This window comes from Amycolatopsis sp. FDAARGOS 1241 (assembly GCF_016889705.1).
Lineage (GTDB): Bacteria > Actinomycetota > Actinomycetes > Mycobacteriales > Pseudonocardiaceae > Amycolatopsis.
Genome location: NZ_CP069526.1, coordinates 2,084,002 through 2,535,313 on the forward strand (window position 1 = coordinate 2,084,002; position 451,312 = coordinate 2,535,313).

Annotated in this window: 441 protein-coding genes, 5 tRNA genes, 29 pseudogenes and 1 riboswitch (2 of these 476 running past the window's edge); of the genes and pseudogenes, 284 read left to right on the plus strand and 191 right to left on the minus strand. The window is 70.7% G+C overall.

Annotated features, from left to right (window positions below; genetic code table 11):
- Together I6J71_RS47915 and I6J71_RS47920 are read left to right on the plus strand one after the other, a co-directional pair.
- Positions 1-314, plus strand: partial view of a hypothetical protein gene (locus I6J71_RS47915; protein ID WP_239154608.1) — the end only. The gene continues 370 nt to the left of window position 1, outside the view; the window shows 314 of its 684 coding nt (coding positions 371-684); its start codon lies off the left edge, out of view; it ends in the stop codon at positions 312-314.
- Positions 311-571 (plus strand): hypothetical protein, encoded by a 261-nt coding sequence (locus tag I6J71_RS47920; RefSeq protein WP_239154610.1) that lies wholly within the window; start codon positions 311-313, stop codon positions 569-571. Before I6J71_RS47915 ends, I6J71_RS47920 begins: the two co-directional genes overlap by 4 nt.
- A 470-nt stretch (positions 572-1,041) precedes the next feature.
- Here I6J71_RS47920 and I6J71_RS47925 read toward each other — a convergent pair.
- From I6J71_RS47925 to I6J71_RS10350, 8 genes and pseudogenes are all read right to left on the minus strand, one after another.
- Positions 1,042-1,149 (minus strand): annotated as a pseudogene (locus I6J71_RS47925) (hypothetical protein); the annotation flags it as partial.
- Positions 1,150-1,500: 351 nt separating this feature from the next.
- The gene (locus I6J71_RS10320) at positions 1,501-2,250 is read right to left on the minus strand and encodes an enoyl-CoA hydratase-related protein (RefSeq protein ID WP_204094522.1); all 750 of its coding nucleotides are present in this window, start codon (positions 2,248-2,250) and stop codon (positions 1,501-1,503) included.
- A 15-nt stretch (positions 2,251-2,265) separates the two neighbouring features.
- Positions 2,266-2,424, minus strand: coding sequence for a hypothetical protein (locus tag I6J71_RS10325; RefSeq protein WP_204094523.1), 159 nt, complete (start codon positions 2,422-2,424; stop codon positions 2,266-2,268).
- A gap of 643 nt (positions 2,425-3,067) precedes the next feature.
- Complete coding sequence (locus tag I6J71_RS10330) at positions 3,068-3,307, minus strand: hypothetical protein (RefSeq protein ID WP_204094524.1); 240 nt, start codon at positions 3,305-3,307, stop codon at positions 3,068-3,070.
- A 125-nt stretch (positions 3,308-3,432) separates the two neighbouring features.
- Positions 3,433-3,582, minus strand: coding sequence for a hypothetical protein (locus I6J71_RS10335; RefSeq protein ID WP_204094525.1), 150 nt, complete (start codon positions 3,580-3,582; stop codon positions 3,433-3,435).
- Between the two features lie 35 nt (positions 3,583-3,617).
- On the minus strand, positions 3,618-5,042 hold the full coding sequence (locus I6J71_RS10340; RefSeq protein WP_204094526.1) for an acyl-CoA synthetase: 1,425 nt from the start codon (positions 5,040-5,042) through the stop codon (positions 3,618-3,620).
- Positions 5,043-5,274: 232 nt separating this feature from the next.
- On the minus strand, positions 5,275-6,414 hold the full coding sequence (locus I6J71_RS10345) for an FAD-binding oxidoreductase (protein WP_239154612.1): 1,140 nt from the start codon (positions 6,412-6,414) through the stop codon (positions 5,275-5,277).
- 641 nt (positions 6,415-7,055) lie between these two features.
- Positions 7,056-7,682: a hypothetical protein gene (locus I6J71_RS10350; protein WP_204094527.1), complete on the minus strand. Its 627-nt coding sequence runs from the start codon at positions 7,680-7,682 to the stop codon at positions 7,056-7,058.
- A 320-nt stretch (positions 7,683-8,002) separates the two neighbouring features.
- Here I6J71_RS10350 and I6J71_RS10355 point away from each other — a divergent pair, with 320 nt between their 5' ends.
- The 5 genes from I6J71_RS10355 to I6J71_RS10375 all read left to right on the plus strand — a co-directional run bounded on the left by I6J71_RS10355 (position 8,003) and on the right by I6J71_RS10375 (position 10,217).
- Positions 8,003-8,212 (plus strand): ANTAR domain-containing protein, encoded by a 210-nt coding sequence (locus I6J71_RS10355; RefSeq protein ID WP_204094528.1) that lies wholly within the window; start codon positions 8,003-8,005, stop codon positions 8,210-8,212.
- Positions 8,213-8,303: 91 nt separating this feature from the next.
- Positions 8,304-8,819, plus strand: a complete 516-nt coding sequence (locus I6J71_RS10360) for an STAS domain-containing protein (protein WP_204094529.1) — start codon at positions 8,304-8,306, stop codon at positions 8,817-8,819.
- On the plus strand, positions 8,758-9,144 hold the full coding sequence (locus tag I6J71_RS10365) for an STAS domain-containing protein (RefSeq protein WP_370542109.1): 387 nt from the start codon (positions 8,758-8,760) through the stop codon (positions 9,142-9,144). The genes I6J71_RS10360 and I6J71_RS10365 overlap by 62 nt, the downstream gene beginning before the upstream one ends.
- 106 nt (positions 9,145-9,250) lie before the next feature.
- On the plus strand, positions 9,251-9,676 hold the full coding sequence (locus I6J71_RS10370) for an ATP-binding protein (RefSeq protein WP_204094531.1): 426 nt from the start codon (positions 9,251-9,253) through the stop codon (positions 9,674-9,676).
- Positions 9,677-9,890: 214 nt separating this feature from the next.
- On the plus strand, positions 9,891-10,217 hold the full coding sequence (locus tag I6J71_RS10375; protein ID WP_204088998.1) for a DUF6401 family natural product biosynthesis protein: 327 nt from the start codon (positions 9,891-9,893) through the stop codon (positions 10,215-10,217).
- 47 nt (positions 10,218-10,264) lie between these two features.
- On the opposite strand, the gene I6J71_RS10380 is transcribed toward I6J71_RS10375, so the two are convergent.
- A complete protein-coding gene (locus I6J71_RS10380) occupies positions 10,265-11,119 on the minus strand; it encodes a hypothetical protein (RefSeq protein ID WP_204088997.1) in 855 nt (284 codons plus the stop codon).
- Positions 11,120-11,553: 434 nt separating this feature from the next.
- Here I6J71_RS10380 and I6J71_RS10385 point away from each other — a divergent pair, with 434 nt between their 5' ends.
- Entirely contained in the window at positions 11,554-12,351 is a 798-nt protein-coding gene (locus I6J71_RS10385; protein ID WP_204094532.1) for a GAF and ANTAR domain-containing protein, read from the plus strand.
- Between the two features lie 820 nt (positions 12,352-13,171).
- Here I6J71_RS10385 and I6J71_RS10390 read toward each other — a convergent pair.
- Positions 13,172-13,312, minus strand: coding sequence for a hypothetical protein (locus tag I6J71_RS10390; RefSeq protein ID WP_204094533.1), 141 nt, complete (start codon positions 13,310-13,312; stop codon positions 13,172-13,174).
- A 502-nt stretch (positions 13,313-13,814) separates the two neighbouring features.
- On the opposite strand from I6J71_RS10390, the gene I6J71_RS10395 reads away from it, so the two are divergent.
- The 5 genes from I6J71_RS10395 (at position 13,815) to I6J71_RS10415 (ending at position 18,002) form a co-directional block, all read left to right on the plus strand.
- Entirely contained in the window at positions 13,815-14,432 is a 618-nt protein-coding gene (locus tag I6J71_RS10395) for a TetR/AcrR family transcriptional regulator (protein ID WP_204094534.1), read from the plus strand.
- A 202-nt stretch (positions 14,433-14,634) separates the two neighbouring features.
- The gene (locus I6J71_RS10400; protein WP_204094535.1) at positions 14,635-15,831 is read left to right on the plus strand and encodes a cytochrome P450; all 1,197 of its coding nucleotides are present in this window, start codon (positions 14,635-14,637) and stop codon (positions 15,829-15,831) included.
- Between the two features lie 22 nt (positions 15,832-15,853).
- On the plus strand, positions 15,854-16,051 hold the full coding sequence (locus I6J71_RS10405; protein WP_204094536.1) for a ferredoxin: 198 nt from the start codon (positions 15,854-15,856) through the stop codon (positions 16,049-16,051).
- Positions 16,048-17,217 carry an NAD(P)/FAD-dependent oxidoreductase gene (locus I6J71_RS10410; RefSeq protein ID WP_239154614.1) on the plus strand — a complete coding sequence of 390 codons (1,170 nt, stop codon included), beginning with the start codon at positions 16,048-16,050 and terminating at the stop codon, positions 17,215-17,217. The genes I6J71_RS10405 and I6J71_RS10410 overlap by 4 nt, the downstream gene beginning before the upstream one ends.
- 560 nt (positions 17,218-17,777) lie before the next feature.
- Positions 17,778-18,002 (plus strand): hypothetical protein, encoded by a 225-nt coding sequence (locus I6J71_RS10415; RefSeq protein WP_204094537.1) that lies wholly within the window; start codon positions 17,778-17,780, stop codon positions 18,000-18,002.
- 554 nt (positions 18,003-18,556) lie between these two features.
- Here the strand turns inward: I6J71_RS10415 and I6J71_RS10420 are convergent.
- Positions 18,557-19,000: a cupin domain-containing protein gene (locus I6J71_RS10420; RefSeq protein WP_204094538.1), complete on the minus strand. Its 444-nt coding sequence runs from the start codon at positions 18,998-19,000 to the stop codon at positions 18,557-18,559.
- Between the two features lie 108 nt (positions 19,001-19,108).
- Here I6J71_RS10420 and I6J71_RS10425 point away from each other — a divergent pair, with 108 nt between their 5' ends.
- A complete protein-coding gene (locus tag I6J71_RS10425; protein ID WP_204094539.1) occupies positions 19,109-19,705 on the plus strand; it encodes a TetR/AcrR family transcriptional regulator in 597 nt (198 codons plus the stop codon).
- Between the two features lie 71 nt (positions 19,706-19,776).
- On the opposite strand, the gene I6J71_RS10430 is transcribed toward I6J71_RS10425, so the two are convergent.
- Entirely contained in the window at positions 19,777-20,163 is a 387-nt protein-coding gene (locus I6J71_RS10430) for a helix-turn-helix domain-containing protein (protein WP_204094540.1), read from the minus strand.
- A gap of 314 nt (positions 20,164-20,477) precedes the next feature.
- Between I6J71_RS10430 and I6J71_RS10435 the strand changes: the two genes are divergently transcribed.
- Both I6J71_RS10435 and I6J71_RS10440 read left to right on the plus strand, forming a co-directional pair.
- Positions 20,478-20,651, plus strand: a complete 174-nt coding sequence (locus tag I6J71_RS10435; protein ID WP_204094541.1) for an excisionase family DNA-binding protein — start codon at positions 20,478-20,480, stop codon at positions 20,649-20,651.
- Between the two features lie 114 nt (positions 20,652-20,765).
- Positions 20,766-21,875 (plus strand): site-specific integrase, encoded by a 1,110-nt coding sequence (locus tag I6J71_RS10440; RefSeq protein WP_239154616.1) that lies wholly within the window; start codon positions 20,766-20,768, stop codon positions 21,873-21,875.
- Positions 21,876-22,200: 325 nt separating this feature from the next.
- Here I6J71_RS10440 and I6J71_RS10445 read toward each other — a convergent pair.
- Positions 22,201-22,277, minus strand: a tRNA-Pro gene (locus tag I6J71_RS10445).
- A gap of 80 nt (positions 22,278-22,357) precedes the next feature.
- Between I6J71_RS10445 and I6J71_RS10450 the strand changes: the two genes are divergently transcribed.
- Positions 22,358-22,431 (plus strand) — tRNA-Gly (locus I6J71_RS10450).
- Here I6J71_RS10450 and I6J71_RS10455 read toward each other — a convergent pair.
- Complete coding sequence (locus I6J71_RS10455; RefSeq protein WP_370542203.1) at positions 22,383-27,074, minus strand: HAMP domain-containing protein; 4,692 nt, start codon at positions 27,072-27,074, stop codon at positions 22,383-22,385. The two genes, I6J71_RS10450 and I6J71_RS10455, sit on opposite strands and share 49 nt — an antisense overlap.
- 202 nt (positions 27,075-27,276) lie before the next feature.
- Here I6J71_RS10455 and I6J71_RS10460 point away from each other — a divergent pair, with 202 nt between their 5' ends.
- From I6J71_RS10460 to I6J71_RS10480, 5 genes are all read left to right on the plus strand, one after another.
- Complete coding sequence (locus tag I6J71_RS10460; RefSeq protein WP_204094542.1) at positions 27,277-28,818, plus strand: PP2C family protein-serine/threonine phosphatase; 1,542 nt, start codon at positions 27,277-27,279, stop codon at positions 28,816-28,818.
- Between the two features lie 59 nt (positions 28,819-28,877).
- Complete coding sequence (locus I6J71_RS10465) at positions 28,878-29,438, plus strand: type 1 glutamine amidotransferase domain-containing protein (RefSeq protein ID WP_204094543.1); 561 nt, start codon at positions 28,878-28,880, stop codon at positions 29,436-29,438.
- A gap of 88 nt (positions 29,439-29,526) precedes the next feature.
- Positions 29,527-29,703, plus strand: coding sequence for a hypothetical protein (locus I6J71_RS10470; protein ID WP_204094544.1), 177 nt, complete (start codon positions 29,527-29,529; stop codon positions 29,701-29,703).
- A gap of 106 nt (positions 29,704-29,809) precedes the next feature.
- The gene (locus I6J71_RS10475; RefSeq protein WP_204094545.1) at positions 29,810-30,901 is read left to right on the plus strand and encodes a hypothetical protein; all 1,092 of its coding nucleotides are present in this window, start codon (positions 29,810-29,812) and stop codon (positions 30,899-30,901) included.
- A gap of 116 nt (positions 30,902-31,017) precedes the next feature.
- Positions 31,018-31,827 (plus strand): SAM-dependent methyltransferase, encoded by an 810-nt coding sequence (locus I6J71_RS10480; RefSeq protein WP_239154618.1) that lies wholly within the window; start codon positions 31,018-31,020, stop codon positions 31,825-31,827.
- Here I6J71_RS10480 and I6J71_RS10485 read toward each other — a convergent pair.
- The 3 genes and pseudogenes from I6J71_RS10485 to I6J71_RS10495 form a co-directional block, all read right to left on the minus strand.
- The gene (locus I6J71_RS10485) at positions 31,796-32,308 is read right to left on the minus strand and encodes a GNAT family N-acetyltransferase (RefSeq protein WP_204094547.1); all 513 of its coding nucleotides are present in this window, start codon (positions 32,306-32,308) and stop codon (positions 31,796-31,798) included. The two genes, I6J71_RS10480 and I6J71_RS10485, sit on opposite strands and share 32 nt — an antisense overlap.
- A 60-nt stretch (positions 32,309-32,368) precedes the next feature.
- Positions 32,369-33,202 carry an aldo/keto reductase gene (locus I6J71_RS10490; protein ID WP_304503271.1) on the minus strand — a complete coding sequence of 278 codons (834 nt, stop codon included), beginning with the start codon at positions 33,200-33,202 and terminating at the stop codon, positions 32,369-32,371.
- Positions 33,203-33,231: 29 nt separating this feature from the next.
- Positions 33,232-34,118, minus strand: a pseudogene (locus I6J71_RS10495) (SDR family NAD(P)-dependent oxidoreductase).
- A 34-nt stretch (positions 34,119-34,152) separates the two neighbouring features.
- On the opposite strand from I6J71_RS10495, the gene I6J71_RS10500 reads away from it, so the two are divergent.
- The 5 genes and pseudogenes from I6J71_RS10500 (at position 34,153) to I6J71_RS10515 (ending at position 36,834) form a co-directional block, all read left to right on the plus strand.
- A complete protein-coding gene (locus I6J71_RS10500; protein WP_204094548.1) occupies positions 34,153-34,602 on the plus strand; it encodes a MarR family winged helix-turn-helix transcriptional regulator in 450 nt (149 codons plus the stop codon).
- 373 nt (positions 34,603-34,975) lie between these two features.
- Positions 34,976-35,554: pseudogene (locus I6J71_RS47930) on the plus strand (MMPL family transporter); the annotation flags it as partial.
- Between the two features lie 98 nt (positions 35,555-35,652).
- Complete coding sequence (locus I6J71_RS47935; protein WP_239155653.1) at positions 35,653-36,156, plus strand: hypothetical protein; 504 nt, start codon at positions 35,653-35,655, stop codon at positions 36,154-36,156.
- Positions 36,153-36,536 (plus strand): annotated as a pseudogene (locus tag I6J71_RS10510) (MMPL family transporter); the annotation flags it as partial. The gene I6J71_RS47935 and the pseudogene I6J71_RS10510, both read left to right, overlap by 4 nt.
- Positions 36,537-36,606: 70 nt before the next feature.
- Positions 36,607-36,834: a hypothetical protein gene (locus I6J71_RS10515; RefSeq protein WP_204094550.1), complete on the plus strand. Its 228-nt coding sequence runs from the start codon at positions 36,607-36,609 to the stop codon at positions 36,832-36,834.
- A 5-nt stretch (positions 36,835-36,839) separates the two neighbouring features.
- Here the strand turns inward: I6J71_RS10515 and aspS are convergent, their stop codons facing one another.
- Positions 36,840-38,264 carry an aspartate--tRNA(Asn) ligase gene (aspS, locus tag I6J71_RS10520; RefSeq protein WP_239154620.1) on the minus strand — a complete coding sequence of 475 codons (1,425 nt, stop codon included), beginning with the start codon at positions 38,262-38,264 and terminating at the stop codon, positions 36,840-36,842.
- Between the two features lie 535 nt (positions 38,265-38,799).
- Here aspS and I6J71_RS10530 point away from each other — a divergent pair.
- From I6J71_RS10530 to I6J71_RS10535, 3 genes are read left to right on the plus strand one after another with little or no spacing between them, the layout of a single operon-like run.
- Positions 38,800-39,900: an MFS transporter gene (locus I6J71_RS10530; RefSeq protein WP_239154622.1), complete on the plus strand. Its 1,101-nt coding sequence runs from the start codon at positions 38,800-38,802 to the stop codon at positions 39,898-39,900.
- On the plus strand, positions 39,837-39,980 hold the full coding sequence (locus tag I6J71_RS47940) for a hypothetical protein (RefSeq protein ID WP_239154623.1): 144 nt from the start codon (positions 39,837-39,839) through the stop codon (positions 39,978-39,980). The genes I6J71_RS10530 and I6J71_RS47940 overlap by 64 nt, the downstream gene beginning before the upstream one ends.
- A complete protein-coding gene (locus tag I6J71_RS10535; RefSeq protein ID WP_239154625.1) occupies positions 39,977-42,004 on the plus strand; it encodes a hypothetical protein in 2,028 nt (675 codons plus the stop codon). The genes I6J71_RS47940 and I6J71_RS10535 overlap by 4 nt, the downstream gene beginning before the upstream one ends.
- On the opposite strand, the gene I6J71_RS10540 is transcribed toward I6J71_RS10535, so the two are convergent.
- Entirely contained in the window at positions 41,994-42,254 is a 261-nt protein-coding gene (locus tag I6J71_RS10540; RefSeq protein ID WP_204094551.1) for a hypothetical protein, read from the minus strand. The two genes, I6J71_RS10535 and I6J71_RS10540, sit on opposite strands and share 11 nt — an antisense overlap.
- A 442-nt stretch (positions 42,255-42,696) precedes the next feature.
- On the opposite strand from I6J71_RS10540, the gene I6J71_RS10545 reads away from it, so the two are divergent.
- The 7 genes from I6J71_RS10545 (at position 42,697) to I6J71_RS10575 (ending at position 51,040) form a co-directional block, all read left to right on the plus strand.
- Positions 42,697-43,962: an ROK family transcriptional regulator gene (locus I6J71_RS10545; protein ID WP_239154627.1), complete on the plus strand. Its 1,266-nt coding sequence runs from the start codon at positions 42,697-42,699 to the stop codon at positions 43,960-43,962.
- A complete protein-coding gene (locus I6J71_RS10550) occupies positions 43,959-45,467 on the plus strand; it encodes a sugar ABC transporter ATP-binding protein (protein WP_204094552.1) in 1,509 nt (502 codons plus the stop codon). The genes I6J71_RS10545 and I6J71_RS10550 overlap by 4 nt, the downstream gene beginning before the upstream one ends.
- Positions 45,464-46,474, plus strand: a complete 1,011-nt coding sequence (locus I6J71_RS10555) for an ABC transporter permease (RefSeq protein ID WP_204094553.1) — start codon at positions 45,464-45,466, stop codon at positions 46,472-46,474. Before I6J71_RS10550 ends, I6J71_RS10555 begins: the two co-directional genes overlap by 4 nt.
- Entirely contained in the window at positions 46,471-47,499 is a 1,029-nt protein-coding gene (locus tag I6J71_RS10560) for a substrate-binding domain-containing protein (protein WP_204094554.1), read from the plus strand. Before I6J71_RS10555 ends, I6J71_RS10560 begins: the two co-directional genes overlap by 4 nt.
- 13 nt (positions 47,500-47,512) lie before the next feature.
- The gene (locus I6J71_RS10565; protein ID WP_204094555.1) at positions 47,513-48,679 is read left to right on the plus strand and encodes a Gfo/Idh/MocA family protein; all 1,167 of its coding nucleotides are present in this window, start codon (positions 47,513-47,515) and stop codon (positions 48,677-48,679) included.
- A 20-nt stretch (positions 48,680-48,699) separates the two neighbouring features.
- Positions 48,700-49,707 (plus strand): sugar phosphate isomerase/epimerase, encoded by a 1,008-nt coding sequence (locus I6J71_RS10570; protein ID WP_204094556.1) that lies wholly within the window; start codon positions 48,700-48,702, stop codon positions 49,705-49,707.
- Between the two features lie 121 nt (positions 49,708-49,828).
- Entirely contained in the window at positions 49,829-51,040 is a 1,212-nt protein-coding gene (locus I6J71_RS10575; RefSeq protein ID WP_204094557.1) for a cytochrome P450, read from the plus strand.
- Positions 51,041-51,085: 45 nt separating this feature from the next.
- Here I6J71_RS10575 and I6J71_RS10580 read toward each other — a convergent pair whose 3' ends face one another.
- On the minus strand, positions 51,086-51,682 hold the full coding sequence (locus I6J71_RS10580; RefSeq protein WP_204094558.1) for a hypothetical protein: 597 nt from the start codon (positions 51,680-51,682) through the stop codon (positions 51,086-51,088).
- A 241-nt stretch (positions 51,683-51,923) separates the two neighbouring features.
- Entirely contained in the window at positions 51,924-53,072 is a 1,149-nt protein-coding gene (gene xylA, locus I6J71_RS10585; protein ID WP_204096972.1) for a xylose isomerase, read from the minus strand.
- 99 nt (positions 53,073-53,171) lie between these two features.
- Here xylA and I6J71_RS10590 point away from each other — a divergent pair, with 99 nt between their 5' ends.
- From I6J71_RS10590 to I6J71_RS10600, 3 genes are all read left to right on the plus strand, one after another.
- Positions 53,172-54,335, plus strand: coding sequence for an ROK family transcriptional regulator (locus I6J71_RS10590; protein ID WP_204094559.1), 1,164 nt, complete (start codon positions 53,172-53,174; stop codon positions 54,333-54,335).
- 35 nt (positions 54,336-54,370) lie between these two features.
- The gene (locus I6J71_RS10595) at positions 54,371-54,676 is read left to right on the plus strand and encodes a hypothetical protein (protein ID WP_204094560.1); all 306 of its coding nucleotides are present in this window, start codon (positions 54,371-54,373) and stop codon (positions 54,674-54,676) included.
- 85 nt (positions 54,677-54,761) lie between these two features.
- Positions 54,762-55,304 carry an aquaporin gene (locus I6J71_RS10600; protein ID WP_204094561.1) on the plus strand — a complete coding sequence of 181 codons (543 nt, stop codon included), beginning with the start codon at positions 54,762-54,764 and terminating at the stop codon, positions 55,302-55,304.
- Here I6J71_RS10600 and I6J71_RS10605 read toward each other — a convergent pair.
- Positions 55,301-58,516: a S8 family serine peptidase gene (locus tag I6J71_RS10605; protein ID WP_204094562.1), complete on the minus strand. Its 3,216-nt coding sequence runs from the start codon at positions 58,514-58,516 to the stop codon at positions 55,301-55,303. The two genes, I6J71_RS10600 and I6J71_RS10605, sit on opposite strands and share 4 nt — an antisense overlap.
- A gap of 398 nt (positions 58,517-58,914) precedes the next feature.
- On the opposite strand from I6J71_RS10605, the gene I6J71_RS10610 reads away from it, so the two are divergent.
- The 4 genes from I6J71_RS10610 (at position 58,915) to I6J71_RS10625 (ending at position 61,984) form a co-directional block, all read left to right on the plus strand.
- Complete coding sequence (locus I6J71_RS10610; protein WP_204094563.1) at positions 58,915-60,369, plus strand: amidohydrolase; 1,455 nt, start codon at positions 58,915-58,917, stop codon at positions 60,367-60,369.
- A gap of 327 nt (positions 60,370-60,696) precedes the next feature.
- Positions 60,697-60,864, plus strand: a complete 168-nt coding sequence (locus I6J71_RS50490; protein WP_370542110.1) for an acetoacetate decarboxylase family protein — start codon at positions 60,697-60,699, stop codon at positions 60,862-60,864.
- Positions 60,797-61,339 carry an acetoacetate decarboxylase gene (locus tag I6J71_RS10620; RefSeq protein ID WP_204094564.1) on the plus strand — a complete coding sequence of 181 codons (543 nt, stop codon included), beginning with the start codon at positions 60,797-60,799 and terminating at the stop codon, positions 61,337-61,339. Before I6J71_RS50490 ends, I6J71_RS10620 begins: the two co-directional genes overlap by 68 nt.
- A gap of 51 nt (positions 61,340-61,390) precedes the next feature.
- Positions 61,391-61,984, plus strand: coding sequence for a TetR/AcrR family transcriptional regulator (locus I6J71_RS10625; RefSeq protein ID WP_204094565.1), 594 nt, complete (start codon positions 61,391-61,393; stop codon positions 61,982-61,984).
- Positions 61,985-62,024: 40 nt separating this feature from the next.
- Here I6J71_RS10625 and I6J71_RS10630 read toward each other — a convergent pair whose 3' ends face one another.
- Positions 62,025-62,786: an SDR family oxidoreductase gene (locus tag I6J71_RS10630; protein ID WP_204094566.1), complete on the minus strand. Its 762-nt coding sequence runs from the start codon at positions 62,784-62,786 to the stop codon at positions 62,025-62,027.
- Between the two features lie 100 nt (positions 62,787-62,886).
- On the opposite strand from I6J71_RS10630, the gene I6J71_RS10635 reads away from it, so the two are divergent.
- Complete coding sequence (locus I6J71_RS10635) at positions 62,887-63,735, plus strand: helix-turn-helix domain-containing protein (RefSeq protein WP_204094567.1); 849 nt, start codon at positions 62,887-62,889, stop codon at positions 63,733-63,735.
- 221 nt (positions 63,736-63,956) lie between these two features.
- Here the strand turns inward: I6J71_RS10635 and I6J71_RS10640 are convergent, their stop codons facing one another.
- The 3 genes from I6J71_RS10640 to I6J71_RS10650 all read right to left on the minus strand — a co-directional run bounded on the left by I6J71_RS10640 (position 63,957) and on the right by I6J71_RS10650 (position 67,083).
- Positions 63,957-65,312 (minus strand): MFS transporter, encoded by a 1,356-nt coding sequence (locus tag I6J71_RS10640; RefSeq protein ID WP_204094568.1) that lies wholly within the window; start codon positions 65,310-65,312, stop codon positions 63,957-63,959.
- A 40-nt stretch (positions 65,313-65,352) separates the two neighbouring features.
- Positions 65,353-66,354 carry an ornithine cyclodeaminase family protein gene (locus I6J71_RS10645; RefSeq protein ID WP_204094569.1) on the minus strand — a complete coding sequence of 334 codons (1,002 nt, stop codon included), beginning with the start codon at positions 66,352-66,354 and terminating at the stop codon, positions 65,353-65,355.
- A 186-nt stretch (positions 66,355-66,540) separates the two neighbouring features.
- Positions 66,541-67,083: a phosphoribosyltransferase family protein gene (locus tag I6J71_RS10650; protein ID WP_239154629.1), complete on the minus strand. Its 543-nt coding sequence runs from the start codon at positions 67,081-67,083 to the stop codon at positions 66,541-66,543.
- A 43-nt stretch (positions 67,084-67,126) separates the two neighbouring features.
- Between I6J71_RS10650 and I6J71_RS10655 the strand changes: the two genes are divergently transcribed.
- Positions 67,127-68,158: a hypothetical protein gene (locus tag I6J71_RS10655; RefSeq protein WP_204094570.1), complete on the plus strand. Its 1,032-nt coding sequence runs from the start codon at positions 67,127-67,129 to the stop codon at positions 68,156-68,158.
- Between the two features lie 159 nt (positions 68,159-68,317).
- Positions 68,318-70,684, plus strand: a complete 2,367-nt coding sequence (locus I6J71_RS10660) for a GH92 family glycosyl hydrolase (RefSeq protein WP_204094571.1) — start codon at positions 68,318-68,320, stop codon at positions 70,682-70,684.
- Between the two features lie 575 nt (positions 70,685-71,259).
- Here the strand turns inward: I6J71_RS10660 and I6J71_RS10665 are convergent.
- Both I6J71_RS10665 and I6J71_RS10670 read right to left on the minus strand, forming a co-directional pair.
- Positions 71,260-71,454: a DUF397 domain-containing protein gene (locus I6J71_RS10665; RefSeq protein ID WP_204094572.1), complete on the minus strand. Its 195-nt coding sequence runs from the start codon at positions 71,452-71,454 to the stop codon at positions 71,260-71,262.
- A 13-nt stretch (positions 71,455-71,467) separates the two neighbouring features.
- A complete protein-coding gene (locus I6J71_RS10670; protein ID WP_204094573.1) occupies positions 71,468-72,301 on the minus strand; it encodes a Scr1 family TA system antitoxin-like transcriptional regulator in 834 nt (277 codons plus the stop codon).
- A 104-nt stretch (positions 72,302-72,405) separates the two neighbouring features.
- Here I6J71_RS10670 and I6J71_RS10675 point away from each other — a divergent pair, with 104 nt between their 5' ends.
- Genes I6J71_RS10675 through I6J71_RS10685 form a run of 3 tightly spaced genes read left to right on the plus strand, consistent with a single transcriptional unit; the run spans position 72,406 to position 73,586 of the window.
- Positions 72,406-72,600, plus strand: coding sequence for a zinc finger protein (locus tag I6J71_RS10675; RefSeq protein ID WP_204094574.1), 195 nt, complete (start codon positions 72,406-72,408; stop codon positions 72,598-72,600).
- Positions 72,582-73,010 carry a hypothetical protein gene (locus tag I6J71_RS10680; protein WP_239154631.1) on the plus strand — a complete coding sequence of 143 codons (429 nt, stop codon included), beginning with the start codon at positions 72,582-72,584 and terminating at the stop codon, positions 73,008-73,010. The genes I6J71_RS10675 and I6J71_RS10680 overlap by 19 nt, the downstream gene beginning before the upstream one ends.
- A 48-nt stretch (positions 73,011-73,058) precedes the next feature.
- Entirely contained in the window at positions 73,059-73,586 is a 528-nt protein-coding gene (locus tag I6J71_RS10685) for a DUF2127 domain-containing protein (protein ID WP_204094575.1), read from the plus strand.
- Here the strand turns inward: I6J71_RS10685 and I6J71_RS10690 are convergent.
- Positions 73,575-74,282, minus strand: coding sequence for a PP2C family serine/threonine-protein phosphatase (locus I6J71_RS10690; RefSeq protein ID WP_204094576.1), 708 nt, complete (start codon positions 74,280-74,282; stop codon positions 73,575-73,577). The two genes, I6J71_RS10685 and I6J71_RS10690, sit on opposite strands and share 12 nt — an antisense overlap.
- A gap of 186 nt (positions 74,283-74,468) precedes the next feature.
- Positions 74,469-75,608: pseudogene (locus tag I6J71_RS10695) on the minus strand (glycosyl transferase); the annotation flags it as partial.
- 454 nt (positions 75,609-76,062) lie between these two features.
- On the opposite strand from I6J71_RS10695, the gene I6J71_RS10700 reads away from it, so the two are divergent.
- Positions 76,063-76,656 carry a hypothetical protein gene (locus I6J71_RS10700; RefSeq protein ID WP_204094577.1) on the plus strand — a complete coding sequence of 198 codons (594 nt, stop codon included), beginning with the start codon at positions 76,063-76,065 and terminating at the stop codon, positions 76,654-76,656.
- Here I6J71_RS10700 and I6J71_RS10705 read toward each other — a convergent pair.
- The 4 genes and pseudogenes from I6J71_RS10705 to I6J71_RS10720 all read right to left on the minus strand — a co-directional run bounded on the left by I6J71_RS10705 (position 76,631) and on the right by I6J71_RS10720 (position 83,931).
- Positions 76,631-78,418, minus strand: a pseudogene (locus tag I6J71_RS10705) (glycosyltransferase family 39 protein). The gene I6J71_RS10700 and the pseudogene I6J71_RS10705 overlap by 26 nt on opposite strands.
- A gap of 201 nt (positions 78,419-78,619) precedes the next feature.
- Positions 78,620-80,128 carry a cell wall metabolism sensor histidine kinase WalK gene (locus I6J71_RS10710; protein ID WP_204094578.1) on the minus strand — a complete coding sequence of 503 codons (1,509 nt, stop codon included), beginning with the start codon at positions 80,126-80,128 and terminating at the stop codon, positions 78,620-78,622.
- 895 nt (positions 80,129-81,023) lie between these two features.
- The gene (locus I6J71_RS10715; protein ID WP_204094579.1) at positions 81,024-81,866 is read right to left on the minus strand and encodes a fructosamine kinase family protein; all 843 of its coding nucleotides are present in this window, start codon (positions 81,864-81,866) and stop codon (positions 81,024-81,026) included.
- Positions 81,867-81,870: 4 nt separating this feature from the next.
- The gene (locus tag I6J71_RS10720) at positions 81,871-83,931 is read right to left on the minus strand and encodes a fatty acid desaturase (protein WP_204094580.1); all 2,061 of its coding nucleotides are present in this window, start codon (positions 83,929-83,931) and stop codon (positions 81,871-81,873) included.
- Positions 83,932-84,242: 311 nt separating this feature from the next.
- Here I6J71_RS10720 and tig point away from each other — a divergent pair, with 311 nt between their 5' ends.
- The 5 genes from tig to I6J71_RS10745 all read left to right on the plus strand — a co-directional run bounded on the left by tig (position 84,243) and on the right by I6J71_RS10745 (position 89,060).
- A complete protein-coding gene (gene tig / locus I6J71_RS10725) occupies positions 84,243-85,631 on the plus strand; it encodes a trigger factor (RefSeq protein ID WP_204094581.1) in 1,389 nt (462 codons plus the stop codon).
- Between the two features lie 139 nt (positions 85,632-85,770).
- Positions 85,771-86,370 carry a ClpP family protease gene (locus I6J71_RS10730; RefSeq protein WP_204094582.1) on the plus strand — a complete coding sequence of 200 codons (600 nt, stop codon included), beginning with the start codon at positions 85,771-85,773 and terminating at the stop codon, positions 86,368-86,370.
- A gap of 25 nt (positions 86,371-86,395) precedes the next feature.
- The gene (locus tag I6J71_RS10735) at positions 86,396-87,049 is read left to right on the plus strand and encodes an ATP-dependent Clp protease proteolytic subunit (protein ID WP_204094583.1); all 654 of its coding nucleotides are present in this window, start codon (positions 86,396-86,398) and stop codon (positions 87,047-87,049) included.
- Between the two features lie 221 nt (positions 87,050-87,270).
- Positions 87,271-88,566: an ATP-dependent Clp protease ATP-binding subunit ClpX gene (clpX, locus tag I6J71_RS10740; protein WP_204094584.1), complete on the plus strand. Its 1,296-nt coding sequence runs from the start codon at positions 87,271-87,273 to the stop codon at positions 88,564-88,566.
- 77 nt (positions 88,567-88,643) lie between these two features.
- Positions 88,644-89,060: a hypothetical protein gene (locus I6J71_RS10745; RefSeq protein ID WP_239154633.1), complete on the plus strand. Its 417-nt coding sequence runs from the start codon at positions 88,644-88,646 to the stop codon at positions 89,058-89,060.
- Positions 89,061-89,130: 70 nt separating this feature from the next.
- Here I6J71_RS10745 and I6J71_RS10750 read toward each other — a convergent pair whose 3' ends face one another.
- The gene (locus tag I6J71_RS10750; RefSeq protein WP_239154634.1) at positions 89,131-90,015 is read right to left on the minus strand and encodes an alpha/beta hydrolase family protein; all 885 of its coding nucleotides are present in this window, start codon (positions 90,013-90,015) and stop codon (positions 89,131-89,133) included.
- A gap of 165 nt (positions 90,016-90,180) precedes the next feature.
- Here I6J71_RS10750 and I6J71_RS10755 point away from each other — a divergent pair, with 165 nt between their 5' ends.
- Positions 90,181-91,539: a carotenoid oxygenase family protein gene (locus I6J71_RS10755; RefSeq protein ID WP_204094585.1), complete on the plus strand. Its 1,359-nt coding sequence runs from the start codon at positions 90,181-90,183 to the stop codon at positions 91,537-91,539.
- 10 nt (positions 91,540-91,549) lie between these two features.
- Here I6J71_RS10755 and fdhD read toward each other — a convergent pair whose 3' ends face one another.
- Complete coding sequence (fdhD, locus tag I6J71_RS10760; RefSeq protein ID WP_204094586.1) at positions 91,550-92,374, minus strand: formate dehydrogenase accessory sulfurtransferase FdhD; 825 nt, start codon at positions 92,372-92,374, stop codon at positions 91,550-91,552.
- Between the two features lie 112 nt (positions 92,375-92,486).
- Here fdhD and I6J71_RS10765 point away from each other — a divergent pair, with 112 nt between their 5' ends.
- From I6J71_RS10765 to I6J71_RS47945, 5 genes and pseudogenes are all read left to right on the plus strand, one after another.
- Positions 92,487-93,839 carry an OFA family MFS transporter gene (locus I6J71_RS10765; protein ID WP_204094587.1) on the plus strand — a complete coding sequence of 451 codons (1,353 nt, stop codon included), beginning with the start codon at positions 92,487-92,489 and terminating at the stop codon, positions 93,837-93,839.
- Entirely contained in the window at positions 93,839-93,976 is a 138-nt protein-coding gene (locus I6J71_RS10770; protein ID WP_204094588.1) for a hypothetical protein, read from the plus strand. Before I6J71_RS10765 ends, I6J71_RS10770 begins: the two co-directional genes overlap by 1 nt.
- Before the next feature lie 93 nt (positions 93,977-94,069).
- Positions 94,070-94,603: a transcriptional regulator gene (locus I6J71_RS10775; protein WP_239154636.1), complete on the plus strand. Its 534-nt coding sequence runs from the start codon at positions 94,070-94,072 to the stop codon at positions 94,601-94,603.
- The gene (locus tag I6J71_RS10780; RefSeq protein WP_239154638.1) at positions 94,600-95,862 is read left to right on the plus strand and encodes an MFS transporter; all 1,263 of its coding nucleotides are present in this window, start codon (positions 94,600-94,602) and stop codon (positions 95,860-95,862) included. Before I6J71_RS10775 ends, I6J71_RS10780 begins: the two co-directional genes overlap by 4 nt.
- 115 nt (positions 95,863-95,977) lie before the next feature.
- Positions 95,978-96,285 (plus strand): annotated as a pseudogene (locus I6J71_RS47945) (leucine zipper domain-containing protein); the annotation flags it as partial.
- On the opposite strand, the pseudogene I6J71_RS10795 reads toward I6J71_RS47945, so the two are convergent.
- Positions 96,280-96,421: pseudogene (locus I6J71_RS10795) on the minus strand (IS481 family transposase); the annotation flags it as partial. The pseudogenes I6J71_RS47945 and I6J71_RS10795 overlap by 6 nt on opposite strands.
- Positions 96,422-96,874: 453 nt before the next feature.
- On the opposite strand from I6J71_RS10795, the gene I6J71_RS10800 reads away from it, so the two are divergent.
- Positions 96,875-98,251, plus strand: coding sequence for an IS110 family transposase (locus tag I6J71_RS10800; RefSeq protein ID WP_204094591.1), 1,377 nt, complete (start codon positions 96,875-96,877; stop codon positions 98,249-98,251).
- Between the two features lie 16 nt (positions 98,252-98,267).
- Positions 98,268-98,539 (plus strand): annotated as a pseudogene (locus I6J71_RS10805) (IS481 family transposase); the annotation flags it as partial.
- On the opposite strand, the gene I6J71_RS10810 reads toward I6J71_RS10805, so the two are convergent.
- The gene (locus I6J71_RS10810) at positions 98,536-99,204 is read right to left on the minus strand and encodes a GntR family transcriptional regulator (RefSeq protein WP_204094592.1); all 669 of its coding nucleotides are present in this window, start codon (positions 99,202-99,204) and stop codon (positions 98,536-98,538) included. The pseudogene I6J71_RS10805 and the gene I6J71_RS10810 overlap by 4 nt on opposite strands.
- Before the next feature lie 67 nt (positions 99,205-99,271).
- Here I6J71_RS10810 and I6J71_RS10815 point away from each other — a divergent pair, with 67 nt between their 5' ends.
- The 4 genes from I6J71_RS10815 (at position 99,272) to I6J71_RS10830 (ending at position 102,352) form a co-directional block, all read left to right on the plus strand.
- Positions 99,272-99,688, plus strand: a complete 417-nt coding sequence (locus I6J71_RS10815) for a VOC family protein (protein ID WP_204094593.1) — start codon at positions 99,272-99,274, stop codon at positions 99,686-99,688.
- Positions 99,685-100,428, plus strand: coding sequence for an SDR family NAD(P)-dependent oxidoreductase (locus I6J71_RS10820; RefSeq protein ID WP_204094594.1), 744 nt, complete (start codon positions 99,685-99,687; stop codon positions 100,426-100,428). Before I6J71_RS10815 ends, I6J71_RS10820 begins: the two co-directional genes overlap by 4 nt.
- 79 nt (positions 100,429-100,507) lie before the next feature.
- A complete protein-coding gene (locus tag I6J71_RS10825; protein WP_204094595.1) occupies positions 100,508-101,908 on the plus strand; it encodes an LCP family protein in 1,401 nt (466 codons plus the stop codon).
- 42 nt (positions 101,909-101,950) lie between these two features.
- A complete protein-coding gene (locus tag I6J71_RS10830; protein WP_204094596.1) occupies positions 101,951-102,352 on the plus strand; it encodes a VanZ family protein in 402 nt (133 codons plus the stop codon).
- A gap of 13 nt (positions 102,353-102,365) precedes the next feature.
- Here the strand turns inward: I6J71_RS10830 and I6J71_RS10835 are convergent, their stop codons facing one another.
- From I6J71_RS10835 to I6J71_RS10845, 3 genes are all read right to left on the minus strand, one after another.
- On the minus strand, positions 102,366-104,678 hold the full coding sequence (locus I6J71_RS10835; RefSeq protein WP_204094597.1) for an FdhF/YdeP family oxidoreductase: 2,313 nt from the start codon (positions 104,676-104,678) through the stop codon (positions 102,366-102,368).
- A gap of 63 nt (positions 104,679-104,741) precedes the next feature.
- Entirely contained in the window at positions 104,742-106,073 is a 1,332-nt protein-coding gene (locus I6J71_RS10840; protein WP_204096980.1) for an MFS transporter, read from the minus strand.
- A 75-nt stretch (positions 106,074-106,148) separates the two neighbouring features.
- The gene (locus I6J71_RS10845) at positions 106,149-106,586 is read right to left on the minus strand and encodes a MarR family winged helix-turn-helix transcriptional regulator (protein WP_204094598.1); all 438 of its coding nucleotides are present in this window, start codon (positions 106,584-106,586) and stop codon (positions 106,149-106,151) included.
- A 324-nt stretch (positions 106,587-106,910) separates the two neighbouring features.
- Between I6J71_RS10845 and I6J71_RS10850 the strand changes: the two genes are divergently transcribed.
- Both I6J71_RS10850 and I6J71_RS10855 read left to right on the plus strand, forming a co-directional pair.
- Positions 106,911-107,696 (plus strand): hypothetical protein, encoded by a 786-nt coding sequence (locus I6J71_RS10850; protein ID WP_204094599.1) that lies wholly within the window; start codon positions 106,911-106,913, stop codon positions 107,694-107,696.
- 3 nt (positions 107,697-107,699) lie between these two features.
- Entirely contained in the window at positions 107,700-110,933 is a 3,234-nt protein-coding gene (locus I6J71_RS10855; protein WP_204094600.1) for a bifunctional cytochrome P450/NADPH--P450 reductase, read from the plus strand.
- 57 nt (positions 110,934-110,990) lie between these two features.
- On the opposite strand, the gene I6J71_RS10860 is transcribed toward I6J71_RS10855, so the two are convergent.
- On the minus strand, positions 110,991-111,326 hold the full coding sequence (locus I6J71_RS10860) for a hypothetical protein (RefSeq protein WP_204094601.1): 336 nt from the start codon (positions 111,324-111,326) through the stop codon (positions 110,991-110,993).
- A gap of 60 nt (positions 111,327-111,386) precedes the next feature.
- Here I6J71_RS10860 and I6J71_RS10865 point away from each other — a divergent pair, with 60 nt between their 5' ends.
- Positions 111,387-114,020, plus strand: coding sequence for a valine--tRNA ligase (locus I6J71_RS10865; RefSeq protein WP_204094602.1), 2,634 nt, complete (start codon positions 111,387-111,389; stop codon positions 114,018-114,020).
- 139 nt (positions 114,021-114,159) lie between these two features.
- Here I6J71_RS10865 and I6J71_RS10870 read toward each other — a convergent pair whose 3' ends face one another.
- Positions 114,160-114,675: a DMT family transporter gene (locus I6J71_RS10870; protein WP_239154640.1), complete on the minus strand. Its 516-nt coding sequence runs from the start codon at positions 114,673-114,675 to the stop codon at positions 114,160-114,162.
- Positions 114,676-114,797: 122 nt separating this feature from the next.
- Positions 114,798-115,160, minus strand: a pseudogene (locus tag I6J71_RS50495) (EamA family transporter); the annotation flags it as partial.
- Between the two features lie 101 nt (positions 115,161-115,261).
- On the opposite strand from I6J71_RS50495, the gene I6J71_RS50500 reads away from it, so the two are divergent.
- Entirely contained in the window at positions 115,262-115,429 is a 168-nt protein-coding gene (locus I6J71_RS50500; RefSeq protein ID WP_370542111.1) for an Lrp/AsnC family transcriptional regulator, read from the plus strand.
- A gap of 26 nt (positions 115,430-115,455) precedes the next feature.
- Positions 115,456-115,731 (plus strand): Lrp/AsnC ligand binding domain-containing protein, encoded by a 276-nt coding sequence (locus I6J71_RS50505; protein WP_370542204.1) that lies wholly within the window; start codon positions 115,456-115,458, stop codon positions 115,729-115,731.
- Between the two features lie 8 nt (positions 115,732-115,739).
- On the opposite strand, the gene I6J71_RS10885 is transcribed toward I6J71_RS50505, so the two are convergent.
- Together I6J71_RS10885 and I6J71_RS50510 are read right to left on the minus strand one after the other, a co-directional pair.
- Positions 115,740-116,393 carry a LysR family substrate-binding domain-containing protein gene (locus I6J71_RS10885; protein WP_370542112.1) on the minus strand — a complete coding sequence of 218 codons (654 nt, stop codon included), beginning with the start codon at positions 116,391-116,393 and terminating at the stop codon, positions 115,740-115,742.
- A 106-nt stretch (positions 116,394-116,499) separates the two neighbouring features.
- Positions 116,500-116,625, minus strand: a pseudogene (locus I6J71_RS50510) (LysR family transcriptional regulator); the annotation flags it as partial.
- Positions 116,626-116,734: 109 nt separating this feature from the next.
- Here I6J71_RS50510 and I6J71_RS10890 point away from each other — a divergent pair.
- A complete protein-coding gene (locus I6J71_RS10890; RefSeq protein ID WP_239154642.1) occupies positions 116,735-117,274 on the plus strand; it encodes an alpha/beta fold hydrolase in 540 nt (179 codons plus the stop codon).
- 447 nt (positions 117,275-117,721) lie between these two features.
- Here the strand turns inward: I6J71_RS10890 and I6J71_RS10895 are convergent, their stop codons facing one another.
- Both I6J71_RS10895 and I6J71_RS10900 read right to left on the minus strand, forming a co-directional pair.
- Complete coding sequence (locus tag I6J71_RS10895; RefSeq protein WP_204094604.1) at positions 117,722-118,594, minus strand: SGNH/GDSL hydrolase family protein; 873 nt, start codon at positions 118,592-118,594, stop codon at positions 117,722-117,724.
- Between the two features lie 101 nt (positions 118,595-118,695).
- Positions 118,696-119,323: pseudogene (locus I6J71_RS10900) on the minus strand (class I SAM-dependent methyltransferase).
- Between the two features lie 331 nt (positions 119,324-119,654).
- On the opposite strand from I6J71_RS10900, the gene I6J71_RS47955 reads away from it, so the two are divergent.
- The 3 genes from I6J71_RS47955 to I6J71_RS10915 all read left to right on the plus strand — a co-directional run bounded on the left by I6J71_RS47955 (position 119,655) and on the right by I6J71_RS10915 (position 122,092).
- On the plus strand, positions 119,655-119,885 hold the full coding sequence (locus tag I6J71_RS47955; RefSeq protein WP_239154645.1) for a hypothetical protein: 231 nt from the start codon (positions 119,655-119,657) through the stop codon (positions 119,883-119,885).
- Positions 119,886-119,999: 114 nt separating this feature from the next.
- A complete protein-coding gene (locus I6J71_RS10910) occupies positions 120,000-121,694 on the plus strand; it encodes a folylpolyglutamate synthase/dihydrofolate synthase family protein (protein ID WP_239154647.1) in 1,695 nt (564 codons plus the stop codon).
- Positions 121,691-122,092: a DUF4233 domain-containing protein gene (locus I6J71_RS10915; protein WP_204094605.1), complete on the plus strand. Its 402-nt coding sequence runs from the start codon at positions 121,691-121,693 to the stop codon at positions 122,090-122,092. Before I6J71_RS10910 ends, I6J71_RS10915 begins: the two co-directional genes overlap by 4 nt.
- A 52-nt stretch (positions 122,093-122,144) precedes the next feature.
- On the opposite strand, the gene I6J71_RS10920 is transcribed toward I6J71_RS10915, so the two are convergent.
- Positions 122,145-123,317 (minus strand): epoxide hydrolase family protein, encoded by a 1,173-nt coding sequence (locus I6J71_RS10920; protein WP_204094606.1) that lies wholly within the window; start codon positions 123,315-123,317, stop codon positions 122,145-122,147.
- Between the two features lie 192 nt (positions 123,318-123,509).
- Here I6J71_RS10920 and I6J71_RS10925 point away from each other — a divergent pair, with 192 nt between their 5' ends.
- From I6J71_RS10925 to I6J71_RS10965, 8 genes and pseudogenes are all read left to right on the plus strand, one after another.
- A complete protein-coding gene (locus I6J71_RS10925) occupies positions 123,510-124,085 on the plus strand; it encodes an ABATE domain-containing protein (protein WP_204094607.1) in 576 nt (191 codons plus the stop codon).
- Between the two features lie 797 nt (positions 124,086-124,882).
- Positions 124,883-125,293 carry a nucleoside-diphosphate kinase gene (gene ndk, locus I6J71_RS10935; RefSeq protein WP_204096982.1) on the plus strand — a complete coding sequence of 137 codons (411 nt, stop codon included), beginning with the start codon at positions 124,883-124,885 and terminating at the stop codon, positions 125,291-125,293.
- A 75-nt stretch (positions 125,294-125,368) separates the two neighbouring features.
- Entirely contained in the window at positions 125,369-126,097 is a 729-nt protein-coding gene (locus tag I6J71_RS10940; protein ID WP_204094608.1) for a maleylpyruvate isomerase family mycothiol-dependent enzyme, read from the plus strand.
- A 130-nt stretch (positions 126,098-126,227) separates the two neighbouring features.
- Positions 126,228-129,579: pseudogene (locus I6J71_RS10945) on the plus strand (phosphodiester glycosidase family protein).
- A 58-nt stretch (positions 129,580-129,637) separates the two neighbouring features.
- Positions 129,638-130,579 carry an ABC transporter ATP-binding protein gene (locus tag I6J71_RS10950; RefSeq protein WP_204094609.1) on the plus strand — a complete coding sequence of 314 codons (942 nt, stop codon included), beginning with the start codon at positions 129,638-129,640 and terminating at the stop codon, positions 130,577-130,579.
- On the plus strand, positions 130,579-131,382 hold the full coding sequence (locus I6J71_RS10955; protein ID WP_204094610.1) for an ABC transporter permease: 804 nt from the start codon (positions 130,579-130,581) through the stop codon (positions 131,380-131,382). Before I6J71_RS10950 ends, I6J71_RS10955 begins: the two co-directional genes overlap by 1 nt.
- Positions 131,382-132,218 carry an ABC transporter permease gene (locus I6J71_RS10960; RefSeq protein WP_204094611.1) on the plus strand — a complete coding sequence of 279 codons (837 nt, stop codon included), beginning with the start codon at positions 131,382-131,384 and terminating at the stop codon, positions 132,216-132,218. The genes I6J71_RS10955 and I6J71_RS10960 overlap by 1 nt, the downstream gene beginning before the upstream one ends.
- A gap of 86 nt (positions 132,219-132,304) precedes the next feature.
- Entirely contained in the window at positions 132,305-134,224 is a 1,920-nt protein-coding gene (locus I6J71_RS10965) for a hypothetical protein (protein WP_204094612.1), read from the plus strand.
- Positions 134,225-134,383: 159 nt separating this feature from the next.
- Here I6J71_RS10965 and I6J71_RS10970 read toward each other — a convergent pair whose 3' ends face one another.
- Together I6J71_RS10970 and I6J71_RS10975 are read right to left on the minus strand one after the other, a co-directional pair.
- Positions 134,384-135,343 (minus strand): LuxR family transcriptional regulator, encoded by a 960-nt coding sequence (locus I6J71_RS10970; RefSeq protein WP_204094613.1) that lies wholly within the window; start codon positions 135,341-135,343, stop codon positions 134,384-134,386.
- A gap of 86 nt (positions 135,344-135,429) precedes the next feature.
- A complete protein-coding gene (locus I6J71_RS10975; protein ID WP_204094614.1) occupies positions 135,430-136,875 on the minus strand; it encodes a S8 family serine peptidase in 1,446 nt (481 codons plus the stop codon).
- A 512-nt stretch (positions 136,876-137,387) separates the two neighbouring features.
- Here I6J71_RS10975 and I6J71_RS10980 point away from each other — a divergent pair.
- From I6J71_RS10980 to proB, 5 genes are all read left to right on the plus strand, one after another.
- Complete coding sequence (locus I6J71_RS10980; RefSeq protein ID WP_204094615.1) at positions 137,388-140,606, plus strand: translation initiation factor IF-2 N-terminal domain-containing protein; 3,219 nt, start codon at positions 137,388-137,390, stop codon at positions 140,604-140,606.
- Positions 140,607-140,787: 181 nt separating this feature from the next.
- On the plus strand, positions 140,788-141,102 hold the full coding sequence (gene rplU / locus I6J71_RS10985; RefSeq protein ID WP_009081084.1) for a 50S ribosomal protein L21: 315 nt from the start codon (positions 140,788-140,790) through the stop codon (positions 141,100-141,102).
- Positions 141,103-141,149: 47 nt separating this feature from the next.
- A complete protein-coding gene (gene rpmA / locus I6J71_RS10990) occupies positions 141,150-141,407 on the plus strand; it encodes a 50S ribosomal protein L27 (RefSeq protein ID WP_204094616.1) in 258 nt (85 codons plus the stop codon).
- Positions 141,408-141,530: 123 nt separating this feature from the next.
- On the plus strand, positions 141,531-143,021 hold the full coding sequence (gene obgE / locus I6J71_RS10995; RefSeq protein WP_204094617.1) for a GTPase ObgE: 1,491 nt from the start codon (positions 141,531-141,533) through the stop codon (positions 143,019-143,021).
- The gene (proB, locus tag I6J71_RS11000; RefSeq protein WP_204094618.1) at positions 143,018-144,127 is read left to right on the plus strand and encodes a glutamate 5-kinase; all 1,110 of its coding nucleotides are present in this window, start codon (positions 143,018-143,020) and stop codon (positions 144,125-144,127) included. Before obgE ends, proB begins: the two co-directional genes overlap by 4 nt.
- 185 nt (positions 144,128-144,312) lie before the next feature.
- Here proB and I6J71_RS11005 read toward each other — a convergent pair whose 3' ends face one another.
- Positions 144,313-145,035, minus strand: coding sequence for an SDR family oxidoreductase (locus I6J71_RS11005; RefSeq protein WP_204094619.1), 723 nt, complete (start codon positions 145,033-145,035; stop codon positions 144,313-144,315).
- 2 nt (positions 145,036-145,037) lie between these two features.
- Between I6J71_RS11005 and I6J71_RS11010 the strand changes: the two genes are divergently transcribed.
- Positions 145,038-145,202: a hypothetical protein gene (locus tag I6J71_RS11010; RefSeq protein ID WP_204094620.1), complete on the plus strand. Its 165-nt coding sequence runs from the start codon at positions 145,038-145,040 to the stop codon at positions 145,200-145,202.
- 3 nt (positions 145,203-145,205) lie between these two features.
- On the opposite strand, the gene I6J71_RS11015 is transcribed toward I6J71_RS11010, so the two are convergent.
- The 4 genes from I6J71_RS11015 to I6J71_RS11030 form a co-directional block, all read right to left on the minus strand.
- Positions 145,206-145,502 carry a hypothetical protein gene (locus I6J71_RS11015; protein ID WP_204094621.1) on the minus strand — a complete coding sequence of 99 codons (297 nt, stop codon included), beginning with the start codon at positions 145,500-145,502 and terminating at the stop codon, positions 145,206-145,208.
- 79 nt (positions 145,503-145,581) lie between these two features.
- Positions 145,582-147,306 carry an arginine--tRNA ligase gene (gene argS, locus I6J71_RS11020; protein ID WP_204094622.1) on the minus strand — a complete coding sequence of 575 codons (1,725 nt, stop codon included), beginning with the start codon at positions 147,304-147,306 and terminating at the stop codon, positions 145,582-145,584.
- A gap of 70 nt (positions 147,307-147,376) precedes the next feature.
- Complete coding sequence (locus I6J71_RS11025; RefSeq protein WP_204094623.1) at positions 147,377-148,666, minus strand: MFS transporter; 1,290 nt, start codon at positions 148,664-148,666, stop codon at positions 147,377-147,379.
- Between the two features lie 196 nt (positions 148,667-148,862).
- The gene (locus tag I6J71_RS11030) at positions 148,863-150,971 is read right to left on the minus strand and encodes a RecQ family ATP-dependent DNA helicase (RefSeq protein ID WP_204094624.1); all 2,109 of its coding nucleotides are present in this window, start codon (positions 150,969-150,971) and stop codon (positions 148,863-148,865) included.
- Between the two features lie 419 nt (positions 150,972-151,390).
- On the opposite strand from I6J71_RS11030, the gene nadD reads away from it, so the two are divergent.
- Genes nadD through I6J71_RS11055 form a run of 5 tightly spaced genes read left to right on the plus strand, consistent with a single transcriptional unit; the run spans position 151,391 to position 154,627 of the window.
- The gene (gene nadD / locus I6J71_RS11035) at positions 151,391-151,966 is read left to right on the plus strand and encodes a nicotinate-nucleotide adenylyltransferase (protein WP_239155320.1); all 576 of its coding nucleotides are present in this window, start codon (positions 151,391-151,393) and stop codon (positions 151,964-151,966) included.
- Between the two features lie 45 nt (positions 151,967-152,011).
- Positions 152,012-152,431 (plus strand): ribosome silencing factor, encoded by a 420-nt coding sequence (rsfS, locus tag I6J71_RS11040; RefSeq protein WP_204094626.1) that lies wholly within the window; start codon positions 152,012-152,014, stop codon positions 152,429-152,431.
- Positions 152,428-153,042, plus strand: coding sequence for a histidine phosphatase family protein (locus I6J71_RS11045; protein WP_204094627.1), 615 nt, complete (start codon positions 152,428-152,430; stop codon positions 153,040-153,042). Before rsfS ends, I6J71_RS11045 begins: the two co-directional genes overlap by 4 nt.
- 3 nt (positions 153,043-153,045) lie before the next feature.
- Positions 153,046-153,774: a diglucosylglycerate octanoyltransferase gene (gene octT / locus I6J71_RS11050; protein WP_204094628.1), complete on the plus strand. Its 729-nt coding sequence runs from the start codon at positions 153,046-153,048 to the stop codon at positions 153,772-153,774.
- A gap of 4 nt (positions 153,775-153,778) precedes the next feature.
- Positions 153,779-154,627, plus strand: coding sequence for a DegV family protein (locus I6J71_RS11055; protein ID WP_204094629.1), 849 nt, complete (start codon positions 153,779-153,781; stop codon positions 154,625-154,627).
- A 261-nt stretch (positions 154,628-154,888) separates the two neighbouring features.
- On the opposite strand, the gene I6J71_RS11060 is transcribed toward I6J71_RS11055, so the two are convergent.
- From I6J71_RS11060 to I6J71_RS11070, 3 genes are all read right to left on the minus strand, one after another.
- Positions 154,889-155,194, minus strand: a complete 306-nt coding sequence (locus I6J71_RS11060; protein WP_204094630.1) for a TetR/AcrR family transcriptional regulator — start codon at positions 155,192-155,194, stop codon at positions 154,889-154,891.
- Between the two features lie 228 nt (positions 155,195-155,422).
- The gene (locus I6J71_RS11065; RefSeq protein ID WP_204094631.1) at positions 155,423-155,758 is read right to left on the minus strand and encodes an SDR family NAD(P)-dependent oxidoreductase; all 336 of its coding nucleotides are present in this window, start codon (positions 155,756-155,758) and stop codon (positions 155,423-155,425) included.
- The gene (locus tag I6J71_RS11070; protein ID WP_204094632.1) at positions 155,755-156,141 is read right to left on the minus strand and encodes a nuclear transport factor 2 family protein; all 387 of its coding nucleotides are present in this window, start codon (positions 156,139-156,141) and stop codon (positions 155,755-155,757) included. The genes I6J71_RS11065 and I6J71_RS11070 overlap by 4 nt, the downstream gene beginning before the upstream one ends.
- A 177-nt stretch (positions 156,142-156,318) precedes the next feature.
- On the opposite strand from I6J71_RS11070, the gene I6J71_RS11075 reads away from it, so the two are divergent.
- Both I6J71_RS11075 and I6J71_RS11080 read left to right on the plus strand, forming a co-directional pair.
- On the plus strand, positions 156,319-157,062 hold the full coding sequence (locus tag I6J71_RS11075; protein WP_204094633.1) for a ComEA family DNA-binding protein: 744 nt from the start codon (positions 156,319-156,321) through the stop codon (positions 157,060-157,062).
- Positions 157,059-159,443: a ComEC/Rec2 family competence protein gene (locus I6J71_RS11080; protein ID WP_204094634.1), complete on the plus strand. Its 2,385-nt coding sequence runs from the start codon at positions 157,059-157,061 to the stop codon at positions 159,441-159,443. The genes I6J71_RS11075 and I6J71_RS11080 overlap by 4 nt, the downstream gene beginning before the upstream one ends.
- Positions 159,444-159,475: 32 nt before the next feature.
- Here I6J71_RS11080 and thrC read toward each other — a convergent pair whose 3' ends face one another.
- The gene (thrC, locus tag I6J71_RS11085; protein WP_204094635.1) at positions 159,476-160,741 is read right to left on the minus strand and encodes a threonine synthase; all 1,266 of its coding nucleotides are present in this window, start codon (positions 160,739-160,741) and stop codon (positions 159,476-159,478) included.
- Between the two features lie 13 nt (positions 160,742-160,754).
- Positions 160,755-160,888: riboswitch (SAM riboswitch) on the minus strand.
- A 178-nt stretch (positions 160,889-161,066) separates the two neighbouring features.
- On the opposite strand from thrC, the gene holA reads away from it, so the two are divergent.
- On the plus strand, positions 161,067-162,038 hold the full coding sequence (gene holA, locus I6J71_RS11090; RefSeq protein WP_204094636.1) for a DNA polymerase III subunit delta: 972 nt from the start codon (positions 161,067-161,069) through the stop codon (positions 162,036-162,038).
- Positions 162,039-163,270: 1,232 nt separating this feature from the next.
- Here holA and rpsT read toward each other — a convergent pair.
- Positions 163,271-163,531 (minus strand): 30S ribosomal protein S20, encoded by a 261-nt coding sequence (gene rpsT / locus I6J71_RS11095; protein ID WP_204094637.1) that lies wholly within the window; start codon positions 163,529-163,531, stop codon positions 163,271-163,273.
- Positions 163,532-163,889: 358 nt separating this feature from the next.
- Between rpsT and I6J71_RS11100 the strand changes: the two genes are divergently transcribed.
- Together I6J71_RS11100 and I6J71_RS11105 are read left to right on the plus strand one after the other, a co-directional pair.
- A complete protein-coding gene (locus tag I6J71_RS11100) occupies positions 163,890-164,753 on the plus strand; it encodes a DMT family transporter (protein ID WP_204094638.1) in 864 nt (287 codons plus the stop codon).
- 22 nt (positions 164,754-164,775) lie between these two features.
- On the plus strand, positions 164,776-165,150 hold the full coding sequence (locus tag I6J71_RS11105; protein WP_204094639.1) for a VOC family protein: 375 nt from the start codon (positions 164,776-164,778) through the stop codon (positions 165,148-165,150).
- 13 nt (positions 165,151-165,163) lie between these two features.
- On the opposite strand, the gene I6J71_RS11110 is transcribed toward I6J71_RS11105, so the two are convergent.
- Positions 165,164-165,760, minus strand: coding sequence for a class I SAM-dependent methyltransferase (locus tag I6J71_RS11110; protein WP_204094640.1), 597 nt, complete (start codon positions 165,758-165,760; stop codon positions 165,164-165,166).
- 116 nt (positions 165,761-165,876) lie between these two features.
- On the opposite strand from I6J71_RS11110, the gene lepA reads away from it, so the two are divergent.
- Positions 165,877-167,727 carry a translation elongation factor 4 gene (gene lepA, locus I6J71_RS11115; protein WP_204094641.1) on the plus strand — a complete coding sequence of 617 codons (1,851 nt, stop codon included), beginning with the start codon at positions 165,877-165,879 and terminating at the stop codon, positions 167,725-167,727.
- Positions 167,728-167,761: 34 nt separating this feature from the next.
- Here lepA and I6J71_RS11120 read toward each other — a convergent pair whose 3' ends face one another.
- The 4 genes from I6J71_RS11120 to I6J71_RS50525 all read right to left on the minus strand — a co-directional run bounded on the left by I6J71_RS11120 (position 167,762) and on the right by I6J71_RS50525 (position 169,973).
- Positions 167,762-168,208, minus strand: a complete 447-nt coding sequence (locus I6J71_RS11120) for a pyridoxamine 5'-phosphate oxidase family protein (RefSeq protein ID WP_204094642.1) — start codon at positions 168,206-168,208, stop codon at positions 167,762-167,764.
- A 322-nt stretch (positions 168,209-168,530) separates the two neighbouring features.
- Complete coding sequence (locus tag I6J71_RS50515) at positions 168,531-169,085, minus strand: IS5 family transposase (RefSeq protein WP_370542113.1); 555 nt, start codon at positions 169,083-169,085, stop codon at positions 168,531-168,533.
- A complete protein-coding gene (locus I6J71_RS50520) occupies positions 169,033-169,434 on the minus strand; it encodes a transposase (protein ID WP_370542114.1) in 402 nt (133 codons plus the stop codon). Before I6J71_RS50520 ends, I6J71_RS50515 begins: the two co-directional genes overlap by 53 nt.
- A gap of 29 nt (positions 169,435-169,463) precedes the next feature.
- Positions 169,464-169,973, minus strand: a complete 510-nt coding sequence (locus I6J71_RS50525) for a hypothetical protein (RefSeq protein WP_370542115.1) — start codon at positions 169,971-169,973, stop codon at positions 169,464-169,466.
- 431 nt (positions 169,974-170,404) lie between these two features.
- Between I6J71_RS50525 and I6J71_RS11135 the strand changes: the two genes are divergently transcribed.
- The 3 genes from I6J71_RS11135 (at position 170,405) to I6J71_RS11145 (ending at position 172,697) form a co-directional block, all read left to right on the plus strand.
- Complete coding sequence (locus tag I6J71_RS11135) at positions 170,405-170,617, plus strand: hypothetical protein (protein WP_204094643.1); 213 nt, start codon at positions 170,405-170,407, stop codon at positions 170,615-170,617.
- A gap of 51 nt (positions 170,618-170,668) precedes the next feature.
- Positions 170,669-171,394: an SDR family NAD(P)-dependent oxidoreductase gene (locus tag I6J71_RS11140; protein ID WP_239154650.1), complete on the plus strand. Its 726-nt coding sequence runs from the start codon at positions 170,669-170,671 to the stop codon at positions 171,392-171,394.
- A 253-nt stretch (positions 171,395-171,647) separates the two neighbouring features.
- Entirely contained in the window at positions 171,648-172,697 is a 1,050-nt protein-coding gene (locus I6J71_RS11145; RefSeq protein WP_204094645.1) for a nitronate monooxygenase, read from the plus strand.
- Positions 172,698-172,737: 40 nt separating this feature from the next.
- Here I6J71_RS11145 and I6J71_RS11150 read toward each other — a convergent pair whose 3' ends face one another.
- The 3 genes from I6J71_RS11150 to I6J71_RS11160 form a co-directional block, all read right to left on the minus strand.
- On the minus strand, positions 172,738-174,204 hold the full coding sequence (locus I6J71_RS11150; protein WP_204094646.1) for an amino acid permease: 1,467 nt from the start codon (positions 174,202-174,204) through the stop codon (positions 172,738-172,740).
- 107 nt (positions 174,205-174,311) lie between these two features.
- Complete coding sequence (locus I6J71_RS11155) at positions 174,312-175,334, minus strand: alpha/beta fold hydrolase (protein ID WP_204094647.1); 1,023 nt, start codon at positions 175,332-175,334, stop codon at positions 174,312-174,314.
- Positions 175,335-175,494: 160 nt separating this feature from the next.
- Entirely contained in the window at positions 175,495-176,460 is a 966-nt protein-coding gene (locus I6J71_RS11160; protein WP_204094648.1) for a zinc-binding dehydrogenase, read from the minus strand.
- Between the two features lie 60 nt (positions 176,461-176,520).
- Here I6J71_RS11160 and I6J71_RS11165 point away from each other — a divergent pair, with 60 nt between their 5' ends.
- From I6J71_RS11165 to I6J71_RS11175, 3 genes are read left to right on the plus strand one after another with little or no spacing between them, the layout of a single operon-like run.
- The gene (locus I6J71_RS11165) at positions 176,521-176,718 is read left to right on the plus strand and encodes a hypothetical protein (RefSeq protein ID WP_204094649.1); all 198 of its coding nucleotides are present in this window, start codon (positions 176,521-176,523) and stop codon (positions 176,716-176,718) included.
- 11 nt (positions 176,719-176,729) lie between these two features.
- Positions 176,730-177,200, plus strand: coding sequence for a ribonuclease domain-containing protein (locus tag I6J71_RS11170; protein WP_204094650.1), 471 nt, complete (start codon positions 176,730-176,732; stop codon positions 177,198-177,200).
- On the plus strand, positions 177,197-177,562 hold the full coding sequence (locus I6J71_RS11175) for a barstar family protein (RefSeq protein ID WP_204094651.1): 366 nt from the start codon (positions 177,197-177,199) through the stop codon (positions 177,560-177,562). Before I6J71_RS11170 ends, I6J71_RS11175 begins: the two co-directional genes overlap by 4 nt.
- A 294-nt stretch (positions 177,563-177,856) precedes the next feature.
- On the opposite strand, the gene I6J71_RS11180 is transcribed toward I6J71_RS11175, so the two are convergent.
- From I6J71_RS11180 to I6J71_RS50530, 8 genes are all read right to left on the minus strand, one after another.
- Entirely contained in the window at positions 177,857-178,630 is a 774-nt protein-coding gene (locus tag I6J71_RS11180; protein ID WP_204094652.1) for an enoyl-CoA hydratase-related protein, read from the minus strand.
- A gap of 312 nt (positions 178,631-178,942) precedes the next feature.
- Positions 178,943-179,707, minus strand: a complete 765-nt coding sequence (locus I6J71_RS11185; RefSeq protein ID WP_204094653.1) for a sirohydrochlorin chelatase — start codon at positions 179,705-179,707, stop codon at positions 178,943-178,945.
- Positions 179,704-180,966: a sulfate adenylyltransferase subunit 1 gene (locus I6J71_RS11190; RefSeq protein ID WP_204094654.1), complete on the minus strand. Its 1,263-nt coding sequence runs from the start codon at positions 180,964-180,966 to the stop codon at positions 179,704-179,706. Before I6J71_RS11190 ends, I6J71_RS11185 begins: the two co-directional genes overlap by 4 nt.
- The gene (gene cysD, locus I6J71_RS11195; RefSeq protein ID WP_239154652.1) at positions 180,966-181,970 is read right to left on the minus strand and encodes a sulfate adenylyltransferase subunit CysD; all 1,005 of its coding nucleotides are present in this window, start codon (positions 181,968-181,970) and stop codon (positions 180,966-180,968) included. Before cysD ends, I6J71_RS11190 begins: the two co-directional genes overlap by 1 nt.
- A 10-nt stretch (positions 181,971-181,980) precedes the next feature.
- Positions 181,981-182,676 (minus strand): phosphoadenylyl-sulfate reductase, encoded by a 696-nt coding sequence (locus I6J71_RS11200; protein WP_204094655.1) that lies wholly within the window; start codon positions 182,674-182,676, stop codon positions 181,981-181,983.
- Positions 182,673-182,831, minus strand: coding sequence for an Insertion element protein (locus I6J71_RS11205; protein ID WP_204094656.1), 159 nt, complete (start codon positions 182,829-182,831; stop codon positions 182,673-182,675). Before I6J71_RS11205 ends, I6J71_RS11200 begins: the two co-directional genes overlap by 4 nt.
- Positions 182,828-184,519: a nitrite/sulfite reductase gene (locus I6J71_RS11210; RefSeq protein ID WP_204094657.1), complete on the minus strand. Its 1,692-nt coding sequence runs from the start codon at positions 184,517-184,519 to the stop codon at positions 182,828-182,830. Before I6J71_RS11210 ends, I6J71_RS11205 begins: the two co-directional genes overlap by 4 nt.
- A gap of 122 nt (positions 184,520-184,641) precedes the next feature.
- Entirely contained in the window at positions 184,642-184,728 is an 87-nt protein-coding gene (locus tag I6J71_RS50530; RefSeq protein WP_350540000.1) for a putative leader peptide, read from the minus strand.
- Between the two features lie 270 nt (positions 184,729-184,998).
- On the opposite strand from I6J71_RS50530, the gene hemW reads away from it, so the two are divergent.
- On the plus strand, positions 184,999-186,210 hold the full coding sequence (gene hemW / locus I6J71_RS11215; RefSeq protein ID WP_239154654.1) for a radical SAM family heme chaperone HemW: 1,212 nt from the start codon (positions 184,999-185,001) through the stop codon (positions 186,208-186,210).
- Positions 186,211-186,283: 73 nt separating this feature from the next.
- Complete coding sequence (locus I6J71_RS11220; RefSeq protein WP_204094659.1) at positions 186,284-187,204, plus strand: NADP-dependent oxidoreductase; 921 nt, start codon at positions 186,284-186,286, stop codon at positions 187,202-187,204.
- On the opposite strand, the gene I6J71_RS11225 is transcribed toward I6J71_RS11220, so the two are convergent.
- Complete coding sequence (locus I6J71_RS11225; RefSeq protein WP_204094660.1) at positions 187,194-187,904, minus strand: TetR/AcrR family transcriptional regulator; 711 nt, start codon at positions 187,902-187,904, stop codon at positions 187,194-187,196. The two genes, I6J71_RS11220 and I6J71_RS11225, sit on opposite strands and share 11 nt — an antisense overlap.
- 97 nt (positions 187,905-188,001) lie before the next feature.
- On the opposite strand from I6J71_RS11225, the gene I6J71_RS11230 reads away from it, so the two are divergent.
- The 3 genes from I6J71_RS11230 to I6J71_RS11240 all read left to right on the plus strand — a co-directional run bounded on the left by I6J71_RS11230 (position 188,002) and on the right by I6J71_RS11240 (position 190,536).
- The gene (locus I6J71_RS11230; protein WP_204094661.1) at positions 188,002-188,409 is read left to right on the plus strand and encodes an SgcJ/EcaC family oxidoreductase; all 408 of its coding nucleotides are present in this window, start codon (positions 188,002-188,004) and stop codon (positions 188,407-188,409) included.
- An 80-nt stretch (positions 188,410-188,489) separates the two neighbouring features.
- Entirely contained in the window at positions 188,490-189,305 is an 816-nt protein-coding gene (locus I6J71_RS11235) for a siderophore-interacting protein (protein WP_204094662.1), read from the plus strand.
- 10 nt (positions 189,306-189,315) lie between these two features.
- Positions 189,316-190,536 (plus strand): serine hydrolase, encoded by a 1,221-nt coding sequence (locus I6J71_RS11240; RefSeq protein WP_204094663.1) that lies wholly within the window; start codon positions 189,316-189,318, stop codon positions 190,534-190,536.
- A gap of 47 nt (positions 190,537-190,583) precedes the next feature.
- On the opposite strand, the gene I6J71_RS11245 is transcribed toward I6J71_RS11240, so the two are convergent.
- The 6 genes from I6J71_RS11245 to I6J71_RS11270 all read right to left on the minus strand — a co-directional run bounded on the left by I6J71_RS11245 (position 190,584) and on the right by I6J71_RS11270 (position 196,503).
- Complete coding sequence (locus tag I6J71_RS11245) at positions 190,584-190,751, minus strand: hypothetical protein (RefSeq protein ID WP_204094664.1); 168 nt, start codon at positions 190,749-190,751, stop codon at positions 190,584-190,586.
- 338 nt (positions 190,752-191,089) lie between these two features.
- Positions 191,090-191,608 (minus strand): pyridoxamine 5'-phosphate oxidase family protein, encoded by a 519-nt coding sequence (locus I6J71_RS11250; RefSeq protein ID WP_204094665.1) that lies wholly within the window; start codon positions 191,606-191,608, stop codon positions 191,090-191,092.
- Between the two features lie 163 nt (positions 191,609-191,771).
- The gene (locus tag I6J71_RS11255) at positions 191,772-192,770 is read right to left on the minus strand and encodes a TIGR03842 family LLM class F420-dependent oxidoreductase (RefSeq protein WP_204094666.1); all 999 of its coding nucleotides are present in this window, start codon (positions 192,768-192,770) and stop codon (positions 191,772-191,774) included.
- Positions 192,771-192,780: 10 nt separating this feature from the next.
- Positions 192,781-194,169, minus strand: a complete 1,389-nt coding sequence (gene hydA / locus I6J71_RS11260; RefSeq protein WP_204094667.1) for a dihydropyrimidinase — start codon at positions 194,167-194,169, stop codon at positions 192,781-192,783.
- The gene (locus I6J71_RS11265) at positions 194,169-195,011 is read right to left on the minus strand and encodes a nitrilase-related carbon-nitrogen hydrolase (protein ID WP_204094668.1); all 843 of its coding nucleotides are present in this window, start codon (positions 195,009-195,011) and stop codon (positions 194,169-194,171) included. The genes hydA and I6J71_RS11265 overlap by 1 nt, the downstream gene beginning before the upstream one ends.
- Positions 194,962-196,503: an NCS1 family nucleobase:cation symporter-1 gene (locus I6J71_RS11270; RefSeq protein WP_204094669.1), complete on the minus strand. Its 1,542-nt coding sequence runs from the start codon at positions 196,501-196,503 to the stop codon at positions 194,962-194,964. Before I6J71_RS11270 ends, I6J71_RS11265 begins: the two co-directional genes overlap by 50 nt.
- Before the next feature lie 220 nt (positions 196,504-196,723).
- Between I6J71_RS11270 and I6J71_RS11275 the strand changes: the two genes are divergently transcribed.
- From I6J71_RS11275 to I6J71_RS11285, 3 genes are all read left to right on the plus strand, one after another.
- Complete coding sequence (locus tag I6J71_RS11275) at positions 196,724-197,419, plus strand: response regulator transcription factor (RefSeq protein ID WP_204094670.1); 696 nt, start codon at positions 196,724-196,726, stop codon at positions 197,417-197,419.
- On the plus strand, positions 197,416-198,462 hold the full coding sequence (locus tag I6J71_RS11280; RefSeq protein WP_204094671.1) for a HAMP domain-containing sensor histidine kinase: 1,047 nt from the start codon (positions 197,416-197,418) through the stop codon (positions 198,460-198,462). The genes I6J71_RS11275 and I6J71_RS11280 overlap by 4 nt, the downstream gene beginning before the upstream one ends.
- A gap of 418 nt (positions 198,463-198,880) precedes the next feature.
- Complete coding sequence (locus I6J71_RS11285; protein ID WP_239154656.1) at positions 198,881-200,572, plus strand: DUF4153 domain-containing protein; 1,692 nt, start codon at positions 198,881-198,883, stop codon at positions 200,570-200,572.
- On the opposite strand, the gene I6J71_RS11290 is transcribed toward I6J71_RS11285, so the two are convergent.
- Together I6J71_RS11290 and I6J71_RS11295 are read right to left on the minus strand one after the other, a co-directional pair.
- Entirely contained in the window at positions 200,569-200,937 is a 369-nt protein-coding gene (locus I6J71_RS11290; RefSeq protein WP_204094672.1) for an SSI family serine proteinase inhibitor, read from the minus strand. The genes I6J71_RS11285 and I6J71_RS11290 overlap by 4 nt on opposite strands.
- 28 nt (positions 200,938-200,965) lie before the next feature.
- Positions 200,966-202,633 carry a PucR family transcriptional regulator gene (locus tag I6J71_RS11295; RefSeq protein ID WP_204094673.1) on the minus strand — a complete coding sequence of 556 codons (1,668 nt, stop codon included), beginning with the start codon at positions 202,631-202,633 and terminating at the stop codon, positions 200,966-200,968.
- 141 nt (positions 202,634-202,774) lie between these two features.
- Between I6J71_RS11295 and I6J71_RS11300 the strand changes: the two genes are divergently transcribed.
- From I6J71_RS11300 to I6J71_RS11315, 4 genes are all read left to right on the plus strand, one after another.
- Positions 202,775-204,271 carry a CoA-acylating methylmalonate-semialdehyde dehydrogenase gene (locus I6J71_RS11300; protein WP_204094674.1) on the plus strand — a complete coding sequence of 499 codons (1,497 nt, stop codon included), beginning with the start codon at positions 202,775-202,777 and terminating at the stop codon, positions 204,269-204,271.
- 110 nt (positions 204,272-204,381) lie between these two features.
- Positions 204,382-205,245 carry an aldo/keto reductase gene (locus I6J71_RS11305; protein ID WP_204094675.1) on the plus strand — a complete coding sequence of 288 codons (864 nt, stop codon included), beginning with the start codon at positions 204,382-204,384 and terminating at the stop codon, positions 205,243-205,245.
- A complete protein-coding gene (locus I6J71_RS11310; RefSeq protein WP_204094676.1) occupies positions 205,242-206,069 on the plus strand; it encodes an oxidoreductase in 828 nt (275 codons plus the stop codon). The genes I6J71_RS11305 and I6J71_RS11310 overlap by 4 nt, the downstream gene beginning before the upstream one ends.
- Positions 206,062-206,637 carry a TetR/AcrR family transcriptional regulator gene (locus I6J71_RS11315; RefSeq protein ID WP_204094677.1) on the plus strand — a complete coding sequence of 192 codons (576 nt, stop codon included), beginning with the start codon at positions 206,062-206,064 and terminating at the stop codon, positions 206,635-206,637. Before I6J71_RS11310 ends, I6J71_RS11315 begins: the two co-directional genes overlap by 8 nt.
- Here I6J71_RS11315 and I6J71_RS11320 read toward each other — a convergent pair.
- The 5 genes from I6J71_RS11320 to I6J71_RS11340 are packed head-to-tail and all read right to left on the minus strand — an operon-like array spanning position 206,624 to position 209,793.
- Positions 206,624-207,115: a hypothetical protein gene (locus I6J71_RS11320; RefSeq protein ID WP_204094678.1), complete on the minus strand. Its 492-nt coding sequence runs from the start codon at positions 207,113-207,115 to the stop codon at positions 206,624-206,626. The genes I6J71_RS11315 and I6J71_RS11320 overlap by 14 nt on opposite strands.
- On the minus strand, positions 207,112-207,597 hold the full coding sequence (locus I6J71_RS11325; RefSeq protein WP_204094679.1) for a hypothetical protein: 486 nt from the start codon (positions 207,595-207,597) through the stop codon (positions 207,112-207,114). Before I6J71_RS11325 ends, I6J71_RS11320 begins: the two co-directional genes overlap by 4 nt.
- On the minus strand, positions 207,594-208,862 hold the full coding sequence (locus I6J71_RS11330) for a hypothetical protein (RefSeq protein WP_204094680.1): 1,269 nt from the start codon (positions 208,860-208,862) through the stop codon (positions 207,594-207,596). Before I6J71_RS11330 ends, I6J71_RS11325 begins: the two co-directional genes overlap by 4 nt.
- Complete coding sequence (locus I6J71_RS11335; RefSeq protein ID WP_204094681.1) at positions 208,859-209,182, minus strand: type VII secretion target; 324 nt, start codon at positions 209,180-209,182, stop codon at positions 208,859-208,861. The genes I6J71_RS11330 and I6J71_RS11335 overlap by 4 nt, the downstream gene beginning before the upstream one ends.
- Complete coding sequence (locus I6J71_RS11340) at positions 209,182-209,793, minus strand: YbaB/EbfC family nucleoid-associated protein (protein WP_239154658.1); 612 nt, start codon at positions 209,791-209,793, stop codon at positions 209,182-209,184. The genes I6J71_RS11335 and I6J71_RS11340 overlap by 1 nt, the downstream gene beginning before the upstream one ends.
- Before the next feature lie 210 nt (positions 209,794-210,003).
- On the opposite strand from I6J71_RS11340, the gene hrcA reads away from it, so the two are divergent.
- From hrcA to I6J71_RS11430, 18 genes are all read left to right on the plus strand, one after another.
- Positions 210,004-211,029: a heat-inducible transcriptional repressor HrcA gene (hrcA, locus tag I6J71_RS11345; protein WP_204094682.1), complete on the plus strand. Its 1,026-nt coding sequence runs from the start codon at positions 210,004-210,006 to the stop codon at positions 211,027-211,029.
- A gap of 35 nt (positions 211,030-211,064) precedes the next feature.
- Positions 211,065-212,231, plus strand: coding sequence for a molecular chaperone DnaJ (gene dnaJ / locus I6J71_RS11350; RefSeq protein ID WP_204094683.1), 1,167 nt, complete (start codon positions 211,065-211,067; stop codon positions 212,229-212,231).
- Between the two features lie 2 nt (positions 212,232-212,233).
- Entirely contained in the window at positions 212,234-212,986 is a 753-nt protein-coding gene (locus I6J71_RS11355; RefSeq protein ID WP_204094684.1) for a 16S rRNA (uracil(1498)-N(3))-methyltransferase, read from the plus strand.
- Positions 212,987-213,436: 450 nt separating this feature from the next.
- Positions 213,437-213,793 (plus strand): histidine triad nucleotide-binding protein, encoded by a 357-nt coding sequence (locus I6J71_RS11360; protein ID WP_204094685.1) that lies wholly within the window; start codon positions 213,437-213,439, stop codon positions 213,791-213,793.
- Positions 213,794-213,902: 109 nt separating this feature from the next.
- A complete protein-coding gene (locus I6J71_RS11365) occupies positions 213,903-214,994 on the plus strand; it encodes a PhoH family protein (protein WP_204094686.1) in 1,092 nt (363 codons plus the stop codon).
- Positions 214,991-215,554, plus strand: a complete 564-nt coding sequence (gene ybeY / locus I6J71_RS11370; RefSeq protein ID WP_204094687.1) for an rRNA maturation RNase YbeY — start codon at positions 214,991-214,993, stop codon at positions 215,552-215,554. The genes I6J71_RS11365 and ybeY overlap by 4 nt, the downstream gene beginning before the upstream one ends.
- Positions 215,555-215,563: 9 nt before the next feature.
- Positions 215,564-216,913: a hemolysin family protein gene (locus I6J71_RS11375; protein WP_204094688.1), complete on the plus strand. Its 1,350-nt coding sequence runs from the start codon at positions 215,564-215,566 to the stop codon at positions 216,911-216,913.
- A complete protein-coding gene (locus tag I6J71_RS11380; protein WP_204094689.1) occupies positions 216,906-217,241 on the plus strand; it encodes a cytidine deaminase in 336 nt (111 codons plus the stop codon). Before I6J71_RS11375 ends, I6J71_RS11380 begins: the two co-directional genes overlap by 8 nt.
- Positions 217,241-218,140, plus strand: coding sequence for a GTPase Era (era, locus tag I6J71_RS11385; RefSeq protein WP_204094690.1), 900 nt, complete (start codon positions 217,241-217,243; stop codon positions 218,138-218,140). Before I6J71_RS11380 ends, era begins: the two co-directional genes overlap by 1 nt.
- Before the next feature lie 60 nt (positions 218,141-218,200).
- Positions 218,201-218,539, plus strand: coding sequence for a CD225/dispanin family protein (locus I6J71_RS11390; RefSeq protein WP_204094691.1), 339 nt, complete (start codon positions 218,201-218,203; stop codon positions 218,537-218,539).
- Complete coding sequence (locus I6J71_RS11395) at positions 218,536-218,985, plus strand: DUF2752 domain-containing protein (RefSeq protein ID WP_204094692.1); 450 nt, start codon at positions 218,536-218,538, stop codon at positions 218,983-218,985. The genes I6J71_RS11390 and I6J71_RS11395 overlap by 4 nt, the downstream gene beginning before the upstream one ends.
- 196 nt (positions 218,986-219,181) lie before the next feature.
- Positions 219,182-220,390, plus strand: a complete 1,209-nt coding sequence (locus I6J71_RS11400; RefSeq protein ID WP_204094693.1) for an RDD family protein — start codon at positions 219,182-219,184, stop codon at positions 220,388-220,390.
- A 66-nt stretch (positions 220,391-220,456) separates the two neighbouring features.
- A complete protein-coding gene (locus I6J71_RS11405) occupies positions 220,457-220,903 on the plus strand; it encodes a CD225/dispanin family protein (RefSeq protein ID WP_204094694.1) in 447 nt (148 codons plus the stop codon).
- Between the two features lie 49 nt (positions 220,904-220,952).
- Positions 220,953-221,732: a DNA repair protein RecO gene (gene recO / locus I6J71_RS11410; protein WP_204094695.1), complete on the plus strand. Its 780-nt coding sequence runs from the start codon at positions 220,953-220,955 to the stop codon at positions 221,730-221,732.
- Between the two features lie 83 nt (positions 221,733-221,815).
- Positions 221,816-222,634: an isoprenyl transferase gene (locus I6J71_RS11415; protein ID WP_204094696.1), complete on the plus strand. Its 819-nt coding sequence runs from the start codon at positions 221,816-221,818 to the stop codon at positions 222,632-222,634.
- A 5-nt stretch (positions 222,635-222,639) separates the two neighbouring features.
- Entirely contained in the window at positions 222,640-223,056 is a 417-nt protein-coding gene (locus tag I6J71_RS11420; RefSeq protein WP_204096986.1) for a YbjN domain-containing protein, read from the plus strand.
- 123 nt (positions 223,057-223,179) lie between these two features.
- The gene (locus I6J71_RS11425) at positions 223,180-224,196 is read left to right on the plus strand and encodes a permease (RefSeq protein WP_204094697.1); all 1,017 of its coding nucleotides are present in this window, start codon (positions 223,180-223,182) and stop codon (positions 224,194-224,196) included.
- Positions 224,193-225,029 (plus strand): TIGR03943 family protein, encoded by an 837-nt coding sequence (locus tag I6J71_RS11430; RefSeq protein ID WP_204094698.1) that lies wholly within the window; start codon positions 224,193-224,195, stop codon positions 225,027-225,029. The genes I6J71_RS11425 and I6J71_RS11430 overlap by 4 nt, the downstream gene beginning before the upstream one ends.
- 18 nt (positions 225,030-225,047) lie before the next feature.
- Here I6J71_RS11430 and I6J71_RS11435 read toward each other — a convergent pair whose 3' ends face one another.
- The gene (locus tag I6J71_RS11435; protein ID WP_204094699.1) at positions 225,048-225,467 is read right to left on the minus strand and encodes a Fur family transcriptional regulator; all 420 of its coding nucleotides are present in this window, start codon (positions 225,465-225,467) and stop codon (positions 225,048-225,050) included.
- A 2-nt stretch (positions 225,468-225,469) separates the two neighbouring features.
- Positions 225,470-225,952: an ArsR/SmtB family transcription factor gene (locus I6J71_RS50535; RefSeq protein WP_370542116.1), complete on the minus strand. Its 483-nt coding sequence runs from the start codon at positions 225,950-225,952 to the stop codon at positions 225,470-225,472.
- A 307-nt stretch (positions 225,953-226,259) separates the two neighbouring features.
- On the opposite strand from I6J71_RS50535, the gene I6J71_RS11445 reads away from it, so the two are divergent.
- The 13 genes from I6J71_RS11445 to I6J71_RS11505 all read left to right on the plus strand — a co-directional run bounded on the left by I6J71_RS11445 (position 226,260) and on the right by I6J71_RS11505 (position 239,641).
- Positions 226,260-227,384 (plus strand): hypothetical protein, encoded by a 1,125-nt coding sequence (locus I6J71_RS11445; RefSeq protein WP_204094700.1) that lies wholly within the window; start codon positions 226,260-226,262, stop codon positions 227,382-227,384.
- A gap of 21 nt (positions 227,385-227,405) precedes the next feature.
- Positions 227,406-228,029: a class F sortase gene (locus tag I6J71_RS11450; protein WP_239154660.1), complete on the plus strand. Its 624-nt coding sequence runs from the start codon at positions 227,406-227,408 to the stop codon at positions 228,027-228,029.
- A 79-nt stretch (positions 228,030-228,108) separates the two neighbouring features.
- Positions 228,109-228,666: a class F sortase gene (locus I6J71_RS11455; RefSeq protein WP_370542117.1), complete on the plus strand. Its 558-nt coding sequence runs from the start codon at positions 228,109-228,111 to the stop codon at positions 228,664-228,666.
- Positions 228,667-228,843: 177 nt separating this feature from the next.
- Positions 228,844-230,232 carry a glycine--tRNA ligase gene (locus I6J71_RS11460; RefSeq protein ID WP_204094702.1) on the plus strand — a complete coding sequence of 463 codons (1,389 nt, stop codon included), beginning with the start codon at positions 228,844-228,846 and terminating at the stop codon, positions 230,230-230,232.
- 143 nt (positions 230,233-230,375) lie between these two features.
- Positions 230,376-231,338 (plus strand): ABC transporter ATP-binding protein, encoded by a 963-nt coding sequence (locus I6J71_RS11465; protein ID WP_204094703.1) that lies wholly within the window; start codon positions 230,376-230,378, stop codon positions 231,336-231,338.
- A complete protein-coding gene (locus tag I6J71_RS11470; protein ID WP_204094704.1) occupies positions 231,335-232,075 on the plus strand; it encodes an ABC transporter permease in 741 nt (246 codons plus the stop codon). The genes I6J71_RS11465 and I6J71_RS11470 overlap by 4 nt, the downstream gene beginning before the upstream one ends.
- A 111-nt stretch (positions 232,076-232,186) precedes the next feature.
- Positions 232,187-233,326 (plus strand): sensor histidine kinase, encoded by a 1,140-nt coding sequence (locus tag I6J71_RS11475; RefSeq protein WP_204096987.1) that lies wholly within the window; start codon positions 232,187-232,189, stop codon positions 233,324-233,326.
- Positions 233,323-233,928, plus strand: coding sequence for a response regulator transcription factor (locus I6J71_RS11480; RefSeq protein WP_204094705.1), 606 nt, complete (start codon positions 233,323-233,325; stop codon positions 233,926-233,928). The genes I6J71_RS11475 and I6J71_RS11480 overlap by 4 nt, the downstream gene beginning before the upstream one ends.
- Before the next feature lie 42 nt (positions 233,929-233,970).
- On the plus strand, positions 233,971-234,630 hold the full coding sequence (locus tag I6J71_RS11485) for a YdcF family protein (RefSeq protein WP_370542118.1): 660 nt from the start codon (positions 233,971-233,973) through the stop codon (positions 234,628-234,630).
- Between the two features lie 30 nt (positions 234,631-234,660).
- Positions 234,661-235,938: a deoxyguanosinetriphosphate triphosphohydrolase gene (locus I6J71_RS11490; protein ID WP_204094707.1), complete on the plus strand. Its 1,278-nt coding sequence runs from the start codon at positions 234,661-234,663 to the stop codon at positions 235,936-235,938.
- A gap of 131 nt (positions 235,939-236,069) precedes the next feature.
- Complete coding sequence (locus I6J71_RS11495) at positions 236,070-237,158, plus strand: serpin family protein (RefSeq protein ID WP_204094708.1); 1,089 nt, start codon at positions 236,070-236,072, stop codon at positions 237,156-237,158.
- The gene (locus tag I6J71_RS11500) at positions 237,158-238,990 is read left to right on the plus strand and encodes a glycosyl transferase (protein ID WP_204094709.1); all 1,833 of its coding nucleotides are present in this window, start codon (positions 237,158-237,160) and stop codon (positions 238,988-238,990) included. The genes I6J71_RS11495 and I6J71_RS11500 overlap by 1 nt, the downstream gene beginning before the upstream one ends.
- Before the next feature lie 84 nt (positions 238,991-239,074).
- Positions 239,075-239,641, plus strand: coding sequence for a carboxymuconolactone decarboxylase family protein (locus tag I6J71_RS11505; RefSeq protein ID WP_204094710.1), 567 nt, complete (start codon positions 239,075-239,077; stop codon positions 239,639-239,641).
- Positions 239,642-239,645: 4 nt separating this feature from the next.
- Here the strand turns inward: I6J71_RS11505 and I6J71_RS11510 are convergent, their stop codons facing one another.
- On the minus strand, positions 239,646-240,584 hold the full coding sequence (locus I6J71_RS11510) for a sigma-70 family RNA polymerase sigma factor (protein WP_204094711.1): 939 nt from the start codon (positions 240,582-240,584) through the stop codon (positions 239,646-239,648).
- Positions 240,585-240,636: 52 nt separating this feature from the next.
- Here I6J71_RS11510 and dnaG point away from each other — a divergent pair, with 52 nt between their 5' ends.
- From dnaG to I6J71_RS11525, 3 genes are read left to right on the plus strand one after another with little or no spacing between them, the layout of a single operon-like run.
- Positions 240,637-242,553 carry a DNA primase gene (gene dnaG, locus I6J71_RS11515; RefSeq protein WP_239154662.1) on the plus strand — a complete coding sequence of 639 codons (1,917 nt, stop codon included), beginning with the start codon at positions 240,637-240,639 and terminating at the stop codon, positions 242,551-242,553.
- Between the two features lies 1 nt (position 242,554).
- The gene (locus I6J71_RS11520) at positions 242,555-243,076 is read left to right on the plus strand and encodes a hypothetical protein (protein WP_204094713.1); all 522 of its coding nucleotides are present in this window, start codon (positions 242,555-242,557) and stop codon (positions 243,074-243,076) included.
- Positions 243,077-243,132: 56 nt separating this feature from the next.
- Positions 243,133-243,903, plus strand: coding sequence for a trans-aconitate 2-methyltransferase (locus tag I6J71_RS11525; protein ID WP_204094714.1), 771 nt, complete (start codon positions 243,133-243,135; stop codon positions 243,901-243,903).
- Positions 243,904-244,152: 249 nt separating this feature from the next.
- Here I6J71_RS11525 and I6J71_RS11530 read toward each other — a convergent pair whose 3' ends face one another.
- Positions 244,153-244,341, minus strand: a complete 189-nt coding sequence (locus I6J71_RS11530; RefSeq protein WP_204094715.1) for a hypothetical protein — start codon at positions 244,339-244,341, stop codon at positions 244,153-244,155.
- A 159-nt stretch (positions 244,342-244,500) separates the two neighbouring features.
- Here I6J71_RS11530 and I6J71_RS11535 point away from each other — a divergent pair.
- Positions 244,501-244,573 (plus strand) — tRNA-Asn (locus I6J71_RS11535).
- 478 nt (positions 244,574-245,051) lie between these two features.
- On the opposite strand, the gene I6J71_RS11540 is transcribed toward I6J71_RS11535, so the two are convergent.
- Complete coding sequence (locus I6J71_RS11540) at positions 245,052-245,648, minus strand: cadmium resistance transporter (protein WP_204094716.1); 597 nt, start codon at positions 245,646-245,648, stop codon at positions 245,052-245,054.
- Positions 245,649-245,735: 87 nt separating this feature from the next.
- On the opposite strand from I6J71_RS11540, the gene I6J71_RS11545 reads away from it, so the two are divergent.
- Positions 245,736-246,209 (plus strand): DUF1772 domain-containing protein, encoded by a 474-nt coding sequence (locus I6J71_RS11545; RefSeq protein WP_204094717.1) that lies wholly within the window; start codon positions 245,736-245,738, stop codon positions 246,207-246,209.
- A 169-nt stretch (positions 246,210-246,378) separates the two neighbouring features.
- Positions 246,379-246,693 (plus strand): hypothetical protein, encoded by a 315-nt coding sequence (locus tag I6J71_RS11550; RefSeq protein ID WP_239154664.1) that lies wholly within the window; start codon positions 246,379-246,381, stop codon positions 246,691-246,693.
- Positions 246,694-246,768: 75 nt separating this feature from the next.
- Here I6J71_RS11550 and I6J71_RS11555 read toward each other — a convergent pair whose 3' ends face one another.
- From I6J71_RS11555 to I6J71_RS11565, 3 genes are all read right to left on the minus strand, one after another.
- Positions 246,769-247,368, minus strand: a complete 600-nt coding sequence (locus tag I6J71_RS11555) for an SDR family NAD(P)-dependent oxidoreductase (protein ID WP_204094718.1) — start codon at positions 247,366-247,368, stop codon at positions 246,769-246,771.
- Positions 247,346-247,549, minus strand: coding sequence for an SDR family NAD(P)-dependent oxidoreductase (locus tag I6J71_RS50540; protein ID WP_204094719.1), 204 nt, complete (start codon positions 247,547-247,549; stop codon positions 247,346-247,348). The genes I6J71_RS11555 and I6J71_RS50540 overlap by 23 nt, the downstream gene beginning before the upstream one ends.
- Before the next feature lie 522 nt (positions 247,550-248,071).
- On the minus strand, positions 248,072-248,209 hold the full coding sequence (locus I6J71_RS11565; protein WP_204094720.1) for a PAS domain-containing protein: 138 nt from the start codon (positions 248,207-248,209) through the stop codon (positions 248,072-248,074).
- A gap of 280 nt (positions 248,210-248,489) precedes the next feature.
- Here I6J71_RS11565 and I6J71_RS11570 point away from each other — a divergent pair, with 280 nt between their 5' ends.
- The 4 genes from I6J71_RS11570 to I6J71_RS11580 all read left to right on the plus strand — a co-directional run bounded on the left by I6J71_RS11570 (position 248,490) and on the right by I6J71_RS11580 (position 250,630).
- A complete protein-coding gene (locus tag I6J71_RS11570) occupies positions 248,490-248,870 on the plus strand; it encodes an ATP-binding protein (protein ID WP_239154666.1) in 381 nt (126 codons plus the stop codon).
- A 247-nt stretch (positions 248,871-249,117) separates the two neighbouring features.
- Positions 249,118-249,246 (plus strand): hypothetical protein, encoded by a 129-nt coding sequence (locus I6J71_RS49720; protein WP_255570834.1) that lies wholly within the window; start codon positions 249,118-249,120, stop codon positions 249,244-249,246.
- A gap of 4 nt (positions 249,247-249,250) precedes the next feature.
- A complete protein-coding gene (locus I6J71_RS11575; protein ID WP_239154667.1) occupies positions 249,251-249,544 on the plus strand; it encodes a hypothetical protein in 294 nt (97 codons plus the stop codon).
- 306 nt (positions 249,545-249,850) lie between these two features.
- A complete protein-coding gene (locus I6J71_RS11580) occupies positions 249,851-250,630 on the plus strand; it encodes an ANTAR domain-containing protein (protein ID WP_204094721.1) in 780 nt (259 codons plus the stop codon).
- A gap of 137 nt (positions 250,631-250,767) precedes the next feature.
- On the opposite strand, the gene I6J71_RS11585 is transcribed toward I6J71_RS11580, so the two are convergent.
- The 10 genes from I6J71_RS11585 to ligD form a co-directional block, all read right to left on the minus strand.
- Positions 250,768-251,451: a DUF6766 family protein gene (locus tag I6J71_RS11585; RefSeq protein ID WP_204094722.1), complete on the minus strand. Its 684-nt coding sequence runs from the start codon at positions 251,449-251,451 to the stop codon at positions 250,768-250,770.
- An 82-nt stretch (positions 251,452-251,533) separates the two neighbouring features.
- Positions 251,534-251,914, minus strand: coding sequence for a hypothetical protein (locus tag I6J71_RS11590; RefSeq protein WP_239154668.1), 381 nt, complete (start codon positions 251,912-251,914; stop codon positions 251,534-251,536).
- A 42-nt stretch (positions 251,915-251,956) separates the two neighbouring features.
- Positions 251,957-252,895 (minus strand): glycoside hydrolase family 43 protein, encoded by a 939-nt coding sequence (locus tag I6J71_RS11595; protein ID WP_204094723.1) that lies wholly within the window; start codon positions 252,893-252,895, stop codon positions 251,957-251,959.
- Positions 252,896-253,153: 258 nt separating this feature from the next.
- Positions 253,154-253,882: a DUF6292 family protein gene (locus I6J71_RS50545; RefSeq protein WP_370542119.1), complete on the minus strand. Its 729-nt coding sequence runs from the start codon at positions 253,880-253,882 to the stop codon at positions 253,154-253,156.
- A 150-nt stretch (positions 253,883-254,032) separates the two neighbouring features.
- The gene (locus I6J71_RS11600) at positions 254,033-254,419 is read right to left on the minus strand and encodes an STAS domain-containing protein (RefSeq protein ID WP_204094724.1); all 387 of its coding nucleotides are present in this window, start codon (positions 254,417-254,419) and stop codon (positions 254,033-254,035) included.
- Positions 254,420-254,642: 223 nt separating this feature from the next.
- Positions 254,643-254,852, minus strand: a complete 210-nt coding sequence (locus I6J71_RS11605; protein ID WP_204094725.1) for an STAS domain-containing protein — start codon at positions 254,850-254,852, stop codon at positions 254,643-254,645.
- Between the two features lie 186 nt (positions 254,853-255,038).
- Positions 255,039-255,371: a plasmid stabilization protein gene (locus I6J71_RS11610; protein WP_204094726.1), complete on the minus strand. Its 333-nt coding sequence runs from the start codon at positions 255,369-255,371 to the stop codon at positions 255,039-255,041.
- A gap of 165 nt (positions 255,372-255,536) precedes the next feature.
- Positions 255,537-255,887, minus strand: coding sequence for an ANTAR domain-containing response regulator (locus I6J71_RS11615; protein ID WP_204094727.1), 351 nt, complete (start codon positions 255,885-255,887; stop codon positions 255,537-255,539).
- Between the two features lie 158 nt (positions 255,888-256,045).
- Positions 256,046-257,059, minus strand: a complete 1,014-nt coding sequence (locus I6J71_RS11620; RefSeq protein ID WP_239154669.1) for a Ppx/GppA phosphatase family protein — start codon at positions 257,057-257,059, stop codon at positions 256,046-256,048.
- A 239-nt stretch (positions 257,060-257,298) separates the two neighbouring features.
- Positions 257,299-259,305, minus strand: coding sequence for a DNA ligase D (ligD, locus tag I6J71_RS11625; RefSeq protein WP_204094728.1), 2,007 nt, complete (start codon positions 259,303-259,305; stop codon positions 257,299-257,301).
- A 718-nt stretch (positions 259,306-260,023) separates the two neighbouring features.
- Between ligD and I6J71_RS50550 the strand changes: the two are divergent.
- Positions 260,024-261,025 (plus strand): annotated as a pseudogene (locus tag I6J71_RS50550) (ANTAR domain-containing protein); the annotation flags it as partial.
- Positions 261,026-261,183: 158 nt separating this feature from the next.
- On the opposite strand, the gene I6J71_RS11635 reads toward I6J71_RS50550, so the two are convergent.
- From I6J71_RS11635 to I6J71_RS11665, 7 genes are all read right to left on the minus strand, one after another.
- Positions 261,184-261,405 carry a helix-turn-helix transcriptional regulator gene (locus I6J71_RS11635; protein ID WP_204096992.1) on the minus strand — a complete coding sequence of 74 codons (222 nt, stop codon included), beginning with the start codon at positions 261,403-261,405 and terminating at the stop codon, positions 261,184-261,186.
- Complete coding sequence (locus tag I6J71_RS11640) at positions 261,405-261,890, minus strand: DUF2975 domain-containing protein (protein WP_204094729.1); 486 nt, start codon at positions 261,888-261,890, stop codon at positions 261,405-261,407. Before I6J71_RS11640 ends, I6J71_RS11635 begins: the two co-directional genes overlap by 1 nt.
- A 519-nt stretch (positions 261,891-262,409) precedes the next feature.
- Entirely contained in the window at positions 262,410-262,808 is a 399-nt protein-coding gene (locus tag I6J71_RS11645) for a MerR family transcriptional regulator (protein WP_204094730.1), read from the minus strand.
- Between the two features lie 454 nt (positions 262,809-263,262).
- Positions 263,263-263,889, minus strand: a complete 627-nt coding sequence (locus I6J71_RS11650; protein ID WP_204094731.1) for a nuclear transport factor 2 family protein — start codon at positions 263,887-263,889, stop codon at positions 263,263-263,265.
- A 156-nt stretch (positions 263,890-264,045) separates the two neighbouring features.
- Complete coding sequence (locus tag I6J71_RS11655) at positions 264,046-265,449, minus strand: MFS transporter (protein ID WP_204094732.1); 1,404 nt, start codon at positions 265,447-265,449, stop codon at positions 264,046-264,048.
- Positions 265,450-265,629: 180 nt separating this feature from the next.
- A complete protein-coding gene (locus tag I6J71_RS11660) occupies positions 265,630-266,397 on the minus strand; it encodes a nitroreductase (protein ID WP_239154671.1) in 768 nt (255 codons plus the stop codon).
- Positions 266,394-266,957 carry a DUF4863 family protein gene (locus I6J71_RS11665; protein WP_204094733.1) on the minus strand — a complete coding sequence of 188 codons (564 nt, stop codon included), beginning with the start codon at positions 266,955-266,957 and terminating at the stop codon, positions 266,394-266,396. Before I6J71_RS11665 ends, I6J71_RS11660 begins: the two co-directional genes overlap by 4 nt.
- Positions 266,958-267,094: 137 nt before the next feature.
- Between I6J71_RS11665 and I6J71_RS11670 the strand changes: the two genes are divergently transcribed.
- Complete coding sequence (locus tag I6J71_RS11670; RefSeq protein ID WP_204094734.1) at positions 267,095-267,736, plus strand: TetR/AcrR family transcriptional regulator; 642 nt, start codon at positions 267,095-267,097, stop codon at positions 267,734-267,736.
- 19 nt (positions 267,737-267,755) lie between these two features.
- Here the strand turns inward: I6J71_RS11670 and I6J71_RS11675 are convergent, their stop codons facing one another.
- A complete protein-coding gene (locus I6J71_RS11675; RefSeq protein WP_204094735.1) occupies positions 267,756-268,406 on the minus strand; it encodes a TetR/AcrR family transcriptional regulator in 651 nt (216 codons plus the stop codon).
- Positions 268,407-268,503: 97 nt separating this feature from the next.
- On the opposite strand from I6J71_RS11675, the gene I6J71_RS11680 reads away from it, so the two are divergent.
- Positions 268,504-269,259, plus strand: a complete 756-nt coding sequence (locus I6J71_RS11680; protein ID WP_204094736.1) for an arylamine N-acetyltransferase — start codon at positions 268,504-268,506, stop codon at positions 269,257-269,259.
- A 33-nt stretch (positions 269,260-269,292) separates the two neighbouring features.
- Here I6J71_RS11680 and I6J71_RS11685 read toward each other — a convergent pair whose 3' ends face one another.
- Positions 269,293-270,234 (minus strand): LLM class F420-dependent oxidoreductase, encoded by a 942-nt coding sequence (locus tag I6J71_RS11685; protein ID WP_204094737.1) that lies wholly within the window; start codon positions 270,232-270,234, stop codon positions 269,293-269,295.
- 81 nt (positions 270,235-270,315) lie between these two features.
- Between I6J71_RS11685 and I6J71_RS11690 the strand changes: the two genes are divergently transcribed.
- Both I6J71_RS11690 and I6J71_RS11695 read left to right on the plus strand, forming a co-directional pair.
- Positions 270,316-270,876 carry a dihydrofolate reductase family protein gene (locus I6J71_RS11690; protein ID WP_204094738.1) on the plus strand — a complete coding sequence of 187 codons (561 nt, stop codon included), beginning with the start codon at positions 270,316-270,318 and terminating at the stop codon, positions 270,874-270,876.
- Between the two features lie 5 nt (positions 270,877-270,881).
- A complete protein-coding gene (locus tag I6J71_RS11695; RefSeq protein WP_239154673.1) occupies positions 270,882-271,838 on the plus strand; it encodes an RNA polymerase subunit sigma-70 in 957 nt (318 codons plus the stop codon).
- Here I6J71_RS11695 and I6J71_RS11700 read toward each other — a convergent pair.
- On the minus strand, positions 271,828-272,235 hold the full coding sequence (locus I6J71_RS11700; protein ID WP_204094739.1) for a hypothetical protein: 408 nt from the start codon (positions 272,233-272,235) through the stop codon (positions 271,828-271,830). The genes I6J71_RS11695 and I6J71_RS11700 overlap by 11 nt on opposite strands.
- A 128-nt stretch (positions 272,236-272,363) precedes the next feature.
- On the opposite strand from I6J71_RS11700, the gene I6J71_RS11705 reads away from it, so the two are divergent.
- Together I6J71_RS11705 and I6J71_RS47970 are read left to right on the plus strand one after the other, a co-directional pair.
- Positions 272,364-273,401: an RNA polymerase subunit sigma-70 gene (locus tag I6J71_RS11705; protein ID WP_204094740.1), complete on the plus strand. Its 1,038-nt coding sequence runs from the start codon at positions 272,364-272,366 to the stop codon at positions 273,399-273,401.
- A gap of 169 nt (positions 273,402-273,570) precedes the next feature.
- Complete coding sequence (locus I6J71_RS47970) at positions 273,571-273,849, plus strand: VOC family protein (RefSeq protein WP_370542120.1); 279 nt, start codon at positions 273,571-273,573, stop codon at positions 273,847-273,849.
- Between the two features lie 34 nt (positions 273,850-273,883).
- Here the strand turns inward: I6J71_RS47970 and I6J71_RS11715 are convergent, their stop codons facing one another.
- The 5 genes and pseudogenes from I6J71_RS11715 to I6J71_RS11735 form a co-directional block, all read right to left on the minus strand.
- Positions 273,884-274,612 carry an alpha/beta fold hydrolase gene (locus I6J71_RS11715; RefSeq protein ID WP_204094741.1) on the minus strand — a complete coding sequence of 243 codons (729 nt, stop codon included), beginning with the start codon at positions 274,610-274,612 and terminating at the stop codon, positions 273,884-273,886.
- 84 nt (positions 274,613-274,696) lie between these two features.
- Positions 274,697-275,449 carry an SDR family NAD(P)-dependent oxidoreductase gene (locus tag I6J71_RS11720; protein WP_204094742.1) on the minus strand — a complete coding sequence of 251 codons (753 nt, stop codon included), beginning with the start codon at positions 275,447-275,449 and terminating at the stop codon, positions 274,697-274,699.
- 165 nt (positions 275,450-275,614) lie between these two features.
- Positions 275,615-276,517 (minus strand): LLM class flavin-dependent oxidoreductase, encoded by a 903-nt coding sequence (locus tag I6J71_RS11725; RefSeq protein ID WP_204094743.1) that lies wholly within the window; start codon positions 276,515-276,517, stop codon positions 275,615-275,617.
- 110 nt (positions 276,518-276,627) lie between these two features.
- Positions 276,628-277,260 (minus strand): annotated as a pseudogene (locus I6J71_RS11730) (3-oxoacid CoA-transferase subunit B); the annotation flags it as partial.
- Positions 277,257-277,953 (minus strand): annotated as a pseudogene (locus I6J71_RS11735) (CoA transferase subunit A). The pseudogenes I6J71_RS11730 and I6J71_RS11735, both read right to left, overlap by 4 nt.
- A gap of 144 nt (positions 277,954-278,097) precedes the next feature.
- On the opposite strand from I6J71_RS11735, the gene I6J71_RS11740 reads away from it, so the two are divergent.
- The 3 genes from I6J71_RS11740 (at position 278,098) to I6J71_RS11750 (ending at position 281,444) form a co-directional block, all read left to right on the plus strand.
- The gene (locus I6J71_RS11740) at positions 278,098-278,862 is read left to right on the plus strand and encodes an IclR family transcriptional regulator (protein WP_204094745.1); all 765 of its coding nucleotides are present in this window, start codon (positions 278,098-278,100) and stop codon (positions 278,860-278,862) included.
- 137 nt (positions 278,863-278,999) lie between these two features.
- Positions 279,000-279,542, plus strand: a complete 543-nt coding sequence (locus I6J71_RS11745; protein ID WP_204094746.1) for a cysteine hydrolase family protein — start codon at positions 279,000-279,002, stop codon at positions 279,540-279,542.
- A gap of 1,170 nt (positions 279,543-280,712) precedes the next feature.
- Positions 280,713-281,444: a universal stress protein gene (locus I6J71_RS11750; protein WP_204094747.1), complete on the plus strand. Its 732-nt coding sequence runs from the start codon at positions 280,713-280,715 to the stop codon at positions 281,442-281,444.
- A 759-nt stretch (positions 281,445-282,203) separates the two neighbouring features.
- Here the strand turns inward: I6J71_RS11750 and I6J71_RS11755 are convergent.
- The 4 genes from I6J71_RS11755 to I6J71_RS11770 form a co-directional block, all read right to left on the minus strand.
- Entirely contained in the window at positions 282,204-283,073 is an 870-nt protein-coding gene (locus tag I6J71_RS11755) for an LLM class F420-dependent oxidoreductase (RefSeq protein ID WP_204094748.1), read from the minus strand.
- 835 nt (positions 283,074-283,908) lie between these two features.
- Positions 283,909-284,082: a hypothetical protein gene (locus tag I6J71_RS11760; RefSeq protein WP_204094749.1), complete on the minus strand. Its 174-nt coding sequence runs from the start codon at positions 284,080-284,082 to the stop codon at positions 283,909-283,911.
- Between the two features lie 21 nt (positions 284,083-284,103).
- Positions 284,104-284,640 (minus strand): alpha/beta fold hydrolase, encoded by a 537-nt coding sequence (locus I6J71_RS11765; RefSeq protein WP_204094750.1) that lies wholly within the window; start codon positions 284,638-284,640, stop codon positions 284,104-284,106.
- Between the two features lie 760 nt (positions 284,641-285,400).
- Entirely contained in the window at positions 285,401-285,940 is a 540-nt protein-coding gene (locus I6J71_RS11770) for a hypothetical protein (protein WP_239154675.1), read from the minus strand.
- A gap of 297 nt (positions 285,941-286,237) precedes the next feature.
- Here I6J71_RS11770 and I6J71_RS11775 point away from each other — a divergent pair, with 297 nt between their 5' ends.
- The 11 genes and pseudogenes from I6J71_RS11775 to I6J71_RS11815 all read left to right on the plus strand — a co-directional run bounded on the left by I6J71_RS11775 (position 286,238) and on the right by I6J71_RS11815 (position 299,552).
- Complete coding sequence (locus I6J71_RS11775) at positions 286,238-286,573, plus strand: enolase C-terminal domain-like protein (protein ID WP_204094751.1); 336 nt, start codon at positions 286,238-286,240, stop codon at positions 286,571-286,573.
- Positions 286,566-286,850 carry a hypothetical protein gene (locus tag I6J71_RS11780; protein WP_204094752.1) on the plus strand — a complete coding sequence of 95 codons (285 nt, stop codon included), beginning with the start codon at positions 286,566-286,568 and terminating at the stop codon, positions 286,848-286,850. Before I6J71_RS11775 ends, I6J71_RS11780 begins: the two co-directional genes overlap by 8 nt.
- A pseudogene (locus I6J71_RS50555) lies at positions 286,847-287,092 on the plus strand (hypothetical protein); the annotation flags it as partial. The gene I6J71_RS11780 and the pseudogene I6J71_RS50555, both read left to right, overlap by 4 nt.
- A 101-nt stretch (positions 287,093-287,193) precedes the next feature.
- The gene (locus I6J71_RS47975) at positions 287,194-287,442 is read left to right on the plus strand and encodes a hypothetical protein (protein WP_239154677.1); all 249 of its coding nucleotides are present in this window, start codon (positions 287,194-287,196) and stop codon (positions 287,440-287,442) included.
- A 144-nt stretch (positions 287,443-287,586) separates the two neighbouring features.
- Positions 287,587-288,693: an ROK family protein gene (locus I6J71_RS11790; RefSeq protein WP_204094754.1), complete on the plus strand. Its 1,107-nt coding sequence runs from the start codon at positions 287,587-287,589 to the stop codon at positions 288,691-288,693.
- Positions 288,694-288,843: 150 nt separating this feature from the next.
- A pseudogene (locus I6J71_RS50560) lies at positions 288,844-289,041 on the plus strand (aldo/keto reductase); the annotation flags it as partial.
- Positions 289,032-289,691 carry an aldo/keto reductase gene (locus I6J71_RS11795; RefSeq protein WP_204094755.1) on the plus strand — a complete coding sequence of 220 codons (660 nt, stop codon included), beginning with the start codon at positions 289,032-289,034 and terminating at the stop codon, positions 289,689-289,691. The pseudogene I6J71_RS50560 and the gene I6J71_RS11795, both read left to right, overlap by 10 nt.
- A gap of 345 nt (positions 289,692-290,036) precedes the next feature.
- The gene (locus I6J71_RS11800) at positions 290,037-290,234 is read left to right on the plus strand and encodes a LuxR C-terminal-related transcriptional regulator (protein WP_204094756.1); all 198 of its coding nucleotides are present in this window, start codon (positions 290,037-290,039) and stop codon (positions 290,232-290,234) included.
- A 445-nt stretch (positions 290,235-290,679) separates the two neighbouring features.
- Positions 290,680-294,063 carry a glycosyl hydrolase gene (locus I6J71_RS11805; RefSeq protein ID WP_204094757.1) on the plus strand — a complete coding sequence of 1,128 codons (3,384 nt, stop codon included), beginning with the start codon at positions 290,680-290,682 and terminating at the stop codon, positions 294,061-294,063.
- Between the two features lie 62 nt (positions 294,064-294,125).
- Positions 294,126-296,921, plus strand: coding sequence for an alpha-L-rhamnosidase (locus tag I6J71_RS11810; RefSeq protein WP_204094758.1), 2,796 nt, complete (start codon positions 294,126-294,128; stop codon positions 296,919-296,921).
- Between the two features lie 72 nt (positions 296,922-296,993).
- Positions 296,994-299,552, plus strand: coding sequence for a glycoside hydrolase family 3 C-terminal domain-containing protein (locus tag I6J71_RS11815; RefSeq protein WP_204094759.1), 2,559 nt, complete (start codon positions 296,994-296,996; stop codon positions 299,550-299,552).
- Between the two features lie 93 nt (positions 299,553-299,645).
- On the opposite strand, the gene I6J71_RS11820 is transcribed toward I6J71_RS11815, so the two are convergent.
- Positions 299,646-300,638, minus strand: a complete 993-nt coding sequence (locus I6J71_RS11820; RefSeq protein ID WP_204097635.1) for a hypothetical protein — start codon at positions 300,636-300,638, stop codon at positions 299,646-299,648.
- 621 nt (positions 300,639-301,259) lie between these two features.
- Complete coding sequence (locus I6J71_RS47980; protein ID WP_239154679.1) at positions 301,260-302,231, minus strand: glycosyl hydrolase; 972 nt, start codon at positions 302,229-302,231, stop codon at positions 301,260-301,262.
- Between the two features lie 44 nt (positions 302,232-302,275).
- On the opposite strand from I6J71_RS47980, the gene I6J71_RS47985 reads away from it, so the two are divergent.
- Complete coding sequence (locus I6J71_RS47985) at positions 302,276-302,737, plus strand: hypothetical protein (RefSeq protein ID WP_239154681.1); 462 nt, start codon at positions 302,276-302,278, stop codon at positions 302,735-302,737.
- Between the two features lie 123 nt (positions 302,738-302,860).
- On the opposite strand, the gene I6J71_RS11830 is transcribed toward I6J71_RS47985, so the two are convergent.
- Complete coding sequence (locus I6J71_RS11830; protein ID WP_239155330.1) at positions 302,861-304,996, minus strand: alpha-L-rhamnosidase C-terminal domain-containing protein; 2,136 nt, start codon at positions 304,994-304,996, stop codon at positions 302,861-302,863.
- Between the two features lie 415 nt (positions 304,997-305,411).
- Here I6J71_RS11830 and I6J71_RS11835 point away from each other — a divergent pair, with 415 nt between their 5' ends.
- From I6J71_RS11835 to I6J71_RS11895, 13 genes and pseudogenes are all read left to right on the plus strand, one after another.
- On the plus strand, positions 305,412-306,383 hold the full coding sequence (locus tag I6J71_RS11835) for a LacI family DNA-binding transcriptional regulator (RefSeq protein WP_239154683.1): 972 nt from the start codon (positions 305,412-305,414) through the stop codon (positions 306,381-306,383).
- 161 nt (positions 306,384-306,544) lie between these two features.
- Complete coding sequence (locus I6J71_RS11840) at positions 306,545-307,855, plus strand: MFS transporter (protein ID WP_204094761.1); 1,311 nt, start codon at positions 306,545-306,547, stop codon at positions 307,853-307,855.
- Entirely contained in the window at positions 307,852-310,665 is a 2,814-nt protein-coding gene (locus I6J71_RS11845; protein ID WP_204094762.1) for an alpha-L-rhamnosidase, read from the plus strand. Before I6J71_RS11840 ends, I6J71_RS11845 begins: the two co-directional genes overlap by 4 nt.
- A complete protein-coding gene (locus I6J71_RS11850) occupies positions 310,662-310,880 on the plus strand; it encodes a hypothetical protein (RefSeq protein WP_204094763.1) in 219 nt (72 codons plus the stop codon). Before I6J71_RS11845 ends, I6J71_RS11850 begins: the two co-directional genes overlap by 4 nt.
- A 46-nt stretch (positions 310,881-310,926) precedes the next feature.
- The gene (locus I6J71_RS11855; RefSeq protein WP_204094764.1) at positions 310,927-311,355 is read left to right on the plus strand and encodes a hypothetical protein; all 429 of its coding nucleotides are present in this window, start codon (positions 310,927-310,929) and stop codon (positions 311,353-311,355) included.
- Positions 311,356-311,478: 123 nt separating this feature from the next.
- Positions 311,479-312,000: an alpha-L-rhamnosidase N-terminal domain-containing protein gene (locus I6J71_RS11860; protein ID WP_204094765.1), complete on the plus strand. Its 522-nt coding sequence runs from the start codon at positions 311,479-311,481 to the stop codon at positions 311,998-312,000.
- Between the two features lie 124 nt (positions 312,001-312,124).
- Complete coding sequence (locus I6J71_RS11865; RefSeq protein ID WP_204094766.1) at positions 312,125-312,415, plus strand: hypothetical protein; 291 nt, start codon at positions 312,125-312,127, stop codon at positions 312,413-312,415.
- Between the two features lie 48 nt (positions 312,416-312,463).
- On the plus strand, positions 312,464-312,736 hold the full coding sequence (locus I6J71_RS50565; protein WP_204096997.1) for a hypothetical protein: 273 nt from the start codon (positions 312,464-312,466) through the stop codon (positions 312,734-312,736).
- A pseudogene (locus tag I6J71_RS50570) lies at positions 312,654-312,998 on the plus strand (hypothetical protein); the annotation flags it as partial. The gene I6J71_RS50565 and the pseudogene I6J71_RS50570, both read left to right, overlap by 83 nt.
- Positions 312,999-313,188: 190 nt before the next feature.
- The gene (locus I6J71_RS11880; protein WP_239154685.1) at positions 313,189-313,818 is read left to right on the plus strand and encodes an alpha-L-rhamnosidase C-terminal domain-containing protein; all 630 of its coding nucleotides are present in this window, start codon (positions 313,189-313,191) and stop codon (positions 313,816-313,818) included.
- Positions 313,819-314,007: 189 nt separating this feature from the next.
- Entirely contained in the window at positions 314,008-315,393 is a 1,386-nt protein-coding gene (locus tag I6J71_RS11885; RefSeq protein ID WP_204094769.1) for an MFS transporter, read from the plus strand.
- On the plus strand, positions 315,390-315,893 hold the full coding sequence (locus I6J71_RS11890) for a pyridoxamine 5'-phosphate oxidase family protein (protein WP_204094770.1): 504 nt from the start codon (positions 315,390-315,392) through the stop codon (positions 315,891-315,893). The genes I6J71_RS11885 and I6J71_RS11890 overlap by 4 nt, the downstream gene beginning before the upstream one ends.
- Positions 315,890-316,882 carry an NADPH:quinone reductase gene (locus I6J71_RS11895; protein WP_239154687.1) on the plus strand — a complete coding sequence of 331 codons (993 nt, stop codon included), beginning with the start codon at positions 315,890-315,892 and terminating at the stop codon, positions 316,880-316,882. The genes I6J71_RS11890 and I6J71_RS11895 overlap by 4 nt, the downstream gene beginning before the upstream one ends.
- A 448-nt stretch (positions 316,883-317,330) precedes the next feature.
- On the opposite strand, the gene I6J71_RS11900 is transcribed toward I6J71_RS11895, so the two are convergent.
- The gene (locus tag I6J71_RS11900) at positions 317,331-318,092 is read right to left on the minus strand and encodes an IclR family transcriptional regulator (protein WP_239154689.1); all 762 of its coding nucleotides are present in this window, start codon (positions 318,090-318,092) and stop codon (positions 317,331-317,333) included.
- Positions 318,093-318,278: 186 nt separating this feature from the next.
- On the opposite strand from I6J71_RS11900, the gene I6J71_RS11905 reads away from it, so the two are divergent.
- The 3 genes from I6J71_RS11905 (at position 318,279) to I6J71_RS50575 (ending at position 321,434) form a co-directional block, all read left to right on the plus strand.
- Positions 318,279-320,132 (plus strand): FAD-dependent monooxygenase, encoded by a 1,854-nt coding sequence (locus I6J71_RS11905; RefSeq protein ID WP_204094771.1) that lies wholly within the window; start codon positions 318,279-318,281, stop codon positions 320,130-320,132.
- Positions 320,133-320,230: 98 nt separating this feature from the next.
- Positions 320,231-320,533: a tetratricopeptide repeat protein gene (locus tag I6J71_RS11910; RefSeq protein WP_204094772.1), complete on the plus strand. Its 303-nt coding sequence runs from the start codon at positions 320,231-320,233 to the stop codon at positions 320,531-320,533.
- 37 nt (positions 320,534-320,570) lie between these two features.
- Positions 320,571-321,434, plus strand: a complete 864-nt coding sequence (locus tag I6J71_RS50575; RefSeq protein WP_370542121.1) for a tetratricopeptide repeat protein — start codon at positions 320,571-320,573, stop codon at positions 321,432-321,434.
- 297 nt (positions 321,435-321,731) lie between these two features.
- Here I6J71_RS50575 and I6J71_RS11920 read toward each other — a convergent pair whose 3' ends face one another.
- Complete coding sequence (locus I6J71_RS11920) at positions 321,732-322,781, minus strand: S1C family serine protease (RefSeq protein WP_239154691.1); 1,050 nt, start codon at positions 322,779-322,781, stop codon at positions 321,732-321,734.
- Positions 322,782-322,980: 199 nt separating this feature from the next.
- On the opposite strand from I6J71_RS11920, the gene I6J71_RS11925 reads away from it, so the two are divergent.
- Together I6J71_RS11925 and I6J71_RS11930 are read left to right on the plus strand one after the other, a co-directional pair.
- On the plus strand, positions 322,981-323,481 hold the full coding sequence (locus tag I6J71_RS11925) for a pyridoxamine 5'-phosphate oxidase family protein (RefSeq protein WP_204094774.1): 501 nt from the start codon (positions 322,981-322,983) through the stop codon (positions 323,479-323,481).
- A 418-nt stretch (positions 323,482-323,899) separates the two neighbouring features.
- On the plus strand, positions 323,900-324,352 hold the full coding sequence (locus I6J71_RS11930) for a universal stress protein (protein WP_204094775.1): 453 nt from the start codon (positions 323,900-323,902) through the stop codon (positions 324,350-324,352).
- A gap of 159 nt (positions 324,353-324,511) precedes the next feature.
- Here the strand turns inward: I6J71_RS11930 and I6J71_RS11935 are convergent, their stop codons facing one another.
- From I6J71_RS11935 to I6J71_RS47990, 3 genes are all read right to left on the minus strand, one after another.
- A complete protein-coding gene (locus I6J71_RS11935) occupies positions 324,512-324,919 on the minus strand; it encodes a glyoxalase/bleomycin resistance/extradiol dioxygenase family protein (protein ID WP_204094776.1) in 408 nt (135 codons plus the stop codon).
- Positions 324,920-325,053: 134 nt separating this feature from the next.
- Complete coding sequence (locus I6J71_RS11940) at positions 325,054-325,506, minus strand: hypothetical protein (RefSeq protein WP_239154693.1); 453 nt, start codon at positions 325,504-325,506, stop codon at positions 325,054-325,056.
- Positions 325,503-325,652 carry a hypothetical protein gene (locus I6J71_RS47990; protein WP_239154696.1) on the minus strand — a complete coding sequence of 50 codons (150 nt, stop codon included), beginning with the start codon at positions 325,650-325,652 and terminating at the stop codon, positions 325,503-325,505. The genes I6J71_RS11940 and I6J71_RS47990 overlap by 4 nt, the downstream gene beginning before the upstream one ends.
- Positions 325,653-325,848: 196 nt before the next feature.
- On the opposite strand from I6J71_RS47990, the gene I6J71_RS11945 reads away from it, so the two are divergent.
- Positions 325,849-326,082 carry a hypothetical protein gene (locus I6J71_RS11945; protein ID WP_204094777.1) on the plus strand — a complete coding sequence of 78 codons (234 nt, stop codon included), beginning with the start codon at positions 325,849-325,851 and terminating at the stop codon, positions 326,080-326,082.
- 150 nt (positions 326,083-326,232) lie between these two features.
- Positions 326,233-327,981, plus strand: a complete 1,749-nt coding sequence (locus tag I6J71_RS11950; RefSeq protein ID WP_204094778.1) for an amidohydrolase — start codon at positions 326,233-326,235, stop codon at positions 327,979-327,981.
- Here the strand turns inward: I6J71_RS11950 and I6J71_RS11955 are convergent, their stop codons facing one another.
- Together I6J71_RS11955 and I6J71_RS11960 are read right to left on the minus strand one after the other, a co-directional pair.
- A complete protein-coding gene (locus I6J71_RS11955; RefSeq protein WP_204094779.1) occupies positions 327,982-329,076 on the minus strand; it encodes an aldo/keto reductase in 1,095 nt (364 codons plus the stop codon).
- Between the two features lie 92 nt (positions 329,077-329,168).
- Entirely contained in the window at positions 329,169-332,576 is a 3,408-nt protein-coding gene (locus I6J71_RS11960) for a S8 family serine peptidase (RefSeq protein ID WP_204094780.1), read from the minus strand.
- 186 nt (positions 332,577-332,762) lie between these two features.
- On the opposite strand from I6J71_RS11960, the gene I6J71_RS11965 reads away from it, so the two are divergent.
- Positions 332,763-333,725, plus strand: a complete 963-nt coding sequence (locus I6J71_RS11965; protein ID WP_204094781.1) for a LuxR family transcriptional regulator — start codon at positions 332,763-332,765, stop codon at positions 333,723-333,725.
- 11 nt (positions 333,726-333,736) lie between these two features.
- Here I6J71_RS11965 and I6J71_RS11970 read toward each other — a convergent pair whose 3' ends face one another.
- Both I6J71_RS11970 and I6J71_RS11975 read right to left on the minus strand, forming a co-directional pair.
- Positions 333,737-334,012, minus strand: coding sequence for a hypothetical protein (locus tag I6J71_RS11970; RefSeq protein ID WP_204094782.1), 276 nt, complete (start codon positions 334,010-334,012; stop codon positions 333,737-333,739).
- 718 nt (positions 334,013-334,730) lie between these two features.
- Positions 334,731-335,273, minus strand: a complete 543-nt coding sequence (locus I6J71_RS11975; protein ID WP_204094783.1) for a DUF6325 family protein — start codon at positions 335,271-335,273, stop codon at positions 334,731-334,733.
- Between the two features lie 264 nt (positions 335,274-335,537).
- On the opposite strand from I6J71_RS11975, the gene I6J71_RS47995 reads away from it, so the two are divergent.
- From I6J71_RS47995 to I6J71_RS11985, 4 genes and pseudogenes are all read left to right on the plus strand, one after another.
- On the plus strand, positions 335,538-335,771 hold the full coding sequence (locus tag I6J71_RS47995; protein WP_239154698.1) for a LysE family translocator: 234 nt from the start codon (positions 335,538-335,540) through the stop codon (positions 335,769-335,771).
- 23 nt (positions 335,772-335,794) lie between these two features.
- Positions 335,795-335,878, plus strand: a pseudogene (locus tag I6J71_RS50580) (LysE family translocator); the annotation flags it as partial.
- Positions 335,879-335,957: 79 nt separating this feature from the next.
- Positions 335,958-336,392, plus strand: a complete 435-nt coding sequence (locus I6J71_RS48000; RefSeq protein WP_239154700.1) for a hypothetical protein — start codon at positions 335,958-335,960, stop codon at positions 336,390-336,392.
- A 478-nt stretch (positions 336,393-336,870) separates the two neighbouring features.
- The gene (locus I6J71_RS11985) at positions 336,871-337,326 is read left to right on the plus strand and encodes a pyridoxamine 5'-phosphate oxidase family protein (RefSeq protein ID WP_370542122.1); all 456 of its coding nucleotides are present in this window, start codon (positions 336,871-336,873) and stop codon (positions 337,324-337,326) included.
- Between the two features lie 66 nt (positions 337,327-337,392).
- On the opposite strand, the gene I6J71_RS11990 is transcribed toward I6J71_RS11985, so the two are convergent.
- The 4 genes from I6J71_RS11990 to I6J71_RS12005 are packed head-to-tail and all read right to left on the minus strand — an operon-like array spanning position 337,393 to position 342,423.
- Positions 337,393-339,276 carry a glycogen debranching N-terminal domain-containing protein gene (locus I6J71_RS11990; protein WP_204094784.1) on the minus strand — a complete coding sequence of 628 codons (1,884 nt, stop codon included), beginning with the start codon at positions 339,274-339,276 and terminating at the stop codon, positions 337,393-337,395.
- Positions 339,273-340,574, minus strand: a complete 1,302-nt coding sequence (locus I6J71_RS11995) for a hypothetical protein (protein WP_239154702.1) — start codon at positions 340,572-340,574, stop codon at positions 339,273-339,275. Before I6J71_RS11995 ends, I6J71_RS11990 begins: the two co-directional genes overlap by 4 nt.
- Positions 340,571-341,368 carry a sugar phosphate isomerase/epimerase family protein gene (locus I6J71_RS12000; protein ID WP_204094785.1) on the minus strand — a complete coding sequence of 266 codons (798 nt, stop codon included), beginning with the start codon at positions 341,366-341,368 and terminating at the stop codon, positions 340,571-340,573. Before I6J71_RS12000 ends, I6J71_RS11995 begins: the two co-directional genes overlap by 4 nt.
- Positions 341,368-342,423 (minus strand): zinc-binding alcohol dehydrogenase, encoded by a 1,056-nt coding sequence (locus I6J71_RS12005; RefSeq protein ID WP_204094786.1) that lies wholly within the window; start codon positions 342,421-342,423, stop codon positions 341,368-341,370. Before I6J71_RS12005 ends, I6J71_RS12000 begins: the two co-directional genes overlap by 1 nt.
- 150 nt (positions 342,424-342,573) lie before the next feature.
- On the opposite strand from I6J71_RS12005, the gene I6J71_RS12010 reads away from it, so the two are divergent.
- The 6 genes from I6J71_RS12010 (at position 342,574) to I6J71_RS12035 (ending at position 348,275) form a co-directional block, all read left to right on the plus strand.
- Positions 342,574-343,986, plus strand: coding sequence for an extracellular solute-binding protein (locus I6J71_RS12010; RefSeq protein ID WP_204094787.1), 1,413 nt, complete (start codon positions 342,574-342,576; stop codon positions 343,984-343,986).
- A 10-nt stretch (positions 343,987-343,996) separates the two neighbouring features.
- A complete protein-coding gene (locus I6J71_RS12015; protein ID WP_204094788.1) occupies positions 343,997-344,998 on the plus strand; it encodes a carbohydrate ABC transporter permease in 1,002 nt (333 codons plus the stop codon).
- Between the two features lie 5 nt (positions 344,999-345,003).
- Positions 345,004-345,861, plus strand: a complete 858-nt coding sequence (locus I6J71_RS12020; protein WP_239155332.1) for a carbohydrate ABC transporter permease — start codon at positions 345,004-345,006, stop codon at positions 345,859-345,861.
- Positions 345,862-345,888: 27 nt separating this feature from the next.
- The gene (locus tag I6J71_RS12025) at positions 345,889-347,043 is read left to right on the plus strand and encodes an ROK family protein (protein ID WP_204097003.1); all 1,155 of its coding nucleotides are present in this window, start codon (positions 345,889-345,891) and stop codon (positions 347,041-347,043) included.
- Positions 347,040-347,918 carry a Gfo/Idh/MocA family protein gene (locus I6J71_RS12030; protein WP_204094790.1) on the plus strand — a complete coding sequence of 293 codons (879 nt, stop codon included), beginning with the start codon at positions 347,040-347,042 and terminating at the stop codon, positions 347,916-347,918. Before I6J71_RS12025 ends, I6J71_RS12030 begins: the two co-directional genes overlap by 4 nt.
- A 63-nt stretch (positions 347,919-347,981) precedes the next feature.
- Complete coding sequence (locus I6J71_RS12035; protein ID WP_204094791.1) at positions 347,982-348,275, plus strand: hypothetical protein; 294 nt, start codon at positions 347,982-347,984, stop codon at positions 348,273-348,275.
- Here I6J71_RS12035 and I6J71_RS12040 read toward each other — a convergent pair.
- The 3 genes from I6J71_RS12040 to I6J71_RS12050 all read right to left on the minus strand — a co-directional run bounded on the left by I6J71_RS12040 (position 348,251) and on the right by I6J71_RS12050 (position 350,092).
- A complete protein-coding gene (locus I6J71_RS12040; protein WP_204094792.1) occupies positions 348,251-348,544 on the minus strand; it encodes a hypothetical protein in 294 nt (97 codons plus the stop codon). The two genes, I6J71_RS12035 and I6J71_RS12040, sit on opposite strands and share 25 nt — an antisense overlap.
- A gap of 149 nt (positions 348,545-348,693) precedes the next feature.
- Positions 348,694-349,116 (minus strand): hypothetical protein, encoded by a 423-nt coding sequence (locus I6J71_RS12045; RefSeq protein ID WP_204094793.1) that lies wholly within the window; start codon positions 349,114-349,116, stop codon positions 348,694-348,696.
- Positions 349,117-349,333: 217 nt separating this feature from the next.
- A complete protein-coding gene (locus I6J71_RS12050; RefSeq protein ID WP_204094794.1) occupies positions 349,334-350,092 on the minus strand; it encodes an SDR family oxidoreductase in 759 nt (252 codons plus the stop codon).
- A gap of 508 nt (positions 350,093-350,600) precedes the next feature.
- Between I6J71_RS12050 and I6J71_RS12055 the strand changes: the two genes are divergently transcribed.
- Positions 350,601-351,452, plus strand: coding sequence for an NAD(P)-dependent oxidoreductase (locus tag I6J71_RS12055; RefSeq protein ID WP_204094795.1), 852 nt, complete (start codon positions 350,601-350,603; stop codon positions 351,450-351,452).
- A 56-nt stretch (positions 351,453-351,508) separates the two neighbouring features.
- Here I6J71_RS12055 and I6J71_RS12060 read toward each other — a convergent pair whose 3' ends face one another.
- Positions 351,509-352,912 (minus strand): PLP-dependent aminotransferase family protein, encoded by a 1,404-nt coding sequence (locus tag I6J71_RS12060; RefSeq protein WP_204094796.1) that lies wholly within the window; start codon positions 352,910-352,912, stop codon positions 351,509-351,511.
- 3 nt (positions 352,913-352,915) lie between these two features.
- Positions 352,916-353,809, minus strand: coding sequence for an RNA polymerase sigma factor SigJ (gene sigJ / locus I6J71_RS12065; RefSeq protein ID WP_239154704.1), 894 nt, complete (start codon positions 353,807-353,809; stop codon positions 352,916-352,918).
- Between the two features lie 119 nt (positions 353,810-353,928).
- Between sigJ and I6J71_RS12070 the strand changes: the two genes are divergently transcribed.
- The gene (locus I6J71_RS12070) at positions 353,929-354,405 is read left to right on the plus strand and encodes an Rrf2 family transcriptional regulator (protein WP_370542205.1); all 477 of its coding nucleotides are present in this window, start codon (positions 353,929-353,931) and stop codon (positions 354,403-354,405) included.
- A gap of 41 nt (positions 354,406-354,446) precedes the next feature.
- On the opposite strand, the gene I6J71_RS12075 is transcribed toward I6J71_RS12070, so the two are convergent.
- Genes I6J71_RS12075 through I6J71_RS12080 form a run of 3 tightly spaced genes read right to left on the minus strand, consistent with a single transcriptional unit; the run spans position 354,447 to position 355,639 of the window.
- Positions 354,447-354,860 carry a cupin domain-containing protein gene (locus I6J71_RS12075; protein ID WP_204094798.1) on the minus strand — a complete coding sequence of 138 codons (414 nt, stop codon included), beginning with the start codon at positions 354,858-354,860 and terminating at the stop codon, positions 354,447-354,449.
- 9 nt (positions 354,861-354,869) lie between these two features.
- Complete coding sequence (locus I6J71_RS50585) at positions 354,870-355,145, minus strand: fumarylacetoacetate hydrolase family protein (protein ID WP_370542206.1); 276 nt, start codon at positions 355,143-355,145, stop codon at positions 354,870-354,872.
- Entirely contained in the window at positions 355,046-355,639 is a 594-nt protein-coding gene (locus I6J71_RS12080; RefSeq protein WP_204094799.1) for a fumarylacetoacetate hydrolase family protein, read from the minus strand. The genes I6J71_RS50585 and I6J71_RS12080 overlap by 100 nt, the downstream gene beginning before the upstream one ends.
- 370 nt (positions 355,640-356,009) lie before the next feature.
- Here I6J71_RS12080 and I6J71_RS12085 point away from each other — a divergent pair, with 370 nt between their 5' ends.
- From I6J71_RS12085 to I6J71_RS12145, 13 genes and pseudogenes are all read left to right on the plus strand, one after another.
- Positions 356,010-357,236, plus strand: coding sequence for an NAD(P)/FAD-dependent oxidoreductase (locus I6J71_RS12085; RefSeq protein WP_204094800.1), 1,227 nt, complete (start codon positions 356,010-356,012; stop codon positions 357,234-357,236).
- Positions 357,237-357,267: 31 nt separating this feature from the next.
- Positions 357,268-358,161 carry a LysR family transcriptional regulator gene (locus I6J71_RS12090; RefSeq protein WP_204094115.1) on the plus strand — a complete coding sequence of 298 codons (894 nt, stop codon included), beginning with the start codon at positions 357,268-357,270 and terminating at the stop codon, positions 358,159-358,161.
- A gap of 136 nt (positions 358,162-358,297) precedes the next feature.
- Entirely contained in the window at positions 358,298-358,696 is a 399-nt protein-coding gene (locus I6J71_RS12095; protein ID WP_204094801.1) for a hypothetical protein, read from the plus strand.
- Between the two features lie 14 nt (positions 358,697-358,710).
- A complete protein-coding gene (locus tag I6J71_RS12100; protein ID WP_204094802.1) occupies positions 358,711-359,727 on the plus strand; it encodes a phenol 2-monooxygenase in 1,017 nt (338 codons plus the stop codon).
- Positions 359,724-360,008, plus strand: a complete 285-nt coding sequence (locus tag I6J71_RS12105; protein ID WP_204094803.1) for an MmoB/DmpM family protein — start codon at positions 359,724-359,726, stop codon at positions 360,006-360,008. Before I6J71_RS12100 ends, I6J71_RS12105 begins: the two co-directional genes overlap by 4 nt.
- 3 nt (positions 360,009-360,011) lie before the next feature.
- Positions 360,012-361,541, plus strand: a complete 1,530-nt coding sequence (locus tag I6J71_RS12110) for a YHS domain-containing protein (protein WP_204094804.1) — start codon at positions 360,012-360,014, stop codon at positions 361,539-361,541.
- Between the two features lies 1 nt (position 361,542).
- Positions 361,543-361,863 (plus strand): phenol hydroxylase subunit P4, encoded by a 321-nt coding sequence (locus I6J71_RS12115; protein ID WP_204094805.1) that lies wholly within the window; start codon positions 361,543-361,545, stop codon positions 361,861-361,863.
- Between the two features lie 22 nt (positions 361,864-361,885).
- A complete protein-coding gene (locus I6J71_RS12120; RefSeq protein WP_204094806.1) occupies positions 361,886-362,938 on the plus strand; it encodes an NADH:ubiquinone reductase (Na(+)-transporting) subunit F in 1,053 nt (350 codons plus the stop codon).
- Positions 362,939-362,948: 10 nt separating this feature from the next.
- Positions 362,949-364,049, plus strand: a complete 1,101-nt coding sequence (locus I6J71_RS12125; RefSeq protein ID WP_204094807.1) for a mandelate racemase/muconate lactonizing enzyme family protein — start codon at positions 362,949-362,951, stop codon at positions 364,047-364,049.
- 30 nt (positions 364,050-364,079) lie between these two features.
- Positions 364,080-364,925, plus strand: coding sequence for a catechol 1,2-dioxygenase (catA, locus tag I6J71_RS12130; RefSeq protein WP_204094808.1), 846 nt, complete (start codon positions 364,080-364,082; stop codon positions 364,923-364,925).
- A 1,622-nt stretch (positions 364,926-366,547) separates the two neighbouring features.
- Positions 366,548-367,024, plus strand: coding sequence for an Rrf2 family transcriptional regulator (locus tag I6J71_RS12135; protein WP_370542123.1), 477 nt, complete (start codon positions 366,548-366,550; stop codon positions 367,022-367,024).
- A 302-nt stretch (positions 367,025-367,326) separates the two neighbouring features.
- Positions 367,327-367,776: a hypothetical protein gene (locus I6J71_RS12140; protein WP_204094810.1), complete on the plus strand. Its 450-nt coding sequence runs from the start codon at positions 367,327-367,329 to the stop codon at positions 367,774-367,776.
- Positions 367,773-369,359 (plus strand): annotated as a pseudogene (locus tag I6J71_RS12145) (cytochrome bc complex cytochrome b subunit). The gene I6J71_RS12140 and the pseudogene I6J71_RS12145 overlap by 4 nt, the downstream one beginning before the upstream one ends.
- 47 nt (positions 369,360-369,406) lie before the next feature.
- Here the strand turns inward: I6J71_RS12145 and I6J71_RS12150 are convergent.
- The 3 genes from I6J71_RS12150 to I6J71_RS50130 form a co-directional block, all read right to left on the minus strand.
- Positions 369,407-370,981, minus strand: coding sequence for a TROVE domain-containing protein (locus I6J71_RS12150; RefSeq protein WP_204094811.1), 1,575 nt, complete (start codon positions 370,979-370,981; stop codon positions 369,407-369,409).
- Positions 370,982-371,086: 105 nt separating this feature from the next.
- Positions 371,087-371,157 (minus strand) — tRNA-Ser (locus I6J71_RS12155).
- A complete protein-coding gene (locus I6J71_RS50130) occupies positions 371,126-371,911 on the minus strand; it encodes a glycosyltransferase (RefSeq protein ID WP_370542207.1) in 786 nt (261 codons plus the stop codon). Before I6J71_RS50130 ends, I6J71_RS12155 begins: the two co-directional genes overlap by 32 nt.
- A gap of 320 nt (positions 371,912-372,231) precedes the next feature.
- Between I6J71_RS50130 and I6J71_RS12165 the strand changes: the two genes are divergently transcribed.
- Positions 372,232-372,447 carry a hypothetical protein gene (locus tag I6J71_RS12165; RefSeq protein WP_204094812.1) on the plus strand — a complete coding sequence of 72 codons (216 nt, stop codon included), beginning with the start codon at positions 372,232-372,234 and terminating at the stop codon, positions 372,445-372,447.
- Here the strand turns inward: I6J71_RS12165 and I6J71_RS12170 are convergent.
- Positions 372,434-372,760 (minus strand): nuclear transport factor 2 family protein, encoded by a 327-nt coding sequence (locus I6J71_RS12170; RefSeq protein WP_204094813.1) that lies wholly within the window; start codon positions 372,758-372,760, stop codon positions 372,434-372,436. The two genes, I6J71_RS12165 and I6J71_RS12170, sit on opposite strands and share 14 nt — an antisense overlap.
- Positions 372,761-372,875: 115 nt before the next feature.
- On the opposite strand from I6J71_RS12170, the gene I6J71_RS12175 reads away from it, so the two are divergent.
- The 3 genes from I6J71_RS12175 (at position 372,876) to I6J71_RS12185 (ending at position 375,528) form a co-directional block, all read left to right on the plus strand.
- Positions 372,876-373,688, plus strand: a complete 813-nt coding sequence (locus tag I6J71_RS12175) for a MerR family transcriptional regulator (protein WP_204094814.1) — start codon at positions 372,876-372,878, stop codon at positions 373,686-373,688.
- 446 nt (positions 373,689-374,134) lie between these two features.
- Positions 374,135-374,638: a carboxymuconolactone decarboxylase family protein gene (locus I6J71_RS12180; RefSeq protein WP_204094815.1), complete on the plus strand. Its 504-nt coding sequence runs from the start codon at positions 374,135-374,137 to the stop codon at positions 374,636-374,638.
- The gene (locus tag I6J71_RS12185) at positions 374,635-375,528 is read left to right on the plus strand and encodes an amidohydrolase (protein ID WP_204094816.1); all 894 of its coding nucleotides are present in this window, start codon (positions 374,635-374,637) and stop codon (positions 375,526-375,528) included. Before I6J71_RS12180 ends, I6J71_RS12185 begins: the two co-directional genes overlap by 4 nt.
- Here the strand turns inward: I6J71_RS12185 and I6J71_RS12190 are convergent.
- The gene (locus I6J71_RS12190) at positions 375,525-376,295 is read right to left on the minus strand and encodes an IclR family transcriptional regulator C-terminal domain-containing protein (protein WP_204094817.1); all 771 of its coding nucleotides are present in this window, start codon (positions 376,293-376,295) and stop codon (positions 375,525-375,527) included. The two genes, I6J71_RS12185 and I6J71_RS12190, sit on opposite strands and share 4 nt — an antisense overlap.
- 65 nt (positions 376,296-376,360) lie before the next feature.
- Between I6J71_RS12190 and I6J71_RS12195 the strand changes: the two genes are divergently transcribed.
- Positions 376,361-376,978 carry a hypothetical protein gene (locus I6J71_RS12195; RefSeq protein ID WP_204094818.1) on the plus strand — a complete coding sequence of 206 codons (618 nt, stop codon included), beginning with the start codon at positions 376,361-376,363 and terminating at the stop codon, positions 376,976-376,978.
- Between the two features lie 4 nt (positions 376,979-376,982).
- Here I6J71_RS12195 and I6J71_RS12200 read toward each other — a convergent pair whose 3' ends face one another.
- Complete coding sequence (locus tag I6J71_RS12200; RefSeq protein ID WP_204094819.1) at positions 376,983-377,396, minus strand: nuclear transport factor 2 family protein; 414 nt, start codon at positions 377,394-377,396, stop codon at positions 376,983-376,985.
- Positions 377,393-378,688: an MFS transporter gene (locus I6J71_RS12205; protein ID WP_204094820.1), complete on the minus strand. Its 1,296-nt coding sequence runs from the start codon at positions 378,686-378,688 to the stop codon at positions 377,393-377,395. The genes I6J71_RS12200 and I6J71_RS12205 overlap by 4 nt, the downstream gene beginning before the upstream one ends.
- A gap of 205 nt (positions 378,689-378,893) precedes the next feature.
- On the opposite strand from I6J71_RS12205, the gene I6J71_RS12210 reads away from it, so the two are divergent.
- Positions 378,894-379,667: a class I SAM-dependent methyltransferase gene (locus I6J71_RS12210; protein WP_204094821.1), complete on the plus strand. Its 774-nt coding sequence runs from the start codon at positions 378,894-378,896 to the stop codon at positions 379,665-379,667.
- A 616-nt stretch (positions 379,668-380,283) separates the two neighbouring features.
- Here the strand turns inward: I6J71_RS12210 and I6J71_RS48015 are convergent.
- On the minus strand, positions 380,284-380,565 hold the full coding sequence (locus tag I6J71_RS48015) for a hypothetical protein (RefSeq protein WP_239154706.1): 282 nt from the start codon (positions 380,563-380,565) through the stop codon (positions 380,284-380,286).
- A gap of 164 nt (positions 380,566-380,729) precedes the next feature.
- On the opposite strand from I6J71_RS48015, the gene I6J71_RS12220 reads away from it, so the two are divergent.
- Entirely contained in the window at positions 380,730-382,340 is a 1,611-nt protein-coding gene (locus tag I6J71_RS12220; protein ID WP_204094823.1) for an MFS transporter, read from the plus strand.
- On the opposite strand, the gene I6J71_RS12225 is transcribed toward I6J71_RS12220, so the two are convergent.
- The 3 genes from I6J71_RS12225 to I6J71_RS12235 are packed head-to-tail and all read right to left on the minus strand — an operon-like array spanning position 382,337 to position 384,948.
- Positions 382,337-382,804, minus strand: a complete 468-nt coding sequence (locus I6J71_RS12225; RefSeq protein ID WP_204094824.1) for a helix-turn-helix transcriptional regulator — start codon at positions 382,802-382,804, stop codon at positions 382,337-382,339. The genes I6J71_RS12220 and I6J71_RS12225 overlap by 4 nt on opposite strands.
- 3 nt (positions 382,805-382,807) lie before the next feature.
- A complete protein-coding gene (locus I6J71_RS12230) occupies positions 382,808-383,359 on the minus strand; it encodes a hypothetical protein (RefSeq protein WP_204094825.1) in 552 nt (183 codons plus the stop codon).
- Positions 383,360-383,418: 59 nt separating this feature from the next.
- The gene (locus I6J71_RS12235; RefSeq protein WP_204094826.1) at positions 383,419-384,948 is read right to left on the minus strand and encodes a GMC family oxidoreductase; all 1,530 of its coding nucleotides are present in this window, start codon (positions 384,946-384,948) and stop codon (positions 383,419-383,421) included.
- A gap of 156 nt (positions 384,949-385,104) precedes the next feature.
- On the opposite strand from I6J71_RS12235, the gene I6J71_RS12240 reads away from it, so the two are divergent.
- From I6J71_RS12240 to I6J71_RS48025, 8 genes and pseudogenes are all read left to right on the plus strand, one after another.
- A complete protein-coding gene (locus tag I6J71_RS12240; protein WP_204094827.1) occupies positions 385,105-385,896 on the plus strand; it encodes an IclR family transcriptional regulator in 792 nt (263 codons plus the stop codon).
- A gap of 190 nt (positions 385,897-386,086) precedes the next feature.
- Positions 386,087-386,284 carry a ferredoxin gene (locus I6J71_RS12245; protein WP_204094828.1) on the plus strand — a complete coding sequence of 66 codons (198 nt, stop codon included), beginning with the start codon at positions 386,087-386,089 and terminating at the stop codon, positions 386,282-386,284.
- Complete coding sequence (locus tag I6J71_RS12250) at positions 386,281-387,498, plus strand: NAD(P)/FAD-dependent oxidoreductase (RefSeq protein ID WP_204094829.1); 1,218 nt, start codon at positions 386,281-386,283, stop codon at positions 387,496-387,498. The genes I6J71_RS12245 and I6J71_RS12250 overlap by 4 nt, the downstream gene beginning before the upstream one ends.
- 11 nt (positions 387,499-387,509) lie before the next feature.
- Positions 387,510-387,896 carry a cupin domain-containing protein gene (locus tag I6J71_RS12255; RefSeq protein ID WP_204094830.1) on the plus strand — a complete coding sequence of 129 codons (387 nt, stop codon included), beginning with the start codon at positions 387,510-387,512 and terminating at the stop codon, positions 387,894-387,896.
- A gap of 103 nt (positions 387,897-387,999) precedes the next feature.
- Complete coding sequence (locus I6J71_RS12260) at positions 388,000-389,322, plus strand: MFS transporter (protein WP_204094831.1); 1,323 nt, start codon at positions 388,000-388,002, stop codon at positions 389,320-389,322.
- A 177-nt stretch (positions 389,323-389,499) separates the two neighbouring features.
- Positions 389,500-390,211 (plus strand): annotated as a pseudogene (locus tag I6J71_RS48020) (leucine zipper domain-containing protein); the annotation flags it as partial.
- Positions 390,212-390,521: 310 nt separating this feature from the next.
- Positions 390,522-391,898: an IS110 family transposase gene (locus I6J71_RS12270; protein WP_204090148.1), complete on the plus strand. Its 1,377-nt coding sequence runs from the start codon at positions 390,522-390,524 to the stop codon at positions 391,896-391,898.
- Positions 391,899-391,914: 16 nt separating this feature from the next.
- A pseudogene (locus I6J71_RS48025) lies at positions 391,915-392,203 on the plus strand (integrase core domain-containing protein); the annotation flags it as partial.
- Here the strand turns inward: I6J71_RS48025 and I6J71_RS48030 are convergent.
- From I6J71_RS48030 to I6J71_RS12290, 4 genes are all read right to left on the minus strand, one after another.
- The gene (locus tag I6J71_RS48030) at positions 392,200-392,400 is read right to left on the minus strand and encodes a hypothetical protein (RefSeq protein WP_239154708.1); all 201 of its coding nucleotides are present in this window, start codon (positions 392,398-392,400) and stop codon (positions 392,200-392,202) included. The pseudogene I6J71_RS48025 and the gene I6J71_RS48030 sit on opposite strands and share 4 nt — an antisense overlap.
- 330 nt (positions 392,401-392,730) lie before the next feature.
- Positions 392,731-393,768, minus strand: a complete 1,038-nt coding sequence (locus tag I6J71_RS12280; protein ID WP_204094833.1) for a carbon-nitrogen hydrolase family protein — start codon at positions 393,766-393,768, stop codon at positions 392,731-392,733.
- 3 nt (positions 393,769-393,771) lie between these two features.
- Positions 393,772-396,129, minus strand: coding sequence for an FAD-dependent monooxygenase (locus I6J71_RS12285; RefSeq protein WP_204094834.1), 2,358 nt, complete (start codon positions 396,127-396,129; stop codon positions 393,772-393,774).
- Positions 396,126-396,563: a thioesterase family protein gene (locus I6J71_RS12290; RefSeq protein ID WP_204094835.1), complete on the minus strand. Its 438-nt coding sequence runs from the start codon at positions 396,561-396,563 to the stop codon at positions 396,126-396,128. Before I6J71_RS12290 ends, I6J71_RS12285 begins: the two co-directional genes overlap by 4 nt.
- A gap of 91 nt (positions 396,564-396,654) precedes the next feature.
- On the opposite strand from I6J71_RS12290, the gene I6J71_RS12295 reads away from it, so the two are divergent.
- From I6J71_RS12295 to I6J71_RS12350, 12 genes are all read left to right on the plus strand, one after another.
- The gene (locus I6J71_RS12295; protein ID WP_204094836.1) at positions 396,655-397,773 is read left to right on the plus strand and encodes a cupin domain-containing protein; all 1,119 of its coding nucleotides are present in this window, start codon (positions 396,655-396,657) and stop codon (positions 397,771-397,773) included.
- Positions 397,774-397,785: 12 nt separating this feature from the next.
- Positions 397,786-398,670, plus strand: a complete 885-nt coding sequence (locus tag I6J71_RS12300) for a fumarylacetoacetate hydrolase family protein (protein ID WP_204094837.1) — start codon at positions 397,786-397,788, stop codon at positions 398,668-398,670.
- A complete protein-coding gene (locus I6J71_RS12305) occupies positions 398,667-399,455 on the plus strand; it encodes an Asp/Glu racemase (protein WP_304503273.1) in 789 nt (262 codons plus the stop codon). The genes I6J71_RS12300 and I6J71_RS12305 overlap by 4 nt, the downstream gene beginning before the upstream one ends.
- A 23-nt stretch (positions 399,456-399,478) precedes the next feature.
- The gene (locus I6J71_RS12310) at positions 399,479-401,092 is read left to right on the plus strand and encodes an AMP-binding protein (RefSeq protein WP_204094838.1); all 1,614 of its coding nucleotides are present in this window, start codon (positions 399,479-399,481) and stop codon (positions 401,090-401,092) included.
- 224 nt (positions 401,093-401,316) lie between these two features.
- Entirely contained in the window at positions 401,317-402,075 is a 759-nt protein-coding gene (locus tag I6J71_RS12315) for an IclR family transcriptional regulator (protein ID WP_204094839.1), read from the plus strand.
- Positions 402,076-402,089: 14 nt separating this feature from the next.
- Positions 402,090-402,617 carry a flavin reductase family protein gene (locus tag I6J71_RS12320; RefSeq protein ID WP_204094840.1) on the plus strand — a complete coding sequence of 176 codons (528 nt, stop codon included), beginning with the start codon at positions 402,090-402,092 and terminating at the stop codon, positions 402,615-402,617.
- A gap of 31 nt (positions 402,618-402,648) precedes the next feature.
- A complete protein-coding gene (locus I6J71_RS12325) occupies positions 402,649-403,026 on the plus strand; it encodes a cupin domain-containing protein (protein WP_204094841.1) in 378 nt (125 codons plus the stop codon).
- A 158-nt stretch (positions 403,027-403,184) separates the two neighbouring features.
- Positions 403,185-404,069, plus strand: coding sequence for an ABC transporter substrate-binding protein (locus I6J71_RS12330; protein WP_204094842.1), 885 nt, complete (start codon positions 403,185-403,187; stop codon positions 404,067-404,069).
- A 77-nt stretch (positions 404,070-404,146) separates the two neighbouring features.
- Positions 404,147-404,902, plus strand: a complete 756-nt coding sequence (locus I6J71_RS12335) for an ABC transporter ATP-binding protein (protein ID WP_204094843.1) — start codon at positions 404,147-404,149, stop codon at positions 404,900-404,902.
- Entirely contained in the window at positions 404,899-405,660 is a 762-nt protein-coding gene (locus tag I6J71_RS12340; RefSeq protein ID WP_204094844.1) for an ABC transporter permease, read from the plus strand. Before I6J71_RS12335 ends, I6J71_RS12340 begins: the two co-directional genes overlap by 4 nt.
- Positions 405,661-405,979: 319 nt before the next feature.
- Positions 405,980-406,441 (plus strand): ATP-binding protein, encoded by a 462-nt coding sequence (locus I6J71_RS12345; protein WP_204094845.1) that lies wholly within the window; start codon positions 405,980-405,982, stop codon positions 406,439-406,441.
- Positions 406,442-406,635: 194 nt separating this feature from the next.
- Positions 406,636-407,889, plus strand: a complete 1,254-nt coding sequence (locus I6J71_RS12350; protein WP_370542124.1) for an AI-2E family transporter — start codon at positions 406,636-406,638, stop codon at positions 407,887-407,889.
- An 8-nt stretch (positions 407,890-407,897) separates the two neighbouring features.
- Here I6J71_RS12350 and I6J71_RS12355 read toward each other — a convergent pair whose 3' ends face one another.
- The 3 genes from I6J71_RS12355 to I6J71_RS12365 all read right to left on the minus strand — a co-directional run bounded on the left by I6J71_RS12355 (position 407,898) and on the right by I6J71_RS12365 (position 413,573).
- Positions 407,898-408,359 carry a hypothetical protein gene (locus tag I6J71_RS12355; protein WP_204094846.1) on the minus strand — a complete coding sequence of 154 codons (462 nt, stop codon included), beginning with the start codon at positions 408,357-408,359 and terminating at the stop codon, positions 407,898-407,900.
- 119 nt (positions 408,360-408,478) lie between these two features.
- Positions 408,479-410,902: a LuxR C-terminal-related transcriptional regulator gene (locus I6J71_RS12360; protein WP_204097009.1), complete on the minus strand. Its 2,424-nt coding sequence runs from the start codon at positions 410,900-410,902 to the stop codon at positions 408,479-408,481.
- Positions 410,903-411,005: 103 nt separating this feature from the next.
- Positions 411,006-413,573 carry a LuxR C-terminal-related transcriptional regulator gene (locus I6J71_RS12365; protein ID WP_204094847.1) on the minus strand — a complete coding sequence of 856 codons (2,568 nt, stop codon included), beginning with the start codon at positions 413,571-413,573 and terminating at the stop codon, positions 411,006-411,008.
- A 129-nt stretch (positions 413,574-413,702) separates the two neighbouring features.
- Between I6J71_RS12365 and I6J71_RS12370 the strand changes: the two genes are divergently transcribed.
- A complete protein-coding gene (locus tag I6J71_RS12370) occupies positions 413,703-413,915 on the plus strand; it encodes a hypothetical protein (protein ID WP_204094848.1) in 213 nt (70 codons plus the stop codon).
- Positions 413,916-414,355: 440 nt separating this feature from the next.
- A tRNA-Ile gene (locus I6J71_RS12375) sits at positions 414,356-414,429 on the plus strand.
- Positions 414,430-414,775: 346 nt separating this feature from the next.
- Here I6J71_RS12375 and I6J71_RS12380 read toward each other — a convergent pair.
- The 7 genes and pseudogenes from I6J71_RS12380 to I6J71_RS50600 all read right to left on the minus strand — a co-directional run.
- The gene (locus I6J71_RS12380; RefSeq protein ID WP_204094849.1) at positions 414,776-415,390 is read right to left on the minus strand and encodes a nuclear transport factor 2 family protein; all 615 of its coding nucleotides are present in this window, start codon (positions 415,388-415,390) and stop codon (positions 414,776-414,778) included.
- Entirely contained in the window at positions 415,387-415,656 is a 270-nt protein-coding gene (locus tag I6J71_RS12385; protein ID WP_204094850.1) for a xanthine dehydrogenase family protein molybdopterin-binding subunit, read from the minus strand. The genes I6J71_RS12380 and I6J71_RS12385 overlap by 4 nt, the downstream gene beginning before the upstream one ends.
- 6 nt (positions 415,657-415,662) lie before the next feature.
- Positions 415,663-415,902 carry a molybdopterin cofactor-binding domain-containing protein gene (locus I6J71_RS48035; protein ID WP_239154710.1) on the minus strand — a complete coding sequence of 80 codons (240 nt, stop codon included), beginning with the start codon at positions 415,900-415,902 and terminating at the stop codon, positions 415,663-415,665.
- Between the two features lie 122 nt (positions 415,903-416,024).
- Positions 416,025-416,393 (minus strand): annotated as a pseudogene (locus tag I6J71_RS50590) (molybdopterin cofactor-binding domain-containing protein); the annotation flags it as partial.
- Positions 416,394-416,509: 116 nt separating this feature from the next.
- Positions 416,510-416,833 (minus strand): annotated as a pseudogene (locus tag I6J71_RS50595) (molybdopterin cofactor-binding domain-containing protein); the annotation flags it as partial.
- Positions 416,830-417,264, minus strand: a complete 435-nt coding sequence (locus I6J71_RS12405) for a LysR family transcriptional regulator (protein WP_204094853.1) — start codon at positions 417,262-417,264, stop codon at positions 416,830-416,832. The gene I6J71_RS12405 and the pseudogene I6J71_RS50595, both read right to left, overlap by 4 nt.
- 12 nt (positions 417,265-417,276) lie before the next feature.
- Positions 417,277-417,423: pseudogene (locus tag I6J71_RS50600) on the minus strand (thiamine pyrophosphate-binding protein); the annotation flags it as partial.
- Here I6J71_RS50600 and I6J71_RS12410 point away from each other — a divergent pair.
- Positions 417,373-417,579: a hypothetical protein gene (locus I6J71_RS12410; protein WP_204094854.1), complete on the plus strand. Its 207-nt coding sequence runs from the start codon at positions 417,373-417,375 to the stop codon at positions 417,577-417,579. The pseudogene I6J71_RS50600 and the gene I6J71_RS12410 sit on opposite strands and share 51 nt — an antisense overlap.
- Before the next feature lie 85 nt (positions 417,580-417,664).
- Here the strand turns inward: I6J71_RS12410 and I6J71_RS12415 are convergent, their stop codons facing one another.
- Positions 417,665-418,630: an NADPH:quinone oxidoreductase family protein gene (locus tag I6J71_RS12415; RefSeq protein WP_204094855.1), complete on the minus strand. Its 966-nt coding sequence runs from the start codon at positions 418,628-418,630 to the stop codon at positions 417,665-417,667.
- 421 nt (positions 418,631-419,051) lie between these two features.
- On the opposite strand from I6J71_RS12415, the gene I6J71_RS12420 reads away from it, so the two are divergent.
- The 5 genes and pseudogenes from I6J71_RS12420 to I6J71_RS12435 all read left to right on the plus strand — a co-directional run bounded on the left by I6J71_RS12420 (position 419,052) and on the right by I6J71_RS12435 (position 421,582).
- Positions 419,052-419,249 carry a hypothetical protein gene (locus I6J71_RS12420; protein ID WP_204094856.1) on the plus strand — a complete coding sequence of 66 codons (198 nt, stop codon included), beginning with the start codon at positions 419,052-419,054 and terminating at the stop codon, positions 419,247-419,249.
- Positions 419,250-419,392: 143 nt separating this feature from the next.
- Entirely contained in the window at positions 419,393-419,542 is a 150-nt protein-coding gene (locus I6J71_RS12425; RefSeq protein ID WP_204089048.1) for a hypothetical protein, read from the plus strand.
- A gap of 14 nt (positions 419,543-419,556) precedes the next feature.
- Positions 419,557-419,880 (plus strand): annotated as a pseudogene (locus tag I6J71_RS50605) (cupin domain-containing protein); the annotation flags it as partial.
- A 13-nt stretch (positions 419,881-419,893) separates the two neighbouring features.
- Entirely contained in the window at positions 419,894-420,082 is a 189-nt protein-coding gene (locus I6J71_RS48050; protein WP_239154712.1) for a hypothetical protein, read from the plus strand.
- 471 nt (positions 420,083-420,553) lie between these two features.
- Complete coding sequence (locus tag I6J71_RS12435) at positions 420,554-421,582, plus strand: methyltransferase (protein WP_204094858.1); 1,029 nt, start codon at positions 420,554-420,556, stop codon at positions 421,580-421,582.
- 138 nt (positions 421,583-421,720) lie between these two features.
- Here the strand turns inward: I6J71_RS12435 and I6J71_RS12440 are convergent.
- Positions 421,721-422,374, minus strand: a pseudogene (locus tag I6J71_RS12440) (LamB/YcsF family protein).
- Positions 422,375-422,442: 68 nt separating this feature from the next.
- The gene (locus I6J71_RS12450) at positions 422,443-422,766 is read right to left on the minus strand and encodes an amidase family protein (RefSeq protein WP_204094861.1); all 324 of its coding nucleotides are present in this window, start codon (positions 422,764-422,766) and stop codon (positions 422,443-422,445) included.
- Positions 422,767-423,266: 500 nt separating this feature from the next.
- On the opposite strand from I6J71_RS12450, the gene I6J71_RS12455 reads away from it, so the two are divergent.
- Genes I6J71_RS12455 through I6J71_RS12475 form a run of 5 tightly spaced genes read left to right on the plus strand, consistent with a single transcriptional unit; the run spans position 423,267 to position 427,724 of the window.
- Positions 423,267-423,998, plus strand: coding sequence for an ABC transporter ATP-binding protein (locus I6J71_RS12455; RefSeq protein ID WP_204097010.1), 732 nt, complete (start codon positions 423,267-423,269; stop codon positions 423,996-423,998).
- 2 nt (positions 423,999-424,000) lie between these two features.
- A complete protein-coding gene (locus I6J71_RS12460; protein WP_239154713.1) occupies positions 424,001-424,714 on the plus strand; it encodes an ABC transporter ATP-binding protein in 714 nt (237 codons plus the stop codon).
- Positions 424,707-425,570 (plus strand): branched-chain amino acid ABC transporter permease, encoded by an 864-nt coding sequence (locus I6J71_RS12465; RefSeq protein ID WP_204094862.1) that lies wholly within the window; start codon positions 424,707-424,709, stop codon positions 425,568-425,570. Before I6J71_RS12460 ends, I6J71_RS12465 begins: the two co-directional genes overlap by 8 nt.
- Complete coding sequence (locus I6J71_RS12470) at positions 425,567-426,553, plus strand: branched-chain amino acid ABC transporter permease (protein WP_204094863.1); 987 nt, start codon at positions 425,567-425,569, stop codon at positions 426,551-426,553. The genes I6J71_RS12465 and I6J71_RS12470 overlap by 4 nt, the downstream gene beginning before the upstream one ends.
- 1 nt (position 426,554) lies before the next feature.
- Entirely contained in the window at positions 426,555-427,724 is a 1,170-nt protein-coding gene (locus tag I6J71_RS12475; protein ID WP_204094864.1) for an ABC transporter substrate-binding protein, read from the plus strand.
- Positions 427,725-428,477: 753 nt separating this feature from the next.
- On the opposite strand, the pseudogene I6J71_RS50610 reads toward I6J71_RS12475, so the two are convergent.
- Positions 428,478-428,747 (minus strand): annotated as a pseudogene (locus I6J71_RS50610) (hypothetical protein); the annotation flags it as partial.
- Between the two features lie 1,279 nt (positions 428,748-430,026).
- On the opposite strand from I6J71_RS50610, the gene I6J71_RS12485 reads away from it, so the two are divergent.
- On the plus strand, positions 430,027-430,728 hold the full coding sequence (locus tag I6J71_RS12485; RefSeq protein WP_239154715.1) for an FAD-dependent oxidoreductase: 702 nt from the start codon (positions 430,027-430,029) through the stop codon (positions 430,726-430,728).
- Here the strand turns inward: I6J71_RS12485 and msrB are convergent.
- From msrB to I6J71_RS50615, 3 genes are all read right to left on the minus strand, one after another.
- On the minus strand, positions 430,691-430,981 hold the full coding sequence (gene msrB / locus I6J71_RS48055; RefSeq protein ID WP_239154717.1) for a peptide-methionine (R)-S-oxide reductase MsrB: 291 nt from the start codon (positions 430,979-430,981) through the stop codon (positions 430,691-430,693). The genes I6J71_RS12485 and msrB overlap by 38 nt on opposite strands.
- A gap of 737 nt (positions 430,982-431,718) precedes the next feature.
- The gene (locus tag I6J71_RS12490; protein ID WP_370542125.1) at positions 431,719-432,531 is read right to left on the minus strand and encodes a hypothetical protein; all 813 of its coding nucleotides are present in this window, start codon (positions 432,529-432,531) and stop codon (positions 431,719-431,721) included.
- Between the two features lie 104 nt (positions 432,532-432,635).
- A complete protein-coding gene (locus I6J71_RS50615) occupies positions 432,636-432,773 on the minus strand; it encodes a DUF5709 domain-containing protein (RefSeq protein ID WP_370542126.1) in 138 nt (45 codons plus the stop codon).
- 494 nt (positions 432,774-433,267) lie between these two features.
- Between I6J71_RS50615 and I6J71_RS50620 the strand changes: the two genes are divergently transcribed.
- Together I6J71_RS50620 and I6J71_RS12500 are read left to right on the plus strand one after the other, a co-directional pair.
- Positions 433,268-433,426: a DUF488 family protein gene (locus I6J71_RS50620; RefSeq protein WP_204094867.1), complete on the plus strand. Its 159-nt coding sequence runs from the start codon at positions 433,268-433,270 to the stop codon at positions 433,424-433,426.
- Between the two features lie 399 nt (positions 433,427-433,825).
- On the plus strand, positions 433,826-434,305 hold the full coding sequence (locus I6J71_RS12500) for a hypothetical protein (RefSeq protein WP_204094868.1): 480 nt from the start codon (positions 433,826-433,828) through the stop codon (positions 434,303-434,305).
- A gap of 146 nt (positions 434,306-434,451) precedes the next feature.
- On the opposite strand, the gene I6J71_RS12505 is transcribed toward I6J71_RS12500, so the two are convergent.
- From I6J71_RS12505 to I6J71_RS12515, 6 genes are all read right to left on the minus strand, one after another.
- Positions 434,452-434,877, minus strand: a complete 426-nt coding sequence (locus I6J71_RS12505) for a VOC family protein (RefSeq protein ID WP_204094869.1) — start codon at positions 434,875-434,877, stop codon at positions 434,452-434,454.
- 530 nt (positions 434,878-435,407) lie between these two features.
- Positions 435,408-435,623: a glycoside hydrolase family 15 protein gene (locus I6J71_RS48060; RefSeq protein ID WP_239155336.1), complete on the minus strand. Its 216-nt coding sequence runs from the start codon at positions 435,621-435,623 to the stop codon at positions 435,408-435,410.
- Positions 435,624-435,649: 26 nt separating this feature from the next.
- A complete protein-coding gene (locus I6J71_RS48065; RefSeq protein WP_239154718.1) occupies positions 435,650-435,886 on the minus strand; it encodes a glycoside hydrolase family 15 protein in 237 nt (78 codons plus the stop codon).
- Entirely contained in the window at positions 435,802-436,479 is a 678-nt protein-coding gene (locus tag I6J71_RS50625) for a hypothetical protein (protein WP_370542127.1), read from the minus strand. Before I6J71_RS50625 ends, I6J71_RS48065 begins: the two co-directional genes overlap by 85 nt.
- 367 nt (positions 436,480-436,846) lie before the next feature.
- The gene (locus tag I6J71_RS49725; RefSeq protein ID WP_255570847.1) at positions 436,847-436,999 is read right to left on the minus strand and encodes an SDR family oxidoreductase; all 153 of its coding nucleotides are present in this window, start codon (positions 436,997-436,999) and stop codon (positions 436,847-436,849) included.
- The gene (locus I6J71_RS12515; RefSeq protein WP_255570849.1) at positions 436,987-437,616 is read right to left on the minus strand and encodes an SDR family NAD(P)-dependent oxidoreductase; all 630 of its coding nucleotides are present in this window, start codon (positions 437,614-437,616) and stop codon (positions 436,987-436,989) included. The genes I6J71_RS49725 and I6J71_RS12515 overlap by 13 nt, the downstream gene beginning before the upstream one ends.
- Before the next feature lie 124 nt (positions 437,617-437,740).
- Here I6J71_RS12515 and I6J71_RS12520 point away from each other — a divergent pair, with 124 nt between their 5' ends.
- From I6J71_RS12520 to I6J71_RS12545, 6 genes are all read left to right on the plus strand, one after another.
- Positions 437,741-438,592: an AraC family transcriptional regulator gene (locus I6J71_RS12520; RefSeq protein WP_204094870.1), complete on the plus strand. Its 852-nt coding sequence runs from the start codon at positions 437,741-437,743 to the stop codon at positions 438,590-438,592.
- A gap of 103 nt (positions 438,593-438,695) precedes the next feature.
- Positions 438,696-439,385 carry a hypothetical protein gene (locus I6J71_RS12525; protein ID WP_204094871.1) on the plus strand — a complete coding sequence of 230 codons (690 nt, stop codon included), beginning with the start codon at positions 438,696-438,698 and terminating at the stop codon, positions 439,383-439,385.
- Complete coding sequence (locus I6J71_RS12530; protein ID WP_204094872.1) at positions 439,328-440,581, plus strand: hypothetical protein; 1,254 nt, start codon at positions 439,328-439,330, stop codon at positions 440,579-440,581. The genes I6J71_RS12525 and I6J71_RS12530 overlap by 58 nt, the downstream gene beginning before the upstream one ends.
- Positions 440,554-441,045 (plus strand): hypothetical protein, encoded by a 492-nt coding sequence (locus I6J71_RS12535; protein ID WP_204094873.1) that lies wholly within the window; start codon positions 440,554-440,556, stop codon positions 441,043-441,045. Before I6J71_RS12530 ends, I6J71_RS12535 begins: the two co-directional genes overlap by 28 nt.
- A gap of 453 nt (positions 441,046-441,498) precedes the next feature.
- Positions 441,499-441,732, plus strand: a complete 234-nt coding sequence (locus I6J71_RS12540; protein ID WP_204094874.1) for a hypothetical protein — start codon at positions 441,499-441,501, stop codon at positions 441,730-441,732.
- A 437-nt stretch (positions 441,733-442,169) separates the two neighbouring features.
- Complete coding sequence (locus I6J71_RS12545) at positions 442,170-443,303, plus strand: beta-propeller fold lactonase family protein (RefSeq protein WP_204094875.1); 1,134 nt, start codon at positions 442,170-442,172, stop codon at positions 443,301-443,303.
- Positions 443,304-443,573: 270 nt separating this feature from the next.
- Here the strand turns inward: I6J71_RS12545 and I6J71_RS12550 are convergent, their stop codons facing one another.
- Positions 443,574-445,298 (minus strand): GAF domain-containing protein, encoded by a 1,725-nt coding sequence (locus tag I6J71_RS12550; RefSeq protein ID WP_204094876.1) that lies wholly within the window; start codon positions 445,296-445,298, stop codon positions 443,574-443,576.
- Between the two features lie 818 nt (positions 445,299-446,116).
- Here I6J71_RS12550 and I6J71_RS48075 point away from each other — a divergent pair.
- The 6 genes from I6J71_RS48075 to ctaD form a co-directional block, all read left to right on the plus strand.
- Positions 446,117-446,752 (plus strand): ABATE domain-containing protein, encoded by a 636-nt coding sequence (locus tag I6J71_RS48075; protein WP_239154722.1) that lies wholly within the window; start codon positions 446,117-446,119, stop codon positions 446,750-446,752.
- A gap of 108 nt (positions 446,753-446,860) precedes the next feature.
- Positions 446,861-447,853 carry a thioredoxin-disulfide reductase gene (gene trxB / locus I6J71_RS12560; protein ID WP_204092380.1) on the plus strand — a complete coding sequence of 331 codons (993 nt, stop codon included), beginning with the start codon at positions 446,861-446,863 and terminating at the stop codon, positions 447,851-447,853.
- A 46-nt stretch (positions 447,854-447,899) separates the two neighbouring features.
- A complete protein-coding gene (gene trxA / locus I6J71_RS12565; protein WP_204094877.1) occupies positions 447,900-448,223 on the plus strand; it encodes a thioredoxin in 324 nt (107 codons plus the stop codon).
- Between the two features lie 110 nt (positions 448,224-448,333).
- On the plus strand, positions 448,334-449,056 hold the full coding sequence (locus I6J71_RS12570; protein ID WP_204094878.1) for a TetR/AcrR family transcriptional regulator: 723 nt from the start codon (positions 448,334-448,336) through the stop codon (positions 449,054-449,056).
- A 933-nt stretch (positions 449,057-449,989) separates the two neighbouring features.
- Entirely contained in the window at positions 449,990-450,151 is a 162-nt protein-coding gene (locus I6J71_RS12575; RefSeq protein WP_204094879.1) for a hypothetical protein, read from the plus strand.
- Positions 450,152-450,548: 397 nt separating this feature from the next.
- A protein-coding gene (ctaD, locus tag I6J71_RS12580) for a cytochrome c oxidase subunit I (protein WP_204094880.1) crosses the window boundary here: on the plus strand, positions 450,549-451,312 show its beginning. It continues 1,009 nt past the right edge of the window; the window shows 764 of its 1,773 coding nt (coding positions 1-764); it begins with the start codon at positions 450,549-450,551; its stop codon lies beyond the right edge, outside the window.

The window sequence follows — 451,312 nt, forward strand, 5'->3', positions numbered from 1 at the left end:
TCGGCCACGCTCAGCTCTCGGGCGAGGTGGACCTGGCCACCGTGGCGGGCCGCAACGACCGCCAGGTCCGTGAACTCCTCGCCGGCTATGGGTTTCCGCGCCGCGTGGCCGACCTGTTCCTGATCCGCCGCCTCGGCCGTCCCGACGTGCTGCCCGTCGACGACCCCGCACTCGCCCAGGTCGTCTCGGACATCTGGGCCGGTCCCGTCGACGTGATCGGCCTGGCGTGGGCGCCCTACCGCACTTACGCGGCCGCGCTGCTGCAGGCGTTCGCGCGGGAGATGGCCCACGCCGCTGACAGGACCCCGCGATGACCGCCGCGGCCGGCAGCGACCCCGACCGCCGCACTCCGGAGATCGCCATCCCGCTGCACACACAGTGGACGCAGGTTGCTCCGTGCTCGGTCTGCCGGCACGCCACCGAGCAGACCTTCGTGCACCGCAACGCCTCCGCCACGCGCTTCGCCGCCAGGTGCTTGCCCTGCGGCGCCTGGAACGTCGTGACGGCCGCCTGGGGCTGGGCGAGCGACGACGTGCTCCCGGTCCTGCTGACCTCGAGGCAGGAACGGTGATCCCGCTTCCCGGGTCCGGGAACGGCCCCAGACCCGGGACGCGAACCTGACGGGACGGCTCCGGCAGAGCCGGCTCGTGCTGCCGGCCGGTGGCTGAACTGCCGCGGTGGCGTGGTGGTCAAGGAGGAATGAGCCGCGATCGCCAACCCTCGCGGGTCGGGACACCGGCCGAGAGAGGGGCCGACGCACCGCACCCGCAGTTGTTTCAGAGAAACTCCGGAGCGGCTTCTCGGGGCGGGGCGCTCCGGCAGCGAGCGGCGTGCCCACCGGCCGCCGCGCCTCGGCGGCGGCCGAGCCGCGGCGAATCGCTCCGGCGGCGTGAACCAGGTGCGTTGGCCGGTCGGGGCTCCGGTGCTGACCGGCTCGGCGCGCGATGGCTCAGCCGCCCGCCAACGCGGGCCCAGGCGCCCTCTCGAAGTCACGTCGAGTTTGGCGCGGCTCAGGTGCCATTCCACCGTGCGCGGGTTGAGCACGAGCCGGGCGGCGACCTCGTGGTTGGTGTGGCCGTCGGCGGCCAGGCGGGCGATGCGGGTTTCGTGAGCGGTCAGCGCGCCGGGTCGCGTCGCCGGCGGGTTCACCGGTGGCGAGGAGTTCGTGGTGGGCCCGGATGGCGAATCCGTCGGCGGCCAGGCGGGTGAGCGCGTCCAGCGCCGGCCGCAGCGCGGCCGGCGCGTCGACGCGGTGGTCGGCGCGGCGGAGCCACTCGCCGTAAGCGAGCTGAGTGCGGGCGAGCCACAGGGGCTGCCCGCTGCGCTCCAGGTGCGTCACGGCGTTCCAGTACAGCGCGTCGGCCGCGGGGCCGGTTTTGAGGAGGGCCGGGACCGCGCGGCGAGGCCGAGGGCCAGCGCGGTGCCGCTCGGGCAGGCGCGTTCGAGGCGAAAACAGCTGACGGAATCGGCCGGGCTCATTCCCGGGAACGATCGGCCGCGTCAGCGGCCCGACCAGGTCGGCGGGCGCTTCCCGAGGAACGCGGCGACTCCTTCGGCGCGGTCGTCCGTCTCGTCGACGCGCCTCGCCGCCTCCGCGGTGAGGTCCCAGCCGCGCTGCTCCTCACCGTCGACCAGCGCGGCCATCGCGTGCAGGGACTCCGCCACCGAGACCGGCGCGTTGGCGACGATCTGCTCCGCCAGCCGCAACGCCGCGGGTTCGGTCTCGCCGGGTTCGGTCAGCTCGTTGACCAGGCCCAAGGTGTACGCGCGCTCGGCCGTCAGCGGCTGCCCGGTGAGGAGCAGTTGCTTGGCGATGTTCACCGGCAGCGCGCGCTGGGTGCGGAACAGCGCCCCGCAATCGGCGACGACGCCCAGCGACACCTCCGGCAGCGCGAACTTCGCCGTGCGCGCGGCGACCACGAGGTCACAGGTGAGCACGATCTCGAACCCGCCGCCGTACGCGAAGCCTTCGACGGCGGCGATCAACGGCGTGCGGCGCTCGCGCCTGACCACGCCGTAGCTGCCGCCGCGCGGGGTCGGCTCGCCGCGGCCGTCCTTGAGGTCGGTGCCGGCGCTGAACGCCTGCGGGGTTCCGCACAGCACGCCGGCCCACAGGTCCGGGTCGTCCTCGAGTTCGTTGAGCGCCGCGTCGAGCCCGGCGGTCGCTGCCGCGTCGACGGCGTTGCGCTTCTCGGGCCGGTTCAGGCGCACGACGAGGATCCGGCCGTGCCGCCGCGTGTCCACCACCATGTCCGCGCCTCCTGCTCAGTACGTCACCCACCGCACCACGTTGCCGACATCTTCCCGGCTCGTCCGGAACCCGTTGGCGGGGTGGGCGAGATCCGGGCGCCCGAACGAGACGCCGAACAGCACCCGGCGATCGGGCGCGAGGCCGAAGTGGTCGCGCACGAAACCGCCGTGCATGGCGATCGACGCCTGCGCGACGGTCGCGACATCCCAAGCTTTGCGCGGTCGGCAGCACGTGGTGGCTGCCGCAGCCGAACGCTCCGTACAGCCCGAGGTCGGAGTCGGTCGTCACGATGGCCACGTGCGGCGCGCCGAACAGCTCGAAGTTCTTCTGCGCCTGGGCCGCCGGCCCCGCGCCGTCGCCCCTCCGGACGCCGACCGTCGCGAAAGCTGCCAGCCGACCTCGCGCCGCCGCTCGAGGTGCACCCCGGTGTACCGCGCGGGCGACGCGAAGTCCGGGGTTTGCCCGGCGACCGCCGCGTGCTGCGCCAGCGCCCGCCGGAACCGCTCCGTGCCGGCGCCGCTCGTCACGACGACCTGCCACGGCTGCGTGTGCACCAGGACGCCGACCGCTGCGCGAGCGCCGGCATCCGCTCCACGACGTCGGTGGGTACCGGTTCCGCGGTGAACGCCCGGCGGCTCCAGCGGCCGGTGATCAGCTGGTCGAGGGGTTTCGGCCGTGGCGGTCGTCCGGGCCTCTCCTTTTTGGTGATCTCTTACCCGGCGGCGAATTCGGTGAACGGCAGAAAGTGCGCCGCGAAATAGGTGTGGCGCACTTCCCGGCACAATTCACCGAGGGCTGGAGGTAGCCCCGGGGAAATCAGTCCCGCATGAGCCAGTAGTGCACGGTGCCCTTGTCGTCGACCGTGACGGGTTCGCAGTGCGTGGTGTCGTTCGGGTGCGCGACCAGGTAGAGCGCGCGGGCGGCCTGGCACGCCGGCTCGTTCGCGTACGACGCGATCGGCGTCGAGGCCGAGGCGGTGGCGGTGCCGGCGAGCAGCAGCGCGCCCGCGATGAGGCCGGTGGTCGCGGCGTTTTTGACCTTGCTCGTGAGGTGCACGGGATCTCCAGTGTCGAAGATTGGTTTCGGTCCTGGTGATCATCACACGGAATCGGCGGCATTCGGCTGGATTGCGCGAGGTGGGGTGAAAAGCGGGAAACAAGAGTGCCTTTCCCGGCGAGCGGCTATTCACGCAAGGCTGCTGCCCGGCGGATCTTTCCGGTGACCGTTTTGGGCAGTTCTTGGGCGTATTCGACGATGCGGGGATACGCGTGCAGCCCGACTTCGCGGCGGACGAGGTCCTGCAGCGCGGCGGTGAGGTCGGCGGTGGGCACCACGCCGGGGTGGGGACGACGACAGCGCGCACCACCTAGCCGCGGTTCGGGTCCGTGGCCGCGACGGCGGCGGCTTCGAGCACGGACGGGTGCGTCGTCAGCACGGCCTCGACCTCGCCGGGGCCGACGTGGTAGCCCGCGGTGACGATGATGTCGTCGTCGCGGCCGATGAAGTGCCGGCGGCCGGTCTCGTCGCGGCGCACGACGTCCATGGTGCGGAACCAGTCGCCGTCGACCAGACGGGACTGCCACAAGGTGGCGGCGTTCGCGTACGTCGCGCTCAACTGGAACGGCGGGCGCCGGAACACGATCTCGCCCTGGCCCGGCCCGCTGATCACCTCGCCGGTCTCCGTGAACAGGCGCGCCTCCCACCCGGGGACGACGGCGGACAACGAGCCCGGCGCGAGGTCCGCGTCGTCGGCCGCGAGGTCGGCGACCATCATGCCGAGCTCCGTCTGGCCGTAACCGTGGCGGATGGGCGCGCCCGTGAGCTGCCGCCACGCGTCCGCCGTCGCCGCGTCCAGGGGCTCGCCGGCGCTGATCGCGGCGCGGATCGACGGGGCCACTCCGCGCTCGCGCGCGGCCGCGATGAGCCGGCGGTACGCCGTCGGCACCGAGGTGACGCACGTGACCTGCTCCTGCTCGATGATGTCGAGCCAGGCGTTCGCGTCGAAGTCGCCCGCGTACATCACACGGGTGAGGCCGCGGACCATCGGCGCCGCGCCGGTGCTCATCAGGCCGAACGACCACGCCGGATCGGTGGTCGTGAAGAGGATGTCGCCGGATTCCGCCGCGACGCCGTGGTCGAACCAGGGAAGCAGCGCGAGCACGCCGGAGCGGGGGATCGCGCACCCCGTCGGTTCGCTCGTGGTGCCGCTGGTGAACATGACGACCGCCGGATCGTCCGCCGCGGTCGGTGCCATCGGGGTCGCCGGGTGGTCCGCGCTCAGCTCCGCGAGGAAGTCGTGGTCGCCGGCCTCCGGGCTCGCGCCCACGGTGTAGACGATGACGTCCCGCCTGAGGTGCGCGCGAGCCGCCTCCAGCACGGACCGCCACCGCGCGTCGACGACCACCGCCTCGGCACCGGCCGAGTTCAGCCGCTGCGCGACCGCCTCCGGGCCGAACCCGCAGAAGAGCGGCACGTACGTCAGCCCGGCCCGCCACGTGCCGATCGCCGCGATCCACGCCTCGACCTGCCGGCCGAGCAGAGCCGCCACCCGCGCACCGCGCGTCAGACCCGCTGCGGCGAAAGCGTTTGCGGCCCGTTCGCCCTGCCGTGTCAGATCGGAGTACGTGTAGCGCTGGGAGCTCCCGTCGGGCCCGCGGACGATCAAGGCGAGCCGGCCGCGGTCGCTCGCCCAGCGTTCGCAGCACTCGTGCGCGAGGTTGAACCCCGCGCCGGGATCCTGCTCCAGCGTGCCCAGCACCCGCCGCCACTCGGCGTCTTCGTGCTCACCCACACGGACCTCCTCCTCGTCGAGAGTCCGGACCTGGCTAACGGTGGACCGACTGATCGATACAACTCAATGACGGGCAAGTGTTCGGGCTGTTAGGCGGTTGACTGGTTGGACGGCTCGCTTGCGTGTACCAAGCGTTCCACGACCGACCACGTCGTTGAGTCGGTTGTCGTTCGAGGGCGTTCTCGCTTCCGGTCATGCCGGGGCCAGACCTTCCCGAGCGGGCGGCCAACCCTCAGACGTCCACGGCCGGCCGGATGTTGGCACCCGGCCGGAAGACGTTCCCCGGGTCGTACTCGGCCTTGATGCGCGCCAGTCGCTCGAACTTGGCGGCACCGTAGGCCGCCCGGACGCGGTCCTCGTCGTAGTCCGCCATGAAGTTCACGTGGCCGCCGGTGCTCGACGCGTGCGGCGCGAGTGCGGTCCAGAACCGCCGTACCCAGTCGCGCTCCGTGGCGTACAGCTCCGGATCGGGCGCGATCGTCGCGATGTTCACCGCGAACTTGGGCGTGCGGGTGCCGCCGAACGCCGTCGTGTCGTCGGAGACGGCCGTGTACGCGTCGCGCAGGGGCAACATCGGCGTGATGGACAGCGGCGCGGACTTCTGCGGCTGGTACTCGGCGATCACGTCGAGCACCTCGTCGCTCAGCGCGTCGACGTACAGCGCCTTCTCATACGCCAGCATCCCGCGCGGCGAGCCGGGGTCGATCAGCTTCTGCAGTTCGACGTAGGGGATCGGGGACACCAGCTCGAATGCGGCCGGCAGTCCACTTCGGACACCCGCGACGACGTCCGCGTGCTGCTCCGGGCCTTCGAAGCCCGCGACGACCAGTGCGTACCCCGGCGTCAGCTGCAGTTCGGGCGGTACGAACGGCGCCGGCGGCGCGTTGAGACCGGTGATCATCGCGCCCATGGCCGGCGGCAGCGCCATGACCGTGTCGCGGATGAACCGCAGCGCCTCGATTCCCTGCTCGATGGGCCAGAAGAACAGGCCCAGTTGCACGATCGGGCCGACCGGGTGGGCGCGGAACTCGAACCGCGTCACCACGCCGAAGTTGCCGCCACCGCCGCGCAGGGCCCAGAACAGGTCGGGGTGCTCGTCGGCCGAAGCGTGCCGCCGCACGCCGTCGGCCGTGACGAGCTCGGCCGAGAGCAGGTTGTCCACGGTGAGGCCGTGGCGCGCGGTGAGCCAGCCGACGCCCCCGCCGAGCGTGAGCCCGCCGACCCCGGTGTCGCTGACCGTGCCACCCGGCACGGCGAGCCCCGCCTGCTGGCCCGCGGCGTCCACTTCGGCCCACGTGCGGCCGCCGCCGCAGCGGATCGTGCGCGCGGCCGCGTCCACGGTGATCGCGCGCGGCGCGCTCAGCTCGATCACCACGCCGTCGTCGCAGACGGCGTCTCCCCGCGTTGTGGCCGCCGCCCTTCACGCTCACCGCGAGCCCGTGCTCGCGCGAACGCGAGCGCCGACGCGACGTCATCAGGCCCACCGACCTGGGCGATCAGCGCCGGGAAGCGGTCGACACCGCCGTTCCACACCGTCCGCGCGGTGTCGTAGGCGCGTCGGCCGGAGTCAGCGCAACGCCTGCCGACCGCCGGCGCAATGCGGTGTAGTCCTCGATCCCGAGTGTGGTCATGGCGCCCCTCCGGCTCCGGAAGCCCCCAGTATCAGCAGGTCTCGGAGGCGGCTTCAAGCACGGATCAGCCGGCCGGACCACCGGAATCGGCCGTGACACAGCCCGGGTTTTCACCGCACGTACTGCGGGTTTCGCCGCATCCGCTCATCTCCGTCCGAAGCGGACAGTTCTGTTGCCGCCCCTGGCGCACCGGCAGTTCCGCGGCGCGGGCGCGGGGGGACAAAGCCGTTCACCCGGCGTCGGGGCCGGGTGAACGGCATCTGGGGGTGTCCCTCCCTATGTGGTTGTCAAGCCGCAACGGGGGCGGGTGCTGGTTCGGGGCGCGGTAGTGGGTGCGGTTGCGGAGTATGGCGTACAAGACGTCGCAGCGGCGTCGGGCCAGCTAGCTGCCTTGCTCGGGCTGCTTCGGTGCAGCGCGAGGCCAGGTGCGCGTCGGGGGCCTCGCCGCGGCGGGCTTGGCCTGCGCGGGAGGCGGTTTTTGTGGCGCGGCGTCAGGTTTGGGTGGGGGTACCCGCGGTGGCTTGCGTTCCTCCAGCGGGTGGTGCGCTCCCGCTACCTCGGGTTGGCCGGCCATTGCCGGCCGCTCGCCTGCCGCCGCCCGCCGCGGCGGCAGGTTGGCGGGGGTGATCTCGGCCTGGCCGGCGGTCGTCGCCCGCTGCTCGACTGGTTTCGGCTGAGCGTCCGGAGCGCTCCGCGGGGCTGCGCCCCGAGATTCACCGCCTGCTGCGGCGACCGCCGTGCCCACCCCGATTGCGATGGCCACCGGCCATTCGATCAGTTCCACCGCGGTCAGCACCCCCAACGCACCGAAGTACAGCAGCTGCCGCCGTGGTGGCAGGAACGACCGGGCGGTCTCCAGGGCCGCGTTCACCTCGCTGCGCGCCGGCTTCGGAATCCGGGGTAGATGCACATCGGGCGCCCGGAACACGGCGTGCCCGAAAGGGAATCTCACTCTGGTCGTCCGGGGCTGCGCCTGCTTTCCGGCGGTGCCGACCGTGTCCGTGGCCATGGCTCCTCCCTCTGCCGACCGACCGCGACCGCGCCCATGTTACGAGCCGCTGAACGTCGGCTGAAGTCACGATCAACGACCGCGACGACGAGGATTTCACCGCGACCGCCACTGATTCGTCCGCCTGACTTTGCCGGGTCACCCGCGGTTGAGTGGCGCAGCGCAGCTCCCTCCGTTGGGCCAGCCTGATCAGCAGTGGAGGTCGGAGTGGGTGTTGACCAGAGCGTTTGCAAGGCAGGCGACGCGGGTTGCTCCGGCGAGTCGGTGGCGCGGTTGGAGCAGGCGCTAGCGTCGCAACCGGTGATTGATCAGGCCAGGGCATGCTGATGCTGCAGCGCAGCTGGTCGGCCGATGAGGAGCTCGGCGCGCTCCGCGAGGTCTCCCAGCGCACGAACGTCAAGCTTCGCGACGTGGCTCTCGTGCTCGTCGCGACCGGCGGCCGCACCGAGCTGACCATGCCCGAGGACATCGTGTACCGGGTGCGGGTTGAGGTTCGTCGCATGATCCTCAGCCGCGCGTTCGAGCGCTGAGGCGCTTGGCGCCGGGTGTGGTGGATCCTGGGAGGACCATCGCAGGTTGTCCGCGTTACCGATCGCACCCGTGTCGCGTGGTTCTGCGACGGTGGCGGGTGGGCGCGAGAATGCGGAGATGCAGGTACCCGACCCGAGCGCAGACCCCGGCCTGGCCCCCGCGGCCGTTCCGGCCGCGGACGTGCAGGTTCAGCCCGTCGGCACGGCGATGGTGCTCGCCGCGCGCGGTGAGTTCGACGTGCTCACCACCCCGAAGCTGCAGTGGGCGCTGGAGCAGGCGCTGGCCGAGGCACCGGCCGTGCTGGTGCTGGACCTGACCGAGACCACGTTCTTCTCCTCGGCCGCGCTGGGCTGTCTGATCGATGCCCGCAACCGGTCGGCCGAGAAGATTTCACTGCGGCTGGTCGCGCCGCGCCACCTTCGCCGCAACCTGCAGATGCTGGGCATGGAGCCGTTGTTCCGCCTTTTCGACACCACTCCGGACGCCCTAGCCGCGGCCGACGCGCGACCGTGCGGACCTGCGCGCCGGGGCGGTTGGGCGGAGGATGGACTGGGTGCAGCCTTCCGAACACAGATATGCCATCAGCACCGGCCCGCCCGTGGGTGAGGTGGCCCTTCGACATACCAGTGGCGGGGTGGTGATCGTCGCCCGTGGGGAGTTTGACGCGATCACCAGCCCCGCGCTGCGCGAGGCGGTCCATGGTGTCCTGGCCGAGGCGCCGCCGGTGCTGGTCATGGACCTGACCGGGACCGTGTTCTTCTCCTCCGTGGCGATCGGCGTCCTCATGGATGCCGTGCTCACTGCCGGCGAGCGCACCTGCGTGCGGGTCGTGGCCGCCCGGCCCATCCGCCGGACCCTGCAGATGCTGGGTCTGGACCCGCAATTCGACTACTTCGACACCACCCAGGAAGCCCTGACCGCCCCGGCCTGAATGATGGCCACCAAGGGTCGTGCATATCCGCGTCACCGGTGGGTACGCGATGACGTGCCCCATCACCAGCCCGCGAAGCAGCGAACAACCAAGGGGTGAGCGCCCGATGTGCCCGGCAAGCGACCCGGCCGACGATGGTGCGCCGGCGTTGCGTCTGCACCGCCCAGCCCGGCTCCAGGACGCCTCCGACCTCAGATACGTCCTCACCGGCTGGGCCCGGGCCCGTGATCTGCCCGAAGCGTTGATCGCCGATCTCGAGCTAGCGGTCTACGAAGCGCTGGTCAACTCCGCCGAGCACGCCTACCCCGACGGCACCACCGGCACCCTCCACCTGCACGCCCACCACGACGACCACACCGTGCGGGTCACCGTCACCGACCACGGCCAGTGGCGGCCCCAGCCGGCCCCTGACCCGCTGCGCGGCCGCGGACTGCCGCTGATCCACCTGCTGGCCGACCATGCCGAGATCACCGCCACCGACCAGGGCACCGTCATCACCATGACCTGGCAGCTCACCCGCGACCGGGCCTGAACGGGACTTACTGACGTCGAGGACTGCATGACCCAGCCGAGCGGGTCGGTTTACAGGCCAGTCAAAAGTGTGTCGCGGCCCGCCGCGGTCCCTTGCGCGTGAGCCGCGACACATGCCGGCGGTTCTCGGCCGGCGTTACCGTGGGCGAGTGTTGAGTGGATGGTTCGAGGGCCGGGCTCGGCGGTATCTGGCGGATTTGGCCGATGAGCTGGGGATGACGGGACTGGCGGGGATGGCCGCGGTTCCGGCGCTGGCCGCGGCGGTGGACCAGCACGCCGCGGCGGTGCGCGACATCCTCGTGCTGGGGGTGGAGGGTTCGGCGTCGGTGGCCGCGGCGGTGCTGCTGGCGTCCTACGCGCGCGGGCTGATTGAGCAGGTCGAGCTGGATTCCGGTCGTGCCTGGTCGCCCGCCGTCGATGCGGCCGGGTGGGCGATGCCGTCGTGGCTGCAGCTGCGGTTGCTGGCGGTGTGCCAGCTCGCCCGCGGGCACCGCTCCGGTCCGCTCACCGACGATCAGGCCGGGCTGCCCTCGCTGGCCTGAGCTGCGTGGCCGGGCCGCGAGCGGCCCGGCCACGCAGCCGGGGGCGATCAGGGCCGGGTGCCGGGCGGAGGGACGTCGTCTGCGGTCGAGCGGGCGTGGTCCGGGGCAGTGTCGCGGGCGGGCGCTGTGGTGGTGCCGGCCGGTGTGGCGGATGCCTCCGTGGGCGCTTCGGAGCGGGCGGCTGCGTCTTCGCGGCCACGCTGGCGGGCCTGTCCGGCCGCGCGCGGGATCTCCTCGTCCACGCGGTCGAGCCAGCGCTGCCAGCGCTGTTGCATCGGCCGGATCAGCCCGCCCCCGAAGCCCACCACGGCGATGCCGCCGATGGTGGCCAGCACGGTGACCAGGACCGGCGTGGTGACGGTGGTGGCGATCCCGATCTGGTTCACCGCGGCGATGATGCCCAGGCCCCAGATGAACACCGAGGCGATCGTGGCCAGCACCTTGCCGTAGGACGCGCCGGACAACACTCCGGAGATGAGGTCCTTGACGGCGCGGGCGATGGCGGCGGCCACGACGATGATGATGATCGCGACGGCCGCGCGGGGCAGCCAGGCGACGATCGCGGTCAGCAGCGCCGACACCGGGTTGGGGCCCCACACCCCGAACGCGATCTCCAGGGTGATCAGCAGCAGCGCGTAGAACAGCAGCTTCGAAATGAGGTTGGAGGCGTCGAACTTCGACTTCTCCAGCATCGTCTTGATCCCGCCGCGCTCGACGAGGCGGTCGAACCCGACCCGACGCAGGACCTTGTCGACCAGTTTCGCGATCGCCTTCGAGATCAGCCACCCGATGACGAGAATGATCAGGAACACGACCAGTTTCGGCACGAAAGTCGCGACGCTGGCCCACGCGTCGGAGATGCCACGCCCGACATCAATGGCGGCCAATGAGTAGGTGGCCATGATATTTACTCCTTGCACACTTCATGGGTGTCCCCGACGGCTACCCACATTCGGGTTCCCACTACCCCTCGGCGCGCGCGATACACGCACGGTTCCCAGTGACTTTTCAAAAAAGATCCTGCCAAGACGCTCGGAAATTCACGTGATCGTCGCGGTGGCCGGGCGGTGACCACCACGCGCGTGTGAGGTGAGGCGTGTCCTTGTAGACCGTCACCCGCCGCTGACCACCGGTTTCGCCACGGGGGACTCTGTGGGTGGCGCGCCCGGTCTGCGACCGCAGATCACGGGCCAAGCCCGGCCCGCTCACCCGACGCTGACATTGGGGACGACGGTCGTCGCACGACGATGGCGGTCGCTTGGTCGTGCCGTACCGTGGGTCTTCAGCGGTGGCGGCACAGTCGGCCGTCTTCCCCGGCGGAGACAGGAAGATCGGCATGACCAGCGAGCAGGAGTGGCAACGCGACAAAGCCTTGTTCGTCGAGGACAAAGGTGGGCACGCTGACGGCCCTGGCCTGCTGGCCGGGCAGTTCGCCGAACTGACGGCCCGTCTGCTCACCGCCCCGACCGTCGACGACGTGCTGCGGCGGGTCCTCGAGGCGACCACCCTCATGGTTCCCTCGGCCGATCTGGCGAGCTTCACCTTGATCGGCCGCGACGGCCGCTACCACACCCCGGAGGAGACCGACGAGGTCGCCATCGAACTGGACCTGCTGCAGTACCGATTCCGCGAGGGACCGTGCGTCGAAGCCGCCGACCCGGCCGGACCAGCCGTCGCCGTCGCCCCCGACCTCGCCACGGAGCCGCGCTGGCCCCGCTGGGCGCCGGCCGCCACCGAACTCGGCATCCGCGCGGTCATCTCCACCGCCCTGATCCCCGGGCCTCCGGCGGGTCCGTCGATCGGTGCGCTCAACGTCTACTCCCGCACCACCAACGGCCTGGACAAAGCCGACCGCGACGTGCTCCTGCTGCTGGCGACCCACGCGTCGTTGGCCCTCGCCACGACCGACGCCGTCACCCGCGCCGAACTGGAAGCCGCCCACCTCCGCGAGGCGATCGCCAGCCGCGACGTGATCGGACAAGCCAAGGGCATCATCATGGCCCGCCGCGGCGTGTCCGCCGACGAAGCCTTCGATCTACTGCGCCGCACGTCCCAGGACCTCAATATCAAACTGGCCGAACTCGCCCGGACCCTCGCCGACCGGCACACCGAACTCGACCTGCCCCTGCGCTGAACCGCACAGGGGTCCGGCCGTGTGGGCGGCGGCGTGGTCATCGCGTGCCCGCTGCGCTCGCTGTGCGTGGGGGAGGCGACCCCGCCCGTCCTGGTGTTTAGAGCGGACGGGGTCTGGATCCGACGTTTCTCGCGCGAGATATCCCGGACCTGACAAGCGTTTACCCGACCAAGAGGCGGGAAAACGTCGGCCGCGGCAATGGTTCGTCCCACCATTGCCCCCGGCGGCGGTGAGCAGGCACTCCGACCCGGCGCACTTCGCCTTTCCCGGCGTCACGCCCTCGGCGCCGCGCGGTCAACGCGGACTCACCGGCCCGTGAGCGGTACTGGCTCGTTCGGCCCGGTCGGCGGCGGTCTGACCGGAATCATGCACGGAGGTCGTGGTGTTTGGTCTGGGTCCGGCGCGCGGTTCGACTCGGCACGTGGTTGGGGCCTGGCCGAGTTCGAGCGCCGGGGCGGGGTAGTTGATCAATGGGAGCCACGGTGGGTGCGAAATGACGTCTGCGCCATCCACGGGAGCCACCGGAAACAACAGCAGGGTCAGTCTGACCTGCTGCGGACGCCGGAGATGGTGTTGACCAGCGCTTTTGCGAGGCGGATGCCGGAGTTACCGAGTCTCGCGGCATCTGCAGCACAGGAGAGCGCGGCCCCGGGCGCGCCGGCCAGGTGCCGGTCTGCGGCCAGGGCAGCAGCAAGCCACAGTGCGCGTCGACTCCTCAGCTCGACCAGCCAACCCCTAACCTGGCTGTCGTTGTGAAGGTAGTCCTCACCGGGCCCGTGGCGCAGATCGATTCCGCAGAGAAGGTGCAGGGCACACAGACTCAACTGATTCCACGAGAGAGGTCATCGGTCAGCCAGCGGCCTGCCCACCGGTCGACAGCATCACGGCTCATTCGCCCGGCAAGAAGCGCGACGAAATGCGCCTCAATCTCGTCCAAATTCGGCCGCTCACCAGCGATCACGCATCGACCCTACCCGCTTCACACCAGCTTGTAGCACCACTGAAGACCAGGGCGGCCGGCTACGGCTACCCGCTGCTCAGCTCCTCGCCCAAGGCACCTCGCACGGCTGAAAAGGTTGCCTTGACACGGCCGGTCTCAACCCTGGGAACGCGAGGGGCCGAGATAGGGGAGGCCGGTCAGCCGAGTGGAAGGTCTGCCGCGTCGACCCACGGCACGCTTGCACCGAACATCGGCGATCGATCTCGTCAGAGTATGAACGACTCTGCCGGCGGACTCGGTGGTGATCTCGGTCCACAATCCGGGCCACGAACTGCTGCCCACCGGTGCCGGACACGCCCGGTTTGGCGCAACTGATGCCTGCCGCGACCAGGTGTTCCGAGTATCCCCAGGTGAGCGTCAGAACTACGGATCAGAAGGCCAGACTTGGTTCCTGGTGAGCCGAGCGCGCGCGGTGACGTAGTTCGGTGTCCCGCCGCAATACGGCATGAACGACAATGTTCCGATGTCGAACACGACGGACGAGACTGGGCAACGTTCCCGCAACCGATGGGGCGAAGGAATCCGGTTGCGCACGGAGATCCTGGACGCCGCCGGCCGACTGCTCTCCGAGCTCGACGGCGAGGACGCGCTGACCATCCGTGGCGTGGCCAGAGCGGTGGGCATCGCTCCGGCCAGCATCTACCAGCACTTCGCCGACCGGACCGAGCTCGTGCAGGGTCTGCTCGAGCACGAGTTCGCGCGATTGCAGGTGCTGCTGGACAAAGCGGATGCCCAGGCCGATCCCGAGGACATGATCGGGCGTGTGCGCGCGCAGGTGTTTGCTTACGGTGACTTCGCGACGACGCACCCCGGCCACTACCGGTTGCTGCTCAGCGCGACCTCGCGGCAGGCACCGGAGAACCCGCCGGAACCTCTGATGAAGATCCTCGCGATGTTCGCGACGGCCTTCGACCGCTGCCGGCAAGCCGGGCACCAGGTGCGGCTGCCCCCGGACCGTTGCGCCGTCATGGTCGTGGTCAGCACCCACGGTCTGGTCGCATTGGCGCAGCCCCGTACCGCAACCGTCCCCGACCGGCTGCGCCAGAACATCGAGGATCTGCTGACGCTGATCTTGGGCTAGCGAGCAGCCTCCGCCTGCCATCGCAACTGTCCTGACCTGCTCCAAGTCTCTCAGGTCACTCGAGGTCGACCGACCGCGTGGACCTCCGGCTCCGTTACCGGTGTGGCGTGAACGACAAAAGGGTTACTTCTCACTGAAGTTGCCTAACACTTGTTCAGTAAGTCACCGAACAATCATTTGGTAACTTAGCGTGAGGAGTGAAATGCCTGAGACGCAAGCGCTCTCGTACCCGATGGCGCGCGGCTGCCCCTTCGATCCGCCTTCAGATCTGACGAAGCTGCAGGCGGAGGAACCGATCACCCGAGTCCGGTTGTGGGACGGCAGCACGCCTTGGCTTGTCACCCGCTACGACGACGTGCGGGAGATCCTGCTCGACCCCCGGATCAGCTCCGACACGAGCCGGCCCGGCTACCCGCATCCCAGCGCTGCGACGGCGACGCGCCGGATGCACTTCATCAACATGGACAACCCTGACCACGATCGACACCGCCGGCTGCTGACCAGGTTCTTCGCCGTGAAGCGCTTGGAGGGCTTGCGCCCGCGCATCCAGCACATCGTTGACGAGCTGATCGACCGGATGCTGGCCGGGCCGAAGCCCGTGGATCTGGTGGAGGCCTTCGCTCTACCGCTGCCGTCGCTGGTGATCTGCGAACTGCTCGGTGTCCCCTACGCGGACCGGGATTTGTTCCACCGCACCAGCAAGACCATCGTGTCGCGGCATGCCACGCCCGAGGAGATGCAAGCGGCGACCACGGAGCTGCACGAGTACCTGGGCGACCTCGTCGAGTCGAAGGGCGCCGACCCGGGTGAGGACGTGTTCAGCCGGCTCGCCGTCGAGCAGCTGAGCACCGGGCAAATGTCCCGCGACGAAATCGCGGACATGGGCCTGCTCCTGCTGGTGGCCGGTCACGAGACGACCGCGAACATGATCGCTCTGGGCACCCTGGCCCTGCTGCGCCATCCGGAACAGCTCGCCGAGGTGCGTGCCGCCGACGACCCAGCGTTGATCGCGGGCACCGTCGAAGAACTGTTGCGGTACCTGACGATCCCCCATCTCGGGCGGCGCCGCGTCGCGCTCGAGGACGTCGAGATCGGGGGGCAGACGATTCGGGCGGGCGAAGGAGTCATCGCCGCGACCGACGTTGCCAACCGTGACCCCGAGGTGTTCGACGAGCCGGACCGGTTCGACGTTCACCGCAACGCGCGCCACCACGTCGCCTTCGGGTACGGGATCCACCAGTGCCTGGGCCAGCCACTGGCCCGGGTCGAACTTCAGGTCGTCTACGGCACGCTGTATCGGCGGATTCCCACGCTCGCGCTGGCGCAGCCGTTCGAGGAAGTCGAGTTCAAACACGAAATGCTGGCTTACGGCGTGCACCGGCTGCCGGTCACCTGGTGACAGTGGAAGAGAGAAAGAATCGATGAAGATCGTCCTTGACCAGGACAAGTGCGTGGCCTCCGGGCAGTGCGTCCTCGCTTCGCCGGATGTGTTCGATCAGCGCGACGACGACGGCATCGCGGTGCTGCTGCGTGAACAGCCGGTCGCCGGCGAAGAGGAGTCCGTGCGGGAAGCCGCGCGCATCTGCCCGGCCGCGGCCATCTGGGTCGAAGAAGCGTGAGCACCCGCCTGGAGCACGTCGTCGTCGTGGGTGCCGGTGCTGCCGGCCTGACCACTGTGGAAGCCCTGCGCCGGGAGGGTTTTCCCGGGCGGATCACGGTGGTGGGCGCCGAGCCGCACCGGCCTTACGACCGGCCGCCGTTGTCCAAGCAAATCCTGAGCGGCCAGTGGGAACCCGACCGTCTGGCCCTGCGCCCCGACGGGGACTTCGCGGCCCTCGACACCGAGTGGTTGCTCGGCACACCCGCCGCCGCACTGGACGTGACGGGTAGGAGGGTGACGCTGGCCGACGGCCGGGTGCTCGTCTACGACGGGTTGGCCATCGCCACTGGCGTAAGTCCGCGCCGGCTGCCGGTCGACCACGACTTGGACGGCGTACACGTCCTGCACACTGTCGACGACGCCCTCGCGTTACGCGCGGCGCTCGGCGTGGGCATCAGGCTGGTCGTCGTGGGCGCAGGTTTCCTCGGCTGTGAAACGGCGGCGGTGGCCAGCGAACTCGGCCTCGAGGTGACCCTGGTCGACCCACACTCCGCACCCATGATCCGGCAGTTCGGTCCCGACGTCGCGGCCTTGATCGGTGATCTCCACGTTCGCCATGGAGTCCGGCTGCGCACCGGAACCGGCGTCGTCGGCTTCGCAGCGGACGGCGGCCGGCTAACCGGCGTGGACCTCGACGACGGCACCCGCCAGCCGGCCGACGCTGTCATGGTCGCGATCGGTTCGCGTCCCGTCACCGGTTGGCTGGCTGACAGCGGGCTGAGCGTGAGCAACGGGGTGGATTGCGACCAGGACTGCCAGGCCGCGCCCGGCGTGGTCGTGGCCGGCGATGTCGCCAACCGGCTCGAGCCAGGCACCGGTCGCCGGATACGGGTCGAGCACCGGATGAACGCCACTGAGCAGGGTAGGACGGCCGCCGCCAGCCTGCTCGGCCGCGAATCTCGCCCACCCGGGGTGCCCTATTTCTGGACCGACCAGTACGACGTGAAGGTTCAGGTCTACGGCCACCCGGAGCCAGAAGCGCGATTTACGGTCGATTCGGGCGATCCGGCGGCAAACCGCTTCACCGCCGTGTACCGGCGGGACGGCCGGATCATCGCAGGGCTCGCGTGGAACTCTCCGCGCGAAGGACGGGCGTTGCGCCAGCGGGTGCTCGACGGCGCCTGACGTAGGTGTGGTCGGCGTCCGGGACACGGAAGCTCAGAGTGGATATTCGCCCAGAAGGGCCGGGACCGGTGACGGAAACACGAGTCGGAGCACTTGCGTTTTTGTCGCCGGCCCCGGGCTTTGGTCCAGGGTGGCCCGCGGCGTCCTGAGCTGTCGCTGACGGATCGGACGTCGGAGTGGTGCAGGGCCCTCGCGGTCCTTCCCTGGCACACCGTCCATTTCGCCATCGTCTTCTCGCAGCACAAGGGTTCGACGTTCGTCGAGGCTGTCCCCTCGGACCAGCCAGGTCCGCCGGTGGACATGGCTTGCCCGGCGAAGTTGATCAATGGCAGTCATGATGACTGCGAACATGCGGCGGGCGTGGGTATCAGAACCAGTCCAGACAACCGCCGAATCAGCGTGATCAGGAGCGGACGTCGGAGTTGGTGTTGACCACTGCTTTTGCAAAGGGGAGTTCGACGTTGCGCCCGCGCTGCCGGTGCGGATGCGGCTGGTCGGCAGTGAGCCGATCTGTGCGCGAGCCTAGCTCTTGGGTTCGGGTTTTCCGTCCCGCATCCCGGATGCGCGACGCTGTGGCCCTGTTCTGGCTCTACGGTCCGGATGTGCTCGCAGACGATGCCCGCTCGGTCATGGATGTTTCGCGGGAGGTGATGGCGCTGATCAACGAGCCGGGCGACGGCGCCCACCGCGGCCCGGAGCCACCAGACGCGCTCCGTGCCGCGGCAGAACGCTTCAACGAAGAGTTGACCAAGTTCTCCGCCGAGTCGAGGCAGCACGTGGTTTAGGGCGCAGGACGAGACTCGACTTCCGGCCTGACGATAAGTTGATCAATGGGAGCCACGATGGGTGCGAAACCACGTCGTCAGCATCCAGACGAGCCACCCCAGACACAGACTGCGTCAGTCTGACCAGCGAAGTACGCTGGGGATGGTGTTGACAGCGCTTTTGCAAGGCAGGAGGCGCGGGCTTCCCCAGCGAGTCAGGAGTCGTCCGCCTGGGCGAAGGAACGCCAGTCGTCGAGGTTGTTGCGGCTAGCCAGGGTCCGCGGGTGGTCTGGACCCAGGACCCGCGTCCGGTCTTGAAGCGCTCGCTCGTATTCGGTGATGGCGCCGGTGATGTCGCCCCGGTCGAGCCGCCAACAAGTCAGCGTGAGAACTTGTAAACAGCAGGTCAGGGGTTCGAGGCCCCTAGTCGGCTGCGCGGGTACCAATCGTGGTCGTGGCTGACCGCGCGACGAAGAAGCGTCCGAACGGGCTCCGTACGTATGCGGGGTAACTCGTTCCAGATCAACGTCTATGCCGGCTTGTTCGGCCGTTGACCGACTCCGAAAGGCGATGGGTCAGGCCGGGACCGAGTCGAAGCGGCCCTTGAGGGCGGCGCGCAACTCCTGGGTGGGTGTCCCGGCCGCGAGGCCCCCGCCGAGTTCTGCGAAGAAACCTTCCAAGCCTGCGGGCGTGACGAGGATCAGTGCCCGGGCGTCGGCGCTCGCGGTGAAGCCGTGGCGGGTGCCGCGAGGGATGTACACCCAGCTGCCGGGTGCCACCTCGATCTCCTCCGTGCCGATGGTGAAGGTGAACTGGCCCTCGAGCACCTGGACGCATTCTTCGCGCTCGCGGTGGATGTGCGGGGGCGGGCTGGCGACGTTACCGCGGAAGTCGATCAGCTCGAAGGCGCCGCCGGTTTGGGCGCCGCTCAGCGCCACCCGTCCGACCAGGGGGAGTTCCCGACCCTCGTCCGGACTCACCACGAGGGCTGGCGGGGGCCGCATCTGTTGCTCGGTCATTGCTGTTCCTTTCCGGTGATTGGTGGCACGCAACTCCTATCTTGTCATTAGTGTGACTTCATGGCACGCTAGTGACATTAACGCGAACCGGGAACGAGGTCAACAGCGATGGGTCGGGATAACCAGAAGCGCCGGACGCGCAAGGCGCTCGTCGAGGCGGCGGGACGACTGATCGCCGAGGGGCGCCGCCCGTCGGTCGCAGAGGTCGCCGACGCGGCCGAGATTTCCCGGCGCACGGCCTACCGGTACTTCCCCAGTGCGGAGCAGCTGTCCGTCGAGGCCGCACTGGAGGCGACTCGGCAGAACATGGAGCTGTCGATCGAGGCGGGCGAAATCGAGGAGCCGGTGGCCGACCGGGTCGCCCGTCTCGTCGATGCCCTGTCGCAGATGACTCTGGAGAATGAGGCGCTGTTACGCCAGATGATTCGCTTCACCATCGACCGCGACGCGATCGAGCCGGAGGTGCCGCCGCGCCCGAGCCGGCGTCTGGAGTACGTCGAACGCGCGGTGACCCCGCTGCAGGGGGCATTGGGCCAGGGCGAGCTCGACCGGTTGACTCACGCGCTCGCCGTCGTCATCGGCATCGAGTCGACGATTGTGCTACGCGACATCTGTGGACTCGACTCCGCGGAGATCCTTCGCGTTCAGCACTGGGCGGCCCGGGCGCTCGTCGCGGCGGCGGGCAGCGGCGCGCGGGCGGACTGACCATGCGCCACTCGTAGAAGGTGCGTCGGGCTACGCGTAGCTCGTCACACGCCTCCGGGGCCGTCAGCAATCTACTGGGACGGTTCATGTTGCTCCCTGCGAAGTCGAGCCACGAAGTCGTCGACAGCGAGCGCCGGCACGCGTCGATTGCGACCGATGGTCACCGACTCAAGCTGGCCTGACCTCAGGAGCTCGTAGATCGCATTGCGGCTAATCGCCAGCCAGTTAGCCGCTTCTCCAACCGTGAGCAGGACCAACGCCTCGCCAGCCGGCAGCTCGCGTAGCTTCTGCGCGACGACCTCCCCGAGCAACGTCGCGAACCGGCGGGCGGAAGCATCCGAAATGTCTAGGTTGCCGACGCTGGTCGTCAGCTGGTCTCGATCTCCATGCACGGTCTTCTTCGTGAAGTGGCGTTCAGCCTGCGCGGCGGGCGCCGCGGCGGTGAGGCTGGTGCTCATCCGAGAGGCGTGCACCTGGGGTCGGTCGCCGATGCCGCAGTCAGCAGTCGATCTCGCCGAGGCTGCTCTGTCAGCGGCGAGGTTGTTGGGTTCCAACATCCAGCACGTCAATCCGTCGTGCGAGGCTACGGCCGCCCGTGCGGGTCGCGAAATGTGCGACGCCTGAAAATTGTGCGATTAGGGCGACGAAATGAACTGAGATGCAGCTGCCCAATTCCTGTGATTTCAAGTGCGGTATTACTCATGTCGAACGCAGAACGCCGATCGTTGCAGATTGCGCCAAATGAGCTCGGGGTTCGGCCAAGCCTCGGGAGATGTTGACGGTCGAGCAGGCAGCCGACCGGCTCGCGGTCAGCCGTACCACGATGTTCGCGCTTATCAAGGACGAGGTAGTGCTCAGCGTCCCGGTAGGCCGCTTGACGCGCATTCCTGCCGACGAACTGACTGCCTACATCGAGCGGCTTATCGCTGCAGCCGAGGAGGGCTGACCATGCCGCGCAAGAAACGTCCTGAAGGTTCGCGCGCACCGAATGGCGCGAGCAGTATCTACTTCGGCCAGGACGGTAAATGTCACGGGCGTGTCACCATGGGTGTGCTCGATAATGGCGAGCCGGACCGTCGGCACGTCGGGCGGAAGACAGAGTCCGAAGTCATCGAGGGTCTGCGAACTTGAACGTCAACGCGATAATGGCAGGGCATCGAAGCCCGGTGCGAACTCGTGGACGGTTGAGAAGTGGTTGAGCCAGTGGGTCGAGAATGTGGCGGCGCCTTCCGTGCGGGAAAGCACGCTGACCCGGTATCGAGCCGCAGACTATAAGCACTTGATTCCTGGACGCGGCGCGCACCAGCTCCGCAAGCTCGAACCTGAACACCTCGAGAAGGTCTACGCGAAGATGGCCAAGGCAGGTGCGAAGCCTGGAACAGTGCACCAGGTTCATCGCACTGCGAAGACGGCGCTCGCGGTTGCGGTCGACCGAGAACACCTGGCCAGGAATCCAACGAAGCTCGCGAAGGTGCAGCGGCTCGATGAGGACGAGATCGTGCCGCTGACTGCCGCCGAGGCCAAGCGCGTGCTCGCGGTCGCCCGCCATCGCCGCAATGGCGCACGCTTCGTCATCGCTCTTGCGCTCGGACTGCGCCGCGGTGAAGCGCTTGGATTGAAGTGGTCTCGACTCGACCTCGATGCCGGGCTGCTCCGAACCCCACGTCAGCTCCAGGGACAGAAGTGGAAGCACGGGTGGCGACCCGCACGCGTGCGGCGAACGGCTCCACAGGACGAAGCCGTGCCCACCGACATGCACGAGGCACACGAAATGCCCGCCAGTCTGCCCGCCCAAATGCACGCGGCATGCCAGCTCTTGCCCGGAACGCCACGGCGGCGGGTTACGCGAGGTCGACGTGAAGTCGAAGGCCGGACGCCGGACCATCGGCATCCCGGGACCGCTCCTCGCATTGTTGCGCACGCACGAGGCGTTGCAGAACGACGAGCGCTCTTTCGCCGGCACCGAATGGCAAGAAGGCGGTTGGGTGTTCACCCAGCCGACCGGCCGGCCGCTCGATCCACGCGCGGATCACGACGAGTGGAAGACGTTGCTGGCGGAGGCGAACGTTCGCGATGCTCGGCTGCACGACGGCGTCACACTGCGGCCACGATGCTGTTGGTCCTCCGGGTCCTGCTGCCCGCGATCATGGAGGTGATGGGGGTGGGGTGATGCAGCGGTGGCGAAGCGGTACGTCCACGTGCCGACGGAAGCCGTCACAGGGATCGCAACCAGGTCGGCGACTTCCTTTTGGGGCGACAGCCCGAAACCACACCACCGACGAGGATGTCGGATGCGCCTTCGCTGCCCAATCAGCTCCAGCAACGCCTCGACGCAGCGAAGGCGTCCGGCGGCGACTCCGACGACGAAGACCCACCGGGGCTGCACGCGGTGATATGGGCGCCGTATAACGCCTTGTATTGAGACGGAAACTGAGACGGTGGGGTTGCTCCCTTCCGAGCAACCCCACCGCTTCTGCTGGTCAAGACCATAAAACTGGTCGGGATGACAGGATTTGAACCTGCGACCCTTCGCTCCCAAAGCGAATGCGCTACCAAGCTGCGCCACATCCCGACACCCCCGCGGAGGGGGTGTGCGACACCAGACTAGCCCTCACGCTAAGCTGACTGCGCTCCCGGGTCACCGGGGGCGCTGCGGGTGTAGCTCAATGGTAGAGCCCTAGTCTTCCAAACTAGCTACGCGGGTTCGATTCCCGTCACCCGCTCCACTTCGCTCCGGGTCCCTGACCTGGGAGGACGCCGCGTCGGCTTCGAGGCGCGTGGCGATCACGTCCAGCAGCAGATCGGTGTCCACCGGCTTGGTGATGTAGTCGTCGGCGCCGGAGGCGAGGGTGCGTTCGCGGTCTTCCGCCGTCGCCTTGGCTGTGACGGCGATCACGGGCAGATCTTCGTGCGTCGCTTCCGCGCGGATGGCCGCGATGGTCGCGTTGCCGTCCAGCTCCGGCATCATCACGTCCATCAGGACCAGCGCGGTGTCCTCGTGGCGTTCCAGGGCACGGATGCCAGCGACGCCGGTGTCGGCGTAGATCACCTCCAGGCCGGCCTGCTCCAGCACCGCAGCGAGGGCGAAGACGTTGCGCAGGTCGTCGTCGACGATCAGCACCTTTTCGCCGTTGAAGCGCTTCGGGGCGCTGTCGGGTTCGGTCACCGTGATGGTGCTCGGCAGCACCGGCAGCTTCGGCGTGGGCCGCACGGGCGCGGTCGGCGCGATGAGGTTCGCCGCGCCCACCGGCAGGTACAGCGTGAACGTGCTGCCCTTGCCGGGTTCGCTGTGCACGCGCAGCTCGCCGCCGAGCAGTTCCGTGAGCTGCTGGCTGATCGACAGGCCCAGGCCCGTGCCGCCGTACTTGCGGCTGGTGGTGCCGTCGGCCTGGCGGAACGCGTCGAAGATGATCGCCAGCTTCTCCTCGGGGATGCCGATGCCGGTGTCCTCCACGGCGAACGCGATGATCCCCGCCGCCGAACGCAGCGCCTCCTGCTCCACCTCTTGCTCCGAAGCCATGCGGATGTGCAGCCGCACGCCGCCCTCGTCGGTGAACTTCGCGGCGTTGGACAGGAGGTTGCGCAGCACCTGCTGCAGCCGGTGCTCGTCGGTGTGCACGCTACCCGGCACGGGCGGGTCGATCAGCACGGCGAACTCCAGGCCCTTGTCCGCCGTGAGCGGCCGGCACAGGGATTCCACGTAGTTCACGAGCTCCGGCAGCGTCACGTCCGACATCTGCAGGTCCATGCGCCCGGCCTCGACCTTCGCGAGGTCCAGGATGTCGTTGATCAGCTGCTGCAGGTCGCTGCCCGCCGCCCAGATCGTGCGTGCGAACTGGATCTGCTTCTCCGTGAGGTTGCCCTCCGGGTTCTCCGACAGCAGCTTCGCGAGGATCAGCGCGCTGTTGAGCGGAGTCCGCAGCTCGTGCGACATGTTCGCCATGAACTCGGTCTTGTACTGCGAGGCCACGGTGAGCTGCCCGGCGCGCTCCTCCAGTTCCTGGCGTGCCTGCTCGATCTCGATGTTCTTGACCTCGATGTCGCGGTTCTGCTGGGCCAGCAGCGCCGCCTTCTCGGCCAGCTCCGTGTTGGACCGCCGCAGCTCGCCCTGCTGCGCCTGCAGCTGCTCCGAGCGCGCCCGCAGTTCCTGCGCCAGCCGCTGCGACTCCGTCAGCAGCGCCTCGGTGCGGGAGTTCGACAGGATCGTGTTCACGTTGACGCCGATGGTGTGCCGCAGCTGCTCCAGCAGGTCCAGGTGAACCGCGGAGAACTCGTTGACCGACGCCAGTTCCAGCACGCCGAGCACCTCACCCTGGAACAGCACGGGCAGCACGATCACGTTCACCGGCGGCGCCGCGCCGAGGCCCGAGGACACGAGCGCGTACTCCGGCGGCGCTTCGCGCACGAGGATCGTCTGCCGGTCGACCGCGGCCTGCCCGATCAGCGACTCGCCGAGCTCGAACCGCAGCCCCGACCGCGACTGCGCGAGCCCGTAGGCCGCGATGCAGTCGAGCACCTTGCGGCCGGGGTCGCTGCCGTCGTCGTGGGCCAGGAAGAACGCGCCCTGCTGAGCGCTGACCAGCGGCGCCAACTCCGACAGGATCAGCGTGGCCACGGACGCGAGGTCGCGGTGGCCCTGCATGCGCCCGCCGAGGCGGGCGAGGTTCGTCTTCAGCCAGTCCTGCTCGCGGTTCGCCGAAGTCGTCGACTTCAGGTTCGCGATCATCTGGTTGATGTTGTCCTTGAGGTCCGCGAGTTCACCGGACGCGTCCACGGTGATGTGCCGCGTCAGGTCGCCGGCGGTCACGGCCGTGGCGACCTGACCGATCGCGCGCACCTGGGTGGTGAGGTTGCCGGCCAGCTGGTTCACGCTCTCCGTCAGGCGTTTCCACGTGCCCGACACGCCTTCGACCTCGGCCTGGCCGCCGAGCTTGCCCTCGGTGCCGACCTCGCGCGCCACGCGCGTGACCTCCGACGCGAACGCCGAGAGCTGGTCGACCATCGTGTTCATCGTGGTCTTCAGCTCGAGGATCTCGCCCCGGGCGTCGACGTCGATCTTGCGCGAGAGGTCCCCTCGCGCGACGGCCGTGGTCACCTGGGAGATGTTGCGCACCTGGCTGGTCAGGTTGTGCGCCATGAAGTTGACGTTCTCCGTCAGGTCCTTCCACGTGCCCGCCACACCCGGCACGCGGGCCTGACCGCCGAGGATGCCCTCGGTGCCGACTTCGCGCGAAACCCGGGTGACCTCGTCGGCGAACGCGCGCAGCGTCTCGACCATGCTGTTCAGCGTCGCCGCGAGGGCCGCGACCTCGCCGGCCGCGTCGATGGAGATCTTCTTCGACAGGTCCCCGTTGGCCACCGCGCTCGCCATGGTGGCGATGCTGCGCACCTGGTCGGTCAGGTTGTCGGCCATGACGTTGACGTTGTCGGTGAGGTCCTTCCACGTGCCGGCGACGCCGGGCACACGGGCCTGGCCGCCGAGCTTGCCTTCGGTACCGACTTCGCGGGCGACACGGGTGACTTCGTCGGCGAAGGCCGAGAGCTGGTCGACCATCGTGTTGAGCGTGTTCTTGAGCTCGAGGATCTCTCCGCGCGCGTCGACGGTGATCTTCTGCGTCAGGTCGCCCTTCGCCACCGCCGACGTGACCTGCGAGATGTTCCGCACCTGGTCGGTCAGGTTGTTGGCCATGAAGTTGACGTTGTCGGTCAGGTCCTTCCACGTGCCGGCGACGCCCGGCACGGTCGCCTGACCGCCCAGCTTCCCCTCGGTACCGACTTCGCGGGCGACGCGGGTGACTTCGTCGGCGAACGCGGAGAGCTGGTCGACCATCGTGTTCAGCGTGGTCTTCAGCTCGAGGATCTCACCCCGGGCGTCGACCGCGATCTTCTTGGTCAGGTCGCCGCGCGCCACCGCCGTCGCGACCTGCGCGATGTTGCGGACCTGCGCGGTGAGGTTGTTGGCCATGAAGTTCACCGAGCCGGTGAGGTCGCGCCAGATGCCGGCGACGCCGGGCACCTGCGCCTGGCCGCCCAGCATGCCCTCGGTACCGACTTCGCGGGCGACGCGGGTGACTTCGTCGGCGAACGCGGAGAGCTGGTCGACCATCGTGTTCATCGTCGTCTTGAGCTCGAGGATCTCGCCCCGGGCGTCGACGGTGATCTTCTGCGTCAGGTCGCCCTTCGCGACGGCCGTGGTCACGTGGGAGATGTTGCGGACCTGGTCGGTGAGGTTGTCGGCCATCTGGTTCACCGAGTCGGTGAGGTTGCGCCAGGTGCCGGCCGCGCCCGGGACCTCGGCCTGGCCGCCCAGGCGCCCGTCGCTGCCCACCTCGCGGGCCACGCGGGTGACCTCGTCGGCGAACGCGGAGAGCTGGTCGACCATCGTGTTCAGCGTGGTCTTGAGCTGCAGGATCTCGCCGCGGGCGTCGACGTCGATCTTCTTCGTCAGATCGCCCGCGGCCACCGCGGTGGCGACCTGGGAGATGTTGCGCACCTGGTCGGTGAGGTTGTCGGCCATCAGGTTCACCGAGTCGGTGAGGTCGCGCCACGTGCCGGCGACGCCCGGCACCCGCGCCTGGCCGCCGAGACGGCCCTCGCTGCCGACCTCGCGCGAAACGCGGGTGACCTCGTCGGCGAAGGCCGAGAGCTGGTCGACCATGGTGTTGATCGTGTTCTTGAGCTCGAGGATCTCGCCCCGGGCGTCGACGTTGATCTTCTGCGTCAGGTCGCCCCGCGCCACGGCCGTGGTGACCTGGGCGATGTTGCGGACCTGCTCGGTGAGGTTGTCGGCGAGGAAGTTCACGGAGTCGGTCAAGTCGCGCCACGTGCCGGCCACGCCGGGGACCTCGGCCTGGCCGCCCAGGCGGCCCTCACCGGCGATCTCGCGCGAGAGGCGGATCACCTCGGCCGCGAACCGCGACAGCTGCGCGAGCAGGCCGTTCACGGTCTTGGCGAGGTCCGCGTACTGGCCCTGCAGCGGGCGGCCGTCGAGCTGCAGCGCCATCGGCTGCGACAGGTCGCCCTCGGCGACGGCGCCCAGCACCCGGTCGAGCTCGACGACGGGCTTGCTGACGTCCTCGATCAGGCCGTTCACGGTCTCGACCGCGGTGGTCCAGCCGCCGGGGCCGACCTCGGCGCGGACGCGCTCGCTGAGGCGTCCCTCCTGCCCCACGGCGGTCCGGACCCGCATGAGTTCGGTCACGAGCCGCTGGTTGCGCTCGGCGATGTCGTTGAACGCGCCCGCCAGCTGGGCGACGATGCCATCGCCGTGCGCGACGAGCCGACGGCGGAAGTTGCCGTCGCCCAGTTCGCGCACGGCGGCCAGGAGCCGCTCGAGCGCAGCCGCCTCACCGGCGGCGATGCCGTTCACCCCGGTGATCTCGACGCGCTCGGAACCCCGCTCGGAACCGGATGTCATGTCTGCCGACCCTCTCCACCACGCGTGTGCCAGGCATGGTCGTCGACCCAGCGTGCCATGGTTCGCCCTACACTTCGAGCCAGTCCGCCCGCTCACGCTGTGCCAACCTTGAAGCGACAGAAAGTCGGTCGACCCGGAGGCAGGAGGTTCGTGCATGGTGTCACGGCCCGCTCCGGCGTCGGCCCTGCCACCCGGCGCCGCGCTGCCCGAGTACGGCGGATTCTGGCGTTCGGTACTCGAACAGGTGCGTGATCCGGTCTTCCTGTCCGATCCCGAAGGCGCCGTTCGCTGGGCGAACGCGGCCGCCCGCACGCTGGCGGCCGACGGTCCGCCCGTGCTCGTCACGGTGACGGAGACCACCGGCCGGGTCGATCTCGGCGAGGTGCACCGGGCCGCCCACGTCCGTGCGCTGCCCGAGGGCTGGCACGCGTGGACCGTGGTCGACGACAGCCCCCGCCGTCCTGAAGAGTTCCTCGCCCAGGTCGGTCCGAAACTCGCGGCGGCGCGCGGGCGCCACGGCACGGCGCGTGTGATCGCCGAGCTGGCGGCCTCCGCCCTGGGCGATTGCGTGTTCGTGCTGCTGCCGACGACCCGCGGGCGGTGGGAGTGGTGGAGCTGCGAGGACCGCAGCGCACCTGGGCACGGCCGCATCCGCCGGGTGGCGGCGCAGCACGCGCCGGCCGTGGCCGAGACGTTCGCGGCGACCGGGTCGCCGCGGGTGCGCGTGGTGCCGTCGGCCGAAGTGGCGACGCTGCCCGCGGTGGTGGCCGACCGGTTCCAGGGCCACCTCGAGGTGTCCGTGGTGTCGCTCGGGGTGCCCGAGGGCGGCGTGACCGGAGCCGTCCTGATCGGCCGGCGCACCGAGCCCGTGTTCGGCGCAGCCCAGCCGCGCGCGATCGAGGCCTTCGCCGCGGCCGCGGGCACCGCGCTCGCCAACGCACAGCGCTACGCGCGGCAGGAAGAGGCGACGCGCGGGCTCGAGACCACGTTGAAGCCGGTGGCACCCGCCGACGTCGACGGCGCGAACTTCGAGCTCTGGTACGAGCCGGCCGGGGGAGTGCTCGGTGTCGGCGGCGACTTCTACGACGTGCTGGCCCGCGAGGACGGCAGCGCGTTCGTGGTCGTCGGCGACATCTGCGGCAAGGGCGCGGAAGCGGCGGCGCTCACGGGGCGGGTGCGGCATTCGCTGGCCGCGCTGCACCTCGTCGAACGCGACGGCCGCACTCTGCTGCGCCTGCTCAACGAACTGCTCATCGCGGGCGGCAGCAACCGCTTCGCGACGCTCGTGCTCGGCTCGGTGGCGCCGACCGCGTCGGGACTCGACGTGACGCTCGCGTCGGGCGGCCACCCCGCCCCGCTCGTGCTGCGCCGCGACGGCGGGGTCGAAGAGGTCAGCGTGCCGGGCACGCTCGTCGGCATCTCGCCGCAGGCCCGGTTCGCGGAGGCCACCGTGCACCTCGGGGTGGGCGACGTCTGCCTGCTCTACACCGACGGCGTCACGGAGGCCCGCAACCGCACGGAATCCGCCGAGCTCTTCGGCGACGAGCGCTTCCACGCCGTGCTCGCCGACTGCGTCGGGCTGCCGGCGCGCGAGGTCGTGGCGCGGCTGCGCGAAGCCGTGCGCGCGTGGCTCGGCAATTCCGGCCACGACGACATCGCCGTGCTCGCCATCGAAGCCGCGCCGCGCGCGGAGTGAGGCGGATTGAGCCGGCGCCGGCGGGGTAACCGGGGGTCACCGACCGAATGGAGGACCCCATGGCGAACGCATTGCAGGGCCTGAAGGTGGCCGTCCTGGCGGCCGACGGCGTCGAGCAGGTCGAACTGGAGCGGCCGCGCGCGGCCGTGACCGACGAAGGCGCGTCGGTGGACCTGGTCTCGCTCCGCGACGGCGAGATCCAGGCCATGAACGGCGACATCGACAAGGGCGACAAGTTCCGCGCGGATCGCGCGGTCGCCGACGTATCGTCCGGCGACTACGACGCGCTGCTGCTGCCGGGCGGCACCATGAATCCCGACAACCTGCGCAGCGACCCCGAAGCCGTGAAGTTCGTGGGCGACTTCGTCCGCGCGGGCAAACCCGTCGGCGTCATCTGCCACGGCCCGTGGACGCTCGCCGAAGCCGACGTGATCCGCGGCCGCAGGCTGACGTCGTTCCCCAGCATCCGCACGGACCTGCGCAACGCCGGCGCCACCGTGGTGGACGAGGAGGTCGTCGTCGACGGGAATCTCGTGTCCAGCCGCAATCCCGACGATCTGCCCGCGTTCTGCGCCGCGGTCGTCGAAGCGTTCGCCCGGGCGCGCCACCCGGTCGGCTGAGCAGCGCCAAATGGGTGGCGCGTTCCCGGCCCGCGAGGGACTCTTGAGGGGTGGAAACGCCTACGCGGTCCGGGAAGGAGGTGTCGCGATGACGGTGCACGCCCGGCGGTACGGCCGCTGGTGCCGCGAGCACTTCGACGCGCCCGCCCAGCCGGGGGCGGATCCGGGAACGCCGGAAACCCCGGCGGCCGCGCAGCCGTCGGACAAGGGTCCGGCGCATCCGGTGGCATCCGAGGCAAAGCCGCAGGAGAAGTCGGGGCGCTGAATACGGCGTGTGGTCGGGAAATCCCCGTTACCGACCACACGCCGATTTCCCAGCGCTGTCAGGAAAACGCGCGCAACCTCGACCCGCGCCACGCGTCCTGTCGATCATGAAACCCACCCGGTGCGCCGCGGTCGTCGCGGCCGCACTCGCCGTGCTGGCCCTGGTCCCCGCATCCGCGTCCGCCTCGCCCGCCCCCACTGGTTTTGCCCCCTCGTCCACGAGCTGGACGGGCCCGGAGCGCGGGTTCGTGCTCGGGTACACCGACTGCGGCGCGCCGGGCTGGTGCCCGGTGCTGCTCGCGACCACCGACGGCGGCGCGCACTGGCGACGGCTCGGCGCGCCCCCGATGCCGTTGCCGGACAACCACAACCACGTGCGGCTGGTGGCCGCCAGCGCGGAGCACCTGTACGTCACCGACGGCACGCGCATCCTCGCCACCCGCGACGCCGGCCGGCACTGGTTCACGGTGCTCGTCGCCGGGGGCGGGCAGCGGTACGTCTCGAAGCTGGCCGAAACCGGCGGGCGCATCTTCGCCGTCGTCACGAGCAACGGCTACGGCAACACCACCGCCGTCTACTCCGGGCTCGCGGGAGCGCCGGTGCTGACGCCGTTGCCGGGATTCGAGGGGACGGGCGGCATCACGTACGGCGATCTCGCCACCAGTGGTGGTTTGCAAATCGCGCTCAGCGCCGACTACCGCACCGAGGAGTACTGGACTTCACGCGACGGCGTGGTGTTCACGCCCGCGTCCCCGCCGTGCCCGGACGGCACGACCGCGTCGCTGGGCGGGGTGCGTGCGGGCCAGGTGATCGCGCTGTGCAGCAGCAGCCCGGGCTCACCGCAGCCCGGGTCGTCGGCGCGGCGGCTGTGGCGCGCGCCGAAACTCGGCGGCGCGTTCAGCGGCACCGCCGACGCCCCGGCGCTCGGCATCACGCAGGACTTCAGCGCCGAGACCGCCGACTCCGCGACCGTCGCGGCCGAGGGCGGTGGCGACGGCTTCCTCCACCGCACGACCGACGGTGGGCGCACGTGGACGACCACCGTCCTCAGCGAGCGCGGCCTGGCGCTGTCGGACCTGGCCTTCGTGGGCGACGGCGTCGGGGTCGTCGTCGACGGACTCCCGGACGCCGACAGCGGCTCGGCCGTGTATCGCACGACGGACGGCGGAGGCACGTGGGAAGAACTGTCGTTCTCCTGATCGGCTCAATGGGTTGCAATGGGTTGCTGCAGGTGGACCTGGTTGCCGGGAGTGGGTTCAGCCGGCGAACGCGGTGTCGTAGGGTGTGCACTGTCCGTGGCCGAGAGGGGGCGCTGGTGGTTTCGGGGACCTCGACGCGGTTCGACCAGCCGAACCTCGCGCGCGTGTCCGACGCCCTCCTCGGCGGCTGCGACCACTACGAGGCCGACCGCGCCGCGGTGCGGCGCCTGCTCGACATCGCGCCCGGTGCGGAGACGATGGCGCGCGAGCACCGCGCCTGGCTCGTGCGCGTGGTCCGCTTCCTCGCCGCCGAACGCGGCGTCGACCAGTTCCTCGACCTCGGCTCCGGCCTGCCGGCGGCGGAGAACACGCACCAGGTCGCGCAACGCCACAACCCGGACGCGCGCGTCGTGTACGTCGACAACGACCCGGTCGTCCAGGTCCACGGCCGCGCCGTCCTCGAGGAGAACGACCGCACCCACGTCAGCGGCGCAGACCTGACTGACCCGGGCGCCACCCTGGGTGACCCGATCGTCTACCGCCACCTCGACTTCGACCGGCCGATGGCCCTGCTGCTCTGCGGGGTCCTCCACCACGTCGACGTCTTGGACCGCGCGCAGCACATCGCGCGCACCTTCGCCGCCGAACTGTGCCCCGGCTCGTACCTCGTGCTCACCCACCACCACGCACCCACGGACGACCCGCCCCGGCAGGCGCTGGCCCAGCTGCTGGACTCGACGTTCGAGGGCACCGCGCTGGCCACGGTGCACCGCTCGCGCGCCGAGATCGCATCGTTCTTCACCGGGCTGAACCTGCTGGACCCCGGCCTGGGGTACCTCCACGACTGGTGGCCGGACGGCCCCCGCCTGACTCCCTTGGACGACCTGAACTTCCTCACCCTCGGCGGCGTGGCCCTGAAGACCTGAGCACGGCCTTGCGGTAGTGCACGACGGGCCATACGTGCCCGTGGACGTCCTTTGGGGTCACGCCACCGACGCGACCGAACCCCGCCCGCTCGGCGACGCGCTGCGACGCGACGTTGTCCGCGTGCGTCCACAGCCGGAGTTCGGCGACCGGCCACGCAGCCTCGACCTGGTGGCACAGGGCGGAAACCGCCCGGCTCGCCACACCGCGACCGCGCGCCGCGGCGGCCACCCAGTAGCTGATCTCGGCGACGTCACCGGCACGTACCGCGGCGACGTTCGCCAGCCGCTCGCCGGATTCGGCGGACACCGCGACGAACCCGAGCGCGTTTTCGTTGCGCTGCAACGCCCCCAGTGCGCGTCGGAATTCCTCGACGGTGAGTGTCGCCCGCTCGGTGGTGAAGCGCAGCGTCTCGGGATCTCGAACCTGCGTGACGTACCACGCCGCGTCGGCGGGGGACCAGTCGCGCAGTTCGATCTCCATGTCGAACCCTAGAACGCGCCGAGGGCGGCTTCCCCGCCGGGAAGCCGCCCCCCGTCAAACTCACGCCACGTCGAACGTGTCCGGGTCCGGGCCCGTGCGGAGGCCGCGGTCCAGCGACGACAGCGCAGCCACCTCATCGTCGGTCAGGGTGAAGCCGAAGACGTCGAGGTTTTCCGCGACGCGCGAGGGGGTGACGGATTTCGGGATCACGACGTTGCCCAGCTGCAGGTGCCAGCGCAGCACCACCTGGGCGGGCGTGCGCCCGTGCTTTATGGCCACGTCGGCGACGATCGACTCGCCGAGCAGGTCGCCGCCCTTGGCGAGGGGGCTCCAGGCCTCGGTGGCGATGCCGTGCTCGGCGTCGAAGGCACGGACCTCGGACTGGACGAGGTAGGGGTGCAGCTCGATCTGGTTCACCGCCGGGACCACGGTGCCCTCGTCGAACACGCGGCGCAGGTGGGCCGGCTGGAAGTTGGACACGCCGATGGCGCGGACGCGGCCGTCGGCGTACAGCTTCTCCAGCGCCTTCCACGACGCGACGTACTTGTCGCGTGCGGGCAGTGGCCAGTGGATGAGGTAGAGGTCGAGCTGCTCGAGCCCGAGGGCGGCGACGCTCGCGTCGAAGGCGCGCAGGGCCTGGTCGTAGCCCTGATCACTGTTCCACAGCTTGGTCGTGATGAACAGCTCGTCGCGGGCGATACCGGAGTCGGCGAGGGCCTCGCCGACCGCGGCTTCGTTGCCGTAGGCGGTCGCGGTGTCGATGCTGCGGTAGCCGGCGTCCAGCGCGGTCTTCACGGCCGCCTTGGTCTCGGCCGGCGGCACCTGGAACACGCCGAAGCCGAGTTGCGGCATCTCGACACCGTTGTTCAACTTCAGTACGGGAACGCTGGTCAACTCACAAACCCTTCTGTACGAACGAAAACTCACGGAACGATCGAATTCGCGACCCCGCCGTCGACGCGCAAGGCGCCGCCGGTGGTCGCCGCGGCCTGGTCGGAGGCGACGTGGGTGATGAGGTTCGCCACCTCCTCCGGGCGGATCAGCCGGCCCAGCAGCGAGGTCGGCCGGTCGTTGGCCATGAACCTCCGCTCCGCCTCGGCGAAGTCGAGGTCCGGGTACCGGCTTCGCACGAACTCGCGCACGCCTTCCGTCAGCGTGGGTCCGGGCAGCACGCTGTTCACGGTGATGCCGGTGCCGGCCACCTCCTGCGCCATGCCGCGCGAAAGAGCCAGCTGAGCCGTCTTCGTCATACCGTAGTGGACCATCTCGGTCGGCGTCTGGATCGCGGACTCGCTGCTCACGAAGATCACCCGGCCCCACCCGCGCTGCGTCATCCGCGGCGTGTAGTGCCGCGCCAGGCGCACGCCCGAGAGGACGTTGACCTGGTAGATGCGCAGCCACTCCTCGTCCGGGATCTCGAACACGGGCGTCGCGGCGAAGATGCCGGTGTTGTTCACGAGCACGTCGACGTCCGGCACCCGCGCCACCAGGTCGCGACGCCTTCGGCAGTGCCGACGTCGGCAGCGATCCCGCGCGCGCCGAGCCGCTCGGCGACCTCGTCGACGCGGTCTGCCTTGCGGCCGTTCACGACCACGTCGGCGCCCGCGGCGGCCAGCGCGGCCGCCGTTGCCTCGCCGATTCCCGCGGTGTTCCGGTGATCAGGGCGGTCCGCCCGGACAAGTCGATCTTCAGCGGGACCACACCCCTTCCTGCTTTCGCGGTACAGTGTCGTCAGACGGTTACGAGCGTCGGCAATACTTGCACACGCGGTTATTTGCACACGCTCGATATTGCCTGGCGGAAGAACCACTCGCAACCGCGAGGGGCGCGAGAAGGGGTGGACCGTGTCACTGGCTGACGACGCCGTGGAGGCCCGTGCTCAGGGCTGGCGCACTCTGGCCGCGTTGCACGCGCGCATCGAAGACCGGCTGCAGCGTGAACTGGAGCGCGACCACAAGCTGTCCGTGAGCGAGTACACGGTGCTCGACGTGCTCGCCCGCCAGGACGGCTTCCACCTGCGGATGAACCAGCTCGCCAACGCCGTGGTGCTCAGTCAGTCGGCGACCACACGGCTGGTGACCCGCCTCGAGGACCGCGGCCTGCTCGCCCGCTACCTCTGCCCGACCGACCGCCGCGGCATCTACACCGAGGTGACCATCGCCGGGCGCGAGCTGCTCGACGAAGCCCGCCCGACGCACGACGCCGCGCTGTCGGCCGCGCTCGCCGAGGCGGAGGAGCTGCCCGAACTGGCTCCGCTCGTCGGTGCCCTGGGCTCGCTCGCCTTCGTCAAGTAGCCACGCAGCGTCACTGCCCCGGCGCCGTCGGCGTGGAGCCTTCCGGGGGGCCTTCGGCCCTATCCGGTCGCCGTACGCCGCATGACGCTCGACCGGGAGCGGTCCCGGGAAGCGGGCGGCGAAATGGCGGAAATCGTTTGCCGCACGGGAATAGCTCGCCGAGACCGCTCGAACGGCTCGGCGCTGGGTGCGCCGGGCACCCGTGGCCGGTGATCGTGCTCTGGCTCCTGGTGCCGGCCGGCGCGACGGTTGCCAAAATAGTGTCGGTGGTACGTACAGTGACGATTTCAGCCTGCCCGGCGCCGAATCCGGGCAGGGCAGCGCCGTTCTCGCCGAGCACGACATCGTCGGCGGCTCGAACAGCGCGCGCCTCGTGTTCCGCGTCGACACGGGCACACTGAGCAGTCAGTCGGCGGCCATCGAGCAGGCGGTCACGCAAGTGCGGGCCGTGCCCCACGTCGTGTCGTTCTCCGACCCGCCGGCCGCAGGCTCGACCGCGCCCGGCGGGCGCATCCCCTTCGGCACCATCACGTTCGACGACAAGCCCGCCGTCCTCGGCAGCACCCTCACCGACGGCATCGACAAGGCCACCGATCCGGTGCGCGCGGCCGGCGTCCAGGTCGACTACAGCGGTCGGCTCGGCAAGGCGGCCGAACCCGGCGCCGGAGATTTCGGTTCGGAGCTGATCGGCCTCGTCGTCGCGATCCTGGTGCTCCTGCTCGCGTTCGGCAGTGTGTTCGCCGCGGGGCTGCCGATCGTCACGTCGATCATCGGCGTCGCGACGGGTCTGGGCATCCTCGGTCTGCTGGCGGCGCTGATCACCTTCGCCACGGCGTCGCCGACGCTCGCGATCATGATCGGGTTCGGCGGCGGCATCGACTTCGCCCTCTTCCTCACCACGCGCTTCCGGCAGCACCTCATCGACGGCGACGATCCCGCCACCGCCGCCGGACGAACGGTCGCCACCAGCGGCCGGTCCGTGCTGATCGCCGCGACGACGCTCGTGCCCGCCTGCTCGGCCTGGCCGGTCGGCGGATCGACCGCTGGCGGGTGCGCAAGCCCGCCGCCGAGCAGTCGGCCGACGGCGGGGAAAGCGGCTGGCACCGCTACGTCGTCCGCATCGACCGCCATCCGTGGCGCTGGCTCGGCGGCGGCGTGCTGGTGGCCGCGGTGCTCGCGGTACCCGCGTTCTCCCTGGAGCTGGGCCACATCGACGAGGGCGCCGATCCGGCCGGCAGCACCACGCGCGAGGCCTACGACGCCATCTCGGCCGGCTTCGGCCCGGGCGCCAACGGCCAGTTCACGGTCGTCGTGGTGCCGCGCGACGCTTCGCAGGCGAGCTCGCGCGGCCAGAGCGTGCAGCAGGCGCTGGCGAAGACGTCCGGCGTTGCGTCGGCCACGCCACTGACGCCGAGCAAGGACGGCGTGATCCTGCTGTCCACCGTCACGCCCACGACCGGACCGCAGGACGCGGCCACCGACGAGCTCCTGGGCTGCGCACCGACACGCTGCCGCCCGTGCTCGCCGGCTCGCCGAGTTACGTCACCGGCATGAGGGCCGGCCGGCTCGACTTCCGCGACATCGTCGCCGCGCGGCTGCCCGCGATCATCGGCGTGGTCGTCGCGGCCACGTTCATCCTGCTGCTGTCGTTCCGCAGCCCGGTGCTCGCGCTGAAGGCCGCGCTGCTGAACCTGCTGTCGATCGCGGCTTTCTACGGCGTGATCGTCGCGGTGTTCCAGTGGGGCTGGGGCGGTTCACCGCTGGGCGTCGACGAGCCGGTGCCGATCGAGTCCTACGCGCCGATGATCACGTTCGCCATCGAGTTCGGCCTGTCGATGGACTACGAGGTCTTCCTCCTGTCCCAGGTCCCCGAGTCGTGGGTCCGGACGCGCGACAGCCACGTGAGCGTCGCCGACGGGCCGGCGGTCACCGCCCGCGTGATCTCGTCGGCGGCCGTGATCATGGTCTGCGTGTTCTTCGCGTTCCTCGCCTCGGCCGAACGTCGTGATCAAGCTCCTGGCCCTCGGGCTCGGCGTGAGCGTGCTCATCGACCCGACGATCATCCGGCTCGTGATCGTGCCCGCGGCGATGTTCCTGCTGGGCGAGCGCAGCTGGTGGCTGCCGCCGTGGCTGGACAAGCTGCTGCCGCACCTCGAACCGGAGCCCGAGGGGGTGCCGGAGCCGGTGCCGCCTCCGCCGGAGCCGTCCCCGGAGGCGACACCGTCCACTTAGGCCGGTTACGGCCTGAGCCGGTGGAGGTCGCGCGGGAACAGCGTCGTGCCGCGGATGTTGGGTACTTCGAGGACCCGCGCGACCCACCGCTCGAGTCCGATGGCGAACCCGCCGTGGGGCGGCATCCCGTGGGCGAACGCGGCGAGGTAGTCGCGGTGGTTCGCGGCCTCGTCGCCGAGTGCTGCGAGGTAGTCGGCGTGGTGGTGGAGGCGCTGGCCGCCGGTGACGAGTTCGAGGCCGCGGAAGAGGAGGTCGAAACTGTTGGACTTCGCCGGGTCTTGCGGGGCGGGGTGGGTGTAGAAGGGGCGCTTGGCCATCGGGTAGCCGGTGACGAAGAGGAATTCGGAGCCGTGGGCGGTCTTGGCCCACTCGCCGAGCCTGCGCTCGTCCTCGGGGTCGAGGTCGGGTTCGTCCTTGTGCAGCATCGCTTGTGCCTCGGCGAAGTCGATGCCGGGAATCTCCTCGGGCACCCGCAGCTCGACGGCTTGCGCCATCTCGGCAACGACGTCGCGCAGCACGGCCATCACGTCCCGGTGGTCGGTGATGAACCCCAGCTCCGCGTCCAGGCTCGTGTACTGCGCCAAATGCCGCGCCGTGTCGTGCGGCTCGGCGCGGAACACCGGCCCGACTTCGTACACGCGCTCGAACACGCCGACCAGCACCTGCTTGAACAGCTGCGGGGATTGCGCGAGGTAGGCGGGTTTCCCGAAGTAATCGATCTCGAACACGTTCGCCCCCGATTCGGTGCTGGTTGCGACGATCTTCGGGGTGTGCACCTCGGTGAAGCCCCGGCTGTCGAGCGCTGCGCGGAAGGCCTTCACGCCGGCCGCCGCGATCTCGTGGCGCCGCTTGAGCTCGGGGTGCCTCAGCGCGACGGCCGCGTGGTCGAGCACGGCCGGGAGAGTGGCCGGGATGGTGGGCCGGTAGAGGTCGAAAGGCGGGCGCCGGCTCGGTTCGGAGAGGACGCGGATCTCCGGGCTGACGACCTCAACGCCTTGCGGCGCCTGTGGATTGGCCACGACTCGGCCGGTGACCTCGATGACGGTTTCTTCGGTGAGCGGTGGGTGGTGTGGTTGCCGCGATTCCTGGGTTTCGTTGCTGTTGAACGGTCGTGGCGGCAGTTCCGTGCCGTCGGCCGAGTTGTCCACAGCATGGCCGAGTTGTGGACCGTTCGGCCTCTCCGCGGCTTTACCGCCGGTTTCGTCGGGGGCGGCCGATAGAATGGAACGGGGACGCCCCCCGAGGGAGGGCGGGGGCATTTCGGTGCGGCGGGGATGTGCGGCGACCACCACCTGAGCCATCCCCGACCGGTCCCTGATCACCAGGAACGTGACGGACTTCAGGGCCCGCCGGCGGTGGACCCAGCCGGCGAGGCGGACGGTGGTGCCGACGTGTGCGGGCAGGTCGGCAGCCAGGGTGCGAGAAAACATCAGCTCTCCTCGAGCGAACTCGGCGACCCCTTGGGGGTGCGGGCGAGAAGGGAACTCGCGGTACCACCGCACCTTCGCCGCCGGCGTGCCGCCGGCGGCCTCGAAGGGCCCGATCACGGGGGCCGGCCGGCGGGGCATTTCCTCCCCGCACTCGGGAGTGTCTTCGCGGCGGGGCCGCGGCGCCGCCCTTTCACCGTCGGCGGCTCGCTGGGGTCGCGGGTCCCCGCGCTACTCGTCTCCGTCAGCGCGTTCCACCCACCGTAGAACCCGGCGCGGGCCCGTGTCGCGTGGATTAACGCGCAGTGGCCGGGTGACCAACGAAAGTGGTCGCCCACCAATGAAACGATTCATAGCCGCTGACGTGTGAAACCAGGGCTTGCGCGCGTATGTGCCCGCAGTTACTCTCCATCGTTAATACGTTTCAATCCCGTCGGCGAAGACGAGGAGGGGGACTTGACAGCTCCGCAAGCGGTGGGGGGCCGCCACAGCCGCGGGTGACGAGAGCACCGTCACGCGACAGCAGTGGAAGTGGTCGGTGCTGGCCGTGATGGCGTCCTACCTCGACGCGGGATCGATACGTCGCGCTGGGGTCCGGCTCGCGCTGTTCCAGGCGTACCTGGGCCTGAGCAGCGGTGCCGTCGGCGTGCTGGCAGCGATCGGGCAGAACGCGATCGGCTGTGCGCTCGGCGCGTTCGTCGGCGGCCGGCTGGGCCGCAAGCGCATCTACAAGTACGACCTGCTCGTCTGCGCGCTCGGCGTGCTGTGCATCGCGCTCGCGGTGAACGCACCCATGCTGTTCATCGGCACGTTCGTGGTCGGTGTCGCGGTGGGAGCCGACGTGCCGACGTCCCTCGCGCTCGTCGGGGAGTTCTCGCCGTCGAAGCATCGCGGGAAGGTGCTCAGTTTCACGCAGATCGCGTGGAACGCGGGTCCGGTCGTGGTGCTGCTGCTCGCGCTGGCACTGTTCGGTTTGGACCTGCTGGGCATCCGGATCGTGTTCTTCCATCTGGTGGTGGTCGCACTCGTCACGTGGGCCTTGCGCCGCGGGTTGTCCGAATCCGCACGCTGGCAGACCGCGAAGTCACGCGGCGCCGCCGCGTTCAAGGCGATCTTCCGCGGCAGCAACCTGCGGGCCCTGTCCTGGACCGCCACCGTCTACGTCTTCTGGGGCCTCGCCGCCGGCACGGCCGGCCTGTTCACGCCGTACATCGCGCAGACGCTGCACGCGGGCGGCCAGGCCGCGGGCGTCGCGCTGTCGTGCGCCGGGTTCGTGATCGGCATCCTCGCCACGATCCCGTGCATGCGCTACCTCGACCGCGGCTACCGCACCCGCCGTCCTGTGGGGCGCCGGGTCGATCATGCAGGTCGCCGGCTACGCCGTGTTCCTGTTCCTGCCGTTCAGCGTGCCGGTGATCATCGTGAACATCGTGCTGCTCGGCATCGGCGCACGATCACGGGTGAAGCCGTGTACAAGATCTTGAGCCAGGAGCTGTTCCCGACGCTGCTGCGCGGCACTGCGCAGGGCTTCACGTTCGCCGTCGCGCGCACGGTGCTCGGGGTGTGGAGCTTTTCGTGCCGTTGCTCGCGGACGCCGGGATCGGCATCATCGCCGCGCTGCTCGTGGCCTGCCTGGTGATCAGCGGCGCCGTCGGGTTCTTCTTCATGCCCGACACGTCCGGCAAGTCCCTGGAACAGATCGAAGCGGAGCGCGCATGAGCTCGGCCAGGCTGCTGCGGCGGTTCCACACGCCGGGTCCCGAGTACAGCCCGTTGCCGATCTGGTGGTGGAGTGGTGCGCCGGTGACCCACGAGCGCCTGCGCCGCCAGCTGGAACGGCTCGTGGAGCAGAGCGTGCGGCAGGCGGGGGCGATGTGCCTTGCCGCGACCGGCCCGATGTTCGGCTCGGTCGCCGACGACCCGCCGTTCCTCAGTCCACAGTGGCTCGAACTGCTCGACGCGGCCTGCGCAGACGCCGCGGAGCTCGGGTTCCACCTCTGGATGCAAGACCAGATCGGCTTCTCCGGCGCCAAACTCCAGGGCCGGCTCACCGCCGAGCACCCGGAGTACGCGGGGCTGGCGCTCAAGCGCGACGCCACCGGGATCCACGAGGATGACCGGCCGCTCGGCGCGGTCGCCTCGGTGGCCGAGGTCGGCGGACCGTGGTGCGCGCTCGCGGAGTCCACTCTGGACAATTCAGACGGCGACCTGGCCGCGGCTTCGCGCTCCGGCACGTTGCCGATCGAGGTCTGCGCTTCGAGCACGAGACAGGTCCGGTCCTGGCGACGTACGGCCCGTTCGCCGAAGTCCGCGACGCCGACGGACGGTGGCGGCCGGCCGAGTGGTCGCTCTCGCGCGGGATGCGCAAGGACCCGCTGCACAACGACACGGTGGGGCCCAAGGGTTACGTGCCCTAAGAGTTCCTCGACTGGCGCCACGTGCCGGCCGGCGGCCGGGTCGCCGTCCGCACGCACCTCGCGATCCCGGACCGACGGGGCTGTTCCTCGCCGTCGGCTCGCGCGGCGCGTGGTGGTCGACGGTGCCGAGCTGCCCGTGCCGGAGTCCGCGTACCAGTCGTTCAGCCCCTTGCCGGATGAGACGGCCGGCCGCACGGTGGCCGTCGAGATCGAGTTCACCGCGACCCGCGAAGGGGTGCTGCGGGCGTCGTTCGCCGTCGTGGCCGATCCGGGCGCGTACCGGCGGCCCGAGTGGCTGGTGGGTGAGGAGCTCGTGCGCACCTTCACCCTCGCCGGGATTCCTGACGACACCGTGGTCCACGTCGCCAGCGAAGGCGCGTGCCGCGTGTTCGTGAACGACAAGGCAGTCGGCAAGCAGGGCGACTTCAACCCTTACCCGGGCCACCGCGAGATCCGCGTGCACCCCTACGACGTGCGCGAGCACCTGCGCGCCGGCCAAAACACGCTGCGGCTCGCGCTGACCGCCGACGCCGCGGACACCGTCGACGCCCCGCTGAGCGATACCGCCTGGCGCTCGACCGGCCTGCGCCGCGACCACCCGCGCGACCCGCGGTTCGTGTGCGCCGGCCCGCGACCGCACCCGCTGCGGGGTGCGCACTGGCTGGAACCCGGCGCGGCACAAGGGGAAGTCGTGCTCGGCGTGGTCCCGGACCTCGAGCCCGGCGGCGAACGCACCGAGCACCTCACGTTCCCCGCCCCGCTCGGCACCACGGCGCTGACGATCCCGACCACGCTCGACGTGCGGGTGGCGGTGGGCGACGCCGAGTACAAACCCGTCGAGGGCCGGGTGGCGCTGCCCGCACCCCTTCCCGCGGGCACCCCGATCCGCCTCACCTTCACCGCCTTCGACGGCCGCCGCGGCGGCGCCCTGCTCGACGCCGCCGTCCAGGTCGAGGTCGCCGAGGCGGAGACCTCGCTGGCCCCGTGGGAAGACCTGGGCCTGCGCGCCCCCGGCGGCCTCGTCCGCTACCGCACCACGATCACGGCCCCGCCCGGCCGGGCGATCCTCGACCTCGGCTCGGTCCGCGGTACCGCCGACGTCCTCGTAAACGGCGAACTCGTCGACCGCCTCGTGTGGGGCCCGTGGCGCGCCGAGCTCACGGATTCCCTGTGCCCCGGCGAAAACACCGTGGAACTCGTGGTGCGCGGCACCCTCGCCGGCTACCTCGACGACGCCTCACCCACGACGGCCGTCGCGGCGGGCCAGACCCGCACCGGCCTCTTCGGCCCGGTCCGGCTGGTGGTTCACGAAGAGGTCACTGGATGAGGAGATCACTTCGAGACATCAGGAGGCGGGCGTAGATCAACCCGAGGAGGCCGGTCGACGTCAGGAGGGAGGCGAGGACCGGGCTCCTCGGTTCGGCGGGAAAGCAGTCGCCGAGCTGCGCCAAACCGTCGCAGGCCGCACCGTTCGACGTGACGAACGCGAGTTCCGCCTGGGCACTGGTCACGAGGAGAACCACCCCCAACCCGATCGCGACGAGGCTGGTGATCGCGACGGTGGTGCGTGGCGACACGGTGGTTCTCCTCGGCTCGACGGAAGTCGATCACTGGATCGCTAGTTGCCGGCCGATCGTTACATTGGGGACAGCCGGTTCGAACAAGACCCGTTCAGGACTTTCCACTTCTCGTCCCGAACGGTGATAAACGGCCCGTTTCCAACGAATTACCTGGGGAACGGGCCGCTTCCCGTCACCCGGGCGGACCAATCCCGGCAGTGCGGCAGGATGGTTCCACGGGTGCGCAAGGGATTCCGAACGGGTGAGTGGTTCGGACATCCGCGAACCGAACCCGTGCTCCATCCGTAGGACCGCGGAAGTCGAGCCGACGCAGCATTCCCCCAGGTCACCATGGAAATTGGGGGCTTTTGCCGGGATCGTTACCATCCCTCCATCGTTGACCCCTTCGTTCGGCCTGACCTAATTTGTTGGCCCACCAGACGAACTGGGCGGTGTCAGCGTGGACCCACTGAGACGCGTCGGCCCGGCGGACCAGGCCGGGGTGCGGCGCAGCAACCTCGCTTTGGTGCTGCGGCACCTGCGGGACGCTGGGCCGCGGTCGCGGGCGGGGATCGCGGCCGAGACGGGGCTGAACAAGGCCACGGTGTCGAGCCTCGTCGCGGAGCTGGTGGAGCGGGGGCTGGCGCGCGAGGGGGAGCGGGAACGCGCGGGGGCTGTCGGGCGGCCGGGCACGATCGTGGAGCTCGACGGGCGCGGGGTGGGTGGCGTCGGGGTCGAGATCAACGTCGACTACCTCACCGCGCTGGCGCTGGACCTCACCGGAACCGTCCTCTTCGAACAGCGCGTGGCGCTCGACGTGCAAGCGCTTACTCCGGCGAAGGTCCTCGACGCCACAGCCGAACTGGCCGCCCGCGCGCTCAGGGAGTGCCGCCGGCTCATGGTTGCGCCCGTGGGGCTCACCCTCGCGATCCCGGCGCTGGTCGACGTCACCGCCGGCACCGTCGCGTTCGCGCCGAACCTGCACTGGACCAACGAGCCGGTGGTGGAGGGGCTGACCGAACGGCTCACGCAGCGGCTCGGGCGCCTCGCCTTCCCGGTCCGCATGGCCAACGACGCGAACCTCGGCGCGCTCGGCGAATACGCGATGGGCAGCGTCGCGGGCACCGCGGACCTCGTGTACCTCACCGGTGAGATCGGCGTGGGCGGCGGCGTGATCTCCGGCGGCCGCCTTCTGGGTGGCGCGGAAGGCTTTTCCGGCGAGATCGGGCACATCCAGCTCGACCCGAACGGCCGCCGCTGCGGCTGCGGGCGCCGCGGGTGCTGGGAGACGATCGTGGGCCTCGCCGGGATGCTGCGGCTCGCCGCGGCGCCCAGCGATCCGGTGCACGACCCGTCGCTGGACCTCGAACAGCGCCTCGACATGCTGCGCCGGCGCGCCGAGCTGAAGGACCGCCGCACGCTCGACGCGCTCGCCGAAGTCGGTACTGGGCTCGGCGTCGGCGCGGCGGTGCTCGTGAACGTCTTCAACCCGCGCGTGGTGCTGCTGGGCGGGTACTTCGCGCAGCTCGGCCCGTATCTGCTGGGCCCGATGATGGCCGAGCTCAAAGCCCGCGTGGTGGCGCCGGACATCGGCGGCTGCCGCGTGGAGCTGTCGTGGCTCGGGTTCTCGGCCGCGTCTCGCGGGGGCGCGCACGTGGCGCTGGAGGCGGTGTTCGACGACCCGGCACTCGTGGCCGCCGGAGCGGGGGAGAGGGACAGCGGATGACGCTGCTGGAAATGTCCGGGATCGGCAAGGGGTTCCCCGGGGTCCGCGCGCTCGACGACGTCGAACTGCACGTGGAAGCGGGCGAAGTCCACTGCCTGCTCGGCCAGAACGGGGCGGGCAAGTCCACTTTGATCAAAGTGCTCGCCGGCGCCCACCGGCCCGACGCGGGGGAGATCCGCGTGGCGGGTGAACCCGTCGAGCTGCCGAACCCGACCGCCGCCATCAAGTGCGGCATCGCGACGCTGTACCAGGAGCTCGACCTGGTCGACGGGCTTTCCGTGGCGGAGAACATCTTCCTCGGTCACGAGCAGGCGAGCGCCGGGTGGGTGCGGCGCGCGACGATGCGCGCCGAAGCCCGCGCGTTGCTCGAGCGCCTGGGGCACCGGGAGATCCGCGTGGAGCGGGAGGTCGGCACGCTGTCGGCCGCGGGCAAGCAGATCGTGAGCCTCGCGCGGGCGCTGTCGCTCGACGCGCGCTTGATCGTGCTCGACGAGCCGTCGGCCGTGCTGGCCACCGACGAGGTGGCGAACCTGTTCCGCGTGATCCGCGGCCTGACCGAGCGCGGCGTCGCCGTCGTCTACATCTCCCACCGGCTGGAGGAGATCCGCGAGATCGGCGACCGCGTCACAGTCCTCAAGGACGGCCACACCGTCGCCACCGGCCTGCCCGCACGCACCACGCCGACCACGGAGCTGGTGTCGCTGATGACCGGCCGCCGCGTGGAGTACCTGTTCCCGCCGCGCCCGGCCGAGGACGCGTTCGCCGGCCGGCCGGTGCTGCTCGAGGTCGAGGACCTGGGCGTGGCCGGCTCGTTCGCCGGGGTGTCGTTCTCCGTGCGCGAAGGCGAGATCGTCGGCCTGGCCGGGCTCGTGGGCTCGGGCCGGTCGGAGGTCCTCGAAACCGTCTACGGCGCCCGGAAACCGACCACCGGGCACGTGAAGCTGGCCGGGAAACCGTTGCGCGGCGGCGTGACCGCCGCCGTCCGCAGCGGTCTCGGGCTCGCCCCCGAAGAACGCAAGAGCCAAGCCCTGCTGCTGCAGGAATCCGTGGCGCGCAATGTTTCCCTCGCCTCGCTGCGGCGCTACGCGCGGTTCGGCTGGTTCAACGCGAGGGCCGAAGCCACGGCCGTCCGCCGGCACACGCAGGCGCTCGACCTGCGTCCGCCGGACATCCGCCGGCCCGCCGGCAAGCTCTCGGGCGGCAACCAGCAGAAGGCCGTGCTCGCGCGCTGGCTGCTCAAGGGCTGCCGCGTGCTGCTGCTCGACGAGCCGACGCGCGGGGTCGACGTCGGCGCCCGCGCCGAGCTGTACCGCGTGATCCGTGAGCTCGCCGACTCCGGCGTCGCGATCGTGCTGGTGTCCAGCGAGCTGCCGGAAGTGCTGGGGCTGGCCGACCGGGTGCTCGTGCTGCGGGAGGGCCGCGTGCTCACCGAAGCGCTGGCCCGCGACCTGGACGAACCGGCCGTGCTCGATCTCATCCTCGAGGAGCAGGAGCGTGCGGAATGAACGCTGAACAGGCGGTGGCCACCGATTCCCCGCGCCGGTTCTCGGTGCGGCTGCGGGAAGCGCGCAACCTCGGCCTGGTCGGGGTGCTCGTGGTGCTGGTGCTCATCGGCGCGCTGACCCAGCCCGGGCAGTTCCTCACCACCGGCACGCTCGTGCTGGTGCTCACGCAGGCGTCGGTGATCGGCGTGATCACGGTCGGCATGACGTTCGTGATCATCGGCGGCGGCATAGACCTGTCGGTCGGCGCGGTGGTGGCGCTCGCGACGGTGTGGGCCACGACGCGGTCCACGCAGTCGTTCGGCATCGGCGGCATCGTGTTCACCGCCGTGGCCGTGGGCGTCGGCTGTGGGCTCGTGAGCGGGCTGCTCATCGCGTACGGGCGCCTGGTCGCGTTCATCGGCACGCTGGCGATGCTCGCGTCGGCGCGCGGCCTGGCGATCCAGCTCTCGCAGGGCCGCACGCAGACGGTGACCACGCGCAACCAGGCGCTCGTCGACCTCGGTTACCAGGACAGCTACGTGCTCGGCATCCCGCCGCTGGTGCTGATCTTCGCGGCGGTGGCGGTGCTGGGCTGGCTCGTGCTCAACCGCACCACGTTCGGCCGCCGCACCTACGCGATCGGCGGCAACCTCGAGGCGGCCCGGCTGGCGGGTCTCAACGTGAAGCTGCACACCTGCCTGCTGTACGTCCTTTCAGGACTGTGCTGCGGCATCGCCAGCGTGATGCTGATCATCCTCACCTCCAGCGGGACTTCGGGCAACGGCAACCTCTACGAGCTCGACGCCATCGCCGCGGTGATCATCGGCGGCACCCTGCTCTCGGGCGGGCGCGGCACGCTCGTCGGATCCGTGCTGGGCGTGCTGGTGTTCACCACGATCAGCGTGCTGTTCACCCTGAACAACCTGCCCACGGCCGTGCAGCAGCTGGCCAAGGGCGTGATCATCGTCCTCGCCGTGCTCGTGCAGCGGCGGGCTTCCCTCTATTCGAGTGAGAGGAACTCCCGATGAACACTGACATCCGCCGCCGCGCGTTCCTGACCGGGGCCACCCTCGCGGGCGTGGGGGCGCTCGCCGCGTGCACGAGCAATGAGGAGGCACCACCGGCCGCGCAGAACGCGCCGGCGGGTGCTCAGGACGCCCCGGGCAAGAAGGTCACCGTCGGCTTCGCCGGGCCACAGGCCGACCACGGCTGGCTCAACGCGATCACGGTCAACGCCCGGGCCGAAGCGCAGCGGCACCCCGACGTGGAACTCGTCGTCGCCGAGGGGTCGAACGACGCGGCCACGCAGTCGGCGCAGATCGACGCGCTGATCAACCGCAAGGTCGACGTGCTCGTGGTGCTGCCCGCCGACGGCAAGCAGCTCACACCCGCCGGGCGCAAGGCGATGGACGCGGGTATCCCGGTGATCAACCTCGACCGGATCTTCGACTCGCCGCAGGCCTACCGCACGTGGGTGGGCGGCGACAACTACCGGATGGGCGTGAACGCGGGCAACTACATCGGCCGGCGCCTGAACGGGCAGGGCACCGTGCTCGAGCTCGCCGGCATCGACACGCTCGAACTGACCCGCCAGCGCACGCAGGGCTTCGACGACGCGCTGGCCAACTACCCGGGGATCCGCAAGGCCGGCCGCGCGGCCGCCGAGTTCACCGTGCCGACCGGGCAGGCGCGGATGGCGGAGTTGCTGCAGGCGCACCCGCAGTTCAACGCGATCTGGAACCACGACGACGACCAGGGCGTCGGTGCGCTGCAGGCCGTGCGGCAGGCCGGCCGGACCGACTTCCTGATGGTCGGCGGCGCGGGCTCGAAGGCCGCGATGGAGCAGATCAAAGCCGACGACTCGGTGCTGAAGGCCACGGTCCTCTACCCGCCGACGATGGCCGCGTCGGCCGTGCGGCTGGCCCGGCTGCTCGGGCAGTCGAAGGGGCTCACGGATCTCGCGGAGCAGGAGATCCCGGCTTCGGTGACCACGTTCTCGGCGGTCGTGACGAAGGAGAACGTGGACAAGTACCTCCCCGTTTCGTTCGAGTGAAGGGAACTCCTGCATGGCTGGGCAGATCGGCGTCGGCATGGTGGGCTACGCCTTCATGGGCGCGGCCCACTCCCAGGCGTGGCGGACCGTGCACCACGCCTTCGCCGTACCGCTGACTCCGCGGATGGCGGTGCTGTGCGGGCGCGACGCCGCGGCCGCGGAGGCCGCCGCCGCGAAACTGGGCTGGGCGGCGTTCGAGACCGACTGGAAGCGGGTCGTGGACGACGAGGACGTGGAGCTGCTGGACATCTGCACGCCGGGCGACACGCACGCGGAGATCGCGCTGGCCGCGCTCGAGGCGGGCAAACACGTGCTGTGCGAGAAACCTCTGGCCAACACCGTCGCCGAGGCGGAGGCGATGGCTGCGGCCGCTTCGGCGGCCGCCGCGCGCGGCGTGCGGTCGATGGTCGCGTTCAACTACCGGCGGGTGCCGGCGCTCGCGTTCGCCCGCTCACTGGTGGCCGGCGGCCGGCTGGGGGAGCTCCGGCACGTGCGGGCGCAGTACCTGCAGGACTGGATCGTCGACCCGGCGTTCCCGCTGGTGTGGCGGCTGCAGAAGGACAAGGCCGGGTCCGGGGCGCTCGGCGACATCGGCGCGCACATCGTGGACCTCGCGCAGTTTCTGACCGGCGCGCGGATCACGGGCGTGAGCGCGCTGACCGAGACATTTGTCAAGGAGCGGCCGCTGGTGGTGTCGTCGTCGGGGCTGGTGGCGTCGTCGGGTTCGGCGCGGGGTGAGGTGACGGTGGACGACGCCGCGCTGTTCACCGCGCGCTTCGACTGCGGGGCGATCGGCAGTTTCGAGGCGACGCGGTTCGCGTCCGGGCGCAAGAACTCGATGCGGATCGAGCTGAACGGGTCCGCGGGCAGCCTCGCGTTCGACTTCGAGGCCATGAACGAACTGCACTTCCACGACCACACGGCGGATCCCGAACTCGCCGGGTTCCGCCGGATCCTGGTCACGGAACCCGGCCACCCGTACGTCGGCGCGTGGTGGCCGCCGGGGCACGGGCTCGGCTACGAGCACTCCTTCACGCACGAGATCCGCGATTTCCTCGTCGCGCTGGGGGAGGGCAGCGACCCGGCGCCGTCGTTCGCCGACGGGCTGCAGGTGCAGCGAGTGCTCGACGCGGTGGAGCGCAGCGCGGCCGCCGCCAGTGTCTGGACCCCTGTTCGCTGACTCTCGTGAGGAGCTGTGTGATGGCACGACCGCTGACCCTGTTCACCGGACAGTGGGCCGACCTGCCGTTCGAGGAGGTCTGCCGGCTGGCGAGCGGCTGGGGGTACGACGGCCTGGAGATCGCCTGCTGGGGCGACCACTTCGAAGTCGACAAAGCGCTTTCGGACGAGGGCTACGTCCGGTCCAAACTGGACACACTTGCGAAGTACGACCTGCGCGTGTGGGCCATTTCCAACCACCTGGTGGGCCAGGCCGTGTGCGACCACCCCATCGACGAGCGCCACGAGGCCATCCTCCCCGCCCGCATCTGGGGTGACGGCTCGCCCGAGGGCGTGCGGCAGCGCGCCGCCGCGGAGCTGAAGGACACCGCGCGAGCCGCCGCCGCGCTGGGGGTGTCCACTGTGGTCGGGTTCACCGGATCGTCCATCTGGCACACCGTGGCGATGTTCCCGCCTGTGCCGCCGTCGATGATCGAGCGCGGCTACGAGGACTTCGCCGCCCGCTGGAACCCGATCCTCGACGTGTTCGACGAGGTCGGCGTGCGCTTCGCCCACGAGGTCCACCCGAGCGAGATCGCGTACGACTACTGGACCACCGTGCGAGCGCTCGAGGCGATCGGCCACCGCCCGGCGTTCGGGCTCAACTTCGACCCGTCGCACTTCGTCTGGCAGGACCTCGACCCCGTCGGTTTCCTGTGGGACTTCAAGGACCGCATCTACCACGTGGACTGCAAGGAGGCCCGCAAGCAGCTCAACGGCCGCAACGGCCGCCTCGGCTCCCACCTCCCGTGGGCCGACCCCCGCCGCGGCTGGGACTTCGTGTCGACGGGCCACGGCCACGTCCCGTGGGAAGACGTCTTCCGCATGCTCAACGCCATCGCCTACGACGGCCCCATCTCGATCGAATGGGAGGACGCCGGCATGGACCGACTGACCGGGGCGCCCGAAGCGCTGGAGTTCGTGCGGAAACTGAACTTCACCCCACCGGCGGCTGCGTTCGACGCGGCGTTCTCGTCGCAGGCGGAGTAGGTCTGACCTGCGCGGGCACCCCGGTCGCCGAGGGGGGCGGCCGGGGTGTCAGAGCCGTGTCAGCCGGGTGTCAGGGATGCCGGGGAGGGTGGTTGCAGAAACCACCACGAGAGGAAAATCGATGACTCAGACGGTTCCCGTCCCGCAGGGTCTGCCCATGGAGCGCAACGCGGGTCCGTTCGACCCGCCGCGTGAGATCACGGCGCTGCGTGCGGTCCGGCCGGTCAGCCCGCTGGCGTTCCCCGACGGGCACGAGGGCTGGCTGGTCACCGGCTACGACGCGGTGCGCCGGCTGATGGCCGACACCCGGTTCAGCTCGCGCCAGGACCTCGGCGTCATCCACGTGCCGTTCGAGACGCCCGGCATGCCCGTGCAGACCGAGCCGTCGCCGCAGATGCCGGGGGTGTTCATCGCCATGGACCCGCCGGACCACACGCGGCTGCGGCGCAAGCTCACCGGCGCGTTCACGGTCAAGCGGATGAAGGTGCTCGAGGAGCAGATCATCGAGATCGCCGAGCGGCAGCTGGACGAGCTGGCGAAGCTCACCCCGCCGGTCGACCTGGTCAAGGAGTTCGCGCTGCCGGTGCCGTCGCTGGTGATCTGCGAGCTGCTCGGCGTCCCCTACGAGGACCGCGCGGACTTCCAGGCCAACTCGCAGCAGTTCCTGGTCAAGGACCAGTCGCTGGAGGAGAAGATGGGGGCGCTGGGCGCCCTGATGGGTTACCTCGGCGAGCTGGTCACGCGCAAGCGCGCCGAGCCCGGCGACGACATCCTGTCCGACCTGGCCCGCCACGAGGACCTCACCATCGAGGAACTGACCGGTGCCGCGTTCCTCCTGCTGCTCGCCGGCCACGAGACCACCGCCAACATGCTGGCGCTGGGCACGTTCGCGCTCTTGGAGCACCCCGAGCAGCTGGCCGAGCTGCGCGCCGACCTGGAACTGCTGCCCGACGCCGTCGAGGAGCTGATGCGCTACCTGTCCGTGGTCGACATCAACTACCGCTACGCCACCGAGGACATCGAGCTCGGTGGTGAACTCATCACGGAGGGTTCGACCGTTGTCGTCTCCCTGCTGGCCGCCAACCGCGACCCGCAGCGCTTCGAGAACCCCGACACGCTCGACATCCACCGCAAGGCCCGCGGCCAGATGGCGTTCGGCCACGGCATCCACCAGTGCCTCGGCCAGCAGCTGGCCCGCATCGAAATGCGTGCGGGCTTCGCCGGGCTGCTGCGCCGCTTCCCGGACCTGAAGCTGGCCGTGCCGGCCGCCGAAGTACCCCTGCGGACCGACATGAACATCTACGGCGTCCACGAGCTGCCGATCACCTGGTAGTCCCGGTGGTCGCCTCGATGGGGGTCGAGGCGACCACCGGGGTGCCTAGTGGGCCACGCGGTTGGCGATCATGATCAGCGCGACCACTACCGCAAGCGCGGCGAACACGATGCCGATCACGGCCAGCGCCTTCATCCGCCGCCGCCCGAGGCACGCGACGACCCCGAGCGCCAGTCCCGGCACCGCGAACGGCAAGGCGATCCACGACCGCAGGTCCAACACGCCGACCCGCGCGTCGTCCATCGCGACCGGCAGGAACGGCACCACCAGCGCGACGATCCCGAGCGCGAACGCCAGCACCGCCGGCGCCACGCTCTTCTCGGGCCCTGCGTGCGGCATCCCCGGTTGCCCCGCCCACGGCTGCTGCGGGACCCCTGGCTGCGCCGCCCACTGCCGCTGCGCCCCACCGGCCCCGGTCCCGGGCTGCTGCGGCACCCCGCCGACCCCGACGGGCTGCGGCGTCGCGACGCCGGGCGTGGTCCACGCCTGCTGCGCTCCACCGCTCAACCGCCCGGCCTCAGTGGCGCTCTGCTGCCCGGGCGTGTAGCGCAGCACCGGTCCCTCGGGCATCGGCGGCACGGAAACTCCCGGCTCAGCGGGGGAGTCCGGCACATCCGGGCTCTGCTGCGGACCGTCGGTCATGGTGGGGCTCCTCAGTGGCGGGGACCGCGTTGGCGGACATCAACATAGTGGCCCGGACCACCACGCGACCAGCGAACTCCCAACCCCACCCAGCCGGCCGGCGACCACCTCACCGGCGCGACACGACTTGCATCACCTGCCCCGCCACGCTCCACCCGGCCGACCCGACCTACGGCCCATCGACCGGCGACCACTTCGAGAAACAATCAAAGGTCCTGGTGTCCCAACGGTCGCCGAAGAGTCACCGGGTCCCGAGCAGGTGCTCCAACGCCAGCTGGTTCAGCCGCGTGAAGTGGTACCCCCGCTTCCCGGCCGCCTCCACGTCGAACTCCTCCGCGGCCAGATCGTCGAGCGTCTCCCCGGGCGCCACGGTCGGCACGGACAGCTCCGGCACCCGCGAAGCCTCCAGCGCCGCGGCCACCTCCGGGTCCGCGCGGAACGCCGCCGCCTTCGCCTTGAGGATCAGGTACATCCGCATGTTGGCCGCCGCGGAAACCCAGACGTCGGCGGGGTCCTCGGTGCGCATCGGCTTGTAGTCGAAGTGCCGCGGGCCCTCGTAGCCGCCGGTTTCGAGCAGGTCGACGAGGAAGAAAGCGCTCTTGAGGTCTCCGTGCCCGAAGATCAGGTCCTGGTCGTACTTGGGCCCGTGCTGGCCGTTGAGGTCGATGTGGAAGAGCTTGCCCTGCCACAGCGCCTGGGAAATCCCGTGCACGAAGTTCAGGCCGGCCATCTGCTCGTGGCCGACCTCGGGGTTCAGTCCGAACAGTTCCGCCCGCTCGAGCCGCGAGATGAAGCCGAGCGCGTGGCCGATCGTCGGCAGCAGGATGTCGCCGCGGGGCTCGTTGGGCTTGGGCTCCAGCGCGAAGCGGATGTCGTAACCCTGGGCCACGGCGTAGTCGGCCAGGAGGTCCAGGCCCTCCTTGTACCGGTCCAGCGCCGCGCGCACGTCCTTCGCCGCGTCGGACTCGGCGCCTTCGCGGCCGCCCCACAGCACGTAGGTCCGGGCGCCCAGCTCCACGGCCAGGTCGAGGTTGCGCCGCACCTTCGTGAGCGCGTAGCGGCGGACGTCGCGGTCGTTGCTGGTGAGCGCGCCGTCCTTGAACACGGGGTGCGTGAACAGGTTCGTGGTCGCCATCGGCACCTTCAGACCGGTGGCCTCGAGCGCCGCCTTGAACTTCTTGATCGCCGCGTCGCGGTCGGGCTCCGTGGCGAGGAGGTCGTCGTCGTGGAACGTCACGCCGTACGCCCCCAGCTCCGCCAGGCGGTGGACGCTTTCCACCGGGTCGAGCGGCGGCCGCGTCGCCACCCCGAACGGGTCGGCGGCCGGCCAGCCCACGGTCCACAGGCCGAACGAGAACTTGTCGGCCGGAGTGGGCGCGAAGTCGTTCATGGCGGTCCCCTTCATTTAGTTCACATTGTAGACTAAATATGCGCCGCGGTGGCCCCGCCCGTCAAGGGCCGCCGGTACAGTGCGCGGAGGAGGCGAGGGATGACGCAGGCGGTGCGGCACGATTCGATGCGCGCGCGCAACCTCGAGCTGGTGCTCGGCGAGGTCGCCCGGCAGGGCCCGCTGACCCGCGCCGCGCTCGCTGAGCTCACCGGCCTCACCAAGTCCACGGTGTCCAAACTCGTCGGCGACCTCCTCGACGCCGGTTTCCTCGCCGAGACGGGTCCCGCGCGCGCCGGGGAACGCGGCCGCCCCGGCGTCGAGGTGGCCCTGTCCGGCGGCCGCGTGGCGTCGCTGGGCCTGGAGGTGAACGTCGACTACCTGGCCGTCTGCCTGCTCGACCTCACCAGCACCGTCCGCTTCGCCGAACGCCGCGAACGCGACAACCGCGCCTCCGAACCGGCGGAAGTGCTGGGGGAGCTTCAACAACTCGCCCAGCTCGCGCTCGGGGAAGCCGCGCGGGAGAAACTCACCGTCGCCGGCGCCGTCCTCGCCGTCTCGGGCCCGGTCGGCGACGGCGTGGTCTTCAGCGCCCCCAACCTCGGCTGGCGAGACGTCCGCGCCGCCGACCTGCTGCGCCTGCCCGTCCCCGTCGCCTTGGACAACGAGGCCAACCTCGGCGCCCTCGGCGAACTCTGGTTCGGCGACGGCCCCGAGAACTTCCTCTTCGTCTCCGGCGAAGTCGGCATCGGCGCCGGGCTCGTCGTCGGCTCCGCGCTGTTCCGCGGCGCCCGCGGGCTGGCCGGCGAACTCGGGCACGTCGTCGTCTCCCAGGCGGGCCCGCCGTGCCGCTGCGGCGCAACCGGCTGCCTCGAAACCTACGCCGGTCAGGAAGCGTTGCTCGAAGCCGCCGGCGTGCCGACCGTCGCCGCCCTGCTCACCGCACTCGACAACGCCGACCCCACGGCGACGAAAGCCACCTCTGCCGCCGGTCAGGCACTCGGCCTCGCGCTCGCCTCCGCGATCAACCTGCTCGACCTCGACCACGTCGTGCTCGGCGGCGTCTTCGCCCCGCTCTGCCCGTGGCTCGCGCCCGCCGCCGAAGCCGTGCTCGCCGCACGCCTGGGCCGGCTGCGTGGTTCCGTTCCGGTGCTGGCACCGTCCACTGTGGGCGGTGACGCGGCCACGCTCGGTGCGGCAGGCCGCACGATCCACCACGTCATCGCCGACCCCGGCCCGTTCCTGAGCCGCGCCGAAGCCACCTGATCCGGGTGCGGTGACGCCGCGGCACCGCCGCCACCATGGCGAGGTTCACCGCGCCGGGAAACGAGGTGCGCCATGACCGGCAACCCGAGCGAACGGACCCTGCCCGCCGGCACCAGGTGGCGCGGCACGCCGACGTCGCCCTCCGCTCCATGGGGCAGCCCAACTCAGTGGTGGGCCAGTTCGACTTCTGGAACGACCGCTACGAGGGCCGCCGCCTGTTCTCGGAGGTGCTGGGAACTTTCTTCCTGGTGCTCGTCGCCGTGGACGGCGGGGTGGTGAACGCCAAGTTCGGTGGCGATGCGGTCCCTGCGGGCGCGCGCGGGTCGTGGCCCCGGCGCTGATGGTGGCCGCCATCATCCTGTTCATGGGCACGGTTTCGGGCGCTCCACCTCAACCCGCCGGTCAGCCTCGCGTTCGCCGCGCGCGGTGACTTCCCGTGGAGGCGCGTGCCCGCCCTACATCGTCGCCCAGTTCGTCGGCGCGGCGCTCGCCACTCTGTTGCAGTGGGCGCTGCTCGGCAAGCAGGGCGACGGGGGACTCACCCTGCCCGGCTCCGGCATTTCGACGGTCACGGCGATGGTCTGGGAACTCGTGCTCACCACGGGACTCGTGAGCGTCATCCTCGGCAGCGCCTCGGGCGCCCAGCAGGTCGGCCCGCTCGCCGCGATCACCGTCGGCAGTTACATCGTCCTCGCCGGGTTGTGGGGTGCGCCGGTCAGCGGAGCGTCGATGAACCCCGCGGGTGCCACTCGGACCCGCGCTGGTCCTCGCCGATTGGAGGCGTGGTGGGACTACCTCGCCGGCCCTCTCGCCGGCGCCGCGCTGGCCGTGGGGATCGCGTACATCCTGCACGGCTCGGGCGGCGGGCGCAGCGGGACGCGCGGCACAGGGCGCGCTCGGCGGCCGGCAGTGACGAAGCGGGCCGGGTTCCCCGGACAGGAACCCGGCCCGCAGAGGGAAAACCGCTAGCTCACCGCCCGCACCAGCACCGTGCCGCTGCCGACGGTCTTGCCCGCGTCGTCCACCACGGACAGCAGGCCGCGCAGCACGCGGCCCGCGCCCGGAGCCTGCGAAGCCGTGACGACCCCCGGCACCGTCCACGTCGAACCGGACGCGTGCGCGGCCACCGGGTCCGTCACCGCGACCGCGCCGAAAGCCGGGTTCACGAACGCGTCCAGGTAGTCGTACGCGGTGGTCCCGGCGGGCACGGAGTACCCGTCCACGACCGCGAGCCAGTTGCCGGCCGCGGGGTTCTGCAGCGTCACCGACTCTTCGGAGTCACCATCGGCGCTCTGGCCCGCCTGCACGCACGAACCGCTCGTGCAGTTGTAGACGGTGAGGTCCAGGTCGGCGCCGGCGTCGGCCGGGTTGCCGATCGTCACCGTCAACGACGACGAACCGGCCGGCACGACGATCTGCGTCTGGGCCGATTCGTCCTGCTTGATCGACGGCCGGGTGATGGCCGCGCTGCCGAACGGGCCGCCGACCACGTGCCCGGTGAACGCCTTCAGCGTGTTCTTGACCGTGTACGTGCGCGCCACGCCGGTGCCCAGCGGAGCCGACGCGAGGTCGTCGGGGTTCGGCGAGATCGCCGTGCCCAGCGCCGAAGCCGTCAGCTTGAACGGAGCGACGTCCACATCGGACGTCCGCCGCGCCTCCACCGTGATCTCCCAGACGCCCGGCAGCGGGTTGCTGAGCGTGCGGCTCGTCGGCGTGCCGCCGGTGCAGCCGGCGCCCGCGTCGGGGTTGTAGCAGTTGGTGGAGGTGTTGCTGTCGACGGGCACGCCGGTCGGGTCGTAGCGCAGGAACCGCACCTGGCCCTTGCCGGGGTCACCGCCGCCGGTCAGGTCCACCTGCAGCGAGCTCGCGCCCTGCGGCACGCGCAGGAAGTAGCTCACGGACTGGTTGCGCGCCACCGTGCCCGACGCTTCGAACGTGCCCGACGCCGCGAACTCCGCCGGCGCGAAGACCGTGTTCATGGTCTGCAGGTCGACGCCGATCGTCAGCGGGTTGTCCAGGTCCAGCAGGGCGGAGTGCACGCCGGCCTGCTTCGGGTTCACCTTGACCTGGAAGGAAACCGGCTTGTTCAGCGGCAGTGACAGCAGCGAGCCCGACGAGAACGTCCCGTCGTTGCCCACCCACCGCGCGAAGTACACGACCGGGTGCGACGAACCCGTGGTGCGTGTGATCGTGTACGTGCGGGTGTAGGCCTGTCCGACGGTCACGCCTTCGCGGTCGTGGATGCCCACACCGGCACCGGGCTTCGGCTTCAGCAGGTTCGCCTGCACCGTGTGCACGTCGACCGAGGTGGTCAGCGTGTCGGGCTTGGGGTTGAGCGACAGCGCGACCCACGCGGCAGGCACGTTGAACAGCCCCGCGCCCTGCTCGTACGCGCCGATCCCCGGCACGAACCGCGCCGTGGACTTGATCGCCGAGCGCAGCGCGGCCACCGGCGGGCGCCGGCCGTGGTGGGTCGCCTTGTAGGCGCTCACCAGCAGCGCTGCGGCGCCCGTCGCTTCGGGCGAAGCCATCGACGTGCCCTGCAGCATCGCGTAGCCCGCGGGCAGCGAGTACGTGCCCGCGACCGGACCCGGCGCTTCCCACCGCGGCACGGTGGAGATCGCCGCGCCCGGCGCGATGATGTCCGGCTTGAACCCGCCGTCCTCCCGCGGACCGCGCGAGGAGAACGGGTGCAGCGCCACGGCCGCGGTCACCTTGGAGCCGTAGTTCGACAGCCACGTCTCGCGGGTGATGTACGAGCCGACGCTGATCGCGTCCGTGGCCACCGACGGGTCGCCGACCGAGTTCGCGCCCGCGCCGGAGTTGCCCGCGGAGATGAAGATCTGCACGTTGTACTCGGCGATGGTGCGGTTGTAGAGCTCCGCGCGCGCATTGTTGCCGTCGTTGAGTGCCGGCAGGCCGCCGATGGAGATGTTGATGACGTCGGCGCCGTGGCTCGCGGCGTAGACCACGCCGTCGACCAGGCCGCTCGCGGTGCACGAGTCGGTGGTCAGGCAGACCTTCACCGCCATGAGCTTCGCGCCGGGCGCGGCGCCGTCCATCTTGCCGCCGAACAGGTCGTTGCCCGCGGCGATGCCCGCGACGTGCGAACCGTGCTCGGCGCCGGCGAGGCCGATGTTCACGAAGCCCGGCTTGTCGGTCTGGACCACGAACGCCATCCGCTCGGCACGGTCGGTGGCCGGGTCGTCGGTGCCGAAGTAGCCGACGTCGAAGTTCTTGGCGTAGTCGGACATCGGCTTCTCGTCGGTGAAGTCGCCGTTGCCGTTGAGGTCCACGCGCACCTGCTTGGTGGCGGTGTCGAGCAGCACGCCCCACGAGTCGGCGCGGTCGCCGTCGCGGTTGAGGTCGCCGCCGGTTTCGCTGCCGGCGCCGCCGAGGTCGCCCGCGGTTTCCTTGAACTGGCCGAACGTGTACGGGCCGCCGGTCGCGGGCGCGGTCCAGGTGCGGCTGTTCGCGGTGAACGCGCCGGCGTACGTCTGCGCCGACAACGGCACCCACGTGCCGTCGCCGGAGTTGGTGGCGTTGGCGTTGTACCAGTCGACGATCTTGCGTTCGCCGTGGCTGGTCGTGGCCAGCGCGGGGGTGTCGAGGTCCACCCCGGAGTCGAGGACGGCGACGGTGGTGCCCTTGCCGTCCCAGCCGCCGAAGGTCTGGCCGAACTGCGCGGCGTACGTGTCGCCGGTGGGCAGGTACGGGTTCACGCGCGGGGTGTTCTTGCCCGGAGCTTGCTGCGGGATCGGGTCGGCCGCACCTTCGGGCTTCGGGTCGTCGCGGTGGATGAGGCCGTCGACGTCGACCGCCTTCACCGAGGTGAGCTTCGCGGCCTTCTCAGCGTTCGCGACGGGGACGGAGACCTTGACGTAGTCCAGCTTCGCGTCCGTGGATTCGACCACGCCGCCGAGGGCCTTGAGGTCGTTCACGGCGGAGTTCGCGCGGCCGCGTTCGGCGGCGACGAGCAGCGTCACGGCGCGCTTGCCGGAGCGCTGGGCTTCCGCGACGAGCGCGCGGTCGTGGCCGTCGAGCGTCTTCTCGCTCGGGGCGGGGCTTGAGGAGGGCTGCGCGGCGAGCGCAGCAGGCACCCCGACAGGGGCGACGCCGAGGGCAGTGGCGAGGAAGGTGATCCCGGCCCGCCGTCTCCAGCGTGATCTCTGCTGTGTCATCGGAGCAGTACACAGCCCGGGATGAACCGCATCAATACCGCAATTCGGCGTGGGACGAACGGACTACTGTGCCGTTCGTTACTGATCCGACCACAGTCACGGCCATACGGCATACGTAGCAACGGTGACGTCTTGCCCGGGGTCCGCCTACTTTTGGTCGGATCAGTAACGGCCGCGTTCCGGACAGCACGCAGGCGTCGCCACGTGGCAACCGAGGGAGTCGAACCCTGCGCGGCTTGTGAAGGCGGCGCTCCTGAGCCGGCCCTGACCCTTCGGCGGGCGACGGTTGCCTTGTTATTGCAACACCAGGGGAGTACCCCGCATTCCCGCGTTTTGCACCTGACTCACCCGTCCGGTGAAGATTCCCTTCCCCCGCACCGGCCTGGCAGGCTGAGCGGATGGACGATCTCCTCCTCCGCCGGGTGCGGGTCGGGCTCGACGGCGCGCTGGCCGACGTGCGTGTGAACGACGGTCGCGTGGCCGCCATCGAGGAACCGGGCGCCGGGTCGGGCTTCGCCGCGCGCGTGCTCGACGGCCACGGCGGCACGCTGCTGCCGGGTCTGGTCGACGCCCACGTGCACGTGGTCCAGTGGGCCGCGTTCCGCCGCCGCATCCCGCTCGGCGACGCGCGTTCGGCCGCCGAGGCGGTGGAGCTGCTGCTGCAGCGGTTGTTGTCCGCTCCCGGTGGTGACCTTGTGGTGGGCGCCGGTTTTCGCGACGGGTTGTGGCCGGACGAGCCGCACAAGGAGATGCTGCAGCGCGCGTTGCCAGGGCGGGCGGTCGCGTTGTTCAGCGCGGACCTGCACACGCTGTGGCTGAGCCCGGCCGCGCTGAAGCTGATCGGCCGCGACCACCCGACAGGGGTGCTGCTGGAGAACGACTGCATGACCGCGACGGCCGCGCTGCCGTCCGCGCCGCCGGACGTGGCGGACCGGTGGGTCGCGGACGCGTTGTCGGCGGCGGCTTCCCGTGGGGTGACGGGCATCGTGGACTACGAATACGCCGACACCGTGGCGGACTGGACCCGTCGCGTGGCCTCGGTTTCCCCGGCCACGCGCGTTTCGTGCGTGATCTCCCGGCCGTTGCTGGAGCTCGCGATCGACCGCGGCCACCGCACCGGCGACGTCCTCCCGGCCGGCGACGGCTTGCTGACCGTGGGGCCGTTCAAGTTGTTCGTGGACGGTTCCCTCAACACCCGCACCGCCTACTGCCACGACCCCTACCCGGAGTCGGATTCCCTGGGGCTGTTGGAGTTGCCGCCGGGCGAGCTGGTATCACTCATGCGCCGTGCGTCGGAGCACGGTCTGGTGCCGGCCGTGCACGCCATCGGCGACAAGGCCAACACCATCGCCCTCGACGCGTTCTCCGAGCTGGGCTGCGCGGGCCGCATCGAGCACGCGCAGTTGCTCGCGCTCGACGACGTCGCGCGCTTCGCCGCGTTGGGCTTGGTGGCGAGTGTCCAGCCCGCCCACCAGCCCGACGACCGCGACGTCGCCGACCGCCACTGGTACGGCCGCACGGACCGCGCCTACCCCTACCGCGCGCTGCTGGATTCCGGCGCCCGCCTCGAAATCGGTTCCGACGCGCCCGTCGCGCCGCTGGACCCGTGGGACGGCATCGCCGCCGCCGTCGGACGTACGGACGACGACCGGCCCGCCTGGCACCCCGAACAGTCGATCCCGTTGGCGGCCGCGTTGGCCGCCGCCTCGGGCGGCCGCCACGGCATCGCGATCGGCGACGTCGCGGACCTGATGATCACGGCGGCCGACCCGTCACGGTTGTCTCCGGCGGAACTCCGGGACATGCCCATCAGCGCGACGATCCTCGCGGGGAAGCCGACGCACCTGGCGTGACGGCGCGCGTCAGGTGCGCCTCGAAAGCCGCCCTGCGCAACGCTGAACCGATCATCCGGTCTCCTGTGGCCGTGCTCACCCGCGCCAGGCGGTCCGTCGACCTGTCTTGACCACCATACATACATGTATGTAGTTTCTGGGAAAGCCGCGATCCCGCGGCAGCTCGCGGCGCGCGCGACGAGACAACACGGAGACACCTGAAGGGCATCGACCATGCCGGCTTTTCTTCTGGCCGCTGAGGAAGTGCGGAAGAACGCGTAAGCCATCCCGTTCGGATCGCCGTCCTACGGGGCGAAGCTCCCGCTGCAGATCATCGATCGAGAATCGTTGTCGGTCAGCTACCGGACGGACCTCGACAAGGCGCGCCGGCTCGTTCCGGAGCCGCTCGAAGTGCTCGACCCGATCGTGACGCTGACGTTCCCTGACCATGGAGATCTCCGGCCTGGGCAAGTACGCCGAACTGGCCCAGACGATCTCCGCGAGCTACCAGGGTGAACCGGTCGGCTTCCGCCCGATCATGTTCTGCGACACCGTTCCGGCGATCCTGCAGGGAGGCGAAATCTGGGGGCTGCCGAAGAAGTACGGTCGGATCGGCCTCGACGTGAACAACGCGACCCTGACCGGCACGCTGCACTTCGACGACGTGCTCGTGGCCCGCGCGACCATGGGCTACCGCTACGAGGAAGGCGGTGTCGAGGAAGCCCGCAAGGCACTGGCCACACCGGGCGCCGCGCTGAAGATCGTTCCCGACATCGACGGATCACCGCGCATCCTTGAACTCGTCCGCCTGCAGTACTCGGGCATCACCGTCAAGAGTGCTTGGTCCGGGCCGACTGCTCTCGATCTGTACCCGCACGCGCTCGCGCCGCTGGCCGACCTGCCGGTACACGAGATCGTCGGCTCGAGCCACACGGTCTACGGCATGGAACTCCTGCCCGGCGCCGTGCTCCACGACTACCTCGCGGGCTGACGTACTCGAGCTCGATGGCCGCCATACATACCGGTATGTATGGTGGTGGGCATGGATGCGAGTGCACGAGAGCGGCTGATCGAAGGTACTCGAGAGCTGTTGTGGGACCGCGGTTATCTGGGCACCAGCCCGACCGCGATCCTGCGCCGCTCCGGGGTCGGCCAGGGCAGCATGTACCACCACTTCCAGGGCAAGCCGGATCTGGTGCTGGCCGCCGAGCAGCGCAGCGCCGAGATCATGAAGGAGCAGTCCGAGGCGGTGCTGAAGGGACCGGGAACCGCTCTCGAGCGGATCGCGGGATACCTCCTGCTCGATCGGGAGGTGCTGCGCGGCTGTGCCGTGGGGCGGCTGGCGGGAGACCCCGAGATCATCGAGCGGGAAGAGCTCCGGCAGCCGGTCCGCGACGCGCTGGACCAGGTCCGCGTGCTGCTGGCCGGGGTGATCGAGCAAGCGCAGCGTGACGGCGAGCTGGCTGCGGAGCTGCGCCCGTCCGATTTGGCCGCGACCCTGTCGGCCGTCCTGCAGGGCGGGTACGTGCTGGCGCGGGCCGAGCAGTCGTGCGAGCCGTTCGATCGAGCGGTCCAGGGAGCGCTGGGCCTCCTGCGGGCGCACAGCACCGATCCGGAGTCGATCCCGGCGGGCTGAACCACGGGCCGGCCGACGATCCGTGGTTCAGCCCGGAAACTCAGTGCCCGTGCGGATCTTCCGCGTTGAGCGCGGCCACGACCTGGTCGTAGTCGCCGCGGGCTTCGCCGTAGCGCAGGAACTTCACGCGTTCCACTTGGATCTCGCGGGCGTCCGGCTGGGTTTCCAGCAGGTGCATGACTTCGGTGATGTACTCGTCCAGCGGCTGGGCGTGGTCGTTGTCGGCCTGGCCCGGCATGAGGTCCGTCTGCACCGACGGCGGTTCGAGCTCCACCACGCCCACGGTCGTGTCCGCGAGCTGCAGCCGCAGGGATTCGCTGAGCATGTGGATGGCGGCTTTCGACGCGTTGTAGCTGGGCGTGACCCGCAGCGGCGTGAACGCGAGGCCCGAGGAAACCGTCATGATCGTCGCGGCGGGACGGGTCTGCAGGTGCTCGACGAAGGCGGCGATGAGGCGGATCGGACCGAGCACGTTGGTCGTCATGGTCGCCTCGGCGGTGGGCAGGAACGACGGGTCCCGCCAGTTCTCGACCCGCATGATGCCGGACATGGTGACCAGCACGTTGAGCTCGGGGTAGTCGGCGAGCACCTCCTTGGCCGCGGCATCGATGCTCGCCGGGTCGGTGGTGTCGATCCGCACGGTGCCCAGCCCCGGGTGCGCCGCGGCGAGGGAGCGCAGCAGCTCGGTGCGCCGGCCGCCGATGATCACGGTGTTGCCGCGCGCCTTCAGCGCGAGCGCGAGGGCCAGGCCGATGCCGCTGGTGGAGCCGGGGATGAAGATGGTGTTTCCGGTGATGTCCATGCCCCGACCTTCGCGCCCCGGCACCGTGACGTGCAGAGACCGCTCATCGGGGGATCGGCGATCCCTGGTTCGCGCCTCGCGGCACCCGGATACTGGCGTCATGGACCGACTGGCTTTGGCGGAGTTCCTGCGCCGCCGCAGGGAGGAGCTGCACCCCGAGGACGTCGGGCTGCCCGCGGGCCCGCGGCGGCGCGCGCGGGGGCTGCGGCGCGAGGAGGTCGCGTCGCTCGCCGCGATGTCCACGGATTACTACACGCGCCTGGAACAGCAACGCGGTCCGCAGCCGAGCGAGCAGATGCTCGCCGCGCTCGCCCGCGCGCTGCGCCTCACCGATGGCGAGCGCGACTACCTCTTCCAGATCTCCGGCCGCAACGCGCCCTCGCCGGCCGCGGCCGCCACGCACGTGTCGCCCGCGTTGCTGCGCGTGCTCGACCGGCTCGACGACACGCCCGCGCTGATCCTCTCCAGCCTCGGCGAGATCCTCGTGCAGAACCACCTCGCGCTCGCGCTGTACGGCGACCGCTCGCACCTGACAGGGCTGGCCCGCAGCGAGACCTACCGCTGGTTCACCGACCCCGCCGAACGCCTCGTCTACCCCGAGGAGGACCGCGATCGGCAGAGCCGCGCCCAGGTCGCGGGCCTGCGCGCCGCGTACGGCTCGATGGGCCCGCACTCCCGCGCCGGCGAACTCGTGCGCGCGCTGAAGAAGGAGAGCGCGGAGTTCGCGGAGCTGTGGGAGCTGCACGAGGTGGCGCGCCGCTTCGAAGACCACAAGACCCTCGTCCATCCCCAGCTGGGCGAGATCGAGGTCGACTGCCAGGCGCTGTTCACCGAAGACCAATCGCAGGCGCTACTGGTGCTCACCGCGGCGCCCCGCAGCGAGGCGGCGCAGAAGATCGAACTCCTCGGGGTTCTCGGCGCCGAGCGGTTTCCCGCCGCGGCGCGTTAGAGCTCCCCGAAACGACAGTTGTGGCGCCTGGCAAGGCATCCGGTTTCGTGCGTGGAGCGCAACGCGCGTTCGACCGGCGCAAACGACCACTGCCTCAGCCCGCGGGCGGAGCCGATGGCGGATGCCGATTGACTGCGGCATCCGCCATCGGCCGGTTCCGGATTCCGAGCCCTTTCGCGGCATGGAGCGCCCTGGCCAGAGGCGGCCGGGTTCAGCCGGACCTACCCGGCTGCGGCGGCCGCCCGGGCGACGATGTGGGAATCCCGGTCCGGCCTGATCAGGAAGCCCGCGATCGCGGAGCCGACGACGATGACGACACCGGCGGCCAGGAACCCTCGTCCGTAGCCCGCCGCGAGGGTGACGCCGGAGTCGACGAAGCTGCCGAGCACGACGGGGGCGATCACGCCGCCAAGGCTGTGGGCCGCGACCACGGCGCCCAGCACGGTCCCGCGCTGCCGGCCGGGGACCACGTCGGAGAGTCCGGCCATGGCGACGCCCCACACCGCCGTTGTCAGGGAGAACGCCAGGGTGATCAGGATCATCTGGCCGACCCCGCGGGGCACCACGGTGAAGCCGATCATCGCCACGCCCGTGGCGCAGAACGCCACACTGGGCACCACACCCCGCGTGAGCGTGCAGCTGATCCCGCGGGCCGTCATCCGCCCCGACAGCCAGCCACAGAGCACGGAGAGGACGGCACCCGAGGCGTAAGGGAGTGTCACCAGCCAGCCCGCTTCGTCCGGGGAGTAGCCGATACCTTCGCGAAGGTACAGCGGCAGCCAGGTCACTTTGAGCGACACGCTCCAGTACCCGCAGAACAGCAGAAGGGCGATGCCCCAGAGCGTCGGCCGTCGAAGCAGCTGCGACCAGCCGATCCGGTCCGGCAGCACCGCACCGGTGGCGGTGTCGCGTTCGCGGGTGGTCGCGCTCGACACCGGCCCCGACTTGCCCGCGACGAGCCACGCGGCGACGACGAGTGCTCCGGCCACGACCAGCACCAGAAAGGCGTGGTGCCAGTCGAACGTCGTGATCACCCAGGTCAAGATCGGCGCGGCGAGCAGCGGGCCGATCGCCACCCCGGTGAAGATCAGCGAGCTGGGCAGGGCTCGGCGCCTGGGGGTGAACCACGTGTGCACCACGTGGGCGGCGACGGCCGATGCCGGGCCTTCCGCGAGGCCCAGCACGACACGGGAGGCGATGAGGACGGTGAAACCGGTCGAGCCGACCAGTGGGATCATGCTCAGGCACCACAGTGCACCCAGCCCGCCGACCAGCCAGCGGGCGCCGATCTTGTCCGACACGCCCGTGAAGACGATGGCCCCGACGGCGAACAGCCAGTAGAAGCTGCTCTGCACCAAGCCGAACTGCTCGTTGGTCAGCCCGAGGTCCGTCTTGATGTCGACCCCCGCGAGGCCGACCGCTGCCTTGTCCGCGTAGTTCACGACCATGAAAGCCAGCAGCAGCGCCGTGACCGTCCAGCCGCGGCGCCGGATCGCCGCGGTGTCCACCCCTCCCAACGGGTTCCGAACGGTGTGCACGGCGCCGGCCGTCGCCGGTCGTCCGCTGTTTCCGAACATGTTCACTCCTCGACGCGCAGGACCCCCTCGGTGGCTGTGGCTAGGCGAAGCGCAAACGGGTCCCGACGCCGCGTTCGGCGGCGCGGTGCAGCAGCGCGTGGCCCAGCGCGATGTCCGAAAGGGACAGTCCGCGGTGCCAGAACAAGTTCGTCTCCGAATCGTGCTCGCGGCTCGGTTTGTTCCCGACGACGAGCTCGCACAACTCGCCGTGCAGGGTTTCCTCGGTGAGCAGCCCGCGGTTGATGTGTTCGCGCAGCGACCCGAATTTGCCTGTGCGGCACTGGCCCCAGTCGTCGACCACGATCTTGTCCATGATGCCCGTGAGGGAGAGCTCGACCGCGCTCATCGTCCCGTAGGGGACCACGAGGGCACCTGGCTTGATCCACTCGGTCCTGAGCAGCGGGCGGGGCTGCGGCAGGCGTGACGCCTCGACAACGATGTCCGCGTCACGCACGCAGGACTCCCAGTCGTCGGTGACGACCACGTCGACGTCGATGTCGCGCCGCAGCCGTTCGGCGAACGCGGTGCGGCTTTCCGGGCGCCGCGAGTGCACGCGGATCTGCTCGAGGTCGAACGTCTCCGCGATCAGGCGCACGTTCCAGTACGAGGTCCCGCGCGCGCCGATGTTCGCGAGCACCTTGGCGTCCTTGCGGGCCAGGTAACGGGCGCCGAGCGCGGTGACGGCACCGGTCCGCATCTCGGTGATCGCGGTCGCGTCGAGAATGGCCACGGGAGTTCCGGTTGCGGGGTCGAACAAGTTCAGCAACGCCATCTCCGACGGCAGGCCCGTGCGGTAGTTCTCGACGAAGTCGCCGACCACCTTGACCCCGGCCAGGTTCAGCGGACCGACGTAGCCGCGCAGGACGTTGAAGTGGCCGTTGAACTGCTCGCCGGGCTCGAGGTGGACGCGCGGTTCGATCACCGTCTCCCCGTCGCCCTGCGCCCTGAGTCCCGCTTCGACGGCGTCGACGATCTCGGCGCTCGAGAGCGCCAGGTCGTCGATGTCCTTGCCGTTGAGGAAGGTGAAGTAGAGGGGATCCATCTGTCCTCCGTCGCTGCCGCGGCCGGCGCCGCGAATGAGTGCAGACTCTCCCCTGCGGGCACAAGCCGGAAAAGACAGGTGCGCGGGATTACGTCTGGGATCCCAGACTTGATCTCGCTGCGCCGGCCGCTCCGCGGCGGTCGCCGAACCGGTCCGCTCGGGAAGCGCTCAGGCCGGCTCGGCGCCTCAGAGCTCCCGGACGTTGACCAGCGACCGCACCGTGAGCCGCCGGCGTTCTTCGTTGCGGCGCAAGCCGTCCACGATCACCGCGACGCCCAGCCACGTCGCTTCCGCGTCCGCCACGAGGTCCTGCACGCACCGCGCCTGTCCGCCCGTCTCGATCCAGTCGTCGACGAGCAGCACGCGGTCGCCCGAGCCGACGAGCCGGCGGCGGAACCCCAGCGTCAGGTGCCGGTCGCGGTAGTCTGGTGCAGAGGTGCGGGTGCGCCACGCGTCGGAGTCGAACACCGGCCCGCGGTTCTTGCGCACCTCGACGAACCCGACGCCCAGCGCCAGCGCGACCAGCGGCCCGAGCAGGCAGCCACGCGATTCGGGCCCGAGCACCACGGTCGGCTCGGCGCCGGCGAACAAGTCCGCGAGCGCGGGGCCGAGTTCGTGCAGCAGTCCGGGCACGCGCCACCACGCCGCCGGGTCGGGGTAGCGGGCGTCGTCGCTCCGATCCCCCAGCACGACAGTGGCCTCACGGATCCGGGCCGCCACGGTGGTCATGTCTCCATGGTCGCAGCGCAGGCAACCGAGATACGTTGATCGCGTGACCAAATACGCGATCGTGGGGTCGGGCTGGCGCGCGGAGTACTTCTGGCGCCTTGCGGGGGAACTGGAGTGCGTCGGCGTGGTTTCCCGCAGTCCTCAGGACTTGCCGGTGCCGGTCTTCACGTCGCTGGACGAGTGTATGGCGGAGAAGCCGGACTTCGTGGTGACGGCCGTGCCGTGGGCGGTCACGCCGTCGCTGATCGTGGACTTGGTGGGCCGCCGCGTGCGGGTGCTCGCGGAAACCCCGCCCGCGCCTGATCTCGACGGGCTGCGCGCGCTGTGGCACGACGTCGGGAGCAGTGGACTGGTCCAAGTGGCCGAACAGTACACCCGCGTGCCGGCCCACGCGGCGCGGCTGGCGCTGGCCCGTTCGGGTGTGCTGGGCCCGATCACGCGTGTCGACGTGTCTTCGACGCACCAGTACCACGCCGTGTCGCTGATCCGGACGTTCCTGGGCGCCGGCCTGGGACCGGTCGAGGTCCGCGCCACGCGGACCACGGCCCCGCTCGCCGACCCCTTGTCCCGCGCCGGCTGGGCACCCGTCGTCGAGACCAAGGCCGCGACGACGACGGTGGCCACCGTGCTTTTCCCGCAGGGCCTTGGCGTCTACGACTTCACCGACAACCAGTGGCACAACCAGCTCCTGGCCCGCCGGCTGCTGGTCCGCGGCACCCACGGCGAGCTCACCGACCACGAAGCCTTGCGGCTCACGCAAGAGCGCACCATCGTCCGCACGCCGCTCGTGCGCCGCCAGACCGGCTACGACCTCGACCTCGACGGTTACGACACCGACCACATCACCTTCGGCTCCGAAGTCCTCTACCGCAACGCCTTCCAGGGCCGGCGCTGGAACGACGAGGAGCTCGCCATCGCCACCCTCCTCGCAGACACGGCTCGCTGGGCGCGCGACGAGGGCCCGGCGCCGTACCCGCTGGCCGAAGGCCTGGAGGACCACCGCATCGCCCTGGCCATCGAGGAAGCCGCCGACCGGGACACGACCGTCCGCACCGCCGCGGAACCCTGGCACTGACCCACGTTGACAACGGTGACAGTGGTCTGCACCACCGGAACGATTCAGTCGCTGGTAAATCGGCCACTGGTACACGCGGTGGATTGACGGAACCCCACCCGAGAGGCGAGGATCAAAGACGCCCCGAATTGACAACGTTGTCACACCGAAAGGAACGCGATGAGAGCGCGGAAACGCGTGTTCGCCGCCTTCGTGCTGGCCACCGCCCTCGCCACGGCTGCGAGCGCAACGGCCGCCACGGCCCAGCCCGACAAGGAACCCCGCTTCGCCAGTGACCCCACCACGCTGGTCGACACGAGCATCGGCAACAACGGCGACGGGACGACCTTCCCCGGCGCCTCCGTGCCGTTCGGCATGGTGCAGCTGAGCCCCGACACGCAGCTGAACCAGTACGCCTCCTACGACTACAAGCAGAACACCATCCTCGGCTTCAGCCACACGCACCTCTCGGGCGTGGGCTGCCAGACGATGGGCAACTTCCGCTTCATGCCGACCACCGGCGCTGTCACCTCGTCCGACCCGGCGGCCTACGGCGCGAAGTTCAGCCACGACAACGAAACCCGTGCGCCGGGCTACTACGGCGTGAAGTTCGACAACGGCATCCAGGCCGAGCTCACCGCGACGCAGCGGACCGGCCAGCACCGCTACACCTACCCGGCCGGCTCGGGCCCCGAGAACGTGCTCATCGAGGTCGGCCAGAGCAACGGATCCACCTACGCCGGCGACGTCCACGTGGTCGGCAACGACACCGTCGAAGGCTGGCTGCAGGGCGGCAACTTCTGCGGTGAGACGGGCAAGGAGCGCTACCGGATCTTCTTCAGCGCCAAGTTCGACCACGCCTTCTCGTCGTTCGGCACCTGGACCGACGGCACTCTCACGCCCGGTCAGCGCGACGCTTCGCGTGGCACCCAGCGCGCCGGCGCGTGGGTGACGTTCGACCCGGCGCAGAAGAACCAGGTCGGCATCTCCGTGGGCCTGTCCTACACCTCGGTCGACGGCGCGCGCCTCAACCGCAAGGCCGAGCAACCGCAGTCGTTCGACAAGGCGCGTGGGCAAGCGCACAACACCTGGCAGGACGAGCTCAACCGCATGCGCGTCGCCGGCGGCAGCACCGCCGACCAGCGCACGTATTACACCGCGCTCTACCACTCTCTGCTGCACCCGTCGGTCGGGTCCGATGTGGACAACCGCTACCGGGGTTTCGACGACCAGGTGCACCGCGCGGATTCGACGTACTACCAGATGTTCTCGCTGTGGGACACCTACCGCTCGCAGAACCAGCTGGTGGCGCTGCTGCACCCGGACAAGGCCGCGGACATGGCCAAATCCGTGTTGCACATCTACCAGGACGGCGGCTGGCTGCCGCGCTGGGCGCTGGGCAACAGCGAGACGAACGTGATGAGCGGCGACCCCGTCACCCCGTTCCTCGTCGACATCTACAACCGCGGCCTGCTCGACAACCGCACCTCGCACCAGCTCTTCGACGCGCTCTGGAAGAACGTCAACGAGGTCCCGGCCGACCAGTCGATCTTCCGCGGCCGCGACGGCAACCCGAGCTACGTCCAGAACGGCTGGGTCGCTTACCAGAACCTCCCCGGCTACAAGTACGGCGACAGCCGCCAGGCGGGCTCGGCCACCCTCGAGTACTCGCTCGCCGACTGTTCGCTTTCCACCATGGCCGCGGGGCTGGGCTATCAGGACAAGGCCAAGACTCTTGCGTCCCGCTGTGACAACTTCACCAAGCTCTGGGACCCGAGCGTCACGTCACAGGGCTTCAGCGGGTTCCCGGTCCCGCGCAACGCGGACGGCTCCGTGGTCGGCAACCCCGACCCGACGCAGACCAACGCCTTCCACGAAGGCACCGCGTGGCAGTACGAGTGGCTCGCCCAGCAGGACCCGAGCACCCTCTTCGGGCTCATGGGCGGTCCCGCCGGGGCCGAGCAGCGGCTGGACAAGTTCTTCGACATGCCGACCGTGCTCACCGACCCGGCCAAGGCCGCTTCGGACTCGTGGGTGACCGGCGCGTACGACTACCACAACAACTTCGCCTTCAACCCGAACAACGAGCCCGATTTCCACGCCCCGTACATGTACACGTGGACCAACTCGCCGTGGAAGACGTCGGCCGTGCTCCGCGCCATGCGGACGCTCTTCACCGACAACGTCTACGGCATGCCCGGCAACGACGACCTCGGCGCCACGTCGTCGCTGCTCGTCTTCGCCATGGCGGGCATCTTCGAGACCCAGCCCGGGTCGGCCAAGTACGTGATCACCTCGCCCATGTTCGAAAAGGTGCAGATCCACCCCGAACACGGACGCACGATCGAGATCGAAGCCCCCGGCGCCGACGCCTCGAAGCTCCAGTACGTGTCCTCCGCGGACACGAACAAGGGCAAGCTGCGCCAGAGCTGGCTCTCCCACGCCGACCTGCTGAAGGCCGGGACGATCCACATCCAGCTCTCCGACCAGCCGACGAACTTCGGCGTCGACGCCGGCCCGCCCGCGATGGGCGCGACCCGCGGTTGACCGCCCGGGCTCGACGGCTCGACGGCTGGACAGCTGGACCGCCTGACGGCTCGACCGCCTGACGGCTCGCTAGCTCGATGTTCTGAAGCACTGATGTGCTGAAGTGATGAAGTGCTGACAGCTCGGGGTGCGGATTCGACCAACGAATCCGCACCCCGAGCGGCATCGTGTCGCCGGATGTGCCGATTCTGCTGGGTGTGCCGCGTCGATCATGGGGTCTGCACCCGGGGCTTCATCGTGTTGCTGGGTGTGCCGATTCGATCACGGGGTCGCCGCTCGGGTCTGATCGTGTCAGCGGGTGCGCCGGTTCGGTCATGGGGATGCGCATCCGGGTATCGCCGTGTTCTCCGGTGTGCTGATGCCACCAGGATGAGCAGTGCCGGGCGTCGCCGTGTGTGTGGTGTGCGGATTCAACCGGCGGGTGTCGCGGCGTGGTGTTGACGGTGTGCCGATTCCACCAGGGTGAGCAGTGCCGAGCATCGCCGTGTGTGTGGTGTTCGGGTTCCATCAACGGAGTCGACCCGTGGTCGGCCGGGCCAGTGGGTCGCCGGTTCGTGGTTCGGCGGGGCCGTGGGTCAGTGGGTCGGGTCGGTCGCCGGGGCTGTCTGCAACGTGCCGAGGACGCCCTGCCACGCCTCCCGCGAGACGGTGAGTTGTCCCGCTTCGCGATTCTTGGTGTCCCGGACACTGACCTGCTGTGCGACTGCCACCTCGACGCAGTTGGAATTCGCCGCGCTGTAGGACGACGTCCGCCACTGGGCAGTCTGCATGTCTGGCCTCCGCCTAACTTGCCGCCTCCGCGATGACCGCGCGGCTGGCTTCCTCGCTCAACGTCTCTCCGCCGAGAAGTCTAGCAAGCTGCCGATACAGGACCCAATCCTTATCGCTGCTGAGGAACGAAGTGGTGCTGTGTTGCTCGAGAAGAACAATCGGATTCCGGTGTTCGTATTCGTAGAGCACAAATGAGCCAAGCATTCCGGGGTGGTAACTCGGCTGACGTGGCAGGACTCGGAGGTTGATGTTAGGCCGCTCTGACATGGCAAGAAGGTGGTCCATCTGGTCGGACATGATCCAGTTTGGCGCGACCGGTTCATCGATGGCGTGGAGACCGATGATCGCGGAATAGGTGATCGGCTCGCGGTTGGTGAGAATTTTTTGTCGGTCCAGGCGAACTCGAACTCGCGCGTCGGTTTGCGAAACTGACAATCCGGAGGCCTCGAAGATGGCGCGAGCGTAGTCAGGTGTTTGCAGCAGCCCGGGAATAAAGTTGAGCGCCCAGTCGGTGATTACCTTCGCGCCTTGTTCGTATTGCAACAAGGTGGTCAATTCCGGGGTCAATTCGGCGGCACCGTTGGCCATCCAGTTCGGCTCCCGTACGTGCCGCGCGAGGTCCATGATCCGCTTCTTCGGTTCCCCGATCACGCGGAAGAAGCCCAGCACGTTCGCCACGTCGTCGGTGGAGGGCGTCCGGGTGCCGGCTTCCCAGTGCACGACGAGACTGGCCGGGAGGTCGAGTGCCCGGGACAGTTCGCGAAGGCCGAACTTATTCGCTTCGCGCACTTCGCGCAGTGCCGCACCCAGCGCCACGGCGCGCGGGGTACCGGAAGGCTTCGTCATGGTGGTGATGATACGTAGCCGGGCGATCACCCGCGGCGAGGCTTGTGTTTGCAGCTGGGCACAGGCCGAATGTTCCGGCACGTTGCTGAATAGGGGAGACCGTCGTGTTGAGATGGCAGCAGGCCGAGGGAAAACGTCACGCGCTGGAGGGGCCTTTCGCGCCGCGGCCGGAGGAATCGTTCGTCGCGTTGTGCGGGGTGGAGGTGACCGTCACGGTCACTGACGTTCCGGAGCTCGGCGGTAATTGGTTCGACCCGACCTGCGTGCGGTGTTCGACGACGTGGCTGAGCCGCACGTGACCGACGCGATCCTGCTCGCGCGGATCCGGGATCTGCACGCCTCACTCGCCACCGACCTCGCCTTCCTCACCCGCACGATCGAAGAGGACGCACCCCGCCCCGACGCGCTGCGCGACCTGGGTGAGCGCCTCCTCGACCTGGGCGGCGCCCTGGTGACCAGGTCCGATGAGCTGAACGACGCGCTGCTGGCCACCCTGCCGCCGCACGGCTGGCTGCCCGAGGCCGGCGCGCGCCGCCACGCGATGGGGATCGCGCACCACGTGGGGGCACGGCCGTTGCGGTGCGGGGCCGTGTTCCTCGCGTTGTGCGGGGCGGCGTGCTACCCGTTCTACGGACGCGACGCCACCAACCGCTCAGCCCGTCACGAACGGTGCGAAGCGTGCCAAGCCCGGCTCGGTGGATCCTCCTGACGGGTGTGCACCCGCGCGTACCGGGGAGTTTTCGTGTTGGCTGGGGCGATGGCGGAGAACAAACAGGCCACGAACACCGATCGGCTGTTCAGGATCGCGATCGCGCTCAAGGGGCTCGACGGCGCGCTCCAGGTGATCGGCGCGCTGATCCTGGTGTTCATCCCGTCGACGGTCGTCACGGGCTTCGCCCACGCCGTGATCACGCGCGACCTGCTGGGCGACCCGTCCGGCACCCTCGCGCGGCACCTCGAGCTGGCCACCGAGAGCTTCGTGAACGGTGGGACCAAAACGTTCGCGGTGGTGTATTTGCTCGCACACGGTGTCATCAAACTCGCACTGGTGTGGGCGCTCGCGCGCAAGTGGGTACGCGCATACCCGGTGGCGATGGTGGTGCTGGCCGCGTTCGTGGCGTACGAGGTGTACCGGGCGATCGAGACGCATTCGATCGCGTTGCCGTTCTTCGCGGCGCTCGACGTGCTGATCATCGTGCTCGTCTACCGGGAGTACCGGCAGCTGCGCCGCGAACGCGCAAGTCAGCGTGACCAAGGCGGCTCGGCGGGCGGCTCAGGCAGCTGAGGGAAATCGCTCCGTCACGATCGCCGCGACGTCCACCTCCGGCTGCTCGACGAACAGTGCGGTCGCGTTGTCCGTGCCGCCGAGGCTGATGGCCGTCTCGACGAGCCCCGCGGCGCCACGCTCGGGGTCGGCGAGGATCCGGTCGAGCGTGGCGGGCGGCAGGACCTTGTGCACGCCGTCGCTGGCGAGCAGCAGCCCGCCACCGACGAGTTCGCATGCGCCGATCTCGTCGGGTTTGGTGGTGCGCACGCTGGTCGTCACCAGATGCTCCATGCGCGGCGAATAAGGCTGGTGGCGCGCACGGAAGTATTCGGCCATCGTGTGGTCGGTGGTGAGCTTGCGGGTCATGGTGCCGTCCCAGGCGTACGCGCGGGCGTCGCCGACCCACGCGATGCGGTAACCACCGGCGAAGGGCATGGCGACCACGAGCACGGCGTCGCCGGTGCCGCCGAGATCCCGCAGGGCCTGCTGGGCGTTGAGGATCGCCGCGACGGGCCCGCTCTGCACCGGCGTGCGCGCGGCGGCCGCGGCAGCGGTCTGGGCAGCTCGGCCGGCTCCGGGGTCGTCGCCCACGCCGTCGGCGAGCGCGAAGGTGATCCCGGGGGCGCCGGCGAGGGCGTACGCGCTCACGGCGTCGGCGTTGCGCTCGCGCGGGCCCTGTGCGCTGGCGGTGTGCCAGCGCGGGTATCGGGTCATCGGGACCTCCCGGGTGTTCGCGACTTTCCCCCTGCCCTTCCCAGAATGCGCCCGATTCCTGGGAAGGTGCTGAGACGTGCCTGTTTTTCCCCTGATGGCCTACACCACTTCTTCACCTGAGCGCTTCAGTCACTCTGCGGCACGGCGAAGACCACCCCGCCGCGCCGCGGGGTGGCCTCCGGGCTCTCACTTGGTGAGGTCGTAGACGGTCTGCCCGCCGACGGTGGTCGCGGTGAAGTTCGCCGCGACCCACTCCGTGATCTCGCTCAAACCGCCGCGGCCGCCGTCGACGAAGTAGGAGAGCTGGCCGTCGGCGACATAGCGCTGGAATTCCGCCAGAGTCGGCGCGGGGTCGCTGCCGCTCCAGCCGCCGATGCCGATCACCGATTTGCCGGCGGCCAGTTCGAGGCTCGCGGCCGACTGCGAACCGGTCATCGCGGCCGCCCACTTGGTGGTGGTTCTCGCCAGCAGTTGTCCGATTTCGCTCCCGGTTTGTTCGTCTCCGAACCCACCGCCAGGACCACCACCGAACCCGTCACCGAATCCGCCGCCGAACCCACTGGCCGCCGGGCCGGACGTGGGAATGGACCCGCTGTGCGGTACGGCGGTCGTCTCGGCGGCGTACGCGGCGGTGCCGAGGCCGAGCGTCAGCACGCAGGCCGTGGCGGCAACGGTCGACGCCTTGCGCAGCGGTGGCACCCCGACCACCCCGACCACCACGACCGTCGCGACCAGCAACCCGAGCACCACGGCGAGCCAGCGCAGCGCGGGGAACCAGTCGGGGGTGCGGTCGAGGAGGATGAAGTCCCAGACGGCCGTCACGGCGATCATCGCGCCGAGCGTCGCGCGGGGGCCGGTGGTGGCGCGGCCGCGCCACAGTGCGTGGCCGGAGATCGCGCCCAGCGCGGCGATCGCGGGGGCGAGCTGCACGGCGTAGTACGGGTGGACCGTCCCGCTCATCAGGCTGAACACGAGCCCGGTGACGAACAACCAGCCACCCCAGACGATCAGCGCGGCGCGCGTGCGGTCGGTGCGGCCCGCGTGGCGGGTGAACCACAGGCCCGCGACGAGCCCGATGATCGCGGCCGGCAGCAGCCACGACACCTCGGTGCCGAAGCTCGCGCCGAACATGCGGCCGAGACCGGAGCTGCCGCCGAACATCGTGTTGCCGCCGACTCCGCCGCCGAACCCGCCACCGCCCAGGTTGCCTTCGCCGCCGAAGATGCGGCCGAGGCCGTTGTAGCCGAGGGCGAGTTCCAGCAGGCTGTCGCCGGGGGAGCCGCCGATGTAGGGGCGCGAAGACGCCGGCCAGAGCTCGACGACGCTTCGCTCGTCGGACGTGGCCGCCGATCAGGCATCGAGCGCCGGCACCCACGCCTGCGACGAGACCTACCCAGCGGTGGCCGTGTCCCTATCAGCGGTCGGTCGATGCCACCAGGTCCGGTGACACCACCCCACGGATCATGCCTGCGACTGGGGGACAAAGTCATGCCGGACCTGGCGACCACAGCTCCTTGATCAGGAACCATGACAAAGGTAACGGGGGGGCGTCCCATGCGCAGTCTATCGGCGACCCCCGACAGTTCCGGCGAAACAGGGGCTGACGGGGGCTATCCGTCCACAACTCGGGTGCGCTGTGGACAACCGAGCTCGGCCGGCCATGGGCGCGGCCGAGCTGTGGCACGCTGAATGTCGGTCGGCGTGGCACGGGCCAGAAACGGAGGAGATGCCGGGCGGTTCGAAGGCAGGATATCGAGGCGTACCGCCGTAGGATCGGATGATGTTGTTCGAAGCTCGGTTGCGTGAGGGGATCCACGACGGGCGCATCACGCTGATGGTGCGCCGGTGGGCGCGCAGCAAAGCGATCCCCGGGCACCGGTACCGGACGGGCGTCGACCTGATCGAGGTGGAGGAGGTCGACGAGATCGCCGAGGGGGATCTGACGGACGAGGACGCCGTCGCGGCCGGGTACGCGAATCGGGCGGAGCTGATCGCGAACCTGCGCGGGGGCGAGGAGGTGCCGCTGTACCGGGTACGGTTCCGCGTCGTCAAGGAAGGGGATCCGCGGGACCGGCTGGCGGCCGCCGCCGATCTCACGGCCGATGACGTCGCGGCGATCGACGCGCGGCTGCAGCGGTTCGACGCCACCGGGCCGAAGCCGGGGTGGACGAGGCCGACCTTGGAAGCCATCCAGGCGAACCCCGGGCTCCGGGCCGGCACCCTTGCCGAGCAGCTGGGCTGGCAGGAACTGCTCGTGTTCAAGCGGTCCGTCCGCAAGCTCAAGGACCTGGGTCTCACGGTGTCCCTCGAAGTCGGGTACCGGGTTTCGCCGCGCGGCGAGGCGTATCTCAGGTTGTCAGGTCGTACACGGTGACACCGTCCACTGTGGTCGCCCGGTAGTTCTCCGCGACCCACGCGGCGATCTGCCGGGCGTAGTCGCTCCCCGAGGAGCCCTGCATCATCAGGCCGTCACCCAGGAAGTAGTGGATCCGTCCGGAGTGGACGTACTTCTTCAACTGCGCCGGCGTCGGATAGGGGTCGGTGCCGTTGAAGCCGCCGACGGCCAGGACGGCCAGCCCGGTCGCGAGCTGGTAGCCCGCGGCGTTGTTGGAGCCGACGGTTGCCGCGGCCCAGGAGTACGACTTCGCATTGTGTTCGAGCAGTGCGGTCAGGTTCGCGCCGGGTGCCGACGTGCCGAGGAGACCACCGGCCATCCCGCCACCGCGCCCCACCGAAGCCGCCGGCGCCGCCGAAGCCGGATCCACCGCCGAAACCTGGCCCACCGAAACCGCGCCCTCCCGAAGGGCCCCCCGCCGGAATCGCCCCGCTGTGCGGAGTCGCCGCCGTCGCGATCGAGTACGCACCCGAGCCCGCCAGCAGCGTCACCAGCCCGGCCACCGCCAAAGCGCGCCCCAGCTGGTTGACGAAGAACACCGCTACCGCGCAGCAACCCGACCGCCAGCACCGCCGACGCGAGCCACGGCTGCCACGACGGTTCCTGGATCAGCAGCACGTACGTCGTCACAGCCGTCAGCGCGAGCCCGCCGCTGAGCAGCCCGGCCGTGGCCGGATCGGTGCGCAGCCGCCACAGCTGGACCACGGCCGTCCCCACGAGCGCGCCGACGGCCGGCGCCAGAGCGACCGTGTAGTACGGGCGGATGATGCCGCCCATGAACGAGAACACCACCGCGGTCACCAGCAGCCAGCCACCCCGGATCACCAGCGCGGCGCGGCCGCGGTCCGTTCGCGGCGCCCGCCGCGTGAACCACAACCCGGCGGCGAGCGCGAGCAGCGCGGCCGGCAGCAGCCACGCGATCCCGCCCGCCATCTCTGTGCCGAACAGACGGAACAGGCCGGTCGAGCCCCAGCCGCGGCCGCCGCCGACGCTGCCGGTCTCGTCGCCGTGATGCGGCCGAAGCCGTTGTAGCCGAGGGTGAGTTGCAGCAGGCTGTTGTCCTGCGAATCCCCGATGTACGGCTGGTCCGCGGCCGGCCACAGCGCGACGACGGCGACGTACCACCCGGCGGAAACGACCACCGCGGCCAGTCCGCCGAGCAGGTGCAGCAAGCGTTTGCCCATCGGCGCCGGCGCGGCGATCAGGTTCGCCAGCGCCAGCGCGGGCAACCGAGGAACGCCTGCAGCATCTTCGCCAGGAACCCGAACCCGACCGCGACTCCCGCCAGCGCGAGCCACCGCGGGCTCGCCTGCTCGATCGCGCGCACGGTGCAGTACGCCGCCGCGATCAGCACCAGCACCAGCACCGCGTCCGGGTTGTTGAACCGGAACATCAACGCCGCGGCCGGCGTCAGGGCGAGCACGGCGCCCGCCAGCAGCCCGTCGGCCGCGCCCGACGTGCGCCGGACCGTCGCGTACAGCAGGTACGCCGACCCGACGCCCATCAGCGCCTGCGGCACCAGCACGCGCCACGCGTTCACGCCGAACAGCCGCGCCGAAAGCCCCATCACCCACAGCGCGGCGGGCGTCTTGTCCACGGTGATGCCGTTGCCCGCGTCGCTCGACCCGAACAACCACGCCTTCCAGCTCTGCGAACCGGCCTGCGCGGCGGCCGAGTAGAACGCGTTGGCCCACCCCGACGCGCTCAGGTCCCCCAGGTACAGCGCCGCCGTCCTCACCATGAGGACGGCCAGCGCGGGCCGCACCCAGCGCGGCCGCGCCACTTGGCCGGTTTCGGGGGGACGGCGGGAATCGCGACGGCGGTCATGGTCCCCACCCTGTCGCCCCACCCTGGGCCGCCCATGTGCCAACCCTGCGTACCCACTGTGCGACGCAGTGTCACAGCGTCACCGGACACGCCCGTCTGCTGCGGGAGGAACCGGTCAGGCTTCGAGCTGCGCTACGGGTGCTTGCGGCGACTGCGCCCGTTGCAGGGGCACCAGCACCGGCAGTCGCACGGCGAACTCCGTGTGCCCCGGCCGGCTGTCGACCTCGATCGTCCCGTGGTGGGCCACCAGCACGGCCGCCGCGATCGCCATGCCCAGCCCCGTCGAGCCGGCGGCGCGGGAGCGCGACGAATCCCCGCGCGCGAACCGTTCGAACACCGCCGGCAGCAGCTCCGGGGCGATGCCGGGGCCGTTGTCGGTCACCGTCACGACCGCGCTGCCGTCCGCCGAGCGTGCCAGCGCCGTGCCGACGGTCGTGCCGGGCGGTGTGTGCACTCGGGCGTTGGTCAGCAGGTTCGCCAGCACCTGGTACAGCCGCTGCACGTCGCCGAGGACGAAGAGCGGGGCGTCGGGCAGTTCGAGGCGCCACTGGTGGGTCGGGCCGGCGACGTGGGCGTCGCTGACGGCGTCGGCGACCAGGCGCGCGAGGTCGACCTCCGCGACGTCCAGCGGCCGGCCCGCGTCGAGCCGGGCGAGCAGCAGCAGGTCCTCCACGAGCGTCGTCATGCGGTCGGCCTCGGATTCGATGCGGGTCATGGACCGCGCGATGTCCGGCGGCACCTGCATGCGGCCGCGGCTCGCGAGTTCGGCGTACCCGCGGATGGCGGCGAGCGGTGTGCGCAACTCGTGGCTCGCGTCGGCGACGAACCGGCGCACGCGCAGCTCGCTCTCGTGCCGGGCCGCGAGCGCGGCCGAGATGTGGCCGAGCATGAGGTTCAGCGCCGAACCGACCTGGCCGACTTCCGTGCGCGGGTCCGTGTCGCCGTCGGGCACGCGTACCGAAAGGTCCACGTAGCCGCGGTCCAGCGGCAGCTCGGAAACGCGCGCGGCGGTCGCGGCCACGCGGTCGAGCGGCCGCAACGTCCGCCGCACCGCGAACGCGCCGATGAACGCCGCGCCCGTCACGCCCGCGGCCGCGACGCCGAACAGGATCAGCCCGACGGTGAGCAGCGTCTGCTGGACGGGTTCCAGCGGTACCCCGGTCACGACCACACCGTCGGGGATGGCCACGGCGGTGACGCGGTAGTCGCCGAGGTCGCCGACAGTCCGGGTGTACGCGCGGCCGTCCACCGGCAGGCTCTGCAACGCCGCGAGCTGGTCGGGCGTCAGCATCACGCGCTGGCCGTGCTGGGACAGCGATCCGCCGTCGACGAGCTGTCCGCCGGAGAAGTGCGCGTTCACGGTGCCGGCGCCCTGGCCGGGTGCGTCCAGCGGGTTGCGGCCGCCGAGCGGACCGCCGTGCGTCGCGAAATCCGCGGCACGGGCGGTGGCGGCGTAGAGCTGGCCGTCGGTCTGGTTGACCAGGAACGCCCGGAGCGCGAACTCGCTCACCACGCCGATCACCAGGCACACCAGCGACAGCAGCAGCACGATCGACACGGTCAGCTTCGCCCGCAGCGAAAGCCGGCCCCAGCGGGGCAGGGCGGACTTCGCGCGGACGGCCATGACCCGAGCGTGGGACCGCAGCGTGTGGGCGAGATGTGTGCTGCCTGTGAGCCCGCTGTGGGCGTGGATCACAACGCGGCCGGATGCTCGCCACAGCGCGGCACACAGGGTCACCGCACACCGTGCGCCGGGTTGCCCCCAACCGGCTCAGTCGCAAGGAGCTCCCCATGACCACGCCCCGGCTCCGGCAGTCCACTCCGGACGTTCCCGTGCCCGGAAACCTTTCTCCCGCACCCGCTCGCAGGTGTGGCCGGCCGGCGGGATCGCCGCCCGCGGCGGGATCATCGTGTGGGTCGCGAGCGGCTCGTCGGGCGACGCGTCCGCGGCGATCCCGGGCTGGGCAGCTGAGCGGTCCCGGCGCGGTCGGCTCGGCCCTCCACGGCGAGTTCGCGACCGCCGACGACAGCGGCGGCTGACTCACGAAGTTCCTGCAGACCGGCCAAGTCACCGCCCTGTAGGTTGCGACGACGGTGACCTGGTCGCGGCTCGTCACGCCCATCGCGGTGCTGGCGCAGACGGTGTAGACCTTGGCAAAACCGTCGTCGCTGCGGGCGGCGATCGAGGTGACCAACGGCAGCTGCCGCGGGCGCTGCCGCCTCGGTGGCGGGTGCTGGTGCATCTGAGCTGTCGCGTCGCTGTGGAGATCGTGCTGCCGCACTGGGTTGCGTGGCGGCTGCAGGTGTCGAGCACGGGTTGCGTCGGCCAGGACGACGGCAGCCGCCCGGCCGGTCGCGGAAGCCGGTGCCCGGGCTGTCGGGGTCGGTGTGGAGGTGGCGCTGCTGCATCGGCTTGTGCGGCGGCGGGTGTCGCGAGCGGCGACGGGGTTGCGCCGGCCGTGACAACGCTGACCACCGTGGTGGCCGCGAGAGCCGGTGCGCCCCCTGTCCCGGCGCTGTCACACCAGGGTTCGCGCCGCCGCAATGGCTTGCGCCGCGTAGGAGCGTCCGAAGAGGACGGTGTGCACGAGGAGCGGGAAGAGCTGGTGCAGCGGGATCCGGTCGCGCCAGCCCGCCGCGAGCGGGGCGGTCTCGTCGTAGGCGGCGACGACCTCGGCGAGGTGCGGGCAGCCGAAGAGGTGGAGCATCGCGAGGTCGGTCTCGCGGTGCCCGCCGTGCGCGGCGGGGTCGATGAGGCACGCGCCGGCGGCGGTCCAGAGCACGTTGCCGTTCCAGAGGTCGCCGTGCAGGCGCGCGGGTGGTTCGGCCGACTCCGGGATCGCGGCGCAGGCGCGCGCGAAAACAACTCCCTCGGCCGAGCTGAGCACGCCGGCGTCGACGGCCCGCCGCACGTACGGCAGAACTCGCTGCTCGGCGAACCACGTCGACCAGCTCTCCCCGGTCGCGTCCTTCATCGGGGCCGGCCCGATCCACGCGTCGATCGGGCCGTCCGGCGGCGGCGAACCGAACGCCGGCGCGCCCGCGGCGTGCAGCCGCGCCAGCCCGCGGCCGAATTCGCGGGCGGCTTCCGGCGTCGGACGCGCCGTCTCGATCCGGTCCAGTACGAGCCACTCGTGGTCGCTGCCCCGGACGCGCGCGACGGCCACGGCGCCGGGTTCGGCGAGCCACCGCAGTCCCGCGGCTTCGGCCGTCGTCGCGCCGGGGGCGTGGCCGCGTTTGACCACGACGGGGCCGTCGTCGAGTTCGGCGTCGCTCAGCGCGCCGCCCGGCCGGGCCGCGCGCACCACCCGCCGACCCGTGAGCCGGCTGATCACTTCGTCGGGAGGACTCACCCGGGCCACGCTCTCACCGGTCGTAGTCGACCGCGACCTCGGGTGTCGTCGGCCGCGCGCGGCACGTCAGGATCCGGTGCTCCGCCACGTCGGCTTCGGTGAGCGCGTACTGCACGTCCATGTCGACCCGCCCGCGCGTCAGCTTCGCCACGCACGCCCCGCAGGCGCCACCGGTGCACGAGTACGGCACGTCGAGCCCGGCGCGCAGTGACGCGTCCAGCACTGTCTCACCCGGCGAGGTCACGACGTCGGTCACCGAGCGCCCCACCGTCACCGCCAGCGCCGCCGACGCCCCGGTGCGCCCACGCGCGGGCGCACCGGCGAACAGCTCGAACGACACGTCCTCGTCCGGCACGTACGCCTCCGCCAGCGTGCGGCGCGCCATCTCCAGCAAGCCGCGCGGGCCGCACAGGAACCACTGGTCGACCTTCGCCGGGTGGAGGCGGTTCTGCAGCAGCGCACGGAGCCGGGTGCCGTCGAGGCGGCCATTGCGGTAGCGCTCGTGCGAGATGGCCAGTGCCTCACCGACGGTGTCGAAGTGGCGCACCGGCCGGTGGGCGTGCAGGTCCGGGTCGCGTTCGTCCGTGCGGAAGTGCACCACGTGCAGGCGCCCGGCCCACTCGCCGGCGAGGGCGCTGATCTCGTCGGCGAACATCGTCGTCGCACCGGAAGTGTTGACGTACAACAGGGTCGCGCGGCTGTGCGGTTCGTCGCGCAGGGCGCTGGACAGGATCGAGAGCACGGGTGTGATGCCGCTGCCCGCGGCGAGCGCGACGTAGTGCGCCGAGCGCCTGGGCTCCGGCGCGAGCGTGAACCCGCCGGACGGGGGCAGCAGGTCGAGCTCGTCGCCCGGCTTCAGCTGCGTCGTCGCGTACGGCGAGAACGTCCCGCCGTCGCGACGCTTCACGGCGATCCGCAGCGAGTCCGCCCCGGCGGGGGAGCAGATCGAGTACGTGCGCCGGACCGCGCTGCCGCCGACCGCCGTGCGGATGACGACGTGCTGGCCCGGCACGTGCCGGAACGTCTCGCGCAGCTCGGGCGGGACGTCGAACGTGATCGCCACGGCGTCCTGTGCCACCGGCTGCACGGCAGCGACCCGCAGCGAGTGGAAGCGCCGCAGCCCGCGCGGCTCGGGTGCCGGCGCGGGAGGCTCCTCGAAGCACCCCGTGAGCCGCCGCCACGTGCGGTACTCGGCGGGCGTCAGCTCGCGGCCCCACGCCGTGGTGATCGCGACTTCGCGGGCCAGGTAGGCGTCGCGGTTGTCGTTCCACGCGCGCAGGTAGCGGTAGAACGGGATCGCCGGGTGCAGGTGGTGCACGAGGTGGTAGTTCTGGTACAGCATCACCGGCGTCATCAGCCACTCCAGTCCCACGCGCACCCGCGTGGCGCCGAAGCGGTTCTCGCCGAGACCGTGGTGGGGCAGCCAGTCGAACCACCACGCCAGCAGCGCGAGCCCCAGCCGCTGCGGGATCAGGTAGACCGCGAGCAGTTCCCAGCCGTGGCCGCACGCCGCCACCGTCACCACCATGGCGGCGAAGGCCGTGAGCGTCACCAGTGTTTCCGCGCGCTCGGGGCGGGGCCGGCCGTGCACGTGCCGGGCGTAGAAGCGCACGTACCACAAGTCGATCGTCAGCCAGCGGAACGGCAGCTGCCACCACGGGCCCTGCGACGTCCACGCGTCCGGGTCCTTGGCGGCGTCGGCGTTGGTGTTGCGGTGGTGTTCGATGTGGATGAAGCGCAGGAACGGGAACGACCCGTAGGCGGCCACGAAGAGCATCGCCAGCCGGCCGAGCACCTCGTTGAGCCACGTGAGCTTCCCGGCCGCGTGGTGGGCCGACTCGTGCGCGACCGTGAACATCGTGAACGTGACGAGCGCGTGGACCGGGATCGTCACCCACCACGGCGCCGGCCCGGCCAGCAGCAGCCACGTGGCCGTGCCCCACGCGGCGAGCCCGCCGGCGAACAGGGCGAGCGTGGGTAGCGACGCGGGCGGGAGCGGAATCCTGGGGCTGGGCACGGTGGCGCCGTCGAGCGGCTCGCCGGCCACGGGCGGGCGGCTGTCGACGACGGGCATCGAGCGGTCTCCTCGGTCGAGCGCACCTGGCCAAGCGCAGCAAACCTAGACAATGAGCCAGCAGTTGTAAATCGGTTCCGGCCGGACTGTAAGGGGCCCGTTGCGAGGTGCGGCGCCCGGTCGATCTCCGCCCCGCGGCGACCGCGCGTGCGCGCTGGGTGCTCGACCGCTGATCGGGCGGGGTGCTCGGGTGCCCCCGACCAGGTCCGCCGACGCGACTGGCCTAGACTCGGACGTCCCGGTCAGCAGGTGACCGGGGCCGTCCCGAGGGACGTTCCGGCCCACATCGTTTACCGCTCGAGGAGAAGACCTTGAAGAGCACCGTCGAGCAGCTCAGCCCGACGCGAGTCAAGATCAATGTCGAGGTGCCGTTCGACGAGCTCAAGCCGAACTTCGACCGCGCCTACCGCAAGATCGCCCAGCAGGTGCGCATCCCGGGCTTCCGGCCCGGCAAGGCGCCCGCTCGCGTCCTGGAAAGCCGGATCGGCCGCGCGCCGGTGCTCGACGAGGTCGTCAACGAAGCCATCCCGGCCAAGTACATCGAGGCCGTCCGCGAGGGCGAGGTCCGCACCCTGGGCCAGCCGGAGTTCGAGGTCACGAAGCTCGAGGACCGCCAGGTGCTGGAGTTCAGCGCCGAGGTCGACGTGCGGCCCGAGATCGAGCTGCCTGACCTCGAGGGCCTCGAGGTGAGCGTCGACGACGTCGAGACCACCGACGCCGAGGTCGACGAGCAGCTCGACGAGCTGCGCGCCCGCTTCGGCACCCTCACCGGTGTCGAGCGCCCGGCCGAGAACGGCGACTTCGTGTCAATCGACCTGTCGGCCACCGTCGACGGCAAGCCGGTGGAGGAGGCCTCCACCACCGGGCTGTCCTACGAGATCGGTTCCGGCCAGCTCGTGGACGGCATCGACGACGCCATCATCGGCGCCGCCGCCGGCGACACGAAGACCTTCACCACCAAGCTCGTGGCCGGCGAGTTCGCCGGGCGGGACGCCGAGGTGACCGTGACCGTCCAGTCGGTCAAGCAGCGCGAGCTGCCCGAGGCCGACGACGAGTTCGCCCAGCTCGCGAGCGAGTTCGACACCATCGACGAGCTCAAGAGCGACCTGCGTGATCGCCTTGGCCGCGTGAAGAAGATGCAGCAGGGCGTGCAGGCCCGCGACAAGGTGCTCGACATCCTGCTCGAGCGCACCGAGGTGCCGATCCCGGAGAAGGTCCTCGAGTCCGAGATCGAGAACCGCAAGCACGACGCGGTGCACCCGTTCGACCACGACGAGGACAAGCTCGCGCAGGCGCTCGAGGCCGAGGGCCGTTCGCTCGACGAGCTCAACGCCGAGATCAAGGAGGAGTCGGAGAAGGCGGTCCGCACGCAGCTGCTGCTGGACACCATCGCCGACAAGGAGAAGACCTCCGTCAACGACGGCGAGCTCACCGAGCGCATCATCTACCAGGCCCAGCGCTTCGGCGTGAGCCCCGACGAGTACGTGCAGCGCGCCCAGCAGTCGGGCCAGCTGACCGCTATCTACGCCGACGTCCGCCGCGGCAAGGCGCTCGCGACGGTGGTGCGCGGCACCACCGTCACGGACGCGTCGGGCGCGGCGGTCGACCTGACCGAGCTGTTCGGCGCCGACGAGGGTGACACCCCCGCCACCGACGAGACGCAGGTCACCGAGGAAGCGGCCGCTACCCCTGCGGAGTAAAGCTGTAAGCGAACTTGGGCGGTGTCGGGCATTCCGCACCGCCCGAGTTCGTTAGGGTCGGTTGCAAGATCTCAAGCACTAAAACGACAGCGGCGGCCGATACGAAGAAGGGCCGTCGCCGGCGAAAAGGCAGGCAGACGTGAAGCAGCACATGCCCGAGGGGCGGACCGGCACCGCGGGACTCACCCTCACCGACTCGGTGTTCGAGCGGTTGCTCCAGGAGCGGATCGTCGTCCTCGGCTCCGAGGTCAATGACGAAATCGCCAACCGGATCACCGCGCAGCTGTTGCTGCTCGACGCGGACGACGCCGAGTCCGACATCCGGTTCTACATCAACTCGCCGGGTGGCTCGGTCACCGCCGGGTTCGCCATCTACGACACCATGCAGCTCATCCGCCCGGACGTGGCCACCTACGCCATGGGCATGGCAGCCTCGATGGGGCAGTTCCTGCTCTCGTCGGGTGCTCCGGGCAAGCGGTACGCGCTCCCGCACGCCAGGATCCTGATGCACCAGCCGTCGGCCGGTGTGGGTGGTACCGCGTCCGACATCGCCATCCAGGCGGATCTGTTCAACAAGTGGAAGCAGGAGCTCGCCCGCATCACCGCGGAGCAGACCGGCCAGACCACCGAGCAGATCATCAAGGACGGCGACCGCGACCGCTGGTTCACCGCGCAGGAGGCGAAGGACTACGGCTTCGTCGACCACGTGCTGTCGGCCGGCATCACCTCGAACAACTGAGCGCGAAGCACACAGGAGACCTCTCATGAGCAACTTCCGGCTCCCGGGTGACTTCCGGGCTCCGCAGACCCCGCAGTCGCGGTACATCCTGCCGTCCTACGTCGAGCGCACCAGCTACGGCGTGAAGGAGTCCAACCCGTACAACAAGCTGTACGAGGAGCGGACGATCTTCCTGGGCGTGCAGGTGGACGACGCGTCGGCCAACGACGTGATGGCCCAGCTGCTGCACCTCGAGCACGAGGACCCGGACCGCGACATCAACATGTACATCAACTCGCCGGGTGGGTCGTTCACGTCGCTGATGGCGATCTACGACACCATGCAGTACGTCCGCCCGGACATCTCGACCGTGTGCCTCGGCCAGGCCGCTTCGGCCGCCGCGGTGCTGCTGGCGGCTGGCACGCCGGGCAAGCGCTTGGCGCTGCCCAACGCGCGTGTGCTGATCCACCAGCCGGCCACCGAGGGCACTTACGGCCAGGTCTCCGATCTGGAGATCCAGGCCAACGAGATCCAACGTGTGCGCCGCCAGATGGAGGTCATCCTGGCGAAGCACACGAACAGGGAACCGGACCAGATCAAGGCCGACATCGAGCGGGACAAGATCCTCACCGCCGAAGAGGCCAAGGCCTACGGGATGATCGACGAGGTCCTTCCGTACCGGAAGGCGTCGGCCGTTTGATCACCGGGCCGGTGCGTGTCGAATCGGCGACACGCACCGGCCCCCTGGTCTAGTGTCGAACTCTGACGTGCCCGGAACGGGCCCGAGTGTTCCCGCTCGCGCCTGAAGCCAGGTACCGTCAGTGGCAGTGCGTGAAGCTCCGGGACGGTCGGGCTCAGACCGGAGCGGCAAGACAGTGTCAGGCGCGCAACCGCGCGCCGGAGGGGACGAGGTCAACGGCCATGGCACGGATCGGTGACGGCGGCGACCTGCTGAAGTGTTCTTTCTGCGGGAAGAGCCAGAAGCAGGTGAAGAAGCTCATTGCCGGCCCCGGGGTCTACATCTGCGATGAGTGCATCGACCTCTGCAACGAGATCATCGAAGAGGAGCTGGCCGAAGCCGGCGACGTGAAGCTCGACGAGCTGCCGAAGCCCGCCGACATCCACGAGTTCCTCGAGCAGTACATCATCGGCCAGGACGATGCGAAGAAGACGCTCGCGGTCGCGGTGTACAACCACTACAAGCGGATCCAGGCCGACGACAAGGCCGGACCGAAGGACTCCAAGGACGAGCCCGTCGAGCTCGCGAAGTCCAACATCCTGATGCTCGGTCCCACGGGTACCGGCAAGACCTACCTGGCGCAGACGCTGGCGAAGCTGCTCAACGTGCCGTTCGCCATCGCCGACGCCACGGCGCTCACCGAGGCGGGCTACGTCGGCGAGGACGTCGAGAACATCCTCCTCAAGCTGATCCAGGCCGCCGACTACGACGTGAAGCGCGCCGAGACGGGCATCATCTACATCGACGAGGTCGACAAGATCGCCCGCAAGTCGGAGAACCCGTCGATCACGCGCGACGTGTCGGGTGAGGGAGTGCAGCAGGCGCTGCTGAAGATCCTCGAGGGCACCACGGCGTCGGTGCCGCCGCAGGGCGGGCGCAAGCACCCGCACCAGGAGTTCATCCAGATCGACACGACCAACGTGCTGTTCATCGTGGCCGGTGCGTTCGCGGGTCTGGAGAAGATCATCAACGAGCGCGTCGGCAAGCGCGGCCTCGGCTTCGGCGCGGAGATCCGCACCAAGGCCGAGATCGAGGGCAGCGACGTCTTCTCCGAGACGATGCCCGAGGACCTGATCAAGTTCGGCCTGATCCCGGAGTTTATCGGTCGCCTCCCGGTGGTCGCCACGGTGAACCACCTGGACAAGGATTCGCTGGTCTCGATCCTCACGCAGCCGCGCAACGCCCTGGTGAAGCAGTACAAGAAGCTCTTCGAGATGGACAACGTCGAGCTCGAGTTCACCAAGACGGCGCTCGAGGCCATCGCCGACCAGGCGATGCTGCGCGGCACGGGTGCCCGTGGCCTGCGCGCGATCATGGAGGAAGTCCTCCAGCCGGTCATGTACGACATCCCCAGCCGCGACGACGTGGCCAAGGTCGTGATCACCGAGCAGACCGTGCGCGAGAACGTGAACCCGACGATCGTCGCGCGCCAGCCGTCGCGGCGCACCCGCAGCGAGCGTGGTGAGAAGTCGGCCTGAGCCGTTCACCGCTCGGGGTGAGCCGTTTGCAGGAGTCCGCCGCCAGGGTGTTCGCGGCACGCGCGATAATGAAGTGGATGACAACCGTGCCGCTGACCAGAGCCCCGGGGGAGCACCCCAAGACCGACGCCGACGTGCTGTCGGACGCCCCGGCCCCGGAACCGACCGACGGACCGCTGACCCCGTCGGTCGGTATCGTCGAGCTGAGCGAGCGCGTGGTCGCGTCCATCCTGGGCCGGTGCCCGTGGCTGTACCGCGCCGCCACGATCACCCTGGCGGTGTTCTCGGCGGTCTGCCTGGTGGCCGTCGCCACGCGGCTCTCGGCGCTGCCGCTGATCCCCATCCCGCTCTTCGCGCTCGCCTGGTACTTCCTGCGCTTCTTGCGCGCCGCGGACACCCGCCGCCTCCAGTTGCGATGGGCGCTGCTCACGGCGCTGGCGACGATGGTGGGCTTCTGGCTGGTGTCGGTCGTGGCTCGCTGGGTGTCTTCCTGACGGTCGCGGGGTCTCGCGGCACAACCTGGGCGCTGGTGCGCTCAGGTTTTTTCTTGCCCGCGTGAAGGTCCTACCCGGCGCGGGGCACGTGCTTCCCCACGAAACCCACCATGCTGGGCACCACCGAGTGGAAGAACGTGTCACTGTGCTTCCCCGTCGCGGTGTAGCCGATGGCCGGGTGGGTGGCCGCGATGTAGCGCCGCACGCCGGTGATGAAGGAGTCCTCCGTGCCGCACCAGAGGGCGGTGGGGACGCCGCGCAGGGCGGTGAGGTGGCGGAGCGGGTCGAGGGACGTCCAGTCGGTCTGGCCGGTGAAAATGTGGCGCTTGGCCATCTCCGGCCAGGACGTGATCAACGCGGGGGAGATGGCCGCGACGGCTTCCGGGGGCTGCCGGCGTTCGACGCGGCGGCGGCCGTAGACCATGGCCCCGAAGCCGCCCATGGAGACGCCCGCACAGGCGAACGGGAGGCCGCGCGGGCCGGCGAGGTTGCGGGCGGCCAACCAGCGGGGGACTTCTTCCAGCAGCATGGCCATGGGGTCGTCACCGGCGCGGACCTCGTGCCAGTAGTTGTCGCCGCCGTCGACGGCGACGTAGCCGTGGGCGGGCACGGCCTTGCGGCCGACGTCGGTGGCCAGCTGCTTCACCAGGCCGCTGGGGGCGGCGGAGCGGGCGCTGCCGTGCAACCCGTGCAGCATCAGCGACATCGGCAGGCCCGCCGGCGGGTACTTGCTCGGCAACAGGAACACCAAGTCCACCATCCGCCCGCGCGCGGCTGAAAACACCCGCTCCACGCGCGTGAACCCGACTTGCGGCGACCCGGCCGTCACGCCGACGGCCCGCAGCGCCTCGCCCAGCGGCGTGACGCCCGCGGCCGTCGCGGCCGCCAGTCCGGCGACGCCGAGCGCGGCGGTGCCCGCGACGAGCACCGACCGGCGGCTGACCCGTTCGTTCACCCGGCCTCCCCGAAAGATCCACAAGAAGGACGCGGCTTCGTCGCGAAGCGTTGCCTCGGCCACCGCCATCGTGCTGCGTCCGTGAAAACAGCGCCAGCCCGAACCCTTGCGAACCATTCCATAACCGTGTTATCAATGGATAACAGTGTTATGGAAGGAGTTGCGATGCCCAACCAGTTCCTGGAGGACAACTTCGCCCCCGTCACCCGTGAGCACACCGCCACGCGGCTCGAGGTCACCGGCCACCTGCCCGACCACCTCGATGGGCGCTACCTGCGCAACGGGCCCAACCCGCTGGCCGCCGACGAGGACACTTACCACTGGTTCCTCGGCGACGGCATGGTCCACGGCGTCCGCCTGCGGGACGGCCGCGCCGAGTGGTACCGCAACCGCTGGATCCGCACGCCGCACGTCGCGGGCCTGCTCGGCGAGGCACCTGAAGCTCCGAACACGGGCATCGGCGCCAACACGAACGTGATCGGCCACGCCGGCCGCACGCTCGCCCTCATCGAAGGCGGCCTGCCTGCCTTCGAGCTCACCGAAGAACTCGACACCGTCGGCCAGTGCGACTTCGACGGCACGCTCCCCGGCGGCTACACCGCCCACCCGAAGCGCGACCCGCGCACCGGCGAGCTCCACGCCGTCTCGTACCACTTCGGGGCCGGCAACCGCGTGCAGTACTCCGTGATCGGCACCGACGGCCGCGCCCGCCGCGTGCTCGACATCGAGGTCACCGGGGCACCGATGATGCACGATTTCTCGCTCACCGAAAACCACGTGGTGTTCTACGACCTGCCCGTCACGTTCGATCCACACCAGACTCCAGCACACGTCGACGTGCCCGACCCGCTGACGGCGCGCACCGGTCGCGGGGTCAGCTCGCTGCCGTACCGGTGGAACGAGGACTACCCGGCGCGGGTCGGCGTGATGCCGCGCGAGGGCGGCAACGGCGACGTGCGCTGGTTCGACGTCGAGCCGTGCTACGTCTTCCACCCGCTCAACGCCTACGACGACGGGGACCGCGTCGTGCTCGACGTCGTGCGCCACTCCCGCGTGTTCGACCGCGCGCTGCACGGCCCGGCCGAAGGTGTGCCGACGCTCGACCGCTGGACCGTCGACCTCGCCGCGGGCAAGGTGCTCGAGGAGCGGCTCGACGACCACGGCCAGGAGTTTCCGCGCGTCGACGAACGGCTCGTCGGCCGCGCCCACCGCTACGGCTACGCGGTGGCCGCCGACGGCGAATCACGGCTCACCGGCGCGCTGCACAAACACGACCTGCACAAGGGAAGCCTGGAACGGCACACCTTCGGCCCCGGTCGCGTGCCGGGTGAGTTCGTGTTCGTCCCGTCCGGTGTGGACGCTGCCGAAGACGACGGCGTGCTCATGGGATTCGTCTTCGACGCCGCCACCCAGCGCAGCGATCTGACGCTGCTCGACGCGGCGACGCTGGAAACGGTGGCCGCCGTTCACCTGCCCGGCCGCGTGCCGCACGGCTTTCACGGCAACTGGGTCCCGGTCGGCTGAGCCGAACGGGCTAGGCGAGCACCCGCTGATCGCCGGTGTAGAGGTTCATGCTGTCGCCGCGCAGGAAACCGATCAGCGTCATGCCGTTCTCCTCGGCGAGCTCAACGGCCAAAGAGGACGGAGCGGACACGGCGGCGAGGATGCCGATGCCCGCCATGGCGGCCTTCTGCACGAGCTCGAAGGAGGCGCGGCCGGAGACCAGCAAGCCCAAGCCGGGCGCGGGGATCCGGCCGGCCTGCAGCGCCCAGCCGAGCACCTTGTCCACGGCGTTGTGGCGGCCGACGTCCTCACGCACCACTTCGAGTTCACCGTCCGGGGTGAACAGTGCCGCGGCGTGCAGCCCGCCGGTGGACTTGAAGACCTTCTGCTTGTCCCGCAACGTGTCCGGCAGCTCCACCAGCACGTCGGTCTTGACTTCGAAGGTCGACTCCGCGGGGGAGAAGCGGCTCTTCAGCTTCACGGCGTCGAGCGCTGCTTTGCCGCAGACGCCACACGATGAGGTGGTGTAGAAGTTCCGCTCCACGCCGGTTTCCGGAGGTGCGACTCCGGGTGCGAGTGTCACATCGAGCACGTTGTAGGTGTTGCGGCCCTGGTCGTCGACGCCGTCGCAGTAGCGCGCCGCCGCGACGTCCTCGCGGGAGCCGAGCACGCCTTCCGAGAGCAGGAATCCGTGGGCGAGCTCGACGTCGTGACCCGGCGTGCGCATCGTCACAGCGAGTGCTTTGCCGTCGACGCGGATCTCCAGCGGTTCCTCCGCCGCCAGCGAGTCGGGACGGCGGCGTTCACCGGTCGCGGAGATGCGCCGGACCGGCCTGCGCACGGTCACTCTGCCCATCGGGACACCTTTCAACGGCCATTGAAGTCGATCTACGACACCCAGACAGTGCAACGTCAGGGAATAAGTAATACATTCCCTGCATCACCTCACAGTTCGGAGGAGTCTGACGATGGCCCTCGGCTTCCTGGCCCGCTCTCGTATCGTCGCACCGCCCGGCTGGACCCGCTGGTTGGTCCCACCCGCTGCGCTCTCGATACACCTCTCGATCGGTCAAGCCTACGCCTGGAGCGTGTTCAAAACCCCGCTCGAGAAGACGATGCACCTGTCGGGCACGGAGTCCGGGCTGCCGTTCCAGCTCGGCATCGTGATGCTCGGCCTGTCCGCCGCGTTCGGCGGCACGCTCGTGGAGAAGAACGGCCCGCGCTGGGCCATGTTCGTGGCCACGATCTGCTTCGGCGCGGGCTTCCTGATCTCGGCGCTCGGTGTCGCGACCGGGCAGTTCTGGCTCGTGGTCGTCGGCTACGGCGGCATCGGCGGCATCGGGCTCGGCATCGGCTACATCTCACCGGTGTCGACGCTGATCAAGTGGTTCCCCGACCGGCCGGGTATGGCCACCGGTATCGCGATCATGGGCTTCGGCGGTGGCGCGCTCATCGCGTCGCCGTGGTCGTCGGCGATGCTCGGCACCTCGCCGGCCGCGAGCGACATCGCCGTGGCCTTCCTGATCCACGGCATCGTCTACGCGGTCTTCATGACGATGGGTGTCCTGCTCGTGCGCGTGCCCGCTGACGGCTGGAAGCCCGCGGGCTGGGAGCCGAAGGTCGACGAGAGCAAGACGCTCATCTCGACGCACAACGTGTCGGCGGCCAACGCGCTGAAGACCCCACAGTTCTGGTGCCTGTGGATCGTGCTCTGCCTCAACGTGACCGCGGGCATCGGCATCCTGGAGAAGGCCGCGCCGATGATCACGGACTTCTTCAAGAGCACCGCGACGCCGGTCGGCACCGCGGCCGCCGCCGGTTTCGTCGCGATGCTCTCGCTGACCAACATGCTGGGCCGGTTCGTCTGGTCGACGGTCTCGGATGCGGTGGGGCGCAAGAACATCTACCGCTTCTACCTCGGTGTGGGCGCCGTGCTGTACCTGATCATCGCGCTCACCACGAACTCGTCGAAGCTGCTGTTCGTGCTCTGCGCGATGCTGATCCTCTCCTTCTACGGTGGGGGTTTCTCGACGCTGCCGGCGTACCTGAAGGACCTGTTCGGCAACTACCAGGTCGGCGCGATCCACGGCCGGCTGCTCACCGCGTGGTCGGTCGCCGGTGTGCTCGGGCCGCTGATCGTCGACGGCATCGCCGACAGTGAGAAGGCCGCCGGCAAGACCGGTCCGGACCTCTACTCGACGTCGTTCTACATCATGATCGGCCTGCTCGTGGTCGGCTTCGTCGCCAACGAGTTCGTGCGGCCGGTCAAGGCCAAGTTCCACGAGCCCGTGGGCAGCACCCAGGTGGGGAGTGAGGCGTGATGAGTTCACCCGACGTGGAAGGCCGGTCGGCCGGGCGCACCGCGCTCCTGGTCATCGCGTGGCTGTGGGTGCTGGTGCCGTTCGTGTACGGCGTGTACGAGCTGATCCTCAAGGTCATCGACCTGTTCGGCGGCTGAGTTTCCGCTCGGTCCCGCTCAGTGGGAGCCCCCGGATCCGTCCGGGGGCTTTTCACTGGACAAATGGTCAAGAGTCGTTGACCATTGGCTCTCGTGACTGGGGATGACTACGTACCGCCGGACGAAACCGTCCACGTGCGGACGACCGAACAACTGCGTGCTGTCAGCAATCTCGTGCGCCACCGCGTGCTCGCCGTCCTGCGCGACGGGCCGGCGACGATCACGCAGATCGCCGCGCGGCTCGAGCTGGCGAAGGGCAGTTCGAGCTACCACGTGCGCGTGCTGGAACGCGCGGGGCTCGTCCGTGTGGTCCGGACCAAGAAGGTCCGCGGCGTCGTCGAGCGCTATTACGGCATGGCGGCGAAGGTCGTCTCGCTGCCGGACCCCGCGCCGGGCCGGCGGGACGTGCTGATGCAGCACGCGATCGACGACCTCGCGACCGCGCCGGTGGACTCGCCACGCCTGGTGCGGATGAGGCACCTGCGGCTGAGCGAAGCGCGCTTCGCCGAGTTCGAGCGGCGCCTGAGCGAGCTGGTCGACGAGATGCACGCGGCGCGCGAACCCGGCGAAGCGGCGGCGACAGTCGCGGTGGCGTTCTTCCGGCCAGGCGAGGGAGCGGCACGGTGACTTCGGTTTCCTCACGGGGAGAACAGCTCCGGCCGAAACTGCCGCCCGCCTTCAGCCGGCTCTGGTCCGCCGCCACGATTTCGATGCTCGGGGACGGGGCGTACCAAGCGGCGCTGCCGTTGCTGGCCGTCGCGTTGAGCAGTGATCCCGTGGTGATCAGCCTGGTGTCCGTGGCGATGGTCCTGCCGCACCTCGTCGTCGGTGTCGTGGCGGGTGCGCTGGTGGACCGGTGGGAGCGGCGGCGCACGATGTGGGTTTCCGACCTCGCGCAGGCGGCGCTGCTGGCGCTCACGGTGGTGGCCGGCGCGTTCGGGCTGCTGGGCATCCCGGCGCTGCTGGCGCTGGCGTTCCTCGCGGGAACGGGCCAGCTCTTCTTCGAGGTTGCTTCGCAGGCGTACTTGCCTGACCTGCTGGGCCGCGACCAGACGTTGCTGCGGCGGGCCAACGGGCGCCTACGCGGCGCGTCCACGGCCGCCGGGCAGTTCGCCGGGCCGCCGTTGGGGAGTTTCCTGTTCTCGTTTGCGCGGACGGTGCCCTTCGTGGTCGACGCGGTGTCGTTCGCGCTGAGCGCACTGCTGATCCGGACATTGCCGCCGGCGCCGGTTCCCGAGCGTGCGCCGGGCACATCGGTGTGGGCCGACGCGCGTGAGGGCTTCCGCTACGTCGTGCACGACAAGTTGTTGCTGGGCCTCGCGTTGCGCCCGGCGGTCGGCAACTTCGCCTTCGGCGCGGTGGGGGCCGTACTGGTGCTGTTCGCGCGGGACGCGCTGGGACTCACCGCCGTCGGCTACGGCTTCCTGCTCGCCGCTGAGGCGGTCGGCGGGCTACTGGGCGCGATGGTCGTGTCGGGACCGCTCGAGAAGCTCGTCGGCACCGGCACGGCGCTCACGCTGACGGCTGTCGTGGAGGGCGGGTCGATCCTCGCCTTCGGGCTCGTGCGCAACCCGTGGCTGGCGGGCGCGCTGTTCGCGCTGTGCGGCTGCGGCATGGCGACGACGATGGTGCTCGGCTGGTCGCTGCGCCAGGTGATCGTGCCGGCGCGGTTGATGGGCCGCGTCGGCGCCGCGTCCCGATTGGTCGCGCTCTCCGCCGGCCCGCTGGGCGCGATCCTGGGCGGCTGGCTGGCTTCGGGTGCGGGCTTGCGGGCGCCCTACGTCGCCGGTGGTGTGGTCCTGCTGACGATGACCGCGGTGACGATGAGCATGACGAGCAATGCCAAGGTGAAAGCCGCGCTCGCGCGGTCCACAGTGGACGGCTAGGTTAGGTGTCCGGGACGTTTCCCGGGTTGAGTGGGTGACGGCCTGTCGGGCGGGCAGGTGAAGGCCTCCGGTTGTGAAGTGGGTCCAGGAACCGCTTCATCGACCGGAGGCCGTCGTGTCCCACCCGACCCTGACCCCGCGAACCCGGCTACGGCTGGCTCGCCTGGTCGTCGAGCAGCGCTGGACCTGCGCGGCGGCGGCGAAGATGTTCATGGTCGCTGCCAAGACCGCCGCGAAGCGGGCTGAGCGGTACCGGCACGGCACGAAGGCGAAGCGGGGATGATCGATCGCAGCTCGCGTCCGCACCACAGCCCGGCCGGCACCCTCGGCCCGGCGGTGCGGGCGATCGTGCGGCTGCGATGGCGGCACCGACTCGGCCCGGTCCAGATCGGTGGCAGGCTCGGACTGCCCGCATCGACGGTGTGCCGAACTTGGTGACGTCGACATGGATCAGTGAACCGGGATGGTCGTGCTCGTAGCGGCGCAGCGGTTCGCCGGTGACCCGGTCGATCCGGCACAACCGGTTGATTCGGCAGCGCACCAGTACCGCGTGAACAAGCAGCCACGCCCGGCCTGCCCGCGGCGCGGACCGCAAACCGTGCACCGGCACCGCCTTCCTCCTGGCACCGTGCCATCACCTGGTCTGCCGCCCGCGGAGGGTTTGCCGCCCGCGGAGTGACCGTCGAACGAGTCCTGTCCGACATTCAAGCTGGGTGTGCGGCGTTGAGCCTGTCTCGTCGGCCGGCGGGAGGGATCGGGGTCGTCCGGCACCCGCCTGTGAACGTTGTTTGACCGAGTGGAGCGCTGCGCGACTCCTTGCCTGTTGACCATGCTGGCGGGCGGGGCCACTGCCGGAGTTCGAGATGCCCTGTTAGGAACCCGGTGACCATGTCCTGATCGAGGCGGATGTGGATCCCTGTTAGCGAATGTCTGGTGCGGCTCGGACTCCCACGGCGGTGCGGCGGCCGGATCCGAATTCACGCGAGCAAGGGAGCCGGCATTGATCGTTCGGATGGGCATCGACCTCGCGGTCCGCGCGCAGCACCAAGCCAGCATGGCCGACGAGCAGGGACGCGTGCTCTGGTCCGGGCACCGTTTCCGCACCCGCAGCGAGGAACTGGATCGGTTGTGGGCACGGCTGCCCGACGGCGTCACGGCTGCGGAGGTGACGGTCGTGATGGAGCCGACCCGCAACGCGTGGGTTCCGTTGGCCGCGTGGTTTCGCCGACGGGGCGCGACGGTGGTGCTGGTGTCCGCAGAGCGGTCGGCGGATCTGCGCGCCTACTACGCCAAACACACCAAGAGCGACCGGATGGACTCGGTCCTGCTGGCCCGGCTGCCGTTGCTGCACCCCGAAGGACTCCATCCCGAGCGGGGCACGGGGCCGGGCGATCCGCTGCGGCGCGCGACGAAACTGCACTCCACGCTGGTCCAGCGCCGCACCGCCGGCCTCGCCCGGCTCGATGCGCTGCTGGAGATCCTGGGACCGGACTGGCATGCCGCCCTCAGCGGCGATCTGGCGAACAAGACTCCGCTGCGGTTCCTCGCCGCCGGCTACGCCGACCCACACGCCGTCCGTCGCCTCGGCCGTGCGCGGTTGGCCCGATTCTTCTACCGGCACTCCCGCGGCGCCTGGGGCGACCCGGAAGCCGACAGGGTCCTGGCCGCAGCCGCCGCGACCACCGAATTGTGGGGCGAGGAACTGGCCTTTGCCGAGCTGGCCGACGACATCGCCGTCGAAGCCCGCCTCGCGCTGGCGATCACCGATGAAATCAAAGATGTCGACGAACGTATCGCCGTCCTGGTCGCCGAACGTGACCCCGAAGGGATCATCACCTCCGCGCCCGGCGTCGGACCCGTGACCGGGGCAGTCATTCTCGGACGGCTCGGCAACGTCAACCGGTTCTCGTCCTTGGCAGCAGTCCGCGGTTTCAGCGGCCTTATTCCGTCGCTGAACGCGTCCGGCGTCTCCGGCAGCCACGGCGGCCCGACCAAACGCGGCGACGCCCTGCTCCGCGAAGCATTGTTCATGGCCGCCAGCCAGGCGCGCCGCCACGACCCCACCTTGGCCGCGAAGTATCACCGGCTGATGGTCGAAGCCGGCAAGCACCACAACTCTGCGCTCTGCCACATCGCAACCACCCTGCTGACCCGCATCGCATCATGCTGGAAAAACCACACGCCCTACCAGCTGCGCGACGTCAACGGCACACCCGTCACCGCGATCCAAGCCGGCGACATCATCGCCCAGCGATACACCGTTCCGGAAGACATTCGCCGATCACACAGGACAACCGGAGTGGGGACGGGCCAGCGAAACAAGAAGTCGCCAAGCGCTCCATCGACCGGCCCGTCCAACACCCACGCTAAACCCCACCAAGCGGCTTGACATCCCTTAGGAACGCAACGGTGGCGCCTACCGCTCCCGCCTCTGGCGCGACATATGCACCGAGCTGGGTATCACCCCGAAACGGACCCACCCCTACCGACCCCAGACCGACGGAAACTCCAACGCTTCCACCGCACCCCGGCCGAAGGCCGGGCCTACACCCGTTTCTACCCGAGCGAACAGCAGCGCTACTGGCTCCACTTCTACAGTCAGCACCGAGCCCACAGCGCCATCGGAGGCCACCCACCGATCACCCGACTGACCAACCTTCCCGGACACCGCGGCTAGAGCTCCGCCAGCAACCGGCGCCGCGCCGAGTCGACGTGGTCGGCGGCGACGCGGTCGAGTTCGGCGACGTCGCCGTCGCGGATCAGGGCGGCCAGTTCGCGGTGTTCCGCAACCACGCGCGAGCGGTACTGCGAGTGCCCGAGCGACACGCGTTGCAGCTGGAACAGGAACACCTGTGAGCGCACGGCGTGCCACGCCTGCGTGAGCCTGCCGTTGCCCGCGGCGTCGTAGACGCGGTCGTGGAACGCGATGTCGAGCGCCAGCAGCCGCGGGCCGGCCGCGCCTTCGTCCACTTCGGACGCCAGGGAGGACACGAGGTCGTCGAGGGCGGTCAGGTCGGCGGCCGAGGCGTGGGCGCGGGCGGTGGTCGCGGCGAGCCGGTCCAGGGCCGCGCGCACGGAGTAGACCTCTTCGACGTCGGCGGGCGTCACCTCGACGACGGTGGTCGGGCGGTGCCAGCCGCCGCGCACGAGGCCCTCGCGGGCGAGCAGCCCGAGGCCCTCCCGCACCGAGCCGCGGCTCACCTCGAGCGACGCGGCGAGCTCGACCTCGCGCAGCGGCGCGCCGGGCGGGAAATGACCGGCGAAGATCGCGTCACGCACGCGGTCGCTCGCTTCCTCGGCCAGGCCGCGCCGCGCCGCCTTCCGCAGCGGTGTGGCGTCCATCGGTCAATGTTGACATTCGGACATGAGCACCTCAAGGTGGGGGCACCCCATCAGCGAAGGAGAACCCATGCGCCCCGCGTTCCACCTCGCCATCCCGGTCGACGACCTGACCCGCGCTCGCGAGTTCTACGGCGGCGTGCTGGGGCTCGAGGAGGGCCGTTCGGCGGACGCTTGGGTCGACTGGAACTTCCACGGCCACCAGGTCGTCACGCATGTGGTGGCGGGCGCACGCGCCGAAGCCGGCCGCAACCCCGTCGATGGCCACGACGTGCCGGTGCCGCACTTCGGCCTGGTCCTCGACGTCGACGCGTTCCACGACCTCGCCGGCCGCCTGCGCGGCGCGGGCACCGAGTTCGTGATCGAGCCGTACCAGCGCTTCGCCGGCGAGCCGGGGGAGCAGTGGACGATGTTCCTGCACGACCCGGCCGGCAACGCACTGGAGTTCAAGGCGTTCCGCGACCAAGCACAGCTGTTCGCGAAGTGAACGTCCTCGTCACCGGCGGGTCCCGCGGCATCGGCCGCGCGATCGCCCGCGCCTTCGCCGCCCGGGGTGACCGGGTTGCCGTCCACTACGGATCGAACGCCGATGCGGCCGAGGAGACTCTGGCTTCGCTGCCGGGCGAGGGCCACGTCGTCCTCGGCGGTGATCTCGGCGATGCGGGTGCGGCGCAACGGATCGCGGACACCGCCGAGGAGCTGCTGGGCGGGGTCGACGTGCTCGTGAACAACGCCGCCGTCGGCACCACCCCGGAGACGTCGACGCCTGTCGAGAGCATCGGTTACGAGCACTGGCAAGAGGTCTGGCGGCGCACGCTCGACGTCAACCTGCTCGGCGCGGCCAACGTCTCGTTCCACGTCGCGCGCCACCTCATCGCGCGCGGGGCGCCGGGGCGCATCGTGAACGTCGGGTCGCGCGGCGCGTTCCGCGGCGAACCCGAGCACCCGGCGTACGGCGCGAGCAAGGCCGCGCTGCACGCGCTCGGCCAGTCGCTCGCGGTGGCGCTGGCGCCGCACGGGATCTCGGTGACGTCGGTGGCGCCCGGGTTCACGGCGACCGAACGCGTCGCGCACCGGATCACCGCCGCCGTGCGCGAGCAGAGCCCGTTCGGCCGGGTGGGGGAGCCCGAGGAGATCGCGGCCGCCGTCGTGTTCCTCGCTTCGGCGGAGGCGACGTGGGCGTCGGGCGCGATCCTCGACCTGAACGGCGCGTCGTACCTGCGCTGAGACGCTGAGATGCTGAGGCGCTGAGGTGTGACCTGAGTCACGCGTGCAGCAGGCGGGGGTGCGAAAACGTCGGTAGGGCGTGCGGATCGCAGGGAAGATCGTCGTCTCGGCGCTGGCGTTGGTGGTGTTCACCGGCACGGCGTACGGATACACGACGCTGAGCTCGCTCGATGACGTCACGCGCAGCAGCGTGATCGACGCGGGCAAGGAACCCGCCCCGGGTGAGCAGCCGGCCGACGGCTCGCTCGACATCCTGCTCGTCGGCCGCGACTCGCGGACCGACCAGCAGGGCAACCCGCTGCCGCCGGACGTGCTGCGCGAACTCCGGGCCGGACCCAACGGCGACGACCTCACCGACACGCTGATCGTGCTGCGTATCCCGAACGGGCAGCAGGCCGTGAAGGCGTTCTCGATCCCGCGCGACACCTACGTGTCGATGCCGGGCGGGAAGGGCAAGATCAACGCCGCGTACGGCCGCGCGAAGGCCGTGGAGGCACAGAAGCTGCGTGCTGCCGGGGAGACGGACCAGGACAAGATCGAGCAGGAGTCGTTGACGGCCGCGCGCCGCGGCACGCGCCAGGCCGTCGAAGACCTCACCGGCGCGACGATCGACCACTTCGCCGAGGTCAACCTGCTGAGCTTCTACGAGATCAGCAGGGCCGTCGGCGGGGTCGAGGTGTGCCTGAAAGCGCCGTCGGTCGATCGCGACTCCGGCGCCAACTTCCCGGCGGGGCCGCAAAAGATCTCCGGCGCCGCGGCGCTCGCCTTCGTGCGCGAGCGCAAACCCCTGCCCCACGGCGACATCGACCGCGTCCGGCGGCAGCAGGTGTTCCTCGCTTCGCTGGCGCACCAGGTGCTCTCGGCCGGCACGCTGAGCAACCCGGGCACGATCGGCGACCTCATCGACGCGGTGAAGAAGTCCGTGGTGCTCGACGATTCGTGGAACCTGCTGGATTTCGCGGGCCGGCTGCGCGGCATCTCCGGCGGCGGCATCCAGTTCGCGACGATCCCGATCGTGAACCCCGACTACCGCTACAGCAAGAGCGATCCGCGAGCGACGGCGGTGCAGGTGGATCCCGCGCAGGTCAAGGCGTTCGCCGCGGGGCTCATCGGTGCCGCGCCGGCCCCGTCGGCAGGCCCGGTCGTCGACGTTTCCAACGCGGGCGACTCGGCGGGCCTGGCCTCGCGCGTTGCGGAGGTGTTGAAGGACAAGGGGTTTGCGTCGGGCAAGACCGGCAACACGACGCCACGCCGGACCTCACTGGTGCGTTACGGTCCGGCGCTGGCCACCCAGGGCGCGGCGGTGGCGAAGCTCCTGGGGGGTCTCGCCACCGCCGAATCCGCCGACGTGCCGCCCGGCCACATCGAAGTCGTCCTCGGCGAGGTCTACGCCGGCCCCGGTACGAGCACCGGTGGCGGCGGCGCGGCGCCCGCGGGGGACCCGCCGATCACCTCGGCGGGCCAGAACTGCGTCGACTGATCCGGTGGCGGGCCGGGAGCCCGGTCCTGGTTGACTGGACCGATGCGATCACGGCCCCGCGCGCTACTCGCCATTGCGGTGTTCGGGGTGCTCACGGTGACGCTGTGTCCGGGGCACCTGGCGCCGCCCGAGAACGTGAACCTGGTGCCGTTCGCGGGGATCGTCGACGAGGCCGTCAACGTCAGCGCGCCGATCGGGGTGCTCAACAACGCCGGCAACGTGCTGCTCTTCGTGCCGCTCGGCTTCCTCGCCGCTTTCGCCACGCGACGGCGCGCCGCGATCGTCCCCGTGCTCGCCGGGTTCTCGGCCGCCATCGAAGCGGCCCAGTACTTCGTGGGGCGCAGCGCGGACGTCGACGACGTGCTGCTCAACACCCTCGGCGCGGCGCTCGGCGTCGCGCTCACCGCGGTGGTCCGGTCACGCGCTCGCAAGACCAGCGCGTGACCGGACCCCGGCATCACGAGTGGTGGTGCGGCTCCAGCCGGACCACGACCGCCTTGGACACGGGCGTGTTGGACTTCTCGGCGACCGAGTCCAGCGGCACCAGCGCGTTGGCCTCGGGGAAGTAGGCCGCCGCGCAGCCCTTCGCCGTCGGGTAGGCCACGGCGCGGAAGGCGGGCGCGCGGCGGTCGCCGTCGCGCCACTCCGACACCAGGTCGACGATCTCGCCGTCCGCGACGCCGAGGTCAGCCAGGTCGTCCGGGTGCACGAACACCACGCGGCGGCCGTCCTCGATGCCGCGGTAGCGGTCGGACAGGCCGTAGATGGTGGTGTTGTACTGGTCGTGGCTGCGCAGCGTCTGCAGCAGCAGCCGCCCCTGCGGGACCTCCGGGTACTCGAGCTCCGACACGGTGAACGTGCCTTTGCCCGTGGCCGTCCCGGTGAACTCGCGCGAGTCGCGCGGGGCGTGGGGGAGGGTGAAGCCGTCGGGCTCGCGCACGCGGCGGTTGTAGTCCTCGCAGCCCGGCACGACGGCCGCGATGCGGTCGCGCACCAGGTCGTAGTTCTTCTCGAACGAGCGCCACGGCACCGCGTGCCCGGCGCCCAGCAGCCGTTCGCCGAGCCGGCAGACGATCGCGACCTCGGAGAGCAGGTGTTCCGACGCCGGCGCCAGCCGCCCGCGCGAGGCGTGCACCTGCGACATCGAGTCCTCGACGGTCACGAACTGCGGTCCAGACTCCTGCGTGTCGCGCTCGGTGCGCCCGAGCGTCGGCAGGATCAGCGCAGTGCGGCCGTGGACCACGTGCGAGCGGTTGAGCTTGGTCGACACGTGCACGGTCAGCGAGCACGAGCTGAGCGCCTTCGCCGTGAGGTCGGAGTCCGGCGTGGCCGACGCGAAGTTGCCGCCCATCGCGAAGAAGACCTTGCCGCGCCCGTCGCGCATCGCGCGGATCGAGTCGACGGTGTCCCAGCCGTGCTCGCGCGGCACGGTGATGCCGAACTCGCGGTCGAGCGCGTCCATGAACGATTCGGGCATCTTCTCCCACACGCCCATCGTGCGGTCGCCCTGCACGTTGGAGTGCCCGCGCACCGGGCACAGCCCCGCGCCGGGCTTGCCGATCATGCCGCGCGCGAGCGCCAGGTTCGCGATCTCGGCGATCGTGGGCACCGCGTGCTTGTGCTGCGTGAGCCCCATGGCCCAGCAGTAGATGGTGCGCTCGGACGTCGCGATCATGCGCGCGACGTGCTCGATCTGCGCGCGCTGCAGGCCCGTCGCCTGCTCCGTCTCGGCCCAGTCGAGCTCGAGCAGGTTCTTCGCCCAGTCCTCGAACCCGTAGGTCGAGGACTTCACGAAGTCCCCGTCGACGATCGTGCCGGGCGCCTCGTCCTCCCACTGCAGCAGCAGGTGGCCGACGGCCTGGAACAGCGCGAGGTCACCGCCGAGGCGGATCTGCGCGAACTCGTCGGCGAGCGGGGTGCCCTCGCCGACGACGCCGCGCACGTTCTGCGGGTTCTTGAACCGCATGAGCCCGGCCTCGGGCAGCGGGTTCACGGCGATGACCTTCGCGCCGTTGCCCTTCGCCGTTTCCAGCGCCGAGAGCATGCGCGGGTGGTTCGTACCGGGGTTCTGCCCGACGACCACGATGAGATCGGCGTGGTGGAGGTCCGCGAGCGACACCGAGCCCTTGCCGATGCCCGTGCTCGTGGCCAGCGCCGAGCCCGAGGACTCGTGGCACATGTTCGAGCAGTCCGGCAGGTTGTTCGTACCGAAGGAGCGCACCAGGAGCTGGTAGAGGAACGCGGCCTCGTTGCTGGTGCGCCCGGAGGTGTAGAACACGGCCTCGTGCGGACTCGCGAGCCCGTTCAGCTCGTCGGCGACCAGGCCGAACGCGTCGTCCCACGAGATCGGCTCGTAGTGCGTCGCGCCTTCGCGCAGCACGAACGGTTCGGTGACGCGGCCCTGCTGACCCAGCCAGTAATCCGTTTTGTCCCGCAGGTCCGCGATCGCGTGGGTGGCGAAGAACTCGCGGTCGACGCGGCGGCGCGTGGCCTCTTCGGCGACGGCCTTTGCGCCGTTCTCGCAGAACTCCGCGAGCTTGCGCTTCTCGCCGTCCTCCTGGCGCGGTTCAGGCCACGCGCAACCGGGGCAGTCGAAGCCGGTGCGCTGGTTGAGCAGGCGCAGGGTGCGCGCCGTGCGCGTCACGCCCATCTGTTCCACGCCTCGCGTGAGCGAAACCATCACACCGGGGATGCCGGCTGCCCAGCTCTTCGGCTTGCCCACCTTGAGGTCGGCTTCGTCCACGTCGGCTTTCGGCGCTTCACGGGTCATGTGTTCATCGTCCGCCCCGATGATCGACAGACCAACACCGGGTAGCGCATTTCACGTCGACAGTCAGGCCTGACGAGCCCGTTCGCGCCGTTCGGCGAGCTTCAGGCCGCGGTCCGCGATGGTCACGACCAGCAGCAACGCGCTGATCACCACGAGCACGGTGCCCAGCCGGTGCAGACCGCCGGAATCGGCGTGGACGCCGTAGCACTGGGCGATCACCGTCGACGCGACGATCGCGCCGAGGTACTGCGCCGTGCGGAACAGGCCGCTCGCGGTGCCCATCGTCTCGGCGGGCGACTCGCGGTAGAGCGTGGTCTGGTTCGCGACGCTGGTCAGGCCCTGTGCGAGCCCGAAGAGCGCGACGAGCACGAGCAGGAAACCGAGCCACGTCGTGTCGCCGACGAACAGCAGCGCGACCGAGCCGCCGAGCAGCGCGACGGCGACCGTCACCAGCCGCGCGCGCACGCCCGTCGGGCGTCCCGACAGGGCCGCCGCGCACATGGCCACGGCCGACATCGGCAGGAGCAGCAGACCCGAGACCGACTCGCCGAAGCCGCGGCCCTCCTGGAGCCACTGGACGTAGCCGAACATGATCGCGTAGATCGCCGTGAAGCTCAGGGCCTGGCGCAGGTAGGTGCGCAGGATCGGGGTGTTGGCCGCGAGCATCCGCAGGTCGATGAACGGCACCTGCGCGCGCAACTCGACCCGCACGAACAGCGCGCCGATCGCGACCGCCGCCACCAGCAGCCACAGGTCGCCGATGCCCGGCGCCATCAAGTAGAAGAGGAGCACCAGCAGCGCGAGCGAGAATAGTGCGATGCCGCGGACGTCGATCGGCTTCGGCTTGGTTGCGTCGCGGGTGGGCGCGTCCTTCGGCACCCAGAAGATCGCCAGCAGCAGCGACGCGCCGGCCAGCGGGATGTTGACCGCGAAGATCGCGGGCCAGCCGAAGAGCGTGATCAGCACGCCGCCCAGCGTCGGGCCGATCACCATGATCGTCTGCGACGACAGGGACAGCAGCGACAGCACGCGGGCCGGCACGCCCTCGCCCAGCGCGTCGGCCCGCCTGCGCAGCACCGCCATCGCCGCGGGGAAGCCGGCACACGTGCCGATGCCGAGCACGGCGCGGACGCCGGTGAGCCAGCCGACCGAAAGCGGAACCATGCCGGCGACCCCGGCGACGATCACCACGGACGCGCCGGCGAGCAGCACGCGCCGGGCGCCGTAGCGGTCGACGAGCAGGCCGACCACCGGCTGGCCGACAGCGGTGGCGAGGTAGAGGGCGGAGATGAGCCAGGCCGTGCGGCCGGGCCCGGCGCCGAAGCTCTGCCCGATCGGCACGAGCGCGACGGCGATGAGGGTGGAGTTGATGGGGTTCAGCACCGCGCTCGCCACCAGCGGGGTGACGAGTTTGGCACCGAACTTCGCCGGTGCCTTTCGGGGCGTTGCGGTGGTCGTCACGACTCCTCTTCAGTGTTGGGCTATGCGTTGCAGCAAGGGCAGGGCGGCGCGGACCGTTTCGAGCTCCTCGGCGCTGAGTTCGGCGGCCAGTGCGTGGGCCAGCCACTCGTCGCGGTGCTGCCGGATCCCGCGCACGGTCTTCGTGCCGAGGTCCGTCAGGGCGATCACGGTCCGGCGCCCGTCGGCGGGATCGCGCGTGCGGCTCAGGAAGCCGAGCGCGTCGAGCGCCGACAGGGTCGCGGCCATCGACTGCTGCCGCACGCGCTCCGCGGCGGCGAGCTCCCCCTGTGTCGCCGGCCCTTCGCGGTGCAGGCGGTGCAGGACCGCGGACTGCGACGGCGTGAGGCTTTCGGCGTTGTCCACCTGCCGCAGGCGCCGGTGGAGTTGCGCGACGACGCCGCGGATCCAGCCGGCTGATTCGGCGACGTGCGGGGGTACGGTGGCCATATGGACAGCCTAGGCTGTTTAGTCTGACCTGTGCATGTCCTTTGGGGCGACGTTGGACACAGAGGGCGACGCGGGTCTCGGCGCCCGCGCAGAGACTCGGGTGGTCGCGAGCCGAGGGCCACCGGAAGCGGTACCGCCCTTTTCCGACTGGCAACGACGCGGTTCAGCTCTTTCTTTTCGAATCGTTTTTCGTGCAATTGCCGCTTGTTGACACCCCCTGATCCGGGCAGGACGATGAGTTCGCGCTGCTGCACCACGGCACCATTTCCTTGAGTCGGTAGACATTCGCGCCAGTTCCGCACAATGGCGTGGTGGGAGGCGCCGATGCCTGCATGGACCCGGACTCGCAGCCGCAGCCGGGCGGACGCGAGGGCCGCCGCGGAGACCGGACGCGGACCTGGATACGCGCTGGTCGCAGGCTGGTCGGGGATCCTCTTCGCGGCGCTGTTCACCGCCGCTCTGGTCCTGGTGCACCGGGCGCCGGGGCTGACCGTGCCGGACACCCAGTATGCGAATTTCTACGCCGACGGCGGTTCCGGTGCATTGGTGACCGCCGGTCTGTACATCGTGCCGTTCGCCGGCATCGTGTTCCTGTGGCACATGATGGCCGCGCGGGAATTCATCGCCAGCCTGCCCGGCGCGCAGGGCAGGGAAATGCCCCGGGCTCTGCAGCTGGCCTCCGGAGTGGCGTTCATCATCCTGCTGTTCTCGGGGATGGCGATGACCGGGGCGATCGCACTGTTGACGCAGTTCTCGGCGGCGCCGCTGCCGCCGGTGTATGTGGCGCGGGCACTGAGTGCGGCGGGGTACGGGCTGGTGTTCGTCTTCGGGGCCCGGGTCGCCGGCATGTACATGATCACCACAACGACGTTGCTCAACTCCGCGGGCGTGCTGGCGCGCCCGCTGGCGTGGTTCGGCTACCTCTGTGCCGCCGCGGTGCTGTTGAGCTGGACCTTCCACCCGGCCTTCGCACTGATCTTCCCCGGCTGGGTCTTCGTCGTCAGCGTCGTGGCGGTGGTTCGGACCCACCAGGCCAAGGCGCGCGCCGCGCAGCCGAGCCTGGCCGGCGCCGTGACGCCGCCGGCCGAAGGGCACCTCTCCAAGGAGTGACGCATGACCACCAGGATTCCCATCGACGAAATCCCCGGCCCGCGCACGCTGCCCTTCGTCGGCAACGCCTTCGACATCGACGCCCACCACCCGTTCGAAAGCATGATGGGGATGGCCAGGGAGTACGGCCCGATCTTCCGGCTGACCACGCCCGGGGGCGTGCGGCTGATCGTGTCCGGCGCCTCGCTGGTCGAAGAGATCTGCGACGACGCGCGCTTCGACAAGGTGGTCAGCGGCGGCCTCGCGAACGTGCGGCAGACGGCCACCTCCACCGGCTTGTTCACGGCCGAGACGGCCGATCCGCTGTGGCATCGCGCACACAACATCCTGATGAAGCCCTTCAGCTTGCAGTCCATGCGCGACTACGTGCCGATGATGCTGGACATCGCGAGCCAGCTGGCCGACAAGTGGGAGCGGCTGAACCCGGACGAGGACGTCGACGTGCCGGCCGACATGACGCGGCTCACGCTGGACACCATCGCGCTGTGCGGGTTCGGCTACCGGTTCAACTCCTTCTACCGCGACACCCAGCACCCGTTCGTCGCCGCGATGATCCGCACGCTCACCGAATCGCAGGCCCGGGCCCGCAGGCTGCCCATCCAGACCCGGCTGCGGATCCGCGCGCAGCGGCAGCTGGAGGAGGACCAAGCGTTCATGAACGACCTGGTGGACAAGCTCATCGCGGACCGCCGCGCGGAGGGCGACGCCGGCAAGAAGGACGATCTGCTCGGCCAGATGATCAACGGTGTCGACAAGCCGACCGGCGAGCGGCTGCCCGACGACAACATCCGGGCCCAGTGCATCACGTTCCTCATCGCCGGCCACGAGACCACCAGCGGCCTGCTGTCGTTCGCGATCTACTACCTGCTCAAGAACCCCGACCTCCTGGCCCGCGCCCGCGCCGAGGTCGACGAGGTGTTCGGCACCAGCGCCGAGCCCACCTACGAGCAGATCCACAAGCTGACCTACGTCCGGCAGGTGCTCGGCGAGGCACTGCGGCTGTGGCCGACCGCGCCCGGGTTCACCCGCACGCCGTTCGAGGAGACCGTGATCGGCGACCGGTACTTGATCGAGCACGGCCTCCCGCTGACCGTGCTCACGCCGATGCTGCACCGCGACCCCAGCGTGTGGGGCGACGACGCCGAGGAGTTCGACCCCGAGCACATGGCCCCCGAACGGGTCGCGGCCCTCTCGCCCAACGTCTACAAGCCCTTCGGCACCGGGCAGCGGGCCTGCATCGGCCGGCAGTTCGCCATGCAGGAGGCCGTGCTCGTGCTTGGCATGCTCGTGCAGCGCTTCGACTTCATCGACCACCTGAACTACCAGCTCAAGACCAAGACGACGCTGACCATCAAGCCCGACGAGATGCACATCCGGGTGCGGCCGCGCCCCGGGTTCCGGCTGGACCGGCCTGGCGGCGTCCCCGAGCCGGCCAAGGCCGTCTCGGCGGCGCCCGCCCCGCGCGCGGCGCTCGCGCCCGACGCGCACAAGACCCCGCTGCTGGTCGCCTACGGGTCGAATCTCGGGACCGCGGAAGGAATCGCGACGCGGCTCGCCCGAGAAGGGACCGAGCGCGGCTTCGCTGTCACGCTGAGCGCGCTCGACGACATCACGGACGTGCTGCCGTCGGCGGGCGCGGCCGTGATCGTCACGTCGTCCTACAACGGCACGCCGCCGGACAACGCCGGCAAGTTCTGCGCCTGGCTCCGCGGATCCGGCACGGCGAAGGACGCCGCCGCCGGGTTGTCCTACACCGTCTTCGGCTGCGGCAACACCGAGTGGGCCGCCACCTACCAAGCGGTGCCGAAGCTGATCGACACCGAGCTCGCCGCGCACGGTGCCGCCCGGCTGCACCCCCGGGGCGAGGGCAACGCGAACGGCGACTTCGACGCCCAGTACCGCAGCTGGCACAACGGGCTGTGGGCCGACGTGGCCGCGAACGCCGGCCTGCCCGAGAGCGCTGCCGAGCCGGCCACGGCCGGCCCCCGGCTGTCGATCTCGCTGGTGAACCGCCAGCTGACCAACCCCGTGATCATGTCCTACCAGGCGCAGCCGGCATTGGTGCGGGTCAACCGCGAGCTGCACGCGCCCAACGGCGGGCGGTCCACGAAACACATCGAGGTCGCGCTGCCCGAGGGCGTCGACTTCCGGGCCGGGGACCACCTCGGGGTGCTGCCGCGCAACAACATCGACCTGATCCGCCGGGTGATGCAGCGCTTCACCCTCGACGGCGGCATGTACGCGACGATCATCCCGAACGCCGGCGAGCACACCCACCTTCCGATCGACGAGCCCGCGCCGTTGCTCGGCATCCTCGCCAGCTGCGTCGAGTTGCAGGACGTGGCCACCCGCGCCGGCATCGAGGTGCTCGCCCGTTACACCGAGGACCCGGCCCAGCGCGCCGCGCTCGAAGCGCTGGCCGGGGACGACGAGACGTCGCAGGCCCGGTACCAGGAGCGCGTCTTCACACGTCGCCGGTCGCTGCTGGACCTGCTGGAGGAGTTCCCCGCCTGCGCGGTGCCCTTCGGGGTCTACCTCGACCTGCTGCCCCCGCTGCGCCCGCGCTACTACTCGATCTCGTCTTCGCCGCTGACCGACGCGAAGGTCGCCAGCATCACCACGGGCGTGCTGCGCGCCTCCCTGCGCGGCGGCGGTGGCGCCACGTTCTCGGGTGTCTGCTCCAACTACCTGGCGGCCAGTCCCGACGGCAGCACGGTGTTCGTCTTCGTGCGCCGCCCGACCATCGAGTTCCGGCCGCCGGACAACCCGCACACCCCGATGATCATGGTCGCGGCGGGGACCGGGCTCGCCCCCTTCCGCGGGTTCCTGCAGGAACGGGCGGCGCTGCACGCGCAGGGCGTGCCGATCGCCGAGTCGTTGCTGTTCTTCGGCTGCCGCGACGCGGACCAGGACTTCCTGTACGCCGACGAGCTGCGCGAGTACGACCGCGAAGGGGTCGCCAAGCTGCACGTCGTGTTCTCGCGCGCCCCGGTCGACGGGCGCAAGTACGTCCAGCACGAGATCGCGGCCTCGGCCGACGAGGTGTGGCGGCTGCTGCAGGACGGCGCGACGGTGTTCGTGTGCGGCAACGCGGCCACGATGGCGCCCGGTGTGCGAGCGGCCTTCACCAGGCTCTTCGCCGAGAAGACGGGCGCCGGCGAGGCCGACGCGCAGGCCTGGCTCGCCGGTCTTCGTGCGGAGAACCGGTACGTCGAGGACATCTGGGGCGGCGGCTGAGGGCCCGGGCCGGCCGGCCGTGCACCGCTGGCCGGCCGCGGCGCGACGTCGGTAGGGTCAGGCGGGCGGCGTGCCCGTGATCGTATGGACGGCCAGGCCCAGGACGTACTCGATCGAGAGCTCGTTGACGCCGTGGCCCTGGATCTGGTGGACGATCACGGCTGCGGCCAGGAGCAGGACGAGACCGGTGAGCGCGAGGACGCCCGGCCAGCGGCTGGGGCCGGCCGCGCCGTAGCCGGAGCCGGTCGACACCCGGCGTTCACGCCGCCGGCGCTTCTTCAGCTCCTTCTTCGCGCCCAGCCAGGCGTCGAGTTCGGCGTGCTTCTGCCAGTCCGGGTCGATGAGGTCCGGGTGCGTCTCGATCCGGTCGTCCGGATCTTCCGGCCGCGTCATCCGTGCACCGCCTTTCCCCCTGATGATTCCCGCCGCGGCGGGTTCGTAGACTTGCCCATTGTGACCGAGAACGCTCCGCAGCAGAAAACCGACCTTCCGGGTGCCTGGGACCCGGCCGGCGAAGAAGCACCCCTGTACGACCGCTGGGTAGCGGCCGGGTACTTCACGGCCGACGCCGCGTCGGACAAGCCGCCGTTCTCGATCGTACTGCCGCCGCCGAACGTCACCGGCAGCCTGCACATGGGCCATGCCCTCAACCACACCCTGATGGACGCCATGAGCCGCCGGCGCCGGATGCAGGGTTACGAGGTGCTGTGGCTACCGGGCATGGACCACGCGGGCATCGCGACCCAGAACGTCGTCGAGCGCCAGCTCGCCGGCGAAGGTCTCTCGCGCCACGATCTGGGCCGCGAGAAGTTCGTGGAGCGCGTCTGGGAGTGGAAGGCCGAGTACGGCGGCAAGATCCTCGGCCAGATGAAGCGCCTCGGCGACAGCGTCGACTGGACGCGCGAGCGCTTCACCATGGACGAGAACTTGTCCAAGGCCGTCCACACGGTGTTCAAGAACTTCTACGACGCGGGCCTGATCTACCGCGCCGAGCGCATCATCAACTGGTGCCCGCGCTGCCAGACGGCGCTGTCCGACATCGAGGTCGACCACAGCGACGACGACGGCGAACTCGTGTCGATCCGCTACGGCGAGGGTGACAACTCCATCGTCGTGGCCACGACCCGCGCCGAGACGATGCTGGGTGACACCGGCGTGGCCGTGCACCCGGACGACGAGCGCTACGCGCACCTCGTCGGCACCGAGGTCGAGCTGCCGCTCACCGGCCGCAAGATCCCGATCGTCGCCGACAAGCACGTCGACCCCGAGTTCGGCACCGGTGCGGTGAAGGTGACTCCGGCGCACGACCCGAACGACTTCGAGATCGGCCGCCGCCACGACCTGCCGATGATGACGATCATGAACGAGCGCGCCGAGATCACCGCGCACGGCCCGTTCGAGGGGCTCGACCGGTTCGAAGCCCGCCCGGCGATCGTCGCGGCGTTGCGCGAGCAGGGCCGGATCGTGGCCGAGAAGCGCCCGTACGTGCACGCCGTCGGCCACTGCTCGCGCTGCGACACCGTGGTCGAGCCACGGCTGTCGCTGCAGTGGTGGGTGAAGGTCGAGGAGCTGGCCAAGGCCGCGGGCGACGCGGTGCGCGACGGCCGCACGAAGATCCACCCGGCCGAGCTCGAGAAGCGCTACTTCGACTGGGTCGACAACATGCACGACTGGACGATCTCGCGCCAGCTGTGGTGGGGCCACCGGATCCCGGTCTGGTACGGCCCCGGCGGCGAGGTCGTCTGCGTCGGCCCCGACGAGCAGCCGCCGTCGGGCGAGGGCTGGACGCAGGACCCCGACGTGCTCGACACGTGGTTCTCCTCGGGCCTGTGGCCGATGTCGACGATGGGCTGGCCGGACGACACGGCCGACCTGGCGAAGTTCTACCCGACCAGCGTGCTGTCCACCGGCTACGACATCCTGTTCTTCTGGGTCGTGCGGATGATGATGTTCGGCGTCGAGGAAATGGCCGGCAAGCAGCCGTTCGACCACGTCTACCTGCACGGCCTGATCCGCGACGCGAACGGCAAGAAGATGTCGAAGTCGCGCGGCAACGTGCTTGACCCGCTCGAGTGGATGGACGCCTACGGCGCCGACGCCACCCGCTTCACCCTCGCCCGCGGCGCGAACCCGGGCGCGGACATGGCGCTGGCCGACGAATGGGCCGCGGGCTCGCGCAACTTCTGCACGAAGCTGTGGAACGCCAGCAAGTTCGCGATGATGAACGGCGCCGACGCCTCCGGTGAGCTGCCGGCCGCCGGTGAGCTGACCGAGGCCGACCGCTGGATCCTGGGCAGGCTCTCCGCGCTGGTGTCCGAAGTGGACGGCCTCTTCGAGGACTTCCAGTTCGCCAAGGTCGCGGGCGCGCTCTACCAGTTCACCTGGAACGAGCTGTGCGACTGGTACCTGGAGCTCGCGAAGGTCCAGCTGTACCAGGGCGACGAGGCGGGGGTCGCGTCGACGAGGAAGGTGCTGGGCCACGTGCTCGACGCGGTGCTGCGGCTGCTGCACCCGTTCATCCCGTTCATCACCGAGAAGCTGTGGACCGCGCTGACCGGCGGCGAATCGCTCGTGATCGCCGCGTGGCCCACCGCGCCGGCCGGGTATGCCGACGCGGTGGCCGACGCGCGGATCGCCGACGTGCAGAAGCTCGTCACCGAGATCCGCCGCTTCAGGGCCGACCAGGGGCTCAAGCCGGGCCAGAAGGTCGCCACGCGGCTCGCCGGCGCGGGCTTCGAGACGGTGGCCGGCCACGAGGACGCGATCCGCTCGCTCGTCCGCCTCACCGACGTGACGCCGGAGTTCGCGGCAAGCGCGTCGCTGGAGGTCGCACTGACGGGCGGCGTCGTGACGGTCGAGCTCGACCTGTCGGGCACGGTCGACGTCGCGGCTGAGCGCAAGCGGCTGCAGAAGGACCTGGGCGTGGCCCAGAAGGAGCTCTCGCAGACCGAAGCCAAGCTGGCCAACGAATCCTTCATCGCCAAGGCGCCCGAGCAGGTCATCGAGAAGATCAAGACCCGCCGCGCGACCGCCGCGGCCGACCTCGAGCGGATCGAGGCGCGACTGGCCGCCCTGCCGGCTTCCTGACGGCTCACCGCGAAGGTCCCCTGTGGTCTTGCCGGCCACAGGGGACCTTTCGTCGGTGGCAGTCCCTTCGAGTGGCTCCGCCGGGCGCGCCGAGGCAGTGGGTCGCTCCCGGGAGCCGGCGACGACGCTTGGCCCGGCCTCAGTCGCCCTTCGCAGCGTGGGCCTTCGATCGTCGGCAGCTGCCCAGCGTCACGCCGACGATGACGACTGCTGCGCCGAGCACCTCGAGGAGGTCGAGGTGCTCGCCCGCCAGCAGCACTGCCCAGCCGAGCCCGGCGACCGGGACGATGGTGAGCAGGGTGACCGCGACGCTCGGTTCGAGTCGGCGAAGGCCGAAGTTGTACAACAGGAACGCCGCCACCGAGCACAGCGCCGCGAGGAAGCCGATCCGCACCAGGTTTCCTGCGGACGGCACGCTCCACCGATCGGCTTCGAACAGCGAGAGCAGCACGAAACCGCCCGCGCCCGCCGGCGTCTGGTAGTAGGTGATCACCACGGGCGAGGCGTCCGAGCCGTCCCGCCCGGCGACGAGGTTGTACAGCGCCCAGACGACGCCACCCGCGATGAGGACCAGATCGCCCTGCAGGTGGTGCGCGCCGCCGGTGCCGGTCTGCCCGTGCACGACGAGCCACACCCCGCCCGCGGCCAGTAGCATCCCAGCCAACCGGAGGCCGGAGAACCTGCTGCGGCGGAAGGGAATTTCCAGCACCAGCGTGAGATCGGGTAGAACGCCACGATCAAGGTCGCGTCGGAAGCGGTGGCCCAGCCGACCCCGACGTTCTCCAGCGCGAAGTACGCCGTGATCCCGAGAAGGCCCGCGCAGCCGATGAACAGCCGTTGGCGCGGTGCAGGCAGTCGTTTCTCGCGCCGGCTGTGCACGGTCAGGCCCAGCAGCACCGCGGCGACGACGAAACGCAGGGCGCCGACCGTCATCGGCGGGATCTCGGCGAGCGTCACCTTCGTGACGGCGAACGAGCTGCTCCAGATCAGCGCGGCGGCCAGGACGGCTGCCACCGAAAGACCGCGACCACGCCGCTCGGGACTGCTTTCCGAGGTTGTCGGGCCGGGCTCGGTCGGGTTGGCAACGGACAAGAAGGCTCTCCAGAGATTTCCACAAGCACGGTCGAAGGTTCGGTTCACCGTAGATATCGACGGAACGAACGCGGCCAGTGTCGAGCTAAATTCGGCCGACTAAAGCTAAATGTCGAATAGTGCTCAACGTAGCGGGGGAAGAGGTCGCGATGGACGAACTTGATTCGGCACTGGTGACTCTGCTTCAGGAAGAGGCCAAGCTGACCAACAAGGAGCTCGCGCGACGCCTGCACATCGCGCAGTCCACCTGTCTCGAGCGGGTGCGGGAACTGACTCGGCGGGGGATCGTCGCGGCCACCACGCCGACATCGACCTGAAGAAGATCGGCCGGCCGGTGCAGGCGATGGTCGCGGTGCGGCTGCGCCCGCCGGACCGAGCCGTGATCGAGTCCTTCCGGACCTTCGCGGCGAGCCTGCCCGAAGTGCTTTCCATCTTCCTCATGTCCGGCAGCGACGACTTCCTGTTGCACATCGCGGTCGCCGACAACGATCACCTGAGTGGTTTCGTCCTCGACCGGCTCACCCAGCGCAAGGAGATCGTGGACGTCCGGACATCGGTCATCTTCAGCCACTTCCGCCGCCCGGTCGTGACGCCGCTCGCGCCCGGCGACCGATCGTGAGGCGGTGGTCAGGCCGGCGTTCGACCGGCTTCGATCAACGCCAGGACCTCCGGCCGCAGCCGGCGGTCGGCCGCCGTCGCGAGTCGTGTGGGCATCACCGGGGCCGGGTTGTGCAGCGGGCGGAAGCCGACGCCGGACACGGGCAGCAGGTTCGCGTGCGCGCGGTAGAACACCGTCCAGTGTGGACGGCCAAGGCCGAGTGTGCCGAGGGTGTGCTGTGCGTTCGTGAACTCCTTGCCCAGCACCGGTTCGAAGCCCGCGGCGCGGCAGCAGGCCGGCACGAGGTCGTGCAGCGTGCGGTTGCGCTCCGGTGAGCTCAGCCGCACCGGCAGCGCGGCCAGGTCGGCGAAGTCGACCACGTCGCGCTCGGCCAGCAGATGGGTGGCGGGCAGCGCCACGACCACCTCGTCCGTCCACAACGGAGTGAGATCGAGCCCGCCGGACGGCCAGTCGCCGCGGACGAAGGTGGCGTCGAGTTCCCCGTCGCGGACCGGCCGCAGCCGCGTGGCGGTGGGGGCGTGCGTGAGTTCGAGCGGGGCGTCCGGGGCGAGCCGCGTGAACGCCGCGAGGAATCCGTCCAGCCGGTCGCCGACCCCGTCGCTCGTCCCGAGGCGGACCAGGTGCGCGCGCTCGGCGCGGAACCCGGTCACGGCGTCGGCCATTGCGTTCGGCGGCCGCGAGCACCGCCCGGGCGTGCGGCAGGAACCGCTCGCCCGCCTCCCTCAGCGCCACGCTCCGGGTCGTCCGCTCGAACAGCGCGGTCCCCAGCTCCCGCTCCAGCCGCCGCACCTGCTGGCTCACGGCCGGCTGCACGATGTGGAGCCGCTCGGCCGCGCGCCCGAAGTGCAGCTCCTCGGCCACCACTACGAAGTACCTCAGCTGGCGCAGCTCCATACCCGCCCCCCTTTCATCGGCGATCGTGATGAGTCGACGAGCGCGCTGCTCATTGGCCGGTTCTCGCGATCGCGGTTGGCCCGACGAAAGCCCAGACGGAGGAGATTCGATGGCATTCGCCGAAGTGCGCAACACCCGCCTCTACTACGAGGACGAAGGGGAGGGCCCGGCTGTCCTGCCGGTGCACGGCTGGGGTTCGAGCGGGCGAGTCTGGCAGACCCAGCTACCGGACCTGGTGCGCGACCACCGCGTGGTCACGCTCGACTGGCGCGGGTGCGGCCGCTCGGACCGCCCCGCGCCGGGCAACACGATCGCCGGCGACGCGGCCGATCTCGCCGAGGTGCTCACGTCGCTGGAGCTGGACCGGCCGGTCGTGGCCGGCTCGTCGATCGGGGCGGTGTTCGCCACCGAGCTCGGGCTCGCGCGGCCCGAGCTCGTCGGCGGGGTCGTCGCGGTGGACGGCCCGGGCTACTGGCCGTCGGTGACCATGCGGGACGAGCACGAGGAGATCCGCGCGGCGCCGGCCACCGACCGGCCCGGCGTGATCGCGGGCTGCGTCCCCACCTGGTACGCGCCCGGTCCAGTGCCGCGGTCGCCGACTGGACCGCGCGGCGGATCATCGACGCGAGCGCCTGGATCGACGCGCTGATGGCGGAGTCGGTGCGCTGGGATCCGCGCCCGCGGCTGCCCGAGCTGGCGGCGCCGATCGCCTACGGGCACGGTGAGCTCGACGCCCAGGTGCCGCTCGAGGTACCGCGCACCTGCGCGGCAGTGACGCCCGGCGCTCGCGTGCACGTCATCGCGGTTGCGGGCACATGCCGCAACAGGAAGGTCCCGTCGCCTTCACCGCTGTGCTGCGTGAGGTGCTGGCCGAGCTGCGCGTCGCCGCCTGAGGCGGGCCGGGCCGGCACTCGACTGGGGGTGGGGGCCGGCCCGGTCCTGGCTGCTGATTTTCATCTCAGTTATCGAGTTTCGTAAGTCAATTATCTGAGTTGACACTCGAGTGGTGCGGCTGCGAGACTCTGCCGTGCCGGGAGAGGGGCGTCCACGAGCGACGGGGGCGGCGGATCGTCACGCCGCCCCCGCTCGTTCGCGGTCAGTTTTCGAGCTGCCGGTAGACGATCCCGGCCAGACCGGCCATGCCTGCGGGCAACGGGTGGTACGCGGCGGCCGCGAGCAGCTTGGTGTCCTTGCCGTTGATCCAGGCCGAGCCGCCGGGGGCGCAGGCGTCGTGGCCGGCCGACGGCGTGAACGTGTCCACATAGGACGCGTGACCGTCGGCTTCGACGGCGTTTTCGATGGCCGCGTTGAGGGCTTCTTCGACGCTGGTGAGCCAGGTGTAGTCACCGTCGGCCAAGGGGAGCACGTCGGGGCAGTAGCCGGACGCGGGCGCGATGCGCGGGTAGCCGATCGCGAGCACCTTCGCCTGCGGCGAGCGGGCGTGGATGCCGGCCAGCACGGTTTCGACGCTCTGCTGCGTGGTCGCCAGCGCGGCCTTGATGGAGTCGACGCCGTCCGTTGTGAAGTGGCGCTGGCACGGGTTGCCGCTCGGGTCCTGGCCGCGCAGAGCCGGGCACGTGCCGACGATCGTGCCGAACACGCTGGAGTCGTTGCCGCCGATGCCGAGCGTCACGAGGTCCGTGTCGAGGCGCAACGCGGAGAACTGCGGCGGGTTCACGCCCAGCGGCACGCTCTGCGTCTGCGTCATGTTCGACGTGCCGGCGCCGGAGCAGCTGATGTCCGTGAAGCTGCCGACGTGCAGGGCGGCGGCCAGGATCGACGGGTAGTTCGCCGTCGAGCGCGCGCAGCCCAGCGGGTCGAGCCGCTGCGCGGGGATCAACGGCCCTGCGGTGTAGGAGTCCCCGAGCGCGACGTAGTGGCGGTAGTCCTGCCGCGGCGCCGCGTTCGCCGTGCTCGCTGTTGCCAGTGCCAGGACGACCACCGCGAGTGCGGCGAACAGCTTGCGCATCGAAGACCCCGTTTCCCCAACCGAATTCACGGACTCTTCTCACGGTCTAGCCAGTCGTGCACCAGGTTGCCTGCCGCCAACCGGGTGGACGGCTCGCGGATTCACCCGCCAGTGGTGTGATCGGGGCGCGGCAAGGGCTTCCGGTAGGTCAAGAGGTACCGCCAGAAGGGCAGAACGTTGATCGTGCTGCCGGGCAGCAGCTCCGCCGCTCGCCCATCTTCGGGAACTCGATCTTCAGCGGCGCTTCCGGCAGCGGATCCGTTCCGCCGTTGAGCCACTCGCCCGCCGCCACGACACCCCGCGCCACGAGGTTCACCGGCACCGAAGCCAAGTCCACGGTGAAATCGGCCGGCCTACTCGGCCGCGCCAGGCCGAGGACCGCGAGCACTCCGCCGGGGGTCAGCGCGTCGCGCAGTTTCCCGACCGTCTCGAACGGCACGTGGTGCAGGGAAGCGAGGCAGGAGATGAAGCCGTAGACGTTCTCCTCGAGAGCGGCCTCCGCGATGTCCCGGTGCCGGGCGGTGACCTTCCCGGGCCCGGGCGACCCCAGCGCGTCGGTCACGCGCACCATGTCGCCGTCGACGTCCACGGCGTCCACATCGAGCCCCCGGGCCGCCAGCTTGCGCGCGAACCGCCCCTGCCCGCACCCGACGTCCAGCGCGCACACCGCGCCGGGCGGGACCAGACCGAGCAGCCGGGGTGGTAGCGGTGGTTGTGGTTGAAGGCCACGTCCCGACCCTGCCAACAGACTCCCGTTCGGCGCCGAACCCGCAGGTCACGACGACGTCAGTACGCTCGCACTCGTGGAGCTGCTCCCGTTCGACGAGTACGCGCGCTCACTCGACCGGAAACGCGTCGCGGCCGGCACGGTGATCCACGACGAAGCCGACCGGGTCCTGGTGGTCGAGCCGACATACCAGGACACGGGGGAGATCCCGGGCGCCTGCGAGGCCGGCCCACGCCGTGGCGGGCCGCGCGCCGTGACCGGGCCGAGGAACTCGGGCTCGACCGGCTGCCGGGGCCGCTGCTCGTGGTCGACGACGTCCCCGCGCGCGGTCCGATGCCGGAGGCCCTGGCGTTCGTCTTCGACGGCGGCCTGCTCACCCAGCGGGAGGTGGACGGGCTGCTCCTCACCGACCCGGAGATCCGGTCCGCACGGCTCCTCCCGATGAACGAAGCGGCAGCTCTCGTGAACCCGATGCCGGGCCGCCGTCTCCGGGTCGCGCGGGCGGCGGCGCTAGCCGGCCGCACGTGCGTGTTCTGCGAAGCCGGCCATCCCGTTCGCGCCTGAGACCCAGCGCTGAAACCCGCAGGTCACGACGACCGAGGCGGGCCGACACGTCGTCGGCGCCCGCACGTAGACTCGTCTGGGTCAGCTGAAGCCCGTTGTCGAGGGAGCGAGTGCGTGCCGCGTGGTGAGGGGGACGGCTGGGAAGTGCCGTCCGACAGCGAGGAGGACCGCCGGGGGCGGCCGGATCTCGCGGACCCGGACAGTTTCGCGGGCGTGGACGAGCTGGGGGCGCGCGCCCATGACGAGGGCGACGACGTCGACCCCGACCTGGACGCGCCGGACGCCGCGTACACGGTCGGCGGAGGCGCGCGTGGTGGCATCGGCGGGATCGGGCAGCTGGGTGACAACCTGGCGACCGGGCCGGTACCGGACCTGATCGCGCAGGAAGACCAGGAGCTGCACGAACTCGACGACCAGGGGGTCGAGGCGGAACTCCAGGATCCGAACGGCCCGCAGGCCCGCCGGGAGCTGCTCGCCGTCGAGGCGGAGCTGAACCAGCGGTGGCCGGAGACGAAGCTCGAGCCCAGCCTGGCGCGGATCCAGGCGCTGGTCACGCTGCTGGGCGAGCCGAACCGCGGTTACCCCGTGCTGCACGTCGCCGGGACCAACGGCAAGGGGTCGGTCAGCCGCATGATCGACGCGCTGCTCACCCGCATGGGCCTGCGCGTCGGCCGGTACACGAGCCCCCACCTGCAGCTCGTCACGGAGCGGATCGCGCTCGACGGGCAGCCCATCTCGGCCGCGCGGTACGTCGAGCTGTTCCAGGACGTCGCCCCATACGTGTCGATGGTCGACGGCGCCAGTGAAGACGGCGTGTCCATGAGCAAGTTCGAGGTGCTCACCGGCATGGCGTTCGCCGCGTTCTCCGACGCGCCCGTGGAAGCCGCGGTGCTCGAGGCGGGCATGGGCGGTGCGTGGGACGCCACGAACGTCGCCGATGCCGACGTCGCCGTGATCACCCCCATCGGCCTCGACCACGCCGAGTACCTCGGCCCGACGGCCGTCGACGCGGCGCGCGAGAAGGCCGGGATCATCAAACCCGGGTCCGTCGCGGTCATCGCCGAGCAGGACCAGGAAGTGCTGAACGTGCTGCTCAAGCGCGCGGTCGAGGTCGATGCCGCCGTGGCGCGGGCCGGCAGCGAGTTCGGCGTGCTCGAGCGCGAGGTCGCCGTCGGCGGGCAGCTGCTGAAGCTGCAGGGTCTGGGCGGGGTGTACGACGAGATCTTCCTGCCCCTGCACGGCGCCCACCAGGCGGCCAACGCGGCGCTCGCGCTCGCGGCCGTCGAGGCGTTCTTCGGGGCGGGCAAGGACAAGCAGCTTGTGCTGGAGGCCGTTCGCGAGGCGTTCGCGGAGGTCGAGAACCCGGGCCGGCTCGAGCGCGTGCGCGCGGCGCCGGCGGTGCTGGTCGACGCCGCGCACAACCCGATGGGCGCGCAGGCGCTGGCGAAGGCGGTCACCGACGAATTCGCGTTCCGCCGGCTGGTCGCGGTCGTCGCGGTGATGGGGGACAAGGACGCCGCCGGTATCCTCGAAGCGCTCGAACCCGTGGTCACCGACGTCGTCGTCACCCGCAATTCGGCCCCGCGATCGATGCCGCTGGACGAGCTCACGCAGCTCGCCGCGTCGATCTTCGGCGAGGAGCGCGTGCTGAGCGAGCCCGACCTGGAGACGGCGATCGAAACGGCCATCGGCCTCGTGGAGCAGTCCGACGACCCGGAGGAACCACTCGCCGGCGGCGGTGTGCTGGTCACAGGCTCGGTGGTCACCGCGGGCGACGCCCGCACCCTGTTCGGGAAGGAACCGGCATGAGCGAGACCCCGGCGGTCACGCCGCCGCCCAAGGACCCGATGAAGGGCTTCCGCGGCGTGCTCTCGGGCACGCTGATCATGGAGGCCATCACCGTCGCGCTCGCGCTGCCGGTGGTCAACAAGCTCGGCGGCGGTATCACCACCGCCACGGGCTGGACGGTCATCGGGATCGCCGTGGCGCTGCTCGTGCTGTGCGGCCTGCTGAAGCACCCGTGGGCGGTGCCGGTGGTGCTCGTGCTGCAGGTCGCGCTCATCGCGCTGGCCTTCGTGCTGCCCGCCATCGCGATTCTGGGCGCGATCTTCCTCGCCGCGTTCCTCTGGTTCCTGCACCTGCGCCGCGACGTCGCCCGCCGGATGGCAGCCGGGACGCTGCCCAGCCAGCAGCAACAGCAGCGCTGAGGACGATTACCGGAAGGCCACTGCGCATCGTCGCACTCAGCCCCGGTGGCGTTCACCGATGAGTGGCCAGCACGGCCGCGAGGCCTTCTTGCAGATCCTGGACAAAATACCCCGGAACCTCCAGTGACGGGAAATGCCCACCGGATTCAGGCGACCTCCACCGGACGATCTGCCGGTACCGCTCCTGCGCCCAGGGGCGCGGACACTTCTCGATGTCGCGGGGATACATGGTGATTGCCGACGGCACGTCCACCCGAAGTTCGGGGTCCAGCGAGTTGTGGCTTTCGTAGTAAATGCGGGCTGCCGATGCGCCGGTCCGCGTCAGCCAGTACAGGGTGACGTCGTCGAGAATGCGGTCTCGGGAAATCGTCTCGAACGGGCTGTCTTCGGTATCCGTCCACTCGGCGAACTTGTCAAGGATCCAGGCGAGGAGCCCGACCGGTGAGTCGACGAGCGAGTAGCCGATGGTCTGCGGCCGGGTCGCCTGCTGCTTCGCGTACGCCGCGCGGTGGAGCCAGAAATCGTGGGTTTCTTCGGTCCACTCGCGCTCGACCGCCGTCAGCCCGTCCGTTGTCAACCCGGGCGGTGCCTCCGCGAACGTCGTGTGGATCCCGAGAACGTGCGCCGGGAACCTGCCGCCGAGAACCGTGGTGATATTGCCTCCCCAGTCGCCGCCGTGGGCTGCGAACTCGTCGTAGCCGAGCCTGCCCATCAGTTCCACCCAGGCGGCCGCGATCTTTTCGGTTCCCCATCCGGTGGTGGCCGGCTTGTCGCTGTAACCAAAGCCTGGTAACGACGGAGCCACAACGTGGAACGCCGGCGCGTCGGCGGTTTTCGGATCTGCCAGCTCGTCCACTACATCGATGAACTCGGCAATGCTGCCTGGCCAGCCGTGCGTCAAGAGCAGAGGAGTGGCATCAGCGCGCGTGGATCGGCGGTGGAGGAAGTGGATTCCCAGCTCGTCAATGGTCGTGCGGAACTGGCCGATCTGGTTGAGGCGCTCTTCGAACGACCGCCAGTTGTACCCGGTGCGCCAGTAGTTCACGACGTCGACGAGGTCGGCGAGAGGAACCCCCTGTTCCCATCGGCGAGGGCCGGGCGCGGCGCGATGGACCGTCTCGGCTTCCGGCAGCCGCGCCGCGGCCAATCGTGCGTGCAGATCGTCGAGGTCGGCGTCAGACGCGTGGGCTTCGAATGCTTGCACGTCGCCGGTTTGCCGGTTCATGAGATGCCCCCTCCGGGGTGAGCCGACGTGGTGACAACGCCACGCTCGATGCCGGCCGCAATTTCGGTGACGCACCAGTGTGTGGACATGAGACCTCCTGGTCATCGGCGGAACCGGCGTGAGGCCAGCTGGAACCGGCTAAGACGGTTCTAGCACGTCACGATGTCGGCGGCAACCAGCTAAGGTGGTTCCATGAGTGCTCGATTCCCTGACTTCCGTCTCGGTAAGGTGCTGGCGACCAGCTTCACGGGGACCCTGTCGGAACGTCATGGCGACGCTGTGGAGCGCATCCCCACGCCGAACCGGCTGGTCGACTGGCTGGCGGTGAGCGGCCTCGCCGTGGAGTCCTGCACCACCGCCCGGCTCGAACGCGCCCGGGAGCTGCGGGAAGCAATTCACACCGCCGCGACAGCGGCCGCGCGCCAAGACCCTCTCCCCGCGTCTGCTGTCCAGGTCATCAACGACTGCAGCACCCAGGGTCGGGCCGCGGCCATCCTGACGCCCGAGGGCAACCGGCAATGGCGCCTCAGCTCGGCTTCCTCCGTGGAAGACGCCCTGAGCGTCATCGCCGCCGACGCGATCAGCATCCTCGCCGGCGAACGAGACGGAAAACTGGCCTTGTGCGCATCGCCGACCTGCCAAGCCGCCTTCTTCGACACCAGCCAAAGCCGCACCCGCAGATGGTGCGACATGAACACGTGCGGGAATCGCCAGAAGAAGGCGCGCTTCAATGCCAACCAGCGCAAGAACCCGAGATCGGCACAATAATCGCCTACCCTCGGTGCGTCTCCTCGCGTGTGCGACACAGCTGTCGCGCATAGGGCTGCGCAACGCCGAGCGCGGGAGAGCGACGTCGTAGGACCACGAAGTTCTCAACAACTGGTTGCGAGGTCCTCGACCACCGCAGGGAGAAGACCGGGAAGCGGCCCGACATGCTCGCCCTGGCGCGTATCGGGCGTTCTACGAGTGGCACACATCGACAGCCGCCGGATGGTCGACGGCTGGTTGTCCCGCAGCTTCCGCTGCGGCAGCCGCGTCGAGATTGTGTTCGGGATGCCTGCCTACCGCGACGCGAACACCGCGGACCAGACCACACCCGCCTTCGTGACAAACAGGCTCGCCGGCCGCGCCGCGACGGGGAAGGCAGGGCCGACATGTCGATCGCCCTCGTCGTGGCCGACGGCAAGGACATAGCGGCCGTCGCCGGCAACCACCCGGTCGGTCGTGACACGGAGCCGGCGCAGGTGCTGCGGGAGATCGGGCCGCCGTGTGCGCAACATCGTGGGGCTGACCGCCGGTGCGCTCGGCACGAGCCGGCGAGACCGACGTTCGGCCCGGAGGCCGTGTTCGTCCACGCGCCGGCGACGCGGACCTTCTCGCCGCCGCAAGCGTTCCAGTACTTCGGCGAGCTGAACGCCGAAGGCGGCAGCGGCGACCTGCGCGACGCCACCGGCGCCTCGCTGTGGTCGAAGACGCTGCGCCCGAGCACGCCGAGACCGACGTCACGCGAGCGTCGGCTAGGCTCGCGCCCGGTAACACGAATCCGCACAAGGAGAAACACCGTCGTGACTGAACGCACGCTGGTCCTCGTCAAGCCCGATGGCGTCGCGCGCGGCCTCGTCGGCGAGGTCATCTCGCGCATCGAGCGCAAGGGCCTGAAGCTGGCCGCCCTCGAGCTGCGCACCGTGGAGCGCTCACTGGCCGAGGAGCACTACGCCGAGCACAAGGAGCGCCCGTTCTTCGGCGACCTGCTGGAGTTCATCACGTCGGGCCAGGTCGTCGCGATCGCCGTGGAGGGGCCGCGCGCCATCGCCGCGTTCCGCCAGCTGGCCGGCGGCACCGACCCGGTCGAGAAGGCCACGCCGGGCACCCTGCGCGGCGACTACGGCCTCGAGACCCAGTTCAACCTGGTACACGGCTCGGACTCCCCGGAGTCGGCCGAGCGTGAGCTGAAGCTGTGGTTCCCGGACCTGTGAGCCGGGCCCGAAGCCGGGGCGGTGCCGAGCGCGCCGCCCCGGCTTTCCCTTGTCCGCCAACTGTTTCGAGGTGCCATGACCACGTTGCCGCTGCCCGCCCGTGACTACCTCCCGCACCTGCGCGCGCTCACGACGTCCTTCACCGACGTGGCGCGCTCGGCCGACGCGGGCGTGGCCGTGCCGGACTGCGCCGGCTGGACGTGGCCCGACCTTGTGACGCACCTGGGTAACGTGCACCGCTGGTCCGCGACGGTCGTGCGTACCGGCGAGCCGCAGAAGCAGGAGTTCTCGACTCCGGCGGACGGCGACCTCGCCGGCTGGTACGCCGAGAGCGCGGCCGTGCTGCTGGCGGCGCTCGAAGACGCCGATCCCGGCGACCGGTGCTGGCACTTCTGCGGCACCGCGAAGACGAAAGCGTTCTGGTTCCGCCGCCAGGTCCACGAAACCGCGGTGCACCTGGTCGACGCTCACCGCTGCGCCGGGTCCACGCCGGCCCTCGACCCGCTCGTCTCCGCCGACGGCGTCGACGAGGTGCTGGGCGCGATGCTGCCGCGGATCACGCGCTGGCACGAACCGCCGCCGCTCGCCGCTCCGCTCACGCTGCGCGCCACGGACACCGGGCACACGTGGACGCTCGTCCCCGGGGCGCTGCCCGCGCTGGGCGAAGCCGAGCCCGCCGCCGTCGTCGAAGCCACCGCGCAGGAGCTGCTGACGCTGCTCTGGAAGCGCGGCCAGGTCACGCCGCACGTGACGGGCGACGAGGACCTGGCGCACGCGTTCCTCAAGGCACCGCTGACGCCCTGACCGCTTCGGCCCGTTCTGAGCCATTCAGGCGGCGTTCACCGGGAAGCCTTCCGTCGGCCGCGCCGGTCGACTTTGCTGGGCCGAGATCACTCACTCGATACTGGGGTACCTGGTGAAGAAGTCCCGCTCCGTGCTGCGCCGCGCCCTTTTCCCGGCGCTCGGCGCGCTGTTCACCACCGTCGTCACGGTGCCGGCGCACGCCGATCCACTGGCCGCGCCGCTCGGCCCGCCGCCGGTCGAAGGCGCCCGGGTGGCCTCGTCGGCGCGCGAAGCACCCGTCACGGCCGGTGTCACTCCCGACGACGGGATCGAGGCCGGCAGCGCCACCACGTCCGTCGCGCCCGGGCTGCAGCTCACGCAGTTCGACCGCTTCGACCCGGCCGGCTGGATCCGCGGCGACACGCTCACCGTCGACCTCACGAGCAAGGTCCTGAAGCCGACGTACCTGAACCCCGGCACGGTTTCCGCGCGCACACCGCTCTCGCAGCAGCTGGCGCGCACCGGCGCGGTCGCCGGCGTGAACGGCGACTTCTTCGATATCAACGCGACCGGCGCGCCCGAAGGTGTCGGCATCTCCGACGGGCAGCTGCAGAACGCGCCGGTCGCCGGGCACAACACCACCGCCGCAATCACCGACGACGGCCGCGCGAAGCTCACCGACATCTTCCTCGAAGCGTCGGTGACCTTGCCGGGGGGCACACTGTGCCGGCCACGAACTTCAACAGCCCCGTGCTGGGCAAGGACGCGCTCGGCGTCTACACGCCGCTATGGGGCGCTTCGGCGCGCGCGACGTCCGTCGCGGGCGCACAACGCGTCGCCGAGGTCGAGGTGCGCGACGGCAAGGTGACGCAGGTGCGCACCCAGCCCGCCGACGGCCCGATCCCCGCGGGCAGCACGCTGCTGCTCGGCCGCGAGGCCGGGGCGGACGCGCTTGCGGCGCTGAAGGTCGGTGACCAGGTCGGCGTCTCGTACGCGCCGCGTTCCGACGCCGGCAAGATCGCCGTCGCCGTGGGCGGCAACGAGGCGCTGCTCAAGGACGGGCAGCTGCAGCAGGTGGACGACACCACGCTCGCGCCGCGCACCGGCGTCGGCTTTTCGGCCGACGGCACGAAGATGTGGTTCATCACCGTCGACGGGCGGCAGGCCGACAGCCGCGGCATGACCGAGCTCGAACTGGCCCGCCGGCTCATGGCGCTCGGCGCGGACGACGCGATCAACCTCGACGGCGGCGGCTCGTCCACGCTGCTCGCGCGCGGTGAGGGCGAGGCCGCGCCGAGCGTGCGCAACGCTCCGAGCGACGGCGGGGAACGCCTGGTGCCCAACGGGATCGGCATCACAACCGCGCCGGGCAGCGGGAAGCTCACCGGCTTCGCGCCGGCTCCGGCGCAGAACACGAAGAACGCCACACGAGTCCTTTCCGGACTGTCGCGCGTGCTCGTCGCCGACGGCCACGACGAGACGGGTGCGGCCGTCGCGGCGCACCCGCGGTGGACGACGTCGGATCCGGCGCGCGCCACGGTGACCGACAATGTGCTCACCGCTCACGCCGGCCACCGGAACGCCGGCGAGCGCGAAGCGTTTCGGTGACCGCGCGCGACGGCAAGGCTTCGGGCGCGACCACCATTTCGGTGCTGGGCAAGCCGGTTCGCCTAGGCACGAGCACTGTACAGGTCGCGCTCTCGGGTGCCGGCGCGCAGAGCACGTTTCAGGTCTACGGCTACGACGCCGACGGTTACGGCACGTGGGTCGAACCGCGTGACGTCAAACTCGACTACGACCCGGCCGTGGTCGACGTGCAGCCGTCGGGCGACGGGTTCCGGGTCACCGCCAAGGCGGCCTCGGGCGCCACCGCGATCACCGTGCACGCGGGCGGGCTCACCGAGCACCTGGCCGCGTCCGTCGGCACCGAGCCGCACGTGGCGTCTCCTTTGGACGGTCCCGCCGGCTGGAGCGCGGCGGTGTACCCGGCCGTGGTCGGGGCGGCGCTGGCGCCGGCCGAAGGCCACGACGGCGGGCAGGGCCTGGCGCTCGACTACCGCCTCACCGGAACCACGGCCACGCGCGCGGCGTACGTGAACGCGGCGACGCCCCTGGCCGTGCCGTCCGGCACGCAGAAGATCGGCCTGTGGGTCGACGGCGACGGCAAGGGCGCGTGGCTGCGGGCGGAGCTGCACGACGCGGCCAATGTCGCGTCCATCGTGGACCTGTCGCTGAGCGTCGACTGGACCGGCTGGCGCTACGTCACGGCGAACGTGCCCGCGGGCCTGCCCGACGGCCAGCGCCTCACGCGCTTCTACGCCGTGGAGAACGTGCCCGATCAGCAGTACGAGGGCCACCTCGTGTTCGACGACCTGACCTTCGAGGTCGCGCCGTCGACGCCGGTGCCCGCCGACCCGGCCGTGCCCGACCCGGCGCTCGTCACCGACGGCACGCTCGGCACCGGCGGGCTGCGGATCGCCGTCGTCAGCGACGCGCAGTTCACCGCCGACGCACCGGACGGGCCGCTGGTGGCGCAGGCGCGGCGCGCGATGCGGGAGGCCGTGGCAGCGAAGCCGGATCTGGTATTGATCAACGGCGACCTCGTCGACCGCGGCACCGCACCCGACTTCGCGCTGGCGCGCCAGGTGATCGGCGAGGAGCTCGACGGCAAGGTGCCGTGGTACTACGTGCCCGGCAACCACGAAGCCGAGGGCGGCAACGGGCTCGCGAACTTCCAGGCCGCGTTCGGCGTCACGCACCAGGTCGTGGACGTGCACGGCATCCGGCTCGTGCTCCTGGACTCTTCGCGCGGTTCGCTGCGCGCGGGCGGCTTCGACCAGGTGCGGATGCTGCGCGACGTGCTCGATGGCGCCGAGCACGACCGGTCCGTTCGCGGCGTCGTGGTCGCGATGCACCACCCCGTGAAGGACCCGAGCCCAACGGGCAACTCACAGCTGGGCGACCGCAAGGAAGCCGATCTGCTGCAGACGTGGCTCACCGATTTCGAGCAGTCCTCCGGCAAGCAGGCGGCCGCGATCGCGTCGCATGCCGGAGAGTTCAGCCTCTCGCGCACCGACGGCGTGCCGTACCTGGTCAACGGCAACTCCGGCAAGACACCCGCGGCCGCGCCGGGTGACGGTGGGTTCGCCGGCTGGACGCTCGTGCGCGTCGACCCGGCGGCGAAGGACCAGCCGGTGCGGTTCGAGACGCGGCCGAACGTGGACGAGCTGACCGTGTCCGGCCCGGCTTCGCTGCGGCCGGGCGAGCAGGCGCAGCTGACCGCGACCGTCACGCAGGCGGGGCGCGCGGTACCGGTGGCGTACCCGGTGAGCGCGGACTGGAACGGCTTCGCGGCGCACGTCGGCGCGGGCCGGCCGGCACCGTGGGACGTCGTGTCCTACGACCCGGCGACGGGCGTGCTCACGGCACTGCAGCCGGGCGTCGCGCGGATCGCGGTGGCGGTGAACGGCGTGTCGCGAGCACGGACCGTGCTCGTGCGCTGACACCGGTGATCGGGAAACCGGTCGAAAAGTGTCGGTGGTCGCGCCTAGTGTTCGACGGGTGGGAGAGTCAGCGGCGGAATCGGCGCTGGTGCAGGCGAAGGCACTGGTGAAGCGGTTCGGTGAGTTCGAGGCGGTGCGTGGCATCGACGTCGAGGTGCGGCCCGGGGAGGCGTTCGGCTTCCTCGGGCCCAACGGCGCCGGGAAGTCGTCGACGATGCGGATGATCGCGTGCGTGTCGCCGCGCACCGACGGCGACCTGCGTGTGCTGGGGATGGACCCGGACGTGGACGGGCCGCGCATCCGTGCTCGCCTCGGCGTGGTGCCGCAGGAGGACAACCTCGACGTCGAGCTCACCGTGCGGCAGAACCTGCAGATCTACGGGCGTTACTTCGGACTGTCGCGCGCCCACGTGCGGGCGAAGGCCGAGGAGCTGATGGAGTTCGCGCAGCTGAGCGACCGCGCGGAGAAACCGGTCGACTCCCTGTCGGGCGGCATGAAGCGGCGGCTGACGATCGCGCGGTCGCTCGTGAACGACCCGGAGCTGCTGCTGCTCGACGAGCCGACCACGGGCCTCGATCCGCAGGCACGGCATCTGCTGTGGGACCGGCTGTTCCGGCTCAAGGCGCGGGGCACCACACTGATCGTGACCACGCACTACATGGACGAAGCCGAGCAGCTGTGCGACCGGCTCGTCGTCATGGACGGCGGACGGATCGCGGCGGAGGGGTCGCCGGCGGAGCTGATCGCGCGGTACTCGACGCGTGAGGTCGTGGAGCTGCGGTTCGCGCCGGGGGAGCAGGCCGCGGCCGCCGCTGTGGTGGAGGGGCTCGCCGAACGCGTCGAAGTGCTGCCCGACCGCGTGCTGCTGTACACGATGACGGGCGAGGCGACGCTGGAACGAGCCCACGAGCGGGGCCTGCGCCCGGTGTCGAGCCTGGTGCGGCGCAGTTCGCTGGAGGACGTCTTCCTGCGGCTGACCGGCCGGACGCTGGTGGACTGATGACGATCTCCGCGACGGGCCGCGTAGTCGGTCCCTGGCAGGGCGCGTGGCTGCGCGTCGAGGGCCACTGGACCTGGTACCGGCGGCACTGGGTCAGCACGCTGTACTCCACCGGGCTGCAACCGGTGCTGTTCCTGGCCGCGATGGGGCTCGGCTTCGGTTCGCAGGTGCAAGCGGGTCCGGCGACGGGCGGCTTCTCGTACCTCGTGTACGTCGCGCCGGCGCTGCTCGTGGCCGGCGCGACGCAACAGGCCGTGGGCGACTCGACGTACCCCGTGCTGTCGGGGTTCAAGTGGCAGAAGGACTACCTCGCCGTCACGGCCACCCCTGTGTCCGCGGGCCAGCTCCTCGGCGGCCACTTCATCTGGACGACGTTGAAACTCACGCTGGCGGGCGCGATCTACGCGCTGATCGCCGTGTTCTTCGGCGCGTGGCAGAACTTCGGCGCCCTGGCCGTGATCGTCGTCGGCACGCTCACCGGCCTGTCGTGCGCCGCCCCGATGACGGCCCTGGCCGCCAAGACCTTCGACGAGGGCCAGCGCTTCGGCCTGATCTTCCGCTTCGTGGTGATGCCCATGACGCTGTTCTCGGGCACCTTCTTCCCGATCAGCCAGATCCCGCTGTACCTGCGCTGGCTCGCCTGGCTGTCCCCGCTCTGGCACGGCACGCAGCTCGCCCGCGCCACCACCCTCGGGGGCGTAGCGCCGTGGGCCTCGGCTGGGCACGCGGCGTACCTGCTCGCGCTCGTCGCGGTCGGCTGGGGCTTGGCCCACCGCTGGTTCTACCGCCGGCTGGTGGCGTGATGACCGACGTGGAGATCCCCGAGCTCACCGAGCGCCGCGGGTTGCTCATCCGCATCCTGCCGCCCGGAATGTACAGCGGGCGGGCCGGCGCGATCATCGAGCGGGCGATCACCGTGTACGGGCGATCGTGGACGATCCTCGTCTCCGGGGCGCTCGAACCGTTGTTCTACCTGTTCGCGTTCCAGGTCGGGTTCGGCAAGCTCGTCACGAGCGTGCCGGGGCCCGACGGGCAGCCGATGAGCTACGTCGCGTTCGTGGCGCCCGCGCTGCTGGCGTCCTCGGCGATGAACGGTGCTGTCTTCGAAAGCACGTACAACCTGTTCTTCAAGCTGCGCTACGCCAAGACGTACGACGCCATGCTCGCCACGCCCATCGGGCCCCTCGACGTCGCGCTGGGCGAGATCGGCTGGGCGATGCTGCGGGGCGGGCTGTACTCCGTGGCGTTCATGGCCGTCACCGGCGCGCTGGGGTTGCTCACGAGCTGGTGGGCGCTGCTGCTCCTGCCCGTCGCGCTGCTGGTGTCGTTCTCGTTCGCCGCCATCAGCATCACGCTCGTGAGCTACCTGAAGTCGACGTCGCAGTTCGACTACATCCAGCTCGTGCTGATGCCGATGTTCCTGTTCTCCACCACGTTCTTCCCGATCACGGTGTACCCCGAGGCGCTGCAGTGGCTGGTCCGGTGCTTCCCGCTCTACCACGGCATCGAGCTCATGCGCGGTCTCGCCATCGGCTACTTCTCGTGGGGCATGGCGGGCAACCTCGCGTATTTGCTGGTGCTGGCGGCGATCGGCGTCTGGGGCTCCACGCGGCGGATCGCGAAGCTGCTGTTGACGTAAATCCGACCTGACGCAATTCGGCCACCGTGCGGCCGGTGACGGGGGCCGCCGGCCTGCCCCAAGCTGGCCCGATGCACGGAAGATCCTTGACTGCGGCCACGCTCGCCGCCGGCCTGACCCTCGCACTGGCCGTCCCCGCCGCGGCCGCGCCCGCCGCGGCCGCGCACCTGCAGCCGTGGCAACTCGTCGGGCCGAACAGCGCCGGCGGCCACCTCGCGTTCACCCCCGACCGGCCGGCGCGCCTCTACGTGCTGCCCGACACCGGCCGGAGCGTCTACCGCACGGACGACCACGGCGACACCTGGATGACGCAGGGCGCGCTCGGCCCCACGGGCTACGCGATCGCCGCCGACCCGCGCGACGGCGACGTCGTGTACGTCGCCGCTCTCGACCAGGTCACCGGGACCGGCGAGGTGCTTCGCAGCGACGACGCGGCGCGCACCTTCCGCACGGTCGCGACGAGCCCCGGCGGTCTCAGCTCAGTCGTCGTGTCGGGCACAGGCGAGGACGTGTTCGTCGCCGGCGAAGCCGGTGTGCTCACCAGCACCGACCACGGCCGCCACTGGGCGAAGCTGCCTGGCTCGCCGACGGGCGTCACCGACCTCGCCCTCGACGGCGACGAGCTCTACCTGACCACCGGTGCCGAGATCCACGTCGTCGACGACGCGCTCGCCCGGCCGGAGCTGCCGCGCAAACTGGGGGTGCCGGGCACGCCGTACCTCACGAGCCTGTCCGCCGGCGACGGTGTGGTAGTCGGCTCCGGAGTGCTCGGCAGCGGTGTGCTCTCCACCGACGCCGGGCGGACCTTCCGCACCCTCACCGGCCCGTGGGGAGCCGACGACGCGGCGGCCTTCACCGGCCTCACCGCCGACGGCTCGCTGGAGGTCCAGACCATCGGTTCCGCGCAGCCCGACGGCAGCCCCGGCACCCGCGGCGTGTGGCTGTCCCGTGATCGCGGTCGCACGTGGACGGACCACCCGGCCGCGACCGGCGCCGTCGACCTCTACTCCGAGATCGGCGCCTTCCCCGACCGCCCGCAAGAGGAGGTCGTCTCCGGGCCCGCCGGCATCTTCTCCACCCGCGATTCGGCTTCCTTCAAGCGCATCGGCGTCCCGGACACCGAGGTGAACGCCCTCGCCACCGCCGGGCCGGCGCTGCTCGCGGCCACCGGCAGCGGCACCTACCGCTCCACCGCACCGCTCGCGACGCACCTGCCGCGCGGCTACCAGGACTGGGGCTGGACCGGAAAGGCGCCCGGCACGTTCGCCAACTCCGTCGGCGCGCTCGCGGACGTTTCCGCCAAGACCGTGCTGCGCGTGCGCCAGGGTTACTGCGAAGTCGACTGCTTCACCCTCGAACGCTCCGGTGACGGTGGCACGACGTGGTCGCCGCTCGCGACCGTGCCGGGCAACTCGCGCTCGCTCGTCGTCGACCCGCGCCACTCCGGCACCGTCTACGCCGGCAGCTACCTCACGCCGGCGGTCTACACGAGCCACGACGGCGGCCGCACCCTCACCCAGCACGCGATCCCCGGCCTCGACGGCGTGCGGTCGCTGGCCGCCGACCCGCGCGGAACGCTGTGGATCGGCGACGTCACTGGCCTCTACCGCAGCACCGACGGCGCCACGACCGCGAGCAAGGTCTTCGACGGCGAGGTCGCCCACGTCGCCGTCGATCCACGCGACCCGCGCCACGTCGTCGTCGCGGGGTCCGGGTTCGTGAAGGTCACCCGCGACGGCGGCGCCACGTTCCGCACCGCGACGGGTCTCGGCAGCGCGGACTACTCCGACGCCACCTTCACCCACGACGGCACGCTGTACGTCTCGTCGGGCACCAAGTACGAACCCGGCCGAGGTGTCTTCCGCAGCACCGACGGCGGCACGCGCTTCGCCGCGCTGCCCACCCAGCCGCTCGACCGCGACGTCCGCACCCTCCTGCCCGCCCCCGACGGCCGCTGGCTCTTCGCCGGCACCGGCGCCGGCGTCTACCGCCTGCCCCTGCGCTGACCGATCCCCGGCCGGGCCTCCACAGTGGACGCCCGGCCGAGGATCGCTCCCAGGTTTCACCGCGCAGGGTGCTGGGTCGTGGCCTTGGCCGAGGTCGGCGGCCGGCGCGAGGAGCTCGGCCGGCTTCGGCCGCACGACGGCAGCCACGAGCCGTGGCCGTCAGTCCAGCCAGCCGAGCTTCGCCACCTGCCAGGCCAGTTGCATCCGGCTCGACGCGTCGGCCCGCTGCATCAGGTCCTGCAACCGCCGCTGGACCGTGCGCGGACTGATGCCGAGGTGCTTCGCGATCGACTTGTCGCTCACGCCGCCGACGAGCAGGGACAGCAGCCGGCGTTCGTCGGCGGTCAGGGGAGCGTCGCCGGGGGCACCGTCGATCCGCAGGGGCGACGCGCGTTCCCAGTAGCTCTCGAACAGCGCCACCAGCCCGGTCACCAGGCTGCTGCCCAGCACGAGCGCGGCCGTCGGCTCGCCCGTGGTCTCGTCGTCGGCCAGCGGGCACAGGGCGATCGCCCGGTCGGCCACGGCGAGCCGCACGGGCAGCTTCGCGATCGTCCGGGCGCGCTCGCCCCGGCGGATGCCCTCGGCGACGCCCGCGACCGCGCCCGGCTCTTCGAGCAGCGCCGTCTCGTACAGCACGCGGAACCGCACGCCCCGCCCCAGCGCGCGGAACTCCTCGTCGTTCTCCGAAGCGGCCATCGCGATCGGCGCCTCGCGGCAGAACCAGAGGACTTCTTCGCGCGCGTCGCGTTGCAGCGAGAGAGCTTGCTGCCGGATCGCCTCCGCGCCCGTGACCACCTCGACCAACCGCGACGGATCACGCCGGCGCACGTTGCCGCGGTACTGCTCGGCCAGTTCCGTCACCGCTGCCCGCGCGCGTTCGAGCTCCGACTGACCCTGCAGCAACAGCGGGCCGAGCGACACGTCGGGTGGCGCGGGCACGTAGTGCTCGCCGGTGCGGCTCACGAGCCGCTTCGTCACGAGCGCGCCGAGCACCCGTTCCGCCTCGGCCGCCGCGATCCCCAGCCGCGCAGCGACGTCGGCGGGAATCGCGCGGTAGCCGTCCACGAGCACGCGGAAGACCCGTTCCTCATCGGCGGTCAGGCCGAGCGCTTCGAGCACCGCACCTCCTCGTCGTCCGTGCCCGAGGTATCCAACTCGGTGCAGGTGTCGATCAAGGATCACGGGTGAGTCGGTGCGGTCACGGCTCACCGCGCGGGGTTCGGCAGACCCTTCGCCGGCGGCGTCACGGCGGCGAGCGCGTCGACCATGCCGTGGCCGTAGAAGCCGTTGTAGCTGTCGTAGCCGGCGCAGTACGCGTCCTGCGTACCGTCGCCGGTGAGGTCGTAGTCGTCGGGGCAGGGCATGGGCGTCGCCCGCGTCTCCAGCGTGCGCCGGAGCGCGGCGGGTCCCATGCTCGGGTGCGCCGATTTCAGCAGCGCGAGCACACCCGCGACGTGCGGCGCGGCCATCGACGTCCCGCACAGCGGCCCGTACCCGCCGGGCACGGTCGACACCACGCAGCGGCCCGCTTCGCCACCCGGCGCGGTGACATCCACCACACCGAGGCCGTACGAGCTGTAGCCCGCCTTCACCCGGTCAGTGCCGACGGCCGACACCGCCACCACGTCCCGCAGACCCGCGGGCAGCGCTTCGCACTTCGCCGCGCTCGGCGCTCGCACGCCCGAGCGGGCCGACGGCGTGAGGTCCACCGCCTCGTTCGTCGCCGCGGCGACGTTCAGCGTCCCGGCCGAGGTCGCGTACTCGACGGCGCGCGCGAGCACCTCGTGCACCACTCCCCGGTCGTCGCCGCGCACGCACGAGAGGGACCACGGGTTCACGAACCAGCTGCTGTTGGTCACGGGGAAGTGGTGGGCGGCCGACCACATCAGACCGCACACCGCGGCCTCCGGATCGGCGTAACCGCGGTCGTCGATCACCTTCACCGACGCGATCCGCACGCCGGGCGCGACCCCGGTCACGCCCTTGCCGTCGTCGGCCGCGGCGATGATGCCCGCGACGTGCGTGCCGTGCACCGACGTGGTCGGCTGCCACGCCTCGGGCCGCGGGTCGGCGACGCCGGTGAGGCAGCCCGCGGAGTCGGCCGGGTCCAGCGCGCCCGCGAGGTCGGGGTGGTGCGGGTCGACGCCGGAATCCAGCACACCGACCACCACGTCGCGGCTGCCTTCGGACACCTGGTGCGCCCAGGTCGCGTCGACCACCCGCATGTCCCACTGCTCGCCCGACAGGTCCGCCGCCGGCACCCGCGCCGGGTCGGACAGGCGCAGCTCGGCCCGCGCCGGCTGCGGCCGCACCGGGTCGCCGGTCGCGCGCTGGGCCGCCAGTCGCGTGGCCTGCGCACTGAACGCGCGGTCGAGCCCGATGTGGCCGGCGAAATCCGGATCGCCCGAAGTGACGACCGCCACGGCGATCTGCGGGTAGTACCCGGTCGGGTGACCGCACGCGGCCTCGACCTGCGCGTCGGCGGAGTCCTCGGATGTCCCGCGGTCGAAGGCGACGACGTAGCGCAGCGGCCGGCCCGCAGGGCGGCACCCGGTGCCGTCCGCGTCCGCCACCGGTACGGCGGCGAGGCACCCCGAAAGCACCGCGACCAGGCACACGGCCGCGCGCAGCGGCCGCGCCAGCAGGGACACCGGACCTCCTACCGAGCGGGGGAACACGCGTGCGTGCGCACGCGTGCCCGAGCCGCACGCTAGCCAGGCCGGAGCGGCTCGACAAGCAGAACGGCCAAGTTCGCCCGCCCGCATGAGCCCGGCACGCCCGGTTGCCTGCTGCGGGGCACCGACTACACCGGGTTCACCCCCGGGTGTGGGATACTCACGTCGACCGCCTCGTCGACGGGCATCCCGCCCGCGTCGTGCGCGGTCCGGAGGAGTGCCGGACAGGCACCGCGCGCGTCGCCCCCGGGAGGCCGGGCAGCTCGACGTCGTGGAGCCGGTCCGCGGGGGCTGCTAGCCGTGCCGGCGCACCGCCGAGGAGACCTGGCCGTGCCCGGCTCGCCGAACCCCGGTGGGCCGCACGGTTGCCGAGCAAGGATTCCCGCCGCTGGTCACCACCACGGCGGGCACGAAACAGAAAGGGCCCCTGCGCGGCCGCGTCGTCACCGGTGGGAACCGGCCGACGCGCCCGGGGGCGGAGGAGACACATGTCGAACGCGGACACACCCGCCGATCAGACCGGCGGGAATACCGCCGCATCCGTGGCGAGCCAGTTGGGCGAGCTGCCGCCGCGCATCCGTGTGCACGCGCTGGCCAAGCTGCTGGGCCAGAGCAGCCGCGACCTGCTCGCCAAGCTGGCCGAACTGGGGGAGAGCCCCCGCAGCGCGCAGTCGAGCGTGACCCGTGAGGTCGCGTTCCGCGTGGCCGAGGCACTGGCTGAGCCGGCCGACGAAGCCGGCGCGGAAACCGTTGAGGCGGCCGAGACTTCCGAGACTTTCGAGGCGTCCCCGGCGGCCGAAAGCGCCGAGGCCGCTTCGCCGCAGCCCGAGCCCGCCGCTGCGGCTTCCGCTGCCCAAGCGCAGGCCGAGCCCGCGGCGCCCGCCGCCGAGCCGGAGGAACGGACGCCCGCGCGCCGTCGCGTGCGCCGCAGCGTCGCGCCCGCGATCCCGGCCGCCGAAGCCCCGGCTGCCGAGACCGAGCCCGAACCGCAGTCCGCGCAGGCCAAGCGCCCGGTGCACGTGCCGGTGTTCGCCGCGCCGTCGCCGGTGTTCCTGCCACCGGAGCCCGAGCCGGCGGCAGAACGCCCCGCGCGGCCGCGGCCCGAGGCCGTGTTCGGCGTCGGCTCCGAGCCGGTGAAGGCCGAGCAGGCTGAGGAAGAGCAGGTCGAGGACACCACGGCCGACGAGGCCGACGACCGCTCCGACGAAGACGGCGAAGGCCCCGGCGGCCGGCGCCGCCGCCGGCGCGGACGTCGCGGCCGCGGTCGCGGCAAGGGCGGCGACGAAGGTGCCGACACCGACGAGGAGCCCGGCGAGGACCAGGGCCGCAAGCGCGAGGACGACAGGGACAGGGACAAGGACGAGGACGACAAGGACAAGCAGGCCGACACCGAGGCCGGTGAACGCGCCGAGGGCGAGTCCGACGAGTCCTCCGCGGACGGCGACGCCGACAGCGAGGTCGACGGCGAGGGTGGCAGCCGCCGCCGGCGCCGCCGGCGCCGCCGCAAGGGCGGGGACGACGACACCGCCGACGCCGCGGGCGGCGACGACCCGCCGAACACCGTCACCCACGTGCGCCAGGGCAAGGCCGAGCAGGCCGAGCGCCCGGCGCGCGATGAGGTGCGCAGCGTCCGCGGCTCCACGCGCCTGGAGGCCAAGCGCCAGCGCCGCCGCGACGGCCGCGAGGCCGGCCGCCGCCGCGCGCCGATCCTGTCCGAGGCCGAGTTCCTGGCCCGCCGGGAGTCGGTGGAGCGCACGATGGTCGTCGCCGAGAAGGGCGACAACACGCAGATCGGCGTGCTCGAGGACGGCGTCCTCGTGGAGCACTTCGTCACGTCGGCCGGCAGCGGCTCGATCGTCGGCAACGTCTACCTCGGCCGCGTGCAGAACGTGCTGCCGAGCATGGAGGCCGCGTTCATCGACATCGGCCGCGGCCGCAACGCCGTGCTGTACGCCGGTGAAGTCGACTGGGACGCCGCCGGCCTCGAGGGCAAGGCGCGCAAGATCGAGCAGGCCCTGTCCACCGGCGACAGCGTGCTCGTGCAGGTCACCAAGGACCCGGTCGGGCACAAGGGTGCCCGGCTGACCACGCAGATCTCGCTGCCGGGCCGCTTCCTGGTCTACGTGCCGGCCGGCGGGGCCACCGGCATTTCGCGCAAGCTGCCGGAGAACGAGCGGCGCCGCCTCAAGGACATCCTCAAGCGCATCGTCCCCGAGGACGCGGGCGTGATCATCCGCACCGCCTCGGAGGGCATCAGCGAGGAGGAGCTCGACCGCGATGTCCGACGACTCAAGGCGCAGTGGGACGTCATCAAGGAGAAGGCCGACGCCGGGTCCGCCCGCAAGGGCGGCGCGCCGACCATGCTCTACGAGGAGCCCGACCTGCTGGTGAAGGTCGTGCGCGACCTGTTCACCGAGGACTTCGCCAAGCTCGAGGTGCAGGGCGGCAAGGCGTGGGAGACCATCCGCTCCTACGTCGAGCACGTCGCCCCGGACCTGACCGATCGGCTCAAGCGTTACACCGGCACCGGCGACGTGTTCGCCGACCACCGGGTCGACGAGCAGATCATGAAGGCCCTCGACCGCAAGGTCTGGCTGCCCTCGGGCGGGTACCTCGTGATCGACCGCACCGAGGCCATGACGGTCATCGACGTCAACACGGGCAAGTTCACCGGCTCGGGCGGCAACCTCGAGGAGACGGTGACGCGCAACAACCTGGAGTCGGCGGAGGAGATCGTCCGCCAGCTGCGGCTGCGCGACATCGGCGGCATCATCGTGATCGACTTCATCGACATGGTGCTCGAGTCCAACCGCGAACTGGTGCTGCGCCGCCTCACCGAGTGCCTGGGCCGCGACCGCACGCGCCACCAGGTCGCGGAGGTGACGTCGCTGGGCCTGGTCCAGATGACGCGCAAGAAGATCGGCACGGGCCTGCTCGAGGCGTTCTCGACGCCGTGCGAGCACTGCAAGGGCCGCGGCGTGATCGTGTCGACCGAGCTGCAGCGCAACGGCGGCGGCAACGGGCACAACGGGCACAACCACGCCGCCGGCGCGGACAGCAAGGGGTCCCGGCGCTCCCGCGGCCGCGGTGGCAAGACCGAGGAGCAGCACACCGAGCACCCGAAGGCCGACCAGCCGGCCGGCCCGACGCCCGAGCAGCGCGAATCCGCGGTGTCCGCCGTGCAGGCCATGGTGAACGCGTCGAAGGCGGCGTCGGTCAAGACCGACCACGAGCCCGCTGAGGCGCCCGAGGCTGCCGGCCAGCCGGCACCGGGCGGCGAGGCCACGGCCGGTGGCGAGGTCCACGCGGCGACCGCCGGTGGCGAGGCCGGGCAGGCCGCCGAGGACACGACCGGTGACCAGCGCAAGTCCCGCCGCGAGGCACGGGCTGCGCGCCAGGCCGCCGCAGCTGCGGAGGCTCCGGCCGAGCGGGCGGCCGATGTCCAGGCCGGCTCGGAGGCCAAAGCGGAGGCCGCGGAGGTTCGCTCGGACGAGGCCCAGCCGGCTGCGGAGAGCGAGACCGCCGCGTCGGAGGTCCAGCCGGAGCCGGCTGGAGCCGCTGAGGCGGACGAGTCTGCTGAGGCGGCTCAGGAGGCCGAATCCGAGGCCAACGTGCCGGTCCCGGCGACGCGGCCCACCCGGCGCCGTCCGCGCCGGGCGGCGTCGCGGCCGGCGGGTCCGCCGGTGCACGCCACGGAGCAGAGCTGAAAGACCACGTAGGGGACCCCGGTGTCCATCCACCGGGGAACCTCACGTAACCTGTAGTACGGCCTGCCACCAGAGCAGGCCGCTGCGCGAGCACCTGGACCGCCCCCGGGCGGGCCGTCCGCGCCAGCCCCCCACCCGATTGCCTAGTAGTTTTAGGGCCGAGTTAATGCAGGAGACTTCCGTGTCGGCGTACGCGATCGTCAAGACCGGCGGCAAGCAGTACAAGGTGGCCGTCGGCGACGTCGTCGAGGTCGAGAAGCTCGAGGGCGAGCCGGGCACCGAGCACACCTTTCCCGCCGTGCTGTTCGTGGACGGTGGCGAGGTCACCACGGACGCCGACGCGTTGGCGAAGGTCTCGGTCACCGGCAAGGTCGTGGAGCAGACCAAGGGTCCGAAGATCCGGATCCACAAGTTCAAGAACAAGACCGGCTACCACAAGCGCCAGGGTCACCGGCAGAAGCTGACCCGCGTCGAGGTCACCGGCATCTCCAAGTAGTTCTTCGGATCTTCGTAGACTGAAACTTTGCAAGAAGGGCTTGAGCGATGGCTCACAAGAAGGGTGCGTCCAGCTCCCGCAACGGTCGTGACTCCAACGCCCAGCGGCTGGGCGTGAAGCGCTACGGCGGCCAGGAGGTCAACGCCGGCGAGATCCTGGTCCGCCAGCGCGGCACCAAGTTCCACCCCGGCGTGAACGTCGGCCGTGGCGGCGACGACACGCTGTTCGCGCTCGCCGCCGGTGCGGTCGAGTTCGGCACGAAGCGTGGCCGCAAGACGGTCAACATCGTGCCGGTCGAAGCCTGAGTTTTCGGCTTCTTCGACACGTACGACTCTCGAACGAGGGGTGGAGCCGGAATACCCGGCGCCACCCCTCGTTTGTCTTGTCCGGTAGTTCTTCGTTTTTCGTGAGTGAAGTGAGGCAATGTCATGGCGTCCCGGTTCGTGGACCGTGCGGTGATCCACTTGACCGCCGGTGACGGTGGGAACGGCTGTGCCTCGGTGCACCGCGAGAAGTTCAAGCCGCTCGGCGGTCCCGACGGCGGCAATGGCGGCAACGGCGGCGACGTCACGCTGATCGTCGACCCCGGTGTCCACACGCTGCTCGACTTCCACTTCCGCCCCCACGCCCGCGCCGGCAACGGCAAGATGGGCCAGGGCGGCCACCGCAATGGCGCCATGGGCGACGCGCTGGAGCTGCGCGTGCCGTCCGGCACCGTCGTGTTCACCGAGGATGGCGAGCTGGTCGCCGACCTCGTCGCACCGGGCACGAGGTTCGTCGCCGCCCAGGGCGGCCGCGGTGGCCTCGGCAACGCCGCGCTGGCGTCGAAGGCCCGCAAGGCCCCCGGGTTCGCGCTGCTGGGCGAGCCGGGTGAGTCGCGCAACCTCGTGCTGGAGCTGCGGTCGGTCGCCGACGTCGGCCTGCTGGGCTTCCCGAGCGCGGGCAAGTCGTCGCTGATCTCCGTGCTCTCGGCCGCGAAGCCGAAGATCGCCGACTACCCGTTCACCACGCTCGTGCCGAACCTGGGCGTGATCACCGCCGGCAACACCGTCTACACGATGGCGGACGTGCCGGGCCTGATCCCCGGCGCCGCCGAGGGCAAGGGCCTGGGACTGGACTTCCTGCGCCACATCGAACGCTGCGCCGTGCTGGTGCACGTGGTCGACTGCGCGACGCTCGAGCCGGGCCGCGACCCGTTGTCCGATGTGGACGCGCTGGAGACCGAACTCGCGAAGTACACGCCGGGCCTGGGCGGCAAGCTCGACGAACGCCCGCGCGTGGTCGTGCTGAACAAGATCGACGTGCCGGAAGCCGCCGAGCTGGCCGAGTTCGTGCGCCCGGAACTCGAGGCGCGTGGCCTGCAGGTGTTCGAGATCTCGACAGCGTCGCGCAAGGGCCTGCGGGAGCTCAGCTTCGCGCTGGCGAAGGTCGTGGAGGAGTACCGCGAGGCGCAGCCGGTGCTGGAGCCGGAGCGGATCGTGCTGCGGCCGCTCGCCGTCGACGACACGGGCTTCACCGTCGAGGCCGACCCGGAGGAAGAGGGCGCGTTCATCGTCCGCGGGGCGCGGCCCGAACGCTGGATCCGGCAGACGAACTTCGCCAACGACGAGGCCGTCGGGTACCTCGCCGACCGGCTCAACCGCCTCGGCGTCGAGGACCTGCTCGCGAAGCGGGGTGCCAAGCCGGGCAGCCCGGTCACGATCGGCGACGTGCAGTTCGAGTGGGAGCCTTCGACCCCCGGCGTCGCGGTGCACCTGTCCGGCCGTGGCACGGACGTCCGGCTGGAGCGCACCGACCGCGTCAGCGCGTCCGAGCGCAAGGAAGCCCGCCGGGTCCGTCGTGACGGGACCGCCGAGGACGACGAGACGGCCGGCTTCGCGGACGACTTCGACAACGATCTGGAAGATCTGGACCGGTGAGCGGCACGCGCGTCGAGATCGCCGAAGCTCGCAGGGTCGTCGTCAAGGTCGGTTCGTCGGCCCTCACCACGGCGGGCGATGGCTTGGACGTGAAGAGACTCGACGCGCTGGTCGACGCCATCGCGGCGCGGGTCGCGCGGGAGTGCCAGATCGTGCTCGTGTCCTCGGGTGCGATCGGCGCGGGCCTGGCGCCGCTGTCGCTGGGCAAGCGCCCGCGTGACCTGGCCACGAAGCAGGCGGCGGCGAGCGTCGGGCAGCTCGCGCTGGCCCACGCGTACGCCGAATCGTTCGGCCGGTACTCGCTCACCGTCGGCCAGGTCCTGCTGACTTCCGACGACGTCGTGCGCCGCTCGCACTACCGCAACGCGCAGCGCACGTTCTCGCGGCTGCTCGCGCTCGGCGCCGTACCGGTGGTGAACGAAAACGACACCGTCGCCACGCAGGAAATCCGCTTCGGGGACAACGACCGCCTCGCCGCGCTCGTCGCCCACCTCGTCGGTGCCGACGCGCTGATTCTGCTGTCCGATGTGGACGGTCTCTACGACGGCGACCCGCGCGACGGCGCGACGCGCAAGATCACCGAGGTGCTCAGCGAGTCGGACGTCGAGGGCATCGCCGTCGGCATGTCGTCGTCGGGCCTCGGCACCGGCGGCATGGTCTCGAAGCTCGCCGCCGCCCGCACGGCCGCGGGCGCCGGTATCCCCGTGCTCCTCGCGGCCGCCGCCGACGCGGCCGGCGCGCTGGGCTCCGCCGACGTCGGCACGGCTTTCGCCCCGGCCGACACGCGCCTGTCTGCGCGCCGCTTCTGGCTCGGCTACGCCGCGGATTCCACCGGGCGCCTGCGCCTCGACGACGGCGCCGTGGCCGCGATCCTGCGCCGCCGTTCGCTGCTCGCCGCCGGCATCACGGGCATCGAGGGCAAGTTCGAAGCGGGCGACGTCGTGGACCTCGTGGACGCCAAGGACGTCCCCGTCGCCCGTGGCGTGGTCTCGTTCGACGCCGGCGAACTGCCCGACCTCATCGGCCGCTCCACCCACGAGGTCTCCGTGGAGCACCGCCGCGAAGTCGTCCACGCCGACGATCTCGTCCCCCTGCGCCGCTCCTGACTGCTCGGCGAAGGCCGAGTTGTTCGTCGAGAATCCGGCCTGCTCGCGCCTCGAAGCCGGACACCCGAAGTTTCGCCGGCCGGTGCCGTCCAGGCTGTCGGCGAAAGTTTGGTACCCGACACAGCCCCGGTGTCTGAACCACCCGCCCAGCCCGCGTGGGGCGACGCCGTTGTCGCCCCGCACGGTCAAAGGTTGATCAGGCGGGCGCCGCCGTCGGTTTCCAGGACGGTGCCCGTGGTGTTCGCATTCGTGGCCGCGAAGACGACGGCTTCGGCGACGTCCTCGGCTGTCCCGACCTTGCGGACGGGCAGGGCGGCGGCCGCCCGCGCGAAGTAGGCCGCGCGCTGCTCGGCCGGGAACCCGCTCCACCGCGGCGTGTCCACGACACCCGGCGACACGGCGTTCACGCGGATCGGCGCCAGTTCGGCCGCCAACGGTTTGATCGCGGCTTCGAGCGCGCCGTTGATCGCCGCGATGCCGGCCGTGCCGGGCATACCCGTGCGCGCGCTGACGGCCGTGACCAGGGTGATCGAGCCCGTCGGCGCGAGCCGGGGCAGGAGTGCCTGGATCGTCGTGAGGTGCGCCCAGAACTCGGCATCGAAGGCGCGGCGCAGCATGCCCAGATCGAGGTCCGCGATCGGGCCCATGCCTTCGGTGCCGCTCAGGCTCACGACCAGTGCGTCGAGCCGGCCGAGCTGGTCGCCGAGCGCGGTCATCGCGGCCGCGTCGCCGCCATCGGGCTGGTGGCCGGTGAGGTCCGGGTCGCTGAGCGCGAGGTCATCGAGCCGCTCCTTGCCGCGGCCGGTCAGGCGGACCTCGAAGCCGTGCTCACGCAGCTGGCGTGCGGTCGCCAGCCCGATGCCCGAAGTGCCCCCGGCGACGAGGGCTCGCGTCTGGCGCCGAAGCACCGGTGGCCGTCGCGGAGTACGAACGCGAGATGCGCAAGTACGCGGACAAGGCCGTCCGCGCTTCGGCCCGCAGCGCCGAACAGTTCGTTTCCGAAAGCCGCCTCGGCCGGGCGCTGACACGGACGATGCTGCGGGCGATGGGCGCGGTTCAGAAATTGCGCCGTTGAGGCTCAGGCCGCGGGCCGGGGGAGTGCCGCGATCGCCGTTTCCGCGATGTCCAGCCGAGCTTCCTCGCTCGCGCCCGCTTTGCTGCCTCGATGGCGCGCAGGACGGCCGGCAGCAGTGCCGCCAGTCTGATCCGCCAGTCCGGCCGCGCCCGCGGCCCGCAGGCGGCCGCGGTGGGCGACGTCGGCGGCGTCGACGTGGGTGACCAGGCGGGAGTGAGCGTCCTCGGCGGACCCGCGCCGCTCGCGCCCGGTGGCGTCGACGATCGCGGCGCAGGAGGCCGACGCGTCGTCGTTCGTCAACGGCGCGGAGTGGTTTGTCGGGGGACCGAGCAGACCCGAGCCCCGGCGGGACTAGGCGGTCCCGCCGGAGCACCCGTGGTCAGAGCCGGCGCGGGGCCTCGATGCCGAGCAGTTCGAGGCCGAGCACGAGCGTCCGCGACGTCAGCGTGGCCAGCTGCACCCGCGACGCCCGCAGCTGCGGTGTTTCCGCCGCGAGCACTGGGCACTGCTCGTAGAAGCGGGAGAACGTCACGGCCGTGTCGTACAAGTACGTGCAGAGCTTGTGCGGTACGTACGCGACGGTCGCGGAGCGGACGGCTTCACCGAAGCGCAGCAACGTGAGCGCGAGCGCGCGTTCGGCCGGCTCGGCGAGCGAGACCGGCGCTGTCTCGTGCTCGCCCGCCTTGGCGAGGATCGACTCGATCCGCGCGTGCGCGTACTGCAGGTAGACGGACGTGTTGCCGTCCTTGGCCAGCATGCGGTCCCACTCGAACACGTAGTCGCGTTCGCGGTCGCCGGACAGGTCGGCGTACTTCACCGCACCGATCCCGACCGCCCGCGCGACCTCGCGCTGTTCGTCCGCGCCCAGCTCACTGCGTTCGGCCACCACGTCGGCGGCCTGCGAAACCGCTTCGGCCAGCAGGTCGGCGAGCTTGATCGTCTCGCCCGCGCGCGTGCGCATGACCTTGCCGTCGGCGCCGAGCACCGAGCCGAAGCCGATGTGCTCGGCGTGCACACCTTCGAGCCAGCCCGCGGCGCGGCAGACAGCGAAGATCATCGCGAAGTGCTGAGCCTGCGGCGTGCCGACGACGTACAGCAGATCGGTCGCGCCGCGTTCAGCGGTCCAGTACTTCGCGGTGGCGAGGTCGGTGGCCGCGTAGCCGTAGCCCCCGTCGCTCTTGCGGACGATCAGCGGCAGCCGGTCACCTTCGCGATTGTGGAAGCCTTCGGGGAACACGCACACGGCGCCGTCGCTGAGCTCGGTGAGCCCGTCGGCTTCGAGTTCGTCGACGACCTTCCCGAGGTACGGGTTGTAGAAGCTCTCGCCGTAGATGTCCGCGTCGGTGAGCGTGATGCCGAGCAGGTGGTAGACGTCGTTGAAGTGCCGCTTGGACTCGTCGACGAGCTCCTGCCAGGTGGCGAGCGTCTGCTCGTCGCCGCTCTGCAGCTTCACGACTCGCTCGCGCGAGCGCGTGGCGAAGGCCTCGTCGGAATCGAACTTCCGGCGCGCGGCTTGGTAGAACGCGTTGAGGTCGCCGATTCCGCTGCGCCCAGCGGGTGGATCGTCGAGCAGGTGCTCGATGAGCATGCCGAACGGCGTGCCCCAGTCGCCGAGGTGGTTGTGCGGCAGCACTTCGTGGCCCGCGAACCTCAGCAGCCGCGAGATGGCGTCGCCGATCACCGACGAACGCAGGTGCCCGACGTGCATCTCCTTCGCGACGTTCGGGCTGCTGTAGTCGAGCGCGATCCGGCGCGGCTTCGCGGCGGGCTCGACGCCGAGCCGCGCGTCGTCGCTCAGCGCGGCCACGCGCTCTTCGAGCCACTCGCGGCGGAGCACGAAGTTGAGGAACCCGGGGCCGGCGATCTCGGGCGGCTCGGCGACGTCGTCGAGCCGCAGGTGCGCCACGATGGCCGAGGCCACCTCGCGCGGCGGCCGTCCGAGGCGTTTGCCCAGGCTCATGGCCAGGTTGCACTGGTAGTCCACGCCGTCACGCGTCGAGACCGCGATCAGCGCGTCCCTGGGGGCGATGTCGACGTCGAGCGCGCGGTGGAGGGCGTCCACCACGCGTCGCGCCAGCTCCTCACTAACCTCGGGCTTGCGCACGGTGTCCCTCCTTCTTCGCGTAGTCGAGTCGACGCAGCGTAGCGACTCGGCCCGGCGCGGCCCGAAGGGATCACCGCAGTTCGCTGCCTCTCGTCTCCGGCAGCCGCAGCACGACGAGGAACGCGATCACCCCGGCGACCGCGACGTACCAGAAGAACGCCGTGGCCGCCCCGGCCGCGGAGAGCGCGTTGAGCACCAGCGGCGCCGTCCCGCCGAAGACCGCGACGGTCAGGTTGTACCAAGCGCCGATGCCCAGCCCGCGCAGTTCGGTCGGGAAGAGCTCGCTCATGATCGCCGGCGTGAGTGCCGTGACGGCCGCGTAGAGCGCCAGCCCCACGCAGAACACCACGAGCAGCCCGCCGAACCCCGGCCCGACCAGGAACGACAGCGGCACGATCACCACCGCCGTCACCCCGGACCACACCAGCATCTGCGGCTTGCGCCCGATCCGGTCCGACAGCGCGCCCAACGGGTATTGCAACGCCACGAACAACGCAGCTCCGATCGACAACGCGAGGAACGCGTCGACCTCGTCCGCCCCGCGCGACTTCACCGCGAACGCCGTGAGAGCGCTGAAGAAGGTGTAGTAGCACAGCGTCGCCAGCATCGTGATGCCGACGAGCTGCCCCACGGCCTTCGGGTGGCGTGTCAGCGTCGTCAGCAACGGCCGCCGCACGCGCCGCGCACTCTCCTGCTTCTGCTGGTACAGCTCGGTTTCCGTCAGGCTGCGGCGCAACCACAGCCCGGCGAGCCCGAGCACACCGCCGATCAGGAACGGGATCCGCCAGCCGAACGACGCCAGCTGAGTCTTCTCCATCGTCCGCGCCAGCATGAACCCGAGCACGGTCGCGATCAGCACCGCGCCGCCCGTCGAGATGTAGAAAAACGCAGAGTACCGCCCGCGCCGCTCACTCGGCGCGATCTCACCGAGGTACGCCGACGCGTTCGACACCTCACCACCCACCGACAGACCCTGGGCCACGCGCGCGATCAGCAGCAGCGCCGGTGCCAGCCAGCCCACCTGGCCGAACGTCGGCAACACCCCGATCGCCAGCGACCCGCCCGCCATCAGCGCGATCGTCAGGATCATCGCGGGCTTGCGCCCGCGCAGGTCCGCGAACCGCCCGAGCAGCAGCCCGCCCAGTGGCCGGAAGAAGAACGCGAGCGCATAGGTGGCGAACGTGTTGATCAGCGCGAGCGCTTCGTTGCCCGACGGGAAGAACGCCCCGGCGAAGTAGATGCTGAACGTCGCGTAGATCGTCCAGTCGAACCACTCCAGCGCGTTGCCCATGCTGGCGGCCACCAGCTTGCGCACCGGAAGCCGGTGGCGGGTCCCGCGCTCGGCTGCCACCTCGGTCATCTCGGCCTCCCCTTCGCGACGGAACGCTCCGGCGCTCTCACCTGAGAACCGCGCACTCGAGAACCGTGCACCGGAGAACCGTGGCACTGCCCGCCGCGGCGTGGGTAGCTACCGAAGTGCGTTCCTGTCCTGTGAGGGATGACCGCGTTCCCGATCGTCCTCGCCGTTGGTGCGTTCGGCGCCGGCCGGGCGGCCGTCAGGACGTACTGGCCAGCGCGAAGGGCAACACCCCCTTCGCGCCCGCCTTGCGCAGGAGGCGGGCCGCCAGCGTCATCGTCCAGCCGGTGTCGATGACGTCGTCGACGAGCAGGATCGGGCCGGGCGTCGTGGCGACCCGGGCCGCCACCTCGCCGGGAAGCGCCAGCCGGCGCCACAGGTCCGCGAGCCGCTGCGCGCTGTTGGCCTGCCGGGGCGGCGGACCCGGCGATTCCAGCGCCCCGAGGTGCTCGAGCCGGCCGATGGCCGCGAGCCGGGCGGCGAGGCTCGACACGAGCTGCGGCCGCGTCGCCGACGGAATGGTCACGACCGCAGTCGGCCGCTCCGCCCACTGCCACGCCGCGAGCACCTTCACGCACGCCTGGAACACGGCTTCGGGTACCTCACCGTCGAGGGAGCCCGTCCCGACGAGTTCCCGCAACCGCCCGCCCCAGCCGACGTCGGTGAGCCGGCCGAGCGCCTGGCCCGGCTCGGCCTGGTCGCCGGTGGGGATGCGGCCCGACAGCGGCACGTCGAGCGACTTCATCCCGGTCGGCCACATCTTGCGCGGCGCGACCTCTACGCCCGGCCGGTCCAGCCGCTCGCGCGTCGCCCCGGCGACCTCTTCGGACACGCCCGTGTCCCAGTGGCGGCCGGTGCAGTTGTCGCACCGCCCGCACGGCGCGGCCTCCGGATCGTCGAGCTGGCGGCGCAGGTACTCCATGCGGCAGCCGGTGGTCGTGAGGTAGGCGAGCATCGCGTCCTGCTCGGCTTGCCGGGCTTTGGCGACGCGCGCATACCGCTCGCGGTCGTATTCCCACTGCTCGCCGGTGCTCTCCCAGCCACCGCGCACGCGCCGGACCGCACCGTCGACGTCGAGCACCTTAAGGACCATCTCCAGCCGCGAGCGCGACAGCTCTACCGTCGGCTCCAGTGCGGCTGTCGACAGTGGACGGTCGGCGTAGGCCAGCGAATTGAGCACTTGCGTCACCCGCAGCTCGTCGGGGAAGGCGAGCGAGCCGAAGTACGCCCAGATCGCCTTGTCCTCGCGCCCGGGCAGCAGCACGACCTCCGCGCGCTCGACCCCCCGGCCCGCGCGCCCGACTTGCTGGTAGTACGCGATCGGCGACGACGGCGCACCGAGGTGCACCACGAACCCGAGGTCGGGCTTGTCGAAGCCCATGCCGAGCGCCGATGTCGCCACGAGCGCCTTGACCCGGTTGGCCAGCAGGTCGTCCTCCGCCGCCTGCCGGTCGGCCGGATCGGTCTTGCCCGTGTACGCCGCGACCTCGTACCCGCGGTCGCGCAGCAGCGAGGTGACGTCGTGGGCCGCCGCCACGGTGAGGGTGTAGATGATGCCGGAGCCGGGCAGCTCGGCCAGGTGCTCGGCGAGCCAGGCCAGCCGTGCCTGGTCCGACGGCAGCTCGGCCACGGCAAGCCGCAGGCTTTCGCGGTCGAGCGGCCCGCGCAGGACGAGCGTGTCGCCGCCCGTGCCGATGCCCAGCTGGTCGGCGACGTCGGTGGCTACTCGGTCGTTGGCCGTCGCGGTCGTGGCGAGCACCGGCACGCCGTCGGGCAGATCGCCCAGCAGCGTGCGCAGCCGGCGGTAGTCGGGCCGGAAGTCGTGCCCCCAGTCGGAGATGCAGTGCGCCTCGTCGACCACGAGCAGGCCGGCGGTCGCGGTGAGCTTCGGCAGCACCGTGTCGCGGAAGTCCGGGTTGTTGAGCCGCTCGGGGCTCACCAGCAGCACGTCGACGTCGCCGGCGGTGACCGACGCCTGCACCTCGTCCCATTCCTGCGGGTTGGCGGAGTTGATGGTCGCCGCGTGGATCCCGGCGCGCGCGGCCGCCGAGATCTGGTTGCGCATGAGCGCCAGCAGGGGCGAGACGATGACCGTCGGGCCGGCTCCTCGCTCGCGCAGCAGGGCTGTGGCCAGGAAGTACACGGCCGACTTGCCCCACCCGGTGCGCTGCACGACGAGCGCGCGCCGGTGGTGCGCGACCAGGGCTTCGATCGCCGTCCACTGGTCCTCGCGCAGGGTCGCGGTGTCTCCGGCGAGCGACCGCAGCAGGGTCTCGGCGCGTTCGCGAAGGGCTTCGGTGGTGTCCACGCTCCCGGTCTACCTCATGGTGCCGACAGAACGGGAGCCGGACGAGGTGCGAACGGATCGTTCGCACCGTGATACGCATAGTGATGTGAGTCACGTCACAAATGGACTCGCGTAAGGCGTCCCGCGCCCGCGACTCCCTCCCGCGACCGGTCCCTCGCGGGGGAGGTGACGGGTTGCCCGGCGGGGCCCCCTCGCCCGCCGGGGTGTGGCGCGCGGGCCGGCCTCCACAGGGGGAGCGGGGAGAGGCCGGCCCGTGCCCCACGCGAACCCGCGCGGCGCCTCCGCGTCCGAGCGCCGGTCCACCGGTGCCGGCCGACGGCCACAAAAGCTGAGTTACGCACGTCGCAGCCCGAACGGGGGGCCCTCGCCCGATTGCGCGTATAGGCTCACCGGCTATGTCACCACGCCGGATCGGGGTCATGGGCGGCACGTTCGACCCCGTGCACCACGGTCACCTCGTCGCGGCCAGCGAGGTGCAGTCGCGCTTCGCGCTCGACGAGGTCATCTTCGTGCCCACCGGCCAGCCGTGGCAGAAGTCCGACCGGCGCGTCACCCGTGCCGAGGACCGCTACCTCATGACGGTCATCGCCACCGCGTCCAACCCGGTGTTCTCCGTGAGCCGCGTCGACATCGACCGCGGCGGGCAGACCTACACCGTCGACACGCTCCGGGACCTGCACGAGGAGTACCCGGACGACCAGCTGTTCTTCATCACCGGCGCCGATGCGCTCGAGCAGATCCTCACCTGGCACAAGGCCGACGAGCTGTTCGACTTCGCGCACTTCATCGGCGTCACGCGCCCCGGCTACCGGCTCAACTCCCACCACCTGCCGAGCGGCAAGGTCAGTCTCGTCGAGGTCACGGCGATGGCGATCTCGTCCACGGGGTGCCGCGAGCGCGTGGAACGCGGCGAGCCCGTCTGGTACCTCGTGCCCGACGGCGTGGTCCGTTACATCGCGAAGAAGGACCTGTACCGCAAAGACAGAGGTGAGTGACCGGGTACCCTCGTGCGGGCGAACCCCGAACCCTGAAGGAGCACTGTGGTAGCGACGTCCGAGGCACGAGAGCTGGCCGTGGCGGCCGCGCACGCGGCAGCCGACAAGCTGGCCAGTGACGTGGTCGTGCTGGACGTGTCCGATCAGCTCGTGATCACCGACGCCTTCGTGATCGCGTCCGCGCCCAACGAGCGGCAGGTCGGTGCGATCGTCGACAACGTCGAGGAGAAGCTGCGCATCGGCGGCCACAAGCCGGTCCGCCGCGAAGGCGCCCGCGAGGGCCGTTGGGTGCTGCTCGACTACGTCGACGTGGTCGTCCACGTGCAGCACCAGGAAGAGCGCTCGTTCTACGGCCTCGAGCGGCTGTGGAAGGACTGCCCGCGCATCGAGGTCGAGGGACTCGAGCCCGCCGCGGCGGCCGAGTCGGACGGCGGTGCGGACGGCGCGGACGGCCAGGACGCGTGAGCCTGAAGCGGCTGCTGCTCTGGCGGCACGGCGAAACGGACTACAACGCCGCCGGCCGCATGCAGGGACACCTGGACTCCGCGCTGACCCCGGTCGGCTGGAACCAGGCCCGCTTCGCCGTTCCCGCGCTCGCGCGGTTCTCCCCAGATCTGGTGATCGCCTCGGACCTGCACCGCGCGACCGACACCGCCACCGTGCTCACCGAGGCGATCGGCGTGCCGCTGCGCATCGACAAACGCCTGCGCGAAACGCACCTCGGCGAGTGGCAGGGCATGACCGGCCCGGAGGTGGACGCCGCCTACCCCGGTGAGCGCGACAAGTGGCGCACCGACGCCGCGTGGGCCCCGCCCGGCGGCGAGTCCCGCGTGGACGTCGCCGAGCGCGCGAGCGAGGTCGTGAACGACCTGCTGCAGCCCAACTCCGAGGCGGGCGAATCCGTGCTGCTCGCTTCTCACGGTGGCCTGATCGTCGCGCTCACGGCGAAGCTGCTCGGCCTGCCCGTCGAGATCTGGCCCTCGCTCGGCGGCATCATGAACTGCCACTGGGTCGAGTTCGGCCGCCGCGGCGGCACGTGGCGGCTCCACGCGTACAACGCGGGGATCACCGGCTGATCGATGGGCCCGCACGTGCTCGTCTTCGGTGACTCGCTGAGCTTCCACGGTCCCGGAGGTCCCTGCCCCGCGGACGAACCGCGCCTGTGGCCCAACGTCACCGCCGGCGCGCTCGGCGGCCGCGCCGACCTCGTCGCCGGTATCGGCTGGACCGCGCGCGACGCGTGGTGGTCGCTCACCGGCGACCCGCGCGTCTGGGCCGACCTGCACCACGTCGACGCCGTCGTGCTCGCCGTCGGCAGCATGGACACCCTCCCGTCGCCCCTGCCGACGTACCTGCGGACCGGTCTGCGCTACCTCCGGCCCGACGGCTTCCGCCGCTCCGTGCGCGCCGCCTACCTCGCCGCCCAGCCCCGGCTTTCGGTCGCCTTCCGCGGCCGCCCCGCGGTACTGCCCGCGAAGCTCACCGTGCACCACCTCGACCTCGCCGTGGAGGCGTTGCGTGTGCTGCGCCCCGAGCTGCCGATCTTCGGCGTGCTCCCGTCGGTGCACCGCGCCGGCTCCTACGGCGGCGTGCACTCCGCCCGGCCAGGTGCCGCCGCGGCGACGGCCGCGTGGGCCGCGCGCGCTGCCGTGCCCCTGCTCGACCTCGCCGCCGTCGTGGGCGACCACGTGCTCAGCGGCGCCGGCAATCCGGACGGCATGCACTGGGGCTGGGCGGGCCACGAAGCCGTGGGCCACGCCATGGCGGAGCTGATGACGCCGGCTTTGCACCCTGGCGACGTAGGCTGACGGCGTGTCGGTCGCTGTGGTCACGGACTCCACCGCCCACCTGCCGGAGGGATTCGCCGACCGGCACTCGGTGCGGGTGGTGCCCCTGCACGTCCTCGTCGACGGCGCAGTCTCCTACGACGGCACCGACATGGGCCCCGCCGCGCTCGCCGAAGCGCTGGGGGAGCGCAAGATCGTCACCACCTCCCGGCCCACGCCCGCCGAATTCGCGACGGTCTTCCGCGCCGCCCTCGACGAGGGCGCCGACTCGATCGTCTCCGTGCACCTGTCCAAACAGCTCTCCGGCACCTGGGAAGCCGCGGTGCTCGCCGCCCAAGAGGTTGGTCAGGACCTCGTCCGCGTCGTCGACTCGCGCACCACGGCGATGGGCCTCGGCTTCGCCGCGCTCCACGCCGCCGTGGCCGCCGCCGCGGGCAAGTCACCCGCCGATGTCGAGGCCGCTGCCGTCGCCGCCGCCCGCAGGTCCTCCACGCTCTTCGTGGTCGAGACCCTCGAGCACCTCCGCCGAGGCGGCCGCATCGGCCCCGCCGCCGCGCTGCTCGGCACCGCGCTCGCCGTCAAGCCGGTGCTGCACATGTCCGAAGGGCGCATCCTTCCGCTGGAAAAGGTGCGGACCATGAACCGCGCCATGGCCCGCCTGGTCGAGCTCGCCGTGGAGGCCGCCGGCGAGGGGCCCGTCGAGCTCGCCGTGCACCACCTCGCCTCGCCGGAACGCGCGGTCGAGCTCGCCAACCGTCTGGAGGAAGCCGTTCCCGGCTGCGAGGGCGGCTGCGTGGTCTCCGAACTCGGCGCCGTGATCGGCGCCCACACCGGGCCGGGTGTGCTCGGCGTGGTCGTGCAACGCGCGGGCTGAGCCGGCTGCATCCGCCGCGCCGGCGTGATCGTCTGGTGCGCACCACAGCGTTTCCGGCCCGAGCACCGAGCTTCCTGATCCGGCAAGGAATCCCGAGCCGGCCGCGTCAGTTCCGCCCGGTCGTGAAGCCCGCGAGGAACAACTCCAGCCACCGTGCCCGCACCGCGGGTTCGACGTCCGTCGGCGCTGTCCGGAGGAGCAGGTGGAAGTCGTCCGCCGTCACGTCGTCGCGAAGGCGGCCGTCGCGTTGCGCGGCCTCGCTCAGGCGGTCATCGCGGACCGGCTGCGGCTCTCCTGATCGGGCGTCAGGTACTCGGCGCCGACGTCCTGCGCCGCCGCCTTCACCGCCCGTTCCGCGGCGGCCGCCTCCACGATGTGGCTCACCAGAGCCGAGATCTCGCTCACCGCGTCGGCCCCACCGGCCACTCGCACCGCTGACGCCTCGACGGCTTCGGTGAGCACTTCGCTGTGCTCGCCGATCACCGCCGTGACGAGGCCGGTTTTCGTCGGGAAGTGGCGGTAGAGCGTGCCGACGGCGCCCCCCGCGGCCTCGGCGATCGTGTCCATCGTGACATCGGGACATCGGGGCCGAGCCGGGTGATCTGGTCCCGCGCCGCGGCGAGGATCTTCGTGCGGTTGCGCACCGCGTCGGCGCGCGGCGGGCGGGACGGTTCCATCGGCTCTCCGGGATCAGCTCGCGACGGCCCTCGGGATCAGGGCGTCGAAGGCTCGGCCGGGCAGGACCCGGCGCAGGAAGATCAGGGGCTTCGCGCCGAAACCCGCGGCGTAGTGCGTTCATGGCCGACGTGAGGTGGCAGCCTTCGAGACGGTCTTCGCGATCACCGCCGGCTGCGACATCAGCCGAGCGTTGACGCCTGAGGTCATTCCCTTCGCGAGTTTCCCCGCCACGTCCTGGTACGGACCTTCGCCCGAGACCTCCAAGAGGTGCCGCATCGCGGTGTCGCCCAACTCTGCGGCGATCCCGCCGGGCACGACCACGACCACGTCGATCCCGAAGGGCGGCACCTCCATCCGCAGCACGTCGGGCAACCCCTCCAGCGCGAACTTCGTGCCGTGGTACCACGCGCCCATCGGGGTGTGGATCTTGCCGCCCATCGAGGAGATGCTCACGATCCGACCGCAAACGAGTGGTGCTCGTGCGTCACCACCCACCGGCCGCGCTCCTTGCGCAGGCCGATCGTGAGCCGCAGCCGCTGCTCCGGCGGGTCGTTCGGTGTGCCGCACCAAAGCAACGCCCAGGCGAAGGCCACGTCGTCGCCGGCCGTCACGTCCAGTTCGAGGATCGTGAACGTCGCCCCCTCCCGCTGCCACACGAAGAAAGGCGGCCACGTCTCGCGGTACGCGTCGATCCCGCGCACGCCTTCGTGCGGTGGCGCGACGTCGAACATGACGATGTCGTCGGAGTGATCGGCGAGCACGCCGCCGAGATCTCCCGTGTGGACGGCACTGGCCCAGCTCTCGATCACGGTGCGGATGTCGGACTCGTCGCTCATGGTGGTTCCCCCTCGGGTCGCTCTGGCGCGGTGATGGCGGCCAGCATGGCACCGCGGCCCGACCGGAACCGTCGATCGAGGGCTCCGGACGGGCAGTTGTCCACAAGGGGTGGGTTATCCACAGGCGGCCCGATTCGCTCTCGCGGCCGGTGTTGATCAGCGCCTAGCGTCGCACGTGTGTTCGAGCAGACTGCCCGTGACCCGGGCCCTCCCGTGAACGCCAGGCTCGCCTGGCTGGCCGACCAGCTGTCGGCGGGCCCGCGCACCGTCGGGCCCGGCGGCCGCCTGGTGCGGCGCTGGCTGCCGGGTGGCACCGACCCCGCACACCCGGGCTTGCCCGGCCTGCTGCGGAGTCCTCGGCTGCTCGTCGTGGCCGGCCTGGTGGTCGTCGTCGCGCTGATCGCGGCCGGGTTCGCCGTGTTCAGCGGATCGCCGCGGCTGGAGGTCGCGCCGGCGCTGCCGAGCGCGAAGGCCCACCCGCCCGCGGCGGCGGCGCCGTCCACCGAGAAGCTCGTGATCAGCGTGATCGGCCACGTCCGCACTCCGGGGCTCGTCACCGTCGCGGCCGGCTCACGCGTGGCCGACGCACTCCGTGTCGCCGGCGGCGCGGACCCGGGCACGGACCTGTCCGGTCTGAACCTCGCCCGCAAACTCACCGACGGGGAGCAGCTCGCCGTCGGCATCACCGTCGCACCGTCTGCACCTGCGGGCGCGGGCGCGGCACCGGGCAAGCTCGACCTCAACGCGGCCACGCCCGAACAGCTCGACACCCTCCCTGGCGTCGGTGAGGTCACCGCCGGCCGCATCGTCGACTGGCGCACGCAACACGGCGGCTTCTCGAGCGTCGAGCAACTGCGCGACGTCGACGGGATCGGCGAGAGCAAGTTCGAGAAGTTGCGCGAGCAGGTGACGGTCGGATGAGCCTCGTGGAGCGGGAGTTCGTACCGGCGTGGCGGAACCACGACTTCCGCCTCGTCCCGGCGGCGTTCGTCGCGTGGGGCGGGACGCTCGCGGGACTGCGACTCGGCTGGTGGGCGGCCGGGATTTCCGGCGCCGTGGCGGTGTTGCTGTCGGCCGTGATGCTCGCGCGGCGGCGGACCCGGTGGGTGGGTGCGGCCGGTGCGTTGCTGGTGCTTGGTCTCGTCGTGGCGCTGCCGACGGCCTGGCGCATCCGGTCGGCGGAGCAGGACGTGCTCGCCCAGGCCGCCGCGCGCGGGATGACGGTCACGCTGCGCGTCGAGGTCACCGAACGGCCGCGGCCGATCCACAGCGCCGGGTACGCCGACCAGCAAGCTGGTACGCGTTCCGTGGCCATCGACACCCGTGTTGAAGCGGCTACTGTGGACGGTCGCCCGCTGGACTCCGCTGGGCGGGTTCTGCTGCTCGCCCCGGTGGCCGGCTGGGGCGGCTTGCTGCCGGGACAGGAAGTCACCGCGTTGGCGAGACTCGCACCCACGCGGGGCGGTGAGCTGACGGCCGCGGTCGCCTACCTGCGGGGCCCACCGGTCGACGTGACCGCGGCGCCTTGGTGGCAGCGCGCGGCGGCCGCGTTGCGAGCGGGCCTGCACGAGCTGTGCGCCGTGCTCCCGGAGGAACCGGCCGGTCTGCTGCCCGGGCTGGTCCTCGGCGACACGAGTGCGTTGCCGCAGCAGGTCGAGCAGGAGTTCACGGAATCGGGGCTCACCCACCTGATGGCCGTGAGCGGTGGGAACGTGGCGATCATCTGCGGAGCCGTGCTGTTGCTGTGCCGACTGCTGCGGATCGGGCCCCGGGTGTCGGCAGTGGCGGCCGGCCTGTGCCTGTGTGGCTTCCTCGTGCTGGTCGGCCCGGCGCCGAGCGTGCTGCGCGCCGGGGTGATGGGCGGGGTGGCGCTGCTCGCGCTGGGGCTGGGCCGCCGCGGGTCGGCGTTGCCGGCGCTGGCGTTCTCGGTGTGCGTGCTCGTCGCGTGGGACCCGGTGATGGCGGCGGACTTCGGGTTCGCGCTGTCGGTGTTCGCGACGGCGGGGCTCGTGCTGCTGGCTCCGCGGTGGGCGGATTCGCTGGTGCGCAGGGGAGTTCCGCCTGGGTACGCCGAGGGGATCGCGGTGCCGCTCGCGGCGTTCGTGGTCACGGCACCGGTGATCGCGGGCATGGCGGGCACGGTCAGCCTGGTCTCGGTGGTCACGAACGTCCTCGCGGCGCCGGTCGTCGCGCCGGTGACCGTGCTCGGCGTGCTGGCGACCGTCGTCGGGCCTTGGTGGCCCGGCGCGGGGCACGTGCTGGTGCACCTGGCCGATCCTGAGGCCCGCTGGCTGATCACCGTCGCACGGCACGGTGCCCGGGCGCCGGGCGCGGTGCTGACGTGGCCCGGCGGGTGGTGGGGCGGGCTGTGCGCGGCGGGACTGCTCGTGCTGGCCGTGGTCGCACTCAGGTTCCGGCGGGCGCGAATCCTCGTGGCGGTGGCGCTCGTGGTCGTGCTGCTGCTCGTGGTTCCCGCGCGGGTGCTCAAACCCGGCTGGCCGCCTGGGGGCTGGGCGATGGTCGAGTGCGACGTCGGGCAAGGCGACGCCGTCGTGCTGGCCACCGCAGAGCCCGGCCGCGCGGTGGTCGTCGACACCGGGCCGGAGCCGGGACCGGTGGATGAGTGCCTGCGGCGGCTCGGCGTCGACCGGGTGCCGTTGCTGGTGCTCAGTCACCTGCACGCCGACCACATCGGCGGGCTGTCGTCGGTGTTCGAGGGCCGGGCGGTGGGGGCGATCGCCGTCGGGCCCGGGCGGGCGCCGGCGTGGGCGTGGCAGCAGGTGTCGGAGGAGGCGCGGACGCGGCACGTGCCGTTGCTGGAGCTGAGCGAAGGGCAGCAGCTCGAGTGGCCGGGGCTGTCGCTGGATGTGCTCGGGCCGCGGTACGTCACCGCGCGCTCGGCCGCCGAGCAGGACGGCACGGCGATCAACAACAGTTCCGTGGTGCTGCGGGCGACCACGTCCGCGGGGAGGGTGCTGCTGACGGGAGACGTGGAGCTGGCCGCGCAGGCCGATCTGCTGGCCGAGGGGGTGGATCTGCACGCCGACGTGCTGAAAGTGCCCCACCACGGCTCGCGCTATTCGCTGCCGCAGTTCCTCGCGGCCGTGGGGGCGCGGGCGGCGATGATCAGCGTGGGCGCGGGCAACGGCTACGGGCACCCGGCGAAGTCCACAGTGGACGTGCTGGGAACGTTGGGCGTACTGGTCACGCGGACCGATGTGGACGGTGACACGGCCGTGCTGCCGAGTGACGGCGGGCCGGTCGTGGCCCGCCGGGGTGAGCCCCGTGGGCCGCCCCGGTAGCGGAGCGGCCCACGGGCCCGGTGGTCAGCGGCTCAGTAGCCCAGCGCCTTGCTGACGGCTTCGGCCGAGGGCGGCACCGTCGCCTTGGGGCCGATGCGGCCTTCGACGGCGTCGAGCGTCTTGAGGCCGTCGCCGGTGATGAGCAGGACCGTTTCGGCGTCGGGGTCGAGCTTGCCGGTCTCCACGAGCTTCTTCGCGGTCGCGACGGTGACGCCGCCGGCGGTCTCGGTGAAGATGCCCTCGGTGCGCGCGAGCAACCGGATGCCCTCCACGACCTCTTCGTCGCTCACGTCTTCGATCGCGCCACCGGTGCGGTTGACCACGTCGAGCACGTAGGGGCCGTCGGCGGGGTTGCCGATGGCGAGCGAGCGGGCGATCGTGTCGGGCTTCACAGGCTGGACCACGTCGTGGCCGGCGCGGAAAGCGGCCGAGACGGGGGAGCAGCCGGTGGCCTGCGCGCCGAACACCTTGTAGGGGCTGGCTTCCACGAGACCGAGCTGGCCGAGCTCGCGGAAACCCTTGTCCACCTTGGTCAGCTGCGAGCCCGAGGCGATCGGGACCACGATCTGCTCCGGCAGACGCCAGCCGAGCTGCTCGGCGACCTCGTAGCCGAGTGTCTTGGAACCTTCGGAGTAGTACGGGCGGACGTTCACGTTCACGAACGCCCACTTCGGGTGCTCCCCGGCCAGCTCGGTGGCGAGGCGGTTGACGTCGTCGTAGTTGCCGTCGACGGCGACCAGATCGCCGTCGTACACCGCGGTGGTGAGGATCTTGGCGCGCTCGAGCGACTTGGGGATCAGCACGACCGACCGCCAGCCGGCGCGGGCCGCGGCGGCGGCCGTCGCGTTGGCCAGGTTGCCGGTCGAGGGACAGGCGAGCACCTCGAAGCCGAACTCGCGGGCCGCGGCCAGCGCGACGGCGACCACGCGGTCCTTGAAGGAGTGCGTGGGGTTGCCGGTGTCGTCCTTGACCCACACGGTCTTCAGGCCGAGGGCCTTGGCGAGCCGGTCGGCCTTGACCAGGCGGGTGCCGCCGGGTTCGGTGTTGGGGATCTGTTCGACGGTCGAGGGGACGGGAAGAAGCTTCTTGTAGCGCCAGATGTTCTTGGGGCCGGCCTCGATGTCCTCGCGGCGCACGCGGCCGAAGTCGTACGCGACCTCGAGCGGCGAGAAGTCCTCGGCGGACACGAACTCCGGGGCGAGCGGCTGCCGGTGGCCCTCTTCCTTCGACACCAGTTCGACAGCAGGACCGAGATCCAGGGTCTTCTTGGTGGAGGACGTTCCGAGGGTTGCGGTCATCGCGAGGTTCCTTTCCTCATCTGTCCCGCCGAAGCGGGCCGGAATTGGCACCGTGGTCGTCAGCTATCCCGCAAGTTCGGGAAGACAGGCTGTACGCCGGTTGCCGGGGCTTCTTCGGGCCGTTCCCTCTGCCCCTCTGGATGAGCGGTCTTCTGTTGTCGGCGCGCCGCTGTGCTTTTGTGGACCGTGGCTTTTGTGGACCGTGCTTTCCGCGGACCGTGCGCTGCCTCGGGTACACCGTACGACATGGCGATCACCTGATGCCACGGTGGCGGCGCACATCACCGGAGCAGGCGCGTCGGCGAACGGGTGAGAAGATGGCGGGGTGACCACCGCACCCGCGCCGCTGCACCTCGTCCTCGGCGAGGAAGAACTGCTCATCGAGCGGGCTGTCCGCGCCACGCTGGACGCCGCGCGGGCGAGTGACCCGACGGCCGAGATGACCCGCAACCGGGTGTCCGAACTCACAGCTCCCCTGCTTGCCGAACTGGTGAGTCCGTCACTGTTCAGCGAGGGGCGGGTGATCGTGCTCGACTCGGCGCAGGACATTTCGCAGGAGCTGGCCGACGCGGTGCTGGCGTACCTCGCGTCACCCGCCGACGGGGTCGTGCTCGTGGTCGTGCACAGCGGTGGCGGCCGCAGCAAGGCGGCCAAGGCCTTGCCCGCGGCGCTGAAAAAGGCCGGTGCCGAGATCACCGAGTGCCCGAAGCTCACGAAGCCCGCCGAGCGCGAGTCGTTCGTGCGCAACGAGGTGCGCCGCGCCGGCGGCAAGATCGACCCGGGGGGCGTCATGGCGCTCCTCGACTCCGTCGGCTCGGACCTGCGCGAGCTGTCCTCGGCGGCGACGCAGCTCGTCGCGGACACCGGGGGTGTGGTCGATGAGCAGGCGGTGCGCCGCTACCACACCGGCCGTGCCGACGTGACCGGCTTCGCGGTCGCCGAGAAGGCCGTCGCGGGTGACCGCGCGGCGGCCCTGGAGTCGCTGCGCTGGGCCATGCAGCTGGGCGTCCCGCATGTCCTCGTCGCCGACGCCCTCGCCGACGCGGTGCGCACGATCGCCCGCGTCTCCGCCGCCGGCCGTGGCAACCCGAATCAGATGGCCGGTGAGCTGGGCATGCCGCCGTGGAAGATCCGCAAGGCCCAGGGCCAGGCCCGCGGCTGGGGCCAGGACGGCCTCACCGCGGCGATGCAGGTGGTGGCCCGCCTGAACGCCGAGGTCAAGGGCGTCGCGGCCGACGCGGACTACGCACTGGAACGCGCGGTCGTCGAGGTCGTCACCGCCAAGGGTGAACGCTGACGGCCGCTTGAGGCGCGTCCCGGCTCGCGAGCGGCCGGACGACCACCGCGAGGTGCGAGTGGGCACCTTCGGTCGCCACACGCGAGCTGCGGTGGCCGGGGCCGCTGGGCAGCGGCGGGGCTCGCCCGCGCGAGTCCAGGTGCTTGCGATCGGAACGACGCAAGACGAGGTAAGTGGTGTGCTGGCTTGCCGGTGTCTGGAAGGCCACTGCGAGGTCGTACGCCGCTGGGGCTTTCGGCCGCCACGTGCCAGCTGCGATGGCAGGGCCGCTGTGGCAGCCGCGGGGCCCGCCCGCGCGAGCCGAGGTGCTTGGACCGGAACGCCGCAAGAAGAGGCACGTCGTGCGCCGGCTGGCGGGTGCCTGGAAGACCACCGCGAGGTCGCACCCGGCTGGGAGTCGGGCCGCTGCGAGCCGCGATGGCAGCGGCCGCTGTGGCAGTTCCGGGACCCGCCCGCGCGAGCCGAGGGTGCTTGGACCCCAACGCCGCAAGAAGAGGCAAGTGGCGTGCCGTCACCGCGAGATCGTGCGCCGCTGGGGCCTCTGGCCGCCATCTGCGAGCCGCGATGACAAGAGCCGCTGTGGCAGCGGCGGGCCTCCCCCGCGCGAGCGGAGCGTGCTCGCGAACCGAACGCCGCAAGACAAGGGAAGTGGTGTGCCGGCTCGCGGGTGCCTCAAGAACACTGCGAGGTCGTACGCCGCTGGGGCTTTCGGCCCTCCGGTGCGAGGCGCGATGGCGGGGCCGCTGTGGCAGCGGTGGGGCCCGCCCGCGCGGGCGAGGGTGCTTGGACCGGAACGCCGCAAGAAGAGGCACGTAGTGCGCCGGCTGGCGGGTGCCTGGAAGACCACTGCGAGGCCGCACGCTGGGTGTAAGTCAGGCCGCTGCGAGCCGCGATGGCAGAGGCCGCTGTGGCGGCGCCAGGGCTCGTCCGCGCGAGCCGAGGACGCTTGCGAACCGAACGCCGCATGAGGGGACAAGTAGCCGGTGGTCGGTCGGCAGCGCGGACCGTCGGGACACGCGTACACGACGGTCCGGTGGGCGCGCCGGCACTGTTCCGGGCCCGATTCGAGCGGCCACCGGACCGCCCGGGAAGCGTAGCCGGTCACCGCGAACAGGGCGCCGCGCCCCTGCCCGATCGGCGTCGCACCAGGGCAGGCACGCCCGTTGACCGGCGCAGGAAAAAGGCCCGGCGACCAACAGGTCACCGGGCCCCTCGCGTCCTCGCCGGTCAGCTCAGAGCTGGTTCGCGCGCTTCGCGATCGCCGACTTCTTGTTGGCGGCCTGGTTGGCGTGGATGACACCCTTGGTGACGGCCTTGTCGAGCTTGCGGGCGGCGTCGCGCTGCAGTTCGAGGGCCTTGTCCTTGTCACCGGCCTCGGCGGCTTCGCGGAACTTGCGGATCGCGGTCTTCACCGAGGACCGGATCGCCAGGTTGCGCTGCCGCGCCTTCTCGTTCGTGGTGATGCGCTTGATCTGCGACTTGATGTTGGCCATGGTGGCGTCCTGCTTTCTTCTCGGTGAAGGGGCGTTGCCGCGTCTGCGTGGCGCCGGCCGGGGCCGGTTTCCTCCTGGGCGGAATGCCGCACGGCAACGGTCCGAAAGCCTAACAGGCCTGCTCCGGGGTCATTCGCGCGGCCCGGGAAGATCGCATCGGTTACGGTGGGGAGGTAGTGTCCAGGGTTCCGACGCCGGCCCGCGGCCCGCCACGAGCGCGGGCCCACCCACAACGAGGGCGGGCGGGCCTGGTCCGAGCGGCACCATCGGTGCGGCCGGACGCCCGCCGTTCATCTGACGGGACAAAAGCCTGGAGGACCCGGTACTTCCGCGTGCGCGGAAGACCCGAACGGGTCCGATGAACACCACCGCTTTGTCGTTCGTCCTCGTCGCCGCGGTCGTGCACGCGCTGTGGAACCTCGCCGCCAAACGCGTGACCTTCGGCGGGCCGCGGTTCGTGTGGCTGTACTACACCGTTTCGGCCGTCGTACTGGCGCCGGTCGTCGCCGTGACGCTGCTCGTCGAGCCGCAACGTCCGCAGTGGACCTGGCTGGTCGCCGCGGTGGTGACGGCGGTGCTGCACGTGGCGTACGGCACGGTCCTGCAACGCGGGTACGCCGTCGGTGACCTGTCGGTCGTCTACCCGCTCGCGCGCGGCACCGGGCCGCTGCTGTCGGTGCTCGCGGCGGTCCTCTTCCTGCACGAGCGCCCCGGAGTGCTGGGGCTGCTCGGCGCGTTCCTGGTTGTCACCGGCGTGCTCGTGATCAGCGCCGGCGGCAGCGGGGCCGGCGCGAAGAAGCGCCAGGCCGGCGTGTTCTACGGCGTGCTCACCGGCGCGACGATCGCCGCGTACACGCTGTGGGACGCGCACTCCGTGACGACGCTCGCGGTCCCGCCGCTCGTGTACTTCGGCGCCGGTGCGCTGTGCCAGAGCGTGCTGCTGGCCCCGGCGGCGGTGCGCGACCGCGCGGAGGTCGGCAAGCTGTGGCGCGAGCACCGCAAGGAGGTGCTGATCGTCGGCATCGCGTCGCCCGCGGCGTACCTGCTGGTGCTCTACGCGCTTCAGATGGCGCCGGTGAGCCTGGTCGCGCCGGCACGGGAGCTGTCGATCGTGCTGGGCGGGCTGGCCGCGTGGTTCGTGCTGGGCGAGCGCAACGCGGCGCGCCGGCTGGCGGGGTCGGTGCTCGTGCTCGCGGGGATCGTCGCGATTGCGATGGCCTGAGCCACTCGGGTAGGCAGGACGCATGGACGTACTGAGCAGCCGGGTGCTGATCCACCCGCGCGACCTGGAGGTCTCCACCGCGTTCTACCGGGACACCCTCGGGCTGGCGATCCAGCGCGAGTTCCCCGGGGGCACGGTCTTCTTCGCGGGTGGCGGGTCGATCGAGGTCGTCGGCAGCGACGACGACGCGCCGTCGACCGCCGTCGACCTCTGGCTGCAGGTCCGCGACCTGGCCGCGACGCTCGAAGAACTGGCCGCGCGGGGCGTCACGCCCGTGCGCGGAGCCAAGCGCGAGCCGTGGGGGCTCGACGAGGCGTGGCTCACGGACCCGGACGGCCTGCGCATCGTCCTGGTGGAGGTTCCACCGGAGCACCCGCTGCGACGCGACCCGCGCTGACACCGGGTCCGGGTCAGGGCTTCCGGGCCCGCAGCTGCGCGGCCAGCGGCGCGAATCCCGGCGGCTGCCACGTCCACGTCTGCAGATCGGTGAAGCCCGCTCCGGCGGCTTCGGCGGCCAGTTCGTGCCTCGTCACGGGCAGCCACCTCTCGTGCGCCGAGAGCAGCAGCCGCCCGCCCGGACGCAGCACGCGGAACAGCTCGGCGAAGCCCGCCGCCCGGTCGTCCCAGAGCTGGACGTTGTTGACGGTCAGCACCACGTCCACGCACTCGTCGGCCGACCCCGTGGCCGACACCGGCGCGTCGCGCAGTTCGACGCGGTCGCCGCAGCGCTCGCGGCACAGCGCGCGCATCTCGGCCGACGGCTCGACGCCGACGACCGAGCCGGCCAGCCGGCTCGCCGCGTCGAGGCCGACGCCCGGACCGGGGCCCACGACCAGCACGGTTTCGTCGGGTTCCAGCCGCGCGAGGTCCACGAGACGGTGTTCGGTGGCGGCGTTGCCGCGGGCCATCAGCCGGCCGCCCGCCCGCCCCAGCAGGCCGCGGGGGTGCCCGAACGCCCGGTCGAGCGCGGTGTCGAACGGGCCGCCGGGCGGGTGCGAAGTGCTCATACTCCGAGGTCACCACGAGCCCGCCGCGCACGCATCGGGGATGACCCCCACCCGCACCCGGAGGTCCATGGGACCATAGAGGTGGCCATCCCCGACCGTTCCCGAGGACCACACGAGTGACAGCGCCCAAGACGTTCGCCGACACCACCTTCACGCCGCCGGAGTTGATCCGCAACTTCTGCATCATCGCCCACATCGACCACGGCAAGTCGACGCTGGCGGACCGCATGCTGCAGCTGACCGGCGTCGTCGAGGAACGGGCGATGCGCGCTCAGTACCTCGACCGCATGGACATCGAGCGCGAGCGCGGCATCACCATCAAGGCGCAGAACGTGCGGCTGCCCTGGCAGGTCGACGGCCAGGACCACGTGCTCCACCTCATCGACACCCCCGGCCACGTCGACTTCACCTACGAGGTCTCGCGGGCCCTCGAGGCGTGCGAGGGTGCGATCCTGCTGGTCGACGCCGCGCAGGGCATCGAGGCGCAGACACTCGCGAACCTGTACCTGGCGCTCGAGAACGACCTGCACATCATCCCGGTGCTCAACAAGATCGACCTGCCCTCGGCCGACCCGGACAAGTACGCGGCCGAGATCGCGCACATCATCGGCTGTGAGCCGTCCGACGTGCTGCGCGTGTCGGCCAAGACCGGTATGGGTGTGGCGGAGCTGCTGGACGAGTGCGTGCGCCAGGTCCCGGCCCCGGTCGGCAACGCGGACGCCCCCGCCCGCGCGATGATCTTCGACTCGGTCTACGACACCTACCGCGGCGTGGTCACCTACATCCGTGTGGTGGACGGCAAGATCACCCCGCGCGAGAAAATCCGCATGATGTCCACCGGCGCCACGCACGAGCTGCTGGAGGTCGGCATCATCTCGCCCGAGCCGAAGCCCAGCAAGGGGCTCGGCGTCGGCGAGGTGGGCTACCTGATCACCGGTGTGAAGGACGTCCGCCAGTCGAAGGTCGGCGACACCGTCACGTCCGAACGCCACGGCGCCACCGAACCCCTGGCCGGCTACCGCGAGCCGAAGCCGATGGTGTTCTCCGGGCTCTACCCGGTTGACGGCTCGGACTACCCGGAGCTGCGCGAGGCGCTCGAGAAGCTGCAGCTCAACGACGCCGCGCTCGCGTATGAGCCCGAGACGTCGGTGGCACTCGGGTTCGGTTTCCGCTGTGGGTTCCTCGGCCTGCTGCACCTGGAGATCACACGCGACCGCCTCGAGCGTGAATTCGGTCTCGACCTGATCTCCACCGCGCCCAACGTGGTCTACCGCGTGGTGCTGGAGGACCGCAGCGAGGTCGTGGTCACCAACCCGTCCGACTGGCCGAGCGGGCTCAAGATCTCCGAGGTCCACGAGCCGGTGTCGAAGGTCAGCATCCTCGCGCCGTCGGAGTTCGTCGGCACGATCATTGAGCTGTGCCAGGCGAAGCGCGGCAGCCTGCTCGGCATGGACTACCTGTCCGAGGACCGCGTGGAACTGCGTTACAACATCCCGCTCGCGGAGATCATCTTCGACTTCTTCGACACGCTGAAGTCGCGCACGCGCGGCTATGCGAGCCTCGACTACGAGGAGGCGGGTGATCAGGTCGCCGACCTGGTGAAGGTCGACATCCTGCTGCAGGGCGAAACCGTCGACGCGTTCTCCGCGATCGTGCACAAGGACGCCGCCTACAGCTACGGCAACCGGATGGCCACGCGGCTGCGCGAGCTGATCCCGCGCCAGCAGTTCGAGGTGCCGATCCAGGCGGCCGTCGGCTCGCGGATCATCGCCCGCGAGACGATCCGCGCGATGCGCAAGGACGTGCTCGCCAAGTGCTACGGCGGTGACATCTCCCGCAAGCGCAAGCTGCTCGAGAAGCAGAAGGAAGGCAAGAAGCGCATGAAGACCGTGGGCCGGGTCGAAGTGCCGCAAGAGGCGTTCGTCGCGGCTCTGTCCACTGAGGACAACGGCAAGGCCAAGAAGTAGGCGAGCCCGCACGGCGGCGGGCTCGCCGTCGCGGTCAGTGGTTGCCGATGATCTTCCCGGCCGAGATGAACACGGCCACGCGTCGCTCGGCGGCCATCACGCGGTCGTACTCGGCCCAGTCGTCGTGCGTGCCGGTGGCGGCCTTGAAGACGTCGCGCAGCAGCGTCGGCAGACCGGCCTGGTCGAAGGCAGGATCGGGGTCGTCCGGGCCGATCAGGTGCGTGGGTCCGGTCACGGAAACCCAATCCCAGCCGCGGCGGAACGTCATCGTCGCGTGGCCGGCGCGGCGCAGCAGCTTCAGCTTGTGCGCCCCTCCCACGGCCACGAAGGCGACGCCGGGAGCGCCGGTGACGGGGTCTGCCATGACTCCGGCGTTGACGACGGACGAGTGCACCGTCCCGTCGGTGCGGGTGGTCGAAATCGTCGCGAGGCCGTTCTCCTGCAGCGAGAGCGTGCGCACGTGATCCAGATCGGCGGTCATGCCCCAAGGTAACGCCGGAAGCCGAACGGGTATTCGCCGTCCGCGTCGCCGGTCCACGCGAGTTCCGCTCCGGCGGGTCTTGCGCATACGACCGGGCCCGGCTCCGAGTGCTCGATTTTCGGTGGCTGGCGCACCCGGACGGCGTCGTGATGGCCGAAGAGTCCCGATCGTCCCGAGGACGGGCGTTCACCCGGTGCCGGTTGCCGAGCGCGGCGGCGGCCGGCGGCACGGTACTGGGAATGTGGGTCCCCAACGGGGGGAAGGCCCAGGCCGCTCGGCTCGGCCGCATCCCCGGCGGGGCACCGAGCAGAGCGCTGGGCGGCTAGAGCGTGTCCGACAATGTTTTGGTCCAGGTGATCACGGCATGAAGGACGACGGCGGAGCGGTAGACGATGGCCAACTTGTCATAGCGCGTGGCCAGGCCGCGCCATTGCTTGAGCAGGTTGAAGCCACGTTCGACCACATTGCGACCGCGGTAGTCGACCGAATCGAACACCGGCGGACGGCCACCGCGTGAGCCACGGCGCTTCCGATGCCCGGCCTGGTCAGCGGGCTCGGGAATGACAGCGGTGATGCCGCGGGTACGCAAATGCCGGCGGATCGCCCGTGATGAATACGCCTTGTCCGCCCGGAGCCGGTCGGGCCGGGTGCGGGCCCGGCCGCGCCCGGCCCGGCGGATCCGCAGATGGCGCATCAGGTGCGCGAACATCGGAGCGTCCCCGGCCTGACCGGGACCGACCAGCGCCACCAGCGGACGGCCGCACCCGTCGACGAGGTGATGGACCTTCGTGCTCCAGCCACCGCGGGAACGGCCGATCGCATGATCAGGCGGCTCGCTGCGCAGATCCGTGTAATTCGACCCAGCCCCCCGTGACACGCCTGATGCTGGTGGCGTGCTGATGCGCCCGCGCGATCGTGGAATCCACCGACACCGCCCAATCCACCAGCCCAGCCGCGTCCGCTTCGGTCAGCAGGCGCTGCAACACCACGTCCCAGGTCCCATCGCCGGCCAGCCGTCGGTGCCAGGTCCAGATCGTCTGCCACGGACCGAACACCGCCGGCACGTCCCGCCACGCGATCCCACACCGATACCGATAGATGATCCCCTCGACCATCGCCCGCGCATCCGAGAACGGCCGACCACGCCTACCGGTACGGACCGGCAACAAGTCCTCGATCAACGCCCACTGAACATCCGACAACAGCTGAAACCGCGACACACCCACACAATCTCAGCAACCAACCACAAACTTTGTCAGACACGCCCTAGCGGTCCCAGAGAACCGAGAAGGGTGAGGCGCTCCGTCGTCGATGTGCCCGCCGCGGGCGAGAACAGGGCGAGGATCTGTGTGCGCTCCTCGTCGACGAGCACCTGGCAGTCGAGTTCCAGCAGGCCCGCCTCGGGGTGCTGGATCCGCTTGCGCCTGCTGCGCATCACGCCCACCGAATGCAGACGCCACAGGGCCTCGAATTCCGGGCTCACCCGTCGCAGCCGATCGACCAGGTCCTTCGCCTGCGGGTCGTCGCGGCGGACGGCTGCGGCGCGCAAGTCGGCGACGAGCGCCCGGGACTCCGTCGCGTGATCCTGAACCGGATATCCGCCCCGGGCCCGGGGATCGGTGAACCACCGGTACACCACCGTGCCCGTGGCACCACGCAGCCGGGTCAGATCGCCGAAGATGGCCCAGGCCAGGTCGTTCTGGGCCAGGGTGGCACCGAGGTCGGTCATCACCTGAGCCGGGACATCGGAAAGGCGGTCCAGCACACCGAGCAGGGTCGGCGCGACGTGCTCGTCGGACCGTCTGCGGTCCGGCGGCCGGTGCCCGGCCAGCCGGAAGAGGTGGTCGCGCTCGTCCAGGGTCAGGCACAGTGGGCGCGCGGTCCTGCTCCAGACGGATGTAGTAGTCCGTGGAGATGTCGGTCAGGCGTGCGACCTCCTCGCGGCGCAGTCCGGGAGTGCGCCGGCGCCCCGTGCCCGGGAGACCGGCGTCCCCGGGGTTGAGCGCTTCCCCTGCACACCCGCAGGAAATCCGCCAGCTGCTGGGTGTCCACGCTCCGAGTCTGCGTCGCGGCCAGACCGGCAGCAAGAGACCGCCGGTCCCTGGGTAAGGCGACTCTGCCTGACGGCTCGGATCGGCGAAACGCTGGTCACCGGACCGGGAGCCGCCTGGCCGGATGACGATGGAGAAAATCTTCATGAGCGAGGCTGTGACTTTACGGACTTTGCGGACTTCCCAGACTTCCCAGGCTCCCCGGACCTGGTTTCTCACCGGCGCGTCCCCCGGGCTGGGTGAGCACTGGGCCGCGGTGATCCTCGCCCGCGGTGACCGGCTCGCGGCGACCGCCCGGGACAAGGCGGCGCTGGCGTCGCTGTCCGAGCAGTACGGCGACCGCTTCCTGCCCCTTTAGCTCGATGTCCGCGACTCCGCGGCCGTTCGCGACGCCGTGCGGAGCGCTGAGGTGACGTTCGGCGGAATCGACGTGCTGGTCAACAACGCAGGTCACATGCTGGTCGGCGCCATCGAAGAGGTCGATGAGGAACAGGCCCGGGCCCAGATGGACGTCAACTACTTCGGTGCGCTGTGGGCCACTCGGGTCGTGCTGCCCGGGATGAGAGAGCGCCGTGCGGGCCGGATCCTGCAGGTCTCGTCACTCGGGGGACTGGTCGCGTATCCGGCGCTCGGCATCTTCCAGGCGTCCAAGTGGGCCCTGGAGGCGATGAGCGAGTCACGCGCGGCCGAAGTGGCCGCGTACGGCATCCACGTCCCGTTGATCGAGCCGGTCATGTTCACGACCGGTCGGGCGGCCGCATCCCCGCAGGCCCGGCAGCAGCCGGCCTACGCCCACGCCCGGCAGGCGCTGTACGCGGACGCCGGAGCCGGCGGCCTCACTCCGGGCGATCCCGCGGCGACGGCCGAGGCCCTCCTCGCGCTCGTGGAAACACCCGAGCCAGGCTGGAGCAGTGGGACCACTCGCGCGCCTCGCGCAGGGAAAGCCGGGCGGATCATGAACTGCTCCGACCGGCACGCCGACGCGCGGCGGATCCCGACGGACGGAAAATACTGCAGTCCGGCCGACGGTTCGGTGCCCCTCCCCGGCGCCGACCTCGCCCAGACAGCGGAAGGCGCAGCGAACCCGTACTGCAGCCGTGCCCCCTCGCGTCGTGGAAACCAGGCGGCTGGGTAAGGCAAACAGGTGAGCGCTGTGAAGCGCACGAACATCAGCGACCGGCGGACCTCGGTGACCTCACCTCGGCCTCCACCACCGGCCCGCGGGCCGCCGATGATGCCCGACACGACCGGTGCACTGAACCTGCCCGCGCTGACAGGTCCCGCGAGTGGCCAACTGCCGCCCAAGCAGCGGCCGGGCCCTTCGCGCCGGCCCCATGAGGACCGCCGCGGGTCACTGCGCGCGACCGGCACGCTCTAGGCTCCGGTTCATGTTCGAAGACCTCGAGTTCCCCGTGATCGCGGCGCCGATGGCGGGCGGTCCGACGACGCCCGAGCTCGTCGCCGCGGTCACGGCGGCGGGCGGGTTCGGTTTCCTCGCCGGCGGCTACCTCTCGGTGGCCGCGCTGGACGAGCAGATCAGCCGCACCGCCGAGCTGACCGGCGGCCGGTTCGGCGTGAACCTGTTCGTGCCCGGCAGCAAGTCGGCCGTGGACCTCACCGACCACCGCGAGCGCATGGTCACCGAGGCGCTGCGCTACGGCGTGGAGCCGGGGGAACCGGTGTGGGACGACGACGAGTACCCCGCGAAGCTCGACCTCGTGGTGCGTCACCGCGTGCCGCTGGTGTCGTTCACCTTCGGAGCGCCGACGTCGGCCGAAGCACACCGCGTGCACGAGTGCGGTGGCCGGGTCGCCGTGACGATCACGAGCCCCGACGAGGCCGATCTGGCGGCCGCGCGCGGCGCCGACGCGCTCGTGGTCCAGGGCTTCGAAGCGGGCGGGCACCGCGGCCTGTTCACCGACGACGCCACGAACCCGGCGGGTGGCGAGCAATACGGCCTGCTCGCCCTGCTGCGGCTGGTCGCCGCGCGCACGAGCCTGCCGCTCATCGCCGCGGGCGGGCTGGTGCACGGCGCCGACGTGGCCGCCGTGCTGGCGGCCGGTGCGGCCGCGGCCCAGCTCGGCACGGCGTTCCTGCAGACGAACGAGGCCGGCACGGCGTCGGCGCAGCGCCGCGCGCTGGCAGAGGGCGGGCGGCTGACGGCGTTCACGCGCGCGTTCAGCGGCCGCCCGGCCCGCGGCCTGGTCAACCGCGTGCTGAGCGATCTCTCGGCCCACGCGCCGGCCGCGTACCCGCAGCTGCACCACCTGTCCAAGCCGATCCGCGCCGCGGCCGCGCGCGCCGACGATCCCGAGGCGATGTCCCTGTGGGCGGGGCAGACGTACCCACTCGCCGCGGACGGGTCCGCGGCGTCGGTGGTGGAACGGCTCCGTGCCGAAGCCAAGGCGGCCGTCGAACGGCTCGACCGGCTCCGCTGACGAACCGGGGCGGGGCCGCGCGGCCCCGCCCCGGCACAGCTCAGTCCGAAGTGGACTCGTCGGTGCCTTGACCCGACGAGCCGCGCGCCAGCAGCGAGTGGCGGCGGCTGTAGCCGAAGTACACGAGCATGCCGATCACGAACCAGACCGCGAACCGCAGCCACGTTTCCGGCTTCAGGAACGTGATCAGCCAGATCGAGAACACGACGCCGATGATCGGCACCACGGGCATGCCGGGCGTGCGGAACGTGCGCGGCAGGTCGGGCCGCTTGTAGCGCAGCACGATCACCGCGATGCACACCACGACGAACGCCAGCAGGATGCCGATGTTCGTGAGCTCCGCGGCCTCGCTGATCGGCAGGAACCCGGCGATGACGGCCGACGCGACACCGAGGATCCACGTCGTGCGCGTGGGCACCTTGCGCACCGGGTGCGTTTTGCCGAACCACTTGGGCAGCAGGCCGTCGCGGCTCATCGAGTAGCCCACGCGCGTGGCGCCGAGCAGGAACGTGAACAGCACCGTGAGGATGCCGATGATGGCGCCGACCGCGATCACCGCGCCGAGCCAGCCGAGGCCGACCTTCGCGAACGCGCTCGAGAACGCCGCCTCCGGGTCGATGTCGGTGTAGTTCACCATCCCCGTGAGCACGAGGCAGGCCAGCACGTACAGGACCATCGAGATCCCCAGCGAGTACATGATCGCCTTCGGCATGTGCTTCTGGGAGTCCTTGGACTCCTCGGCCGCGGTCGACATCGCGTCGTAACCGAACACCGCGAAGAACACCGTGGCCGCGCCGGTGAACGCGCCGCTGATGCCGAACGGGAAGAAGTTGCTGTAGTTGCCCGTCTTGATGTGGAACGCGCCGACCACGATCACCAGCACGACGAGACCGACCTTCAGGTACACCAGCAGCGTCTCGAACCGCGCCGCGTTCTTCATGCCCTGGTTGAGGATGAACGCGATGAGCAGGCACAGCACCACGGCGAACAGGTTCACCACGTACGAGTGCGGGGCCACGCCGTCTGACTCGGTGCCGGGCGCACCCGACATCCACTCGGGCAGTGACACGTGCAGAAAGCCCAGCAGGTCGTTGAAGTAGCCCGAGATGCCGATGGCCACCACCGCGACGATCGCCGTGTACTCCAGCAGGAGGTCCCACCCGATGAACCAGCCGACGATCTCGCCGAGCACGGCATAGCCGTAGGTGTAGGCGGAGCCGGCGCGCGGGATCAGCCCGGCGAACTCCGCGTAGGAGAAGGCGGCGGCCGCGCTCGCGACGCCGGCGATGAGGAACGAGATCAGCACGGCGGGACCGGCCGTCTGGTTGGCCACCGCGCCCGCGAGCGAGAAGATGCCCGCGCCGATGATGCCACCGACGCCGATCGCTGTCAGCTGGCGCAGCCCGAGCGTGCGCTGCAGGCCGCCTTCCGCGGTCGACTCGATGTCTTCGATCGGTTTGCGGCGGAAGATCCCGGACCCTGTTCCCAGGCTTCGCGAAGCGGACATCGATGTCTCCTCATGCGTCGTGAAACGAGCCCGGGTCACGGGCTCTGACGGCGCACCGTACTAGGCCGTGTCCGGTCTGTCACCGACGTTGCGGCATGGGCGGAACGTCAGCCCGCGGCAGTGTCCTCGGCGGTCGCCGCGGCAGGCGGGGCCGCCGGCTTGGTTCCGCCCGCACGCACGGCGCCGGCGGCGAAGAACGTGAGCAGTTCGGCGATCTCCGGCGGATCGTCCAGCTGCGGGCAGTGGCCCCAGTCCTCGCGCACCAGCAGGCGGCTGTGCGGCACGAGCGTGTGCAGCCGCCGCCCGGCGGCCGACGTCACGAGCTTGTCCTTGCCGCAGGCCACGACCAGCAGCGGCACGCGTACCCGGTCGAGCTCGTAGGCGTCGGCGAGTTCCGTGACGAGCTGGCGCGCCTGCTCGAGCCGGGTGGTCGTGGCCCGGTAGTCGGGGAAGAGCGTGGTGAAGCGGCGGACCTGGCCAGCGTCGGCGGTCCCCGAGTCGGCGTACAGCAGCCGCGGCACGACCTGCTCGGCGACGGCGCGCACCACGAAACCCGGCACGGGCAAGGGAAGCGCGGAGTACAGCCGCAGCGGCAGCGGGTTGCGTGCGACCGTGCGCACGAGCCACGAGTCGACGAAGCCGGGAGCGGCGATCGACACGACCCCGATGACCGGCAGCCGCGTGTTCTGCGCCGCGCGCAGGCTCAGCGTGCCGCCCAGCGAGTTGCCGGCCAGCACGACGGGGCCGAGCACGGCCTGTTCCCGGACGACGCCCGCGGCGAACGCGTCGAGCTGCGGCAGCATCGGGCCGGGCCGCAGCGGCTGCGCGTCGCCGAACCCGGGCAGGTCCACGGCCACGGCCGCGATGCCCTCGGCGGCGAGCTCCCGCAGCACCGGGCGCCAGGTGTCCGCGCTGTCGCAGTACCCGTGCAGCAGCACGAGCCGCGGGCCGCGGGGCTTGTCAGCGGGGTGTTTGCGCGACCGCTTGGGCGCCTCCACTACCGGAGGACCGACCTCGAAGACGCGGGTCCGCACGCCGGCGAAGCGCCGGAAGGACACCCGGATCGGGTCCGGTTCGCTGCTGGTCCGGCCGCTCCGGACAGCCGGTGCGGGCCGCTTCGACGCGGTCATGTCTACAGGTTAACCGTCCAAGGTCGAGTTCTGGTCGAACTTCGGGGGTAACAAGCCGATTGCGAACTCGGGGTGTTGACGGTTCACGAAACAGGGGTTATAAGCCCCGGCCCGGGCTCATCCGCGACGGATAAGCCCAGGCCGGAGCGCTTCTGTCGACTCAGCGGGTGAAGACGATCTTGCCCGCGGTGTCGCCGTCGAACATCGCGCGGAAGCCGTCGGCGGCTTCGGCGAGGGGGAGTTCCTTGCCGATCTGCGGCTTGATCCCCTTGAGATCGAGGTAGGCCAGCAGGTCCGCCAGCTCGTCGCGGGTGCCCATGGTCGAGCCCGCGACGCGCAGCTGGAGGAAGAACACGCGCTGCAGATCCGCTGACGGGTCCGGGCCACTGGTGGAGCCCGCTACGACCACGATGCCGCCCGGCTTCAGCGACTTCAGGCTGTGGCCCCACGTGGCCTTGCCCACGGTCTCGAACGCGGCGTCGACGCGTTCGGGCAGCCGGGCACCGGACTCGAACGTCCGGTGCGCGCCGACCGCCTCGGCCAGCGCGCGCTTCTCCTCGCTGCGGCCCGTGACCCACACGCGGAAGCCCGCCGCGCGCCCGAGCGCGATCAGCGCCGTCGACACGCCGCCGGACGCGCCCTGCACGAGCATCGTCTGGCCGGGGCGCAGGCCCGACTTCACGAAGAGCATGCGGTACGCGGTCAGCCACGCCGTGCCCATCGTTGCCGCCTCGGAGAACGTGAGGCCGGCCGGTTTCGGGACCACGTTGCGCGCGGGCACCACGACCTGGTCGGCCATTGTGCCCTGGTACTTCTCCGTGAGCAGCGTGCGCTTCGGGTCCAGCGTGTCGTCACCCTGCCAGCCCGGCGCGTTCACCACGGAGTGGAGCACGACCTCCGTGCCGTCGTCCAGCGTGCCGGCGCCGTCGCAGCCCAGGATCATCGGGAACTGGTCGGGCTTGATGCCGACGCCGCGCAGCGTCCACAGGTCGTGCATGTTGAGGCTGGCGGCCTTCACGTGCACCCGCACCCAGCCTTCGGGCACCTCGGGTTCGGGCCGCTCGCCGACGACCAGGGAGTCGAGCGGGGACTCGGCGTTGGGTTCCTTCGCGTATACGGCGAACATGGCAGCAACGTACCGCCCCTGGGTGGGCCTGCGCAGCCTGGCGCGCGTAGGCTCACACCCGTGTTCAACGGGCTGGCCGACTGGTGGGACGGGGTCGAGCTCTGGCTCGCCCAGGCGTGGTTCCCCGTCCAATTCGTGCTGGTCATGGTCGTGGTCGTGCCGCTGTGCCTGCTCGCCGCGTGGGCCATCGACAAGCTCGTGGGCCGCTTCGCGCGCTGGCTCGGCCCGGCTCGCGACGACGACGGCCGCGACTCCTAAGCTGGCGCACCATGGTCAACCGAAGGCGGATCACCGCGGCACTCGTCGGTCTCCTCGTGCTGGTGCTCGGGGGCTGGCTGGTGAAGGAGTCCGTGGGAGGCTCGTCCTCCTCGGCCCCCGCCACGCCGAGCACGTCCGCCACCGCCACCGCCGGCGCCGCGGGCATCGCCGCGAAGCTGCCCGGCGGCGACTCGGGGCTCCCCGTCGCATCCCTGTCGTCCCTGCCGCCCCAGGCGCGCGACACGTGGAAGCTGATCGTGGCGGGCGGCCCGTTCCCCTACCCGCGCAACGACGACGTCGTGTTCGAGAATCGTGAGAAGCTCTTGCCGCGGAAGCAATCGGGTTACTACCACGAGTACACGGTGAAGACGCCGAACAGCCCCGACCGCGGCCCGCGGCGGCTCGTGACGGGGCAGCAGAAAGAACTGTTCTACACCGGCGACCACTACGCGTCGTTCGTCGTCGTGGACCCGAACCGGTGACGGCCGGGGGCGAGGCGAAGGCCGCCGCGGACGAGGCCTTCGCGAGGGGCGCGTACCCCCACGTGGTGAACGGCGCAACGGCCGACAAAGCGGCCACGCTGGACGCGATCGCGGCGGCGATGTCGTTCCCGGACTACTTCGGGCACAACCTGGACGCCCTGTACGACATGTTGACGGACCTGTCGTGGCTGCCGGCCGGCGAGCACGTGCTGATCTGGACCGGGTCGGACGCGTTGCGGAAAGCGGATCCGAAGACGTACCTGGCGATCCGGAGCGTGTTGTCGGACGCTCAGCGGGCGCTGGGGCCGTCGGGCGGGAAAGCCGATTCCTGGCGGCTGACAGTGGTTCTGGCCGACTCCTGATCGCAACGGCTCTACACACGCAACTGGGCAGCCTGGCCTGGCCACTGCGGTTTCGGTCGGGCGGCTCTTCGCGCTGGCGCGCGACGTTGCGCCTGGGGTGGTTGCGAGGGGCACCCCGATCTTTGAGTGTCACCACGGTCTGGACCACGTGTCAAGGCGGGAAAGCGTACCTTGACACGTGGTCCAGACCGCGGAGAAGGCGGGGATCGAGGTGCAGGGCCAGGGCTGGGTGCACTGGTAGGTGGCGTAGTGAAGTCGCGGTTTTCTGTGTGTGGGAGCCGTTTCAGGCTTCGGTCAGCCTTCCGGGACCCAGTTCGGCTTGCGTTTTTGGGCGAAGGCCAAAATGCCTTCTTGGCCTTCTTCGCTGGCGAAGAATCCGGTGGACAGTTCGTTCATCGCCGCGAAGCCGTCCGCCGGGGTGGCGGGGCGGGGTCGGCTCAGCAAGGTCTTCGTGGCTGCCAGGGCCTTCGGGCCGCCGAGGGTCAGGGATTTCAGGTACTTCTGCACGGTCTCGTCCAGCTCCGTCGCGGGGACGACGGCGTTGAGCAGTCCGATCTCCGCGGCGCGCCGGGCGTCGAAGACGTCGCCGGTGAGGAAGAGTTCATGGGCGGCGCGGGGGTTGAGGCGGGGGAGCACGGTGAGCGAGATGATCGCCGGGACGACGCCGATGCGGACCTCGGAAAAGGCGAACGTCGCTTCGGGGGCGGCGACCGCGATGTCGCACGCGGCGACCATGCCGATGCCGCCGGCGCGGGCGGGGCCGGCGAGGCGCGCGACGACGGGCTTGGGACTCGTCCACAGCTGGTCCAGGATCTTCGGGAACTCGTTGACTCCCTGGTCGCCGGCGCCGGCGCCGCGGGCTTCCTTGAGGTCCATGCCCGCGCAGAAGACGGGGCCGGTGTGGGTCAGGAGCACCACGCGCACCGCGTCGTCGGCGATGGCCTTGTCGAGCGCGCCGGACAGCTCGCGCCGCAACTGCGCGGAGAGGGCGTTGCGGTTGTGCGGGGAGTCGAGGGTGATCGTGGCGGTGCCGCCCACCACGTCGTAGTGCACCAGTTCGTCAACCATGGCACCACCCTCGCACACCGGGCTGCGGCGACCGCTGTGACGTGCGTCTGGGCGCCCCGTGACGGTCGGCCGCGAGTGGCGTCAGCCGATCGTGGTGGTCGTGAAGACCGGTCTCGGCGACGGGGACGTACGCCGCGGGCGCCGAGACGCGAGGCCCGGGTCGCCGTAGCTCGTGAAGGCCGGCTTCGTCTCGATCGTGCCCGACGAGCACACCGTGAGGGCACGGTCACGGTCGGCAGTTCGAACGACGCGCCGCCCGCGATCGGCCGGGAACGCCGGCGTGGCAACGGCCTACCAAGGCGGGTATCAGATTCAGCTCCAACTGTTGACCTTCGGCAGATCGTGCTGCTGAGCCGGGACCCGGAGCACGGCCCCGTGGTAGCGCCGCAGCACGGCAGCGGCCACGCGCGGGTCGGTGCCCAGGGGTTCGGCCAGGAACACGCCCCGGTCGGCCTCGCGCGCCAGCGCCGCGATCCGGTCGGGTAGCAGGCCCGGCGCGAGGAACCACGACGCCACGACGACCCGCCGCACCCCGCGCGCCCGCAGCCGCGCCACGGCGGCCGGCACGTCGGGCTGCGCGGCGCTCGCGAACGCCTCGGTGACCGGCAGGTCCAGGTCCGCCTCCCAGCGTGCGGCCAGATCCGCGACGGCCGCGTTGGCCCCGGCGTTCGACGACCCGACGGCGCTCACCACGACCCCGTCGCCGGGGCCGAGGCCCGCGCCGGTCAGCCGGTCGAGCGCGACCTCCTCGAGTGCCGCGTCGACGCCGAGCACGTCGGACACGTGCACGTCGAAGCCAGGGCACTCGCCCTGGACCTCGGCGACGAGCGCGGGCAGGTCCACGCGCGCGTGGAACGCGCTGCCCAGCAGCAGCGGCACGACGACGGCCGAGCGGTGGCCCTGGGCGTACAGGCGGCGCAGGACGTCGGTGACGCGCGGCTCCGACAGGTCCAGGAACGACTCGTACACCTCGACGTCCGCCGCCTGCGCGCGCACGCGTTCCACGAGCCCCCGCACGGTCGCCGCCGAGCGGGGGTCGCGGCTGCCGTGCGCGACGGGAACGAGGGGCGGCGTCACGGGAACCGTTCGCCGACCAGCCCCGCGGCGAGCGTCTCGCCGTCCTTCGGGTCGATCACGAGGAACGCGCCCGTACGCGGGCTCGCGGCGTAGTCGTCGACGCCCAGCGCCTCCGCGAGCCGCAGCTCGACGCGGCCGATGTCGTTGAGTTCCAACGTCTCCGGCTCGTCCACACTGGACAGTGTCTGCTCGTCGAAGCGAGCAGTCAGTTCGGTGACGATCGCCTGCACCGTGCGCGTGCCGTGCTTCACCAGCACTCGCGCACCCGGCTTGAGCTGCTTGGCCGACAGCCAGCACAGGGTCGCGGTGAGCTCGTCGGTGACCCGCGGCGGCCGGTCGGCCACGGCGATCAGGTCACCGCGCGAGATGTCGAGGTCGTCGGCGAGCAGGAGCGTCACCGAGGTGCCCGCGCCGGCTTCGTCGAGCGGGCCGTCGGCTGTGTCGATGCCCTCCACCGTGCTGCGCAGGCCGGCGGGCAGGACCACGACCTCGTCGCCCGGGCGCACGGTGCCGGCGGCGATCTGCCCGGCGTAGCCGCGGTAGTCGAGGTGCTCGGGTGTGCGGGGCCGGATGACGTACTGCACGGGGAAGCGGAACGCGGCCTCGTGCGGGTCCGGCGCCACCGGCACCGTCTCCAGGTGCTCGAGCAGCGACGGCCCGTCATACCACGGCGTGCGCTCGGAGCGCGTGGCGACGTTGTCGCCCTCCAGCGCCGAGACCGGGATGGTGACCACAGCTGCGCGCGGGTAGCCCAGGGATTCGGCGTGGGCGGTGAATTCCTTGGCGATGACGGTGAAGGTTTCCTCGTCGTGGTCGACGAGGTCGATCTTGTTCACCGCCAGCACGAGCCGCGGCACCCCGAGCAGCGCCAGCACCGCAGCGTGCCGCCGGGTCTGCTCGACCACACCCTTGCGCGCGTCCACCAGCAGCACGGCGAGCTGCGCGGTCGACGCGCCGGTGACGGTGTTGCGCGTGTACTGTACGTGCCCCGGCGTGTCGGCCAGCACGAAGGACCGCTTCGGGGTGGCGAAGTAGCGGTAGGCGACGTCGATGGTGATGCCCTGCTCACGCTCAGAGCGCAGCCCGTCCACCAGCAGCGACAGGTCCGGAGTGGACAGTCCCTTGTCGACCGACGCGCGCGTGACGGCGTCGAGCTGGTCGGCCAGCACGGACTTGGTGTCGTAGAGCAACCGTCCGACCAGGGTGGACTTGCCGTCGTCGACGCTGCCCGCGGTGGCGAGCCTCAGCAGTGAACTCATCAGAAGTAGCCCTCCCGCTTGCGGTCCTCCATCGCGGCCTCCGACATCCGGTCGTCGGCCCGCGTCGCGCCGCGCTCGGTCAGCCGCGACGCCGACACCTCCGCGATCACCTCGTCCACCGTGGCCGCGGTCGACTCGATCGCCCCCGTGCACGAACCGTCACCCACGGTCCGGTACCGCACCGACAGCTCGCGGACGTCCTCGCCCGCGCGTGGCCCGCCCCACGGACCCTCGGTGAGCCACATGCCGTCACGCTGGTAGACCGCGCGCCGGTGGGCGTAGTAGATCGAGGGCAGCTCGACCTTCTCGCGGGCGATGTAGTTCCACACGTCCGCCTCGGTCCAGTTCGACAACGGGAACACCCGCACCTGCTCACCGGGGCGGTGGCGGCCGTTGTAGAGGTTCCACAGCTCCGGGCGCTGCCGGCGCGGCTCCCACTGGCCGAACGCGTTGCGCAGGCTGAAGATCCGCTCCTTCGCCCGCGCGCGCTCCTCGTCCCGCCGGCCGCCGCCGAAGACCGCGTCGAACTTGTTCTCCGCGATCGTGTCCAGCAACGGCGTGGTCTGCAGCGGGTTGCGCATGCCGTCGGCGCGCTCTTCGAGGCGGCCGTCGTCGATCCAGTCCTGCACCTTCGCCACCACCAGGCGCAGCCCGTGCTTCTCGACCACGTGGTCGCGGAAGGCGATGACCTCGTCGAAGTTGTGGCCGGTGTCCACGTGCAGCAACGGGAACGGCACCGGCGCGGGCCAGAAGGCCTTGATCGCCAGGTGCAGCAGCAGCGTCGAGTCCTTGCCGCCGGAGAACAGGATCACGGGCCGGTCGAACTCGCCCGCGACCTCGCGGAAGATGTGGATCGCCTCGGATTCCAGCGCGGCCAGGTTGTCGGTCGCGATCGCGGTGGCGGGCTCCTGCGGGGCTCGCCCCCCGGCCTGGGGCGCGGCCCCGGAAGACGCCCCGGAAGACGCCCCGGAAGACGCCCCGGAAGACACAGTGGGAGTGGTCATCGGTCCTTCCTCAGCCGTGCAGTCCGCACTCGGTCTTCGACTGGCCGGCCCAGCGGCCGCTGCGCGGGTCCTGTCCCGGCTCCACCTTGGCGGTGCACGGTTCGCAGCCGATCGACAGGTAGCCCGCCGACACCAGCGGGTTCTCGAGGATTCCGTGGTCGCGGATGTAGCCGTTGAACTGGTCGTCGGACCACGCGGCGATGGGGTTGATCTTCACGAGCCCGTTGCGCTCGTCCCACGTGACGATCGGGGTGTTCGCGCGCGTCGGCGCGTCCACGCGGCGCACGCCGGTGACCCACGCCGAGTACTGCGAGAGCGTCGAGCGCAGCGGCACGACCTTGCGCAGGAAGCAGCACTGGTTGGGGTCGCGCTCGAACAGGTTCTTCCCGTACTCCGCGTCCTGCTCGGCCACGCTCTGCTCGGCCTGCGCGTTGACGATGCGCACCCCGGGGTACACGGTCTGGACCGCGTCGCGCGTGCCGATGGTCTCGGCGAAGTGGTAACCGGTCTCGAGGAACAGCACGTTCAAGTCCGGCTTCACCTGCGTGGCCAGGTCGATGAGCACCGCGTCCTGCATGTTCGACGCGACGATGAAGTCGTCGCCGAAGTGCTCGACCGTCCAACTCAGGGCTTCGGCCGCCGTCGCCTCGGCCAGCTCCTTCTCCGCGCGTTCGGCCAGGGTCCGGTAGTCAGCTGTGGCCGTCATCGAAGCGTCTCCTCCGGTAGGGACAGTCCGTGGAACTTCACCGAGAACCTGCGCCGGCAGCTGCCGCAGAGCCAGTCGCCGTCGTCGGCGGGGCGCAGGTCCTCGTCACCGCAGAACGGGCAGTAGTAGGGCACCGCCCGTTCGGTCGAGGTCACTGCAGCACGCTCTCGTCCGCGCGGCCGACCCACTGCGCGAACCGCTCGCCCGCCTCGCGGCCGGCGAGGTAGGCGCGCACCACGCGCTCGACGTAGTCGGACAGCTCGTCGGCGATCACCTTGTGCCCGCGCAGCTTCCGGCCGAACCCGGCATCGGCGCCGAGGCCGCCGCCCAGGTGCACCTGGAAACCCTCGACCTGCTTGCCGTCGGCGTCGGTGACGATCTGGCCCTTGAGGCCGATGTCGGCGGTCTGCACGCGGGCGCACGAGTTGGGGCAGCCGTTGAGGTGCACGGTCACCGGGTTCTCGAGGTCGCCCTGGATGTCGGCGAGCCGCTGCTCCAGGTCCGCAACCAGCGCCTGCGCGCGGGCCTTGGTCTCGACGATCGCGAGCTTGCAGAACTCCAGGCCCGTGCAGGCCATCACGCTGCGCCGCCACGGCGAGGGCTTCGTCTGCAGGCCCAGCTCGGCGAGCTCGGTCTCCAGGCCGGGCACCTCGGCTTCGGGCACGTCGAGGACCACGAGCTTCTGCTGCGGCGTGAGCCGCACCCGCTCGGAGCCCGCGCGCTCGGCGGCCTTCGCCACGGCCAGCAGCGTCTCGCCGTTCACGCGGCCGGCGACCGGGGCGGCGCCGACGTAGAACTTGCCGTCGACCTGCTTGTGCACACCCACGTGGTCGATGGGGCTCGGCGGCACCTCGGGCGCGGGGCCGTCGATCAGCTCGCGCTTGAGGTACTCCTTCTCCAGCACCTCGCGGAACTTCTCGGGTCCCCAGTCCTTCACGAGGAACTTGATGCGGGCGCGCGAGCGCAGGCGGCGGTAGCCGTAGTCGCGGAAGATGCCGATCACGCCGGCCCACACGTCGGGCACCTCGTCGCGGGGCACCCAAGCGCCGAGGCGCCGGCCGATCATCGGGTTGGTCGACAGGCCGCCGCCGACCCAGACGTCGAAGCCGGGACCGTGCTCGGGGTGGTTCACGCCGACGAACGCGACGTCGTTGATCTCGTGGGCGACGTCCTGCTGCCCGGAGATCGACGTCTTGAACTTGCGCGGCAGGTTGGCGAACTGCGGGTCGCCGATGTAGCGGCGCTTGATCTCCTCGAGGGCTGGCGTGCCGTCGATGATCTCGTCGGCCGCGATCCCGGCGACGGGCGAGCCGAGGATCACGCGCGGGCTGTCGCCGCACGCCTCCATGGTCGTCATGCCGGCGTTCTCGAGCTTCTGCCAGATCGCCGGCACGTCTTCGATCTGGATCCAGTGGTACTGGATGTTCTGCCGGTCGGTGATGTCCGCGGTCCCACGCGCGTGCGTCTGCGAGATCTCCGCCAGCACGGCGAGCTGCTGCGTGGTGAGCATGCCGCCGTCGATGCGCACCCGCATCATGAAGTAGCGGGCGTCGAGCTCTTCGGGCTCCAGCGTCGCCGTGCGGCCGCCGTCGATGCCTTCCTTGCGCTGGGTGTACAGGCCGAACCAGCGGAAACGGCCGCGCAGGTCACCCGGGTCGATCGAGTCGAAGCCGCGGTGGGCGTAGATGTTCTCGATGCGCGCGCGGGCGTTGAGCGGGTGGTCGTCCTTCTTCGAGCGTTCATTGGGGTTCAGCGGTTCGCGGTAGCCGAGCGCCCACTGTCCCTCACCGCGCTTCTGCCGCGGACGGCTCTTCGCGGGGGTTTCACGCGTGGGAGAGGCCATGAGGAGTCCTCCGGGTTCGTGGCTCCGGCCCGCGTTCGGCCCGCTTTCCGGGCAGCGTGGATCGCGGCGGGTCCGGCGCCGGCTGTCCAGGTGTGGTGGGCTGGCTGGTCGGGCGTCGGGAGTCAGCGGACAGGCCGGCAGAGGGCGCTCGCGACGCGCAGCAGGTCGACGTGGCGGCGCGCCACGAGAAGGACACCGGCAGGACTCACGCGACCAGATAACCACGCGTCCAGAACGTGGTCCAGGCGCGTCCGGATCGTGGGAGAAGCCGCACCGGGGGCTTGCGCACGCCGCCCGGTTGTGACTGGCGGGCGCCGTCTGCCTGCGGGTTTGTGCTTCCGGGGCGGGTATTCCCGGCGGCCACGGCGCGCGTTTCAGCGGACAGGCAGTGCCGGCGCGCTTCGTTCGGCGGCCGAAGTTCCGCACCGGTGGCGCAGGGCCGTCCGGGCCCTCCGGCACGGAGAGGGACAATGGACGTCGTGCCTGTTCGTGACGTCGTTGAGCCCCTCGAGACCGGATTGCCCGAAAGCGCCCTGGACGGGCTGGGGCAGCGGCCGTTCGGGGTGTACGTGCATGTGCCCTTCTGCGCGACCCGCTGCGGGTACTGCGACTTCAACACCTACACCGCCGGTGAGCTGGGCTCGGCGGCCTCACCGAGGTCGTGGCTCGACGGGCTGCGGCGTGAGCTGGAGCTGGCCGCGCGCGTGCTGGCGGAGCCGCCCGCCGCGGAGACGGTGTTCGTGGGCGGGGGCACGCCGTCGCTGCTCGGGGCGGACGGGCTGGGCGAGGTCCTCGACGTGGTCCGGGGCGCGTTCGGGCTCGCGCGGGGCGCGGAGGTGACGACCGAGTCGAACCCCGAGTCGACCTCGCCGGAGTTCTTCGAGGGCATTCGCGCGGCCGGGTACACCCGCGTTTCGCTCGGGATGCAGTCGGCGGCGCCGCACGTGCTGCAGGTGCTTGACCGCGTGCACACGCCGGGCCGCCCGGTCGACGCCGCACGCGAGGCGCGGGCCGCGGGGTTCGAGCACGTGAACCTCGACGTCATCTACGGGACGCCGGGCGAGCGGGCCGAGGACCTGCGGGCCTCGCTCGACGCCGTGCTGTCTGCGGGCGTCGACCACGTGTCGGCGTACGCGCTGATCGTCGAGGAGGGCACGGCGCTCGCCCGCCGTGTCCGCCGCGGTGAGCTGCCCGCGCCCGACGACGACGTGCTCGCCACCGACTACGAGGTGATCGACTCCGTGCTCTCGACCGCCGGGCTGCACTGGTACGAGGTGTCCAACTGGGCGGCGCACGCCGGGGCGCGCTGCCGCCACAACCTCGGCTACTGGCAGGGCGGCGACTGGTGGGGCGCCGGCCCCGGCGCGCACAGCCACGTCGGCGGCGTGCGCTGGTGGAACGTCAAGCACCCGGCCAAGTACGCGTCGCTGCTCGCCGAGGGCCGCAGTCCCGAAGCGGGCCGCGAGGTGCTCACCGCCGAAGACCGCCACCTCGAACGCGTGATGCTCGAACTCCGTGTCGCAGAAGGACTTCCGCTCGACGCGCTCGACGCCGCCGGTGTTGCCGAAGCCCGTGCCGCCGCGGCGGAAGGACTGCTGGAGTCGTCCCTTCTGGACAGTCGTGGCCGCGCGGTGCTGACGGACCGCGGGCGCTTGCTCGCAGACGGTGTGGTCCGCCGCCTGGTCGGCTGAAGTTTCGCTCGGGCGGGCATAAACGTGGCTGATGGTTCGTTGGTCGAAGTATCGACGAACGAGGGAGTCGCTCATGCCGCAGGCGGTCAGGTACAGGGAACACGGCGGGATCGACGTCTTGCGGGTCGAGGACGTCCCTCGCCCGGTGCCCGGCCCCGGCGAAGTTCTCGTGCAGGTCAGAGCCGCCGGCATCAACCCCGGTGAAGCCGCGATCCGCGAAGGTGCCTTCGCGCAGCAGTGGCCCTCGGCGTTCCCGTCCGGCCAGGGCAGCGACCTCGCCGGCGTCGTCGCCGAGCTCGGCGCGGGCGTCGACGAGATCCAGGTGGGGGACGAGGTCATCGGCTTCGTGCACACGCGGTCGAGCCAGGCCGAGCTCGTGGTCGTCGAGACCGGGAACCTGACGCCGAAGCCCGCGGACGTGCCGTGGGAGGTCGCGGGCGCGCTGTTCGTCGCCGGCACCACCGCGTACGCCGCGGTGCGCGCCACGCACGTGCGCGAACCCGACACCCTTGTGGTGTCCGGCGCCGCGGGCGGCGTCGGCTCGCTGGTCGTGCAGCTGGCGAAGCTCACCGGCGCGACCGTCGTCGGCATCGCGAGCGAAGCCAACCACGCGTGGCTGCGCGAGCACGACGTGGTCCCGGTGGCCTACGGCGACGGGCTCGAAGACCGGATCCGCGAGGTCACCGGCGGCAAGGTCGACGCGTTCATCGACACCTACGGCAACGGTTACGTGGACTTGGCGTTGCGCCTCGGTGTCTACACAGGACGGATCGACACCGTCATCGACTTCGCCGCCGCGCAGAAGTACAACGTGAAGACCGACGGCAACTCGGCCGCGGCCAGCGCCGACGTCGTGCGCGACCTCGCCGCGCTGGTGGACAAAGGCCTGCTCGAGGTGCCGATTGCCGCGACGTACCCCCTCGCGCGGGTGCAGGACGCCTACCGCGAGCTGGAACAGCGGCACACGCGCGGCAAGATCGTGCTCAAGCCCTGACCAAGGCCTGCAACCCGCCGACGAACATCGCGAGCGCGAACTCGAAGCGCTCCGCGCTCGTGTTCTCGGTGAAGAACTCCCCGGCGTGCAGCAGGTTCGGGAACGCCTCCGCGGGCAGCGACCGCATGTAGTCCGCCATCTGCCGCCCCCGTTCGGCGACCTCGGCTTCGTCGTAGTCGCCGAACGTCCAGCTGCTCGCCTCGTACGCGTAAGCCTTGGCGTACAAGCTCAACGCATCACCCGCATACGTCGCCTGCTTGAGGTCCAGGCCGCCTGCGCGCAGGATTTTCAGCATCACCTCGCCCTGCCGCAGCGAGTTCGGCGTGACCGGCACCGGCGTGTTCCACGCGACCTTCGCGATGCCCGGGTACGCGACCATCGCGCGCACCTGCTCGCGCACCTGCTCCTTCACCTGCTCGGCCCAGCGCGCCGGGTCCGGCTCGGGCGCCGGCACGTCGCCGAGCGCTGCGTCGAGCATGAGCTCGTCGAGCTCCTCCTTGTTGGCCACGTGCGCGTACAGCGACGCCGGCCCGGTCTCCAGCTGCTGCGCCACCCGCCGCATCGAGACGGCTTCGAAGCCCTCCGCTGCGAGGATGCCCAGCGCCGTCTTCACCACCAGGTCCCGGGACAGCACGGGTTTTTCGGCGCGCCGGCGCGGGCTTCTGGCGGCGCGGCGCCACGGCGGCGGCGGAACGGTCATGGCGCTCAGGGTAGCCGCACCGTGGCTTGACGCGAACGGCGTTCGTAAGTAGAACGGTGTTCGTTAAGGCGAACGATGTTCGACAAGGAGTGCAACCATGACTCGTCAGGACGAAGTCCTCGCAGTGCTCGGCCGGCTCGCCGACGCCTGGAACAGCGGCGACGCCGCCGCGTACGCCGAAGTCTTCACCGAAGACGCCGACTACGTGACGTTCTTCGGGCTGAACCTGCCCGGTCGCGAGCGGATCGAGAGCTCGCACCGCGCGCTGTTCGAGGGGCCGCTGCGCGGGTCCAAGCTGGGCGGCTTCGGCGAGGCGTCGGTGCGGTTCCCGCGCGAAGACGTCGCGATCGTCGTGTCCGGGGGCGGCTCGGCGCTCGACGGCGGCGACGCCGTGGCGCAGGGCCGCGGGAGCACGGTGACGTTCGTGCTGGTCCGTGAGACCGCGGGCTGGCGGATCACGTCGTTCCAGAACACGCGCGTGAGCGATCCGCGCGCGGTGGCGTGACGAAGCCGCTAGGCGGTACGGGGGGCGGGCGCGTACGGTGGGCGCAAGATAGGCAAACCTTAGTGAATGGGTGGTGTCCGATGGCCGAAGCTCCGGCGCGCAAGGGGAGGCCGGCCGTGCGCCTGTCGGTTCTGCGCAAGGAGAACCTGACTCCGCACATGATCCGGATCGTGGCCGGTGGCGAAGGTCTGCGCGAGTTCACGCCCAACGAGTTCACCGACGCGTACGTGAAAGTGATCTTCAAGGTGCCGGGTGTCGAGTACCCGGAGCCGTTCGACCTGCAGCGCATCCGCGCGGAACTGCCGCGCGAGCAGTGCCCGCGGATGCGGTCGTACACCGTCCGCTCCTACGACGAAGCCGCCGGCGAACTCGTGCTCGACTTCGTGGTCCACGGCGACGAGGGCCTCGCCGGCCCGTGGGCGATGCGCGCCCAACCGGGTGACGAGCTGCTGGTTTCCGGGCCCGGGGGCGTGTACGCCCCGCGGCCCGACGCGGCGTGGCACCTGCTCGTGGGCGACGAAGCCGCGCTGCCGGCCATCGCCGCGTCGCTCGAGGTCCTGCCGGCCGGGGCTCGCGCGCACGTGTTCCTGCTCGTGTCCGACGCGACCGAGGAGCAGCCGCTCGTGACGAAAGCCGACGCTCAGATCACCTGGCTGCACCGCTCGGCCGGCGCCGACCTCGCCGCCGGCGTGAAGGCGCTGCCGTGGCCGGGGGACGGCGTGCACGCGTTCGTCCACGGCGAGGCCGGGTTCGTCCGCGAGCTGCGCCGGTACCTGCTCGGGGAGCGCGGCGTGCCGAAGGAGGCGCTGTCGATCTCCGGGTACTGGCGCGAGGGCAAGAACGACGAGGCGTGGCGCGAGGAGAAGGCAGCCGAACGGGCTGCGGAAAACCGCTAGTCTCGCGGACATGAACGTGGAGACCGACCCGTCTTCGGCGGGGTTCGACGGTGAACGGCTCAAGCGGATCGACCGGCACTTCGATGCCTACGTGGACGACGGGCGGCTGCCCGGCTACCTCACTGTGGTGAGCAGGCACGGGCGCATCGTGCACGTGGCCTCCCATGGCAATCGTGACATGGAGTCGGGCGCGCCCGTCGAGCACGACACCATCTGGCGCATCTTCTCGATGACGAAGCCGATCACCTCGGTGGCGGCCATGACGTTCGTCGAAGAGGGCGTGATCGACCTCACCGATCCCATTTCCCAGTGGCTGCCGGAATTCGCGGCGCCGCAGGTCTACACCAAGGGCTCGGCGCTGCGGCCCGTCACGGAGGCGGCGACCGAGCCGATCCGGCTGTGGCACCTGCTCACGCACACGGCCGGGCTGACCTACGGCTTCCACCACACGCACCCGGTCGACGCGGTGTACCGCGCGTCGGGCTACGAGTGGGGCACGCCGCCGGGTCTGGACCTCGCTGCCTGCACCCGCGCGTGGGCCGAGTTCCCGCTCGTCTTCCAGCCCGGCAGCGAGTGGAACTACTCCGTCGCCACCGACGTCCTCGGGCGGCTCGTGGAGGTGCTCGCGGGCAAGCCGCTGGACGAGGTCTTGGCGGAGCGCATCTTCGGCCCGCTGGGCATGACGGACACCGGCTTCTGGACCAAGGAGACCGACCGCCTGGCGGCGCTGTACGTTCCGCAGCCCGGCACCAAGCTGCCCGTGCGCAACGACGCCTTCGGCGCCCTCGGCACCGCCAGCCCCGACTGCTTCTCCGGCGGCGGCGGCCTGGTCTCGACCGCGGCCGACTACCACCGCTTCACCCAGATGCTCCTGCGCGGCGGCTCACTGGACGGCGTGCGCGTGCTGGGGCCGCGGACCGTGGACCTGATGGCCAGCAACCACCTGCCGGGCCACGTGGACCTGGAGGCCTACGGCCGCCCGTTGTTCGCCGAAATGCCCTTCGACGGTTTCGGCTTCGGCCTGGGCTTCTCCGTGCTCGAAGACCCGGTCAAGGCGAAGACCCTGTCCAGTCCGGGCGAATTCGCCTGGGGCGGCGCCGCGTCGACGGCGTTCTGGGTGGACCCGGTGGAAGACCTGACGGTCGCGTTCTACACGCAGCTCCTGCCCTCGAGCACCCACCCGATCCGGCAGCAGCTGCGTCAGCTGGTCTACCAAGCCATCGTCGACTGAACCGGTTGGCGGTGCGCCCTCGGTCATCCGGCGCACCGCCTTCGGCCTCACCAGGAGACGCCGGCGCCGATCTGCGCAACGGCCGGTTCGGGCGTGGCCGAGGCCGTCGGGGCCAGGTACCGGGCGACGGGGGCACGCAGCAGGTCAGCTTGCCGGCAGATGTCCTCGGCGCTGTCGACGGGAATCCGGGTCTCCGCCTTGTTCTCGTCGAACACCCCGAGGTACTGGACGCCGGCTCGGGTTCCGCTCGGGACGTCAAGCCGATGGAGAACGAAGCATCGCCGTCCGGACCACCGAGCGCCTCTTGAGCCGGTCGTCGACCTGCTCGTTGAGGACTTGCCGCATCGCCTTTTCGACCAGCGGTACGAACTGTTCCCGCACGCGTCGTCAGGAATCGCACCCACTCGTCCTCGGGCTGCTCGAACTGCGCGGTGAGGATGCGCTTGAGCCGGCCGATGACCGTGAGTTCACTGGCCGCGCTGACGGCCGAGTCGAGGTCGAACGACTGCTCGGTCGGACCGTCCGGTCGCGTCACCCGTGCGGGGAGTGCGGTTCACTGCGCGAACGTCCACTCCGTGGCCCCGTAAGGCTCCGCGCCGGCGACGCCCACGGCGCGGCGCAGGGACAGGCGGTAGAGGTGCCACGGGGCGGGGCCCGCGCTGGGAGCGCTGTAGGGCGCCGTGAAGGCCGAGTCGGCGACGGTGGCGGGCCAGCCGCCGGAGCGGTAGACCGCGGCGAGGCGCTCGAGGTCCGCCGCGTCGGTCACGCGGGTCGCCGTGCCTTCGAGCGTGAGGTCGATGCCCTCGAGGCGCACGCCGACCGCGCAGTGCGGGTTGCCGGAGATCAGGCGGGACTTCAGGGTGCCCGGGCCGCTGACGAAGTAGAGCGTGTCGTCTTGCCACACCGCGCCCACGGCGGCCGTGTGGGGCCGGCCGTCGGAGCGCACCGTGGTGAGGAAGAAGGCCAGGTCGGCCGTGGGAGTGTCGCGGACGAGCAGGTCGAGCGGGCGGCTCCAGGGGAGCTCCGCGTTCCCGTAGATGTCGAGGTTCTTGGTTCCGATGAGTTCAGTCATGCCCACACGTCGAACGAGCCGGCGTGGAATCGACAAGGACCGGCAAAGGAACTCCGCGCGGCAGAACACCCGCGCCGGCAACGTCCCCACTGGCGGTCACCACGGCGGCCAGGTGCGGGAAAACCTCCGGCGGTGTCCCGAGCACCGGAGCACCGCCGGAGGATCAGGTCACGAGCTTCCCGACGACCTGGCTGCCGTACGCTGCCAGCGTCTCCTCGCGCTGGTCGTGCATCAGGTACAGCGCGAACTGGTCCACGCCCAGCGCCGCGAGTTCCTGCAGCCGCGCGACGTGCGCGGAGGCGGGACCCAGCAGGCAGAACCGGTCGACGATCTCGTCGGGCACGAAGTCCGTCGACGGGTTGCCCGCCCGGCCGTGGTGGCTGTAGTCGTAACCCGTGCGCGCGCTGATGTAGTCGGTGAGCTCGTGGGGCACCGGCCCCGAGTCGCCGTAGCGCGCGACGAGGTCGGCAACGTGGTTGCCGACCATGCCGCCGAACCAGCGCAGCTGCTCGCGCTGGTGCGCCAGGTCCTCGCCGACGTACGCGGGCGCCGCCACGCAGACCGTGATGCCACCCGGATCGCGCCCGGCCTCCCGCGCGGCTTCGCGCACCGCACCGACCGTCCAGCGCGCGATCGCCGGGTCGGCGCACTGCAGGATGAAGCCGTCGGCGTGCTCTCCGACGGTCTTCAGCGCTTTCGGCCCGTAGCCGGCCATCCACATCTCCAGCCGGCCGCCCCGCACCCACGGGATCTGCACCACCGTGTCGTTCATCGTGACCTCACGGCCCTCGGCGAGGTCCTTCACCACGCGCATGCAGTCGCGCACCGTGGCCAAAGTGGACGGTGGCTTGCCGACGACGCGGTGGGCCGAGTCGCCGCGGCCGATGCCGCACACGGTGCGGTTGCCGTGCATGTCGTTGAGCGTGGCGAAGGTCGACGCCATCACCGCCCAGTCACGCGTGTCCGGCGACGTCACCATCGGCCCGACCACCAGGGAGGACGTCTCCGCCAGGATCCGCGAGTAGATCACGAACGGCTCCTGCCACAGCACGCACGAGTCGAACGTCCAGCCGTAGCGGAACCCCCGGTCCTCCGCCGCTTTCATCAGCCGCACGACGTCGGACGCCGGCGGATCGGTCTGCAGCACGATCCCGAAATCCACGGCGTCCTCCCTAATTAAGATACTGGTTCAGGTCCCGGGACAGGAACTCGCCGTGCCCGGGCGCACCCGTGAACCCGGCCGGCGACACCACGACCCGGCCGCGCGAGAGGACGGTGTGGACCTTCCCCGTCAGCTCGAACCCCTCGTACGCCGAGTAGTCCACGTTCATGTGGTGCGTCTCGGCCGACAGCGTCTGCTTCGCCGACGGGTCGTACACCACGATGTCCGCGTCGGACCCCGCGGCGATCACCCCCTTGCGGGGATACAGCCCGAACATCCGCGCCGGCGTCGCCGAGCACGTCTCGACCCAGCGGCCCAGCGAGATCTCGCCCGCCACCACACCCTGGTGCAGCAGGTCCATCCGGTGCTCGACACCCGGCATCCCGTTGGGGATCGCCCGGAAGTCGCCGCGGCCGAGCTCCTTCTGGTCCTTGAAGCAGAACGGGCAGTGGTCCGTCGAGACCACCGAAAGGTCGTTGGTCCGCAGCCCGCGCCACAGGTCAGCCTGGTGCGATTTCTCCCGCAACGGCGGGGAAGCCACGAACTTCGCGCCCTCGAAGTCCGGCTTCGCCAGGTCCTCGATGGACAGGTACAGGTACTGCGGACAGGTTTCCGCGAACACGTTCTGCCCGTCGTTGCGCGCCTCCGCCACAGCTGCGAGCGCCTGTGCCGCCGAGAGGTGCACGATGTAGAGCGGCGCACCCGTCACGGCGGCGAGCCGGATGGCGCGCGACGTCGCCTCCCCCTCCAGTTCCGGCGGCCGGGTGAGCCCGTGCTGCAACGGGTCGATCCGCCCCGCTTCGAACGCCTGTGCCGCCAGCTGGTCGATCGCGATGCCGTTCTCGGCGTGCATCATGATCGTCGCGCCGATCTCGCGGGCTTTCTGCATCGCGAGCAGGATCTCGCCGTCGGTGGAGTAGAAGACGCCGGGGTAGGCCATGAACATCTTGAAGCTGCCGACGCCGGCGTCCACGCAGGCCTGCATCTCCTTGAGCGTGGAGTCGTTCACGTCCGACACGATCATGTGGAACCCGTAGTCGATCGCGCAGTTCCCGTCGGCCTTGCCGTGCCACTTGTCCAGAGTGGACTGCAGGGACGTGCCCTTGGCCTGCACTGCGAAGTCGACGATCGTGGTCGTGCCGCCCCACGCCGCCGCGATCGTGCCGGTCTCGAACGTGTCCACCGAGTGCGTGCCGCCGAACGGCATTTCCATGTGGGTGTGCGCGTCGATCCCGCCCGGCAGCACGTACTTGCCGGTCGCGTCGATCGTCTCGTCGGCCTGCTGCAGCGCACCGGGTGCGGCGACAGCGGTGATGCGCTCGCCGTCCACCAGCACGTCGGCCGCCACCGCGCCCGAAGGCGAAACGACTTGGCCTCCCTTGATCAGCGTGGTGGTCATCAGGCCTCCGTCAGCGGGCCGTAGCTGTCCGGACGGCGGTCGCGGTAGAACGCCCACAGGTCGCGCACTTCGGCGAGCCGGCCCAGGTCGAGATCGCGCACCACGATCTCCTCCTCGGTGTCCGAGGCGGCGTCGCCCACGAGCTGCCCGCGCGGATCCACGAAGTACGACTGACCGTAGAAGTCGTTGTCGCCCAGCGGTTCCACGCCGACGCGGTTGATCGTGCCCACGTAGTACTCGTTGGCCACGGCGGCCGCCGGCTGCTCGAGCCGCCACAAGTACTCCGACAGGCCCCGGCTCGTCGCCGACGGGTTGAACACGATCTTCGCGCCCGCCAGGCCCAGCGCGCGCCAGCCTTCGGGGAAGTGGCGCTCGTAGCAGATGTACACGCCGATGCGGCCCACCGCCGTGTCGAACACCGGGTACCCGAGGTTGCCGGGCCGGAAGTAGAACTTCTCCCAGAACCCCTTGACCTGCGGGATGTGGTTCTTGCGGTGCTTGCCCAGGTACTTCCCGTCCGCGTCGATCACCGCCGCGGTGTTGTAGTAGACGCCGGGCTGCTCCTGCTCGTACATCGGCACCACCAGCACCACCCCGTGGCGCTCGGCGACCTCCTGCATGAGCTTTGTGGTGGGGCCGTCGGGGATGCCCTCGGTGTAGGAGTAGTAGTCGGCGTCCTGGATCTGGCAGAAGTACGGGCCGTAGAACAGCTCTTGCAGGCAGACGACCTGGGCGCCCTGCGAAGCCGCCTTGCCGATGGCGTCGACGGCGCATCCGATCATGGACTCCTTGTCACCCGTCCACCGCTGCTGGATCAATCCGGCTCGGACCAGGTCGCTCACTTGTCTCCTCCTTCGTGATGGGCAGGGCGAGCAGCACGTAGACGACGAACGCGCCGGCGAAGCCGATCACCCAGTTGTAGTCGTAGAGCGGTTTGAGGAACGGGATGAGACCGTCCGCGGGGAAGGGGCCGCCGTACGCGCCGCCGACGGCGAGCACCGCACCCACCAGCGTCGCGACGAGGGCGCGCCAGTTCCAGCCGCTGCGGAACCAGTAGATCCCGCCTCGGCTGTAGAGGTCCAGCAGCCGCAGCCGGGTCCGGTTGATCACCCAGTAGCCGGCCACGAGCACGCCGGCGACCGAGCCGAGCAGGCCGCCGTAGAACCCCAGCCACGCGAAGATGTAGATGCTCGGGTCGGAGTAGAGCCGCCATGGCTGGATCGCGATGCCGATGATCCCCGTGATCAGGCCGCCGAGCGCGAACGTGATGCGCTTCGGGAACGCGTTGGAGAAGTCGTAGGAGGGGCTCACCACGTTGGCCGCGAGGTTCGCCGAGATCGTCGCCAGCACGAGCGCGACCAGCGCGACCACCACCACGACCGGGCTGGAGAAGCGGTCCGCGAGCTGGGCCGGGTCCCAGATGTCCTCGCCGTAGAGCACGTGGCCGCCGGAGGTGGTGAGGATGGCGACGATCGCGATGAACGTCATCGTCGTCGGCAGGCCGAGGATCTGGCCACGCACCTGCTTGCGCTGGCTGCCGCCGAAGCGCGTGAAGTCCGGCATGTTGAGCGAGAGCGTGGACCAGAACGCGATCATCGCCATCAGCGACGGCGCGAACACCTGCCAGAAGTCCGAGCCCCAGCCGAGCTTGCCGCCGTCTTCGAGGATCGGGCCGAGCCCGCCCGCCTTCACCAGCACGTAGCCGAGCAGGATGAGGAAGCCGACCGACACGAGCGGCGCCGTCCAGTTCTCGAACTTCCGCACCGCGTCCATGCCGCGCCAGATGATGAGCATCTGCACGATCCAGAACACGCCGAAGCTGAGCCACAGCGTCCAGTGCTGGCCCCAGACCACGGCGGAGTCGCGCCAGCCGGAGCCGGCGAGGCGGCCGACGATCACGTAGATCGCCTCGCCGCCCACCCACGTCTGGATGCCGAACCAGCCGCACGCGATGAACGCGCGCAGCAGCGCGGCGAGGTTGGCGCCGCGCAGGCCGTAGAAGGCGCGGGCGAACACCGGGAACGGGATGCCGTACTTCGTGCCCGCGTGGCTGTTGAGGAGCATCGGCACGAGAACGATGAGGTTGCCGATCGTGATCGTGATGAGCGCCTGCACCCAGTTCATGCCGAGCGCGATGAGCGACGCCGCGAGGGCGTAGCTGGGGATGTTGTGCGCCATCCCCATCCAGAGCGCGAAGTAGTTGTACGTGGTCCAGGTTCGCTTCTTCACCGGGACCGGCGCCAGCTCGGCGTTGAAGAACCGGCTGCCCTCCAGAGACCGGACGTCGCCGAGTTCCACCCGGCCGTCGGCGTGCGTACGTGTCGTCGCCTCCATTTCGGAATCCTGCGCGCCACGCGCGGGCGGGTGGCAGAGGCAGACTGTTCACTCTTCGGACGCCCTCGGCGCAGACTGTCGATTGCGCTCCGCGTCCGGTCCGTGCATGACGTGCGTCACACTACGGTCGTAACAACCGGGCAATCCGGACGTCACATCTCCACAAGATCTCCACAGCTCACCCGGATGGGCTCCACAGCGGTTCCCTAGAGTCGGCGGCATGGACAGAGGGGGACGGCGGGTGCTGGTCGTCGAGGACGACCTGACGATCGCCGCGTCGATCGCCGCCCGGCTGCGCGCGGAGGGCTTCACCGTCGACCTGGCGCACGACGGACCGGCGGCGGTGGCAGCCGACGCGGCGGCGGACCCGGACCTCGTGGTGCTCGACGTGATGCTGCCGGGGTTCGACGGGCTCGAGGTGTGCCGCCGGATCCAGGCGCGGCGGCCGGTCCCGGTGCTGATGCTGACGGCGCGCGCCGACGAGACGGATCTGCTCGTTGGCCTGGGCGTCGGGGCTGACGACTACCTCACCAAGCCGTTCTCGATGCGGGTGCTCAGTGCCCGGGTCTCGGCGCTGCTGCGCCGCGTCGAACGGTCGGCGCAGGCGGCGGCGCCGGAGCGGATCGTGCTGGGGGACCTGGAGATCGACATCGAGCAGCGGCGCGTGGTGCGCGCCGGTGTCGCCGCGCAGCTGACGCCGATCGAGTTCGATCTGCTGGTGCACTTCGCGCGGCGGCCGCGGGCGGTGCAGCCGCGCGAACGGCTGCTGAGCGAGGTGTGGGATTGGGCCGTGCCGGCGGGCGGGGCGGGGACGCGGGCGGTCGACAGTCACATCAAAGCGTTGCGGCGCAAGCTCGGCGCCGACCTGATCCGCACCGTGCACGGGGTGGGCTACGCACTGGAGGTGCCGGCGTGAAGGTGCTGCTGTCGAAAGCTGTCGACCTGCTGCCGAGACCGCTCGACCCGATCCGGTCGATCAAGCTCAAGCTGGCGATCCTCATGCTGGCCGCGGGCGCGATCGCGTTCCTCTTCTTCTGGGCCCGCATCGGCTGGCTGCCACCGGCGACAACGGTGACCGCGATGCTCATCGCTCTGGTCACGTCGCAGATCCTGGCCCACGGCATGACACGGCCGCTGCGCGAGATGACGGCGGCGGCCCGCGCGATGGCGAAGGGTGACTACACGCGCCGCATCCGCGCCACGGCCCGCGACGAGGTAGGCTCGCTGGCGAACGCGTTCAACCAGATGGCCGCCGACCTCGCCACCGCCGACCAGCAGCGGCGCGAGCTCATCGCGAACGTCTCCCACGAGCTGCGCACGCCTATCACCGCGTTGAACGGCGTGCTCGAGAACCTCGTCGACGGCGTCGCCTCCCCGGACACCGCGACGCTGCGCACGGCCCTGCACCAGACCGAACGCCTCGGCCGGCTGGTCACCGAACTGCTGGATCTGTCCCGCATCGACGCGGGGACGTTGCCGCTGGACCTCTCGCGCGTGGACCTCGAGGAGCTGCTCGCCGAGGTCGCCGCCGAAGCCGAAGCCATGGCGGCCGCCGCGGGGCGCGGGGTGCGCTTCGACGTGTCGGTGTCGCCGCCGGGTGCCGCCGTGACGGCCGATCGCGAACGGCTGTACCAGGTCGTGGTGAACCTGCTGGAGAACGCGGCCCGCCACGGCCCGGCGGGCGGTTCGGTGGAGGTCCGCGCGGTGGTCCGGCCCGGGGAGGCGCGGATCGAGGTTCGCGACGAGGGACCGGGCATTCCCGTCGCCGACCGGGATCGGGTCTTCGAGCGCTTCACCCGCGGTGAACGCGCCGGCGGTGGCGGGACGGGGCTGGGGCTGGCCATCGCCCGCTGGGTGGTCGAACTCCACGGCGGGACGATCGGCGTCGTGGAGCCGGCCGGGGTTGCGGACTCGGGCGCCACACCGGGGTGCCGGATCCGGGTGACGCTGCCGGCCTGATCGTTTCCACGCTTGGTGGTCCGGAGCCCTTCCGGGCTGTGCTATTTGCAAAGGCGAACACGGAGGACCTTTCTTGACCGAGGAAATGCCGAGACCGGCGCACGCGGCACCGCCGGAGGTCACTCCGGCTGGGGGAGCCGAGGGGGCTGCCCCAGCCGGCGAACCGGCGGCGGGCGAGCGTGATGGCGCCGCGCGCGCTGCGGCGGGAGTGACGGACTTGTCGGTGGGGACCGATCGTGCGGGCGCAGGGGAGCCCGCTGACGCGGCCGGCCCGACATCCTCCGGCGCAGCAAGGGAGGTCGGCGAGCAGCGTGGTGCCGAGCGCGCCGGGGCGGCCGCGGGTGCATCGTCGGCCGGGGTGGGTGAGCGTAGTGGTGCCGAGTGCGCGACCGTCGGGGAGAGAAGTGCGGACGGGCCGGTGAGAACCGAGTGTGAAGGGGCCGGGGAGCCCGGCAACGCGGCCGGCCCCGCTCGGCTCGGCACAGCGCCGGAGGCCGAGGAGGCGCTGGGCGCCGAGCCCGTCGAGGCGGTCGGGGGTGACCTGCCGGCCGGGAACGGCGAGCGCGCTGGTGCCGAGCGCGCGGCCGCCGCCGGGGAGCACGGCGAGGCGACCGGACGGCAGCAGTCCGGGGTGGCCGTTGCGGCGCCGCCCGGGGCGGCGTTCACGCCGGTGCTCCTGAGGCCCGTCCCGAAGTCGGCGCTGGTGCCGATGGCGGCAGGGGTCCTGCCGGGCGCGGGGCTGGCCGGGGTGGCGAGCGCGGCGTTGGTGCCGCTCGACCGGCCCGGGCTCGGGTGGGTGCTGGCGGGGCTGGTGGTGGCGGCGGTGCTCGTCCCGGTGGACCGGAAGGCGCGCACGTCCGAAACGCCGAAGCGGGGAAAGACGACGGTCGCGTGGGCGGTGCTCGCGCTCCTGCTGCTGGGGGTCGGCGCGGTGCGGGCGTCGGAGTGGTTGTTCGTGTTGTGCGTGGTGGCCGCGGGGGTGGCCGGTTCGCTGGCGGTGGTGGGGCCGCGGACCGTGAACTCCGCGTTCTACGACGTCCTCGCCGTGCCGATCGAGGCGGTCCGGGGCGTGCCGTGGGTTGCGCGCGGGCTGAGGGGCCGGGGGACGCAGCGCGGGCGCGTGCTGGGTGCCGTCCTGGCCGCGGGGGCGGTGCTCGTCGTGTTCGTACCGTTGCTGACGAGCGCCGACGAGACCTTCGCGCACTTCGTCGAGGAACTCGTGCCCGATCTGCGGCTGGATTCGACCGTGCGGTGGGGATTCCTGTTCTGCACCGGGCTCTTCGGCACCGCCGGTGCGTGCTACCTCCTGGCCGGACCACCGCAGCGCGCCGTGGAAACACCCGGGAGGTCGACGAAGGACAGTCTCGTGTGGACGGTACCGCTCGTGACGTTGGTCGTGCTCTTCGCCGTGTACCTGCTCGTGCGGGCCGTCGAGTTGTTCGGCGGCACGAGCTACGTGCTGCACACCGGCGGCCTCACCTCGGCCGAATACGCCCGCGGCGGTTTCTGGCAGCTGTGCGCGTGCACGGTCCTCACGCTCGGCATCGTCATGGCCGCTTTGCGCTGGGCGCCTCGGGCGACGCCGCAAGACCGGCTGCGGCAACGGATCCTGCTGGGTGCGCTCGCGGCGCTGAGCCTGGTCCTCGTCGTCTCCGCGCTCAGTCGCATGTGGACCTATCAGGAGGCCTACGGCTTCACCGTGCTGCGCCTGCTCGTGGAGGTCTGCGAGATCTGGCTCGGCTGCGTGTTCCTGCTCGTCGGCGCGGCGCTGATCACCCTGCGCTCGGCGTGGCTGCCGCGCGCCGCGATCGGGACGGCGGTCGCGGCGGTGCTGGCGCTCGCGGTCGTGAATCCGGAGGCGCTCATCGCCGGTGCGAACATCGATCGCGCCGAGCAAGGGAAACCGCTCGACGTCCGGTACCTGCGGGGATTCTCCGCCGACATCGTGCCGGTGGTCGTCGAACGCCTGCCGAACGCCGAGTGCGTGGCGGGACCGATCGTGCTGCGCCTGGACGACGACGACCTGGTCGACGGCGCCGGCTGGCCCGGCTGGAACCTCAGCCGGACCAGGGCCCTCGACGCGCGAATCCCGCCCGCTCGCTGCGGTTAGAAGCCGAACACACCCGCGGTCTGGGCGTCGGCGGCGCACTTGTTCGCGAACGTCGCGTGGAACGTGACCGGCCGGCCGTGCCACGTGCCGAACGCCGCGACGTCGACCGGCGAGTAGATCATCGTGCAGCGCTGCAGGCGGGGCTTGATCCGCGAGATGTCACCGTCGGCGCCCGTGAGCGTCGCGCAGGCCGCGCCGGCCTTCGGGTGGGTGCCGCCGGCGGGGTCGCAGGTGAGCGAAACGGCGCTGACGCGCCCTGTCGTCTCGTGCATGGTCAGCTGGAGCGCCGACGCGGGCACCGGGGCCGTGACCCCGCCGAGGCCGAGCACGGCCGCCGCGATCGGGGCGAAGGAAGAAAATACCATGCTCCGGCTATCGGCAGCCGGAACCTGATCACTGTGTTCCTCGTCCGGGTGAGCTTTCCTCCCCCGGAAGAGTGGGGTCGCCGGTGAGGTCGTGAGCGAGGAGCGCGACGTAGAGCGACAACATCGACTCCGGGTCTTCCAGCCGCACCCCGAGCACCTGTTCGATGCGAGCGAGCTGCTGGTAATACGCCGTGCGCGAGGTGTGGGCCGCGACGGCCGCCGCCGACTTGTTGCCGCCGTGCGCGCAGTAGTGCCGCAGCGCCTGCACCAGGCGGCTGCCCGTGGCGGCATCGCGCTGCAGCAGCGGCCCCAGCTCGCGCGCGGCGAACGCCGTCACGCGCTCGTCGCCCGCGAGCAGGTGCAGCAGCCCGCGCAGCCGGACGTCGTGCAGGCGGTGCAGGGGCCGCTCGGTGCCTTCACCGCCGTCGCCGCCCTCGCTCAGCGCCGCCGCAGCCACCTGCGCGGCCTCGACCAGCGTCCGGCGCGCTTCCGCGGGCCCGGTGACGGTCGTACCCACCGCGATCACGCCGGGCGCACTGGCGCGCGCCTCGTGGATGTCGGCGGCCAACCGCGACAGCACCGCTTCGGTGTGCGCTTCCGGGGACAGCGCGAGCAGCGCCCGCACGCACGTTTCGTCCGCGGCCACGAGCGCCGAGACCTTGGCCCGCCGCGCGGCCAGCACCGTCGCCTCCGCCAGCTCACGCAGCAGCGGCGGGGTCGACAGCGACTGCCGGGACGTCGCCGCCACCCGCGGCCGCACCGCGAGCCCGACCAGCCGCCGCCCGGGCAGCGGCACAGCCAGGGCCGACGCCCGCGCCAGGAGTTCCGCCGACGGCGCCGGCGAGGCCAGCAGCTCGGTGAGCACCGCACGGTGTGCCTGCCGTTCCAGCGTGTCGGCGTCCCGCGTGACGAGCCGGTACACGGCCAGCGCCGACGCCGCCCGCTCGGCCACCACCCGGTAGCGGTGCGGCGGTGGCTCCGCGCAGACGAGCACGAGCCGGCCCCAGTCGTGGCCACGCGCGCCGACCACCGTCACGAGCCAGCCGGCCCTCGCGTGGTACCCGGTCCGTTCGCCGAGCTGCACCACCCGCGACCGCGCCGGCCAGCCGGTGAGCAGTTCGCCGGGATCGGTGCCGGCCGCGTCGTAGGCGAGTACCTCGTGAGCCAGCGTCTCGAGCACCACGGGCTGGTCGGTCAGGCGCGTGACCTCGCCGAGGACCACCCCGGGCTCCGCGCTCGCGACGGTGAGCGCGGTGAACGTCTCGTGCACGCGTTCGGCCGCGCGCAGCTCGGCGACCTGCGCGTCGACGATCAGCCCGTTCACGGCCTCGGTCACCGCGACGTAACGCGTCTCGCGCGAAAGCGTGATGAGCGGCAGTCCGCGCTGTTCGGCTGCCTCGACGAGCGTTCTCGGCAGCCGGTCGTGCCAGTGCCGCACGAGCTCGACGACCACACCGGCAGCGCCCACCTCGGCGAGGTCGGCGACGTAGCGGGCCAGTGACGGCCCGTCATCCGGCAGCGCGACGCCGGTCGTGAGCACCAGTTCACCACCGCGCAGCAGGTGGGCGATGTCGGCGACCTCGGCGACGTGCGCCCAGCGCACCGGCCGGTCGAGCCCCGTGCTGCCCGCCACGACGTGAGGCTGGCCCTGGCGCAGCGCCGGCAGCGCGAGCACCTCGGAGACGGTCGGGTACATCCGGCCTCGGCCCTCCTTCCGCACCGGCAGGCACAGACTGTACGGCCGCACGCGGGAGTCCGTACACGTTGCCGATGGCGTCCGCGTGGCGGCCGCCCGGAGACTCGGGTGGACACCGACCCGAGAGAAGGAGCCGACGTCGTGACCGACCGCATCAGCCATTGGATCGACGGCAAGCCGTTCACCGGCGCGGCCGGGCGCACCGGCGACGTGTACGACCCGGCGACCGGCGAGGTCCGGGCGAAGGTGGACTTCGCGGGACCGGCCGAGGTCGACCAGGCGGTGGCCGCGGCCGCGGCGGCGCTGCCCGGGTGGCGTGGCACGTCGCTGGCCGGGCGCACGCGCGTGCTGTTCGCCTTCCGTGAGCTGCTGACCGTGCGCAAGCACGACCTCGCCAAGATCATCACGAGCGAGCACGGCAAGGTCGAGTCCGACGCGGCGGGCGAGGTCGCGCGGGCGATCGAGAACGTCGAATACGCGTGCGGCGCCGCACAGCTGCTCAAGGGCGGCTTCACCGAGAACGCCTCCACCGGCGTCGACGTGTACTCGATCTCGCAGGCGCTGGGCGTGGTCGGCGTGATCTCGCCGTTCAACTTCCCCGCGATGGTGCCGTTGTGGTTCGTGCCCAACGCGCTGGCGTGCGGCAACACGGTGGTGCTCAAGCCCAGTGAAAAAGATCCGTCGGCGGCGCTGTTCATCGCCGAGCTCCTGGCCGAGGCCGGGCTGCCGGCCGGGGTCTTCAACGTCCTGCACGGTGACAAGGCCGCGGTCGACGGGCTGCTGGAGCACCGCGACGTCAAGGCGATCTCGTTCGTCGGCTCCACGCCGATCGCGCGCTACGTCTACGAGACCGGCACGCGCCACGGCAAGCGCGTGCAGGCCCTCGGCGGTGCGAAGAACCACATGGTCGTGCTGCCCGACGCCGACCTCGACCTCGCGGCCGACGCCGCGGTGTCGGCCGGGTTCGGCTCGGCGGGGGAGCGGTGCATGGCCGTGTCGGTGGTCGTCGCCGTGGACCCGATCGGTGACGAGCTCGTCGCGAAGATCACCGAGCGGATGGAGCGCCTGCGCGTCGGCGACGGCCGTGATCCGGAGTCGGAGATGGGGCCGTTGGTGACCAAGGCGCACCACGGCCGCGTGTCGTCGTATGTGGACGCCGGCGTGGGTGAAGGCGCCGAGCTCGTGGTGGACGGGCGCGGGATCGAGGTCCGCGGCGCCGAGGGTGGGTTCTGGCTCGGCCCGACGCTGTTCGACCGGGTCCGCCCCGGCATGTCGGTCTACACCGACGAGATCTTCGGCCCCGTCCTGTCCGTCGCGCGGGCGGCGAGCTTCGACGACGCGCTGAACCTGGTCAACGCCAACCCGTACGGCAACGGCACCGCGATCTTCACCGGCGACGGTGGCGCCGCACGGCGCTACCAGAACGAGGTGGAGGTGGGCATGGTCGGCGTCAACGTGCCCATCCCGGTTCCGGTGGGCTACTACTCGTTCGGCGGCTGGAAGGACTCGCTGTTCGGCGACACGCACGCGTACGGGCCCGAGGGCTTCCACTTCTTCACGCGCACCAAGGTCGTCACTTCGCGCTGGCCGGACACCTCACACGCCGGGGTGAACCTCGGGTTCCCGAAAAACACCTGACCTGCTCGTCCGGGGAAGCTTCGAGGGGTGCTTCCCCGGACGGGGTTTGCAGGGGTCACGGCGAGCGGCCTAAACTGAACTGTACGTTCAGTTCACTTTAGGAGGCCAGCATGTCCGCACAGCCCGCACGAGCGTCGGGAACGTTCGCCATCGGCGGTGACCTGCCCGTGGTACGGCTCGGTTTCGGCGCGATGCAGCTGCCGGGCCCCGGTGTCTGGGGCGAATCGCGTGACCCGGAGGGCGCGGTGCGCGTGCTGCGCCGGACCGTCGAACTGGGGATCACGCTCATCGACACCGCCGACGCGTACGGCCCGTTCGTGGCCGACCTGCTCATCCACGAGGCCCTGCACCCCTACCCCGACGACCTCGTGATCGCGACCAAAGCCGGCTTCACGCGGCAGGGGCCGAACCAGTGGATCCCCGTCGGCAGGCCCGAGTACCTGCGCCAGCAGGTCGAGCTGAGCCTGCGCCACCTCGGCCTGGAGCGGATCGACCTGCTGCAGCTGCACCGCATCGACCCGAAGGTGCCCGTCGCCGAGCAGATCGGCGAGCTCGCCGCGCTGCAGTCGGAGGGCAAGATCCGGCACATCGGCCTGTCGGAGGTCTCGATCGACGAGCTCCGGGAAGCGCAGAAGACGGCGACGATCGTCTCGGTGCAGAACCGCTTCAACCTCGCCGATCGCCACTCCGAGGCGCTGCTCGACCACGTGACGGCCGAGGGCATCGCGTTCATCCCCTGGTTTCCGCTGGCCACCGGTTCGCTCGCGGGTGCGGACAGCCCGCTCGCGAAGGTCTCGGCCGAGCACGGCGCGTCGCCTTCGCAGCTCGCGCTGGCGTGGCTGCTCAAGCGCTCGCCGGTGATGCTGCCGATCCCCGGCACCTCCAGCGTCGAGCACCTGGAGGACAACACCGCGGCGGCCGAGCTCGAGCTGAGCGATGACGAGTTCGCGGCGCTGAGCGCGGCGGCGCGATGAGCGTCTGGTTCGTCACGGGTGCGTCGCGCGGCTTCGGGCTCGAGGTCGTGCGGGCGGCACTGGAGCGCGGCGACCAGGTGGTGGCGACCGCGCGCCGGGCAGCGGCCGTGGAGAAGGAGTTCCCCGGTCATCCCGACGTGCTCGCGGTGGCCCTCGACGTCACCGACGAGGCGCAGGCAGCGGCCGCCGTCGGCGCGGCGCTGGACCGGTTCGGGCGCATCGACGTGCTGGTGAACAATGCCGGGCGCGGGCTTCTGGGCGCCGTGGAGGAGGCGTCGGACAGCGCCGTTCGCGCGGTGTTCGACGCCAACGTGTTCGGGCTGCTCGCCGTGACGCGCGCCGTGCTGCCGGTGCTGCGGCGGCAGCGCTCGGGGCACGTGGTGAACCTCAGCTCCGTCGGTGGCTTCACGACCGGGGCGGGCTGGGGCGTGTACGGCGCGACGAAGTTCGCCGTCGAGGCGCTTTCGGAGGCGCTGCACGCGGAACTGGCGCCGCTCGGCGTGCGCGTGACGGTGGTGGAGCCGGGGTTGTTCCGCACGGACTTCCTCGATTCGTCGAGCCTGCACCAGGCGGACGGCGAGATCGCCGACTACGCGACCACAGCCGGCGCCACTCGCGCCGGCGCGGCGTCCCGCAACCACGAGCAACCGGGCGACCCGCGCAAGGCCGCGCAGGCGATCGTCACGGTCGTCGCGTCCGACGAGCCGCCGCTGCGGATCCAGCTCGGTGCCGATTCGGTCGCCCGGGTGGAGGCGAAGCTGGACTTCGTGCGCGACGAGCTCTCGCGCTGGCGTGCTCTGTCGGTGTCGACGGACCATGCCTGAGCTGCCTTTGCGCCCGCGCAGCGCGCGCGCCCACGAGACCGCCCTGGCCGCGGCACGCGCCCTGCTGGCCGAGGGCGGCCTCCCCGCCGCGACGGTCGACGCGATCAGCGCGCGCTCGGGCGTCAGCAAAGCCACGCTGTACAAGCACTGGCCCAGCCGCACCGCCCTGGCGGCCGAGGCGTTCGGCCGGGAGATGGCGGACGCGATCCCGTTGCCCGACACCGGAGACCCGCGCGCCGACGTGGTGGAGCAGGTTCGCCGCGTGAGCGCGTTCTACGCCGGTCCCGCCGGCACGGTGTTCGCGCAGCTGCTGGCCGCGTGCGTCACCGACCCGGAAGCCGCCACGTACTTCCGCCGCTACTTCCTCGACGGTCGCCGCGCCGCGATTTCCGTGCTGTGGCAACGCGTGACCGCCGCCGGCCTGTCCTCAGTGGACACGGACACCGCGACCGACCTCCTGTTCGGCCCCTTGATCTTCCGCCGCCTGACCGGCCACGCGCCCCTCACCGTCGCGGAAGCCGACGCGATCTCCTCGGCAGCACTGGAGGGCCTGCTCAAGCAGGGATGACGTTGACGATGTTGCGGCCGTTGGGGGTGAGGTAGACGGTGTTCTCCTGCTCCGGCCGGAACTTTGCGCGCATGTCGCTGTAGACGGTGTAGGTGCGGCCGTTGAAGCGCGCGTAGTAGTGCGGGTTTTGGCCCTGGCTCATCTGCGTGTAGAGCAGGATCGGGTAGCGGTCGGGCAGGGGCCGGTGCCGTTCGACGTCGTGGGTGTAGCCGGTGAACCACGTGAGCTTGCCGCGGCGTAGGACGCGCAGCCGGAAGACGCAGAACCAGACGAGCAGGGCCACGACGACGGTGACCGGGGCCGCGAGGATGAAACCCCAGCCTTGCGAGTACCCGGGGATGATCGCGAGGACCCAGATCCCGATGGCCAGGAGCGCGGCCGCCATCCAGAAGTTGAAGTCGAGGATCTTCCAGCGCTGCGAGGGGTGAAGCCGGCCGCTGCGGTTGATGCGGGCGACTTCCTCGGGGTCGGTTTTCATGCCGGTACCACGTTGACGATGGTGCGGCCGTTGGGGGCGAGGTAGATCGTGTTCTCCTGCTCCGGCCGGAACTTGGCGTGCATGTCGCCGAAGATCGCGAACCGCTTTCCGTTGAAACGCACGTAGTAGTGCGCATGGTTGCCTTGGCTCATCACGGTGTAGAGCAGCACCGGGTACTGGTCGGGCAGCGGCCGGTGCCGATCGATGTCGTGGGCGTAGCCGGTGAACCAGGTCAGCGTTCCCGGTCGCAGTACGTGCAGCCGGAAGACGCAGAACCAGATGAGCAACGCCATGATCACGATGACCGGGGCCGCGAGGATGAAGCCCCAGCCTTGCGAGTAGCCCGGGATGATCGTCAGGACCCAGATCCCGAGAGCGAGAAGCACGACCGCGAACCAGAAGTTGAGGATCTTCCCCCACGGCGAAGGATGAAGCCGCCTGCTGCTGTTGACGTGGGCGACTTCCTCGGGGTCGGTTTTCACTCTGGCTTCTTTCCGCCGCCTTCGGACGCGGTCTCGCCTGCGCCTTCGCCGCCTTCGGACTCGGCTTCCTTGCGCTCCTCTTCGTACGCCTTGCTCGCTTCGTCGTGCCGGGCGAACTGCTCGTTCTCCTGCCGCCGTGACTCCGTCGCGACTCCCGTCGTGTCCGCCCAATTCCACTTGGGGATGTCGCCGTTGGCGTCCTTCCAGGCGTCGGGCTTGAGGAAGCTGCGGCCGTCTTCGGAGACGGTTTCACCGGCCTTCTTGACGTGTTCCCCGAGATTCGGCTTCGAGCCCTCGGTCCAGCGGTCGGCCTTCGCGGCGACGCCTTCGTCCACGTGGGATTTGCCGGCTGCGCGGGCGGCGTCGGTGAGTTCGTTGCCCTTCTTCTCGGCTGCCGCGGCGACGTCGACGCTCTTGTTGGTGATCTTGTCGGCCGTCGTGCCGAGCTTCTTGAGCGCGTTGGTGGCGTCTTCGATGGCGGCGCGCGACTTGCCGGCGCTCTGGATCAGCTTCTCGAGCTTCTCGACGACCTGCGCGATGCGGCCGCTGATCTTCTCGGCGAGAATGCCGCCCTCGACGACGGTGTCGGCGATGAACGCCGCCACCGTGCCGCCGAAGGTGCACCAAGACGCGGCCAGTGCGGCGACAGCCTTGATGATCAGCTCGCCCACGAACGACGAGATCATGTCGCGGATCAGGCCGCGCTCGGTACCGACCAATGCGGCAGCCACGTTCATGCCGATCGACGCGGCGTGGGCTTGGCCCGAGGCGCCACGCAGCGTCGCGGCGTAGCCCTTGGCCATGTCCTGGTAAGCCTGGCCGCCCAGGCCCTGGAAGTCCGGGGCGACCTTGGCGGCAGCCTGCTCGTACTGGCCGGCGCTGCGCTCCAGTTGCTGGGCGACGTTGTCCCAGGTCTGGGCTTTGGCCGTGACCGCCTCGGGGTTGCCGGCGAGCTTGTCGAGGCCTTCCTTGAGGAAGCTGATGTGCTCGATCAGCCAGCCGACACCCGCGCTGGCCAGCGAGCCCAGCGGGTCCATCAGCACGCCGAGCAGGTCCAGTCCGACCGTCACCCCGTCGGCAGCGAGGTTCAGCCAGTCGCCGTTGCGGCCGTCGGTGATACCCGAGGCGATGTCGTTGAGGATGCCCGCACCGGAGGTCTGGGCGTTGAGGTTGTCCATCTCGTGGCTCGACGAGCCCATGTTCGACGTGAAGCCGCTGGGCGACTCCGAGTGGGCGACGAGCGGGTTCTCCTGCGTCTCGGTCATGCCGGCAGCTCCCCGCGCGTCGAGTTGAGGTGGGTCGAAGCCTTCTGCTGGTGGCCGTCGTACGCGTCGTGAGCCTGCCCCAGCTTGTCGGCGATGCCGTCGGCCGTGTCGGCGACGTGGTTGATGAAGATCGACGCGATGCCCGTCCAGATCTCCATCGCCGCGCCGAACGGCGAACCGACGATCCCGAACGCGTCGTCGCCCATCGCCTGGCCGTCGACGGTGGCCTGGGCGGCGGTGTGCACGCCCGCTGCGATGTCTTGCACCTCACCCTTGTGTGCTTGCAGTGCCGGAAGGTGCACCTCCAGGTCCCCTGCCATCAGAAACGCCTCCCCAGGATCGAGCCGCCGTTGTAGTAGTCGTCGTCATCGGAGGGGTCCACCGGCGGCCGTTGGGGCCGGGCAGGGCGCGCGGGAGGGGCCGGCGGAGCAGGGTGACGCATCCCACCCGCCGGAGGACGCATCCCACCCGCCGGGGGAGCGGGCGGAGCCGGCGGGCGCGGCGGCGGAGGTGCGTCCTCCTCGCGATTGAAGAACTGTCGCGTTTCCTGGGCCGGGGCCTGTTCCTCGGGGACTTCCGGGGTGGGGATCTGCTCTTCGAGGAAATGCATCGCGTCGCTGTTCTCGCCGATGACCGGAGCCATGATCGATTTCAGCTGCTGCGCCGCCTGGGCCTGGGCGCGGTGCGCCGTGGCGACCACGGCGGCGGCCAGCGCGCTGCGTGAGATCTCCTCCGCGCGCGGACCGAAGCTGACCTGCTGCAACGCTCCGCTCGTGTTCACCGTCACGGTGACGGCGCCGTCACTGCTCGTCGCCGTGGCGGCGACGTGCTTGAGGCGCTTCTGGGCCTCGACGGCCCGGCGTCCGATTTCGGCGATTTCGGGTGCGCGCGCGTTATTGTCCACAATTGCCCTCGGGTTGTCCGTTCCCACCACGTACTCTCTGAGGCAGCAAACCGGCAATCGGTTCCGCGGGCAAGCCAAGAATTTAATTGTCCGGTTCGCCGTAATTAAGGGCGATTTGTCATTCCTTTACCTTCATGCGCCCGGCCCGGTCGTGCGGCCGCGCGAGCCGGGTTGAGCGCCGGGCACTCAGGCTTCCGTAAACTCGTTGTGAGTAGCGGGCCGAGACAGGAGGTGCCGGTGGCCAACACGGACGAGCGTCGCTTCGAGGTGCTGCGCGCGATCGTCGCCGACTACGTCTCGAACCAGGAGCCGGTCGGTTCCAAGACGATCGTCGAGCGCCACAACCTGGGCGTGTCGAGCGCGACCGTGCGCAACGACATGGCCGCGCTCGAGGAAGAGGGGTACATCGCCCAGCCGCACACGAGCGCGGGCCGGATCCCGACCGACAAGGGCTACCGGCTGTTCGTCGACCGGCTCTCGGAGATCAAGCCGCTCTCGCCCGCCGAGCGCCGCGCGATCACGAGCTTCCTCGACTCGGGGACCGACCTCGACGACGTGCTCCGCCGCTCGGTCCGGCTGCTGGCGCAGCTCACCCGGCAGGTCGCCGTGGTGCAGTACCCGATGCTGACCAACGCTGCGGTCCGGCACCTCGAAGTGGTCCCGCTCACGCCGGCCCGCCTCATGCTGGTCCTCATCACCGACTCCGGCCGCGTCGACCAGCGAACGGTGGACCTCGGCGACGTCCTCACGGAGGAGAGCGTGCTGCGCCTGCGCACGGTCCTCAACGGGGCGCTCGCCGGCCGCCGGCTCGCTGAGGCAGCCGCGCGGGTCGCGGAGCTGCCAGAGGTGGCGCCCACTGAGCTGCGCGACGCGCTCACCCGCATCTGCACGGTGCTGGTGGAGTCGCTCGTCGAACACCCGGAAGAACGCCTGGTGCTCGGCGGCACGGCCAACCTCACCCGCAACGTCGGGGACTTCCCCGGTTCGCTGCGCCAGGTCCTCGAAGCGCTCGAGGAACAGGTGGTCGTGCTCAAGCTGCTCGCCGCGGTGCGCAACCCCGGTACGGTCACCGTCCGCATCGGCGAGGAAAATGAGGACGAGCAGATGCGCAGCACCTCGGTCGTGTCGATCGGCTACGGCCGGGAGGACATGCTGCTGGGGGGCATGGGCGTCGTCGGACCCACCCGGATGGACTACCCGGGCACCATCGCGGCCGTGCGCGCCGTGGCCAACTACGTGGGGCAGATCCTGTCCGGCCGCTGAGGCCCGGGCGGAGCAGAAGGAGAAGGCAGAAGAACGTGGCGAGGGACTACTACGGGATCCTCGGGGTGGCCAAGAACGCGTCGGATCAGGAGATCAAGCGCGCGTACCGCAAGCTGGCCCGTGAGCTGCACCCCGACGTGAACCCGTCGGAGGACGCGCAGCACAAGTTCGGCGAGGTGACCACCGCCTACGAGGTGCTCTCCGACCCGCAGAAGCGCAAGATCGTCGACCTCGGCGGCGACCCGATGGACTCGGGCAGCCGGGGCGGCGGTGGCGGCGACCCGTTCGCCGGCTTCGGCGGGCTCGGCGACATCATGGACGCGTTCTTCGGAGCCTCCGGTGGCGGCGGCGGCGGCCGGGGCCGGGGCCCGCGCAGCCGCGTGCAGCCGGGCTCCGACGCGCTCATCCGGCTGGCGCTCACGCTCGAGGAGTGCGCCACTGGCGCCGACCGCGAGATCACCGTCGACACCGCCGTCGTCTGCGACCTGTGCCGCGGCGCCGGCACGGCGGAGGGCACCACCACCAAGACGTGCGACACGTGCGGCGGTGCCGGTGAGGTCCAGTCGGTGCAGCGTTCGTTCCTCGGCCAGGTCGTCACGGCCCGTCCGTGCCCGGTCTGCCGCGGCTTCGGCGAGGTCATCCCCGACCCGTGCCGCCAGTGCGGTGGCGACGGGCGCATCCGCGCGCGCCGCAACGTCACGGCGAAGATCCCGCCGGGCGTCGGCGACGGCATGCGGATCCGGCTCTCGGGCCAGGGCGAGGTCGGCCCCGGCGGCGGTCCCGCGGGTGACCTCTACGTGGAGATCGACGAGCTGCCCCACGAGGTGTTCGTCCGCGAAGGCAACGAGCTGCACTGCAACTTCCGCATCCCGATGACCACGGCGGCGCTCGGCGCGACCGTGCCCATCACCACGCTCGTCGACGGCGACTACGAGCTCGACGTCGAACCCGGCACGCAGCCCAACACCGAGCTCGTGCTCACCGGCAAGGGCATGCCGCGGCTGCGCTCGTCCGGGCGCGTCGACGGCCGCGGCGACCTCCACGTGCACATCGACGTGGTCGTCCCGACCAAGCTCGACGAAGCGCAGCGCGACCTGCTCGTGGAGCTGGCCCAGCAGCGCGGCGAAGAAGTGCCCACGCTGGCGGCCAACGGCAGCAAGCACGGCGGCCTGTTCTCCAAGCTGCGCGCGAAGAACCGCTGACCGTGCCCGACACCACGCTGCCGGTTTTCCTCGCCACGGCGGTGCCGGACCGCGGCTCGGCCGTGCTCGACGGCGAGGAGGCCCGGCACGCCGCGACCGTGCGCCGGCTGCGCGTGGGGGAGCAGCTCGTGCTCTCCGACGGGGCCGGCGCCATGGCCCGCTGCGTCGTCGACGCCGTCCAGACCGGCCGCGACGCGTCGCTCACGCTCACCGTCGTCGAACGCTGGACGGAGGAGGCGCCGGCACTGCGCGTGCACGTCGCGCAAGCGCTGGCCAAGGGCGACCGCGGCGAACTCGCCGTCGAGCTCGCGACCGAGGCCGGCGCCGACGCGATCGTGCCCTGGCGCGCGGCCCGCAGCGTCGCGCGCTGGGACGACGGTGCCCGCGGCGACAAGGCACTCACCCGCTGGCGCGCCACCGCACGTGCGGCCGCCAAGCAGGCGCGGCGCGCCCACGTACCCGAAGTCACCGAACCCGTCAGCACCCGCGAACTCACGCAGCTCGCCGCCACGATGTCGCGCACCCTCGTCCTCGAGTCCGGCGTGACCAGCCGGCTGACCGACGTCCCCCTCCCGGACACCGGGGACATCCTGCTGGTCGTCGGACCCGAAGGCGGCATCACCGACGAAGAACTCGGCACCCTCGAAGCCGCCGGCGCCATCGCCGTCCGGCTCGGCCCGACGGTGCTGCGCACGTCGACCGCAGCCGCCGTCGCCCTCGGCGCACTGGGTGCGCTCACCAGCCGCTGGACCTGACCCCACCACACAAAACAGCCCCATTTTGCGGGTAGTCATGGCGCGATCACACTCCGAGCAGCTACGCTCGTCACCAACGCGCAACACGACGTTTCGGCGCGCCACTGGGTGGGTAACACCGTCGCGCGTACCCGAACCCCGCCGGGCACCTCCCCCCTCGGTCCGGCGGAGCCGCGGCTGCGGTGGAGCGACCCCCAGGCTCCACCGCGCCGCGGCGTCTTCGGGGGTGCTTCGCATGCCCCCTCGCCGAGCGCGGTTTCGCGTGTTTCCCGGGGGCCGAGCCCCCGGACCCCCGCGGTGCCATCGGTGGCTGACCCAGCATGGTTACCCTGCGGTGGTGGCTGACCCGGCGTGGTTGCCGTGCCGCGGTGGATGGTGGCGATGCAGTGTGGTCGCCGTCGCGGTGTGGGGGGTGCTGGCGGTGCGTGGGCAGCGCTTAGGGTGGGGCGCATGAGTGATGCGGAGACGTTGTTCGAGCGGGTGATCGCCGGGGAGATTCCGGCGGACGTCGTGTACGAGGACGACAAGACGTTTGCGTTCCGGGACATCAATCCGCAGGCCAAGGTGCACGTGCTGGTGGTGCCGAGGAAGCGGTACCGGAACGTGGGGGAACTGGCGGCCGCCGACCCCGAGTTGCTGAGCTCGGTGGTGCTCGCGGCGCGGAAGGTCGCGGAGCTGGAGGGCATCGCGGAGTCCGGGTACCGGGTGGTGTTCAACACCGACGCGGATGCGGGACAGACCGTGTTCCACGTTCACGCGCACGTGCTGGGCGGCGAGCAGCTGGGGTTGTTCGGCCGACACGCCTGAGCGAGGCCGAAACCGACCTGCGGCGGGGTTCGGGGAGCAAGTAGCATCGATGGGGTCCAGAAGTCCGTAAGCAGCGTGCCGGAAGCGCAGAAAGCAGGCCAGAGGCCACGTGGCCGGAACCGCACAGGGTGGAGCCGCCCGTCCCGACGCCGACGTCAGCAAGGCGTCACAGTCCAAAGCGGCACAGTCGAAGAACGACGACGCCACCCCCGTGGCCCAGTCCCGATTCCCCATCCCCGACGCAGCCGCGCTGAGCCTGCTGGGCTCGCGTGACGAGAACCTGCGCGTCGCCGAGGAGCTCCTCGCCGCGGACGTCCACGTGCGGGGCAACGAGGTCACCCTCACCGGCACGCCCGCCGACGTGGCGTTCGCTGAGCGCGTGTTCACCGACCTCGTTCAGCTCGCCACCGGTGGCCAGCAGGTCGGGCCCGACACGGTCCGCCGCACCATCGGCATGCTGTCGTCCGGCGACGCCTCCCCGGCCGAGGTCCTGAGCCTCAACATCGTCTCGCGCCGCGGCAAGACGATCCGGCCCAAGACGCTCAACCAGAAGCGCTACGTCGACGCCATCGACAAGCACACCGTCGTCTTCGGCATCGGCCCCGCCGGCACTGGCAAGACGTACCTCGCCATGGCCAAGGCCGTGCAGGCGCTGCAGGCCAAGCAGGTCACCCGCATCGTGCTCACCCGCCCGGCCGTCGAAGCCGGCGAGCGGCTCGGCTACCTGCCGGGCACGCTCAACGAGAAGATCGACCCGTACCTGCGCCCGCTCTACGACGCGCTGCACGACATGGTCGAACCCGAGTCCATCCCCCGCCTCATGCAGGCCGGGACCATCGAGATCGCGCCGCTCGCCTACATGCGCGGCCGCACCCTCAACGACGCCTTCATCATCCTCGACGAGGCCCAGAACACCACGCCCGAGCAGATGAAGATGTTCCTCACCCGCCTCGGCTTCGGCTCGAAGATCGTCGTCACCGGCGACATCACCCAGGTCGACCTGCCCACCGGGCAGAAGAGCGGCCTGCGCGTGGTCCGCGAGATCCTCGACGGCGTCGAGGACCTCCACTTCGCCGAGCTCACCAGTCAAGACGTGGTGCGCCACCGGCTCGTCGGCGACATCGTCGACGCGTACGAGAAGTGGCAGGCGGTGCAGGACGCCCAGGAACCGCAGGGCGGCTGGAAAGGCAACCGCCGATGAGCATCGAGATCGCCAACGAATCCGGCGTCACCGTCGACGAGACGTCCATCGTCTCGGCCGCGCGCTTCGCGCTCGACAAGATGGAGGTCAGCCCGCTGGCGGAGCTGTCCATCCTGCTCGTCACCCTCGAGGTGATGGAAGACCTGCACGAACGGTGGATGGACCTGCCCGGCCCCACCGACGTGATGGCCTTCCCGATGGACGAGCTCGACTCGTCGCGCCGCCCCGACGCGCCCGACGCGTCGCCGGCCCTGCTCGGCGACATCGTGCTGTGCCCGGCGTTCGCGAAGGACCAGGCCAAAACCGCCGGCCACGCGCTGATCGACGAGCTGCACCTGCTTACCGTCCACGGCGTGCTGCACCTGCTCGGCTACGACCACGCCGAGCCCGCCGAGGAACGCGAGATGTTCGGGCTGCAGAAGCGCATCCTCGGCGAGTTCCAGTCCGCCGTGGCCGCTCTCGACCGCCGCAACGCGCAGCGCAACGCCGACGACCGGGTGCTCGGCATCGCGGGCCTCGACGCCTCGGCCGCGCCGAACCCGGCCGAGGAAACGTCCTAGGCAGCGATCATGGGCAGTCCCACGGCACAGCTCGTCGTCGCGGTGGCGCTGGTGCTGCTGGCCGGGGTGTTCGCGGCCGCCGACGCGGCCGTCAGCACCGTCTCCCAGGCCCGCACCGAAGGGCTAGTGCGCATCGGCCGCGCCGGCGCGCGCCAGCTCGCCGCCGTCGTCGCCGAACGCCGCCGCCACATCAACCTGCTCCTGCTGCTGCGCCTCGGGTGCGAGCTCACGGCCACGGTGCTCGTCACCGTGTCGTTCCTCGCCTGGTTCGGCGAGCTGTGGCTCGCCGTACTCGTCTCCGCCGTGGTGATGGTGGTGGTGAGCTACGTGCTCATCGGCGTCGGCCCGCGCACCTTCGGCCGCCAGCACCCCTACCGCGTCGGCACGATCGTCGCCGGGCCCGTGCGCGTCCTCGGCCACGTCCTCGGCCCGCTGTCCCGGCTGCTGATCGTCATCGGTAACGCGATCACCCCCGGCCAGGGTTTCCGCGAAGGCCCGTTCACCTCGGAAGTCGAACTGCGCGAACTCGTCGACCTCGCGCAGGAACGCGGAGTGGTCGAGGACTCCGAACGCGAGATGATCCACTCGGTGTTCGAGCTCGGCGACACGGTCGCGCGCGAGGTCATGGTGCCGCGCACCGAAATCGTCTGGATCGAGCGCACCAAGACCGTGCGCCAGGCGCTGGCGCTGGCCCTGCGCACCGGGTTCACGCGCGTGCCGGTGATCGACGAGTCCGTGGACGACATCGTCGGCGTGGTCAACATCAAGGACCTGATGCCGGCGTACATGGACCCGGACGGGTCGGGCACGGTCGTCGACCAGGTCATGAACCCGGCGAGTTTCGTGCCCGACTCCAAGCGGCTCGACGAGCTGCTCAAGGAGATGCAGCTGACCCACAACCACATGGCGATCGCGGTCGACGAGTACGGCGGCACGGCGGGGCTGCTGACCATCGAGGACATCCTCGAGGAGATCGTCGGCGAGATCACCGACGAGTCCGACACCGACGAACGCCCCGAGGTCGAGGAACTCGAGGGCGGCGCGGTGCGCGTGTCGTCGCGGCTGAGCGTCGACGACCTCGGCGAGCTGTTCGGCATCGACCTCGAAGACCACGACGTGGAGACCGTGGGCGGGCTGCTCGCGGAACGACTGGGTAGGGTCCCGCTGCCGGGGGCCGAAGCCGAGGTCGCCGGTCTTCGGCTGTTCGCCGAAGGGGGCAAGGACCGCCGCGGCCGCATGCGGATCACGTCGGTCGTCGTCCACCCGGCCGACGCCGACGCGGTGACCGACTCCGGCAACCGCCGGCGCACCCGCGTGCCCCAGCCCGAAGACCACGACAGGAGAGTCGAACATGCCTGACCTCGACGCCGAGGACCAGAAGCTCGTCACACTGGCCCGCTCGGCGCGCGCCCGCACCGGCGCGGAGGAGGGCGCCGCCGTGCGCGACACCGACGGCCGCACGTACAGCGCGGCGACGGTCGACCAGCCGTCGTTCAAGCTCACCGCCGTGCAGGCTGCCGTGGCCGCCGCGCTCTCCAGCGGCGCCGAAGGACTCGAGGCCGCCGCGGTGGTCACCACCGATGCGCTGGTGCAGGAGGCGTCGGTGCACGCGGTGCGCGACGTCACGAAGGCAGCTCCGATCATCCTCGCCGACCCGAAGGGCGACGTCGTCGAGGTGCTCAGCTGATGGCGCAGCCGCACCGCTCCGGCTTCGCGTGCTTCGTCGGCCGGCCCAACGCCGGCAAATCGACACTCACCAACGCGCTCGTGGGCTCGAAGGTGGCCATCACCTCCAGCAAGCCGCAGACGACGCGCCACGCGATCCGCGGCATCGTGCACCGCGACGACGCGCAGCTGGTCATCATCGACACACCCGGTCTGCACCGCCCGCGGACGCTGCTCGGCGAGCGGCTCAACGACATCGTGCACGAGACGTGGTCCGAAGTGGACGTCGTCGGGTTCTGCGTGCCGGCCGACGAGAAGGTGGGTCCCGGCGACCGGTTCATCGCCGCGGAGCTGAAGAAGATCGCCCGGCGCACCCCGGTGATCGGCGTGGTCACCAAGACCGACCTCGTGAAGCCCGAGCAGGTCGCCGAGCAGCTGCTCGCCCTGCAGGACGTGATGGAGTTCGCCGACCTCGTGCCGGTGTCCGCTGTGGACGGTTTCCAGGTGCGGACGGTGGCCGACCTGCTCGTGGCGCGGCTGCCCGAGGGCCCGCAGCTCTACCCCGGCGGCGAGCTCACCGACGAACCCGAGCAGACGCTCGTGGCCGAGCTCATCCGCGAGGCCGCGCTCGAGGGCGTGCGCGACGAGCTGCCGCACTCCATCGCCGTGACGGTCGAGGAGATGCTGCCGCGCGAAGGGCGCGACGACCTCGTCGACGTCCACGCGCTGCTGTACGTGGAGCGGCCCAGCCAGAAGGGCATCATCCTCGGCCACAAGGGTGAACGCCTGCGCGAGGTCGGTGCGACCGCGCGCCGGCACATCGAAAGCCTGTTGGGCTCGAAGGTGTACCTCGACCTGCACGTGAAGGTCGCCAAGGACTGGCAGCGCGACCCGAAGCAGCTGCGCCGCCTCGGCTTTTGAGCGGCGGCCGCGCCCGGTAGCGTCAGCACGTACGCAGCACCGCACGAGCAGGGGGACGCGATGACCGGCCCGTACCCGCCACCCCCGGGTGGCTCGTACTACTACGGCGGCCCGCCGCCGAACTACGGGCCGCCGCCGGACAACCGGATGGTGTGGGCGATCCTGACCACGATCTTCTGCTGCCTGCCCTTCGGCATCGTGGCGATCGTGAAGGCCTCCGAAGTCAACTCCTTGTGGTACCAAGGCCGGTTCGCCGAAGCGCACCGGGCCGCGGACCAGGCGGGCAAGTGGGCCATGTGGTCGGCGCTGTCGATCGCCATCGGCATCGGGGCGTACCTGCTGTTCCTGCTGATCGTGTTCCTGATCGCGGGCACCGCCTCCGGGATGTTCCCGTCGTGAGCACCGTCTACACGGGAGTCCCGGTGCGGGGCCTGCGGGCCACCGCGCGGGCCCTGTCCGGCCCGGCGGCCGCGGTCGCCGGGCTCGGCGTGTGTTGCGCGGCGGTGTGGCTCGGCGACCCGACCACCCCCGGCGGCCCGTTGCCGGTTTGTCCCACGAAGTTCCTCTTCGGCATCGACTGCCCCGGTTGCGGCGGTATGCGGATGGCCTACAGCCTCATGCACGGGGACCTCGCCGGCGCGGTGCACTACAACGCGGTGGCGCTGGTCTTCGTGGCGCTCTTCGCCTGGAGCGGCGTCGCGTGGACCGCCGGGCGGCTGCGCGGGCGCGCGGTGCGCTCGTGGCTGCACTGGCGCTGGACCCCGATCACCGTTGCCGTGGTGTTCGCCCTCTGGTTCGTGGTGCGCAACCTGCCCTTCGCGCCGTTCACCTCGCTGTCCGTCTGAATTCCCTTCGCGGGGAACCGGTTCGGGCCCCGCCGCGTCGGAGGGTTCCGGGCCGTCACCCGATGCGGACGCCTACCTGGGCCGAGTGCGCTCTGACCGGGTACGCTCCCGCGCACCGGCCCCGTCCACGTAGGACTCGGCCGGTTCTCGCGCGTCGACTCGCGCGCGAGCCACGACGAACGAGGGGGAGAACCCGATGACCGACCCCTACGGCGGGCCCACCGGGCAGCCGCAGGGCCAGCCGCCCTTCGGACAATCCGGTTCAGGGCAGCAGCCGTTCGGACACCAGCCCGGCGGCTTCGGCCAGCAATCGCCCTCGGGCGGGTTCCCCCAGCAACCCGACGGTGCCGGGCAGGCCCCGGCGGGTTTTGGCCAGCCCGCGCCGGTCGGGGCCGCGCCGCAGCCCGGTTTCGGCCGGCAGCCCGGCGGGTTCGGCCAGGCACCGGGCCAGCCCGGGTTCGGCCAGCAGGGCGCGGGTGGTTTCGGCCAGCCCCCGGCGTACGGGCAGCCCGGCGGCTTCGGTCAGCCGAGCCCGTACGGCCCGCCTGGTGGCGGCTACGCGAACTGGGGCCAGCGCGCCGGTGCCTATTTGATCGACTTCGGGCCGTTCCTCGTCGTCGTGATCATCGCGGCGCTGATCTCGATCGCGTCGCCGACCGTGGGCGGAATCCTGTACTGGCTGGCGATCCTGGGCAACATCGGCTGGACGATCTACAACCGGTGGATCACCGCCGGCAACACGGGCCAGTCGCTGGGCAAGCGGGTCGTCGGCATCAAGCTGATCAGCGAGTCCACGGGGCAGCCGATCGGTGCCGGCATGGCCTTCGTGCGTGACCTCGCGCACGCCCTGGACAACGTCGCGTGCGCCATCGGCTTCCTGTGGCCGCTGTGGGACGACAAGTCGCAGACGTTCTCGGACAAGATCATCGGCACGGTCGTGATTCCGGCCGGCGCAGCGCCCGCCGGTCAGAGCGGGCAGTTCGGGCAGCCGGGCTTCGGCCAGCCGCAGCCGTTCGGCGGCGGGTTCCCGCCCACCGGGCAGCAGCCGGGCGGCCTCGGCCAGCAGCCGAGCGGGTTCGCGCCGCAGTCCGGTGGGTTCGGCCAGCCGCAGCAGCCGGCTCCGGGCGGGTTCGGCCAGCCCGGCGGCTTCGGCCAGCCGCCGGGCGCCCCGGGTACCGGCGGGTTCGCGCAGCCGGCCACCGGTCAGCCGGCCGGAGCCAGTGCGCTCGAGCAGGCCGAGCCGACGCAGATGCTCAAGCCGGGTGGCGCTCAGCCCGAGAGCGGCGCGTTCGACGGCGCCGAGCGCACGCAGATGCTGCAGCCGGGCTCGGCGACTCCGGCGCAGCCCGAGGCGACGCAGAAGATCCAGCCGGGCGAGTTCGGTCAGCAGCCGCCGCAGCACTGACCCATTGCCCGCTAGACCCGCGGCGGGGGAGCTCGCCGGGAACCACGAGGAGTTTGGGGAACCGTCATGACCAATCCGTACGGCCAGCCGCAGCCGCCCTACGGCCAGCAGGGCTACGGCACGCCCTCCGGCGGCATGCCCGCGCCCTACGGCCAGCAGGGCCAGTACGGCCAGCAGGCGCCGTTCGGGCAGCCCGGTTACGGCCCGGGCATGGGCATGCCGGGTGGCGACATCAACGCCATCAAGGAGTACAAGGGCTGGGCGATCGGCTGCATCTTCCTGATGTGGATCCTCGCGATCTTCGCGATCATGAAGTCGAACGAGGTCCGCACGTTCAAGATGCAGGGCAACTACGCAATGGCCCAGCAGGCGTCGCAGACCACGAAGACGCTGTGCCTGATCGCCACGATCATCGGCAGCATCGGCTACGCCAGCGCGATCATCTTCCTCGTCATCGCGATCATCGCGGCGGCTTCGGTCACCACGTACCACTGCACGGGTTACTACTGCTGAACCAGGGTGTCACCGCCCCGTCGCCGGCCCGTGGTGGGACGATGGCGGGGTGGTGAACCTCTACCGCGACACCGGAGTGGTGCTGCGCACGCACAAGCTGGGTGAAGCCGACCGGATCGTCACCCTGCTGACCCGCCGGCACGGCAAGGTCCGTGCCGTGGCCAAGGGCGTGCGCCGCACCTCGTCGCGGTTCGGGGCGCGGCTGGAGCCCTTCGGGCACGTGGACGTGCAGTTCTACACCGGTCGCACCCTCGACGTGATCACCCAGGTCGAGACCGTCGACGCGTTCGCCCTGCCGCTGGTGGCCGACTACCAGCGCTACACCGCGGCGAGCGCGATCGCCGAGACCGCCGACCGGCTCTCGGCCGAAGAGGGCGAGCCGGTCCTGAAGCTGTACCTGCTGGTCGTCGGCGCTTTGCGCGCGCTCGCGGCCGGCGAACGCGACGCGTCGCTCGTCCTCGACGCGTTCTTCCTGCGGGCCATGGCCTACGCTGGCTGGGCGCCCGCCATCACCGAGTGCGCCCGCTGCGGCCTGCCCGGCCCGCACGCCGCGTTCAACGTCGCCGCGGGCGGGTCGATGTGCCCGGACTGCCGGATCGCGGGCTCCGTGCACCCCGCGCCCGAGGTGCTGACCCTGCTCGAAGCCCTGTTGCACGGCGAGTGGGACGTCGCCGAGGCCACCCACGGCGTGACCCGGCGCGACGCGTCGGGCCTGGTCGCGGCCCACCTGCAGTGGCACCTGGAACGCCAGTTGCGCTCGCTGCCGCTCGTCGAGCGGCGGGCCCGGGAGGCCGTCGCGGCGGAAAGGATCGGGCGCCCGGCTTCGTGACGCCGGACGAGCGCCGTCAAGCCGCCGACCCGCGACAAGTAGGGTCTGCCGGGTAAGGAATTCACTCTTCCAGGAGGCGCGAAGTGCTGCGCAGGGGACGCGAGGTCAAGGCGTCGGGGTACGAGCTGCGGGCACCGGATCCGCACCCTTCGGGAGCCAAGCCGCCGGAGATCCCCGCCGAGCTGGTGCCGAAGCACGTGGCGCTGGTGATGGACGGCAACGGACGCTGGGCCAACCAGCGCGGCCTGCCGCGGATCGAGGGGCACAAGCGCGGCGAGGCCGTGATGATCGACGTCGCGAGCGGCGCGGTCGAGCTGGGCGTCAAGTGGCTCTCGGTCTACGCGTTCTCCACCGAGAACTGGAAGCGCAGCCCCGAAGAGGTGCGCTTCCTCATGGGCTTCAACCGCGACACCATCCGCCGCCAGGTCGACTACCTCGGCTCGATCGGCGTGCGCATCCGCTGGGCCGGGCGCCGGCCGAAGCTGTGGGCCAGCGTGATCAAGGAGCTGCAGATCGCGGAGGAGAAGACCAAGAACAACACCAAGCTCAACATGACCATGTGCGTCAACTACGGCGGCCGCGCCGAACTGGGTGACGCGATGCGCCGGATCGCGCAGGAGGTCGCGGCGGGCAAGCTCAACCCGGAGAAGATCGACGAGCGGACCGTGGCGAAGTACCTGTACCAGCCCGAGATGCCGGACGTCGATCTGTTCCTGCGGCCCTCGGGTGAGCAGCGGACGTCGAACTTCATGCTGTGGCAATCGGCCTACGCGGAGATGGTCTACCAGGACACGTTGTTCCCGGACTTCGACCGCACGCGCCTGTGGGACGCCTGCCTCGAGTTCGCCAAGCGCGACCGCCGCTTCGGCGCCGCGATCGACCGGGCCGAAGGGAAGTCGTGAGCACCGTGAGCACCTCCGAGGCAGCCGACACCGCCAACCTGCTCGCCCTCGCCCGCGAGTCGCTCGAGCGCTACCTCGAGGTCCACGTCGACGACGACGGCGCGATCACCTTCCGGCACGCGGAAGTCCCGTGCGTCATCCAGGCCACGCGGCTGGCCGATGGCCTGACCGTCCTCAGCCTGACCTGCGTCGTCGCCTGGGACCTGCCCGACGACCCGGCGATCGCGGTCGCGGTCGCCGAGCGGGCCGGCCAGGGCCTCTTCGGCACGCTGGGGGTCGGGCACACCGACAGCGGGGTCGACGTGACCCTGCGCTACGCGTTCCCGGCCGAGGGCATGGACCCGGCGGCGCTGGGCACCCTGCTGATGCTCGTGGTGTCGACGGCGTCGCAGGTGCGGACGGAGCTGCCAGGTCTCAGCTGAGGCCTGGTTCGTCCGGTTTTCGGGGGAGCGAACGGCGGATTCCGGCCGAAAACGGTCCGAGCGGTCCACTCGCGCCACGTCCCGCTGTGATCACGTCGGTGCGGGCTGGCATCATCGGGCCTTGTGAAAACGCTTGTCGACAACCCACCTGAGCGCAGGCGCGCGCGGCGGATCCGGATCAGCTCGATCGAGCTCCTCTGCGCCGTGCTGCTCGTCGCGATCCTCGCGCAGGGCAAGCTGCAGGACCTGTTCGACGTGCCCGCGCTGCGCACCGGTTCGACGGTGTTCGTGGCCGTGTGCGTGCAGGCGCTGCCGTTCCTCGTGCTCGGCGTGCTGATCAGCGGGGCGATCGCCGCGTTCGTGCCCGCCCGGGTGCTGGAGCGCGTGCTGCCCCGGCGCGCGGGGGCAGCGGTGGGTGTCGCGGGCCTCGCCGGGGTCGCGCTGCCGGGGTGCGAGTGCGCGTCGGTGCCCGTGGCGCGGCGGCTGATCGGCCAGGGGGTCGCGCCGGCGGCGGCGCTGACGTTCCTGCTGGCCGCGCCGGCGGTGAACCCGGTCGTGCTGGTGGCCACGGCCGTCGCGTTCCCCGGGCGGCCGGAGATGGTGCTGGCGCGGTTCGCCGGGTCGCTGGGGACCTCGATGGTGATGGGCTGGATCTGGGCGCGCTGGGGCAAGCTTTCGTGGATCACCGAACGCGCCTTGCGGAGGCTGCCCGACGTCGAGCCCGGACAGCGGTGGCGGGTCTTCGCGAAGACCGCCCGCACGGACCTCGTCGAAGCGGGCGGGTTCCTGGTCCTCGGTGCGCTGATCTCGGCGACGCTCAACGTGCTCGTGCCCGCCAAGTGGTTCGGGGTGCTGGCCGACCAAGCGGTGGTCGGCGTGCTCGTGATGGCGGTGCTGGCCGTGGTCCTGGCGCTGTGCAGTGAGGCCGACGCGTTCGTCGCGGCTTCGCTCACGGCCGTGCCCCTGCTACCGAAGCTGGTGTTCCTCGTGGTCGGCCCGGCAATCGACGTGAAGCTGTTCGCGCTGCAGGCGGGCACGTTCGGGAAGTCGTTCGCAGTGCGGTTCGCGCCGGTGACCTTCGTGGTGGCCGTCGCGTGCGGCACGGTCGCCGGAGTTCTGCTGCTCGGGGGTATGCGGTGAGGCGCGAAACGCAGAACGTGCTGCTGATCCTGCTCGGCGGCGCGCTGGTGAAGATCGCGGTGAACCGCGACTACCTGCGCTACGTCAAGCCGGCCCAGCAGCCGTGGATCATCGCGGGCGGCGTGGTGATGCTGGTGCTCGGTGCGGTCGCGATCCTGCGCGATCTGTTCGCGGCGCGCGCGGCGGGCAGGGCGGAGCCCGGGCCCGAGTTGGTCGCAACCGCTGCGCACCATGGGCACGAGCACGGTGGTCTCGACCCCGCCGGGTCCGAGCACGGCGCCGACCTCGCGTTCGAAGCGCCCGAGCACGACGACGGCCACGGCCACGCGCACCCGGCGCGGTCGGCGTGGCTGCTGGTCGTGCCGGTGCTCGCGGTGTTCCTGGTGGCCCCGCCGGCGCTCGGCGCCGATTCGGTCACCCGCACCGAGGCACGCGTGCCGCAGAGCGCGGCGACCACGTCGGCGGCCGCGTTCCCGCCACTGCCCGCGGGGAAGGTCGTGGACCTGCCGGTGAACGAGGTCGTCACGCGTGCGGGCTGGGACTCCAACGGGACGCTCAACGGACGCACCATCGGCATGTCCGGGTTCGTCGTGCACACCGACGGCCGCACCTTGCTGGCGCGACTGGTGATCAGCTGCTGCGCAGCCGATGCGGCCCCCGTCACCGTGCGCTTGAAGGGAGGTGCTGCCGACCGGTTCCCCAGCGACACGTGGCTGGAGGTCACCGGGACCGTCGTGCCCGGCACGGCGAACGAAGCCAACGGGTACACGCCCGATTTCGTCCCCGCGACCGTCGAACGGATCGCCGCGCCGCAGGACCCCTACGAGTACTGAGCCGTCGGCGCCCGGTGGTCACTGGGCGTGGGACGCGCAGGTGCCGGTGATCTCGACGGTGTGGCTGACGTCGGAGAAGCCGTTCTCGGCGGCGATCTTCTCGGCCCAGCGCTCGACAGCGGGGCCCTCGACTTCCACCGTGCGCCCGCACACACGGCACACGAGGTGATGGTGGTGATGGGTGGAGCAGCGGCGGTAGATGGCCTCGCCCGAGTCGGTGCGCAGCACGTCGATCTCGCCGGCCTCCGACAGCGACTGCAGCGTGCGGTAGACGGTGGTCAGGCCGATGCCGTCGCCGCGCTTGCGCAGCTCGTCGTGCAGCTCCTGGGCGGAGCGGAAGTCGTCGACGGTGTTGAGCAGGTCGACCACGGCCGCTCGCTGCTTGGTCGAGCGGCGGCCGGGCACCGGGGCGGGGGTGGGGGCCGAAGCCGAGGTCATGGTCACTTCCCTTCCTGCACGTGGGCGACCGCGTCGACGACGATGTGGGCCAGGTGGTCGTCCACCAGCCGGTAGACGACCTCGCGCCCGCGGCGCTCGCCCTGCACCACCCCCGCCGTCTTGAGCACCCGCAGGTGCTGGCTGATCAGCGGCTGCGCGAAGTCCAGCGCGTCCACCAGCTCGTGGACGCACCGATCCGCCTCCCGCAGCTGCAGCACGATCGCGATCCGCACCGGGGCGGCCAGCGCGCGCAGCAGGTCGCCGGCATCGGCCAGGGCCGAGTTCGACGCGGTGAGCGGACGGGTCACGCTACCGGGCGCCGCGCCGGGCCGGCGGGCCGCCTCGTGCGGGGCCGCGGGTGAGCCGGTGTCCTCTTCGGACACCGGGGAGCCGGTGGTCGTGCCGGCGGCGGCCCGCGGGTCAGCGACCGGGCCGCCGGCCGTGCCCGGGCCGGTCGAAAGGGCGCCCGTGCTCGGCGGTGCCATGGTTGCCTCCCCGGTTGCGTACCACTGAAAAGCCCTGAAAAACCGCTGCGGGCCACCCGCCGACGAGGTGGGTTCCGAAGTCGGATGTCATTGTCGACAACGGTCACCGCCATCGTAGTGTTCCCGCGCGCGACCCCCGACGGAGCCCGGTCCCACGCACCGGGCTCACCCGATCGGGTGAGTTCGTGGGGAATCGGCACTTCGGCTTCGCAAGTCGTGGCCGACGGTGCAAGGTTGTCGCGGGGGCGTTTCGTCGCTTCTCGTACGCTGACGACCCGCTCGTAGTGAGCGGAGGCAGTGGGGAGACATGACTCGTTTCGTGACGCAGGCGGCGAAGACGGCGATCGCGGCTGTGCTGGTGCTGCCGGTGCTCGCGCCGGCCGCGACTGCGCAGACAACGCAGACAACGCAAACGGCGCAGGCGGTGGACGAGAAGACCGGGCCGGTGTCGTTCGCCAACGTGGCGTCGGTGCGCCTGGGGTCCGATCCACAGCACAGCGGATCGCTGATCACCGAGACCCAGCGCTCGCCGCTCGCCCCCGGCCAGTCGAAGCTCGGCACCGCCCGCGTGGCCGTGCCCAAGGACACCGGCGAACGCTCGACCTTCGGCGGCAACTGGGAAATCGACCTCGGCAAGTTCGCGAACGCCACCGAGAGCCCGTACCCGGCCGGCATCGCGAGCCGGGACCACAACGTCGTCGCGGCGCTGCAGCCGACGAACGTGCCGAGTGCGGTCGCCGAGACCAACTACGCCCTACGCGACAACGTGCGAGAAGGCGCCAAGCCGTCCGACGACACGATGCTGGTGCTCGAAAACGCCCGCAGCAGCGTCGAGTGCTCGGCCCCGAACAAAGCCATCGGCAGCACCACGCTCACCCGGCTCTGGGTCCGCGGCGAGGACGACGCGCTGCGCCAGGTCGCGATGCCCGCGAGCCCGGCCTCGCTGCGCCTGAGCAACCTCCGCATGGGCGCGCCGGGCGATGTCCCGGACGCCGACCACGGCAAGACCCTCTCGGACGTCGTCGTGTCGCGCGTGACGTCGTTCGACCAGCTGATCAAGCAGGCCGGCTGGCGCTCCGGCGACGTCACGGCGCAGGCCGGCTGGGTCGTCGACGTCACCACCCACGTGAAAAACGCGGCCGGCACCCCGCTGCAGGACGTGCGGACCACGATGGTGCTCGGCGGCGTGAGCTGCTCGATCCCGAAGAACTTCGTGGCGAAGGCCGGCAACGGCACCGGCAACGGCGGCGCGGCGACGCAGCCGCCCGTGCCGACCGAGGTGCCCGCCGGGTACGCCGGTTCCGCCGTCGCCGCGCCGCAGAGCGACTACCGGATGCCGCTGGGCCTCGGCCTGCTGGTCGCCGGGCTGGTCTTCGGCGGGCTCGCGATCGGGCTCGGCCGCCGGCGCGCGGCGCGCTCGCGCGGCGAGTAGGCCGCCGTGGTGCGCACCGCGATGGCCGTCGTTTCGGCGGTGGTCGCCGTGCTCGCGCTCGCCGCGGGCGTCATCGTGCTGACCTGGGGTCCGGCGCCGGCGCTGATCGCCACCGCGGAACCGCCTCCGGGCTCGCTGCCGGGCGAGGACGGTGCGCCCGCCGAGCTGCCGGCGGACGGCGCCCCTATTGGCGTGCAGCGCCCCGGCAGCGTGCGGCTGCCCGACGGGTCCGAAGCCCGGCTCGTGCGCACCGAGGTGACGCGCGACGGCATCCTGCCCATCCCGCGCGGCCTCGGCGACGCCGCCTGGTGGGGCGCCCGCCTCGGCGCCACGCAGGGCGCGGCCGTGTTGTCGGGCCACGTGAACTGGGCCGGCACGAAGGGACCGTTCGACGACCTCTGGCGCGTCAGGACCGGCGACAACGTCAGCATCGTCGACTCCTCCGGCGGCCGGTGGCTCTACCGCGTGACGGGTGCCGCGACCCTGCGCAAGGAACAGCTCCCGGCGCAGGCCCCGCAGTGGTTCGCCCAGACGGGCCCGCACCGGCTGGTGCTCGTCACCTGCGGCGGCGACTACCTCGGCGGCACCGAGGGCTACGACGAGAACCGCATCGTCACGGCGAACCTCATCTCGCGCCCCGACTGAGCCGGCTCAACTCCGGGCAACCCCTGCCGCCGCCCGCAGCATGTCTCCCTGCGCACGACACGCCGGAGCAGGGAGCACGATGCAAGGGACTCGAGCACGGGCCGCGCGGACGACGTGGGTACTGGCCGCCGTCGGGGCCGTGGTGGTGACGGCTTTCGTCGCCGCGCTGCTGATCTTCACCGGTAAGGATGAGCCGACGTTCGCGAGCGGGACCGCGCCGGTCTCCGCGGAACAGCACCCGGCCCGGGCCGCGGGAAAGCCGGCCGACCCGGGCCGCACGCCCGCCACCGTCGTCCTGCCCGCGGGCGGCACGGCGAAGCTCGTGGCCGAGCAGGTCGGCGACGACGGCGCCCTGCCGATCCCGCAGGGCCTCGGCGAAGCCGCGTGGTGGGGCTCGGGCCTCGGCGCCGACCACGGCGTCACGCTGTTGTCCGGCCACGTGAACCGGCAGGGCCGCACCGGTCCGTTCGACCGGCTCTGGCGGATGACGCAGGGGCAGACCGTGACCGTCACGGACACGTCCGGCGGCCGGTGGAGGTACCGCGTCGACGAGGTCCGCACGATCCCGAAGGCCGGCCTGGCGGGGAGTCCGCGAAGCTGTTTTCGCCGGACGGGCCGCACGAACTGGTGCTCGTGACGTGCGGCGGGGACTACGTCGGTGGCACCGAGGGCTACGACGACAACCGGGTCGTGACGGCGTCGCTGACCGGCCGCCCGTGAGCTCGGCTCACCTCGCCCGAAGCACCGCGGGGGCGGCCGGATAGGCTGGACGTCCTAGTCAGACAACCGTCCCCGCATGCTTCCGGAGCGTGGAGTGCCCGCCAACACCATCGAAACCGTCGTCAGTTTGTGCAAGCGCCGTGGCTTCGTCTTCCCGTCGGGAGAGATCTACGGCGGCACCAGGTCGGCGTGGGACTACGGGCCGCTCGGCGTGGAGCTGAAGGACAACATCAAACGCCAGTGGTGGAAGACCATGGTGCAGGGCCGCGAGGACGTCGTCGGCCTCGACTCGTCCGTGATCCTGCCGCGCCAGGTCTGGGTGGCCTCCGGCCACGTGAACGTGTTCACCGACCCGCTGATCGAGTGCCTCCACTGCCACAAGCGCTTCCGCGCCGACCAGCTGGCCGAGGACTACGAGGCGCGCACGGGCAAGCAGACGTCCGAGGACGACCTGTCCGACGTGCCGTGCCCCAACTGCGGCACGCGCGGCCGCTACACCGCGCCGCGCGACTTCAACATGATGCTCAAGACCTACCTCGGCCCGGTCGAGTCCGAGGAAGGCCTGCACTACCTGCGCCCGGAGACCGCGCAGGGCATCTTCATCAACTTCCTCAACGTGCAGCAGGCGTCGCGCAAGAAGCCGCCGTTCGGCATCGGCCAGATCGGCAAGTCGTTCCGCAACGAGATCACGCCGGGCAATTTCATCTTCCGCACGCGCGAGTTCGAGCAGATGGAGATGGAGTTCTTCGTCGAGCCGGGCGAGGACGAGCGCTGGCACCAGTACTGGATCGACCAGCGCACCGAGTGGTACAAGGACCTCGGCATCAAGCCGGAGAACCTGCGCCACTTCGAGCACCCGAAGGAAAAGCTCTCGCACTACGCGAAGCGCACCGTCGACATCGAGTACCGGTTCGACTTCAACGCCGGCCAGGAGTGGGGAGAGCTCGAAGGCATCGCCAACCGCACCGACTTCGACCTCACCACGCACTCGAACCACTCAGGCGTGGATCTGTCGTTCTTCGACCAGGCGTCGGGCCAGCGCTACCGCCCGTTCGTGATCGAGCCGGCGGCCGGCGTGGGCCGCTCGATGATGGCGTTCCTCGTCGACTCCTACGACGAGGAAGAGGTCTCCAACGCCAAGGGCGGCACCGACAAGCGCACCGTGCTGCACCTCGACCCGCGGCTCGCGCCGTTCAAGGCCGCGGTGCTGCCCCTCTCGCGCAACGCCGACCTCTCGCCCAAGGCGCGCGACCTGGCGGCCACCCTGCGCAAGCACTGGAACGTCGACTTCGACGACGCGCAGGCCATCGGCCGCCGCTACCGCCGCCAGGACGAGATCGGCACGCCGTACTGCGTCACCGTGGACTTCGACACCCTCGACGACCAGGCCGTCACGGTCCGCGAGCGCGACAGCATGACCCAGGAGCGCATCGCGATCGACAAGGTCGAGGAGTACCTGGCTCCGCGCCTGCTCGGCTGCTGAGCGGCCCCCGCCTGACCACGGCCCTTCCCCGCCTCCCGGGGGAGGGCCGTCGTGCTGTGCGTAGCGACCCCTGACACCTGTCACGGTCACGACGTGACGCTCGACCTGCGGACGGTGCGCGCCGCAGCGGCAGGCTTCAGTGCATGGAATCCACACAGGCAACGCGAGGGGCGCGGGACTTGGCGGCGGGGGCCGCCGTCCGGTTGAGCGGGCTGAAGAAGCACTACGGCCCGGTGCGGGCCGTAGACGGGGTCGACCTGACGATCGCGCCGGGGGAGGTCGTGGCGCTGCTCGGGCCCAACGGCGCGGGCAAATCGACCACCGTCGACATGATCCTGGGGCTCAGCAAGCCCGACGCGGGCGAGGTCACGGTCTTCGGCAAGACCCCCGGCGACGCGGTGCGCGCCGGGATGATCGGGGCGATGCTGCAGGGCGGTGCGCTGCTCGACGACCTCACGGTGCGCGAGACCGTGCGCATGGTCGCGAAGCTGCACCGCACGCCGATGCCGCTCGCGCAGGCCCTGGCGAGCGCGGGCATCGAGGACATCGCCGACCGGCGGGCGAACAAGCTGTCCGGCGGACAGAAGCAGCGCGTGCGGTTCGCCGTCGCGCTCGTGTCGGACCCCGACCTGCTGGTGCTCGACGAGCCGACGGCCGCCATGGACGTGGGCACGCGCCGCGAGTTCTGGAAGTCCATGTACTCCTTCACCGACACCGGCCGCACCGTGCTGTTCGCGACGCACTACCTGGAGGAGGCCGAGGAGTTCGCCGACCGCGTGGTGGTGATGCGGTCCGGCCGCGTCGTCGCCGACGGGTCGGTCGCCCAGGTGCGCGCGCTCGCCGGCGGCCGCACCATCCGCGCGGTGCTGCTGGGCGCCACCGAGGCGACCGAACGCCTCGTGGCGACGCTGCCCGCCCTCACCGGCTTCGAGCTGCGCGGTGACCGCGTCGCCATCTGCAGCAGCGACTCGGACACCACCTTGCGCGCGCTCATGGCCGCTGTCCCGGCCGTGCGCGACATCGAGATCGGCGCCGTCGGCCTCGAAGGCGCGTTCCTGTCCCTCACCTCCGATGACGACACCGAAGCGGAAGAAGCAGCCCGATGAACCCGTCCTACCTCGCCGTCGAGATTCGCCGGCTGTTGCGCTCCGTGCGGTTCCTCATCTTCGTCGTCGCCTTCCCCGTGCTGATGTTCCTGTTGCAGGCCAACGTCTTCACCAAGGCGAGCGATCCGGACCACGCCGCGATCGTGGCCGTGGTCATGATCAACATGATGGCGTTCGGCACGTTCGCCGCCGCCACGACCAACGGCACCCGGCTCGCTCTCGAACGCGCCACCGGGTGGCAGCGGCAGCTGCGGCTCACCCCGCTCTCGGGCGCGTCCTACCTCGGCGGCAAGGCCGTGTCCGGCCTGCTCGTGGGCCTGCCCGCGCTGCTGCTGGTGCCGCTCGTCGCGATCTTCGTCGAGCACGTCCACCTCGGCGGCGGCGACTGGCTGCGCATAATCGCCGGTCTGTGGCTCGGCACCATCCCGCTGGTGCTGCTGGGCCTGCTGCTCGGCCAGCTGGGCACATCTGAGTCGATGCAGCCGATTTCGATGATCGTGATGCTCGGCATGGGTTTCCTCGGCGGCCTGTGGATCCCGATCGAGAGCATGCCCTCGTGGATGCACGACGTCGCGCAGCTGCTGCCCACCTACTGGCTGATCGGCCTGGTGCGCCCGGCCGTGACCAACGAGCTCCTGGTGAGTTTCCCGGCCGCGATGGCGGTACTGGCGGGCTGGACCATTGTGCTCGGGGCGTTCGTGATCAGGCGTTACCGTAAGGACAGCGCCCAGGTCTGACCGGGACGGGAGGGAACGACGGTGCAGCGCAAGAGGGAAGAGCCCGGGTCGATCGCGGTCACGCGGTTCCGGTTCGCGCTCGGTGATGCGGCCTCGTGGTGGGACGACCCGATGATCGGGCACCGGGGCGGCCCCCACAAGATCGGCTGGCCGATCTTCGCGGCGCTCTTCCTGCTGCCGTTCTTCGTCCCGGCGACCCGTCGGCTCGTCGAGGGCCAGGGCCCGGCGGCGGTGCGGGTGCTGCTGGCGCTGATGATGTACGCGTACGGCGCCTGTTACGTGGTCTTCCCGGTCGTGTTCGGCAAGCCGCGCCGGATCAAGCTCACCTTCGGGGTGGTGATGCTGGCGCTGGGCCTGCTCTCGACACTGCTGCTGGATTCGAGCCCGTACATCCTGCTCTACGCGACCGCCACGCTCGCCTTCCTCTTCCCGGCGGGCTGGGCGGTGATCCTCGACGCGCTGGCGCTGGGCTCGATCGCGATCGTGCTGCTGGTCGACGGCCGGCTCGACGCCGACGGCGGCGACCTGATCTCCGTCGGCGGGATCACGCTGGCGATGTTCTTCATGGCCAACCTGATCCGGGCGGTCCGCCGGCTCGAGCGCGCCAATGAGGAGATCGCGACGCTGGCCGTGGCCAACGAGCGCCAGCGCGTGGCGCGCGACCTGCACGACCTGCTGGGCCACAGCCTCACCACGATCACCGTGAAGGCCGGCTTGGCCCGGCGCGTGCTGGAGAGCTCGGGTGACGTCGGTCGGGCGGTCGAGGAGATCCGCGAGGTGGAGACGCTGACCCGCAGCGCGTTGTCCGACGTGCGCCTGACCGTGTCGGAGTACCGCGAGGTGTCACTGGCCGCCGAGCTCGCCGGAGCGCGCGCGGCGCTGCGGGCCGGGGAGATCGACGCGGACCTGCCCTACGCCGTGGACAACGTGCTGCCGCAGCTGCAGAGCACCTTCGGGTACGTGCTGCGTGAGGCCGTCACCAACGTGCTCCGGCACTCGGGAGCCAAGCGGGTGCGCGTGCGGCTGGGCCGCGACTGGCTGGAGATCGACGACGACGGCACGGGGGCCGACGCCGCGCCCGGTAACGGGCTGCGCGGGCTCACCGAGCGGGTCGGCGTGGTCGGCGGGACCTTGCGCAGCGGTCCGCGGCCCGGGGGAGGGTGGGTCGTCCGCGCGGAGGTGCCGGCCCCTGGTCCGGCACCGGTGGCCGCCCCGGCGGTGCGTGCCGAACCCGCGGGAGGACTGGCGTGATCCGCGTGCTGCTGGCCGACGACCAGGCGATGGTGCGGGGGGCGCTGGCCACCGTGCTCGACCTGGAGTCGGACATCGAGGTCGTCGGGCAGGTCGGCTCGGGCGACGAGGTGCTGGCCGCGGCCAAGGAGACCTCGCCCGACGTCGCGTTGCTCGACGTGCAGATGCCCGGCAAGGACGGTCTCAGGGCGGCGGCGGAGCTGCACGCGGCGCTGCCCTCGTGCCGGGTGATCATCTGCACCACGTTCGGCCGGCCGGGGTACCTGGCCCGCGCGATGGCCGCGGGGGCGTCGGGGTTCGTGGTGAAGGACGCGCCGCCGGAGCAGCTCGTGGAAGCCGTGCGTCGCGTCCACAGTGGACTGCGCGTGGTGGACCCCGCCCTGGCGGCCGAATCGCTGGCGACGGGGGCGAGTCCGCTCACCGCGCGCGAGCGCGACGTCCTGTCGACCGCGCGCGACGGCAGCACGGTCGCCGACATCGCAAAGACGTTGTTCCTGTCCGAAGGCACGGTGCGCAACCACTTGTCGGCCGCGATCGGCAAAACGGGCGCGCGGACGCGGGCCGAAGCCGTGCGGCTGGCCGAAGAACGCGGCTGGCTCTGACGCCGGGGTGCCTGCGCCGGGAACGCGTCCGGCTCTGAAAAGATGGCGGGCATGAACGCCGTGAGGACCCCGCCGACCAAGGTGAGCTGGCTGCGCCGGATCGCGTTCGGTCTGGTGCTCGTGGTGCTGGCTCTGGTCGGCGGCACGGCGTTTCGCGTATGGCAGGTCGCGCGGGACAACGACCGCACGCCGGCCGACGTGATCGTCGTGCTCGGTGCCGCGCAGTACAACGGCAAACCGTCGGACATCTTCTCGGCGCGCCTGGAGAAGGCGCGGCAGCTCTACGCCGCCGGCGTCGCGAAGACCGTGGTGACCGCCGGCGGCAAGAAGGAAGCCGACAACTACACCGAGGCGGCGGCCGGCGCGCGGTGGCTGACGCAGCACGGCGTGCCGCGCTCGGCGACGCTCGCGGTCGGGGAGGGCAGCGACACGCTGCGGAGCCTGCGGGCCGTCGCCGAGCAGGTACAGGCGCGCGGCTGGCACACCGTGGTGCTCGTGAGCGACCCGTGGCACTCCTACCGCGCGCGGACGATGACCGAGGACCTCGGGCTCGACGCGTGGGTCGCGCCTACGCACAGCGGGCCGATCGTGCAGGAGCGCAGCACGCAGGTGCGCTACATCGTGCGCGAGACCGGGGCGCTGCTGTTCTACGAGCTCACGAACTCGCCGGCCGACGAGTTGTTCGACACCGTGCTCGGCTGAACTGTCGGTGGCCGCGCTTAAGCTGGCTGAGTGAGTGAGGGGTACGCCGAGCACGACCGCGCCCGGGTGCTGGCCGAGGCACCCAAGGGCGCGGCGCTGGCGGGCGCGCGGCCGGACGGGCGCAGCGACTTCGCGCGCGACCGCGCCCGCGTGCTGCACTCGGCGGCGCTGCGGCGGCTCGCCGGCAAGACGCAGGTGGTCGGTCCCGGAGAGGGAGCAGAGGTCAGCGGGGTGCCGCGTACGCGGCTCACGCATTCGCTGGAGGTCGCGCAGATCGGCCGCGGGATCGCCGAGGAGCTGGGGGCGGACCCGGACCTCGTCGACACCGCGGGGCTCGCGCACGACATCGGGCACCCGCCCTTCGGGCACAACGGCGAGCAGGCCCTCGACGAGGTCGCCCAGGCGTGCGGCGGGTTCGAGGGCAACGCGCAGACGCTGCGCATCCTCACCCGGCTCGAGCCGAAGGCCGTCGACGACTCCGGCGAGGCCGCGGGCTTGAACCTCACGCGCGCGTGCCTCGACGCGACCACGAAGTACCCGTGGCAGCGCCGGCCGGGGCAGCCGAAGTACGGCGTGTACACCGACGACGTGCCGGTGTTCGAGTGGGCGCGCGAGGGCGCGCCCGGCGAGCGGCGGTGTCTCGAGGCGCAGATCATGGATTGGTCCGACGATGTCGCGTACTCAGTGCACGACGTCGAGGACGGCGTGCTGGCGGGGCGCATCTCGCTCAGCGTGCTGGCCGACCCGGACGAGCGCGCCGCCGTCGCCGAAGCCGCGGCGCGGCACTTCTCCACGCTCTCGGCGTCCACTTTGGAGGGCGCGGCCAAGGAGCTGCTCGACCTGCCCTTGGTGGCTTCGCTGGTCCGCACGGCGCCCGACGGCTCGCTGCGCGGTCAGGTGGCGTTGAAGCGCCTGACGAGCGAGCTGGTGGGCCGCTTCGCAACCGCGGCCGTCACCGGAACCCGCGGCGTTTACGGCGAAGGCCCCCTGACCCGCTACGGCGCCCGCCTGGCCGTCCCCGACCAGGTCGCGGCCGAGGTCGCGCTGCTCAAAGCCCTGGCGCTGCGCTATGTCATGAGCGACCGCCGCCGCCTCGCCATGCAGGACGGTCAGCGCGAGCTCGTCGCCCAGCTGGTGGCCGCACTGGGCCGTCGCGCGCCGGAATCCCTGGACCCGCTGTTCGTCCCCTCCTGGCACGCGGCCCCCGACGACGCCGCGCGGCTGCGAGTGCTGGTCGACCAGGTCGCGTCCCTCACCGACGCCCAGGCCCACGAATGGCACCGCTGGCACGTCGGCCGGCACCCCTGACGCCGGCCTGACGCAGCGTTCGGGCGCCGTGCACACCCCGCGATCGAGCGCCGCTTCGCCGAAAGTCGCAGCTGGGTCCCGGGTGATCGGTTCCGTGCCGCGGGAACCACCCGGTCGGGTACGGTCGCGACATGGCCGTGGACAGCCACTTGGACTTCACGCTCGCCCTGTGCCGGGCCGCGGCGGGGGGCGGGGACGACGCGTGTTTTTCGCCGTACTCGGCCGCGAGCGCGCTGGGGCTCGCGGCGCGGGCGGCGCGGGGGCGGACCGCCGACGAGCTGCGGGCCCTCCTGGCGTCGGGCAGCCAAGACCTCGACGCGCACGCCGCCGTGCTGCGCGAAGCCGGCGCGCTGGACGACGACGCGCAGCTCGCCGTCGCGAACACGCTGTGGGCGTCGGACGCCGTCACGGTCGAGGGGACGTTCCTCGCACAGCTCGTCACCTGGCCCGGCGGCAAGGCCGAAACCGCGCCGTTCGCCACGGACCCCGAGGCCGCGCGTGAGCTGATCAACACCGATGTGGAGCGGACCACCCACGGGCTCATCCCGGAGCTCCTGCAGCCCGGCGCCGTGCACACCGACACGCGCGCCAGCCTCGTCAACGCGCTCTACCTCAAGACCGCGTGGCGCCACCCGTTCCCCGAAGGCGCCACCGCGCCCGCCGACTTCCACAGCCCCGGCGGCCCGCGGCGCGTGCCGACCATGCGCCTGGAAGCGACCGTCGGGTACCAGCGCCACGACGGCTGGCAGGTCGTCAGCCTCCCGGCCCACGGTGGGGTCGAGGCCGCGCTCCTGCTGCCCGACGGTGACCTCGAACCCGCCGAAGCCGCGCTGGACACGGCCAAGCTCGCGACGTTGGTGGAGCGCCCCCGGCGCCGGCTGCTCAGGCTCACCCTGCCCAAGATCAAGCTCGACGTGCGCACCGACCTCGACGCCGCCCTGCGCGGCCTCGGCGTGCGCGAGCTGTTCACCCAGGACGCCGACCTCACCGGGCTCACCGATTACCGCCCGCTGTGGGTGGACAGCGTCGTGCACCAGGCCGTGCTGCGCCTCGACGAGCAGGGCCTCGAAGGCGCGGCCGCCACCGCCATCCAGATGCGCACGCTGTCGATGTCCCCGGCCGAGCCGCTCGAAGTGCGGGTCGATCGGCCGTTCCTGCTGCTCGTCCGGCACGCCCGCACCGGTGCGGTGTACTTCTTCGCTCGGGTGGTGCGCCCGTAGTGAGCCTCTTCCAACCGGAAGCGAGAACCGAGCTGATCTCCGCTGTCCCCCAGCCGACCGCGCCGGCCACCGAGCCGCGGGTGCGCCCGTCGTGGGCCGACGCCGGCATCATCGCCGCGTACCTGGCGTTCGCGTTCGTGCTCTTCGGCGGCCTGTGGGCCGACCTCGGCACCGGGTACCTGTGGAACAGCGCGTCGGACCAGAACCTGTGGGAGTGGTTCTTCGACGTCACGGCGAAGTCGGTGCTGCACCTGCAGAACCCGCTCACCTCGGGCCTGCAGAACTACCCGCTCGGCGTGAACATGATGGCCAACACGGCCATGCTCGGCGTCGGCGTGCCGCTCGCGCCGATCACGCTCGCGTTCGGCCCCACCGTCACGTGGGCCATCGCGCTGACCGGCAGCCTCGCCGGCACCGCCGCCGCGTGGTACTGGGTGTTCTCGCGCCACCTCGTGCGGCGCCGCGCACCCGCCGCGATCGGCGGCGCGGTGGCCGGCTTCGCGCCGTCGATGATTTCGCACGCCAACGCGCACCCCAACTTCGTCGCGTGGTTCGTGTTGCCGTTCCTGGCGCTCAAGGTGATCCACCTCGCGCAGGGCCGCAAGGTCGTGCGCAACGGCATCTGGCTCGGCGTGCTCACGGCGTACCAGATCTTCCTCGGCGAAGAGCCGCTGCTGATCTTCGCGCTGGGCTTCGTGATCTTCAGCGTCGCCTACGTTCTGTCGCGCCCGCGCGAGATCAAGGCGATGGTGCGGCCGCTGCTGCTCGGCGGCGGGCTCGCCGTGGTGGTCGCGGGCGTGCTCGTGGTCTACCCCCTGTGGTGGCAGTTCTTCGGCCCGCAGAGCTACTCCGGGCTGGAGCACGGCCAGGTCGGCAACGACCTCGCCGCGTTCACGCGCTTCGCCACTCAGTCGATCGCCGGCCAGCCCGCCGAGGCCGCCGACGTGTCGATGAACCGCACCGAGGAGAACGCGTTCTTCGGCTGGCCGCTCATCGTGCTCATGGTCGTGGTCACGGTCTGGCTGTGGCGCGAAGTGGTGGCGCGCTCGATCGCCGTCTCGATGTTCCTCATGGCGTGGCTGTCGATGGGCGTCGAGATCGTGGTGGTGCACAAGAACTCCGACGTGCCCGGCCCGTGGGAGCTGCTGGCGAACCTGCCGCTGTTCGAATCGCTGCTGGAATCGCGCCTGGCGATGGCGTGCGTGCCGGCGATCGGCGCGCTGCTCGCGATAGCGACCGACCGCGTGTTCGCGACGGCCGAGACGCTGCCCGAACCGGAGCCGGGCAAGCACCGCCTGCCGCTGCGGCTGCTGTGGCTCGGCGCGGTGATCGCGGTGGTCCTGCCGATCGCCCCCACCCAGCTGATCGTGAAGGACCGGCCGCCCACACCCGCGTTCTTCGCGGACGGCACGTGGCGCACTTACGTCGCACCCGGCGGCACCGTCGTGCCCGTGCCGCTGCCCGGGTCGGGCGAGTCGGAACCACTGCACTGGCAGATGGCCGCCGGCCTGGACTACGCGATGCCCGAGGGCTACTTCGTCGGCCCGAGCGGACCGGGCGACAAGCGCGGCCGCTACGGCTCGTTCCAGGTGCCGACGTCGACGATGCTGGACCGCGTCCGCGACACCGGCGAGGTGCAGGCCGTGACCGACGCCGATCGTGACCAGACGATCAAGGATCTGCGCTACTGGAACGCCAGCGTGCTCGTGCTCATCCCGCGCGACCACGCCGACGCCTACCGCGCCACCGTCGACCTGCTGCTGCGCAAGCCGGCGCAGTTCGTCGACGGGGTGTGGATCTGGGACGTGCGGGCCGTCACGGCGCGCCGCTAGCCCGGCTGTCCCTTCGGGCTTGTCACATCGGGCATGACCGTCTCGTCCCACCTCCGAAGAACCCGACCCGAGGAGGAGACGACGATGTCCCGGATTCCCGCGAAGCGCACCACCGAGGCCGGCCCGCTGCTGAAGCTCTTCTACCGGCTGGCCGGGCGGCGCTACGGGGCCGTGCCCGAGCCGATGGCCGTCGTGGCGCACCACCCGGGGCTGCTGCGCACGACCGTCGTGCACGAGATGCTGGCGCAGCGGGCGTCGACGAAGCTGCCCGCGACCGTGCGCGAACTCGCGGTCTACCGCGTGGCCACGCGCATCGGCTGCTCGTGGTGCGTGGACTTCGGCACGATGCTGCAGCTGCACGAGGGGCTCGACATCGAGCGGCTGCACCACATCGACGACTACGCCACCTCGCCGGCGTTCACGCGCCCCGAGCGGCTCGCCCTGGCCTACGCCGACGCGATGACCGGCGAGCAGGTGACCGTCACCGATGAGCAGGTCGCCGAGCTCGAGGCCGAGTTCGGGCGCGCCGGGGTGGTCGAGCTGACCTACCAGATCGGCCTCGAGAATTCCCGCGCCCGCGTGAACAGCGCACTGGGCATCGTCGACCAGGGCTTCACCTCGGGCGACGCGTGCCGCGTGCCGATGCCGTGACGGTTCAGGCGGGGCGCGTGATGCCGGTGAGCTTGTCGGGGTTCACGATGTCGTAGATGGCCACGATGCGGCCGTCGCGCACGCTCATCGACTGCACGTGCTCGTCCACGGCCAGGAACCCGTCGCGCCCGGGCATCGGCGGCAGCCACACGCCGAGGTCGCCGTTGACGAACACCGGCGCGCCGCGCGTCATCACGCCCGGCTCGTACTTCTGGACCAGGCCCAGGAAGAAGCGGGTGAGCTTGTCGGCGCCGACCATGATCTGGCGCGTCGTGCGGCCCTTGCCGTCGGAGTCGCCGATGAGGACGACGTCCGGGTGCAGCACCTCGGTCATCGCGTGGACGTCGCCGGCCAGCAGCGCGGTGAGGAACTTCTCCAGCAGCTGCTGCTGCTCGGCCAGCTCGGCGCGCGGCGGCGGGTCGGCGTGGTCGACCGCGCGCCGCGCCCGGGAGGCGTGCTGGCGCGCGGCGTCGGCCGACACGCCGAGGATGTCGGCGATCTCGGCGAACGGCAGCGAGAACGCGTCGTGCAGCACGAACGCCACGCGCTGCTCGGGGGTGAGCTTGTCGAGCACCACGAGCGCGGCCATCCGGATGCCGTCGTCGCGCACGGCGGCCTCCAGCGGGTCCTCGCTCGCCGGCGCCCCGAACGGCGTCACGATCGGCTCCGGCAGCCACTGGCCCACGTACTGCTCCCGGCGCGCGGGCGCCGACCGCAGCCGGTCGAGGCAGATCCGGCCGACGACCGTGGTCAGCCACGCGCGCAGGTCGCGGATCCCGGCGCGCCCGGCGTCGTCGAGCGCGGCCAGGCGCAGCCACGCCTCCTGCACCGCGTCCTCCGCGTCCGACCTCGTGCTCGTGAGCCGGTACGCCACCCCGATCAGGTGGCCGCGGTGCGCGGCGAACTCCGTCGCGTAGTCGTCCAGAGCGGTCGATGTCCCCATGAGGCCGAGTGTGCCGCAAAGCCACCGGGGAGGGAGAACTATTGTGGTTTCCGTGGCAGGACGGATTCGGGAGAGCGACATCGCGGAGGTGCGTGAGCGCAACCGGATCGACGAGGTCGTGGGGGAGTACGTCGCGCTGCGGCGCGCCGGGGGCGGCAGCCTGAAGGGGCTGTGCCCGTTCCACAACGAGAAGACCCCGTCGTTCAACGTGCGCCCCACCCACGGCACCTTCCACTGCTTCGGTTGTGGCGAGGGCGGCGACGTCATCAAGTTCATCCAGAAGATCGACCTGGTCTCGTTCGTCGAGGCGGTCGAGCGCCTCGCCGACCGGGTCGGCATCCGGCTGAACTACGAGGGCGGCGGCGGGAGCGTTCAGCGCGATCGCGGCACGCGCGCGCGGCTCATCGAGGCGCACCGCGCGGCGAGCGAGTTCTACATCGAGCAGCTGGTGACCGACGAGGCGCGCCCGGCGCGCGATTTCCTGTCCGAGCGCGGGTTCGACGCGGCGGCGGCCAGGCAGTTCGGCTGCGGCTACGCCCCGGGCGGCTGGGACAAGCTCACGAAGCACCTGCTCAACCGCGGGTTCGAGGTCAAGGAGCTGATCGCGTCGGGGCTGTCCAAGGAGGGCCAGCGCGGCCCGATGGACCGCTTCCACCGGCGCCTGGTCTGGCCGATCCGCGACGTCGGCAACGACGTGGTGGGCTTCGGTGCGCGGCGGCTCTACGACGACGACCGCATCGAGGCGAAGTACCTCAACACCGCGGAGACGCAGATCTACAAGAAGTCGCAGGTCCTGTTCGGTCTCGACCAGGCCAAGCGCGAGATCGCGAAGCGGCACCAGGTGGTGGTGGTCGAGGGCTACACCGACGTGATGGCGATGCACGCCGCCGGCGTGCCCACGGCCGTCGCCTCGTCGGGCACCGCCTTCGGCGAAGACCACATGAAGGTGCTGCGCCGGCTGATGATGGACGACGACGCCTTCCGCGGCGAAGTGATCTTCACCTTCGACGGCGACGAGGCGGGCCAGAAGGCGGCGCTCAAGGCGTTCGAAGGAGACCAGACCTTCGCCGGGCAGACCTACATCGCGGTCGCGCCCGACGGCATGGATCCGTGCGAGCTGCGGATCGCCAAGGGCGACGCCGCCGTGAAGGACCTGGTGGCGCGCCGGACTCCGCTGTTCGAGTTCGTGATCAAGAGCACGCTGAAGCAATTCGACCTCGACTCGGTCGACGGCCAGGTGGCCGCGCTGCAGAAGACCGTGCCGATGGTCGCGGCGATCAAGGACCGCGCGAGCCGCGACGGCTACGCGTCGAAGCTCGCCTGGTGGGTCGGCTGGCAGGACGTGGCGCAGGTGGTCAACCGCGTGCGCGGTGCCGCCGGGGCCGCGGCCAAGCGCGGCGGGCAGCCCGCTCAGCAGCTGCGTCCGTCCGCGCGGCAGCAGCAGGCGGCCGCCCCGGCCGCTTCCGACCAGGACCTGCCGCGGCCCGCGCCGATCGACCCGCGGTTCATCGGGCAGCGTGAGGCGCTCAAGGCCGCGTTGCAGCAGCCCGCGATCGCGGGTCCGGAGTACGACTCGCTGCCCGAGGAGGCGTTCACACACCCCGTGTACGTCGCCGTGCACCTGGCCGTGCTCAAAGCCGGCGGGGCTGCGTCCGGGCTCACCGGGCCGGCGCTGCTGGACGCCGCGGCTCAGCACTGTCCCCAAGGGACGGTGCGGCGCGTGCTCAGCGAGCTGGCCGTGGAACCGTTGCGCGCCAAGGGTGAAGTCGACTCGCGCTACATCTCCGGGGTGCTCGCGGGCGTGCAGGAGAACCTGGTGGGCCGGCAGATCGGCGAGATCAAGTCGAAGCTGCAGCGGCTCTCCCCGGTCGAGGCGCCCGACGACTACCGCGCGCTGTTCGGCGACCTCGTCGCGCTCGAGCAGTACCGCAAGGCGCTGCGCGAGCAGGCCGCGTCCGGGTGGGACTGACATGGGTGTGCTGAGCCGCCTGTTCGGCAGCGGGCTTCCGCCGGGGTTCCCCGGCCGGCTCGAGCGTGGCGAGAACGTGGTCGCGGTCGCGGCCGTCGAGGGTGGCGGCCACCTCGTGGTGACCAGCCTCGGCCTGTGGATCCCCGCAGACGGCGGCGCCCGTCGCGTCGGCTGGCACCTCGTGGGCAAGGCGAGCTGGGGCGACGGCGAGTTCGTGCTCACGGAGTCGGAGGAAACGGGAAACTTCGGCGACGTCGTCGTGCTCATCGACCGCGCGCCGGTGCGATACCGGCTGCCGGCTCCGGGCAAGGTGCCGCACCAGGTGCACCTGCGCGTCGACGGATCGGTGCGCTCGCGCCACCGCCAGGAGCTCGGCACCGGGGGTGCGTGGTTCGTGCAGCGCAAGCTCCCCGGCCGCGACGGCGTGGTGATCCAGGTGCGCCCCGATCCGGGCACCGATCTGGCGCTCGTGGAGGCGATCGCGGGCGAAGTCGCCGCGAAGCTGGCCAACCCGGGGGAGTGAGCAGTACGCTCGTACTCAGTACGGGCGTACGGTTTGCCTAACCGGGAGGTTCACACATGTGGGATCCGGCCAAGTACCTCGACTACGCGGACCTGCGGGCCCGTCCGTTCCACGACCTCATCGCGCGGATTCCGGCCGACGCGCCCCGCCGCGTCGTCGACCTGGGCTGCGGGCCGGGCAACCTGACCCTCGACCTGGGCCGTCGCTGGCCCGGCGCCGCGCTGGAGGCCCTGGACAGCTCGCCGGAGATGGTCGCCGCCGCCCGCGAGCGCGGCGTGGACGCCCGCATCGAGGACGTGCGCTCGTGGTCCCCGCGGCCCGACACCGACGTCGTCGTCTCCAACGCCGTGCTCCAGTGGGTGCCCGGCCACGACGAGCTCCTGCGCCGGTGGGTCTCGCAGCTGCCGCCGGGCGCCGTGCTGGCCGTCCAGGTCCCGGGCAACTTCGGCGCCCCGTCGCACCGCATCACGCGCGAACTCGCGGGCTCGCCGGCCTGGTCGTCGCGCCTCGGCACCCTGGTCCTGCGCGAGGACGAGGCGGTTTCGTCGCCGCTGGAATACGCGTCCCTGCTGGCCGACGCGGGCTGCCTCGTGGACGCCTGGGAGACCACGTACATGCAGCGCCTGGCCGGCGAGCGCGCCGTGCTGGAGTGGATCACCGGCACCGCCCTGCGGCCCATCCGCGCCGCCCTTCCGGACCCCGAGTGGGCCCGCTTCCGCGACGAACTGGCCCCGCTGCTCGACGAGGCCTACCCGCCCCGCCCCGACGGCACGACGTGGTTCGAGTTCCGGCGGATCTTCTTCGTCGCCCGGATCCCGGAAGCCTGATCGCTTTCGCCGGGCGCCCCGGTCCGGCCGGAAGGCGCCCGGCTGAACGGGCCGCGCCCTGTCGCCAGTTCGGCGTAGCTGCCATGGCCTCGCGGGCATCCGGGCCGGTCCCGAGACGCTCGCCGCCGGCTTGTGGGCGACCGCTCGCCGGCCGGTGGTCTGGCCGCGGATCGGGTGCCCGGGCGCGGCGGGCCGAGCGTGCTCACCGCTTTCGGGCACGCTCACGACCCCCGCGCCGGCGCGGGCGCGTCAGCCGCGGCCCCGCCCGAACTTCTCGCCGACCTTGGCCCGCGCCACCCCGGCCGCCCCCTGGACCATCGGGTGATCGATCACCTTGCGGTAGGTGCGCACGATCTGCTCGTAGCGTCCCCGGCCGGCCTTGGTCCCCAGCACGTATCCCAGACCCACGCCCAGCAGGAACTTCTTCATCAGCGCCACGCCTCTCGTTTCGTCGGACCCCCGACTCTCCATTGTCCAGCAATCCGGCGCCCCGGGGGCGTGATCCCGGCACAGGGGCCCCCTGTTCGGGTGGCCGCAGGCGTGCGCTAAAGTTCTTTCCATCGGCCGGAGCGATCCGGCCACCACAACGAAATACGATCCCCTGTAGCTCAACTGGCAGAGCATTCGGCTGTTAACCGGAGGGTTCTTGGTTCGAGTCCAAGCGGGGGAGCAAAGCCCAGGTCTGCGACCTGGGCTTCTTCGTGTTCCAGACCACTGGCTCGCCATGAACTCGACTTACGCGCGGTCGGCGACGTCGAACAGCTGTCCCAGGGCCAAGTCTCGCGCGAGGCCGTGGCGTCGGTGCTTGACGATTCCGGACTGCCGATGGGTGCAGGACTCACCCGTGAAGCTTGGCGAGCCGGCGCCGGACGGCGGGTCGCGGAGTTCGCAGAGGTGGCGGAAATAGACCCGGAACGGGTTTGCCGATGGGTCCAGGCCAGGGCAACGGAGTCGGCGGTGTGGTCACGCCACCTGCGCGAACCGGCGGCCGTCGCCACGGTCGTCGGCACGTTGGCCTCACTGCTTAGGTGAACGAGCGGGCTTCGCGCACAAAACTTCGGCCCGCCGACCCGAGTCGAAGCGGATCGCAGCTACTGGTAGCGCGTGGTGTTCGGGCAGGTGCTGTGCAGCCTGCGCTGGGCCGGGTCCTACCAGTCGAACGCTCCGCCTTCGACGAGGATGAGCAGGCCGATGCCGATGAGCACCGCCGGAAGCAGGAGGTGGCCCCCGCGGGCGAGGGCGGTGGCGATGGCGGGCCGGGTCGCGAAGTGGCGTCCGGCCGCGATCCACAGCCCGAGCAGGAGGAGGAACACGATCACGTAGCCGGCCATGCCGCCCGGGCCGGCGGTGGCGAACACCGGCACGTAGACGCCGATGTTGTCGCCGCCGTTGGCGAAGGTGACCGCGGCGACCTCGAGGGACTTCGGCCCGCGGTTGCGAGTGGTGTGTTCGTCGTCGGTGTCGTGCCGGTGCCGCCAGGCCTGGCCGGCCGCCCTGATGCCGAGCGCGAGCGGCAGCAACCCGAGGTAGGGGATCAGCCACTCAGGCAAGAAGGTGGCCCCGAAGGCTGCGGCCACGGCGACCGCGAGGATGGCGATGAAGCCCAGGTACTGGCCGAGGGCGACGCGTCGAGTCGCGCCGCGGTGCCCGGCGCCCTGGGCGAAGAACAGCGCCAAGACGAGGACGTCGTCGATGTTGGTCACGGCGAACAAGCCGACGGCCTGGCCGATGACGCTGAGGTTCATGGTCGCCTCGTTCGCTGCGTGGTCTCCGGCGGCGAGGCGATCGCGCGTCGTCGGCGGTCCTCGTCCCGCTGATGGCATCCTGCGGTGATGCGAACGAGGAGGTCCCGCCGGGGGCCGGACTGGACTGGGCTCGCCCGCGCGGGGCAGACCGCGTGGCTGTGCGGCAACCTGTACGAGGCCGTGGTCGATGTGCCCGGCCTCCAGGCAGTCGCGCGGCGCGGTTCCGGTGTGCTGGGGCACGGCAGTCCGGTGCGCTACTACCTGCCGGTGATTCCGTTGTCCCCGGGCGCGACGGCCGGTGCGCTGGTGTCCGGCTGGCGCTCCGGCGGCGACCGGCGGATGGTCGGCGTCACCGCGACGACTCTGGCGAGTGCGATCGGCTGCACCGCTTACCTCGTGCGGACGGTGAACGTCCGGCTGCTGCGGGACGAGCCGCCCCCGACGGACGAGCAGCGCCGGCAACTGGTCAGGACGCGGCACCGGTGGAACGCAGCCCGGCTGGCGGCGCTGGCGTGCGGCATGGCTGCCTTCGGACGCGCTTGTCCGCCCCGGTCGCGCTGACCGAAAACCGGCGCGGGGTGTTCCTGAGCCGGCCCTGGGATGCCCGCGTCCACCGAGGCGCCCGCGTCTTGGGCCGGGGAGTTACCGGGCGCACACTGGCTCGGGTGCGGTGACCACCGACGTTCTCGAAGCTGCGGGAGAACGTCGGTGGTCGCCGCATACTGGTCGGGTGAGCGCTGAACCAATCCCGTTGTTCCCGGTGCACCGGGTGGACCCGCCGGGGTTCGCCGCGGCGCAGCACCGCATATTCGCTGGGATGAACCTGCGGATCGGCACGTCGGAGACGGTGCACGGGGTGATCTGGCGGGACTGGATCAATGGCCTGACGTTGCCCGCGCCGGCCTGCCGGCAGGGCTGGTCCGGCCTCGGGGCGGCGGGGGAGCTGCAGGCGACCGCGCACGAGGTCACCTGCCGTAAATGCCGGCGAATCGTCGGTGCCGACGTCGCCCGCCAGGAACAGGCTGCGCTGTTCGAACTGGGCTGAGCACCCGCGGTCCGAAACCGCCAGGCAGACAACGGTGGTGTGGTGACCAGCATCGGCAGGGGCTTGCCCGGCGCGTCAGTCGAACTGCGGCCCGAGGAACACGCCACCGGTGGCGTCGATCACCTGGCCGGTCACCCAGCGCGCGTCGCCCGAGACGAGGAAGGCCACGATGGCGGCGACCTCGGCGACGTCGGCGGGTTCCGCGGTTCGGCCGAGTGCCGAAGCCGCCGCGGTCGCGGCCCGGATCCGCTCGTCGGCGAACAGGTGCGCGGTGCGGTCGGTGGGGCCGGGGGCGACGGTGCTCACGGTGATGTCCCGCCGGCCGAGTTCCTGGGCCAGGCTTCGGCCGAACACGTCGAGCGCGCCTTTCGTCATGCTGTAGGCCAGTTTCAAGGGCAGGGCGATCCGGGTGTCCGCGGAGGAGATGTTGACGATGCGGCCGCCGTCCCGCAGCACGGGCAGGGCGTTCTGGACGATGAAGAAGGGCGCCTTCACGTTGACGGCGAACACCTTGTCGAACTCCTCCGGCGTCGTGGTGGAGATCGAACCGGCGCCGGTCGCGGCGTTGTTGACCACGATGTCGAGGCGAAACTCCCCGGTGCGTTCACGCAGTCGCGTTTCCAGTCCGGCGAACAACCTGGCCACGTCGCCGTCAGCGCCGAGTGCGGCGGGCACGGCGAAAGCCCGCCCCCCCGGTCTGTTCGATCGCCGCGACCGTCTCCTTCGCCGCGGTTTCGTCGAGGCCGTAGTGGACCACGACCAGCGCGCCGGCTCGGGCCAGCCGGGCCGCGATGGCCCTGCCGCTACCCTTGCTGCCGCCGGTGACCAGTGCGATCTTGCGGTCGAGGTGCGCCACATCGGGTCTCCCGTTCCTTCGGTGGTGAGATCTTGTGCCACCAACCTCCAGGGACCCGCTGACCGTTCACGCACCGGACGCTGACCGCCCGAGCACGAACCCCGGATCCGTTCCGCACGCCTTCGAACCTCCTGCGCCCGGCACTTGTCGACCGCTGGACCGGTTGCCGCCGAGCTCGAAGAACCTTGGTGGCGACCGCCTACGCTCGAACCCGGCGACGACTGCACGGGCGCGGCGATCAGTTCCGGTCGCGGGCAGGTGTCGGGACCTTTGGATCATGAACCGGAGAGCAGGAGGGGGCCACGCGTGATCGGCTCGCGGTCCATCGAAATCGGCTCATGGACGGGCTGAGCCCGGCTCGTCAGGCTCGACCACTCGATCGGGAGCATCGAGCCGTCGCGACGGAAGAACCAGTCATGGTCGCTGTGCGCTATTTTTCCACCACGGCGCGAGGGCAGCATCCGGCATTGCGCGGAGCGGAACCGGGAGCCGCCGGCCCAGTGGTGGTGCACCGTTTCGTGGCTACTGGCGTCCGCGCAGCTCGGCCACGTCGTCGTAACCGAGCACGGCCACGGCCGCGGGGTTGGCGTAGGCGATCGCACCATCGTGGTCGATCACCCAGACCGGCTGCGGAACCCTTTCCAGGATCAGTTCGAGCACCGAGCGGCTAGCTTAGTTCGGCATTTCGCGTTCTGCCATGGCTTTCTCCTGTTCTCGGCGGTCCGGGGTCGGCTCGTGCCCTCGGTGCGCAGCCGAACCATCGAGCTGTCACCACGGCCCGTCAGGGTCCGGTGGGGGGTAAACGCCACATCAGCCGGGTCAGTGGGCATAGCTGCGCCGTATGCGGGTACGCGACGGCATGGAAACCAGACAAGCCGGGCACCGCACCAGCGCGACGCACGATGTGCTCAGCGAGCGTCACCGAGGGACTTTTCCTCACGTGTTGCATCTGCGCCGGCCGGCCCGCCTCGGGGAAGCCACTGCTCTGCGGCATGCCTTGGGGGACTGGGCACTCGCCCGGCGCTTACCCGCGGATCTGATCGCCGATCTTCAGCTGGCCGGCTACGAAGCGATGACCAACGTCGTGGAGCACGCCTATGCCGCCGGCTCCGCAGGCCATCTCGATCTGCATGCTCAACACGGCATCCGCGCCGTGCGCGTCACCGTCACCGACCGTGGCCGGTGGCGCCTTCAACCTGACCCGGCCCCCGGCCGTGGTCTCCCGCTGATCCACCTGCTCGCCGATCACAGCGATGTCACCCCCACCCCGAAGGGCACAGTCGTCGCCATGTCCTGGCAACTGCCGTACCAGCCCTCGTAGCGACTGATCCGCGACCGCGCGGCGGATCGGCGAACGGCCCGTCCGACTTGACCCGGATCGCTCCCGCGCCGGTCTCGACCCGCTCACCCGCGGCGATCTCCGTCAGCGGCCAGTTCCAGTTCCGCGCCGTGTCGTGGCTACGTTGGGTAGCGACGGTGATGAAAAGTGGCGCGCCCACTCGTCTCGGCGGACGTCGCGTGGCAGGCAAAGCTTGAACGCCGCGGCGGCGGAGGCGGACGATCACTGCATGATCGGGGACCGGTGGGGTGTGAGCGACAGCGAGATCGCGCGCTTCTACCTGTGCGACGCCTTCATCACCTCGCCCGCGCTGGAGGCATGGCGGGGCGTGAGTGTCCGGGCACCGCTCGCCCCGTGAGCTGGTGGATCTCCCTGAACCACACGTCGGTGACAAGTTCACGACCGCCTGCGGGCGCAGGCTGGGCCACATCGTTTCGGTCGACCCGGGGGAACAGCTGACCGGCACCATCCTGGGCGCCGTCATGTCCTACGTCCTCGTGCCCGAGGATCACAACGCGACGCGGCTGTTGTTCGAACTCGTCATGCGAACCAGCCGATGGGTGGCGCTCGGGGTGTGCGTCGGCGATCTGATCATGGCTCGACGGCAGTTGCTCAACCTGAAGCTGCTCGCCGAGCAGCACCGCGCCCAGCTGTGACGACGCGGGCCGAGCAACGGTGAGTGAACAAGGGCGGAGCTCGTTCCCGGTGGACGCGGCGTCCGGCAGGGTCAGGTCGCCGTCCCCACCCGGGCACACCCGGCCCGCTTCTGCCCGGCCCGCAGCACAGTGCGCTTGGTGCTCAAGGTGGTGGCGGGTGGAGCCGGCCGGCCTCGGCACGGCAAGCCGCAGCAGCCGGTTTTGGCCTGTCACCTCGAAAAACACGGCGTGCCACCGCGGTCGGAAAAAGCGTAAAATCGGCTACCGGTTCGAAACTTCAGGAGGGTGAAACGGCGAGGGCAGACGATGACTGGGCCGCCGAGTGTGGACGAGGTCCCGGTCGGCGCGCTGCTGTACGCGCTGCTGACCCGCATCTGTGACGACATCCCAGGGGGCCTCGGGGCCGCCGTCAGCGTGCATCACGGCGACGAGCCGCTTGCCGTCCTCGTGGCCGCCGGGATCGCCGGGCACCTCGCGCCTGCCCAGATCCAGCTGTTCGGGGGCCCGATCGTCACCGCCGCCGAGACCGGCGAAACCGTCGTCACCGCCGACGCGTTCACCGACCCGCGCTGGCCGAAACTCACGCGAGAAGCGGTCACCGAGCAGTTTCCTGAGCGGGCCGCCACGTGGCGCGCGCTGCGGGGCTTCGTCGCTCGCCCCTCGCCGTTCGATTGCGACAGCACTCTCGTGCTGTCCGCCTCGCTGGCGCACTCCTGCACCGACGAAGCGCTCCACGTGCTGGCCCGTTACGAGCGGCTCGTCTGCAACACAATTGTGGTGATCCAGACCGACATCGCGGCCGGCTCGGAGCAGATGATCGCTCTCCTGCGCTCGCACGCGGTGATCGAACAGGCCAAAGGCGCGATCGTGGCGGTCCGGGGGTGCAGCGCGGACGAGGCGTGGGAGACGCTGCGCCGGGCCAGCCAGGAGTTCAACGTCAAGGCCCGCGACTTGGCCGCGGCGCTGGTCGAGCACCTCGGCCACGCACAGGTGACCACGCCGGAAGGCCTGCCACAGATCGTGCCGCCGGAGCCGGCTCGCTACGCCGCCGCGCTGGTGTGGGCCGCGCTCGCCACACCCGAGTAACCGCACCCCGCCGGCTGGTGCCGGCCCATGGTGGCCACCGTGCCTTCCGAGGTCGAGCCGCCGTTGTGCGTCCGTTGTTGCGAGGAAGCAGGATCGGGCTGCAGACACGGCGAATTCGCCCGGCGTGCTGGGCGTGGTCAGCCTGTTTCGTCGGTGATGTGGTGTTCGGCGCCGACGGGTTTCGATTCGGGGGAGCCGCGCTGGCGGAGGTAGACGCTGAAGATCGCCATGCAGCCGATGGCGAGGAACTCCGACTGCCAGTTCTGCAGCGTCCTGTTCCAGAAGTCGGCGGACAGCAGGTATTCGCCCCAGCTGACGGGGTCGCCGAAGTCGCTGAGCTGCTGGGCGTTGTAGGCGCTGACGCCGGCGACGGACTGGGCCAACCACGAGAGCAGGAAGATCGCGCCCATGACGAGACCGAGCGACCGGGAGAACACGGCGGTGCGCCAGCCGCCCGCCTGCGCCCAGCGGGGAGACCCGTCGCGGAGGTGACCGTCGAGCAGTTGCTCCTGATCGCTTTCCAGACCGACTTTGCGCATCGGCTTGGATTCGGGGGACCCGCGCTGCACGAGCCAGACGGTGGCGAAGACGTAGAGGAAGAACTGCAGGTATTCCGACTGCCAGTTCTCGGCGACGTCGACCGCGAACGAGGACGAGGTGAGGTAGTCCAGCAGCCCCACGGGTGGGGTGCCGCGGGCCAGCTCTTGGTTGTTGAAGTCGACGAGGCCGGACCAGGCTTGGCCGGCCAGGCTGAGCAGGAACAGCGCGCCAAAGGCGAGTGAGAGGCCGTTGTTGCGCAGGTGGATCCGGATCGCGCTCATCGCCCCAACGCTCCGAGGGCGATGAAGTACGCGAGCCCGGCGGCGATGAGCACCAGGTAGGCGGCGAACACGAAACGGGCTTTCATCGCCCACCGACCGTGCAGTCGTAGACCTGCTCGTTGCGCGGGTGGCAGCCGGCGCCGGTGATGCGCCAGCCTTCGGGGAATTGGTGCAGGAAGAGGGTGTCGGCATCGGAACGGGCTTGGGCTTCGCCGCCCCACACGGACGCGGAGACGACGGGTGCGCGCGGCACGGTCGCGAGCATCGGTGGGCAACCGGCCGGGCCGAGACCGTCTCGTGCGCGTGGCGCGAGCAGAGCACAGGCCTCGACCGAGGCGCCCGTTGCGGCAGCGGTGACGAACGCCTGAGCAGCTGCCTGCGCGTCCGGGGAATCGGCGGCGCTGCACGCGCCGGTCGAAATCAGGAGCGCCCCTGCGATCACGCCGACGATGAGTTTCCGCACGGGTCGGTATACCCGCTCGTCGCGGCTTTACACCCGAGCTGGTCAGCCCAGCTGCGGCGTGTCACCGGGGAAGCTGATCGGAAGTTCGGAGAGCCCACGGGCACTGCGGCCGCCGGAAAGCCAGCCGTGAAAGAAGATGTGGCCGTCGGCGACGTCCGCGACGCCCGGTGTGTCCACCCGGCCGCCCAGGAGATCCGTGGAGAGGAACTGGCTGTCGGCCTTCACGAACGGACCGGACAACGTCGGCGCGGTGGCGTAGCACGTGTGGTAGCCGCTACTCGTGAAGGTGTCCGCGGAGTAGAAGAGCAAGTATCGGGACAGGGTCTTCACCACCGACGGCGCTTCCACGACACCCTTCTCAGCGGTGAGGTCGGCCCGGATTAGCTCACTGTGCGTGCCGGCGAGGGTGCGGCCGTCAGGGCTGAGTTTCTGCGACCAGATCGCGGCGGGCGGCCCGGTGGGTGTGCCGTCGCTCTTGTAGAGCAGGTAGCGGGTTCCGTCGGAGTCGAGAAACGTCTGCGGGTCGATGTCGCCGCCGTCGCCGGCCGCGCAGCCGATCGGCTGGTCGCCGCTCGGCTGGTAGGGGCCGTCGGGTTCGCTCGCGGTGGCGGTGCCGAGGCACATCTGGCCGCTCGCGCCGACGGTGGAGGCGAAGTACAGGACGAAGGTGCCATCCGGCAACGTGGTGACGTCCGGTGCCCAGAACCCGCCGCCTGGCTTCGCCCACGGCGGCGGTGTGGCGAGCGCGTCGCCGGTCCCGCGCCACGGGCCGTCGGGCGCCGGCGCCGCAGCCACGGGCACCTTGACCTGTCCGGTGCTCGTGGAGAACGCGAAGTAGCAGGCGCCGGTTTTCACCACGTCGGGGTCGGGAAAGTCCTGGTTGATCAACAACCGTCGTGCACTGATGGCCTGGGCAGGTGCGCAGGGCCGCCAGGCCAGGACCGAGACGGCGATCACCACAGTGAGCCGGCGACACTTCATGATCGATTCTCGGCGCGCGACACCGTGGTAACGCAAGGCTGCCGGCTGAAAGCACTGGGCTGGGTGCCTGCGACGCGGCTCGAGGTGGTGAACTCACGCGCTGACCGCTTTGAGGACCACCGTTGCCGGGCAGCCGATCGCTGACTCGAAGGTCGTGGCGATGCTATTTCTCGTGGCGCGGCACCCGGCGATCCCGCTGTCCGACGCGGACTCGGCCGAGGAGCGACCCGGTGACTCTGCCTGACGCACCGTGTTCGGCTAGCTGCTCAGCGGCCTCGACGCGGGGGTGTACGCCCCCGGCCCAGCCGATCGTCGCCTGCGTGCGGCGCGGGTGGTCGCCGGCTGGATTCGGGGGCGCCCGGTGGATCCGCGTGCGGACAGCGACGGACGCCATTGGTTGGCCAGGTCGTTGAGCGCAGTGCGGAAGCGGCGGGCCACCACGGTGGGGGCCGGTCGCGTGGGTTGCGGCCACGCCGCGAGTACCACCGGTGCTTCCGCGCACTCCGGTTCGAGCGCCAGGCTCCAGCCGCTCTCGCTGCTCCATTGCGCCATCAGCAAGCGTCCCGGGTAACACGAAACCTGCTCGGCGAGGGCGATGTATGCGGTCGACGGGCTGCCCTCTTCGCTCCACGACGCTTCGGGCTCGACTCGGAGGAGGCCGGCGATCGACTCGACGTAGCCACGCAGAGGCGAAACGTGACCACGCTCCGATTTCATCGTTGTACCTCCCTCGCAACCGCCGGCCGCGACCAGGACCCGCTCGATCGCTGTACCCGTTTTCCCGCCTGTCCGAACGGCGTTCGGCGTGGATTCCGGTGGGAATCCACTGCGGGGGCCCAAGAGTGTCGGTGCGGCGGGTGGGGACCTGCTAGTCCCGAAACATGCGGACGCCGTACGGGCGCGATGAGCCGTGACCGTCGCGGGTGGACAGTCACCTCGCCGACGCGGTGAGCCCGGACGATGGCGCGTAGCGTCGCCGTGCTGCATTGCAACGGCGACGGCCGCGTCCTGGTGGTCGCCGGCGCTGCTCGAACTCGCGAGCCGCCGTCACCCCAGGACGCCGCGCCGGTTGAACGCGCTGGTGAAGATCCTTTCGACGCAGGTCCTCACCAGCTGAGCGAGCTTCGCGTTGCACCCTCATCCGTCGTCGGCCGCCAGGGCTTCCTCGACGGAGGTGAACAGCTCGAAAACCCCTTCGAGGCCGATCAGCTTGAGGGTGCGGTCCAGGTAGGGGGCGACGGCCAGGCGCAGCGCTGTCTGCTCGCCGGCCAGCTGGCGTGCCTCGACCAGCGCCGCGATCGCGGCCGAGCCGAAGAACGTGACCCGAGTGAGGTCGACCACCAACGCCTCGGGGGCCTTCTCGAAGGTCTGCTGGATCGCGGTCTGCAGCTGAGGAGTGGTCAGCGCGTCGAACTCGCCGTGCGTGGTGAGCACGGCCGTGGAACCGTTGCGGTCCAGTGAGACGCCGGTATCGATCTTGTGCCCTTCGGCGTCCTGCGTGGGGTCGGGGTCTGAGGCCTGCATGCCCCGATCTTCGCGCACACGCCGCCTGCGCGCACGGCTCTCGAATGCCTCGAGACGGTCGAGAGTGGCCTGCCCGTGGCGGCGCCCGGAGTCGACCGAACCGATTTTCGGCAGGCAAGTCCAGCTTGGCGAAACCGTGGTGCGCTCGGGCAGGGCAGGGCAGGGCAGGCAGGCGAACCACTCGGCCGTCGTTCCCGGGATCAGTCGGCGGCAACCGCGGAACTCACCGTGTCGTGGAGAACGAACTGCCGGTCCAGACCGAGCAGGCCCAGCAAACGGCGGTTGGAGTGGGGGGACCAGCCGCACCGAAGAACGCGGTCTCGGTCAGGTCGATCACGAGGACGGCGGGTGGGTCGACGAAGACTTCGGCGATGGCGTCGTGCAGGTCCGGGGACGTGACCGCGTCGAAATCGCCACGGGCGGTGATCACCACACCCGGACCGCCCCGGTGCACACTGATCTCCGCCGCGGAGGCGGCCGCGCCGGCCGCGCCGTCCGGGGTGGTGTCGGATTATCGCGGCCTGGTAATCCACTGGGCGCGACCTTGACCAGCTGGTTCGATTGCGTGGTGGTGTGCAACGGACCGGCGGTTCACCGCCCGACCTGCGGACAGGCTGTGTCACCGGCCCAGTGCCTGCTGGAGCTCCTGTTTGGACATCTTGGAACGGCCGTTGATATTGCGCTTTTTCGCCTCGTTGTAGAGCTGGTCCTTGGTCGGCCCACCCGGGCCCTGCCGGTCGCCCGAGCGTTTTCCGCCGCGCTTCTGCGGGCTCGTGTCCCGGGTCGAACTCTTGCTCGCGGTCTTCGACTCCCCTGATTGCGCCCGGTTCTTGTTGACCGTCCGGGCCGCGATCTCCTTGGCCCGCGACGTGCTCGCCCCGCGCTTCTTCTGCGAGTCTTTGATGTGCTCGTACTGGCGTTCGCGCTTCCCGCTCCCATTGCTTTGCGGCATGGCGCCTCCTTCGTCGTGACCCGCAGATACCCGCGGTGAGCACCGGCAAAACCGCTGCGTCGGGCCGGCTAAGGCGAGCGCCGGCGTTCGCGCCCCTGCCCGCCGTCCGGCCCCTCGAACCGCCTCGACGCGGACGGACCTTGCCCGGTGGCGCAGCGGCGCCGCTCAGCGCGTCGGCTCGCCCTCCGGTGGTGGCTGGTCAGCCCGAGCGGGTGCCGCGCGGCATTCGGCGTGGAACTCGTCGAGGAACGCCCGGGCGACATCACGCAGCTTGGTGTTGGTGTCTTTCGACAGCTTCGTCAGCAATGCGAATGCTTCATCCCGTTCGCAGTGGCGCTGGCCCATCAGCACACCGGTGGCTTGCGCGATCAGCTCGCGGGTCTGCAGCGCCCGGCGGAGCTGGTCGTTTTCCTCGGTGAGGGACTCCATGAGCTGTTCGAAGTCGTTGTCATCGCCGGAAGCGGGCGCGCACTTCGTCGGCTCGCGGTCAGGTGACTCAACCCCCGAGATGACCATTCCCCTCCGGCCGACCCTCAGCGTGAACAAAAATAGCTCAACCGGTAGTGCAGCTGCACCAGAGTCCGGACAGTGGGCAACGGACCGGGAGGTGCCGTGTCGGCAATGCACTTGATGGTGGGCTCGGCCGGGAGAACACAGCGTCGGGCGTCGAGGTTTCAGTCGACCGGCTTCTCGAGCTCCAAGAGCGCGGCCATGGCCTGCTCGCCCAGGCTCAGCGGGTTGACCTGGAGGGCCGGGTCGTCCACGGCGAGCGCGTCGAGAAGGGTGAGCAGGACACCGTCGCGGGTCGACCACGGGCAGATGGCCATGGTCCCGCCGGTGATGGTCAGCAGGGCTTCGGCGACCACGGCGCCGCCGAGGGCCTGCCGGGCGCGCTGACGCGAGATGCCCGGCAGCTTCGCGCGCTTGGCCGTCGGCATGGCGGCCAGGCGCGGGATCCACACGCGCAGGTCGTCCAGGTGCAGCTCCCGGCCCCGCCCCGGACGGTCACCGGCGAGGCGTGCCAGCTGGCGCAGCACCTTCGAACAGCCGACCACGCGATGATCGGCGATCTCGGCGGTCACGTCACCCAGCGCGCCGCGCACCTGCGCCAGCACGTACTCACGCAGGGCCCGCACCTTCTTCGACCGCACCGGCGGATCCGTGGGCAGCCAGTCACGGGTGACCGACCGGGCCCCCAACGGCAGCGACCGCGCGAACTCGGCCTGGGAACCGCGTCCGGCCGACAACTCCACCGTCCCACCACCGATGTCGAGAACCAGCAGCGGACCGGCGGCCGCACCATACCAGCGCCGAGCGCCCACATAGGTCAGCTCGGCTTCGCGGCGCCCCGACAAGAACTGCAGCTCGACACCCGTGTCACGGCGAACCGTGCGCACCACCTCATCCGCATTGGCCGCATCCCGGATCGAGGACGTCGCAAAGGGGAACACATCGTGCACACCGTGGCGAGCGGCCACGGCCATCCCCTCGGCGACCGCCGCCGAGATGGCGGCGATCCCCCGGTCGCCCAACCGGCACTCGTCGTCGAGTTCACGGTCCAGCCGCAGCCGGCTCTGGTGGCTCAGCGCGGGCTCGAGCGGCGTACCGCCGGGCTCGAGCACCACGAGCCGAGCGCTGAACGAACCCACATCCAGCACACCCACAGCCGGCCCCGAAGTAGCGTGCACGGTGAGTTCACCTCATTTCCGCTCGCCGTGGTGTTCCCCGGAATGCCGCTGCTACACCTCACAAGCGCATTACGACGCTGAACTGGCTCTTCTCCCGCAGGGCGCCTTGCGGCCTCGACTGGAGCACCTCCCGCGGGGTCCGGCCCGCTCATGGTCAGGCCCGCTCAAGGCTCCGGGGCATGCTGGTGGTTCCGGCCAGAATGGAACTGCGCCCGGGCAGGACGGGAGGGTCGTGTTGTCTACTGCCTGGGGAGGTCCACGCGGGTTTGGGCGAGGCCGGCGAGGAGGTCACCGTGTTCGGCCACGCGGGGCAGGACGTCGTCGGCGGTGAAAGTCAGGTCGGCGGGGCTACGGCAGGCGCGGACTTCGTCCCAGGTGATCGGGGTGGAGACGGTGGGGAGGTCGCGCCCGCGCAGGGAATACGGCGCGATGGTGGTTTTGTGGGGGTTGTTCTGCGACCAGTCGATGAACACGCGTCCGGAGCGGTGGGCCTTCGCCATCACCGCGGTCACCCTGCCGGGCGTTTGCGCGGCGAGCTGCCGGGCCAGCCGCTTCGCGTAAACCGACGGGGCCGCGGGGTCGTCGGTGGAGATGGCGCAGTAGAGCTGCATGCCTTTGGCGCCACTGGTTTTCGCGAACGGAGTGAGCCCGTCCGCGACGAGCACCTCCCGCAGCCGCTCGGCGACCCGGCAGCACTCGACGATCGTCGTACCTTCGCCGGGGTCGAGGTCGAACACCAGCCGGTCCGGCGGCGTTCGCCGGTCGTCGGCGGTGGCGGTCCACTGTGGAATGTGGAGTTCCAGTGCGGCGATGTTGGCGGCCCACACCAGGCTCGGCAGGTCTTCGAGCAGGGGGTAGGTGATCGTTCTGGGCCCCTTTCCACTGCGGGTGCCCGAGCTGGGCAGAACCGCGGTGCGAATCCACTCCGGAGCGCCGCGGGGGAGGTTCTTCTCGAACCACTGCCCGTCGTCGACGCCGTCGGGGTAGCGGATGAACGTCACCGGCCGCCCCGCCAGGTGCGGCAACAAGACCGGCGCGATGCGGGAGTAGTAGTTGAGGACCTCGCCTTTGGTGAACCCGTTCGCGGGATACAACACTTTGTCCAGATTGGACAAAACCAGTTGCCGATCGCCCGCTTGGACGGTGATCCGCTGACCTGCCGCAGCCGAAAGGGCAGGCGCCGGTGGCGCGGGAGAACGGTGCAACGGGCGCGGCGCGACCACGTCGGCGGGCTTCTTGTCGGCGCGCAGTCCGCGCCAGGCGGTGTGCCGCAGCCGGCCGGCGCCCCGGGTGAAGGTGCGGTACACCACGTCGCCGACCAGCTTCGGCTCGGCCCACCGCACGCCACGGACATCCTCGCGGGGCGGTGTGGTCGCGAACGGATGGGCCCGCCGTTCGAGCTTCGCCAGGTCGGCCTGAAGCGACGCCCGGGTGGCCTGGCTGAAACCCGTTCCCACGTCGCCGACGTACTCCAGCGCGCCGGTGTCCGGGTCGTGCGCGCCGAGGACCAGGCCGCCGAGCGTGCCGGCGAAGCCGCGTTGTCCGGGCCGCCACCCGCAGACGACAACCTCGGCGGTGTGGAGGAGCGGGTGCTTCAGCCACGTGTCGCTGCGGGCGCCGGGGTGGTAGGCCCCCGTGCGCACCTTGGCGATCAGCCCTTCCATGCCCGCGGCCGCTGCCTGCTCGAGAAAGTCACCCGGAGTGCGACCGTCGCCGGCGAGCTGCTCGAAGGTGCACGCCGGAACCACCGCGATCCGGTCCGGGTCGAGCACCGGCAGGTCCTCGAGCCGGCGGCGACGTTCGTCGTACGGTTCGGCGAGCAGGGCCTTGGCCCCCCGGCGCAACAGGTCGAACGCGAGGAACCGGACCGGCACGTCGTCCAACGATTCGTTGCGCCGCAGCGAGCCGCGCTGGGTCTGGTAACGACCGCGGCGCTGCTGGAGGGCTTCGAAGTCCGGCCGGCCGTGCTCGTCGAGGGCCACGATCTCGCCGTCGAGCACGAGTGCCTCGCCGTCTGGGGCGGTGGTGACCACGTCGGCGATCTCGGCGAACTCGGCGGTGAGTTCGATGTTGTTGCGGCTGGTCAGGACCGTCGTGCCGTCCGCCGCGATCCGCAGGCAGCAGCGGTAGCCGTCCACTTTGTACTCGTAGGCCCAGCGCGGGCCGGACGGGAGCCGCCCGCCGTCGGACTTGGCCAGCATCGGCTCGACCCAGGCCGGTACCCGGGCGGCTGCTGCACGGACCATCGCGGCCTCCCGTCGATGCACCGAGCCGCACCCGGGCCCGGACACTACCCATCGACGGTAACCCGTTCGGCGTAACTCCGCCCGATCGCGCCTGGTTGCGACCGCTGCCTCGTCGCTTGTGGGACAGTGGCCGGATGAGCGGGCCCGACGATCCTGGCGTCGCCGCCGTCGAAGCGGCGCGGCACGCTGCGGCACGGGTGCACAGTGCGGCCCAGCGGCGGAGCGCTCTGCAGATGCCCGCCGCGTCGGAGGGCTCCGCCACCGTTGACCCCGATGCCGGCGAGCACGAGCGCCGGAGCACCGTGTCGGCGGCTCGCGCTGCGTTGTCGCACGCACGTCGACGCGAAGCGCCAGCCCGTACTCGTCTCCGGAACGGATTGCTCAGTTCGGCGCGCGCTCACGACAGCGCCGCTGTTCAGCACGAGGAATTCGCCTACCGCGGCGGTGCCGCAGCGGTAGGCGAGCACCAGTAGAAGGCCAACACCCACCGCGTGAATGCGGACGCCGACCGCTCTCGCGCCGCCGGATTCGAGGCCACCGGTCCCCGCGGCTGACACCGGCAGTCGGGCGGCTGCCTCGCATGCCTGTTGGGCTGGACTGCTTCGTTTGGTGGCGGCCGGATGGCGGTACCCGTTCCGGGAAGGTGTGAGCGTCTGCGGCCGCGAGCAATGGTGACGGCGTTCCCGCTGAGGCCCGTGGTGGCGATGAAGGGACGAGGATGGCCGACGCCGAGGTGTTGATCAGCCCGTCGAATGTGGATTCCGCGCTCGTGCTGCGGCTGGCCGGCCCGCTGGTCGGCGGCGCCGTGGCGTCGGCGCAGGAGAAGCTCACCGACATCAGCGCGGCCGTGCCCCCGCCGCATCTCGTCGTGCCGGACCTGCGTGCCGTCTCCGGGCTCTCGGCCGCCGGTGCCCGGGTGCTGAGCCGCTTCGTGACGGCTCAAGCCGAGCGGAGTGCGCGGACGGCCGCGGTCGTCGAGGACGGCGGTGTCGTCTTCCGCGTGTTGCGGACCGCGACTCCGGTGGGGCAGCTGCGGGTGTATGGCACGGTCGACGCGGCCATGGCGTTCGAACCGCACCCGTCCGCCGAGGTCGACGAGCTCGGCGGACGGCTCGCGGCGCTGAGTCGAGTGCTCCTCGACGCCACCACCCTTGAGCAGGCGCTGCGCCCGATCGTAGCGGCCACCGTGGTGATCATTCCCCACGCTCAGGTGGTCAATGTGACGCTGCGGGATCCGGCCGGGCGGTTCTTCACCCCGAACGAAACCGACGGCGTCGCCGCGGTCCTCGACCAGGCCCAGTACGCGGCCGGGAGCGGTCCGTGCGTCGACGCCGCGCGTCCGGACGGTCCTGGGTACGCCCTCGCCCTCGACCTCACTGCGGCCACGGCGTGGCCGCAGTTCGCCGCCGTCGCCGCCCAGCCACGGCCTGGGCTCGCTGCTGCCGACGGCCCTGCAGCCGCCGTCGGGCGACGGCGCCGGTGCGAGGCGCGCTCAACATCTACAGCCACCGCGAAGCGTTCCTTGCCGCGGACCGCCACCGGGCGCTGCTGCTGGCGACCTACACGTCGCTCGCGCTGGCGCGCAACACCGCGGCGGAGGTCGCCGAGCTGCGCTCCACCGAGCTGCGCCGGGCCCGTCGAGTCCCGGGACGTCATCGGGCAGGCCAAGGGCATCCTCATGGCCCGCCAGGGCCTGACGGCGGACGAGGCATTCGACCTGCTGCGCCGCACGTCGCAAACGCTCAACCTCAAGCTCGCGCAGCTCGCCGCGACGCTCGTCGAACGCCACGGCGAACTCGCCTCGCCGGGGTTAGCCGGGACAGGGGCTTCGATGGTGACGCTGAGCGGGCCCCCATTCACGCCCGCCCGTGAGGCAGGTCATCCGCCCGCGGTGTCCTCGGCCTCCCACCGCAGCAGGTCGCCCGGCTGGCACTCGAGCACCTCGCAGAGCGCGGCGAGCGTCGTGAAGCGCACTGCCTTGGCGCGGCCGTTCTTGAGCACCGCCAGGTTGGCCGGGGTGATCCCCACGCGGTCGGCGAGCTCGCCCACGGACATCTTCCGCTTGGCCAGCATCACGTCGATGTCGACGGCGATCGGCATCAGATGACCTCGTCCAGCTCGGCCCGCATTTGCGCCGCTTCGCCGTCGCGCGCGACCGCCTGGGCGAGCAGCATCCGCAGCACGAGCACGATGAGCGCGACCCCCAGGATGGCCACGCCGATCCCGCCCATGATGAGGGTGACGCCAGGGTCCTCCCGCTGGCCCGGCGCGTTGATGGCCGTGACCGCGAACCACACGAGGGCCGCCGCCACGATCGCGCCGATCACGCCGTCCACGTAGCGGAAGGCGGCGTGGGAGAACACGGTTCCGCGTCGCACCATCGTCACCAGGCGCCACACGCAGACCACCGCGACCTCGACCGACAGCATGCCCAGGATCGTGACCACGCGCAGCGGCGTCAGCGGGAGCGACCCGGTCACCGGTTTGGCGGCCAGCGCCCACACCATCGACACCTGCACGAACACCGTGCCGGCGAGCACCACCACGAGCACGGCCCGCAGCGTCTGCACAGTCAGCTTTCCCATGGCCCTCTTTCCATCGAGTTGCGATGGGAATCTATCGAATATCGATAGGCAGGGCAACCGGCTTGGTGCCGCTCTCCGGGGGCACGGCAGTCGCTGCTCCGAATTGTGGTGACAAGGTCGGCCGGCTCGACGACGTGAGACTTCGCGGCGGCGACTGTGGTGCAGTGTCCTTAGTGGACAGAACCCGTGCAGGGCCCGGCTGCCGGAGCAGGCGAGGAACACCGGAGCGCGCAGCGCTCCGGTCGGCCTGGATTGCGCTGCATATTCGGTTGCCGGTCGGCCACGGCCGCGACTACGTCGCCGCGGCCCGCGGCGCCGGGGATCCCGTGGAATACCTCGAGTTGCCCGACGTCGGGCCACTTCGAGACCCGAACCACCGCGGCTGGACCGCGGTACGACTGATTGCGGGACAACGTTCGCCCACCGCGACCATCCACTCAGGCCAGCCGGCGGCCGTGGCGATGCGGTGTCGCCTCCTCGTCGAGATCGACGTCGTGAGGCGCACCAGCCGGCAACGCCTCAGGTCAGGGCGTGGTCCTTGCTCGCGGTGTTAACTGACTTGACGCTGAGAACCTTTTGCAGGTAATCGGCGACCGCGTCTCTGTTGCGGGTCAGGAATTCGATGCGTTCGGACAGCCGGGCCTGTTCGCGTTGCAGGGTGGTGATCATTTCCGGGGTCACGTCGGGGACGTAGATGGTCTCCGGCCTGTCCAGGCACGGCAGGAGCTGCTCGATGATCCGGGTCGGGAGCCCGGCGTCGAGCAGACCCTTGATCTGCAGCACGACGTCCACGTGTGACTCGCCGAATTCGCGGTAGCCGTTGTCGGCGCGGCTGGGCGCGATCAGCCCTTGTTCCTCGTAGTAACGCAGTAGCCGAGGGGATACGCCGGTGCGCTGCGCGAGCTCGCCGATTCTCATGTGCTCCAGGCTACCTTGACCTTCACATGGGTGTGAATGTTTGCGAATCGCTCTACGGCCCGGCCCGGTTCCTCCGGGGGCCACGACGATCACCGGAGGGTTCAAGTGAGACTTGGACTCCGTCTGCCCCAGCGGCTGGGTGTGGACCTGGCAAAACGGCGTCGTCGAGAGGCCAGAACGGCGGAAGCGGCCGGGTACCCCAGCGTGTGGACGTACGAACGGCTGCTCTTCCCCGAGACGCCCGCCGACCGGCCTGTGCCGTTGATCCGGGACGTGGGCACAGGCCGGCAGCGTCATGGAGGCTCGAGAGCAATGGGCGCCTCCGTGAAGCGGTTCAGCTCCTCCCTGAGGGCCGCCGATCACGAACGGCGGCCCTCAGCGGGAGCAGCAAGCCTCTACCCGGCAGGATGCGGTTCACCAGGAGGATGGCCCGGCTGGCTCGGGTCAGGTCGCGTCACGAAGCACCGTCGACGCGCACGACGCCCGGTGTCGCCGAACCGCCGAGCCAGCCGCGGCCCTCGTCGTACAGCACTTCGACCGAGTGCCCGCGCAGCCCGGGCAGGTCGCGCATGACCCGGTACCCGTTGTCCTCCTGGAGGTAGCCGAGGTGGCGGTAACCGGGTGGGAAGCTCGCCAGCGCCGCGGCGTCGAGCTTGAGCGACGCCGCGGGATCGACGACGTCCATCCGGTCCGACTCGTAGATCGGCTGCCGGCGCACGATGCCCCAGCGCCCGTCGCGGCGTTCGAGGAAGTCGTAGAACCGCCCGGTGCACGTCACGTCGACTAGCGTGCCGTGGACCGGCGCGCGCTGCTCGATCTTCATCTTCGTCTGGGCGATCGCCCGGGCGCCCGAGACCTCGCACGTGAAGCCGCCGAGGAAGTGCAGGATCTGGCCGCCCGCGTCGAAGGCCGCGCGGCTCACCTCGATGAAATCGGTGAAGGGACCTTGGAACCACGTCGCGGTCATCCAGCCGTCGCTGTGCCAGACCGTCGCGAACTCCTCCCACCGCGCGGAGTCGCGGTAGAGGGCCCAGTCCTCGACGACCTTGCGGATCTGCTCGTACTCGGGGTGAAGAGGCAATGTGCCCAACCTTTCTCGCTGTAACGGGTGAAGCAGCCGCGTCGACGAGTGAGCGCCGTGCTCCGATCGTGGCGCCGGCCGCTACCGGCGCGCAACGCCGGTGGCGGCTTGGAACCGAGGACGGGCCAGGAAGGCCGCGCCCGCGGTCCTCTGTGGTCAGTCGGCCGAGGCGGATTCCTGCCGTGGCTGCGCTGCGCTCGCGGCGCACGAGTCCCCGGCTCGAACCGAACGGGAAACCTTGGCCAGCGCCAGCACTGCGCCGCTGGCCACCAGGAACATCGCGCCCATCACCACGAACACGGTGCGGGGCGCCGCCCCGCCGCCCAGGGCGAAGCCGACCAGCAGCGGACCCAGGATGCCGCCGATGCGGCCGATGCCCAGCGCCCAGCCGACCCCGGTCGGGCGGATCCGCGGCGGGTAGAGCACCGTCGCCAGCGCGACCACGCTCATCTGGCCGCCGGTGACGCAGGTACCGGCGAGGAACGCCGCGCCCAGCACCAGCCAGCTCTGCCCGGTGACCGCGAACGCGAGCACCGACACGAACACCGCGCCGAGGAGGTAGACCACGCCGAGCGTGCCGAACGGCCCGCGCCGGTCCATCAGGGGCCCGATCACCAGCGCCGCGGCGATCCCGCCGATCGTCGTCAGCGCCGTGGCCAGGACGGCCGTCGAGGGGGCGTGTCCGAGCCGGCCCAGGATCGTGGGCAGCCAGCTCTGCACGGCGTAGAACACGCCCAGGTTGAGCATGAACGCGAGCCACAGCAGCGCGGTGCTGGCGAGCCAGTGCCGCCGGAGCAGCTCGACCAGCGGGGACCGGACCTTCACCGGCGAACCGGCGCGCTCGGCCGGCAGCACCTGCGTCTGCGGGTCGAGCTGAGGGTCGACGCGGCACAGCGTGGCGTGGGCGCGGGCGGCGTCACGCGGCAGCAGATAACTCGGGGAGTCGGGCAGGAAGCCCAGCAGCACGACCGCGAGGAGCAGCGGCAGGACACCGCCGAGCACGAACATCGGCCGCCAGCCCCAGCTCGGGATGACCGCTCCGGAGATCAGGCTCGCGGCGACGAAGCCCAAGGCCAGCCAGCAGTAGATGAACATGACGAATGTGGAGCGGCGCCGGGCCGGCGCGAACTCACTGGCCAGCGCCACGGCGCTCGGGATGGCCGCACCGAGCCCGGCGCCGGTGAGCAGCCGCAGCACGATCAGCTGCGTCTCGTTCCCGGCCAGCGCGCACAGCACGGTGAACACCCCGAACAACGCCGTGGAGACGATGACGAGCTTGCGGTGCCCGACCCGGTTCGCCAGGGGCGAGAGCACCAGGTAGCCGATCATCAGGCCCACGATCGACGCGGAGAAGATCGGGCCGAGAGCGGCAACGGGCAGCGACCACTCCTTGGCGACGGCCGGGGCGACGAAGCTGATCGCCTGGGTGTCGAGGCCGTCGAGGAACATGACCAAACCGGTCAGGGCCAGGACCAGGAAGTGGAAGCCGCCGACCGGCCGCCCGTCGATCAGCTCGTCCAGGCGCACGGTGCGGCGCGGTTGCGAAAGTTGAGAAGGCACGGCGGTATCGCCTTTCGTATGTGATGCACGGCCCCCCGAAGATGTGGGCGTGACCCGGGAAAGTCCCGGTGGGAACGGGGGAATTCCTGAACGCCTCCCCTGGTACTCAGGCCGTTCCCCGTACGGCCGAAGAGAAAAGGCCGGCACGGAAGGGGTTTTACGCGAGTCTGACCTGAGGGGTCAGCAGGATTCGTCGCTGTAGAAGGTGGTGAAGGTGCTGACCGGTTCGCGCGCAGTCCGATGACGACTGAGGCGGTGCTCCGGGTCGGCGTAGCCGAGGGCGAGTCCGCAGACGATGAGCTGATCGTCCGGGATCTTCAGGTGCCGGCGCAGAACCGGGTAGAAATCGATGAACGACGCCTGCGGGCAGGTGTCGAGCCCGGCGTGGCGGGCCACGAGCATGAGCGCCTGCAGGAACAGCCCGGCGTCGACGAGCGCGCTCGCGAGCGGAGCCCGGCTGACCGTGAGGACCAAACCCACCGGGGCGCCGAAGAAATCGTAGTTCCGCCGGTGGTGTGCCTGGCGGCCTTCGGTGTCGTGCGGGGCGATCCCGAGCGTGTCGCGGTAGAGGCCTTCACCGAAGGCCCGGCGGCGGGTCCGAAACGGCTCTTCCCAGTCTTCCGGCGCCGGCTGGTACGGGTACTCCCGCTCGGCGACCCGGCCGTCTCCGTCCAGTGCCTGCCAGAGCGCGTCGGTCAACCGGCGTTTCGGTTCGCCGGTCAGGACGTGGACGTGCCACGGCTGGCCGTTGGAGTTGCTTGCCGACCGCGCGGCGAGCGCCAGCAGGCTCTCCACCTCCGCGCGCGAAACGGGCGTGGGCAAGAACGCCCGCACGCTGCGGCGCGTCAGCAAGGCCTCGACGACGGTCACGGCCGGCGGTGCCGCACCGGCCGGGGGCGCGACTTTCGTGGTGGTGTTGTCGTTCATCAGCTCGGCGGTTTCGGTCACTGCCCGTCGGCCGCGGACATCCGGTAGCCGTCGGGGACCATGAATTCGTAGTCCTCGGGAACCGTGATGTCGTAGGAAATGCGGCCTGCGGGCAGGTAGAACAGGGCGATCAGCGACCCGCCCACGACCTCGGGGTAGTGGTGGCTGCCCGGCTCGGGCGACGTCCAACCCGGACCCTGCCAACCGCGCGGCCCGCGCAGCAGCGCACCCTCGTCCAGCGGGATGACCATGTTGATCTCGCCGTAGGGGTGCTGGTGGTATTCACCGCAAAAGAGCGTCTCGCTGTTCAAGTAGACGGCCGTGATGCTGAACCAGTTCAGCCGCTCGCTCGGCTCGACGATCCGGCTCCGGCGGTAGTTCGGACCGTCGACCTCGACGTTCGCGGCCCAGCCGTCGGCGACCCCGTCCTTGATGATGCGGGCGAGGTCGTCCCACAGCTCGGAACCGGGACCGCGGTGCTCGTTGAGCCAGGTTTCCAGCTCGACTCCGGCCGTGCGGTTCTTGATCTCGTTGATGAACGGGATGCTGCGCTCGATCAGATCTTCGGGTGTCGCGCTCATGTTCTGTCTCCTGCTGGCGTCGTTGCCGGAGCGGGAAGCCCCGCGCTCGAAACGGTAAGATAGGCGAACGTTACAGTCAATAGCTGTAACGTTTGAGGTAAGCGGCGGACTTGGCCCCAGGCCCCGATAATCGAGCCATGACGGACTCACGCAAGGCGGACCCCGAAGCCGGACAAGCGACGGCCCCGTCGCGCGGTGGCCGGCCGTTGGATCCCGGGCGCGACGAAGCGATCATCACGGCCGCGCGCCGGCGGCTGGTCCTCGACGGTTATTCGAGGATGACGATCGCGGACATCGCCACCGACGCCGGCGTGTCACGGCCGACGGTCTACCGGCGCTGGTCGGGCAAGCTCGAACTCACCATCGAGGCGATCGACTACGGGTTCCGCGCGCAGCGCGACGCCTACCCCGCTCTGGAGCTCGCGGACCTCCCGGCTCCCGAAGCGCTGGCGGAGGCCGTCCGGCGGCTGGATCCCTGTTACTACAACCCCGACGCGATGGTCCTGATGGGCAACTTCATGAGCGAGACAACGCGAACGCCGGAACTGCTCGCGATCGTGCTGGAGCACGCCGTCGAGCCCCGGCTCGCGCACCTCGAAGGCGTCCTCGCCGATCTGCAGGAGCGCGGCGAGGTGCGGTCCGACCTCGATCGGCACACCATCGCCACGATGTGCTTCGGCAGCTACTTCGCGGCGTTCCTGCGCGCTGAGCACGACCGCAGTGGTCTCGCCGAGCAGGTCGTCGCCGTGCTGTGGCCGGGGATCGCGGCGCGGCGGTGACCGCCCGGTGCGTTCGGGATCAGCGCTGTCCCGGGGCGGGTCTTCTTTCGAGGGTGGGCCAGAGCACGGAGGCGACCGATTCGGCGACGTCCACTTCGGACCCGCCGCGGTAGAAGGCCGCGAGGTAGCTGCCGAAGCACAGCGTCGCGACGGTGCACTTGTCGATGTCGTCGCGCACGGCGCGGCGGTGCTGGAGCCGGGTCAGCACGCTCTGCACGAGCTCGACCCGGGGTTCGACCGCGTGCTTGCGCAGGACCTCGAGCAGTTCGGGCGTGTGGCTCGATTCGCCGGCGAAGCTGCCCATCAGCACCATCGCGTCCGGGTTGTAGTACGTCGGGTCCAGCCGCCGGAGGACCTCCACGAACGCGGCCCGCGGCTCGAGTCCGCTCAGGTCCAGTTCGTACATGTCGTGCTGCTTGCGGAACCCGTAGTCGAGCGCGTCGACGACGAGCTCGAACTTGGTGCTCCAGCGCCGGTACAAGGTGGGCCGCCCGACCTTCGCGTCGGCGGCGATGTCGCCGAGCGTCAAGCGGGAATAGCCCCGCTCCACCAGGCGGCGTCGGGTCGCGAGGATGATCGCCTCGTCGAGCGCGGCGTCGCGGGGCCGGCCGCTCGGGCGTGGACCGTCGTCGGCGGGCCTGGTCGCGGGCAGCGCGCGTGCTCGAGCCATGGGTGACACCTCGCCGAGAATTCGGGCAGCTCTGTAAGCTTGATAGTTACATATACTATCTGTAACGTAAACCCAGAGTCGTCGGAGGGACGAGAGCGTGGACGTCGAGGGCTACCTCCGCAGGATCGGCGCGGTCCGCCCCGCCGTGCCCGATCTCGCCGCGCTGCGCGAGCTGCAGCGCCGCCACCTCGAAACGGTGCCGTTCGAAAACCTCGATCGCTACCTGGGACGGCAGATCGACCTCGCGGAACCCGCGTTGCTCGACAAGATCGTCGGGCAGCGCCGCGGCGGGTTCTGCTACGAACTCAACGGCGCATTCGGGCTGCTGCTGCACCACCTCGGGTTCGAAGTGCAGCTGCTCGCCGGCCGGGTGTTGCGCCGGGAAGGAGGGTTCGGCCCGCCGCTCGACCACCTGGCGCTGCGCGTCGACCTGGCCGAGCCGTGGCTGATCGACGTGGGGTTCGGCCGGTTCAGCGTCCGGCCCCTGCGGCTCGCGACGACCGCGGCCCAGCCGGATCCGGCGGGCCGGTTCACCACCCGGCCCGCGCCACACGGCGACGTCGACGTACTGCACGACGGGGACGTGGTCTACCGGCTGGAACCGCGCCCGCGCGCCCTGGACGACTTCCACGCCATGGCGTGGTTCCACACGAACTCCCCGCAGTCGCCCTTCGCCCACGGGCCGACGTGCTCGCTCGTGACCCCCGGCGGGCGCGTGACGATCGCCGGGGGCCGCCTGATCGAAACGACCGGTGCCGAGCGCACTGAGCGCGTGCTCGATGGCGACGACGCGATCCTGCGGGCCTACGAGGAACACTTCGGCATCGTCCTCGACCGGGTACCTGCCGGCTGACCGGCCGGGTCACCCCGTAGGCGCCGGACCCGATCACCGCACGAATTCGGCCGCGAAGGTCCGCAGGGTGTCGGCGTCGAGCGCGTTCTGGAAGCCGATGATCAGCTCGTCCACCCCGGCCTCGCGGTAGGTGTCGAGCCGATTGCGGATCGTGTCGATCGTGCCGACGAGGCCGTAGCCCGCGAGGTCGCCCGGGAAGACCAGCTGCGCCCACGGCGGGACCGCCGCGCGGGCCTCGTCGTCAGTGTCGGCGGTGATGCAGTAGGTCGTGGACGTCTTGGTGATCGCCGAGTAGTCGCGGCCCACCGTCTCGCAGTGGCGAGCGAGAATCCCGTACTTGCGGTGGACCTCGTCCGGCGACTCCTGCACGTTGCAGAGATCGCCGTACAGTGCGACCAGCCGCAGCGTCACCTTCTCCCCACCGCCGGCGACCATCACCGGCGGGTGCGGCGCCTGGACGCCGGTGGGCAGGTTCACCGCGCCGTCGGTGCTGAAGTAGCGGCCGGCGAAGGTGGCCGGGTTCCCGGTCCACAGTTCGGCGATGATCTGCAACGACTCTTCGAGCCGGCGCAGGCGCTCGCCGGCGCCGGGGAAGTCGTAGCCGAACGCGCGGTACTCGTCCTCGTACCAGCCGGCGCCGATGCCGAAGGTCAACCGCCCGCCGGAGACGACGTCGAGGGTCGAGGCCATCTTGGCCAGCAGGGCGGGGTTGCGGTAGCCGTTGCCGGTGACCAGCTGGCCGAGCCGGGCGGTCCTGGTTTCGCGAGCCAGCGCCGCCAGGGTCGTCCAGGCTTCGAACACGAACGACCCCGACGGGCCGAACGGGATGAAGTGGTCCGGGGCCCAGATCGTGGTGAAGCCGGACTCGTCGGCCACCCGGGCCAGTTCGAGAAGCTTGTCGAACGCGACGACCGGGCTGGTGTAGCCCGCGAACTCGTGGGTCGTCCCGGTGGGCAGGTAATAGCTCAGTTCCATGGTTTGTGAGACCGCGGGGGATCCGCGAAGGAATCGAGAGCGGACCGATTCCTTTTCGCACCGCGGGTGGTCCAACTCCTCATGACGAGGGAAACTCCGCGGCGTCTGGTGCTCAGCACGCTGGTGTCGCTCAACGGTGTGATCAGCGAACCGCTGAAGTGGGCGGGCCCCTACTTCGGCCCGGGCAGTGCGGCCGCCTCACTGGCGGCGCTGCGGGACTGCTCGGCGATGCTGATGGGCCGGCGGACGTACGAAATCTTCTCCCGGCAGTGGCCGGCGACCCCCGGCGAATACGCGGCGCAGCTCAACGCCCTGCGCAAGTACGTCTTCTCCGGCACCTTGCGGGACCCGCAGTGGACGAACACCGCGGTGCTCGGCGACGATGTCGTCGAAACGGTCGCCGCGCTCAAACGGGAGGCGGGTGGGGACTTGATCGTCTACGGCCACGGCCGGCTCGGGCGCACCCTGACCGGGGCCGGGCTGGTCGACGAGCTGACGATGACCGTCGTGCCGGTGATCGTCCCCGAAGGCGAGCCCTTCTCCTGCGAGGGCGACGCGGGGAGCTCGTGGGAGCTCATCAGCGCGGCGCCGGGCGCGGACCCCGGCCTGGTGTCCTTGCGCTACCGGCCGGCTCGAGGCTGACCGCGTTGGCCGAACTGTGGGATCAGCTGGCGGACTACCGGCCGGAGCTGGTGGCCCTGTGCTACCGCATGACGGGCTCCGTGCAGGAGGCCGAGGACCTGGCGCAGGAAACCTACCTGCGCGCCTGGCGAAGCCGTGACGCGTTCGAAGGCCGCTCCTCGGTGCGTACGTGGGTGTACCGGATCGCCATGAACGTGTGCCTCACCGCGCTGAAGGGCAGCGGACGCCGGGTGCTGCCGGCCGGTCTGGGCGTCCCCGGTCAGGACCCCGACGTTCCGCTGGCCGCGGCTGACGTCCTGTGGCTCGACCCGCTGCCCGAGGACCCCGCCCACGTCGCCGAACGGCGGTCGACGCTACGGCTCGCGCTGGTGGCCAGCCTGCAGTACCTGCCGCCGCGGCAGCGGGCCGCGTTCCTGCTGCGGGAAGTGCTGGCCCTGCCCGCCGACGAGATCGCCGAGGTGCTGGGCACCACCGTGCCCGCGGTGAAAAGCGCCCTCCAGCGCGCCCGGGCCCGGCTCGACGAAGTGACGCCGACACCCGACGCCTTCGTCGAGCCGGACTCGAGTGCGGCTCGCGCCATCCTGAACACCTACATCGCGGCCTTCGAGACCGCAGACGTTCCGGCGTTGACGCGGCTGTTGCGCGACGACGCGACCCTGGAGGTCGTCCCGTCGGGTCTTTCCCTTTCCGGCAAGGGCGCTTGTGTGCCCCACCTCGCGGCACACGTGCTCACCGCGCCCGGTCTCTACCGGATGTTCCCGACCGTCGCCAATGGACAACCCGCCGCGGCGGCCTACCACCGCGACCACCTCGACGCGCCGTTCCGGCCGTTCGGGCTGGCGGTGCTGGCCACCGACGCCACACACCTCGTGGCGATCACGACGTTCCTCGACCCGGCGCTGGTCGGCGCCGCCGGTTTTCCCGCCGACCCGGCGCACGCCGGTGGCAGCTTCAGGCGTTGAGCTGGGTCACCGCGGTCACGATCTGCGGGTTGTCGGACTGCATGCGCCCGCCGAACCCGGCGTTCTCGAGGGGGTAGAAGTTCATGAGGACGAGGGTCTCGTCAGTGTTGGCGAGGCCTTTGTACGCCGCGCGGATCGCGGAGTGGATCTTGCTCGACATGGTCCTGCGCGCGTCGACGCTGTGCAGTTGCGGTGCTTCGAGAAAGCACACGGGACGGATCGGCTCGGCTTGGGTGCGGCCGTCCTGGGCGACGTTTTCCGCGGGGTATTCGCGCAACCAGACGCGGACGTCCGGGATCCGGTACGCCTCGTCGATGGCGGCGGAGACGTCCCGCATCATCGTCTGCTTGGCCTCGGGCCGGATGCCCGCCGGCGCTTCGATGAAGAACTGCGGCATGGTGGTTCTCCTGTCGTGTTCGGTCGGGCTTGTGCCCTCAGTACGGGTGACGCGGCGACGGCGCGGACTCATCGGCCGGGCGACCGATGAGTCCGCGGCGCTCGGTGCGTCACACGGGGGTGACGGATGTGACGAGCCCGGCCGGCCCGAGGGCCGCGGTACCGGACGACGAGGTGGCGGCAGCGCTGGGAGGTGACCAGCGCGCGTACGCGGCACTGGTCGAACGCCATCGCGCCGAACTGCACCTGCACTGCTACCGGTTCACGGCGTCGACCCAGGACGCGGAGGACCTGGTCCAGGAGACGTTCTTGCGCGCGGGGGCCAAGCGGGCGAGCTTCCCGGGCCGCTCGACCTTCCACGCGTGGCTCTACGGGATCGCGACGAACGCGTGCCTCGACGTGCTCCGGCGCCGGCCGAGACGGGTGACGCCGCCGGAAGTCAGCGGCCCGGCTGATCCGAGCCCCGCCCGCCGACGGACCTCGCGTGGCTGGAGCCCTACCCGGACCGGCTCCTCGAGGACGTCGTGGCGTCCGGAGTCGATCCCGAGGCGATGCTGGTCCGGCGGGAGGCCCACTGAGCTGGCGTTCCTGGCGGCGATCCAGCACCTGCCCCAGCGGCAACGGGCCGTGCTCATCCTGCGGGACGTGGTCGGGTGGCCGGCCGCGGAAACGGCCGCCGCACTCGACGTGACGGTGGCGTCGGTGAACAGCGCGCTGCAACGCGCGCGGGAGACGCTCAGGAGGCGCTGGGTGCGAAACGACGCCGATCGCCGGGCGATCGCCCGGCTCGGCGAGGTCGAACAGGCAATGCTGGCGGGCATGGTCGACGCGTGGGAGCGCACCGACGTCGACGAGGTCGCCGCGCTGCTGGGCGCTCGGGCCCGGCTCGTCATGCCGCCCATGACGTCCTGGTACGACGGGCGGGAGTCGATCACGCAGTTCCTCGCCTCGCACGCCTTCACGCCGGGCATGACCGGCCACGTGCGCGCGATGGCGACCGCCGCGAACCGGCAACCCGCTCTGGGGATCTACCTCCGCGACGCGAACGCGCGGTTCCGGCCGTTCGCCCTGCTCGTCCTCACCGTCGAGCGTGAGGTGATCACGGAGCTGGCCCTGTTCCACCTGCCCCGGCTGTTCCCGCTGTGCGGGCTGCCCGTCGAGTGGTGACCGAGCGGGCCCGCAACCTCGGCGAACCGCTGCGGGGCGTACGATGAGCCTGATCGGGGGAGGGCTGGAGCGGTGGTGCTGAGATGGGGTTTTCCCGTGGTCGGTGTCACCGACCTCGATCTGCTGCCGCGTTCTGGAATGCCGCTCTCGACCGGGAGGTGGCGCCGGAGTGGTTCAGCGGCACCTGGCGCACGCTCCGGCGGCGCGGCGGAGTGAGCAGGTCCTGGCGTTGATGCGCGGCGCGTCACCGGCCGAGCCGCGAGCTCGCTTGCACCTCGACCTCTTCGTGGACACGACCGAAGAACAACGGTCCGAAGTGGACCGTCTCGTCGCGCTGGGCGCGCAGCCGGTCGACCCGCCCGAGCCGGACTTCGTGGTGCTGGCGGATCTTGACGGAAACCTGTTTTGCGTTGTCGACCTCAGCTGCGCACCGTCAGGAAGCGCGTGAGTGCGGGTCAGCGTTCTGGTGTTCGCCGACCTTTCTACGCGGCCGCGGCGAACTCGCCGATCAGGGTGGCGAGTTCCGCCGGCCGCGAGGCGAACGGCGAGTGGTCACTGTCCACAGTGAACACGGGCTCGATCCGGGCCGCCCGGTGCATCACGCGTTGCGCCTCGACGGGAAGCGCTCGGTCACGCAAACACTCGACATACCCCCGGCGCACTGTCCCGATTCCGGTCGCGGTCTGGGGGACCGGCTGGGTGAGCAGCGCCCGGGTCTCCGGCACGAGCCGCTGCGCGTACGCGTCGGCGATCTCCGGCGCGCAATCGCCGTAGAACGTCTCGCGGGCGTACTGCGGCGGAATCGTCGTCGTACCGGTCTCCGGGTCCCGCACCTGGTGCGCGGTCAATGACGTGGCGACCTCCGGCATGGCCAGCAGGTCGCCGAAGGTCTGGCCGTTCCGGGGCACGAACGCTGCCACGTACAAGAGCCCGCTGATCAGGCCGGGGATCTCCTGAGCGGCCCGGCTCACCGGCACGCCGCCCATGCTGTGCGCGACCAGGGTCACCGGCTCACCCGCCGCGCGCACTGCCCCGACGACGGCGTCCGCGAAGTCGTCGAGACCGAACCGGGCCACGCGCGCAGCCTCGCCGCGGCCCGGCAGGTCCACCGCCGTCACGCCGTGGCCGGCGCCGGTCAGCAGGGGAACCACCGGGTCCCAGCACCACGAACCGTGCCACGACCCGTGAACCAGGACGATGGTGCCCGACACGCGGTCGCCCCCTCACCGTGCTCTCTCGGACAGAGATAAGACATGATCACACGGTGAGGTCCGGACCGAGCCGCCGAGGCTCGTTCAGAAGTTGCCCTTCGCGGACCACCCGCCGTCGACGGCGTAGACGAGTCCGGTCAGGAACGACCCTTCGCGGAAGAAGTAGGCGACCATCGAGGCGATTTCCTCCGGCCGGCCGAGGCGGCGGATGAGGTGGGCGTTCGCGTTCGCCTGTTTCATCTCCGGGGTGATGTCGGCCAGGATCGGGGTGTCGATGGTGCCGGGCGCGATCGCGTTGATGAGGATGTTGCGCTCGGCGTATTCGAACGCGGCTTGCCGGGTGAGCGCGGCGACGCCGCCCTTGGCGGCGCTGTAGGACGCTAGGTTCGGCAGGCCCCGCAGTGCGGCGAGCGAGGAGATGTTGACGATGCGGCCGCCGCCGCGGTCGATCATCCCGGGGATGACGGCGCGCATGCCGAGCCACGGTCCCTTGAGGTCGGTGGCGATGACGTCGTCCCAGGCCTCCTCGGTGAGCCCGACGACGGAGTCTTCACTGATCATGTTCACCACGCCGGCGACGTTGGCCAGGTAGTCGATGCGGCCGAGGCGGCCGAGCACGTCGCCGACCGCGTCCGCCCAGGCGGCGGCGACGCGCACGTCCAGCGCCACGCCCTCCCCGGAGCCGCCCGCGGCTTTGATGTCCTGCACGGTGTCCGCGCAGTCCTGGATGTCCGCGCACACCACGTGCGAACCATCCTGGGCGAGCCGGATCGCAGTGGCGCGCCCGATGCCCTGTGCGGCACCGGTGACGAGGGCGACGGTGTTCGGCGAAGTCATCTCCGACCTCCGGGGACGGGGTACAGGCCTTGGCGCCCTCCAGTGAAACCACCGGCGCGCCCCCGGGTACAGCACACGCGGCCGCGGCTGTTGTGGACAGTCACAACGGTGGCCGTCGCGGGGGCGTACCCATTTGCCCCGTCCTGTGCGACATCGGCCGGCCAGTCAGCCCAATGCCGGGATGATCTCCCTCGCGATCAGGTCCGCGTGTTCGGCCTGGTCGAACAGCGGCGTGAACAGCACGAGCTCGGCTCCGGCGTCGAGTACTTCGCGGACGGCGCGCACGCAGTCGTCCGGGGTGCCGGCGATGGCGGCGGCCTCGACGTCGGGGGAGAGGCCGCCGTAGAGAGCGGTGAGTTCGGCGTTGACGCGTTCGCGGGCGCGGGCGGCGTCGGCGTCGATGGCGATGTAGACGCGTTTGGCGATCTCGAAGTCCGGGCGGGGGTTCTCCGATCGGACGAACCGGACTTGGTCGGCGAAGGCGGTGGTCGGGGTGGAGCCCGCACCGAAGAAGCCGGTGCCGAGGTCGAGGGCACGCCGGAGGGCTTTCGGGCCGCTGCCGCCGAACCACAGGGGCGGGTGGGGTTTCTGGAAGGGCCGGGGCGTGATGCCGGCACCGGACAGCTGCCAGAAGTCCCCGTCGTGGTCGACGGTTTCCTGCGTCCAGAGCGCCTTGAGCAGTTCGACGCCTTCGGTGAACCGCGCCAGGTAGCGGTCGGGTTGCATGCCGAACGCGGCGTACGGGCGGTTCTTGCCACCTGAGCCGACGCCCATCTCCAGGCGGCCGCGCGACAGCTGGTCCAGGCTGGCTGTGCTCTTCGCCAGCTGCGCCGGGATGTGCAGGGTGGACACGAACACCGTGCAGCCCAGCCGCAGCGTGTCTGTGCACGCGGCGGCGAAGGTCATCGCCTCCATCGGGCTCAGCTGCGGACGCCTGCCGAACACGGCCTCCTGCGTCCACGCGCTGTGGTAACCCGCTTCCTCCGCCCGCGCCAGATACTCCCGGAAAGCACCGGGATCGAACGAACCGTCCGAGTAGTACTGGGGAATCGCAATCGCATACCTCACGACTCGATCTTACGGCCGGCGAGCCGTTCCAGCCTCGTTGACCAGGATGCGGAGAAGCCGGCCGCGGCGCGGAAAACGCCTGCACCGCGCCCTGGCACGCGTTGGGTGGTCACGGCCGGGAGCACCGGGGCGTCGGTGAAGGCCTGGACCGACGCGGCGTCTTCCCCGGGCGCCAGTGACACCAGCCGCAGGCCGGCCGGGGTGACGTCGAGGACGGCGAGGTCGGTGATGATGCGGTCGACGACTCCGGCGCCGGTCAGGGGGAGCGTGCAGCGCGAGACGATCTTCGGCGTCCCGTCTTTCGTGACGTGATCGGTGAGGACCACGACGCGGTTGGCGCCGGCGACGAGGTCCATGGCGCCACCCATGCCCTTGACGAGGGCACCGGGCACGCTCCAGTTGGCTAGGTCGCCGTTCGCCGCGACCTGGAACGCCCCGAGCAGGGCCAGGTCGATGTGGCCGCCGCGGATCATGGCGAAGGAGGTGGCGGAGTCGAAGAAGCTGGCTCCAGGCGCGACGGTCACGGTCTGCTTGCCGGCGTTGATCAGGTCGGCGTCTTCCTCGCCGTCGCGGGGGAACGCGCCGAGTCCGAGGATGCCGTTCTCGCTCTGGAGGGTCACGTGGACGCCGTCGGGCACGTGGTTCGCGACCAGGGTCGGGATGCCGATGCCGAGGTTGACGTAGTCGCCGTCGCACAGTTCGCGGGCGGCGACGGCGGCCATCTCGTCGCGGGTCCAGCTCATGCGTTCGCCACCTTCTTCGGGCGCACGGTGCGCTTTTCGATCGCCTTCTCGCGCTCGCGCGCGGCGACGAGCCGGTGCACGAACACGTCAGGGGTGACGACCTGAGCGGGATCGGTGAACTCCTCGAGCAGGTGCTCGGTTTCGGTCACGCAGACCGCCCGCACGCGGCGACGCGGGGGTTGAAATTGCGCGTGGCGAGCCGGTAGGTCAGGTTGCCGGCGCGGTCGGCCGTGTGGGCGTGCACGAGCGACAGGTCGGCGACGATACCGCGTTCGAGCACGGCGGTCCGCCCCTCGAATTCGGCGTGCGGCTTGCCTTCCGCGACCGGGGTGCCGACGCCGGTGGGCGTGTAGAAGGCGGGGATGCCCGCGCCACCCGCACGCAGCCGTTCGGCGAGGGTGCCTTGCGGCACGAGTTCCACGTCGAGCTCGCCCGCGAGCGCTTGCCGCGCGAAGAGCTTGTTCTCCCCGACGTAGGAAGCGACCACTGTGGACACCTGGTGGTTTCGAGCAGGAGCCCGAGGCCCTGTCCGTCGACGCCCATGTTGTTGGACACGACGGTCAGGTCGCGCACTCCGGAGTCCCGCACCGCTTCGATGAGGTCCGTCGGGTTGCCGCTGAGACCGAACCCGCCGACCGCGACGGTCAGCACGTCGGCGACCGCTTCGGCCGCACTGCCGTAGATCGTCGGCAACGCACGCTCCTTCCTGTTCACTGAACGATCGATCACCACAGCCCAATTCACCGCAGCGCGGTGCGTCAACCACTCGGCCGGAAGCTCTCGCTTGGCAATCGGCTGTTCGCGGAGGCGTTCACTCAGTGAACGTCAGCTGGGGCCATGACGAACCCGCCCGCCCACCTGATCGGCCGCGTGGCGACGGTGCTGCGCGCGCTGTCGAACGGCGAAGGCTCGACCAGGTCGGAGGTGGCGCGTGCCGCCGGGCTGGCTCGCCCGACCGCGCACCGCCTGCTCACCGCACTGGCCGAGGAGGGGTTCGTCGACCGGGAGCACCGCAGCGGGCAGTGGCACCTGGGCCCGGAGCTGTACTTGCTCGGGGAGGTCGCCGCCCAGCGCTACGACGTGACCGAGCACGCGCGCGCCAGCGTGCACCGCTTGGCCGAAGCGACGGGGGAGAGCGCGTTCTTCTCCGCCCGCCGGGGCGAGGAGACCGTGTGCCTGGTGCGCGAAGACGGCAGCTTTCCGATCCGCTCCTTCGTGCTGTACGAGGGCGCGCTGTTCCCCCTCGGCGTGGTCTCGGCCGGCCTCGTCGTGCTGGCGATGCTGCCCGACCACGAGATCGACGACTACCTGGCCCGCGTCGACCTCACCGCCAAGTGGGGACCCGAGCACGGCGCGGACGCCCTCCGCGCCCGGATCACGCGCACGCGAAAGGCGGGTTTCGCGCTCAACCCCGGGCTGGTCGTCGAAGGCAGCTGGGGCCTGGCCGCCGCCGTGTTCAACCGTGCCGGCACCCCAGCGTGGGCCCTCGCCGTGACCGGCGTCGAGTTCCGCTTCCCCGAGCAGCGCCGGGCCGAGCTCGGTCCTCTGCTGCTGTGGGAAGCCCACCACCTCACCGGGCAGCTCGGCTCGGCCGGAGGGTAGCCACCCGCCGGTCGTGCGCTGGCCACCGTGCGGCAGGCCCTGACCAGCGTTCTGTTGTCCGCGATCCCGTACCTCGTGGCGCCCATCGCGATGCCGTGCTGGTGACCGCGGGCCGCCGGGTGGAGGAAGCTGAGGGCATGAAAAGCGCACTCGTCGTGGGGGACATCCAGCGCGGCATCACCGGCCGGTACGCGTTCGCCAGGAACGTCGCGGTCCCCCTGGTCGAACTGCTGCCCCGGGCCCGCGGCGCAGGGACGCTCGTCGTGTTCGTCCACACGGCCTTTCGCGTCAACCGCGCCGACCTGCCGCCGGGCGACACGCCGTTCGCGTATTTCTACGGCGCCGGGGACAGCTTCCACGAAGGCGCACCGGGCACCGAAGTGGATCTGCCGGTGCAGGAAGCCGACGTGGTGGTGCTCAAACGCCGGACCAGCGCTTTCGCGGGCACCGACCTCGACCTGGTGCTCCGCGCGCAGGGAGTGGCCGAGCTCGCCGTCGCGGGCGTCGCCACCAGCGCGATGGTCGCCGCGACCTGCTACGACGCCGCCGACCGCGGGTACCACGTCACGGTGTTGTCCGACGGCTGCGCCGACGCGGACCCGGCCGTGCACGACTTCTTCCTGCAGAAGGTCTTCCCGAGCCGCGGCTTCGCCACGGTGTCCTGCGCGCAGTGGCGGTAGCGCCCGGTCAGGTCGTCGAGCCCCACACCGCCAGCTGGCCCGCCACCGGGCTCCCGGAAGTGGAAGCGCCGCCCGCTCGGGATGGCGAAGGGGCTCGGCTGTGATGACGCCGCCCGCGTTCACGACGGCCTGCTGCGCGTGCGCGAGGCCGTCGGTGCGCATCACCACCAGGGGCGCGGCCGGCTGTTCGGCCGCGTCCGCTGGGAACCCGAGCGTGGGATCGGCTCCCCGGACGTCGGCGTAGTCGGGGCCGTACGGCGTCGCCGTCCAGCCGGACGCCTGCTCGAAGAACCGTCCGTCCGCGGCGGCCGACGCGGACGGGAACTCGACGAAATCGATCGGGTACACGGGCCCGACCCCAGCCCGCGCCACCGACGATTTTCGCCGTGCGAGGAACGGCCGAGCCGCTGGAGCCGGGCAGCGGGTCCGCACGTCGTAGGATCTTGCGATCGAACGCGACGGAGCGGGAGGCAGACCCGGCGATGGTGGTGGGAGGGAACAGCACCCGCTCGGCGCGGAGAGCGCGGATCCGGGTCTCACCCGGGCCTCGGGGGCGCACCACGCGCATCGCAGCAACCCGATACCCGTCCGCACTTCCGCCACGCTGCCAACCTGGTTGTGGGTGACGTCGATGGCGCCGAACTCCCGCCGACAGGACCGCAGTTGCGTCCGCTGGTTGCCGTCCACCTTGGACGGTGGATCGCCCGCCGGCAGGACACGTTGTCGGCAGTTTCGGGTGCGGCCAGATCCCGTAGGACTGCGGCACCGTCGCGATCGGCCGGTACTCGGGCGCGGCGTTGCGCCGGGCCCCGGCGGGGGAGACGGCTTTGCCGAGCACCGAGATCTCGTCGCCGGACGTCTGTGCTGCGCTTTCCGGTCGTGCCGGTGCTGCTGGACCACCTCGGCAACGCGGCGTCCCCGGGCAACGCGGGGGCGGCAGTCGCGAAGCCGGTCGTGCCCCCTTGACATCTCGGTCCGCCACCCCCGTGCCGGTTCCCTCGGCGAGCACCAGGCGATCCTGCCGGCCGGCATCACCCGGAACCCGGAGGCGGCCGCGACGCGCTACCACGTGAGAGCCGCCCGGCGTGCGTTGCTCGTGAACCGAACCCGGCGGAAGGAGGGGACGCCGCCACCCGGGCGTCCCTTGAGCACGAAGGAGCCTGCGCGGAAGTGGACGGTGCGGAACTCGCTCGCGGCGCGGTCGTCGTCGCCTTCGACGGCAGCCCGGCGGCCGGGCAGGCCGTCTCGTGGGCCGCGGCCGCCGCCGCGAGCCGGGGCGTGGACCTCGTGGTCGTGACCACGACCTGGTGGCCGGCCGCGCTCGACCCCGCCGCCGGGCTGGTGCGCCTGGTGCCGGAGAGCTGCGTCGACGAGGTGGTCGCCAGGGCCACCGCCGGCCGGCCCTCGCTCAACGTGTTCGGCCACGTCGCGGACGGCGCCAGCGAGCTGCTGGTCTGCGCGGACGAGCTCGACGCCGCGCTGATCGTGGTCGCGGCCGGGCCCGGCGTTCCGGTGCGGGGCCTCGTGCGCGCCGCGGGCCGCCCGCTGGCCTTCGCCGGCGGACCGCGCGAGCCGGAACCTGACGGCCCGGTGGTCGTCGAGATCGACTCCCGGCAGGTGCGCCCCGCGGAGCTGGCGCTCGCCTTCGGGCTCGCCCGCTCGGCCGGAGTGGGCCTGCACGTGCTGCACACCACCTCCGCACGGCGGCTCATCGCGCCCCGACCCCCCGCGGCCGACCTCGCCGCCTTCGCCGTCGCGGAGCTGGGGGACTGGCTGGTGTCCTATCCGGACGTCCGGGTGACCTACGAGCTCACCTCGGCCGCGCGCACCCGCACCCTCACCCGCCGCGCTCACACGGCGCCGCTGCTGCTCGTCGGTGCCCGGGGCCGAACTCGTCGCTGACGGTGGGTCCCGGTGCGGAGCCCGCACCGGGCCGACCCGCGGGAGCGCCTTCTGCTGCCGGCAGACCGTGTCGTCGAGCTGAACCGCGCCGTCGCGATCGGCTTCCAGGACGGCCCGGGGGCCGGACTCCCGGCGCCGGCGCCCCGGCCGGCCGAGGAGCACCTACGCCTACCTGAGCGCGGCCCGCGCCGACTTCCTGCGCCGGCTCGGCCGGTGGGCAGACGGCGGCGACGGCCTACGAAGAGGCCATGGCGACGACCGGCAACGAGGTCGAACGGACGTTTCTGGCCGGACGGCTCGAGGAGGTGGCCAGACATCGCGACGACTGAGCTTCAGAAACGGGCTTTCGATCACCGGACGTTCGCCGTGGCGGAACGAAGCCCAGACGCGACGGAGGTCGGTGACGTCGGCGATTCCCGCGGACGCGTCGTCGAGCATGGCAGCGTTCGGGAACTCGCCGTGGTTGCCGAACAGGAACGGGAGGTCGAGGCAGTGGCAGGCGCCGTAGGGGTCGCAGGGAGCGGACCAGTCGAAGCGACACAGCGTGGCATCCGGGCCGAACTGTGGTCCCGAAGGGGCCCTGGGCAGCCACACCGCCGCCGGGTTGTCCGGATCGGCGTACATGCCGGCGGTGCCGCCGTACAGCGCCGGCACTTCGCCGCGCGCCGGTAGGTCGATCGCGCTCGCCTGAGGTCGCATGCGGTCAGTACCGTCACCAGCGCGACGACGGCGGCACGCCTGGAATCGGCGCAGCCCGCGTCACGCGGCGGCCAGCCAGCGCCCGGCGAGGGCGTTCACCCACTCCTTGGCAAGGCTCGGGTCCTCGGGCGGGCCGTCGACGATCACCAATTCGTCCACGCCCAGTTCGGCGAGTTTCGCGACGTCGCCGGGCCGCGGGTCACGCAGGGCAACGGCGACGCGCAGCTGCGCGAGGTCGCGGCCGGACTCCCGGCACTGCGCGCGCAGGAATCCGACGCGGTCGGTGACGTGGTCGAGGTCGTCGAGGTTGAAGCCGTACCAGCCGTCGCCGTGGGCGGCGGCGCGGCGCAGGGCCGAGTCGCTGTTGCCACCGAACACGATCGGGACCGTGGCGGACCGGGTGGGCTTCGGGTTGACGCGAACGGAGTCGAAGTGGATGAACTCGCCTTCGAACGAGGCGACGTCGTCGCGCCACAGCGTGCGCATCGCGGCGACGTACTCTTCGGCCCGCGCCGCGCGCCGCGCGAAGGGCACGCCGAGTGCGTCGAACTCCTCGCGCGACCAGCCCACGCCGACGCCGAGGGTGAGCCGGCCGCCGCAGAGCCGGTCGAGACTGGCCGCCTGCTTGGCGACGACGACCGGATTGTGTTCCGGCAGCAGCAGAACGCCCGTCGCGAGGCCGATCGTCGACGTGGCCGCGGCGACGAAGCTGAGTCCCACCATGGGGTCGAGCCAGTCGGCGGCCGCCGGCACGGCGATCCGCCCGTCGGCCGAGTACGGGTAGTGCGACGAGCTGTCGTCGACCATCACGACGTGTTCGCCCGACCACAGCGTGGCGAACCCGCACGATTCCGCCGCGGCGGCCACGGCGTCGATGACGGACCGGCGCGCACCCGCGCCGATCCCCAGAGCGTGCAGACCGACCTGCATCCGACCAGCATGGCACAAAACGGGCTGTCGACGGCGCCACGATCCGCCTGGTACCGCAGCCGGACGGTTACTTGCCGCCGAGACCGTGCGGGAACCCGGTGAAGGCTCAATCGGCTGGTCTGGACGGTCCATTGTGGAGCTACGAGCCGGGCAGCGGTCGAGCACGTCCGGCGACGCGTGTGCCGGCCGGGCGGTCGGGCACGTACGTGGGCACCGAGGTCGAGTAGCAATGGAGGGTGATCGACGGCGCCGACGACGTGTCCTTCCACGACCTGGAGATTTTCTTCGCATTCGCGCGGCCGCAGGACTGTGTTGGCCTCCTGTCTCAGGACGTATTCGCACTCGGCTGCGAAGCGCAGCTTCGGATCGGGGTGGCGATCTCGCCCAGCCACTACGACGTCGGCGACCAGCCCGAGCGCCGGCACCCCGAGCGCGGCGATCTCCTCCGCGGTCCGCTGTGCCGTCGCGCCGTTCGAACCGGCCGTGACCACCACTCCGGCGGCGGAACATGTGAACGGCCGGCTGATCACGGTGGGACCGCCCGAAGGGTGACCGTCTCGGTCCGGCGGCACCGTGCTGATCGCGTGTCGCCGGTCTTCGGGCTCCACGTGGAGGTGGTGGCCCGCTTCGGGCCGGGCCCCGGCCTCGGCGCGGGGAAGGCCCTCCGGAAGTGCGCCGCGGCGCCGGCCGGTGATGTGGACGACGCCGCGGGCCACCGCACGGCCGCCCGGATCGCATCTCGACCCGCCGGACCAGCCGCACCTCAACCGCGATTTCCGCGACCTCGCCGGCTGCACGCCCACCGAATACGTGGGCGGTGGGGGCACCCGCGCGGTCAGTCCCGGCCGGCGAGCTCGAGTTTGCGGGCCAGGAGCGCGGGGTTGGTGAACATGACCTCGTGTGAACCTTCGAGGGTCACCAGGCGTAAGGCGCCCAGGCGGCGGGCGTTGGCGAGGTGACCGTGGTCCGGGTCGCCGGGCGGGAGGGCCGAGTCCTCATCGGACAGCACGTAGGTGCGGGGGGATGTGGTTCAACGTGTAGAACTTCGTGAGGTCCGGCTTCTCGGCTGTCGGGCGCAGCGGCTCGGGGTGAGCAGGTCGTAGGTCTCCTGCGCTCGCGCGAGGTCGGCGTCGCCGATGAACGCGTCGCGCCAGACTTCGAAGGGCAGCATGACCGTGTTGGCCGTCGTCTGCGCGGCCAGCTGGGGGAACAGCTCCTGGTAGGCGAGCGGGGTGTTGTCCAGGACGCTGGTGCCGTTCGCCGGCACGAAGGCGTTGAAGAAGACCAGCCGCCGGATCCGGTCGGGCACGCGTTCGGCGACGCGGGCGATGACGCTGCCGCCCAAGCTGTGGCCGACCAGGACGAAGTCGTCGAGCTCGTGCTCGTCGAGGTAGGTCGTGATCGACGCGACGCAGTCGTCGTGGCTCACGTCGCGCGCGTCACCCGGACCGTGCCCGGCGACGGTGGGGCAGTGGACCTCGTGGCCCTGCTCGGTGAGGCGGGCGGCGACGTCCGCCCACAGGGTTCCGTCGTGCCACGAGCCGTGGACGAGAACGAAGATTGGCATGGGCGCACACTCATCACCGCTGAGCGCCGCGGAGCGGGAATTCTCGTGTGCAGAACAATCTCCGCATATCGTTGACACAAAATATCCAGGTTATTGAGATTCTTCGTCGCGGCGCACGAAGACGTGCTCGAGTGCGCAGGAGGGAAATCTGTCCGGGCCTGACATAGGTGGGCGGCTTCGCCGGGGATGTGGAGTGCCGCGAAGCTGCGGCACGGACCAGGAAACGTCCGAACAGGACTTGCCGGTCACGGTGGTCGATGCCGGTGACGACCTGGTCCTGCGGTCGCGGCTCTCCGGGGCCGACCCGCAGCGCGCGCGTGTGCCGCTCGACCGGGTGCTCGGCCCGATCGGTGGCCGCCTCGCGGAGCCGGCGCCGGCCGGCAGCGCCGTCTCGTGGAGCGGCGCGACGCCGTCGGACCGGAGGTCGGCGAGGGGTCGCGCCCGGCGATCGAGAAGGCACCGTGGTTTTGCGGCACCGTGGCTTTGCGGCAGCGCGGTGCTGACGCAAAGCCACGGTCGGGTGGATCGCGGGGGTGATGGCCAGCCCGCTGACCTCGTTCATCTCGGCCGAGACGAACCGCGTCGGCCGCCTCGACGTCGGCGAACACCTGCGCGTGCGCGGCGTCGAGGAGGGGGACGCCGCTGAGGAACCGGCCGCCCCGGAGGGCCGGGTCGCAATGCAGAGCTGCCGGCGCGCGCTGCCGCAGGGCAAGTTCGCGGGGTACCACGTGGCCGCGGACCGGCGCCCGGGGATCGGTTGTCAGTGCAGGTTGAGCAGCACGAAGTTCTTGAGCACGATCATCAGGATTCCCAGCGCCGCCGCCGAAAACGTCGTGACGATCAGCTGCCGCCCACGCAACTGCGCGGCGCGACCCGCCGACCACGCGTGGTAGACGAGCAGCACGACCGCGACCACGAGCCCGGTGTTGGCGGCAACCGTGTCAGACGCGCCGGCCAGCCAAGCCGCCAGCAGTGCCAGCAGGGGCCCGTACGACGCGCTGACCATGGGCCAGGTGACGGCGAGTTCCGTCCGCACGTGCCTCGCCGTCGGCAGCTTCCCGCGCTCCACCTGCTGCCCGAGCAGCTCGGCGTACTCCTCGGCCGCCCAGTAGACGATCAGGGTGACCACCACGGCCAGCGCGAGCGCCCCCGTCGGGATCCGGCCGCCGGCCGCCGTGAGGATCGCTGCCGTCACGATCGCGCCGTAGATGCCGGCGGCGCGCCGGCGCCCCGCAATCCGTCCGCGCGCCGCCGGCCGCGGCCGATCGGGCGACGAGGCCGCCTCCGCACCGGAATCCATCCACCCACTCTCTGCCTGCGGGCGAGCCGTGACATCACCCGCACCGGACGAGGTCCTTGTCCCGGCTGCCGGGCACCCGTGCGCGGCAGCCGGAAGTGGTTGCGGTGGTAGGACATTCGCCGATCCGGCCGTCCGGCGCGCGGCTTGGCCGCATTCGACCTGGCTGCGTGCTGCCTGCCGAGGAGCACGCTCTTCAGGACGGCGTGCTGGCCAAGTTCCCGCTCCGACCAGCAAATATGTTCAAGGAAGACGTATATCGAACATAATTGGGCAGCAGTTTCCGCTGGGGCTGGCTGATTGAGCCTGAAGATCAGCCGCGTCGGCGGAGTGCAGAAGTGCCAGCAGATGATCCGCGTCGCCGAAGCGCACAACATCGACTACATCGTGGACGAGATCAACGAGATGAAGATCGCCAACACCGCCGTCGCCCACCTGGCCGTGGCCTCGCGCAACCCGTTGTACACCGGGGTCGCCTGCCACACCTTGTTCGAACAGGACATCGTCGCGAACGGAGGGGTCACGATCACCGACGGGATCGCGGACGTGAGCGACCGGCCCGGACTCGGGATCGGCACGGAGTCGGCTCTCGACGTGGACGTCGAATCGACTGCGGTGCGGTACGCGTATGCGTGAGCACGGCGGCCACGGGCGCAGGTTGCGGATCACGGTGGTCGAGAAGAACCGGGGCCCCTACTGGGACATGGTGAACGCCGGCTGGCGTGACGCGGCGGAGCGGCTCGGGCTGGACCTGATCATCGAGGCCCCGGTCTACGAAGCGGTCGGCGACCAAGTCGGCGCGATCCGCCGGCACCTCGCGGCGGGTGTCGACGGGGTGGCGTTCGTGGCCAGTGACGAGACGGCGTCGACGACGTCGTGGCCGAAGCGACCGCGGCCGGCGTACCTGTGGTGACGTTCGACCTCGACGCGCCGCGCAGTGGCCGGTCGCTCTTCGTCGGGATGCCGGAGGCGGTCGAGCTCGGCCGGCAAGCGGGCCGGCTGATGACGGAGCGCGTGCCGGCAGGGCCCCGGATCCTGGTCCAGACCGGTTCCGCCAAGGCACCCGGGGCCGTGGGCAAACTGCGGGGCTTCCTGGAGGTGACGGTGCAGGCCGGTCTCGAGGTCGTCGGCGGTGAGGACGACGGCGAACGGATCGGCCTGGCCACCGCGAACGCGCGCGCCGCGCTGGCCGAGGACCTCGGTTTCGCCGGTTGCTACGGGGGCTACGGCTACCACGCCCGGTCCAGGCCGCGGTCGTGGAAGACGCGGGCCGGGCGGGGGAGATCGTCATTATCGGAAACAACATGTTGCCCGAGACGGCGGCCGCGATCGCCCGCGGCACGGTTGCGGCGAGCATCTGGATCCGCGAGTACTACTTCGGCTATTACGCGGCCGCGGCGATCGCGATGGTCGCGCGGCTCGGCACCGCGGAAGCGCTGACCCTGCTGGGCTTCGACCCGGCCCGCGCTAGCTCAGCCAGCGGCGACCGGCACCGCAGGTCGTGACCTCGGCCAACCTGGCGGAGTTCACCAGATGGGCGAAGACGCACCGGGTGTTCGAGCGGACCGCCGCGACGACAGGTACGTGAGCCTCGTGGCGGCAACACGCGGTTACGCTGGCACGCCGGGACACACCAACGGGGGTGGAGAGTGAGCAACGGACCGGCTCGGTCTTCCCACGCGACCTCGGGGACACCGCAGCAGCGAGAGCAGGTTTTGTTCGCGCTGAGCCGTTACGGGCCGATCAGCCGCGCGCGGCTGGGCGAGGTCACCGGGCGTTCGCGCACGTCGGTGTGGGCCGTGGTGAGCGATCTGATCGCTGAGGGAACCGTCGTCGAGGACTCGCCCGATCCGGATGTGCGGGCCGCGCACAGCGGGCGCCCGCCCGCGCTGCTCAAGCTCGCCCAGCCCAGTGACGTCGTGGTCGGGGTGGATTTCGGCCGCACGCACATCCGGGCCGCAGTGGCGGACCTGTCGGGCCGGATCCTCGCGGAGCGGCTCGTGTCCATGCAGGTTGACGACTTCGCGGCCGAATCGCTCTCGACGGCCGCCGAGCTCGTGACCGCGTTGACCGCGGAAGCCGGTGTCGACCGCGGAGTGGTCCGGAAGGTCGTCGTCGGCCTGCCCGCACCGGTCAACCGCGCGACGGGGAGCATCACCCTCGGCCGGGTGCTCAACAGCGGGGTCGGGATGGTCCCGGCGACCGAACTCGAAGACCGCATCGGCATTCCCGTTTCCCTGGAGAACAACGCCAACCTCGGTGCGCTCGCCGAAGCTCGGGAGGGCGCGGCGCGCGGCGTGGACGACGTCTTCTACGTCAAGGTCTCGAGCGGCATCGGCGCCGGGCTCGTGCTGAACGGCCGGCTCTACCGGGGCGCCGCGGGCATCGCCGGCGAGATCGGGCACGTGCTGGTCGACGAGGACGGCGCGCTGTGCTGGTGCGGGAGCCGCGGCTGCCTCGACACCGTCGCGTCCGGGCGGCGGTTCATCGAGCTGCTCCAGCCAACCCGTCCCGAGCCGCTGACGCTCGAGGAGGTGGTGCGGCTCGTGCGCGCCGGCGATCCGCTGGCCCACCGCATCGTCTCCGACGCCGGCCGGACCCTCGGCCGGGCGATCGCGGACCTGTGCGCGAGCCTGAACCCGGGCGCCGTGGTGCTGGGTGGTCTGGTCAGCGAAGCGGGGACGTGCTCGTGGACGCCGTCGGCGACAGCTTGCACCGCTACGCCCAGCCGGCCATCACCGACGGACTGCGGCTGATGCGGTCTTCGCTGGGCAGACGGGCCTAGGTCGTCGGCGCGGTGACGCTGGCGCTCGACTCCACGCGCCGGGCGCTGGCCGATCGGCACCGGCTGCCCCAGACGTCGAACTAGGGCTGCGGGAGGGAAGCACCAGATGACCATCGGGGCGATGCCACGGATCCGGATCGGCGGGACACCGGTCAGCCGGCTGTCGTTCGGCGGCGCCGGCTGGTCCCTCGCGGACGAACGGGACGGCGACGGCGCGATCGCCACGATTCACGCGGCGATCGACCACGGGGTCACGCTGATCGACACCGCTCGCGCCTACACCACAGCCGATCATCCTTCCCACAACGAGTGGCTGATCGGCAAGGCGCCGGCCGCGCACCCGGACGGTGCATCGGTCTTCGTCGCGACCAAGGGCGGCACTTCCGCAGCGGGCCCACGGAATTCCCCGTCGACGGGTCCCCGGCAGCCCTGCGGCACGACTGCGAGCAGAGCCTGCGCACGCTCGGCCGCGATCGGCTGGACCTGTACCAGCTGCACCGCGCGGACGACCCGTCGACCGTGTTCGAGGAGAGCGTCGGCGAGCTCGCGGCACTGCGGGACGAGGGCAAGATCCGCTGCGTCGGTTTGTGCAACGTGACCGTGGCACAGCTTGACAAAGCTCGCACGATCACCGTGATCGACGCGGTGCAGAACCGCTACTCGCCGCTCCCGCGGGACGACGAGACCCTCGCCCACTGTGCTCGTGAGGGCATTCCCTACCTCGCGTACTCCCCGCTGGGCGGCAGGTCCAGCGCCCAGCAGCTCGAGACGGAGCTGCCTGACCTCGCGCGGATCGCGGCCGAGCGTGGCTTCACCGTGCAGCAGGTCGCCATCGCCTGGCTCACTTCGTTCCGCGCCAACCTGGTTCCCATCGTCGGCACGAGTCGTCCGGCTCATCTCGTCCAGGCCGTCGAGGCGGTCGCTGCCGGCTTGCCGGCACCAGAAGTGGAGCAGCTGTCGGGTCGCTGAGGGTGCGTTTCCGCGCGGCCGCGGCGCGGACGGCGCCGTCTCCGGTCCGCGATGACTAGGGTGAAAAACGTTTCACCACGGCCTCGGCCTCGCATTGACTTTGCTTCGCAAGGGATAGTAGCGTGATCGCCGCCAGGGTTGTGAAACCTTTCAATCCGGGAGGGGAGGCCGGCGACGCGTGTGCGCGCTCCGTGAATCCCGGACTGTGCCCGCTGTGACCCGGATCGAAGCTTCGGCGCTGGAGGCCGGGCCGGTGGTTCGGACCTTCCCGGTGACGCCGTCCCGGTTCCCGGGCGGGATCCGGTCGCGGGAGCGAGCGCGGGGCGAGGGGAGGGAGCCGGGCCGGTGAACGATCTGCTCGCACGCGAAGAACTCGACTTGCTGGCGCTCTTCGCCGAAGGCTTGCCGCTGGACCTCATCGCCCGCCGGCTGGAGCTGTCCGATCGCACGGTGCGCCGCCGGCTGCGCTCGATCTGCGACCGGTTGGGCTTCGCGACCCCCATCCAGGCGGTGGTGTGGGCGGCTCGTCGCGGGCTGCTCTGAGTGGCGTGGCCTCGCTCATCCGACCTGCCGCCGGAGATTCGGCCGACCGTGTCCAGATCCGGACACTTCCTTGTCCGGCAACGGCAACCGTCGTAATCTCGCGCTGGGTAAAACGATTCATCCCAGAATGAGCCGGCCGCTTCTCGATCGTCCCCGCCGGAAGCTGCCTCGTGTCCTGAACCCCTCCCGCCCTCCGGCGAGGGGAGTTTTCCGTTCCTCAGTCGGGATTCCGGTGCGCTGAGGCGAGGAGAACGCAACTTTCGCAGGGTTGTGCGCTGCCGCGCCTGTCTCCTAAATTCGATGAATCGTTTCAAGTCGCGGGACCTCAAGGCAAGCTCCGGACCGCTGTAGGTGTGTCCGCCGATCGGGAACGAGGACGACGATGTCGACGAGCAGGCGAGGGTTTCTCCGCGGCGCGGCAGCGGCCGCCCTCGGAGGCGCGGGTGTGGCGGCAGTTCCGGGGACTGCGTCCGGCGCCGCGGCGCCGGATCTCTCGGGTACGGCTCTTCCGGCCGGCCCGCGGCTCGCCTCGGCGCTCGACGGATCGGCCGTGCTCGCCGGGTTCCGGACGCCCCCCGCGGAGGTCCTGCCGCGGGTGTGGTGGCACTGGATGAACCAGAACATCACCCGGGAAGGCATCAAGGCCGACCTCGAGTGGTTCAAGCGCGCCGGCATCGGCGGCATGGTGAACTTCGACGGCGCGGGCCGCGTTCCGGTGGTCGTGCCCGATCCCTTGCCCTACCTGTCCGACGGCTGGAAGGCCGCGTTCCGGTACGCGATGCAGATGGCCGATCAGCTCGGGCTCGAGGCCGACGTCGCCTGTTCGCCCGGGTGGTCGGAGACCGGCGGGCCGTGGGTTACGGCCGAAGACGCGATGAAGAAGTACGTCTGGACCGAGACGTGGATGCAAGGCGGGCAGCCGCAGGTGAAACTGCCGCAGCCGCCGGCCGTGGCCGGGCAGTTCGGCGACGCGGCCGCGCAGTCCGCGACCACAAGGCCGCTGCCCACCTTCTACCGCGACGCGCGCGTGTTCGCCTACCGCGTGCCGGACGGGACCCGAAACCAGGCGGCGCTCGCACCCAAGATCTTCGCCAGCGCTCTGCTTGCCGATCCGAAAGCCAGCCCTTGGACGAACGGCGACCACGGCGTGGAACTCGACGTCGCAAAGCTGTCGGACGCTTCGGTCGCGGACCCTCAGTACTTGCCCGCGTCCGGTGGTTCCGCTACCTGGGTGCGCTTCGAATACCCGCACCCGGTCACCGTCACCGGCGTCACGATCGCCGCCGGGGCCGCGTTCACCGGCTGGAACGACGTCGTCGAGTACGGGCCGTCGGCTCAGGTCCACAGCAGCCGTGACGGACGGCAGTGGACCTTGCTCGCACAAGGCATCCACAGCGGGGTGCAGCGCACGCTGTTCGTGCCGCAGACCACCGCCAAGTACTTCAAGGTGGTGTTCGGCCAGAGTTCGACGGCTCCTTCACCGGCGCCGATCGCCTTGTCCCGCCTCGTCCTGCGCACGGTCGCGACGATCCACGAGTTCGAGGTGAAAGCCGGGTTCGGCCAGACGGCCGACTACTACCGGATCGCGACACCGTCGCAAGGCGGCGCGCCGGCCGTGCGCCGCGCCGACGTCGTCGATCTGACCCGGCAGCTGGCGCCCGACGGAACCCTGCACTGGCAGGTGCCGGCCGGCACCTGGGTCGTGGTCCGGCTGGGCTACAGCCTCACCGGTCATCAGAACGGCCCGGCGTCCGCCGCGGCGACCGGGCTGGAGGTCGACAAGCTCGACGCCGGCCGCGTCCGGAAGTACCTCGGCACCTATCTCGACCAGCTCGCCGACGCCGCCGGAAAGGAGTTGTTCGGGGCCAGGGGTCTGACCGGGCTCCTCAACGACAGTTACGAGGCCGGCTACCAGAACTGGACGGAATCGCTGCTCGACGAGTTCCACCAGCGGCGCGGCTACGATCCGGCTCCGCTCCTGCCGGTGCTCACCGGTGTGCCGGTCGACAGCGCCGCGGACGCCGACAAGTTCCTCTGGGACTGGCGGCGGACGCTGAACGAACTCCTCGCCGAGAACCACTACCGGGTCATCCCCGCCGAAGCCCACAAACGCGGGCTCCAGCGCACCTACGCCGAAGCGCAGGAGGACAAGCGCGGCTGGTTCGGCGACGACCTGGAGATGCGCCAGTACGCCGACATCCCGATGGGCGCCTCCGGCGAAGCGTTCGCGCCGGGTGACCAGTCGTTCGAGACCTACCGGGTCGACACCCGCGGTGCCGCCTCGGTCGCACACGTCTTCGGCCGGGCCCACACGGCGGTGGAGGCCTTCACCTTCACCCCGCAGGGCGTCACGCCGAAAGACCTCAAACCCCTCGCCGACGAAATGCTCGCCCAGGGCGCGACCAGGTTCATGATCCACACTTCGGTGCACCAGCCGCTTGACCGGGGCCCGGGCCTCACCCTCAACGGCATCGGCTCGTTCTTCACGCGGCTGGAAACGTGGGCCGAGGTCGCCAAACCGTGGACCACGTACCTCGCGCGCTGCTGCTGGCTGCTGTCCCGGGGTACGCACGTCGCCGACGTCGCGTACTTCTACGGCCAGGAAGCTCCCGCGACCGGCGTGTGGGGCCGAAGTTTCCGGCAGCACGACCAGCCGGCCGGGTACGACTACGACTTCGTCAACGGCACCGTGCTCCTCACCGAGATGTCGGTGCGCGACGGCAGGATCGTCACCCGCTCCGGTCAGTCGTACGCGCTGCTCTACCTCGGCGGCGACGCCCAGCGCATCACGGTGCCCGTGCTGCGCAAGCTCGCCGGGTTCGTCGACGCCGGGGCGGCCGTCGCCGCGCCGAAACCGGCCGGCTCACCCAGCCTGGCCGACGACGACGCCGAATTCCAGCACCTGGCCACCCGGCTGTGGGGCGATGGTGATCAGCGCGCTCGGGTGGTCGGCGCCGGCCGCGTCTTCAGCGGGATCACGGCCGCCGAGGCGCTCGCCGAGCTCGGCGTCACCCCCGACTGGTCCTTCCGGCTCGACGCCATGGACCCGTTGACCGCCAACGAACCCCTGTGGCTGACCCACCGCCGCACGGATTCGGCGGACGTCTATTTCATCGTCAACCGCCGCAATGTGCGTACCACCGTCCCGCTGACGCTGCGCTCGGCGGGCAGCGCGGTGGAGACCTGGGATCCGGTGACCGGGCAGACGGCTCCGATCACCTTCGACGCCACCAGCGGAGCCACCCAGCTCACCGTCGACCTCGGGCCCGTCGATTCGGTCTTCGTCCTCGTGTCGGACGGCAAACCCGGGGCCAAGACCGTCCCGCCGAGCACCGAACGGCAGATCGGCGCGGTCACCGGCGCGTGGCGAGTCGATTTTCCCGCGGGGCCCGGCGCTCCCGCCGGCGCGAACTTCCCCTTCCTGCGGTCGTTCTCCCAGGAGACCGACCCCGGCATCCGCTACTTCTCCGGCACCGCGACGTATTCGACGACCTTCGACGTGCCGGCGGACTGGACGAAAGGCGGCGGGCGCCTCCTCGTGGACCTGGGCGAAGTGCACGACATCGCTGAGGTCGCGGTCAACGGCGCCGACGCCGGCATCGCCTGGCGCGCGCCGTATCGGTTCGACATCACCGGCGCCTTGCGCGCCGGAACCAACACGCTTCAGGTGAAGGTCACCAACAGCTGGTTCAACCGGCTGGTGGGCGACCAGCAGGCCGGCGCCACGCAGATCGCGTACGTGCAGCCTCCGTTGAAGAACATCGCTGCCGGGACCGAACTCAAACCGGCCGGCCTCCTCGGTCCGGTCCGCATCGTCAACCGGACGTAGCCCGGTCCGCCCGCGAAACACCCCAGCTCGAGCTCAGCACCGCCCGGCCGAAAGGACACGTGATGAACCGCCGGCGCTCCCTACTGACCCTCCTCACCGCCGTGCTGCTGGCCGCGTCCGGATCGGCGGCCGTCGCCGCCGTGCCAGGCGGCGGCAGTCCGGCGAAACCGACCACCCTGCGGACCGAGAACCTCGTCGACCCGATCGGCATCGACGCGGCCAAGCCGCTGCTCAGCTGGCTCCCTTCGGCGAAGAACTCGTCGGGACAGGACGCCTACGAGATCCGCGCGACGGTGCAATCGCCCTCGCAGCAACGAGAACGCGACCTGTGGGACAGCGGCCGGGTGCGTTCGGCCAGTACGTCGAACATCGCTTATGCGGGCCCGGCGCTGCACGCGCGCGAGCGCGTCCGGTGGCAGGTGCGCACCTGGGACACCGCCGGCCGCGTCTCGCCGTGGAGCGACCCGTCCACGTGGGAGATGGGTCTGCTCACCCCGGCCGACTGGTCGGCGCGCTGGATCGAGAACCCGTCCTACGACTACACCCAGCCGGACGGCAAGGAGACCCCGCTCCCGGTGTTCGGCAAGGTGTTCGCCGTGCGGGGGGCCGTCAAGCAGGCTCGTCTCTACACGACCGGCCTGGGCATGTACGCCGCCACGCTCAACGGCCGCCCGGTCGGCGACGCCGTGCTCGAACCCGGCCAGACCACCTACACCGCGGAAGTCGACTACCGCACCTACGACCTCACCCGGGCGCTGCGGGCGGGGACGAACACGATCGGCCTGCAGACCGGCAGCGGCACCTACCAGCGCGTGAAGACGCCGGGCCGGTACTTCTTCGGCGGCACTCTCGAGCAGTACACGGTGTACGGCGAGCCGAAGGTCATCGCGCAGCTCGAGATCACCTACCAGGACCGGCACCGGGAGGTCGTCTCCAGCGACGGCACCTGGCGCACCGCGCTCGGACCGACGACCTTCTCGTCGTGGTGGAGCGGCGAGGAGTACGACGCCCGTCGCGACGGGAACGCGCCGGCGTCGGCCGCCGCGCTGGCCGGCGCGGGGTGGCAGCAGGCGAGCCCGGTGACGCTCACGCAGAGCACCACACCCCGCGACACCACGCCGCTGCGCGCCAACCCGCGTCCGCCGATCACTGTGGCGGAGACGGTGCGACCCACCAGCGTCCGCAAGCTCGCCGACGGCTCCTACGTTCTGGACTTCGGCGCCAACCGCTCCGGCTGGCCACGCGTCTCGGTCACCGGCCGCGCCGGCGACACCGTGAGCATGATCCCGGCCGAGAAGCTCGCCGCCGACGGCAGCCTGGACATCGCCAGCACCGGCGCCTCGGCCGGCAACCAGATCGCCTACCGCTACACCTTGTCCGGACACGGCAGGGAAACCTGGCACCCGCAGTTCACCTACAGCGGTTTCCGCTACCTCCAGGTGAGCGGCCTGCGCACGGCGCCTGCCCAGGACACCGTGACCGTGGACGTCATCCACGCGGCGAACCCGAGCGCGAGTGAGTTCACCTCCTCGAGCGACCTGCTCAACCGGATCCACGCGATCACCGAACGGGCGATCCAGAGCAACATGACATCGGTCATGACCGACTGCCCGGACCGTGAGAAGGGCCCCTACACCGGCGACAACCTGCAGAACCTCGACGCGCTCCTGACCGACTACGACATGTCCGCGTTCGAACCGCAGCTCGTGCGCAACATGGCCACCGCGCAGCGGCAACCCGGCGACGAATCACCCGGCCTGATCGCGAACATCGCACCCGAGTTCCACCGCGTCGCGCCCACCACACTGCCGCGGCCCCAGGGCACCATCGAGTTCCTCGACGAGGTCAACTGGGGCGGCGCCGTGATCCGCATCCCGTGGCAGCTCTACCTCACCTACGGCGACACCCGCACGATGGCCACCTACTACGGCAACATGGTCGCCTGGCTCGACTACGAAGCCAGGAACAAAGCCGCCGACAACGGTGACATCCCCGGCCTGGGTGACTGGTCCGCGACCGACAACACCACGCCGATGCAGCTGGCGATCACCGCGGGCTACTACACCGCGGCGAGTGACCTGGCGAGCATCGCGCAGGTCCTCGGCAAGACCGCCGATCACGCCAAATACGACGCACTGGCCGCCCAGCTCGCGGCGGAGTTCACGACGCGCTTCCGCCACGTCGACGCGGCCGGCGTCTACTACGGCAGCGACAGCGAGGCCTCCAATGCCATGGCGCTCGACGCGGGACTCGTCGCTCCTGCTGACCGCGCCGCCGTGGTCAACCGCCTCGTCGCCTCGGTTCGCAAGTCGGGCAACCACATCACGACCGGCTCGGTCGCGCTGGGACCGCTCTTCCGCGCGCTGGAGAGCGGCAACCGCGACGACGTCATCTACGACCTGGTCGTGAACCCCACTTCGCCCGGGTACGGCTACCTCGTCGCCAGTGGGCACACCACGTTGTCCGAAAGCCTCGACGGGAGCGGCTCGCAGAACCACCACTTCCTCGGCGCGGTCGACGCGTGGTTCATCCGCGGCGTGGCCGGCATCCGGCAGGCCGAAGGCTCGGTGGGCTACCGCAGCCTCACGATCGCTCCGGCGCTCGTCGGCGACCTGACCCACGCGGCGGGCAGTTACCGAACTCCATACGGCACCGTCAGCAGTGACTGGACCAAGTCCGGTCACGACTTCCGGCTCCACGTCACCGTCCCGCCCGGGACCACCGCCACCGTGCACGTGCCCGTCGCCGCGAACCGGCAGATCCGGGTCGCCGGAACCGCCCGCATGACCGGCGGCAGCGGCTCGGAGACGGTCTACACCGTGGGCGCCGGCGACTACACCTTCTCCGCCGAGATCTGAACCCGGCCGCCCGGACCGGCCACATCGGACACGTCCTCTCCCTCACCACCCCCACCACGAAGGAGTTACCCGATGGATGTCACCCGTCGTTCGATGTTGAAGTGGTCCGGAGCGGGGGTCGCCGCCGCGGGCTTCGCTGCGGTGATCCCCGCCGGCTCGGCTGAGGCCGCAGCCGTGCCGAACGCCGGTTCCGTGACCGCGGCTGCGGCCCCGTCCGCCGCGACGCAGGCAGCGGTGAAACAGGCCAAGCAGCTGGTCGCGGAGATGACTCTCGACGAGAAGATCGCGTACTGCCACGGGATTCCGGCGACGAAGGGCTTCACCGGCCACATCCCGGCCAACGAGCGGCTCGGCATCCCCGCCCTGCGGCTCGCGGACGGGCCCAGCGGCGTCGGCAACGGCTCGACCGGCGTCACGCAGTGGCCGGACTCCAAGGCGCTGGCCGCCACGTGGAACCCGGCCACCGCGACCGACTACGGCAAGGCCTACGGCGCCGAGCAAGCGGCCAAGGGCCACAACGTCGCGCTGGCCCCGTGCATCAACCTCCTCCGGTTGCCGCACTGGGGCCGGTCGTTCGAGACCTACACCGAAGACCCGTTCCTCAACGGGCAGCTCGCCGCGGCCACGATCCGCGGCATCCAGGCCAACCACGTCATCTCGACGGTGAAGCACTTCGTGGCCAACAACCAGGAGATCCTGCGCAACTCGATCGACGTGGTGGTCTCGCCCCGCGCGCTGCAGGAGCTCTACTACCCCGGCTTCCGGGCGGCGGTGCAGCAGGGGCAGGTCGGCGCGGTCATGACGTCGTACAACAAGATCAACGGCACCTGGGCCCAGGAGAACCGGGTGAACGTGCAGGACACGCTGCGCGACGCGTGGGGCTTCGACGGCATGGTGATGTCGGACTGGGGCGGTACGCACAGCACCGTCCAGACCGCCAAAGCCGGCTCCGACACGGAAATGCCCGGCAGTACCTACCTCGGCGACGCGCTCAAGGCCGCCGTGCAGAGCGGTAGCGTCAGCGAAGCGCAGCTCGACACCATGGTGACCCAGGTGCTCACGGCGATGATCCGCGTCGGGCTGTTCGACCACCCGCTGCCGGATCCGGCGACCGTCGTCGACACCGTGGTCTCGACCCCGGCTCATCTCGCGCTCGCGCGGCGCATCGGCGTCGAAGGCAGTGTGCTGCTGAAGAACGACGGGGTGCTGCCGCTGGCGCGTCCGCGCAGCATCGCGGTCATCGGCAACGCCGCCGACGCGGGCGCCCAGACGCACGGTGGCGGCTCCGGCAGCGTCAACCCCAACGGCGCCGTCGTGACGCCGCTGGCGGGGATCCGTGCGCGCGCCGGCTCCACCCCGGTCACCTACAGCCCGGGCACCCTCGGGATCGCCGCGGTGCCCGTGGTCCCGGCCGCCGCGTTCGGCGCCGGGCTGACCGCGACGTACTACGCCTCCACCGACCTGACGGGTGCCGCACTCGGGACCGAAACCGTGCCGGCCCTGAACATCACGGCGACCCCGGCCGCGGTCGCCGGCCAGACCGACGGCTGGTCCGCGCGGTACACCGGCACGTTCCACGCGGACGAAACCGCGGGTTACCGCTTCAGTCTGGGCGTCGGGGGGCTGACGACACTCAGCATCGACGGCAAGGAGGTGCTCACCGCGTTGCCGGGCCGCGAAGCCGTGCAGAACGCGCTGGTCGACTTGACCGCGGGGGAGCACACCGTGGAGGTCACCTACGTCTCGGCCGCACCCGTCGGCGGCCGCGCGCCGCGCACCTCGCTCGTGCTGGGTGCCCAGGCCGGCTACGACAAGCTCCACCAGGCGGCGGCTGCCGCGGCGCGGGCGGCCGACGTCGCCGTCGTCGTGGTCGCCGACGTCACCAGCGAAGGCATGGACCGCTCCACCCTGGCGCTGCCCGCCGACCAGAACGAGCTCATCACCGCGGTCGCTCAGGCGAACCCCAACACCGTCGTGGTGCTGAACACCTCAGGTGCGGTCCTGATGCCCTGGCTGGGCAGCGTGAAGGCCGTGCTCGCCAACTGGTATGCCGGTCAGGAACAGGGCAACGCCCTCGCCGCGATGCTCTTCGGCGACGAGGAACCCGGCGGGCGGCTCCCCGAGACCTTCCCCGCGGCGAACGACCAGGGCCCGGCCAAGACCACCGTCGAATTCCCGGGCGACGGCGTGCAGGTCTACTACGACGAAGGCCTCGCGGTGGGCTACCGCTGGTACGAGCACTCGGGCGAGAAACCGTTGTTCCCCTTCGGTTTCGGCTTGTCCTACACGAGTTTCCGGCTCGGCGGGTTGCGGCTTTCCCGCACGGCGGGCGGGCTTCGCGCGCAGGCCACGGTCACCAACACCGGCCGCCGGGCCGGGTCGGAAGTCGTCCAGCTCTACGTCGCGGCACCGGACGCGGCGCGGGAGCCGGCGCAGCAGCTCAAGGCGTTCACCAAGGTCACCCTGAAACCGGGCCAGACCACCACGGTGACCCTCGAGGTCGCGCGCGACGATCTCGCGGTCTGGCTCGACTCGACCACGGGCTGGACCGTGGTGCCCGGTAGCTACACCGTCGGTGTGGGCACCTCGTCGGCGGATCTCCCGCTGCGGGGACGCCTGTCGCTGTCCTGAGAATCCACAGCTGAAGCGGCGCCGGGGAATCCCTCGGCGCCGCTTTCCTGCGGTGGGTGGTATCGGTCTCAGCTCATGGCTCGTCGAAGCGGACTACTTCCCGTTGTAGACGACGTAATCGTGGTACGGCGTGAGCGTCACCGGGCCGCGGAGGCCGTAGGGCTGGCCGGCCGTTGATTTCTTGTTGTACTTGGACACTGCGTTGCGCAGTGTCGTCCGCACAGTGATCTGGACGGCGTTCGTGCCGGGGTGCAGCCATCGGGTGATGTCCCACTGCCGGCCGTCCGTGATCTGGGTGCCGGCGAACTGGCCGTTGACCGAGATGTCCGCGGTTCCGTCGACGTGGCCGATGTCCAGCTGTACTCCTTGCGCGGCGTTCGCGTGCCACCCGTCGGGCAGCGTGGTGTTCGCCGTGTAGGTCCCGACACCGGACTCCCCGTTGAGCCGGGTGATGTCCCGCCAGTCCTTGAGCCGGAACTGCTGGAACTGCGAGTCGCCCAGCCCGCTGGGGATCGACACCGTGGCGCCGCCGGTGGGAGTGACGGTCCTGACCGTCGACGACCACGGGGTCCACTGGTCGATGGTGGACGGACGGCTGGCCGGGACGCCGGAAAGCGGCCGATCGTCGTCGGTGCGGACTTCGGCGTTGACGTCGGTCTTGCGGCCGTCGGACAGCTGGAAGGTCTGGCCGCCGGATTCGGTCGCCCGGAAGACGATCTTCCCCTTGCTGACGAGGAATGAACCGTCCTTGGGCGGCGCGCCCGTGACGTGGACAGCCGGCCTCGCGTCCTTGTTGATCGTCACAACTTCGCCTTGGCCGCACTGCAGGGTCATCGGCACGGTGGTGCGTCCGTTGCCGGAGGAGTACTGCGCGATCGGCGAGATCGACCCGTTCCACAGGTTCATCGCCGCCGGCACACCCTGGACCGCGAAGGAGGGGCTGAACGTGATCGGGTGATCGGACGGGTTGTAGAGGTAGACGTAGGCGCCGCCCTCGACGTCGCGCCACTGGGACAGGATCTGCGTGCCGTCCGAAACGACTCGAGGAGTGAGACCCAGGCGCTTGAGCGCAGTTCGCGACGTCATGCTGCGACGCCACCTTCGTGGCTGACGGCAGTTTGAGCGTCGCAGCGACGTTGTTCTTGCCCACGGCGTCGCCGCGCGCTCCGCTGGCGTAGGTCGTGTCCCGGTCGGGGAGAGCACCTGCGAACACGACCCGGACGCCGGCCTTCGCGGCTTGCAGGATCGCCGCCGACGCGTCGTGGGTGATCGGCCGTTGATCGACGACCAGGGCGCGGTAGCCGCTGGTGCCGGGGAACAGTTCACCGTGGTCCGGACGCGAATCCTCGGCCAGTCCTTGGGGATCGAGGTACTCGACGGAGAAGCCCTGCTCCTCGAGGCGCTGAGCGTTGAACAGCGACTGGTGCCCGCGTGGGGACAAGAAGGAGTCGCTGTAGACCGCGACGTCCGTCTTTGCCGTGCCGGTCTCGAGCACGCTGGTGCCTCGCGCGAAGTAGCCGTTCAACGCCGGCCAGCTGGACCACTGGGGGAAGTTCTTGTCGTGCCAGCTTTCGGTGACCGAGTCGGTGAATCGCGTGGTCCCCGGCCACGCCGCGCCTGCGGATTGCAGGGCGAAGTCGTGGATGAACGGCTGGGACACTCCCACGGCCCACTCCTTGCCCATCAGGTCGCGGTAGTCGTCGAGGTTCATGCTGTAGGCGGGTTTGAAGATCGCCCCGAGTTCGACGCTGAGGAGGCGCCGCCGCCCTGGTGCACGCCTGAGGCGATCGTCTGCTGGAAGGCGAGCGAGTTGCGCCAGGCGGGGTCGGCGGGCGAGACCGGCAAGTTCTCGCCGGCGTCGAGGGATTCGGTTTCCGACCTCGCTCCGAAGCTCTCCAACGAGCGGAAGCTCCGGATCGGTTCGAGGTCCTGCAGGTAGGTGGCCTGGGCTTTGTACTGCATGCCGTACTGCTTTGCCCAGTCCTGGAACACCTGCAGGTGGTTCGCGATGTACAGGTCGGTCAGCGTCTCGTAGTAGTCGTGCCGGATCTTGCTCGCCGACCCGTCGGAGAAGGAGAAATCGGGTCTCGGTTCCTTCGGCGGAACGGGGAAGTCCGACTCGCCCTGGACGAACATCATCGGCAGGTACTTCGCCATGTCATATCTGCGGCGGCTGCGGAATTCGCTTTCCATCTTGGGTGTCCACAAGATGGGGGTCGCGTGCAGCTCCAGCGAATCTTCGAACAGGTCCGCTCCGGATTTCCGCAGTTTCGGCGCGTTGTCCTTGCCGATCTGGAGCTGATCGAGGTCCTGCGCGGCCTTGCGTGAGGCGTCCGCGTCCAGCGGATTCGTGGAGTTCCCCTGGTTTTCCCGGGACCAGAACGCGAACAGCTCCCAGTCGCCCGCCGCCGGTGCCCGCCACGAGATGTCGCCGTTCTTCACCTGCGCCGTGAGGTCAGTCAGGGAGCCGGGATCCAACACCGTCGACTTGGCCGGTGGCCGGCCGGGCGCCGACACGTCGGGACCGGCTTCCACGACCCGCGCAGCCGGGACCGCAACCAGCCGGCGCACCTGGGGCAGTTGCGCCGCGTCGATCGGCGGCGGAACCGGCCCCGAAAAGCTCTGACCGCCGGACATGTGGACGCGGCCGTACTGCAAGTTCTTGCGAGGCGAAGCCACTTCCGGCGCCGGTCGCCGGCGTCAGCACCGGCCACGCTGCTCCCTTGGTCATCGACACCTTGATGCCGAGGTGGGCGGCCTTGTTCAGCACTTGGCCCAGGCTCGTGCGCTGGTCGTCCGTGGCCCACGCGCCGTCGGAGAACGCGATCTCGACCTCGCCGAACCCGGCGTCCGCGATGACCTGCAGCTCGCGAAGTGCCTCTGCGTTGTCCAACGGCTTCTGCCACCACCACCGCATCGCCGGCTTGAACCGGGTGTCCGGGTGCGCGAACTGGGCCGCGGAGAGTCCGCCGGCCGGCGGTTGCAGTACATCCGTTCCGGTCGGCAGCTCAGCGGACGTTTCGGCCGAGGTCCGCAGATCAGAGCTGGCGGTCCCGCTGGGTGTCAGGCCGACCAGCGATGCGACAGTCACCGCGGATAAGCCGAGGGACAAGAACATCAATTGTCGTTTTCTCGATGTGGTGGACGAAAACATCCACCTTCAGTGGTGGTTTCTGTTCGCCTGAAGCTCAGGAGGGTGGGGAAAGGCGATTTCGCTTCGGTGGGATTCGTTCTTTCGTCACGCGGAGTGGGCTGCTGTGGAGGTTTCCTCCACAGCAGCCCACAGCGTTACGGCGTTCTCAGTCTTGTCAGGAAACGGTGATCCGGTAGGTGCCGCCGGGCACTGTCAGGGTCACGTAGCCGCCGGACGATTTCGCCTCGGGGCCGATGTCCTTGAGGACACGGCCGTTGATCGTGACGACCGAAGTGCGGCCGACCGGGACAGTGATCGTGCCGGTGGTGTGCTCGGGCGCCTGCACGGTGAGGGCGAACCGGCCTGATCGCGAGTCCGAAGTCCACTCCGTCTTGATGGCTCCGTAGGCGGTGGGGACGGCGCCGCTCGCCCAGCGAACGCTGCCGGGATGCGGCGCGATGCTCCACGACTGGTAGCCGGCACCGACCGGCTCGACGCCGAGCAGTTGCTCGGTCAGCTGCACCGACGGCGACGCGGCCCACCCGTGGGCGAGGCTGGCCGTCGCCCGGTTGACGCCGCCGGTGCTGTTCTTGAACTCCCAGAACGCGCCGGTGTAGAGCGGGTTCTTCTTGTCGATCATCGGACCCCAGGTGCGTTTCATGAGGTCCAGCGCTCCGGTGGTGTCACCGACGGCGAAGCGGCCCGCGGTCTCCATGCCGTTGGCGAAGGGCTCGATGGTGTGACCCGTGGGGTCCTGAAGTCCCGGCCCCATGATGGCGCCGTACGGAGTCCAGAGCGTCTTCATCGCTGCGAGGACGCCGGCTTCCTTGCCCTCCGGAACGAACCCGTACTGCAGTGCCAAGGCGTTGGCGTCTTCGACCAGCACGTCGGCCTTGGCGCTGCTCTGCCCGTACGCCCCGAGCTGCGGGTTCCAGAGCTTGCTGGTCACCGCGGCTTTGATGGCCTCGGCCTTGGCATCGTCGGTGTCGGCGAGGGCGGCCGAGCCGACACTGCGCTCGAGCCACGACATCTCCTTCAAGAGGATGTAGTAGTCGATGCTGTACTTGGTGACTTCACCGGTCTGAGTCGCCTGCCAGTAGTCACGGTCGTTGGAGACCACGAGGTTGTCTGCGCTGAGGAAGGTGTCGTTGTAAGCCAGCTCCTTCCGCAGAGCGGGGAGGGCAGCGATGAGGTAGGTCTTGTCGCCGGTGTAGCGGAAGTAGTCGATGAACGCGCGCGCCCCGTATCCGGAGTAGTTGTTCGAGTAGAACAGCGGGGAACCGACCGGCGAGGTGCGCTTCGAGAAGTCCGGCGAGCCCGGGAAGGCACCGTCCGCGCGCTGGGTCGCCAGCAGCACGTCGAGGGACGACTTCACGTAGGCCGCGCCGGCGTTTCCGAGGCTGGTGAGCAATGTGGGGATCTGGACGAGCAGGTCGCCGGTCCAGATGCTGCGGTCACGCTTGGCGCCGTCGTAGATGCGCGCATCCGGAAGGCCGTTGAGCCCTGGCGCCTTCAGGTTCAGCTGCAGCGTGTAGGCACCGGAGTACCACATCCGGTTGAGGTCGTCCTCGCTGGAAAGGAACCACCCCTGGTAGTCGGCGGGTGTCGCGCGGAACGCCTGGAAGTCCAGGCCCGCCGACGAGAGGCTGACGCTGCCGGGGGAGGAAACGGTGAGCAGGGCGAACCGGAAGCCGCCGTGGAAACCTCCGGTCAGCCGGCCAGGACCCGTCGGCTGGAACGTGTCCGGACCGCCGACACCGGCGAGCCCGCGGGACTCGTCCGAACTCGGCGCGCCGGGCGACGTGGCCACGGCCGTGCCGGTCGCGAGATCCGCCGGTAGCGCGGGTTTCACCGCTACGGTCCGCGCGGTGACGTCGAAAGCTGTGATCGTGCGGGTGACCGGCTCGCCGGTGGCGGGGGTGAACGTGATCGAGTTGCCGGTCTCCAGGTTCGCGGCGGAAGCCAGCGTAATCTGCGTCGCTCCGGTCGCTGCCGCTGCCGAGACCGTCGTCGAAGCCGGGGTCCGGATGTACTGGCGCGCCTCGGCGGTCACCAGCGTGAGCGTCGGCGATCCGGTGACACGGGTGAGGTCGAGGTAGGGCGTGCCGCCGACCTCCTTGCCGAAGTCGAGCAGGACGGAGGCCGGGGTGCCGCCCGCTTTCGTCGTGAGCGTCGTCGCGGGACCGTGCGACTTCAGCAGCGACTGGGGATGGGTGACTTCGCCGCGGCCTTCGGCCTGGACGGGGTGGACGTCAGCGGTCTGCGGGCCGAGGACGTAGGACTGCCAGGCGGAGGTGTTCAACCCGGGCACCTCGATCGGGGACGCCACGGCGGGTGTCATCGCCAGCGCGGGGATCAGGGCGCCCAGGATTCCCGCCGTCGCCAGACGATGGAACCGGGACGGTCTCAGACTAGTGAATCGTTTCAATTCAAGTGCCTCTCTCTCCGTTGAGCGGAGGTCTGCGGGGACTGCCCGGGACGGGCACGGACGGGCCTGGCCGCGGTCGGGCACCACGGCCAGGAGGAAATGGTGGAGACCCGCCCGCGGGCGGGGCAAGGATTTGTCCGGATCCGGACGCGCATCCGGCGTCGGGCGAGGTCGCGCGCCAGGCACCTGCACTAGCATCGGTGGCACTGGGTGTCGTGCGGGCGGGGAGAGGAACAGTCGGCTGAACAGGGTCACCATTCGCGACGTCGCGGACCTGGCGAAGGTTTCCCCGGCCTCGGTGTCGAACTACTTCCACCGGCCGCGGAAGCTCTCCGAGGGAACGCGCCAGCGGATCCGCCAGGCGGTGGACACGCTCGGGTTCGTGCCCAACGACGCCGCGCGCACCCTGCGGACCGGCGTCAGCCCGGTCATCGGCTACCTCGCCTTCGAGCTCGCGGGCGCCACCACTCCGGAGATCGCCGCGGCTATCGAGCAACGGGTCTCGGCCGAGGGCATGTACATGCTGATGGCCAACGACACCGCGTCCGAGCAGCGCGAACGCGCCTACCTTCAGCTGTTCGCGAAGCAGCAGGTCAGCGGGGTCATCATCGCGCCGGTCGGCAACGTGGAGGCCGAGCTCGCCCGGATGCGCTCGTTCGGCATCGCGAGCGTGCTCAGTGCACGCCGCGCCGAGTCGCCGGCGCAGGCGTCGGTGTCGATCGACCACGTCGAGGGCGGCAGGCTGGCCGCCGCGCACTTGATCGAGCAGGGGCGCAAGCGCATCGGGTTCGTCTCGTCTTCGCTCGAGCTGAAGCAGATGTCCGACCGGCTGAACGGGGCGCTGTCCGCCGTCCACGCCGCGACGGGTGTCACGCTGGAGGTCCTCCCGGTGCCGGAGCGGTCCGTGGAGGCCGGGATCGCTTGCGCGGACGCGCTCCTGCGCCGGCCGCCGGCCGAGCGGCCCGACGCGTTGTTCTGCGCGAACGACCTCCTGGCCATCGGTGTGGTCCAGGCTTTCGCGGCGAACGACGGAGTCCGCGTGCCGGCTGACATCGCCGTGGTCGGTTACGACGACATCGAGTTCGCCCGGTCCACGATCGTGCCGCTGACCACGGTCCGCACACCGCAAGCGGAGCTCGGCACCGCGGTGGCTGACCTGTTGTTCGCCGAGATCGACGCCCTCGCCTCGCCGGGTGGCGGCAGTCCGCCGCGTCATCAGCTCGAGTTCTCACCCGAGCTGGTCGTCCGGGCTTCGACCGTTCGGCAGTGACCCACTTCACAGACGGCTTCGAGCTGGCTCGTTGTTGAATCGTTTTACCCATTTCGGCTCGCGGCCTTGACCTTCCCGGGAGGCCATGTGGTGTGATGCCTGGCGCACCGAGGTAAAACGTATTACCAACGGCGTGCTGCTTCGACGATGAAGGAGACCTGATGGCCGAGAACACTGCCACCGGCGCGGCCGCGCTGGAGACCAGACACTGGCTGCTCGCGGTCGCCGCGGGGATGGCGTCGCTGCTGGATTCCGGGGCGATCATCTCCGTGGGCTTGGGCCTGGCGCTGTGGAAGAAGGCATTCGAGCTCGACGTGTGGACCGTCGGGGTGCTCGGCTCGGCCTTGACGTTGTTCATCGCGGTCGGGTCCGTGTTCGGCGGGCGCCTGGCCGACCTGGTCGGCCGCGGCCGGATGTTCTCCCTGACGATCCTGCTGTACGCGGCCGCGGCGGTGACAGTCGCGCTGGCCCCGAGCGCGACCGTGCTGGTGATCGGCGTGATCGTGCTGGGCATCGCCGCCGGGGCCGACCTGCCGACCTCGCTCGCCGTGTTGTCCGAGCGCGCACCCGACGGGGCGCAAGGGCGGCTTGTCGCGTTCACGCACGTCATGTGGACGATCGGCGTCGTGGTGGCGACGCTGCTGGGCTTCGCGGTCTCCGGGATGGGGGTGCCCGGTGTCAGCCTGATCTTCGGGCTGCTCGCCGTGCTGGCCGTGGCGACGTTCGGGTTCCGCGCGTTCTACCCGCCGTTCCGCCGGCTCGAGCAGGAGGCGCAGGCCCGGTACGTGACGGCAGGCGTGGATCCCGCGAAGGCCCTGCCGCTCGCGAGCCTGCTGCGCAACCGGGCTTCGCTGGTCCTGATCGCGCTCACCGCGCTCTTCTACCTCTTCTTCACCTTGGTGGCGAACACCTTCGGTTCGTTCAAGACGTACTTCCTCGTCACTGTCGGGGGTACGACGCAGACCGTCGCGACCGGACTGTCGTTCGGCACCACCCTGATCGGTCTCGTCGGCACGATCGTCTTCACCCGCATCGCCGACACCAAGTGGCGCAGCCGGTTCTTCGCCGCGGGCGTGGTGGTCTTCCTCGTCTGCCAGCTGCTCATCGCCGTCACCGGCGGCGTGGTCCTGCCGGCGATGATCGCTGCCTTGGTCCTGTACAACATCGCGTTCCCCTTCGTCGGGGAGGCGCTGTACAAGATCTGGACCCAGGAATCGTTCCCGGTCAACGCCCGCGCGACCGTACAGGGCTTCACCATCGCGATCGCACGGTTCATCGCCGCGGCCTTCGCGCTCGTCACTCCCGCGCTCATCGCGTGGAGCCCGGCCGGCCTCTACTACTTGCTGGCCGTGTTCGCGGTGGTGTCCGGGCTCGTCGGCTCGCTCATCATCCGCCGGTTGCGGGCCGGCTCCGGCCGCGCGGCGGCTTCGCCGTCCCGGGCTGCCACTCTCACCACCAAGGAGGCTCTTTGATCACCGGTGATCCCCTCGTCACGGTCAACGCTCCCCGCATCGGCCTGTCCGGCGAGCCTTTCGTGGCGACCGCCTCGCCGAAGCTGTCGTGGACGACGGTGTCCCGTACCGGAGGCTGGCTCCAGGCCGGCGCGGAGATCGAGGTGTCCCGCGGTGGTTCGCGCACGACCGCCACGATCGAGGGTGACGCGTCGGTCTTCGTGGCGTGGCCGTTCATCCCGTTGCGACCGCGTGAAACCGCGAGCGTGCGGGTGCGGGTGCGGGGAGCCGACGGGTCGGCGTCGCCGTGGAGCGAGGCGACCGAGGTGACGGCGGGGTTTCTCGGAGCTTCCGAGTGGCGAGCGCGGTTCGTCGGGTCCGGTTCGGACGAACCGCACCTGCTGCGCACGACGTTCGAAGTGCGCGGCGCTGTCCGGCGCGCTTTCCTCTACTCGACCGCGTTCGGTGCCTACGACGCCCGGCTCAACGGCGCCGCGGTCGACGACGCGGTGCTCAAGCCCGGCTGGACGAGTTACCAGTGGCGGCTCCACTACGACGTCACTGACGTGACCGAACACCTCCGCCAAGGGGCGAACACCCTCGGGATCGAACTGGCCGGTGGTTGGTACACCGAGGAATTCGGCTTCCGGGACCGGGCACGGAGGTTCTACGACGGCCACCCGGCCGCGGCTGCGCAGCTGGTGATCGAGTACGCCGACGGCACCACGGCTCGGGTGGTCACCGACGAGCGGTGGCGGTGGTCGTCCGGGCCCGTGGTCGCGGCGAGCATCTACCAGGGTGAAACCCACGACGCGCGACTGCACGATCCGAAGTGGACGGATCCGGGGATCGCCGGGGACAACTGGAGCCCGGTGGTTCCGGTCGATGTCCCGGACGTCCGGCCCGAACCGCGGACGAGCCAGCCGGTCCGGGTGGTGCAGCGCCGGGAGGTCGTGAAGGTCATCACCACCCCGGCCGGCCGCACGGTACTCGACTTCGGCCAGAACCTCGTGGGCTGGGTCAGGCTCACCGTGACCGGTCCCCGCGGGCACACCATCACCTTGCGCCACGCCGAGGTGCTCGAACACGGCGAACTCGGGACCCGGCCGCTGCGCAACGCGGCTGCCACGGACCACTACACGCTTCGCGGCGACGGTGAGGAGACGTGGGAGCCGCGGTGGACCTTCCACGGGTTCCGGTACGTCGAGATCCAGAACTGGCCCGGCGCGTTCTCGCCGTCGGCGGTCACGGCCGCTGTCGTCCACACCGACTTGTCCCGCACGGGTGGCTTCTCGACGTCACACCCGTTGGTGGAGCGCTTCCACGAGAACGTGGTCTGGGGGATGCGCGGGAACTTCCTGTCGATCCCGACCGACTGCCCCCAGCGCGACGAGCGGCTTGGCTGGACGGGTGACATCCAGGTCTTCGCGCCCACCGCGGCGTTCCTCTACGACTGCGATGCCTTTCTCCGGTCCTGGCTGGAGGATGTTTTCCTGGAGCAGAAAGCCGCGAACGGTGTCGTCCCGATGGTCGTCCCCGCGGTGATCCCGCAAGTGCCGGGGCAGCTCGAACCCGTCGCGGCGTGGGGTGATGCGATCACGGTCGTGCCGACTGTCCTCAATGAACGCTTCGGCGATCGGGACGCGCTGGCCGTCGCGTACGAGGCCATGAAGGCGTGGGTGGACACGGTCACGGTCCGCACCGGCGGCAGCCCCCTGTGGGAAAGCGGCGTCCAGTTCGGTGACTGGCTCGACCCGGACGCGCCACCCGATCAGCCGGGGCGCGCCAAAACCGACCCCGGGCTGGTCGCCACCGCCTATTACTACCGATCCGCCGACCTGACCGCGAAAGCCGCCGCGGCACTCGGCCGAGACGACGAGGCCCGCCACTACGGAGACCTCGCGGCGGGCATCGGTGAGGCGTTCCGCAGCACGTACGTCACCGCTACGGGCCGCATGATGTCGGACGCGCCCACCGCCTACGCCCTCGCCATCGTCTTCGGCCTCGCCGACGGGGAGAGCAAGTCCGCCATGGGGGAGCGGCTGCGGCACCTCGTGAGGTCGTTCGGCTACCACATCGCCACCGGCTTCGTCGGCACCCCGATCATCTGCGACGCGTTGACCTCGACCGGGCACGCGGACGCTGCGGCGCGCCTGCTCGCGCAGACCGAGTGCCCGTCGTGGCTGTACCCGGTGACGATGGGCGCCACCACCATCTGGGAGCGGTGGGATTCGATGCTGGAGGACGGCTCGATCAACCCCGGCCAGATGACGTCGTTCAACCACTACGCACTCGGCGCGGTCGCCGACTGGCTGCACCGCATCGTCGCGGGCCTGGCACCAGGGGAAGCCGGGTATCGCCGCCTCCGCATCGCGCCGACGGTGATCGACGTGCTGGACGACGCGTCGGCCTGGCACGAAACGCCGTACGGGCGGGCGTCGTCGGGTTGGCGGCGTGAGGGCGGGGTGGTGCGGTTCGACGTCGAGGTGCCGGCCAACACCCGCGCGCTCGTCCGGTTGCCGTCGGGAGCGGAACACGAGGTCGGCAGTGGCACCCACACGTGGACCGAGCGGCACCCGCGCCCGCGGCGCACCCGCTCCGAACTCGGGCTCGACAGCGATCTGGCGACCATCGTCGACGATCCCGAGGCCTACCAAGCCGTGCTGGCGGCGATCAGCGGGATCGACCCCGAACGAGCGGTCGCGTTCCGCCGGGCCACTCGGTGGACACCGGGCCGTTCGCTGCGCGACCCGCTCAGCCACACCCCGCTCGACGTCGTCGACGCCATCGAAAAGGCCCTGGCCGCACTCCCGGCCGGGGAATTGCCGTGACGCCCGTCCCGCCGGCGGACTTGCTCGTCGACGGACGGCGCGATCCGATCGGCGTCGGGCCCAGCCCGGTGCTCAGCCGGCACGCGCAGAGGCAGCGGCAGGCGCAGGTCCAGGTGGTGGATGACGAGGGTGAGCTGGTCTGTGACTCGGGAACGGTTCTGACGTCGACGCGGGACCTGCGGTCGGCGGCCCGGTACGCCCCGGCCGCGCGGTGAGCCGTTGACGCCTCCGGGTCTCCGGCGAGGGCGACCAGGTTTCGGCGTGGAGCCGGTGGGCTCGGTGGGAGACGGCCTGCTCGATCCGGCGGACTGGTCGGCCTCATGGCTGGACCGGTGGACCGACCCGGCGCGGCGCATCGTGCGCTCCGTCGAGTCCGACCACATCGCTTGGCTCGAGCCGGGCCGCTGGCTGGGCCAGACCGTCGCCGTCGACGGGGTGATCACGGCGGTGAGCGTCGCTCTCGTCGACGAGCCGGCCGAGGAGGTTCGGGGCCGGCTCGAACTGTGCGATCCGGAAGGGACGGTGCTGGCGGCTGAAGTCGTGGAACGGGGCGCGTTCCGCTGGGACCGGTTCGCCCACTTCCTCGAGGTGCGGAGGCGGGCCCGGCGAGTACCTGGTGCGGATCAGCCTCGAGCGCGACCGGCTCGGCTGGCGGACCCTCTCGGCGCCCGCCGCCGCGGCCCCCGATGACGGCGTCTCGCCGAGGCCGGCGCGAGGGCGGGCGTTGCGGGACGACGCCGAGGAGCCGGGCACCCGGGCGATCGGGGTGGGGACCGTGCCCGCGCCGAACCGCGTATTGGCACGAAGTTCACTGTGGACGAAGCCCGGGAAGCGCGGCTGTTCGCCGTCGGCCTCGGGTACGGGGAGTTCAGCCTCAACGGGACGGTCGTGACCGAGGACGTCCTGGAGCCGGCTCAGACCGACTACGGCCGCACCGTTCTGTACCGCAGCTACGACGTCACGAACTTGCTGCGCCGGGGCGAAAACACCTTGGTCGCCGAACTCGGTCGCGGCTTCTACGCCGCACGGGGCGCCAACCCGTGGGCGTGGCAGCTGTCGCCCTGGCACCGGGAACCGGTTGTCATCGCGCAACTCGAGTATGTGGACGGTGCGGGGCGGCGGATCGTGGTGGCGACTGACGACAGCCGGGAAACGGCGGACAGCGCCATGGTCGGCGACATCCTGTACACCGGCGAGACGATCGTGCGGACGGGGAAGCAGTGGGTGCGGGCCGCGGAGGTGACGCCTCCCGGAGGCAAGCTGATCCCCGCTCGCGCGGCTCCGGTCCGGCGAGCCGAGGTGCTGCCGGCGGTCTTCGCACGTGCGCTGGGCTAGGGCACGATCGTCGACAACTTCCGCACCGTGCTCGCCGGCCGTTGCGCTGCACCGTGACCGGCGAGTCGGGTGCGGAGGTCGTGGTCCGGTACGGCGAGCGCTTCAACCGGGACGGCTCCGTGCTGTGCGAAAACCCCTTGCCGCCGGTGCGGCGCAGGTCGACCGCCTCGTGGTGGGCGACGACGCGGCCCTGACCTGGGAGCCGAAGTTCAGCTGCAAGGGGTTCCAGTTCGCTGGTGTCAGCAGGTCCGGACCCGTCAGCGTCACGGACGTCCGCGCCGTCCGGTTGCAAGCCGCCGTCGACGTCGTGGGCGAGTTCGAGTGCGGCGACGAGGTCCTGGCGTGGGTCGACAAAGCGACGGCCCGGACGGTCCTCAACAACCTGCACGGGATCCCGACCGACACGCCGGTCTAGGAGAAGAACGGCTGGACCGCCGACGCGCACCTCGTCACCGAAGCGGTCCTGCACCACTTCGATCTCCGCGCCACGCTGGGCGATGGCTCGACGACCACCTCGACGCCCGCGACGGCCACGGAATGGGTCGGCACGATCTGCGGCACCGCGAGCCGCCGATCCGGCCTGGAGCGCGCGATGGTCCTCCTCCCGTGGAACCTGTACTGGGAGTACGGCGACCCCGAAATCCTCGAACGCTGTGTCCCCCGCCGAGCGCACCTACACCGACCGGCTCCTGGCTCTGGCCGAAGACGGCCTGTGGCCCCACCACAGCCGGGGTGATGGGCTCTCCCCGGGACACCGCGTCGCGCCCGAAGGTCCCATGCCGACCGCGACGATGATGCTGCACCGGGTCGCGGGGCGCACCGCCGACCTCTGTGAGGTGCTCGGCCGCTCCGCGGCGCACGATCGCTACCGGGAAGCCGCCGAGACCATCGCCGGCGCCTACCACCGGTGCTTCTTCGACGCGCCCAGCGGCACGTACCGGTCGCCCGGTGCCGGTTACCGCCAGGCGATGAACGTGCTTCCGCCGGCGTTCGGTGCCGTGCCCGCAGAGCGCGCCGACGAGGTCGGCGCGGGCTTCATCGCCGATCTCGAACACCGCACCGGGCGATCTGCGAGCGCACCACCGACCAGTCGGGCTGCTCCTCGTCGAGCTCCGTGCGCGGGACGGCGGCCCCGGGCACCCCGAGCACCCGCACCAGCTCATCCGCGTACCCGTCGGGCAGCAGCTGGTGGCCGACGACGACACGGTGTCGATGATCGACTTCGAAAAATGGCGTTCGACGTGGCTTCGGGCGAGCGGCCGGCGCTGGGCGCGCCCGGGTTCCGCGCGCCGGCCGACCGGCACGGGTTCGACATCGAACGCTACGCGCGGCCACCTCGATCGCGGCGCCGTCGCGGTGAAACACCTGCTGCCCGTCCTGTGCGCCCTCGGCCGCAGCGACCTCGCCGTCACCGCGGCGACGCACCGTGACCGCCCGGGCTGGGGAATCTGGCGAGACTGCGGGTTCTCGACCCTGTCGGAGTCCTGGGACGAGACCGCGCGTTCGCGCAACCACTACTTCCTGGGCTCCGCGTCCGCCTGGATCCAGCAATCCGTCGGTGGCCTCCGCGCCACCAGTCCCGGCCGGCGGTCCCTCGAAATCGCCCCACTCGCCGACGACCGGGTGCACTGGTCCCGCATCACCCACACCACGGTCCGCGGCCGGGTCGCCGTCTCGTGGCCGCGCAGCGGTCCGGTGTGGACCGTCGAGGCCGAGGTTCCCGACGGCGCGGTGGCAACGCTTCGCCTGCCAGGCCACGACCCGAGGCCGCTGAGCGCCGGCCGGCACACCTTGGAGATCGGCCAACGGCGCGGCTGATCGTTGCCGGAAGGCGCAAGTATTCCCGGTCACCGCTGGAGGGCACGGTGGCAGATCGGCTCCCTGACCGTCCCCTAGCGACGGTCCACTCCGTTCTGCCCTGAGGAATTGCCTGGGACCGCGGGAGTTCGCGTGGCTTTACTGGACACCCCTCGTCCAGAATCCGCGACACCCCCGGAGAAGGCCTCAATGACCGAGTCCCCACCGCACGTCGCTTCGACCGGCCTGGAACGCAGGCGGGGCCGCAAGGCACGCGTCGGCGCGCAGGTCGGGTTGTTCATCGACATGTTCGACGTCTACCTGCCCGTCATCGTGCTCGGGCCGGTGCAGGCGTACTTCACGCCGGCCGGCTTGCCGGACGCCACGGCGAAGATCCTCACCGCCGCGATCTTCGTCGCGACGCTGCTGGGCCGGCCGCTGGGCGCACTCATCTTCGGGCACCTCAGCGACCGGCGGGGGCGGCGGCGCACGTCGATCGTCCCGCTGGTCGGCTTCGGCCTGTGCACGCTGCTGATCGGGCTGCTGCCCGGCTACGCGACACTCGGCGTGACCGCCGTCGTGCTGCTCGTGGCGCTGCGCTTCCTCGACGGCGTCTTCCTCGGCGGGCAGTACACCGCCGCGACGCCGCTCGCGCTCGAACAGAGCCCGAAGGCGCGCCGCGGATTCACCGGCGCCGTCATCGTGACCGGCTTCCCGCTCGCGTACTGCGCCATCGCGCTGCTGACCACCGCGCTGGTGCTCGTCATCCCGGCCGGCGGCCCGTCGCCGCCGTACGCGCAGTGGGGCTGGCGGATCCCGTTCTTCCTCGGCGCCGTCCTCGCGCTCGGCTGGGCGCGCTGGTACGCGCGCAACGTCCAGGAGTCCGACGCGTGGCGCGAGCGCCAACCCGGCTCCGGCCGCTCGCCCGTGGCGGAGCTGCTGCGGGGCGGGAACTTGCGCGGCTTCCTCCAGGTCTTCGTGCTCATGTCCGGAGTCTGGCTCGCGTTCAACATGGTCGGCGCGGTGCTGCCCGGAGTCCTGCGCACGAGCGCCGGCCTCACCGGCGTGCAGTCGACGGTGGTGCTCGCGGTGGCCTACGCCGTGCTGGCGGCGGCCTACGTCGGTGCCGGTGTGCTCAGCCAGCGCATCGGCCGCAAGCCGTTCCTCGTCGCGCAGGGCGTGCTGACGGCCGTCGCGGCGCCGCTGCTGTTCCTGCCCATCGCGAGCGGGCAGCTGTCGGGGGTGGCGCCGGTGGCCGTCGCCGTGGCGGCGCTCGTGCTGGTGGTCGTGTCGACGTATGCCGTGGTGAGCACCTACATCGTGGCACGGTTCCACGTCGGCGTCCGCTCCAGCGCGTACGGGCTCAGCTACACGACCGCCGTGATCATCCCGTCGTTCTACGCGTTCTACCAGGCCGGGCCGGCGCGGTTCCTGCCCTACGACCTCACGCCGCTGGTCTTGCTCTGCGCGAGCGGCGTGCTCATCGTGGTGGGTGCCGCGTCCGGACCGGAGACGAGACACGTCGACCTCGGCGCCCAGCCCGCCGAGGCGGCACGAGCACTTCAACCGACCCGGAAGACAGGAGACAGGCCGTGACGATCATCGACCAGGACATGCGCGACATCATCGACCGGGCCATGCTCGCGTTCGCCGCGACCGTGTGCGAGGACGGTTCGCCCAACCTCTCCCCGAAGGGCTCGGTGCGCGTCTACGACGACGAGCACCTCGTGTTCATGGACATCGCGTCGCCCACCACGATCGCGAACCTGCGGCGCGACCCGCGGATCGAGATCAACGTCATCGACTTTTTCAGCCGCCGCGGTTACCGCTTCAAGGGCCGGACCCGTTTCGCCCCGCCAGGCGCGCCGGAGTACGAGTGGCTCAACTCGTGGCTGCTCGAGGTCAACGGGCCGGGGTACCCCGCCAACGAGGTGGTGGTCGTCGACGTCGAGCGCGTGCTGCCGATCCTGTCGCCCGCCTACACGTGGGGCGGCGCCGAGCAGGGCGCGCTGACCGAGGCTTGGGAAGAGCGCTACCGCACCACGATCGCCGAGCACAAGCTCGGTGATCCGGTGACCGGGGAGCGGGAAGCGTGACGGTCCCGGCGACCATGCGGGCCGCGTTCATCCGGGCCACGGGCGGGGTCGAGCGGATCGAGGTCGGGCAGCTGCCGACACCGGTTCCGGGACCGACCGACGTGCTGGTCCGGGTGGAGCTGAGCAGCGTCAACCACGTCGACTTGTTCGTCCGGTCCGGCGCGTACTGCACACCGACGCCGTTCCCCTTCGTCATCGGCCGCGACCTCGTCGGCACGGTGGCCGCGGCCGGACCCGGGGTCGCTGGGCTCGCGCCCGGCGACCGGGTGTGGTGCAACAGCCTGGGCCACGGCGGGCGGCAGGGGGCGTTCGCGGAGTACGCCGTGGTGTCCGCCGAACGGCTCTACCCCCTGCCGGCGGGCGTGGCCGCGGAGGCGGCCGCGCCTGTGCTGCACGGTGCGGCGACCGCGCACGTCGGGCTGTTCCGCGAAGCGCGCCTGGCGCCCGGCGAAACGGTGTTCGTCGGTGGCGCAGCTGGTGCCGTGGGGAGTGCCGTGGTGCAGCTCGCGGCAGCGGCGGGTGCCCAGGTGGTGGCGACCGCTTCGCGGCGCGACGTGCAGTGGTGCACCGAGTCCGGCGCTGCCGCGGTGATCCCCTACGACGCCGCGGACTTCGACGAGCAGCTGCGGGCGGGCGCACCCGGCGGGTTCGACGTCTGGTGGGACAACAGCGGCCACCACGACTTCGAGCGCACCCTGCCGCTGCTGCGCCAGGGTGGCCGGGTCGTCCTGATGGCCGGGCTCGGAGCCGCGCCGGTTCTGCCGGTCGGCGCGCTGTACGTGCGCGACCTGAGCCTGCGCGGCTTCGCGATCAGCAACGCGTCCGTCTCCGACCTCGCGGCCGCCGCGACGGTCATCAACTCCGGTCTCGCGTCGGGCCGGCTGCGCGTGCGCGTCCGCGCGACGTACCCCCTCACCGACGCGGCCAAGGCGCACGCGGCGCTGGAGTCCGGTTCGGTGCGCGGGCGGATCCTCGTCCGGCCGAGCTGAGGCATGTCTGGCCATGCTTTCCCGGTGATCGGGGCGTGGAGGAGCACGGTGGAGCGGTAGACGATCGCCCGTGGCGGGGCGGCAAGGCCACGCCAGTGCTTGCGCAGGTCGAAGCGGCGTTCGACGGCGTTGCGACCTCGGTCGTCGATCGCGTCCAACGCGGATGGCCGACCGCTACGGAACCCCGGTGTTCGCGGTGCCCGGTCTGATCGGCAGGTTCGGGAATCACCGCGACAATGGCGCGAGCACGCAGACGACTGCGGTGTGGTCGCGTGGTGATGCGCCCGCGCGATCGTGGAATCCACCGACACCGTCGACGCTCACCAGTACGAACCGGCAGCAGTCCCGGAGCTACGCCCTTGCGCAGCCGACAGCAACTCAACCCGCGACACGATCGGCAGCATCCCAGCTGCCACACACAGAGTTTTTCCGGCCGAGCCGGCCCGGTTCAGAGCGTGGCGTTCTCCGCGGCGACCTTCCGCGCGAACGCCCGCTCGATCCCGGCCGTGGTCATGGTCAGCCCGCGCACGACCGAACCGAGCACCTCGGTGGAGAAGCGGGTCGACGGCATCGAGACGCTGACGGCGGCGCGGAGGTCGTCGTCGTCCGTGTGGACGACGCGGCCCACCGCCGTCACGCCCGCCTCGGTGGCTTCGACGTTCAGCGCGAAGCCCGCGGCCGGGATCCCTTGCAGTTCCTCCCGGAGCGTCTTGAGCGACGGCCGTTCCTGCTCGCGCCCGGCCCACGCCTGCGGCGCGTAGATCGCCTCGAGTTCTTCGGCGGGCAGCTCGGCCGGGATCGCCTTCCCGCCGGACACGAGGTGCGCCGGGAACACCGAACCCTCCCGGCTGCCGACGCGCAGCACCCGTTTGCCCTCCACCGTGCCGATGAAGCGCATGTGGTCGCCGAAGAGCACCATCAGGTTCGCGCTCTCGTCCAGGCGCGTGGCCAGCGACTCGACGAACGGCATCGCCACCTGCCGCAGCAGGGACACGCGCGAATGCGACCGGGCGGCCAGCGCCAGCACCGGGCCCGCGGCGTAGCACCGGTTCTCGTCCTGCACGGCGAAGTCGCGGTAGACGAGCATCGACAGGAGCCGGTGCGCCGTCGACCGCGCCACGCCGAGGCGCTCCGCCGCGTCGCTGACGCGCAGAGGACCCTCCACCTGGAGGATCACGGCCAGCTGCAGCGCGTGGTCGACGCTCGTCACGGAGTAGCTCGGTGAGTTCTTCAGGGCGGAATCTCCTCTTCGCCCTGACGGCAGCATTCTAGCTTTGTTTCCACCAGTTCCCAGTGTTTCACGGCTGAATGCCGTTCTGGAGAACAGAACTTGCTGTGTTGGTGGGGCCACGGGGCCGAAGATGGGGTTGTTCCCACGCGGAGAGGAGCCCGCACCGTGCAGTTCTACCTCGACGGCTACCGCCCCGGTGACCCGTTCGTGCAGCAGCCGCACCCGTCCGTGGCCGAACGTCCGGCCGGCCTGCCGGAGACGGCCGACGTGCTCGTCGTCGGGTCCGGCCCGGCAGGCCTGGTGCTCGCCGCTCAGCTCGCGCAGTTCCCGCAGCTGCGCACGGTGGTCGTCGACCGCCGCGACGGGCCGCTGGAAGTCGGGCAGGCCGACGGCGTCGCCTGCCGCACCGTGGAGATGTTCGAAGCCTTCGGGCTCGCCGACCGGCTGGTCCACGAGGGGTACCGGGTCAACGAGGTCACCTTCTGGCGGCCCGGTACCGACGGCATCGAACGGACCGGGCGCATCGACGACGTCGAAGAGGGCCTGTCCGAGATGCCCCACGTGATCGTGAACCAGGCCCGGATGCTGAGCTACCTGCGCGAGTACCTGAGCCGTTCGGCCGCGCGCACGGAACCGTTCTACGGCCTGCACCTGACCGACCTCAAAGTGGACCCCGACCCGGCCGCGGAGCACCCGGTCACGGTCACTCTGCAGCACGTCGAGGGGTTCGAGCCGACGGGGGAGACCTCGACGATCCGCGCGCGCTACGTCGTCGGCTGCGACGGCTCGCGCAGCGCCACCCGGCAGGCCATCGGGCTGGAACTGCGCGGGGAGGCGGCCGACAAGTCGTGGGGCGTGCTCGACGTGCTGGCGGTGACGGACTTCCCCGACATCCGGCTGAAGGCGGCCATCCACTCCGACCACGGCAGCATCCTGATCATCCCCCGCGAAGGCGGGTACCTGGTGCGCCTCTACATCGAACTCGACAACGACCGCGACGGGGAAATGCTGCGCTCGCGCACCGTCACGGCGGAGAAGCTCGAGGCCGTCGCCAACCGGATCCTGCACCCGTACACGCTCGACGTGAAGCACGTCGGCTGGTGGACGGTGTACGAAATCGGCCAGCGCCTGTGCGACCGCTTCGACGACAACCCGGTTTCACCGCGCGTCTTCATCGCGGGCGACGCCTGCCACACCCACAGCGCCAAGGCGGGCCAGGGCATGAACGTCTCGATGGCCGACGCGTGGAACCTGGGCTGGAAGCTCGGCACGGTGCTGCGCGGCACGTCCCGCCCGGAGATCCTCCGCACCTACTCCGACGAACGCCAGGCCCTCGCCCGCCGGCTGATCGAGTTCGACCGCGAGTTCACCACCTTGTTCAGCGGCCACGACGAGGATTCCGCGCGCTTCCAGCACTACTTCCGCGAACAAGGCCGGTTCACGGCGGGGGTGGCCGTCCACTATGGAGCTTCGGCGCTCACCGCTTCGCCCGAGCAGCAGGGGCTTGCCACCGGGTTCCCGGTGGGGATGCGGTTCCACTCGGCGCCGGTGATCCGGCTCGCCGACGCCAAGCCGATGCACCTGGGCCACGCCGCCCGCGCGGACGGTGCCTGGCGCCTCTACGCCTTCGCCGATCCGGCGCATCCCACTGCCGCCGATTCACGGCTTCGCGCGCTGGGGGAGTTCCTGCCGTCCCTGCTCGACCGCTTCACGCCGGTGGATGGTGACCCGGATTCGGTGCTCGATGTCCGGGCTGTGCTCCAGCAGGGGCACCGGGAGCTGACGGTGGCGGATCTGCCCCCGGTTCTGGTGCCGCGCAAGGGCCCGTTCGGCTTGGTGGACTACGAGAAGACGTTCTGCCCGGCTCCGGCGGCGGACATCTTCGACCTGCGCGGGGTCGACCGCGAGCAGGGTTGCGTCGTGGTGGTGCGGCCGGATCAGTACGTGGCGGACGTGGTGGCGCTGGACGCGTTCGATCGCCTGGCGGAGTTCCTCGCCGGGGTGCTCGTGGGGAGGTGACCCGAGGCCGTGCCGGGACCGCGGCGTGGCCCCTCTCCCGGGGCGCACGCAGCCCTGGTCGCCGTCGGCGGGAGGATGGCGCCGGTGGAGGTGGCGGAGTGGCTGATGAGGAGCACGAGCTCGCCGAGCGGATGCAGCTGGCCGGCTGGACTGCGCAGTCCGGAAACGCCGCGGGCGCGGCAGAGAAGGCGGCGGCCGTCGCGGCCGAACGCAGCCTGGTGCTGGGTCCGAACCACCCCGAGACGCTCGGAGCCCGCAGCAACCTCGCCACTTCGACCGGCGCGGCCGGAAACCTCGCCGGGGCCCGGGAACTGTTCGCCGAGCTGCTCGTCGACCAGACGCGCGCGCTCGGCCCGACGCACCGGTACATCCTGATCTGCGGAACCAGCTCGCGCGGCTGACGGGAGAATCCGGGCACGCGACCGAGGCGCGCGAGCTGTGCGCGCTGGTGCGCGCCGACCAGCTCGCAGTCCTGGGGCCTGCCGACGAGGACACCCTGGTCACCCGCGCCGACCTCGCCCACTGGACCGGCCGGGAGGGCGATCACGCGCGAGCTGTGCGTGGATCTGCTCGTGGACCAGGAACGCCGCTTCGGGCCCGAGCACCCCGACACCCCGGCCGGAACTCGTCTACACCGCCGGGGAAGCGGGCGACCACGCCGCCGCACTCACGCTGGGCGAGGCCCTGCTGTCCGACCAGCTCCGGCTGCTCGGCGCCGACGACCCGAGCACGTTGCTGCTGCGCCACAACCTCGCCTCGTACCACGGCGCGCTGGGCCGGCCCGCTCAAGCCGGCGACCTGCTGACCGCCGTCCTGGCCGATCGGCAGCGAGTGCTCGGCCGCGACCACCCCGACACCCTGTGCACGCGCTTCGTGCCCGCCCACTGGCGGGGCGAAGCCGGCGACCCCGCCGGCGCGCGCGACGCCTGCGCCGCACTGCTGTCCCACACCACACGCGTGCTCGGTCCGGAACACCCGACCACCCTCCGCGCCCACGCCGGGCTGGGGACGTGGACCGGCCGAAGCGGTGGCGCCGCCGGGGCCCGAGCCGTCCTGGCGGCACTGATCGACGAACGGACCCCCGGCCTCGGCCCCGCACGCCGGCTGGACCGGCCGCGCCGGCCGCAGCGCCACGGCGCGCGACCTCTACCGCACGCTGCTTGCCGACTGGCTCCGCGTCTTCGGACCGGAGCACGACAACATCTCCGTGCTGCGGAACAACATCGACCACGGGGCTCGGCAAGCCGCCGAAGGCGCGTGACCTGCCCGCTGTGCGCCGGCTGGGCGCAGTCGGCGGACTGAAGCACGGCAACGGTTTCCGTGCCGCCGAGGACGATCGAAGACCGGATCCGTCGAGCGGCGGCCGGTCGGCTTTGTCGGATCGACCGGCTCGGTGTGTGCCGGGGTGGACGCGAGAACATCGTGGTGGTGCGGAAGGCGATCGAGTTCGGCCCGCAAGCGGCAATCCGGCGCAGCGTGAACGCTATCGGTTTCATGCCGGCCTGGCCGGTTCCGTAGCCAGGGGGTGGCACGGCAACGGTTTCCGTGCTGCGAAGACCATCGGGTGCCGAACTCGGTGAGCAGCCGCCGGCGAAGGCGTCACCCGCTCGCGGCCGGCCGGTCGGTGAGCGTCAGCTGGGCCGTCCGTTCCCGGCTGTCCGGGCTGCGCACCGTCACGGTGATCACGTCGCCGGGGGAGCGGCGGCGGAGTTCGCCTACGAAGTCCTCCGGGCGGCGCGTCGGGCGGCCGTCGACAGCGAGGAGGATGTCGCCGGGCTGCAGGCCGGCGGTGGCGGCCGGGCCGGCGGGGACGGTGGCGGTGATGATGACGCCGTCGGTGCTCGGGAGGTGCAGCTGGGTGGCGATCTGGGACGTGATCTGGGCCGGTTCGAGGCCCGCGAAGGCGTGGCGGGCGTGGCCGGTCGTGCGCAGCTGCTCGGCGACGTCCGTGGCGGTCGCGGCGGGGATCGCGAACCCGATGGAGACGGCGCCGGCCTGGGGCGGGATGTAGGCCTCGCTGATGCCGACCACCTCGCCCTGCGCGTCGACCACGGCGCCGCCGCTGTTGCCCGGGCTGATGGCCGCGTCGGTCTGGATCAGGTCGACCAGGGCGTGGGTTTCGGTGGCGCTGCCCGGAATCTCGCGGTGCAGCCCCGACACCACACCGGCCGTGACGCTGTTCTCGAAGCCCAGCGGGCTGCCGATCACGATGGCGAGCTCGCCGATCACCGGCAGCTGCGGCTGCAACCGTGCCGCGGGCAGGCCACGGCGGCCGACCTGCACCAGGGCGAGGTCGGTGTCGACGTCGACCGCCTTGACGGTGCCGGGGTCGCGCCGGCCGTCGGCGAACGCGATCTGCACGGCCGACGCGCCGTGGACGACGTGCTCGTTGGTGAGGATCAGCCCGTCGGCGGTGTAGACGACGCCGCTGCCGTTGCCGCTTCCGGCGAGGACCTTGACGACACTCGGCAGCAACCGCGCGGACACGTCCGGCACGTCGGCCAGGCTGCCGGTGCCCGGCGGGAGCGGTGCCTGCGTGGCCGTCTCGGGTGGGAACGCCGTGGTCGGGTCCGCGGTGCAGGCGGTGGCGAGGAGCAGGGCGGCCAGCACGCCGATGCGGTAACGGCGGGTCGGGCGGGTACCGGTCACGGCGCGCCTTCCTCGGGTGATTCGCGGGGCCAACCACTGTCCGCCCTGGTCGGCCCCGCCGTCTTCCTCCGCAGCAGGTGATCCGTGCGGCTATGACCTGAGTCACAAAGGTTGCTTGTCGAGAACACCCGGCCGGCTCCGTCCCCGGGGCACGACAGCGGCCGGACCACCGGCCGCCCGAGACGAAACGAGGAGCACCATGCAGGCGAACGAGGTCACCGAGGTCCTGAACCGCCCGTACAGCCGGGAGCTGCTGGCCCGCGACCTGACGCGGCTGGCCTACGTCGCGAAGGACGGGACGCCGCGCAACGTGCCGATCGGGTTCACCTGGACCGGCGCGCAGATCGTGATGTGCACGTCGAAGAACGCGCCGAAGCTCCCGTCGCTGCGGGCGAACCCGATGGTCGCGCTGACGATCGACACCGAGATCCACCCACCGAAGATCCTGCTCATCCGCGGCCGTGCCGAACTCGACGTCGTCGACGGCATCCCGGAGGAGTACCTGCAGATGAACGGCTCGTACGGGATGACGGCCGAACAGCGCGTCGAGTGGGAGAAGGAGGTCCGCTCGCTCTACGACGGCATGGTCCGCATTGTGGTGACCCCGACGTGGGCGAAGCTGATCGACTTCGAGACGACCCTGCCGAGCGCGGTCGAGGAGCTGGCGCGCGAACGAGAGGAACGGCGGCGCGCCGGGTGAATCGCCACCGTCGCGGCGGTCTGTGACGGATTCCTGCGGTCGGGGAAGCGCCGACGACACGGCCGGCCTGCGGGGGACCGGCAAACTGGGCGACACCACCGGCCCATTCGGTCACGCGCCGCTTCCCTGAGCCCGTCGCATTTTCCCAGCTCACTCGCGCGCGTGCCGCTGACGTTCGCGGGCGCCCGCATGGACACGCGTGAACCGCAGCTCGCGCGCGCCAGTAGCGGGCGACGTGGCACGCCAGGCGGGCAGTGCGTTGGGGGGTTGCGATCATTGTCACCGTTCTCGCGAGCGCTCCGGCTGGCAGTCTGATCGGGTACTGAGGTTTTGTGCTCACGGCGAGCACCTGCGGCACGGTGACGATCGCCGTGGTCGCGGCCGCCCGCCGCACGTGACCCTCCCGAAAGGACGTTCCATGTCTGCACCTGCCACCCCGTACATCGTCGTCGGCGTCGACGGGTCCGAGGCGTCCGAGCACGCGCTGCGCTGGGCCGAGTTCATGGCCCGCCAGACGGGTTCCGAGTTGCGGGCCGTCATGAGCTGGTCGCCGGTGCTCCCGGGCGGCGGCGTCGCGGTGCTGGGGCCGGACGGCTGGGACCCGGAGGCCGACACCCGCCAGATCCTGGCGAAGACCGTGCGCAAAGTGCTCGGCGAGACCTCGTCGGTGGCCGTCGAGGAACGCGTCGTCGAGGGCGGTGCAGCCAAGTCCCTGCTCGAGGAGAGCGCGGAGGCCCGCATGCTCGTCGTCGGCAGCCGCGGCCGCGGGGGCTTCGCGGGTCTGCTGCTGGGTTCGGTCAGCGCGGTCTGCGCGGCGCACGCGAAGTGCCCGGTGCTGATCATCCACGGGGACACCCCGCTGCCGGGATGAGCCGGCTCTTCGCCGCAGGTGGGCTGGGCCGGACGACCTCGCGTGCACTCGAAAGACCATCCATCGTGGACCAGGGCCAGGCTGCCGCTCCAGCCCCGGGTGCGGGGCGCAGGCCGCCGCGAACGCAAGAAGGACGCCACGTCCTGACGATCGTCCGCCTCAACGGGGCACGGCGGCGAACTTCGCGACCGCTTCCTCGGTCACCGGCGTGAACAGGTTGACCAGGTTGCCGTCCGGATCGCGGAACAGGAAGGCGCGATTGCCCCACGGCATGGTGGTGGGTGGGGTGACCACGTCGGTGAGGTGGGCGCGCAGAAACTCGTGACGTGCGTCCACATCGGCCACGAGGAATTCGAGGATCGCGGAGCGGTTGGCCGCCGGGCCGGCCGAGCCGGGGGCGAAGCGGGCGACCGTGCGGGTGCTGCCGATGGCGAGCGTGGCCGAGGGGAAGCGCACCTCGGCGAAGTCGGGGGTGCTCCGGGTCGCGGGCGTTGCGGTGACGAGTTCGTAGAAGGTGACGAGGCGTTCGACGTCGTCGGTGATCAGGCGGACGGAAGCGAAGTTCACAAAGGGTCCTTTCGTTCGGATCACACCGACGGTACGAGGCATCGAGGTCGGGAAAGGTCCTCATTCGAGGATGAACACCGGCAAAATCCGAACAGACTGCCGGCTTCCGGGCGTCGCGCAAGCGCCCGAGTCGTTCATCCAGGCCGCGCGGCGGAAGGCGGGCGCGTCAGGTCGCGTCTTCGTCGGCCTGCCGCGCCCGCGCCCGGCTCCGCTCGCTGTAGTGGATCGTGAACGTGACCGGCACGACGAACGCGAGGACCTTGATCACGCCCAGCGCGACCGTGGCGTGCGGGGCGCAGCAGGAACGCGCCGGCCGCGGCGGAGACGGTGAAGCTCGCGGCCCAGACCACGGTGATGACCACGTTGACCCGGCGAAAGCGGGGATGGTGCCACACCTGCTGCGGGGGCACGGTGCGGGCGATGCCGAGGGTGAAGGGGTGGCGGACCACCGGTGAGCCCCACGCGGTGAGCGCGGGCCAGGCGTCGGTCAGGGCGCCGACGTAGTCGCGCAGCGGTGAGGCCGGGTCGGCGAAGGCGTAGCCGGACAGGAGTGCGAAGAACACCACCGCGCTCAGTTCGATGATCAACGCGTCCCACGCCTTGCCCCGCGGCGCTCCAGCAGCAGGAGACCACCGGCCAGCACCAGGCCGAGCACGCTCGACCAGCGCCAATCGGCCTGCGTCGAGACGATGGCGAAGCCGATCCACGGGATGAAGTTCTTCAGGTAGTTCACGGCCGGTTCCCTCCCCGGGGCCACGAGCCCTGACGGACCTGTCATAACCGCCGAGCCGGCTGTGCGGCGAGGAGGAGAAAATCAACCGCCCCGATCCTCACCCGGCGCAGCGCGTCGGGCACTGGCGTCGGTTACTACGCTGTCGAGCTGGACCGCTACCGGGTCCGGGCTGAGCTCACGGTGGCGCCATGCGGCTGTGGCGCGGTTCGTCTTTCACGACGCGGGCACCGCGCGGATCAAGGTGGACCTGACCCGTCGCACCAGCGGCGACGGTTCGCACCCGGTGCTGCAGACCGTCCGCCAGGTCGCCGAGCGCACCGGCACGCAGTTCGGGTTCTTCGCCGAGTTCCCGACCGGTGCCCGGGAAGACCCGCTGGTCAGGGCCGGTGTGTCCATTGTGGAGCTGGTCGTGCGCGAACCTCGCGCATGACCAGCCCGGACTTCCGGTGGATATTTAGCGCTGCTTAGCAGATGGAACCCGAGTTGCCAAGATCTAGGAACGCCTGCGCATCTGTTGATACGGTCACCGCCGACATAAGTACGCGATATATGACGGTCCCCTTGTCCGGAAGGTCGACGTATGTGCCAGTTGTGCGGTTCGGAAGTCACGCCCTCGACGGTTTCCCGGCGGACCTTGTTCGCCGCCGCGGCGGGGCTGGCGGTGGCGCCGATGGTGGTGGGCGCCTCGGCCGCGTCGGCGGCGCCGCGGCCGGACGACGGCGCGGACCTCATCCTCCACAATGGACACGTCGTGACCGCGGCGCTGCACGGGCACTCCGCGCAGGCCGTGGCCATCGGCGGCGGGCGGATCCTCGCGACCGGATCATCGAGCCAGGTCCTGCGGCTCGCCGGGCGGCGCACGCGCCGGATCGACCTGCGCGGGCGCACGGTCGTGCCCGGCCTGATCGACAGCCACCTCCACCAGTTCAACTCCGCGCTCGACCGGCCGAACGTGTCGCTGCTGGAGGCGCGCAGCATCACCGATGTCGTCGCGCGCATCGGTGAGCGGGTGGCCGCCAGTGCGGCCGGCGCGTGGGTGCAGGCGCGGTCGGGCTGGCACGAAAGCCTGCTGGCCGAGGGCCGCCTGCCGACCCGCACCGAGCTCGACTCCGTGTCGCCCCAGAACCCGGTGTACATCCCGCGCGGCGGGCACGTCGCCACCGTCAACAGCGCCGCGCTGGCGCTCGCGGGCATCACGCGCGCCACGAAGGACCCGACCGGCGGCGTGATCGTGCGCGACGCGAACGGCGAGCCCACCGGTGTCCTGCTGGAGCGCGCACGCGCGTTGCTCACGTCCGTGCTGCCGCCTCCGCCGTCGGCCGACCAGCAGCGGCAGCAGCTGCTGGACCAGATGGCCGAGCACAACGCGCTCGGCATCACCGGCGTCACGGAGCCCGGCCTCTCGCCCGACCAGATCGACATCTACACCGGCCTCTGGCACGACCACCGGATGACCACCCGGGCGCACCTGCTGTGGCGGATCGCCGCGCTCGCGGACGTGGACGCGGCCGTCGCGGCGTTCAAGCCGCGCACCGGCGACGACATGCTGCGGTTCGACGGCCTGAAGTACCTGTCCGACGGCGGTGTCGAAGGCGGGTTCCTGCGCGATCCGTACCAGCTCGTGCCCGGCGAACAGACCAGCGCGGACTACCACGGCGTGCAGCTGCTGCCGCCCGGCGGCGCCGACGAGCTGACCGAGATGTACCGCCGCGCCGCGCAGCACGGGTTCCAGGTGCAGACGCACGTCGTCGGCGACGCCGCGATGGACTTCATCGTCGGGGTCATGGACACCGTGCACCGCCAAACCCCGCTCGCGCGGCTGCGCTGGGTGCTGATGCACCTGTTCCTGCCCAGCAGCCAGAACATGGCGCGCATGCGCAAGATGGGGCTGCTCGCGAGCGTGCAGGACCACCCCGTGCTGCTCGGCGCCAACCAGGTCAAGTGGTGGGGCGAGGAACGCGGGGCGCGGGCGATCCCGATCCGCGAGATCCTCGACGCCGGCCTCGTCGCGGGCGGCGGCACCGACGCGCCCGTGGTGCCGCCGAACCCGCTGTGGTCGCTGGGCTGGATGGTCACGCGCGAGACGCTCAAGGGCGACGTCCTCGGCCCCGAGCACGCGATCACCGCACGCGAGGCCCTGCACCTCTACACGCTCGGCAGCGCCACGACGCAGTTCGCCGAGCGCACCCTCGGCACGATCGACCGCGGCAAGCTGGCCGACGTCGTCGTGCTCGACGCCGACCCGCTGTCGGTGGATCCCGGTGCCATCAAGGACATCGGCGTCGAGCTGACCGTTGTGGACGGTCGGGTGGTGTACGAAAAGGACTGATCACTGCCCGTCCGGCCAGTTGCGCACGGCCGGCGCGTAGCCCGCGGGCTTGTCGCCCACCTTCGCGCCGGTGCTGACCAGCCAGGACTGGTACTCCGGCGTGAACATGCGGTACACGCCGACCGGCGGCGTCGCGCTCACGCGGTCGAGTTCGGCGCGAATCTCGGCGGGCAGCTCGAAGTCGAGCGCCGCCAGTGTCGAGCCGAGCTGCTCGGCGCTGCTGGCGCCGACGATCGCCGACGCGATGCCGGGCTGCGTGGCGACCCAGTTGATCGCGACCCGCGCCATCGGCACGCCCAGCCGGCCGGCCGCCGTCTCGAGGGTCTTGAGCAGCTGCCACTGCTGTTGCGTCCACGCGTCGCCGTCCTCGGCCAGGCGGCCCTGGCCGGTGACCGTGTCGCCAGAGTTGCGGTACTTGCCGCTCAGGAACCCGCCGCCGAGCGGACTCCACGCGGTGACGCCGAGGCCGAGCTGCTGTGCCGCGGGCACGTGCTCGGTCTCGATGCCGCGCTCGATGAGGGAATACGGCAGCTGGAGGCTGACCATCGGGGTCAGCGAATTCGCGTCCGCGAGGGTCTGCGCGTGCGAGGCGTACCAGGCGGGCACGTCGGACAGGCCCGCGTAGCGGATCTTCCCGGCGGTCACGAGGTCGTCGAACGTGCGCAGGACCTCCTCGACCGGGGTGATGCGGTCCCAGGTGTGCAGCAGGAACAGGTCGACGTAGTCCGTGCGCAGGCGCCGCAACGAGGCCTCCAGCGCGCGGATCAGGTGCTTGCGCCCGTTGCCGCCCGCGTTCGGGTCGCCGGGGTCGACGCTGTTGGTGAACTTGGTGGTCACGACCATCCGGTCGCGGTTGCCCGCCTCGGCCATGAACTGGCCGAGCAGTTCTTCGCTGTGGCCGGCCGTGTAGAAGTCGGCGGTGTCGAGGAAGTTGCCGCCGGCCTCGACGTAGCGCCGGAAGATCGGCCGGGCTTCGTCGGTGGTCTTGCCGTAGGGGGCGTGGAAACCCGCCGTGCCGAAGTTCATGGTCCCGAGCGCGAGCCGGCTGACGCGGAGCCCGGAGCGGCCGAGCAGGTAGTACTGGTCGAAAGTCATGACCCCCACCGTGCTCGGCCAAAAATGGACCCGCAAGTCCAGAGTCGTGCGAAGCCGGACCGGGAGGGCCGCGCCGCCCTCCCGGCCCGGTGTTAGCGGCCCGCGGTGAACGACACCGTGAGACCGCCGAGGCGGGCGGTGTGCGGTCCGCGCGCCAGATTTCGCAGGTCGAACGACAGCTGCGCCGTCCGGTCGGTGCCGAGCGACACCGTCTGCTCGCCGGCGACCGCGCCGTCGAGCCACAGCACGCCCGTGTACGAGCCGGAGCGTTCGCCGACGTTCTTCACCGCCGCGGTGATCCGCGCGTGGCCGTGGGTGTCGGCCGCGAGGTCCGACACGGCGAAGCGCGGTTCGGGGCCCGGCGTGCGGTCGTGGACGAACACGTCGGAGTAGCCGTTCGTGTCCCCGGCGACGAGGTTCGTCGCTTCGCTTTCGAAGGCGACGTACTTGCCGTCGGCGCTGATCGACGGGAAGTCGCTGTACGCGTCGCCCAGCTCGCCGTGCGGGCCGCCGGAGACCTTCTCGGTCGTCTCGGCGCGCAGGTCGCGTACGTAGACGTCGGAGAAGGCGTCGTCGCCGGCGACGAGGTTGGTGGCGAAGCTGAAAAACGCCACGAACGCGCCGTTCGCGCTGATCCGCGGGCTGGCGGAGTACGCGTTCGCGCCGCCGGCCGCGCCCAGCGCCCGCGTCACGAGGGTGTTGGTGTGCGTCTGCCGGTCGTAGACGTACACCTGGAAACCCTCATCGGTGCCGCTGATCGCGTAGGCGACCTTGCGGCCGTCGGCACTGATCGACGGCTGCGTGGCCTCGGCGCCGGCGGGCGCCGGGATCATCTCGGTCGTCCCGGCGCTCCGGTCGCGCACGAAGACATCGCGGTGGGTGTTCGCGGTCCCCGGCACGAGGTTCTCGGCGCCGCTCTCGAACGCCACGAACCGGCCGTCGGCGCTGATGCTCGGCTCGAGCGAATCGCCGTTCGCCGGCGCACCGTCCGCTCCGGCCGACACCAGTTCGGTGCGGCCGCTGACGCGGTCGCGCAGGAACACGTCCTGGCGGCCGTTGGTGTCCCCGGGCACCAGATTGGCGGCGGTGCTCAGGAACACGGCGTAGCGGTCGTCCGCGGTCACGATCGGCTGGCTCGACGACTGGTCCGCCTGCACCCCGCCCGTGCCGACGGAGACCCGCTCGGTCTTACCCGTCTTGCGGTCGTGCACGAACGCGTCGGGCACGCCGTTGGTGTCATCCGGCACGAGGTTCGTCGCCCCGCTGAGGAAACCGACGTAGCGGCCGTCGGGACTGACGGTCGGGCTGATCGCCCACGCGTTCGCGCCCGTCCCGTCGGAGGCGACCGACATCCGCTCGACGATCCCGGTGCGGGCGTCGCGCGCGAAGACGTCGACGTCCTCGTTGGTGTCGCCGGGCACGAGGTCCGGCGCCAAGTCACCGAACGCGATCACCCCGCCGTCGCCGCTGAGCGCGGGCCAGAACGCGTCCGCGTGGACTTCCTGCCCGCTGCCGGACAACGAGACGCGCTGGGTCGCGGCCGGGCGGGGCAACGCGAAGTCCGTGCTGCCGGGGGACTTCTTGCCCGTGACGACGACCTGCCGGGGGTCGGTGGCGGAGATGCCGGGCGCGGACGCGGACACCTGGTACGTGCCCTCGGGGACGTCCCGCACGGTGTAGCGGCCGGTGCGGTCGGCCACGGCGGTGAGCTCGTCCGGGACTCCGAGCACGCGGACGGTGGCGCCGGGTACGGCCGAGCGCGTCGGACCGTAGGTCACGCGGCCCGTGATCGTGCCGCGCGGGGTCGGCTGGAGCGTGATCTCCAGGTCGGCGATCGTGCCGTCGACGACGGTGGCGGTCACGTGCTGGTCGCGGTAGCCGAAGCGGGCCAGCGCGAGGTCGTAGCGGCCCGCGGGCAGGCGCAGCGTGAAGTGCCCGGCGGCGTCGGTCGTGGCCTTGCGGCCGGTCGACGTGACGGTGATCGTGGTGCCGGACAGGGGATCCCGCGTCCGGTCGGCCGTGACCGTGCCGCTGACGCCGCTGGAGAGCGACGCTTCGGCGACGGCCGCGTACGCGTCGATCCGGCCCGCGCCGTAGCGGGTGTTGGGGAGCGCGCCGTAGCGGTCGTCGGAGAACGCGGTGCCCTTGAGGATGTCGAGCGTGTCGTCGACGCTCAGGCCCGGGTTCGCCTGCCGCATCAGGGCGACCGTGCCCGAGACGTGCGGCGTGGCCATCGACGTGCCGCTCAGGCTGCCGTACTCGCCGCCGGGCACGGCCGACGTGACGTCGAGACCGGGCGCGGACAGGTCGGGGACGACGTAGCTCGACGGCCAGGACTCCGGGGCGTTCTGCCAGTCGGTCTTGTGGACGACGCCGCCGCAGGAGAAGTCGGGCACGTCGTCGTCGGCGTCGGTCGCGCCGACGCCCACGGACTCGTAGATGTTGCCCGGGCTGGCCGAACCGCCGGGCCCGCAGTCGTTGCCGATGGCGAAGGCCGGAAACGCGCCGGCGAGGGAGATGTTGCGCGCGGGCTCGACCATCTCGTCGGAATAGCCCTCCTCACCCAGCGACATGCTGACGACGTCGGCCGGCTTCCCGGCGGGCTTGCCGTCGGCGTCGTACGGCGCGATCGCCCACTGCATACCGGCGATGACCTGCGCGAGCGTGCCGGACCCGCCCGGGATCACGAGGCCGGCCATCAGGTCCGCGCCGGGCGCGACGCCGATCTGCGTGCCGGACGCGTCGCCCCCGGCGATCGTGCCGGCGACGTGGGTGCCGTGGTAGGCGCTGTCGTGCGGTGTGGAGTGCACGGGCTTGCCGTCCTCGCCGAATTCGAGCCAGCCGCCGGGGTGTTCGGGATCGGCCGGGTCGTCGGTCACGAGCTTGCCCGCGAGGTCGGGGTGCTCGGCGTCGATGCCGGTGTCGAGGATCGCGACGCGCACGCCCTTGCCGGTCAGCCCGCGCTCCCGCTGCACGCGGTCGGCACCGATCTTCTGCACGCCCCACGTCGCGGTTTCGCCGGCTTGGCGCGCGGCGACCTTCTTGACCGGCGGCTCCGTCGGAGTCGTGAGGGTGAAGTTCGGGATCACGTGGTCGACCAGCGGCAGCGCGGCGACGGAGTCAAGGGTGGCCGGCGTGGCGCGCACGAGGACCATGTTCTTGAGCCAGAACGTGTTCACGACCTGGTCGCCGCGCGCGTCGACGAGGTTCACCACCGGCGCCTGCATGGCGGCGGCCGAATCGGCGAGCTGTTCGCGGGCGCCGGCCCGGGTGAGCCCGGTGCGGTCCTTGAGGACCACGGCGGCTTCGAACCGGGTGTCCGGGCCGGTCCGGGCCGTGGCCATCCGGGTTCTCAGTTCCTGGGCGATCTTCGGCGAGCGGGCCGGGCCGGTGGGCGCGGCCGACGCCGGTGCCGCGGGCAGCGCGCCGAGCGTCCCGGCGGCGACCAGCACCGCGAGGACCAGGCGTTGCCCGCGCGTCCGCAAGGCGGACAGGGACATGGGGAGACTCCTTCGCTCCGTCACCTCTGGCGGGGGAGATGTGGCGGGCGCGTCGGGGTGGGCGCCCGCCACCCGGAAAACGGTGCAGGAGTGATCAGGGGCGTGACAAGCTTGCAGCGTGGCCAGTTCCGGTCACCTGTCGGGTTTCCGACACACTTGGTGGTCCGGACCAGTGGGAGGAACGACGTGCTCGAGGCGATCGGGCTCAGCGGTGACGACGAAGCGGTCTACGACGCGCTCGTCCACCGGACGCAGGCGACGGCCGCCGAGCTGGCGGAAGACTGCCACCGCCCGCCGGCGGGCGTGCGCCGGGCGGTGCAGCGGCTCGTCGACCTCGGGCTCGCGACGCGTTCGGCGGGACGGCCTTCGCGGTTCGTCGTGGTGCCGCCGGACCGCGCGATCGAGGCCGTGTTGCAGGAACGCGAAGCCGCGTTGCGCGACACGCGCCGCCACATCGCGACGCTGACGGCCACGTACCGCGCGAGCACCCGTTTCGCGCACCCGGGTGAGCTGGTGGAGGTGATCTCCGGGCGCGACGAGGTCAACGAGCGGTGGGCGCGGGTGCAGCAGGAGGTCCGGGTGCAGATGCGCGGGTTCGACCGCCCGCCCTACGCCGCGCCGAACGGGCACCAGGAGCCGAATCACGTCGAGCTCGCGCTGCTGGAGCGGGGGGTGCGCTACCGCGTCGTCTACGACAAGAGCGCGCTCGAACTCAGCGGTGTCCTCGACGACATCGCGGTCGGCGTGGGGCACGGTGAGGAGGCCCGGATCGCCGGCGACGTGCCGATGAAGCTCGCGATCGCCGACGACCGCTACGCCATGATCCCCTTGCTGCGTCCCGGGGACGTGGCGCTGACGGCCTCGTACGTGATCCACCCGTCACCGCTGCTGGACGCGCTGATCGCGTTGTTCGAGGCGGTGTGGGCGCGCAGCGTGCCGTTCCAGTCGGGCGCCGCGGACGCCTTGCCGCCCGACGAGGCGCAGCTGCTGGTGCTGCTGGCGTCCGGGCTGACGGACAAGGCGGTCGGGCGCGCGCTCGGCTGGAGCGAACGCACAGTGCAGCGGCACGTCACGAAGCTCATGCGCCGCGTCGGCGCGCGGACGCGGTTCCAGATCGCGATGGAAGCCACGCGGCGGGGCTGGTTGTGACGGCTGCGGGTTCAGTGGCCGTGGTGGTGAGGGTGGTGGTGCTCGCGCCAGGCGCCGCTCCCGGCGCTCGCCGCTGATTTGGCCTGGGACCACTTCAGCTTCGCCAGCTCGGCCGGCGTGAGCTCGACGCGGCGAGCCCAGTGCCGCCCCGAAACGACGACGGCGGACCCGAACACCGCCAGTCCCGCCATCCCCAGCACGGCACTCGCTCCGATGAGCGACACCGCGGCGATCAGCAGCCCCCGGTGCACGTCCTCACGCGCGGGGCCGGTTTGGTGGTTGTTCATGGGTGGCCTCCCTCCTGTCCGGGCACACGCTCGCGGCCTGGCCCCTCGCGCACATCGCCCGGCGAAGGTGAAGCGCGTGGTCGGCGCAGAGAATGACGCAGCCGGGTTGCCTCCGCGTTCGTTTTCCCGAGCCGACGGTCGGGCCCGGGTCGGCGCCCGCGGGATTCGCGGGTTGGCGTTCGTCTCGCGGCCAGGTCAGGCCGGCCGCTCGGCACCTGCCGGCGTGGTGGCACGCAGCTTCGCCGGTGGCGACCTGGATGGTCGGGTTGTGCCGTCTCGGGGTCAGGTGGCTGGGCGTCTCGCACCGGAGCCAGGCCGGTTACCTGCTCCGTACCGGCTCCGAGGTTGGGCCACTCCGGTTTCGTTTCGCCGGCGACCGCGGCCCTCGCGGGATCGGTGTCCGGAAGACGTCCGCGGACGAGGACACCAGCCGCGGGGCGGGCAGTGCTACGCAGACCGGAGGCCGGTGCCCTCCGATCGGCCGCGCCAACCTCGGTCGGCTCGCCGGCGGGACCGGTTCCGGACCGAGTCCGCCCGCGGCGACAGCCGCCTGTCACTGCCGGCGGTCGCCCTCCCGCCTGGTGCCGGGCCGGGGCGACCACCGGACGGTCAGGAGCGGCGCCGTGAGACGCGGCGCGCGGTGCGCCGCGCGGTCCGGCGCGCGACCCTGCGTGATCCGAACATCTTCTGCCTCCTCGAGTGGGTCGGTCTTGACGGATCAGGAAGCGCCGACGGCGGCGGTTTCCTGGGCGTGCAGCTCACGGGCCTCCTCGGCGGTCAGCAGTCCGATGCCGATGAGGTCGAGGGGGCTGATGAAGCCGTCGCTGATGCGGAAGCCGCCGGCGGCCGCGATGGCGTCGCGGAGCGGGACGGCCCAGTGGTGTTCCAGCAGCAGCAGTGCGGCGGCCGAGCCGTTGGGGATCTCCTCGAGCACGTCCCATGCGTCTTCGTCGGAGAAGACCTGGATGTCGTCCGCTGCAGCGGCACCGGCCTCGGCGCCGGCGACGAGGCCCTCTTCCCCCTCGATGCCCAGCCCGATGAGCGCGCCGACCTTGCTGCCGAGTTCGCGGGCTTCGTCGTCGGTGAGGTTGCTCAGGTGCACCACTTCGACCTCGCCGTCGGTGTCCTTGTGGACGGCGAGGGCGTCGATGACCCGGACGGTGTCGCTCTCCCGCAGCCGTTCCAGCTCGTCGATGATGGCGCCGTGGAACTGCGGCTCCGGGAATCCCAATACGATCAGCTGAACTGGTCCGATTGTCATGTGACTCCTTTCCGAGACTTCGGCACCGTCCAGCCTCGGCAACCCGCCCCGCGGCCCGCATCATCCGCCGGGGGTGAGCCGGGTCGACGGGGTCCTTTGTGGACGACGTAACTCCGTGGTCGCGCGGACGTCGGCCGTAGCCGACCGACGCCCGTGAACGCTCGTGCTGTACCTGGTCGCGACCTTCCTGGCGATGGTGGCGCTGGGCCCGGACATGATGTTCGTCCTCGCCTCGGGGGGCGTGGCGGGCCACGGACGGGCCTGATGGCCGTGCTCGGCGTGGCGTCCGGCGAGGTCGTCCACATCACGGCCGCCGCGGTGGGTCTCTCGGCGCTGTTCGCGGACGCGCCGGCGGTGTTCACCGCGTTGCGGCAGGCCGGTGCCGGTTATCTGGCCTACCTCGGCGTCCAAGCCCTGCGCCGTGCCTGGCGTGCGGACCCGCTCTGGTCGCGACGTCCCCGGTCAGCGGCCGCCGCGCTCACCTGCGCGGCGCGGTAACGAACCTGGTGAACCCGAAGACGGTGACGTTCTCCGTCGCGTTCCTGCCGCAGTTCGTCGACCGCGGGCTCGGGCACGTCTGGCTGCAGGTCCTCGTGCTCGGCGTGATCTTCCTGGCGTTCGAGGTGGTGGTGGACAGCACCGTCGGCCTCTGCGCCGGCCCGCCGGCGCCGCGCCCGCCAAGCCGTGGATGCCGGTTCGGGCACGGTCCTGCTCGCCCTCGCCGGGCGGCTGGCGCTCGAGCGTCCCCGACCGGCCGGACAGCAGGCGCCGCAGGTGGTCCACGATGGCGCCGGGATCGAGCTCGCCGGCAAGGAGCCCGAGGTAGCCGTCGGGGCGGACCAGGGCGACGCCGCGGTCGTGGAGCGCGCAGCGGGTGAAGAAGGCATTGGGGTCGAGGACGCCATCGCGCGGCACCGGCGGGTGCGCACGACCGGGCCGAGCCCGGCGAGGACCGGTTCGTCGCGGTGGCCGGTGAGCACGACGGGACCGGGCCGGTCGATTAGCTCGGCAAGCGAGCTGGGCGCGCTGCCGGCGGTGCGGAGGCCAGGTCTGGCGTGTCGGTCGCGCAGCCGCGGGTGCCCGTGGCGCCGGCCGTGGACGAAGGGACTGTCGCGGTAGTCCACCGAGATCTCGGCGATGGCCGAGATCAGCTTGTGCTCGCCGGGCGGCGGGTGACCGAGCAGGAACAGGCCGAGGTCGCGCAGCGCGTTCCGGGCCGGTCCCGGTCAGCGAGCGCGTCGTGCGGCCGGTCTGGCGCACGACGGCGGCGCCGACCGGGGGCCGTTCGGCGTCGCTCGGGTGCACGGTGACCGCGCGGGACTGGCCGCCGGCGCGGTGAGCCGGGTGATCAGCCGCGCGCGGACACCTGGCGCGCCGGCTCGGCGGCGGCGGTCGACCCGACCGGCCCGCCGCCGGAAACCCGCACCGAATCCGGTTCGGTCAGGAGCCGGATCCGGGCGTCAGATCACGGTCGCGCATCATCTCGCATCCCCCTCTTGGTCGGCAACAGGTGTATTCAGGGCGTCGTTGCGGGATTTCCGAGCGTTACGGGTTCTGAAAACAATTTTTGGTGTCCATTGTGGACTCAGGTCGGTTTTTGCCGGATCCGGTGTTTAGGGTCTTCGGCATGGTGTTATCGGTGCGAGAACGTGAAGAATTCCTGGCAGAGCCGCACATCGGGGCGTTGTCGGTGGTCGAGCGGGCCGACCGGGCGCCGCTGGTGGTGCCGATCTGGTACCAGTACTCACCCGGTGGTGTGCTGTGGATCCGCACGTCGCCGGCGTCGCGGAAGGCGCGGGCGATCTCGTCGGCGGGCCGGTTCACCCTGATGGTGCAGCGCATCGCGCCCACGGTCCGCTACGTCTCCGTCGAAGGCCCGGCCACCCTGGGCGGCGTCAGCACCGACGAGCAGTCCCGGGAAATGGTGGCGCGCTATCTGGCCCCGGATGCGGTTTCCGCGTTCCTGGAGTTCGAAAGGCGCGAAATCGGCGAGCACATCGTCATCACGATGCAGCCCGCGCATTGGTTGTCCGCGGACCTGGGCCCGGTTTGATCGCCTCTGGGCGCGGCGGCGGGCGGAATGGCCGCCGGCCACCGCGCCAAAATGGGCACACACGGCCTAACGCAGCGCCGTCACGATCAGCATTGGGGCCGCCGCCGCCCACGCCTGGGGGGACGCCGAGTGCGGGTACCGCACCGGGTCGGAGACCTCGCCGCGTGCGTAGCCGGTCAGCACCTCCGGCAGGCGGTGGCCCGGCTGCCGGGCAGCGGCGGCGGCGAGACCTTCGGCGATCTGCGTCGCTTCGGCCGTGAGCCCGGCGCGGACCAGCCCGGCCACCGCGATCGCCGTGTCGTGGGGCCACACCCCGCCATTGTGGTACGACACGGGGTGGTACGGCGCCTGTCCCGCAGCGAGCGTCCGGATGCCCCAGCCGGAGAAGAAGTCCGGCTCCGCCAAGCGGCGGCCGACTTGACGCGCACGATCTGCCGACAGGATGCCGGACCACAACACGTGCCCGGCGTTCGAGGCGAGCGCGTCGACCTGCCGCCGCCGCCCGTCAAGCGCCAGTGCGACGAAGTCCTCGCGCGGCAGCCAGAAGTCCCGCTCGAAGTCGGCCCGCAGCCGCGCAGCCCGGTCGGTCAACCGGTCGGCATACGCCGGATCGCGCCAGACTTCACGCGCGAGCTGCGCTGTCGACAGCAGGGCCTCGTAGGCGTAACCCTGTGCTTCGCACACCGCGATCGGCCCCTCGGCGAGCTCGCCGTCGGCGAAGCAGATGGAGCGCGCCGAGTCCTTCCAGCACTGGTGCACCAGCCCGGGACCGTCCGTGCGGTACACGAGGTAATCGTGCTCGTCGAGCCCGCCGTACCGGAACATCCAGTCGACGGCGGCGCGCGCCGCGGCCTCGAGTTCGATGGCCACGCCGTCGCCCGCCACGCGGCGGTGCCGGCCCAGCAGCATCAGGAACAGCGGAGTGGCGTCGACGGTTCCGTAGTACCGCCCGTACGGCGTCTGCCCGAACCGGCTCAGCTCACCGCGGCGCACTTCGTGCACGATCTTGCCCGGCTCTTCGACCCGCACCGGGTCGACCACGGTGCCCTGCACACCCGCGAGCGCGCGCAACGTCGCGGCCCCCAACTCCGGCAGGTACGGCAGCACCGACATCGACGTGACCAAGCTGTCCCGCCCGAACAGGGTCAGGAACCACGGCACACCCGCGCCGGGGATGCGCAGATCGGGCCGCCCCGGTGCCGGCACGCGCAGGTCCGCCAGGTCGGCGAGCCCGGCCTCGACAGCGCCCCGCAGCTCCGGCCACTCCGGTCCGGGAACGTCCACACCGGACCTGAACCGCTCGGCGTCGGCCCGGGCGTCCGCCACCACGTCGGCGACAGCGACGGGGGCGCCCGGCCGCTCGGCGGTGCCTTCGCCGGCGAGCACCTCGACCAGCACCGACACCTCACCGTGGGGCGGGAGCTCCAGCGTCCAGCCGATCCGGCCCTCGGTGCGGGAACCGGGAACGGATGACCGCACCACCGTCCACTTGCGGTAGTCGGCGCGCTCGTACCCGAGCGCCACCGAGCCGTCCCCCCGAACCGCCGAGGAAAACGTACCGGGCCGTTCGTACCGGCCGGTCCCGCGCAGCTCGAACTGATCCGCGAAGTCCGCCGCGAACTCGAACGACAGCGTCACCGTGCCGGGCACCGCGAGGTGGCTGCGGACGCGCACCTCCTCCACGAGCCGACCGGCGCCGAGTGCCTGGTCGCGGAACACCGTGTAGGCGGGATCCTCGCTGCGCGGCGTCGCCGGGGTGAGGATCACGCTCGTCGACTGGCGGTCCCGCACCGCGCTCAGCACCCGCGACGAGCCGGTGCCCGCGCTGAACGACCAGTGCGACAGGTGCCGGGTGTCGTCGACGTAGAACCCCTGGGTACCCGCGACGGCGTCGGCCTCCGGTCCGGCGATCAGGAACGTCGTGCCGCGCACGAGCGTGTGGTCGGTCATGCCGCCCGCCCGTCCGCCGCCGGCACCGCGAGCAGGTCGAGCGCGACCGAGGCGGTCCAGCTGAAATCGTCGCTGCCGTGGCCGGCGCCGGTGATCGGGTCGACGTACTCGCGGAACCCGGCCACTCGGATCGCGGCCAGCATGCCGTCGCGCAGCCCGCCGGCGAGGTCTTCGTGCCGGTGGCCGCGCAGACCGTGCCAGATCAGCCAGCCGGTGTTGAACCAGCCCGGCCCCCGCCAGTACCGGGCTCCTTCGAAGTCCGCCGCGGTCAGGTCGTAACTCGGCACCGGGCTGACCTCGCCGAGCCGGAAGTGCTCGCCGCGCGCGGTCTTCAGCAGTTCCTCGACGACGGGGAGGTCCGGCACGACGAGGGGCGCCAAACCACCGACCGTGCGCCTTCGCAGCAATGTCTTCGTGTGCGCGTCGCGGGCGAAGAACAGGCCCTCACCCGGGTCGTAGAGCTCGGCCACGAGCGAGTCGGTCAGCGCGCCGGCACGCCTGCGGTGCGGCGCGGGGTCGGCGCCGATCTCCTCGGCCATCGCGGCGAGCGCAGTTTCCCCGGCCGACAGCAGCGCGTTCGTCAGCGGGTCCTCCACGGCGAACGCGGAACTGGCGAGCGCGTCGGCGAAACCCGCGTCGCGGTAGTCCGCGGCGAGCCGCACGTACCGGCCGTAGTCGAGGTCGGTCGGCCGCTCGCCCGCTCCGGCGTGCCCGAGGTCGCGCCGGACGAACGTGGCGGGTGCGACGGGCGTGATCCGGCTCAACGGCTCGTCCCAGCTCGGGCTGTTGTCCAAACCGGACTCCCACGGGTGGATCACGCACACGAGGCCGTCGCCGCCGAGGTCACGGCGGCCGAGCAGGTACTCGTGCCAGAGCCGAAGGCGCGGGTACAGACGGCGCAGGAAGCCGCGACGTGCCGACGTCACGGGATCGGCGCGGTGCACCTCCCACGCGGCGAGCGCGTGAACCGGCGGCTGCACGAGCCCGGACGTCACGAGGCCGGTCGACGGCTGCCGCACGCCCGGGCCCCAGAAATCCGGCCCGGGGAAGTAGGCGTCCGCGGGTACCGCCGGGTTGAACACGATCTGCGGCACCCGCCCGTCCGCCCACTGGGCACCGAAGAGCGACTCGAGCTCGCGTTGCGCACGGACTGGCGACAGGTGGCGCAACCCCAGCGCGATGAACGCGGAGTCCCAGCTCCACTGGTGCGGGTACAGGCCCTGGGCGGGCACGGTGAACCCGCGGCGCCAGTTGGCGAGCAGGATCCGGCGCGCGCGCCGGGCGAGGTCGTCGGTCATGCGAGCCGTCGCAGGAACGGCGGCACGGAGGCCACCGCGTCCGCGGCTTCCCCGCGCAATCGGCTTTCCAGTGCCAGGTCGCCCGCGTAACCGACGGCGGCGAGCGCGCCGAGCACGGCGGGCCAGTCGAGGTGGCCCGCCCCGGGCTGGAGCCGGTTCGAGTCGCTGACCTGCACGTGGGCGATGTAGCGCGCGAAGCGCACGATCGAGTCCGCGGGGTCGTCCTCTTCGATGTTCATGTGGTAGGTGTCCGCGCCGATCCGCACGGAGTCCAGGCCTACCTCGTCGATCAACGAGGCCGCCTGCTCGAGGCGGTTCACCATGTGGTCCTCGTACCGGTTGAGCGGTTCGAGCAGTAGCAGCACACCCTCGGCTTTCGCGTGCTCGCCCAGTTCGGTCAGGCCCGCGAGCAGCACTTCGCGGTCTTCGGCTTCAGACCGCGGCGGTTCGAAAGGCGGCAGCCGGCGGGAGAACATTCCGTATGACGCCGGCGTCATCGCCCCGACGCCACCGAGCTCGGCGATCACCGACAGCTGCGAGCGCATCTGCTTGATCGCGTCCGCCCGCAGATCGGGGTCGAACGCGGCGAAGAAGTGCAGCATGTCGACGCACACGGTGCGCATCACGACGCCGGTGCGCGCCGCGCGGTGCAGTTCCGGCAGGCGCTGCTGCAAGGCGAAGTCCTTCTTGCCGCGCAGTTCGATGGCGTCGTACCCGGCCGCCGTCGCGAACTCCCACTTGGCTTCGAGGTTGTTGCCGGGCAGCAGCTGTTCCTGGCAGGCGAGTTTCAACATCAGTTCTCCGTGTAGTCGAGGACGACCTGCAAAGCGTCGGCCGGGCGTTCGTCGAGCAGTTCGTAGGCCTGCTGCACCTCGCCGACCTTGACGCGATGGGTGACGAGCCGGACCGGGTCCACCACGCCGTCGGCGGCCAGCCGCAGGAACGTGTGGTTCATCCGGTCCTGATCCCAGCGACCGGCGAGCCGCCACGGGACGCCGCCGATCTGCGAGGCGACGATTTCGACGCGGTTGTGGTGGAACTCCTCACCGAGGCGCAAGCCGGTGCCATCGCCCTGGTAGAAGCCGGCGGCGACCACGCGCCCGCCGATCCCGACCGTGCGGACGGCTTCGTGCAGCGCGCGGTGGGTGCCGCTCAGCTCGATCGCGACGTCCGCGCCGCGGCCGCCGGTCGCCTCCCGAACCTGTTCCGCGGCGCTCGCAGCCGTGACATCCACCGTCTGCACGGCGCCGAACTCCTCGGCGATGGTCAACCGGGACCGGATGGTGTCGCACGCCACGACCCGGCCGCCGTTGAGCGTCGCCAGCCGCGTGGCGAGCAGGCCGATCACGCCCTGGCCGAACACGGCGACGGTCTCGCCGAGGTGCACGTCGGCGCCGAGGACGCCGTTCAGCGCCACCGCCCCGACCCGCGCGAACGACGCTGCGAGCGGTTCGAGACCCGCGGGAACCACGTGGCCGGAGAGCTTGGCCGCCGGGACGACCGCTTCGCTGCGGTGCCCCCAGATCCCCCACACCACGTCGCCGACGGCCGGGGCGCCGGGCGAACCGGCGACATCGGGCGAGACCTCCGTGACCTCGCCGACCTCCGAGTACCCCCAGCCGACGACCGGGTACGTCTGGCTCACGTCGCCTTCGACGAACAGCCGCCGTTGCTCGTCCCACACCCGGGTGAGGTACGGGTTGGTGCCGCGGTAGGCCGTCAGCTCCGTGCCCGCCGAGATGCCCGAGTACAGCGTGCGCACCCGCACCGACCCGGCTCCCAGCTCCTCCGGCCCCGTTTCGGCCACCTCGACCCGGCGAGGGCCTACGAACTGAACCACCGTGCCCACCAGGGCCTCCTCAACCACCTTGTTGATCATTTATGGCTACTCGCCGGGCAGAAGCTACCCCACTTATGCCAAAAAATCTACATAACTTGTCTTGCTTTAACGCGTAACTGGTGCTGTGATCGTCGCCAGGCACGACGCAAAGGAGCACCGATGTCTTCAGCACGAGGGCGAACGAGAGTCCCGGCCCGATCGGCCGCCGCACTGGCGGCCGTGGTGGTGGCCGGCGGCGCGCTGACCGCCTGCGGCTCCGGTTCCGGTGACGGCGGCGACGGCACGCTGACCGTCTGGAGCATGGAAAACCAGTCAGACCGCGTCGCCGCGGCGCAGCGGATCGCGGATCAGTTCACCGCCCAGACCGGCGTGAAGGTGAAGATCGTCGGCCTCGACGAGGACCAGTTCAGCCAGCTGGTCACCTCGGCCGCGGCCGCCGGCAATCTGCCCGACGCGATCGGCGGGCTTTCGCTCACCGGCGTCAACGAGATGGCCGTCAACGACCTCGTCGACACCGATGCCGCGGCCGCGGTGGTGAAGGACCTCGGCGCCGGCACCTTCTCGGGCCGCGCACTGGACATGGACACAAGCGGCGGCAAACAGCTGGCGGTGCCCTCGGACGGCTGGCCGCAGCTGCTGGTCTACCGCAAGGACCTCTTCACCAAGGCCGGCCTGCCGGCGCCCGACTCGTTCGACAAGATCCGCCAGGCGGCGCAGAAATTGAACTCCCGGGACGTCGCCGGCATCTCGATCGCCACCGACCCCGGTGACGCCTTCACCCAGCAGACTTTCGAGGACTTCGCGCTGGGCAACGGCTGCCAGCTCGTGGACCGGACCGGGAAGGTGACCCTCGACAGCCCGGCGTGCGTCAACACCTTCTCCCTCTACAGCGACCTCGTGCACAGCTACTCCGTGCCCGGTGCGCAGAACGTCGACTCCACGCGGGCGACGTACTTCGCGGGCAAGGCCGCGATGACCGTCTGGTCCTCCTACCTGCTGCCCCAGCTGGCCGGGCTCCAGAAGGACGCCGCGCCCAGCTGCCCGCAGTGCCAGGCGGATCCCACGTTCCTCGCGAAGAACACCGGGTTCGTCACCGCCATCAAGGGACCCGACGGCTCGGCCGCGCAGAACTTCGGTGAGCTCGGCTCGTGGGTCATCACGCAAGGCGACCGGGCGGCGAACGCCCAGAAGTTCGTGAGCTACATGCTGGACCAGGGTTACGCCGGCTGGCTCGGGCTGGCGCCGCAGGGCAAGATCCCCGCTCGCACCGGCACCGCGTCGGAGCCCGGCAAGTTCACCAAGGCGTGGTCGGCCCTGCCGGTCGGCACGGACGCCAAGAAGCCGCTCAGCGCCGTGTACCCGGCGGAGGTGATCCAGGCGCTGCAGACGAGCCTGGACAGCTTCCAGCAGTGGGGCATTCCCCAGGGCCAGGGCGGACTGGCCGGTGCCTCACTGGCCGAACTGCCGGTGCCCAAGGCGGTCAGCGCGATGACCGGTGGCACCGTCGACCCCTCCGGCGCGGCGAAGCAGGCGAGCGCCGCGGTCCAGGACATCCAGAAATCACTGAAGTAGGGAAAAGCGGATGACCTCGGCGCACACCGTCCGGAACCGGCCCGCCTCCGCGGAGCCGACCGGCCGGCCCCCACGGCGGCGAGCGCTCACCCTGCGGCAGCAGGAGAGCAGGGCCGGGCTGGTCCTGCTCTCCCCGACGCTGATCATCGTGCTGGTGGTCGTCGTCCTGCCCGTGGTGTGGACGATCGTCCTGGCGTTCCAGCGGCTGCGCCTGGCGACGCTGCAACGCGAAGGCATCTTCGGGCGCTTCACGCTGCAGAACTTCGCGAAGGTGCTCGGTTCCGCGGACATGTGGAGCTCGCTCGTCACCACGCTGGTCTACACCGTCGGCGGGACGGTGCTGTCACTGGCGCTCGGGCTGGTCGCGGCGCTCGCGCTGCGCAAACCGTTCCGCGGCAGGGGGTTACTGCGCAGCGCGATGCTGCTGCCCTACGTCTCGCCGGTCGTGGCGGCCACTTTCGTCTGGGAGATCATGCTCAGCCCCCAGTTCGGTGTGGTGAACGCGTGGGGCAAGAGCGTCTTCGGCTGGGACAAGCCGGTGGCTTTCCTCAGCCAGCAGACCTCGACGCTCTCGCTCTTCGGCTGGCACGTGCACGTGCCGCTGGCGCTGCTGGTGGTGATCGCGTTCGAAGGCTGGCGCTACTTCCCCTTCACGTTCCTGTTCCTCATGGCGCGGCTGCAGGCCGTACCCGGGGAGCTGGAGGAGGCCGCGCTGGTCGACGGCGCCACCCCGACGCAGCGCTTCCGGCACATCCTGCTGCCACAGCTGTACCCGGTGCTCGCGCTGCTTTCGGTGCTGCGGTTCATCCTCACGTTCAACAAGTTCGACGACGTCTACCTGCTCACCGGCGGCGGGGCCGGCACGGACGTGCTGAGCGTGCGGGTCTACGACTTCCTCACCGCCCAGTTCGACATCGGCGGCGCGGCCGCGCAGGCGCTGGTGCTCGCGGTGGTGCTGGTCGTGTTCCTGGCCGTCTACCTGAAGTTCTTCGCCCCGGAGGATCGCGCGTGAACCGGATGACCTTCGAAACCCGCCTGTTCGGGGTGCTCCGCTGGGTCACGATCGTGCTGTTCGCGATCGCGACGCTGTTCCCCTTCTACTACATGGCCCTGCTTTCGGTGCGCTCCCAGGACTCGCTGCTGCAGCACCCCGGCGACATCCTGCCGAAGCTCTCGGACTTCACCGTCTCCACCTACACCACGGTGCTCGAGTCCGTGGCCGACGGAGGCGATGGACTGCTGAGCCTGCTCGGCAATTCGGCTCTGGTCGCGGTCGGCACGGTGCTCGTCACGCTGGCCCTGTCGCTGCCGGGTGCGTATGCGGCCAGCCGGCTGCGCTTCGCGGGGCGCAAGCAGGTGCACTTCCTGTTCTTGGCGGTCTACCTGTTTCCGTCTATCCTTCTGGCGATCCCGCTGTTCGTCGTGTTCAGCAAGGCGGGCCTGCGCGACTCTCTGGTGGGGCTCCTGGTGGTGTACGTGGCTCAGGCGCTGCCGGTGTCGATCTACATGCTGCGCAACTACCTCACCACGATCCCGGAGAGCATCGAGGAAGCGGCCGCGATCGACGGCAACGGCCGGCTGGGCACGATGTGGCGGGTGACGCTGCCGCTGGCGGCGCCGTCGATCGTCGCCACTGGTCTGTACGTGTTCATGATCGCGTGGAACGAGTTCCTCTTCGCGCTGCTGTTCCTCGTCGAGGACCGCTCGAAGTGGACGGTGTCGCTGGGGCTGTCCCAGCTGGCGGGCGGGCTCGAAGTGCCGAAGACGGTGCTGATGGCCGGGTCGGTCGTGCTGACGATCCCGATCGTGATCCTGTTCTTCGCGGCGGAGCGGCTGCTGTCCGAGGGGCTCACCACGGGCGCGGAAAAGGGGTAGGAGATCACTACAGTTGCACCGGTGACGATGTCTTCCGGTTACCTGCTTTGGTTGGTCCGCACGGGAAGGGCGCGCACGCGCGCCGACCTGCAGCAGCACACGGGGCTGTCGCGGTCGACCGTGCAGCAGCGCCTGAAGCCGTTGTTCGACCACGGGTACCTGCGTTCCCACGGCACCGAGGATTCGACGGGCGGCCGTCCGTCCGTGCTGCTCGAGTTCACCGACGAAGGCGTCGTGCTCGCCGCCGATCTCGACACGGCGGACGCGCGCCTGGCCGTCGTCGACCTCGAGGGCCGGCGGCTGGCCGAGGAGCGCATCGACCTCGAGGTGGCCGCAGGCCCGGTTCCGGTGCTCGACACGCTCGACGCCCGGTTCCGCGCGCTGATCGAACAGACCGGCCGCCCATCGGCCCAGGTGCGGGGCATCGGTGTCGGGGTGCCAGGACCGGTCGAGTTCGAGACAGGCACCGTGCGCCAGCCGCCGATCATGCCCGGCTGGGACGGCTACTCGATCGCCGATGACCTCGCCGGTCGCTGGGCCGTGCCGGTGCTGGTGGACAACGACGCGAACATCATGGCGCTGGGCGAACACACCCAGCACTACCCGGACGCGTCACCGCTGGTGCTGGTCAAGGTTTCCGCGGGCATCGGGTCGGGGCTGGTGTTCAACGGCGGGCTGCTGCGCGGCGTCGACGGCGGCGCCGGCGACATCGGGCACATCCGCCTGCCCGGCCACGACGACGCGGTCTGCATGTGCGGCTCGCGCGGCTGCCTCGCGGCCGTGGCGAGCGGGGGCGCGCTGGCGCGGCGGCTCACCGAGCGCGGGGTGCCGGCCACGTCGAGTCGCGAGCTGGCCGCGCACCTGGCCGCGGGACGCCCCGAGGCGGTGGAGCTCGCCCGCGAGGCCGGCCGGCTCGTCGGTGAGGTCCTGACCACGGTCGTGTGCATGGTGAACCCCGAGGTGCTCGTGATCGCCGGCGACCTCGCCGACACGCACTTCGTGACCGGTGTCCGCGAGGTCATCTACCAGAAGGCGTTGCCCCGGGCGACGCGGCACCTGCAGGTGACCAGCAGCAGCCTCGGGGAGCTCGCCGGCCTCTACGGTGCCCACGCGATGGTGCTCGACGCCGCGTACGCCCCGGCGGCCGTCGACGAGCGGCTGGCGAGGGAAGGGATGTCGTGACCGAACCCGTCCGGATCGGCCTCGTCGGCGCGGGGCCGTGGGCGCACACCATGCACGCGCCGACGTTCGCCGCCGGACCGGACACCACGTTGACCGCCGTGTACGCCCGGCGTGCCGAAGCTGCCGGGGAACTCGCGGCTGCCCACGGCGCGAAGGGCACCACTGACTTCGACGAGCTGCTCGGCGAATGCGAGGCCGTGGCGTTCGCGGTGCGGCCGGACGTCCAGGCCGCACTGGCACAGCGCGCGGCCCGCGCCGGAAAGGCGGTGTTGCTGGAGAAGCCGGTGGCGCTCACTGTACCGGCGGCCCGCGAACTCGCCGAAGCCGTCGAAGCCGCGGGTGTGGTGAGCCAGCTGGTCCTGACCAAGCGGTACCTCCCGGAAACCCGGCGGTTCATCGAACGCGCCCGGGCGTTCGACGCCGTGGGCGCGCGCTCGTGCTACCTCCACGGTGCTTTCCTGGGCGGCGACCTGGCCACGGGGTGGCGCCTGGAGCACGGTGCCCTGCCGGATCTCGGCCCGCACCTGCTCGACCTCCTCGAAACGACCCTCGGCCCGATCGGCGAGATCCGGGCCGCCGGTGACTCGACCCGGTGGATCGAGCTGACGTGCCGGCACGAGAGCGGCGCCGTCAGCCAGGCGTCGCTGTCCGGCGTGATCGGTCTCGACCGCGCCCGCACCACTGTCGAACTCTTCGGCGCCGTCGGCGCACTCGGCTACGACACGGCGACGATCGACCACAGCGCAGCCTGGCCGATCCTGCGGGCCGAGTTCGCCGCCGCGGTGCGCACGGGCCGCTCGCCCGAGCTGGACGTGTGGCGAGGGGTGCGGTTGCAGGAGCTGATCGCCCAGGCCGAGGAGTCGCTCGCCGCCTGACGCTGTCACGTCCGCCGCGCCCGCGTGGTCTGGTCCGCACGAACGAACGAGAACTCCGGACCGGTGCCGTCGTCGTCTTCGGCGGGGTGGGTGTTCGAGGTCGCGTACGCGATCGCCGGGTCGCCACCCGGGCCGATTCCGTTGCTGGTGGGCCTTTCGGCCGTGGCGACGAGGGCGGCGGCGCTACTGCGGAAACGCGCGGTCGTGCTCGGCGGGGTCACCGCGGTGCTGCTCGCCGCGGACTTCGGGGGCGCGGTGGCCGACCGGTTCGGCGGGCTGGGCGCCCCGGGGACTAGCGGCGTCACCTGGGGCGGCTGGAGCAGCTTCACCACCTACACCGGCACGCTCGTGCCGTAGCTGCCCTCCCGCTCGTCGCACCGCTCGCCGTCGTGGCGACGATCACGGAGACCGTCCTGTGCGCGTGGCTGCTCAGCGGCAGTGGCGCGACGCTGGGCCGCGCGCACGTCGGCCGCGGTGCTGGCCGTGTTCTGCGTGGCGATGCTGACCACGGTCGGTGGCGCCGCGGTGGCGAAGAACGCGGTACCGGTGCCGGCCGGCGGTGCGCTCGTCCTGGGGCCGGTCCCGGTGCGGCGCACGGGTGGCCCGATCCCGGGAAACGCGGCCACGCCACCGGCGTCCGGTGACCGACGCGCGCAACCGTTGCGGCTGTGGGCACCGGCGAAGCGGCCACTGTCCACTCTGTCCAGTGGGAAGAACCGGCGCGACGTCTTCGGGGTCGCCGGGACGCTGCCCGACGACCCCGAGACGGGCGCGGTCAGGCTGTTGCCGCGCGCGCGGCGAAGCGCCGGTCCCGCAGCAGGGCCAGCGGGATCGGCAGGAGGCCGAGCACGCCCACCACGGCGTTGGCAGTCGTGAGGAGCACCAGCTGGCCCGCGCTGTCGGTCATGGTCTCGAACAGGTGGAAGAAGAAGTGCGGCACCGCGAACACCGAGTACGCCACCGCCGCGGGCACGACGTAGTGCGTTTTCGGCTTGATCAGCGCGATCAGCAGCAGTGCGCCGATCCCCAGCAGCGCGCCCCCGAAGTCGTGGGCGAAGTGGTCGCTGAACGGCGGGTTCAGGTTCACGGTCGGGACGTTGTCGTAGAAGCCCTGCGGAGCGAACTGGTTCCAGCCGCCCACGATCAGCGCTTCGAGGAGCAGGATCGCGAGCGCGATCCGGATCATAAGGGTGTACATGGGTTTTCCTTTCCCCGGCGAGCAAGCCGGTACGGCGGTGGGGTGGCGATGACGGTGCCGGTCTCGTCCACTGTGGATAATTGCCGCGCGCATGGCCACCGGGACGCCGGGCCACGGCCCGGAGACCCGCGGCGGCACCGCGAGGTCGACCCCGCCGGTGCCGGGCAGCACGAGCATCGCCGTGCGCCGGGTGCGAGTGGGATTGCGGTCATCGGGCTCACACTCGGCCGGCTTCCCGCCGGACCCGGTTCAGGTACTCTTCGAACGTGCGCTCGCTGCGCGTGTACTCGGCTTTCGGCAGCAGCGCGCCGCCGGTCATCGCCTTGCCGACCGCGCCCGGCAGCTTCACGGGGATGACGATCTTGCGTGACCCGCGAGCCTTGACCAGGCGGCGGGTCATGTCGCCCATCTGCAGCTGCTCGGGGCCGGCCAGCTCGCGCGCGTAGCCCGCGGGGGCCTTGCCGACGTGCGCGGTCAGCGTGTTCGCCACCTCCTGCGCGGACACGGGCTGCGACAGTTCGCTCGGTACGACCACGAACGGCCCGCGCGCGCCTTCGAGCAGCGGCTCCGGGAACTCGTGGAACTGCGTGGCCCGCAGGATCGTCCACGGCACCGGTCCCTGCCGGACGAGCTCTTCCTGCTTGCGCTTGCCGTAGTAGTAACCGAGGTCGACGTCGTCGATGCCGACGATCGAGAGTGCCACCACGTGCCGCACCCCGGCCGAGGCGGCGGCCTCGAGCAGGTTGCGCGTGGCAGCGGCGAAGAACGCGACCGCCGGCTTCTTCCGCACCGCCACGACGTTCGTGACGTCGACGACCTCGTCGCACCCCGTCAGCTTCCCGGCCAGCCCTTCGCCCGTGGTCAGGTCGACGCCGCGCGATCGCGCCAGCACCACCGGCTCGTGCCCGGCCGCGGTGAGTCCCTGCACCACCAGCGTGCCGATCATGCCGGTCCCCCCGGCGACTGCCACTCGCATCGGTCTAACCCCCGTTTCCTCTCGGGTGTGGATCACTGCCCAGACTGCGCAGCCGCGTAGAACGTGACAGCCGGTCGCGGTGACCCATCCCTCGACTGACCGAATGAGAAATTCGGTCAGTCGGTTCTACGCTCGCCGCATGACCATCGAACAGGACCGGCGCGCACTCGTCGTCGGAGTGGGGATCAGCGGCACCCGTTTTCCCGCGGTGGCGGGAGATCTTCGACTACGCGCGCCCGCGGACGTGCCCTCGGCGACGGTGCACCCGCCCGTGATCGTGCGCACCGCATCATGGCGTTCGAAGAGTTCCTGCGGTACCTGCGCGGTTCCGGTGACGTGTGGTACGCGACGCTGCCGCAGGTGTGCCGCGTGAACCGGTCCAGCCGGGGGAGTGCGAAGTGGACTACCGGTCGCCCGGCGTTGCGGCCTAGCTTGGGGTCATGACACACGTGATCGACTCGCCGCCGCGGGGGCTCTCGCGGGCCGGGCGCTGAACAGGGGGACGACGATGCGGATCTTCCTCGCCGGGGCGTCCGGCGTGGTCGGCCGGCGGCTGGTGCCGGAGCTGCTCGCCGCGGGCCACGAGGTGGTCGGGCTCGCGCGTGGCCAGGCGTCGGCCGACACCATCACCGGGCTGGGGGCGCACGCGGTGCTGGGCGACGTGTACGACGCGCCGGGCCTCGCGGGGGCCGTCGCCGCCGCGCGGCCGGACGTCGTGGTGCACCAGCTGACCGACCTCGCGGCCGGCGACCGGGCCGCGAACTCCAGGCTGCGGACGGTCGGCACGCGCAATCTGGTCGACGCCGCCCGAGCCGCGGGCGTGCGGCGGATGGTCGCGCAGAGCATTTCGTGGGCATACGAACCGGGCGCCGCGCCGGCCGCGGAGGGCGTCCCGCTCGACCTGCACGGCGCGCCCGACCGCGTCGCCACCGTGACGGGCGTGGCGGACCTGGAGACCGCCGTCGCCGAGCTGCCGGAGTGGGTCGTGCTGCGCTACGGCACCCTCTACGGCCCCGGCACCTGGTACACCGCCGGCGGCCTCATGGCCCAGCTCGCCGCGGCCGGCCGGCTACCCGCCAACGCGGACGTCACGAGCTTCGTCCACGTCGACGACGCCGCCTCGGCCGCCCTCGCGGCCCTCACCTGGCCGACCGGCGCGGTCAACGTCTGCGACGACGACCCCGCGCCGGGCGTCGAGTGGGTGCCGGTGTTCTGCGCTGCGATCGGTGAGCCGGCACCGGCGCCGGCCGAGGGGGAGCGCACCGGGTGGGCGCGCGGCGCGGACAACCGGAAGGCCCGCAAGGAACTCGGCTGGGTACCGGCGTGGCCGTCGTGGCGCGACGGTTTCGCGAAGGCCTGACCGGCTGCCGGTGCACCGAAGTTCAGCGATCAGGTGCCGAAGTGCCTGATGGGGGGTCACCAGGGGGCGATCGCGGCTCCGTCCAGTAACCGGGTCAGCGCGTCGAGCGCCGGGTGCCACGAGTGCTGCGGCGGGGACGCGAAGCCGATGATCAGGCCGGCCTTCGAGCGACGGGCCGAGTGCCAGTAGCCGGCCGCGTGGAGGCCCTGGACGCGCAGGCCCGCGGAGAGCCCGGTGTCGGTCAGGCGTTTCTCCTCGACCGGGGTGGCCAGCGGCAGCAGGGCGTGCAGGCCGGCGGGGACGCCGTCGAGCGGAACGTCCGTCAGGGTGGCGAGGCGGGCCGCGAGGTCGGCCCGTCGCTTCTGGTAGGTGTGGCGGGCGCGGCGCACGTGCCGGTCGTAGTCGCCGCGTTCGAACAGGTCGGCGAGGGCCAGTTGGCCGGGGGCGGCGACCGTGGCGCCGGTGAGCAGGAGGGCGTCGAGGACGGGGATGCGCAGCCGCTGGGGCAGCACGAGCCAGCCGATGCGCAGGCCGGGCGCCAGGGCCTTGCTCGTGCTGCCCGCGAAGACGACCCGCTCCGGCGCCGAGGCCTGCAGCGCGCCGACGGGCTGCTTGTCGTAGCGGAACTCGCCGTCGTAGTCGTCCTCGACGAGCAGGCCGTCGCACGAGTCGGCCCAGGCGAGGAAGGCGGCTCGCCGGCTGGGGCTCAGCACGACGCCACGCGGGTGCTGGTGCGACGGCGTGAGCAGGACCGCGCGGGCGCCGGCCGGGATCGCGCCCGGGTCGGCGCCGTGCGGGTCCACCGGCAGCGGCGCGGTCGCCAGGCCGGCGCCCTCGATCATCCGCCGGTGGTGCGGCATACCGGGGTCCTCGGTGGCGATCGTGCGCACGCCCGTCTCCCGCAACGCCCGAGCCAGCAGCGCCAGCCCGTGCGTGAACCCGCTGGTGATCACCACCGCTTCCGCCTCCGCCCGGACGCCCCTGGTGCGGGAAACGTACGTGGCCACTGCTTCGCGCAGCACCCGTAGCCCGGCCGGGTCGCCGTAGTCCAAAGTGGAGCCTTCCGCGGCCGTCAGAGTGCGCTTCACGCTCGCCGCCCACAGCCGGTGCGGGAACAGGCTCAGGTCCGGCCGCCCGGGCCGCAGGTCCAGCAACCGCCGGCCGGACGGCTCGGGCGTGGCTTTCGCCGCCGGCAGCCGCGTTTCGGCGACGTGCGTGCCAGAGCCGGTCGTGCTCACGAGCCACCCCTCCGCCACGAGCTGCGCGTACGCCTCGACGACCGTGCCGCGCGCGATACCCAGGTCGTCGGCCAGGCTGCGGGTACCGGGCAGCCGCGTGCCGGCGGGCAGCCGCCCGGACGTCACGGCCTCGCGCAGCGCGGCTGCGATCGACCGCGACCCCAGCTCACCACCGACGTCGATGTGCAGGTCGAGCCCCAGCGGGTTGTCCCACGACGGCACTGCTCAGCCTCCGCGGGCCGCCGCCAACGGGGCGAGCTTGGCCGGGTTCACCACGAAGCACACCTGGTCGATGCCCTCGGGCGACGCGTCGAGCCAGACCGTCGCCAGCGGTTGGCCCGCGCGCGAGACGTAGACGACGTGCTGCCCGTTCGCCTCCACGAACTCGGTCTGCACGTGCTGCCCGTAGATCCCGACCGTCCGCACGAGGTACCGCGCCACGCGCTCGCGCCCCGCCACCGGTTTCCGCGCCGCGGTGACGACTCCGCCACCGTCCGAATAGGCCACGGCGTTCTCCGCGAGCATGTCCTGCAGCTGCGCCGGATCACCCCGCTGCGCGGCCGCGAGGAACGCCCGCAGCAGCCGGTCGCGCTCGGCGGGGCTCACGCGCCCGCCGCGCTCGCGCGCGACGTGGGCGCGAGCGCGGTGCCCGAGCTGCCGTGCGTGTTCCTCGGTGACGTCGAGGAACTCCGCTATGTCGCGGTACGGGTAGTCGAACGCCTCCTTCAGCACGTACACCGCGCGTTCCTGCGGGGTCAGCCGTTCGAGCAGCAGGAGCACGGCCAGCTCCAACGCCTCGTCGCACTCGACGAGGTGCTCGGTGTCCTCGCCGGTCGGGACCGGCTCCGGCAGCCACGGGCCGACGTAGAGCTCGTGGCGCGCCCGCGCGGAGCTCGACGCGGTGAGCGCGAGCCGGCTCGCGGTGGTGACGAGGAACGCCTCGGCGTTGCGCACCGTCGTGCGACCCGTGCGCTGCCAGCGGATCCACGTGTCCTGCACGACGTCCTCCGCGTCGGCCGCCGTCCCCAGGATCCGGTAGGCGATGCCGAACAGGCGCGGGCGCGCGGCCTCGAAGGCCGCCACCGCGTCGGTCAGCCCGCCGTCGGCCACTTCGGTCACTTCGCTGCTCCTCGCGCGCTGCAGGGGCTTCCGATGGTGGCAGGCGTCGCCGTGGAGCGGCAACCGCGGGGTAACCTTGACTCCCGAGGTCCAGGTTGTCTAGGGTGGCGGCCGTGCGGATGAACCGGGGCGTCGAGTGGTCCGTCCACGTCCTGCTGTCGCTCGCCTGGCTCGAGGACGACAGGCCCGTGCCCACGGCGGAGCTCGCGAGCAGCTTCGAACTCCCGGTCGCCTACCTCAACAAGCAGCTGCAGGCGCTCGTCCGGGCCGGCCTGCTGCGTTCGGTCCCCGGCGCCCACGGTGGGTTCCTGCTCGCGAAGCGCCCTGAGGACATCACTCTCATGGACGTGGTCGCCGCGATCGAGGGCCGCGAAACCGCGTTCCAGTGCACCGAGATCCGCCGGCAGGGCATGGGCCAGGACGCGCCCCGCAGCGCGTTCCGCCGCAAGTGCGCGATCGACGCCGCGATGCAGCAGGCCGAGGCGCAGTGGCGCCGGGCGCTGGCGGCGCAGACGATCGCGGACATCCGCGCCGAAGTGGACGGCTACGCGCCGTCCGCCGCTCGTCTCGCCCGCAAGGCGTACGGCCGCGCCTGACCCGGCCCGCCGTCCCCGGGGGGACAGCAGGCCGGCGCGGGTCAGGAGAAGCGGCGTGCCGACGGGTGGCGCAGGTGGTCGCGTTCGCGCATCTCCGCCTCGTCGAGGAACGTCATCATCGGCACGTCGGGTGCGCACACCATGGTCACCACGAACTTGCTCGGCGCGTCGTCGAGCAGATTGGCGGCCTGCCAATGCACGACGTCGCCGCCGGGCTCCCAGAACGCGTCGCCCGCCTTGATCGGGTAAGGCTCCTCACCCTCGAGTTCGAAGAGGATCTGGCCTTCGAGCACGTAGCCGAACACGGGCCCGGAATGCCGGTGCGGGCCGCTGCCCGGATCACCCGGCGGCACCGTCACGGTGCCGACCATGAAGTGCGCCCCCTCCGGGACGAACGGCGGCGTCTGCGTCAGGAGGTTCTCGTAGTTGTTGCTCGGACCGGATGGTTGGTTCATACGGCGAGGCTAAGCCCGTGACGTTCGCGCGCGCCGGTCCACTCGGGACTCGATTTCCTGGACCGGTTGCCGCAGTTCGTTCTCCTGGAAGCCGATCTCGTCGATCTCGGTCTCCAGCACGCAGTGTGCGCCCAGCTGTCTCCGGGGGCCACCGGGAATGCCGATGGCGACGACGTCCCCGGGGCTCAGCGGCGCGGCGTGCGACAGCCGGCGGACCACGTCGACCGGGTCGAGGCCGGCGGTGGTGGCTTCGCGGACGACCGCGCCGTCGACGATCTCGCGCAGGGTGACGCGTGGGCGGGCGCCGCCGGGAGTTCGTCGGGGGTCGCGAGCGCCGACCCGAACGAGAGGGTGCCACCGCCGGGAGTGGTGACGGCGGTGAGGGTGGAGAACCCGGCGATCGCCGCGGCGGCCGCCGGTTCGCATGCGCGGTGGAGCGGCGCGCCGAGCACGGCGGCGAGGTGGGTTTCGCAGTCCGCGCCCGGACCGGGTGGCAAGCGGATCTCGTCGCGGGAGCCGACGAGGGTCGCCGGCAGCCACGTCGCGGTCCGGTTGAGGCGGCCGACGCAGCAGATCCGGCCGGCCGACAGGACCAGCGGCGCGCGGGTGCTGAACATCGCCTCGTGCACGGAGCCCGCGGCCGTGCGCGCGACGCTCCGCCACCACGGATCGCGCAGCGCCGTGCCGACGTCCGGCCACGCCAGTTCGACGAGGGTACCGTCGCGCTCGGCGCGGGCCGCCCGGGTGCCGCCGCAGGTGCGGATCGTGGTCAGTTTCACGCCGGTCTTCCTCTCCTGTGGTGGGCGTAGCTCCACTTCGGACCGCTCGGTTGAGACGGAACGCGCATGAATGGCGCGTTCCCGTCGATGAATCGCGGGGTGAGGTTCGCGACCCGCACTCGCGCCGGGATCGTCCGCGCGCTCTGTCCGGGTTGTGCCGCAATGGGATTACCTGCGAGTTGGGATCGATTCAGGGTGCTCGAACGCTCCGGTCGGCGGCCGAGTAGAACCTTGACATCTTATATCCAGGTTCGTAGTGTTCCCCACAGCCGAGGACGGCCGAGTGTGGCCGCCCCGCGGCTTCCCGCTGGTTGCGGAGCCGGCGGCGAGTTAACCTGACCAGCGCCGGAGGCGCAGAAGGGAAATCCGGATGTCAAGGATCCTGATTGTGGGCGGCGGCTTCGCCGGCGTGTGGAGTGCCGCGAGCGCGGCGAAGCTGCGCCGGGCCCGCGGTTTGTCCGAAAAGGACCTCCAGGTCACCGTGCTCACCGCGGGTGACGACCTGATCATCCGCCCGCGGCTCTACGAGGCCGATCCCGACCGCATGCGGGTGCCGCTCGACCGCGTGCTCGGGCCGATCGGCGTGCGCCGCGTCGCCGGAACCGTGACCGGCATCGACACCGGGGCGCGCACCGTCACCGCCGTCCGGCGCGACGGCACGACCACCGAGGTCGGTTACGACCGGCTCGTGCTCGCCTCGGGCAGCCAGGTCGTGCGGCCCGGCCTCTCCGGTGCCGAGCACCTCTTCGACATCGACACCCTGGCCGGCGCGGCCAGGCTCGACGCGCACCTGCGCCGCCTCCCGGAGCGGGCGCGCGAGCCCGGGCAGTTCACGGCTGTGGTCGTGGGCGCCGGGTTCACCGGCCTGGAGATCGCCACCGAGCTGGTCGGCCGGCTCGAGGAGCTGGCCGACGACGTGCGGGTGGTGCTCGTCGAGCGCCTCGACGCCGTCGGCCCGGAGCTGGGTGAGGGACCGCGCCCGGCGATCGAGAAGGCGCTGGCGGACCTCGGCGTCGAGGTCCGGCTGGGCGTCAGCGTCGACGAAGTCGCGCGCGACGAGGTACGCCTGTCGGACGGCACGGTCATCCCGGCCGCGACGGTCGTGTGGACGGCGGGGATGGCGGCCAGCCCGCTCACGGAGTTCATCCCCGGCGCGAAGGACCACCTCGGCCGGCTCGAGGTCGACGAGTTCCTGCGCGTGCGCGGCCTGCCGGACGTGTACGCCGCCGGGGACACCGCCGCCGCGGTCTCGCCCGCGGAAGGCCGCGTGGTGATGCAGAGCTGTCAGCACGCCATGCCGCAGGGCAAGTTCGCCGGCCACAACGTGGCGGCGGACCTGCTGGACGAGGCGCTGGTGACCTTCCAGCCGGCCCCGTACGTCACGTGCCTGTCGCTCGGCCCGGCCGGCGCGGTCGTCACCTCCGGGTGGGACCGGGAGGTGCAGATGACCGAGCACCTGGCGAAGGACCTCAAGCGCACGATCAACGAGCAGTGGATCTACCCGCCGGTCGACGACCCGGCGGAGCTGCTGAACCAGGCGGGCCCGCGGGGAGAGCTGCCGGAGTACAAGCCCGCCGAACCGCTCGCCGCGGGCTGAGCCCGGGCCGGCTGCGAGAAGTGAGGTCGGGATGGAGTTGCGGCATTTGCGGTATTTCGTCGCGGTGGCCGAGGAGTGTCACTTCGGCCGGGCGGCGGATCGGCTGCACATCGCGCAGCCGGCCTTGTCGCACCAGGTCAAGCAGCTCGAGACCGAGTTGGGGGTCGAGTTGCTGGCCCGGACGACCCGCAAGGTGCAGCTGACGCCGGCGGGGCGGCGGTATCTCGATCGGGCGCGGGCGGTGCTGGCGTCGGTGGATGCGGCGGGGGTGGAGGCCGGGCGCATCGCGCAGGGTGAGGTGGGGCGGGTGGCGATCGGGTTCACCGGATCCGCGACGTATGAGCTGTTGCCGTCGCTGGCGCGGGTGTTGCGGCGGGATTTCCCGGGGATCGATCTGGCGCTCAAGGGGGAGATGCTGACGCCGGGTCAGGTGTCGGCGCTGGTGGAGGGGGGCCTGGACATCGGGTTTCTGCGGCCGCCGGTGCGGGAGCCGGGGCTGGTGGTGCGGGTGTTGCGGCGGGAGCCGTTGATCGCGGCGTTGCCGGCGAGTCATCCGCTCACGGCGCGGGACACGGTGCGGCTGGCCGAGCTGCGGGAGGAGCCGTTCATCTGTTACCCGTCGCGGCACCGGTCGGTGGTGTACGACGCGGTGTTCGACGCGTGTCAGCAGGCGGGGTTCGTGCCCTCGGTGGTGCAGGAGGTCGGGGAGACGGCCACGCTGGTCTCGTTCGTGGCCGGTGGGCTGGGGGTGGCGCTGGTGCCCGCGTCGGTGCGGCACCTGCAGATCACCGGATGCCAGTACCGGCCGTTGGCGGGCACCACCCGCGAGGTGCAGCTCGCCGTCGCCGTGCGCACGGGTGAGGACTCCCCGCACGTGGCCAGGGTCCTCTCCCGCACCCACACCCTCCTCGGCGGCCCGCGCTAGCCGCAACCCGGGATTGAGAAGTCCCGCCTATCAACTCTTCGGATCCAGGTATTTCCGCTTTCTCAATCGGTCGGAAACAATCGGGAAACAGCGCATTTTCCCATCGATTGCATTTTCCCGGACTCAAGGAGGAGCCGTGACCCCGTTCATGCTGGCGGTCCAGTCGTTGCTGGACGGGGCGGAAGCTCCCGTGCCGGCCACCGAACCGGCGGCCTCGCGAAGCGTCGCCGTGGCCACCGACGAGCAGGTGATCATCCGGTCGCTCGCCGAGCAGATGGTCAGCGAAGCCAACGCAGTTCTACGTGAACACGGTGAAGTGCTCAGCCTCGTCGACGACAGCGGCGACGGCGAACTCGCGTTCACCGTCGGGTTCGCCGACCGCAGTGCGCGGATCCGCACCGCGATCGCCGGCCGGGAAGCCGTCGCCTGCCTCGTCATCGCCGGTGAACCCGAAGGCGATCCCCGGCGGCTCGCGAGCGAGGAAGAACTCCGGGCGCTGCTGCTGAGCCTGCTGACTGCTCCCGTGCACCACTGACCGGAAGAGGATCCATGCAATACGAACTGCGCTACCAGGTCATCGAGCCGAAGCGCCAGAGCTACCAGAACGTGATCGACCGGCTCGGCGACCAGCCCGCGAGCCGCTACCTGGAAGGCACGCTGGACGTTCAGCCGCGCGAGAACTTCCACTACCGGCCCACGTGGGACGAGCACCGCGAGATCTACGACGCGGACTACAGCGTGCTGAAGCTCGCCGATCCCTACAGCTACACGGATCCGCGGCAGTTCTACTACACGCCCTACGTCACCAACCGCGCGACGCTGCACGACGAGTTCACCAAGCAGATGGCCTATCTCGAGCAGCGCGAGCTGCTGGCGAAGCTGCCGACGCCGTGGCAGACGGTGCTGACGACGGCCGTGCTTCCTCTGCGCCACTACGAATCCGGCGCGCAGATGGTGAGTGTCGGCGGCGCCCGCTTCGCCTACGGCACCGCGATCGAGCAGTGCTGCAGCTTCGCCGCGTTCGACCGCATCGGCAACGCGCAGATGCTCTCGCGCGTCGGGATCGCGCTCGGCGGCGGCACCGGCGACCTGCTGCAGGTCGGCAAGCGCGAGTGGCTGGAAGGCGAACACCTGCAGCCCCTGCGCCGCTTCACCGAAGAAGCGATGGCGGCGCCGGACTGGGCCGAGGGCCTCGTGGCGATCGACCTGGTCGATTCGCTCGTCTACCCGGTGCTCTACCGCGAGCTCGACGAGGTCGCGCTCACCACCGGCGCTGGCGCGTACAGCCTGTTCACGCAGTACCTGCACACCTGGTTCAAGGACCAGCGCAAGTGGCTCGACGCGCTGATCAAGGCCTGGGCCACCGACGAGGAGTTCGGCGACGCGAACCGCGAGCACCTCGCCCGCATCGTCGCCACGTGGAACCCGCTGGCCCACGAGGCCGCCACCGAAATCGCGCGCGTCGTCGACCAGCAGCTCGCCGCAGCGGGCACGGTCGAGGCCCTCGCGCGCACGACCACCGAAGCCGAGCAGCGCTGGGCCGGGATCACGGGAGGTGCGGCGTGAGCGAGACCCTGCGCCAGGTCGGCATCGACATCCAGGAGTCCGAAGAGAACCGCAGCCTCGTCGCGGCCATCCGCGCCGACAACCCGGAGCTCACCGTCCGGCACCTGCCGGGCCTGGTGAAGCTGCAGGCCGCCGGACAGATCGTGATCAACCGGGACACCGTCGAACAAGAGCTCGGGCGCGAGTGGGAGACGGGCGAGTTCCAGCTCGCCATCGTCTCGTACGCGGGCAACTTCTCCGAGTGGGACGACGACCGGATCATCGTGAAGTGGGAGCACTAGAACATGACTCAGACCGAACCGCGCCGCCGCAAGCTGCCGCTCAAGGAGCGCTACTCGCTGCTCACCCGTGACCTCGACTGGGAACCCAGCTACGTCACCAAGGAACAGCTCTACCCGTACACCAGCTACGAGGGCATCAAGGTCCACGACTGGGACGGCTGGGAGGACCCGTTCCGGCTCACCGTCGACGCGTACTACAAGTACCAGGCCGAAAAAGACAAGCGGCTCTACGCCGTGATCGACGGCTTCGCGCAGAGCCAGGGCCACCTCGGGCTCGCCGACGCCAGTTACCTCAACGCGATCCGCCTGTTCATCCAGGGCGTCACGCCGCTGGAGTACGCCGCGCACCGGCACTTCGCCTACCTCGCGCGGTTCCTCGAAGGCCCGGCGCCGCGCTTCGCTGCGCTGTGCCAGAGCATCGACGAACTGCGCCACTGCCAGACGCAGATCCACACGATCAGCAACTACAACAAGTACTACGGCGGCTTCCACAGCTGGTCCAAGATGCACGACCGCGTCTGGTACCTCTCGGTGCCCAAGTCACTGTTCGACGACGCGATCACCGCCGGCCCGTTCGAGTTCCTCATTTCGATCTCGTTCAGCTTCGAGTACCTGCTGACCAACCTGCTGTTCGTGCCGTTCATGAGCGGTGCGAGCTTCAACGGCGACATGCCGACCATGTCGTTCGGCTTCTCGGCGCAGTCCGACGAAAGCCGGCACATGACGCTCGGCCTGGAGGCCATCAAGTTCCTGCTGGAGCAGGACGAGGCCAACGTGCCGATCATCCAGGCCTGGATCGACAAGTGGTTCTGGCGCGCGTACCGGATGTCCGCGCTGGTCGCCGGGATGATGGACTACATGCTGCCGAAGCCGGTGATGAGCTGGAAGGAGGCGTTCGAGCTCTACTTCGAGGACCAGATGCTCGGCGGCCTGTTCCCGGACCTCGAGTTCTACGGCATCAAACCGCCGAAGCACGTCGAGGACGCCATCGCCGAGAAGGACAAGCTCTCGCACGAGGTCTACAAGATCCTGCACAACTTCTCCTTCGCGGCTTCGTTCACCACGCAGGCGCCGGCCGAATCGCACATGAGCTGGCTCGCGGAGCAGTACCCGGAGACGTTCGACCGCTACTACCGTCCGGTGTGGGAGAAGCACCACCGCATCGAAGCCGAAGGCGGGCGGGTGTTCTTCCAGGGCCTGCCGCAGCTGTGCCAGATCTGCCAGGTCCCGATGGCGTTCACCGAAAAGGACGACCCGGGCCGGATCTCGTTCCGCACCAGCGAGTTCCGCGGCGAGACGTTCCACACCTGCAGCGACGGCTGCCAGTGGATCTTCGAGCGCGAACCGGAGAAGTACGTGCAGGCCTGGTTGCCCGTGCACCAGATCTACCAGGGCAACTGTGGTGGCCCATCGGTGCCTGAGGTCCTGGAGTGGTACGGCATCCAGGACGGCGACAACGGCGAGTACAAGGGCTCGCCCGACCACGAGTCGTGGCTGGGCTGGCACGACGGCGACGTCAAGCAAGGAGCCTGAGATGGCTGTGAAAGCGCGTTACGACTACGACTTCCCCTCCGCCGACCGCGCCGAGCTCTTCGGCGATGACCAGCTGGTGTACGTGCACTGGGAGGGCAATCCGCTGTTCTGCTCGGCCGCGTGCTTCCGCGTGCCGAAGGCGATGCCGTTCGCGGAGTTCGTGGAGAACATGGTCGGCCCCTGGGCCGGCTCGGATCCCGATTTCGACCCTGCGGCCGTGGGCGACTGGCGGGTGAACGACCAGCCCCTCGCCGCATCCGGCGACACGCCGCTCACCGAACTCGGCATCGGCCACAAGGCGATGCTGAAGTTCACCGCCTGAGGCCGTCCGAACGGAGGAGAACGTGGCGACCCACACCATCCGCGTGGAGCCGATCGGCGCGGAGATCCAGTGCCGGGAGGACCAGACGGTGCTCGACGCCTGCCTGCGGGAGGGGATCTGGCTGCCGCACGCGTGCACGCACGGCACGTGCGGCACGTGCAAGGCTCAGATCCTCGACGGCGATGTGGACCTCGGCGACGCGTCGCCGTACGCACTGCTGGACAGCGAACGCGAGGAAGGCGCCGCGCTGATCTGCGTGGCCCAGCCGCGCGGCGACGTCGTCGTCGAGGGTGAAGTCGACGTGGACGAGGGCGTCGGCGTCCACCCGGTCCGCGACTTCACCGGCCGGGTGGAGGTGCTCGACGAGATCGCCCCCGACGTGCGGCGGCTCGTGCTGGCCCTCGACCGGCCGATGGAGTTCAACCCCGGGCAGTACGTGCTGCTGGAAGTCCCGGGCGGGCACCAGCGGCCGTACTCGATCGCCAGCACGCCCGCGGACGGCAAGGTGATCGAGCTGCACCTCAAGCGGTCCGAGAACGGCAAGGCCACCGACGGCTGGGTGTTCTCGACGTTGGCCGTGGGCGACGAGGTGGCGCTGTCGGGTCCGTACGGCCGGTTCTCGTTCCGTCCACTGAGGACGCAGCCGATCCTGCTGCTCGGCTCGGGCACGGGGCTGGCGCCGCTCAAGTCGATGGTGCAGCACATCGCGGAGAACGGCGGTGGCCACCAGGTGACGCTGTACCACGGCGTGGCCACGAAGGACGACCTGTACGACCGGGAGTTCTTCGAGGACCTGGCGCAGCAGCACGACTGGTTCACCTACCGGCCGGCGTTGTCGCGTGAAGAGTGGCAGGGCCGGTCCGGGCGCGTCCCCGCGCTGCTGGCCGAGGACTACCCCAAGGCCGGCGGGCACGTCGCGTACATCTGCGGCAGCCCGGCGATGGTCGAGGACACGATGAAGGCGCTGATGAAGGCGCGGCTGTTCCCGCGCGACATCTACCGCGAGGACTTCTTCGACTCGGCGGACCGGGCGGCGGGCGCGAACGTCGTGCGCAGCCCGCTGATCCGGCGGTGAGGGGCGAGCCGTGAAAGTGACGAGAGTCGAGGCCGTCCCGTTCGCGATCCCGTACCGCAAACCGCTGCGGTTCGCGAGCGGGGCGGTCGACACGGCCGAGCACGTGCTCGTGCGGGTGCACACCGACGACGGCCTGGTCGGCACGGCCGAGGCGCCGCCGAGGCCCTTCACCTACGGGGAGACGCAGCGCTCGATCAAGGCGGTGATCGACACGATCTTCGCGCCGCAGCTGATCGGGATGTCCCCGCTGGCCAGGGAAGCCGTGCACGCGAAGCTCGACCGCACGGTGGGCAACCCGGCCGCGAAGAGCGCCGTCGACATGGCGCTGTGGGACCTCATCGGGCAGAGCCTCGGCGTGTCGGTCCGGGACCTGCTCGGGGGCTACACCGACCGGATGCGCGTGTGCCACATGGTCGGGTTCGCGCAGCCGGGGGAGATGGTCGACGAGGCCGAGCGGATCCGGTCGGAGTACGGGATCTCCACGTTCAAGGTGAAGGTCGGGCGCCGGCCGGTGCGGCTCGACGTCGACGTGTGCCGGGCGCTGCGCGCGGCGCTCGGCGAGGAGGTGGAGCTCTACATCGACGGCAACCGCGGCTGGACGGCTTCGGAGGCGGCGGTCGCGCTGCGTGCGCTCGACGACGTCGGCCTGCTCTTCGCCGAGGAGCTGTGCCCGGCCGACGACGTGCTGGGCCGGCGGTGGCTCGCCACGCAGAGCCGGATCCCGTTGTACGCCGATGAAAGCGCGACCCGGCCGGGGGAGGTGACCCGCGAGCTGCTGGCGGGCGCCGCCCACGGTATCAGCATCAAAACCGCCCGCACCGGGTTCACGCACTCGCAGCGGGTGCTGAGCCAGTGTTCCGGGCTCGGCGTCGAGGTCGTCCTCGGCAACCAGATCGACGGCCAGCTGGGCTCGCTGTGCGCGGCCACGTTCGGCGCGGCGTTCGAGCTCACCTCGCGGCGGGCGGGCGAGCTGTCGAACTTCCTGGACATGACCGACGACCTGCTCGCCGAACCGCTGCGGATCGAACACGGGGAGCTGCGCGTGCCCCAGGGCCACGGCCTGGGCGTCCGGCTGGACGAGGACAAGCTCGCGCACTACCGCCAGGACTGATTCCCACCACAAGAAGAGGTGTTTTCCGCCATGACCGAAGTCGTTTCACCCACCGCCGCCGCCTCGGGTGCGTCCGCGACGAAGACCTTCCAGGAGCGTGTGAAGTCGGCGGCGTCGTCCGACGTCGCGCGGGTGAACGCGCTCGCGTCCGACGCGCTGGCCGCGCTGCGCGAGGTCGTCCGCAAGCACGAGCTGACCTACGACGAGTACAACGCCTTCAAGGCCTGGCTGATCCGGGTCGGCGAAGACGGCGAGTGGCCCCTGTTCCTCGACGTGTTCCTCGAGCACGAGGTCGAGGCCATCGCCAACGCGCGGCGCGAGGGCACCGCCGGCAGCATCGAAGGCCCCTACTACGTGAGCGGCGCGCCCGAGCTGGGCTCGTCCGGCGCCTTACCCACCCGCGACGGCGAGCCGGGCCAGCCGCTGCGCTTCTTCGGCCAGGTGCGCGCCGTCTCGGGCGAACCACTGCCCGGCGCCGTCGTCGACTTCTGGCAGGCCGACGCCGACGGGCTGTACTCCCAGTTCGCGCCCGGCATCCCGGAGTGGAACCTGCGCGGCCGCTTCACCACGGACGCCGACGGCAACTTCTCCGTCGACACCATCTACCCGGCGCCCTACCAGATCCCCACCGACGGAGCCACCGGCGCCCTCATCGTGGCCGCCGGCTGGCACGCCTGGCGCCCGGCCCATCTCCACATCAAGGTCTCCTCCCCGGCCCACCAGCTCATCACCACCCAGCTCTACTTCGACGGCGGCGAACACGTCGGCGACGACATCGCCACCGCGGTGAAGTCCGACCTGATCCTCAACCCGACCCCGACCGAGGACGGGAAGGGGCACCAGGTCCGGTACGACTTCGTGCTGGACCCGGCTTGATGGGTGATCCGGGGGGTGACCGGCACGTTGGTTGATCGGGAGGCTTGAAGCGCAAGCGATGCCGGCTCCGACCTTTGTGGGAGAGCCGGCATCTCTCGATTCGACCGCAGGATTCCTGCGAAACTTTCGGCACACACGACGCCAGCTCTCACCTTTCGGGAGAGCCGGCACACTCGATACCCGACCGCGAGATATCTACGAGATTCGAAGTGCACCCAGGCCTGGCCCTGCACCTCGATCCCCCCTGCTCCGCGGTCTGGACTACGTGTCAAGACGCTTTCCCGCCTTGACACGTGGTCCAGACCGTGGTGATATTCAAAGATCAGGGTGCCTCTCGCGATCTGCGCCCGGCGATGTTGCGCGCCAGCGCAAACGAGCCGTGGGCGTCGTCATGTGGATGGCGTGTCACGCAACCGTCATCCGGCTCGTCGCGCCAGCGCGCGACATTGCGCCGGGATCGCCTCCACCCCGGATCCGATTATCCTAACGACGGTCTGAATCACTTTGTCAAGGCGGGAAAACGTACCTTGACAAAGTGATTCAGACCGCGTGGAGGCTGCGGATCGAGATGCAGGCCGGGGTCTGGGTGCAGGTCTGTCGCTGCCGGGTGGCGGTTGGTCCCGGGGTGTGCGGCGGTCGGGTGTGGGGGCTGCTGCCGTTTCGCGGTGGGGCACGATGATGGTGGGCCGCGGATTCCGCGCCGCTGTCAGGAATCTTCCGCCGATCGGCCTTTTCACTGATTGGCGTCGGCGCGGCGGCGCCGCCCCAGCAGTCGCCGGGTGGCGGTTGGTCGTGGGGTGTGCGGCGGTGGGCTGTGGGGGCTGCTGCCGTTTCGCGGTGGGGCACGACGATGAGCCGCGAATTCCGCGCCGCTGTCGCGAATCTCCCGCCTATCAGCCGATTCACGGTCTGGCGCTGGCGCTGCCACGCCGCCCGTCCCAGCAGCCGCTGGGCGGCTGGTTGGGTGTAGGGTCGGCCGCCGTTTCGCGGTGGGGAAGATATGAGCGGCGGATTCCTCGCCGCTGTCAGGAGTTTCCGCCCATCGGCCGATTCACCGACTTGCGTCGGCGCGGGGCAGCCCGTCCGAGTACCTGCCGGGTGGCGGTTGGTCGTGGGGTGTGCGGCGGTTGGGGATGGGGACGGCTGTCGCTTCGCGGTCGGGCAAGGCGATGAGCTCTGAACCCGTCGCCACTGTCGGAATTTCCGCCGCCCTGCCGAGCCACCGAACAGCGCCGGTACAGTCACCTCACCTCACCTCACCTCACCTCACCACAGCCGCGCTGGACCGGCCGCGTCAGCGGCGCCCGGCCACAGCCGCGTGGGCCCGGCCGCGTGAACGCCGTCCAGCCGCCGCCACAGTCGCGCCGGCGCCACCCCGCCACGGGCGCGCCGGCCCGGTCGCGTCAGCGCCGCTACAGCCGCGCCAGTACCGCCCCTTCATGCCCGTGCCAGCACTGCCACGCCGCCACCACACCCGGCCGCCCACCGACCACTCCCCAGCCCATCCACCACTGTGACATCTCCTTCACCCCCCAACCCCACCAAACCCCAGCTCATCGCCCAACGGCAACTCCCAAATCTTGACACAAGGTATCCAGGATCCTTAACATCCAGATATGAAGATGACCGAAGGCGTCGAATGGGCAGTCCACACGCTGCTCACCCTCGCCTGGGTGGACGACGACGAACCGGTCCCCGCCACCCGCCTGGCCGCGAGCCACGAACTCCCTCCGGCCTATCTGAACAAGCAACTGCAAGCCCTAGTGAAAGCGGGTCTGCTCGAATCCCTCCCCGGCGCTCGCGGAGGCTTCCGGCTGGCCCGGCGCGCCGCGGACATCACCCTGATGGACGTCGTCACCGCGATCGAGGGGCCGGCCCCGGCGTTCCGGTGCACGGAGATCCGCCGCAAGGGGATGGGCGCGGGCGTGCCGGAGAGTTGCTTCAGCACCACCTGCGCCGTGAACGCCTCGATGCAGCGGGCCGAACTCGCGTGGCGCCAGGCACTGGCCGCCCAGACGCTCGAAGACATCCGTGCCGAAGCCGACCGCCACGCCCCCGCGATGGCAGGCATCGCTCGCCGGGTCTACGGCCGTGAATGAGCACGGGGTGGTGCCCGCCCGGGTGCGAACAGGCGCGCCGCGGAAGCGGGGGTCGCGCCCGAACGATCGAGCCCATCCCCACGCGGGGCACGCCAAGCTGCCCGGACCTGCGGGTCCAGGTGGGCCGTGCCACGCGTCGCTCCGGTGCGCGGCCCCCGCACCGGAGCGCCCGGCCCGGTGCGGGCGTGCCGGACCACGCGCCCGCACCGGGGCCGGGCCCCTCGAGCTTCGGCGCCCGGTCAGCGGGCGGGCCGAACCCAGCAGCGGCACCGGTGAGGGGCACGTCGAACGGGGGACAGGCGATGACCGAAGGAGTCGCGCCGCGGGTGAACGGCAAGGCTGTTGTCAAAGACCCGCCGCTGGTGGCCCGGATCGACCGGCTGATGCTGGCGACCGTGCTCGTGCACTTCCCGATCACCTCGGCCCACGCCGCGCTGCACCTCGGTGCCGGCGTGGTGCTGGACGTGGCGCAGCTGGCGTTCGTGGTCGTGGTGATCATCGCGCTGCCGGTGTACGCGATCTACCGGCACCGCGGGACGGCGGGCGCCGTGCTGCTCGTCGGGTCGATGGCGGCGTCGTTCCTGTTCGGGTTCTTCTTCCACTTCTTCTCCGACACCGGTGACAACATCGCCCACGTGCACGGCGGCTCGGCAATGCCGTTCAGTGTGACGGCGCTCGTGCCGGCGGTGGTGGAGTTGTTCGGCACCGTGCTCGCGGCCGCCGTCCTCCGGAGGCGGGTGCGGATCTCATGAGCCGGCTGACCACCCCGACCAAGGGAAACCCACCGGCGCTGGAGAAGGCCGGCGCAATCGCGAAGGCGGTCGACGACCGCTACCACCTCGCCAAGGGCCTTCGGCACCAGATGAACAAGGTGTTCCCGACCCACTGGTCGTTCCTGCTTTACGCGTTCGTCGTCCTGCTGCTCAGCGGTGTGCACCTGACGCTGTTCTTCGACCCCTCCATGCAGGAAGTCACGTACCACGGCGTGTACCCCAACATGCAGGGCCTGGAGATGTCGCGGGCGTTCAAGTCCACACTGGACATCTCGATGGAGGTCCGCGGCGGGCTGTCCGTGCGGCAGCTGCACCACTGGGCCGCGCTGATCTTCATTGCGGCGATGATGGTCCACATGTGCCGCGTGTTCTTCACCGGCGCGTTCCGCCGCCCGCGCGAAGGCACCTGGCTGATCGGCGCGACGCTGCTCATCCTCGGCATGTTCGAAGGATTCTTCGGCTACTCGCTGCCCGACGACCTGCTGTCCGGCACCGGGATCCGCGCCACGCTGTCGGGGATCATCCTGTCGATCCCCGTGATCGGCACGTGGGTGCACTGGGCCGTGTTCGGCAGCGAGTTCCCGGGTGACCAGATCATCCCGCGGCTCTACACCGTCCACATCCTCATCATCCCGGGCATCATGCTCGCGCTGATCGCCGCGCACCTCGCGATCGTGTGGTACCAGAAGCACACGCAGTTCCCCGGGGTGAGGCGCAAGGAGACGAACGTCGTCGGGATCCGCATCTTCCCGGCATTCGCGCTCAAGGCGGGAGCGTTCTTCACGATCGTCACAGGCGTGCTCGAGCTGCCGGCGGGGCTCTTCCAGATCAACCCCATCTGAAACATCGGACCGTACAACCCGTCGCAGGTTTCGGCAGGTTCGCAACCCGACTGGTACCTGGCGTGGGCCGACGGCCTGCTGCGCATCTGGCCGGTGTGGGAGCTCTACCTCGGCAACTACACGGTGCCCGCCGTCTTCTTCGCCGGCGCGATGGGCATGGGCATCGTGTTCACCCTGCTGCTGACCTACCCCTTCGTCGAACGAAGGCTGTCGAAGGACACCGCGCACCACAACGTGCTGCAGCGCCCGGGTGACGCACCCGTACGGACTTCACTGGGCATGATGGCACTCGGGTTCTTCGCCGTCATCGAGCTGTCCGGCTTCAACGACATCATCGCCGACCAGTTCGACATCTCGCTCAACGCAATGACGTGGGCCGGCCGGATCGGGGCGCTCGTCGTGCCGCCGCTGGCGTATTTCCTCACCTACCGGATCTGCCTCGGCCTGCAGCGCTCCGATCGCGAAGTGCTGGAGCACGGCGTGGAAACCGGCATCATCACCCGGCTGCCGTCTGGCGGCTACCTCGAGATCCACCAGCCGCTCGGTGAGGTCGACGGCCACGGTCACCCGCTGCCGTTCGAGTACCAGGGCGCGCCGGTGCCGAAGAAGATGAACAGACTCGGAGCCGCGGGCCGCGCCGTCCCCGGGTCTCTGCTCACGCCGGACCCGCCCGAGGAGACCACCGCCGTCGCCCGCATCCGGGGCTCCGGCGGCCACTGAGGACAGTCGCGGCCGGGCAGTGCGATCCACTGCCCGGTCGCGACCCGTCACTCGAAGGGCCAGCGGGCGTCCCGCCCGGCCTCCAGGAGCGGGATCATCCGGAACGCCTGGTCGGTCAACCCGCCGAACGTGTGCCGGTTGCCGCCGCCGCTCGGCGCGTGGCCGAGCCGGTAGCCGGCGAGGTTCCACGTGTACAGCGAGGTGCGCGCCGGCACACTGTGCCCGACGTCGCCGTAGGACGCCTGCTCGTCGGTGAGGATCACCACGCGGTCGTGCCCGCGCAGGTGCTGCCGCACCGCGGCTTCGGTGTCCGTGCCACCGCCGAGGAAGTACTCACCGGTCCGCCACCGCTCCAGCGCCTTGAGCAGCGACTCCCCGCGGTGCAGCGGGAACGGCACCGTCTGGTGCGAGAACGACACGACTTCGGCCTCGGCGCAGCGCAACGCGAGCGCGATGCCGAACACGGCCGCCGCGTCCCAGCGCAGGAGCGTGCCGTCGCGCGAGAATCCCGAGTGCATCGACGACGACGTGTCCACGAGCACCAGCGTGCGACCCGGCAGCGCCGGGACGTTGCCGAGTGCGTGCGTGATCGCCTGCTCCAGCGACCAGCCCCAGCGAAGCGACGGCGCCGCGCGGTAGGCCGACAAGAACCGCATCGGCAGCTGCCGCGAGCGCGCGACCTGCGTCGGATCGGCCAGCCGCGTGGCCACGGTCTGCGCGACCTCGTCCGAGACCCCCGCCTCGTCGAAGTTGCGCAGGTTCCGCAGCAGCGCCATGTACCCCATCGACGGGATCATCGCTTTCCACACGGCCGCGGTCAGCGGCCCCTGGAGCCAGCCGGCGAGCGACTCCCACGTCATCCCGGCCCGGCGCAGCGTCTCCGCGGCGCCCGCGGAGGTGAACAGCTCCCGCCGCCGCTCGACGGGCCACGCCATCAGCTCGCGGTGCGCGCTGAGGGTGGTCAGCGCGGCCGGGAGCTCGCGGTTGGCGTGGAAACGCACGTCGAGCACGTGCTCGAACAGCGCGTCCTGCCACTCCCGGTCCGGTTCCGGGTGGGTGAGCCCGAGGACGTCGGCGAAGCGGAACGAACGCGCGTCGGAGTCCCACTTGAGGTACGAGGTCTCCGTGTAGAGCCGCTTCACGCCGTCGGCGATCCCGCGCTTCACCGGCTTCGGCACGTTCTTGCCGTGCACGGCGGTCCAGTACGCGAGCAGCTCGCCCGGCTCGTCGGCCCGCTGCAGGACGCTCGAGACGACCGGGCGCGCCATGCCGTCGAGGCCGGCTTCACGCCGCGCGGCCGTGAACTCCGCCGCGCCGACGAGGGCGGCGGTGCGCAGGTTCGCGTCGCCGCGCAGCCACGCGAGAAACCGGGCCGTCCACTCGGGATCGGCCAGGGTCGCCGCGCGGACGAGCTCGGCGTAGCGGGTGTCGCGCTGCTCCGCGCTCTCGTAGAAGGTGTGCTCGCCCACGAAATTGCTGACGGCGAGCAGGAACAGCTCGCTCCGGGCGTCACGCGTGTAGCCGGCGCCGCCCCCGTGGGTGCGGCCGCTCGCGACGGCGTCGGTGCGGACCGGGGACCGCGCGGCGGCGCGGCGCGCGCCGAAGATGTTGAACTTGGCCATGGAGAACCCCTCTTCGTGGAGGGGAGCGCCACTCCGGGCGAGCCCGAGAAAAAAGTCGGCGACGGTACCGTTGCTGCTCTGCCGTGTTGAGCTACACCGCGGTTTCCCGCGGTGACGGGATTCGAACCCGCAACCCGCCCATTCTCAGTGGAAGTAACCGTTGCCTGCGCACCGGGCTCGCCTGGAAGTGGTTGCTCCCGAGTAAAAGCCGCCCTGCGGTCGGTTTCGGTCGAGGAAGCAACCGCGGGCTTCGCACCGGGAGTGCGTTGTCTTGTTGTCGAAGTCGGTGTGCTGCATCGCACGAATTTCCCTGTGGCGCAAGGAGGTCGTGGCAGCCGGATTCTGGTGTGCCCGAGAAAGGTCGGCGACGGTACCGTCGCCCTGTGGCCAGGGCGCCACCCCGGTTGCCCGGGGGGCAGGACTCGAACCTGCGGATACCAGTTGAAGTAACCGTTGCCTGCGCACCGGGCCCACCTGAATCCGGCTTCGGCGCTCAACCGTGGAGGGTTCGCGCCGGAAGCACCTGATGAAGGTAGCAACGGGAACCGGCGTGTGTCGCGCTATTTTTCGCCCTTCACCGCGGGCGGACGTGCGGGCGCGCGCCCGGCTTCGGCGTCCAGCGCCGGCAATCGGTGCGTCGCGGTGTCCCAGCCGGACTCGGCGGCGTGGCGCCTCGCTTCGGTGCGGTGGTCGCCGCCCAGCAGCGCTCGGGCGTGGGCCGGCAGGTCCGCGGGACGGTCGACGGGGAAGAACCGGGCGGAGGGTGGTGCCCGAGAAAGTGGTGCGGGCAGCGGGGCTTTCGGCGGCGAGCACGGGCAGCCCACTGGCGAGCGCTTCCAGCAACACGAGACCCAGGGTGTCCGTGGTGGACGGAAGCACGAACAGGTCGGCGGTGCGGTAGGCCTCGGCGAGGGCGTCGCCGTGCAGCATGCCGGTGCGTTCGGCGCCGTCGTCCACATCGGATCCCTGACGAAGGCGACCTCGCCGAACTTCCGCATCGCCGCGCCGGCCGCGCGCGGCCCCGTGCTCGAACGCCTGCGCATCGTCCAGGTCGTCGACACCTTCCTCGTGCCACGGCCGTTGCAGGAGGCCACTTTGGACCTCCTCGGCGCACCCCCGCGTGGCGCCGGCACCTGCGCGCCCTCACCACCGGCCTGCGCGCCCGCCCCGACGCCCTGGCCACCGCGCTGCGGCGCGACCTGCCGGCCCTCGCCCCGGCCACCCTGCCGACCGGCGGCCACTACCTGTGGGTGCGGTTGCCGGCCGGCACCGACGAGACGGCCCTGACGACCGCGGCGTTGCGCGCGGGAGTCGCGGTTTCGCCTGGCCGGGCTTACTTCGCGGCCGAAGCATCAGCCCCGCACCTGCGCCTCGGTTTCGCCGACACCGCCGGTGCCGACGAGATCACCGAAGGCGTCCGCCGGCTGGCGGCGGCGTGCGCCGAGGTGGGCGTCACGGTTCGATGACCAGCCGGCTGATCCGTCCGTTGTGGAGGGTGAAGCGGTGGTGCGGGTCGACGACGCCGCCGGGGAAGTTCCCTTCGAGGTGATACGTCGCGACGTACCGGCGGTCGTCGACGTGGTCCGTCGCGGTGAGCGTGCTGGTGTAGGTGTACTCGCTGCCCGCCCGGCGCAGCCAGCCGCCTATCTCGTCCGGGCCGCGGTAGGTGTGGCCGTCGTCGACGACGGTGGCGTCCGGGGTGAAGTGCGGCAGCGCCGCGTCGGCGTCGCGCATCTCGTGCGCGGCGAGGTAGTCGGTGATCGGCTTCGGGAGTGTCATGAGGTGCTCCTGTCTCGGGTTCACCTTCACCGTCGGGTCTCTCCCGGGGAGAAGGTCAAGGCGCCTCCCCGCCCCGGGTTGACCCTCTCCCCGGGAGAGGGTGCACAGTGAGGGCATGCGCCGTGGCCTGACGATCGGGGAGTTCGCCCAGCTCACCCGCCTGAGCGTGCGCACGCTGCGCCGCTACCACGAGGCGCGGCTGCTGGAGCCCGCGACGGTCGACGAGGCGACCGGCTACCGGTACTACTCGCGCGAGCAGATTCCGCCGGCGCAGGTGATCCACCGCCTGCGCGAGCTGGACGTGCCGCTGGCCGAGGTCGAGCGCGTCCTCGCGACGGACGACCCGGGTACTCGCGCCGGCCTGATCGCCGGTCACCTGCAGCGGCTTGAAGACCGGCTCGACCGCACGCGCACCGCGGTCACGTCGCTGCGGCAGCTGCTGCGCCCGGACGTCGCCGCGCTCGCGGTCGAGCTGCGCTCGGTGCCCGCGCGGACCGTGGCGGCGATCGAGGCCGTCGTGGACCTCGACGCGGTGCTCGGCTGGTACGACGGCGCGATGGCCGAACTGGACGCCGCCGTCGCCGGTCGCGAGGGGTTCGCGCCGCCGGGCGGCGTGTACGCCAACGAGCTGTTCACCACCGGCCGCGGCTCGATGCTCGTGTACCGGCCCGTCACCGACGCGCCCGCGATCGGCCGGGTCGCCCCGCGGACGTTGCCCGCCGTCGAACTCGCCGTGACCATCCACTCCGGACCACACGACGACCTCGACGTCACCTACGGGCGGCTCGGCGGCTGGGTCGTCGAGCACGCCCTGGCAGTCGACGGGCCGGTGCACGAGACGTACCTCTGCGGCCCCCGCGACACCCCCGATCCCCGGCGCTGGCGCACGGAGATCGGCTGGCCCGTGTTCCGCCTGTCGCCACCGTGACCGCTGCGATCGGCCGCACCCGAGGGCCCGCCACCGATCGCGCCACGCGTGCCCGATCAAGGTCTTGAGCAGCGGAGGAGCCAGCGCACCTGAGGGCTCCTCGCCCGGTTCCGCGGTATCGTCCGGCCAGGAGGTGGCTGGGCCGGGACAGAGATGGGCGCTGAGCCGGCGCGACCGCGAACGGGCCGCGCTGGAGCAAGTGCTGCGTGACGTGCGGGCCGGGCGGAGCCGGGTGCTCGTGGTCCACAGCGAGTCAGTGAGGCCGGCGTGGGCAAGACCGCGCTGCCCGAGCACTCGCCGGCCAGGCGCCGGGACCCGTCGTCGGACGGTCGGCGCGGTGAGCGTGATCTCTCCGCTGCCCGGGTTGACCCGTCCCGGGCGGACTGGCCATACTCGTTCGTCAGACGTTCAACTGTACGACTGACGAACACAAGGAGAGAAGACTCATGGCCAGGCTGGACTACGCGGACGCGGACAGCGAGGTCGCTGACCGCATCCGCGCGCGCCGAGGGGGGCGCCTGACCCCGTTGGACCGGATGTTGCTGCACAGCCCGCCGTTCGCCGACGGCTGGAACAACCTGCTCGGCGCGATCCGCAAGCAGGGTGTCCTGCCGGGCGCGCTGCGCGAGCTGGCGATCCTGCGCGTCGCCGAACTCAACGGCGCCGAGTACGAGTGGACGGCGCACGCGCCCGTCGCCGAGGCCGAGGGGCTCGCACCCGAGCGGATCGCGGCGCTGCGCCGCAGCGGTGACCCGAGCGTGCTCGACGAAGCGCAGCAGGCCGTGCTCGCGTACACCGACGCGATGACGAAGCGGATCGCCGTGCCGGACAAGGTGTTCCTGGCTCTGCAGAAGCACTTCGGGGACCAGGAGATCGTGGAGCTGACCGTGACGATCGGCGCGTACAACCTCGTGTCACGGTTCCTGGTCGCGCTCGAGGTCGGCTCGTGACCGACCCGCGCAACCCGGGTCCCGCCCCCTGTCCGCACCCGCCGGCGGTCCCGTTGCCCGCCGACAGCTGCGACGCGCACTGCCACGTCTTCGGCCCCACGGCCAGGTTTCCGTACGCCGAGGGCCGGCCGTACACGCCGCCGGAATCGCCGAAGGAGGACCTCCGGGCACTGCACCGGGTGCTCGGGTTCGAGCGCGCGGTGCTGGTGCAGCCCGCGTGTCACGGTGCGGATCACTCGGCGCTGCTCGACGCGCTGGAGACCTCCAGTGGCCGCTACCGCGGGGTCGCGCTGGTCGGGCTGGACACGTCCGCCGCGGAGGTGCAAAGGCTGCACGACGCCGGGGTCCGTGGTGCGCGGCTGAACTTCACGCCGCACCTCGGCCCGGCGCCGGCGCGTGAGGAGATCGACCGGATCGTCGCCCTGATCCGGCCCCACGGCTGGCACCTCGCGCTGCACGTCGCGGGTGAGGGCATCGCCGAGCACGCGGACCTGGTGCGATCACTGAAGATCCGCGTCGTGATCGACCACTTGGCCCGCGTGGACCTGCACCAGGGACTCGACAGCGCGGCCGTGCGAGCGCTGCTCGAGCTGCTCGCGACGGGTTCGGTGTGGGTCAAGCTGAGCGGCGCCGACCGGCTCGCGACGCGGCCGCCGAGCCTCGCGGATGCCCTCGAGCTGGCCCGGCTCCTGGCCGCCCGGGCGCCGGAACGCGTGGTGTGGGGTACGGATTTCCCCCACCCCAACACGAACGGCTTCGTGCCCAACGACGGTGATCTCGCCGATCTGATCGCCGAGATCGCGCCGGACGAGGCCGCGCGCGAGCGGCTGCTCGTCACGAACCCCGCGGCGTGTTTCGACTTCCCGGACCGCGCCCTCCAGGACCGCTAGTGCAGGCCCGCGATGTCCTGGGTGATCGCGTCGGCCGTTTCGAGCAGCCGGGGCACGAACCGCTCGCGCAGCTCGTCCAGCGACACGCGCGCGGCGTTCACCGACACGTTCAGCGCGGCCAGGGTCCGGCCGCCGGCTCCGCGCACGGGCGCGGCCGCGGACCGCACGCCCTCCTCGCGTTCCCCGTCGACCACGGCGTACCCCAGCTCGGCCACCCGCCGCAGCTCGGCCCGCAGCTCCGCGGCGTCGGTGATGGTGTGCGGCGTGAGTGGTTCGAGCTCGACACCGTCCAGGTAGGACCGCAGCTCCGTCTCGGGCAGTGCGGCCAGCAGGACCCGGCCCATGGAGGTCGGGTAGGCCGGCAGCCGCGAGCCGACGTTGAGCGTGATGGACATCGACCGCGACGCCGGAACCCGGGCCACGTAGACGATTTCGGGACCGTCCAACGTGGCCATCGAGCACGATTCGCGCAGTTCGTCGGCGAGCTCGCGCATGTGCGGCTGGGCGTGCTCCCAGAACGGCAGGGCCGCGAGGTAGCCGTAGCCGAGCCGCAGCACGCGCGCGGTGAGGCGGAAGTGGCGGTCGTCGGACTCGGCGAACCCCAGGCGCTCCAGGGTGAGCAGGATGCGGCGCGCGGTGGCGCGGGTGAACCCGGTGGCCGCCGCCGCGTCGCTGACCGTCATCGCGGAGCGCTCGGCGGAGAAGACCTGCAGCAACCGGAAGGCCTTTTCGACCGAATCGATGACGTCGGGGTCTTCTCTCGACACTGCGGTCCCTTTCCCTGTTCGCTGCCTGACGAGCACGGTACCCGAGCGAAGGTGAGGAACGACGGATGACGGACGGGCTGCTCTACGTGCTGTCCGAACCCGGCGCGGTCGGCGAGGACGAGTTCCACGACTGGTACGACACCGAGCACGCACCCGCGCGGGTGGCCGTGCCCGGCGTGCGCAGCGGGCACCGCTACGGCGCGCTCGACGGGGCGACTCCGACGTGGCTTGCCTGCTACGAACTCGACCTCGCCGCGCTGGCGAGCGCCGAGTACGCCGCCGCGCGCCGGCGCAGCCCGCGAGAGCGATCGGTGGTCGACCGGCTTGCGACGCTCGACCGGCGCGTGTACCAACTCACCGCCACCTACGGCGAGTACACCGGGCCGGCGCCGGTGATCGTGTCGGTCGCGCTGACCGGCGACGAACCGGCCCTCGATGAGTGGTACCGCGAGGAGCACGTGCCGCTGCTGCTGCGCGTGCCGGGCTGGCACCGCATCCGGCGCTACCGCCGCGTCGAGGGCGCCGGTCCGGAACTGCTGGCGTTCCACGAGATCTCCGGGGCCGGGCTGTTCGACGAGCCCGGCTACCGGCACGCGACCTCGACCCCGTGGCGGGACCGGGTGATGGCGACCGTGACCGCGCGCGAACGACGCGTCTTCGGCCACCACACCACGGTCCGCTGACGGCTCACACGGGGTTCAGCCCGGACTCCCCGGTGATGTCGTGCGCGAGCTTCCGGTGTTCGAACAGCCAGCCGCCGGCGGTCTCGACCACGAGGTCGGTGTAGGTGCCGGCCACCGCGATTACCGGGCCCGCAGGCGTGTCGCGCACGACGAGGAAGTTCGAGCGCACCCTCGCGCGGTCGCCGTCGAGCCGGATGACGACGTTCGTCGTGAGGTGCTTGCGCCGCGTGCCGGGACCGGGTGGCGGCACGAGGGCCCGCAAGAAGTCCTCGATGGCCGCCGGTCCGGTGGCGCTGCCGTCGCGCGATTCCCACGTGCCGGTTGCGGTGAACAGGCGGGAGAACTCGGCGAGTTCGTAGCCGTCGAGCAGGAAGCAGTATTCGGCGAGCAGTTCGCGGATGTCGTCCTTCGCGCTCACGAGGGCACCAGCTCCGTGGTGACCGTCCGGCGGGCGGCGATCGGGGAGCGCGTCCTGGTCATGGTGAGCACTGCGCCCACGACCAGCAGCGCTCCGGCGACGACGAACGCCATGCCGTACCCGCCCGACCACGAGATCACGAACCCGGTGGCGATCGGGGCGAGCACGCCGAAGCCGTTGCCGCCCACCATGAGGATCCCGTTGGCGCGCCCGGTGTCGGCCGGGTCGGCCAGCAAGTCGTTGAGCAGCGCGATGTTCAGCCCGACCGCGCTGCCGATGCTCGTGAGCGACAGGGAGAACAGCACGAGGATCAACGGAGCGCTCGAGACGAACGGGGTGACGAGGATGCACGAGGACACCAGCATCGTCACGGTCACGATCACCCGGCGGCGCCCGGAACCGGCGGGCTGCCCGCGCAGCAGGCGGTCGCTGAGGTAACCGATGAGCATGGTCCCCGGCACCGCGACCGCGTAGGGCACGGCGGTGTAGAGGCCGGATTTGAGGACGGTGAGACCGTGGGTCGCCTGCAGGTAGCTCGGCAGCCACGTGAGGAACATGTAGACGGTGTAGACGGCGCAGCCCTGCGCCGCGAACATGCCCCACATCGTGCGCGAGCGCAGGAGCGCGCCGAGCGAATTGCCGCCGCCGGAGCCGCCGGCCCCGCCGGGGTTGCCGCGCTCGGCGAGGATCTTCGTGCGCTCCGCCTCGCGGATGAACCGCGCCTGCTCCGGTCGCTTGTAGACGAAGATCCACGCCAGCAGCACGAGCGCGCCGATCATCGCGCCGAAGTAGAAGCCGCTGCGCCACCCGAACTGCCCGACGAGGAACCCGACGACGATGGAGCCGATCGCGGGCCCGGCGTAGCCGCCGGCGTTGAAGACCGTGGTGGCGAGGCCCCGTTCCCGCGTCGGGATCCACTCGCGGATCACCGCGGCGCCGGCCGGGTAGGTCGACGCTTCGCCGACGCCCATGATGAGCCGGAACGCGAAGATCGAACCGAACCCGCCGGACAGTCCCGTCAGAAGGGTCGCCACGGTCCACAGCGCGAGGCCGGAGACCGTCGACGGTTTGGTGCCGATCCGGTCCGTGAGAATGCCCCAGGGCAGCACGAAGACCAGGTAGCTCCACAGGAACGCGGACAGGAGCAGGCCCAGCTCGGGTGCGGAGAGCCCGAGTTCCTTCGAGACGGGCTTCGCGGCCACGGACAGGATGACGCGGTCGACGTAGTTGACCGTCACCGCGCCCAGCAGCAACAAGTAGACCAGCGTGCGCCCGGTTCTCATGGTTCTCATGCTCGGTTCCCTTCCGCGCTGACGGGACCATAGTGTGTGCGACTGACGTACATATGGACGTCTGACGAACAGAGATAGTGGGTCACGGTCCCCGTGATGTCAATCCCGGCGACGCCGGAGCCCGCGGGGCACTGTTGCCGGCCGCTCGGCCCTCGAGTCCCGTTCGCCCCGGTCGAGCGGGGCCGGCCGGAGTTAGCGTGGCGCGATGATCACTTCCCCCGACTACGCCCTGACCAACGCGTGGGAGCGCGCCCGGCGCAGGCTCACGGGCCTCGAACAGACCTACGACCCGACGACGCGCCGGCGCCTGAGCGCGCTCGGGCTCGCGCCCGGCTGGAAGTGTCTGGAGGTCGGCGCGGGTGCCGGGTCGATCGCGCGGTGGCTCGGGGAGCAGGTCGGTCCTTCGGGCTCGGTGAGCGCCGTCGACCTCGACGTCAGCGGGCTGCGCGACCTGCCGGCGAACGTCGAGGTGCGCCAGGCCGACGTGCGGTCCGACCCGCTGCCCGAGGCCGCGTTCGACCTTGTCCACGCGCGGCTGCTGCTCAACCACCTGGCCGAGCGCGAGGCCGTGCTCGATCGGCTCGTCGCGGCGCTGCGCCCGGGCGGCCGGCTCCTGCTGGAGGAGGGCGACACGTTCTCCATCGGTGCGATCGACGAGGACCCCGACCACGCCCGCGCGATGCGTGCTTGGTGCGACGTCCTCGCGACGGCCGCCGACGTCGATTTCGGCCGGAAACTGCCGTGGCTGGTGGTTTCGCGTGGGTTGACCGACGTCGGCGTCGAGTGCGAACTCCCGTACGCGGAGGGCGGTTCGCTCGGGACGGAGTGGCTGGCGCTCACGTTCGACCAGCTGAACGAGCGCGCCGGCGGGCAGATCCTGGACGCGGAGACGATCGAGCGGTGGAAGGACAAGCTCGCGCAGCCGGGGCGGTGGTTCGCCTCGCTCGGCCTGGTGGCCGTGAGCGGCCGCCGCGCCTAGTCCGTGCCTAGTCCGTGTCCTGGTCCTGAATGCGATTCTCGGGGAGTTGCGCGAAGTGGGTCCTCAGCGTGGTTTCCTCCGTGGTCCGGTCCCACCAGCACGTGCAGGAGCCCGGAAAAAGGGGGCTGCACCGCGCCGCTCGACGCCATCACGGTCGAGGGGAAGCGCTCGGACGCTCCCGCGGCGGACTGAGCACCACGATTCCTCTCGCCGTCGACGGGCGCGGGCTGCCGATGCGGGCGTTGTTTACCGGCGGCCAGGCCGCCGACAACCCGCAGCTGTGTTCGCTGCCGGACTGCATTGCGGTCGCTCGACGTGGCACCGGCCGGCCACGATGCCGACCCGACACGCGATGCGCACACGGCGGATCCACTTCGTCAGCCCCGAGCCCGACGACCGGATCACCCGCCGCGCCGCGAACGGCTCGCGCGGCGGGCGGCCACCCGCCTTCGACGCCGAGACCGAGCAGCACCGCACGGTGGTCGTACGCTGCGTCAACCGGCTCGAGCAGTTGCGCGACCTGGCCACCCGCTACACCAACCGCGCCGCCTGCTACCAGGCCGAACTCACCCTCACCGCCCTCATCCTCTGGCTCAGATACCTGACAGGGCAGGACCTAGTTCGTCAGCCGGGCCTTGAGCTCCGTCATGAAAGCCCGGTCGTGGTTGCTCAGGCGATCCAGGTCGATCTCCCGCGGCAGTTCGTCGCCCGATTCGCGGTCGAGCAGGTACTTGACCGTCTCGCGCGCCACGGCGTGCGTGTCGAGGTCCGGGATCAGCAGATCGTCGAGCACCGCGTGCGACATCGTGATCCGGTGCTGCGTGGTGTCCAGCCCGTCCCGCACGACGGCCCGGTACTCCATCGGGCCCGTGCGCGTGATCTCGACGTGTTCGCTCATCGGCTGAGTCTAGCTCCGGCAACCGCGGGAAACGGCCGCGATGAAATGCTTCCGGGGTCGGTGGCCCGGTGTTCGGCGTCCCGGCGCGATTTTCCCGGCGGCGTAGGATACTTCGGCTTGCCCGCCGGACTTCCGAGCCGCGGGCCCGGCCCGAGGAGTCGCCGTTGACGGCAGCAGTGCAGGCCCCGTCGTCCACATGGGCGCCGTTGCGGCGGCAGGCCTTCCGCGCGTTGTGGATCGCGCAGCTGGGCTCGAACATCGGCAGCTGGATGCAGTCGGTGGGAGCGCAGTGGACGGTCGTGCACCAGCCCGAGGCCGCCACGCTCACGTCGATCGTGCAGGCCGCGAGCCTGATCCCGGTGCTGTTCGTGTCGCTGCCGGCCGGGGTGCTCGCCGACGTGCTGGACCGGCGGCGGCTCATCGGCGTGCTCACCGCGGTCATGGTCGTCATCACGGCGATCCTGGCGGTGCTGAGCGCGCGGCAGCTCGTGCCGCCGGCGACGCTAATCACGATCACGCTGCTGCTCGGTGCGTGCCAGGCGCTGATGAGCCCCGCGTGGCAGGCGATCCAGCCCGAGCTGGTGCCGCGCGCGGAACTGCCGTCGGCGGCCGCGCTCGGCAGTCTCAACGTCAACATCGCCCGCGCGATCGGCCCCGCGCTGGCCGGGTTCGTGCTGGCGCTGACCGGGCCCGCGGTCGTCTTCGGCGTCAACGCGGTGTCCGACGTGCTGATCCTCGTGGCCGTTCTGAGGTGGCGCCGCAAACCTGCGGAATCGGCCGGCCCCGGGGAACCGCTGCTGCCCGCCTTGCGGGCCGGCATCCGGTATGTGCGCTACGCGCCCGGCGTCCGGCGGATCCTGCTGCGCGCCTTGGTCTTCGTGCTCCCCGCGTCGGCGCTGTGGGGTCTGCTGCCGGTCGTCGCGGCCGCGCAGCTGGGCCTCGGTTCCGGCGGGTACGGCGTGCTGCTGGGCGCGCTCGGCCTCGGCGCCGTGGGCGGCGCGGTGGTGATGCGGCCGCTGCGGGCGCGGCTGGGCCGCAACACGATGCTCGCCGCCGCGACTCTCGCGTATGCCGTGGGCGTGTTCGCCGCGGCGCTGCTGCCCAACGCGGTCGCCGTCGCGCTCCTGCTGGTGCTCGGCGGCACCGGCTGGCTCATCGGGCTGTCCACCCTGAACACCACGCTCCAGCTCGCGCTCCCCGGCTGGGTCCGCGCCCGGGCACTGGCCGTGTACCTCATGATCTTCCTCGGCGGCCAGGGTGTCGGCGCCCTGATCTGGGGCCTGGTGGCCGCGGGCCTGGGTGCGGCCGCGACGCTGACGATCTCCGCCGTGCTGCTCGTGCTCGGCGCGGTTTCCCTGGTGGTGCTGCCGATCCACCCGCGCACGGGCGAGCTGGACCGGACCGTCGTGATGCCGTGGCCCGAACCCGAGATCGGCATCCTCGCAGACGGCGAAGCGCAGCTCGACCCCGCGGCCGGCCCGGTGCTCGTCGAGGTCTCCTACCACGTGCCGCCGGAGAACGCGGCGGAATTCCTGAAGGTCCTCGCGCGCGTGGGCGTCTCCCGCCAGCGCACGGGCGCCCGGAGGTGGTCGGCCTACCGCGACCTGGCCGCCCCCGACCGCTACTGCGAGGTGTTCGAGGTCGGCACCTGGGCCGAACACCTGCGCCAGCACCACGAACGCATCACCGGCGTCGACGCCGGCCTCTACCGCAAGGCCGCGGGGTTCGCGCTCGAACCGCCGGAGAACCGGCACCTGCTCGCGACCGGCCGTTAGCCCGCCGGGCGCAGCAGCGCGGTGAGCTCGCGTCGGCTGCGCACGCCGGTCTTGGCGAACACGCTCGTGAAGCGGTTCTGCACCGTCCAGCCCGAGCTGACCAGCTCGGCCGCGATCTGGGCAGTCGAGCGCCCGGCGAGCATCAGCGCGACGACCTCGGTCTCGCCGGCCGACAGGCCGTAGCGGGCACGCCACGCGTCGGTGGTCGGCGGCGGCGCGGCCGACTGCAGGATCAGCGCGACGCGGCCCGGGGTCGTGACCGAAGCGGTCAGCGACAGCCACTGCCCGGAACGGCTTCGCGTGCGCAGGAACGCGGGCGAACCCGTCCGGGCCAGGGCAGCCAGCCCGAGCGCGACCTCGGGCGTCAGCTGCCTCGCTTCGTCCGGGTCACGCAGGTCGGTGAGTGCGGCGGCGGCCGGTGCGGTCGACTCGACGACGCGGTCGGCGTCGTCGAGCACGAGCATCGGTCAACCCGGCGGCGGGCGCCGTGGGCGATGGCCCGAGTACCCCGTCACGGACGCCCATCGCCAGCGTGCCCGCCACTTCAGCGGTGACGGCGACCTCGTCCGCGTCGAACGCCGCGCGCGGTCGCGGCGGAACAGGTGCAGGAACCCCCACACGCGGCCGCCGTCCTGCACGACGGTGCGGAGCTCGTCGCCGAAGCCCGCCGGGTGGATCAATGCGCGGTAGCGCTTGCTGCGACCGGGGTCGCCGCCCGTCACGGCCGGCAGCGACGCGGCCGGGGTCCGCGCGCGGACCCTCGCGGGCAGCTTGAGGAAGTCCGGCTGCCCGTACTCGTTGCGGTACAGCAGGGGCGCACCGGCCCGGTCGACGCCGCACGACACGATCCCCGTTGTCATCGCCGAATCAGGGTCGATCTCCGCGAAGCAGTAGGCGTCGGCGCCGACCTCGGCGGCCAGCCGCGCGGCCGATTCGTGCCGGAACGCCGCGGAACCCAGGCCGCGGCGCGCGAGGGCGCGGACGTCCCGGCGCAGTGCCGCGGTGCCTCGAGTGCTCACCACAGTTGATCAGGCTGGATCCCGCGCGAACACCGGTGCGGCGGTGTGTGAGGCAGTCGTCACCGGCCGTCGGTGAGGAAGTCCGCCGCCGCTTCCGCGATCACCACGGTCGGCGCCTGGGTGTTGGCCGACGTGATCACGGGCATCACCGACGCGTCGACCACCCGCAGCCCGTCGAGCCCGTGCACCCGGAGGCGCGCGTCGACCACCGCGCCCTCGCCCGGGCCCATCGCGCACGTACCGCAGGTGTGGAAGTACGAGACGCAGGACATGCGCACGAACCGCGCCAGCTCGGCGCGGCTCAGCCGGCCGCGCGGGGCGACCCACGACGGCGCGAGCTTGCGGTACGGCGGTCGGTCGGCGAGCTGCAGGCCCAGCTCGACACCCGCGACCGCGGCGTCGACGTCGGCTTGCTCCGCGAGGAAGTTCGGCTGGATCTCCAGGTCGCCGTCCGCCGACACTCGGCGTAGGAAACCACGGCTCCGGGGGCGCACGAGCGCCGGCACGATGCCGATCGCCCCAGGCGGCGGCGGGTACTCGGCCGCGATCTCCGGCGAGAGGTACGGGACCTGCATCGCGAGCACCATGAGATCCGCGGCCGGCAGGTCTGCGCGGCTCTTGCAGAACGTGGCCGTGCCGGACAGCTCGGCGTTGACGGGCGGCTGGGGCTCTTCCGGTTCGAAGCACAGCCCCGCCACCAGCGGGTGGTCCTGCAGGTTGCGCCCGACTCCGGGCAAGCCGGCGACGACGTCGACGCCGAAGCGCCGCAGCTCCTCCGCCGGGCCGACGCCCGACCTGAGCAGCAGCCGCGGGGTGTCGACCGCACCGGCCGCCAGGAGGACCTCGGCCGAGGCAGTGGCCACGTGCCGCTGCCCGCGCCATTCGTAGGAGACGCCGGTGCACCGCGAGCCCGAGAACTCGAGCCGGTGCACCCGGGCCTCGGTGCGCAGCGTCAGCCGCGGGTGGTCGAGCAGCGGTTCGAGGTAGCCGTTCCAAGGGCTCCAGCGCCGGCCGTCGCGGACGTTCATCGCCACCGGTCCCGCGCCGAGCGGTTCCGGCACGTTGTGGTCCGGCAGGCAGGGGAGGCCGAGGCTCAGGGCGGCCTCGACGAACACCGTCGTGGCCGGCCGCAGGTCCTTCTCGCGCTCGACGCGGATCGGGCCGCCGGCGCCGTGGTACTCGTCTTCGCCGTCTTCCCAGTCCTCCGCCCGCCTGAACAGCGGCAGCAGCGACTCGAAGTCCCAGCCAGGGTTGCCGAGCCTGGCCCAGGTGTCATAGTCGCGCCGGTGGCCGCGTGCCCACGCCATCGCAGTGACGCTGCCGGAACCGCCCACGACGTTCCCGCGCGCCAACGGCACCGCACGTCCAGCGGTGTGCGGCGCCGGCTCGTCGCTGTACTGCCGGTCGAACTCCGAGCCGACGTTCGCCACCCACCGCGTCGGCGTCGTGGGGGTGGGCGCGTCTGCTCGGCCGGTGCCGGCTTCGAGCACGAAAACCCGCGCTTCGGTGCGCCGCAGCAGGCGCGCCGCCAAGACGCACCCGGCGGAGCCGGCACCCACCACGACGTAGTCGAATCCGCTCTCGCCCATCGGGAAGTCCTTTGTGGTCGGGGAAGAACCGGCAGATGGTCTCGGTGCCGAGACTACGAAGGCCGCGCCGAGGGCCGGTACCCGGAGAACTGCGGACTCGCGGCCCGCGCGTGCCCAGCGTGCCTCGTCCCGGCTGACCGGAATACAGTCGTCCGCATGAGCAGGAGCGAGGGCCCGGCCGGGGCCAACCCGCCGCCGCAGTACCCGATCGAATCCGTCGACAACGCGCTCAAGCTGTTGCTGCTGTTCGGCGAACGGTCCGAGGTGCGCCTGGCCGAGGTGAGCGAGTACCTCGGCGTCGCCTCGTCGACGGCCCACCGGCTCATGGCGATGCTGCTCTACCGCGGCTTCGTGCGCCAGAACCCGGCTACGAAGACCTACGAGCCGGGCACCGCGCTCACCGGCGTCGCGTTCTCGATCCTGGAGCGATTCGACTTCCGCCAGGTGCTGCGGCCCTACCTGGAACGCCTCAACGCCCAGCTGCGCGAGACCGTGCACCTCGGCGTGCTCGACGGCACGAGCGTGCGGTTCGTCGACGCGATCGAAAGCCCGCAGGCCGTGCGCGTCGCCTCGCGGCTGGGCAGCTCGCTGCCCGCGAGCTCCACCTCGTCGGGCAAGGCGATGCTCGCCGCACTGACCACCGATCAGCTCCGTGTCCTGTACCCGGACGAGCGGATCGCGGGGCTCACCGAGAAGAGCATCCGCACCCGCGACGAGCTCGAAGCGCAGCTGGAGCTGGTGCGCCAGCGCGGCTACGCGACCAGTTCCGAGGAGAGCGAGGCCGGCGTGTCGTCGGTGGCCGTCGCCTTCCCCGCCACGGTCGCGGCCGGCCGGATCTCGTTCAACGTCGCCGTGCCGGCGAGCCGCATGCCCGAGTCGCAGCAGGAGGTCGTCGCGAAGACCCTCCAGACGATCGTGCGCGAGGCAGCGCCGCTCCTGCACAGCTAGCACCGGTTTTTCACCACGGCGGTGACGGGGCCTTTGCCCAGGTCACCGCCGTTTTTTCGTGCCCGCGCGCGGCCCGGCCGGGGTCACTCGGCCGACTGGATCCGCCTGTTGAGGCTTGCCGTTCTGCTGTGCAGAAGACTACTCTTCCGATTGCGATCGTCACAGAGACGCCATATGAGAGGAGAACGAGATGCCGGTTGTTCACGCGGATCGCGCGAAGTGCAAGGGCTGGGCGAACTGCGTGGCGGGCGCCGACGACGTGTTCGACATCGACGACGACGGCGTGGTCACGCTGCTGCGCGAGTCCATCGCGCCGGACGAGGTGGGGCGCGTCGGCGAAGTCGCCCGTACGTGCCCGGAGGCGGCGCTGGCGGTGGACGAGGCATGAAACCGGGCACGGTCGTCGTCGGGGCGTCGGTCGCCGGCGTGCGCGTGGCGCAGGCCTTGCGGTCCCACGGCCACGAGGGCCGGATCGTCCTGGTGGGCCAGGAGGACGAGCTCCCGTACGACAAACCGCCGCTGTCGAAGGGCGTCCTCGCGGGGTCGGCCGGGCTCGACGACGTCCGGCTGCTCACCACGGAGGAGGCCGCCGACGCCGGCATCGAGCTGGAGCTGGGGCGCGCCGCGACCCGGCTCGACCTGGCCGGCTCCGTCGTCCACCTCGCCGGGGGGACGGCGCTGCCGTACACCGACCTGGTGATCGCCACCGGGGCGGGCGCGCGGCCGGCCGGCTGGGAGCACCTCGACGGCGTCCACGTGCTGCGCACTGCAGCCGACGCGGTCGCGCTGCGCGAAGACCTCGGCCGCGGCGGCCCGCTCGTCGTCATCGGCGGCGGCTTCATCGGCGCCGAGGTCGCGGCCACCGCCCGCGGACTCGGCCTGACCGACGTGACGGTGCTCGACGCGACGCCGACCTTGCTCGCGCGCTCGGTGCCCGCCGTCGTCGGGGACCGGGTCGCCGAACTGCACCGGCGCAACGGCGTGCAGGTGCGGCTCGGCGTGAAGGTGGACAGCGTCGACCGGATCGGCGGCGGGCTGCGGATCCGGCTCGCCGACGGGTCCGAAGTGGACGCCGCCACCGTGGTCGTCGGGATCGGCGCGGTGCCCAACGACGCGTGGGTGGCGGGCTCCGGGCTGAAGGTCGACGACGGCATCGTCTGCGACCGCTTCGGCCGCGCCGCGCCGCACGTGTTCGCCGTCGGCGACGTGTCCCGCTGGCAGGCGTCCCGCCACGGCAGTGCCGTGCGGGTCGAGCACTGGACCAACGCGGTCGAACAGGCGGCGGCGGTCGCACACACCCTCGCGCACCCCGAAGACCCGCGGGCACACACCCCCGTCGATTACGTCTGGACCGACCAGTACGACTGGAAGGTGCAGATCGCCGGCACCCCCGTCGCCGGCACCGAAGGCCGGCTTTTCGAGCGGGCCGGAGACAAGTTCGCCACCGTCTTCGGCACCGCGGACCGCTTCGCCGGCGCGGTCGTCGTCAACTGGCCCAAAGCACTCGTCGGCTGCCGGCGTGCGCTCGCGGCCGCAACCCCGGCGGCGGAGGTCTGCGAGCACCTCAACCGCCTGGCCCCAGTTTCCGAAGTGGCCCTCTGAAAGGAGCCGAAGTGGACTACGTCCTCAACCCGGGTGACATCTCCTGGCACCGCCTCGAAAAGCCCGGGTTCCCCGGCATCGGGTTCGAGTTCAGCGAAAGCGTGGTCGACGCCGACTACACGTCCGTCTACAGTGTCCAGCTCTCGAAGATCGGCCCGGGCGGCAAGTCGAAGCTGCACCGCGACCCCTACAACCACGCGTTCTACGTGACCGCGGGCAGCGGTTCGGTGCGCATCGGCAAGGATTCGTGGGACGTCGAGGTCGGCAGCGTCATCAAGATCCCCGCCGGCGAGATCCACGGGTTCTCCAACACCGGCGAGACCGACCTCGAATTCGTCGTGATCTACGACCCGCCCTACGTCGCGGGCACCGACCCGGTGCAGACGCTCGAGAACTGACCCCGCCCCTGACCGCCCGCGGGGACGTGCCGCCACCGGGGCGTCCCCGCCGGTCCCCACCCCGCTTCCCCCGTTCGCCCACATGAGACCCACCGGAGTGTCCATGTCCAGCACCGCCGCAACTGCCTCGTCGAGCTTGCGCAGATCCGTTCTCGTCAGCCTCGCCGGATCCGCGATCGAGTGGTACGACTTCTTCGTCTACGCCTCGGCGACCGCGCTGGTGTTCACCAAGCTGTTCTTCCCGGCGAGCGACCCCTTCGCCGGCACCCTGCTCGCGTTCAGCACCTTCGCCGTCGGCTTCGTGGTCCGGCCCGTGGGTGCGGCCCTGTTCGGCCACTTCGGCGACCGCGTCGGCCGCAAACCCGCGCTCGTCACGGCGATGCTCATCATGGGTGGCGCGACGACCGCTGTCGGGCTCCTGCCGCCCTACTCGGCGATCGGCAGCGCCGCCCCGATCCTGCTCGTCGTGCTGCGCCTCGTGCAGGGGCTCGCGCTCGGCGGCCAGTGGGGCGGTGCCGTGCTGCTCGTGACCGAGAACGCGCCGGAGCGCCGCCGCGGGTTCTACGGCAGCTTCGCCCAGCTGGGCGTGCCGATCGCGCTGATCCTCTCGAACGTCGTGTTCCTCGTCGTGTCGGCGGCACTGCGGGACGACGCGTTCCTCGGGTGGGGCTGGCGGATCCCGTTCCTGCTGAGCATCGTGCTCGTCGGCGTCGCGCTCTACGCGCAGAGCCGCGTCGAGGAGCACGCGCCGGACCGATCGCGCCACGAAGGCCGCGCGCCGCTGGTCGAGCTGCTGCGCCGCTACCCGCGCCAGATCCTGTTCGCGGCCGGCGCCACGATGGTCGGCGGCACCAGCTACTACCTGCTGGCCGTGTACCTCGTCTCGTACGCCACCGGGCACCTGAACCAGTCGCGCGGCACCGTCCTCATCGGAGTGCTGGTGTCCGCCGTCGTGTGCGCGCTGGTGATGTCCGCGTTCGCCGCGTGGTCCGACGTGGTCGGCCGGCGCCGCGTCTTCCTGCTGGGCGCGGGACTGCTGGCGGTGTGGGCGTTCCCCCTGTTCTGGCTCGTCGAATCGGGCTCACCCGTGCTCGTCGGCCTGGGGCTCGTGGTCGGGCAGGCGTTCTTCGCCATGACCTACGGCCCGTCGCCCGCCCTGTTCGCGGAACTGTTCGGCGAACGTGTGCGCTACACCGGGATTTCGCTGGGCTACCAGCTCGGCTCCGTCCTCGGCGGCGCGTTCGCCCCGATCATCTCCACGACCCTCCTGGCGGGCACGAACTGGTCCGGCTCCATCGCGCTGTACGTGATCGCGGTGTGCGCGGTGTCCTTCGTCGCCGTGTGGTTCGCGCCCGCCCGCGCGGAGGGGTCGGGCGTCGTGGGTCACGTCCTCGTCGCCTCGCCAGGAACCGACGACGCTCACTGACCCACGGTCTTCGGCGGCCGGCGCGCGACCGCCGGCCGCCGAAGACCACCGGCCGGCTAGGTGTTCTGTCTGGGGAGGTTGCGATCCGGCGACACGTGATCGGATGATCTTGGTGTGAGGGAGGGCCTCCGGGTTCGGTGTGGATTGCGACGTCTACACCGACCAACGGAGGCCCTCGTGACTCACGCTCACGGACCCCTGACGCCGACCGGGAGATTGCGCCTGGCCCGTAGTGTCGTGGACGAGGAGTGGCCGTTGCGGCGGGCCGCGGAGCGGTTCCAGGTGTCGGTGTCGACCGCCGCGCGGTGGGCCGGCCGCTACCGCGACTGCGGTGTCGCGGGGATGGCGGATCGGTCATCGCGCCCGCTCACCAGCCCGCACCGGACACCGACCCGCACCGAGCGGCAGGTGATCAAGGTCCGGATCGCTCGCCGGTGGGCCCGGCCCGGATCGGCTACCTTCTGGGCCATAATCCGTCCACGGTGCACCGGATCCTGACGTGCTACCAGCTCGCCCGGCTGGCTCAGCTGGATCGAGCCACCGGCCGGCCGGTTCGCCGCTACGAGCACGCCGCACCCGGTGATCTGGTGCATGTCGACATCAAAAAGCTGGGCAACATCCCGACGGCGGTGGCCACAAGATTCATGGCCGCCTCATCGGCAGCCGTCACCGCCGCGCCCACCGCGACGAGGCCCGGCCTCGCGTCCTCAGCAACCGCCCGAACCTGGGCCACAGCTACCTGCACAACGCGCCGTCGACGACCACAGCAGACTTGCCTACACCGAGATCCTGCCCGATGAAACCAAGGAAACCGCGGCCGCGTTTCTGGACCCGAGCCCACGCGTTCTTCACCAGCTGCGGCATCACCGTCCCGCGGGTGCTGACCGACATTCAAGCTGGGTGTGCGGCGTTGAGCCTGTCTCGTCGGCCGGCGGGAGGGATCGGGGTCGTCCGGCACCCGCCTGTGAACGTTGTTTGACCGAGTGGAGCGCTGCGCGACTCCTTGCCTGTTGACCATGCTGGCGGGCGGGGCCACTGCCGGAGTTCGAGATGCCCTGTTAGGAACCCGGTGACCATGTCCTGATCGAGGCGGATGTGGATCCCTGTTAGCGAATGTCTGGTGCGGCTCGGACTCCCACGGCGGTGCGGCGGCCGGATCCGAATTCACGCGAGCAAGGGAGCCGGCATTGATCGTTCGGATGGGCATCGACCTCGCGGTCCGCGCGCAGCACCAAGCCAGCATGGCCGACGAGCAGGGACGCGTGCTCTGGTCCGGGCACCGTTTCCGCACCCGCAGCGAGGAACTGGATCGGTTGTGGGCACGGCTGCCCGACGGCGTCACGGCTGCGGAGGTGACGGTCGTGATGGAGCCGACCCGCAACGCGTGGGTTCCGTTGGCCGCGTGGTTTCGCCGACGGGGCGCGACGGTGGTGCTGGTGTCCGCAGAGCGGTCGGCGGATCTGCGCGCCTACTACGCCAAACACACCAAGAGCGACCGGATGGACTCGGTCCTGCTGGCCCGGCTGCCGTTGCTGCACCCCGAAGGACTCCATCCCGAGCGGGGCACGGGGCCGGGCGATCCGCTGCGGCGCGCGACGAAACTGCACTCCACGCTGGTCCAGCGCCGCACCGCCGGCCTCGCCCGGCTCGATGCGCTGCTGGAGATCCTGGGACCGGACTGGCATGCCGCCCTCAGCGGCGATCTGGCGAACAAGACTCCGCTGCGGTTCCTCGCCGCCGGCTACGCCGACCCACACGCCGTCCGTCGCCTCGGCCGTGCGCGGTTGGCCCGATTCTTCTACCGGCACTCCCGCGGCGCCTGGGGCGACCCGGAAGCCGACAGGGTCCTGGCCGCAGCCGCCGCGACCACCGAATTGTGGGGCGAGGAACTGGCCTTTGCCGAGCTGGCCGACGACATCGCCGTCGAAGCCCGCCTCGCGCTGGCGATCACCGATGAAATCAAAGATGTCGACGAACGTATCGCCGTCCTGGTCGCCGAACGTGACCCCGAAGGGCTCATCACCTCCGCGCCCGGCGTCGGACCCGTGACCGGGGCAGTCATTCTCGGACGGCTCGGCAACGTCAACCGGTTCTCGTCCTTGGCAGCAGTCCGCGGTTTCAGCGGCCTTATTCCGTCGCTGAACGCGTCCGGCGTCTCCGGCAGCCACGGCGGCCCGACCAAACGCGGCGACGCCCTGCTCCGCGAAGCATTGTTCATGGCCGCCAGCCAGGCGCGCCGCCACGACCCCACCTTGGCCGCGAAGTATCACCGGCTGATGGTCGAAGCCGGCAAGCACCACAACTCTGCGCTCTGCCACATCGCAACCACCCTGCTGACCCGCATCGCATCATGCTGGAAAAACCACACGCCCTACCAGCTGCGCGACGTCAACGGCACACCCGTCACCGCGATCCAAGCCGGCGACATCATCGCCCAGCGATACACCGTTCCGGAAGACATTCGCCGATCACACAGGACAACCGGAGTGGGGACGGGCCAGCGAAACAAGAAGTCGCCAAGCGCTCCATCGACCGGCCCGTCCAACACCCACGCTAAACCCCACCAAGCGGCTTGACATCCCTTAGGAACGCAACGGATCCTGCTACCGCTCACGCCTGCGGCGCGACACGCTGCGCGACGCGGAGATCATCCACAAACGCACCCGGCCCCACCGCCCACAGACCAACGGCAAAGTGGAGCGCTTCACCCGCACCCTGCTCGATGCATGGGCCTACCACCAGCCCTACCCATCAGAAACCGAACGACGCCAAGCACTACCACACTGCCTACACGCCTACAAACCACCAACGCGGCCACACCGCACTCGCAGGCCAACCACCCGCCACCCGCGTCCCCAACCTCACCGGGCAATACAGCTAGATCACGACGTTGCAGTAGAGCCGATGCCCGTCGGCCACCGCGCCCTTGGCCAGGACGGCGAGTTCCTTCAGGAAGGCGACGAGGTGCTCGAGTTCGCCACTTTCGTTCCGGGCGATGAAGGCGACGGCGGCGGCGTGCAACGCGTTGTCGTCGGCGGTCGCCAGCGAGTCGCGGAACGTGTCGGCCAGAGACACCACGCAGACTTCGCCATCGCTGTCGCCTTCTTGCGCGACCTCCGGACAGTGGTGCGGATCGTCCTCGCGACCTCGTCGACCGTCCGCCCGGTCAGGGCCGCCTCGACCGGCAGCAGTTCGTAGAACGGATCGGCCCCTTTGACGGTGAGTTCGGGGTAATTTCCGCACCGGGCCGCGGCCTGATCCGCGAACGTCCCGGGCTGCCATCGCGTCGTCGACGGCCACGAAGTAGTCGTACAGCACCCGCAGAGACCAGCGGGCGGGCGCGAACCCCTCCCGCAGCCGAACGCGGTGTCACTCGGCTGCCGCGTGATTCGCGCCCGCCTCGCAGAATCAGGCGCTCCGGGCCGCGTCCTCGTCGCCTCGCCACGGGCCGATCACGGGACCGGGGTCTTCCGCCGCTGGTCCCCGGCTTCCGAAGACGACCGGTCGGCGGGGAGTGAAGTCGTGGTGCAGCTGGAAGACGTCGAAGCGGTTGTAGGCCCCGATGATGTCGTGCATCTGCTTGGGCTGGATGCAGCGGGCCAGGTCGATCTCGGCGTACACGATGCCTTCCTCGTCGACCAGCGGCTCGACGACCGGGTTGCCGTCGGGGCCGAAGATCCCCGACAGGGCACTGTGCGGGCGGCGCATCAGCTTGGCGATGTCTGCGTCGTCACCGGCGGCGATCTCGACCATCTCGTCGGTGATCGTGGAGCACGCGACGACGGAGAACAGCTTGCCCTCGAAGGCGTGCGCGGCGCTGCGCACCGCGATGGCCTGCGCCATGTCGTAGTCCGCGGGCGCGACGGGCAGCGCGATGTAGCCGGCGACGTGCACCAGTTCCCCCTGCGCCAGCAAGGAAAACCGCGCGAGCGTGTTCGTGTTCTCGCCGCACGCGAGCGCGCCGAGCGGGCCGACGGCGGAGTCGAGCACGCGCACGGTGCTGCCGTCGCCGCCGCCCCACGTGAGCTTCTCCGCCCACGTGGGCACGAGCTTGCGGTGCACGTTGAGCACCGAACCGTCGGGCCCGATGGTGACGACGCTGTTGTAGATCAGCCCGAGGCTGTGGCGGCTGCGCTCGTTGACACCGATGACCACCGTGGTCTTCGTGGCCGCCGCGGCCGCGCGCAACGCGTCCAGGTGCGGGCCGGGGACGTCGATGGCGCAGCGGTACAGGCGTTCGTACCACGGCGAGCCCTGCACGGGGTTCATCGTCCAGTTCCAGTACGGGTAACCGGGCACGAACACCTCGGGGAACGCGATCAGCGAGGCGCCGTGGGAGGCGGCTTCGGTGATGAGCGAGACGGCCTTGGCGACCGTCGCGTCGGTGTCGAGGTACACGGGCGCGGCCTGCACGGCGGCGGCGGTGAAGCGGGGGAACTCTTCCACGGGTCAGACGCTCCTGTCTCGGGTTCCGGCGGTGACGGGGGTCCAGCGCGAGCGGGCGAGGCCCGGTTCGGCCGCGCGGAGGGTGAGCAACGGGCGCGCGCGGCCGCCGCTGGGCGGCTTCGCCTCGCCCCCGGCCTGCGTCGGCGGCCAGTACGCGCCGGGCCCGGAGTAGCCGAGCTCGGTGGCCGCGTGCAGCGCCCACGACGGGTCGTGCAGCTGCGCCCGGCCGATGGCGGCGAGGTCCGCTCGCCCGGCGAGGATGATCGAGTTCGCGTCGTCGCAGGTGGAGATGCCGCCGACCGCGATCGTCGGGATGCCGACGTCGGCGCGGATGCGTTCGGCGAACGGCGTCTGGTAGCTGCGGCCGTACGCGGGTCGTTCGTGCGCGACGACTTCGCCGCTGGACACGTCGATCGCGTCCACTCCGTGTTCGGCCAGCGCCGCGGCGACGCGGACGCTGTCCTCGATCGTGGTGCCGCCCTCGGCCCAGTCGACGGCCGAGACCCGCACGAGCAGCGGCTTGTAGTGCGGCCACACCGCGCGCACCGCCGCGACGACGGCGAGCGGGAACCGCAGCCGGCCCTTGAGGTCGCCGCCGTAGCCGTCCGTGCGGTGGTTGGTCAGCGGCGAGAGGAACGTCGAGAGCAGGAACCCGTGTCCCGCCTGGAGCTCGAGCACGTCGAACCCCGCGAGGTCGGCTCGGTGGGCGGCGGCCGCGAAATCCTCGACCAGGCTCTGGAGCTCGGTCAGCTCGTGGGGCACCGGCAGGTCACCGAACGCCAGCGCCGAAGGGGCGACGGTCCGCCACCCGTTGGCCGTCAGCGCGGTGCCGAGGGAACCGTTGTCCGGCACCGTGGTCGAGCCCTTGCGGCCGGAGTGGCTGAGCTGCACGCCGACGAGCGCGCCGCTGTGCGCGTGCACGGTGTCCGTGATGCGGCGCCACGCGGCGGTCTGCTCCTCGGTGTAGAGCCCGGGGCACGCCGGCGTCACCCGGCCGTGCGCGGTCACGGCGGTCATCCCGGCCAGTACCAGCCCGGCGCCGCCGAGGGCCTTGCCCGACAGGTGCAACAGCTCGGCTTCGCCCGGCACGCCGTGGACGGCGCTGTAGGTCGCGATCGGCGCGGCCACCACGCGGTTGCGCAGGTGCCGTCCCGCCAGCACGAGCGGCTGGAACAACGGCGGAGTGCCGTCTTCGCGCCCGCCCGGCGTGTGCTCGCTGAACCAGCGGTCCAGTGAACCGATGTAGGCGGGGTCGCGCAGCTTCAGGTTGTCGTAGGTGACGCGGCGGCTGCGGGTGAGCAGGTTGAACGCGAACTGCGGCGGGTCCTGGCCCACGACGTGGTCGATCGTCTCGAACCACTCCAGGCTCGCCTGCGCCGCACGCTGCGTCGACTCGACGACGGGCCGGCGTTCGGTCTCGTAGTGCTCCAGTGCCGCGGCGAGGTCGCCGGGCGCGGCCTCGAGCGCGGCGGCGAGCGCCAGCGCGTCCTCCATGGCGAGCTTGGTGCCGGAGCCGATCGAGTAGTGCGCGGTGTGCGCGGCGTCGCCCAGCAGCACGAGGTTGCCGTGGCGCCACGTGCGGTTGCGCACGGTGGTGAAGCGCAGCCACTTCGAGTTGTTGGTGAGCAGCTCGGCCCCGCCCAGGAAGCCGCGCAGCAGCTCGCGGCACCGCTCGACGCTCGCGACGTCGCTGACTCCAGGTCCGAACGTGCCCTCGGTGAACCCGGCGCGCCGCCACGTGCGGTCGTTCACCTCGACGATGAAGGTGCTGCGGTCGGCGCTGAACGGGTACGCGTGCACCTGGACCGGGCCGAACTCGGTTTCCTCGACCAGGAAGGTGAACGCCTCCAGCACGCGGTCGGTGGCGAGCCACATGTAGCGGCACTCACGCACGTCGAGCGAGGGCCGGAACACGTCCTCGAACCGCTTGCGCATGGCCGAGTTCACGCCGTCGGCGGCGATCACGAGGTCGTACCCGGCCGTGAGCTCCTCGACGCCCGGCGCCTGCGTGCCGAAGCACACGTCGACGCCGAGGTCGTGGCAGCGCCGCTGCAGGATCTCCAGCAGGCGTTTGCGCGCGATGGCGGCGAAGCCGTGGCCGCCCGAGGTGTGGACGGTGCCGCGGTAGTGCACGTCGATGTCGCTCCACCGCGCGAACTCCTGCTCCATCGAGGAGAACACGGCGGGATCGGCGTTGGTGATGCCTTCCAGCGTTTCGTCGGAGAACACCACGCCGAAGCCGAACGTGTCGTCCGCGGCGTTGCGCTCCCACACGGTGACCTCGCGGCTGGGGTCGAGCTGCTTGGCGAGCGCGGCGAAGTACAGCCCGCCGGGCCCGCCGCCCACGATGGCGATCCTCATGATCCGGGCACCTCCTGAACTGCGAACGCGGCGCGCACCTCGTCGGGCCACGGGGTCGCGGCCGGTGCGTCGGGTTCGGCGTGGACCACGACAACGGCGCCGTCGGCGGCGATGCCGTGCGGACCGTGCACCTCGAAGCCGAACGTGAGCGACGTGCGCCCGAACCGGGTGACGCGGAAGGTGACGCAAACCACGTCGCCGAACCACAGCCGGCCCCGGTAGTTCACCTCGTGGCGCACGCGGGGAGTGCGGCCGAAGAGCCACGCGAGCCCCTTGCCCCGCAACAGGTCCGCTTCGGCCTCTTCGGCCCAGCGCAGGACGACCGAGTTGTGCTGGTGGCCCGATGCGTCCGTGTCATGCCATTCGACGCGTCGCTCGATCGTGGTCTCGAGACCGGCGAGCGGGGGACAGTCCGCGGATTCGGATGTCGTCATGAGTTTTCCTCCTGGCGGCCTTGACATCCCGAACGTTATAGCTGAACGATGACTATCGTCAAGAACACGACATACGCAACGGGAAGGCGCGATGACCACGTACAGCGATGACCAGCTGGGCCGCGCACGGGTCGCGGACACCGAAGACCTGCGCGCCTACTACGAGAAGCTCGAGGCACTGGATGCCGGTGCACTGTGGACGATCGCCAACAAGATCGAGCCGTGGTACCCGCAACCGCAGTCGGTACCGATCAAGTGGAGCTTCGAACAGCTGCGCCCGCTCGTGCTGGAAGCCCTCAACCTGGTCAGCGGCGACGACGCCGGCCGCCGCGTGGTCGCCCTGTACAACCCGCAGCGGCGCGACATCGCGGCCACCGTCGGTCTGCTCTACACCGGACTGCAGGTGATGGGCCCGGGCGAGTCGATGACCGCGCACCGCCACCAGGCCGCCGCATTGCGGTTCGTCCTCGAGGGCACCGGCGCGTGGACGATCGTCGACGGCCAGAAGCTCAAGGTCGGCCCGCGCGACTTCGCCATCACCCCGAACTGGACCTGGCACGAGCACGGCAACGAGGGCATCGAAGGCGTCGACGGCCCGGTCATCTGGCAGGACGGCCTCGACATCCCGCTCGTCAACGCGCTGGACGCGCCGTTCTACGAGGTGCACCCGGACGTCTATCAGAAGCAGGAAGGGGTGGTGAACTCCTCACTGCTGACCTACGGCGCCGGGCAGCTGCGCCCCTTCGGTGACACTTGGCACAAGAACCATTCGCCGCTGCTGGCCTACCCGTGGGAACCGACGTATGAAGCCCTGCTGAACGCGGCGAAGGCCGGCGACGGGTCGCCGTACGACGGCATCATCATGGAGTACAGCAACCCGCTCACCGGCGGTTCGGTCATGCCCACGATGAGCGCGCACATGCAGCTGCTGCGCCCCGGTGAAGCGACGCTGGCGCACCGGCAGGTCGGTTCCAAGATCTACACCGCGGCCAAGGGCAGCGGCACCTCGATCGTGGCCGGCCGGCGCATCGACTGGTCCGAGGGTGACATCTTCTGCGTCCCGTCGTGGGCCTGGCACGAGCACGCCAACGCGAGCCGCTCCGACGACGCGTGCCTGTTCTCCTTCAACGACTTTCCGGTCATGCGCTCGCTCGGCTTCTTCCGCGAAGAGGCCTATTCGGACAACAGCGGCCACCAGCCGATCGCCTGAAACGGAGAATCCATGCTGCTCATCACGTTCGCCGGACCCGGCGGCGACCGGCTCGGGATCCAGGCCGGCTCCGACATCGTCGACGTCGCGGCCGCGGCGGCCGAATGCGGCCTCGACGCGCCCGCCACCATGCTCGACGTCATCCGGGGCGGAGCCACCGCGCTCACGGCCCTCGAGACGCTGCTCGCGGGTGACCCCGCACGGCTTCCACTTGAGACGGTCACGCTGCGCGCGCCCCTGCGGCCGGGGAAGGTCGTGGGCGTCGGCCTGAACTACACCGAGCACGTCGCGGAATCCGCGCGCACGCTCGACACCGACAAGGAGCTGCCGCAGCGCCCGGTGCTGTTCAGCAAGCCGGCCACCGCGGTCGTCGGGCCGGGGGAACCCATCCAGCACAACGGAGGCCTCACCGCGCAGCTCGACTGGGAATGCGAACTCGCCGTGGTGATCGGGAAAACCGCGAAGCGCGTGTCCGCGCAAGCCGCAATGGACCACGTGTTCGGCTACAGCATCGTCAACGACATCAGCGCCCGTGACCAACGGCGCTCCGGGCAGTGGTTCTTCTCGAAGGGCCAGGACTCCTACGCGCCGTTCGGACCGGCCATCCGCACGGTCGACGACGTCGCCGATCCGTACGGGCTGGAGCTGTCGCTGCGCGTGAACGGTGACGTCAAGCAGAAGTCGAGCACGAAGTACATGTTGTTCCGCATCGCCGAGCTCATCGCCGACATCAGCTCCGGCATGACGCTCGAGCCCGGTGACGTGATCGCCACGGGCTCGCCGGCGGGCGTCGGCGCGAGCTTCACGCCGCAGCAGTTCCTCCAGCCCGGCGACGTCGTCGAAGCGTCCATCCAGGACATCGGCACGCTGCGCAACCCGGTGGTGGATGCCCGATGAAAACCGCGTACCGCATCGGCCAGATCGTCCCGAGCTCCAACGTCACGATGGAGACGGAGATCCCGGCGATCTTCCGGGCGCGCGAAACCGTGGCCGCCGAGCGGTTCACGTTCCACTCCAGCCGCATGCGCATGAAACACGTGCGCGCCGAGGAACTCGCGACGATGGACGCCGACTCCGGGCGGTGCGCGGCCGAGCTGTCCGACGCGCACGTCGACGTGCTCGGCTACGCCTGTCTCGTCGCGATCATGAGCATGGGCAAGGGTTACCACCGCCAGTCGGAGGAGACGCTCACCCGGATCACCGAGGAGAACGGCGCGCCGGCGCCCGTCGTCACGAGCGCGGGCGCGCTCGTGGCCGCGCTCGACGTGCTGGGCGTCCAGTCGATCGCCGTGCTGTGCCCGTACCTGAAGCCGCTGACGGAAACCGTCGTGGACTACATCCGGTACGAGGGGGTCGCGGTGACCGACTACGTCGCGCTCGAGATCCCGGACAACCTCGAAGTCGCGGCGCACGATCCCCGCAAGCTCGTGCCACTCGCCCGCGAGCTCGACCACGAGGGCGCCGACGCCGTCGTGCTGTCGGCCTGCGTGCAGATGCCCTCGCTGTCCTCGATCGATGTCGTCGAGAACGAGCTGGGCAAACCCGTGCTGTCGGCGTCCATCGCCACCGCCCACCAGATGATGCGTGCGCTCGGCCTGCCCGCCGTAGCGCCCGGTGCCGGAGCGCTCCTGTCCGGCCGGTACGCCGATTCCCCCTATCCGGTTCCGCCAGCCGTCCGCTGACGGATTCCCCAGGAAGGCCGCAGATGGAGCTCACCCCATCGGCCCACGTCGACTCGTTCTGCCGCGACAACCTGCCCGCGCAGGCGGACTGGCCCGAGTTCCGGTTCGAGGTGCCGGAACTGACCTACCCAGCCCGGCTCAACTGCGCTGTCGAGCTCCTGCGCGGGAGCATCGACCGCTTCGGGCCGGACCGCCCGTGTCTCGTCACCGACGCCGGGACCTGGACCTACGGCGACCTCGCGCGCCGCAGCGACCAGGTCGCGCACGTGCTGGCAGGGGACTTCGGGCTGGTGCCGGGCAACCGGGTGCTGCTGCGCGGACCGAACAACCCCTGGCTGGTCGCCACGTGGTTCGCGGTGCTGAAGGCGGGCGGGGTGCCCGTCACGACGATGCCGCTGCTACGCGCCCGGGAGATCGACGACCTGGTGGAGCTCACGCGGCCGAGCCTGATCGTGACCGACCACCGCTTCGCCGCCGACCTCGCGGCGCTGGAGCACGACGTACCGGTGCTCGTGTACGGGGGTGAATACTCCGGCGACCTCACGGCGAGGGCCGCGGGCCAGAGCGGGGAGTTCGCGTGGGTCGACACGGCCGCCGACGACGTGGCGCTGCTGGCGCCGACGTCCGGGACGACCGGGATACCCAAGGCCACCATGCACTTCCACCGCGACGTGCTGGCCAACGCGGATACCTTCGGCCGCTACGTGCTCAAGCCGACGCAGGACGACGTCTTCACGGGGACGCCGCCGATCGGCTTCACCTTCGGGCTCGGCGGGCTCGTGGTGTTCCCGTTGCGGTTCGGTGCCTCTACGTTGCTGATCGAGAAAGCGTCGCCGGAGGAGCTCGCGGACGCGGTCGAACGCCACCACGTCACGGTGTTGTTCACGGCGCCGACGGCGTACAAGGCGCTGCTGGCGTCCGGGAAAGCCGGCGCGCTGGCGAAGCTGCGCCGCTGCGTGTCGGCGGGGGAGCACCTGCCTGTGGCCACGTGGGAGGAGTTCGAGCGCGCCACGGGGATCCGGATCATCAACGGCATCGGCGGTACGGAGATGCTGCACATCTTCATCGCCGCGGCCGACGACGACATCCGGCCGGGCTCCACCGGGCGCGCCGTCCCGGGCTTCGAAGCGGCCGTGCTCGACGACGCCGGTAACCCCGTGCCCGACGGGACACCGGGGCGGCTCGCGGTGAAGGGCCCGACCGGCTGCCGCTACCTCGCCGATCCGCGGCAGAAGACCTATGTGCACAACGGCTGGAACATCACGGGCGACACCTACGTCCGCGACGTCGACGGATACTTCTGGTACCAGGCCCGCAACGACGACATGATCGTCTCCTCCGGCTACAACATCGCGGGCCCGGAAGTGGAGCAAGCGCTGCTGCGACACCCGGACGTGCTCGAGGCCGCCGTCGTCGGCGCACCCGATCCCGCGCGCGGCACGATCGTGCACGCGTTCGTCCACTTGCGACCCGGCGCGACCGTGGCCGCGGCCGCGCTGCAGGACTTCGTGAAGCAGGCGATCGCGCCGTACAAGTACCCGCGCGTGATCGACTTCGTCACGGAGCTGCCGAAAACCCCCAGCGGCAAGATCCAGCACTACCGGCTGCGCGAGATGCTCGCGGCGCGAACTCGCTGACGGGCTCCCACCGGAAACGGCCCGGCACCCACTCGGTGCCGGGCCGTTGCGCATTCCAAGATCCATTTCAGTGCCGAGCTGCGGACAACCGTGTGGCAGAAGATCGAATGCGTGAAACCGTTTCCCGGCCATGGACATGCAGGTATTGCGACGACCGTCACAGCGGCGTACTGTTCTGAGGTTCGGCACATATGTACCGCATCGTGGAACACGCGAGGTGCTGCATGTCCGGTGTCCAGTCCGTCGCCCGATCGATGGCCGTGCTCGAGCGGCTCGCCGCGGGATCCGCGGGGATCCACGAGCTGAGCCGGGACCTGCGGCTCGCGCCGTCCACGGTGCAGCGGCTCATCGCCGCGCTGCGCGAGGCCGACCTGGTCGAGCAGGACGAGACCGACCGCACGTACCGCTTGACCTGGCGGCTCTTCCAGTGGGGCCAGGCTCCGCTGCGCCGGCTGCGCCTGCGGGAACTGGCCAAGCCATTCCTGCAGGAGCTGTCGGCGGAGGTCGGGGAGACCATCGCGCTCGGCGTCCGCGACGGTCGGCACGTGCTGCACGTCGAATGGATCCCGGCGCGGCACCTCGTGCAGCCGCGGGTCGGGATCGGTGAGCGCGTGCCGGCGCTCTCGTCGTCGCTGGGCCGCTGCCTGGTGGCGTGGCTGCCCGAGAAGGAACGCACCGAAATGGTGTGGGAATGGGCGAAGGAAACCGAGCCGCCGACCGAACCGGAAGCAGTGCTGGAAATGCTCGGCGAAGTGCGTTCCGGCCGATTTTCGCTCGTGCTCGACACCGCGACGAACGTGTGTACCGTCGCCACTCCCGTGTGGCGCGGAAATCGTGGGGTGATCGGGGCGATCGGCGTCGGCGGGCCCGCGACCCGCTTCCCCGAGGAACGGGCTCGCGCGCTCGCGCCGCGGATCGTCGAGGTCGGTGCGGCCATCAGCGACCACTACGGGACCGGCGCGAGCCGGCAACAAGGCGCCTGACAACGGGGAGAACCATGACCGACGACGAAACCGAACTGCTGAGGTTCCGCTCGACGCTGCGCCACTTCCCGAGCGGGGTGGCGGTGGTGACCGTCGCGCACGGCACCGACGTGCACGGGATGACCGCTAGCTCGTTCACCTCCGTGTCGCTGGACCCGCGGCTGTGCTCGGTGAGCGTGAACAAACCGGGTCGCATGCACAAGCTGCTCAGGCAGACCGACGGCCGCTACGGCATCAGCGTGCTGCACGCCGACCAGGGCTCGATCGCCGACTTCTTCGCGCGCCGGCCGTGGAGCACCGGGTCGGGCGCGGCGATGGCCTGGCGCGAAGGCTGCCCGGTGCTCGCCGGCGCGCTCGTCTGGCTCGTCTGCGAGAAGTGGGCCGAGTACGAAGGCGGCGACCACACGATCTTCGTCGGCCGCGTGCTCGGCCACGGAGCCACGGCGAATCCCAATCCGTCCCCGCTCGTGCACCACAACTCCTCCTACCACCGGCTCGGCCTGCCCATGGCCGCCACCGACCGCAGCGCCGGCGAAGCCTGACTGCATCGCAACGAACCGAAAGGGAACCACGATGGACTACGTACTGGCCCCGTCCGACGTCGTGTGGAACAAGATCGACAACCCCCGGGTGCCGGGTGTCGGGTTCGCGTTCAGCGAGAGCGTGATCGACGAGGACTACACCGGGGTCTACAGCGCCCAGCTCGGCCTCATCGGACCCGGCGGCAGCTCCAAGCCGCACCGCGACCCGTACAACCACGCGTTCTACTTCGTCAAGGGCACCGGCAGCGTCCACATCGGACAGCAGACCTGGGACCTCGAACCCGGCACGATCGTGAAGATCCCGCGCGGTGAGGTGCACGGTTTCGAGAACACCGGCGACGAGGACCTCGTGTTCCTCGTGGTCTACGACCCCCCGTACGTGGCCGGCAGCCGCTTCGAGAAGAAGTAGGAGGGGCGGCAATGCCCACTCGGCGCGCGTTCGGCGTAACAGTCCTGGCGGCGGCCCTCTCGGTGGCGACCGCTTGCGGGGCCGGTGGCGGCGCGTCCGCCCCGGGATCGGCGATCACACTCTCGATCAATCCGGCTCAGCTACAGTACCTCCCGGTCATGGTGGCCGCCGACAGGGGCTACTTCCGCGACGCGGGGGTGGACGTGCAGATCGTCACCTTCCAGGGTTCGGCCAACAACCAGATCCCCCTGCTGGCCCGCGGCGACGTCGATCTGAGCCCGGTGGTGTCCGGACCGTCGCTGTTCAACCAGTTCACGCAGGGCTTTCGCATCAAGCTGCTCGCGAACCTCACCTCGCCCCACGCCGGCTACCGCGACGGCGCCGTGATCGTGGTGCGCAAGGACCTCTGGGACTCCGGCGCGATCAAGGGCCCGAAGGACCTGGTGGGCAAGAAGATCGACGCGTCGGCCGAGGGAAACCCGCCGGATTTCCTGATGCGCCAGGCTCTCCTGAGCGCAGGGGTCGACCCGGACCAGGCCGGTCTGACGCACAAGGCGCGCACCCCGAGCGACTCCGTCGAGTTCCTGCGCCAGCACGTCGAGGAGGTCACGGTGATGAGCGAGCCGTCGGCGAGCCAGGCGCAAGCACAAGGCGTCGGCGTGCGGTGGCTCGGCTACCAGGACGTGATTCCCTGGTACCAGGAGACATTCCTAGCGGCGTCCGAGCAGTTCGCGTCCTCGCGGTCCGCGGACGCGCAGAAGGTGCTGACCGCGTACCTGCGTGCGGCGAAGGAGATCGACGTGTCCGGTGGCAAGTGGACGCCCGAACTCCTCGCCACGGCGGCGAAGTGGACCAAGCAGAAGGAGGCGACGCTGAAGGCCATGGGCGGGCTCATGTACTTCAGTCCCGATGGGACGATCGATCAGGGCGCATTGGATCGCGTGCAGCAGTTCTGGGTGCGGGAGAAGCAGGTGGCGAGCCCGATCCCGGCGACCGATCTGCTGTCCGGGCCGGTGCGGCAGGTGAAGGCGGGTGGCTCGTGACCCAGTCCCCAGTGTCCTCGGCCGCACCTTCGCCGTACACAGCGGATCCTTCCGGCGAGTGCATCGAAGTCGCCGGGGTGACGAAAACGTTCGGCACCAGCCGCGACGACGTCGTGGCGTTGCAGAACATCGACCTGACCGTGGCCGCCGGCGAGTTCCTGTGCCTGGTCGGCCCGAGCGGCTGCGGCAAGACGACGCTGCTGCGCATCCTGGCCGGGCTCGAGAACCCGAGCAGCGGTGACGTGAGCTGGTCGATCGCGCGCGGCTGCGGGCCGCTGCGGTCGATGGTGTTCCAGAACCAGGGGATCTTCCCGTGGATGACGGTGCTCGACAACGTCGCGTATGGACTGACGGTGCGCGGCGTGAAGAAGAAGCAACGGCGCGAGGTCGCGCGCCACTACGTCGACCTGCTCGGACTGGCGCGCTTCGAGCACGCCTACCCGGCGCAGCTCTCGGGTGGCATGCAGCAGCGCGTCAACATCGCCCGCGCGTTCGCCAACGACCCGGCGGTGCTGCTCATGGACGAGCCGTTCGCCAGCCTCGACGAGCAGACCAAGCTGATCCTGCAGGACGACCTGCTGCGGATCTGGGAGGGCACGCGCAAGACGGTCGTGTTCATCACGCACTCGCTCGACGAGGCCATCACCCTGGGGGACCGCGTCGTCGTGCTGTCGCGGCGCCCGGGCCGGCTCAAGACCGCCGTCGACGTCGGGCTGCCGCGGCCGCGCAACGCGATGGACCTGCGCAACGACCGGTCCTTCGTCGAGGTCCGCCAGCGCGTGTGGGACAGCCTGCGCGAAGAAGTCGTGTCCCTGCGTGAGGAGGCGTCGTGACCGGCCGGCGGGTGGGGTGGGCCCTGGGGAGCCCGGTGGCGCTGCTGCTCCTGTGGGAGCTGTGCTCGCGGACGAATCTCGTGGACTCGCGCGTGCTGCCGGCGCCGTCGGCGGTGCTGGCGCGCGTGGTGGAGCTGTTCGGCAACGGGGAATTGGTGCCGCACTTGGAAGCGACGCTCGTGCGGTTCGCGGCCGGCCTGGCGCTGGGTGTGGTGGCGGGCGTGCTCGTCGGCTTGACGATGGGCCTGTTCGACGTGGTGCGGCGGATCGTGAACCCGCTCATCGCGGTGCTGTACCCGTTGCCGCGGATCGCGATGTTCCCGTTGATCCTGATCCTGCTCGGGTTCAACGAGCGCGCGAACATCCTCGAGATCACGCTGGCGCCGTTCTTCACCATGGCGATCAGCACGCTCGGCGCGGTGCTCGCGATCGAACCGATCTACCGCGACGTGGCCAAGAGCTTCGAGACCGGGACCCTCGACCTGTACCTGCGCATCACGCTGCCCGCCGTGCTGCCCGCGGTGATCGGCGGGCTGCGCGTGTCCATCGGCCTCGCGCTGATGTCCACGACGGCCGTGGAGTTCCTCGCCGCGAACACCGGGCTCGGGTACCTGATCTGGCACGCGTGGCAGATCCTGTCGCTGGAGGACTGTCTCGCCGCGATGGTCGTGGCCGGTGTGCTCGGCACGATCGCGTACGGGCTGGTCAGCTTGCTCGAGCGGGTCGCGGTGCCGTGGCGGGCGCGGGTCCCGGCGTGATCAGGCGAGGTCGGGCATACCCGTGGATCGGCGAAGGCCGTCCTCATACCCCGGGGCCGTAGCGACGACGAGGTGGGTTGGCAATCCCAACCTTCTTGCGTTGCGGAGCGCGAGCGCGCCGGGGGAGGCTGGGGTTCGGACGTGCCCCAGCGTCCGGACGGCGGAAGCGATCGACCGGCTGTGCAGCTGAGCGGCCGTCCACACTGGACCTAAGCGGCCAGTTTGTGATCGGCGACACAGCACGTGATTCATTTGTGACCCGTTCGGGTACTTCGGCTCAAGGTGTGCTTCCAGTCTGCTCGTGACGGGGGTGGTGACGGTGACCGAGGCCCGACACGCGGGACGCCCGGGCACGTGGGTGCTGCCCTTGTTCGGCACGTCCGCGGCGACGGTGCGCTCGATGCGCACGTGGGTGACGGAGCACCTCGACGCGCTCGGTGCCGAGCACCGCGACGACGTGCTGCTCGTCGCCACCGAACTCCTCGCCAACGCCCACGACCACGGCGGTGGGCCCCGTCACCTGCAGCTGTGGCACAGCCTCCGGCCGTGCACGGTGCGCCTCGAGGTCGCCGACTGCAACCTCGTGCAGCCCACGATGGGCGAGTCCCGCCTGCCCGGTCCGCGCGGCCGCGGCCTGCTGCTCGTCGACCGGCTGTCGGTGACGTGGGGCGTGCTCCCGGAAGTCGAACGCGAGCGCAAGACGGTGTGGGCGCAGATCCCGTGCCTCGGCCGCTGCCCGCGGCCCGCGGGGATCGGCCTCGGCAGCCGGATGGCCGGCTGAGTCGTCCTCTGTGGACCGGTGGGGGACTCGCCGCCTGGCCCCTGAGCTGGGCACTTCTCATCCTGTGCGGGTGAGGCGCGACCCGCGGCCGGGCGATGACCGTATGTCGGTGACCCCGTGGCTCGCTGTGTCGCGCGGGTCTGTCCACAGTGGATCGAATACGGTGGATCGTCGGCCGGGCGTGAGGTGGTCTCGTGAAGCTGCGCGGACGGAGCGGGAACGGAAAACGGCCGAGACGGCGCGGCGCCGACCACGCTCCCGCGACGACCTTCCCGCCCGGGAGCCTGCTGCCGCGCGTGCTGGTGATCCTGGTGGGGGCCGCGGCGGTCGTGATCACGCTGGCCGGGGTGAAGGCGATCGCGTTTCTCGTCGCGCCGGCGTTCCTGGCCCTGGTCATCGTGGTGACGGCGAGCCCGGTGCAGGTGTGGCTGCTGCGCAAGGGCTGGCCGCGCTTGCTGACCACGGTCGCTCTCGTGACGGTGGTCTATGCGGTGATTCTGGGCCTGGTGTTCGTGGTCGTCGTGTCACTGGCACAACTCGCGACGATCCTGCCGCAATACGCCGCGCGCGCCGCCGATCTGCTGAAACACGCCACCGACGAGCTCGCTCGCGTCGGCGTGGGCCAGCAGCAACTGCGCGAGATGGCATCGTCGCTGGACCTCGGCAAGCTCGCGGGCCTCGTCGGCTCGCTGCTGTCCGGGCTCGGCGGCGTGCTCACGAACCTCGTGTTCCTGCTGGCTCTGCTGCTGTTCCTCAGCACGGAGGCGACGTGGGCCGACCAGCGCCTCGGCTCGATCGACAGCGACCGGCCGTGGCTCACCGCGGCGTTCCACCGCTTCGCCTCCGGCACCCGGAGCTACATCCTCGTGACCACCGTCTTCGGCTTCATCGTGGCGGTGCTCGACACGATCGGGCTCCTGATCATCGGGATTCCGGTGCCGGTCCTGTGGGGGCTGCTGGCGTTCGTCACCAACTACATCCCGAACGTCGGCTTCGTGATCGGCCTGATCCCGCCCGCGTTGCTGGGTCTGCTCGACGGCGGCTGGAAGAAGATGCTGGTCGTCATCATCATCTACGGCGTGCTGAACTTCGTGGTGCAGTCGCTCATCCAGCCGCGGTTCGTGGCCGGCTCCGTCGGGTTGTCGACCCTGGTGACCGTGCTGTCGCTGGTCTTCTGGTCCTGGTTGCTCGGCCCGCTCGGCGCGATCCTCGCGGTGCCACTGACGCTGCTGCTGAAGGCGCTGTTCGTGGACATCGACCCGACGGCCGGCTGGGCCGACGCGCTCATCCGCATGGTCGGCCGCGGCCACGAACCCGCGGCGCAGCCCGCCCCGGCAGTCGAGTCCGGGCTCGAGCCCGAGGCGGGACCGGACCCGAAGACGACGAAGAAGGCGGAGCCCGGACAGGCCGGTGCGGACCCCGGCGAACCGGGGCCCGCACCAGCCTGACCGCCCCGTCAGAGCGCGCGGATCTCCTTACCGTGAACAGCGAGCGCGTAGATCACGAGCACGTCGACGGCGATCACGATGATGGCCCACAGCGGGTAGGCGGGCAGGAACGCGAGGTTGACGATCGCGCTCAGGCCGGCCAGCACGATCCCGGTGATCTGGGCCGCGCGGTTGCCCATGTAGACGCCGATCCCGACCAGGACCAGCAGCGCGCCGAGCGCCAGGTGCACCCAGCCCCACGTGGTGTAGTTGACCTGGATGACGAGCCCGGACTCGTCGACGACGAAGTAACGCGTGTTCAGCAGCGCCACGAGCCCCTCGATGATCTGGAACGCGCCCAGCAGCAGCATCATGATCGCGGCGAACGCGACCCAGCCGGTCCAGCCGGTGGCGGTCGGGGTGGTATCGGGGCGGCGGCCGGTCGTGCCACCGGCTTCGGTGTGGGTCGCTCGTGCTCCCGTGTCGGTCATGGTGAGAGTCCTCTCGTGTCCTCGTCCTCTCGGGTGCCGGGGGTCCGTGCCCCGTGCAGGTCTTCCCCAGAGGGTCGGACTCCGGCGCGGGTGAGGCCTCATCTCCAGCGGATGAAGCCTCACGCGAGCCCGTGCTCGCGCGCGACGAGCACGGCGTCACGGCGGTTGGTGACGCCGAGCTTCACGTAGATCGCGCGCACGTGGGTCTTGACGGTGTTCACGGACACGGTGAGGTCCGCCGCGATCTCGTCGAGTGACCGCTGCGACGGCAGCCGCTGCAGCACGACGTGCTCGCGCTCGGTGAGCCGGTCGTCCACCGGCGCCGGGTCGAATCGCCGCAGGCGGTCGCGCACCGACGCCGCGAACGCGTCGAGCCGCCCGAAGCCACCCGAATGGTCCACGAGCAGGTGCCGCACGGCGGGATCGGCCAGCGCGAACGGGCGCACGAGGTCACCTTCGGCAGCCAGCGCGAGTGCGCGTTCGAGCGTCAGCAGCGCGTCGGTGCGGCGGCCGCCGGCGACGGCGAGGGCGACCTCGGCGAGCTCGACGTCCACGGGGGTGGTCGGCAGCAGCGCCGCCCGTCGGCTGCGCAGTGCAGCCGCCGCGTCGTCGAGCCGACCGGCCGCGAGGTGGGTCCACGCCAGCATCAGATCCGATTCCCGGGTGCGGGCCAGGTGGTCGCGGGCCCACAGCAGGACTTCGTTCGCATGTAGAGGTTCTTCGAGGAACACGGCCGCGTGGTGCTCCAGCACGGCGACCAGAGCGGCGGGACCGGCCGCGATGGTGCCGAGCTCGTGGCGGGCCTCGCGCATGGCTTCGACGCCGCCGCGCCGGTCGCCGCCGTCGAACTGCGCGGCACCGCCCACGAACGCGCCCAGCGGCGCCGCCACTTCGGCCGCTTCCCGCGCGGCTGCTTCCGGGTCGAGCCGCAGCAGGTGATCGGCCGCGAGCACGAGCCGGGAGACGGCGAGCCACGGCGAGCGCCGCCAGCCGTGGCGGGTGGCGAGCTCGACGGCTTCCCGGCCGGCGTCGCGCGCCGCTTCCTGGCCACCGGCGAGTCCCTCGGCCACGGCGATCGCGGCGAGCCCGTGCAGCACGAGGTAGTCCTGGCCGTCGCGCCGGGCGGCGGCCACCGCCTCGCGCGCCCGCGTCGCCGCGGCGCGCCGGGCGCCCCGGTGCAGCGAGGTCCACGCCCGGTCGAGATCGGCCCACGTACCCGGCGACAGCGTTGCCCGGCCTGGGGCCCGGCCGGCGGCCAGCGCGTGGTGGCGGGCGAGCAACGTGTTGCCGCCCGGGGCCGGCGTCGGCTCGCCGGCCTGGACGTCCGCGAGCGTGCGCGCCGCGCGCAGCACCGGGTCGGCGCGCACGACGTCGTCGCCGAGGTGCGCCAGGGTGGCCCGCACCGCGCTGTCCTCACCGGCCAGCAGGCAGGGCACGGCGTGGGTGCGCAGCAGCGCCACGATCCCGGCTCGATCGAGCCCGTTGACGGCGTGCTCAAGCGCCTCGCCGACGCGGCCGCGGTGTTCGAACCAGCGGGCGGCCCTCGTGTGCAGCTCGCTCGCCAGACCGGGGTAGCGCAGGTCGAGGTCGGCCCGCAGGTACGAGCGCAGCAGTGGCTGCACGCGGTAGGAGCCGCTCTCGTCGTCGACGCGGGCGACCAGGAACGTCCGCCGCTCCAGCTCGGCCAACACCGCGCCGGCGTCTTCGCGGGCGGCCAGCTCGCGCGCGAGCGCGGCCGGCACGGCGTCGCACACGCTGATGCGGCGCAGCAGTTCGGGCGCGCCCTCGGGCAGCCGGGCGAGCACCTCGTCGGCGAGGAACCCGGCGACGGACCGGTCGTCGCCGTCGAGCTGGGTCAGGAAGGTGTCCACGTCGGCGACGGTGCGCAGCGACACCGCCGCCCAGTGCACGGCCGCGGTCCACCCGTCGGTGCGTTTGACGAGCTGACGCACCTGGTCGTCGCCGCAGTGCACGCCCGTGGCGTGCAGCAGTTGCGCCGTCTCCTCGGCGGTGAAGCGCAGCTCGTCGGCGCCGACGCGGGCGAGGCCCCCTTCGACCTGCAGGCGCGCGAGCTGCAGGTGCGGGGCGGACCGCGAGACGAGCGTGAGCCGCAGGCCGGTGGGGCGGTGGCGGATGAGCCTCGCCGTGTCGCGCAGCGGGGCTTCGTCCACGACCTCCTGGAGGTCGTCGAGCACGAGCCGCACGGGCCCGGGCAGCACGTCGAGGGCGTCGACGAGCTCGGCGAGGAAGTCGGCGCGAGAACCCTCCTCGGGCACCGCGAGCGTGTGCAGCCGGCTCGTCGCGGGCACCACGGGGCCGAGTGCGCACAGGACCGCGGACCAGAAGCGCTGCGGATCGTTGTCGTCGGGGTCGAGCGACACCCAGGCGACCGGGGCGGTGCGCGAGCTCGTCCAGTCGGCCAGCAGCGCCGTTTTGCCGTAGCCCGCGGGCGCGCAGACAGTCGTGACGGCGCTGCCGGCGGCGGCGTCGAGGGCTTCGAGAAGTCGTGGGCGCGTGACGAAGTCCGGCGGCAGCAGGGGCATCGTCACCTTCGCACCCGGAACTCGCCACCGGTTGGTCCCCGACCCGGCTCGGCCCACCCTTAAACCGTAGAACCGTGGGGAGCAGGAGTAAGGGCCGAAGGTCCTAACTGTCGACCAGTCCGCGGCGCAGGGCCGACCGCACGGCCTCCCGGCGCGAGCCCACGCCCAGTTTCCGGTACAGAGCGCGCACGTGCGTTTTCACGGTGTTGGGCGAAACCATGAGGTCGCCCGCGATCTCATCGAGCGAGCGGACCGTCGGCAGGAGGCGCAGCACCGTGCGTTCGCGTTCGGTGAGCGCGACCGCGTCGGGCTGGCGGCCGCGCACGGCCCGCGCGCGGCGCAGGTCCGTGGTGAAGCGGCGGCTCCCGGGGGTGTCGAGCAGCGCGAGGTCGAGCACCTCCGGGGCGGCCGACACCAGCGGCCGGAGCACACCGAGCCGTTCGGCCGGGGCGAGGGCTTTCGCGATCGCGCGGCGCGCGCGGACGGGCTCGCCACAGCGCAGCGCGATCTCGGCTTCGAGCAGCCACGCGGTGATCGACGTCCACGCGAGCACGGGTGCGACGGATCCGTCGAGCAGCGGTTTGAGCAGGTTGCGGGCGTGGCCGTCGCGGCCGAGCACGACCTGCGTGCTCGCGCGGATGAGCAGGACCTCGCCGGCCGCCGGGATGCGTTCCCGGGCCCAGCCCAGCACCTCGCGCGCCGTCTCGCCGCGGCCGAGGCGGGTCGCCGCGTCGTGCTCGCACACGGTGGTGAGGGCGACGACCCCGTCCGGCAGCGGGCCCGGGCCCTCGGCCAGGCGGGCCTCGTGCATCAGGCGCAGGCCCGCGGAGCGCTGGCCGTTGTCGAACCGGGCCGCGCCGCCGAGAGTGGCCGACAGGAGGCCGAGCCCGGGCTGGCCGAGCGTGTCGGAGGTGGCGAGCACCGCGGTCACGCGGTCGATTTCGGCGAGGCAGGCCGACGCGTCGGCGCGCAGCAGGGCCGCGCAGGCGAGCAGGAGTGAGTTCTTCGCGCCGGTGACGGTGTCGAGCCAGCCGTGGGCGCGGGCGAGCTCGTCGGCGTCGCGGGCGAGCGCCGCCATGGCCCGGAAGTCGCCCGTGGCCGAGGCGATGCCGCCGAGCGCGGTGAGGCACTGCACTTCCAGGTGCCCGTGGCCGTGGGCGCGGGCGAACGCCAGCGCCGACTCGACGGGCCGGCGCGCCTCGTACGGGCGCCCGGCGGCGAGCAGTGCCTGGCCGGAGTCGAGCAGCGTCATCGCGCTGAGTGCGGATCCCCGCTCGGCAACGGCGTCGATGCCGGGCTCGGCGTCGACGTCACCCGCCGCGTGCGCGAAGCGGGCGCCGACGAGGCCGCGCAACGCGTGCAACTCCCGTGACGGCTCGCGCGGCCACGCCCGCTCGGCCAGCGTGACCTGGGCGCGCGCGGCGCCCGGGCGAGCAGCGTCGAGGTGCTCGAGCGCGCCGGTGAGGGCGAGCCACGGGTCGTCGCCCACCACGTCGTCGCTCAGGACGGCGCGGGCGCGCCGCAGCACGTCGTGCTCGCCGGCCAGCAGCAGGTCGAGCGCGTGGCGGCGCAGCAGGTCGGCGACGAGCGCGGCATCGCCGGCTTCGAGCGCGTGCGTGACGGCCTCGCCGGCCTGGTGGCGGGCGCGGAGCCATTCGGCCGCGCGCCGGTGCAGTGCCGGGACGCGGCGCGGGGTGCGCAGCATGAGGTCGGTGAGCAGGTGGGAGCGCAGCAGCCCGTGCATCCGGTAGATCCGGCGGCCGGCGCCGGTGCGGAACAGCATCGCCGTGCGGTGCTCCAGCCGGGCCAGCAGCTCGCCGGCGTCGGCGCGGCCGGACAACGCGGTGGCCAGTGAGGCGGAAACCCGTTCGCAGACACTGATCTCGCGCAGGAACTCACGCTCCTCTTCGGACAGTGGCGCGAGGACCTCGTCGACGAGGTAGGCGCTCACCGTCGGGCTCGCGCCGGTGAACTCGCCGCCGTTCTCCAGCGAGCCGGCCGCGAGCCGCAGCCCGCTCGCCCAGCCTTCGGTGCAGCGCACGAGGTGTTCGACCTGCTCGGCACCGATCGGCACGCCCTCGGCTTTGAGCAGAGCCGCGGCTTCGTCGGGCCGGAAGCGCAGGTGGTCGGAGCCCAGGTCGGCCAGGCGCCCGGACAACCGCAGGCGGGCCAGGGGAAGTGGCGGGTCCCAGCGCGTCGAGAGGACCAGGCGCAGGCCGCGCGGGCGCAGGCGCAGCAGCTGCTCCACGCCCCGCAACGCTTCGGTGGCGACGAGCTCGTGGACGTCGTCCAGCACCAGCCGCAGCGGCCGGTCGAGCGTGTCGAGGGCGTCGACGAGGTCGGCGAGGAACGCGCGGCTGTCGGCGTCGAGCCGGCCGAGCGAAGGCGCCGCGGGCGTGAGAGCTTCGAGCACCCCGGACCAGAAACGGCGCTCGTCGTTGTCGGCCGCATCAAGGGAAAGCCAAGCCGCGGAACCGAGTCCGCCGCGCCTGAGCCACTCCGCGAGGAGCAAGGTCTTGCCGGATCCCGCCGGTGCGCACACCATCGTCGCCGCGTCCGGCCCGACCCGGTCGAGCGCCGCCAGCAGCCGCGGCCGCGACACGAAGCCCTCCGGCAGCTCCGGCACCGAGCGCTTCCGCCGCGCGACCCGCGGCTTTTCGTTGTGGGACACGCTCTTCTCCCTCCGCCCGTGGTTCACACTGTCGCACGCGCACCGCGCGAACACGAGCTCATCAGGTACGGGCGAGGACACACCCCGGCCCGCTCGCGACGCTGTCGCCCAGGGAAAACTGGAGGCGCCGTGTCCGAGTCCAGCTACGTGTTCCGCGTGTCGGGCCGCCTGTCCGACCGCGCGACCCACGCCGTGCTCGGCTTCGGCGAGCTGGAAGTCACCGCCGCCCCACCCGAGACGATCATCTACTGCCACGTCACCGACGAGGAACGCCTGCACCGCCTGCTGACCCTGTTCCGCGTCCTGGGTCTCGACGTGGTCTCGATGCAGCAAGTCCCGTGATTTCCGGCTTTTTCAACACTCGGACATTCGGGTGACCGCGATTTCCGCGCTGTACACGGCTCACGCGTACTAGCTCACTGTCGGTGACCGGGGCGCTGATGGCTCCCGTGGAATCCGGCCGAGGGGAGCGATCGTTCTCCCCGGCTCACCGTCGCGCCGCGGCCGGACCGGCAGCTCCTCCGCGGCGATTCGTCGAGCCGCGAGGACGGCCGGATCAACACCGCCACCACGGCGGCCGCCACGCTGCCACCACCGGACACGCTAGAACTGCTCTCGGGGGCGCCATCCCACGGCCCCGACGGCGATCACTGTGGACGTCCCATCCCACCCCGTGGTACACCTCGACTTGATCGGCCTGCTGGATCAGCCCAGCCCGGGCACTGTGATATTTTGGATCGAACTGGGGCTCATGTGCGAATGCAAACGAGCATCAGCTCACGGGGCCGGTAGCTCAGTTGGTTAGAGCAGGGGACTCATAATCCCTTGGCCGTCGGTTCGAGCCCGACCCGGCCCACTCTTCGCGTCTAGATTGTAGCTTGACCTGCGGAAATAAGTGCACGAGTCGATCTTGACGAGCGGTCGATAACCGCCACAACGTGTGGAAGCCAAGGGATTGACCGAGTACGACTGATCTCATCAAGAACCGCGCTGACTCGACAATTGATGCGTACCTGGACAGCGTCGCCATGTTGCTGAACTACCTCGACGACGAGAACAGGTCGAAGCTGGCTCCTGAGGTCGGCCGGCCAGAACTTGAGCGCTGCTTCGAATACTTCCGGCAACGTCCGAACTTCCGCACCGCGGAGTCACTCTCTTTCGACTACACCGCGAGCCAGTCAGGCACCTCGGGCACAGCGGTCTCAGACCGCCGGGCCGGGGTCCTCGGCGCCGGCCAGCCAGGTCTTGCCCTCCTGGTACAGCTGATCCAGCTCGGGGCCGGCGTGGCCGGGCAAGCCCTGGCGCACGGTGAGGCCGCTTTTCGTCTGCACATACGCCGTGTAGCGGTACCCGGGCGGGTACGCGCCGAGCAGCTCGTCGTCGAACCGCGGTGATCGGGTGACGTCGACCGGGGTGACCCAGTTCTTCTCGTGGACGCCCCGGCAGGGCCGGATGCACCAGCCCCGCTCGTCGCGGAGGAAGAAGTCGTGGAAGCGGCCGACATTGGTCACGTCGATCTCGACACCGTCCACAGTGGCGCGCTGCAGGATGGACACCCGCGTCTGGGCGATCGCGTGGTCACCGGCCACTTCGACGGTGGTGCCGCCGAGGAGGCGCTGCACCTGCGCGCCGCCGACGCTGCCGGCACGGCTCGCGGCGATGAAGTCGGCGGCCGGGCCGTGGAAACAGGTCGCGCTCATGTGCCCGGCCGCGTGCCAGACCGTGGCGAACCGCTCCCAGTCGTCGGTGTCGCGCCACAGCACCCAGTTCTGCACGACCTCGAAGATCTCGGCCTTCGCCGCCGCCTGGTCGTTCATCGGGCTCGTCCTTCCTCGTCCAGCACGTCCTCGATGCGGATCGGGAGGCGGCGTTGCCGGAGCCCGGTCGCGTGGAACACCGCGTTGGCGACAGCCGACATCACCCCCACCATCGCGATCTCGGCGAGACCCTTGACCCCGACGGAGTTGAACAACAGGTCCGGTTCGTCGATGAAGTCGACGTCGATGCGCTGCACGTCGGCGTTGACCTCGACCAGGTAGTCCTCCAGCGTCGAATTGAGGAACCCGCCGTAGCGTTCGTCCACGACGCTTTATCGCGCAAGCGCGGCGCCGATGCCCCACACGGCGCCGCCTCGGACCTGGCTCGCCGCGGTCACCGGGCTGGCCACCCGGCCACAGTCGACGACGCTCAGCACGCGCGGCACCCGGATCCGCCGCGTGGTCGGTTCCACTCGCACCTCCACGAAATGCGCGGCCCAGCTGAGCGTGACGCAGTCCGGGTGAACGGGGCCGGTGTAGATCGTGACGCCGCTCGCGGCGCGCTCTTGCATCTCCGGCGGCTGGCCGACCCCGAGCTGCGATACCGCGACCTCGACCTCGGGCCGCCGGAGTTCGCCACGGCCGCGGCCACGTCGACGTCGCCCGTCGCGGGGGAGTCGAGGTGCTTGCGCAGCTCCACGAGTCCCGAGTCGATCGCGGACAGCGCGCTCGCCGTGCCCCATGACCCGGCGGTGAGGTGCTGCGGCGCGACACGGGTGTCGCCGACGACGACCTCGACGTCGGCGATCGGGATCCCGAGGTTCTCGGCGACCAGCAGCGCCGACGCGGTGCGCAGGCCCTGGCCCATCTCGTGCCCGTCGAGGTGACGCGCACCGTGCCGTCGGCGCGCGCGGTGAGGTGCGCGACGGCGGGGCTGACCTTGCCCGGGGAGGCACCGGCCGAAACGCCCCAGCCGACGATGCTGCCGTCCTCGGCGATCATCGAACCGGGTTGCGGGTCGCGGCCCTCCCAGCCGAACTGCTCGGCGCCGCGGCGCAGGCATTCGCCGAGGAACCGCGTGGAGAACGGGCGCCCGGTGATCGGGTCGTTCGCGGTGTCGTTGGCCAGCCGCAGGTCGACGGGGTCGCGGTCGAGCGCATACGCGAGTTCGTCCATCGCCGACTCGACGGCGAACGCGGCCGCGCCCTCGAACGGCGCCCGCACGTACCCGGGAGTCTGGACGTCGTTGCGGATCAGGCGGGCCCGGCCGCCGAACGTCTCGAACCCGTAGAGCCGGGATGTGATGATGGTGGCGGTGCTGGGGAACAGGTCGTGCTGCGAGGTCTGCTGGTCGACGTCGTGGATCAAGGCGTGGAGCTTGCCGTCGGCGTCGGCGTCGGCGCCGAGCCGCACGCGGTGGCGCGTTTCGGGCCGGAAGCTGGCCTGGTGGAACGTTTCCTTGCGCGACAGCACCAGCTTGACCGGGCGGCCGAGCTTCCTCACGGCGAGCGCGATCGCCGCGGTGTGCGGCTGCTGCGTGTTCTTCTGCCCGAACCCGAAACGGCCGGCGCCTGCCCGAAGACGTGCCCTAACAATACGGCGCCCAACACACGCGTCATGTAGTCGGTGCAGTGAATGCGTACGACGTCCGTCGACGATTCCGGGACGAATTCGTCGCCGCGCACGAGCGTCCGCAGCCGGGGCATGAGCAGCGCGAGCTCGTGTCGCACGGTCCGGGCGCGGAGCGTCAATTCGTAGCCGTGGGCGGTGCGCACCAGCAGCTCATCGTCGAACGTGGCCCGAAGCCGCGTGAGGGTTGCGCTCATGGCCGACTGGCTCAGGTGCGACCGCGCGGCGGCCCGGCCGAGATGGCGCTCGTCGAGCAGGATTTCCAGCGCTTTCAGCAGATTCAGGTCGACGTTCTCCAGTTGCATACGAGGATGCCAAGGTCTCGCGCTCCCGGCCGTCAGCTGTGCCTGCGCGCCCGCGGCGAACGCGCCGGCTTCCTCATGGCGAACGCCCATCCACTGGATCCGCGACTCATGGCACGGCGCATCGGTGATCGGATTCAGCGCGTCGCCGACTACGCCCCAATCGCAGACACGCCATGGGCCGGCGAGGCTTTTCTCGCGATTGCGGTCATCAGTGGCCTTTCAGCGGTGCTCGGGGTTGGGATGGGTGTAGTCGACCCGCTCGACGATGCGCGGCCGCACGTGCGCGGAAAGACCCGCGAATATGTGTCGCTGTAGCCGGGTCTTCAGGCCCGCGGCGGACGCCCGCCCTGGCGGCCGGGGTCGCCGTCGCCGCGGCACCACGTGCGGTGAGCGCCGGTCCTCAGCCGGCCACTCGCACAATGGACTTGCCCGCCGGCGGGGCACTTTGTCGCGCGATCATCCGCGGCACCTCATCGAACGCGTACACCGCGCCCACCGGCGTCGTGATCGCACCCTGCGCCGCCAGTTCGGTCAGGCGCTGCCACACGGCTGCCTCCGTCTGCGCGTCGGACGGGCTCGCCAGCACACCGACCACCGTGTAGTTGCGCAGCAGTATGTCCATGGGGTCGAGGGGCACCGGCGCACCGCTCGCCAGGCCGATCATGGCGATACGCCCGTTGCGCGCGATGCTCTTCACCACCGTGGCAGCCGTGTCGCCGCCCACTGGATCGTAGATGAGGTCGAGGCCGCGGCCGTTGGTGATTTCCGCGATCCGCGCCGTCAAGTCGTCCGTCCGGTGGTTGAGGACGTGGTCGGCGCCCAACCGCGCGCAGAAGTCCACCTTCTCCTGGCTTCCCGCGACGGCGATCACCGTCGCGCCGAGCACCTTGCCGAGTTGCACAGCGGTGGCCCCGCTGCTCCCGGCGGCACCGAGAACAAGCAGACTCTGACCCGGTTCGACTGGAGCGCGCTCGACCAGCCCCGCGTACGCCGTGCGGAAGCCGATCGGGAAACCAGCCGCCTGTTCGTCCGTCATCCCCCGAGGAATCCGGATCGTGGAGCGCTCGCGCAGGTACACGTAGTCCGCATAACCTCCCCACCCTCGTTCGAAATCAGTGATACCGCTCACCTGCTCACCGGCGGAGAAGGAAGAGCCTGGGGGCACGGCGACGACCTCGCCCGCGGCTTCCTCCCCAAGACCGAAAGGCGGGGCACCCAGCAGCGGGAAATTGCCGCTCGTCATCATCAGGTCCGGGAACCCCGCTCCCGCAGCCCGGACCCGAATGAGCACCTGCCCGGGCGACGGCTCAGCCCAGGTCATCTCCTGGAGTTCAGCCGCCTCGCCCGGTTCGCCGAACTTCACCACACGCCATGCGCGACCAGAGAACACAGTGCTCCTTTCCGAAAATGCACCCGAGCACGAGCTCGCGGACCAGGGCGTTGAGCTCGTCGTAGGCTGAGACGCCCTCCTCGATGGTGATCGGGGTGTTGATGCCCTCTCACCTTTGGTCAGCATCGATCAACGGTCAGCGTGCCCCGGGAGGCGAGGGCCGGCGTTACCACGGGACTGGCGCTCCCGGTGCCGCGATGGCCGTTGCACAGCTGTACGCGTCGATCGCGCCGGTAGGACACAACCTCTCGAATGTCGTCAGTGGTGACGATCCGCACCATGGTCGCGCCAACCTGAGCCCGGGCGACTTGCAAGGACCATGCCCGCAGTCCACGCACCGGTTCGTGCCAGAACCACTGGCCTTCGGAGATCCTCCGCGGCCACGCTCGACTCCTGAATGTCCACCTCCGACAGCGTCGCTGCGGCGATCAACATTACCGGGTCGACCTGCCCGTCGCTGGGCTCGATGACCTTCGTCGAGCCAGGACCCGACAAGGACGCGACGCACGCCGCATCGAACTTGCCCGCGGTCCGGCTCCAGCGACACCAACAGGATCGCGCGTGGCGAGGCGCCCGGCGCGGGCAGTTGCGTTGAGCGGATGGGCGCCCGTTGGGGAACTTCAGGGCAAGTTTTCGCCGACCCCCCGGAAAGATTCCGCCCTCGGGTTACGCCAATCGACGTGACAACGGCGGCCAACGGACACAAGCCGCAGCCCCCCGAGCTGATGGGAGCCAGCCATGCCGGTGGAGTCCACCGAACGGCATTTCGACCCGGACGACCCTGAATACTTCATCGCCCAGCTCGCTCGCGACCGCGAAGCCCCGCCCGCTGACCCGGCCTCGCCACCTGTCGAGCCGGACGACGCCGGCAGCACGTCACATCAATGACACAGGGAGTCACCATGAGCGACCTAACACCTCCCCCACTGACGATCGTGCAACCAGGAGCGGGAAAGCAGGGGGACCTCGGAATCGTCGGCGTGGCCTTCAAGCTCTGGAGCCACGAGACAGGAGGTGCTGTGTCGATCGTGGAGCACCCCTTCCCCGTCGGGGCACTGGTCATTCCGCACCGGCACACCCGTGAGGACGAGTACTCGATCGTGACCGAGGGGGAGATCGGTTTCCGATCCGGCGACCGCGAGGTCGTGCTCGGCGCGGGCGGATACATCACCAAGCCACGCGGAGAAGTCCACACGATGTGGAACGCCGGCACGACGCCCGCGCGGATGATCGAGGTCATTGCCCCCGGGCGGCTTCGAAGGGTTCTTCCACGACCTGTCCGACCTGATCGCGGGCGGCCCGCCCGCCGAAGGGGAGATGGCACGCCTCGCGGCCGAGTACGGAGTGGAGTTCGCCACCCCCGATTGGCTGCCGGACCTCATCACCCGGTACGGGCTCAAACCGCGGGCGGACAGATTTTTGTCGTAATGGACTATCAGCTTCTCAGAAGCCAGGGAAGAAAAGGCAAGAGTTGCAGGTAAGGACGGGCAAAGAGCATCGTCCCAGCTCAGCAGATATGGACTTATTAGTCCCATGAGGGCAGCCTGCGCCAAGGTTCCGGGTGGATATGCCGGGTTGTCAGGCGCGGTCTTGCCCGGCGCGTGCACCAGCTTGTCGGAGCACCCGTCCACCGATCGGCCTCGATGAGCAGCTGGGTGATCGGGGATGCACGTCAGCACCTCCACCAGCCCTGACTTGACCGCGTCGACCTGTTCAGGCGGTCGCCAGGCGGTCAACACCGGCTGTGGCGTGGCGGTGAAGGGGTGCTGGTAAGGCTGCCGTCACTAGGTGAAAACGAGCACGGATGCCCGGGTCCACGTCGTGATCGACTTGGACGGTAGCGTCCAAGGGTGCCACGTGCGATCGATAAGGACGAACTGAAAGAAACAGGAGAGTGCCGTGCCAAACATCCCCATCCCGGCCGGACCGCAGGACTATGACCGCATGATGGGTATGGTGACCGGCTTCTGGGTTACCCAGACGGTTCGTGCGGCGGCCATCTACAACCTCGCGGATCACCTCGCGCAGGGAACCGACACCCCTGACGCGGTCGCTGAGGCGCAAGGCATCAACCTTGGCGCGACCCGGCGTCTCATGCGGGCCTGCGCCTCGCTGGGCCTGATGACCAGCAAAGACGGCGGTGCACACTACAGCGCTACATCCCTGCTGGGCACCCTGGCCAAGGACGATCCCAACTCATTGCGTGGTTTCGCCATTTCCCAGGCCGCGCCGGGTCACTGGCTGCCTTGGGGGCTGTTCCCGGAAGCCGTGCGCAGTGGCGAGCGTCAGATCAAAGCAGCTCACGGAGACGAGACGATCTTCGACTACTTCGGCCAGCACCTTGACGAGGCTGGATTCTTCACCGAGTCCATGGGGAACCTGTCGCGCGCTGCGGCTCAGGACATCGCGGCGGTGCTCGACACGCAGGGCGTCAGGCTCGCCTTCGACGTCGGGGGCGCGGGCGGCGAAGTCATCCGTGCCCTGATGCAGGCGAATCCGGAGCTGCGGGGAGGCGTCTTCGATCTGCCGCACATCATCCCCGACGCTGAGGCCGCCGCGAAGGCTGATGGACTCGATGGACGGTTCACCGCGGTCGGCGGCAACTTCTTCGAGGCAGTCCCCCCGGCTGACCTGTACATCCTGAAGTACATCATGCACGACTGGGACGACGACGACTGCGTGAGCATTCTGAAGAACTGCTGCGCCTCGCTCCAGGAGGGCGGCAGGGTTGTTGTCGCTGACCTCCTCATCCCTGAGATCGGCGTTCCCGGTATTGCCCCATTGATGGACATGAACATGCTCGACATGACGGGCGGAAGAGAACGCGACACCGTTGAATTCGACGCCCTATTCGCCGCCGCGGGACTGCAAAGCACCAAGGTCACTCCGGCCGGCGCCTTCGCCGTGATCGAAACCGTGCCTGTCTGATCTGCCCCTGCTGGTACAGCACACGCTGCCGGCGAATAGCCGAAGTCCAAGAGGCAAGACCGCTTGGGCTTCGGTCATTCGCGCGCGCGAGGTCGATCCCGGCCGCCGTCGTGCAGTCCTCGACGTCGTTTGCGCCGATCACGAGTGTGACCAGCCGCGCGCGGCCGCGATTGGCAGCGAGGAATCGTTCAGTGGCACTTCCCTGTGAAGCTGCGCCGCGGCAGATGCTGCGGGAGACCATCGACGTGGTCGCTTCGCCCGGGCAGTCCAGTTCGGTCGGCCCCAGCCCGCGCCGCTGGGCGAAATCCGGCTGAGCGGGACAGCGGGGCGAGCCGGAGCCGGCTTCGGGGAGGCCGGTGACGAGGCGGCGCCGTCGTCGTAGTCGAGTTCGGGGAACCCTTCGACGACGAGCCGGACGCCGTGCTCCTCGATTGGGGAACGCAGTTCCTCCCGCAGCAGGAACACCGTCAGTTGCGGGTCGAACTCCGCCGTGGCGCGCGCTACGGCGGCCGCGAGCGCGGGTTCGACGGCGGCCATCCCGTAGAGCGCGCCGTGCGGTTTCGCGTGGGTCAGCCGGCCCCCTCGGCCCGGACGAAGGCGCCGACCGCGCCGATTTGGTACGTGCACAGGTCGTACACCTCTTCGGGGTCACTTCCAGCCGTCTGCGATGTCCAGAGCTTCCTCGACCGCAGTCCGGATCGTCGACCGGATCAGCGACGGGTCGCCGGCGTGGCAGCCGGCGGCCACGTTGACGGTCGTCACCAGTTTCATCAGCTCGGCGTCGAACGGCATCCGCCGGCGCCCGAACCCCTCGCCGATGTCGCGGTTGAGGTCGACCCGAGGTCCCGGCTCCGCACCGCTCACGCCGGCACCGGCGTGGCGTCGGGCAGGTGCCGGTGCAGCCCCACCGTTTCGAAGCCGTGTGCCACGGCGAACACGGTCGGTCCGTCGTACGGCCGGGCCAGGACCTCCATACCGACCGGCAGGCCGGCGTCGGTGAGTCCGGACGGGACAGTGGTGGCGGGCATTGAGCTCTGCGAGCTGATGGCGGTGTTGGTGGGGAAGTTGAGCGTGTTCCACGGGCCGGAGTCGGTGCCGTCGCGGGCGGGTGGGACGACCTGGCAGGTCGGGTACACCGGCGCGCTGAGCCCGTTCGCCTCCGTGAGGTGCACCGGTAGCTTCATGAATTGCCCGGACCCGCAACAGTTCGCGGTGAAGCAGCTCACTTCGGCGGCCTGGCGGCGGGGTGACGACCGAAGGACACTTCGATCAACGCCTTCACGCTGGAAGACGCGAGCGGACATCCAGAGCCCACCGACGATCCAGCCACGTTCGAGCACGATCCGACGGTCGGGGCATCGGCTGGGATGTCGCGCTCCAGCTGCGCACGTTGAAGCGGCCGGGTTTTTGTGCCAGAGATGTCGCTGTGGTGCCGACCGACGCCGCGGACCTGGTCGCAGTGCAGCCGGCGTCGTGGGCGCGGGTCTGGACGGGTATGGGGCGGGCAAACAACATTGCGCGTCGATCGGCGGCTATAGCTGGGCCGAGAGTGTGATCGGGCACTCCGATCCGCTCCGGCGTGTGACGAACGCCCGGTTCTTCACCACCGTCCACCGTGTTGGTCAATGATGAAGTTCTACGTTGATCAAGTGCCGATCGTGGAAGGGCGCCCGGAGGGGGAGCGGTGGAGATCGAGGTGGCGGACGCCACGGTGCAGTTCGGTGGCGTGCGCGCGGTCGACCACGTGACCCTGCGCCACGACTCCGGTGGTGTACTCGGCCTCATTGGACCGAACGGGGCCGGTAAGACCACGCTGCTCAACGCGTTGTCCGGCGTCACCCGGCTCAAGTCGGGTTCCATCCGGCTGTGCGGCAGGGACATCACACGCCGTGCCCCCGAGCAGGTCTCGCGGCTCGGCGTCGCCCGCACGTTCCAGAACCTGCAGGTGTTCGGCTCACTCACGGTGCTGGACAACGTGCTTGTGCCGCGCTGGGTCCGTCGCCGCGTGCACAGGTCCGGACCACGCCGCGCCGCCGAGCGGCAGGACGCGATGGCCGTGCTCAATCGCGTCGGCATCGCCGAGCACGCCGATCGGCTCGCCGGGACGCTGGCCTACGGGCTGCAGCGGCGCGTCGAGCTCGCGCGGGCGCTCGCGGCCGAACCGCAGTTGCTGCTGCTCGATGAACCGCTCGCCGGACTGTCCCGCGTGGAGGGTGGCCGGGCAGCGCAGCTGTTCGCCGACCTCGCCGGCGACGGCATCACCGTGGTGCTCGTGGAGCACGACGTCAGCAGTGTCCTCGCCGTGTCGCAGCGGATCGTCGTGCTCGACCGCGGCGCCGTGCTCGCCACCGGCACACCCGAAGAGGTGGTTGCCGACCCCGCCGTGCGCCGCGCCTACCTCGGGGAGGGCGACTGAGCGTGCTGCGGGTGGAAGGGCTCGTCGCCGGGTATGGCGCGATCGAAGCGCTGCACGGCGTCGACCTCGAGGTCGACGCCGAGGAGGCGGTCGCCCTTATCGGGCCGAACGGCGCGGGCAAGAGCACGCTGTTCGGCGTCGTGTCCGGGTTGCTGCGGCCGTGGCGGGGCAAGGTCGAGTTCGACGGCGAGGACGTCACGCGCTGGCCCGCCGAACGCCGCGCGCTGGCCGGGCTCGTGCTGGTACCGGAAGGCCGGCGGGTGTTCGTGGGGCTGTCCGTACAGGAGAACTTGCGGCTCGGCGCCTACCGCCGAGTCCGCGGCCGCCACGTCACCGAACGCGCGAACGAGGTGTTCGATCTGTTCCCGCGTCTGCTGGAGCGCCGTGGTCAAAACGCCGGGACGCTCTCGGGTGGCGAACAGCAGATGCTCGCGATCGGCCGCGCGCTGATGGGCCGACCCCGGCTGCTGTTGCTCGACGAACCGTCGCTCGGCCTGGCTCCGCTGGCTGTCCGCGAGGTGACCGACGCGCTCGCGCGGCTCGTCCACAGTGGAGTGACGGTGGCGCTGGTGGAGCAGAACGCTGCCGTTGCGTTCGGCCTCGCCTCGCGCGGCTACCTGCTCGACCGCGGTGAGGTCGTCACGTCCGGCCCGGTCGAGCAGCTGCGCGACGACGAACGGGTGCAGTCCGCATACCTCGGAGACACCCGTGGCTGAGTTGTTCACCGGTCTGGCGACCGGTACTACGTACGCGCTGGTCGGGCTCGGGATCGCGCTGATCTTTCAGGTCACGGGCGTGATCAACTTCGCCCAAGGTGACTTCGTGGCTGTCGGCGGGCTGCTGTTCGCGGTGCTGCGTGAAGCCGGGTTCGGCACGCCGGTCGCGGCGGTGTTGTCGATCGTGCTCACCACCGTGGTCGGGATCCTGACCTACGCACTGGTGATCCTGCCCGCGCGCCGAGCCGGGCACGACCGGCTGATGATCCTCACCATCGGGGTGTCCATCGTCCTTCAGGGCGCGGCGCTGCTCGTGTTCGGCGCCGACGCGCACTTCGCGCCGCCCTTCGGACCCAGCCGGCCGCTGCGCTTCGCCGGGATCGTGCTGCCGTCGCAGTACGTGTGGTGCGCCGGCGTGACCCTGGTCGTGATGGTGCTGCTGTGGTTGTTCCTCACGCGCACGCCGACCGGCACGGCCATGCGGGCGAGCGCGATGGACGTAGCCGCCGCCCGGCTCACGGGGATCTCGCCGGAGCGAATGGGCCTGTCCGTCTTCGCGCTGGCGGCCGGGCTGGCGGCGATCGCCGGCACCGTGCTCGCCCCGCTGCAGCCACCGGACGCGACGATCGGCGTCGTGCTCGGCCTCAAGGGCTTCACGGCGGCGGTGATCGGCGGGCTCGGGTCGCCGATTGGTGCGGTCGCGGGTGGGCTGGTGATCGGGCTGGTCGAGACGTACGCGACCGGCTACCTGTCGAGCGAGTACAAGGACACGCTGACTTTCGGCCTGCTGCTGGTCGTGCTGCTGATCCGGCTGGGCGGGCTGCTGCGGCGAGGTGCGAGGGTGGACCGCGTATGACCGTGCTGCGCACGCGCTGGACCGGCTACGCGGTGTTCCTCGCCGTGCTGCTGCTGGTGCCCGCGATCTTCACGCGGGTGCCGTTCTACACGATGTCGGTGGCCGTCGTCATGGGACTCCAGGCGATCACGGCGCTCGGCTTGGTGCCGCTGACCGGCCACGGCCGGCAGATCTCCATCGGGCAAGCGGGGTTCTACGGCATCGGCGGGTACACGTCGGCGTTGCTGAGCACGCGGCTGGGCGTGACGCCGGTCCTCGGCATCGCCGGCGGGGCGGTTCTGGCGGCGGTCGTCGCGTGGGTCCTGGGGCGCTTCCTGTTCCGAGTGCAGGGTCACTACCTCGCGCTGGCGACGCTGTCGTTCGGGTTGACGCTGAACTTCCTGTTCGCGCAGCTGCCGCTGACGGGTGCGACGAGCGGGATCACCGCCGTGCCGTCGATCAGCCTGTTCGGACTGGAGCTCTCCAGCGACCTGTCCGTGTACTACCTGGTCGCCGCGGTGCTGCTGCTGGCAACCGTGGTCGTCGATTCGCTGCTGCGCTCGCCACTCGGGCGTGCCGTGACGGCGGTGGGTGACAGCCCCATCGCGGCCGCCGCCAGCGGGGTGTCGATCTCCGCGCTGCGGCGGGGCATGTTCGCGCTGTCGGCCGTGCTCGCGGCGATCAGCGGCGGACTGTACGTGCACTGGTCATCGTTCGCGGACCCGAGCATGCTCGGCATCCTCGTGTCGATCCAGTTCCTCGTGGTTGCGACGGTCGGCGGACTGCGGACGGTGTGGGGCGCGCCGCTGGGGGCGTTCGTGGTGATCACACTCTCGGAAGCCGCCAAGACGACCATCCCGGATCTGGTGCCGGGTGCGTCGGGCAACTACGAGATCGTCGTCTACGGCGTGGCGCTGATCCTCGTGCTGATCTTCCTCCCGGATGGTGTGGCGGGCCTGTTTCGGAGGCGGACATCCAGAGTGCACAACCTGAAGGGAGATTGACGTGCGCACATCCCGGTGGCTTTCGGTGCTCTGCGCGGCAGCCGTGACGCTCACGGCCTGCGCGGCCCAGGAGAACCCGTCCGGTTCGGACGGCGGTGGTGACCTCAAGATCGGCGCCAGCCTCGAGCTGTCGGGCGCGACCGCGAGCATCGGCACCGCCTACCGCAACGCGCTACAGCTGAAGGTCAAGCAACTCAACGACGCCGGTGCGCTCGGCGGCGGCCGCAAGATCTCGCTCGTCGTCCGCGACAACCAGACCAAGCCGGACGAGGCCATCCAGGTCGTCAACGGTCTGATCAACAACGACAAGGTCAACGCCCTCATCGAAGGTGGCTGCAGTGCGTGCGCGGTCGCCGCGGCGAAGACGGTCGAGAGCAAGAAGATGCCGACCATCGCACTGGCGTCGGCGAGCGCGATCACCACGCCGGCCTCCGCGCACCCGTACACCTTCAAGATCTCGCCGAACCCCAGCGAGGACGCCGTGGTGCTGATGAACGAGCTCAAGAGCAAGGGCGTCTCGCGCATCGGCCTGCTGAACGTCAACAACGTCTACGGTCAGGAGGGCCGTGCCGCGGTTACCGCCGAGGCGGCCAAGCAGGGCATCGCGGTGGTCCAGGCCGAGCAGTTCGGCGAGACGGACAAGGACATGACCGTGCAGTTGCGCAACATCGCGGTGAAGCAGCCGCAGGCCGTCGTGGTCTGGGCTGTCTCGCCGGCTGCGGGCATCATCGCGACCAACGCCAAGGACATCGGCTACACCGGTGGTCTGTACCAAGATGCCGGCGCGGGCGCGGAGCTGTATGTACAGGGCGCGAAAGCCGCGGCAGAGGGCACGCACATGGTGTTCGTGCGGACCTTGGCCGCGCCGGACCTGACCGGGACCGACCCGGCGTCGGTGGCGGAGAAGAAGTGGTACTCGGACTACACCAAGGCGTACGGGACCTATTCGGGGTTCGCGTCGTTCGCTTCGGACGCGCTGCAGATGATTGTGGACGCGGTGAAGTCGGTGAACGGCACGGTCCCGGCGGCGCTGCGGGACGCGTTGGAGAAGATCGGCATCGACGGGGATTCGGGACGGATCCAGAACAGCGCCCAGAACCACTCGGGGTTGCAGCCCTCGGCGCTGGCCGTGCTGGAAGTCCGGGGTGGGCAGTGGCACCTGTCGCAGTGAGGTTCTGGCCGGGAGGTGCACGGGTTCAGGAATGAGCTCTTGTGCGGAAATCACCGCGTGCGACATGAGGACGTGTGCTATCGGGTGTGGGTTGCGCTCGCGACTGTGGCGGGAGCCTGACCCTCGATCTTGCCCGGCCCGACCGGTGGGTGCCGAGGCACTGGCTCGGCACCCACCTGTCGGGTCCCTTGGAAGACGGCGATCCCGTCGCCCCCGACGGCGTCCGGCACGGCGGTCGTGCCGGCTGCGGTGACACTGCCGTCGCGGCCGATGCCGAAGGCGCGAACGGCCATGGTCGTCGGCGCTCAGGGATTTGGCTTGGCACGCACGACCGAGAGGGCGGTGGCGGTACCGGGCGAGTTCGAACGCGCGGTCTGCGCGGGCCTCGACGACCACCCCGGGCTCGACCGGCCGGAACGTGAAGTCCTCACTGCGGGGAGACTCATGATGACCCCGGACGCTCGCTGGGGGCCGCCCTCGGCGAGCCGGAGCCGCCTGGCCAGTGACACGAGCACCGGTCGTGACAGCGTCGTCGACACCCCCACCGCGCGCATCCGCCTCCCCGGTCGGCCTGGCCGAGCACCAGCGCTGTCGCGCTGTCGGCCGGGACGGGCTGCCGGTCGCGCCGAGCACCAGGGCGTCGGCGTCGGCGAAGTGGCGGACTTTGATCCGTCCGCCGCGGCCGCCGCGGAGTGCGTAGCGGCCGGCCAGCGGCTTCGCGACAGTCCCTTCACTGCCGACGGCCGCCTGCTCGGCGCTGATCCGCTCCCGGCGCTGGACGAGGTCGAGGATCGAGATCATCAGCAGCACGCCGGCGTTGCCCGGGCCGATGACCGCGGCGAACCGCTCTCGCCGGCGCGACAGCGGCCACAGCCGCAGGTCACGGCCGCGGGCACCGAGCAGGTCGAACGCCACGTAGACCGCGCTGACACCCTCGGCACGACGTCGTGCCGGACCGTAGCCGACGGCCGCGAAGTCCAGCCGGCCCTCGCGATACGCGCACAACTCGCCATCGAGCACCACCCGGCCGAACGCGTCCGCCGACTCCAGGGTTTCGGGGAATCAATCGGCCGCGCTTCCAACGCGCGCCGGCCAGGTTGCGGCCTCGCGGCGGAACTGGTCTCCGACGTCGAGTTCTGGGGTGCAGTTCGGCTGTAGGTCGCCGGAGCCGAGTGGAGTTGTCGTTCGGAGTGAAGTGCGTGGGTGCAACCGGCGGTTCACTCGCACGCGCGGCGAACGTGCTCGGTACCAGTGCCGCGTGTGCCGCAAGGAGGTGAAGGATTTCGCGCGGTGGAAGCCACATCGGAGCATCTTCACCGCGCTGTGCGCTGTGGCTCGCGGCGGCACCACCAGTTCCGGAAACACGGCGAGAGCCGGAATCGTCACAGCGCCAGGTCCGGCGCTAGACAGTTGTCCCCCTGAAGGACGCCGTCGGCACGATCGCCGGGGCCGTCGGCGCGGTGGTGGGGAGTGGACCGAGCGCGAGCCGGCTGCAGGTCGGCGTTCCGGATCCCATCGGCAGATCGAATTACGTCAGCGTGCGGTTCCTGCCCCCGCAACCCGCATCAGCTTGCGGGGCCGGCCCTGCCGAAGGGTTACGCAGACGTGCTCTTGCGCGAACGGGTCTACCACCCGGCCTCGGGGTCGCAGGGGCTGTTCACCTTCTGCATCGGCAGCGTGTTCCGGAACCCTGAGGGCGATGTCCTCGTGCGTTGGTACGAAATCGACGTCTGGACCAGGGCTGGTTCCACTTCGGCCGTCCGCTGGGCGATCGACGCTGCAACGCCTGAGGGCGACGTCATCCCGCCTGCAGCCGAAGGGCCCCCGAGGACACGCGAACGTGCGTGGGCACGCGGTATCCACCCGTCCGCGGTTGCGGGCAGCAGCCTCGTGATCGTGAGCTCGAGGACCTGGACGGGGCGCCGCCCTCCACTGTCCAGGTGGATACGTCTTATTCACCTGGATGGTTCGGCGGGTTGAGATGTGGTCGCTGAAGGCGACCGAGCAGCAGCAGTAGCCAGCCGAGCGCTGGCGTGCGCATCGCTGTCGGCAAACTGGGCCGGACGTCGCCGCGGATGGCGTTCGACGTGCGCGGCCCGAACGGACTCGCCGCCGCGAGAGCAGTCGTCGTCGTGCACTGATGGCCCGAGAACGCGACCGTCAAGCCGTGGCCGGAGGAGGTCCGCACCGCGTTCGGCCCGGCCGCGGACTGAACCGATCGCTGCCGGTGAGCGGGGCCCGGTGAATTTCGCCGCGCCCGGCACGGTTGCCCGCCGGTTGCGGGTCGGGTTAGCGTCCCGTGGTGAGGTTCGTCGTCGCCGGCGGTGGCGTCGCGGGACTGGCGACCGCGCTCGCCCTGGCGAGAGCGGGCCAAGACGTGGTCGTGCTCGAACGCGACGCGATCGACCCCGCCGGACCGCCCGAGAGCGCCTTCACGATGCGGCGCCGGGGAATCCCGCACTACTTCCAGCCCCACGCCTTCCTCCCGCGCGGGCGCCGGTCGCTCGCCGAGTGGGCGCCGGACGTGCTGGACACGCTCGTCGCCGTCGGCGCGCACTCGCAGGACCTGGCGGTGAAGCTGCACGGGCCGCGCGAGCCGGGGGACGCGGACCTGGTGTATCTGTGGGCGCGCCGCCCGGTCGTCGAGTGGGCGCTGCGCCGGGCGGCCGCGGCGGAGCCGGCGGTGGAGCTTCGCAGCGGGGTCACGGTGAGCGGGCTGCTGACCGACACCGACGGCGTGGTGCGAGCCACCGGGGTCGCCGTCGCACCGGGGGAGCCCGTGCGCGGTGACGTCGTGGTCGACGCCCTCGGCCGCTACCGGCATCCACCGGGGTGGCCGCGCGGGTACGGCATCCCGACCGACTGCGGTGCCGTCTACTACTGCCGCTACTTCCGGCTGGAACCCGGCGTCGAGTACTTCGCCGCGCCCGTCCTCAACCCGCGCGGCGACCTCGGCTACCTGGGCTTCAACACCGGACTTCCGCCCGGATCATGCCGTGGCTGAAGTCCTCGCGCTTGACGACGTTGGTCTTCTCGATCGGCTTGGTGAAGCTCGGCCAGCCCGAGTGGCTGTCGTACTTGTCGACCGAGGCGAACAGCGGCTCGCCGGACACGACGTCGACGTAGATACCGGGCTCGTGGTTGTCCCAGTAGGCGTTGGCGAACGGGCGCTCGGTGCCGTCCTGCTGGGTGACGCGGTACTGCTCCGGGTCGAGCCGCGAGACGGCTTCCGGGTTCTTGTGGTACTGGGCCTGCACGAATGCCTCCCTGGAGGTGTACGCCTCGACAACAGGTTCGCTACCGGACCGATGGAGGTCTTACCGTCCCCGACACGCCGCAGGCGCCGATGAGCCGTTCCGGCCTTCTGACCTGCAGCTAACGGCCACGTCCAGGCTGGTGCAACGCTGCGGAAACGGTCGCCCGGAGAGCGTAGAGAGCCCTTATCGGCTCTTCTCCACCATCGGTAAAGTGGATTGGAAAGTTTATGTCGCGATGTGGCCAGTACCGGACACGCCGGCTTACGGGCGGCTGGATGCTGGTTCAGCCGGCTCCCGGCACGGTCGCGGCGATTCGCCCCGGTGAACCGAACTACGGCAACAGTCTCGGAGCCGCCAGTGAGGGGCGGGGACTGGCGCGAGGCGATGCTTCCGGCTGTCCCGGCTACACAACGGCGCTGGAGTTCGTCACTGGGCGTAAGTCGTGGTACATCTTCTGGCGGGTGCGGGTGTCGGCAGCAGGACCCAGGGCTGGCGGGCGGTGTCCAGGGCCCGGGGAGATCGTCGGCGCAGCGCTCTCGATGTCGTGGTAACGACGCAGACACCCCTCGATCTTGAGTGGTTCTTCAGCTCATCCAAGCCGTCGTCCTCGGCCCGGCGTTTCAACCGGTGAGATGTCGGGGCTGACTGATGCCGAGGCAGCGGCACGTCGCCGCCAGGTTCCCACTGACCTCCTCGATGGATCGTGAGGTCCAAGACTGTCGACAACCAGGGCAGAGCTAGCCGGCCACGTCGGCCAGCACACGCCATCCGTCGTACCGTGAAGCGCCGCAGGGCAGGTGGTGCAGAACAATGTGATCGGCGCCCGACTCGACGAATTGCTCGATTCGTTCAGTAATACTTCCCGCTCCTCCCCATGCGACCACCTCGTTGAGCAGACGGTCGCTGCCTCCGAAATGGAAATCCGCGTCGGTGTAGCCGACTTGGCGCAAGGTGAGCGCGCACTCAGGCCGGGCCAACGACGACGTGAGGAAGTGCCTGGCGACACGACGCGCGGTATCCGCGTTCGTGAACGGAACCACGGGGATCACACACGCGATGAGTGGCAGGTCACCCAGGTACGACCGCATGGCAGCGATTCCGGCAGGCGTGATGATCTCCGGCCGGATACCGAGCGCGCGCTCCTGCGCGAGCCGCATCACCGTCAGCCCGCTCCCCGTGAGCAGACGCCTGTCCTGCGCGACCGGACGTGGTCCGCGGTCGAGCGTATCGAGCGCGACGGCCAGATCGTGGACGCTGCGGTCGCGCTCGACGTTGAGGTGTACGAGGAGCCGGTGGTTGTAGGCATCCGTGAGCGCGCCCCGGCCGGAGGGAATGTCCGTGCCGTTCGAATAGGCACCTACCGCGACCTTGAGCCGACGCGTCCGAGCGAGAAAACGAATGGCGTTCGTATGTATCGATCTTCCCCTGGACGGGGGAAGCCACACCGTATTCCAGCCGGACTCCTCCAATTCCACGGCCACTGTTGCCGCATCCGCGTCGGACAATGATCCGAGGCCATCGCTGAGGATTCCCAGCCTTCCGAGATCCATGTGTCCCCTCTCGTCGCATCGTCGCGCCCCGCGGTCGGACGTCCCCGGAACGTCCACCCGCACCGTTCGGGGATGATTGCGATCGCAGAGTCTCGGTTTGGGGCTTATTCGGGGATGATGTGGATGGCTGCTTCTTCGGCGGTCGCGGCGGCGCCGTCGATGCCGGTGTCGGGTGGCGTAGAGGCAGGGGTAGGTGGGGTCCGCGTTGTCGGTTTCGAGGAGTCGTCCGGCGCGGGGGGCACCGACTCGGTCGTCGTACAGTTCGCCGTCGGTGTCGGAGGTGTCGCCGAGGCCGCGGGAGTATGTCTCGTCGAGGATGCCGTCGATGCCTCGGCCGTCGAGGCTTTCGTCGGGTTCGAGGGCGCAGGAGTCGTTGTCCACGTCGCCGTCCTACTCGTCAGCGTCGTCTCTCACGTGCTACGTCCGTGGGTGTTGGGTTCTCTGCGTCGCGGCAGCACGGACCCTTACCGCTTCCGCGCAGGGAATCGGCGGGTGTAACTCTGCTGTTATACCCGGATTCAACCAGCCCGTGTCGGCGGAGTGTCATTTCGCCTACCCGAGATCTATTTGTCACGACAGCTGTTGAGTCAAAGGGATTGGCACGGACACGCGCCGAATCACCGCGGGTGGGTATCCGATTGTGGGCCGATCCAGGGCCACCCGGGTCGTCGTGGACCGGGTGTTGCCACGCGGTGTGTCGGAGGAATGGGCGTAGCTCGATCTCCGGTGCCGTGAGGTGAGCGCGTCTGGTGAGCTGCGCAAGTGGTATGGCCATGTCGAGAACCGATTTGCCGAGTTCGCGCGCCGGTATCGCGCGGAGCTCGACGACTCTTCGCGGTCCGCGGTCGTCCGGCAGCTGAGGGACGTCGCGGCGAAAGGTCCGGCAGCCCGCTGACGGCGACCAAGGCCGTCGAGATCAGTCGGGTCGTCCTCGCGGAAGTGCTGTCCGGATCGGCATAGGCATTCCTTGGGGGCGGGCTCAGGCCGATCCGGCAGGATGTGCCATCAGCGAAACGCCTGGTCTAAGGATGCACCGGCACCCCCAGTCGGCGTCATACGACGGTTCGAGTCGTAAGCCGCCGCACACATCTTGACGACCTGCGCGAACCGGGGTAAGACATCCGGCTGCTATGGCGCCAAGCACACGACAGCGAGGTGACGACACCTTCGGAGGCCGGTCCTGTACGTGCGGCCCGTCCCGCCGGGCCCGCGGCGCAGGAATCCTCGATGCAGGAGCTTCCTGGCCCGCTGAGGGTCTTCCCGTCGCCGCGCGCGGACGAACTGAGGAGGAGCCTTGAAGGATGCGGTGAACGGCAAGCCGGTGCTCCGCCTACCTCGGTTGGTCGCGAGGGTCGACCGGGCCATGGCCACTGCAGCCATCGTGCAGGCGGCGTTCGTGCTTGCCGACTTCCTGTTGCTCGGGTTGCTCGTGCGAGGAGTTCCACTTGTGGAGGAGTTGGTCCTCGTCGTGGTCGGCATCCTCGGGCCCACGATCGGCGTTACCCGTCATTTCCGGGCCGCAACTCGGGGCGGGTCGGGGCTCGTCATGGCCTCGACAGCCGGCTCGTTGATTCTGGGTCTCGTGTATCACTTCGTGCTCGACGGGCCCGGTAGCCTACGGTTCGTTCTTCGTTCGGGGGCGACCGTCGTCGGGCGGATGTTCGAGTTGTCGGTGACCCTCCACGTCATGGGCGCCGCAGTGGCGTCTTTACTGGCCGTGTTCGCATTCCGGCGCCGGACCTCTGTCCTGGCGATCGGCCGTTCACTCGTGTAGAAGTCCGTCGTGGCCGGCTCCCGGTCTGGTCCCGACGAGAGTCCGGCCGGCGGACGCCGGAAATTCACACAGATCGCGGCCGGCGGACGAGACGCTGCGGCTGCGCGGGTACCCGGGCGGCCCGCACAGCCGCAGTCCGTCTCAGCTCACTCGGTGATCTCGGGGTTGCCGTGCGGGAGTTCCTCGGCCAGGAACCGGTGACCGTCCGGTCCGACGACCAGCATGGACCTGCATCCGTCGCGCTTGGTCACCGCAGCGCTGATGAAGCGCGCTCCGTTCGCTTCCGCGTCCGCACGGAGGCGTTCGACGGAGTTCACCTTGAGAACCGAGTACGTCGTCGCGACGTCGTGGCCGGCCGCATGACCGCTGATGCTGCGGCGCGTTCCGACGTGGTAGTCGAGAAGCTCAATGCCCGGCGAGCCAGCGGCGGGCCCGAGGCCGGTGACGGTGACCAGGGCATGGTCCAGATCGTCGAGGTCGTCCTGCTCCGGGCCCAGGTTCTCGCTGTGTCCTCTCACGTCCCACCCGAACACGTTCTGCAGGAACGCGGCGTTGGGCGAGGTGTCGGCCACCGAGATCGCGGTGTGGTCGACGCCCAGAAAGAGTGCGGCATGGTTCGGCGTGTCCAGGGGGCCGGCGTGCGCCGCGTCGGGAACGCGAGCAGTTCGAGAGGGTGGCCATCCGAGTCCCGGAAGTTGTACGCGGTCACGCCGCCGGAGCCGGGTGGGAGCAGGACCGGGCCGCCTCGGCTGATCGGCTGGAAGCGCCCCGAAGCGGCGATTCGCTGGTACGCGAGGCGCATATCGCTCTCGACGATCGCGAGGTGCTGGAACCAGAGGTCGGTGCTCGTGCTGCCGGGAGGGTATGGGCGACCAGGAGTGCCGTCGAACTGCACCAAATCGATCCGCTCGCGGCCGAGCAGGAGGGCCGAGCGCCTGCCGTCCCGGCCGGCGGTTCCGAGTATCCTGCCGACCACCGGGTCGAGCACGTCGCGGCCCATGAGTTGGCAGCCCACAAACGCCGGAGTAGCCGGCCTCGGCCCGGTCCAGATCCGCGGTCACCAGCATGACCCTGTCGACGACGACGTCGTGGTTCAGGGAAATCACTTCATCGGGGCGTCGCTGCGACACGGGCGGCCGGCATGGAGCTGGAGCGCGCTCACGACCAGCCCGAAGTGGCTGAACGCCTGCGGAGTGTTGCCGAGATGCCGTCCGGTCCGCGCATCCCACTCCTCGCTCAGCAGGCCTACGTCGTTACGCAGGCCCAGAAGCCTCTCGAACAAAGTTGTTGCCTCGCTCTTTGCCCCGGCTGCGTGCATCGCGTCCACCGGCCAGTAGGAACACCCTACGAAAAGCCCCTTCCGCCCGCCAGCCCGTCGTCGGTCTCATCGGTTTGGTAGCGCTTCACGAGCCCGTCTTCGGTCAGCTCACGCCGTACTGCGTCGATCGTGCCCAGGACCCGCGGGTCCGTGGCCGGGAGGAACCCGAGCCGGGGGATCAGGAGCGAACTGGCGTCGAGTGCCTTCGATTCGTAGGACTGGGTGAACGTGTTGCGCTCCGGGTCATACGCGTGTGCGAGCACGTCTTCGTGTATCTCGTCGCGGAGCGCCTCCCACGGCGCCCGAACGGCATGTTGTCGCGGAGAATCTCGAGTTCGGTGCCGTCCTCGTCGGTGATCACGGTGAGCACGATGTGGGAGTCGCCGGGCTTGTCCTCGTCCGGGAGCTCCACATCGGACAGTTTGCGCCGCCCGATCACGACGTGTCTGGTGTCGATCGTCTCTGCGGTGTCGGCGAGGTCGGCGAATCCGCACGGGCGATGGCGCGAGCCGGCCGGCCATGCTTGCGGCGGCGTCTCCGATCTCGGCGAAGGCGTATTCGAGCTCGGCGGGAACGGCGTGGTGGGGGTGGGCGAAGCGGGCGATGTCGGCGATGTACGGGGCCAGATCGCACATCCGCTCGAGCCGCTCGGCGCGCTAGATGGCGGCCAGTGCGGGCCCCAGGTCGTGTGCCTCGGGTGCTTGCGGGGCCGGCAAAGCCGGCGCGTGCGTTTCGCAGTCGGCGCGAGCCCCAGTCGATCTCGGCGTCGGCGGCGCTCACCTGTTCGGCGAGGTCCAAGTCGGCGGTCAGCAGTGCTGCGCTGGCCCGGCGGATCGCCTCGGCCGCGGGCGTGCACATGCCCTTCAGCTGTGCGCTGAGGCGGTCCCGCTCGTCGCGAAAGCTCTCGCGCATGTCCTCACCATGTGTCGTCGGTCAGCCGGACGTCAGCTGCTGGGCGCGACGTGCCGCCCTGGAGCAGCGCGGCCCGTCGGCAAGCTGGGGGAGGACTCCAACCGGCGGGGTCTACCTGCGGCATGCACCGCGGCGCGTATCCACAATGCCGGCCGTTGAGAGGGAGATCAGCCGAGATCCTTTGTGGCAGACCAGTCCGATCCGAGGTCGAGGTCTGCCGGTGGGCCGGGCAACCGGGAGTTTCCATCGCACGATTGCCCCGCCCGGGGCAGATGCCAGGTGGTTGCCCGGGCGGGGCGTGAGGGCTGTGTCTAGTTGCGGCCTGCCATCACCCCGCCGTCGACGTTGAGGATGGCGCCCGTGGTCCAGCTCGAGGCGGGCGAGAGCAGGAAGACGATCGCGGAGGCCAGGTCCTGCGGGGTGCCGACCCGGCCGAGCGGGTGCAGTCCGCTCAACTGGTCCATCGCGCCGTCCAACTGGTCTGCGGGAAAGACCTTCTCGAACAGGGGCGTCTGGTGACAGCGGGAGCCACGGCGTTCACGCGGATGCCGTCGCCGGCGAGCTCGATCGCGAGGTTGTGCGTGAGGGCGTGCAGGCCCGCCTTGGCCATCGAGTAGGCCGAGGACGGGGTCACGGCGAGGGCTTGGTGGGCCCACATGCTGCCCACGTTCACGATGGCCCCGCCCTGGCCCCCGGCGACCATGCCCCGGACAACGGCCTGAGTCAGGAAGAAGGTCGCCCTGTTGAGGTCGTGATAGGCGTCGTAGTCCGCGACCTCGTGGTCGAGGAAGGACTTGGGCGTGAAGAACCCTGCCGCGTTGACGAGAAGAGTGGCGTCCGGGTGGTCCTGTGCCAGCTGCTTCTGCGCCTCGAGGACCTGGTCCCAGTCCGCCAGGTCGGCCGCGATCGACCATGCGGGACCGGAACGTGACAGGCCTGCTACGGCGTCGTCGAGTTTCTGACCCGAGCGGCCGACGATCACCGCGCTGCCCCCCTTCGCGACCACGTCCTCGGCGGCCTGCAGGCCCATGCCGCTGGCGCCGCCGATCACAACGAGCTTCTTGCCTTCAAAGGTGGTCATGCGAATCACTCTCTATTGAACGGTGAACCCTGCTTACCCGGGCTGCATCGAGCATCTACCAGGTCAACGGACGAGTGGGTACTCTTGCTCTTGGTTTCATTGCAGATCGTCTATGATTCGACGGGTGCCAGGAACTGACTGCATCTCGCCGCTGCTCCAGCACTTCCGCATCCGCACGCGGCTGTTCCATGCCGGGCCCTTGTGCGGCAAGGTCCCCTTCGCCGCCGAACCCGGACGCGGGTTCCTCCACGTCATGCGAGGCGGGGAACTGGCGGTCAGCTACCAGCTTGGCGGCCCACGGAAATGGGTGCACCTGGACCAGCCGACACTTCTGTTCTACCCACGCCCCATGGACCACTCGTTTCACCACGAAGCCACCGGGGAGTCGGACTTCGTGTGTGCCAGCCTGGAATTCGACGGCGGGATCAACCACCCGCTGGTTCGGACCTTGCCTCCCGTGGTGATGGTGCCCCTCACAGAGGTGGAACCACTCGGACCCGCCATCGAGATGCTCTTCGCCGAGGTCGACAACGACGAGTCAGGCAACGGCATCCTCGTCGATCGGCTCTTCGAGGTCGTCCTTATCCAGTTCTGCCGCTGGATGCTCAATCGCACTGAGGAGCTGTCCGTCCCTCCGGGACTCTTCCGCGGGTTGTCTGACCCACGACTGGCACCGTGTCTGGTCGCGATCCACGAGGACCCCGGTGCGTACTGGAGCGTCGCCACGATGGCCGCCAAAGCGGGCCTCTCCCGCGCAGCGTTCGCCGCGCTGTTCAAGGAGTTGGTCGGCCAGACTCCCAACGACTATCTCACCGCGTGGCGCGTGACCGTCGCCCAGGAACGGCTACGAGCGGGCGACTCGGTGGGACGTGCGGCCAACGCGCTGGGTTACTCCAGCGCTGCGGCGTTCTCCAGGACGTTCTCGCAACGAACTGGCCTCTCGCCCCGCCAATGGCTGCTGGAGGCCAGTCGATGAGTAAACCTGCCCGGATCCGCCGTGTTGCCGTGGGGAAACCGCATTACGCTGACCGGCCGGCCAAGCGCGGGTGTAGCAGCAGGCGCGGGGCGACGCGACTGTAGTGCACGACCGCGGCGTCGGTGTTCCGGTCAGCCGGGCCACCGAAGTTCCGCCGCCGCTGTACATCGAGCCGGTGCCGGCGGCCTATCGGGGCCAGGAGGAGCGTGCGCTGCATCTGGTCCGGACGAGTCTGGACAGCGCCACGGTGCGCGGTGAGGGCCGGGTGATCCCGATCGTGCAGTATGCCGCGGCCGTGTTGCACAACAGCTTGGGGCAGTATCGTGAGGCGCTGGCCGCGACTGATTGGGCGGTGGAGCACGACGACATCGGCATGTACGGCTACGGGTTGGGTGAACGTGTCGAAGCGGCGGCCCGTTGTGGTGAGACCGCTATTGCCATGGAGGCGATGGGGAAGCTGGCTGAGCGTGCCGATGCGGCGGGGACGGAGATGGCTCTCGGGGTGGTGGCCCGCTCGCGCGCCTTGGTGGCTCAGGGAGCCGAGGCCGACGGGCTCTACCGGGCCGCGATCGGGCACCTCGAGCGCAGCAAAGTCGGCGTGCTGCAGGCCAGGGCTCAGCTGCCCTACGGTGAGTGGCTGCGCTCTGGGACACGACGACCGGCGAGTGCACCCGGGTTTTCGAGCTTCCCCAGAGCGCAGCGCTGTCCGTCGCGGCGAGCCCCGACGGCAGCGTGGTGGCCACGGCCGGGCTCGACGGGTCGGTTCGGCTGCTGGGCGACACGGTGGAGGTGATCACCGCCGCGTGTTCCGACTACGGCCACGGCCGTGCCGGGAAGATCGCGATCATCGCCGACAACCGGCGGGTCATCGTGTTCGACGACTACGAGTGGGTGCTGCGGGTGCTGGACGCCCGCGGCGGCGAGCTGCTCTGGGCCCTCGGCCGGCTGCGCGCGCATTGCTCGATCAGCCCCACCGGCCGATTCGCGCTGTCCGCGACCGAGCACAAGGACATGGTGCTGCTGGACCTGGTGACCTTCGAGGCCAAGCGGATCGGCAGGGCCCTGTCGTGGAACGACGGCTTCAGCTGGCCGGCCGTCAGTGACGACGGCCGCAGTGCCGTGAACACGTTCGGGCTCACGCTGCAGGCGTGGCGGCTCGGCGAAAGCCGGTGCGCGTTCACGACGACCGTCGAATCGCCCAGCCCGATGGACGTCGCAGCGAGCGCCGACGCCCGGATCGGGCTGGTACTGCTCGGCAGCCGCACCCCGCGCGTCGTCCACACCACCGCGGTCGTCCGCCTTTCGGAGCTCGGGCCCACCGCGCCGTGGAGCTACGCCCGTCCACAGCCGACCGACCGCATCGCCGGAGACGCACTGGTGGCCGAGGAGAACCTCGAGCTGGCCGCCGACCTCCTCGAGGTCGGCCGGTTCACCGATGCCCGGCGGCAGCTGGACATCGTGCGCGGAATGCCGGCCTATTGCCGGCACCCGAGGCTTCGCGCGTTGTGTCGGCGGATCGGTGCGGTCAGCGAGCGGACCGCCTTCGCCGGGGTGTGGCCCACCCGCCGATTCGACGACGTCGTGCGCGGCCGGGCGGTCGTCACCCGAGACCTGCGCTACGCCTTCGCCGCCAACTTCGGCCGGGGCGTGCGCGTCCTCGACCTGCGGACCGCTGCGGTGGTGCACAGCCAGGACCACCACGAGCTGCAGCTCGAGTACGCGATGAGCGGCGCCGACGACCGGCACGTGCTCACGGGGGACTCCGAGTGTGCCGAAGTGCTGTGGGACCTCAAAACTGTCCGTCGCGTCGGCGTGGTCGTGTGTGACGACGGGGGAAATCCCGTGTCGACGGTGGACAATCCCACCTTCGACTTCGTGCGGCGGGACGCCATCAGCCTCTTGCGCAACCGGCTGACCGGCCGGCCCGTGCACGGTGGTCGGCGCACCAGGACGAGCGGGTGGTGGTGTCCGGGGACATCGTCGTTGTGATCAAGAACGACGGGGCCACGTCGGTCCTCGGCGCCCACGACCTGACCCCCATGCGCCGGCTGCACCTCGGCGGCGGTGACGAGCCGAACTTCCGGGGACCGGTCGTGGCGAGCGCTGACGGCCGGGTGCTCATCGCCGCGCCGGAGGGATTCCGCTACAGCGGCGAGATCGTGCTGTCGGTTGCGGGGTCCGCGGAGGGCGTGGCCCAGGTGGCCGACCACGTCGTGGTGTCCCTGGCGTTGATCGCCGACGGCGACCTCCTCCTGACCTCATCCGACCGCCTGATCCGCCTGCGGCACGTGCCGACCGGAAGACTCCTCACCCAGCTGGAGTGCAACCAGGACATCGGAGCGATCGCGATGTCCGCCGACGGGTGCGCGATCCCGGCCGTCGTCGGCACGTTCCACATCCGATGCCGGGAACTCGACTGGGACTACGGGGCGTTCGTCCGCCACACGGACTGACTCCGGGCAGTCACCCTCGCCGGCGAGTACGTGTGAGCGCATCAAGCACTTTCGTGTCGGCCAGATCAGCTGCCGCGGTTCGCTGCCGGGCCTTCGAACTCCGGTTCGCAGGCTGCGGTTAGTACGCGCCGCCGGCAGCCGTGCGCCGGGATCGGGGACCGGTGAGGCACCCGGCGCAAGCAGGTGCGTTGCCCGGATGGGCACACCCGGCAGGAAATTCAGGGCAAGTCTTCGCCGGCCTCCGGAAGATTCCCCCACTGGTTCACCCCAATCACAGTGACAACGAAGGAATGCAGTTCGGCTACTGCCGGCAGGTACAGGGCGGCCCACCGGCGCGCGGGCCGTCGCCGGGGCGGGACGGGCAGCACTCCGTCCGGCATGCGCACCACACACCGCCACCCATCCAGCTTCGACGAATATTCGACCCGCCCAAGGAGGAGCCGGCCATGCCCGGTGGACACCACACGGAATTCCTACCCGGACGACCCGGAATACTTCATCGCGCAGCTTGCGCGGGGCCGCGACACTGCGGTGGCTGAGCCGGCCTCGGCGTGGGTCGAGCCGTATTACGCCGGCATCCCCACTGACGGCGACCTTCCGATGGGCGAAGCCGAGCGAACCGTGCGCGGGGTTGCGAGCACCGAGGACAGTGATCACCGTGGCCACGAGGGCGGTCGAGCTAGCTGATCAGCCGGCCCGGTGGCCACCCTGACGGAGCCGTCAAGACCGCTCCTCGGCGTTGCGGTTTCTCGATCGCCTCGACGGTCTCCGGCGTGTCCTTGAGGCCGTGGGGCCCACGGACCGGTTGCGGTAGGCCGGCCCGTGCGCGCAGCGCCTTTTGCTGTCGCCGGTACGCCCACCACACGGCGCCCGCTTCGGCTTTGTCGGGGGCCACCGCCCAAGTCCGCGGTGCGTTCGGCGTTGTCGGAATCGTTGCTGCCGGGCGGCTTTCCGTCCGGCAGCAGGACGTCCGGCACGGTCATGGCCGGACCGGGCCAGACCAGCGACACGACGGGGGACAGCACCGGTGAGTGATCAACGCGCGCGCCCGCAGCTGAATTTCCCCACCGACTCGCCGTTCCACTTCGAACGGTGAGACCCACAGAAAGGGAACCAACAAAAGAATGGCAAGAAACATCATCACTCGCGTCGCACTCGGAGCGGCCGCTGTTCTGGCGACCATCACGATCGGAGCGCCGGAGGCCTCGGCCTCCGGGGCCCAGGAGCACGGCGGCGCGGTGTTCGTGCAGACCGACAGTCCGACGGGCAACGCTGTCGTCGCCTACCTGCGGTCCTCCGACGGGTCGCTGAAGCAAACGGCTGTCTACAAGACCGGCGGTCTCGGCGGCGTGCTGGACGGGTCCGTGGTCGACCACCAGGCCTCGCAGGGCTCGCTCGTCTACGACAAGCGCAATCAGGTCCTGCTTGCGACGAACGCCGGCAGTGACACCGTGACGGTGTTCGCCGTGCGTGGTAGCCGGCTGATCCGCATCCAGACCATCTCCTCCGGCGGCCGTTTCCCGGTGAGCGTCGCGGTCCACCGCGACCGTGTCTACGTCCTCAACGCCCTGGACGGCGGGTCGCTGCAGGGTTACTGGAACCTCGGCGGTCACCTGATCGCGTTGCCGGGGCAGCACCGTGCCCTCGGCCTCGACCCGGCAGCCACACCGCAGTTCACCCACACCCCGGCCCAAGTCGAGTTCACGACGGATGGATCGCACCTCGTGGTGGCGACCAAGGCCGTGGGCGACAGCCTCATGGTGTACTCCGTCAACACTCTGCTCGGCCTGTCCGCCAAGGCGGTGGTCACGTCGACGGGTGCCGGCTCGGTTCCCTTCGGCTTCGTCTTCGACCACGACGGTCGTCTCCTGCTCACGGAAGCCGGCCCGAACGCGGTCGCCTCCGGACACCTCGACAGGGCCGGGCGGGCGACGCTGTCCGAGCCCGTGCCCACCGGTCAGCAAGCGACCTGCTGGATCACCACCGCCGGCGACTACGCCTATACCGCCAACGCCGGCAGCGGGAGCATCACGACCTACTACGTGGGCCAAGGCCGGCTCGACCTGATCGGTCAGACGCCTGCTTCGGCGGGGACGATCGACCTCACCGCGTCCGGGGACGGCAAATTCCTCTACGCGCAGACCGGCAAGGCCGGCGAAGTCGACGCCTTCCGCATCGGCCCCGACGGCAGCCTCACCGCGGTCGGCACGACCACCGTGCCCGACGCCGTCGGTGGCGAGGGGATCGCCGCCTCGTAACGGACGGACAGGTGGGTGCCGGAAACCCGCACCCACCTGTTGCGTCGCCGCATTGCCCGGTTCACCCGCGAGTGACGTCGGGCAGCCGACGCTCTGGGCCGCCGGCCCTGTCGACCAACTGCTTTTATTGCGTGTAGCCGGTGGGTGGGTACGGGGCCCTCCGGTTGGGTGGTGACGGCGTGACCGGTGTCCTCCCGGGAGTCACACGCTGGGCCTTGAGTAGGCCGATCAACGGAACGGGCAGGCCGATGCAGGGGCGTCTTCCCTCGACTACGTGGTTGAACGCGACCACGGTGGCACCGCTTGCGCGCCGTTTGCGGCGCTTGGACCTGCCGCCCCGGACTCGGTGGGGCGGGCCTGCTCCGCCGGGAGCTCGACCTGAAGGGTGGTGCCCTCTCCGGGCGGGCTGTGCAGCGCCAGGTGGCCGCCGAGCGCCTCAGCTCGATCCTTGAGGCCGGTGAGACCGGTGCCGCGTGTGAGGCCGGCGCCGCCGCAGCCGTCGTCGTGGACGCGCACGTGCAGCACGCCCTCACCGGCGGCCACCTGGACCTCGGCGGTGGTGGCGTGCGCGTGCTTGGCCGCGTTCGTCAGCGCCTCGGCCACCACGTAGTAAGCGGCGGTCTCGACCGGCTCGGCCAGCCGCCCCTCCACCCGGACATCCAGCCGGACCGGGACCGCCGAGCGGCGCGCCAGCTCCTTCAGTGCAGAGGGCAGTCCGGACTCGGCCAGGATGGCCGGGTGCAGGCCGCGGGCGATCTCGCGCAGCTCGTCCAGCACCTCGACGAGCCCAGTGGCCACCTCGTCCAACTGCCGCATCAGCTCACCGGCCCCGGTGGGCGCGGTCAGCTGCGCGGCCCGTAGCTGCAGGGCCAGGGAGACCAGATGCTGCTGGGCGCCGTCGTGCAGATTCCGCTCGATCCGGCGGCGGGTGGTGTCGGCGGCGGCCACGATCCGTGCCCGGGAAGCCGCCAGCTCTGTCTGGGCCTCGGCGTTGGCGATGGCGGTCGCGGCCAGTTCGGTGAACCCGGCCAGCCGCGCCTCGGAGTCGGCGGGCAGCGGCTCCTCTTGCGTGGATGACACGACGATGACGCCCCACAGGCGGCCTCCGGCGCTGACCGGCACACCGACAGCCGCGCGGACGCCCAGCTCGCTGGCGACCTCGCAGTCCGGGCCGGCGGCGTCGGTGGAGCTGTCGATCCGGGCGGGACGGCCAGTCTGGAACACCAGTGTGTACACGTTCCGCCCTCCGGGGCTCAGCCGGGTCCCGGTGGGGACGGCGGTGCCGGTGCTGCTCCAGGTGGCGACCACTTTCGCCGCGCCGTCGGAGTCGTACCGGGTCATCCATGAGTGGTGGGCGCGCAGCAGCCGTCCGGCTTCCTCGGCGACCGCGGCGAACACCTCCTGCGGCGGCGGCGCCCGGGCCACCAGCGTCGCCACCCGCCGCAGCGCCGCCTGCTCGTCGGCGAACCAGCGCAGCTGCACCCGCGCCTGCGAGTTGGCGATCGCGGTGGCCACCAGTTCGGCGAACCCGGCCAGCCACGCCTCGGAGTCGGCCGGCAGCGGCTCCTCGTGCGTGGATGCGACGACCATGACGCCCCACAAGCGGCCCTCGACGCTGACCGGCACGCCGACAGCCGCGCCGTAACCGAATTCGCGGGCGAGGTCGGCGACGGGGCCCGTGACGTCGCTGGAGCTGTCGATCCGGGCAGGACGGCCCGTTCGGAACACCAGCGTGTACACGTTCGGCCCTCCGGGGCTCAGCCGGGTTCCGGCGGGGGCGGCGGCGCCCGTGCTGCTCCACGTGGCGACCACTTTCGCCGCGCCATCGGACTCGTACCGGATCATCCACGAGTGATCGGCGCCGAGCAGCCGCCCGGCTTCTGCAGCGACCGCGGAAAAAACCTCCTCCGGCAGCGCTGCCCGGGCCACCAGCGTCGCCACCCGCCGCAGCGCCGCCTGCTCCCCGGCTATGCGATCGCTTCGCTGAGTGACCATCAAGCCTCCGCTCCGGCGGCAGCCACGCCGCCTTCTCACCAGATGCCCACCGGCGCCCGCGCGCTCCCAGCCGGCAGGCGGGCCACGAACGGTCCGGGTGGACATGCCCGGCCACCCACCGCCACCAGCGAGGATCCGGCCGCCGATCGCATCGCCACCACCTGCGTGACCAGCGGCGACAATTCCGACATAACCCGACGGTACTGCAGACTTCGTGGGACGAGGAGACGCCCGACCATCTCGGATTTGAGAAGGGTGACCGTGCGGCAGCACAGGTACCGCGTGAGCGGACCGCAGCTTCGCGCCGAGGATCGTGCCTTCAGCGACCGGGACCGGCGGGGGAACAGTGCGTCGGCGCCGCGTACCGGAGGACGACGGGAGTCCGTGGGTGTGGGCGACGATTGGCTGCTCGCGCCCTCTGGGAGTCGATCAATCCGGCGCTTGTGCGGGTTGCGGCCTTCGCTGGATCCGCAGCTGTTCACGCGCGGCCGGCCGCGGTTCTCCCCGGCAATAGCAGCGGCTCGATCAGGCGGCCTCAGCCGGCGGTAAGAACCGACCGTCGACTGACGCCGACAAGAAGACCAGTACAGAGGGGAGGGCCGTATGGCCGAAGCAAACAGCCGGCTGAACTCCGCGGACAGGCGTTGGCGCGTAGCGAAGGCTGCGGCCCCGCGTTCGCCCGACGCGGTCGAGTACCGGCGCGACGAGCACCCTCACGGAATTCGAGTGGCGGCGCGCCGTCGAGGCTCACGGCTGTCCCAGTGGAAGGCGGAGATCCTTCAGCAGGACGATCTGACCATCGCGTTGCGCGGAGTGCTATGACGCGCCGTGAACGGGTCGCCGGCCAGGAGCTGCCGATCGACCTGATGAACACCGTCTGGGCCAGCGGCAAAGGGGCCGATGATGCGCTTTCCACCGCCGACGGTGCGCTTGAGTGGATTCGAGAGATCCTGCCCCGTCTCGAGCAACGTCCGAGCTCGCTCGACCACTGGCTGCCGTGCGCAAGCCCGTTGAGTGTGAAGCAGACGGCGTTCGACCTGCGCCGGCTGCGCGACGCGCTGAGGCGGCTGGCTGCCGACGCAACGGCGGACGAGCGCCGTGCGGGGGTCGGGTCCGGCTTGCCCGATCACCAGGTCGCAGTCGACATGCTCAACAGTGCCGCGGCCCGTGGCGCGGTGTCGCCCGCGCTGGTGTGGACTGGTGAAAGCGCGCCGACGCTCGTGCTCCAGGGTGACGTGCCTGGCGGTGTCGCCGTCACTTCGCTCCTGGCACGCCAAGCGGTGCGCCTCTTCGGCAGCGAAGAGAGAAGGCGCCTGCGTGCCTGCGCCGCGCCGGGCTGCGCGAACTACTACCTGTCAGGTCATGGGCGCCGAAGGTGGTGCTCGCAGACTTGCGGAAACAGGGCACGCGTCGCCCGGTTCAACGACAAGCAGTCGTCGGACGCGGCCCGATGACGAGTCCGGGAACGCGACCACGGCATGCCCTGAACCGCACTCGGCGGTGGAAGGGTGCGGGTCGCCTTCGACGATCTACTGGTACGCACTACGAGCGGAGGTTCACGGGTGGCTGCCGAGGAAATCAGGAACCTGATCATCGTGGGGTCGGGTCCGGCCGGTTACACGGCTGCGGTGTACGCGGCCCGGGCGCAGCTGGAACCGCTGGTGTTCGAGGGCACGCAGTTCGGTGGTGCGTTGATGACGACCACGGAGGTCGAGAACTTCCCGGGCTTCCGCGACGGCATCCAGGGCCCGGACCTGATGGAGGAGATGCGCAAGCAGGCCGAGCGTTTCGGGGCGGAGCTGCGCGCGGAGGACGTCGAATCGCTGGAGCTGACCGGCGACGTCAAGTACGTCGTCGCGAACGGCACGCGCTACGCCGCGCGCGCCGTGGTGCTGGCGATGGGGGCGGCGGCCCGGTATCTGAACGTGCCGGGTGAGCAGGACCTGCTGGGGCGTGGGGTGTCGGCCTGTGCGACCTGTGACGGGTTCTTCTTCCGCGATCACGACATCGCCGTGGCCGGGGGTGGTGATTCGGCGATGGAGGAGGCGACGTTCCTGACGAAGTTCGCGAAGTCGGTGACGATCGTGCACCGGCGCGACGAGTTCCGCGCCTCGAAGATCATGCTGGAGCGGGCGCGGGCGAACGACAAGATCAAGTGGCAGCTGAACTCGCAGATCACGGGTGTCGAGGGGGACGGCAAGGTTTCGGGCCTGACGGTGAAGGACACCCGGACCGGCGAGGAGAAGCAGCTGGACGTGACCGGGTTCTTCGTCGCGATCGGGCACGACCCGCGCAGCGAGCTGGTGCGGGGCCAGGTCGAGCTGGACGAGGACGGTTACGTGGTGACGCGGGGTCGTACGTCGTACACGAACGTGCCGGGGGTGTTCGCGGCCGGTGATCTGGTGGATCGCACCTATCGGCAGGCGATCACGGCGGCGGGTTCGGGGTGCAGCGCGGCCATCGACGCGGAACGATGGCTGGCCGAGCACGGCGACCCGGATGCCCACGAGGCGGCCGAGCTGGTCGGCGGCGGCTACGGCGCCGGCGCCCGTTGATCTTTCCGAGTCTTCCCGAGTTTCCGACCACCTGAAGGAGAAACCGATGGCCAACACCGTGAAGGTGACCGACAAGAGTTTCGTGGATGACGTGCTCACCAGTGAGAAGCCGGTTCTGGTCGATTTCTGGGCGACCTGGTGCGGGCCGTGCAAGATGGTCGCGCCGGTGCTCGAGGAGATCGCGGCCGAGAACGGTGAGAAGCTGACCGTCGCGAAGCTCGACATCGACGAGAACCCGAACACGGCGCGTGACTACCAGGTGATGTCGATCCCGACGCTGATCCTGTTCCAGGGCGGCAGGCCGGTGAAGCAGATCGTCGGTGCCAAGCCCAAGGCCGCGCTGCTGTCCGACCTGGCCGACGTGCTCTGACCGAGCACGCGCCGTCCGGCCGTGCGAGAACCCGGGCCTGCGGGAATCGCCCCGCCGACCCGGGTTCTCGCACGGCCGGCGTGACAGTGATCGTCCGGAAGGAGGGGTGCATGGCCGGAGCACGCAGGCGAGCCGGCGATCGTCCTCGTGCCGCGAACTCCGCGGGCGAGGCGGACCGGCCGGGACTTGGTGGCCGGCCTCGCGACACAGCCCTGGACGAGGCGATCGTCCGTGCCACCCGTGAGCGGTTGGTCCGGGACGGCTACTCCGACATGACCATCGGCGACATCGCGGCCGATGCCAAGGTCACGCGCCGCACGCTGTATCTGCGGTGGAGCACCAAGTTCGACCTGGTCGTGGATGCCCTCGACTACGGTTTCCGCAAGCAGGGCGAAGTACACACCGTCGACCTGAGCGGCCTGGAGCCCCGTGAGGCACTCGTGGAAGCCGTCCGCCGGGTGGACCCCGCCTACCACAGCCCCGACGCCATGGTGCTGATGGGCGATTTCGCGGGCGAGGCCAACCGCACTCCCGAGCTACTGGAAATCCTGCGCAAGCACGCCGTCCAGCCCCGCGTCGGGCTCCTCGAGAAGGTGCTGACCCAGCTGCAGCAACGTCGCGCGGTCAGCGACGGCATCGACGTCCGCACAATCGCAACCATGTGCTTCGGTACCTACTTCGCGCCGTTCTACCGCGGCGAGGTGGCCAAGGACATCCCCGACGACGTCGTGGCCGTCCTGTGGCCGGCCATCGTCGCCCGCACCACGACGATGAGGCGACGGTCCACCACGCGGCCCGGCGCGGCAGGTAGCGATGGTCACGGTGCCAAGTGACGGCGGGGTTGTCTCGCCCGTTGCCGAGTTGGAGGGTTGACTGTTGCGCAGCCGGCGGATTGAGGTCGCGGGAACCGAGCGCCCATTGAGTCTCATCAGGACTCGGTGTGGCCAACTCGTGGCGACGGTCGCGCCACCTCGGGTGCACTTCGTCGTCCCCTTCGACCACCCCGGGGCACTGACGCTGCGGTTCCCCGGGCGTCACTTTCCATGTCACAGCTGCTGTGGTGCGACGTGAGGAAATCGTTCACTGTCGGCACCTCCCTCGGAAGAATGTGGCAAATGATCGTCGCATTCGCAAAAGGCGACAGCGTGATTTGAGCGCCGGGTGCCAGTTCCCGTCATGATCCACAATGGATCGTGTCGGGACGTGCGGGTGAGTCGGCGCACCGGGACGCTCGGCCGCCAGGCTCGGCTCCACGCGGCGTCACCGGCGACAAGGCCCATGCAGCTATCCGTACCTGCTGAGTGACCGCCAGCCGGTACGGCCGCTACCGGCTGGCCGGTAACCGCGCGTACCACCAGCAATGGACACGCAACGGCCGCTGGTGGCAATGTGCGCAGGCGGCGGCGATGCGACTCTGTAGCCGTGGCATCGCCGAACCAGCTGTCCTGTCAGGGTCCCGGCTCCGAGGACTGCGGCGGGGGTTGTCCGATGCTCCCCGTGGCTTCTTTGTCACTGGGGGGTTGACTTGATGAGGACCATATAGTCCAGTAGGGTTCGAACAGCCGAGGTGTGACAGGGGAAGGAGCCGGCTCCCGGCGACCGGTTGCGAACGGTGCAAGAAGCGGATGTATCCGGTGCGGCCGGGCGATCCGTCGCGATATCCCACCGAGAATGAAGGCCTTACGAAGCTCATGCCGACCTGCTCCGTCACCGGGGTCACCACGAAGGCGCGGATATTTGCGCATGCCGCACAGGGTGCGCGGTACGTGTGGAAGGTTGCCGGGCTCGTGGACACACCGGCGAACCGCACGTGGAACAAGACCCGCACCCGGCCGGGCGACCGGTACGACAGTGACCTCCACTGTGTGAGTGCCGGCTACGACGAGCACCGCGAGCCGTTGTGGGAAGAACGGCACGAGGGCGGCTGATGAACCTTCCTAGCTCGTGGCAGACAGTGCCAGTGCTGCAGATCGTGCCCGAGGCGCCGCGGACCGAGACCCCCCGGCTGAGGCTCTCCCGCCCTCGTCCCGTTTCGGCAGGTCGGCACTACGTCGTGCGCCACACCTCACCAGATGGCTTCCGCGCGCAGCGGTCGTACTCGGTCGCCGGCGCGCCAGGGGGAGACACGGTTGGCCTCGCCGTCGAGCTGCCACCCGACGGCGCGGTACCGAGCTTCGAGCACGGTGTCGTCCGGCCTGAACGTTTCGGTCCGACAAGGTGAGCTCTCCCCGAAAGATCAGTCCGGAGCGGCACCGTCGAACGGTTCCCGGCTCCGCACCCAGGATCGAAAAGCCAGCCAGTCCAGCATCCAGCCCGGAGGAAATCATGCGCACCACCGCGCCCAGGCCGATCGCAACGCGGCCCTATCCCACGCGCGTGTCCACGAAGGGCGCCGCGTTGCTTCGGTTGATGCGCACGACGGACCACAAGCAGATCGGCGTGATGTACCTGGTCACGGCGTTCGGGTTTTTCATGGCGGGCGGCGCGATGGCGATGCTGATCCGCACGGAGCTGGCGCGGCCGGGGCTTCAGTTCCTGTCGCAAGAGCAGTACAACCAGCTGTTCACGATGCACGGCACGGTCATGCTGCTGATGTATGCGACCCCGGTCCTGTTCGGGTTCGCGAACTTCGTGCTGCCGTTGCAGATCGGCTCCCCCGACGTCGCGTTCCCGCGGCTGAACGCGTTCTCGTACTGGCTCTACCTCTTCGGCAGCCTGATCGTCATCTCCGGCTTCCTGACGCCGGGGGGCGCTGCCGAGTTCGGCTGGACGGGTTACACGCCACTGTCGGAGTCCGTCCACACACCAGGCCCCGGTACTGACATGTGGATCGCCGGCCTCATCGTTTCCGGGCTCGGCACGATCCTCGGTGCGGTCAACATGATCACCACCGTGGTCTGCCTGCGCGCGCCGGGCATGACGATGTACCGGATGCCCATTTTCACTTGGAACATCCTCATCACCAGCATCCTGATCCTCGTCGCGTTCCCGATCCTCACGGCCGCGTTCTTCGGCCTGGAGGCCGATCGCCGTTTGGGCGCGCACGTGTTCGACCCGGCCAACGGCGGCGTGATCCTGTGGCAGCACCT

Excerpts from the sequence above, each read along its gene's own strand:
- I6J71_RS47920 (WP_239154610.1), top strand. The coding sequence starts at position 311 with ATGACCGCCGCGGCCGGCAGCGACCCCGACCGCCGCACTCCGGAGATC.
- I6J71_RS10320 (WP_204094522.1), bottom strand. The coding sequence starts at position 2,250 with ATGGTGGTGGACACGCGGCGGCACGGCCGGATCCTCGTCGTGCGCCTG.
- I6J71_RS10325 (WP_204094523.1), bottom strand. The coding sequence starts at position 2,424 with ATGCACGGCGGTTTCGTGCGCGACCACTTCGGCCTCGCGCCCGATCGC.
- I6J71_RS10350 (WP_204094527.1), bottom strand. The coding sequence starts at position 7,682 with ATGGCCACGGACACGGTCGGCACCGCCGGAAAGCAGGCGCAGCCCCGG.
- I6J71_RS10355 (WP_204094528.1), top strand. The coding sequence starts at position 8,003 with ATGCTGATGCTGCAGCGCAGCTGGTCGGCCGATGAGGAGCTCGGCGCG.
- I6J71_RS10365 (WP_370542109.1), top strand. The coding sequence starts at position 8,758 with ATGGACTGGGTGCAGCCTTCCGAACACAGATATGCCATCAGCACCGGC.
- I6J71_RS10370 (WP_204094531.1), top strand. The coding sequence starts at position 9,251 with ATGTGCCCGGCAAGCGACCCGGCCGACGATGGTGCGCCGGCGTTGCGT.
- I6J71_RS10375 (WP_204088998.1), top strand. The coding sequence starts at position 9,891 with ATGACGGGACTGGCGGGGATGGCCGCGGTTCCGGCGCTGGCCGCGGCG.
- I6J71_RS10380 (WP_204088997.1), bottom strand. The coding sequence starts at position 11,119 with ATGGCCACCTACTCATTGGCCGCCATTGATGTCGGGCGTGGCATCTCC.
- I6J71_RS10385 (WP_204094532.1), top strand. The coding sequence starts at position 11,554 with ATGACCAGCGAGCAGGAGTGGCAACGCGACAAAGCCTTGTTCGTCGAG.
- I6J71_RS10395 (WP_204094534.1), top strand. The coding sequence starts at position 13,815 with ATGTCGAACACGACGGACGAGACTGGGCAACGTTCCCGCAACCGATGG.
- I6J71_RS10400 (WP_204094535.1), top strand. The coding sequence starts at position 14,635 with ATGCCTGAGACGCAAGCGCTCTCGTACCCGATGGCGCGCGGCTGCCCC.
- I6J71_RS10405 (WP_204094536.1), top strand. The coding sequence starts at position 15,854 with ATGAAGATCGTCCTTGACCAGGACAAGTGCGTGGCCTCCGGGCAGTGC.
- I6J71_RS10415 (WP_204094537.1), top strand. The coding sequence starts at position 17,778 with ATGCGCGACGCTGTGGCCCTGTTCTGGCTCTACGGTCCGGATGTGCTC.
- I6J71_RS10420 (WP_204094538.1), bottom strand. The coding sequence starts at position 19,000 with ATGACCGAGCAACAGATGCGGCCCCCGCCAGCCCTCGTGGTGAGTCCG.
- I6J71_RS10425 (WP_204094539.1), top strand. The coding sequence starts at position 19,109 with ATGGGTCGGGATAACCAGAAGCGCCGGACGCGCAAGGCGCTCGTCGAG.
- I6J71_RS10430 (WP_204094540.1), bottom strand. The coding sequence starts at position 20,163 with ATGAGCACCAGCCTCACCGCCGCGGCGCCCGCCGCGCAGGCTGAACGC.
- I6J71_RS10435 (WP_204094541.1), top strand. The coding sequence starts at position 20,478 with ATGTTGACGGTCGAGCAGGCAGCCGACCGGCTCGCGGTCAGCCGTACC.
- I6J71_RS10440 (WP_239154616.1), top strand. The coding sequence starts at position 20,766 with ATGGCGAGCCGGACCGTCGGCACGTCGGGCGGAAGACAGAGTCCGAAG.
- I6J71_RS10460 (WP_204094542.1), top strand. The coding sequence starts at position 27,277 with ATGGTGTCACGGCCCGCTCCGGCGTCGGCCCTGCCACCCGGCGCCGCG.
- I6J71_RS10465 (WP_204094543.1), top strand. The coding sequence starts at position 28,878 with ATGGCGAACGCATTGCAGGGCCTGAAGGTGGCCGTCCTGGCGGCCGAC.
- I6J71_RS10470 (WP_204094544.1), top strand. The coding sequence starts at position 29,527 with ATGACGGTGCACGCCCGGCGGTACGGCCGCTGGTGCCGCGAGCACTTC.
- I6J71_RS10475 (WP_204094545.1), top strand. The coding sequence starts at position 29,810 with ATGAAACCCACCCGGTGCGCCGCGGTCGTCGCGGCCGCACTCGCCGTG.
- I6J71_RS10485 (WP_204094547.1), bottom strand. The coding sequence starts at position 32,308 with ATGGAGATCGAACTGCGCGACTGGTCCCCCGCCGACGCGGCGTGGTAC.
- aspS (WP_239154620.1), bottom strand. The coding sequence starts at position 38,264 with ATGTTTTCTCGCACCCTGGCTGCCGACCTGCCCGCACACGTCGGCACC.
- I6J71_RS10535 (WP_239154625.1), top strand. The coding sequence starts at position 39,977 with ATGAGCTCGGCCAGGCTGCTGCGGCGGTTCCACACGCCGGGTCCCGAG.
- I6J71_RS10550 (WP_204094552.1), top strand. The coding sequence starts at position 43,959 with ATGACGCTGCTGGAAATGTCCGGGATCGGCAAGGGGTTCCCCGGGGTC.
- I6J71_RS10555 (WP_204094553.1), top strand. The coding sequence starts at position 45,464 with ATGAACGCTGAACAGGCGGTGGCCACCGATTCCCCGCGCCGGTTCTCG.
- I6J71_RS10560 (WP_204094554.1), top strand. The coding sequence starts at position 46,471 with ATGAACACTGACATCCGCCGCCGCGCGTTCCTGACCGGGGCCACCCTC.
- I6J71_RS10565 (WP_204094555.1), top strand. The coding sequence starts at position 47,513 with ATGGCTGGGCAGATCGGCGTCGGCATGGTGGGCTACGCCTTCATGGGC.
- I6J71_RS10570 (WP_204094556.1), top strand. The coding sequence starts at position 48,700 with ATGGCACGACCGCTGACCCTGTTCACCGGACAGTGGGCCGACCTGCCG.
- I6J71_RS10575 (WP_204094557.1), top strand. The coding sequence starts at position 49,829 with ATGACTCAGACGGTTCCCGTCCCGCAGGGTCTGCCCATGGAGCGCAAC.
- I6J71_RS10580 (WP_204094558.1), bottom strand. The coding sequence starts at position 51,682 with ATGACCGACGGTCCGCAGCAGAGCCCGGATGTGCCGGACTCCCCCGCT.
- xylA (WP_204096972.1), bottom strand. The coding sequence starts at position 53,072 with ATGAACGACTTCGCGCCCACTCCGGCCGACAAGTTCTCGTTCGGCCTG.
- I6J71_RS10590 (WP_204094559.1), top strand. The coding sequence starts at position 53,172 with ATGACGCAGGCGGTGCGGCACGATTCGATGCGCGCGCGCAACCTCGAG.
- I6J71_RS10595 (WP_204094560.1), top strand. The coding sequence starts at position 54,371 with ATGGCGAGGTTCACCGCGCCGGGAAACGAGGTGCGCCATGACCGGCAA.
- I6J71_RS10605 (WP_204094562.1), bottom strand. The coding sequence starts at position 58,516 with ATGACACAGCAGAGATCACGCTGGAGACGGCGGGCCGGGATCACCTTC.
- I6J71_RS10610 (WP_204094563.1), top strand. The coding sequence starts at position 58,915 with ATGGACGATCTCCTCCTCCGCCGGGTGCGGGTCGGGCTCGACGGCGCG.
- I6J71_RS10620 (WP_204094564.1), top strand. The coding sequence starts at position 60,797 with ATGGAGATCTCCGGCCTGGGCAAGTACGCCGAACTGGCCCAGACGATC.
- I6J71_RS10625 (WP_204094565.1), top strand. The coding sequence starts at position 61,391 with ATGGATGCGAGTGCACGAGAGCGGCTGATCGAAGGTACTCGAGAGCTG.
- I6J71_RS10630 (WP_204094566.1), bottom strand. The coding sequence starts at position 62,786 with ATGGACATCACCGGAAACACCATCTTCATCCCCGGCTCCACCAGCGGC.
- I6J71_RS10635 (WP_204094567.1), top strand. The coding sequence starts at position 62,887 with ATGGACCGACTGGCTTTGGCGGAGTTCCTGCGCCGCCGCAGGGAGGAG.
- I6J71_RS10640 (WP_204094568.1), bottom strand. The coding sequence starts at position 65,312 with ATGTTCGGAAACAGCGGACGACCGGCGACGGCCGGCGCCGTGCACACC.
- I6J71_RS10645 (WP_204094569.1), bottom strand. The coding sequence starts at position 66,354 with ATGGATCCCCTCTACTTCACCTTCCTCAACGGCAAGGACATCGACGAC.
- I6J71_RS10650 (WP_239154629.1), bottom strand. The coding sequence starts at position 67,083 with ATGACCACCGTGGCGGCCCGGATCCGTGAGGCCACTGTCGTGCTGGGG.
- I6J71_RS10660 (WP_204094571.1), top strand. The coding sequence starts at position 68,318 with ATGAGAGCGCGGAAACGCGTGTTCGCCGCCTTCGTGCTGGCCACCGCC.
- I6J71_RS10665 (WP_204094572.1), bottom strand. The coding sequence starts at position 71,454 with ATGCAGACTGCCCAGTGGCGGACGTCGTCCTACAGCGCGGCGAATTCC.
- I6J71_RS10670 (WP_204094573.1), bottom strand. The coding sequence starts at position 72,301 with ATGACGAAGCCTTCCGGTACCCCGCGCGCCGTGGCGCTGGGTGCGGCA.
- I6J71_RS10685 (WP_204094575.1), top strand. The coding sequence starts at position 73,059 with ATGGCGGAGAACAAACAGGCCACGAACACCGATCGGCTGTTCAGGATC.
- I6J71_RS10690 (WP_204094576.1), bottom strand. The coding sequence starts at position 74,282 with ATGACCCGATACCCGCGCTGGCACACCGCCAGCGCACAGGGCCCGCGC.
- I6J71_RS10700 (WP_204094577.1), top strand. The coding sequence starts at position 76,063 with ATGTTGTTCGAAGCTCGGTTGCGTGAGGGGATCCACGACGGGCGCATC.
- I6J71_RS10710 (WP_204094578.1), bottom strand. The coding sequence starts at position 80,128 with ATGGCCGTCCGCGCGAAGTCCGCCCTGCCCCGCTGGGGCCGGCTTTCG.
- I6J71_RS10720 (WP_204094580.1), bottom strand. The coding sequence starts at position 83,931 with ATGCCCGTCGTCGACAGCCGCCCGCCCGTGGCCGGCGAGCCGCTCGAC.
- I6J71_RS10735 (WP_204094583.1), top strand. The coding sequence starts at position 86,396 with ATGAGCAACTTCCGGCTCCCGGGTGACTTCCGGGCTCCGCAGACCCCG.
- clpX (WP_204094584.1), top strand. The coding sequence starts at position 87,271 with ATGGCACGGATCGGTGACGGCGGCGACCTGCTGAAGTGTTCTTTCTGC.
- I6J71_RS10745 (WP_239154633.1), top strand. The coding sequence starts at position 88,644 with ATGACAACCGTGCCGCTGACCAGAGCCCCGGGGGAGCACCCCAAGACC.
- I6J71_RS10755 (WP_204094585.1), top strand. The coding sequence starts at position 90,181 with ATGCCCAACCAGTTCCTGGAGGACAACTTCGCCCCCGTCACCCGTGAG.
- fdhD (WP_204094586.1), bottom strand. The coding sequence starts at position 92,374 with ATGGGCAGAGTGACCGTGCGCAGGCCGGTCCGGCGCATCTCCGCGACC.
- I6J71_RS10765 (WP_204094587.1), top strand. The coding sequence starts at position 92,487 with ATGGCCCTCGGCTTCCTGGCCCGCTCTCGTATCGTCGCACCGCCCGGC.
- I6J71_RS10770 (WP_204094588.1), top strand. The coding sequence starts at position 93,839 with ATGAGTTCACCCGACGTGGAAGGCCGGTCGGCCGGGCGCACCGCGCTC.
- I6J71_RS10800 (WP_204094591.1), top strand. The coding sequence starts at position 96,875 with ATGGGCATCGACCTCGCGGTCCGCGCGCAGCACCAAGCCAGCATGGCC.
- I6J71_RS10810 (WP_204094592.1), bottom strand. The coding sequence starts at position 99,204 with ATGGACGCCACACCGCTGCGGAAGGCGGCGCGGCGCGGCCTGGCCGAG.
- I6J71_RS10815 (WP_204094593.1), top strand. The coding sequence starts at position 99,272 with ATGCGCCCCGCGTTCCACCTCGCCATCCCGGTCGACGACCTGACCCGC.
- I6J71_RS10830 (WP_204094596.1), top strand. The coding sequence starts at position 101,951 with ATGCGATCACGGCCCCGCGCGCTACTCGCCATTGCGGTGTTCGGGGTG.
- I6J71_RS10835 (WP_204094597.1), bottom strand. The coding sequence starts at position 104,678 with ATGACCCGTGAAGCGCCGAAAGCCGACGTGGACGAAGCCGACCTCAAG.
- I6J71_RS10845 (WP_204094598.1), bottom strand. The coding sequence starts at position 106,586 with ATGGCCACCGTACCCCCGCACGTCGCCGAATCAGCCGGCTGGATCCGC.
- I6J71_RS10850 (WP_204094599.1), top strand. The coding sequence starts at position 106,911 with ATGCCTGCATGGACCCGGACTCGCAGCCGCAGCCGGGCGGACGCGAGG.
- I6J71_RS10855 (WP_204094600.1), top strand. The coding sequence starts at position 107,700 with ATGACCACCAGGATTCCCATCGACGAAATCCCCGGCCCGCGCACGCTG.
- I6J71_RS10860 (WP_204094601.1), bottom strand. The coding sequence starts at position 111,326 with ATGACGCGGCCGGAAGATCCGGACGACCGGATCGAGACGCACCCGGAC.
- I6J71_RS10870 (WP_239154640.1), bottom strand. The coding sequence starts at position 114,675 with ATGCTACTGGCCGCGGGCGGGGTGTGGCTCGTCGTGCACGGGCAGACC.
- I6J71_RS50500 (WP_370542111.1), top strand. The coding sequence starts at position 115,262 with ATGGACGAACTTGATTCGGCACTGGTGACTCTGCTTCAGGAAGAGGCC.
- I6J71_RS50505 (WP_370542204.1), top strand. The coding sequence starts at position 115,456 with ATGGTCGCGGTGCGGCTGCGCCCGCCGGACCGAGCCGTGATCGAGTCC.
- I6J71_RS10885 (WP_370542112.1), bottom strand. The coding sequence starts at position 116,393 with ATGGCCGACGCCGTGACCGGGTTCCGCGCCGAGCGCGCGCACCTGGTC.
- I6J71_RS10890 (WP_239154642.1), top strand. The coding sequence starts at position 116,735 with ATGGCATTCGCCGAAGTGCGCAACACCCGCCTCTACTACGAGGACGAA.
- I6J71_RS10895 (WP_204094604.1), bottom strand. The coding sequence starts at position 118,594 with ATGCGCAAGCTGTTCGCCGCACTCGCGGTGGTCGTCCTGGCACTGGCA.
- I6J71_RS47955 (WP_239154645.1), top strand. The coding sequence starts at position 119,655 with ATGCCGGAGGCCCTGGCGTTCGTCTTCGACGGCGGCCTGCTCACCCAG.
- I6J71_RS10915 (WP_204094605.1), top strand. The coding sequence starts at position 121,691 with ATGAGCGAGACCCCGGCGGTCACGCCGCCGCCCAAGGACCCGATGAAG.
- I6J71_RS10920 (WP_204094606.1), bottom strand. The coding sequence starts at position 123,317 with ATGAACCGGCAAACCGGCGACGTGCAAGCATTCGAAGCCCACGCGTCT.
- I6J71_RS10925 (WP_204094607.1), top strand. The coding sequence starts at position 123,510 with ATGAGTGCTCGATTCCCTGACTTCCGTCTCGGTAAGGTGCTGGCGACC.
- I6J71_RS10940 (WP_204094608.1), top strand. The coding sequence starts at position 125,369 with ATGACCACGTTGCCGCTGCCCGCCCGTGACTACCTCCCGCACCTGCGC.
- I6J71_RS10955 (WP_204094610.1), top strand. The coding sequence starts at position 130,579 with ATGACGATCTCCGCGACGGGCCGCGTAGTCGGTCCCTGGCAGGGCGCG.
- I6J71_RS10960 (WP_204094611.1), top strand. The coding sequence starts at position 131,382 with ATGACCGACGTGGAGATCCCCGAGCTCACCGAGCGCCGCGGGTTGCTC.
- I6J71_RS10980 (WP_204094615.1), top strand. The coding sequence starts at position 137,388 with ATGTCGAACGCGGACACACCCGCCGATCAGACCGGCGGGAATACCGCC.
- rpmA (WP_204094616.1), top strand. The coding sequence starts at position 141,150 with ATGGCTCACAAGAAGGGTGCGTCCAGCTCCCGCAACGGTCGTGACTCC.
- obgE (WP_204094617.1), top strand. The coding sequence starts at position 141,531 with ATGGCGTCCCGGTTCGTGGACCGTGCGGTGATCCACTTGACCGCCGGT.
- I6J71_RS11025 (WP_204094623.1), bottom strand. The coding sequence starts at position 148,666 with ATGACCGAGGTGGCAGCCGAGCGCGGGACCCGCCACCGGCTTCCGGTG.
- nadD (WP_239155320.1), top strand. The coding sequence starts at position 151,391 with ATGGGCGGCACGTTCGACCCCGTGCACCACGGTCACCTCGTCGCGGCC.
- octT (WP_204094628.1), top strand. The coding sequence starts at position 153,046 with ATGGGCCCGCACGTGCTCGTCTTCGGTGACTCGCTGAGCTTCCACGGT.
- I6J71_RS11060 (WP_204094630.1), bottom strand. The coding sequence starts at position 155,194 with ATGGACACGATCGCCGAGGCCGCGGGGGGCGCCGTCGGCACGCTCTAC.
- I6J71_RS11070 (WP_204094632.1), bottom strand. The coding sequence starts at position 156,141 with ATGAGCGACGAGTCCGACATCCGCACCGTGATCGAGAGCTGGGCCAGT.
- I6J71_RS11080 (WP_204094634.1), top strand. The coding sequence starts at position 157,059 with ATGAGCCTCGTGGAGCGGGAGTTCGTACCGGCGTGGCGGAACCACGAC.
- thrC (WP_204094635.1), bottom strand. The coding sequence starts at position 160,741 with ATGACCGCAACCCTCGGAACGTCCTCCACCAAGAAGACCCTGGATCTC.
- rpsT (WP_204094637.1), bottom strand. The coding sequence starts at position 163,531 with ATGGCCAACATCAAGTCGCAGATCAAGCGCATCACCACGAACGAGAAG.
- I6J71_RS11100 (WP_204094638.1), top strand. The coding sequence starts at position 163,890 with ATGAACACCACCGCTTTGTCGTTCGTCCTCGTCGCCGCGGTCGTGCAC.
- I6J71_RS11105 (WP_204094639.1), top strand. The coding sequence starts at position 164,776 with ATGGACGTACTGAGCAGCCGGGTGCTGATCCACCCGCGCGACCTGGAG.
- I6J71_RS11110 (WP_204094640.1), bottom strand. The coding sequence starts at position 165,760 with ATGAGCACTTCGCACCCGCCCGGCGGCCCGTTCGACACCGCGCTCGAC.
- I6J71_RS11120 (WP_204094642.1), bottom strand. The coding sequence starts at position 168,208 with ATGACCGCCGATCTGGATCACGTGCGCACGCTCTCGCTGCAGGAGAAC.
- I6J71_RS11135 (WP_204094643.1), top strand. The coding sequence starts at position 170,405 with ATGAGCGAGGCTGTGACTTTACGGACTTTGCGGACTTCCCAGACTTCC.
- I6J71_RS11145 (WP_204094645.1), top strand. The coding sequence starts at position 171,648 with ATGTTCGAAGACCTCGAGTTCCCCGTGATCGCGGCGCCGATGGCGGGC.
- I6J71_RS11150 (WP_204094646.1), bottom strand. The coding sequence starts at position 174,204 with ATGTCCGCTTCGCGAAGCCTGGGAACAGGGTCCGGGATCTTCCGCCGC.
- I6J71_RS11155 (WP_204094647.1), bottom strand. The coding sequence starts at position 175,334 with ATGACCGCGTCGAAGCGGCCCGCACCGGCTGTCCGGAGCGGCCGGACC.
- I6J71_RS11160 (WP_204094648.1), bottom strand. The coding sequence starts at position 176,460 with ATGTTCGCCGTATACGCGAAGGAACCCAACGCCGAGTCCCCGCTCGAC.
- I6J71_RS11170 (WP_204094650.1), top strand. The coding sequence starts at position 176,730 with ATGGTCAACCGAAGGCGGATCACCGCGGCACTCGTCGGTCTCCTCGTG.
- I6J71_RS11180 (WP_204094652.1), bottom strand. The coding sequence starts at position 178,630 with ATGGTTGACGAACTGGTGCACTACGACGTGGTGGGCGGCACCGCCACG.
- I6J71_RS11190 (WP_204094654.1), bottom strand. The coding sequence starts at position 180,966 with ATGAGTTCACTGCTGAGGCTCGCCACCGCGGGCAGCGTCGACGACGGC.
- cysD (WP_239154652.1), bottom strand. The coding sequence starts at position 181,970 with ATGACCACTCCCACTGTGTCTTCCGGGGCGTCTTCCGGGGCGTCTTCC.
- I6J71_RS11200 (WP_204094655.1), bottom strand. The coding sequence starts at position 182,676 with ATGACGGCCACAGCTGACTACCGGACCCTGGCCGAACGCGCGGAGAAG.
- I6J71_RS11210 (WP_204094657.1), bottom strand. The coding sequence starts at position 184,519 with ATGGCCTCTCCCACGCGTGAAACCCCCGCGAAGAGCCGTCCGCGGCAG.
- I6J71_RS11220 (WP_204094659.1), top strand. The coding sequence starts at position 186,284 with ATGCCGCAGGCGGTCAGGTACAGGGAACACGGCGGGATCGACGTCTTG.
- I6J71_RS11225 (WP_204094660.1), bottom strand. The coding sequence starts at position 187,904 with ATGACCGTTCCGCCGCCGCCGTGGCGCCGCGCCGCCAGAAGCCCGCGC.
- I6J71_RS11230 (WP_204094661.1), top strand. The coding sequence starts at position 188,002 with ATGACTCGTCAGGACGAAGTCCTCGCAGTGCTCGGCCGGCTCGCCGAC.
- I6J71_RS11235 (WP_204094662.1), top strand. The coding sequence starts at position 188,490 with ATGGCCGAAGCTCCGGCGCGCAAGGGGAGGCCGGCCGTGCGCCTGTCG.
- I6J71_RS11240 (WP_204094663.1), top strand. The coding sequence starts at position 189,316 with ATGAACGTGGAGACCGACCCGTCTTCGGCGGGGTTCGACGGTGAACGG.
- I6J71_RS11250 (WP_204094665.1), bottom strand. The coding sequence starts at position 191,608 with ATGACTGAACTCATCGGAACCAAGAACCTCGACATCTACGGGAACGCG.
- hydA (WP_204094667.1), bottom strand. The coding sequence starts at position 194,169 with ATGACCACCACGCTGATCAAGGGAGGCCAAGTCGTTTCGCCTTCGGGC.
- I6J71_RS11270 (WP_204094669.1), bottom strand. The coding sequence starts at position 196,503 with ATGGAGGCGACGACACGTACGCACGCCGACGGCCGGGTGGAACTCGGC.
- I6J71_RS11275 (WP_204094670.1), top strand. The coding sequence starts at position 196,724 with ATGGACAGAGGGGGACGGCGGGTGCTGGTCGTCGAGGACGACCTGACG.
- I6J71_RS11290 (WP_204094672.1), bottom strand. The coding sequence starts at position 200,937 with ATGGTATTTTCTTCCTTCGCCCCGATCGCGGCGGCCGTGCTCGGCCTC.
- I6J71_RS11295 (WP_204094673.1), bottom strand. The coding sequence starts at position 202,633 with ATGTACCCGACCGTCTCCGAGGTGCTCGCGCTGCCGGCGCTGCGCCAG.
- I6J71_RS11305 (WP_204094675.1), top strand. The coding sequence starts at position 204,382 with ATGTCCGCACAGCCCGCACGAGCGTCGGGAACGTTCGCCATCGGCGGT.
- I6J71_RS11310 (WP_204094676.1), top strand. The coding sequence starts at position 205,242 with ATGAGCGTCTGGTTCGTCACGGGTGCGTCGCGCGGCTTCGGGCTCGAG.
- I6J71_RS11315 (WP_204094677.1), top strand. The coding sequence starts at position 206,062 with ATGCCTGAGCTGCCTTTGCGCCCGCGCAGCGCGCGCGCCCACGAGACC.
- I6J71_RS11320 (WP_204094678.1), bottom strand. The coding sequence starts at position 207,115 with ATGAAAACCGACCCCGAGGAAGTCGCCCGCATCAACCGCAGCGGCCGG.
- I6J71_RS11330 (WP_204094680.1), bottom strand. The coding sequence starts at position 208,862 with ATGACCGAGACGCAGGAGAACCCGCTCGTCGCCCACTCGGAGTCGCCC.
- I6J71_RS11335 (WP_204094681.1), bottom strand. The coding sequence starts at position 209,182 with ATGGCAGGGGACCTGGAGGTGCACCTTCCGGCACTGCAAGCACACAAG.
- I6J71_RS11360 (WP_204094685.1), top strand. The coding sequence starts at position 213,437 with ATGAGTGATGCGGAGACGTTGTTCGAGCGGGTGATCGCCGGGGAGATT.
- ybeY (WP_204094687.1), top strand. The coding sequence starts at position 214,991 with ATGAGCATCGAGATCGCCAACGAATCCGGCGTCACCGTCGACGAGACG.
- I6J71_RS11375 (WP_204094688.1), top strand. The coding sequence starts at position 215,564 with ATGGGCAGTCCCACGGCACAGCTCGTCGTCGCGGTGGCGCTGGTGCTG.
- I6J71_RS11380 (WP_204094689.1), top strand. The coding sequence starts at position 216,906 with ATGCCTGACCTCGACGCCGAGGACCAGAAGCTCGTCACACTGGCCCGC.
- era (WP_204094690.1), top strand. The coding sequence starts at position 217,241 with ATGGCGCAGCCGCACCGCTCCGGCTTCGCGTGCTTCGTCGGCCGGCCC.
- I6J71_RS11390 (WP_204094691.1), top strand. The coding sequence starts at position 218,201 with ATGACCGGCCCGTACCCGCCACCCCCGGGTGGCTCGTACTACTACGGC.
- I6J71_RS11400 (WP_204094693.1), top strand. The coding sequence starts at position 219,182 with ATGACCGACCCCTACGGCGGGCCCACCGGGCAGCCGCAGGGCCAGCCG.
- I6J71_RS11405 (WP_204094694.1), top strand. The coding sequence starts at position 220,457 with ATGACCAATCCGTACGGCCAGCCGCAGCCGCCCTACGGCCAGCAGGGC.
- I6J71_RS11435 (WP_204094699.1), bottom strand. The coding sequence starts at position 225,467 with ATGACCTCGGCTTCGGCCCCCACCCCCGCCCCGGTGCCCGGCCGCCGC.
- I6J71_RS50535 (WP_370542116.1), bottom strand. The coding sequence starts at position 225,952 with ATGGCACCGCCGAGCACGGGCGCCCTTTCGACCGGCCCGGGCACGGCC.
- I6J71_RS11445 (WP_204094700.1), top strand. The coding sequence starts at position 226,260 with ATGACTCGTTTCGTGACGCAGGCGGCGAAGACGGCGATCGCGGCTGTG.
- I6J71_RS11450 (WP_239154660.1), top strand. The coding sequence starts at position 227,406 with ATGGCCGTCGTTTCGGCGGTGGTCGCCGTGCTCGCGCTCGCCGCGGGC.
- I6J71_RS11455 (WP_370542117.1), top strand. The coding sequence starts at position 228,109 with ATGCAAGGGACTCGAGCACGGGCCGCGCGGACGACGTGGGTACTGGCC.
- I6J71_RS11465 (WP_204094703.1), top strand. The coding sequence starts at position 230,376 with ATGGAATCCACACAGGCAACGCGAGGGGCGCGGGACTTGGCGGCGGGG.
- I6J71_RS11470 (WP_204094704.1), top strand. The coding sequence starts at position 231,335 with ATGAACCCGTCCTACCTCGCCGTCGAGATTCGCCGGCTGTTGCGCTCC.
- I6J71_RS11475 (WP_204096987.1), top strand. The coding sequence starts at position 232,187 with ATGATCGGGCACCGGGGCGGCCCCCACAAGATCGGCTGGCCGATCTTC.
- I6J71_RS11485 (WP_370542118.1), top strand. The coding sequence starts at position 233,971 with ATGGCGGGCATGAACGCCGTGAGGACCCCGCCGACCAAGGTGAGCTGG.
- I6J71_RS11495 (WP_204094708.1), top strand. The coding sequence starts at position 236,070 with ATGGCCGTGGACAGCCACTTGGACTTCACGCTCGCCCTGTGCCGGGCC.
- I6J71_RS11505 (WP_204094710.1), top strand. The coding sequence starts at position 239,075 with ATGTCCCGGATTCCCGCGAAGCGCACCACCGAGGCCGGCCCGCTGCTG.
- I6J71_RS11510 (WP_204094711.1), bottom strand. The coding sequence starts at position 240,584 with ATGGGGACATCGACCGCTCTGGACGACTACGCGACGGAGTTCGCCGCG.
- I6J71_RS11520 (WP_204094713.1), top strand. The coding sequence starts at position 242,555 with ATGGGTGTGCTGAGCCGCCTGTTCGGCAGCGGGCTTCCGCCGGGGTTC.
- I6J71_RS11525 (WP_204094714.1), top strand. The coding sequence starts at position 243,133 with ATGTGGGATCCGGCCAAGTACCTCGACTACGCGGACCTGCGGGCCCGT.
- I6J71_RS11540 (WP_204094716.1), bottom strand. The coding sequence starts at position 245,648 with ATGAACCTCAGCGTCATCGGCCAGGCCGTCGGCTTGTTCGCCGTGACC.
- I6J71_RS11545 (WP_204094717.1), top strand. The coding sequence starts at position 245,736 with ATGCGAACGAGGAGGTCCCGCCGGGGGCCGGACTGGACTGGGCTCGCC.
- I6J71_RS49720 (WP_255570834.1), top strand. The coding sequence starts at position 249,118 with ATGATCGGGGACCGGTGGGGTGTGAGCGACAGCGAGATCGCGCGCTTC.
- I6J71_RS11580 (WP_204094721.1), top strand. The coding sequence starts at position 249,851 with ATGACTGGGCCGCCGAGTGTGGACGAGGTCCCGGTCGGCGCGCTGCTG.
- I6J71_RS11585 (WP_204094722.1), bottom strand. The coding sequence starts at position 251,451 with ATGAGCGCGATCCGGATCCACCTGCGCAACAACGGCCTCTCACTCGCC.
- I6J71_RS11595 (WP_204094723.1), bottom strand. The coding sequence starts at position 252,895 with ATGAAGTGTCGCCGGCTCACTGTGGTGATCGCCGTCTCGGTCCTGGCC.
- I6J71_RS50545 (WP_370542119.1), bottom strand. The coding sequence starts at position 253,882 with ATGCAGCACGGCGACGCTACGCGCCATCGTCCGGGCTCACCGCGTCGG.
- I6J71_RS11600 (WP_204094724.1), bottom strand. The coding sequence starts at position 254,419 with ATGCAGGCCTCAGACCCCGACCCCACGCAGGACGCCGAAGGGCACAAG.
- I6J71_RS11610 (WP_204094726.1), bottom strand. The coding sequence starts at position 255,371 with ATGCCGCAAAGCAATGGGAGCGGGAAGCGCGAACGCCAGTACGAGCAC.
- I6J71_RS11615 (WP_204094727.1), bottom strand. The coding sequence starts at position 255,887 with ATGGTCATCTCGGGGGTTGAGTCACCTGACCGCGAGCCGACGAAGTGC.
- ligD (WP_204094728.1), bottom strand. The coding sequence starts at position 259,305 with ATGGTCCGTGCAGCAGCCGCCCGGGTACCGGCCTGGGTCGAGCCGATG.
- I6J71_RS11635 (WP_204096992.1), bottom strand. The coding sequence starts at position 261,405 with ATGCCGATCGCCGTCGACATCGACGTGATGCTGGCCAAGCGGAAGATG.
- I6J71_RS11640 (WP_204094729.1), bottom strand. The coding sequence starts at position 261,890 with ATGGGAAAGCTGACTGTGCAGACGCTGCGGGCCGTGCTCGTGGTGGTG.
- I6J71_RS11645 (WP_204094730.1), bottom strand. The coding sequence starts at position 262,808 with ATGAGAATCGGCGAGCTCGCGCAGCGCACCGGCGTATCCCCTCGGCTA.
- I6J71_RS11665 (WP_204094733.1), bottom strand. The coding sequence starts at position 266,957 with ATGAGCGCGACACCCGAAGATCTGATCGAGCGCAGCATCCCGTTCATC.
- I6J71_RS11670 (WP_204094734.1), top strand. The coding sequence starts at position 267,095 with ATGACGGACTCACGCAAGGCGGACCCCGAAGCCGGACAAGCGACGGCC.
- I6J71_RS11675 (WP_204094735.1), bottom strand. The coding sequence starts at position 268,406 with ATGGCTCGAGCACGCGCGCTGCCCGCGACCAGGCCCGCCGACGACGGT.
- I6J71_RS11685 (WP_204094737.1), bottom strand. The coding sequence starts at position 270,234 with ATGGAACTGAGCTATTACCTGCCCACCGGGACGACCCACGAGTTCGCG.
- I6J71_RS11690 (WP_204094738.1), top strand. The coding sequence starts at position 270,316 with ATGACGAGGGAAACTCCGCGGCGTCTGGTGCTCAGCACGCTGGTGTCG.
- I6J71_RS11700 (WP_204094739.1), bottom strand. The coding sequence starts at position 272,235 with ATGCCGCAGTTCTTCATCGAAGCGCCGGCGGGCATCCGGCCCGAGGCC.
- I6J71_RS11720 (WP_204094742.1), bottom strand. The coding sequence starts at position 275,449 with ATGACTTCGCCGAACACCGTCGCCCTCGTCACCGGTGCCGCACAGGGC.
- I6J71_RS11740 (WP_204094745.1), top strand. The coding sequence starts at position 278,098 with ATGACGAACCCGCCCGCCCACCTGATCGGCCGCGTGGCGACGGTGCTG.
- I6J71_RS11745 (WP_204094746.1), top strand. The coding sequence starts at position 279,000 with ATGAAAAGCGCACTCGTCGTGGGGGACATCCAGCGCGGCATCACCGGC.
- I6J71_RS11755 (WP_204094748.1), bottom strand. The coding sequence starts at position 283,073 with ATGCAGGTCGGTCTGCACGCTCTGGGGATCGGCGCGGGTGCGCGCCGG.
- I6J71_RS11765 (WP_204094750.1), bottom strand. The coding sequence starts at position 284,640 with ATGCCAATCTTCGTTCTCGTCCACGGCTCGTGGCACGACGGAACCCTG.
- I6J71_RS11770 (WP_239154675.1), bottom strand. The coding sequence starts at position 285,940 with ATGGATTCCGGTGCGGAGGCGGCCTCGTCGCCCGATCGGCCGCGGCCG.
- I6J71_RS11780 (WP_204094752.1), top strand. The coding sequence starts at position 286,566 with ATGCGTGAGCACGGCGGCCACGGGCGCAGGTTGCGGATCACGGTGGTC.
- I6J71_RS11810 (WP_204094758.1), top strand. The coding sequence starts at position 294,126 with ATGAACCGCCGGCGCTCCCTACTGACCCTCCTCACCGCCGTGCTGCTG.
- I6J71_RS11815 (WP_204094759.1), top strand. The coding sequence starts at position 296,994 with ATGGATGTCACCCGTCGTTCGATGTTGAAGTGGTCCGGAGCGGGGGTC.
- I6J71_RS11820 (WP_204097635.1), bottom strand. The coding sequence starts at position 300,638 with ATGACGTCGCGAACTGCGCTCAAGCGCCTGGGTCTCACTCCTCGAGTC.
- I6J71_RS11840 (WP_204094761.1), top strand. The coding sequence starts at position 306,545 with ATGGCCGAGAACACTGCCACCGGCGCGGCCGCGCTGGAGACCAGACAC.
- I6J71_RS11885 (WP_204094769.1), top strand. The coding sequence starts at position 314,008 with ATGACCGAGTCCCCACCGCACGTCGCTTCGACCGGCCTGGAACGCAGG.
- I6J71_RS11925 (WP_204094774.1), top strand. The coding sequence starts at position 322,981 with ATGCAGGCGAACGAGGTCACCGAGGTCCTGAACCGCCCGTACAGCCGG.
- I6J71_RS11930 (WP_204094775.1), top strand. The coding sequence starts at position 323,900 with ATGTCTGCACCTGCCACCCCGTACATCGTCGTCGGCGTCGACGGGTCC.
- I6J71_RS11950 (WP_204094778.1), top strand. The coding sequence starts at position 326,233 with ATGTGCCAGTTGTGCGGTTCGGAAGTCACGCCCTCGACGGTTTCCCGG.
- I6J71_RS11955 (WP_204094779.1), bottom strand. The coding sequence starts at position 329,076 with ATGACTTTCGACCAGTACTACCTGCTCGGCCGCTCCGGGCTCCGCGTC.
- I6J71_RS11960 (WP_204094780.1), bottom strand. The coding sequence starts at position 332,576 with ATGTCCCTGTCCGCCTTGCGGACGCGCGGGCAACGCCTGGTCCTCGCG.
- I6J71_RS11970 (WP_204094782.1), bottom strand. The coding sequence starts at position 334,012 with ATGAACAACCACCAAACCGGCCCCGCGCGTGAGGACGTGCACCGGGGG.
- I6J71_RS11975 (WP_204094783.1), bottom strand. The coding sequence starts at position 335,273 with ATGACAATCGGACCAGTTCAGCTGATCGTATTGGGATTCCCGGAGCCG.
- I6J71_RS47995 (WP_239154698.1), top strand. The coding sequence starts at position 335,538 with ATGGCCGTGCTCGGCGTGGCGTCCGGCGAGGTCGTCCACATCACGGCC.
- I6J71_RS11990 (WP_204094784.1), bottom strand. The coding sequence starts at position 339,276 with ATGACCGACCACACGCTCGTGCGCGGCACGACGTTCCTGATCGCCGGA.
- I6J71_RS11995 (WP_239154702.1), bottom strand. The coding sequence starts at position 340,574 with ATGACCGACGACCTCGCCCGGCGCGCGCGCCGGATCCTGCTCGCCAAC.
- I6J71_RS12000 (WP_204094785.1), bottom strand. The coding sequence starts at position 341,368 with ATGTTGAAACTCGCCTGCCAGGAACAGCTGCTGCCCGGCAACAACCTC.
- I6J71_RS12010 (WP_204094787.1), top strand. The coding sequence starts at position 342,574 with ATGTCTTCAGCACGAGGGCGAACGAGAGTCCCGGCCCGATCGGCCGCC.
- I6J71_RS12015 (WP_204094788.1), top strand. The coding sequence starts at position 343,997 with ATGACCTCGGCGCACACCGTCCGGAACCGGCCCGCCTCCGCGGAGCCG.
- I6J71_RS12020 (WP_239155332.1), top strand. The coding sequence starts at position 345,004 with ATGACCTTCGAAACCCGCCTGTTCGGGGTGCTCCGCTGGGTCACGATC.
- I6J71_RS12025 (WP_204097003.1), top strand. The coding sequence starts at position 345,889 with ATGTCTTCCGGTTACCTGCTTTGGTTGGTCCGCACGGGAAGGGCGCGC.
- I6J71_RS12045 (WP_204094793.1), bottom strand. The coding sequence starts at position 349,116 with ATGTACACCCTTATGATCCGGATCGCGCTCGCGATCCTGCTCCTCGAA.
- I6J71_RS12050 (WP_204094794.1), bottom strand. The coding sequence starts at position 350,092 with ATGCGAGTGGCAGTCGCCGGGGGGACCGGCATGATCGGCACGCTGGTG.
- I6J71_RS12055 (WP_204094795.1), top strand. The coding sequence starts at position 350,601 with ATGCGGATCTTCCTCGCCGGGGCGTCCGGCGTGGTCGGCCGGCGGCTG.
- I6J71_RS12070 (WP_370542205.1), top strand. The coding sequence starts at position 353,929 with ATGAACCGGGGCGTCGAGTGGTCCGTCCACGTCCTGCTGTCGCTCGCC.
- I6J71_RS12075 (WP_204094798.1), bottom strand. The coding sequence starts at position 354,860 with ATGAACCAACCATCCGGTCCGAGCAACAACTACGAGAACCTCCTGACG.
- I6J71_RS12085 (WP_204094800.1), top strand. The coding sequence starts at position 356,010 with ATGTCAAGGATCCTGATTGTGGGCGGCGGCTTCGCCGGCGTGTGGAGT.
- I6J71_RS12090 (WP_204094115.1), top strand. The coding sequence starts at position 357,268 with ATGGAGTTGCGGCATTTGCGGTATTTCGTCGCGGTGGCCGAGGAGTGT.
- I6J71_RS12100 (WP_204094802.1), top strand. The coding sequence starts at position 358,711 with ATGCAATACGAACTGCGCTACCAGGTCATCGAGCCGAAGCGCCAGAGC.
- I6J71_RS12110 (WP_204094804.1), top strand. The coding sequence starts at position 360,012 with ATGACTCAGACCGAACCGCGCCGCCGCAAGCTGCCGCTCAAGGAGCGC.
- I6J71_RS12115 (WP_204094805.1), top strand. The coding sequence starts at position 361,543 with ATGGCTGTGAAAGCGCGTTACGACTACGACTTCCCCTCCGCCGACCGC.
- catA (WP_204094808.1), top strand. The coding sequence starts at position 364,080 with ATGACCGAAGTCGTTTCACCCACCGCCGCCGCCTCGGGTGCGTCCGCG.
- I6J71_RS12135 (WP_370542123.1), top strand. The coding sequence starts at position 366,548 with ATGACCGAAGGCGTCGAATGGGCAGTCCACACGCTGCTCACCCTCGCC.
- I6J71_RS12140 (WP_204094810.1), top strand. The coding sequence starts at position 367,327 with ATGACCGAAGGAGTCGCGCCGCGGGTGAACGGCAAGGCTGTTGTCAAA.
- I6J71_RS12150 (WP_204094811.1), bottom strand. The coding sequence starts at position 370,981 with ATGGCCAAGTTCAACATCTTCGGCGCGCGCCGCGCCGCCGCGCGGTCC.
- I6J71_RS50130 (WP_370542207.1), bottom strand. The coding sequence starts at position 371,911 with ATGCTGCACGGCGACGCCCTCGCCGAGGCCTACCGCACCGCCGACCTG.
- I6J71_RS12170 (WP_204094813.1), bottom strand. The coding sequence starts at position 372,760 with ATGACACTCCCGAAGCCGATCACCGACTACCTCGCCGCGCACGAGATG.
- I6J71_RS12175 (WP_204094814.1), top strand. The coding sequence starts at position 372,876 with ATGCGCCGTGGCCTGACGATCGGGGAGTTCGCCCAGCTCACCCGCCTG.
- I6J71_RS12180 (WP_204094815.1), top strand. The coding sequence starts at position 374,135 with ATGGCCAGGCTGGACTACGCGGACGCGGACAGCGAGGTCGCTGACCGC.
- I6J71_RS12195 (WP_204094818.1), top strand. The coding sequence starts at position 376,361 with ATGACGGACGGGCTGCTCTACGTGCTGTCCGAACCCGGCGCGGTCGGC.
- I6J71_RS12205 (WP_204094820.1), bottom strand. The coding sequence starts at position 378,688 with ATGAGAACCATGAGAACCGGGCGCACGCTGGTCTACTTGTTGCTGCTG.
- I6J71_RS12210 (WP_204094821.1), top strand. The coding sequence starts at position 378,894 with ATGATCACTTCCCCCGACTACGCCCTGACCAACGCGTGGGAGCGCGCC.
- I6J71_RS48015 (WP_239154706.1), bottom strand. The coding sequence starts at position 380,565 with ATGAGCGAACACGTCGAGATCACGCGCACGGGCCCGATGGAGTACCGG.
- I6J71_RS12225 (WP_204094824.1), bottom strand. The coding sequence starts at position 382,804 with ATGCTCGTGCTCGACGACGCCGACCGCGTCGTCGAGTCGACCGCACCG.
- I6J71_RS12235 (WP_204094826.1), bottom strand. The coding sequence starts at position 384,948 with ATGGGCGAGAGCGGATTCGACTACGTCGTGGTGGGTGCCGGCTCCGCC.
- I6J71_RS12240 (WP_204094827.1), top strand. The coding sequence starts at position 385,105 with ATGAGCAGGAGCGAGGGCCCGGCCGGGGCCAACCCGCCGCCGCAGTAC.
- I6J71_RS12245 (WP_204094828.1), top strand. The coding sequence starts at position 386,087 with ATGCCGGTTGTTCACGCGGATCGCGCGAAGTGCAAGGGCTGGGCGAAC.
- I6J71_RS12250 (WP_204094829.1), top strand. The coding sequence starts at position 386,281 with ATGAAACCGGGCACGGTCGTCGTCGGGGCGTCGGTCGCCGGCGTGCGC.
- I6J71_RS12260 (WP_204094831.1), top strand. The coding sequence starts at position 388,000 with ATGTCCAGCACCGCCGCAACTGCCTCGTCGAGCTTGCGCAGATCCGTT.
- I6J71_RS12270 (WP_204090148.1), top strand. The coding sequence starts at position 390,522 with ATGGGCATCGACCTCGCGGTCCGCGCGCAGCACCAAGCCAGCATGGCC.
- I6J71_RS12285 (WP_204094834.1), bottom strand. The coding sequence starts at position 396,129 with ATGAGGATCGCCATCGTGGGCGGCGGGCCCGGCGGGCTGTACTTCGCC.
- I6J71_RS12290 (WP_204094835.1), bottom strand. The coding sequence starts at position 396,563 with ATGACGACATCCGAATCCGCGGACTGTCCCCCGCTCGCCGGTCTCGAG.
- I6J71_RS12295 (WP_204094836.1), top strand. The coding sequence starts at position 396,655 with ATGACCACGTACAGCGATGACCAGCTGGGCCGCGCACGGGTCGCGGAC.
- I6J71_RS12300 (WP_204094837.1), top strand. The coding sequence starts at position 397,786 with ATGCTGCTCATCACGTTCGCCGGACCCGGCGGCGACCGGCTCGGGATC.
- I6J71_RS12305 (WP_304503273.1), top strand. The coding sequence starts at position 398,667 with ATGAAAACCGCGTACCGCATCGGCCAGATCGTCCCGAGCTCCAACGTC.
- I6J71_RS12310 (WP_204094838.1), top strand. The coding sequence starts at position 399,479 with ATGGAGCTCACCCCATCGGCCCACGTCGACTCGTTCTGCCGCGACAAC.
- I6J71_RS12315 (WP_204094839.1), top strand. The coding sequence starts at position 401,317 with ATGTCCGGTGTCCAGTCCGTCGCCCGATCGATGGCCGTGCTCGAGCGG.
- I6J71_RS12320 (WP_204094840.1), top strand. The coding sequence starts at position 402,090 with ATGACCGACGACGAAACCGAACTGCTGAGGTTCCGCTCGACGCTGCGC.
- I6J71_RS12325 (WP_204094841.1), top strand. The coding sequence starts at position 402,649 with ATGGACTACGTACTGGCCCCGTCCGACGTCGTGTGGAACAAGATCGAC.
- I6J71_RS12330 (WP_204094842.1), top strand. The coding sequence starts at position 403,185 with ATGGTGGCCGCCGACAGGGGCTACTTCCGCGACGCGGGGGTGGACGTG.
- I6J71_RS12355 (WP_204094846.1), bottom strand. The coding sequence starts at position 408,359 with ATGACCGACACGGGAGCACGAGCGACCCACACCGAAGCCGGTGGCACG.
- I6J71_RS12360 (WP_204097009.1), bottom strand. The coding sequence starts at position 410,902 with ATGCCCCTGCTGCCGCCGGACTTCGTCACGCGCCCACGACTTCTCGAA.
- I6J71_RS12380 (WP_204094849.1), bottom strand. The coding sequence starts at position 415,390 with ATGAACGACCAGGCGGCGGCGAAGGCCGAGATCTTCGAGGTCGTGCAG.
- I6J71_RS48035 (WP_239154710.1), bottom strand. The coding sequence starts at position 415,902 with ATGCAAGAGCGCGCCGCGAGCGGCGTCACGATCTACACCGGCCCCGTT.
- I6J71_RS12405 (WP_204094853.1), bottom strand. The coding sequence starts at position 417,264 with ATGCAACTGGAGAACGTCGACCTGAATCTGCTGAAAGCGCTGGAAATC.
- I6J71_RS12410 (WP_204094854.1), top strand. The coding sequence starts at position 417,373 with ATGGCACGGCGCATCGGTGATCGGATTCAGCGCGTCGCCGACTACGCC.
- I6J71_RS12420 (WP_204094856.1), top strand. The coding sequence starts at position 419,052 with ATGTCCACCTCCGACAGCGTCGCTGCGGCGATCAACATTACCGGGTCG.
- I6J71_RS12425 (WP_204089048.1), top strand. The coding sequence starts at position 419,393 with ATGCCGGTGGAGTCCACCGAACGGCATTTCGACCCGGACGACCCTGAA.
- I6J71_RS12450 (WP_204094861.1), bottom strand. The coding sequence starts at position 422,766 with ATGAAGCTACCGGTGCACCTCACGGAGGCGAACGGGCTCAGCGCGCCG.
- I6J71_RS12470 (WP_204094863.1), top strand. The coding sequence starts at position 425,567 with ATGACCGTGCTGCGCACGCGCTGGACCGGCTACGCGGTGTTCCTCGCC.
- I6J71_RS12490 (WP_370542125.1), bottom strand. The coding sequence starts at position 432,531 with ATGGATCTCGGAAGGCTGGGAATCCTCAGCGATGGCCTCGGATCATTG.
- I6J71_RS48060 (WP_239155336.1), bottom strand. The coding sequence starts at position 435,623 with ATGCACGCAGCCGGGGCAAAGAGCGAGGCAACAACTTTGTTCGAGAGG.
- I6J71_RS49725 (WP_255570847.1), bottom strand. The coding sequence starts at position 436,999 with ATGGACCAGTTGAGCGGACTGCACCCGCTCGGCCGGGTCGGCACCCCG.
- I6J71_RS12515 (WP_255570849.1), bottom strand. The coding sequence starts at position 437,616 with ATGACCACCTTTGAAGGCAAGAAGCTCGTTGTGATCGGCGGCGCCAGC.
- I6J71_RS12545 (WP_204094875.1), top strand. The coding sequence starts at position 442,170 with ATGGCAAGAAACATCATCACTCGCGTCGCACTCGGAGCGGCCGCTGTT.
- I6J71_RS12550 (WP_204094876.1), bottom strand. The coding sequence starts at position 445,298 with ATGGTCACTCAGCGAAGCGATCGCATAGCCGGGGAGCAGGCGGCGCTG.
- I6J71_RS48075 (WP_239154722.1), top strand. The coding sequence starts at position 446,117 with ATGACGCGCCGTGAACGGGTCGCCGGCCAGGAGCTGCCGATCGACCTG.
- trxA (WP_204094877.1), top strand. The coding sequence starts at position 447,900 with ATGGCCAACACCGTGAAGGTGACCGACAAGAGTTTCGTGGATGACGTG.
- I6J71_RS12570 (WP_204094878.1), top strand. The coding sequence starts at position 448,334 with ATGGCCGGAGCACGCAGGCGAGCCGGCGATCGTCCTCGTGCCGCGAAC.